This window comes from Bradyrhizobium betae, from assembly GCF_050632175.1.
Taxonomy (GTDB): Bacteria; Pseudomonadota; Alphaproteobacteria; order Rhizobiales; family Xanthobacteraceae; genus Bradyrhizobium; species Bradyrhizobium betae_B.
Genome location: NZ_CP192576.1, coordinates 6309653 through 6769757, shown reverse-complemented (window position 1 = coordinate 6769757; position 460105 = coordinate 6309653). Strand labels below are relative to the sequence as shown.

At 64.0% G+C, this 460105-nt stretch carries 390 protein-coding genes, 6 tRNA genes and 49 pseudogenes (1 of these 445 only partly in view); 215 read left to right on the top strand and 230 right to left on the bottom strand.

Features of this window, described 5'->3' with window-relative positions:
• Window positions 1-186: 186 nt before the first annotated feature.
• Both ilvD (ACQ86E_RS32590) and ACQ86E_RS32585 read left to right on the top strand, forming a co-directional pair.
• The gene (ilvD, locus tag ACQ86E_RS32590) at window positions 187-1911 is read left to right on the top strand and encodes a dihydroxy-acid dehydratase (RefSeq protein ID WP_431203437.1); all 1725 of its coding nucleotides are present in this window, start codon (window positions 187-189) and stop codon (window positions 1909-1911) included.
• Complete coding sequence (locus ACQ86E_RS32585; protein ID WP_431203436.1) at window positions 1898-2719, top strand: tetratricopeptide repeat protein; 822 nt, start codon at window positions 1898-1900, stop codon at window positions 2717-2719. Before ilvD (ACQ86E_RS32590) ends, ACQ86E_RS32585 begins: the two co-directional genes overlap by 14 nt.
• Before the next feature lie 33 nt (window positions 2720-2752).
• Here the strand turns inward: ACQ86E_RS32585 and xth are convergent, their stop codons facing one another.
• Complete coding sequence (gene xth, locus ACQ86E_RS32580; RefSeq protein WP_431203435.1) at window positions 2753-3550, bottom strand: exodeoxyribonuclease III; 798 nt, start codon at window positions 3548-3550, stop codon at window positions 2753-2755.
• Window positions 3551-3685: 135 nt separating this feature from the next.
• Here xth and ACQ86E_RS32575 point away from each other — a divergent pair.
• A pseudogene (locus tag ACQ86E_RS32575) lies at window positions 3686-6015 on the top strand (ATP-binding protein).
• 32 nt (window positions 6016-6047) lie between these two features.
• Here the strand turns inward: ACQ86E_RS32575 and ACQ86E_RS32570 are convergent.
• Window positions 6048-6320 carry a hypothetical protein gene (locus tag ACQ86E_RS32570; RefSeq protein WP_431203434.1) on the bottom strand — a complete coding sequence of 91 codons (273 nt, stop codon included), beginning with the start codon at window positions 6318-6320 and terminating at the stop codon, window positions 6048-6050.
• A gap of 115 nt (window positions 6321-6435) precedes the next feature.
• Between ACQ86E_RS32570 and ACQ86E_RS32565 the strand changes: the two genes are divergently transcribed.
• A complete protein-coding gene (locus ACQ86E_RS32565) occupies window positions 6436-6774 on the top strand; it encodes a DUF6883 domain-containing protein (RefSeq protein WP_431203433.1) in 339 nt (112 codons plus the stop codon).
• Window positions 6774-7007, top strand: a complete 234-nt coding sequence (locus tag ACQ86E_RS32560; RefSeq protein WP_431203432.1) for a DUF4926 domain-containing protein — start codon at window positions 6774-6776, stop codon at window positions 7005-7007. Before ACQ86E_RS32565 ends, ACQ86E_RS32560 begins: the two co-directional genes overlap by 1 nt.
• Before the next feature lie 126 nt (window positions 7008-7133).
• Here ACQ86E_RS32560 and ACQ86E_RS32555 read toward each other — a convergent pair whose 3' ends face one another.
• Window positions 7134-8036 carry a hypothetical protein gene (locus ACQ86E_RS32555; RefSeq protein WP_431203431.1) on the bottom strand — a complete coding sequence of 301 codons (903 nt, stop codon included), beginning with the start codon at window positions 8034-8036 and terminating at the stop codon, window positions 7134-7136.
• A 273-nt stretch (window positions 8037-8309) separates the two neighbouring features.
• The gene (gene erpA, locus ACQ86E_RS32550) at window positions 8310-8639 is read right to left on the bottom strand and encodes an iron-sulfur cluster insertion protein ErpA (protein ID WP_431203430.1); all 330 of its coding nucleotides are present in this window, start codon (window positions 8637-8639) and stop codon (window positions 8310-8312) included.
• Window positions 8640-8775: 136 nt separating this feature from the next.
• Between erpA and ACQ86E_RS32545 the strand changes: the two are divergent.
• The 13 genes and pseudogenes from ACQ86E_RS32545 (at window position 8776) to ACQ86E_RS32485 (ending at window position 21839) form a co-directional block, all read left to right on the top strand.
• Window positions 8776-9985, top strand: a pseudogene (locus ACQ86E_RS32545) (deoxyguanosinetriphosphate triphosphohydrolase).
• 9 nt (window positions 9986-9994) lie between these two features.
• Window positions 9995-11785 (top strand): arginine--tRNA ligase, encoded by a 1791-nt coding sequence (argS, locus tag ACQ86E_RS32540; protein WP_431203429.1) that lies wholly within the window; start codon window positions 9995-9997, stop codon window positions 11783-11785.
• Window positions 11786-11925: 140 nt separating this feature from the next.
• Window positions 11926-13476, top strand: a complete 1551-nt coding sequence (locus tag ACQ86E_RS32535) for an SPOR domain-containing protein (RefSeq protein WP_431206625.1) — start codon at window positions 11926-11928, stop codon at window positions 13474-13476.
• Between the two features lie 45 nt (window positions 13477-13521).
• Window positions 13522-14550, top strand: a complete 1029-nt coding sequence (gene nagZ / locus ACQ86E_RS32530; protein ID WP_431203428.1) for a beta-N-acetylhexosaminidase — start codon at window positions 13522-13524, stop codon at window positions 14548-14550.
• A complete protein-coding gene (locus ACQ86E_RS32525) occupies window positions 14547-15386 on the top strand; it encodes a segregation and condensation protein A (protein WP_339033702.1) in 840 nt (279 codons plus the stop codon). Before nagZ ends, ACQ86E_RS32525 begins: the two co-directional genes overlap by 4 nt.
• 21 nt (window positions 15387-15407) lie before the next feature.
• Window positions 15408-16169: an SMC-Scp complex subunit ScpB gene (scpB, locus tag ACQ86E_RS32520; RefSeq protein ID WP_431203427.1), complete on the top strand. Its 762-nt coding sequence runs from the start codon at window positions 15408-15410 to the stop codon at window positions 16167-16169.
• Between the two features lie 165 nt (window positions 16170-16334).
• Window positions 16335-16568 carry a twin-arginine translocase TatA/TatE family subunit gene (locus ACQ86E_RS32515; protein ID WP_431203426.1) on the top strand — a complete coding sequence of 78 codons (234 nt, stop codon included), beginning with the start codon at window positions 16335-16337 and terminating at the stop codon, window positions 16566-16568.
• 86 nt (window positions 16569-16654) lie between these two features.
• Window positions 16655-17172: pseudogene (gene tatB, locus ACQ86E_RS32510) on the top strand (Sec-independent protein translocase protein TatB).
• On the top strand, window positions 17169-17981 hold the full coding sequence (gene tatC / locus ACQ86E_RS32505) for a twin-arginine translocase subunit TatC (RefSeq protein WP_431203425.1): 813 nt from the start codon (window positions 17169-17171) through the stop codon (window positions 17979-17981). Before tatB ends, tatC begins: the two are co-directional and overlap by 4 nt.
• Window positions 17982-18119: 138 nt before the next feature.
• Window positions 18120-19451, top strand: a complete 1332-nt coding sequence (gene serS, locus ACQ86E_RS32500; RefSeq protein WP_431203424.1) for a serine--tRNA ligase — start codon at window positions 18120-18122, stop codon at window positions 19449-19451.
• Between the two features lie 94 nt (window positions 19452-19545).
• Complete coding sequence (locus tag ACQ86E_RS32495; RefSeq protein ID WP_431203423.1) at window positions 19546-19920, top strand: hypothetical protein; 375 nt, start codon at window positions 19546-19548, stop codon at window positions 19918-19920.
• 107 nt (window positions 19921-20027) lie between these two features.
• Window positions 20028-20795 (top strand): 5'/3'-nucleotidase SurE, encoded by a 768-nt coding sequence (surE, locus tag ACQ86E_RS32490; RefSeq protein WP_431203422.1) that lies wholly within the window; start codon window positions 20028-20030, stop codon window positions 20793-20795.
• 97 nt (window positions 20796-20892) lie between these two features.
• Window positions 20893-21839 (top strand): IS630 family transposase gene (locus ACQ86E_RS32485; RefSeq protein WP_431206431.1). Its coding sequence is split into 2 segments (ribosomal slippage): window positions 20893-21229 and window positions 21229-21839, totalling 948 coding nucleotides; the frame shifts between segments, so codons are not numbered across the junction.
• An 11-nt stretch (window positions 21840-21850) separates the two neighbouring features.
• Here ACQ86E_RS32485 and ACQ86E_RS32480 read toward each other — a convergent pair.
• On the bottom strand, window positions 21851-22222 hold the full coding sequence (locus ACQ86E_RS32480) for a response regulator (protein WP_375314507.1): 372 nt from the start codon (window positions 22220-22222) through the stop codon (window positions 21851-21853).
• A gap of 228 nt (window positions 22223-22450) precedes the next feature.
• Between ACQ86E_RS32480 and ACQ86E_RS32475 the strand changes: the two genes are divergently transcribed.
• A complete protein-coding gene (locus ACQ86E_RS32475; protein WP_431203421.1) occupies window positions 22451-23101 on the top strand; it encodes a protein-L-isoaspartate(D-aspartate) O-methyltransferase in 651 nt (216 codons plus the stop codon).
• A 109-nt stretch (window positions 23102-23210) separates the two neighbouring features.
• A complete protein-coding gene (locus ACQ86E_RS32470; RefSeq protein ID WP_431203420.1) occupies window positions 23211-24599 on the top strand; it encodes a peptidoglycan DD-metalloendopeptidase family protein in 1389 nt (462 codons plus the stop codon).
• Between the two features lie 174 nt (window positions 24600-24773).
• On the opposite strand, the gene ACQ86E_RS32465 is transcribed toward ACQ86E_RS32470, so the two are convergent.
• Window positions 24774-25754, bottom strand: coding sequence for an ATP-binding protein (locus ACQ86E_RS32465; RefSeq protein ID WP_431203419.1), 981 nt, complete (start codon window positions 25752-25754; stop codon window positions 24774-24776).
• A 181-nt stretch (window positions 25755-25935) separates the two neighbouring features.
• On the opposite strand from ACQ86E_RS32465, the gene yajC reads away from it, so the two are divergent.
• The 6 genes from yajC to ACQ86E_RS32435 are packed head-to-tail and all read left to right on the top strand — an operon-like array spanning window position 25936 to window position 31588.
• On the top strand, window positions 25936-26313 hold the full coding sequence (gene yajC / locus ACQ86E_RS32460; protein ID WP_431203418.1) for a preprotein translocase subunit YajC: 378 nt from the start codon (window positions 25936-25938) through the stop codon (window positions 26311-26313).
• Window positions 26314-26360: 47 nt separating this feature from the next.
• On the top strand, window positions 26361-27965 hold the full coding sequence (gene secD / locus ACQ86E_RS32455) for a protein translocase subunit SecD (RefSeq protein WP_431203417.1): 1605 nt from the start codon (window positions 26361-26363) through the stop codon (window positions 27963-27965).
• Between the two features lie 10 nt (window positions 27966-27975).
• Window positions 27976-28995 carry a protein translocase subunit SecF gene (secF, locus tag ACQ86E_RS32450; protein WP_431203416.1) on the top strand — a complete coding sequence of 340 codons (1020 nt, stop codon included), beginning with the start codon at window positions 27976-27978 and terminating at the stop codon, window positions 28993-28995.
• 59 nt (window positions 28996-29054) lie between these two features.
• Complete coding sequence (locus tag ACQ86E_RS32445; protein WP_015685920.1) at window positions 29055-29438, top strand: Mth938-like domain-containing protein; 384 nt, start codon at window positions 29055-29057, stop codon at window positions 29436-29438.
• Window positions 29435-30298 carry a phytoene/squalene synthase family protein gene (locus tag ACQ86E_RS32440; RefSeq protein ID WP_431203415.1) on the top strand — a complete coding sequence of 288 codons (864 nt, stop codon included), beginning with the start codon at window positions 29435-29437 and terminating at the stop codon, window positions 30296-30298. The genes ACQ86E_RS32445 and ACQ86E_RS32440 overlap by 4 nt, the downstream gene beginning before the upstream one ends.
• Before the next feature lie 45 nt (window positions 30299-30343).
• On the top strand, window positions 30344-31588 hold the full coding sequence (locus ACQ86E_RS32435; protein WP_431203414.1) for a threonine ammonia-lyase: 1245 nt from the start codon (window positions 30344-30346) through the stop codon (window positions 31586-31588).
• Window positions 31589-31606: 18 nt separating this feature from the next.
• On the opposite strand, the gene ACQ86E_RS32430 is transcribed toward ACQ86E_RS32435, so the two are convergent.
• The 5 genes from ACQ86E_RS32430 to ACQ86E_RS32410 form a co-directional block, all read right to left on the bottom strand.
• Complete coding sequence (locus ACQ86E_RS32430) at window positions 31607-32785, bottom strand: aminotransferase class V-fold PLP-dependent enzyme (protein ID WP_431203413.1); 1179 nt, start codon at window positions 32783-32785, stop codon at window positions 31607-31609.
• 93 nt (window positions 32786-32878) lie between these two features.
• Window positions 32879-33424: a CAP domain-containing protein gene (locus tag ACQ86E_RS32425; RefSeq protein ID WP_431203412.1), complete on the bottom strand. Its 546-nt coding sequence runs from the start codon at window positions 33422-33424 to the stop codon at window positions 32879-32881.
• Window positions 33425-33522: 98 nt separating this feature from the next.
• Window positions 33523-34617 carry a serine/threonine protein kinase gene (locus ACQ86E_RS32420; protein WP_431203411.1) on the bottom strand — a complete coding sequence of 365 codons (1095 nt, stop codon included), beginning with the start codon at window positions 34615-34617 and terminating at the stop codon, window positions 33523-33525.
• 5 nt (window positions 34618-34622) lie between these two features.
• The gene (gene trmFO / locus ACQ86E_RS32415) at window positions 34623-36050 is read right to left on the bottom strand and encodes a methylenetetrahydrofolate--tRNA-(uracil(54)-C(5))-methyltransferase (FADH(2)-oxidizing) TrmFO (RefSeq protein ID WP_431203410.1); all 1428 of its coding nucleotides are present in this window, start codon (window positions 36048-36050) and stop codon (window positions 34623-34625) included.
• A 124-nt stretch (window positions 36051-36174) separates the two neighbouring features.
• A complete protein-coding gene (locus ACQ86E_RS32410; RefSeq protein WP_007590701.1) occupies window positions 36175-36327 on the bottom strand; it encodes a DUF1127 domain-containing protein in 153 nt (50 codons plus the stop codon).
• 599 nt (window positions 36328-36926) lie between these two features.
• Between ACQ86E_RS32410 and ACQ86E_RS32405 the strand changes: the two genes are divergently transcribed.
• A complete protein-coding gene (locus tag ACQ86E_RS32405) occupies window positions 36927-37250 on the top strand; it encodes a hypothetical protein (protein WP_431203409.1) in 324 nt (107 codons plus the stop codon).
• A 72-nt stretch (window positions 37251-37322) separates the two neighbouring features.
• Here ACQ86E_RS32405 and ACQ86E_RS32400 read toward each other — a convergent pair whose 3' ends face one another.
• Together ACQ86E_RS32400 and ACQ86E_RS32395 are read right to left on the bottom strand one after the other, a co-directional pair.
• Window positions 37323-38147, bottom strand: a complete 825-nt coding sequence (locus ACQ86E_RS32400) for a lytic murein transglycosylase (RefSeq protein ID WP_431203408.1) — start codon at window positions 38145-38147, stop codon at window positions 37323-37325.
• Between the two features lie 135 nt (window positions 38148-38282).
• The gene (locus ACQ86E_RS32395) at window positions 38283-39191 is read right to left on the bottom strand and encodes a DUF2189 domain-containing protein (RefSeq protein ID WP_431203407.1); all 909 of its coding nucleotides are present in this window, start codon (window positions 39189-39191) and stop codon (window positions 38283-38285) included.
• Between the two features lie 334 nt (window positions 39192-39525).
• Here ACQ86E_RS32395 and ACQ86E_RS32390 point away from each other — a divergent pair, with 334 nt between their 5' ends.
• The gene (locus ACQ86E_RS32390; protein ID WP_431203406.1) at window positions 39526-39921 is read left to right on the top strand and encodes a DUF3597 domain-containing protein; all 396 of its coding nucleotides are present in this window, start codon (window positions 39526-39528) and stop codon (window positions 39919-39921) included.
• A 51-nt stretch (window positions 39922-39972) separates the two neighbouring features.
• On the opposite strand, the gene ACQ86E_RS32385 is transcribed toward ACQ86E_RS32390, so the two are convergent.
• The 3 genes from ACQ86E_RS32385 to ACQ86E_RS32375 form a co-directional block, all read right to left on the bottom strand.
• Window positions 39973-40248 (bottom strand): GNAT family N-acetyltransferase, encoded by a 276-nt coding sequence (locus ACQ86E_RS32385; RefSeq protein WP_431203405.1) that lies wholly within the window; start codon window positions 40246-40248, stop codon window positions 39973-39975.
• A gap of 68 nt (window positions 40249-40316) precedes the next feature.
• Window positions 40317-40592 (bottom strand): GNAT family N-acetyltransferase, encoded by a 276-nt coding sequence (locus ACQ86E_RS32380; protein WP_431203404.1) that lies wholly within the window; start codon window positions 40590-40592, stop codon window positions 40317-40319.
• Between the two features lie 42 nt (window positions 40593-40634).
• Window positions 40635-40997: a hypothetical protein gene (locus ACQ86E_RS32375; RefSeq protein WP_431203403.1), complete on the bottom strand. Its 363-nt coding sequence runs from the start codon at window positions 40995-40997 to the stop codon at window positions 40635-40637.
• Window positions 40998-41176: 179 nt separating this feature from the next.
• Here ACQ86E_RS32375 and ACQ86E_RS32370 point away from each other — a divergent pair, with 179 nt between their 5' ends.
• Together ACQ86E_RS32370 and ACQ86E_RS32365 are read left to right on the top strand one after the other, a co-directional pair.
• Entirely contained in the window at window positions 41177-42784 is a 1608-nt protein-coding gene (locus ACQ86E_RS32370; protein ID WP_431203402.1) for an acyl-CoA synthetase, read from the top strand.
• Between the two features lie 9 nt (window positions 42785-42793).
• Window positions 42794-43654 carry a PCC domain-containing protein gene (locus ACQ86E_RS32365; protein ID WP_431203401.1) on the top strand — a complete coding sequence of 287 codons (861 nt, stop codon included), beginning with the start codon at window positions 42794-42796 and terminating at the stop codon, window positions 43652-43654.
• Window positions 43655-43670: 16 nt separating this feature from the next.
• Here ACQ86E_RS32365 and ACQ86E_RS32360 read toward each other — a convergent pair whose 3' ends face one another.
• Window positions 43671-45752: a DUF1217 domain-containing protein gene (locus tag ACQ86E_RS32360; RefSeq protein ID WP_431203400.1), complete on the bottom strand. Its 2082-nt coding sequence runs from the start codon at window positions 45750-45752 to the stop codon at window positions 43671-43673.
• A gap of 249 nt (window positions 45753-46001) precedes the next feature.
• On the opposite strand from ACQ86E_RS32360, the pseudogene ACQ86E_RS32355 reads away from it, so the two are divergent.
• The 3 genes and pseudogenes from ACQ86E_RS32355 to ACQ86E_RS32345 all read left to right on the top strand — a co-directional run bounded on the left by ACQ86E_RS32355 (window position 46002) and on the right by ACQ86E_RS32345 (window position 49162).
• Window positions 46002-46768 (top strand): annotated as a pseudogene (locus tag ACQ86E_RS32355) (AAA family ATPase).
• Between the two features lie 877 nt (window positions 46769-47645).
• Entirely contained in the window at window positions 47646-48209 is a 564-nt protein-coding gene (locus tag ACQ86E_RS32350; protein ID WP_431203399.1) for an SRPBCC family protein, read from the top strand.
• A 2-nt stretch (window positions 48210-48211) separates the two neighbouring features.
• Window positions 48212-49162, top strand: a complete 951-nt coding sequence (locus ACQ86E_RS32345) for a cytochrome D1 domain-containing protein (protein WP_431203398.1) — start codon at window positions 48212-48214, stop codon at window positions 49160-49162.
• Between the two features lie 74 nt (window positions 49163-49236).
• On the opposite strand, the gene ACQ86E_RS32340 is transcribed toward ACQ86E_RS32345, so the two are convergent.
• Window positions 49237-49869: an HAD family hydrolase gene (locus ACQ86E_RS32340; protein WP_431203397.1), complete on the bottom strand. Its 633-nt coding sequence runs from the start codon at window positions 49867-49869 to the stop codon at window positions 49237-49239.
• A 70-nt stretch (window positions 49870-49939) separates the two neighbouring features.
• Here ACQ86E_RS32340 and ACQ86E_RS32335 point away from each other — a divergent pair, with 70 nt between their 5' ends.
• Together ACQ86E_RS32335 and ACQ86E_RS32330 are read left to right on the top strand one after the other, a co-directional pair.
• Window positions 49940-50161 (top strand): DUF433 domain-containing protein, encoded by a 222-nt coding sequence (locus ACQ86E_RS32335; RefSeq protein WP_431203396.1) that lies wholly within the window; start codon window positions 49940-49942, stop codon window positions 50159-50161.
• A gap of 2 nt (window positions 50162-50163) precedes the next feature.
• Entirely contained in the window at window positions 50164-50514 is a 351-nt protein-coding gene (locus ACQ86E_RS32330) for a DUF5615 family PIN-like protein (protein ID WP_431203395.1), read from the top strand.
• Between the two features lie 23 nt (window positions 50515-50537).
• Here ACQ86E_RS32330 and ACQ86E_RS32325 read toward each other — a convergent pair whose 3' ends face one another.
• From ACQ86E_RS32325 to ACQ86E_RS32305, 5 genes and pseudogenes are all read right to left on the bottom strand, one after another.
• Window positions 50538-50861 (bottom strand): hypothetical protein, encoded by a 324-nt coding sequence (locus ACQ86E_RS32325; protein ID WP_431203394.1) that lies wholly within the window; start codon window positions 50859-50861, stop codon window positions 50538-50540.
• Between the two features lie 50 nt (window positions 50862-50911).
• Window positions 50912-53892: pseudogene (gene uvrA, locus ACQ86E_RS32320) on the bottom strand (excinuclease ABC subunit UvrA).
• Window positions 53893-54178: 286 nt separating this feature from the next.
• Entirely contained in the window at window positions 54179-54925 is a 747-nt protein-coding gene (locus ACQ86E_RS32315) for an outer membrane protein (protein WP_431203393.1), read from the bottom strand.
• Between the two features lie 246 nt (window positions 54926-55171).
• Window positions 55172-55861, bottom strand: coding sequence for an outer membrane protein (locus ACQ86E_RS32310; protein WP_431203392.1), 690 nt, complete (start codon window positions 55859-55861; stop codon window positions 55172-55174).
• Window positions 55862-56098: 237 nt separating this feature from the next.
• Window positions 56099-56848: an outer membrane protein gene (locus ACQ86E_RS32305; protein ID WP_431203391.1), complete on the bottom strand. Its 750-nt coding sequence runs from the start codon at window positions 56846-56848 to the stop codon at window positions 56099-56101.
• A gap of 461 nt (window positions 56849-57309) precedes the next feature.
• On the opposite strand from ACQ86E_RS32305, the gene ACQ86E_RS32300 reads away from it, so the two are divergent.
• Together ACQ86E_RS32300 and gyrA are read left to right on the top strand one after the other, a co-directional pair.
• Window positions 57310-57807: a single-stranded DNA-binding protein gene (locus ACQ86E_RS32300; protein ID WP_431203390.1), complete on the top strand. Its 498-nt coding sequence runs from the start codon at window positions 57310-57312 to the stop codon at window positions 57805-57807.
• Between the two features lie 354 nt (window positions 57808-58161).
• Window positions 58162-60896: pseudogene (gene gyrA, locus ACQ86E_RS32295) on the top strand (DNA gyrase subunit A).
• Between the two features lie 100 nt (window positions 60897-60996).
• On the opposite strand, the gene ACQ86E_RS32290 reads toward gyrA, so the two are convergent.
• The gene (locus ACQ86E_RS32290; RefSeq protein WP_431203389.1) at window positions 60997-62310 is read right to left on the bottom strand and encodes a cation:proton antiporter; all 1314 of its coding nucleotides are present in this window, start codon (window positions 62308-62310) and stop codon (window positions 60997-60999) included.
• 170 nt (window positions 62311-62480) lie between these two features.
• Here ACQ86E_RS32290 and ACQ86E_RS32285 point away from each other — a divergent pair, with 170 nt between their 5' ends.
• Window positions 62481-62888, top strand: coding sequence for a BA14K family protein (locus ACQ86E_RS32285; protein ID WP_431203388.1), 408 nt, complete (start codon window positions 62481-62483; stop codon window positions 62886-62888).
• 144 nt (window positions 62889-63032) lie between these two features.
• A complete protein-coding gene (locus ACQ86E_RS32280; protein ID WP_431203387.1) occupies window positions 63033-64361 on the top strand; it encodes a DUF2254 domain-containing protein in 1329 nt (442 codons plus the stop codon).
• Window positions 64362-64389: 28 nt separating this feature from the next.
• Here ACQ86E_RS32280 and ACQ86E_RS32275 read toward each other — a convergent pair.
• Window positions 64390-66240, bottom strand: a pseudogene (locus ACQ86E_RS32275) (potassium transporter Kup).
• A 180-nt stretch (window positions 66241-66420) separates the two neighbouring features.
• Window positions 66421-66678: a hypothetical protein gene (locus ACQ86E_RS32270; protein WP_431203386.1), complete on the bottom strand. Its 258-nt coding sequence runs from the start codon at window positions 66676-66678 to the stop codon at window positions 66421-66423.
• A gap of 249 nt (window positions 66679-66927) precedes the next feature.
• Here ACQ86E_RS32270 and coaD point away from each other — a divergent pair, with 249 nt between their 5' ends.
• The 5 genes from coaD (at window position 66928) to queA (ending at window position 70081) form a co-directional block, all read left to right on the top strand.
• Complete coding sequence (gene coaD, locus ACQ86E_RS32265) at window positions 66928-67422, top strand: pantetheine-phosphate adenylyltransferase (RefSeq protein WP_431203385.1); 495 nt, start codon at window positions 66928-66930, stop codon at window positions 67420-67422.
• A 41-nt stretch (window positions 67423-67463) separates the two neighbouring features.
• The gene (locus tag ACQ86E_RS32260; protein WP_143845551.1) at window positions 67464-68027 is read left to right on the top strand and encodes a peptidylprolyl isomerase; all 564 of its coding nucleotides are present in this window, start codon (window positions 67464-67466) and stop codon (window positions 68025-68027) included.
• Between the two features lie 9 nt (window positions 68028-68036).
• Window positions 68037-68462, top strand: a complete 426-nt coding sequence (locus tag ACQ86E_RS32255) for a hypothetical protein (RefSeq protein WP_431203384.1) — start codon at window positions 68037-68039, stop codon at window positions 68460-68462.
• Window positions 68459-68923, top strand: coding sequence for a peptidylprolyl isomerase (locus ACQ86E_RS32250; RefSeq protein WP_071913717.1), 465 nt, complete (start codon window positions 68459-68461; stop codon window positions 68921-68923). The genes ACQ86E_RS32255 and ACQ86E_RS32250 overlap by 4 nt, the downstream gene beginning before the upstream one ends.
• A gap of 84 nt (window positions 68924-69007) precedes the next feature.
• Window positions 69008-70081, top strand: coding sequence for a tRNA preQ1(34) S-adenosylmethionine ribosyltransferase-isomerase QueA (queA, locus tag ACQ86E_RS32245; RefSeq protein ID WP_431203383.1), 1074 nt, complete (start codon window positions 69008-69010; stop codon window positions 70079-70081).
• 106 nt (window positions 70082-70187) lie between these two features.
• Here queA and ACQ86E_RS32240 read toward each other — a convergent pair whose 3' ends face one another.
• The 4 genes from ACQ86E_RS32240 to ACQ86E_RS32225 form a co-directional block, all read right to left on the bottom strand.
• Window positions 70188-71225 carry an aspartate-semialdehyde dehydrogenase gene (locus tag ACQ86E_RS32240; protein ID WP_431203382.1) on the bottom strand — a complete coding sequence of 346 codons (1038 nt, stop codon included), beginning with the start codon at window positions 71223-71225 and terminating at the stop codon, window positions 70188-70190.
• A 218-nt stretch (window positions 71226-71443) separates the two neighbouring features.
• Window positions 71444-72046 (bottom strand): PepSY domain-containing protein, encoded by a 603-nt coding sequence (locus ACQ86E_RS32235; protein WP_431203381.1) that lies wholly within the window; start codon window positions 72044-72046, stop codon window positions 71444-71446.
• A 249-nt stretch (window positions 72047-72295) separates the two neighbouring features.
• Window positions 72296-73042 (bottom strand): TetR/AcrR family transcriptional regulator, encoded by a 747-nt coding sequence (locus tag ACQ86E_RS32230; RefSeq protein ID WP_431206624.1) that lies wholly within the window; start codon window positions 73040-73042, stop codon window positions 72296-72298.
• Between the two features lie 135 nt (window positions 73043-73177).
• A complete protein-coding gene (locus ACQ86E_RS32225; protein WP_431203380.1) occupies window positions 73178-74386 on the bottom strand; it encodes a patatin-like phospholipase family protein in 1209 nt (402 codons plus the stop codon).
• Window positions 74387-74566: 180 nt separating this feature from the next.
• On the opposite strand from ACQ86E_RS32225, the gene tgt reads away from it, so the two are divergent.
• Window positions 74567-75715 carry a tRNA guanosine(34) transglycosylase Tgt gene (tgt, locus tag ACQ86E_RS32220; protein WP_431203379.1) on the top strand — a complete coding sequence of 383 codons (1149 nt, stop codon included), beginning with the start codon at window positions 74567-74569 and terminating at the stop codon, window positions 75713-75715.
• Window positions 75716-75728: 13 nt separating this feature from the next.
• On the opposite strand, the gene ACQ86E_RS32215 is transcribed toward tgt, so the two are convergent.
• Window positions 75729-75947 carry a hypothetical protein gene (locus ACQ86E_RS32215; RefSeq protein ID WP_431203378.1) on the bottom strand — a complete coding sequence of 73 codons (219 nt, stop codon included), beginning with the start codon at window positions 75945-75947 and terminating at the stop codon, window positions 75729-75731.
• Window positions 75948-76170: 223 nt separating this feature from the next.
• On the opposite strand from ACQ86E_RS32215, the gene cysK reads away from it, so the two are divergent.
• A complete protein-coding gene (gene cysK, locus ACQ86E_RS32210; protein WP_431203377.1) occupies window positions 76171-77148 on the top strand; it encodes a cysteine synthase A in 978 nt (325 codons plus the stop codon).
• A 3-nt stretch (window positions 77149-77151) separates the two neighbouring features.
• On the top strand, window positions 77152-77394 hold the full coding sequence (locus tag ACQ86E_RS32205) for a BrnA antitoxin family protein (RefSeq protein ID WP_431203376.1): 243 nt from the start codon (window positions 77152-77154) through the stop codon (window positions 77392-77394).
• An 86-nt stretch (window positions 77395-77480) separates the two neighbouring features.
• Here ACQ86E_RS32205 and ACQ86E_RS32200 read toward each other — a convergent pair whose 3' ends face one another.
• Both ACQ86E_RS32200 and ACQ86E_RS32195 read right to left on the bottom strand, forming a co-directional pair.
• Window positions 77481-78899 carry a caspase family protein gene (locus tag ACQ86E_RS32200; RefSeq protein WP_431203375.1) on the bottom strand — a complete coding sequence of 473 codons (1419 nt, stop codon included), beginning with the start codon at window positions 78897-78899 and terminating at the stop codon, window positions 77481-77483.
• 197 nt (window positions 78900-79096) lie between these two features.
• Window positions 79097-79972, bottom strand: a complete 876-nt coding sequence (locus ACQ86E_RS32195; RefSeq protein ID WP_431203374.1) for a DMT family transporter — start codon at window positions 79970-79972, stop codon at window positions 79097-79099.
• Window positions 79973-80120: 148 nt separating this feature from the next.
• Between ACQ86E_RS32195 and ACQ86E_RS32190 the strand changes: the two genes are divergently transcribed.
• On the top strand, window positions 80121-80519 hold the full coding sequence (locus ACQ86E_RS32190; RefSeq protein ID WP_431203373.1) for a RidA family protein: 399 nt from the start codon (window positions 80121-80123) through the stop codon (window positions 80517-80519).
• A gap of 52 nt (window positions 80520-80571) precedes the next feature.
• Here the strand turns inward: ACQ86E_RS32190 and ACQ86E_RS32185 are convergent, their stop codons facing one another.
• From ACQ86E_RS32185 to ACQ86E_RS32175, 3 genes and pseudogenes are all read right to left on the bottom strand, one after another.
• Window positions 80572-81117, bottom strand: coding sequence for a hypothetical protein (locus ACQ86E_RS32185; RefSeq protein ID WP_431203372.1), 546 nt, complete (start codon window positions 81115-81117; stop codon window positions 80572-80574).
• Window positions 81062-81412, bottom strand: a complete 351-nt coding sequence (locus ACQ86E_RS32180; protein WP_431206623.1) for a hypothetical protein — start codon at window positions 81410-81412, stop codon at window positions 81062-81064. The genes ACQ86E_RS32185 and ACQ86E_RS32180 overlap by 56 nt, the downstream gene beginning before the upstream one ends.
• Window positions 81413-81583: 171 nt before the next feature.
• Window positions 81584-82170: pseudogene (locus ACQ86E_RS32175) on the bottom strand (formyltransferase family protein).
• A gap of 536 nt (window positions 82171-82706) precedes the next feature.
• Here ACQ86E_RS32175 and ACQ86E_RS32170 point away from each other — a divergent pair.
• A complete protein-coding gene (locus ACQ86E_RS32170; RefSeq protein WP_375314556.1) occupies window positions 82707-82940 on the top strand; it encodes a hypothetical protein in 234 nt (77 codons plus the stop codon).
• Window positions 82941-82945: 5 nt separating this feature from the next.
• On the opposite strand, the gene ACQ86E_RS32165 is transcribed toward ACQ86E_RS32170, so the two are convergent.
• From ACQ86E_RS32165 to ACQ86E_RS32155, 3 genes are all read right to left on the bottom strand, one after another.
• Window positions 82946-83248 (bottom strand): hypothetical protein, encoded by a 303-nt coding sequence (locus ACQ86E_RS32165; RefSeq protein ID WP_247289861.1) that lies wholly within the window; start codon window positions 83246-83248, stop codon window positions 82946-82948.
• Window positions 83249-83675: 427 nt separating this feature from the next.
• Window positions 83676-85724, bottom strand: coding sequence for an acetoacetate--CoA ligase (locus tag ACQ86E_RS32160; RefSeq protein ID WP_431203371.1), 2049 nt, complete (start codon window positions 85722-85724; stop codon window positions 83676-83678).
• A gap of 804 nt (window positions 85725-86528) precedes the next feature.
• Window positions 86529-87194: a peroxiredoxin-like family protein gene (locus ACQ86E_RS32155; RefSeq protein ID WP_431206622.1), complete on the bottom strand. Its 666-nt coding sequence runs from the start codon at window positions 87192-87194 to the stop codon at window positions 86529-86531.
• A gap of 168 nt (window positions 87195-87362) precedes the next feature.
• Here ACQ86E_RS32155 and ACQ86E_RS32150 point away from each other — a divergent pair, with 168 nt between their 5' ends.
• Entirely contained in the window at window positions 87363-88250 is an 888-nt protein-coding gene (locus ACQ86E_RS32150; protein ID WP_431203370.1) for a LysR family transcriptional regulator, read from the top strand.
• Between the two features lie 161 nt (window positions 88251-88411).
• Here the strand turns inward: ACQ86E_RS32150 and ACQ86E_RS32145 are convergent, their stop codons facing one another.
• Entirely contained in the window at window positions 88412-88639 is a 228-nt protein-coding gene (locus ACQ86E_RS32145) for a hypothetical protein (protein ID WP_431203369.1), read from the bottom strand.
• A gap of 318 nt (window positions 88640-88957) precedes the next feature.
• On the opposite strand from ACQ86E_RS32145, the gene ACQ86E_RS32140 reads away from it, so the two are divergent.
• Together ACQ86E_RS32140 and ACQ86E_RS32135 are read left to right on the top strand one after the other, a co-directional pair.
• Window positions 88958-90055 carry an AI-2E family transporter gene (locus ACQ86E_RS32140; RefSeq protein ID WP_431203368.1) on the top strand — a complete coding sequence of 366 codons (1098 nt, stop codon included), beginning with the start codon at window positions 88958-88960 and terminating at the stop codon, window positions 90053-90055.
• A 137-nt stretch (window positions 90056-90192) separates the two neighbouring features.
• Complete coding sequence (locus tag ACQ86E_RS32135) at window positions 90193-90585, top strand: NUDIX hydrolase (protein WP_431203367.1); 393 nt, start codon at window positions 90193-90195, stop codon at window positions 90583-90585.
• Window positions 90586-91109: 524 nt separating this feature from the next.
• On the opposite strand, the gene ACQ86E_RS32130 is transcribed toward ACQ86E_RS32135, so the two are convergent.
• A complete protein-coding gene (locus ACQ86E_RS32130) occupies window positions 91110-91307 on the bottom strand; it encodes a hypothetical protein (protein ID WP_431206621.1) in 198 nt (65 codons plus the stop codon).
• Between the two features lie 334 nt (window positions 91308-91641).
• Window positions 91642-91812 (bottom strand): hypothetical protein, encoded by a 171-nt coding sequence (locus ACQ86E_RS32125; protein WP_431203366.1) that lies wholly within the window; start codon window positions 91810-91812, stop codon window positions 91642-91644.
• Between the two features lie 270 nt (window positions 91813-92082).
• Between ACQ86E_RS32125 and ACQ86E_RS32120 the strand changes: the two genes are divergently transcribed.
• Entirely contained in the window at window positions 92083-92751 is a 669-nt protein-coding gene (locus ACQ86E_RS32120; RefSeq protein WP_431203365.1) for a hypothetical protein, read from the top strand.
• An 8-nt stretch (window positions 92752-92759) separates the two neighbouring features.
• On the opposite strand, the gene ACQ86E_RS32115 is transcribed toward ACQ86E_RS32120, so the two are convergent.
• The 5 genes and pseudogenes from ACQ86E_RS32115 to ACQ86E_RS32095 all read right to left on the bottom strand — a co-directional run bounded on the left by ACQ86E_RS32115 (window position 92760) and on the right by ACQ86E_RS32095 (window position 97833).
• Complete coding sequence (locus ACQ86E_RS32115) at window positions 92760-93002, bottom strand: hypothetical protein (protein ID WP_431203364.1); 243 nt, start codon at window positions 93000-93002, stop codon at window positions 92760-92762.
• Window positions 93003-93317: 315 nt separating this feature from the next.
• Complete coding sequence (locus ACQ86E_RS32110) at window positions 93318-93599, bottom strand: hypothetical protein (RefSeq protein WP_431203363.1); 282 nt, start codon at window positions 93597-93599, stop codon at window positions 93318-93320.
• A gap of 413 nt (window positions 93600-94012) precedes the next feature.
• Window positions 94013-94088, bottom strand: a tRNA-Lys gene (locus tag ACQ86E_RS32105).
• Window positions 94089-94369: 281 nt separating this feature from the next.
• A pseudogene (locus ACQ86E_RS32100) lies at window positions 94370-97034 on the bottom strand (glycosyltransferase).
• 214 nt (window positions 97035-97248) lie between these two features.
• Window positions 97249-97833, bottom strand: a complete 585-nt coding sequence (locus ACQ86E_RS32095; protein ID WP_431203362.1) for a beta-1-3, beta-1-6-glucan biosynthesis protein — start codon at window positions 97831-97833, stop codon at window positions 97249-97251.
• A gap of 225 nt (window positions 97834-98058) precedes the next feature.
• On the opposite strand from ACQ86E_RS32095, the pseudogene ACQ86E_RS32090 reads away from it, so the two are divergent.
• Window positions 98059-99722 (top strand): annotated as a pseudogene (locus tag ACQ86E_RS32090) (beta-(1-6) glucans synthase).
• Here the strand turns inward: ACQ86E_RS32090 and ACQ86E_RS32085 are convergent.
• Complete coding sequence (locus ACQ86E_RS32085) at window positions 99682-100026, bottom strand: hypothetical protein (protein WP_431203361.1); 345 nt, start codon at window positions 100024-100026, stop codon at window positions 99682-99684. The pseudogene ACQ86E_RS32090 and the gene ACQ86E_RS32085 sit on opposite strands and share 41 nt — an antisense overlap.
• 150 nt (window positions 100027-100176) lie before the next feature.
• Complete coding sequence (locus ACQ86E_RS32080; protein WP_431203360.1) at window positions 100177-101526, bottom strand: hypothetical protein; 1350 nt, start codon at window positions 101524-101526, stop codon at window positions 100177-100179.
• A 170-nt stretch (window positions 101527-101696) separates the two neighbouring features.
• Here ACQ86E_RS32080 and glmU point away from each other — a divergent pair, with 170 nt between their 5' ends.
• Window positions 101697-103052: a bifunctional UDP-N-acetylglucosamine diphosphorylase/glucosamine-1-phosphate N-acetyltransferase GlmU gene (gene glmU, locus ACQ86E_RS32075; RefSeq protein ID WP_431203359.1), complete on the top strand. Its 1356-nt coding sequence runs from the start codon at window positions 101697-101699 to the stop codon at window positions 103050-103052.
• 47 nt (window positions 103053-103099) lie between these two features.
• On the top strand, window positions 103100-103285 hold the full coding sequence (locus ACQ86E_RS32070; RefSeq protein ID WP_431203358.1) for a hypothetical protein: 186 nt from the start codon (window positions 103100-103102) through the stop codon (window positions 103283-103285).
• A gap of 6 nt (window positions 103286-103291) precedes the next feature.
• Here ACQ86E_RS32070 and ACQ86E_RS32065 read toward each other — a convergent pair whose 3' ends face one another.
• Window positions 103292-103522 (bottom strand): hypothetical protein, encoded by a 231-nt coding sequence (locus ACQ86E_RS32065; protein ID WP_431203357.1) that lies wholly within the window; start codon window positions 103520-103522, stop codon window positions 103292-103294.
• 219 nt (window positions 103523-103741) lie between these two features.
• Between ACQ86E_RS32065 and glmS the strand changes: the two are divergent.
• The 4 genes and pseudogenes from glmS (at window position 103742) to panE (ending at window position 108546) form a co-directional block, all read left to right on the top strand.
• Window positions 103742-105569: pseudogene (gene glmS / locus ACQ86E_RS32060) on the top strand (glutamine--fructose-6-phosphate transaminase (isomerizing)).
• A gap of 89 nt (window positions 105570-105658) precedes the next feature.
• Window positions 105659-106429, top strand: a complete 771-nt coding sequence (locus tag ACQ86E_RS32055) for a DUF502 domain-containing protein (RefSeq protein WP_431203356.1) — start codon at window positions 105659-105661, stop codon at window positions 106427-106429.
• Window positions 106430-106535: 106 nt separating this feature from the next.
• A complete protein-coding gene (locus ACQ86E_RS32050; protein WP_431203355.1) occupies window positions 106536-107393 on the top strand; it encodes a DUF1932 domain-containing protein in 858 nt (285 codons plus the stop codon).
• Window positions 107394-107616: 223 nt separating this feature from the next.
• Entirely contained in the window at window positions 107617-108546 is a 930-nt protein-coding gene (panE, locus tag ACQ86E_RS32045) for a 2-dehydropantoate 2-reductase (RefSeq protein WP_431203354.1), read from the top strand.
• Here panE and recG read toward each other — a convergent pair.
• Window positions 108543-110651, bottom strand: coding sequence for an ATP-dependent DNA helicase RecG (recG, locus tag ACQ86E_RS32040; RefSeq protein ID WP_431203353.1), 2109 nt, complete (start codon window positions 110649-110651; stop codon window positions 108543-108545). The two genes, panE and recG, sit on opposite strands and share 4 nt — an antisense overlap.
• Window positions 110652-110806: 155 nt before the next feature.
• On the opposite strand from recG, the gene ACQ86E_RS32035 reads away from it, so the two are divergent.
• The 4 genes from ACQ86E_RS32035 (at window position 110807) to ACQ86E_RS32020 (ending at window position 115411) form a co-directional block, all read left to right on the top strand.
• On the top strand, window positions 110807-111097 hold the full coding sequence (locus tag ACQ86E_RS32035; protein WP_431203352.1) for a succinate dehydrogenase assembly factor 2: 291 nt from the start codon (window positions 110807-110809) through the stop codon (window positions 111095-111097).
• Window positions 111094-114612, top strand: a complete 3519-nt coding sequence (gene mfd / locus ACQ86E_RS32030; protein ID WP_431203351.1) for a transcription-repair coupling factor — start codon at window positions 111094-111096, stop codon at window positions 114610-114612. The genes ACQ86E_RS32035 and mfd overlap by 4 nt, the downstream gene beginning before the upstream one ends.
• A gap of 247 nt (window positions 114613-114859) precedes the next feature.
• Window positions 114860-115069, top strand: a complete 210-nt coding sequence (locus ACQ86E_RS32025; RefSeq protein WP_431203350.1) for a cold-shock protein — start codon at window positions 114860-114862, stop codon at window positions 115067-115069.
• Between the two features lie 210 nt (window positions 115070-115279).
• Window positions 115280-115411, top strand: a complete 132-nt coding sequence (locus ACQ86E_RS32020; RefSeq protein WP_431203349.1) for a hypothetical protein — start codon at window positions 115280-115282, stop codon at window positions 115409-115411.
• A gap of 352 nt (window positions 115412-115763) precedes the next feature.
• On the opposite strand, the gene ACQ86E_RS32015 is transcribed toward ACQ86E_RS32020, so the two are convergent.
• The 5 genes and pseudogenes from ACQ86E_RS32015 to ACQ86E_RS31995 all read right to left on the bottom strand — a co-directional run bounded on the left by ACQ86E_RS32015 (window position 115764) and on the right by ACQ86E_RS31995 (window position 121780).
• Entirely contained in the window at window positions 115764-116138 is a 375-nt protein-coding gene (locus ACQ86E_RS32015; protein WP_431203348.1) for a hypothetical protein, read from the bottom strand.
• A 295-nt stretch (window positions 116139-116433) separates the two neighbouring features.
• A complete protein-coding gene (locus ACQ86E_RS32010) occupies window positions 116434-116889 on the bottom strand; it encodes a hypothetical protein (RefSeq protein WP_431203347.1) in 456 nt (151 codons plus the stop codon).
• A 241-nt stretch (window positions 116890-117130) separates the two neighbouring features.
• Complete coding sequence (locus ACQ86E_RS32005) at window positions 117131-118360, bottom strand: GGDEF domain-containing protein (protein ID WP_431203346.1); 1230 nt, start codon at window positions 118358-118360, stop codon at window positions 117131-117133.
• Window positions 118361-118444: 84 nt separating this feature from the next.
• Window positions 118445-119952: pseudogene (locus tag ACQ86E_RS32000) on the bottom strand (AMP-binding protein).
• 4 nt (window positions 119953-119956) lie between these two features.
• Window positions 119957-121780 carry an extracellular solute-binding protein gene (locus ACQ86E_RS31995; RefSeq protein ID WP_431206620.1) on the bottom strand — a complete coding sequence of 608 codons (1824 nt, stop codon included), beginning with the start codon at window positions 121778-121780 and terminating at the stop codon, window positions 119957-119959.
• Window positions 121781-122039: 259 nt separating this feature from the next.
• On the opposite strand from ACQ86E_RS31995, the gene ACQ86E_RS31990 reads away from it, so the two are divergent.
• The gene (locus ACQ86E_RS31990) at window positions 122040-122843 is read left to right on the top strand and encodes an invasion associated locus B family protein (protein WP_431203345.1); all 804 of its coding nucleotides are present in this window, start codon (window positions 122040-122042) and stop codon (window positions 122841-122843) included.
• Between the two features lie 77 nt (window positions 122844-122920).
• Here ACQ86E_RS31990 and hspQ read toward each other — a convergent pair.
• Window positions 122921-123252 (bottom strand): annotated as a pseudogene (gene hspQ / locus ACQ86E_RS31985) (heat shock protein HspQ).
• A 106-nt stretch (window positions 123253-123358) separates the two neighbouring features.
• On the opposite strand from hspQ, the gene ACQ86E_RS31980 reads away from it, so the two are divergent.
• Complete coding sequence (locus ACQ86E_RS31980; RefSeq protein WP_015686014.1) at window positions 123359-124312, top strand: AEC family transporter; 954 nt, start codon at window positions 123359-123361, stop codon at window positions 124310-124312.
• Window positions 124313-124338: 26 nt separating this feature from the next.
• Here ACQ86E_RS31980 and ACQ86E_RS31975 read toward each other — a convergent pair whose 3' ends face one another.
• Window positions 124339-125523 (bottom strand): UbiH/UbiF family hydroxylase, encoded by a 1185-nt coding sequence (locus ACQ86E_RS31975; protein WP_431203344.1) that lies wholly within the window; start codon window positions 125521-125523, stop codon window positions 124339-124341.
• Between the two features lie 87 nt (window positions 125524-125610).
• Between ACQ86E_RS31975 and pcsA the strand changes: the two genes are divergently transcribed.
• From pcsA to ACQ86E_RS31935, 8 genes are all read left to right on the top strand, one after another.
• On the top strand, window positions 125611-126390 hold the full coding sequence (gene pcsA / locus ACQ86E_RS31970; protein WP_431203343.1) for a phosphatidylcholine synthase: 780 nt from the start codon (window positions 125611-125613) through the stop codon (window positions 126388-126390).
• Window positions 126387-127118: a TerC family protein gene (locus ACQ86E_RS31965; RefSeq protein WP_431203342.1), complete on the top strand. Its 732-nt coding sequence runs from the start codon at window positions 126387-126389 to the stop codon at window positions 127116-127118. The genes pcsA and ACQ86E_RS31965 overlap by 4 nt, the downstream gene beginning before the upstream one ends.
• A 12-nt stretch (window positions 127119-127130) precedes the next feature.
• Window positions 127131-128105, top strand: a complete 975-nt coding sequence (locus tag ACQ86E_RS31960; RefSeq protein WP_431203341.1) for a quinone oxidoreductase family protein — start codon at window positions 127131-127133, stop codon at window positions 128103-128105.
• A 407-nt stretch (window positions 128106-128512) separates the two neighbouring features.
• Window positions 128513-128890 carry a hypothetical protein gene (locus ACQ86E_RS31955; RefSeq protein WP_431203340.1) on the top strand — a complete coding sequence of 126 codons (378 nt, stop codon included), beginning with the start codon at window positions 128513-128515 and terminating at the stop codon, window positions 128888-128890.
• Window positions 128891-128892: 2 nt separating this feature from the next.
• The gene (locus ACQ86E_RS31950) at window positions 128893-129150 is read left to right on the top strand and encodes a DUF5985 family protein (RefSeq protein WP_431203339.1); all 258 of its coding nucleotides are present in this window, start codon (window positions 128893-128895) and stop codon (window positions 129148-129150) included.
• Complete coding sequence (locus ACQ86E_RS31945; RefSeq protein ID WP_431203338.1) at window positions 129147-129416, top strand: DUF5985 family protein; 270 nt, start codon at window positions 129147-129149, stop codon at window positions 129414-129416. The genes ACQ86E_RS31950 and ACQ86E_RS31945 overlap by 4 nt, the downstream gene beginning before the upstream one ends.
• Window positions 129417-131642, top strand: a complete 2226-nt coding sequence (locus tag ACQ86E_RS31940; RefSeq protein WP_431203337.1) for an alpha,alpha-trehalose-phosphate synthase (UDP-forming) — start codon at window positions 129417-129419, stop codon at window positions 131640-131642.
• Window positions 131643-131814: 172 nt separating this feature from the next.
• The gene (locus ACQ86E_RS31935; protein ID WP_431203336.1) at window positions 131815-132687 is read left to right on the top strand and encodes a Crp/Fnr family transcriptional regulator; all 873 of its coding nucleotides are present in this window, start codon (window positions 131815-131817) and stop codon (window positions 132685-132687) included.
• 21 nt (window positions 132688-132708) lie between these two features.
• Here ACQ86E_RS31935 and ACQ86E_RS31930 read toward each other — a convergent pair.
• Window positions 132709-133904, bottom strand: a pseudogene (locus ACQ86E_RS31930) (acetylornithine transaminase).
• Window positions 133905-134175: 271 nt separating this feature from the next.
• Window positions 134176-134817 (bottom strand): hypothetical protein, encoded by a 642-nt coding sequence (locus ACQ86E_RS31925; protein ID WP_431203335.1) that lies wholly within the window; start codon window positions 134815-134817, stop codon window positions 134176-134178.
• Window positions 134818-135324: 507 nt separating this feature from the next.
• On the opposite strand from ACQ86E_RS31925, the gene ACQ86E_RS31920 reads away from it, so the two are divergent.
• The 4 genes from ACQ86E_RS31920 to ACQ86E_RS31905 all read left to right on the top strand — a co-directional run bounded on the left by ACQ86E_RS31920 (window position 135325) and on the right by ACQ86E_RS31905 (window position 138102).
• Window positions 135325-136011, top strand: coding sequence for a hypothetical protein (locus tag ACQ86E_RS31920; RefSeq protein ID WP_431203334.1), 687 nt, complete (start codon window positions 135325-135327; stop codon window positions 136009-136011).
• Window positions 136012-136209: 198 nt separating this feature from the next.
• Window positions 136210-136641: a MerR family transcriptional regulator gene (locus tag ACQ86E_RS31915; protein WP_431203333.1), complete on the top strand. Its 432-nt coding sequence runs from the start codon at window positions 136210-136212 to the stop codon at window positions 136639-136641.
• Window positions 136574-136993 (top strand): carboxymuconolactone decarboxylase family protein, encoded by a 420-nt coding sequence (locus tag ACQ86E_RS31910; RefSeq protein ID WP_431206619.1) that lies wholly within the window; start codon window positions 136574-136576, stop codon window positions 136991-136993. Before ACQ86E_RS31915 ends, ACQ86E_RS31910 begins: the two co-directional genes overlap by 68 nt.
• A gap of 161 nt (window positions 136994-137154) precedes the next feature.
• A complete protein-coding gene (locus ACQ86E_RS31905; protein ID WP_431203332.1) occupies window positions 137155-138102 on the top strand; it encodes a hypothetical protein in 948 nt (315 codons plus the stop codon).
• Between the two features lie 19 nt (window positions 138103-138121).
• Here the strand turns inward: ACQ86E_RS31905 and rimO are convergent, their stop codons facing one another.
• Window positions 138122-139447, bottom strand: a complete 1326-nt coding sequence (rimO, locus tag ACQ86E_RS31900; protein WP_431203331.1) for a 30S ribosomal protein S12 methylthiotransferase RimO — start codon at window positions 139445-139447, stop codon at window positions 138122-138124.
• A 109-nt stretch (window positions 139448-139556) separates the two neighbouring features.
• Between rimO and ACQ86E_RS31895 the strand changes: the two are divergent.
• From ACQ86E_RS31895 to ACQ86E_RS31875, 5 genes and pseudogenes are all read left to right on the top strand, one after another.
• Window positions 139557-140146, top strand: a pseudogene (locus ACQ86E_RS31895) (ANTAR domain-containing response regulator).
• Window positions 140143-141306: a CmpA/NrtA family ABC transporter substrate-binding protein gene (locus tag ACQ86E_RS31890; protein WP_431203330.1), complete on the top strand. Its 1164-nt coding sequence runs from the start codon at window positions 140143-140145 to the stop codon at window positions 141304-141306. Before ACQ86E_RS31895 ends, ACQ86E_RS31890 begins: the two are co-directional and overlap by 4 nt.
• Window positions 141307-141640: 334 nt before the next feature.
• Window positions 141641-143422, top strand: coding sequence for a NirA family protein (locus ACQ86E_RS31885; RefSeq protein ID WP_431203329.1), 1782 nt, complete (start codon window positions 141641-141643; stop codon window positions 143420-143422).
• Window positions 143419-145023, top strand: coding sequence for a sulfite reductase subunit alpha (locus ACQ86E_RS31880; protein ID WP_431203328.1), 1605 nt, complete (start codon window positions 143419-143421; stop codon window positions 145021-145023). The genes ACQ86E_RS31885 and ACQ86E_RS31880 overlap by 4 nt, the downstream gene beginning before the upstream one ends.
• A 212-nt stretch (window positions 145024-145235) precedes the next feature.
• Entirely contained in the window at window positions 145236-145388 is a 153-nt protein-coding gene (locus ACQ86E_RS31875; protein WP_431203327.1) for a hypothetical protein, read from the top strand.
• On the opposite strand, the gene ACQ86E_RS31870 is transcribed toward ACQ86E_RS31875, so the two are convergent.
• Genes ACQ86E_RS31870 through pxpB form a run of 3 tightly spaced genes read right to left on the bottom strand, consistent with a single transcriptional unit; the run spans window position 145389 to window position 147956 of the window.
• A complete protein-coding gene (locus ACQ86E_RS31870) occupies window positions 145389-146159 on the bottom strand; it encodes a LamB/YcsF family protein (protein ID WP_431203326.1) in 771 nt (256 codons plus the stop codon). It lies immediately after the preceding gene.
• A 31-nt stretch (window positions 146160-146190) separates the two neighbouring features.
• A complete protein-coding gene (locus tag ACQ86E_RS31865; protein WP_431203325.1) occupies window positions 146191-147228 on the bottom strand; it encodes a biotin-dependent carboxyltransferase family protein in 1038 nt (345 codons plus the stop codon).
• Entirely contained in the window at window positions 147225-147956 is a 732-nt protein-coding gene (pxpB, locus tag ACQ86E_RS31860) for a 5-oxoprolinase subunit PxpB (protein WP_431203324.1), read from the bottom strand. Before pxpB ends, ACQ86E_RS31865 begins: the two co-directional genes overlap by 4 nt.
• A 237-nt stretch (window positions 147957-148193) precedes the next feature.
• Between pxpB and ACQ86E_RS31855 the strand changes: the two genes are divergently transcribed.
• Both ACQ86E_RS31855 and ACQ86E_RS31850 read left to right on the top strand, forming a co-directional pair.
• Window positions 148194-148892, top strand: a complete 699-nt coding sequence (locus ACQ86E_RS31855) for a ribonuclease activity regulator RraA (RefSeq protein WP_007610481.1) — start codon at window positions 148194-148196, stop codon at window positions 148890-148892.
• Between the two features lie 24 nt (window positions 148893-148916).
• Window positions 148917-149321 (top strand): (R)-mandelonitrile lyase, encoded by a 405-nt coding sequence (locus ACQ86E_RS31850; RefSeq protein WP_431203323.1) that lies wholly within the window; start codon window positions 148917-148919, stop codon window positions 149319-149321.
• A 61-nt stretch (window positions 149322-149382) separates the two neighbouring features.
• Here the strand turns inward: ACQ86E_RS31850 and ACQ86E_RS31845 are convergent, their stop codons facing one another.
• From ACQ86E_RS31845 to ACQ86E_RS31830, 4 genes are all read right to left on the bottom strand, one after another.
• Window positions 149383-149733, bottom strand: a complete 351-nt coding sequence (locus tag ACQ86E_RS31845) for a hypothetical protein (protein WP_431203322.1) — start codon at window positions 149731-149733, stop codon at window positions 149383-149385.
• 107 nt (window positions 149734-149840) lie between these two features.
• Entirely contained in the window at window positions 149841-151619 is a 1779-nt protein-coding gene (locus ACQ86E_RS31840) for a hypothetical protein (protein ID WP_431203321.1), read from the bottom strand.
• Between the two features lie 127 nt (window positions 151620-151746).
• Entirely contained in the window at window positions 151747-153198 is a 1452-nt protein-coding gene (locus tag ACQ86E_RS31835; RefSeq protein WP_431203320.1) for a short-chain fatty acid transporter, read from the bottom strand.
• A 54-nt stretch (window positions 153199-153252) separates the two neighbouring features.
• A complete protein-coding gene (locus ACQ86E_RS31830) occupies window positions 153253-156639 on the bottom strand; it encodes a molybdopterin-dependent oxidoreductase (protein ID WP_431203319.1) in 3387 nt (1128 codons plus the stop codon).
• Window positions 156640-156789: 150 nt separating this feature from the next.
• Between ACQ86E_RS31830 and ACQ86E_RS31825 the strand changes: the two genes are divergently transcribed.
• On the top strand, window positions 156790-157455 hold the full coding sequence (locus ACQ86E_RS31825; RefSeq protein WP_431203318.1) for a GntR family transcriptional regulator: 666 nt from the start codon (window positions 156790-156792) through the stop codon (window positions 157453-157455).
• 1 nt (window position 157456) lies between these two features.
• Here ACQ86E_RS31825 and ACQ86E_RS31820 read toward each other — a convergent pair whose 3' ends face one another.
• Both ACQ86E_RS31820 and ACQ86E_RS31815 read right to left on the bottom strand, forming a co-directional pair.
• Window positions 157457-158326: a DUF2147 domain-containing protein gene (locus ACQ86E_RS31820; RefSeq protein ID WP_431203317.1), complete on the bottom strand. Its 870-nt coding sequence runs from the start codon at window positions 158324-158326 to the stop codon at window positions 157457-157459.
• 272 nt (window positions 158327-158598) lie between these two features.
• Window positions 158599-159378 carry a transporter substrate-binding domain-containing protein gene (locus ACQ86E_RS31815; RefSeq protein WP_431203316.1) on the bottom strand — a complete coding sequence of 260 codons (780 nt, stop codon included), beginning with the start codon at window positions 159376-159378 and terminating at the stop codon, window positions 158599-158601.
• 126 nt (window positions 159379-159504) lie between these two features.
• Between ACQ86E_RS31815 and ACQ86E_RS31810 the strand changes: the two genes are divergently transcribed.
• On the top strand, window positions 159505-160002 hold the full coding sequence (locus ACQ86E_RS31810) for a DUF1993 domain-containing protein (protein WP_431206618.1): 498 nt from the start codon (window positions 159505-159507) through the stop codon (window positions 160000-160002).
• A 3-nt stretch (window positions 160003-160005) separates the two neighbouring features.
• Here the strand turns inward: ACQ86E_RS31810 and ACQ86E_RS31805 are convergent, their stop codons facing one another.
• From ACQ86E_RS31805 to ACQ86E_RS31780, 6 genes are all read right to left on the bottom strand, one after another.
• The gene (locus ACQ86E_RS31805) at window positions 160006-160494 is read right to left on the bottom strand and encodes a hypothetical protein (RefSeq protein ID WP_431203315.1); all 489 of its coding nucleotides are present in this window, start codon (window positions 160492-160494) and stop codon (window positions 160006-160008) included.
• 168 nt (window positions 160495-160662) lie between these two features.
• Entirely contained in the window at window positions 160663-161652 is a 990-nt protein-coding gene (locus ACQ86E_RS31800) for a hydroxyacid dehydrogenase (protein WP_431203314.1), read from the bottom strand.
• A gap of 35 nt (window positions 161653-161687) precedes the next feature.
• Complete coding sequence (locus ACQ86E_RS31795) at window positions 161688-162788, bottom strand: ABC transporter ATP-binding protein (protein ID WP_431203313.1); 1101 nt, start codon at window positions 162786-162788, stop codon at window positions 161688-161690.
• A 6-nt stretch (window positions 162789-162794) separates the two neighbouring features.
• Entirely contained in the window at window positions 162795-163706 is a 912-nt protein-coding gene (locus ACQ86E_RS31790) for a carbohydrate ABC transporter permease (protein WP_431203312.1), read from the bottom strand.
• Window positions 163706-164629, bottom strand: coding sequence for a carbohydrate ABC transporter permease (locus tag ACQ86E_RS31785; protein ID WP_431203311.1), 924 nt, complete (start codon window positions 164627-164629; stop codon window positions 163706-163708). Before ACQ86E_RS31785 ends, ACQ86E_RS31790 begins: the two co-directional genes overlap by 1 nt.
• Window positions 164630-164774: 145 nt before the next feature.
• On the bottom strand, window positions 164775-166115 hold the full coding sequence (locus ACQ86E_RS31780) for an ABC transporter substrate-binding protein (protein WP_431203310.1): 1341 nt from the start codon (window positions 166113-166115) through the stop codon (window positions 164775-164777).
• 491 nt (window positions 166116-166606) lie between these two features.
• On the opposite strand from ACQ86E_RS31780, the gene ACQ86E_RS31775 reads away from it, so the two are divergent.
• The gene (locus ACQ86E_RS31775; RefSeq protein ID WP_431203309.1) at window positions 166607-167428 is read left to right on the top strand and encodes a Spy/CpxP family protein refolding chaperone; all 822 of its coding nucleotides are present in this window, start codon (window positions 166607-166609) and stop codon (window positions 167426-167428) included.
• Between the two features lie 111 nt (window positions 167429-167539).
• Window positions 167540-167917: a response regulator gene (locus ACQ86E_RS31770; protein ID WP_431203308.1), complete on the top strand. Its 378-nt coding sequence runs from the start codon at window positions 167540-167542 to the stop codon at window positions 167915-167917.
• Between the two features lie 71 nt (window positions 167918-167988).
• Here the strand turns inward: ACQ86E_RS31770 and ACQ86E_RS31765 are convergent, their stop codons facing one another.
• Window positions 167989-168192, bottom strand: a complete 204-nt coding sequence (locus ACQ86E_RS31765) for a hypothetical protein (protein WP_431203307.1) — start codon at window positions 168190-168192, stop codon at window positions 167989-167991.
• A gap of 125 nt (window positions 168193-168317) precedes the next feature.
• Window positions 168318-169289, bottom strand: a complete 972-nt coding sequence (gene glk / locus ACQ86E_RS31760; protein WP_431203306.1) for a glucokinase — start codon at window positions 169287-169289, stop codon at window positions 168318-168320.
• A 264-nt stretch (window positions 169290-169553) separates the two neighbouring features.
• On the opposite strand from glk, the gene pncA reads away from it, so the two are divergent.
• The 14 genes and pseudogenes from pncA to ACQ86E_RS31690 all read left to right on the top strand — a co-directional run bounded on the left by pncA (window position 169554) and on the right by ACQ86E_RS31690 (window position 185277).
• Window positions 169554-170192 (top strand): bifunctional nicotinamidase/pyrazinamidase, encoded by a 639-nt coding sequence (gene pncA / locus ACQ86E_RS31755; RefSeq protein WP_431203305.1) that lies wholly within the window; start codon window positions 169554-169556, stop codon window positions 170190-170192.
• Window positions 170193-170208: 16 nt separating this feature from the next.
• Complete coding sequence (locus ACQ86E_RS31750; RefSeq protein ID WP_431203304.1) at window positions 170209-171324, top strand: alpha/beta fold hydrolase; 1116 nt, start codon at window positions 170209-170211, stop codon at window positions 171322-171324.
• Between the two features lie 152 nt (window positions 171325-171476).
• Window positions 171477-173511: pseudogene (locus tag ACQ86E_RS31745) on the top strand (NAD(+) synthase).
• Window positions 173512-174005: 494 nt separating this feature from the next.
• Window positions 174006-174821, top strand: coding sequence for a sugar phosphate isomerase/epimerase family protein (locus tag ACQ86E_RS31740; RefSeq protein ID WP_431203303.1), 816 nt, complete (start codon window positions 174006-174008; stop codon window positions 174819-174821).
• 31 nt (window positions 174822-174852) lie between these two features.
• Window positions 174853-176490, top strand: coding sequence for an ABC transporter substrate-binding protein (locus ACQ86E_RS31735; RefSeq protein WP_431203302.1), 1638 nt, complete (start codon window positions 174853-174855; stop codon window positions 176488-176490).
• A 3-nt stretch (window positions 176491-176493) separates the two neighbouring features.
• Window positions 176494-177477 (top strand): ABC transporter ATP-binding protein, encoded by a 984-nt coding sequence (locus tag ACQ86E_RS31730; protein WP_431203301.1) that lies wholly within the window; start codon window positions 176494-176496, stop codon window positions 177475-177477.
• Window positions 177474-178466 carry an ABC transporter ATP-binding protein gene (locus ACQ86E_RS31725; protein ID WP_431203300.1) on the top strand — a complete coding sequence of 331 codons (993 nt, stop codon included), beginning with the start codon at window positions 177474-177476 and terminating at the stop codon, window positions 178464-178466. The genes ACQ86E_RS31730 and ACQ86E_RS31725 overlap by 4 nt, the downstream gene beginning before the upstream one ends.
• Window positions 178466-179395 (top strand): ABC transporter permease, encoded by a 930-nt coding sequence (locus tag ACQ86E_RS31720; RefSeq protein WP_431203299.1) that lies wholly within the window; start codon window positions 178466-178468, stop codon window positions 179393-179395. The genes ACQ86E_RS31725 and ACQ86E_RS31720 overlap by 1 nt, the downstream gene beginning before the upstream one ends.
• Entirely contained in the window at window positions 179392-180252 is an 861-nt protein-coding gene (locus ACQ86E_RS31715) for an ABC transporter permease (protein WP_431203298.1), read from the top strand. Before ACQ86E_RS31720 ends, ACQ86E_RS31715 begins: the two co-directional genes overlap by 4 nt.
• Before the next feature lie 244 nt (window positions 180253-180496).
• Window positions 180497-182347 (top strand): dihydroxy-acid dehydratase, encoded by a 1851-nt coding sequence (ilvD, locus tag ACQ86E_RS31710; protein ID WP_431203297.1) that lies wholly within the window; start codon window positions 180497-180499, stop codon window positions 182345-182347.
• A gap of 236 nt (window positions 182348-182583) precedes the next feature.
• Window positions 182584-182906: pseudogene (locus tag ACQ86E_RS31705) on the top strand (hypothetical protein).
• 294 nt (window positions 182907-183200) lie between these two features.
• A tRNA-Ser gene (locus tag ACQ86E_RS31700) sits at window positions 183201-183290 on the top strand.
• A gap of 601 nt (window positions 183291-183891) precedes the next feature.
• The gene (locus tag ACQ86E_RS31695) at window positions 183892-184635 is read left to right on the top strand and encodes a DUF7168 domain-containing protein (RefSeq protein WP_431203296.1); all 744 of its coding nucleotides are present in this window, start codon (window positions 183892-183894) and stop codon (window positions 184633-184635) included.
• Between the two features lie 216 nt (window positions 184636-184851).
• The gene (locus ACQ86E_RS31690; RefSeq protein ID WP_431203295.1) at window positions 184852-185277 is read left to right on the top strand and encodes a hypothetical protein; all 426 of its coding nucleotides are present in this window, start codon (window positions 184852-184854) and stop codon (window positions 185275-185277) included.
• On the opposite strand, the gene ACQ86E_RS31685 is transcribed toward ACQ86E_RS31690, so the two are convergent.
• Complete coding sequence (locus tag ACQ86E_RS31685; RefSeq protein ID WP_431203294.1) at window positions 185250-186257, bottom strand: hypothetical protein; 1008 nt, start codon at window positions 186255-186257, stop codon at window positions 185250-185252. The genes ACQ86E_RS31690 and ACQ86E_RS31685 overlap by 28 nt on opposite strands.
• Before the next feature lie 548 nt (window positions 186258-186805).
• Here ACQ86E_RS31685 and ACQ86E_RS31680 point away from each other — a divergent pair.
• From ACQ86E_RS31680 to ACQ86E_RS31645, 8 genes are all read left to right on the top strand, one after another.
• Window positions 186806-188842: a tyrosinase family protein gene (locus tag ACQ86E_RS31680; RefSeq protein ID WP_431203293.1), complete on the top strand. Its 2037-nt coding sequence runs from the start codon at window positions 186806-186808 to the stop codon at window positions 188840-188842.
• A 92-nt stretch (window positions 188843-188934) separates the two neighbouring features.
• Window positions 188935-191226, top strand: coding sequence for a LodA/GoxA family CTQ-dependent oxidase (locus tag ACQ86E_RS31675; RefSeq protein ID WP_431203292.1), 2292 nt, complete (start codon window positions 188935-188937; stop codon window positions 191224-191226).
• Entirely contained in the window at window positions 191223-191639 is a 417-nt protein-coding gene (locus tag ACQ86E_RS31670) for a hypothetical protein (RefSeq protein WP_431203291.1), read from the top strand. Before ACQ86E_RS31675 ends, ACQ86E_RS31670 begins: the two co-directional genes overlap by 4 nt.
• Window positions 191640-191796: 157 nt before the next feature.
• The gene (locus tag ACQ86E_RS31665) at window positions 191797-192768 is read left to right on the top strand and encodes an NAD(P)/FAD-dependent oxidoreductase (RefSeq protein WP_431203290.1); all 972 of its coding nucleotides are present in this window, start codon (window positions 191797-191799) and stop codon (window positions 192766-192768) included.
• Window positions 192769-192921: 153 nt separating this feature from the next.
• The gene (locus tag ACQ86E_RS31660; protein ID WP_431203289.1) at window positions 192922-194970 is read left to right on the top strand and encodes a multicopper oxidase family protein; all 2049 of its coding nucleotides are present in this window, start codon (window positions 192922-192924) and stop codon (window positions 194968-194970) included.
• 32 nt (window positions 194971-195002) lie between these two features.
• A complete protein-coding gene (locus tag ACQ86E_RS31655; protein ID WP_431203288.1) occupies window positions 195003-195410 on the top strand; it encodes a DJ-1/PfpI family protein in 408 nt (135 codons plus the stop codon).
• Window positions 195293-195649: a hypothetical protein gene (locus ACQ86E_RS31650; RefSeq protein WP_431203287.1), complete on the top strand. Its 357-nt coding sequence runs from the start codon at window positions 195293-195295 to the stop codon at window positions 195647-195649. The genes ACQ86E_RS31655 and ACQ86E_RS31650 overlap by 118 nt, the downstream gene beginning before the upstream one ends.
• Before the next feature lie 91 nt (window positions 195650-195740).
• A complete protein-coding gene (locus tag ACQ86E_RS31645) occupies window positions 195741-195941 on the top strand; it encodes a hypothetical protein (RefSeq protein ID WP_431203286.1) in 201 nt (66 codons plus the stop codon).
• Window positions 195942-195984: 43 nt separating this feature from the next.
• Here the strand turns inward: ACQ86E_RS31645 and ACQ86E_RS31640 are convergent, their stop codons facing one another.
• Window positions 195985-196209 (bottom strand): hypothetical protein, encoded by a 225-nt coding sequence (locus tag ACQ86E_RS31640; protein ID WP_431203285.1) that lies wholly within the window; start codon window positions 196207-196209, stop codon window positions 195985-195987.
• A gap of 262 nt (window positions 196210-196471) precedes the next feature.
• Window positions 196472-197062, bottom strand: coding sequence for a TIGR00645 family protein (locus tag ACQ86E_RS31635; RefSeq protein WP_431203284.1), 591 nt, complete (start codon window positions 197060-197062; stop codon window positions 196472-196474).
• Window positions 197063-197216: 154 nt separating this feature from the next.
• Here ACQ86E_RS31635 and ACQ86E_RS31630 point away from each other — a divergent pair, with 154 nt between their 5' ends.
• Window positions 197217-197510 carry a hypothetical protein gene (locus ACQ86E_RS31630; RefSeq protein ID WP_431203283.1) on the top strand — a complete coding sequence of 98 codons (294 nt, stop codon included), beginning with the start codon at window positions 197217-197219 and terminating at the stop codon, window positions 197508-197510.
• 34 nt (window positions 197511-197544) lie between these two features.
• Here the strand turns inward: ACQ86E_RS31630 and ACQ86E_RS31625 are convergent, their stop codons facing one another.
• Window positions 197545-197673, bottom strand: a complete 129-nt coding sequence (locus tag ACQ86E_RS31625; RefSeq protein WP_431203282.1) for a hypothetical protein — start codon at window positions 197671-197673, stop codon at window positions 197545-197547.
• An 818-nt stretch (window positions 197674-198491) separates the two neighbouring features.
• Here ACQ86E_RS31625 and ACQ86E_RS31620 point away from each other — a divergent pair.
• Window positions 198492-199418, top strand: coding sequence for a septal ring lytic transglycosylase RlpA family protein (locus tag ACQ86E_RS31620; protein WP_431203281.1), 927 nt, complete (start codon window positions 198492-198494; stop codon window positions 199416-199418).
• A gap of 44 nt (window positions 199419-199462) precedes the next feature.
• On the opposite strand, the gene ACQ86E_RS31615 is transcribed toward ACQ86E_RS31620, so the two are convergent.
• A complete protein-coding gene (locus ACQ86E_RS31615) occupies window positions 199463-203707 on the bottom strand; it encodes an IPT/TIG domain-containing protein (protein ID WP_431203280.1) in 4245 nt (1414 codons plus the stop codon).
• Window positions 203708-204216: 509 nt separating this feature from the next.
• Here ACQ86E_RS31615 and ACQ86E_RS31610 point away from each other — a divergent pair.
• From ACQ86E_RS31610 to ACQ86E_RS31595, 4 genes are read left to right on the top strand one after another with little or no spacing between them, the layout of a single operon-like run.
• Window positions 204217-204837 carry a phage tail protein gene (locus ACQ86E_RS31610; protein WP_431203279.1) on the top strand — a complete coding sequence of 207 codons (621 nt, stop codon included), beginning with the start codon at window positions 204217-204219 and terminating at the stop codon, window positions 204835-204837.
• A gap of 33 nt (window positions 204838-204870) precedes the next feature.
• Window positions 204871-205398 (top strand): phage tail protein, encoded by a 528-nt coding sequence (locus tag ACQ86E_RS31605; RefSeq protein WP_431203278.1) that lies wholly within the window; start codon window positions 204871-204873, stop codon window positions 205396-205398.
• Between the two features lie 36 nt (window positions 205399-205434).
• Window positions 205435-205983: a phage tail protein gene (locus tag ACQ86E_RS31600; protein ID WP_431203277.1), complete on the top strand. Its 549-nt coding sequence runs from the start codon at window positions 205435-205437 to the stop codon at window positions 205981-205983.
• Window positions 205984-206017: 34 nt separating this feature from the next.
• On the top strand, window positions 206018-206521 hold the full coding sequence (locus ACQ86E_RS31595; protein WP_431203276.1) for a GNAT family N-acetyltransferase: 504 nt from the start codon (window positions 206018-206020) through the stop codon (window positions 206519-206521).
• Here ACQ86E_RS31595 and ACQ86E_RS31590 read toward each other — a convergent pair.
• Window positions 206518-207475 (bottom strand): annotated as a pseudogene (locus ACQ86E_RS31590) (alpha/beta fold hydrolase). The gene ACQ86E_RS31595 and the pseudogene ACQ86E_RS31590 overlap by 4 nt on opposite strands.
• Window positions 207476-207628: 153 nt before the next feature.
• Between ACQ86E_RS31590 and ACQ86E_RS31585 the strand changes: the two are divergent.
• The 9 genes and pseudogenes from ACQ86E_RS31585 (at window position 207629) to ACQ86E_RS31545 (ending at window position 217389) form a co-directional block, all read left to right on the top strand.
• Complete coding sequence (locus ACQ86E_RS31585) at window positions 207629-208891, top strand: D-alanyl-D-alanine carboxypeptidase family protein (RefSeq protein WP_431203275.1); 1263 nt, start codon at window positions 207629-207631, stop codon at window positions 208889-208891.
• A gap of 2 nt (window positions 208892-208893) precedes the next feature.
• Window positions 208894-209580, top strand: coding sequence for a dTMP kinase (gene tmk / locus ACQ86E_RS31580; protein ID WP_431203274.1), 687 nt, complete (start codon window positions 208894-208896; stop codon window positions 209578-209580).
• Window positions 209577-210623: a DNA polymerase III subunit delta' gene (locus ACQ86E_RS31575; protein ID WP_431203273.1), complete on the top strand. Its 1047-nt coding sequence runs from the start codon at window positions 209577-209579 to the stop codon at window positions 210621-210623. The genes tmk and ACQ86E_RS31575 overlap by 4 nt, the downstream gene beginning before the upstream one ends.
• A gap of 109 nt (window positions 210624-210732) precedes the next feature.
• The gene (metG, locus tag ACQ86E_RS31570; RefSeq protein WP_431203272.1) at window positions 210733-212727 is read left to right on the top strand and encodes a methionine--tRNA ligase; all 1995 of its coding nucleotides are present in this window, start codon (window positions 210733-210735) and stop codon (window positions 212725-212727) included.
• A gap of 12 nt (window positions 212728-212739) precedes the next feature.
• Complete coding sequence (locus ACQ86E_RS31565; RefSeq protein ID WP_431203271.1) at window positions 212740-213516, top strand: TatD family hydrolase; 777 nt, start codon at window positions 212740-212742, stop codon at window positions 213514-213516.
• Window positions 213517-213529: 13 nt separating this feature from the next.
• Window positions 213530-214326 (top strand): annotated as a pseudogene (locus ACQ86E_RS31560) (MBL fold metallo-hydrolase).
• Between the two features lie 131 nt (window positions 214327-214457).
• Window positions 214458-214907, top strand: a pseudogene (locus tag ACQ86E_RS31555) (TRAP transporter small permease); the annotation flags it as partial.
• A gap of 150 nt (window positions 214908-215057) precedes the next feature.
• Window positions 215058-216371: a TRAP transporter large permease gene (locus ACQ86E_RS31550; RefSeq protein WP_431206617.1), complete on the top strand. Its 1314-nt coding sequence runs from the start codon at window positions 215058-215060 to the stop codon at window positions 216369-216371.
• 40 nt (window positions 216372-216411) lie between these two features.
• Complete coding sequence (locus ACQ86E_RS31545) at window positions 216412-217389, top strand: TRAP transporter substrate-binding protein (protein WP_431203270.1); 978 nt, start codon at window positions 216412-216414, stop codon at window positions 217387-217389.
• A gap of 66 nt (window positions 217390-217455) precedes the next feature.
• Here ACQ86E_RS31545 and ACQ86E_RS31540 read toward each other — a convergent pair whose 3' ends face one another.
• The 6 genes and pseudogenes from ACQ86E_RS31540 to ACQ86E_RS31515 form a co-directional block, all read right to left on the bottom strand.
• Window positions 217456-218688 carry an autotransporter outer membrane beta-barrel domain-containing protein gene (locus ACQ86E_RS31540; RefSeq protein ID WP_431203269.1) on the bottom strand — a complete coding sequence of 411 codons (1233 nt, stop codon included), beginning with the start codon at window positions 218686-218688 and terminating at the stop codon, window positions 217456-217458.
• Window positions 218689-219066: 378 nt separating this feature from the next.
• A pseudogene (locus tag ACQ86E_RS31535) lies at window positions 219067-220715 on the bottom strand (acyl-CoA synthetase).
• A gap of 25 nt (window positions 220716-220740) precedes the next feature.
• Window positions 220741-222630, bottom strand: a complete 1890-nt coding sequence (locus ACQ86E_RS31530) for a TRAP transporter large permease subunit (RefSeq protein WP_431203268.1) — start codon at window positions 222628-222630, stop codon at window positions 220741-220743.
• A gap of 29 nt (window positions 222631-222659) precedes the next feature.
• Window positions 222660-223691, bottom strand: a complete 1032-nt coding sequence (locus ACQ86E_RS31525; RefSeq protein WP_431203267.1) for a TRAP transporter substrate-binding protein — start codon at window positions 223689-223691, stop codon at window positions 222660-222662.
• A 691-nt stretch (window positions 223692-224382) separates the two neighbouring features.
• Window positions 224383-224814, bottom strand: coding sequence for a hypothetical protein (locus tag ACQ86E_RS31520; RefSeq protein WP_431203266.1), 432 nt, complete (start codon window positions 224812-224814; stop codon window positions 224383-224385).
• Between the two features lie 480 nt (window positions 224815-225294).
• A complete protein-coding gene (locus tag ACQ86E_RS31515) occupies window positions 225295-225798 on the bottom strand; it encodes a DUF29 domain-containing protein (RefSeq protein ID WP_431203265.1) in 504 nt (167 codons plus the stop codon).
• A 278-nt stretch (window positions 225799-226076) separates the two neighbouring features.
• Between ACQ86E_RS31515 and ACQ86E_RS31510 the strand changes: the two genes are divergently transcribed.
• From ACQ86E_RS31510 to ACQ86E_RS31485, 6 genes are all read left to right on the top strand, one after another.
• Window positions 226077-226601 (top strand): SMODS domain-containing nucleotidyltransferase, encoded by a 525-nt coding sequence (locus ACQ86E_RS31510; protein WP_431203264.1) that lies wholly within the window; start codon window positions 226077-226079, stop codon window positions 226599-226601.
• A 43-nt stretch (window positions 226602-226644) separates the two neighbouring features.
• Window positions 226645-226962 (top strand): hypothetical protein, encoded by a 318-nt coding sequence (locus ACQ86E_RS31505; RefSeq protein ID WP_431203263.1) that lies wholly within the window; start codon window positions 226645-226647, stop codon window positions 226960-226962.
• Window positions 226892-227551 carry an SLATT domain-containing protein gene (locus ACQ86E_RS31500; protein WP_431203262.1) on the top strand — a complete coding sequence of 220 codons (660 nt, stop codon included), beginning with the start codon at window positions 226892-226894 and terminating at the stop codon, window positions 227549-227551. Before ACQ86E_RS31505 ends, ACQ86E_RS31500 begins: the two co-directional genes overlap by 71 nt.
• Window positions 227552-227740: 189 nt before the next feature.
• Window positions 227741-227962, top strand: a complete 222-nt coding sequence (locus ACQ86E_RS31495) for a hypothetical protein (protein WP_431203261.1) — start codon at window positions 227741-227743, stop codon at window positions 227960-227962.
• A gap of 107 nt (window positions 227963-228069) precedes the next feature.
• Complete coding sequence (locus tag ACQ86E_RS31490; RefSeq protein WP_431203260.1) at window positions 228070-228681, top strand: hypothetical protein; 612 nt, start codon at window positions 228070-228072, stop codon at window positions 228679-228681.
• Window positions 228678-228995, top strand: coding sequence for a hypothetical protein (locus tag ACQ86E_RS31485; protein ID WP_431203259.1), 318 nt, complete (start codon window positions 228678-228680; stop codon window positions 228993-228995). Before ACQ86E_RS31490 ends, ACQ86E_RS31485 begins: the two co-directional genes overlap by 4 nt.
• Window positions 228996-229365: 370 nt before the next feature.
• On the opposite strand, the gene ACQ86E_RS31480 is transcribed toward ACQ86E_RS31485, so the two are convergent.
• The 4 genes from ACQ86E_RS31480 to ACQ86E_RS31465 form a co-directional block, all read right to left on the bottom strand.
• Window positions 229366-230943, bottom strand: coding sequence for a hypothetical protein (locus tag ACQ86E_RS31480; RefSeq protein WP_431203258.1), 1578 nt, complete (start codon window positions 230941-230943; stop codon window positions 229366-229368).
• A gap of 75 nt (window positions 230944-231018) precedes the next feature.
• Window positions 231019-231912: a hypothetical protein gene (locus ACQ86E_RS31475; protein ID WP_431203257.1), complete on the bottom strand. Its 894-nt coding sequence runs from the start codon at window positions 231910-231912 to the stop codon at window positions 231019-231021.
• Between the two features lie 61 nt (window positions 231913-231973).
• Window positions 231974-234286, bottom strand: coding sequence for a ThiF family adenylyltransferase (locus tag ACQ86E_RS31470; RefSeq protein ID WP_431203256.1), 2313 nt, complete (start codon window positions 234284-234286; stop codon window positions 231974-231976).
• Window positions 234287-234290: 4 nt separating this feature from the next.
• Window positions 234291-235442 carry a metallohydrolase gene (locus ACQ86E_RS31465; RefSeq protein WP_431203255.1) on the bottom strand — a complete coding sequence of 384 codons (1152 nt, stop codon included), beginning with the start codon at window positions 235440-235442 and terminating at the stop codon, window positions 234291-234293.
• Between the two features lie 284 nt (window positions 235443-235726).
• On the opposite strand from ACQ86E_RS31465, the gene ACQ86E_RS31460 reads away from it, so the two are divergent.
• Together ACQ86E_RS31460 and ACQ86E_RS31455 are read left to right on the top strand one after the other, a co-directional pair.
• Window positions 235727-237301 (top strand): DUF2235 domain-containing protein, encoded by a 1575-nt coding sequence (locus ACQ86E_RS31460; protein ID WP_431203254.1) that lies wholly within the window; start codon window positions 235727-235729, stop codon window positions 237299-237301.
• A gap of 18 nt (window positions 237302-237319) precedes the next feature.
• On the top strand, window positions 237320-237865 hold the full coding sequence (locus ACQ86E_RS31455; RefSeq protein ID WP_431203253.1) for a hypothetical protein: 546 nt from the start codon (window positions 237320-237322) through the stop codon (window positions 237863-237865).
• Window positions 237866-237946: 81 nt separating this feature from the next.
• Here the strand turns inward: ACQ86E_RS31455 and ACQ86E_RS31450 are convergent, their stop codons facing one another.
• From ACQ86E_RS31450 to ACQ86E_RS31440, 3 genes are all read right to left on the bottom strand, one after another.
• The gene (locus tag ACQ86E_RS31450; RefSeq protein ID WP_431203252.1) at window positions 237947-238216 is read right to left on the bottom strand and encodes a hypothetical protein; all 270 of its coding nucleotides are present in this window, start codon (window positions 238214-238216) and stop codon (window positions 237947-237949) included.
• A 269-nt stretch (window positions 238217-238485) separates the two neighbouring features.
• Window positions 238486-239112 (bottom strand): DUF6036 family nucleotidyltransferase, encoded by a 627-nt coding sequence (locus ACQ86E_RS31445; RefSeq protein ID WP_431203251.1) that lies wholly within the window; start codon window positions 239110-239112, stop codon window positions 238486-238488.
• The gene (locus tag ACQ86E_RS31440; protein WP_431203250.1) at window positions 239112-239498 is read right to left on the bottom strand and encodes a hypothetical protein; all 387 of its coding nucleotides are present in this window, start codon (window positions 239496-239498) and stop codon (window positions 239112-239114) included. Before ACQ86E_RS31440 ends, ACQ86E_RS31445 begins: the two co-directional genes overlap by 1 nt.
• 404 nt (window positions 239499-239902) lie before the next feature.
• Here ACQ86E_RS31440 and ACQ86E_RS31435 point away from each other — a divergent pair, with 404 nt between their 5' ends.
• The 4 genes from ACQ86E_RS31435 to ACQ86E_RS31420 all read left to right on the top strand — a co-directional run bounded on the left by ACQ86E_RS31435 (window position 239903) and on the right by ACQ86E_RS31420 (window position 247603).
• On the top strand, window positions 239903-241783 hold the full coding sequence (locus tag ACQ86E_RS31435; protein WP_431203249.1) for a KAP family P-loop NTPase fold protein: 1881 nt from the start codon (window positions 239903-239905) through the stop codon (window positions 241781-241783).
• A gap of 217 nt (window positions 241784-242000) precedes the next feature.
• Window positions 242001-242633, top strand: coding sequence for a Qat anti-phage system associated protein QatB (gene qatB / locus ACQ86E_RS31430; RefSeq protein ID WP_244626175.1), 633 nt, complete (start codon window positions 242001-242003; stop codon window positions 242631-242633).
• Window positions 242630-244690 (top strand): Qat anti-phage system TatD family nuclease QatD, encoded by a 2061-nt coding sequence (qatD, locus tag ACQ86E_RS31425; protein ID WP_431203248.1) that lies wholly within the window; start codon window positions 242630-242632, stop codon window positions 244688-244690. The genes qatB and qatD overlap by 4 nt, the downstream gene beginning before the upstream one ends.
• Window positions 244691-245587: 897 nt before the next feature.
• Window positions 245588-247603, top strand: a complete 2016-nt coding sequence (locus tag ACQ86E_RS31420; RefSeq protein ID WP_431203247.1) for a carbohydrate porin — start codon at window positions 245588-245590, stop codon at window positions 247601-247603.
• A 319-nt stretch (window positions 247604-247922) separates the two neighbouring features.
• Here ACQ86E_RS31420 and ACQ86E_RS31415 read toward each other — a convergent pair whose 3' ends face one another.
• Entirely contained in the window at window positions 247923-248153 is a 231-nt protein-coding gene (locus ACQ86E_RS31415) for a hypothetical protein (protein ID WP_431203246.1), read from the bottom strand.
• A gap of 182 nt (window positions 248154-248335) precedes the next feature.
• Between ACQ86E_RS31415 and ACQ86E_RS31410 the strand changes: the two are divergent.
• Window positions 248336-248551: pseudogene (locus tag ACQ86E_RS31410) on the top strand (DUF2171 domain-containing protein); the annotation flags it as partial.
• A gap of 177 nt (window positions 248552-248728) precedes the next feature.
• On the opposite strand, the gene flgB reads toward ACQ86E_RS31410, so the two are convergent.
• Window positions 248729-249130, bottom strand: a complete 402-nt coding sequence (flgB, locus tag ACQ86E_RS31405) for a flagellar basal body rod protein FlgB (RefSeq protein ID WP_151650756.1) — start codon at window positions 249128-249130, stop codon at window positions 248729-248731.
• A 415-nt stretch (window positions 249131-249545) separates the two neighbouring features.
• On the opposite strand from flgB, the gene flgK reads away from it, so the two are divergent.
• Both flgK and ACQ86E_RS31395 read left to right on the top strand, forming a co-directional pair.
• Window positions 249546-251426, top strand: coding sequence for a flagellar hook-associated protein FlgK (flgK, locus tag ACQ86E_RS31400; RefSeq protein ID WP_431203245.1), 1881 nt, complete (start codon window positions 249546-249548; stop codon window positions 251424-251426).
• Between the two features lie 260 nt (window positions 251427-251686).
• Window positions 251687-251929, top strand: a complete 243-nt coding sequence (locus ACQ86E_RS31395) for a DUF2171 domain-containing protein (RefSeq protein WP_431203244.1) — start codon at window positions 251687-251689, stop codon at window positions 251927-251929.
• Window positions 251930-252029: 100 nt separating this feature from the next.
• On the opposite strand, the gene ACQ86E_RS31390 is transcribed toward ACQ86E_RS31395, so the two are convergent.
• From ACQ86E_RS31390 to ACQ86E_RS31370, 5 genes are all read right to left on the bottom strand, one after another.
• Window positions 252030-252209 (bottom strand): hypothetical protein, encoded by a 180-nt coding sequence (locus ACQ86E_RS31390; protein WP_028136438.1) that lies wholly within the window; start codon window positions 252207-252209, stop codon window positions 252030-252032.
• A 103-nt stretch (window positions 252210-252312) separates the two neighbouring features.
• Entirely contained in the window at window positions 252313-253641 is a 1329-nt protein-coding gene (locus ACQ86E_RS31385; protein ID WP_431203243.1) for a tetratricopeptide repeat protein, read from the bottom strand.
• Between the two features lie 225 nt (window positions 253642-253866).
• Complete coding sequence (locus ACQ86E_RS31380) at window positions 253867-254880, bottom strand: cation diffusion facilitator family transporter (protein WP_431203242.1); 1014 nt, start codon at window positions 254878-254880, stop codon at window positions 253867-253869.
• A complete protein-coding gene (locus ACQ86E_RS31375; RefSeq protein ID WP_431203241.1) occupies window positions 254873-255772 on the bottom strand; it encodes a cation diffusion facilitator family transporter in 900 nt (299 codons plus the stop codon). The genes ACQ86E_RS31380 and ACQ86E_RS31375 overlap by 8 nt, the downstream gene beginning before the upstream one ends.
• Before the next feature lie 3 nt (window positions 255773-255775).
• Window positions 255776-256066 (bottom strand): hypothetical protein, encoded by a 291-nt coding sequence (locus ACQ86E_RS31370; protein WP_431203240.1) that lies wholly within the window; start codon window positions 256064-256066, stop codon window positions 255776-255778.
• Window positions 256067-256232: 166 nt separating this feature from the next.
• On the opposite strand from ACQ86E_RS31370, the gene ACQ86E_RS31365 reads away from it, so the two are divergent.
• Entirely contained in the window at window positions 256233-256631 is a 399-nt protein-coding gene (locus tag ACQ86E_RS31365; protein ID WP_431203239.1) for a hypothetical protein, read from the top strand.
• A 2-nt stretch (window positions 256632-256633) separates the two neighbouring features.
• Here the strand turns inward: ACQ86E_RS31365 and ACQ86E_RS31360 are convergent, their stop codons facing one another.
• The 23 genes and pseudogenes from ACQ86E_RS31360 to ACQ86E_RS31250 form a co-directional block, all read right to left on the bottom strand.
• Window positions 256634-257089: a hypothetical protein gene (locus ACQ86E_RS31360; RefSeq protein WP_431203238.1), complete on the bottom strand. Its 456-nt coding sequence runs from the start codon at window positions 257087-257089 to the stop codon at window positions 256634-256636.
• Between the two features lie 64 nt (window positions 257090-257153).
• The gene (locus tag ACQ86E_RS31355; protein WP_028136444.1) at window positions 257154-257393 is read right to left on the bottom strand and encodes a PilZ domain-containing protein; all 240 of its coding nucleotides are present in this window, start codon (window positions 257391-257393) and stop codon (window positions 257154-257156) included.
• A gap of 25 nt (window positions 257394-257418) precedes the next feature.
• On the bottom strand, window positions 257419-257733 hold the full coding sequence (locus ACQ86E_RS31350) for a hypothetical protein (protein WP_028136445.1): 315 nt from the start codon (window positions 257731-257733) through the stop codon (window positions 257419-257421).
• Between the two features lies 1 nt (window position 257734).
• Window positions 257735-258910: an OpgC domain-containing protein gene (locus ACQ86E_RS31345; RefSeq protein WP_431203237.1), complete on the bottom strand. Its 1176-nt coding sequence runs from the start codon at window positions 258908-258910 to the stop codon at window positions 257735-257737.
• Window positions 258907-261118, bottom strand: a pseudogene (locus ACQ86E_RS31340) (heavy metal translocating P-type ATPase). Before ACQ86E_RS31340 ends, ACQ86E_RS31345 begins: the two are co-directional and overlap by 4 nt.
• Window positions 261115-264333: an efflux RND transporter permease subunit gene (locus ACQ86E_RS31335; protein ID WP_431203236.1), complete on the bottom strand. Its 3219-nt coding sequence runs from the start codon at window positions 264331-264333 to the stop codon at window positions 261115-261117. The pseudogene ACQ86E_RS31340 and the gene ACQ86E_RS31335 overlap by 4 nt, the downstream one beginning before the upstream one ends.
• Entirely contained in the window at window positions 264326-265315 is a 990-nt protein-coding gene (gene ihpB, locus ACQ86E_RS31330) for a divalent metal ion exporter adaptor subunit IhpB (RefSeq protein ID WP_431203235.1), read from the bottom strand. The genes ACQ86E_RS31335 and ihpB (ACQ86E_RS31330) overlap by 8 nt, the downstream gene beginning before the upstream one ends.
• Window positions 265312-266582: pseudogene (gene ihpA / locus ACQ86E_RS31325) on the bottom strand (divalent metal ion exporter subunit IhpA). The gene ihpB (ACQ86E_RS31330) and the pseudogene ihpA (ACQ86E_RS31325) overlap by 4 nt, the downstream one beginning before the upstream one ends.
• A gap of 54 nt (window positions 266583-266636) precedes the next feature.
• Entirely contained in the window at window positions 266637-267011 is a 375-nt protein-coding gene (locus tag ACQ86E_RS31320) for a hypothetical protein (protein WP_431203234.1), read from the bottom strand.
• Between the two features lie 257 nt (window positions 267012-267268).
• Entirely contained in the window at window positions 267269-267916 is a 648-nt protein-coding gene (locus ACQ86E_RS31315; protein ID WP_431203233.1) for a class I SAM-dependent methyltransferase, read from the bottom strand.
• Complete coding sequence (locus tag ACQ86E_RS31310; RefSeq protein WP_431203232.1) at window positions 267913-268236, bottom strand: MarR family transcriptional regulator; 324 nt, start codon at window positions 268234-268236, stop codon at window positions 267913-267915. The genes ACQ86E_RS31315 and ACQ86E_RS31310 overlap by 4 nt, the downstream gene beginning before the upstream one ends.
• Before the next feature lie 966 nt (window positions 268237-269202).
• Window positions 269203-269937, bottom strand: a complete 735-nt coding sequence (gene flgF / locus ACQ86E_RS31305; protein ID WP_431203231.1) for a flagellar basal-body rod protein FlgF — start codon at window positions 269935-269937, stop codon at window positions 269203-269205.
• Between the two features lie 190 nt (window positions 269938-270127).
• Window positions 270128-270502 carry a hypothetical protein gene (locus ACQ86E_RS31300; RefSeq protein ID WP_028136452.1) on the bottom strand — a complete coding sequence of 125 codons (375 nt, stop codon included), beginning with the start codon at window positions 270500-270502 and terminating at the stop codon, window positions 270128-270130.
• Window positions 270499-273746: pseudogene (locus ACQ86E_RS31295) on the bottom strand (efflux RND transporter permease subunit). Before ACQ86E_RS31295 ends, ACQ86E_RS31300 begins: the two are co-directional and overlap by 4 nt.
• Window positions 273736-274689 (bottom strand): divalent metal ion exporter adaptor subunit IhpB, encoded by a 954-nt coding sequence (gene ihpB, locus ACQ86E_RS31290; protein ID WP_431203230.1) that lies wholly within the window; start codon window positions 274687-274689, stop codon window positions 273736-273738. The pseudogene ACQ86E_RS31295 and the gene ihpB (ACQ86E_RS31290) overlap by 11 nt, the downstream one beginning before the upstream one ends.
• A gap of 162 nt (window positions 274690-274851) precedes the next feature.
• Window positions 274852-275274 carry a hypothetical protein gene (locus tag ACQ86E_RS31285; protein WP_431203229.1) on the bottom strand — a complete coding sequence of 141 codons (423 nt, stop codon included), beginning with the start codon at window positions 275272-275274 and terminating at the stop codon, window positions 274852-274854.
• A gap of 212 nt (window positions 275275-275486) precedes the next feature.
• Window positions 275487-275894 carry a hypothetical protein gene (locus tag ACQ86E_RS31280; RefSeq protein WP_431203228.1) on the bottom strand — a complete coding sequence of 136 codons (408 nt, stop codon included), beginning with the start codon at window positions 275892-275894 and terminating at the stop codon, window positions 275487-275489.
• A gap of 275 nt (window positions 275895-276169) precedes the next feature.
• Entirely contained in the window at window positions 276170-277528 is a 1359-nt protein-coding gene (locus ACQ86E_RS31275) for an ABC transporter permease (RefSeq protein WP_431203227.1), read from the bottom strand.
• A gap of 24 nt (window positions 277529-277552) precedes the next feature.
• Window positions 277553-277702 (bottom strand): hypothetical protein, encoded by a 150-nt coding sequence (locus ACQ86E_RS31270; protein WP_431203226.1) that lies wholly within the window; start codon window positions 277700-277702, stop codon window positions 277553-277555.
• A gap of 4 nt (window positions 277703-277706) precedes the next feature.
• Window positions 277707-278414, bottom strand: a complete 708-nt coding sequence (locus tag ACQ86E_RS31265) for an ABC transporter ATP-binding protein (protein ID WP_431203225.1) — start codon at window positions 278412-278414, stop codon at window positions 277707-277709.
• Complete coding sequence (locus ACQ86E_RS31260; protein WP_431203224.1) at window positions 278411-278851, bottom strand: hypothetical protein; 441 nt, start codon at window positions 278849-278851, stop codon at window positions 278411-278413. The genes ACQ86E_RS31265 and ACQ86E_RS31260 overlap by 4 nt, the downstream gene beginning before the upstream one ends.
• 13 nt (window positions 278852-278864) lie before the next feature.
• Entirely contained in the window at window positions 278865-279539 is a 675-nt protein-coding gene (locus ACQ86E_RS31255; RefSeq protein ID WP_431203223.1) for a methyltransferase family protein, read from the bottom strand.
• A 91-nt stretch (window positions 279540-279630) separates the two neighbouring features.
• Window positions 279631-279795: pseudogene (locus ACQ86E_RS31250) on the bottom strand (DUF2933 domain-containing protein); the annotation flags it as partial.
• 523 nt (window positions 279796-280318) lie between these two features.
• On the opposite strand from ACQ86E_RS31250, the gene ACQ86E_RS31245 reads away from it, so the two are divergent.
• The 4 genes from ACQ86E_RS31245 to ACQ86E_RS31230 all read left to right on the top strand — a co-directional run bounded on the left by ACQ86E_RS31245 (window position 280319) and on the right by ACQ86E_RS31230 (window position 283278).
• Window positions 280319-280645: an ArsR/SmtB family transcription factor gene (locus ACQ86E_RS31245; RefSeq protein WP_431203222.1), complete on the top strand. Its 327-nt coding sequence runs from the start codon at window positions 280319-280321 to the stop codon at window positions 280643-280645.
• Between the two features lie 4 nt (window positions 280646-280649).
• Window positions 280650-281924: an MFS transporter gene (locus ACQ86E_RS31240; RefSeq protein WP_431203221.1), complete on the top strand. Its 1275-nt coding sequence runs from the start codon at window positions 280650-280652 to the stop codon at window positions 281922-281924.
• Window positions 281921-282463: a DUF2306 domain-containing protein gene (locus tag ACQ86E_RS31235; RefSeq protein WP_431203220.1), complete on the top strand. Its 543-nt coding sequence runs from the start codon at window positions 281921-281923 to the stop codon at window positions 282461-282463. The genes ACQ86E_RS31240 and ACQ86E_RS31235 overlap by 4 nt, the downstream gene beginning before the upstream one ends.
• A 605-nt stretch (window positions 282464-283068) precedes the next feature.
• Complete coding sequence (locus tag ACQ86E_RS31230) at window positions 283069-283278, top strand: GDCCVxC domain-containing (seleno)protein (RefSeq protein WP_431203219.1); 210 nt, start codon at window positions 283069-283071, stop codon at window positions 283276-283278.
• 83 nt (window positions 283279-283361) lie between these two features.
• Here ACQ86E_RS31230 and ACQ86E_RS31225 read toward each other — a convergent pair whose 3' ends face one another.
• Window positions 283362-284015, bottom strand: coding sequence for a Spy/CpxP family protein refolding chaperone (locus ACQ86E_RS31225; protein ID WP_431203218.1), 654 nt, complete (start codon window positions 284013-284015; stop codon window positions 283362-283364).
• A gap of 190 nt (window positions 284016-284205) precedes the next feature.
• On the opposite strand from ACQ86E_RS31225, the gene ACQ86E_RS31220 reads away from it, so the two are divergent.
• From ACQ86E_RS31220 to ACQ86E_RS31200, 5 genes and pseudogenes are all read left to right on the top strand, one after another.
• On the top strand, window positions 284206-284475 hold the full coding sequence (locus ACQ86E_RS31220; protein WP_247768645.1) for a hypothetical protein: 270 nt from the start codon (window positions 284206-284208) through the stop codon (window positions 284473-284475).
• A gap of 243 nt (window positions 284476-284718) precedes the next feature.
• A pseudogene (locus ACQ86E_RS31215) lies at window positions 284719-284936 on the top strand (sulfite exporter TauE/SafE family protein); the annotation flags it as partial.
• 244 nt (window positions 284937-285180) lie between these two features.
• The gene (locus ACQ86E_RS31210) at window positions 285181-285756 is read left to right on the top strand and encodes a Spy/CpxP family protein refolding chaperone (protein ID WP_431203217.1); all 576 of its coding nucleotides are present in this window, start codon (window positions 285181-285183) and stop codon (window positions 285754-285756) included.
• A 48-nt stretch (window positions 285757-285804) separates the two neighbouring features.
• Window positions 285805-286575, top strand: a complete 771-nt coding sequence (locus ACQ86E_RS31205) for a c-type cytochrome (protein WP_431206616.1) — start codon at window positions 285805-285807, stop codon at window positions 286573-286575.
• A 72-nt stretch (window positions 286576-286647) separates the two neighbouring features.
• Entirely contained in the window at window positions 286648-287034 is a 387-nt protein-coding gene (locus ACQ86E_RS31200) for a DUF302 domain-containing protein (protein ID WP_431203216.1), read from the top strand.
• A gap of 244 nt (window positions 287035-287278) precedes the next feature.
• Here ACQ86E_RS31200 and ACQ86E_RS31195 read toward each other — a convergent pair whose 3' ends face one another.
• The 15 genes and pseudogenes from ACQ86E_RS31195 to ACQ86E_RS31125 form a co-directional block, all read right to left on the bottom strand.
• Window positions 287279-287743 (bottom strand): hypothetical protein, encoded by a 465-nt coding sequence (locus ACQ86E_RS31195; protein ID WP_431203215.1) that lies wholly within the window; start codon window positions 287741-287743, stop codon window positions 287279-287281.
• Window positions 287744-288132: 389 nt separating this feature from the next.
• A pseudogene (locus ACQ86E_RS31190) lies at window positions 288133-290297 on the bottom strand (heavy metal translocating P-type ATPase).
• Window positions 290298-290343: 46 nt separating this feature from the next.
• Window positions 290344-290754 (bottom strand): hypothetical protein, encoded by a 411-nt coding sequence (locus ACQ86E_RS31185; protein WP_431203214.1) that lies wholly within the window; start codon window positions 290752-290754, stop codon window positions 290344-290346.
• Window positions 290755-290768: 14 nt separating this feature from the next.
• Window positions 290769-291140 carry a hypothetical protein gene (locus tag ACQ86E_RS31180; protein WP_431203213.1) on the bottom strand — a complete coding sequence of 124 codons (372 nt, stop codon included), beginning with the start codon at window positions 291138-291140 and terminating at the stop codon, window positions 290769-290771.
• A complete protein-coding gene (locus ACQ86E_RS31175; protein ID WP_431203212.1) occupies window positions 291137-294346 on the bottom strand; it encodes an efflux RND transporter permease subunit in 3210 nt (1069 codons plus the stop codon). The genes ACQ86E_RS31180 and ACQ86E_RS31175 overlap by 4 nt, the downstream gene beginning before the upstream one ends.
• Window positions 294339-295214 carry a divalent metal ion exporter adaptor subunit IhpB gene (ihpB, locus tag ACQ86E_RS31170; protein ID WP_431206615.1) on the bottom strand — a complete coding sequence of 292 codons (876 nt, stop codon included), beginning with the start codon at window positions 295212-295214 and terminating at the stop codon, window positions 294339-294341. Before ihpB (ACQ86E_RS31170) ends, ACQ86E_RS31175 begins: the two co-directional genes overlap by 8 nt.
• Window positions 295215-295283: 69 nt before the next feature.
• Complete coding sequence (ihpA, locus tag ACQ86E_RS31165) at window positions 295284-296555, bottom strand: divalent metal ion exporter subunit IhpA (RefSeq protein WP_431203211.1); 1272 nt, start codon at window positions 296553-296555, stop codon at window positions 295284-295286.
• 54 nt (window positions 296556-296609) lie between these two features.
• Window positions 296610-296990 carry a hypothetical protein gene (locus ACQ86E_RS31160; RefSeq protein WP_431203210.1) on the bottom strand — a complete coding sequence of 127 codons (381 nt, stop codon included), beginning with the start codon at window positions 296988-296990 and terminating at the stop codon, window positions 296610-296612.
• A gap of 608 nt (window positions 296991-297598) precedes the next feature.
• Window positions 297599-298241 (bottom strand): annotated as a pseudogene (locus ACQ86E_RS31155) (NrsF family protein).
• On the bottom strand, window positions 298238-298795 hold the full coding sequence (locus ACQ86E_RS31150) for a sigma-70 family RNA polymerase sigma factor (RefSeq protein WP_431203209.1): 558 nt from the start codon (window positions 298793-298795) through the stop codon (window positions 298238-298240). Before ACQ86E_RS31150 ends, ACQ86E_RS31155 begins: the two are co-directional and overlap by 4 nt.
• 55 nt (window positions 298796-298850) lie before the next feature.
• A complete protein-coding gene (locus ACQ86E_RS31145; RefSeq protein WP_431203208.1) occupies window positions 298851-302021 on the bottom strand; it encodes an efflux RND transporter permease subunit in 3171 nt (1056 codons plus the stop codon).
• Complete coding sequence (locus tag ACQ86E_RS31140; protein ID WP_431203207.1) at window positions 302018-303448, bottom strand: efflux RND transporter periplasmic adaptor subunit; 1431 nt, start codon at window positions 303446-303448, stop codon at window positions 302018-302020. The genes ACQ86E_RS31145 and ACQ86E_RS31140 overlap by 4 nt, the downstream gene beginning before the upstream one ends.
• An 80-nt stretch (window positions 303449-303528) precedes the next feature.
• Window positions 303529-303921 (bottom strand): FixH family protein, encoded by a 393-nt coding sequence (locus tag ACQ86E_RS31135; protein WP_431203206.1) that lies wholly within the window; start codon window positions 303919-303921, stop codon window positions 303529-303531.
• 99 nt (window positions 303922-304020) lie between these two features.
• Window positions 304021-304388: pseudogene (locus tag ACQ86E_RS31130) on the bottom strand (hypothetical protein).
• A 102-nt stretch (window positions 304389-304490) separates the two neighbouring features.
• The gene (locus ACQ86E_RS31125; RefSeq protein ID WP_431203205.1) at window positions 304491-304766 is read right to left on the bottom strand and encodes a metal-sensitive transcriptional regulator; all 276 of its coding nucleotides are present in this window, start codon (window positions 304764-304766) and stop codon (window positions 304491-304493) included.
• Window positions 304767-304813: 47 nt separating this feature from the next.
• On the opposite strand from ACQ86E_RS31125, the pseudogene ACQ86E_RS31120 reads away from it, so the two are divergent.
• Window positions 304814-307227 (top strand): annotated as a pseudogene (locus tag ACQ86E_RS31120) (heavy metal translocating P-type ATPase).
• A gap of 237 nt (window positions 307228-307464) precedes the next feature.
• On the opposite strand, the gene ACQ86E_RS31115 reads toward ACQ86E_RS31120, so the two are convergent.
• Window positions 307465-307689 (bottom strand): hypothetical protein, encoded by a 225-nt coding sequence (locus ACQ86E_RS31115; protein ID WP_431203204.1) that lies wholly within the window; start codon window positions 307687-307689, stop codon window positions 307465-307467.
• Between the two features lie 451 nt (window positions 307690-308140).
• On the opposite strand from ACQ86E_RS31115, the gene ACQ86E_RS31110 reads away from it, so the two are divergent.
• The gene (locus ACQ86E_RS31110; protein WP_431203203.1) at window positions 308141-308611 is read left to right on the top strand and encodes a hypothetical protein; all 471 of its coding nucleotides are present in this window, start codon (window positions 308141-308143) and stop codon (window positions 308609-308611) included.
• A 14-nt stretch (window positions 308612-308625) separates the two neighbouring features.
• Here the strand turns inward: ACQ86E_RS31110 and ACQ86E_RS31105 are convergent, their stop codons facing one another.
• The gene (locus tag ACQ86E_RS31105) at window positions 308626-309054 is read right to left on the bottom strand and encodes a hypothetical protein (RefSeq protein ID WP_431203202.1); all 429 of its coding nucleotides are present in this window, start codon (window positions 309052-309054) and stop codon (window positions 308626-308628) included.
• A gap of 270 nt (window positions 309055-309324) precedes the next feature.
• Here ACQ86E_RS31105 and ACQ86E_RS31100 point away from each other — a divergent pair, with 270 nt between their 5' ends.
• From ACQ86E_RS31100 to ACQ86E_RS31090, 3 genes are all read left to right on the top strand, one after another.
• Window positions 309325-309912, top strand: a complete 588-nt coding sequence (locus tag ACQ86E_RS31100; protein WP_431203201.1) for a hypothetical protein — start codon at window positions 309325-309327, stop codon at window positions 309910-309912.
• Window positions 309909-310772, top strand: coding sequence for a hypothetical protein (locus ACQ86E_RS31095; protein WP_431203200.1), 864 nt, complete (start codon window positions 309909-309911; stop codon window positions 310770-310772). The genes ACQ86E_RS31100 and ACQ86E_RS31095 overlap by 4 nt, the downstream gene beginning before the upstream one ends.
• Window positions 310773-311028: 256 nt before the next feature.
• Window positions 311029-311586, top strand: a complete 558-nt coding sequence (locus tag ACQ86E_RS31090; protein ID WP_431203199.1) for an AAA family ATPase — start codon at window positions 311029-311031, stop codon at window positions 311584-311586.
• Window positions 311587-311647: 61 nt separating this feature from the next.
• On the opposite strand, the gene ACQ86E_RS31085 is transcribed toward ACQ86E_RS31090, so the two are convergent.
• Window positions 311648-312019: a hypothetical protein gene (locus tag ACQ86E_RS31085; protein WP_431203198.1), complete on the bottom strand. Its 372-nt coding sequence runs from the start codon at window positions 312017-312019 to the stop codon at window positions 311648-311650.
• Window positions 312020-312057: 38 nt separating this feature from the next.
• Here ACQ86E_RS31085 and ACQ86E_RS31080 point away from each other — a divergent pair, with 38 nt between their 5' ends.
• The 8 genes from ACQ86E_RS31080 to ACQ86E_RS31045 all read left to right on the top strand — a co-directional run bounded on the left by ACQ86E_RS31080 (window position 312058) and on the right by ACQ86E_RS31045 (window position 318991).
• Complete coding sequence (locus tag ACQ86E_RS31080) at window positions 312058-312243, top strand: hypothetical protein (protein WP_431203197.1); 186 nt, start codon at window positions 312058-312060, stop codon at window positions 312241-312243.
• Window positions 312244-313119: a site-specific integrase gene (locus ACQ86E_RS31075; protein WP_431203196.1), complete on the top strand. Its 876-nt coding sequence runs from the start codon at window positions 312244-312246 to the stop codon at window positions 313117-313119.
• Window positions 313120-313605: 486 nt separating this feature from the next.
• Entirely contained in the window at window positions 313606-313815 is a 210-nt protein-coding gene (locus ACQ86E_RS31070; RefSeq protein WP_431203195.1) for a hypothetical protein, read from the top strand.
• On the top strand, window positions 313808-314572 hold the full coding sequence (locus ACQ86E_RS31065; RefSeq protein ID WP_431203194.1) for a hypothetical protein: 765 nt from the start codon (window positions 313808-313810) through the stop codon (window positions 314570-314572). Before ACQ86E_RS31070 ends, ACQ86E_RS31065 begins: the two co-directional genes overlap by 8 nt.
• Entirely contained in the window at window positions 314566-316914 is a 2349-nt protein-coding gene (locus ACQ86E_RS31060; protein ID WP_431203193.1) for an integrase catalytic domain-containing protein, read from the top strand. Before ACQ86E_RS31065 ends, ACQ86E_RS31060 begins: the two co-directional genes overlap by 7 nt.
• 20 nt (window positions 316915-316934) lie before the next feature.
• Complete coding sequence (locus tag ACQ86E_RS31055) at window positions 316935-317498, top strand: ATP-binding protein (protein WP_431203192.1); 564 nt, start codon at window positions 316935-316937, stop codon at window positions 317496-317498.
• Window positions 317495-317929, top strand: a complete 435-nt coding sequence (locus tag ACQ86E_RS31050; protein WP_431203191.1) for a hypothetical protein — start codon at window positions 317495-317497, stop codon at window positions 317927-317929. The genes ACQ86E_RS31055 and ACQ86E_RS31050 overlap by 4 nt, the downstream gene beginning before the upstream one ends.
• 6 nt (window positions 317930-317935) lie before the next feature.
• Window positions 317936-318991 (top strand): TniQ family protein, encoded by a 1056-nt coding sequence (locus ACQ86E_RS31045; protein ID WP_431203190.1) that lies wholly within the window; start codon window positions 317936-317938, stop codon window positions 318989-318991.
• Here the strand turns inward: ACQ86E_RS31045 and ACQ86E_RS31040 are convergent.
• Entirely contained in the window at window positions 318912-319226 is a 315-nt protein-coding gene (locus ACQ86E_RS31040) for an ArsR/SmtB family transcription factor (RefSeq protein WP_431203189.1), read from the bottom strand. The genes ACQ86E_RS31045 and ACQ86E_RS31040 overlap by 80 nt on opposite strands.
• A 535-nt stretch (window positions 319227-319761) precedes the next feature.
• Window positions 319762-320535 carry an EAL domain-containing protein gene (locus tag ACQ86E_RS31035; RefSeq protein ID WP_431206614.1) on the bottom strand — a complete coding sequence of 258 codons (774 nt, stop codon included), beginning with the start codon at window positions 320533-320535 and terminating at the stop codon, window positions 319762-319764.
• A gap of 294 nt (window positions 320536-320829) precedes the next feature.
• Between ACQ86E_RS31035 and ACQ86E_RS31030 the strand changes: the two genes are divergently transcribed.
• From ACQ86E_RS31030 to ACQ86E_RS31020, 3 genes are all read left to right on the top strand, one after another.
• Window positions 320830-322110: a metallophosphoesterase family protein gene (locus tag ACQ86E_RS31030; protein WP_431203188.1), complete on the top strand. Its 1281-nt coding sequence runs from the start codon at window positions 320830-320832 to the stop codon at window positions 322108-322110.
• Entirely contained in the window at window positions 322110-324212 is a 2103-nt protein-coding gene (locus tag ACQ86E_RS31025) for an AAA family ATPase (RefSeq protein ID WP_431203187.1), read from the top strand. Before ACQ86E_RS31030 ends, ACQ86E_RS31025 begins: the two co-directional genes overlap by 1 nt.
• Before the next feature lie 107 nt (window positions 324213-324319).
• The gene (locus ACQ86E_RS31020; RefSeq protein ID WP_431203186.1) at window positions 324320-325597 is read left to right on the top strand and encodes an ATP-binding protein; all 1278 of its coding nucleotides are present in this window, start codon (window positions 324320-324322) and stop codon (window positions 325595-325597) included.
• A gap of 253 nt (window positions 325598-325850) precedes the next feature.
• On the opposite strand, the pseudogene ACQ86E_RS31015 reads toward ACQ86E_RS31020, so the two are convergent.
• From ACQ86E_RS31015 to ACQ86E_RS30980, 8 genes and pseudogenes are all read right to left on the bottom strand, one after another.
• Window positions 325851-326679, bottom strand: a pseudogene (locus ACQ86E_RS31015) (hypothetical protein).
• Between the two features lie 147 nt (window positions 326680-326826).
• Window positions 326827-327192, bottom strand: coding sequence for an FAD-binding protein (locus ACQ86E_RS31010; RefSeq protein ID WP_431206613.1), 366 nt, complete (start codon window positions 327190-327192; stop codon window positions 326827-326829).
• Window positions 327193-327274: 82 nt separating this feature from the next.
• Window positions 327275-328480 (bottom strand): annotated as a pseudogene (locus tag ACQ86E_RS31005) (FAD-binding protein); the annotation flags it as partial.
• Window positions 328481-328622: 142 nt separating this feature from the next.
• Window positions 328623-329279 (bottom strand): hypothetical protein, encoded by a 657-nt coding sequence (locus ACQ86E_RS31000; RefSeq protein ID WP_431203185.1) that lies wholly within the window; start codon window positions 329277-329279, stop codon window positions 328623-328625.
• A gap of 16 nt (window positions 329280-329295) precedes the next feature.
• Window positions 329296-329778 carry a type II 3-dehydroquinate dehydratase gene (aroQ, locus tag ACQ86E_RS30995; RefSeq protein WP_431203184.1) on the bottom strand — a complete coding sequence of 161 codons (483 nt, stop codon included), beginning with the start codon at window positions 329776-329778 and terminating at the stop codon, window positions 329296-329298.
• Between the two features lie 32 nt (window positions 329779-329810).
• Window positions 329811-331091: a TRAP transporter large permease gene (locus tag ACQ86E_RS30990; protein ID WP_431203183.1), complete on the bottom strand. Its 1281-nt coding sequence runs from the start codon at window positions 331089-331091 to the stop codon at window positions 329811-329813.
• 55 nt (window positions 331092-331146) lie between these two features.
• Entirely contained in the window at window positions 331147-331656 is a 510-nt protein-coding gene (locus tag ACQ86E_RS30985) for a TRAP transporter small permease (protein WP_015686147.1), read from the bottom strand.
• Window positions 331657-331730: 74 nt separating this feature from the next.
• Window positions 331731-332750, bottom strand: coding sequence for a TRAP transporter substrate-binding protein (locus tag ACQ86E_RS30980; protein ID WP_431203182.1), 1020 nt, complete (start codon window positions 332748-332750; stop codon window positions 331731-331733).
• Between the two features lie 227 nt (window positions 332751-332977).
• Here ACQ86E_RS30980 and ACQ86E_RS30975 point away from each other — a divergent pair.
• The 4 genes and pseudogenes from ACQ86E_RS30975 (at window position 332978) to ACQ86E_RS30960 (ending at window position 336486) form a co-directional block, all read left to right on the top strand.
• Window positions 332978-333638: pseudogene (locus ACQ86E_RS30975) on the top strand (GntR family transcriptional regulator).
• A 50-nt stretch (window positions 333639-333688) separates the two neighbouring features.
• Window positions 333689-334862: pseudogene (locus tag ACQ86E_RS30970) on the top strand (M24 family metallopeptidase).
• Window positions 334859-335797, top strand: a complete 939-nt coding sequence (locus ACQ86E_RS30965; protein WP_431203181.1) for an SMP-30/gluconolactonase/LRE family protein — start codon at window positions 334859-334861, stop codon at window positions 335795-335797. The pseudogene ACQ86E_RS30970 and the gene ACQ86E_RS30965 overlap by 4 nt, the downstream one beginning before the upstream one ends.
• Before the next feature lie 197 nt (window positions 335798-335994).
• On the top strand, window positions 335995-336486 hold the full coding sequence (locus tag ACQ86E_RS30960; RefSeq protein ID WP_431203180.1) for a hypothetical protein: 492 nt from the start codon (window positions 335995-335997) through the stop codon (window positions 336484-336486).
• Between the two features lie 103 nt (window positions 336487-336589).
• Here the strand turns inward: ACQ86E_RS30960 and fsrB are convergent, their stop codons facing one another.
• Window positions 336590-337879, bottom strand: coding sequence for a siderophore utilization protein FsrB (gene fsrB, locus ACQ86E_RS30955; protein WP_431203179.1), 1290 nt, complete (start codon window positions 337877-337879; stop codon window positions 336590-336592).
• Window positions 337880-338304: 425 nt separating this feature from the next.
• Between fsrB and ACQ86E_RS30950 the strand changes: the two are divergent.
• Window positions 338305-338867, top strand: a pseudogene (locus ACQ86E_RS30950) (helix-turn-helix domain-containing protein).
• Window positions 338868-338937: 70 nt separating this feature from the next.
• Here the strand turns inward: ACQ86E_RS30950 and ACQ86E_RS30945 are convergent.
• Together ACQ86E_RS30945 and ACQ86E_RS30940 are read right to left on the bottom strand one after the other, a co-directional pair.
• Window positions 338938-340923 carry a primary-amine oxidase gene (locus ACQ86E_RS30945; RefSeq protein ID WP_431203178.1) on the bottom strand — a complete coding sequence of 662 codons (1986 nt, stop codon included), beginning with the start codon at window positions 340921-340923 and terminating at the stop codon, window positions 338938-338940.
• Between the two features lie 370 nt (window positions 340924-341293).
• Window positions 341294-341866, bottom strand: a pseudogene (locus tag ACQ86E_RS30940) (serine hydrolase); the annotation flags it as partial.
• A 455-nt stretch (window positions 341867-342321) separates the two neighbouring features.
• Between ACQ86E_RS30940 and ACQ86E_RS30935 the strand changes: the two are divergent.
• Window positions 342322-343311: a helix-turn-helix domain-containing protein gene (locus tag ACQ86E_RS30935; RefSeq protein ID WP_431203177.1), complete on the top strand. Its 990-nt coding sequence runs from the start codon at window positions 342322-342324 to the stop codon at window positions 343309-343311.
• A 36-nt stretch (window positions 343312-343347) separates the two neighbouring features.
• On the opposite strand, the gene ACQ86E_RS30930 is transcribed toward ACQ86E_RS30935, so the two are convergent.
• Window positions 343348-344154, bottom strand: a complete 807-nt coding sequence (locus tag ACQ86E_RS30930; RefSeq protein WP_431203176.1) for an enoyl-CoA hydratase/isomerase family protein — start codon at window positions 344152-344154, stop codon at window positions 343348-343350.
• 117 nt (window positions 344155-344271) lie between these two features.
• Between ACQ86E_RS30930 and nthA the strand changes: the two genes are divergently transcribed.
• The 6 genes from nthA (at window position 344272) to ACQ86E_RS30900 (ending at window position 347813) form a co-directional block, all read left to right on the top strand.
• On the top strand, window positions 344272-344898 hold the full coding sequence (gene nthA / locus ACQ86E_RS30925) for a nitrile hydratase subunit alpha (protein WP_431203175.1): 627 nt from the start codon (window positions 344272-344274) through the stop codon (window positions 344896-344898).
• Entirely contained in the window at window positions 344895-345557 is a 663-nt protein-coding gene (gene nthB / locus ACQ86E_RS30920; protein ID WP_431203174.1) for a nitrile hydratase subunit beta, read from the top strand. Before nthA ends, nthB begins: the two co-directional genes overlap by 4 nt.
• Window positions 345554-345931, top strand: coding sequence for a nitrile hydratase accessory protein (locus ACQ86E_RS30915; RefSeq protein ID WP_143845174.1), 378 nt, complete (start codon window positions 345554-345556; stop codon window positions 345929-345931). Before nthB ends, ACQ86E_RS30915 begins: the two co-directional genes overlap by 4 nt.
• Before the next feature lie 158 nt (window positions 345932-346089).
• Entirely contained in the window at window positions 346090-346581 is a 492-nt protein-coding gene (locus ACQ86E_RS30910; protein WP_431203173.1) for a hypothetical protein, read from the top strand.
• A 3-nt stretch (window positions 346582-346584) separates the two neighbouring features.
• Entirely contained in the window at window positions 346585-347187 is a 603-nt protein-coding gene (locus ACQ86E_RS30905) for a hypothetical protein (protein WP_431203172.1), read from the top strand.
• Entirely contained in the window at window positions 347184-347813 is a 630-nt protein-coding gene (locus tag ACQ86E_RS30900) for a hypothetical protein (protein WP_431203171.1), read from the top strand. Before ACQ86E_RS30905 ends, ACQ86E_RS30900 begins: the two co-directional genes overlap by 4 nt.
• A 25-nt stretch (window positions 347814-347838) precedes the next feature.
• Here ACQ86E_RS30900 and ACQ86E_RS30895 read toward each other — a convergent pair whose 3' ends face one another.
• The 4 genes and pseudogenes from ACQ86E_RS30895 to ACQ86E_RS30880 form a co-directional block, all read right to left on the bottom strand.
• On the bottom strand, window positions 347839-348282 hold the full coding sequence (locus ACQ86E_RS30895) for an ATP-binding cassette domain-containing protein (protein WP_431203170.1): 444 nt from the start codon (window positions 348280-348282) through the stop codon (window positions 347839-347841).
• A 203-nt stretch (window positions 348283-348485) separates the two neighbouring features.
• Window positions 348486-348617: pseudogene (locus tag ACQ86E_RS30890) on the bottom strand (ATP-binding cassette domain-containing protein); the annotation flags it as partial.
• Complete coding sequence (locus ACQ86E_RS30885) at window positions 348614-349672, bottom strand: FecCD family ABC transporter permease (protein WP_431203169.1); 1059 nt, start codon at window positions 349670-349672, stop codon at window positions 348614-348616. The pseudogene ACQ86E_RS30890 and the gene ACQ86E_RS30885, both read right to left, overlap by 4 nt.
• The gene (locus ACQ86E_RS30880; RefSeq protein WP_431203168.1) at window positions 349672-350724 is read right to left on the bottom strand and encodes an ABC transporter substrate-binding protein; all 1053 of its coding nucleotides are present in this window, start codon (window positions 350722-350724) and stop codon (window positions 349672-349674) included. The genes ACQ86E_RS30885 and ACQ86E_RS30880 overlap by 1 nt, the downstream gene beginning before the upstream one ends.
• Window positions 350725-351154: 430 nt before the next feature.
• Here ACQ86E_RS30880 and ACQ86E_RS30875 point away from each other — a divergent pair, with 430 nt between their 5' ends.
• Window positions 351155-353473, top strand: a complete 2319-nt coding sequence (locus ACQ86E_RS30875) for a TonB-dependent receptor (protein ID WP_431203167.1) — start codon at window positions 351155-351157, stop codon at window positions 353471-353473.
• A gap of 83 nt (window positions 353474-353556) precedes the next feature.
• Here the strand turns inward: ACQ86E_RS30875 and queC are convergent, their stop codons facing one another.
• Window positions 353557-354270 (bottom strand): 7-cyano-7-deazaguanine synthase QueC, encoded by a 714-nt coding sequence (gene queC, locus ACQ86E_RS30870; RefSeq protein ID WP_431203166.1) that lies wholly within the window; start codon window positions 354268-354270, stop codon window positions 353557-353559.
• A 126-nt stretch (window positions 354271-354396) separates the two neighbouring features.
• Between queC and mazG the strand changes: the two genes are divergently transcribed.
• Entirely contained in the window at window positions 354397-355248 is an 852-nt protein-coding gene (gene mazG / locus ACQ86E_RS30865) for a nucleoside triphosphate pyrophosphohydrolase (protein ID WP_431203165.1), read from the top strand.
• Window positions 355249-355315: 67 nt separating this feature from the next.
• Here mazG and ACQ86E_RS30860 read toward each other — a convergent pair whose 3' ends face one another.
• From ACQ86E_RS30860 to dusB, 8 genes and pseudogenes are all read right to left on the bottom strand, one after another.
• The gene (locus tag ACQ86E_RS30860; RefSeq protein WP_431203164.1) at window positions 355316-356341 is read right to left on the bottom strand and encodes a hypothetical protein; all 1026 of its coding nucleotides are present in this window, start codon (window positions 356339-356341) and stop codon (window positions 355316-355318) included.
• Between the two features lie 6 nt (window positions 356342-356347).
• A complete protein-coding gene (gene hflX / locus ACQ86E_RS30855; RefSeq protein WP_431203163.1) occupies window positions 356348-357727 on the bottom strand; it encodes a GTPase HflX in 1380 nt (459 codons plus the stop codon).
• Window positions 357728-357738: 11 nt separating this feature from the next.
• Window positions 357739-357987 carry an RNA chaperone Hfq gene (hfq, locus tag ACQ86E_RS30850; RefSeq protein WP_007591126.1) on the bottom strand — a complete coding sequence of 83 codons (249 nt, stop codon included), beginning with the start codon at window positions 357985-357987 and terminating at the stop codon, window positions 357739-357741.
• 239 nt (window positions 357988-358226) lie between these two features.
• Window positions 358227-359597: a sigma-54-dependent transcriptional regulator gene (locus ACQ86E_RS30845; RefSeq protein WP_431203162.1), complete on the bottom strand. Its 1371-nt coding sequence runs from the start codon at window positions 359595-359597 to the stop codon at window positions 358227-358229.
• A gap of 17 nt (window positions 359598-359614) precedes the next feature.
• Window positions 359615-362005, bottom strand: a complete 2391-nt coding sequence (locus ACQ86E_RS30840; RefSeq protein ID WP_431203161.1) for an ATP-binding protein — start codon at window positions 362003-362005, stop codon at window positions 359615-359617.
• A gap of 486 nt (window positions 362006-362491) precedes the next feature.
• Window positions 362492-363933 (bottom strand): annotated as a pseudogene (ntrC, locus tag ACQ86E_RS30835) (nitrogen regulation protein NR(I)).
• Between the two features lie 9 nt (window positions 363934-363942).
• Window positions 363943-365118, bottom strand: coding sequence for a two-component system sensor histidine kinase NtrB (locus tag ACQ86E_RS30830; RefSeq protein ID WP_431203160.1), 1176 nt, complete (start codon window positions 365116-365118; stop codon window positions 363943-363945).
• Entirely contained in the window at window positions 365115-366116 is a 1002-nt protein-coding gene (gene dusB / locus ACQ86E_RS30825; protein WP_431203159.1) for a tRNA dihydrouridine synthase DusB, read from the bottom strand. Before dusB ends, ACQ86E_RS30830 begins: the two co-directional genes overlap by 4 nt.
• 280 nt (window positions 366117-366396) lie before the next feature.
• On the opposite strand from dusB, the gene ACQ86E_RS30820 reads away from it, so the two are divergent.
• Window positions 366397-367578 (top strand): bifunctional 2-C-methyl-D-erythritol 4-phosphate cytidylyltransferase/2-C-methyl-D-erythritol 2,4-cyclodiphosphate synthase, encoded by a 1182-nt coding sequence (locus ACQ86E_RS30820; RefSeq protein ID WP_431203158.1) that lies wholly within the window; start codon window positions 366397-366399, stop codon window positions 367576-367578.
• Between the two features lie 3 nt (window positions 367579-367581).
• Window positions 367582-368190 (top strand): CinA family protein, encoded by a 609-nt coding sequence (locus ACQ86E_RS30815; RefSeq protein ID WP_431203157.1) that lies wholly within the window; start codon window positions 367582-367584, stop codon window positions 368188-368190.
• Window positions 368191-368196: 6 nt separating this feature from the next.
• On the opposite strand, the gene ACQ86E_RS30810 is transcribed toward ACQ86E_RS30815, so the two are convergent.
• A complete protein-coding gene (locus ACQ86E_RS30810; RefSeq protein ID WP_431203156.1) occupies window positions 368197-368976 on the bottom strand; it encodes a mechanosensitive ion channel family protein in 780 nt (259 codons plus the stop codon).
• A gap of 862 nt (window positions 368977-369838) precedes the next feature.
• Here ACQ86E_RS30810 and ACQ86E_RS30805 point away from each other — a divergent pair.
• The 6 genes and pseudogenes from ACQ86E_RS30805 (at window position 369839) to ACQ86E_RS30780 (ending at window position 374978) form a co-directional block, all read left to right on the top strand.
• Window positions 369839-370546, top strand: a complete 708-nt coding sequence (locus ACQ86E_RS30805) for a c-type cytochrome (protein ID WP_431203155.1) — start codon at window positions 369839-369841, stop codon at window positions 370544-370546.
• An 11-nt stretch (window positions 370547-370557) separates the two neighbouring features.
• Window positions 370558-371796 carry a cytochrome c gene (locus tag ACQ86E_RS30800; protein ID WP_431206612.1) on the top strand — a complete coding sequence of 413 codons (1239 nt, stop codon included), beginning with the start codon at window positions 370558-370560 and terminating at the stop codon, window positions 371794-371796.
• A gap of 20 nt (window positions 371797-371816) precedes the next feature.
• Window positions 371817-371993 (top strand): hypothetical protein, encoded by a 177-nt coding sequence (locus ACQ86E_RS30795; RefSeq protein WP_431203154.1) that lies wholly within the window; start codon window positions 371817-371819, stop codon window positions 371991-371993.
• Entirely contained in the window at window positions 371990-372553 is a 564-nt protein-coding gene (locus ACQ86E_RS30790) for a cytochrome C oxidase subunit II (protein ID WP_431203153.1), read from the top strand. The genes ACQ86E_RS30795 and ACQ86E_RS30790 overlap by 4 nt, the downstream gene beginning before the upstream one ends.
• A pseudogene (locus ACQ86E_RS30785) lies at window positions 372540-374163 on the top strand (b(o/a)3-type cytochrome-c oxidase subunit 1). The gene ACQ86E_RS30790 and the pseudogene ACQ86E_RS30785 overlap by 14 nt, the downstream one beginning before the upstream one ends.
• Window positions 374163-374978, top strand: a complete 816-nt coding sequence (locus ACQ86E_RS30780; protein WP_431203152.1) for a c-type cytochrome — start codon at window positions 374163-374165, stop codon at window positions 374976-374978. The pseudogene ACQ86E_RS30785 and the gene ACQ86E_RS30780 overlap by 1 nt, the downstream one beginning before the upstream one ends.
• On the opposite strand, the pseudogene ACQ86E_RS30775 reads toward ACQ86E_RS30780, so the two are convergent.
• Window positions 374979-375460 (bottom strand): annotated as a pseudogene (locus ACQ86E_RS30775) (type II toxin-antitoxin system RatA family toxin).
• A 6-nt stretch (window positions 375461-375466) separates the two neighbouring features.
• The gene (lipA, locus tag ACQ86E_RS30770) at window positions 375467-376423 is read right to left on the bottom strand and encodes a lipoyl synthase (protein WP_431203151.1); all 957 of its coding nucleotides are present in this window, start codon (window positions 376421-376423) and stop codon (window positions 375467-375469) included.
• A 78-nt stretch (window positions 376424-376501) separates the two neighbouring features.
• Between lipA and ACQ86E_RS30765 the strand changes: the two genes are divergently transcribed.
• A complete protein-coding gene (locus ACQ86E_RS30765) occupies window positions 376502-377155 on the top strand; it encodes a DNA-3-methyladenine glycosylase (RefSeq protein WP_431203150.1) in 654 nt (217 codons plus the stop codon).
• Window positions 377156-377157: 2 nt separating this feature from the next.
• Here ACQ86E_RS30765 and ACQ86E_RS30760 read toward each other — a convergent pair whose 3' ends face one another.
• The 13 genes and pseudogenes from ACQ86E_RS30760 to ACQ86E_RS30700 all read right to left on the bottom strand — a co-directional run bounded on the left by ACQ86E_RS30760 (window position 377158) and on the right by ACQ86E_RS30700 (window position 393059).
• Window positions 377158-380034 carry a valine--tRNA ligase gene (locus ACQ86E_RS30760; RefSeq protein WP_431203149.1) on the bottom strand — a complete coding sequence of 959 codons (2877 nt, stop codon included), beginning with the start codon at window positions 380032-380034 and terminating at the stop codon, window positions 377158-377160.
• A gap of 126 nt (window positions 380035-380160) precedes the next feature.
• Window positions 380161-380954, bottom strand: a pseudogene (locus ACQ86E_RS30755) (PopZ family protein).
• Between the two features lie 304 nt (window positions 380955-381258).
• On the bottom strand, window positions 381259-382650 hold the full coding sequence (locus ACQ86E_RS30750; RefSeq protein ID WP_431206611.1) for a TolC family outer membrane protein: 1392 nt from the start codon (window positions 382648-382650) through the stop codon (window positions 381259-381261).
• 205 nt (window positions 382651-382855) lie between these two features.
• Window positions 382856-383518, bottom strand: coding sequence for a protein-L-isoaspartate O-methyltransferase family protein (locus ACQ86E_RS30745; RefSeq protein ID WP_431206610.1), 663 nt, complete (start codon window positions 383516-383518; stop codon window positions 382856-382858).
• 136 nt (window positions 383519-383654) lie between these two features.
• Window positions 383655-383834: a hypothetical protein gene (locus ACQ86E_RS30740; protein ID WP_431203148.1), complete on the bottom strand. Its 180-nt coding sequence runs from the start codon at window positions 383832-383834 to the stop codon at window positions 383655-383657.
• A 214-nt stretch (window positions 383835-384048) separates the two neighbouring features.
• Window positions 384049-384123: transfer RNA gene (locus ACQ86E_RS30735), tRNA-Asn, on the bottom strand.
• A 134-nt stretch (window positions 384124-384257) separates the two neighbouring features.
• Window positions 384258-384626 carry a hypothetical protein gene (locus ACQ86E_RS30730; RefSeq protein ID WP_431203147.1) on the bottom strand — a complete coding sequence of 123 codons (369 nt, stop codon included), beginning with the start codon at window positions 384624-384626 and terminating at the stop codon, window positions 384258-384260.
• A gap of 961 nt (window positions 384627-385587) precedes the next feature.
• The gene (locus ACQ86E_RS30725) at window positions 385588-385971 is read right to left on the bottom strand and encodes a RidA family protein (RefSeq protein WP_431203146.1); all 384 of its coding nucleotides are present in this window, start codon (window positions 385969-385971) and stop codon (window positions 385588-385590) included.
• A 16-nt stretch (window positions 385972-385987) separates the two neighbouring features.
• Complete coding sequence (locus ACQ86E_RS30720) at window positions 385988-388321, bottom strand: acetamidase/formamidase family protein (RefSeq protein WP_431206609.1); 2334 nt, start codon at window positions 388319-388321, stop codon at window positions 385988-385990.
• 134 nt (window positions 388322-388455) lie between these two features.
• Window positions 388456-389697, bottom strand: coding sequence for an acetamidase/formamidase family protein (locus ACQ86E_RS30715; protein WP_431203145.1), 1242 nt, complete (start codon window positions 389695-389697; stop codon window positions 388456-388458).
• A 49-nt stretch (window positions 389698-389746) separates the two neighbouring features.
• On the bottom strand, window positions 389747-391369 hold the full coding sequence (locus ACQ86E_RS30710) for an ABC transporter permease subunit (RefSeq protein ID WP_431203144.1): 1623 nt from the start codon (window positions 391367-391369) through the stop codon (window positions 389747-389749).
• A 94-nt stretch (window positions 391370-391463) separates the two neighbouring features.
• Window positions 391464-392345 carry an ABC transporter substrate-binding protein gene (locus ACQ86E_RS30705; protein WP_431206608.1) on the bottom strand — a complete coding sequence of 294 codons (882 nt, stop codon included), beginning with the start codon at window positions 392343-392345 and terminating at the stop codon, window positions 391464-391466.
• A 453-nt stretch (window positions 392346-392798) separates the two neighbouring features.
• Window positions 392799-393059, bottom strand: a complete 261-nt coding sequence (locus ACQ86E_RS30700; protein ID WP_015686208.1) for a hypothetical protein — start codon at window positions 393057-393059, stop codon at window positions 392799-392801.
• Window positions 393060-393329: 270 nt separating this feature from the next.
• On the opposite strand from ACQ86E_RS30700, the gene ACQ86E_RS30695 reads away from it, so the two are divergent.
• Window positions 393330-393539: a hypothetical protein gene (locus tag ACQ86E_RS30695; protein WP_431203143.1), complete on the top strand. Its 210-nt coding sequence runs from the start codon at window positions 393330-393332 to the stop codon at window positions 393537-393539.
• Window positions 393540-393617: 78 nt separating this feature from the next.
• Here ACQ86E_RS30695 and ACQ86E_RS30690 read toward each other — a convergent pair whose 3' ends face one another.
• The 4 genes and pseudogenes from ACQ86E_RS30690 to ACQ86E_RS30675 form a co-directional block, all read right to left on the bottom strand.
• Complete coding sequence (locus ACQ86E_RS30690; protein ID WP_015686210.1) at window positions 393618-393764, bottom strand: hypothetical protein; 147 nt, start codon at window positions 393762-393764, stop codon at window positions 393618-393620.
• Window positions 393765-393955: 191 nt separating this feature from the next.
• Window positions 393956-394029: transfer RNA gene (locus tag ACQ86E_RS30685), tRNA-Cys, on the bottom strand.
• 256 nt (window positions 394030-394285) lie between these two features.
• A pseudogene (locus ACQ86E_RS30680) lies at window positions 394286-394888 on the bottom strand (ABC transporter ATP-binding protein); the annotation flags it as partial.
• A 163-nt stretch (window positions 394889-395051) separates the two neighbouring features.
• Window positions 395052-395768, bottom strand: a complete 717-nt coding sequence (locus tag ACQ86E_RS30675; protein WP_431203142.1) for an ABC transporter permease — start codon at window positions 395766-395768, stop codon at window positions 395052-395054.
• 449 nt (window positions 395769-396217) lie between these two features.
• Between ACQ86E_RS30675 and ACQ86E_RS30670 the strand changes: the two genes are divergently transcribed.
• Window positions 396218-398401: a hypothetical protein gene (locus ACQ86E_RS30670; RefSeq protein WP_431203141.1), complete on the top strand. Its 2184-nt coding sequence runs from the start codon at window positions 396218-396220 to the stop codon at window positions 398399-398401.
• A 4-nt stretch (window positions 398402-398405) separates the two neighbouring features.
• Here ACQ86E_RS30670 and ACQ86E_RS30665 read toward each other — a convergent pair.
• The 5 genes and pseudogenes from ACQ86E_RS30665 to ACQ86E_RS30645 all read right to left on the bottom strand — a co-directional run bounded on the left by ACQ86E_RS30665 (window position 398406) and on the right by ACQ86E_RS30645 (window position 408310).
• A pseudogene (locus ACQ86E_RS30665) lies at window positions 398406-399142 on the bottom strand (tRNA-uridine aminocarboxypropyltransferase).
• A gap of 37 nt (window positions 399143-399179) precedes the next feature.
• Window positions 399180-402283: pseudogene (locus tag ACQ86E_RS30660) on the bottom strand (efflux RND transporter permease subunit).
• The gene (locus ACQ86E_RS30655; protein WP_431203140.1) at window positions 402283-405432 is read right to left on the bottom strand and encodes an efflux RND transporter permease subunit; all 3150 of its coding nucleotides are present in this window, start codon (window positions 405430-405432) and stop codon (window positions 402283-402285) included. Before ACQ86E_RS30655 ends, ACQ86E_RS30660 begins: the two are co-directional and overlap by 1 nt.
• 36 nt (window positions 405433-405468) lie before the next feature.
• Window positions 405469-406869, bottom strand: coding sequence for an efflux RND transporter periplasmic adaptor subunit (locus ACQ86E_RS30650; RefSeq protein WP_431203139.1), 1401 nt, complete (start codon window positions 406867-406869; stop codon window positions 405469-405471).
• A complete protein-coding gene (locus ACQ86E_RS30645; protein ID WP_431203138.1) occupies window positions 406859-408310 on the bottom strand; it encodes an efflux transporter outer membrane subunit in 1452 nt (483 codons plus the stop codon). Before ACQ86E_RS30645 ends, ACQ86E_RS30650 begins: the two co-directional genes overlap by 11 nt.
• 726 nt (window positions 408311-409036) lie before the next feature.
• Between ACQ86E_RS30645 and ACQ86E_RS30640 the strand changes: the two genes are divergently transcribed.
• A complete protein-coding gene (locus tag ACQ86E_RS30640; protein ID WP_431206607.1) occupies window positions 409037-410071 on the top strand; it encodes a cysteine synthase A in 1035 nt (344 codons plus the stop codon).
• A gap of 51 nt (window positions 410072-410122) precedes the next feature.
• On the opposite strand, the gene ACQ86E_RS30635 is transcribed toward ACQ86E_RS30640, so the two are convergent.
• The 4 genes from ACQ86E_RS30635 to ACQ86E_RS30620 are packed head-to-tail and all read right to left on the bottom strand — an operon-like array spanning window position 410123 to window position 414636.
• A complete protein-coding gene (locus ACQ86E_RS30635; RefSeq protein ID WP_431203137.1) occupies window positions 410123-410860 on the bottom strand; it encodes an amino acid ABC transporter ATP-binding protein in 738 nt (245 codons plus the stop codon).
• 11 nt (window positions 410861-410871) lie between these two features.
• On the bottom strand, window positions 410872-412392 hold the full coding sequence (locus tag ACQ86E_RS30630; protein ID WP_431203136.1) for an amino acid ABC transporter permease: 1521 nt from the start codon (window positions 412390-412392) through the stop codon (window positions 410872-410874).
• Window positions 412389-413594: an amino acid ABC transporter permease gene (locus ACQ86E_RS30625; RefSeq protein WP_431203135.1), complete on the bottom strand. Its 1206-nt coding sequence runs from the start codon at window positions 413592-413594 to the stop codon at window positions 412389-412391. Before ACQ86E_RS30625 ends, ACQ86E_RS30630 begins: the two co-directional genes overlap by 4 nt.
• A 25-nt stretch (window positions 413595-413619) precedes the next feature.
• Window positions 413620-414636, bottom strand: a complete 1017-nt coding sequence (locus tag ACQ86E_RS30620) for an amino acid ABC transporter substrate-binding protein (RefSeq protein ID WP_431203134.1) — start codon at window positions 414634-414636, stop codon at window positions 413620-413622.
• A 393-nt stretch (window positions 414637-415029) separates the two neighbouring features.
• Between ACQ86E_RS30620 and metC the strand changes: the two genes are divergently transcribed.
• Both metC and ACQ86E_RS30610 read left to right on the top strand, forming a co-directional pair.
• Window positions 415030-416214 carry a cystathionine beta-lyase gene (gene metC / locus ACQ86E_RS30615; RefSeq protein ID WP_431203133.1) on the top strand — a complete coding sequence of 395 codons (1185 nt, stop codon included), beginning with the start codon at window positions 415030-415032 and terminating at the stop codon, window positions 416212-416214.
• Between the two features lie 154 nt (window positions 416215-416368).
• Window positions 416369-418059, top strand: a pseudogene (locus tag ACQ86E_RS30610) (Na/Pi cotransporter family protein).
• Window positions 418060-418070: 11 nt separating this feature from the next.
• On the opposite strand, the gene ACQ86E_RS30605 reads toward ACQ86E_RS30610, so the two are convergent.
• The 6 genes from ACQ86E_RS30605 to ACQ86E_RS30580 form a co-directional block, all read right to left on the bottom strand.
• On the bottom strand, window positions 418071-418409 hold the full coding sequence (locus ACQ86E_RS30605; RefSeq protein WP_431203132.1) for a lipid-A-disaccharide synthase N-terminal domain-containing protein: 339 nt from the start codon (window positions 418407-418409) through the stop codon (window positions 418071-418073).
• On the bottom strand, window positions 418406-419155 hold the full coding sequence (locus ACQ86E_RS30600) for a glycosyltransferase family 2 protein (protein ID WP_431203131.1): 750 nt from the start codon (window positions 419153-419155) through the stop codon (window positions 418406-418408). Before ACQ86E_RS30600 ends, ACQ86E_RS30605 begins: the two co-directional genes overlap by 4 nt.
• A 67-nt stretch (window positions 419156-419222) precedes the next feature.
• Entirely contained in the window at window positions 419223-420068 is an 846-nt protein-coding gene (locus ACQ86E_RS30595; protein WP_431203130.1) for a phosphatase PAP2 family protein, read from the bottom strand.
• A gap of 1 nt (window position 420069) precedes the next feature.
• Entirely contained in the window at window positions 420070-421728 is a 1659-nt protein-coding gene (locus tag ACQ86E_RS30590) for an ArnT family glycosyltransferase (RefSeq protein WP_431206606.1), read from the bottom strand.
• A 133-nt stretch (window positions 421729-421861) separates the two neighbouring features.
• Window positions 421862-423976, bottom strand: a complete 2115-nt coding sequence (gene pbpC, locus ACQ86E_RS30585) for a penicillin-binding protein 1C (protein ID WP_431203129.1) — start codon at window positions 423974-423976, stop codon at window positions 421862-421864.
• A gap of 94 nt (window positions 423977-424070) precedes the next feature.
• Window positions 424071-429275, bottom strand: a complete 5205-nt coding sequence (locus tag ACQ86E_RS30580; RefSeq protein ID WP_431203128.1) for an alpha-2-macroglobulin family protein — start codon at window positions 429273-429275, stop codon at window positions 424071-424073.
• Between the two features lie 401 nt (window positions 429276-429676).
• Between ACQ86E_RS30580 and ACQ86E_RS30575 the strand changes: the two genes are divergently transcribed.
• Window positions 429677-429753, top strand: a tRNA-Arg gene (locus ACQ86E_RS30575).
• A 101-nt stretch (window positions 429754-429854) separates the two neighbouring features.
• Here the strand turns inward: ACQ86E_RS30575 and ACQ86E_RS30570 are convergent.
• A complete protein-coding gene (locus ACQ86E_RS30570; protein WP_431203127.1) occupies window positions 429855-430163 on the bottom strand; it encodes a hypothetical protein in 309 nt (102 codons plus the stop codon).
• 703 nt (window positions 430164-430866) lie between these two features.
• Between ACQ86E_RS30570 and ACQ86E_RS30565 the strand changes: the two genes are divergently transcribed.
• On the top strand, window positions 430867-431025 hold the full coding sequence (locus ACQ86E_RS30565; protein ID WP_431203126.1) for a hypothetical protein: 159 nt from the start codon (window positions 430867-430869) through the stop codon (window positions 431023-431025).
• 101 nt (window positions 431026-431126) lie between these two features.
• Here the strand turns inward: ACQ86E_RS30565 and ACQ86E_RS30560 are convergent, their stop codons facing one another.
• The 3 genes from ACQ86E_RS30560 to ACQ86E_RS30550 form a co-directional block, all read right to left on the bottom strand.
• A complete protein-coding gene (locus ACQ86E_RS30560) occupies window positions 431127-431939 on the bottom strand; it encodes a hypothetical protein (RefSeq protein ID WP_431203125.1) in 813 nt (270 codons plus the stop codon).
• Window positions 431940-432115: 176 nt separating this feature from the next.
• Window positions 432116-432370 carry a hypothetical protein gene (locus ACQ86E_RS30555; RefSeq protein WP_431203124.1) on the bottom strand — a complete coding sequence of 85 codons (255 nt, stop codon included), beginning with the start codon at window positions 432368-432370 and terminating at the stop codon, window positions 432116-432118.
• Window positions 432371-432446: 76 nt separating this feature from the next.
• Window positions 432447-432683, bottom strand: a complete 237-nt coding sequence (locus ACQ86E_RS30550; protein ID WP_431203123.1) for a hypothetical protein — start codon at window positions 432681-432683, stop codon at window positions 432447-432449.
• Window positions 432684-432948: 265 nt separating this feature from the next.
• Here ACQ86E_RS30550 and ACQ86E_RS30545 point away from each other — a divergent pair.
• Window positions 432949-433295, top strand: a pseudogene (locus ACQ86E_RS30545) (DUF6481 family protein).
• 128 nt (window positions 433296-433423) lie between these two features.
• Here ACQ86E_RS30545 and ACQ86E_RS30540 read toward each other — a convergent pair.
• Entirely contained in the window at window positions 433424-433663 is a 240-nt protein-coding gene (locus tag ACQ86E_RS30540) for a pentapeptide MXKDX repeat protein (RefSeq protein WP_431203122.1), read from the bottom strand.
• A 341-nt stretch (window positions 433664-434004) separates the two neighbouring features.
• Between ACQ86E_RS30540 and dctP the strand changes: the two genes are divergently transcribed.
• Genes dctP through ACQ86E_RS30525 form a run of 3 tightly spaced genes read left to right on the top strand, consistent with a single transcriptional unit; the run spans window position 434005 to window position 436933 of the window.
• Complete coding sequence (dctP, locus tag ACQ86E_RS30535; protein ID WP_431203121.1) at window positions 434005-435027, top strand: TRAP transporter substrate-binding protein DctP; 1023 nt, start codon at window positions 434005-434007, stop codon at window positions 435025-435027.
• Entirely contained in the window at window positions 435024-435578 is a 555-nt protein-coding gene (locus tag ACQ86E_RS30530; protein WP_431203120.1) for a TRAP transporter small permease, read from the top strand. Before dctP ends, ACQ86E_RS30530 begins: the two co-directional genes overlap by 4 nt.
• Entirely contained in the window at window positions 435575-436933 is a 1359-nt protein-coding gene (locus ACQ86E_RS30525) for a TRAP transporter large permease (protein ID WP_431203119.1), read from the top strand. Before ACQ86E_RS30530 ends, ACQ86E_RS30525 begins: the two co-directional genes overlap by 4 nt.
• 136 nt (window positions 436934-437069) lie before the next feature.
• Here ACQ86E_RS30525 and ACQ86E_RS30520 read toward each other — a convergent pair whose 3' ends face one another.
• Window positions 437070-437759, bottom strand: a complete 690-nt coding sequence (locus ACQ86E_RS30520) for a GntR family transcriptional regulator (protein ID WP_431203118.1) — start codon at window positions 437757-437759, stop codon at window positions 437070-437072.
• Between the two features lie 213 nt (window positions 437760-437972).
• Here ACQ86E_RS30520 and ACQ86E_RS30515 point away from each other — a divergent pair, with 213 nt between their 5' ends.
• The 4 genes from ACQ86E_RS30515 to ACQ86E_RS30500 all read left to right on the top strand — a co-directional run bounded on the left by ACQ86E_RS30515 (window position 437973) and on the right by ACQ86E_RS30500 (window position 441852).
• Entirely contained in the window at window positions 437973-438581 is a 609-nt protein-coding gene (locus ACQ86E_RS30515; protein ID WP_431206605.1) for a TRAP transporter small permease, read from the top strand.
• Window positions 438581-439846 (top strand): TRAP transporter large permease, encoded by a 1266-nt coding sequence (locus tag ACQ86E_RS30510; protein ID WP_431203117.1) that lies wholly within the window; start codon window positions 438581-438583, stop codon window positions 439844-439846. Before ACQ86E_RS30515 ends, ACQ86E_RS30510 begins: the two co-directional genes overlap by 1 nt.
• Before the next feature lie 23 nt (window positions 439847-439869).
• Window positions 439870-440853, top strand: a complete 984-nt coding sequence (locus ACQ86E_RS30505; protein ID WP_431203116.1) for a TRAP transporter substrate-binding protein — start codon at window positions 439870-439872, stop codon at window positions 440851-440853.
• Between the two features lie 72 nt (window positions 440854-440925).
• Window positions 440926-441852: a dihydrodipicolinate synthase family protein gene (locus ACQ86E_RS30500; RefSeq protein WP_431203115.1), complete on the top strand. Its 927-nt coding sequence runs from the start codon at window positions 440926-440928 to the stop codon at window positions 441850-441852.
• A gap of 6 nt (window positions 441853-441858) precedes the next feature.
• On the opposite strand, the gene ACQ86E_RS30495 is transcribed toward ACQ86E_RS30500, so the two are convergent.
• The 4 genes and pseudogenes from ACQ86E_RS30495 to ACQ86E_RS30480 all read right to left on the bottom strand — a co-directional run bounded on the left by ACQ86E_RS30495 (window position 441859) and on the right by ACQ86E_RS30480 (window position 447584).
• On the bottom strand, window positions 441859-442770 hold the full coding sequence (locus tag ACQ86E_RS30495; protein ID WP_431203114.1) for a hydroxymethylglutaryl-CoA lyase: 912 nt from the start codon (window positions 442768-442770) through the stop codon (window positions 441859-441861).
• Window positions 442771-442774: 4 nt separating this feature from the next.
• Window positions 442775-444777 (bottom strand): annotated as a pseudogene (locus ACQ86E_RS30490) (acetyl/propionyl/methylcrotonyl-CoA carboxylase subunit alpha).
• Between the two features lie 4 nt (window positions 444778-444781).
• Window positions 444782-446386: a carboxyl transferase domain-containing protein gene (locus ACQ86E_RS30485; RefSeq protein WP_431203113.1), complete on the bottom strand. Its 1605-nt coding sequence runs from the start codon at window positions 446384-446386 to the stop codon at window positions 444782-444784.
• A gap of 70 nt (window positions 446387-446456) precedes the next feature.
• Window positions 446457-447584: an isovaleryl-CoA dehydrogenase gene (locus tag ACQ86E_RS30480; protein WP_431206604.1), complete on the bottom strand. Its 1128-nt coding sequence runs from the start codon at window positions 447582-447584 to the stop codon at window positions 446457-446459.
• A gap of 144 nt (window positions 447585-447728) precedes the next feature.
• On the opposite strand from ACQ86E_RS30480, the gene ACQ86E_RS30475 reads away from it, so the two are divergent.
• The gene (locus ACQ86E_RS30475) at window positions 447729-448757 is read left to right on the top strand and encodes an AraC family transcriptional regulator (protein ID WP_431203112.1); all 1029 of its coding nucleotides are present in this window, start codon (window positions 447729-447731) and stop codon (window positions 448755-448757) included.
• A 73-nt stretch (window positions 448758-448830) separates the two neighbouring features.
• On the opposite strand, the gene ACQ86E_RS30470 is transcribed toward ACQ86E_RS30475, so the two are convergent.
• From ACQ86E_RS30470 to ACQ86E_RS30460, 3 genes are all read right to left on the bottom strand, one after another.
• Window positions 448831-449127 (bottom strand): DUF3551 domain-containing protein, encoded by a 297-nt coding sequence (locus ACQ86E_RS30470; protein WP_431203111.1) that lies wholly within the window; start codon window positions 449125-449127, stop codon window positions 448831-448833.
• Between the two features lie 232 nt (window positions 449128-449359).
• Window positions 449360-449848, bottom strand: a complete 489-nt coding sequence (locus ACQ86E_RS30465; protein ID WP_431203110.1) for an Lrp/AsnC family transcriptional regulator — start codon at window positions 449846-449848, stop codon at window positions 449360-449362.
• A 201-nt stretch (window positions 449849-450049) separates the two neighbouring features.
• Entirely contained in the window at window positions 450050-450355 is a 306-nt protein-coding gene (locus tag ACQ86E_RS30460) for an ETC complex I subunit (protein ID WP_018323123.1), read from the bottom strand.
• Window positions 450356-450616: 261 nt separating this feature from the next.
• Here ACQ86E_RS30460 and ACQ86E_RS30455 point away from each other — a divergent pair, with 261 nt between their 5' ends.
• Window positions 450617-451795 (top strand): OpgC domain-containing protein, encoded by a 1179-nt coding sequence (locus tag ACQ86E_RS30455; protein WP_431203109.1) that lies wholly within the window; start codon window positions 450617-450619, stop codon window positions 451793-451795.
• A gap of 173 nt (window positions 451796-451968) precedes the next feature.
• Entirely contained in the window at window positions 451969-452367 is a 399-nt protein-coding gene (locus ACQ86E_RS30450; RefSeq protein ID WP_431203108.1) for a translational machinery protein, read from the top strand.
• Between the two features lie 36 nt (window positions 452368-452403).
• Here ACQ86E_RS30450 and ACQ86E_RS30445 read toward each other — a convergent pair whose 3' ends face one another.
• Window positions 452404-452598: a hypothetical protein gene (locus ACQ86E_RS30445; protein WP_431203107.1), complete on the bottom strand. Its 195-nt coding sequence runs from the start codon at window positions 452596-452598 to the stop codon at window positions 452404-452406.
• A gap of 320 nt (window positions 452599-452918) precedes the next feature.
• On the opposite strand from ACQ86E_RS30445, the gene ACQ86E_RS30440 reads away from it, so the two are divergent.
• From ACQ86E_RS30440 to ACQ86E_RS30430, 3 genes are all read left to right on the top strand, one after another.
• A complete protein-coding gene (locus ACQ86E_RS30440; RefSeq protein WP_431203106.1) occupies window positions 452919-453215 on the top strand; it encodes a hypothetical protein in 297 nt (98 codons plus the stop codon).
• A gap of 250 nt (window positions 453216-453465) precedes the next feature.
• Complete coding sequence (locus ACQ86E_RS30435) at window positions 453466-453789, top strand: hypothetical protein (RefSeq protein WP_431203105.1); 324 nt, start codon at window positions 453466-453468, stop codon at window positions 453787-453789.
• A gap of 259 nt (window positions 453790-454048) precedes the next feature.
• A complete protein-coding gene (locus ACQ86E_RS30430) occupies window positions 454049-454210 on the top strand; it encodes an RNA-binding protein (RefSeq protein ID WP_431203104.1) in 162 nt (53 codons plus the stop codon).
• A 49-nt stretch (window positions 454211-454259) separates the two neighbouring features.
• On the opposite strand, the gene ACQ86E_RS30425 is transcribed toward ACQ86E_RS30430, so the two are convergent.
• From ACQ86E_RS30425 to ACQ86E_RS30410, 4 genes and pseudogenes are all read right to left on the bottom strand, one after another.
• Window positions 454260-454336, bottom strand: a tRNA-Pro gene (locus tag ACQ86E_RS30425).
• Window positions 454337-454422: 86 nt separating this feature from the next.
• A pseudogene (locus ACQ86E_RS30420) lies at window positions 454423-454916 on the bottom strand (DUF192 domain-containing protein).
• 135 nt (window positions 454917-455051) lie between these two features.
• Window positions 455052-455714 carry a cold-shock protein gene (locus ACQ86E_RS30415; RefSeq protein ID WP_431203103.1) on the bottom strand — a complete coding sequence of 221 codons (663 nt, stop codon included), beginning with the start codon at window positions 455712-455714 and terminating at the stop codon, window positions 455052-455054.
• Window positions 455715-455913: 199 nt separating this feature from the next.
• Entirely contained in the window at window positions 455914-456675 is a 762-nt protein-coding gene (locus ACQ86E_RS30410; protein ID WP_431203102.1) for a Sir2 family NAD-dependent protein deacetylase, read from the bottom strand.
• A 287-nt stretch (window positions 456676-456962) separates the two neighbouring features.
• On the opposite strand from ACQ86E_RS30410, the gene ACQ86E_RS30405 reads away from it, so the two are divergent.
• Entirely contained in the window at window positions 456963-457127 is a 165-nt protein-coding gene (locus ACQ86E_RS30405) for a hypothetical protein (RefSeq protein ID WP_431203101.1), read from the top strand.
• Window positions 457128-457190: 63 nt separating this feature from the next.
• Here ACQ86E_RS30405 and ACQ86E_RS30400 read toward each other — a convergent pair whose 3' ends face one another.
• Entirely contained in the window at window positions 457191-457481 is a 291-nt protein-coding gene (locus ACQ86E_RS30400) for a hypothetical protein (RefSeq protein WP_431203100.1), read from the bottom strand.
• A 92-nt stretch (window positions 457482-457573) separates the two neighbouring features.
• On the opposite strand from ACQ86E_RS30400, the gene ACQ86E_RS30395 reads away from it, so the two are divergent.
• Both ACQ86E_RS30395 and ACQ86E_RS30390 read left to right on the top strand, forming a co-directional pair.
• Window positions 457574-457993, top strand: a complete 420-nt coding sequence (locus ACQ86E_RS30395; RefSeq protein WP_431203099.1) for a hypothetical protein — start codon at window positions 457574-457576, stop codon at window positions 457991-457993.
• Window positions 457994-458065: 72 nt separating this feature from the next.
• Window positions 458066-458191 (top strand): hypothetical protein, encoded by a 126-nt coding sequence (locus tag ACQ86E_RS30390; RefSeq protein ID WP_431203098.1) that lies wholly within the window; start codon window positions 458066-458068, stop codon window positions 458189-458191.
• On the opposite strand, the gene ACQ86E_RS30385 is transcribed toward ACQ86E_RS30390, so the two are convergent.
• Window positions 458188-458385: a hypothetical protein gene (locus ACQ86E_RS30385; RefSeq protein ID WP_431203097.1), complete on the bottom strand. Its 198-nt coding sequence runs from the start codon at window positions 458383-458385 to the stop codon at window positions 458188-458190. The genes ACQ86E_RS30390 and ACQ86E_RS30385 overlap by 4 nt on opposite strands.
• Window positions 458386-459091: 706 nt before the next feature.
• On the bottom strand, window positions 459092-459229 hold the full coding sequence (locus ACQ86E_RS30380) for a hypothetical protein (protein WP_015686276.1): 138 nt from the start codon (window positions 459227-459229) through the stop codon (window positions 459092-459094).
• A 234-nt stretch (window positions 459230-459463) separates the two neighbouring features.
• Between ACQ86E_RS30380 and ACQ86E_RS30375 the strand changes: the two genes are divergently transcribed.
• Window positions 459464-459682 (top strand): hypothetical protein, encoded by a 219-nt coding sequence (locus ACQ86E_RS30375; RefSeq protein ID WP_431203096.1) that lies wholly within the window; start codon window positions 459464-459466, stop codon window positions 459680-459682.
• A 327-nt stretch (window positions 459683-460009) separates the two neighbouring features.
• On the opposite strand, the gene ACQ86E_RS30370 is transcribed toward ACQ86E_RS30375, so the two are convergent.
• A protein-coding gene (locus ACQ86E_RS30370) for an HU family DNA-binding protein (protein WP_007591377.1) crosses the window boundary here: on the bottom strand, window positions 460010-460105 show its final stretch. Its footprint extends 201 nt past the window's final position; the window shows 96 of its 297 coding nt (coding positions 202-297); the start codon falls outside the window, past its right edge; its stop codon occupies window positions 460010-460012.

Sequence of the window (460105 nt, the reverse complement as noted above, 5' to 3'; positions counted from 1 at the left end):
CACTCCGTTCGTATCAACGCCGCTATTTGGCCACACCCGACCATGAATAAAATCGCTCTAATGTTTAGGGCTGCGGTGCGCCCATGACAGGCGAAGGGAAGTCCCGAGGTCGATCCAAAAGGTCGATTCAAATCTTGGGTTTGATTTTCCCGGTCTGACAAGGGTTAGCCAAGGAAACTGGTCGCGATGGACGCGAAGACCAACATCAAGCAGAGGCTGCCGAGCCGTCACGTGACGGAAGGCCCTACGCGCGCGCCCCACAGGTCCTACTTCTACGCCATGGGTCTGACCACCGAGCAGATCCACCAGCCTTTCGTCGGTGTCGCCTCGTGCTGGAACGAGGCCGCTCCATGCAACATCTCCCTGATGCGCCAGGCGCAGGCGGTGAAGAAGGGCGTGGCATCGGCCGGCGGCACGCCACGTGAATTCTGCACCATCACCGTCACCGACGGCATCGCCATGGGCCATGACGGCATGCGCTCCTCGCTGCCGTCGCGCGAATGCATCGCCGATTCCGTCGAGCTGACCGTCCGCGGTCATGCCTATGACGCGCTGGTGGGCCTTGCCGGCTGTGACAAGTCGCTGCCGGGCATGATGATGGCCATGGTCCGCCTCAACGTACCCTCGATCTTCATCTATGGCGGCTCGATCCTGCCCGGCAATTTCCGCGGGCAGCAGGTCACCGTGCAGGATATGTTCGAAGCCGTCGGCAAGCACTCGGTCGGCGCGATGTCGGACGAGGATCTCGACGAGATCGAGCGCGTGGCCTGCCCCTCGGCGGGCGCCTGCGGCGCCCAGTTCACCGCCAACACCATGGCGACCGTCTCGGAAGCCATTGGCTTGGCGCTGCCTTACTCGGCCGGCGCTCCGGCCCCCTATGAAATTCGCGACGCCTTCTGCATGACCGCGGGCGAGAAGGTGATGGACCTGATCGCCCAGAATATCCGGCCGCGCGACATCGTCACCCTCAAGGCGCTGGAGAATGCGGCCGCCGTTGTCGCGGCCTCTGGTGGCTCGACCAATGCTGCACTGCACCTGCCGGCGATTGCGCATGAGTGCGGCATCAAGTTCGACCTGTTCGACGTCGCCGAAATCTTCAAAAAGACACCTTATGTCGCGGATTTGAAGCCGGGTGGCCGTTATGTCGCCAAAGACATGTTTGAAGTAGGTGGCATACCGCTTCTGATGAAGACGCTGCTCGACAACGGATTTCTCCACGGCGACTGCATTACGGTCACCGGTCGAACGATCGCCGAAAACCTCAAAAGCGTGAAATGGAATCCGCACCAGGACGTGGTGCACCCGGCGGACAAGCCCATCACCGTTACTGGCGGTGTGGTCGGTCTGAAGGGCAATCTGGCGCCAGAAGGTGCGATCGTGAAAGTCGCGGGAATGTCCAACCTCAAGTTTACCGGTCCGGCCAGGTGCTTCGACCGCGAGGAGGATGCTTTCGAGGCGGTCCAGCAGCGCACCTATCGGGAAGGCGAAGTCATCGTGATCCGCTACGAGGGGCCCAAGGGCGGCCCCGGCATGCGGGAAATGCTCCAGACCACCGCGGCGCTGACCGGCCAGGGCATGGGCGGCAAGATCGCGCTCATTACCGACGGCCGTTTCTCCGGCGCCACCCGGGGCTTCTGCATCGGCCATGTCGGGCCTGAGGCCGCCATCGGCGGCCCGATCGGGCTGCTCGAGGACGGCGACATCATTGAGATCGACGCCGTCGCCGGAATCCTTAACGTAAAATTGACCGACCAGGAGCTTGCCGAGCGCAAGTCCAAATGGACGGCTCGCGCGACTAACCACACGACGGGCGCGCTCTGGAAATATGCTCAGCAGGTTGGACCAGCGGTCGGTGGGGCAGTGACCCATCCGGGCGGCGCGCACGAGAAACAGTGTTATGCGGACATCTAGGCGTGCCATTGTTGCGTTTGTGTTGGGGGCCAGTGCGCTGGCCGCGCCGGCGTTTGCCTTCGACGGCTCGCCGGCCAACAACAAGGACGCCACTATCCCGGTGGTGACCACCTTGCCGGGCACGGCGGGGACGGTCCGCAGCAAGGTTCCGGCAGCGACCCAGGAAACCTCGCTCAGTGCGCTGCAATATGCCGCCGAGGGTGGCCACCCCATCGCGCAGTGGAAGCTCGGCCGCATGTACGCCAATGGCGACGGCGTGGCCCAGGACGATGTGCGCGCCTTTGAATATTTCAGCCGGATCGCCAACGCGCATGCCGAGGACAGCCCGTCGGCGCCGCAGGCGCAGATCGTGGCCAACGCCTTCGTCGCGCTTGGCCGTTACTATCTCAGCGGTATCCCGAACTCGAAGGTCAAGCCGGACCATGACCGGGCGCGAGAGATGTTCTCCTACGCCGCCTCCTACTTCGGTAATGCGGACGCCCAGTACGATCTCGCGCGGCTGTACCTGAAGACGCCGGACGCCTCGCGCGAGGATTTCCGCTATGGCGCGCGCTGGCTCGGCCTCGCCGCCCAGAAGGGCCAGCACGAGGCCCAGGCGCTGCTCGGCCAGATGCTGTTCAACGGCGACCGGCTGCCGCGGCAGGCCGCGCGCGGCCTGATGTGGCTGACGCTGGCGCGCGACAGCGCCGGTGCCGAGGAGACCTGGATCAAGGAAAACTACAACCGGGCCTTCGCCAAGGCCTCCGACGACGACCGCGCCATGTGCCTGCAAATGCTGGAGCAGTGGGTGCAAGGCCGTCGCGATTAAGAAGCCCGCCGCGACTGATCCGCCGAGGCGGCCTTACGCTGCCTCGAGATCCAGATCCGCCCACACCGGAACGTGGTCCGACGGCTTCTCCCAGGCCCGCACATAGCTGTCGATCCCGACATTGGCGAGCTTGTCGCCGGCCTGCGGCGACAGCAGCAGATGGTCGATGCGCAGGCCATGATTCTTCTGCCAGGCGCCGGCCTGGTAATCCCAGAAGGTATAGAGCCCGGGTTCGTCGGTGACAGCCCGCAGGGCATCCGTCAGGCCGAGGCCGAGCAGGGACTGAAAACTCTCCCGCGTCTCCGGCTTGAACAGGGCGTCCTCGGTCCAGGCTGCCGGGTTGTGGACGTCGCGGGCGTGCGGGATGACGTTGAAATCGCCGGCGAGGATCAGCGGCTCCTCGGTCTTGAGGCGTTCCTTCGAATACGCGAGAAGCCGCGACATCCATTTGAGCTTGTAGGGATATTTCTCGGTCCCGACCGGGTTGCCGTTGGGCAGATAGAGGCAGGCGACGCGCATGACGCCGCGCTTCAGCGTCACCACGCCTTCGAGGAAGCGGGCATGGGCATCCTCGTCGTCGCCAGCCAGTCCCGACTTGGTCTCGTCGAACGGGAGCTTGGAGAGCAGGGCGACGCCGTTGAACGTCTTCTGCCCGTGCGTGACCACGTTGTAGCCGAGCGCCTCGATCTCCAGCCGCGGGAAGGCCTCGTCAACGCATTTGATCTCCTGGAGGCAGACGATGTCCGGCTGACACTCCTTCAGCCAGGTCAGGAGGAGATCGATCCGCTGCCGGACCGAATTCACGTTCCAGGTGGCAACTCTGATGGGCATTTGGACGGCTCCGGACAGGGGCCATGGTTAGAACAAACTGCAAACGCGCCCGTCAAGGAGACGCCGCAAAATCTCCCACAAAATTAACCGGGCTTAAGCCGGCCCCGGGCCATTGATACCCAAAAGGTTTTTCGAATGGGACGGCCGGACAAATCCATGATGCGAACCGAGTTGCGCGACGGCCTGATTGGCGCGTTCCTGTACTGGCTCGGCGGCTTCGAGATCGAGGACGGCCTGACCGCCGATCTCAGCGAGCGCGAGATGCGTCGCATCCGCGCCAAGCAGATCGATGCGGTGACGCGGCTGATCCCGGTGACGATGGGCGTGACCCTGCTCAACGTCGCCATCGTGCTGATCCTGTTCTGGGGCAAAGGCTGGAACGATTTCCTTGCGATCTGGGGCCTGACGCTCGCCGCCACCGCCTCGCTCGCGGTCCGCTCATGGCGCCGGTCGCACAAGATGCCGCCGCAGGAGGCTTCAGCGCGTGCGGCGCGGCACATGCTGCGGCAGGCATTCTTCCTCGCCGCGATCTGGGCGCGCTGCCGCTCGCGCTGTTCAGCAGAGTTGATCCGACCAGCCAGTTGATCCTGGCCTGCCTGATGGTCGGCATGATGTCCGGCGGCGCCTTCACGCTGTCGACTTTCCCGCGCGCAGGCCTCGTCTATCTCGCCACCATGACGGTCGGTTGCGCCGGCGCGCTGCTCCAGTGCGGCACCGGGCCTTATCTCGTGACCTCGCTGTTCCTGCTGCTGTTCGCGTTCTTCATGGCGCGCAACATCGTCTCGCAGGGCAATTTGTTTCTCGGCAATCTCAAGGCCCAACTCGAGCTCGAACGGCAGACCGAAATCATCTCGCTGCTGCTGAAGGATTTTCAGGAGAACGCGAGCGACTGGTTGTGGCAGACCGATGCCGAAGGGCATCTGGTCGATGTGCCGCAACGCTTCGCCGACGTCGCGCAACTACCGCTGCCGCTGCTGAAGGGATCGCTCTTCGCCGACGTGCTCGACATGCTCTGCCCCGACGACAAGAGTGCGGCCTACAACATCGTTGGCCTGATGGAGCACGCCGAACCGCTGCACGAGATGAACCTCAAGGTCGTCGCCGGCGGCGAGGCGCGGCTGTGGTCTTTCACGGCGAAGCCGGCCTATGACCGCGACGGCCAGTTCCTCGGCTATCGCGGCTTCGGCCGCGACGTCACCGAGCGCTGGCGCGCCGAAAAGGCCGAGGCCGAGAGCCGGGCCAAGTCGAATTTCCTCGCGGTGATGAGCCACGAGATCCGCACGCCGATGAACGGCGTGCTCGGGCTTGCCAGCATGCTGCTCGAAACCGAACTTGATCCGGAGCAGCGCGAGGCCGTCACCACGATCCGCGAGTCCGGCGACAACCTCCAGCGCATTCTCAACGACATCCTCGATCTCTCCAAGCTCGAGGCCGGCCGCTTCACGTTCGAGGCGGTCGACTTCGCGCCGCAGACGCTGGGCGAAATGGTCGCGACCGTCGTGCGAGCGGGGGCCAGGAGCAAGGGGCTCGCGGTCAATGTCGTGCTCGACCCGAGCCTGCCGCCGACGCTGCGCGGCGACGTCGCACGCATCCGCCAGGTGCTGCTCAACCTCGCATCCAACGCGGTGAAGTTCACCGATGCTGGCGAGGTGACGATAGCGGCGACCTGCCAGGCGCGCCGCGATCTGCTCGCGACCGTCGAATGGACCGTGACCGACAGCGGCATCGGCATCGCTCCCGACAAGGTTGGGCAGCTCTTCAGCGACTTCGCCCAGGCCGATGCCTCGATCAGCCGCCGCTTCGGCGGCACCGGGCTTGGACTTGCGATCTCCCGGCGCATCATCGAGCAGATGGGCGGCACCATCGGCGTCACCTCGACGCCGGGCGAGGGCTCGACCTTCCGCTTCACGCTGGTGCTGCCGTGGAGCCAGGCGCAGGCGTCCGACCAGACGTCAGACCGCGACGAGGCCGACGAGCTGAAGGCGCGTATCGTCGAACTCGATCGGCCGCTCAAGGTCCTGGTCGCCGAGGACGATGCCGTCAACCGGATGGTCGTGAGCAAGATGTTGGGTGCTTTCGACGTCGAGCTGAGCGTGGTCACCGACGGCATCGCCGCCGTCGCGGCGGCGTCCGAGAGCGACCACGATGTCGTGCTGATGGACGTGCGCATGCCCGGCATGGACGGCCTTGCCGCCACCCGCGCGATCCGCGCGCGAGGAGGGCGCTTCGACGCCTTGCCGATCATCGCACTGACCGCCAATGCCTTCCCCGAAGACGTCAAGATCTGCCGCGAAGCAGGCATGTCGGACTTCCTGCCAAAGCCGCTGCGCAAGCCCGCGCTGGTTGCGGCCTTGCTGCGCGCGCTGGACGGCCACATTGCGTCTGAGGAAGCACCGCTTCAGCCGGTCCTGATGCCGGCCGAGGTGGAGTGGACGGACGAGGAAAGGCAGATGACGGGGGCGTAGGCGCACAGATCGAGAAGCTGGTGCCGCAGCCGTCACAATTTTCCATAGACCCGCCCGGCGAGCGCCTTGAGGCGCTCGACCGAGCCGGACTCCGGGTGCGGCTTGACCGGCGCGAACAGGATCGACGCCTGCCTGCCGTTCTTCCAGACGAAGATGTTGACGGCATTGCCGTTGCCCTTGGTGCAGGAATGTTCGCCGAACGCTTCACGGCCGAGCTCGGGGATCGCCAGATGTTGGCAGGGACCAGGGCGCATCATCATGCCGACGGCGGTGTCGCGCGACATCGTGATCACCGCGACGGTCATCGTATGACGGTCTTAGTGCCGGACTGCACCCCGAAGTGAGACACGCGGTCAATCGCGCTCGGGGACAGTACTGCTGGGGCTTGCGCTCCACATGATGTGAAGCCAGTCTGCCGCGATGACAAAGCGTCTGCCGAACGGCGGTCAGGCACTCCTCGATATGCGCAAGATCGAGGACTATTGTTTGGATCCCTCCCATCCGCGGGGCCGGCACAAAGCCCGGGTATTCCGTGAGGCCATTGGCCTTCAGTGGAGCGATGCATCGTGGCTGCGTGATGCTCTGCTCGAAGCTGCACAATCCGGCGAAGCCTTACGGGATGGAGAGGGGGCTTGGGGGACGCATTGGCGTCTCGATACGACCCTGAGGCGACAGGGGAAGAGTGTTGTGGTAAGAACAATCTGGATCATACGAACCGGCGAGACGGTGCCGAGGTTCGTCACCTGCTGGGTGTTGTGATGAGAACGAAAAAGGCCAGGAACCAAGGACCGTCCATTCTGGACGTGGTGGCATTGCTGACGGACCTTCCCGGACAGCAGCTTGCCCGTGGACAGGTCGGCACGGTCGTCGAACAGCTTGATGACAAGACGCTGCTCGTGGAGTTTAGCGACGATCAGGGCCGTGCCTACGCGCTTACGCCCTGCCAGGGGGCCGAATTGCTCGTCTTGCATTATGTCCCGGAAGCCGCCTGAACGTCGTACGGCAAGGCAGAAATGGTGCCCTTGGCGGTCGATAAAGTGCTCAGGCTGAGACGAGCCGATGGCGCTCGCCACGGCTGACATTGCCGCTGGACTGCAGCGGGCCGCAAGGGCCCCCCGTTACAGCTTTCCATAGACCCGCGCGGCGACCGCCTTGAGGCGCTCGACCGAGCCGGACTCCGGGTGCGGCTTGACCGGCGCGAACAAAATCGACGCCTGTCTGCCGTTCTTCCAGACGAAGATGTTGACGGCATTGCCGTTGCCCTTGGTGCAGGAATGCTCGCCGAACGCTTCACGGCCGAGCTCGGGGATTGCCAGATGTTGGCAGGGACCTTGGCGCTTCATCATGCCGACGGCGGTGTCGCGCGAGGTCGTAATCACCGCGACGACCATGGTGTTGGCTTCTCGATCGAACATCATGCAGCTGCCCGTGCCGGTCCGCTGGACCTGCAGCGTGCTCTTGTCGAGGAAGCCGTCGGCATCGGCCGCGGTGAGCCACTCGCAGCCGCCGAACCGCTCGCTGGTCTTGCTCATGTTTCCAACGGCAATACGCGCGACCTGGGTAAGGGGGCCGAGCAGTGCGTCGTCGGCGCGCCGGCCGATCGGATAGACGCTGATTTGCAGAATGTAGTCGCCGGACAGAGCGAGGACCGAAGCCTCCTGGCCCTGCGCGTCGGCGGCAGTCGTCCCGCGTTGGCCTTCGTCGCCGATGTCAGCCATTGCGCTCAGCGGCATGCGCTCGCCAAGCGTCTTGACGAAGGTCGCGTACAATTCCCTGGCGCGGTCCTTGTCGGGATTGCGGAACACGGTCAGCATCATCGTGTCGCCGCGCCCGCCCTGGTAGATGCAGCCGCGGCCGTCCTGATTTGAAATCAGCGACCATTTGAGCGCCGGCATCGCGCCGGCGAGGTCCTTGGATGTGATGAAGGGGCAGGTTTCGGCAGCGTTCGCGGGAAGCACCGGGAGGACCGCGATTGCGAGGAGCAGGGCGAGGCAAGCGAACAGACGAACGATCATGCGCATTAGAAAATTGATTACCGCTATCGGCGCCGTTGACGATGTTTCAGTTTTTCGAAGGACTGCACTGCGGGCAGGGGCCGCTTCGGCAGCGAGGCTGTATCGACCCCGCCGCGCGTGTGTCTGGTCGAGCTCCCGCCCTTGGGGATCTCGCGATGATCCTAACTTACCCCTGTTTTGCCCGACGCGTCAACCGACTTTCGTAAAAGCCGAAATTCGCCGTGCCGTGCCGACGTCCCGGCTACTGTGCATGGGGTTGTTTTCCAGTTTTGAAATGGATCAGATCGAGAAGCTGGTCCCGCAGCCGCAGGACGCCGTCGCGTTCGGATTGTTGACGCGGAACGAGGCGCCGATCAGATCGTCGACGAAATCGACCTGCGATCCCGCCAAAAACGGCTGGGAGGCGGAATCGACCAGCACCACGGCGTTCTCCTGCTCGATCACGAGATCGTCGTCGGTCCGGGCGCGGTCGATGTCGAACTTGTACTGGAAGCCGGAACAGCCGCCGCCCTCGACCGAGATGCGCAGCATCGCGCCGGTGCCTTCGCCTTTGAGGATCTCCCCAATCCGGCGTGCGGCGCGGTCACTGATGGTCACATCGTTCGTCATGGCTCGTCTCCGATAGGTCCGCGGTCATACCAAATTCACTTGTCAGGTTCACCTGCCCAATTCATTTGGTATCGCGCGTCCGGCATAGTTAAGTGCAAGGATACGCAGAATCAAATGGATAGGGACTAAATTCGCCGTGTCCGTCGGAATGGCAGCCCCCCGCGCGCCCTTTGCCTGCGACCCCGATCGCAGCCGCGGCCGGCTGGTCGCCGAGCCGCCGAGCCGGACCCGCAGCCCGTTCCGGCGCGATTGCGACCGGGTGATCCATTCCACTGCGTTCCGCCGCCTGGAAGTACAAGACCCAGGTGTTCGTGTTCCACGAGGGCGATCACTACCGGACCCGGCTGACCCATTCGCTGGAGGTGGCCCAGATCGCCCGGGCGCTGGCCCGCCAGCTTGGGCTCGACGAGGACCTCACCGAAACGCTGGCGCTCGCCCATGATCTTGGCCATCCGCCGTTCGGGCATGCCGGCGAGCGGGCGCTGGACGCGTGCCTGAGGGATTTTGGCGGCTTCGACCACAATGCCCAGACGCTCCGCGTCGTCGCCTCGCTCGAGCACCGCTATCCCGAGTTCGACGGGCTCAACCTGACCTGGGAGTCGCTGGAGGGCATCGTCAAGCACAACGGCCCGCTGACCGATCGCAGCGGCGCGCCGGTCGGGCGCTATCGCGAGCATGGCATTCCCGTCGGCATCGCCGACTACACCAGGACCTACGACCTCGAACTCTGGAGCTTCGCCTCGCTCGAAGCCCAGGTCGCAGCGCTCGCCGACGACATCGCCTATGACGCGCACGATATCGACGATGGGCTGCGGGCCGGCCTGTTCCACCTCGACGATCTCAAGGTGATGCCGCTCACCGCGGAGATCATCGCCGACACTTCCGCGCACTACCCCGACCTCGAAGACGTCAGGCGCGGTGCCGAGCTGGTGCGCGAGCTGATCTCCCACCTGATCGGCGCAGTATTCGCGGAGGCGCAGAAGAACCTCGCCGCGGTGAAACCGCAATCGGCCCAGGACGTGCGCCAGCAGAGCCGGGCGCTGGTCGCGTTCCCCGCCGAGGTCGCCGAGGAGGAGGCCGCCATCAAGCGCTTTCTCTATCAGCACATGTACCGCCATAAGCGGGTGATGCGGGTGATGGGGGAGGCCGAGCAGATCCTGTTCGACCTGTTCGCGAAATACCTGAAGGTGCCGGCCGAGCTGCCGCCGGAATGGCTGGCAGGGGCGGAGGCGGACGATGAGGGCGATCGGGCCCGCCGGATCGGCAATTTCATTGCCGGAATGACCGACCGTTTCGCCCTGACCGAACACCAGCGGCTCTTTGACTCGACCCCGGATTTGCGTTAGGCGGCGGCCATGCCCGAGACATCCTCATCCCTGCATTTGTTCGCCGACGTGCTCGCACGCGTGCACGCCGTCTGCCGCGCGCTCGCGAAGGACGCCGGCTGGCCCGAGGGCATCGATTTCTCCCGCGTGGTGGTCGAGCCGCCGCGCGATGCCTCCCATGGCGACATGGCGACCAACGCCGCGATGGTGCTCGCGAAAGAGGCCAAGGCCAAGCCGCGCGATCTTGCCGAGCAGATCGCCGAGTGGCTGCGCGCTGACGCGCTGATCGCCAAGGTCGATGTCGCCGGTCCCGGCTTCATCAATCTGACGCTGAAGCCGGCCGCCTGGGCGGAGGCGCTGCGCACCGTGCTGCGTGAGGGCGCCGACTATGGCCGCGTCCGGGGCGGCTCCAAAGTGAACGTCGAGTACGTCTCGGCCAATCCGACCGGACCGATGCATGTCGGCCATTGCCGCGGCGCCGTGTTTGGCGATGCGCTGTCGAGCCTGCTCGGTTTCGCGGGGCACGACGTTACGCGGGAATATTACATCAACGATGCTGGCGCACAGGTCGACGTGCTCGCGCGGTCCGCGTTCCTGCGGTATCGCGAGGCGCTCGGCGAGGACATCGGCGCGATCCCGGAAGGGCTCTATCCTGGCGACTATCTGAAGCCGGTGGGAGCAGCGCTCGCGAAGGAGCACGGCGACAAGCTCCTCGCGATGAGCGAGGCGCAATGGCTGCCGACCGTGCGCGCCAAGGCGATCGCGATGATGATGGATGAGATCAAGGACGATCTGGCCGCCCTCAACATCCGTCACGACGTGTTCTTCTCGGAGCGCTCGCTGATCGAGAGCGGCAACAACAAGGTCGCCGAGACCATCGATTTCCTGAAGGCCAAGGGCGACATCTACGAGGGGCGCCTGCCGCCGCCGAAGGGCGCGCCGGTCGAGGACTGGGAAGACCGCGAGCAGTTGCTGTTCAAGGCGACCGCCTACGGCGACGACGTCGATCGTCCGCTGATCAAGTCGGACAATTCCTACACCTACTTCGCTTCCGACATCGCCTACCACAAGAACAAGTTCGACCGTGGTTTTGCGGAGATGATCGACGTCTGGGGCGCCGATCATGGCGGCTATATCAAGCGCATGCAGGCGGCGGTGAAGGCGACGACGTCAGGCAAGGGCGCGCTCGACGTCAAGATCGTCCAGCTCGTGAAGTTGCTGCGCAACGGCGAACCGGTGAAAATGTCGAAGCGGAGCGGGGACTTCGTCACCTTGCGTGAGGTGGTGGATGAGGTCGGGCAGGACGCCGTCCGCTTCATGATGCTCTACCGCAAGAACGACGCGGTGCTCGACTTCGACCTCGCCAAGGTCATGGAACAATCGCGCGACAATCCGGTGTTCTACGTCCAGTACGGCCACGCCCGCGGCCACTCGATCTTCCGCAATGCGCGGACGGAAGTGTTCCCGGATCTGCCCGAGAACTCGGAGAAGCGGATTGCCTGGCTCGGTGAGTCGGCCGTGGAGCGGCTGTCGGACCCCGTGGAGCTCGACCTTCTCAGGCGGATCGCAATTTATCCGCGGATGCTGGAAGCGGCCGCAAGCGCTCACGAGCCGCACCGAATTGCCTTTTATCTCTATGATTTAGCCAGCGAATTTCATGCACTTTGGACGAAGGGGCGGGATTTGCCCTATTTACGCTTCATTATCAATAATGATGCAGAGCTAACGAAGGCGCGGCTGGCCATGGTCCAGGGCGTCGTCTCTGTCCTGGCATCGGGCCTCGCCATCCTCGGCGTCCATGCTCCGGACGAGATGCGGTAGTTTGGGGCGAACTACTCAAAGGGATTTCGGGGGTAACCGGCAGAAGCCGGATCGCTTAGACTTGGTTGAAAGCCTTGTGGGTCGGAAGCCGTGCCTTGGTCGAGGGGCGCGCGGCTTTCCCGAAGGGACACATCATCACGATGGCCGAACGATATCAGGACAGACGGTTTTCCTCCGATGACTATGGTCGCGGTGACGATCCGCATGGCAAGCCGGAAACCGATCCCTTGGCCGAGCTCGCCCGCCTGATCGGACAGACCGATCCGTTTGCAGCGCAGGGCCGGCCCAGTGCGCCACCACCTGCTGCACCAGCGCCTACCCAAAGCTACCAGGAAGACGACTACCCGCAGGACGATTATCAGCAGGATTACGCCGAGCAGGCCCCGCCGCCGCCCGGGCCGCCCTCATGGATGCGGCGCGCCAACGTGCAGCCGGCGCCAGCGCCAGAGCCCGACTATCCTGTCTCCGTGAACCCGGTTCATCCATTGCATCGCTATTCAGCCCAGCCGACCGCGCCCGAACCTGATTTTCATCAGCCGCAAACCTATCAGGACCAAGCCTATCAGGATCGGGCGTATCAGGGGCATACGCTGCAGCCGCAGGATCAGGCTTACCAGGAGCCAGCCTATCAGGAGCCGTATCAGCAGCCCGATCCGGCGCGCTACGACGATGCGCTCTACGGACGGCTTGAGGCGGGCGAGCAGGACTATCAGCGCGATCCTGCCTATCCCGACGATCCCTACGCCTTTCAGAGCGATTATCCCGAGGCTGATCTCGACGAGCCGAAGAAGCCGCGCGGCGGCATGATGACGGTCGCGGCGATCCTCGCGCTTGCCGTGGTCGGCACCGGTGCGGCCTTCGCCTACAAAACATATGTCGGGTCGCCCCGCAGCGGCGAGCCGCCGATCATCAAGGCCGACAACACGCCAACCAAGATCGTGCCGGCGCCGACGGACTCCGGTGCCAAGGTGCCCGATCGCATGGCGAGCGGCGACGGTTCCGAAAAGATCGTGCCGCGCGAAGAGGCGCCCGTCGACGTCAATGCCAGGGCGGGCGGTCCTCGCGTGGTGTTTCCGCCGCTGAACCAGAATGCGAACCCGCCGTCGGTATCGAGCGTCTCGCCGTCCGCGGCGCTGCCGCCGGGCGCGGGTCAAATGGCGAGCAACGGCACGTTGCCGAACAACTCGCCGCGCCCGGTCAGGACCGTGGCCGTGCGAGGCGATCAGACCGATAGCGCCGTGCCGCAGTCGGCAGCGACCAAGCCCGCAACTGCGCCGAAGCCGGTGGCTGCACCCGCAGCGCCGCGCAATCCGACCTCGGCCAATGCGAGTGCCAATCAGCCCATGTCGCTTGCGCCGCAATCCGCGGCCGAGCCGCCGCAGCGGATGGCCGCAACCAACCCGACACAGCTCGCGCCTGCCAGCAGTGGCGGTGGCGGCTACGTCGTGCAGGTCTCATCGCAGCAGAGCGAGGACAGCGCGGCTGCGTCCTACCGCGTGCTTCAGAGCAAGTATGGCAGCGTGCTGGGCTCCCGCTCGCCTGTCATCAAGCGGGTCGATCTTACCGACAAGGGCAAGGGGATCGTCTACCGCGCCTTCGCTGGCCCCTATGGATCGGCCGAGGAGGCGACGCAGGCCTGCAACAGCCTGAAGTCTGCGGGCTTGTCGGCCTGCTTCGTCCAGAGGAATTAACGGCCGTTTCCTTGACCCCTCGCGGGGCAGGGTTAATCGGCCCTTATGAGCACGCGGGCCTTCATTACCGGCGTATCCGGAACGGAACTGACCGCCGCAGAGCGGGAGTTTATCCGTGCCGAACGCCCATGGGGCTTCATCCTCTTCAAGCGCAATGTCGCGACACCGGCTCAAGTTGCTGCGCTGGTTGCGGAATTGCGGGCAGTTGCAGGGTCCGCTGACGCGCCCGTCCTGATCGACCAGGAGGGCGGACGGGTGCAGCGGCTGGGTCCGCCGCACTGGCCGGTCTACCCGCCGGGCGCCATTTTCGCGAGCTTGTACGACATTGATTCGGCCCTCGGGCTCACCGCAGCGCGTCTCAGCGCCCGGTTGATCGCAGCCGATCTCGCCGATCTCGGCATTACCGTGGATTGCTTGCCGCTGGCTGACGTGCCGGTCGCGGGCGCCGACGCCGTCATCGGCAACCGGGCCTACGGCACCGAGCCGGGCAAGGTTGCCGAAATCGCGCGCGCCATCACTGAGGGCCTGGAACAGGGCGGCGTGCTGCCGGTGCTCAAGCACATCCCCGGCCACGGCCGGGCCACCGCCGACACCCATTTCAAGCTGCCGACGGTCGATACGTCCCGAGTCGAGCTCGAGCGCACCGACTTCGCCGCGTTCAAGCCGCTGGCGGACCTGCCGATGGCCATGACTGCACATGTTGTGTTTAGCGCGGTCGACCCCGCCCATCCGGCGACGACTTCTGCGACAATGATCGCTCAGGTGATTCGCGGCGTGATCGGGTTCCAGGGTTTGTTAATGAGTGATGACGTGTCGATGAACGCGCTGTCGGGGAATATCGCAGAGCGGACCCGCGCCATCTTCGCCGCCGGTTGCGACGTCGCCCTGCATTGCAACGGCAATATCGAGGAAATGCGCGAGGTTGCCGCCCAGACACCTGAATTGTCCGGCAAGGCGCTGGAGCGGGCGAACGCCGCGCTCGCCGCGCGCAAGGCGCCGCAGCCGTTCGATCGGGCGGCCGCACGTTCGCAGCTGGACGGATTGATCGCACGGGCAAACACGGCATCCGCATGACCGCAGAAATTCTATCGTTTGAAACCGGGCGGCCCGCAGAGCTGGCCGAGGATGAACCGGCGTTGGTAGTGGACGTCGAGGGCTATGAAGGCCCGCTCGACCTGCTGCTCGCGCTGGCGCGGAATCAGAAGGTCGATCTCGCCAAAATCTCGATCCTGGCGCTGGCCGACCAGTATCTCCACTTCATCGAAGCCGCGCGAAAGATCCGGCTCGAGCTTGCGGCCGACTATCTCGTGATGGCGGCCTGGCTCGCCTTCCTGAAGTCGCGCCTGCTGCTGCCGGAGCCGCCGAGTGCCGAAGGTCCGAGCGCAGAGCAGATGGCGACCGCGCTCGCCAACCGCCTGCGCCGGCTGGAAGCCATTCGCGAAGCTGCCAACCGTCTGATGAACCGCCAGCAATTGCTGCGCGACATCTTCCCGCGCGGCGAGCCCGAGCAGATCGCCGAGATCAAGCATCCGAAATATACCGCGACGCTGTACGACCTGCTCACCGCCTATGCCTCACAGCGCCAGTCGCGCGTGCTGGCGAGCGTGCATCTGGCCAAGCGCACGGTGTGGTCGCTCGCCGAGGCGCGCGCCACGCTGGAGCGGCTGGTCGGCAGCATCAGCGAACAGGACGACTGGGGCGTACTCGACGACTTCCTGATCCGGCACGTCGCCGATCCGACGCAGCGCGCGACGGTGTTCGCCTCGAGCTTTGCGGCTGCGCTCGAACTGGTGCGCGAAGGTCAGCTCGAATTGAACCAGAAAGAGGCGTTTGCGCCGATCTATTTCCGCAAGGGGCGTCCCAAGCCGGTTCCGGACGCAGCTCCTGCGCCCGACGCGCCGGTCGCTTAAGTGCAAGAAGGAGAATCTGCCATGGCAAGCCTGGCTGAAGTGCGGGTAGACGAGGCCGAGCCGATGGAGAACGAATCCCAGGCGCGTCCCGAGGAATTGCGGCTGCTTGAAGCGCTGCTGTTTGCGTCGAGCGAACCTCTGGATACCGCGACGCTGGCCAAGCGCATGCCGGAGGGCGTGGATGTCAAGGCCGCACTGGAGCAGCTGCAGGCCGACTATTCCCTGCGCGGCGTGAACCTCGTGCGGGTCGCCAACAAATGGACCTTCCGCACGGCGGGCGATCTCGCTTGGCTGATGACGCGGGAGAGCACCGAGACCCGCCGCCTGTCGCGCGCCGCGATCGAGGTGCTGGCGATCATCGCGTATCACCAGCCGGTGACGCGCGCCGAGATCGAGGAGATCCGCGGCGTCGTCACGTCGAAGGGCACGCTCGACGTGCTGCTGGAGACCGGCTGGATCAAGCCGCGCGGCCGGCGCAAGACGCCCGGCCGTCCCTTGACCTTCGGAACCACCGAGGACTTCCTGTCGCAGTTCACCCTGGAACAGCTCGGCGACCTGCCGGGTCTGGAAGAGTTGAAGGGCACGGGCCTGCTGGACTCGCGGCTGCCGACCGGATTTAGCGTACCGACGCCGTCGGATGACCCGCAGTTGCGCGAGGACGAGGATCCGCTGGAACCCGGTGAGGAGCTTGATCTGGCGCTGGCGCCTGCGGTCGAGCCCGAGACGCCCGAGGAGGTGCCGGAAGGCGGCAATGAGGGCGGCGAGGGCGGCAGCGAGGACTGACGTCCGGCCTTTCTCAAGTCGACTGCGACAGGTTAACACTAGCAAGATTACGTAGCGCCAACAGCGAATTGGCGCTGCCTTGGTCCTTGTTTTTGACACCTGCCAAGCCTACGTTCCGGTCAAGATCGGCCGGGTCCCGGCCATGGTTGTTTGGAGGGTTGCAGGATGGGTTCGCTTAGCATTTGGCACTGGATCCTGGTGATCGCAGTCGTCCTGCTGCTGTTCGGCCGCGGCAAGATTTCGGATCTGATGGGCGACGTGGCGCAGGGCATCAAGGCGTTCAAGAAAGGCATGCAGGACGACGACAAGGTCGCCGACAAGCCCGAGCCGGCCAAGTCGATCGAGCACAACGCGGCCTCGACCACAGCGCGGTCCGACGTCGGCAGCAAGGCCGTCTGAGCAAGAGTACGCGAGACGCGGGTAGCGGCCCCGATCCTGCGCGCGAGGGATTGGGCAGGTCGCGGCTGGCGTGAACGGAAGGCCTCATGTTCGACATCGGGTGGAGTGAACTGATCCTGATCGGGGTCGTTGCCCTGGTTGCCATCGGCCCGAAAGAGCTGCCGGGCGTGCTGCGCATGGTCGGTCAGTGGATGGGCAAGGCCCGCAAGATGGCCGCCGAATTCCAGGGCCAGTTCCAGGAAGCGATGCGCGAGGCCGAAATGGCCGACCTCAAAAGAGCTTTGACGAGGTCAAGGAAGCGGCTTCCGGCTTCGCCGGCAACAATCTGATGACCTCGCTCCAGAAGGACGTCAGCGACGCGCTTCGCGTCGATGCGCTGGACAAGCCGGCCGAGACAGCAACAACCACCGTGGTCGAACCTCCTGCAACTCCAACCACCCCGGAAGCCCCGACGCCGGAGACCTTCGTGGAAGCGGAGGCGCATGCGGCTGTGAACGAGCCGCTCGCCATCACCCGTGAGGTCGAGCAGGCGCAGGCCGCCCAGACCTCGGTGGCTCAGGACACCGCCGCCCCCGAAGCGATCAAGGACGCCAAAGCGTCATGAGCGACGCCGATATCGAGGCTAGCAAAGCCCCTTTGATGGATCACCTGATCGAGCTGCGGTCGCGGCTGATCAAGGCGCTGCTCGGGTTCGGCGTGGCGTTCATCCTCTGCTTCTTCTTCGCCAAGCAGATCTACAACGTGCTGGTCTGGCCGTTCGTGTGGGTCGCGGGTCCGGAGAACTCCAAGTTCATCTACACGGCGCTGCTGGAATATTTCATCACCCAGCTCAAGCTTGCACTGTTTGGCGCCGGCTTCATCTCGTTCCCGATCATCGCGACGCAGATCTACAAATTCGTTGCGCCGGGCCTCTACAAGCACGAGAAGAACGCCTTCGTGCCGTATCTGGTCGCGACGCCGTTCTTCTTCGTGCTGGGCGCGGCGCTGGTCTATTTCGTCGTGCTGCCGATGCTGGTGCGCTTTTCGCTCGGCATGCAGCAGGCTGGCAGCGACGAGACCGCGCAGATCCAGCTCTTGCCCAAGGTCGGCGAATATCTGTCGCTGATGATGTCGCTGATCTTCGCGTTCGGCATAGCCTTCCAGCTTCCGGTGATCCTGACGCTGCTCGGCCGGATCGGCATCGTCTCGGCGAAAATGCTGCGCGAGAAGCGCCGCTATTTCATCGTCATCGCATTCGTCATTGCGGCAGTGCTGACGCCGCCCGATATCCTGAGCCAGTGCTCGCTCGCGATTCCCTTGCTGGCGCTTTACGAGGGCTCGATCATCGCGGTGGCGATCGTGGAGAAGAAGGCGGCGGCCGCGCAGGCTGCCACCGGCACGGACGTATCGACGCCGGCCAATCCGGCGGAGTAGGGCGCGCTTTTCGCTCTATCATGTCGTTGCATCGCCCTTGATTCGTCACGCCCGGGCTTGACCCGGGCATCCACGACTTGATCTAAGGCGGCAGACGTGGATGGCCGGGATGAACCCGGCCATGACGGGAAGACAGCCATGCACGACATCAAATCGATCCGCGACAATCCGCAAGCCTTCGACGCCGGCCTCGCCCGGCGCGGCCTGAAGCCGTTGTCGGCCTCGCTGCTCGCGATCGACGAGAAGCGGCGTGCGGCGATCCTGGCCTCGGAGCAGGCGCAGGCGCGGCGCAATGCGGCCTCCAAGGAAATCGGCGACGCCAAGAAGGCGAAGGACGACGCGCGCGCAGCCAAGCTGATGGCGGAAGTGACCGAGCTCAAGACGACGATGCCGGAGCTCGAGGCCGCCGCGAAAGCCGCCGACGAGGAACTGTTGAAAGAACTGTCCGCCATCCCGAATATCCCCTTCGACGAAGTGCCCGATGGCGTCGACGAGCACGGCAACGTCCAGCACCATGTGTTCGGCAACAAGCGCAACTACGGCTTTGCCCCCAAGCTGCACGACGATCTCGGTGTCGCGCTCGGCTACATGGATTTCGAGGCGGCGGCAAAGCTCTCGGGCGCGCGCTTCGTTGTGCTGAAGAAGGGGCTGGCTCGGCTCGAACGTGCGATCGGCCAGTTTATGCTCGATCTGCATACGACTGAACACGGCTATACCGAGATCAACCCGCCGCTCCTGGTGCGCAACGAGGTGATGTTCGGCACCGGGCAATTACCAAAATTCGAGGATGACCAGTTCTGGGCGATCAGCGGCGAGCTGCTTGCCGCCCCCGATCTCGAGCGGCTGAAGACCGAACGCCTCGGCCTGATCCCGACCGCGGAAGTCTCGCTCACCAATCTCGTCCGCGAATCCATTCTCGACGAGAAGCAATTGCCGATGCGGCTGACTGCGCTGACGCCGTGCTTCCGCGCCGAGGCCGGCGCCGCCGGTCGCGACACGCGCGGCATGATCCGCCAGCACCAGTTCACCAAGGTCGAGCTGGTCTCGATCACGACGCCCGAGGCGGGCAAGGACGAGCTTGAGCGGATGCTGTCCTGCGCCGAGCAGGTGTTGCAGAAGCTCGACCTGCATTATCGCGTGATGACGCTCTGTGCAGGAGATATGGGCTTTTCGTCGCAAAAAACCTATGACATCGAGGTCTGGATGCCCGGGCAGGGCGAGAGTGGCATGTTCCGCGAGATCTCGAGCTGTTCGGTCTGCGGCGACTTCCAGGCACGGCGCATGGACGCGCGCTCGCGCGGCCCCGACGGCAAACCGCGCTTCGTGCACACGCTGAACGGCTCGGGCACAGCAGTCGGCCGCGCGCTGATCGCCGTGATGGAGACCTATCAGCAGGAGGACGGCTCGATCGCGGTCCCCAGCGTGCTGCAGCCCTATATGGGCGGGCTCAAGGTGGTTGCGCGCGACTAGGCATGTTGCCCTCCTGAAACGCGGAAACGTTTGGTTGCGAAGATCGGGCGGCCGGGTATCCTGCCGGTTGCCCGACAACGCGAACCCGACGTTCATGGCCTTGCACCGCGACATCTTCTGGGTCGGCCGACAATGGGCGGTCACGGGGGCCGGCATCCAGGCGGTCGACCAGCGCCTGCGCGGCGTGCTCGACATCGATGTCGCGCGGCTCTGGGATGATGACCTCGTGCAGAGCCGGCGGGCCAAGCCCGGTGTGAATGCCGCGGACTTTGACACGGCGCTGACGACGGCGCGTGACCGTTTTCCCAAGGTGCCGGTCGAGGCGCCGGAGCCGGACTCGATCGTGGCGCAACTTGAGGCGCTCGGCGTGATCGAGGCACCCATCGTGAACCCGGTCGTGCCGGCGATGCAATTGCGCGCCGAGGGCAAGCTCGCGCGCTTCCTGCCGCAATGGCGCATCCGCCGGTAACAGGACGGGGCCGGGGACCTGGCCGGCCCCGAAATGTGCCAGGTTTGCCTGATCGGCCGTTGCCGGATAAGACGGCTCGGACCCCGCTTCAGGAATCGACCTTTCGCATGCGCATTCTCTGCACCAATGACGACGGCATCCATGCTCCCGGCCTCAAGGTCGTGGAGGAGATCGCGAAGGCGTTGTCCGACGACGTCTGGGTGGTCGCGCCCGAGCTCGACCAATCCGGCGTGTCACATTCGCTGTCGCTGAACGATCCCTTGCGCCTGCGCGAGGTCGGCCCGCGGCACTTCGCCGTGCGCGGCACGCCGACCGACTGCGTCATCATGGGCGCGCGGCATATCCTGGGCACCCAGCCGCCGAACCTCATCCTGTCCGGTGTCAACAAGGGCCGCAACGTCGCCGAGGACGTGGTCTATTCCGGCACCATCGCCGGCGCGCTTGAAGGCACCATTTTGGGACTGCCGTCGTTTGCGCTGTCGCAGGAGTTCAGCGTCGAGACCCGCGACCAGCCGCCGTGGGACACCGCGCGCAGGTTCGGGCCCGATATCCTGCGCAAGGTGATCGCGGCCGGCGTCCCGAAGGACACCGTGATCAACGTCAACTTCCCGTCCTGTGCGCCGGAGGATGTGCTCGGCATCCGTGTCACGCGCCAGGGCAAGCGTAATCTCGGATTCCTGAGGGTCGACGAGCGCAGGGACGGCCGCAACAACCCCTATTTCTGGATCGGGTTCGAGCGCGCCGCCATGTTGGATGCGCCGGCTGAAGGCACCGATCTGGCAGCCCTCCGCGAGCGCTACGTCTCGGTCACGCCGCTCAGGCTCGACCGCACCAACGAGGCGTTTTCGGAAGCGCTGAGCGCGACGCTGAAGTAGCCCCTAGAGCGGTTCACAGATTTATTGAATCGGAAGGGATTCCGGAGCTGGGGCGAATATGATTCAAGATGCTGGCTGGGCTGGAGGCCAGCATCCGATGGTCCGACCAATTTCCAACGATTTACGTAAGCGCGCGGTGTCCGCCGTTGCCAAAGGTGAGAGCTGCCGATCCGTGGCAGAACGGTTTGGCGTTGCGGTCTCGTCAGTTGTGAAGTGGTCGCAGCGTTATCGAACAACCGGCTCGGTAGCGCCTGGCAAGATGGGCGGTCACCGCAAACCTGTGCTTGATCCGCACCGCGCCTTCATCGTCGAGCGGATCACTCAGACGCCGCACCTGACGCTGCATGGTCTGAAGGCGGAACTGGCAGCCCGCGGGGTCAAGGTCTCGCACAACGCAGTCTGGCTGTTCCTGCGCCGGGAAGGGCTGCGCTTCAAAAAACACTGTTCGCCCTCGAACAGGCACGCGCAGACGTCTCTCGTAGGCGCCAGCGTTGGCGATCCTGGCAGGCCGGGCTCGATCCGGGCCGGCTCGTCTTCATCGATGAGACCTGGATCAAGACCAACATGGCCCCTTTGCGAGGCTGGGGACCCAAAGGGGCCCGCCTGCGCGGCTTCGCCCCGCACGGGCACTGGCGTACCCTCACATTCCTCGGCGCGCTCCGCCATGACCAACTCACGGCACCCTGCGTCTTCGACGGCCCGATCAACGCTGAATGCTTCCGCGGTTACGTGAAGCACATTCTCCTGCCGACCCTGCGCGAAGGCGACATCGTCATCCTCGACAATCTCGGAAGCCACAAGTCGAAAGCCGTCAGGCAGATGATCAAGGCGGCTGGCGCCAGGCTATGGTACCTACCGCCGTACTCGCCCGACCTCAACCCGATCGAACAGGCCTTCTCCAAGATCAAACACTGGATGCGGCAAGCTCAGAAGCGCACCATCGAGGACACTTGGCGCCACATCGGTCACCTCGTCCAGGACATCCAACCACGCGAATGCGCCAACTACTTTGCTAACGCCGGTTATGCTTCAATCAAAATGTGAAACGCTCTAGACTAGCCGCCGCGAAGCGCGGCTTCGATGGTCTTGCCGAGCGCATCGAGCTGGAATGGCTTCTGCAGCGCCGGCCGGTCGCGATACTGCTCGGGCAGGCCGGAAGAGCCGTAGCCGGTGGCGAAGATGAACGGGCAGCCCTTCGCCTTGATGAGATCGGCAACCGGCGAGATGACCTTACCGTTGACGTTGACGTCGAGGATGGCGATGTCGAACTGGGTCGCTTCGGCAAGCCGCATGGCCTCGGCGATATCGCCGGCTTCAGCCGCTACTTTGAAGCCGAGCTCTTCGAGCATGTCCGCGACCATCATCCTGATCATCACCTCGTCCTCGACGAGGAATACAGAGCGGCCCGAAAGCCCTGTCGCGGTCATTGTCGTTGAGTCCTTGCCCATTTGCGGAAAACGTTCGCAGATAACGCAGATCGACGCAATGCGCGTTTCGGCGAACGGAGGAAAATGGCCTTTGCGGCTAAACCCGCCGCCAGCCAATTTGTGGTCAAATACCGCGAGCGAAGGCTATCATGGGTTCCTGAGCAGGAACAAGAATTTTGGCCCGGGCCTTGGGCTTCGCAAGCGATGATCCGGACGATACAGACAGCGATGACCTCCAATCAGCCTCCACCGGAAAAGATGATGTTTCAGCTCTCGCTGAGGCGTCGGGGCATTAGCGACCAGGCGGTGCTGCGAACCATGGAGGAGGTGCCGCGCGACCAGTTCGTCGAGGAGGCCGATCGCGAGGGGGCCTATCGTGACAGCGCGCTGCCGATCGCCTGCGGGCAGACGATCAGCCAGCCTTTCGTCGTCGCCTACATGACCGAGCAGCTCCAGCTTCAGAAGCACCACCGCGTGCTCGAAATCGGCACCGGCTCCGGCTATCAGGCCGCCGTGCTCTCGCGGCTCGCCGGGCAGGTGTTGACGGTGGAGCGCTACCGCAAGCTGGCGGACGTCGCGCGCGCCAGGATCGAGAAGCTCGGCTACCACAATGTCGAGGTGATGCTGGGCGACGGGCTCAATCTGCCCGCCAATATCGGCCCGTTCGACCGCATCATCGTCACGGCCGCGATGGAGCAGATCCCGGAGAACCTGGTCGAACGGCTCGAGGTCGGAGGCATCCTGATCGCGCCGGTTGGCCCGCATCAGGGCGTGCAGACGCTGATCCGGCTGAGCCGGACCGAGGCCGGGATCGAGCGCAAGGAACTCGTCGAGGTCCGGTTCGTGCCGGCGCTGCCCGGCGTGGCGCGGGAGCTGTAGATTTCCGGATTGGCTGTGCGGCCAACATCTTATTGGGAGGGTTAAGCCGTTATTTACTCGGCGCGTGTTTACTTAAAAGACCAGTTCTGTTGCGTACGAGTGAGTAACCATGTCTGTAGTCGCCGAGTTGCTTTACTCGCGCCGCGTGCCGCAGGTTGCGGTGCTGGCGCTGATCTCGTTCAGCTTTGCAGGGTGCAGCGCCGACATGCAGTCGCGGCTGTCCCAGTCGAATTTCTCCAATCCCTTCTCGTCTGATCAGACCGGCACGGTGCAGCAGGCGCCGCCCCCGCAGCGGGAGCTGCCGCAATATTCGCGGCCGCAGACGCAGTCTGGCTATTATCAATCGCAGCCCTTGCCGCCGCCGGCGGTCTCCGCTCCGCAATCCTATCCCGTTGCCGCAGGTGGCGGCGTGTCCGGAGGTGGCCGCGGCGTCAGCTCTTACGCGCCCCCGGCGCAGCCGCGTCTGGAGACCACCGCCACCGTGCCGCCGCGCTCGGTCGCAGCCGCCCAGCCGGCCGGCGGGACCAAGATCATCGTCGGCACCAGCGATACGCTCGACGTGCTCGCCAGGCGCTATCACGTCACGCCGCAGGCGATCCTGGCGGCTAACGGCTACAAGGGCCCGCGCGCACTTTCGCCCGGCCAGCAATTGATCATCCCGCATCCGGGCGCGACCGCTGCTGCGCCCGCGCCATTGATGGCTCCCGTCGCGGCGGCTCCGGCGCCTGCAGCGAGGCCGGTTGCAGCCATGGCTGCGCCGTCGAGCATGCACTTCGTCAACCGCGGTGACACGCTCGCAAGCATCGCGCGCAAGAACCGTATCTCCTCGGCTGAACTGGCCCGTGCCAACGGCCTCGATCCCTCGGCAAAGCTGAAGCTCGGCACCAGGCTGACCGTGCCCGGTGCAAAGGCCGTCGCCGTCGCAGCGCCGGTTGCTCCCGTCACGGCGGCTCCGGTCGCCGGCACGCTGCAGCCCGTTGCCGCAGCTCCTGCGCCCGCCACGAGAATGGCTGCTGTCGCGGCGCCGGTGCAGAGCGCGCGCCTCGCCCAGGCCACGGCGAATGTCGAAGAGAAGCCCGCCGAGACGCAGGCGAAGGCTGCGGAAGCCACCGGCGCGCTGCCGACCTTCCGCTGGCCGGTGCGCGGCAAGGTGGTCACGAGCTACGGCGCCAAGACCAACGGCAAGTCCAATGACGGCATCAATCTCGCGGTGCCCGAAGGGACGCCGATCAAGGCGGCTGAAGATGGCGTGGTTGCCTATTCCGGCAACGAGCTGAAAGGTTACGGCAATCTGGTCCTGGTTCGGCACTCCAACGGCTACGTCACCGCATATGCCCATGCGAGTGAGCTGATGGTGAAGCGCGGCGATACCATCAAGCGCGGTCAGGTCATTGCCAAGTCGGGTCAATCCGGGGAGGTGGCGTCGCCGCAGCTCCACTTCGAGATCCGTAAGGGATCGAGCCCGGTTGACCCGCTTCAATTCCTGAACGGGGCGTGAGGCGAGGGCTCCAGTTCGGATCGCACTGTCATTACAGGCACGCTGTCATCGCCCGGCACAGACCGGGCGATCCAGTCTTCCAGAGACGGTTATTGTCGAGCCGATAAGCCACAGCGCATTGGATACCCCGCCTGCGCGGGGAATGACATTTGTGGGCGAGGTTAGGCTTCCGCCCTACTTCCCCGTCAGCTTCACGCCTAGCCGTCCTGCCAGTTCCTGCACGAACTGCCAGGCGACGCGGCCCGAGCGCGAGCCGCGCGTGGTCGACCATTCCAGCGCTTCGCGCTCCAGCGCCTCATCGTCGACCTTGACGCCGAAATGGCTGCAATAGCCGCGCACCATGGCGAGGTATTCGTCCTGGCTGCAGCGGTGGAAGCCGAGCCAGAGGCCGAAGCGATCCGACAGCGAGACCTTCTCCTCGACCGCTTCGCCGGGATTGATCGCGGTCGAGCGTTCGTTCTCGATCATCTCGCGCGCGAGCAGATGACGGCGGTTCGATGTGGCGTAGAGGATGACGTTCTCGGGCCGGCCCTCGATGCCGCCTTCGAGCACCGCTTTGAGCGACTTGTAGGAGGCATCATTGCCGTCGAAGGAGAGGTCGTCGCAGAACACGATGAAGCGGAAAGACGAGGCGCGCAGCTGCTCCATCAGAGCCGGCAGGCTCTCGATGTCCTCGCGGTGGATCTCGATCAGCTTCAGCTTGTCGGAGGCCTTGCGCTCCGCGTTGATACTGGCATGCGCGGCCTTCACCAGCGACGACTTGCCCATGCCGCGCGCGCCCCAGAGCAGGGCATTGTTGGCGGGCAGGCCATTGGCGAAGCGCTCCGTGTTCTCCATCAGGATATCGCGCATCCGCTCGACGCCCTTGAGCAGGAACAGCTCGACGCGGCTGACGCGCGGCACCGCCGCAAGGCGGCCGTCCGGGTGCCAGACATAGGCATCCGCCTGCCTGAACGACTCGCGTCCGGCGGGCGGCTTGCCCTGGGCTGCGAGGTGCGCCGCAATGGTCTCCAGCGCGCGGACAATGCGCTCCTGGGAGAGGTCGGGGGTTGCCTGAGAGGCCGCCGTGGGGCGTTTTGCCGCGACGCGGGCAGGCTTCTTGGCAGGGGTACGGGGGCCTTTGCCGGCCGGGCTTTTGCTTGGTTTTTTGGGCATGTCCGAAGTTCCTGAGAATGCAGCCTTATCGGGCCTGAGGCCGCGCCGCAAGGTGACCAAATGGGCGGTCTGGCAGCGTTGCAATTGAGACAGTGGCCGCTATAGTCCGCGCGAATTTGACCGAACCGGTCGCCTTTGAGGGCCTGACCGGCTTTCCCCCGTTTCCACGAGGATCGTCCGAATGCTGATTACCCCTGCGTATGCCCAGGCCGCGGGCGCCGGCGACACCAACAGCATGTTGATGTCGCTGCTGCCGTTCGCCCTGATCTTCGTGATCATGTACTTCCTGATTCTGCGTCCGCAGCAGAAGAAGGTGCGCGACCACGCCGACCTCGTGAAGAACATCCGCCGGGGCGACACCGTCGTGACCTCGGGCGGCCTCGTCGGCAAGGTCACCAAGGTCGTCGACGACGACCAGATCGAGTTCGAGATCGCCGATGGCGTGCGGGTGCGGCAGATGCGCTCGATGGTCTCCGGCGTACGCGCCAAGGGCGAGCCGGCCAAGGAATCCAAGGAAAGCGCCAAGGAAGTTGCGAAGGACGACGCCGCGTCGAAGTGAACGCTTCCGCGAGCATCTCAAGTCCCCTGATCTGACAGGTCCAGTCGATGTTGTATTTCACGCGTTGGAAAGCGCTGGGGATTATCCTGACGGCGCTGATCGTGTGCCTCTGCGCGGTCCCCAACTTCTTTCCGGAGTCGCAGGTCAAAACCTGGCCCGCCTGGGCGCAGCGTCGGCTCGTGCTCGGCCTCGATCTCCAGGGCGGCTCCTACTTGCTGCTCGAGGTCGATTCCGCCTATGTGAAGAAGGAGCGTCTGGATCAGGTTCGCGACGACGTCCGCCGGACGCTGCGTGATGCCAAGATCGGCTTCACCGGCGGCGTCACCGTGCGCAACGACGCGGCCGAGGTTCGCATCACCAAGGACACCGATTTTCAGCCGGCGCTCGCCAAGCTGCGCGAGCTGTCCCAGCCGCTCGGCGGCCTGATGGGATCCAGCGGTCAGCGCGACCTCGAGGTCACCGATGCCGGCGGCGGCGTGATCCGGTTGACCGTCCCGCAGGCGGCGATGCTCGACCGCATGCGCAAGACCATCGAGCAATCGATCCAGATCGTGGAACGCCGCGTCAACGAGCTCGGCACCGTCGAGCCCGTGATCCAGCGCCAGGGCAACGACCGCATCCTGGTGCAGGTCCCGGGTCTTCAGGACCCGACGCGCCTGAAGAAGCTGCTCGGTGAAACCGCGAAGATGGAATTCCGCATGGTCGACGCGACGGTGTCGCCGGACCAGGCGCAGCAGGGCAGATTGCCGCCGGACTCCGAACTGCTGATGAGCGCTTCGCCACCACCGACGCCCTATGTGGTCAAGAAGCAGGTCCTGGTTGCCGGCGGCGATCTGATCGATGCGCAGGCAACCTTCGACCAGCGCACGAGTGAGCCGGTCGTCAGCTTCAAGTTCAACACGTCGGGCGCGCGCAAGTTCGCGCAGGCTACGCAAGAGAATGTCGGGCTGCCCTTCGCCATCGTGCTCGACAACAAGGTGATCTCTGCGCCAAGGATCAACGAGCCGATCACCGGCGGGCAGGGACAGATTTCGGGCAGCTTCACGGTCCAATCCGCCAACGATCTTGCGATCCTGATGCGCGCCGGCGCGCTGCCGGCACCGCTGACCGTCGTCGAGGAGCGTACCGTCGGTCCGGGCCTCGGTCAGGACTCGATCGAGAAGGGCGAGCTCGCAGCCTATGTCGGCTCGATCCTCGTCATCGTCTTCATGCTGCTGACCTACCGGCTGTTCGGAGTGTTCGCCAACATTGCGGTGGCGATCAACGTCGCCATGATCTTCGGCCTGTTGTCGCTGCTCAATGCCACGCTGACCTTGCCCGGCATCGCCGGCATCGTGCTCACCGTCGGCATCGCGGTCGATTCCAACGTCCTGATCTACGAGCGTATCCGCGAGGAGCTGCGCGGCGGTCGCAACGCGATCTCGGCGATCGACGCCGGCTTCAAGCGGGCGCTGGCGACCATCCTCGATTCCAACATCACGACTTTCATCGCCGCCGCCGTGCTGTTCTATATCGGCACCGGCCCGGTACGCGGCTTCGCCGTGACGCTCGGCATCGGCATCATCACCACGGTGTTCACCGCCTTCACCATGACCCGGCTGATCGTAGCCTGGTGGGTGCGGTGGAAGCGGCCGCAGAGCGTGCCGATCTAGGAGCCTGATTGTGACTCACACCGTTCTCATCGGGCTCGGCGTCCTCATCGCCATTCTCACCGTGGTCGCGGCCCTCGGCCTGCTGCCGTCGTTGCGCATCGTCCCGGACGATACGCATTTCGACTTCACGCGCTTCCGCCGCATCAGCTTCCCGATCTCGGCGGTATTGTCGATCGTCGCCATCACACTGTTCTTCACCCATGGCCTCAATCTCGGCATCGACTTCAAGGGCGGAACGCTGCTGGAGGTACGAGCCAAATCCGGCGCCGCCGACATCTCGGCGATGCGCACGACGTTGGATGGCTTGCGTCTTGGCGAAGTCCAGCTGCAGCAATTTGGCGGTCCCGAGAACGTCTTGATCCGCGTCGCCGAGCAGCCCGGCGGCGACAAGGCGCAGCAAGATGCCGTGCAGAAGGTCCGCACCGCTCTTGGCGATTCCATTGAATACCGCCGTGTCGAGGTGCTCGGTCCGCGCGTCGCCGGCGAGCTGCTTGCCTACGGCATGCTCGGCCTGATGCTCGCGATCGTCTCGATCCTGATCTATCTCTGGTTCCGCTTCGAATGGCAGTTCGCGCTCGGTGCCATGATCGCCAACGTGCATGATATCGTGCTGACGATCGGCTTCATGTCGATCAGCCAGGTCGATTTCGACCTGACCAGCATAGCCGCGCTTCTGACGATTCTCGGCTATTCGCTCAACGACACCGTCGTCATCTACGACCGCATCCGTGAAATGCTGCGTCGGTACAAGAAGATGCCGATGCCGCAACTTCTCAACGAATCGATCAACTCGACGCTGTCGCGTTCGATCATCACCCACTTCACGGTGACGCTGGCGCTGCTGGCCCTGCTGCTGTTCGGCGGCCATGCCATCCACAGCTTCACCGCGGTGATGATGTTCGGCGTGGTGCTGGTGGGCACCTATACCTCGATCTTCATCGCGGCTCCGATCCTGATCTATCTCGGTGTCGGCGAGCATCGCGAGGATTCGCCCGATACGGCTACGCCGGCGAAGAAAAACAAGCCATGATCCGAACCGCATGCCCCCCGCATGCGTTTGCGGGGTGTAGCCTCATTCGGACGAGACTGATGGCCGGCGATCCCAACGCACCACATTTCCCGCGCTCCGCGCCGATCGAGGCCTATGGCAAGGGCGGCTTCGCCTTTGCGGGCATGTCCCATCGCGGCTCGCTGCTGTGTCTGCCGGACGCGATCTGGGCCTGGGATGTGACCGACCCGGCGAAGATCGACCGCTATTCTCTGGATCGGGTGTTCACGGCCGCCAACAGCATCGACACGCTTTTGATCGGCACTGGAACGGGGGTCTGGCTGCCGCCGCCGGAGCTGCGTCAGGCCTTGAAGGCGGTGAGGGTGGTGCTGGACACGATGCAGACCGGCCCCGCCGTGCGCACTTACAACATCATGATCGGCGAACGGCGGCGGGTCGCGGCCGCGTTGATCGCCGTGCCATGAGCAGCGCTGCTGTTCCTGCCGATTCCGTCACCTTCTGCGCCGATCTCGTGCGCAGTCATGACTTTCCGAGCTATGCCGCGACCCTGTTCGCGCCCGCGACCGAGCGCCGCGCGCTGCTGGCGCTCTATGCCTTCAACGTCGAGATCGTCCGCGTCCGCGACCAGGTGAGCCAGCCACTGCCTGGGGAAATCCGGCTGCAATGGTGGACCGACATGCTGTCGGGCCAGGTCCATGGCAGCGCAGAGGGCAATCCGGTTGCGGCCGAGTTGCTGCGTGCGATCCGCGATTTCGATCTGCCGGTCGAGCCGCTGTCGCTGCTCGCCGACGAGCACCAGTTCGATCTCTACAACGATCCGATGCCGACGTTGACGGCGCTGGAAGGCTATCTGGCGGCGACCTGTTCGGTGCTGTTCGCGCTCGCAGCTCAGATCATGGCGCCGCCTTCGGATGCTGCCGAGCATCTGGCAAGACATGCCGGGCTGGCCCAGGGCATCGTGCAGATCATATCGAGCCTGCCGCGCGATGCCGCGCACCGGCAGTTGTTCCTGCCGCAGCAGCTTCTGGCGAGCCATGGCTGCAGCATGGAGGACGTGTTCGCCGGCAAGGAGAGCGCCAATCTCGATGCCGTGCTGGAACAGCTCATCGGCGAGGCGCAGCAACATCTGACCACCGCCTTGTCGCTGCTGGCGGAGGTGCCGGCATCGGCGCGGCCTGCGTTTTTGCCGCTCGGCCAGGTTCGGGCCGACCTCAAGCGCCTGTCGCAGCCGGGACGTCATCCGTTTACGCCGCAGCCGTCGTCGCGGCTGCGCACGCTCTGGACGTTGTGGCGAACTTCACGAACGCGGGAATTTACCAAATAGAGGTTGGCTTATCGCCTCGATTTGCCAAATGCTCTATGCTGTTCCATGGCCGAGTTGTCCCAAACCATGTCCTCCGATCCGAGCGACTTTCCGGTCGCATCTGACGACATTCTCGCTGCCGCCGAGACCATCCGGGGCGCTGTCGTCGAGACGCCTTGTAGCTACAGCCGTACGCTGAGCAATATCTGCGGCTGCGACATCTGGCTGAAATTCGAAAATCTCCAGTTCACGTCCTCGTTCAAGGAACGCGGCGCGCTCAATCGCCTGACTGCACTGACGGCCGAGGAGCGCGCCCGCGGCGTCATCGCGATGTCGGCCGGCAACCATGCGCAGGGCGTCGCCTATCACGCCAAGCGGCTCGGCATCCCCGCGACCATCGTGATGCCGGTCGGCACGCCGATGGTGAAGGTCGAGAACACCAGGCACCACGGCGCCGAGGTGGTGGTGACAGGCGCGACGCTGGAGGAGGCGGCCGCATTCGCGCGCAGCCACGGCGAAGCCCGCGGCCTGATCTTTGTCCATCCTTACGACGATCCGCTTGTCATCGCGGGGCAGGGGACTGTTGGGCTCGAGATGCTCAAGGCCGTGCCAGAGCTCGATACGCTGGTCGTCCCGATCGGCGGCGGCGGCCTGATCAGCGGCATCGCCATCGCCGCGAAATCGATCAAGCCCTCGCTGCGTATCCTGGGCGTCGAGGCATGGCTCTATCCCTCGATGTACAATGCCATCCATGGTGGCACTCTGCCTGCGCGCGGCGATACACTCGCCGAAGGCATAGCGGTCAAATCGCCCGGCAAGATCACGACTGAAATCGTCCGGCGCCTCGTCGACGACATTGCGCTCGTCAACGAAGCCGAACTCGAGCGCGCGGTTGCGACCCTGATCTCGATCGAGAAAACCGTCGTTGAGGGCGCCGGCGCCGCCGGCCTCGCCGCGCTCATGTCCGATCGCTCCCGGTTCGCCGGCCAGAAGGTTGGCCTGGTCCTGAGCGGAGGCAATATCGACACGAGGCTGATTGCGTCGGTCCTCACGCGCGAACTGGCCCGCGAGGGGCGGTTGACCCAGCTGTCGCTCGACATCCCCGATCGTCCCGGCCAATTGGCTGCGGTGGCCGCGCTATTGGCCGAGGCCGGCGCCAACATCATCGAAGTTTCGCATCAGCGGACCTTCTCCGACCTTCCGGCCAAGGCGACGCTGCTGCAACTCGTCATCGAGACCCGCGACAGCGCGCATCTCGACGAGGTCATGGCACGGCTCAGTGCATCCGGATTGAGCGCGCGCTGCACCTGAGCGGCGCGCGACCACGCGCTATCGCGGCGCCAGGCTCGCCAGATGGTCGATCAGCCGATCGATCTCGGCTTCCGTGTTGTAATAGTGCGGGGAGGCGCGCACGAGCGGTGGCAGCGCGCGGACTTCGGCATCGATGCGTGTGCTGGCGGGATCCGACGCGCCGATGATGATGCCGGCGGCGGCAGCGCTTTTGACAATGGCGCCCGCCTCATGTCCATCGACGGTGAAGCTGACGATGGCGCCCGGACGTCGACCTAGGTCGCGAATTGTGACGCCGCGAATGCGGGCGAGGCCGCCGCGAAGACGGTCCGCAAGCGATCGGCAGCGCTGCTCGATAGGACCCATACCGAGGGCGAGCGCGTAATCGACGGCCGCGCCGAGTCCGAGCCTGGCGGCATAATTGTTCTCCCAGGTCTCGAAACGCCGCGCGTCGCCGCGCAGCCGATACTCATCGCGCGAGACCCAGGGCGCAGCGAAGTGGTCGATCATCGGCGGCTCGAGTTGCTGCAGCAGCGACCGGCGGACATAGAGAAAGCCGGTGCCACGGGGGCCGCGCAGGAATTTTCGGCCGGTTGCCGACAGCATGTCGCAGCCGATGGCTTCCACGTCTACCGCCATCTGGCCGACGGCCTGACAGGCGTCCAGCAGATAGGGAACGCCCCGAGCCCGCGCGATCCTGCCGATCGCCGCCGCGGGATTGACCAGCCCTCCATTGGTCGGAACCCAGGTGATGGCGATGAGCTTCACTCGCTCGTCGATCAGGCGTTCGAGCGCATCGATTTCGAGCTCACCGCTGGCATCGCTCGGCACGACGTCGATGATAGCGCCCGTGCGCTTGGCGACCTGAAGAAAGGCGACATAGTTGGCCGCGTACTCAGCCTCGGCGGTCAGGATGCGATCGCCTTGACGAAATTGAAGCGCGTAGAAGGCCATCTGCCAGGCAACGGTCGCGTTCTCCACGAGCGCTATTTCATCGGACGCTGCATTCAGCAGCCGGGCGATTGAGCCGTAAACCGATTCCAGCCGATCGGCTTCGCGATCGGCGGCGGCGTAACCTCCGATCTCGCTCTCCAGATCTATGTGCTGCTTCATCGCCGCGACGACGGGTGCAGGCATCAGAGCCGCGCCCGCATTGTGGAGATAGGCAAGCCGGGAGGTAGCGGGCGTGTCAGCCCGTATTCGGTCGATGTCGATCAAGTGCGCCTCCAGCTCCTGCGATGCTCCTGCATGAATTAGGCGCCCCTGAGAATGCTAGCAAGTTGCGGCCCGGGGACGATGCCTGGCTTCGTCTCAGATGCAGAGCCCGAGCAGCTTGACGTGGCAGCTGCTCGATTTGGGCTTGCTGGCGGGCGCAGCCTCGCGCTTCACGGCAACCAGCGGCTCCGCGTCCTTCTTGCCCTTGCCCCTCTTCGGCTCGTAATCGCCGGCTATCACCATCGCCCAGTAAGTGCGCTTGCCGCTGGCATTCTTGGCGTTCGCGATCCCGACGCGGGAAGCGTTATGCAGCAGGAGGTTCTTGCGGTGCCCGGACGAGTCGATCCACTGCCCGAGGGTCTTCTCGAAATTGTCGTAGCCATAGGCGATGTTCTCGGCGGCGCGTCCTGCGCCCGCCGGCGCGACGCGCCGGTTGAACGGCCCGAGTGCGTCGTGGCTGAGGTCATCCTTCGCCGCCATCGCGCGCGCCTGGTCCATGGCAATGCGATCGAGGGTTGCGTCGCGCACGACGCGGACCTCACCGTGCTTGAGGCGGAAGCTGGAGATCAATTCGGCCGGGGATTCGGCCATCGCGGGCGCTGCCGCAAGCAGCGCGAGGCCGGCGATCATGCCGCCAACCATCCGATGTGTCCTTCTCTGAATGCCCATAAACCCGCCAAGCCGCATGATCCCAGCTTCTCTATCGCCAATGTGGAGGCTTCATGGCGCGGACCACGGAGCTAGCTCGCCGGCAGGTCCGCCTCGAAATTGAAGCGGTCGCGCAGGTTCTTGCGCTGCTCGAGGATGTCCTTGAGGAACGCGCGGTCCTGGTCGTTCTTCATCATCGGCTCGATCAGATCGAGCTGGTTCATGGCGACCAGCTGCAGGATCTCGGTGCGGGGCTTGCCGCTGCTGTCGCGCGGCAGCGCGTGCACGACCTGGATGTGTTCCGGCGGCTTCGGACCTTTGACGGCGGCAAGCTCGTTGCGGAGCTGGCCTTCGAGCGCAACCTGATCGCCTTCGACGAACGCGTAGAGCCCGACGCCGGACCGGCGATCGGCGAACGCGACGATGGCGGTGTCGCGCACGGCCGGGTTCTTGCGGATCAGTTCCGCCAGCACCGGGGCGTCGTTGACGAGCCGGCGGCCGCCGCCCTCACGGTCGGTGAAATTGAACAGGCCGCGTGTGATCGCCCGGTAGACCTTCTTGCCGGTGGCGAGCCACAGGCTCGCAGCGAAGGATTTCTTCGCCAGGATCTTGCGCTCGCGCGGCGTCAGCGCTTCGGGCGCGTAGGAGCGCTTGTGCTTGAGCAGATGCCGGAGATCTTCATAGGCCAGGATACGATAGAGCCGGCCGCGCCGTTCAAAGCAGGCTGCAAGCTGGAAGTCGGTGACATAAGCGCGGCCATCGCGCCCAACCAGCCAGTTCTGTTCCTTGGCAAGGTCGTTGTGGCAGATGCCGGCACGGCGCAGCCGGCGCAGCGCCGCCTTGGCCGAGCGAAAATAAGCGAGGTCGCCATGCGGTTTGGCCAGATGCAGCGCGACGCCGTCCACGAATCCGCGCACGAGTGCGCGGCGGCCGGCCCACAGCAGCTCGGGGCCGACGTTCAGGCCCTTGGCCAATTTCAACGCGTACTTCTCGCGGGCGAACAAATGGCGCGCCAGCAGGAACGACCACCACGGCACCTCGTCGAGCCGGCGCAGCACGGCATCGACCTCGCCGCCGTCGCCGCGGAAGCGGCCGCGCTCGACAGTCGAGAACACGTCGCGCTTGAGCAGCACGCCCTCGGTCCAGCGCACCGACAGTGTCGCGGCGTCGTCTTTCGGGAGACTCATGAGGCTCACGCTGCTGCGGCGATGCGCAGGTGATCGGCGATCCAGCGATCGAGATCGGCGAGCGCCAGAGCGCTCATCGCCTGCTTCTTGGCCACCGTCTTCTCGTTGCCGCGCAGGCGCGTGCCGTCCGGTTTCTTCGTCGGTGCGCTCGCAAGCGGCGGAAACAGGCCGAAATTGATGTTCATCGGCTGGAACGAACGCGTGCCCGGTTCGATGGTCTCGATATGGCCGCCCGTGATGTGGCCGAGCAGGGATCCCAACGCCGTCGTGCCCGGCGGGCTCGCAAGGGTCTCGCCGCGGGCTTCTGCTGCGGCGTAGAGGCCGGCGATCAAACCGACGCTAGCCGATTCGACATAGCCCTCGCAGCCCGTCATCTGGCCAGCGAAGCGCAGTCGCGGCTGCGCGCGCAGGCGCAACTGACTGTCGAGCAGCTTCGGCGAGTTGAGGAACGTGTTGCGATGGAGCCCGCCGAGGCGGGCAAATTCGGCGTTTTGCAACCCCGGAATGGTGCGGAAGATGCGCTGCTGCTCGCCATACTTCAGCTTCGTCTGGAAGCCGACGATGTTGTAGAGCGTGCCAAGCTTGTTGTCCTGCCGGAGCTGCACGATCGCGTAGGCTTTGGTGGTGGGATCGTGCGGATTGGTAAGGCCGACCGGCTTCATCGGGCCGTGGCGCAGCGTCTCGGGGCCGCGCTCCGCCATCACCTCGATCGGCAGGCAGCCGTCGAAATAGGGCGTGTTGGTCTCCCATTCCTTGAACTCGGTCTTCTCGCCGGCGATCAGCGCGGCGACGAAGCCGTCATACTGATCCTTGGTCATGGGGCAGTTGATGTAATCGGCGCCGGTGCCGCCGGGACCGACCTTGTCGTAGCGCGACTGAAACCAGGCCACCGACATGTCGATGGATTCGCGGTGCACGATCGGCGCGATCGCGTCAAAGAAGGCGAGCGCGCTCTCGTCGGTCAGTTCGCGGATGGCCTCGGCCAGCGGCGCGGATGTGAGGGGACCGGTTGCGACGATAACGTTGGTCCAGTCGGCCGGCGGCAGGCCAGCGACCTCGCCACGGGCGATTTCGATCAGGGGATGGTCGTCGAGCGCCTTGGTGACGGCCGCCGAGAAGCCGTCGCGATCGACTGCCAGGGCGCCGCCGGCGGGCACCTGATTGGCATCGGCCGCTCGCAGGATCAGCGAGCCGAGCCGGCGCATCTCGGCATGGAGCAGGCCAACAGCGTTGTTGGCGGCATCGTCGGAGCGAAATGAATTGGAGCAGACGAGCTCGGCGAGCCCGTCGGTGCGGTGCGCCTCGGTCATGCGGCTCGGCCGCATCTCGTGCAGCATTACGGGCACGCCCGACTGAGCCACCTGCCAGGCGGCTTCTGAGCCGGCAAGGCCGGCACCGATGACGTGCACGGAATTGGATTGGGGTCCTGTCATGGTCGGACAGGTAGCGCTTTTCGGCGGTCAGTGGAATCGCCGAGATCGAGTTTTCTGCCACCTGATACGACAACGCCCGCACGAGGCGGGCGCTATCGGTTCGTCCGGTGAGGGCTGAACGATATCAGCCCTGATACTGACCGGCGGCAACGCGCGGGATGTCCGAGCGATCGAGGCCGATATCGGCCAGTTCGCGATCGCTAAGCTGGGACAGCTCGGCAACATTGCGCTGATAGTCCCGGAAAGCCTGGATCATGCGGATGAGCGAGAGCAGCATTGGTAGTCTCCTGTAGTTCGATTCAGCCCTTGCCCGGGCCTCATCGTTGAAATGAATATAGATGAGAGTGGTGCACTGCGAAAGTTCCGATGTTGCGATGCAGCTAAGCGAAGAACGCATGGCGTCTGTAACGGACGGTTAACCCGAAGGCAGTCCCGCCCAAAGGGTGGGCGGACGAGCAAAGGGGCTGCAGTAAAAGTCCGTGAATTCACGGGTTTAGAACTGAGAATGCGGTTCCGCTTGCGTCCGAAATAAGTTGCGCCCCGGTGGTCCACAAGTGGGACTATCAGCTTCTAGACCCAACTCTTGCATGCGCGAATCGCATGACGTGGAATCATAATAATGAACATGAAATCACTCTTATGCAGGCCCGATTCGCCTGATCCGTGCGGATGAACGCGCGGCGATCAGGACCGAGGGACGAGATGCAGTTCATTGATCGAGGATGCTGCCGGGCATACACGCGATGCGTGTACGAATGATTACAGGGATGTAATGAAAATCAGAATTTGCGCATGCGGCTCTGCGCTTCACGCAACATCACGCAATTCTCGCGAGGAGTTTATTGCGACATGTTGCCGCGTCCGGAGGAAAGTCATGTGGCAGATTCCGGCAATATCGCTGGTTCTGACCAAGAACAAGAGAAGGAAAGTAACATCATGACGAAGTTACTCGGGGTTATCGCCATTGCCGCCGTCGCATTCGCCGTCGCGCCGGCCCAGGCCGCCAAGCATTCCATGGGCGGCTGCAGCTCGGCCAATCTGGAGAAGACCGAGACCGCGATCGAGAATATGGCCGACGGCGACAGCAAGACGGTCGCGCAAAAGGAAATCGCTTCCGCGCAGGACTCCCTGCTCAACGGCAAAATGGGTGCGTGCGGCACGCACCTGAACAAGGCGATGCACGCCACCATGGGCAAGTAACGGGTAGGCAAGCGCACCAAGAGAGGGCCGGTCGCCGGGCGATCGGCCCTACGCGTTTGATTGAGCGTCCGCTTAAGGGGCGCGCGCGAGTTGGGTCGCGAAAGAGGCGATGGTCTTGGAATAGACCTCGCTCTTGTTCCACTGCTGGAGCACCGCAAAATTCGGAGCGCCGGGCTGCCAATCCTTGCCCTTCTGCCAGCCATACCCGGCGAGATAATTGGCGGTGGAGGCGAGCACGTCGGGCGCGTTGTGCAAGAGGTCGCGCTTGCCATTGCCGTCGAAATCGACGGCGTATTTCATCCAGGACGACGGCATGAACTGGGTCTGGCCGAGCTCGCCCGCCCAAGCGCCCTTCATGTCGGCCGGCGCGAGATCGCCGCGTTGGACGATGCGCAGCGCATCCAGCAACTCGGCGCGAAACTGCTCGGAGCGGCGGCAGTCATAGGCCAGCGTCGCCAGCGAACGGATCGTCGCGAACTTGCCGGTGTTGACGCCGAAATCGGTCTCGAGCCCCCAGATCGCGACCAGCACTTCGCCCGGCACGCCATAGGTCTGCTCGATGCGGGAGAGCACGGAGCCGTATTGCTTCATCATGTTGGAGCCGCGCGTCATGCGGGGTGGAACCATGCGGCCGGAGAACTCCTCGAAAGTCTGGGTGAAGACCTTCTGCGAGCGATCGCGATTCAACACGGCCTGATCGAGCGTCACACCGGTCAGGCCCGAAGCAATGGCCTGCTGCGAAATGCCCTTGGCCGCTGCGTCGGTTTTGAAGTCCGCAAGCCAGGCGTCGAAATTGCCAGATCCGCAAGCGACGGCGGCGAGCGCGGGCTGGGTTGACAGGATGGATGCGGAAAGGGCGAGGGCTGCGAGAGCGAGACGAGAAATCGTCGGGGTCATCAGATGAAATTGATTCCGTGAAGTGATCTGACCGGCAGGTGCAATCTCGATTGTAACAGCGGCCAAAGCAAGGCGTATGACAGGCCGCGATCCTGCCCGAGCCGGGCCCGGGCAGGATCGCTTGTCACGATATCGTCAGGCGTCCGTCCGATTGCGCCAGGGGAAGAGGTTGGCGGGGAAGTCGGCGGCCGGCTTGCGCGGGCGATGCGGCGGAGGTGGCACCGGCCGCGCACCGGGATCGGAGACGATCGCCTTGCGGTAGAGATGCCAGGTGGCGTGGCCGAGCAGGGGGATCACCACGGCGAGGCCGAGGAACGCCGGGATCGTTCCGAGCACCAGCAGCAGCGCGACGATCAGGCCCCAGGCCGCCATCGGCACCGGGTTCTTCGCGACCACGCGCAGTGAGGTGACCATTGCCTCGAGCGCGCCGGCATGCCAGTCGAGCATCAGGGGGAACGACACCGCGCTGATGCAGAGCGCGGCGAGCGCGAACAGGAAGCCGGTGCCGCAGCCGACCACGATCAGCCACCAGCCTTGCCGGGTGGTGAGCACGCGCGTCAGAAAATCGGAGACGCCGGACGCGCCCTCGTAACCGAACGCCGCGATGTAGATGGCCTGCGCCGTCGCGACCCAGATCACGAACAGGGCGAGCAGCAGCGTGCCGAGGCCGAGCATGGCGCCGAAGGAAGGCGAGCGCAGCACCTCCATGGCATTCCAGGCGCTAGCTTCCTCATAGCGTTCACGGCGGCTGGAGAGCTCGTACAGACCGAGCGCCGCGAAGGGCCCGATCAGTGCGAAGCCGGCAGCCAGCGGGAACAACAGTGGCAGCACCGAGTAGCCCATCACTACACGGGCGAGCACGAGGCCGAGCACCGGATAGATCACGCAGAGGATGATGGCGTGGCTCGGCACCGCCTTGAAGTCTTCCCAGCCGCGTCTGAGCGCGTCGTGCAGATCGGAGAGTTGGATGGTTCGGATGACGGGTCCAGCCGCGTCAGCGGGCTGGCCCATCGTGGGCACATTGCCCTGGTAGAGTGTGGCCATGGTCGCTAGCTCCCTTGCCGGGCGGCCGAAACCGGCGCCGCTAGAGGGCGCAAGCGGCCGCTCTTCTTGAGTTTCGCGATTCCAACCAGACGCGAATTCCGGACGGGCTCGCGAGTTGTTCGCGAACGCTACTCCCAATTCCGAGTCCTGTCCCTCACGCTTGGGTGAGATTCGATGCCGCAGTGCAACCTCGACGATGTCATTCGGTCGTCATTTCGCCGCAGATAAGCTGATGCTGTCTGTCGGTTCGCAGAACTTCGCGGGCGCAATGCAGTAACTTCGTCTATAAGTGCCACTCAAGGCCCTTCCAGCGGATCCTTTTTGGGGAGAAGACATGAGCATTTTCGGGAAAATCATGGGCGCGATCTTCGGCAGCCACCCGGCTTCCGCCGCGCCTGCCGGTGGCGCACCCGCGGGCGCGCCTGCCGGAGCCGCGCCGGGCGGATCGGCACCCGCAGCAGCGCCGATGGGAAGCGTGGACGTGGCGGCCGTCGTCGACAAGCTGGTGGCAGCCCAGAAGGAAAAGCTGGAATGGCGCACCTCGATTGTCGACCTGATGAAGGCGCTCGACATCGACTCCAGCCTTGCCGCGCGCAAGGATCTCGCCAAGGAGCTTGGCTACAGCGGTGACATGAACGACTCGGCGAGCATGAACGTCTGGCTGCACAAGCAGGTGATGTCCAAGCTCGCCGCCAATGGCGGCAAGCTGCCGCCGGAGATCAAGCACTGACCGATCGCGAGTTCGTTGCCGAAGGCCCGCGCTCGCGCGGGCCTTTTGCATTCAGGCGACGAGGTCCGCATCCTCCGGATGCTTCTCAAGATAATCGACGACGAAACCGCAGCCGGCGATCACTTTGTTGCCGTCCCGGCGGATCAACTCCAGCGCGCCCTTGACCAGTTCGGAGGCGATGCCGCGGCCGCGTAGCGCGGGGGGCGTCTCGGTGTGGGTGATGATCACCGCCGACGGCGTCAGCCTGTAATTGGCGAAAGCGATTTCACTGCCGACATCGAGCTCGAAGCGGCTCCTGTCCTTGTTGTCGCGTACCGATGCGGCCATGCGTGGTCCTTCAGAAGCGGTGTGTATGTTTCCTGATTTAGGCAGTCTCGACCACTTCGCAATGACGGCTACGTTTTCACCAGGTCCTGATAGTGGGGATGCTTCTCGATCCACGCCTTCACGAACGGGCATTCCGGGATCACTTTCAATCCGGCTGCGCGGACCTGGTCGAGCGCGCCTTGCACCAGCTTCGAGCCGACGCCCTTGCCGCCGAGCTCCTTCGGCACGTCGGTGTGCTCGAACGTGATGATGTTGCCGTCGAGCTTGTAGTGCTCGGTCGCAAGATGGCCCTCGACCTCAAGCTCGTAGCGGTGTTGGGGTTTGTTATCGATAGTGCCGCTCATGGCCTCTCCCGTCGGTTCTTCGCGAGTCCGCCTACGTCCGGCTCAATCGGTCGCTTTGGCCAAGCGTGCGTCCTCAGGCTGCCTCTGCGGGCCCAGGCAGCCCTGGCAGATGACGAGCGAACGGTTAACCTTCGCGTCGTGTTCCGCCTCGATCCCGTCCTGGGCCTGCCACCATTCCTTCGAATAGGGCTGGAGTCCGGCTTGCGATGTGTTGCGGCCGGATGCGGCGCGGGCTGCACGCGATGACCCCGAGGCAGAACGTGGCTGATTGGGGTTGTCGCCGGCACCATCCCAGGCATAACGCGCGGGCCTGAAGGCAGGATCGGTGGCCAGATGCGCCTGAGGGGCCACGGCGCATCCGGCGAGCGCCAGCGTCAACAGGAGGAGGGCGGGCGCTTTGAACATGATGCGGTACTCTGTACGCGAGAACTGAACGAGGTTGCGCCGATCATGTTTAACATTCCTTCAACGAGCGCATGAACGCCACGCTGGCCAGCGGCCTTGCGGGGGCAGGTTCGATGGCGATAAATGGGCTGCAATGAGCGGGCGGCTCGCTTGCCGTTCGCCGCCGAAGAGGAAGCCCGATGCAGCCCCTGCGCATGTCCCGCCGCGTCATGAATCTCGCTCACATGCTGACCCAGAATGCGCGGCGGCATGGGGCGCGTCCCGGTTTCGTCTGGGGTGAGATATCCTGGACGTGGCACCAGATCGAGGCCAAGGTCTCGGCGCTGGCGGCGGCGCTCGCCGCGCGCGGCATCGCCAAGGGCGACCGCATCCTCGTCCATTCCAAGAACAGCGACGAGATGTTCTTCTCGATGTTCGCGGCGTTCCGGCTCGGCGCGGTCTGGGTGCCCACCAATTTTCGCCTGATGCCGGACGAGGTGACCTATCTCGCGCAGGCCTCCGGCGCGAAGGCGTTTCTGTGCCACGTCGATTTTCCCGAGCACGCGGCGGCCGTGAAGGGCGGTGCGCTGGAATTCACATGGAGCATCGACGGCAAGGCTGCATTCGGCGAGACGTCGGTTGCCGAGGCCATCGCGTCTCAAGCCGGAGCGGTGGTCGAGAACGTCGCGGTCGAGCACGACGACCCCTGCTGGTTCTTCTTCACGTCCGGCACCACCGGCCGCTCCAAGGCCGCGGTGCTGACCCACGGCCAGATGGGTTTTGTCGTCACCAATCATCTCGCCGATCTCACCCCCGGCGTCACGGAAGCGGATGCGTCGCTGGTGGTGGCGCCGCTGTCGCACGGCGCCGGCGTGCATCAGCTGGTGCAGACCGCGCGCGGCGTTTGTACCGTGCTGCTGCCGACGGAAAAATTCGACATCGACGAGGCCTACCGCCTGATCGAGACGCACCGCGTCGCTAATCTCTTCACCGTGCCGACCATCTTGAAGATGATGGTCGAGCATCCCGCCGCCGACAAATACGACCACTCCTCGCTGCAGCACGTGATCTATGCGGGCGCGCCGATGTATCGCGAGGACCAGAAGGCTGCACTGAGGAAACTCGGCAAGGTCATCGTGCAGTATTTCGGGCTCGGCGAGGTCACCGGCAACATCACGGTGCTGCCGGCGGCGCTGCATGATCCCGAGGACGGGCCATATGCGAGGATCGGCACCTGCGGCTTCGAGCGCACCGGCATGCAGGTCTCGATTCAGGACGACGAGGGTCGCGAGCTCGCGGCCAACCAGAGCGACGAGATCTGCGTGATCGGTCCTGCCGTGCTCGCCGGCTATTACGACAACCCGGAAGCCAATGCGAAGGCCTTCCGCAATGGCTGGTTCCGCACCGGCGATCTCGGCCACATGGACGAGGAAGGCTTCCTCTACATTACGGGACGCGCCTCCGACATGTACATCTCCGGCGGCTCCAACATCTATCCGCGTGAGATCGAGGAGAAGATATTGACCCATCCCGCGGTCGGCGAGGTCGCCGTGCTCGGCGTGCCGGATGCGACATGGGGCGAGGTCGGCATCGCCGTCTGCGTTGCGCTCGAGGGCGAGAGGCCGGTGAGCGAAGCGGAGATGGCGGCGTTCCTGCTGCCGAAGGTGCCGCGCTACAAGATGCCGAAGCGGTTCTTCTTCTGGGACGCGTTGCCGAAGTCCGGCTACGGCAAGGTGCCGAAGCGCATGGTGCGCGACGAGCTCGAGGCGCGCGGGCTGCTCGATCTCGACAAGACGAAGACGGGCTGAGCAGAGGCTATGAGGAGTATCAAGCAGCCGGGCCTGCCGGTCCCTGAGCGCATCCAATGGGTGGAGGCGAGGGGACGCGCCTTCTCGTTCACGCTCGAAGCAGGATTGCCACTGCTGGAAGCCGCGCGCCGCGGTTTTGCCGCGGAGGGCTTTGCGGGTGGCGTGCTGAATTTCGGCAGCGGTACGCTCGGGCCGTTTGCCTACGTGATGCCGGCGCTGTCGAAGACCGGCGAGAACGCTGCGTTCTACAGCGATATTTATCGGCCTGGCGGCGCGACGCGGACCAGGCTCGGCAGCATGACGCTCGGCACCCGCGACGGTGCGCCGTTCTTTCACTGTCACGGGCTGTGGACGGAGGCGGACGGCAAGGCAGGCGGCGGCCATATGATGCCAGACGAGACTGTGGTCGCTGAGCCGTTCGAGGTTCAGGCCTACGGTATCGACGGTGCGATGTTTACCGCCGAGCCTGATCCTGAGACCAACTTCAAGCTGTTCGGACCGGTCGCTGCCGCGAGCACGGACGCTCGCACGACCAGCCGCGCCTTCGCGCTGCGGCAGCGCCCGAACCAGGATTTCGCCGGCTGCCTCGAAGAGTTCTGCCGCGCGCACGGCATCGCACGGGCGAAAATCCACGGCGGAGTCGGCTCGACCATCGGCGCGCGCTTCACCCATGGCGGCGTGACTGAACCGTTTGCAACCGAGCTGGCGATAACGGCCGGTGCGATCGGGCCAGGAAATGCCGGTGCACTGGAAGCTGCGCTCGACGTCGCGTTGATCGACTACACCGGCGGCATTGCGGAGGGCCGTCTGATCCGTGGCGACAACCCCGTGCTGATGACCATGGAATTGGTGCTCGAGGTGTTGGGCTAGTATTCCCGAGCGACCATCAATGTGCACGTAGCTTGGCGATGGCCAGGTACGTGGCTTCACTCATGCCCGATATGCCTGAGCTCGATCCTTGAAAGAGACTGAGCAAGGGAGATTGGCCCTGGCCGGTGCTGTCGCTGTTCTTGACGTCGTACATGGCAGAGAACCGGCTCAGCAGCTTGTCGACCTTCACCGGATCGGAGAGATCCTTGATCTTCATGAATTTGTCCACGAACTTGGCCTGCTGGTCGATCGGCATAGCCGCCATCGAATCGGGCAAGTTGAACGTGGTCCTGAACACCTCCGAAAGGGCCTTGTCGGCCAGGATGTCGTAGGCGGACGTGATGTCTCCCGCCTTGCGCTTGAAATACAGCGCCAGGCGGACGCCGGGATTCGTATCCCCCTGCTGCTGCTCCAGGCTTTGCTCGAGATAGTTCGTCTGGGTTTCCCGGAATTGATCGCGCTTCTGAGGACCCATCATCGGCAGGCGTGCGACGTTGCCCTTGCTGTCGAAATTGAACGACGCCACGATTTCGGCAAAGCGGGGATCGCTCTGCGTGTTCACGAAGCTCTTCTTGTCGTTCAGGTCGGAGGCGAAGATCTTCTTGAGGAAATCGTCGCTGACCTTTCTGGGGTCCAAGCCCTTGGCCAGGAGAATCAAATCGACCATCGGCCGGTTTGCAAGAAGATCGGACACCTTGTCGATGCCTGCGATCGCCTGCTGATATTCCGTCGCATCCTTGGTGGCTTGGGCCTTGACCGCCGCCTGCTGCTGGGAAGTCGCCGAGCTTGCGCTCTTCACGGCTTGAATGACGTAGTCTTTCGCAATCTGAAGGACTTCAGCGGCGTCCTGCGCCACCAGGGGAGTCGTCAGATTGCCCTTCGCATCGAAGTTGAAGGCGCGCGCGAGCTGAACGTAGCGGGTGTCCTTGAGGGTATAAACATAACTCTTGGGATCGTTGAGGTCGCTTTCGAGGACTTTCTTGATGACGTCCGGCGAGACCTTGTCGGGATCGAGGCCGACGGCGCCCAGCGCAAAATCATACACGCCCGGTGTCGACACGAACGCATCGACTGAAGTGATCTTGAGGAGGTCCGCCCTGAATTGCTTGATCGCCACGGCCTCAAAGATCGGGCTTGCCGCCTGGTAGACGTCGGCCTTGCTGGCGTCGAACCGCTGTTTCGTGAGCGCGATATTTGCGGCGGTCTGCGCCGGCGTACCCGCCGGAAGCGACCCGTCGGGCAAAAACTCGAACGCGCCGGCCAGATCGACGAAATTGCCGATCGTCCCGATCTGGTCATTGAGGCTGGAAACGCTCTTCGTGGCCGTCTCCAGATGATATTTTTCGACCAGGATCTGGACCTGCAGCTGGGACACGTTGGCGCCCGGCTGCGAGAGTTGGGCCGTCAAACTGGCGATGTTCGAATTGGCGGCGCTGACATCCGACTGCGCCTGGGCGAGCGACGCGTTGAGGCCGCTGAGCTGGGAGGCGAAGGCAGTGTTGACGTAGCTGTTTGGATCGGAGGGGTCGCTGCGCAGGACCTGGCTGATCGTACCGGCCGGCCACTTGCTCTCGTCGATTCCGAATGCCGAGGTGACATAGTTGCGAAGACGATCGTTGTTCAGGAGCTGGTCTGCAGTGCTGATGTTGCCGATCTCGCCGCTGTAGTAATTCGAGTCACTGGCGAGTGCATCGACCTCGTGCTTCTTGGTCGCGGTGTACAGGCCAATCATCTCGTCGGTCTGATCCACCGATTGCGCGACCGGGGTCGCGGAGCCGTTGAAGGAAAATGCCGCGGCAAACTCCTGGTACCGCTTGTCGACCAGCTGGTTGACGAAGCTCTTGGAGTTGTTGAGGTCGCTTTCCAGCACCTTTTTCATGAAGGCCTTGGCGTACGCCATGTCTTCCAGGCCATATGCCTTCATCGCATAATGGTAGAGGCGGTAATCCTTCATGAAATCATCGACGGTCTTCACCTTGCCGATGTTGGCCTTGTAGTAGGCCGCCTCTCGCGCCACGTCCGCTTGCTGTTCGACCCGCGTCAGGGACTGCTTGAGATTGCGCGTGATGTAATTGTAACCGAAATACGTTGATACCATCGCGCACTCCTCGCGGCGTCGTACGGTCCCGGACGTCCGTCAATCATTGCGGGGTCGCGAGGTGCGGAGCCGGCGTCATGCCGGCAGTCTGTCTCGTAGCTACGTTTTCTTAATTCGGACCCGGCTGGCGTAGCCCGGGTTTGTTTCAAGTTGTGTCCATCTGTTTCTCAGTTGCAGCTTTCGCGGGGATTGTGTTCCTGATATGTTCCTATTGAGATATCCAGTCGGGGTTGGGGGCGGGAGCCGGACATGAGCCGAAGAGGCGGTCGAACGATCAACCTGCCGGCGCCTTACCTGAAGCGGGTCTGGCTCGATCCGTCGCAGGTTCATGACCGCGAGGCCTATCCATTTTGCATGCCGATCTTTCCCGATGATTTCGAGCTCAATTTCGACGCCGCCATCACCATCATTGTCGGAGAGAACGGCACCGGGAAGTCGACGATTCTCGAGGGGATCGCAGCGCTCGCCGGCTATGACGATGCCGGTGGCGGGAAGGGGTACATGCCCGTCGACCACTCCGAGGCGCGGGAGAAGATGGGCGGACAACTCTCGAGGGCCTTGCGGGCAAGCTGGCTGCCGAAGATCACCAATGGCTGGTTCTTCCGCGCCGAGAGTTTTTCACAGTCGCGCGATATCTCGACAAGGCCGCGCGCGATGCCGGCCAGCTCGGCCCTGATTTCCTGTCGCACTCCCATGGCGAAGGCTTCCTGCGTTTCTTCGAAGAGCGTTGCCAGCGTCAGGGCATCTTCATCTTCGATGAGCCGGAATCGGCGCTGTCGCCGGCGCGCCAGATCGAGTTTCTGAAGCTGCTGCGACGCATGGAGGAGTCCCGCATCTGTCAGGTCATCATGGCAACCCATGCGCCGATGCTGATGGCCTATCCCAGCGCGCAGCTCCAGCGGCTGGGGAAATATGGCCTGGAGCCGACGACGGTGGAAGAGACCGATCATTACCGGGTGATGCGCGAGTTCTGCAACGATCCGCGCGGGTTCGTGGAGGCGACGCTGGCGGAGTAGGGGAGCGGCAGACACCCGCTCTCTCCACGTCATTGCGAGGAGCTTTTGCGACGAAGCAATCCAGAGTCTTTCCGCAGAGGGATTCTGGATTGCTTCGCTGCGCTCGCAATGACGGTCTGGATGCAGTATTTGCTGTCCAATCAACTTTTGAGTTCGCGGACGCATATTTGCATCCTCGCGACACATCGTGCCCGAGCTCTGCTGTCCGTCACCGCCCCCGAAAGTGCCGAGGGCGCAGGGAAGGCCGGGTGCCGGCTGGCACCCACGGTTCACTGTGCGAAGCGTGTGCTTTTAAAAGCTGCACAGCGGCATACAGGTGTAGCCAAACATCCGGCCTTCCCTGCGCAGTGGGTTGACGGCTTATGTCGTACTCTCCCCGGGGAGCGATGCACTATTGCCCCCGTCGTCTTGCAGATGGCTGATGCACGTGCCCGGTCGGGCCGCCGCGTCACCGCAACACTTGACGCCAGCCTGCGGGCGCCAGGACCACACGATTTTGCCGTACGCAGGCTGCACCGGTCGTACGCGCGCCGGCCGCCGCTCACGGTTTCCCGCCCTGCGATGCCCTTTGCGCCGACGCAGCCCGCGTCCACCACGTCCCACCCCGCGTGTCGTGACGATCGCGATACGCCCCTCGGCCGGGGTGGGATGGTTGCTTATATGATAATCCGAAATGCGGATAAAGAGAATTGTTTTTTGCGGGCCTGGTTGGCCTCCTGCTGGGTGTTTTGCCCGCCTTGCCCCGCAAGGGCTTGTGGGGCGCGTGCAAGGCTGGCGCCGCAACCGTGCCGCGAACGGGTCTCCCCATGGCCGCAAAATGCGCTACGATGAGGCCAGCGCGCACCAAGTCGCGCAGATTCAAGGGTGAGGAAACGACATGCGGATGCGAAGCGGAGCGGCGATCGCGGGAGTGGCGGCGCTGGCAGTGACGGCAATGGCTCTCAACGCCGTGCTTGAGCCGGTTTGGGCGCACGGGCCGACCCGGCAGAAGGTGCGGGAATCCATCGAGATCAACGCGCCGCAGGCCAAGGTATGGGCCGCGCTCGGTAATTTCCAGGACATGAGCTGGCTTCCGCCTGTCACCAAAACCGAGGGCGAGAAGGGCAACGAGATCGGCGCGACGCGCAAGCTGACGCTCGATGGCGGGGCGACGGTCGAGGAGGAACTCTACAAATACGAGCCCGACATGCTCAGCTATTCGTACCGGATCACCAAGGTCGACGTGAAGGTGCTGCCGGTCACCAATTATTCGTCGACCCTGACGGTGTCGCCGGCGCCCGACGGCAAGGCGAAAGTGGAATGGGCCGGGGCATTCTATCGCGGCTTTCCCAACAACGATCCGCCGCCGGAACTGAATGACGAGGCTGCCAAGGCTGCGGTGAGCGGGCTGTACAAGGCCGGGCTCGAGGCGCTCAAGAAGAAGATCGAGAGCGGAAGCTGACTGTGCGCATCGCGGCTCTGGCGGCGTTCGCCGCCAGCCTTTGCGTCGGTGCGGGCAGTGCCTCCGCCGAAGAGGCGTTCGTCACCAACCAGCTCAGCGACGATCTGATGGTCGTGGACCTCGCCACCGCGCGGAGCGTCGCGACCATTCCAATCGGCGGCAAGCCGGCGGGCGTGGCCGTCAGCGCCGACGGGCGCTTTGCCTATGTGACGAGCCCGGACGCCAAGGCCGTGACGGTGGTGGATGCGGCCGCGCGGCAGGTCGCTGCCAGGATCGATGTCGGCGGCGGCCCGCTGGGCATCGCGGTGGCGCCCGATGGCCGGACCGTATACGTCGCGGACTGGTACGCGGCGGCGGTGCGGGTAATTGATGCGGCCTCGCGCAACGTCACGGCCAGCATCGCGGTCGGCGCCTCGCCGTCGGGCCTTGCGGTGACGCCTGACGGCAAGCTGCTGCTCTCGGCGGATCGCGACGACGACAGCGTCTCGGTGGTTGACATTGCGACACGTGCGCGCAAGGCAGTGATCAAGGTCGGCACCCGTCCGTTCGGCGTCACCATCGATGCCGAGGGCAGGCGCGCCTACACCGCCAATGTCGGTTCCGACGACGTCTCCGTGATCGACGTTGCGGAGGGCCGCGAGATCGGCCGCGTGCCCGTGGGGATGCGCCCCTATGCTGTGGCGCTGACGCAGGGCCGCGGCTTCGTCACCGACCAATATGGCGGCACCGTCAGCGTGTTCGACCTGGCGACGCTGAAGCCGGTCAAGCGCATCAACGTCGGAGATTATCCCGAAGGCATTGCCGCGACGGCCGATGGCAAACGCGTCATCGTCGCCTGCTGGGAGAGCAACACACTGGTGATCATCGACGCGGCCGAGCTGAAGGTGATCGGCGAGGTCAAGACCGGCGACGGCCCGCGCGCCTTCGGGGCGTTCTTGCGGAGGGCGGAGTAGGGGCGCTTGTAGGCCGCATGGAGCGAAGCGGAATGCGGGGACACTGTCCCGGATTGCGCTTCGCTCCATCCGGGCTACGGCACCGTGCATAGCGTCGACGCGATCTCATCCATCCGCTCAAACACGTGGTCTGGCCCGCGCGCCCGCAGCGCCGCCGGCGCCGCATAACCCCAGCACACAGCGCCGCAGGCAATCCCCACGGCGCGCGCCGCCTCGATGTCGCGGACCTCGTCGCCGATCGAGATGACCCTGTCACGCTCCACGCCCGCGCGCCGGACAACCCGGCGAAATTTTGCGGGCTTGCCGAACACCGAGGCTGCGCAATCGAAATGCGAAAACAGCGCCGCGGAATCGCCAAGCTTCTCGCGCGCATTGGCTTCGCTGTCAGATGTCACCAGCGCGAGGTCCACGCCGTTCTCAGTCAGCGTCCGCAGCATCGCCTCGACGCCCGCAAACAGCGAAATCTCTGCCGCAGCCTCCGCCTTGAGCCGCCGCGCATGCCGCGCGATCGCCGGCAGCTTCCACAGCGGCACTTCGAGCTGCTTCAGGATCTCCCGGGTCGAAGCGTGCCGCAGACCCTCGACGTCTTCGTCCCGCACGCGGCGAAAGCCGAAATGATCGGCGATGTCGTTGATGGTGCGCAGGAACCACGGAAAGCTGTCGGCCAGCGTGCCGTCGAGATCGAAGATGGCGAGGGCGTAGGGCATCAGGCTGGGTTGAGGCTCGCTGACAAGTTAGAAATCGCGTGCTATCATTGTGCAGAATTCGAGGAAAGCCATGCGGCACGAGCGGATTGAAATCAACCCGGCGATCATGGACGGCAAGCCCGTGATCCGCGGGACGCGCGTACCGGTCGAACTGCTGTTGCGCGAACTAGGCGCGGGTATGACGGCTGAGACCATCCTCGCGGAGCATCCGCGGCTTACAGTGGATGACATTCGAGCGGCCCAGGCCTTCGCTGCCGACTATTTGGCCGACGAAGACATCATTTACCGCTGATCATGCTCTGGCTGGCGGACGAGTGTGTCACAGCCACTCTGGTTCGAGAGCTGCGCGGCGCTGGTCACGATGTGCTTTACATTGCCGAATTCGCGGCCAGTCTGAGCGACGTGGAGGTCATGGCGCTGGCGTTCCGGGAAGGGCGTATACTCCTCACAGCTGACAAGGATTTCGGTGAGCTTGTCTTTCGTCGAGGCCAAGCCGTTCCCGGCTTGGTCTTGCTGCGTATCGATCCAGAGAAAGGTAAGCTGGTGCAGGTGCGGCTGCTCGAAGCCATCGACCGGTTCGGTCAGGGCCTCTTCGGCCGCTACGTCGTGATTGACGAGCTCCGTTTTCGATCCCGCACTTTGTAGCGCAGCCCCAGCCTCGGAGCGAGTTACCGCAACTTGCGGACGTGAACATTGATGTCGAGATCGATCTTCTTGATGCAGGTCTGCGTGGTTCGATGCGAGCCGCCCTCATGCCAGCGGCCATCGCGCGTCCGAACGTTACTGACATTGACTAGCTTCAGGCATCGCCATTGCGGCAGCGATCCGCTGCTCTCGCCGGCGAACTGCCAAGCCAGCACAGCCTCTCCGCCGTTCTTGTCAGTGCCGATGATATGCGGGCAAAGCGCGCGATAGCGCCCCTCATACGTGCAGGTCACTTGCTGTTGGGCAAGAATGGCGTCGCGAAAGAGCGTGTAGGTTCGGCTGGGCATGGAGATCGCTCCACGGTAGCTAAATCCTGGTCACTCAAGCCGATGAGGCCTCACTCCGCTGCCTCGCTCGTCCTCCCGCGCTTCGGCTTCCTTGCCTTCTTCAGCACCGGCGCCAGGAACTTGCCCGTGTAGCTCCGCGGCGCTTTCGCGATGTCTTCCGGCGGGCCCCAGGCCACGATCTCGCCGCCGCCGTCGCCGCCTTCGGGGCCGAGGTCGATGACCCAGTCGGCGGTCTTGATGACTTCGAGATTATGCTCGATGACGACGACCGTGTTGCCCTGCGCGACCAGCTCGTGCAGCACCTCCAGCAGCTTCTTGACGTCGTGGAAGTGCAGGCCGGTGGTCGGCTCGTCCAGGATATAGAGCGTGCGGCCGGTGGCGCGCTTGGACAATTCCTTGGCGAGCTTGACGCGCTGAGCTTCGCCGCCGGAGAGCGTGGTCGCCTGCTGGCCGACATGGATATAGTCGAGGCCGACGCGGTGCAGGGTCTGGAAGGTCTCGCGCACGCGCGGCACCGCCTTGAAGAATTCGGCGGCTTCCTCGACGGTCATGTCGAGCACGTCGGCGATGGACTTGCCCTTGAACAGGACCTCCAGCGTCTCGCGGTTGTAGCGCTTGCCCTTGCAGACGTCGCAGGTGACGTAGACGTCTGGCAGGAAGTGCATCTCGATCTTGATGACGCCGTCGCCCTGGCAGGCCTCACAGCGGCCGCCCTTGACGTTGAAGGAGAACCGGCCGGGCTCGTAGCCGCGCGCCTTAGACTCCGGCAGGCCCGCGAACCATTCGCGGATCGGCGTGAAGGCGCCGGTGTAGGTGGCGGGGTTGGAGCGCGGGGTGCGACCGATCGGCGACTGGTCGATGTCGATGATCTTGTCGATATGCTCGAGGCCCTCGATGCGGTCGTGCGGAGCGGCGCCCTCGCTGGCGTTGTTCAGCTTGCGGGCGATGGCCTTGTAGAGCGTGTCGATCAGCAGCGTCGACTTGCCGCCGCCGGAGACGCCGGTGACGGCCGTGAACAGGCCGAGCGGAATCTCGGCCGTGACGTTCTTGAGGTTATTGCCGCGCGCATTCACCACCTTGATGGTGCGGCGATGGTTCGGCGGCCGCCGCTCGGGCACCTCGACCTCGAGCTCGCCGGTCAGGTACTTGCCGGTCAGCGATTTCGGGTTGCGCATGATCTCGGCCGGCGTGCCCTCGGCGATGATGTTGCCGCCATGCATGCCGGCGCCGGGGCCTATGTCGAGGACGTGGTCGGCGAGCAGGATGGCGTCCTCGTCATGCTCGACGACGATCACGGTGTTGCCGAGGTCGCGCAGCCGCTTCAGGGTGTCGAGCAGGCGCGCGTTGTCGCGCTGGTGCAGGCCGATCGATGGCTCGTCCAGCACGTAGAGCACGCCTGTCAGCCCCGAGCCGATCTGCGAGGCCAGGCGGATACGCTGGCTCTCGCCGCCGGACAGCGTGCCGGAGGAACGGGACAGCGTGAGATAGTTGAGGCCGACGTCGAGCAGGAAGGTGAGGCGCTCGCGAATCTCCTTGAGGATGCGCCCGGCGATCTCGTTCTGCTGCGTGTTCAGCGCCTCCGGCACGGTCTCGAACCAGGCGCCGGCGCCCTTCACGGACAGCTCCGAGATCTCGCCGATATGCTTGCCGCCGATCTTGACGCAGAGCGCCTCCGGCTTGAGCCGGAAGCCGTTGCAGCCGCCGCACGGCACGTCGTGGAAATACTTCGCGAGTTCCTCGCGCGCCCACTCGCTCTCGGTCTCGCGGTAGCGGCGGTTGATGTTGGTGATGACGCCTTCGAACGGCTTCTTGGTGTCGTAGGAGCGCACCCCGTCCTCGTAGGAGAACTTGATCTCGTCCTCGCCGGAGCCATGCAGGATCGCGTCCCTTGTCTTCTTCGGCAGATCCTTCCACTTGGTGGTCAGCGTGAACTTGTAGTGCTTGCCGAGCGCCGTCAGCGTCTGCACGTAATAGGGCGACGACGACTTGGCCCAGGGCGCGATCGCGCCCTTGCCGATGGCGAGCTCCTTGTCGGGGATGACGAGGTCCTCGTCGACATGCTGCTCGACGCCGAGGCCGCCGCAGGCCGGACAGGCGCCATAGGGGTTGTTGAACGAGAACAGGCGCGGCTCGATTTCGGGGATGGTGAAGCCGGAGACCGGGCAGGCGAATTTTTCCGAGAACAGGATACGCTCGGGCCCGCTCTTGTCGTGGATTTTTGCGGTCTTCTTGTCGGATTTCTTCTCCTCGCCCGCTGACGCCGGTGCGTCGGCATATTCGATCACGGCGAGGCCCTCGGCGAGCTTCAGCGCGGTCTCGAAACTTTCGGCGAGGCGCTGGCCGATGTCGGCACGCACCACGATGCGGTCGACCACGACGTCGATGTCATGCGGGAATTTCTTGTCCAGCGTCGGCGCTTCCGCCAGCTCGTAGAAGGTGCCGTCGATCTTGACGCGCTGAAAGCCCTTCTTGAGCCATTCGGCGAGCTCTTTCCGGTACTCGCCCTTGCGGCCGCGCACGACGGGGCGAGCAGATAGAGGCGGGTGCCCTCGGGTAGCGCCAGCACGCGGTCGACCATCTGCGAGACGGTCTGGCTCTCGATGGGAAGGCCGGTGGCGGGCGAGTAGGGCACGCCGACGCGCGCCCAGAGCAGGCGCATGTAGTCGTAGATCTCGGTGACGGTGCCGACAGTGGAGCGCGGATTCTTCGAGGTCGTCTTCTGCTCGATGGAGATTGCCGGGGAGAGGCCGTCGATCTGGTCGACGTCGGGCTTCTGCATCATCTCCAGGAACTGGCGGGCATAGGCCGACAGCGACTCGACGTAGCGGCGCTGGCCCTCGGCATAGATGGTGTCGAAGGCGAGCGAGGATTTGCCTGAGCCTGAAAGGCCGGTGAACACCACGAGCTTGTCGCGGGGAATCTCGACGTCGATGTTCTTGAGGTTGTGCTCGCGCGCGCCGCGAATCGTAATGGCGTGCCGGCTGGAGCCCGCGTTCTGCTGTTGGCGCTTCGCCTTGATCACTTCATCCATCCGGGTTGCCCTCAAGGAATCCCATGGCTGCGCGACCGCGCCAACGAAAAGGCGCGCTTCGCCCGGAACCGGGATCGGCGCCGATGGGGTTGTCAGCGAACGTAGGAAGAACGAGGACGGATTTCCAGTGGACTTTGCGGATCGTCAACGGATTGTTGGCGTGCTGGCGGCATCTGGCAGGAGGAACCGGCGCGACCGGGCTAAAACGTGCCGCGAAAACAAAAGACCGGCGCAAGGCCGGCCTTTCGTTACGCGAGGGCGTCGGAGGCGAAGCTCAGTGCTCCGCTCAATACCTGGCAACCACCGGGCCGCCAAAAGTGTAGTTGAGGCGGACGGTGCCCATGTCGACGTCCTGCGTGATATTGTCGATGCGGTCGTTGAGACCGAGAACCGTGAACGAGTTGTTGCGCTTGCCCATGAACAGATGGTCGTATTCGATCGCAACGGACCAGTTCGGCGCGAAGCCGAATTCGAGGCCGGTGCCGACCGCGCCGCCCCAGCGCGTCTCGCTTGCGCTGTCGATGACCACGCCGAGCACACTGCCGTTGTACTTGGCGTGCGTGACGGCGGCGCCGCCCTTCACGTACCAGAGCACGTTGTTCCAGGCATAGCCGACCTGGCCGGTGAACAGGCCGATCGCGTCGATCTTGGTCTCGTTGACCAGCGGCGCAAGCACCAGGCTGGTATTCGAGCCCTTCAGGTTGGCCCAGTCGCCCTGAGCTTCGAGACCGAATACCCAGTTGGCCGACTGCCAGCGATAACCGACCTGGCCACCGACGACGCCGCCGGTTGCATTGTGACAGCCCTCGGCCGTGTCCGGACCCGGAATGCCGAGGATATTGTTGACGTCCCAGCAGTTGCGGCTCGAGGCGCCGCCGCCGTTGATGCCGATATAGAAGCCGGACCAGTTGTAGATCGAGGCCACCGCGATCGGCGCCTTGGTGTAGGGGCGGGCCGCAAGATCGGCCGCCGAGGCGGGAGCCAACGCGCTGAGTGCGAACAGGCTGGCCGAAGCCAACAAAATCTTCTTCATAGCGATTCCCCAGTTCCGTTTCTCTTTGCCACCTTCCGCCCGGCGGAGGAGCAGCGACCCAATGACCCAACTGATGTCACTCTCTTACACCATTGAAGCCGAAGGTTGTGTTACCTAGTCGCCACATCTCGCCGAAAACGTGCGGGAGCGGCCGGCCCATGCTGGTAGGCGTGGACAACAAAAAGGCCGGCGCGAGGCCGGCCATTCGTAACGCGATGGCGTTGGAGGCGAAGCTCAGGACTTCGCTCAGTACTTGGCGACCACCGGGCCCCCGAAGTGATAGTTCACGCCGACCTGCACGGTGTGGAAGTTGAGCGTGCCGGTGGGCAGGGCGCCCGAGAAGTAGGTCTCGCCGCCGAGGCTGCGATAGAGGTATTCGCCCTTGACCGACCACTGCGGCGCGAAGAACGCTTCGACGCCGGCGCCGACGGTCCAGCCGGAGTGCCACTTGCTGTCGGAGATGGTCACGCCGAGCGCGGAGACGCTGAGCTTGTTGTCGATCCAGGCGTAACCACCGGTACCGTAGAACAGGACCTGGTTGACGGCGTAGCCGATGCGACCGCGCACGGTGCCCATCGCGTCGGTCTTCGAGCTCAGCGTGGTGCTGACAACGCCGAAGCCGGGGACAGCGACGGGGCCGGTCGCCGAAGCGCTGACATCAGCCCAGGCGCCATCAGCTTCAACGCCGAACACGACGTTGCCGGTCTGCCAGTTGTAGCCGGCGGTGCCGCCGACGAAGCCACCCTTCATCTTCGGATCGCCAGAGCCGTTCTCCCAAGCGCCGCCACCGACGATGCCGAGATAGAAGCCGGTCCAGTTGTAGACCGAGGCCATGGCCACCGGTGCCTTGGTGTAGGGGCGCGCCGCGAGATCAGCGGCCGAAGCCGGAGCGGCGAGAGCGAACAAACAGGCCGAAGCCAACAAAACCTTCTTCATAATCAATCTAATCCCAGTCCCGGTTTCTGTTTCTGCCTTCCGTGCGTTCGGAAGGACATCGGACGCGTTGGTCCAACTGACGTCGGCTTACACCATTGAAGCTGCAAGTTGTGTCTCTCAAAAGCCACAGCGGTTGCAGAATGTAATGGTTACTGACGCACTAATCCGGCGGCTTGCGCGCAGCAAAAAGGCCGGCGCGAGGCCGGCCTTTGATGTCCAAGTGATATCAGAAGGATATCAATATCGCGCGGCGACCGGGCCACCCCAGTTGAAGTGATAGTTCACGCCTGCCTTGATGGTGTGGACGGTATCTTTCCACTCCGAACGATCCGTGGGGATGCCACTGTACTGGATCGAGCTCTTGCCGAAGTCGATGTAGTTGTATTCGACCTTGGCCGACCAGTTCGGCGCGAACATGTATTCCGCGCCGGCACCCACCGTCCAACCCCAACGCCAGTCGTTCTGGACGAAGACGTTTCCTGGAACGCCATCATAGCGGTGCTGGATGTCACCGACCGCGGCACCGCCGCTGACGAACCAGAGGGCGGGACCGGTCGAATAGCCGAGACGGCCCTTGATGTCGCCGAAGCCGCGAATCTTCGTGAAGTAGGTGTCGCCGACGCCGGCATTGATCTCGGCCGAACGGCCGCTGATGTCAGCCCAGTGATAATCGCCCTCGATGCCGAAGACGGCCGGGCCCTGCTGCCAATTGTAGCCGAACACGCCGCCGACGAAGCCGCCGCTGGTGTCATACCTCTGAGTGCCAGCGAAAATCGGTGTGTTCACAGCGTCGAAGAAGGTCTCGTCGCTACGGCCCCAGCCGCCGCCGCCCTGAACACCAGCGTAGAAGCCGGTCCAGTTGTAGATGGGGGCCGGAGCCACCATCGGCGCCTTGGTGTAGGGACGCGCGGCCATATCAGCCGCATTCGCAGGAGCGGCCAGGCCCAACGCAGCGGCACCAAATGCAACCAGCAAAGTTTTGTTCATTACGGTCTCTCCCATGTTTGTCCGCTTCACAAATTCCCCAAAGCGGACCATCAGGCGCGATGCCCATACGATCTAATTCCGAGGCAAAGCTAGCCCGATTTGGCGCCAGAGTCCGTCTCCGAAATACCACAGTCGCGAACCAACGAAATGGAACTAAGTAAATGAATGTTAAGTGATTTTTCGATTTTAAGGGAACCCAAAAAGGTTCCATCGGGTTCCGTCGCACGAGTCCAATTTTGGTTCCGCCCCTGCCGGCTTATTGAGCAGCCACTCGCCCACAAATGGGTGAGAACAAATCTGGAACAAATCCCTCGTCGATGCTATATGTGGGGATAACCTGAGGGGTGACGGGCTGATCCGCCCTCGCGAGCGTATAGGGTTCGCCTCAACAGGGTGGCAGAGGACCGTTTCGCGCGGACCCCGCCTTTGAGATTCAGTGGCATTTCGGAGTGGAGAGCGGCATGGCGGGAAGCGTCAACAAGGTCATTCTGGTTGGAAATCTCGGCAAGGATCCTGAAATTCGCCGCACCCAGGACGGGCGGCCGATCGCGAATTTGAGCATCGCGACCTCCGAGACCTGGCGTGATAAGAACAGCGGCGAGCGCAAGGAAAAGACCGAGTGGCACCGCGTCGTGATCTTCAATGAGGGGCTCTGCAAGGTTGCCGAGCAGTACCTGAAGAAAGGCGCCAAGGTTTACATCGAGGGCGCGCTCCAGACCCGCAAATGGACCGACCAGGCGGGCGTCGAGAAGTACTCCACCGAGGTCGTGCTGCAGGGCTTCAACTCCACGCTGACGATGCTCGACGGCCGCAGCGGCGGCGGAGGCGGAAGCTTCGGCGACGAGTCGGGCGGCGATTTCGGCTCGTCCGGTCCCGTCAGCAGCGCGCCGCGCCGTGCGGTTGCCGCCGGCGGTGGCGGCGGCCGCAACAGCGACATGGACGACGACATCCCGTTCTGAGAACGGCGGTCGCACGACGAGGACGCGCCGGCAGGATCGGCGGCGCTTCCCGTCTCGTATGAGCAAATCTCACTAATCGGCAGGAAGGGCTCGGGATTTCCGGGCCCGCTTCATGTCCAAGGTGAGCTTGGATCGCTGATCGGCAAACGGGCTGACGGGTGGGCTCGCCGCGCGACTTGTCCGGCGGTGCGGGCGGCTCGGGAAAGGCCGATTCCGGGTTCGTCCAGGGCGTTGCTTGTTAGGCCGTAAGTCGTTGGAAAAATAAGCGGAAAAGCGCTTCCCTGACCGCCGCAAGGGTGGTTATCAGGGGGGATGCGCTATATGATTCCCAGATAAAACCTCACCGGATTCCCCTTGGCTGACGACGACGACAAGCCCGGCGACCAGCCGGCGCAACCCTCGGATATTCGACCCGTCTCCATCTTCGAGGAGATGAAGAAGTCGTATCTCGACTACGCCATGAGCGTGATCGTGGCGCGGGCGCTGCCCGATGCACGCGACGGCCTGAAGCCGGTGCACCGGCGCATCCTGTACTCGATGCACGAGCAGGGCCACACGCCCGACAAGAAGTACGTCAAATCCGCCCGCGTGGTCGGTGACGTCATCGGTAAGTATCATCCGCACGGCGACCAGTCGATCTACGACGCCATGGTCCGCATGGCGCAGGACTTCTCGATGCGGGTGCCGCTGATCGACGGTCAGGGCAATTTCGGCTCGGTCGACGGCGATCCTCCGGCTGCCTATCGTTACACCGAGGCGCGCCTGACCAAGTCGGCGCTGGCTCTGCTGGCCGACATCGACAAGGACACCGTCGATTTCCAGCCGAACTACGACAACAACGAGACCGAGCCGTCGGTACTTCCGGCCAAGTTCCCGAACCTCCTGGTCAACGGCGCGGGCGGCATCGCGGTCGGCATGGCCACGAACATTCCGCCGCACAATCTCGGCGAGGTCATCGACGCCTGCGTGGCGCTGATCGACAATCCCGCGCTCACCGTCGACGAACTCATCAACATCGTGCCCGGACCGGATTTTCCGACCGGCGGCGTCATTCTCGGGCGTGCGGGCATCCGCGCCGCCTATCACCTCGGCCGCGGCTCGATCATGATGCGCGGCAAGGTCGCGATCGAGACCATCCGCAAGGAGCGCGAGGCGATCATCATCACCGAGATCCCTACCAGGTGAACAAGGCGACGATGGTCGAGCGCATCGCCGAGCTGGTCAAGGAAAAGAAGATCGAGGGCATCGGCGACCTGCGCGATGAATCCGACCGCGACGGCTACCGCGTCGTCATCGAATTGAAGCGCGACGCCGTGCCGGACGTGGTGCTGAACCAGCTCTATCGATTCACGCCGCTGCAGACGAGCTTTGGCGTCAACATGGTGGCGCTCGATAGCGGCCGTCCGCGGATCATGCATCTGAAGGACCTGCTGGCGATCTTCGTCGATTTCCGCGAACGGGTCGTCACGCGGCGCACCAAGTTCCTGCTCGCCAAGGCGCGTGACCGCGCCCATATCCTGGTGGGTCTCGCCATCGCCGTCGCCAACATCGACGAGATGATCCGCGTCATCCGGACCTCTCCCGACCCGACCACCGCCCGCGACACCCTGATGTCGCGCGACTGGCCGGCCCGTGACGTCGAGGACATGCTGACGCTGATCGACGATCCGCGCCACCGCATCAGCGATGACGGCACGATCCGGCTGTCGATGGAGCAGGCGAGGGCCATCCTCGACCTGCGCCTGCAGCGCCTGACCGCTCTCGGCCGTGAGGAGATCGGCGACGAACTCTCCAAACTTGCCGTCGAGATCGCCGACTATCTCGACATCCTGCGCTCGCGCGAGCGCGTGCTCGGCATCATCAAGACCGAGCTTGCCGAGGTGAAGGCCGAGTTCGCTACCCCGCGCAAGACGTTGATCATCGAGCAGGAAGGCGAGGTCGAGGACGAGGACCTGATCCAGCGCGAGGACATGGTCGTTACCGTCTCCCACGCCGGCTACGTCAAGCGCGTGCCGCTGTCGGCCTATCGCGCCCAGCGCCGCGGCGGCAAGGGCCGCGCGGGCATGCAGACCCGCGACGAGGATTTCGTCAGCCGCCTGTTCGTGGCCTCCACGCACACGCCGGTGTTGTTCTTCTCGTCACGCGGCCAGGTCTACAAGGAAAAGGTCTGGCGGCTGCCGATGGCCGCGCCAAACGCGCGCGGCAAGGCGCTGATCAACATCCTGCCGCTGGAGCAGGGCGAGCGCATCACCACCATCATGCCGCTGCCCGAGGATGAATCCACGTGGGGTAATCTCGACGTGATGTTCGCGACCACCGGCGGCAACGTCCGGCGCAACAAGCTGTCCGACTTCGTCGACGTCCGCCGCTCCGGCATCATCGCCATGAAGCTCGACGAGAGCGAAGCGATCGTGGACGTGCAGATCTGCACCGAGCACGACGACGTGCTGCTCACCGGAGCCGGCGGCCAGTGCATCCGCTTCCCGGTCACCGACGTTCGTGTGTTCACCGGGCGCACCTCCATGGGCGTGCGAGGCATTGCGCTTGCCGAGGGCGACAAGGTGATCTCGCTGGCGATCCTGCGCCACGTCGAGACGTCCTCGGACGAACGCTCGGCCTATCTGAAGATGCGCCGTGCGGTCGCCGGCGAAGCCACGGCAGAGGAGCCGGCAGTGGACGCCGAGGCCGAAGAGACGACCTCCGGCAGCTTCCAGCTTCCGCCGGAGCGCTATGTCGAGATGTCGGCGGCAGAGCAGGTCGTGCTCACCGTCTCCGTCAACGGCTTTGGCAAGCGGACCTCGTCCTACGAGTACCGCACGACGGGCCGCGGCGGCAAAGGCATCGTCGCCATGAGCGTCAACAACCGCAACGGCAACCTGGTCGCGTCTTTCCCCGTGGAGGACGCTGATCAGATCATGCTGGTCACCGACAAGGGCCAGCTGATCCGCTGCCCGGTCGAAGGCATCCGCATCGCCGGCCGCTCGACGCAAGGCGTGATCGTGTTCGACACCGCCGAGGACGAGCACGTGGTGTCGGTCGAGCACATCACGGAAGAGGCCGAGAGCGGGAATGGGGCGAACGGGGAGTAACGGCCCCGGGTCTCATCGGGGGAGGGGCCTCGACGGCGCAGGCTGAATGCGTGTTGACTTGGGGGTGTCGGAATGTTCGTCCGGCACCATCGCGACGTCGTCAGTGTTCGCTTGCCTCCTTCTCGTTGCGATCGACTTCTTGCGCGCTGTGGGGCTCCCCATCGGTGTCTGGTCGGATTGTCCACTTGGCGACGACGCCGAGGGTGGAGCCCTGGACGATGATGCTGAACAGGACCACGGCATAAGTTGCGGCCAGGATCGTCGGTTTGTCCGTGCTGTCCGGCACGGATAGCGCAAGCGCAACGGAGATACCGCCACGCACCCCCGCCCAGGTGAGGAAGGGCACGTTGTGCACCGACATCAGGTTGGCCCGGGCGAACAGGAGGGGCGGTGTGGCGACGGCAAGCAGGCGGGCGCCGAGGGCGATCGGAATAGTCGCGATCGCCACGGCCAATGCCGACGGCTCGAAACGCAGCACCAGCACCTCGAGCCCGATCAGGAGAAACAGGACCGAGTTGAGGATCTCGTCGATCAACGTCCAGAGGGCAAAAACGTAAGTGCGCGTTCGATCGCTCATGGCAAAACGGGAGCCGCGATCGCCTATCAGCAGTCCTGCCGCGACCACTGAAAGTGGACCGCTGACGTGAAGCCGCTGGGCCAAGGCGTAGGTACCCGTGACCAGGGCGAGTGAAATCAAGACTTCGATCGGATAGTCGTCAATGAACCGCATCGCCTGATAGGCGAGATAGCCGGTCATCAGCCCGAGGAGCAAACCGCCGCCCGCCTCGAGCAGCAGCAGCTCGACAATCGCCGATCCACTGGTTTCAGCGCCATCGCCGGCCGCAAATCTCAGCAGGATGACAAACAGAACGATTCCGACGCCGTCGTTGAACAAGGACTCGCCCTGCATTTCAACCTCCAGGCTGGCCGGCACCCTGACGTTTTTTAGTACGCTGAGCACGGCGACGGGGTCGGTCGGGCTGATCAAGGCACCGAACACGAGCGCCCAGGCGAGTGCCATGGGGTGGCCGAGAAATCGGGCTGCGGCCCATATTCCCACCCCTATGGCGGCCGTCGAAATCAGCGTGCCGAAAACGGCGAGGATTGCGACGGGAATCGCCCGGCTGCGCAGCTTGCCGAGGTCGACGTGAAGCGCTCCGGCGAACAACAGAAACCCCAGCATGCTGTTCATGACGACAGAGCTGAAGTCGATCTGCAGCAACACTGCCGTAAGCTGCTCGAAGAGATGCTGCTCGGGGAATGCGAGGTCGATCACCACCATGATGACCGACGTCACGACGCTCATGACGAGCAGTCCGATCGTGTGGGGCAGGGGAACGAATTTGTGGTTGAGCCAGCCGAATGTCGCTGACAGCGTCAGAAGAATCGCTGCGAGTTCAAGCAAAGAAAACAAGGGCAGCTCCTTCGTTAAAACCGCGATGGCCGGTCAGGCCGAGGTTGGGCGAGCGCAAGACGATACATGACGTGTGACCATGTGACGCTATACATTAAACCCCTTCCATGTCCGGGAACGGCGGTTGGGCGGGATCGTTGGCCCTTCATCTATCGGATGAGGAGTTATTCATGAGACGGTTTACAACGATCATCGCGGCGGCATTGTTTGGTTCGGCCCCTCTGTTCGCGGTTCAGTCGGCATCGGCTGCACCGCTGATGCTGGATCATGCGCCGGGGCAAATGCAGCGCGGATCGAACGTCGAGACGGTTCAATATCGCCATCATGGCGGGCGGCACCATGACGGAGGCCGACGATACGGCGGCTATGGCTACGACCGCGGTTACGGTTATCGTCATCACGGCAACGGTGCTGCGGTGCTCGGCGGTTTGGCCGCCGGTGCGATCATCGGAGGCGCAATCGCCAACAGCCAGGCGCGTGCGAACGGTGACGGCTACTGCGCTCAGCGATACAAGTCCTACGATCCCGCTTCGGGGACATATCTCGGCTTTGACGGTCAGCGCCACAGCTGCCCGTGAGGTCGTATAAACGATATGATGGAAGGAGCCGCGAGATGATCGCGGCTCCGCGTTTGTTTGGGTTCAATTTTCTTCGATTGAGTTTGCCGCTTCGACTTGCCTCCTCCAGAGTGTGGCGGTCAACGTGCCCGGGAGATTGCGTCAGTGACCGCTCGCCTCCGCAAGCTGCTGGACGATCTATCCGAGTCGTTCTGGGTGCTGCCTGCCTTGATCGTGCTCGCGGCGGTGCTGACCGCGTTCGCCCTGGTTCGGCTTGACCGCAGCGATCTACTTCCGCGCTGGCTTCTCGAGGGCTGGCTTTACGACGGTGGAGCGACCGGCGCGAGGACGTTGCTCGGGGCCGTCGCGTCTTCGACCATCGGCGTCGCCGGCACGGTGTTTTCAATCACGATTGCGGCGCTCTCGCTGGCCGCCGGTCAGATGGGGCCCCGGCTGCTGCGGAATTTTACCAAGGATCGCGGCAACCAGTTTACGCTTGGCGCTTTTCTCGGAACGTTTTCGTACACACTGATCGTCCTCCGCAGTGTGCGCACGCAGGATGAGGGAGCCTTCATCCCGCATCTCTCGCTCACCGTTGCTATCATTCTGGCCTTCGTTTGCGTCGCCACGCTGGTCTATTTCGTCGGACACATGGCCGGCCGGATCAATGTCGACACTGTCATTGAGCTCGTGAGCGACGAGGTCCAGTCAGCCATTGTGAGGCTGACGACGGAAAAGCCGCAAGCCGACCCACCTCCAAACGATTTCTGGAGCAACGGCGCCGCCGTCGATGATTCCCGGCAGGGCTATTTGCTGCACATCGACGATCAGGGGCTCGCGGACTGGGCGACCGAACACAAGACCTCGATACGGATGCTGGTGAGGCCCGGGCATCATGTCTTTCCAGGCGCGCCGATCGCGGTGATCGTTCCTCCGGTCGAGGGCGCTGCCGCCGCAATCCGAAACGCGACGGCCCTCGGCCAGCAACGCGTGAGTTCGGCCGATCTCGAATTCGCCGTCCGGCAACTGGTCGAAGTGGCGGTCCGCGCCTTGTCGCCGGGGATCAACGATCCTCATACCGCCATGAGCGCGCTTGACCGGCTCGGGGCAGCCTTGTGCCAGATGGTCCCGCTGAAGCTGCCGACCGGGGTTGTGATGCGCGACGGCTGTCCGGCGCTGGTCGTTCCGAGCATTCAGTATGACGGCCTGCTCAACGTCATGTTTCACATGATACGGCAAAACGCATCTGCCAATGCAGTCGTTCTGATTCGCATTCTCGACGTCCTAACGGCGGTCGTCAGCGCAGAGCGCGATCACACCCGTATGATTTCCCTGAAGGTGCATGCCGACCTGGTCGCGGGAGATGCCCGCCGAAATGTTTCGACGCCGGCCGACCTTCACGATATCGAGCGGCGCCATGAAGCCTTTTTGACGACGCTGCGATACGGTCCGCTCGGCGCGTTCCAACCGCTCAACGACTCCCGTACAATTTGAGGCGCCGTGGCGGTTTCGCCGGCGCGACCTAGATCTCCAGCTCCGTCCCGAATTCCACCACCTGCTTGGTCGGCACGCCGAAGAACGCCGCGGAGCGTTCGGCGTTGCGCTGGAGGAATGCGAACACACCTTCGCGCCAGACCCACATGCCCGGCACGTCCTCGCGCGGGATGATGGTCTCGCGGCCGACGTAGTAGGTGACGTCGGAGGGGTCGATGCCGGGCAGCTTGCCCTGGCGGCAGGTGAGCTTGAGCCCGTCATAGATCGTCGGGTTCTGCATGAAGCCGTAATGCAGGATCACGCGGGTGATGCCGGTGATGATCTCAATCACCTCGGCGCGCTCCTCGTCGGCAATGTGAGGGGCATCTTCGATCAGGACCGTGACGAGGATGACGCGCTCGTGCAGGACGTGGTTGTGCTTGACGAATTGCGTGAGTGTCAGCGGCACGCCTTTCGGCGCAGAAGCCAGGAACACGGCGGTCCCGGGCAGCCTTGCGCTGCACTTGTTGACCGCGGTCTCGATCAAATCCTCCTCGGGCTGGCGCAGCCGCGCGCGCGGCCTCGACCAGCTTCACGCCGGCCCGCCAGGTCAGCATCAGGAAGGCGACGATCCCCGCGAGCAGCAATGGAAACCAGCCGCCTTCGAACAGCTTGATCGAGTTGGCCGAGAAGAAGATCAGATCGATCACGAAGAAGGAGCCGTTCACGGCCACGACGAGCCAGGGCGAAAAACCCCACTGGATCGCGAGCAGCGCGGCCAGCAGCGTGGTGATCGCCATCAGCAGCGACACAGCGATGCCGTAGGCGCCGGCGAGCGCGTCCGAGGTGCCGAAGCTCAGCACCGCGCCAAGCGTTGCGGCGGCGAGCAGCCAGTTCACCAGCGGCACGTAGATCTGGCCGATGGCGTCGCTCTGGGTGTGGCGGATCTGCATGCGCGGCAGGAATCCGAGCTGGATCGACTGCTGGGTCAGCGAGAACACGCCGGAGATGATCGCCTGCGATGCGATCACGGTCGCGACCGCGGAGAAGGCGACCAGCGGATAGTGCAGGGCGTCGGGGCAGAGCTGGAAGAACGGGTTCTCGATCATGGTGGGATCGGTGATGAGCAGCGCGGCCTGGCCGAAATAGTTCAGCACCAGCGCCGGCAGGCAGATTGCGAACCAGGCGAGGCGGATCGGGAATCGGCCGAAATGCCCCATGTCGGCGTACATGGCCTCGCCGCCGGTCACCGCCAGGAAGGCCGCTCCGAGGATGGCGAAGGAGACGTGGAAATCCTGGTGGATCAGGAATTCGAAGGCATAGAGCGGGCTGAGCGCGGCCAGCACCGCGGGCGCCTTGACGATGCCGTGGATACCGAGCGCGGCGAGCACGACGAACCAGACCATCATGACCGGCCCGAAAATGCGGCCGATGAAGCCGGTGCCTTGCTTCTGCATCATGAACAGCCCGATCAGGATGACGACAGTGATGGGTACGACCACTGGTGCGAGCGAGGGGGCGTCGACCTTGAGGCCTTCGATCGCTGATAGCACCGAGATCGCCGGCGTGATCGCGCCGTCGCCATAGAGCAGGGCGGCGCCGATCAGGCCCACCACCAGCAGATGGGCGCGCCAGGTGCCGGGTTGGGCGTGGCGGGCATGCAGCAGCGCCAGCAGCGCGACGATGCCGCCTTCGCCGCGATTGTCCGCGCGCAGGATCAGCAGCGCATATTTGAACGAGATGATCAGCAGCAGCGCCCACAGGATCAGCGAGGCAATCCCCAGAACAGCGTCGTGGCTCAATGTGCCGCCGTGAGCGGCCGCTTTGGCGGCTTCCTTGAGGGCGTAGAGGGGCTGGTGCCGATATCGCCATAGACCACCCCGAGGGCGCCCATGGTCATGGCTATCGGGAGAGGGGCCGGATGATGGTCGGAAGCGACCGCGGGCGTGCTCGACAAGTACAACCCCTCGAATGGGATCGCGCCCGGCGGGCCATTCCGACGGGCGCGTGCATCAGGCACTCTGCGACGGGACGTCGCAAATATCCATGGGATTTATGTGACGCGAAGCTGACAGTCCGCCTACGGCGTGCGGTCAGCCGTCACCAGGCGCGCCTCGCGAATGTTGGTCTTGGTGCCGGCGCGACGCAGGCATGAGGCTTCGAAGTTTGGCCATGCCTGCTGCGAGCAGTCCTTGCCGATGGTGCGGATATCGAGCCGGTCGCCCTTGGCGAGCGGCTGCGGGACGCTCGCTTCGACTGATGGAGCGAAGCCGGGAAGGACAGTGAGGGCAGCCGCCACAAAAGCGGCGATTGCAATTGCTGAGAGGGTCTTGATCATTGACGGTCCCCTGTGGTGCGGCCGCTACGCCCAATTGTGCGGCCCGTCATTCGTTGGGTGGATTGGTAACCATGGCCAGTTTCCGGACGTCTTCGCGGAGGCCGAAAATGGTTTCGTTCGCGCTCCGTTTTGTGTCGTGGCGGCCCTCAGGATGAAACAATCGGCGCGATTCCGGCACGGCCTGGCGGAATGACCGGCGGGGAACCGGTCCCGCTTGCCGGGCCGGGCGGGGCGCGGTAGGACGGGGCCATGCCGCGCATTGCCTTCTATCCAGGTTCCTTCGACCCCATCACCAACGGCCATCTGGACGTGGTCCGGCACAGTGTTCCCCTGTGCGACCGGCTGGTGGTCGCCATCGGGGTCCATCCCGGCAAGAAACCGCTGTTCACGACCGAGGAGCGGCTCAAGATGCTGCACGAGGTCTGCGGGCCGGTGGCCGCTGCGGCCGGCTGCGTGCTGGAAGCCGTGACCTTCGACGATCTCGCGGTCACAGCCGCCCGCACGCACGGCGCCACCATCATGATTCGTGGCCTGCGCGACGGCACCGATCTCGACTACGAAATGCAGCTCGCCGGCATGAACGGGACCATGGCGCCCGAGGTGCACACGGTCTTCCTGCCGGCCTCGCCCATGGTCCGCCCGATCACCGCCACTTTGGTGCGTCAGATCGCCGGCATGGGCGGCGACGTCTCAGCCTTCGTACCGCCGCTCGTCGCGGCACAGCTCAAGGCAAAATTCGCCTGATAACGGCGCGTTTCCTCTTTCATCTCTGATCCGGAGTTCTCATGATCCGAATTTTCGCAGTTCTTGCCGCGCTTGTGTTCGCGGTGCCGGCGGTGGCGCAGCAATTGCCGGCGAATCTCGACAAGGCCAACGCCATCGTCATCGACACCACCAAGGGCCGCATCGTCATCAAGCTGCGGCCCGACCTCGCGCCCCAGCACGCCGAGCGCATCAAGCAGCTCGCGCGCGAGGGCTATTACAACAACGTTCCGTTCCACCGCGTCATGGACGGCTTCATGGCGCAGACCGGCGACGGCCAGAATTTCAACGGCACCGGCGGTTCGAAGTATCCGAACCTGAAGCAGGAATTCTCAAAGGTGCATTTTGCACGCGGCATCGTCGGGATGGCCCGGCGCGGCGACAGCGTCGACACCGCCAACTCGCAGTTCTTCATCATGTTCGCCGATGGCGGCAGCCTCGACAATCAGTACACCGTGATCGGCGAAGTCGTGCAGGGCATGGACGTCGTCGACAAGCTGAAGAAGGCGCCGCCCGGCTCACCCAGCGGCAGCGTCACCGATCCCGACAAGATGGTGAAGGTCCAGGTCGCCTCCGACATCAAATAGGGTGGGATCATGGCGCGCCGCGGCCACAGGCTTTTGCTGGCCGCCGCGGTGCTGCTCTCCGGCGTCCCGGGCGCGGCTGCCGAGGACGTAGAGGTCAACACCATCCAGGACATCTTCCGGCATCTTCGGACCTGCTGGAAGCCGCCACCGGCCAGCAGGGCGCGCCCACTCGACATCACCGTCGTCGTGAGCTTTAACCGGTCCGGAAACATTTTGGGCCATCCGAGGATTTCCTATGAATCCGTGGAGGCCTCCGACAATGACCGGCTGCAATACCGGATCGCGGTGATGGAGGCGTTGCAACGCTGCACGCCGATGCCATTTACCGATGCAATGGCCGGCGCCGCCGCGGGACGTCCATTCGCGATCCAGTTCCGTAGCCGCAAAACGTCACCTGACAAGACTTCACCTCCAACGCAAGAGAGACGAGCATGAGCGTCACCGAAAACACCTTGATCCTCGAGACCACCCAGGGCCCCGTCACCATCGAGATGCGGCCTGACCTCGCGCCCGGCCATGTCGCGCGCATCAAGGAACTGGTCCGCGAGGGCTTTTACGACGGCATCGTGTTCCATCGCGTGATCGAGGGCTTCATGGCGCAGACCGGCTGCCCGCAGGGCACCGGCACCGGCGGCTCCGGCAAGAAGCTGAAGGCAGAGTTCAACAAGGAGCCGCATGTGCGCGGCACCACCTCGATGGCCCGTGCCGCCAGTCCCGATTCCGGCGATAGCCAGTTCTTCATCGTCTTCGACGACGCCCGCTTTCTCGACAACCAGTACACGGTGTGGGGCAAGGTCACCGAGGGCATGGAGAACGTCGACAAGATCAAGCGCGGCGAGCCGGTGCAGAACCCCGACAAGATCGTCAAGGCGCGGATGGCCGCTGACGCGGAGTGATGATGGCCGTCATGCTCCGCCGGAGCCTGTCGTCCGGCCGGTCAAAGACCGGACCGGATGGCGGAGCATGACAAGGTACCGAACGTGCGCACTGATCTCTTCGACTTCGACCTGCCTGCCGAGCGCATCGCGTTGCGCCCGGCAAGCCCACGCGACTCCGCGAAGATGCTGGTCGTGGAGGACGGCGCGTTGCGCGACCGGACCATCGCCGACCTGCCGCAATGGCTCAGGCCGGGCGATCAGCTCGTCGTCAACGACACCAAGGTGATCGCGGCGCAGCTCAAAGGGCGCCGCATCGGCCGCGAGACCGAGCCGAAGATCGAGGCAACCCTGATCAAGCGCCTCGACGGCTCGCGCTGGCAGGCACTGGTGAAGCCGGCGAAGAAGCTCACCCCCGGCGACCGCATCCGCTTCGGCAATGAAGGCAAGGTCTGCCTGCTCGGCCATCTCGACGCTGAGGTCGAGGCCAAGGGCGCGGAGGGCGAGGTGACGCTGTCATTCTCATTCCATGGGCCCGCGCTCGACCAGGCGATCGCCGACCTCGGCAGCCCACCGCTGCCGCCCTACATCGCCTCCAAGCGCACGCCCGACGATCAGGACCTCGCCGACTACCAGACCATGTTCGCGGAGAACGAAGGCGCGGTCGCGGCTCCGACCGCCGGCCTGCATTTCACCCCGGCGCTGGAGCAGGCGCTGCGCGAACGCGGCATCGGCATCAACCGCGTGACGCTGCATGTCGGGGCAGGGACGTTCCTCCCGGTGAAGGTGGACGACACCGACGGCCACAAGATGCACGCCGAGTGGGGCACGATCTCGGCCGAGACTGCTACGAGGCTCAACACCGCGCGGAAGAATGGCGGCCGCATCATCGCCGTCGGCACCACATCATTGCGGCTGCTTGAAAGTGCTGCCAGCGAGGACGGCGTCATCCAGCCGTTTACGGCCGAGACCTCGATCTTCATCGCCCCCGGCTATCGCTTCCGCGCCGTCGATATCCTGCTGACCAATTTCCACCTGCCGAAGTCGACGCTGTTCATGCTGGTGTCGGCGTTCTCCGGGCTCGAGACGATGCAGCGGGCGTATGCGCACGCGATCGCGAATGAATACCGGTTCTATTCGTACGGGGATGCGTGTTTGCTGTTTCGGGCAGTGTCGTAGCGGTAGGGTGGGCAAAGCGAAGCGTGCCCACCTTCTTTCTTGAGTGCGCGAGAGAAGTGGTGGGCACGACGCTTGCGCGCCTTTGCCCACCCTACGCACCTTCCCGTTACGCCATCACCCGCTGCGGCAGCAGCTCCGCGATCTGCACCGCATTCAGCGCCGCGCCCTTGAGCAACTGATCCGCCGCCACGAACATCGAGATCGAATGTCCACTGGGGTCGCTGAGGTCCTTGCGGATGCGGCCGACCAGGACATCGTCCTGGCCCGAAGCGTCGATCGGCATCGGGAAGTAGTTCTTCACGCGGTCGTCGATCACTTTCACGCCGGGGGCCTGCGCCATCAGGCTGCGGACCTGGTCCTCGGTGATCGGCTTCTCGCATTCGAAGGTGATGGCCTCGCAATGGGCGCGCAGCACCGGCACGCGCACACAGGTGACGCCGATCGCGATCCTGTCGTCCTCGAAGATCTTGCGGGTCTCCTTGATGACCTTGGTCTCTTCGTCGTTGTAGCCGGTGTCGGGATCGACCGCGGTGTTGTGGTTGAAGAGGTTGAAGGCGTAGGGATGCGGCATCACCTTGGGCGTATAGACCTGCCCGTTGAGGTTGGCGCGGGTGGACTCGACGAGTTCGTCCATCGCGGCGGCGCCGGCGCCGCTTGCCGCCTGATAGGTCGAGATGATCACGCGCTTGATGCGGTTCTTCTGGTGGATCGGCCACAGCGGCACCAGCGCGGTGATCGCGGCACAGTTCGGGTTCGCAATGATGCCCTTGTGGTCGCGGATGCGGTTGGCGTTGATCTCCGGGATCACCAGCGGCACGTTCGGGTCCATGCGGAAGGCGGAGGAGTTGTCGACCACGACCGCGCCGGCCTTGACCGCGAGCGGCGCGTACGTCCTCGAGATGGTGCCGCCGGCGGAGAACAGTGCGATGTCGACGCCCTCGAAGGCGCGCTCGGTCAGCTCCTCGATGACGACGTCCTTGCCGCGGAACGATACCGTCTTGCCGGCCGAGCGGGCGCTTGCGAGCGCCTTGAGCTTGCCGACGCGGAAGCCGCGCTTGTCCATGGTGGCGATGAATTCGGCGCCCACCGCACCGGTGACGCCGACAATCGCGACGACGGGATCGTTACTCACTTTGTCCTCCATTGAATTGCGATTCAGACAACAAAAAAGCCCCGGACCATCATGGTCGGGGCTTCGGTCAAGCTGATTGCGTTTTAGTCGACGACTACAAGCGCACGCCTCCCCGGGCCCCGAAGGCCGTGGTGGTTTTGGTCGTGCGTTTGGTGGTCGTGAACATGGCGGCGATTTATGCGGGAGAGTCTGGCGCCCGTCAATGGCTTTCGGCGGGATTGTGGCCGGCGCTATTTGCCCCGAGCGCCCGGCGGCTCCAGGATGACCTCCTTGAGGTCATCGCCGCTGATGACGACGATCGAAAAGTTCAGCCGGCCGCCTTCACGCACCAGCCCGCCGCTGATCGCCTTGCCCGAAGCCGCGCGCTCGGCGACATGCACGGCATCCGCGAGACGGTGCCTGATCGCACCGAGCGCTGCCAGGTTGCTGCGATCGTCGAGGTCGAGCTCGGCGAGGGGGAGGGCGGCTTCTCCGCCGATGAGCTCGCCGGTCGTGGCATTGATGGTGTGGCGCCAGATCCGGTCATTGTGCAGGGTCTTCACCCGGTAGACCGGCACGCCGGAGCCTCCGTCAAAACTCACATCCGCCGTCGTGGCGCCGGCGTGACGGGCTTCCGCAATCGCCATGGCCTGGCTGATCGAAATCGAGGAGCTGCGGAATCGTTCGATTTCGCGGCTGACCGCCTGGCGGTCAGCCTCGGCATCACCATCTGTGTTGCCGTGAAGCGCGGTCGGCGTACCCGCGGTCACGACCGCCTGTGCGGCCGGTGCGAGGAGCAGCGCTGGCAAGGCGATCGCAAGCAGTCGCGAAGTCCATCGTTTTGCTGTCGTCATGCGCGAAACCCTCGGCCTGCGAGTGTGCCGGATGATCGTAAAGAATTCGCGGCCGACCTTGGGCATCGGCCGGCCGCGGAGCGTCGCGGCGGGCTGTACCCGTCGCGGCGATCTTAGCGGTCCGGACCACCTTGGGGCTGGTGAAAAGCAGTCCGTATCGCTTATAACGAAACCATACCGTATCGTTTTATTTTGGTCAATGCCGCAGGCGTCTCCCTGTGGGGGACAGGCCGCAATCTCACGGAATTGTCAGCGGGAGGGACGGCGCCGCGGGGCGGCTTTGGCTGCATCCTTGGCGCGACCGGCCGGTCCCAGCGCACCGGTCAGGAACAGCTTGATCGCGACGCGCATCCGCTTTTCGGCGGGTTTTATTTCCATCGGTGTTCCGAACGTCGCCATGCGGTGGGTATGGCCGACGACGACGTCGAGAAACACCTCGGCCGCGATGGTGGTGTCTTCGATGTCGAGGGCACCTTGCGCCACCAGATGATCGAAGAAGCGCGCGGTCGTGGCGACGGCCTTGAGCCAGCCTTCCTCCTTGCCGAGCTTGGCGATGTCAGGGAAATTGATGGCTTGTGACGTCATCATGCGGCTGAAGGCCATGGCGTCGGGCCCGCAGGTGAATGTCAGCATTTCCCGCCCGATCTCAACCAACCGCTGCTCGACGGAGATGTCGGCCGAACTGCCGAGCTGCGTTTCGGCCGCTGCCGACAGCGGGGCAAGCCATCGCGCAATCTCGCGCCTCAGCACCGCCGTAAACAGGCCGCGCTTGTCACCGTAGCGGGAATAGACGGTCGGCTTGCTCACGCGCGCCGCTTCGGCGACCGCGTCCAGCGAGGTGGCGTCAAAGCCGCGGTCCAGGAACAGGCGTGTGGCGACCTCTATCAGGCGCTGGTCGCGCTCGATGGCGGCGCTTTTCGTCGGCCGTCCGCCGCGCGATTTCGGCGCGTCGCGCCGTGGCGTGGCCGGTCTCGTCCTGGTCGCAGCCAATCCCATGCCCAATGATTCCTGCGCGGTCGTAAAAATGGTCATTCGCTCTATAACGCGCAGGAACGGGGTCGTCATCGCGAATCTGGCCGAATTGGCCGTATCGTCAACGGTCTTGAAGGACGTCGTTCCGGCGCCAGAGTCCTAGGGCAGCGTAGACGTCCAGGCCTGGCCGGACGCCGCTTTCTCATATCCGTACTGATAGAGCGCCCGCATATAGGCGGTGTCGAAGCCTTCCGAGGGCGGCGCGGGATAATCGCGCGCGATGTAGGAGAGGTGGAACCCGAGATGGTTGCGCTTGGCGAAATCATAGGTCGAGAAGATGATCGACCGCGTCTGCGACTGGGTGATTGCCGACAGGCTGCGCGAGGCGACATCGATCGTGCTGTTGGAGACCAGCTCGAAATTGCGTTCGATCTTCTTGTTGACGAGGATGTAGATGTCCAACTTCGTTCTGGCCGGAAGGCGGCTGTCCTGGAAGAGCAGGGCTTCCGGCAACGTCAGCACGGGCGCGGTCACGCCGCCGTCGACATGCATCTCCTGGAATCTGCGGCCCTGGCCTTCGGCGTCGATCAGGATGGGCGGAAACACCAGCGGAATGCTGGCGGAGGCCGCCATCACGTCGCGAAACAGTTTGAGCGCTTCCGGCGTGCCCACGGCGGCGATCTTGCCCATGTCCCAGATGGCGGTTCGCTGGGTGTCGAGATCGGTCGTCACCACCAGCAGTCTGCGGCCCCTGGCGTTTTCACGGGCGACCTGCTCCAGGATCTCCGGGCCGACATAGCGCGCCACCAGTTCGCGCAGCCGCTTGTTGCCGAACAGGCCGGAGCCGAACAGCACGCGCATGATGCTGGCATCGCTCAGCAGGCTCTCGGCGATACCACTTGTGTAGACCTCCCTCAACGTGTCGTCGTATCGCGATCCGAGAAAGGCAAAGGGCGCGATCAGGCCGCCAGTGCTCACGCCGGACACGACCGAAAAGGCAGGGCGTGTGCCGGCCGCGCTCCAGCCGTTCAGTACACCCACGCCGTAGGCGCCGTCAGCGCCGCCGCCGGACAGTGCCAGATAGGATTTCGTCGCAGTGCTGATGTCCTTGTCGAAGCTGAACTTGGTGACGGGGTCGTCGGCATAACGCCTGAGGCCGTCGATATCGAGCACGCGCGACGTGCTGGCGTCAGCAGCCGTATAGGGCGTGCGCGGCAGGGAGGTGCAGGCGGAGAGCGCCAGGCTGCAGCCGAGCACAAGAGATCCGATCAGGCGGGCACCTGTCTGCCTGATCTGGCCACGCGAGGGGGCGGACAACTCGGTCGAACATGAAGCGGAGGGCATTGGCGGCGGCTGGCGATCACGCATTTGCAGCCGCCGGCAAAATCTGCCGCAGCATCCCGTCCAGCCCCTCGTAAAAACTACACTGTATCGTTTTATTTTGCAAGCAGCGGCGCCATCAAGTCCGCGTCAGATATGTCCCACTCTGACGCATCGCGCGGCCAGAGCGGGTTGATCGGCCTCGCCTGACACGCAATAAGCACGGCCATGAATCTGCCAAACAACGATCTGCCCAATCATTTCGAACTGCTCGCGACCGATGGCGCCGCCCGCACCGGTCGCCTGACCACGCCCCACGGCGTGGTGCGGACGCCAGCCTTCATGCCAGTCGGAACCGCCGGCGCCATGAAGGGCATGCACTGGCGCGAGGTGCGCGATGCCGGCGCCGATATCGTGCTCGGCAACACCTATCACCTGATGCTGCGTCCCGGCGCCGAGCGGATCGCCGCGCTCGGCGGCCTGCAGAAGTTCACCGGCTGGAACGGTCCGATGCTGACGGACTCAGGCGGCTTCCAGGTGATGTCGCTGTCGGACCTGCGCAAGGTGACGGAGCACGCCGTTACTTTCCGCTCGCATATCGACGGTGCCAAGGTGGAGCTGTCGCCGGAGCGCTCGATCGAGGTGCAGCGCTTCCTCGGCTCCGACATTGCCATGCAGATGGACGAATGCGTGCGGTTGCCGGCCGAACGCGACGACATCGACCGGGCAATGCAATTGTCGCTGCGCTGGGCCGAGCGAAGCAAGCGCGCCTTCGAGAGCGCGCCTGACGGTTACATGCTGTTCGGCATCGTGCAGGGCGGCGATATCCCGCAGCTCCGTCATGCCAGCGCCGAAGGCCTCACTGCGATCGGCTTCCACGGCTACGCGATCGGCGGCCTCGCCGTCGGCGAGCCGCAGGCCGTGATGCTGGCGATGATCGACGTGACCGCGCCGGCACTGCCGGCCGACCGGCCGCGCTATTTGATGGGCGTCGGCACGCCGGACGATATTCTCGAAGCCGTCAAGCGTGGCATCGACATGTTCGATTGCGTGATGCCGACGCGCAACGGCCGCCATGGCGTGGCCTTCACCCGCTTCGGTCAGGTGAATTTGCGCAACGCGCGCCATGCCGACGATCCGCGTCCGCTCGACGAAGAGAGTTCGTGGCCGTCGGCGCGCAACTGCGCGCGCGCCTATCTTCATCATCTCGTCAAGGCCGGCGAGACGCTCGGGGCGATGCTGTTGTCCGAAATCAATATCGCCTACTACCAGTTCCTGATGCAGGGCATCAGGCACGCGATCGCACACGGAACGTTCGAGGAGTTCTACCAGCGTACGCGCGAGGACTGGGCGAGGGGCGACATCGCCCCGCGCTGAAGCGTGACGGCCCTCAGTTGCAGACGATCCGCTGCTTGACGGCGTGCTTGGTCACGAAGCCGTAGCCGCAAGTGTCGCAGGTCCAGAGATAGCTGATCACGTGGTCCGAGACGTAGGCGGAGGCTTCTGCGGCGACCATGGAGTCGGCGCATACGGGACAGGTGGGCAACTCGCTACAACGCGGATCACGCCTTTGCACTACGGTCGACAGCACTTCAGCGACTGCTGACATCGTGGTGACCTCCCTGCTTCGAAACCTAAGTCTAACATAAGCAGAATCAGTTGACGAGGTCGCAACACAAATGCGTTGGATTTCTGCTAATTAGAGCTCACGCGATTTTGCGATGCAGCGTATTTAACATGTGCCGCATTGTCGCTTGCGTGTCGCCGCAAGCTGTCCGTAACTGCGGAAGAGCTGCGATCAAAGCGCACATCGTCGTCACAGGGAGTTCATCATGGACGCATCGTCCACCGCGGGTGCAGCGCACCAACCCGGCCGCGGCCGGATCTATGACTCGATTGTCGAGGCTTTTGGCGACACCCCGATCGTGCGCTTGCGACGGTTGCCGGGCGTGCACGGCGTCAACGCGACCATTTTGGCAAAACTTGAATATTTCAATCCGGCCGCGAGCGTGAAGGACCGCATCGGCGCGGCCATGATCATCGCGATGGAGAAGGCCGGTGTCGTCAAGCCGGACACCGTGCTGATCGAGCCGACCTCCGGCAATACCGGCATTGCGCTCGCCTTCGTCGCGGCGTCACGCGGTTACCGGCTGAAGCTGGTAATGCCGGAATCGATGTCGATCGAGCGGCGCAAGATGCTCGCCTTTCTCGGCGCCGAGCTGGTGCTGACGCCTGCCGCGCAGGGCATGAAGGGCGCGATCGCGACGGCCGAGGAGCTGTTGAAGACGACGCCGAACTCGGTGATGCCGCAGCAGTTCAAGAACCTCGCCAATCCGGAGGTCCACCGCCGCACCACCGCGGAGGAGATCTGGAACGATACCGGCGGCACCATCGATTACTTCGTCGCCGGGGTCGGTACCGGCGGCACCATCACCGGTGTCGGCCAGGTGTTGAAGCCGCGCAAGGCGTCCTTGCGCGTCGTCGCGGTCGAGCCGGAGGAGAGTCCCGTGCTGTCGGGCGGCCAGCACACGCCGCACAAGATCCAGGGCATCGGCGCCGGCTTCGTGCCCGACATTCTCGACCGCTCAGTGATCGACGAGATCGTGAAGATCAGTTCGACGACGGCGATCGAGACCTCGCGCGCGCTGGCGCGGCATGAGGGCATTCCGGGCGGGATCTCCTCGGGCGCTGCGATCGCGGCGGCGCTCCAGATCGGCAAGCGGCCGGAAGCTGCGGGAAAAACCATCCTGGCTATAGTGCCATCCTTCTCCGAGCGATATCTTTCGACGGCTCTGTTTGAAGGAATCTAGGACATGGCGGATCAACCCCCGAGGCGACCGCGCACACTGGGCGATGCCAGGACCGAGGCCGAGGCGGCATTCAAGAAGGTGACGGCGAAAGTGGTCGTCGCGCCGCCGAAGCCGAACGTGGCGCCGGGGATCAAGGAGCAGGTCAGCCTCCGGATCGACCAGGACGTGCTGGAGTTCTTCCAGGAGGGCGGACCCGGCTGGCAGGACCGTATCAACCAGGCATTGCGCAAGGCTGCGGGGAAGTAGACTTCGGCCCCACGGTGAGCGCGACCAACGAAAACGAAAAGCCCGGCGCGAGCCGGGCTTCTGCATGTTGTAGCCTGACGCCTGTCTCAGCGGCGGAACATTCCGCCCATCATGCCGCCGACGACGCCGCCGACGAAGGCCGCGCCGGCATCGCCGCCGCCGCTGTTGCGGTGCTGGGCCGGTGCGCTCTGGGCCTGGGCCGGAGCACGCCGCGCCGGCTTCGGGCTGTCGTCGCTCGCGGTGGCCGGTGCCGCCACGATCTCGGAGAGCAGGGCCTTGTGCTGGAGCTTGTTGAGGTAGCCGGTCGACGGATAGCCGCGGGCGGCCTGCCAGCGCTTCAGAACCGTGCGGGTGTCGTCGCTGAACACGCCGGTCACCTTGGTGTCGAAGCCGAGCCCGGTCAGGCGACGCTGGACGTCGCGGCGCTGGCCCTTGTCGAGGCCGATCTGGTCCTCGGTGAGCTGGGTCGAGTCATCCGTGAAGGTCGCCGGATCGATACCGGAGTTGAGATTGCGGGTGGCCGTGGACGGGCCGCTCTTGATCGCCGCGAGCCGCGCCAGGGCCAGCGCCCTGAACTGGCCGTTCGGATAGGCCGAGAGATAGGCGTTGAGCTCTTCCGACTTGTTGGATTCCTTGACCGAACGCCAGTACTCGAGCTCGACGCCGTCAGAGCTGCTGGCCGCTGCCGGCACGACGCCGGAGGCGGTCGGCGCCGCGTTGGCCACCTGTGTCTGCTGCGAGGGGTTGAGATAGACCGCGCCGATCAGGTTGGTGTGGCCCCAGGGAAGCTGGCCCTTGCGGGTCTCTTCGTTGACCTGGGCGCGCACCGACGTCATCGCCTGCTGGATCTCGACGCCGGGCTTGGTGATGTTGTCGATCAGCGCGCGGGTGAAGGGGCTGTTGTTGCCCTCCTGACCGTCGAGCGCGGTCTGGCCCGGCCCGGTGGCGAACGCGATCAGCGTGCCTTCGCCGGACTTCATCTCGGCAAGGCCGCTCTGCACGTTGACGCTGCGGGTGGCGGAGTTCGACTTGATCTTGGCGGCGAACGGATTGTCGCGGCAGGCATCGAGGAAGACGAGCTTGACCTTGGCATCGCCCATGGTCTGCTCGAGCGTCAGGTCGATGTTGATGGCTGCGCCGAGCTTGACGTCCATCTCCGACTTGATGTCGGCATCGACCGGCAGGAGATAGTTGCTGCCGCCGACGGCGATACCGTGGCCGGCGTAATAGAACACGGCGACGTCGGAGCCCTGCGCCTTGCGGCCGAAGTCCAGTAGCTTCTCGGTCATCTGGTCGCGGCTAAGGTTGGATCCTTCGATCACCTCAAAGCCGACATTGCGCAGCGTCGACGCCATCGCCTTGGCGTCGATCGGCGGGTTCGGCAATTGCGCGACGTTCTTGTAGGAGCCGTTGCCGACGACGAAAGCGACGCGGCGGTCGGCCTTCGCGGCGCTGACCGACAGCGCCATGCACATCAGCGAAGCGAGGAGGGTGAGATAGCGCATCTGAAATCCCCAGAATCGAATTGCAGGCAGCAACAAATTGGCAACGAACTTACACGACACGCCCGGTTTCGCGCTAGCGAAACGACAGCTCGCCCAACCCATTGCTTCGCGGCCGAATGTGCACGATGGAATACCCCTCCAACGTGATCCAAATCACGCTCGACCATTTTGTTTGTCGCGCGAGGCCGCGCGCGGGTTCACTGGGCGCGGGTGGGAACCGGCGGTGCGGGCTTCAAATTCAAGAGATTGCCGCAGAGGATCAGCGCGGCGCCAAATACCGTCCAGGAGTCGAGCCGCTCTGAATACAGCAGCCAGCCTACGGTTGCCGTGAGCGGAACCCGCAAGAAGTCCATCGGCACCACGATGGTCGCATCCGCATAGCGGAGCGCGCTGGCGAGGCAGTAGTGCGAAAATGTGCCGCAGACCCCGATGACGAACAGCCAGCCCCAGAGCGTGGCTGACGGCCAGGTCCAGACATAGAGCGTCGGCAGCAGGCCCACGACAAACTGCACCACGATCATCCAGAACAGGATCGACAAGGCGCTCTCGGTCCGGGTCAGCGATTTTGCCAGGATCATGGAGATGCTGAAGCCGATTGCAGCGCCGAGCGCGATCAGTTGGCCCGGATTGACCTCGCCGGTGGCGGGCCGCACGATCATGATGACGCCGACGATGCCGAGCACGATGGCGGCGATCTTCCAGACGGTCATGCGCTCGGCGAGGAACGTTGCGGCTAGCAGCGCGGTCCAGATCGGCATGGTGAATTCGATGGCCACCACCTGGCCGATCCCGATCAGCGTCAGCGCGTAGAACCAGCCGAGCTGCGCGAAATAATGGACCCCGTTGCGCGCGAGGTGCTGGGGCAGGCGTTTGGTCGCGACCGCCTTGAAGCCGCCGGACCGGTAGATGATCGGCAGCAGCAGCGAGAACCCGATCACCGACCTAACTTCCATGATCTCGAAGACGTTGAGCTCGCGCGTGGTCTCGCGCCCGGCGACCGCCATGACCAGCATCAGCGCCAGCCAGCCGGCCATCCACAGTGCAGCCATCGCTTTGGACGGGGTCGCGGTCATCGGTGCGGGTGCGGGAGATCGAGCCTGGGGAGGGCGGGTATCGACGACATTGCCGCCGTTTGCAACGGCCAAATCTGCGGATGCAGCGATGCCGGGCGACGTGCTAAGGCTTGGGGGAACAACGACAAGAAACGGGAGAACTTCGCTCATGCGCATCTTGCAGCCGGCCGAATGGAAAAAACCGCGCGGCTTTTCCCATGGCGTGGTGGCGGAAGGGCCGGGCCGCTGGGTGGTGCTGGCCGGACAGACCGGCGGCGACGAGACCGGCAATTACGCGCCCGACATGGCGGCGCAGGTCGCAACCGCGCTGACGCGGATCATCAAACTTTTGGGTGAGGCCGGCGCGGGTCCAGAACACATTGTCCGCCTGACCTGGTACCTCACCAGCCGCAGCGAATATGAGGCCGCGGGTGCCGGCATCGGCGCGGCCTGGAAGGAAACGCTGGGGCGCAACTTCCCGCCTTCGACGCTGCTCTACATCGGCGGTCTCGTGGACGACCGGGCCAAGGTCGAGATAGAGGTCACGGCGTTCGTCCCGAACGCATAAAAAATCGACCCGGCGAGGTCGCCGGGTCGATCTGTCATTCGGGCGTGTCGGCTTAGCGCGACATCGAAATGTTGGCGCCGCGGAACTGGCTGTCCGCGCGCATCGTGACGCTCTGCCTGTTGCCGCTGGTCTTCATCGCGATGTTGGCGTTGAAGCCGGCGGTGGAAGCGACGACCTCGAAGTTCCCGCCGCCGCCACGACCCTGGAGCGAGCCGGAGATGTTACGACTGGCCTCGGACCAGCTGCCGGTGATGGCGCTCCCCTCGGCCCTGACGCTGGCGCCGAGGTTGAACTTGTAGGCGTCGCTGGCGCAGGTCAGCGACATCTCCATGGTCGGGCCGATCGGTGCGTATTTGGCCCGGCAGCGGATCCGCTCGGTCGAGCCGTCATCCAGCGTCACGGTGCCGCTGCCGCTCCAGTTACCGGCCATCGCAGCAAATGGGCCGGACTGAGCCTTGCTTTCCGAACCGAGGATCCCCGCCGCAAACAGAACGGCGGCCGCGATCAGCAGCCGCCAGTTCCAGGCGCGAGCCGTCATTGGTTTATTGGCGCGATGCTTCCCATCGCCCGCTGCACGGTATGCCTGCAGATGCTCCATTCCACTTCCCCGATCCGGCGTTGCCGTTGAGTTGACCGTTGGCATATGCACCATTGATCGAAACTTTCACAAGACCCTCACGGCCAATGGTGCCGGAAACGTTAGCGCCGGGCGCGGTGATCCTGCCGTCGGCAACCGTCAACAGGGAGCTTGCGGTCGGCTCGCAGGTGCCGCTCTTGGTGACGATGGTGACCTGCCAGTTGCCGTCATAGGGGCTCTGGGCGAAAGCGGGGGCGGCGAGGGTGCCGGCGAAAACTGAAGCGGCACAGAACGCCGCGATGCGACCAAAACGCATAAATTCGTCCTTCAATGTGTCTGATATTCTGACGCTTATTCGGGCGAAATGTGACGGAAATTTGTTGCGATGCCAAAGCGAAAATTGTTCCTGTTGGAACAATGGTTTATTCGCGATTTTCGCTCCAATTTTTGAAGCAGAATCAACGCGGCTTCACGTTAAGGGTAAACGTCAGGAGAGACTCGGCGCGGAGGTCGCGAACTGCTCGTCCTGGGGCTTGGACGGCAGCACCTTGTGGACCTTGGCATAGTCGATCACGTCGGCCAGCAGCTTGAGGCCGAGCGGAGCGAGGGCGCGCTCCCACAGTTCGCGCGCGGTCTCCCCTTCTTGACGAAGCACCATTCCTGGGCGGCGATCGCGCCAGCATCCATGCGGTCGGCGAGATGATAGATGGTGCCGCCGGCGATCGGATCGCCTTCCTTGATGGTCCACTCCACGGCGGCCTTGCCGCGGTGTCGCGGCAGCAGCGAGGGGTGGTAGCCGATCCCGCCGAGCCTGGCGGCGGCGAGCGCATCCTTGCCGATCCGGGCGTGGCTGTGGGCGGTGATGATCAGGTCGGTGTCGGGGGCGATCTCGGAGGCGACCACGAGCTTGGGATCGGCCTGCACCACCACCTCGATTCCGGCCGCCTTGGCGGTCGCGGCGAGGCGATCCTCGGCATCGGCCACCACGACCCGCACGATCGAGACGCCGTGTTCCCGGAGCATGTTCAGGGTGGTCACGCCGAAATGGCGGGAGCCGACAAGGGTAATGCGCATGGGGGTCCGATCCGTCTCGCAGCTGCGTCGTCCTCCCGATAACACGTCCGGACGCCCTGTCACCACCCGCCCGGCGTTCGCGATCGTTATCAACAAGGCGCCGGGCCGGCTGTTCGGACGGGAGCCGGCGCCGCTCGATCGGTATTGTCCCGACAGCGCCGAGCGCAGGCTGCGGCCCATGTATTCTGTGGGACGGATTTGCGTTGCCGCGCGGCAACGCCCGGCATCAAATGTGTACGCCCCGGTTCCTGTGGTTTGTTTTTAACAGAACGATGCCTCGGGTTCGGTTAGAACGTGCCATCCGGGGCTGGCTACATTTCATTCCCGATCCGCTTTCGAACCCGGCTTTGGCCGCTGGCGCGATCACGCCAGCGGCTTTTTCATGCCGCGCGTCACGAAATCATGTGACGGTAACGCGTTCTCAACCAGCCCGGCGTATCGACAGAATCCGTCGCGGATTTGTATTGCGTACCGCGACACCAAAAATGTCCCGCCGGCGCGGGTGCGCCGCGCGGGCTTTTGCCGGGACCGATTTCATGCCGAACGCAATTGAGCAGATCGTCAACGCCTATGTGCGGCTGAAGAACCGCCGTGGCCTCGACGCGCTGATGATGCACCGGCAGCGACTTGCGGTCGATCTGAAGAGCAAGTCCGGCTACGATTTCAGCCTGCCGATCGGCCAGATCGACGAGGAGATCGCGATCATCGAGGAGGGGCTCAGCCGGCTCAAAGCTGAATCCGCGGATCCCGGTGCGACACGTCCGATCTGACGTGATCAGTCGCGCCGGCCGCCGTCGATGACGGTGAACAGCGGCCGCGCCTGGGTCGGCTCGACCAGCAATTCCTCCACGAGCGCGGTGGCTGCGTCGACATATTTCCGCGTCGGCTTGTCCAGCGCACGCGTTGCCTCATCGTCGAGGGCGACTTTCGCGGCCTCGACCAGCTTGCGCATCCGCGCCGCATGGTCGTCGCCCGCGGTCAGCGTCGCGCGCGCCAGCGAGCGCAGCACGAACAGTTCGCCCTCGAGGCGGAGCAGGCGATCGTTGAGCCTGGTGAGGACGGCGTTGAGGTCGGCCATTTCTGGTGCTCGTCGCGAAGGATCCATCCTGATCTAGCGGCGATCGGTGAACGGATTCCAAATGCCAAAGGCGCAATTGGGGTGATCGGGGGCGTTGCGGCATCGGCGATGTCGCCGATGTGAGATATCGTGACGTTGCGGTGCGTCGTTCGAGCGTGGTTCCCACCCCAAATAGGAGGTCGGGTGGACGTCTGGAGCCATACGCAATGCGGTCTGTCCTGGCCTTGGCCCTCTTGATTTCAACATGCGCGTCGGCTGTCGCTGGGCCGATACGTCATGTGCGTCCGCGCGACCATGTCGTGGTCCATCCGGCGGAGAACGCTCCGGCGCCGCCCGGCTGGTACAAATTTCCCGGGTGGCCACCTATTCCGCCCTCGGAGAACAGGAATCTCGATCCCTCCAATTTTGGCGGAGGTTGATCGCAGCTTCACGCCGCGGTCCGTGCGAGATAGTCGCGCGCGAAGGCGAGATACCAGTCGAGGCAGCCGGGATTGGCCATCGCCTCCTTGTTGATGACCTTCTCGACCGGCTGGCCGAGCAGCAGCTTCTTGATCGGCAGCTCCTGCTTCTTGCCCGAGAGCGTGCGCGGGATCTCGGCGACGGCGAAGATGTCGTTCGGCAGGAAGCGCCGGGACACACCGGCCTCGATCGCCTTGTTGATCCTGGCCCGCATCGCGCCGTCGAACACGACGCCCTCGCGCAGCACGACGAACAGCGGCATGTAGCTGTCGCGGCCGAGATATTCGAGGTCGATGACGAGGCTATCGAGCACCTCCGGCAACGCCTCGATCGCGGAATAGAGCTCGCTCGTGCCCATGCGCAGGCCGTGCCGGTTGATGGTGGCGTCGCTGCGGCCGTAGATGATGCAGGATCCATCAAGGTTGACCTTGAGCCAGTCGCCGTGCCGCCACACCGGTCCGCGGCCGCTGCCGTCGAAATTGTCCGGATAGGTCTCGAAATAGCTGGAGCGATAGCGGGCGCCGTCCTTGTCGTTCCAGAAATAGAGCGGCATCGAGGGCATCGGCTCGGTGCAGACGAGCTCGCCGACCTCGTCGATCACGGCATGGCCCTGCTCATTGAAGGCTTCCACCGCGGCTCCGAGCGAGCGGCACTGCATCGCGCCCGGCGTCTGTGGCAGTTCGCGATTGCCGCCGATGAAGGCGCCGGCGAAATCGGTGCCGCCGGAGATGTTGGCCCACCAGATGTCGGCCTGCGCCTTGCTGCCGTTGGTCTTCGACAGCGCCGCGAAGCGGTCGTTGAACCAACCTTGCGTGTCCGCGCTGAGCGGCGAGCCGGTCGAGCCGAGGCAGCGCAGCCGCGAGAGGTCGCCGGCCGCGGCCAGATCGATCTCAGCCTTGGCGCAACTGGCGAAGAACGCCGCGCCGGCGCCGAAGAAGGTCGCTTTCGCCCGCGCCACGAAGCGCCACAGCGTGGTCCAGTCCGGCTTGTCCCTGGCGCCCCCGGGGCTGCCGTCGAAGATGCAGCAGGTGGTGCCGTTGAGCAGGCCGCCAACTTGCGAATTCCACATGATCCAGCCGGTCGACGAGTACCAGTGATAGCGCTCGCCGAACGAGTTCTCGTGATAGGAGCAGCCGAGATCGTTGTGCAGGCCGAGCAGTGCCAGCACGACGATGACGATGCCGCCATGGCCGTGCACGATCGGTTTCGGCAGGCCGGTGGTGCCACTGGAATAGACGATCCAGAGCGGATGATCGAACGGCAGCCATTCCGGCTCGAACGCGTCGATCGCGGCGCTGGTCTTTGCGAGGATATCGGAGAGCAGGGCATCCGGGGCTGCCGGCGCGCCGGCCTCGCTGTGCAGGATGACATGCTCGACCGTGGGCAGGGAGCGACGCAGCTCGGCGACGACGTCCTTGCGGTCATGCCGCCGGCCGGCATAGGTGACGGCGTCGCAGGCGATCAGCACCTTCGGCTCGATCTGCTTGAAGCGGTCGATCACGGCGGGCGCGGCCATGTCCGGTGCGCAGACGCTCCAGACCGCGCCGAGGCTGGCGCTTGCCAGGAACGCGATGATGGTCTCGGGAATGTTGGGCAGATAAGCGGCGACACGATCGCCGGGCTTGATACCCCGCTCTTTCAGATGCAGCGCGAGCGCTGCCGCCTTGCGCCGGAGCTCGGGCCAGCTGGTTTCCGTCAGCCTGCCGTCTTCGCCGCTGCTGACGATCGCAGGCAGGCCTGCGGCATGCGCCGCCTCGACGTGCCGGAACACCTGCCGCGCGTAGTTGACCTGTGCGCCGGGAAACCAGACCGCGCCGGGCATCTTGCGCTCGGCGATCACGGCGGCAAACGGCGTCGGCGATTGCAGATCGTAATAGTCCCAGATGCTGCGCCAGAAGCCGTCGAGATCGCGCACCGACCATTGCCGCATCTCCTCGTAGTTCGCGAAGGTGAGGCCACGCTGCGCGGCGAGCCAGTTGCGATAGAGGGCGATCTGGGGAACGAAGGGTGCGGTCATTGCATGTCGGATTCTGTTGCGGGGAGGGGGAGTTTAGCGGGTGTCGTGGCGGAGCAGAAGCGTCAGTTCCTCATCCCTGCGCCACGGCAAAGCGCTCGCCGCAGAGCCCGGCCGGATTCCGCGCGCCGGCCCCGAAATGCTTGCGTTCGCATGCCCTCAAATCAAAAGCAGAAAAACAACCCCATGCACAGTAGCGCAGACATTGAAAGCATTCGCCATTTTCAGCCGCTTGCAGGCAGGCCCTTCTCGGACGTGGCCTGACGCGAACCGCTCACAGACATCGCGACTGCGCTTCGCACTGCGGCGCCCGGATTTGACACGTCGGGCAAAACACTGGCAGAATGGCATCATCGAAAAAATCGTAACACCCGCGCGGAGAAGTCCGCCGCGGGTTTTTTCATATTGGGGCAGCTGCCATGATCAGGGGATCGCGATTGTTCGCGCGCAACGCGGCTTGGCTCGCGTCACGTATTCGCAGAAAACTTCCGCGCGTTGCGTGATCGCTCCTGCGCGGTCTTCGACAAAGTCGAACCCGGCATGTACCCGGGGGCGCGAGCTATTGCCGCCTGCGCGAGACCGCGAACCGCTCGCCGAGCCTGATCAAGCTCGGCGACTGAGACTTCTTTGCCTCATCTCATTAGCCTCATTCTCAATTGGCTTCGCATACGGAGATCCGGATGTGGGGGCAGAGCGTGAGAGCTTTCGGCGCGAGGTCACCAAGCAAGATGTCCTGTCCGGTTGCCAAATCCGATCTTCGGCGCTCCAAAGCGCCAAAGATCCGATCGGTACAAATTGTCGAGGGACTCACGCGTCCTGCCGGCGCCCCAGCTTCTCAAGAACCGGGAAGATGGCCGAGGGCTCCGGGCGCTTGGTGTAGTCGGCGTTCACCTCGGCGTAGGCGATCGTGCCATCCTGCGCGATGACATAACGGGCGGGCATTGGCAGGGTCCAGCTGTCCTCGCCGTTGAACTGCGTCAGATCCGCTCCAAGCGCTTTTTGAACCTCACGTAGATAGTCCGGCAGCGTCCAGCGAACGCCGAACCGCGCGGCGATTTCTCCGCCATGGTCGCCGAGGATCGGGAACCCCAGTCCGTTCTGTCGCTGCGATTTGCGGCTATTGGGCGCCGTCTGCTGCGAGATCGCAACCAGGGTCGCGCCGCGGGACTCGATGTCCGAACGGGCGTCCTCCAGCGCGCTCAGGTCGAAGTTGCAAAACGGACACCAGGCGCCGCGATAGAACGTAACCACGAGCGGTCCTTTGGCGAGCAGCGCCTTGGAAGACACGGGATTGCCGTCCGGATCCGGAAGGGTGAACTCCGGCGCGACGTCCCCGACTTTCAGTGCGCGGCTCTGCGCACCGGATGCGATCAGTTCGTCGGTGGCCCGGTGCAGCACCTCAACTGCCGCCGGCGGCGCGAGGTTGTTGTCGAATTCGAATTTCAGCGCGTCGAGCTTGCCTTGCAGCGGCAGGCCGGATTTCGCGATCGTGGCGAGAGTTTCCTGAAGCGTCATCGTGTGTCTCCTGGTCGGTCCAGCGACATCGCTGGCGTGACGCCTGAATCAGCTATTCCCAATCATTGCAGAAGGCAGACTGTGGCGATAAAACATATTCCTAATCGGAATATATCGAGAGGCGAGATGGACCGGCTGCACGCGATGGAAGTCTTTGTCCGGGTCGTCGAGACCGGCTCGTTCTCGGCGGCCGCGCGTGATTTGCGGATGGGGCAGCCGGCTGTGTCGAAATTGGTGGCGGCCCTGGAGGATCACCTCCAGGTGCGGCTTCTGGTCCGCTCAACGCGCCAACTTCACCCCACTGAGGCGGGTCAGGCCTTTTATGAGCGTGCGCGCCGCACCTTGGCGGAGGCTGATGAGGCCGAGACTGCGGCCCGCGGGCTGGGCAAAGGGCTCGACGGACGACTGCGTGTCTGTGCGTCGGTCACCTTTGCAAGATTGCACATCGTCCCAAGGATCGGCGCGTTCCTGGACGCGCACCCCAATCTTCTCGTCGATTTCGTCATGGACGACCGCTACATTGATTTGATGGGGGAGAATATCGACGTGGCCCTTCGGGCGGGCGAGCTCCCTGATTCCAGCCTGACCGCCCGTAAACTCGCGACGTGCGAGCGATCGGTCGTGGCGAGCCCGGCCTATCTCTCGCGAATGGGCACACCATCTGCTCCGAGTGATCTGCTCGATCACACTGCAATTGTCTACACACAGGGCCTGGTAGCGGAGGAATGGCGTTTTCGTCGCGCGACTGAAGATACGTCCGTGCGTATTCCCACACGGCTCTCGTTCAGTGCGGCCGAGGGAGTCCGTGAGGCGGTGATTGCCGGTCTTGGCCTCGCGATCAGCTCGCGCTGGATGATGGAACCCGAACTCGAGAGTGGGAGCGTTGTTCGGGTGCTTAGCGAGTGGAAGCTTCCGAGCGCCGACCTGTGGGCACTCTATCCCAGCGGGAGACTGCCGACGGCGAAGGCGCGTGCCTTCGTCAACTGGTTTGAAGAGAACTTTTCAACGATCTAGCCATCAGCCAGCCGGCGCTGCCGCCACGACGGCGCAACTCACAGGACGTATTGGGTTTGAATGCATCCGAGCCTTCCGTCGGGGGCGGCAACGATTGGCTCACGAGTGTGATCAAGAGCTGTCAGCACCAATTCGGATTATCGGTAGTGGCCGGGGCAGCCTTACCACCCCGCGCCGGCCCAGCGCCGGCCGAACACCGGCGGCTTGGTCTTCACCGCCTGCCAGCCGAAGAAGTGATGCTTCCCCGACCAGGCGTGCACCTCGCCGCTGCAGATGCTGCATTTGAACTGGCCTGAATGCGGCTCGACGTGCTCTTCCCGTGTCGCGGTGTAGTTCATGCTGCAACCGGGGCAGGTGAATTCTTCGATCGTCCAGATGCTGTTGGCCATGGCACCGAAAGTGTTCTTGGGGACTTTGACCCGAAGCGTAGGTGCGAGCTTTTGCAGCCGCGTAAACCGCCCTGCAGAAATCCGGTTAATCGGCGTTAGCCAAAGCAGGCTGCCGGATGTTGCTGGATTTCCGGCCTGCAGCGGCCCGCGTGGTAAGGCGCGGGCTTGGGCGGTCTTGGCGGACCATGAGGGCCGGGTGCCGCCGTGGTCCGGCCGCTTGCGCGCCGCGCCCCCGGTCGCCTTGACGCGGGATGCGGGGCTGGCAATAACGGCTCCCCGCAAGTGCCGGAACCCGCGTCAAATGCCGCAAGGAAAGCCGTGGCCGTGAAAAGTCTCCGTCAACTCCTGACGGGAGAGGACATCATCCAGCTCGTGATCCGGCTCGGCCTGCTTGCCCTGCTGATCATCTGGACCTTCCTGATCATCCGCCCGTTCGTGCCGATCCTGGCCTGGAGCGGCGTGCTCGCGGTCGCGTTCTACCCGGCCTTCAGCTGGGTCGCCAGGATGCTTGGCGGCCGGCCCAAGACCGCCGCCGCCATCCTTACCCTGATCACGCTCGGCATCGTCATCGGTCCTGCGACCTGGCTCGGCCTCAGCGCGGTCGACGGCGTCCGTGAGCTGGCGCACCAGCTCGGCACCGGCGATCTTGCGCTGCAGTCGGCGCCGGAGCAGCTCAAATCCTGGCCGGTCGTCGGGCCCTGGTTGTTCGACCTCTGGGAGCAAGCCTACGCCAACATCCGCGCGGTGCTGCGCGAGATCGCGCCGTATCTGCAGCCGCTGGCGGGACCGCTGCTGTCGCTGGCGGGCGATGCGAGCCTCGGGACGCTGCAGTTTCTCGTCTCGGTGTTCGTGGCCGGATTCCTGTTTCCGCACGGGCCGCGGCTGGTTGCGGCCAGCCGCGGCTTCCTGTTTCGCATCGTGCCCGAGCAGACCGAGCATTTCCTGGGGCTTGCTGGCGCAACCATCCGCGCGGTGGCGCAGGGCGTGATCGGCGTCGCGATCGTGCAGGCGCTGCTGGCCGGGATCGGCTTCAAGCTCGCGGCGGTGCCGAGCGCGGGCCTGCTGGCCTTCATCGTGCTGCTGCTCTCGATCGTTCAGATCGGCGCCTTCCTGGTCCTGCTGCCCGTCATCATCTGGATCTGGACCGCCAAGGACGTCACCACGGCGCTGCTGCTCACGGTGTTTCTCGTCCTGGTCGGCTTCATCGACACCATGTTGAAGCCGCTGGTGATGGGGCGCGGCCTCACCACGCCGACCATCGTGATCTTCGTCGGCGTGATCGGCGGAACGCTCGCCCACGGCATCGTCGGCCTGTTCATCGGGCCGATCATCCTGTCGGTGGCCTGGGAGATGATGATGGCCTGGATCAGGACAGAAGACCGGGCGGGGGCGGGGAAGCCGGCAGTCGAAGGCTGATTCCTGCCGAGCAGGCCGCGATCTGCCCGCCGTGTCGAGAAGGGGTCTTGCGGCTTGTGATCAACGGGCCGCCGGAACTTGTCTATTCGACTAGACAAGTTACGATAGGACGATTCTGTTTTCCATTTACGGCAGCAATGGCGAAGTCTTCCAAGCTGGTTGCCGCGAAACGCGGCAAGGTTTTGTTGGTCAGGCGACGGTCGGACGGCCTGTGGATGTTCCCGGGCGGCCGCAAGCGCGCGCGCGAGTCCGACAAGGACTGCCTGCGCCGCGAGATCAAGGAGGAGCTGCCCAAGCTGAAGCTTGGCAGGATCAGCCTCTGGAAGGAAGTGAAGGCCAGGAACAAGCGCTCCGGCCGCAAGATGAGCGACGCGATCTTCATCGCCAAGGGTGCCAAGGGCAGGCTGGCGATCGGCGACAAGAAGGAGATCGACCGCGCCGTGTGGCAGAAGCCCCGCGGGATCCGCCTGACCCCGACCTCGCGCTATATCCGCGATCGTCTGTTTCCGAGGAAGTCACGCAGCCGGTGAACGGGGCGGCCGTTGACTTGGCAGGTAGGTACCGAGTTGCACCTTACTCGGATCGGCCCGCTGTTCGCCTGCGGCCCTCGGACGGGCGGGATGTCGCGGCCGGTGCCTCCGGGGCAGCGCGCCTCGCTGCCGCGGCCTCGCGCAGTTCCTTGCGGACCTTGCGTGCGTCGCGCATCGCGCGCTTGATGAAAGGATGTTGCGAGTCCTCGGCGAAGAACAGCACCACCTCGCAACCTGGACATTGCCTGGTATAGCCATCCTGCAATCGCCCGGCGTGGTCTCGAAACACGCCCTTGCAGCGCGTACATTGAATCTGGACGGAACTCATCGGACAACAATGATCAATGGAAATGGATCGTCAGGTGAGCCCAAAGGTCTGAAGAAAGGCTGAATGGTCAGGTGAGCCGACCCCGGTCTCGCGACCGCACGTGATCACCCCACACATGATAGGCCGCAGGCATCGCGCTTCGGTGCTGATCCGACCGCAGCTATCGCTTGAACTATTGCTTGAACTATTGCTTGAACTATTGCTTGGCCGCGATCGCATCGAGGCAGTGGTTGAGATAGTCGGTGCGATCGCGCGGCAGCACCTTCTCGAGATCCGCCTTGAGCGCGCATTCGCGCTGGCGGATCTGCTCGGCCTGCCGCTTTTCGGCCGCCTCCCGAAATTCGGGAGCGACCTTGCTCGGATCGACCAGCGGCTGCGCGCGGGCAGGGGCCATTGCAAGCAGCGCGATAGCGGCGATGAAGATGAAAATGGTGGGTCTCAAATGAGCCTCCGTAAAAAGGCTCAAGCTAACGCGCGTCGTTCGATCACACAAACAATAGACGCGGGGGGGGCCGGTCAGATGTTCTGCACGTTGGCGGTCATTGGCGCTGCCGTGTGAAGCAGTTCACAAACGCCCGGCGCGATCGCTGCTATCAAAGGGCCATTGCTCGACCAGCCGATATTTCACCAATCGACATTTATCGATCGATATTTCGAAAACGCCCCAGCGCTCCACCAGGCGCTGGGGTTTTTCACGCCAGACGTTGGAAGACCCGGAGCGTGCGCGGTTAGGCGGCCTGCTCCTCGAACGATGTGTAGACCTGGCCACCGGGATCAACGACCTGAACGTCCCAGCACCCGTCCTCGACAAGCTCCCTGGCTTTCTTGAGGGCGGCGGCCAGTGACGGCCGCTTGAGGCTGACGACTCCCGCCGTGTCGAAACCGCTGATTTCAAACATGCCGTTCCTCCCGATTTTCGTGAATCCTACACCTTCTGTGGGCGTTGTCTGCACCTTTGTGGTGCGTCGAGGCAGGCGGCCCATGATCGATTCTGTCGCACACACTCCGTATTCGACCGGAGTGGCCGGGCTTGGCGGGCGCTACGTCGCTAACGTGGAATTAAGCCGAAAAGCACACAATTTTCGACAGTTGTAAGTGAGTGCTGCGTAAAGGAGGCGTCGTGAGGACGTTCCGGCGTCGGCCTCCTTTTGCCCGCTCATTTGAGGTCAATGCCCGTGACCACGACATCAGAAGCGCAATGCCTGGTCGAACAGTTCGACCCCGCCGCACTTGCAGCGGCAGCTGCCGCACCCGACCCTGCAGTTCCGGAGGCTCCGGAACCGATCAAGCGGTCCAGCCGGACATCGATCCTGGCACTGTCGGTGTGTGCCTTGGCCATCAACGGCTCGGCGGCCATCTATACGTTGCCGTCTGATTTTTCATCGCTGAGCATCGGCAGCCTTGCGGAAATGCTTCCGCGACTGGAGGCTTACGCGCCAAAACCGGATCCGGTCATTGTCGCCTTGAAGGAGATCCAGTCGGCCCAGCAGCAGCACACCGCCTCTCTCCTCGAGAACAACCGTGTCTTGCAGCAGAATGCGGCTCGGACACAGCAGGATTCCACGGTGCTGCTCTCTCTGCGACAGAGCGTCACCGACGAACGGGTCGACGTGAAGAAGGTCTCGTCGCAACTGTCCACGCTCATCGCGAAGGTCGACTCGCTGCAAAACGTGATGGTGTCGGATGTCACGTCCTCCATCCGAAGAGCGAACGCGCGTTACGGACTGTCCGCGGCGATGCGCAAACGGATGGTTCGGCAGTCGAAATCGGCAGGGCCTGTTTCGGTCGGCGGCGCGCCGCTGAGCGTCCCGGCCACGGTGTCAGCCCCGGAAAGCTGAAGCTTGCGTCACTTCGAGGCTTGATCGATCTTGTGCCCGAGATGCCCGGTGTCGTGGTCGCGGCGCAACTGGCTTAGCGAGGTCTCGTTCAACTGGGCCAGCACTTCGCTCAGCGTCGTCGTATCCGGATAGCCGGCTGCGAACCCCTTGCCGTAGATCTTGCGCAGCGTGCCGACCAGCGTGTTGCCGTGCTTCTTGCCGATCGTGCCATCCTTGTCGCGGTGGCGGCCGTCGAGGCCCGGTTCCTTCATGTCGCTCTCCCTGGGGTTGCGTCTTGCGCGCAAGGGCAGCGTGCGCCCATTGGGGGGATTGGCAACGGCGTGGGGAGGGGGGCGGGTCAACCAAAGGGACGCCGCTTCCAGATATTTAGGTGCAGTCCAGCACTGTCACCGTAATCCCTCCTTCCAAAAAGCGCATGCGCGCTATGGATTCTCCGCCGCGATGCGCAAGTGGAGGGTGCGGCAGTCGAAGCCTGCCGGGCCGGTTTCGGTTGGCGGAGCGCCGCTGAGCGTGCCGTCGACGGCGCCGGAGAGCCGAGGATCTGGAAGCCCTCTTTCCAGAATTCGCTAATTGGCGGTGCTGCCGCTCTTGGCCTTGGAGGAATGCTTCACCGCGGGTTTTGCCGGCTTCTTGGACGCATCGTCGCCGCGGGCGGCTCCCCACGGATCAACCGCCTTCTGGTTGGGAACATTGTTGAGGGAGCGTTGATAGGCGCGCTCAGCCCGAATGTCGTCCGCCTTCTGCGACTCCGTCTTATCCGTCTGTTCGCCGTACATTGGAACATGGTCCTGCGCCAGCGCGGGGGCGGTGATCAGGCCAAGCATGACGGCGGCGGCGACCTTGCGCATCGAGAAACTCCCGGTTCGGCGACGAGCATAACATCGCGTCGATTGCGGCATCAATGCTGCGGAGCGCGAGCTGGGTATGACGATGATCCGCCTCATGGGGCGACACCTGGAATGGCGTTGACACTGCACTTAACAGGCAAGGTCCGCAGTTACCTGACGGAGGCGCGCGCTCGAATGGGACCGTTTGCAGGCAACAATCAATTCCGCGCGGCGCTACGCCTTTTGAGCGGTCTCCGCGTAGCGCGTGGGGCGCATTCGGACACCTGCTTGAGAAGACGCTCACGCTTCAAGTGACTGGCGGGGCCGGTTCGTGAGATGTATTCGAGAGCCCGCATTTCGCTTCGTAAGGGCTGCCCGAGTGCCGTTTTCGGAAGCCAAGATCTCCGACGTTCGACCTGAATTATCGATTTTGATGGTGAGCGCGCTGGGGCTCGAACCCAGGACCCCGTGATTAAAAGTCACGTGCTCTACCGGCTGAGCTACGCGCTCCCATGGCCGCTGATGGCTTTGCGATCGATCGCCATCGTCTCCGGACATTCGAGAAGCATGACTTGCCGCTGCGCTCGACTTGCGTCGCGGGGAAAACCGGCTGTTTCCGGATCATGCTTTCGGCCCGCGCTGTGTAGGGGGATGGGGCGCCGAGGTCAATAGCAGGGGCGGTTGCCGAAACTCGCGGCAGCGGCGGGGATTCGCTCGCGCCGTCCGCAGCTTAAGGGCAGATTTTCAACCCGGCTGACGGGCCGTCATCCACGCCGAACTGCGCATCCCCGTCACTTCACCTCGCGGCGAACCTCGCTCGGAACCGGCTGCGGCGTGCCGACGGGTGTCGGCAGGGCGACCGGGCGCAGGCCGATCAGCTCTGCGGTGCGGATCGCGCTGTCGCGCCAGAACTGGAACGAGTTGATGCGGCTGAAGCTCGAGGATGGCGATCGCCACCGCCGCCAGGAATGGCAGGCTCTGCAGCACCAGGACGCCGGCGAAGATGTAGATCTCGGTGATCTGCCGGAAGCTGTTGGACGCGATCAGCACGCCGGCGCCGATCAGCAGCAGGGCGCCGATCACAGCCTCCCAGAACGCCTGGAACTCGATCGACATCCGGGACAGGCCGCCCTTGGAGGTGCGCGCGAACGCGATGTGCTCGGTGATGAGGCCCTGCGCCACCGCGCGCGACACCGTCCACTGCACGCTCATCGCGGCGATCATGGCGCCCAGCATCTGGCCGGGTTTGATCGCGACGCGCGCGCGGTACATCGACAGGAAGTGCGCGAGCGAGACGATGAAGGCACCGATGATCGGCAGCGTCAGGATCTTGTCGGGGATGGCGATGTCGGCGAAGGCGACGATCGGCACCCAGATGAGATTGAGCAGCGCCACGACCACGCCGAGGCTTTCGGCGCCGAGCCAGTTCAGCCAGCCCAGGCCGTATTCGTGCTTCTGGTCGGACGTCAGCCGGCTCTTGCCGGGCAGGAATTGGCGCCAGTGCTTCTTGACGATCTGCAGGCCGCCATAGGCCCAGCGGTGACGTTGCTTCTTGAAGGCCTCGTAGGTGTCGGGAAGCAGGCCCTGGCCGTAGCGATGATTGGTGTAATGGGTGGTCCAGCCGAGTTCCTGGATCGCAAGGCCGAGGTCCGAATCCTCGCAGATGGTGTCGCTCGACCAGCCGCCGGCCATGTCCATCGCGGCCCGGCGGATCAGGCACATCGTGCCGTGCACGATGATCGCGTTGACCTCGTTGCGCTGGACCATGCCGATGTCGAAGAAGCCGGCATATTCGCCGTTCATGATGTAGTGCATGATCGACAGATCGCCGTCGCGATGTTCCTGCGGGGCCTGCACCAGGCCGACGCTCGCGTCGGCGAACGCCGGCACCAGGTCCTTCAGCCAGTCGGGATCGACGACGTAGTCGGCATCGAGGATGCCGATGATCTCGGCATCGACGGCGGTGCGGTCCATGGCGATGCGCAGCGCGCCTGCCTTGAAGCCCTGCACCTTCTCGGCGTTGATGAACTTGAAGCGTTCACCGAGCGCGCGGCAATGGTCCTGGATCGGCTGCCAGAACGCCGGATCCGGCGTGTTGTTGATAATGACGACGCATTCGTAGTTCGGATAGTTCAGCCGCGACAGCGCATCGAGCGTCTGCTTGAGCATCTCCACCGGCTCGAAATAAGCGGGAATGTGGATCGAGACCTTGGGGCAATAATTCTCGGGCACGTTCTCGACCGGCTTGTCCTTGCCGAGCAGCCGCTGCGGCGGCCGGCCGAAGGCGACCGCTGCGATCTCATCGATTCGCGCCATCGCAATGAGGACGAGCGGGACAAGCAGGATCATGCCGAGCGTCAGGGCAAAGGCGGAGCCGAAGATGAAATAGTGCCCGTTCCAGAACGCGAACACGGTCGCCGCCCAGGCGCCGACGCCGTTGGCCGTCGCGGACAGCAGGAATGCCTGCCGCGCGGTCGGCTGCTGGATCCGCAGGATCGGCAGCGACAACAGGATGCCGACCAGCAGCGCGATTCCCATCAGCTTCCAATAGTCGGGATTCTCGACCGGGCCGGTCCAGGCGAACTTCGGCTCGCGGCTGGCGTTGAGGATGCCCCAGTAGGGACCGACGCCGCCTTCGAAGTATTTCCAGGGCTGATCGATGGCTTCGACGATGTTGTATTCCATGCCAATGGCTTCGGCGCGGCTGACGAAGTTGCGCAAGGTCAGCGCCTGCTGGAACGGACCCGGATCGGCGTTGCGCAGATTGTAGCCGGCACTCGGCCAGCCGAACTCGGCGATCACGATGCGCTTGCCGGGGAACAGGTTGCGCAGCAGATTGTAACGGTCCACGGCCTGGTCGACGGCCTGATCCGAGCGGAAGTTTTCCCAGTAGGGCAGCACGTGGGCGGCGATGAAATCGACATTGGAGCCGAGGTCGGGATTATCGCGCCAGATGTTCCAGATCTCGCCGGTCGTGACGGGCACGCGGACCGCGCCCTTGACCTTCTTGATCATGTCGATGAGGTCTTCGATCTTCTGCTCGCCGCGATAGATCACCTCGTTGCCGACGACGACGCCGTTGACGTTGCTGTTCTTGCGGGCGAGCTCGATCGCGGCCTTGATCTCGCGCTCGTTGCGATCCGGGTCCTTGTCGATCCAGGCGCCGACCGTGACCTTGATGCCGAATTCGGCGGCGATTGGCGGCACCAGCTCGTTGCCTTCCGTCGCCGAGTAGGAGCGGATGGCACGCGTGATGGTGGAGAGCTTTTTCATGTCGGCGCAGATCTTGTCGGGATCGACGTTGTTGTCGACGACATGGCCGGGTTCGAACGGAGTGTAGGAGAGGCTCGGCAGCAAGCCCTTGAAGTCCGGCGCGGGTTCCTTGTCGCGCAGGACTCCCCAGATGCCCGCGTGGAGCGCGGTCACGAGCAACAGAACGGCGGCGACAACGCGCATCGCGGCTAAACCAAAAGGGGCTGGGGTGGCAGGGAAGCGGATCCGACCCCGAGATCCGACCGAGTCCGCGGCAAATGGAGCATACCTCTGCCGCGCCGTTTCACAACTGCCATGGCCTCATGACGGTATGAGGGCATGGCTCCTTGCAAACGCGCGGCAGTGCCGACGATAGCTATCGCCGATCGTTCATGAACGGCGGCTGAAACGATCGCGGCTATTTTGGGGGCGCCGGTGTCGGGCTTGCCGCGGGCGAGGGGCTGGCGGCCGGCTGCGGCTGTGCGCTGCCCGACGTCGGCGCGGCCGGCTGGGAAGCTGCGGCCGCAGCCTGCTGCGGCTGGGAGGCCGGGTTGATCCAGCAGGCGTGCACACGGCTGTCCAGGGTCTCGGCGACCTTGGGATCGATCTGGCCGCCGAAGCGGGTCAGGCAGCGGAACGCCGCCTGGATGTGGCCGCCGGGGCAGCCGAAGCGGTCGTAGAGGTCGAGATGGCGGAACGCGGTATCGAGGTCGTCGCGCCACATCAGCCGCACCACGCGCCGGCCGAGCCAGACGCATTCGGGATTGCCGGCCGGGCCGTTGATGACCTGGGCGGCTTCGGCGAACTCGTCGGTGCGGCGCTGGTTCTGGGCGGCGTCCTTGGCGGCGGCGGCGTCGGCGGGCTGGGCGGCGGCCTTGCCTTGGTCGGGGGCAGGCGTCCCGCTCTGGGCGGAAGCGCCGCCGAGACTGACCATCACGACCAGCGAGGAGGCGGCCAACTGCCGCACGACCGCATTTCGAAACTGACGCACCCGTTGCCGCATGAATTCCCCGATATCTCCGCTGACCGCCCGCGTCAGGACCCCCGCGGACGCGTCGGTGATGGCGTCCAAATGGGTCTCCAATGGGGCGGAAAAGTCCCGCAAAATCCCATGACCTGTATTTCGAATTTTGTCCAGCAAAGTCACGCTCCTAGGCCTTGGTCGAACAGCCGCAGCCGAATTCACCGGGGGAGGAGCGGATCCGGTCGCCCGTTACCCCCTTGGCAGATGGCGTGCGAGCAGGTAATCGACGGCGCTTCGCGGAGGATGGAACCGATTTCACTTCGTACGCCACTGGCGCTTCTGCTCGTCTCACTGGGCGCGATTGCCGCCGCGTGGTGGTGGCTTGCCACACCGATCACGCTCGCGCGCGCACCGATCGATCCCAGCGACAAGGTTCAATGCGTCTCCTATGCGCCGTTCCGCGGCGAGCAGTCGCCGCTCAACGCATGGACCCATATCGAGGCCGACCAGATCGAGCAGGATCTGCGCCAGCTGAAGGAGATCACCGACTGCGTCCGCACCTATTCGATGGAGAACGGGCTCGACCAGGTGCCTGCGATCGCGGCGCGGATCGGCGGATTGAAGGTGCTCCAGGGCATCTGGCTCTCCAGCAACCGCAGCAAGAATTTCGAGCAGGCCGCGCTCGCGGTCCGCCTCTCCAAGGATTTCCCCGGAATCATCACCAGCATCATCGTCGGCAACGAGGTGCTGCTGCGCGGCGAGATGACGACGGCGGACCTCGTCTCCATCATCCGCTCGGTGAAGGCGCAGGTCAGCGTGCCCGTGACCTATGCCGATGTCTGGGAGTACTGGCTGAAGAACCGCGAGATCTATGACGCCGTCGATTTCGTCACGATCCACATCCTGCCCTATTGGGAGGATGTTCCGGTGAAGGCGAAATTCGCCGCCGCCCATGTCGAGGCGATCCGCGAGCGGATGGCGGTGGCATTTCCGGGCAAGGAAATCCTGATCGGCGAAACCGGCTGGCCGAGCGAAGGCCGTATGCGCGAGGGGCGCTGCCGTCGCGCACTAATCAGGCCCGCGTGGTCTCGGAAATCCTCGGCCTGGCGAAAGCGCTGAAGTTCCGCGTCAACCTGATCGAGTCCTACGACCAGCCGTGGAAGCGCCAGCTGGAAGGCACCGTCGGCGGCTATTGGGGCCTCTACGACTCGGTTCGCCGCAACCTGAAATATCCGCCGGGCCAACCGATCAGCAATTTCCCGTACTGGAAATGGTACATGGGCGCCGGCATGGGCCTGTGCGTGCTGGTGTTCGCCGTCGCGGGTCTGACGATGCGGCGGCGGCCCTGGACGCCGCGGCTCTCGGCCTGGCTCGGTGTCGCCGTCTCGGCGACGTCGGCGGGCATCCTGCTCGGGGTCGGCGCCGACAAGATGTACTATGAGAGCTACGGCTGGGCGGGCTGGCTGCATTGGGGCGCGCTGCTGCTGGCCGGCATCCTGTCGCCGATCTTCTGCGCGCAGGCGATGGTGATCGGCCGCAGCCTTCCGACTTTCCTCGATCTGCTCGGGCCGCGCGAGGGTCGCAAATGGTCGAAGCTGACCGCCGTGCTCGGCCTGACGCTGGCGGTGACCGCGGTGATCGCGGCGCAGACCGCGCTCGCCTTCGTGTTCGACCCGCGCTACCACGACTTCCCCTACGCATCGCTGACGATGGCCGTGGTGCCGTTCGCGCTGCTCACGCTGAACCGGCCGCAGATCGGCCAGCGCCCGATCGCGGAGTCCGTGTTTGCCGGGGTGCTCGCGCTGTCGGCAGTCTATGTGCTCTTCAACGAGGGCCGCGACAACTGGCAGTCGCTGTGGACCTGCGCGATCTGTCTCTTGTTCGCGCTCACGCTGTGGCGGGCGCGGGCCGAGCAAATCCAAGAATGAAGAGGCCGATCGCAAGGCCCGCCAGCACCACGTTGTAGAGCACGATGCCGAGACCGGCGGCGATGATGCCGACGGTGAGCAGCACGATCGACGGCCGCATCAGGTTGAGCGTCGCCACCACCAGCGCGACAATGCCGAACACCGAATTCTTGAACAGCACCGTCGAGACCGAGCGCGCCTTGCAGATCATCGTCTGCAGGCCGGCGTCGCAGGCCAGCCCAACCTGCGAGTTTTCGATTCCGAGATAGCGCAGGTAAAGCGCATAGCCGACCGAAGCGAAGCCGACGACGATCAGGAACTGCACCTGGTAGGGCGTGAGGCGGAAGGGCTTTTTGTCATGGGCGCAATATGGTCGGGATGGCCGGAGGGGGCAACAGGAGAGAGAGCTTTTTCCGCGCGCGCACGAAAGACGTTCAGCCGATTGCACTGATGGATGAAAGGGCGTTGGGAGCGCCTACCGCCTGAAGAACGACGACAGCGTCGAACCCGCCGACGCTTCCGGCTTGGGAGGTGCGGCTGGCTGTGCCACGGGCGCAGGCGCGGGCTCTTCGCGCTTCGACGAGCGCTTGGAGGAATAGCCGCGGTGGCGCTTGTCCGGCTTGGCGGCGGGGGCGGGCGCCGGGGCGGTCTCGGCCTGCGGCGCCGCGTCCTGGTTCTTGTCCGCGTTCTTGTCCTGAACCCTGTCCTGCGTCTTCTCCTGTGTCTTGTCCGAGCCGCGCAGCGACAGGCGCTGGCCGTCGAACACGGTGGTCTCGCAGTGACGGTCGTTCTCGGCAAGGCCCGCGCAGAGCTTCGCGGCCGCGGCGGCGTTGACGAGCGGGCCGGCCCCGAGGCGCAGCTGCATGCCGAGGCCGGTGGTGCCTTCCTTGATCATGATGATCGGCCGCAGCGCGGCGATCTCCGGATTGGATTTGGTCAGGCCGCGCCAGAGCGCACGCAGGCCGTCGATCGAATTGGCGCCGCCGAGGTCGATCGCAAAGCGCGTCTGCTGAACTGAGATCGCCGGTGACTCGGTCTCGGCTGCTTCGGACGGCTTGGCTGCTGCGGCCGCGACTTCAGTCGAGGCGGGCACCGGCTCGGGCTTCTTCTCGACCGACTTCTCGTTTGGATCGGGCTGAACCAGTCTGGATGCGGCGGGATCAGGCGGCGCCATCATCGACTTGGAGGGCACCAGCGGAAGCATCGGCAGGGCCGACGTCGTTGCCGGGGCCTGCGATACGAGCGACGCGGCAGAAGCGGTTTGCGGCGGCGGGCTCGACGGCTCCTTTGCAGCCTCCTTGACGCTGTCCTTTGCCGGCTCCTTCGATGCGCGCGGCTTGTCGGTGGACGGCGCCGGCATCGAGGCGACCGGCGCGACGCTGGGCGCTGCAGGCGCGGACTGCGCATCAGGTGCCGGCGTGTCCTGCGGCTTCGCGACCTGCTTGGCGATGGCACCGGTGACGGAATCGAGCCCTTGCTCCAGTACGGTGACGCGCGAATAGAGCCGGTCGCGATCGGTGTTCAGGGTCTCGATGGCGGAGGCGAGGCGGCGGGCCTCGTTCTGGCTATCCTTGGTCAGCGCCTGGAGCCGGTCGGCCTGGCGCGCCAGATCGGCGGCCGCGATCTGCTCACGGTGCCAGCCGAGCTGGGCCTGGTTGGACATGACCGCGACGGTGATCGCGACGATGGCGGCAAAGCTCCACGAGCCCAGCCGCCACATCGTGCGGCGGTCGAACTCGTTTTCCTCGGCCAGGAATCCGGAGAACAGCCCGCCGGTCTCCTTGTCGCCGAAGGCGTCCGCCAATGGGTCGGAATCCTTTGCCATGAACGTTTAGTGCCCAGCCCCGAACAGCTTCCCCGAATCAATCAGGGAACATTAACAGGAAAAGCGTGTCGCACTTGAATTCCGGGCGTTTGCGGGGGTAGCAAGGCAAGCAGCTCATGACGCCGCTGGCCCCGCCGCCCATTGATTCGGCCGCATCTGACAGGATTTCGATGACCGTCCGCTCCAGCCTCACGATCGTGCTCGCCGCCGGTGAAGGCACGCGCATGCGCTCCCAACTGCCGAAAGTGCTGCATCCGGTCGCCCACCAGACGCTGCTCGCGCATGTGCTCGCCGCAGCACCGAAGGGAACCGGCACCTCGCTCGCCGTCGTGATCGGCCCCGACCATCAGGCTGTCGCGGATGAGGCGAGGCGCATCCGGCCGGACGCGCTGACCTTCGTGCAGAGCGAGCGCCTCGGCACCGCGCATGCGGTGCTGGCGGCGCGAGAGGCCATCGCGCGCGGCGTCGACGATCTGCTGATCGCGTTCGGCGACACGCCGCTGATCTCGGCCGAGACCTTTGCGCGGCTGCGCGTGCCGCTCGCCGGAGGTGCTGCGATTGCCGCGCTCGGCTTTCGCGCCGCCGATCCCACCGGCTACGGCCGCTTCATCGTCGAGGGCGATCGCCTGGTCGCGATCCGCGAGCAGGCCGATGCCAGCGCCGAGGAGCGCAAGATCGATCTGTGCAATGCTGGCGTGATGGCGATCGACGGCCGCCGCGCGCTGGCGATCCTCGACAAGATCGGCAATGCCAATTCAAAGGGCGAATATTATCTGACGGATGCGGTCGGCATCGTCCGCGAACAGGGGTGGGAGTCCGTGGTGATCGAGACCGGCGAGGACGAGGTGCGGGGCATCAACACCAAGGCGCAGCTCGCCGAGGCGGAAGGCGTGATGCAGGCGCGGCTGCGCACGGCCGCGATGGAAGCCGGCGTGACGCTGATCGCGCCCGAGACGGTTTATCTGTCCGCCGACACAGTGTTCGGCAAGGACGTGACGATCGAGCCGTTCGTGGTGATCGGCCCCGGCGTGTCGATCGCCGACGGCAGCGTGATCCATTCCTTTTCGCACATCGTGCAGACTACGCTCGGCAAGAACGTCTCGATCGGACCTTATGCGCGCTTGCGGCCCGGCACCTCGCTCGGCGACGGCGCGCGGATCGGCAATTTCGTGGAGACCAAGGCGGCGACGCTGGAGGCCGGCGTCAAGGTCAACCATCTCTCCTACATCGGCGATGCCACCGTTGGCGCCAATTCCAACATCGGCGCCGGCACCATCACCTGCAACTACGACGGCTTCAAGAAGCACAAGACCATCATCGGACAGGGCGCCTTCGTCGGCACCAACTCCTCGCTGGTGGCACCTGTCAGAATCGGCAACGGGGCCTATATCGGCTCCGGCTCGGTGATCACGCGCGACGTGCCCGACGATGCGATGGCGCTTGAGCGCAACCCGCAGACCATCAGGGAAGGCGGCGCCGCGCGTTATCGTGAAATGAAGACGAGCGGCAAGAAGCCGGAGAAGTGAGCGGCCGAGCCTCAGCCATTCCTCCGTATCGTTAGGGCGGCGCGCTCGTGGACCAGGACACCTATATATTCGACTTTTTTGTCCAGCACGTCATCACGCCGCCGGGACGATGGGTGCTGGAACAGATCGGCGTACGCCACCCGCAAGAACACGAATTGGCATCCTTGTTCATCGGAATAGCGTTCTGGGCCGTCGCTGTTTTCCTGGGGTTTGCCCTGGTGCTGGGGTGGTGAGGTTCGCTAGTCGTCGTCGGCGACGTCCGAGAACATCGCGCGGTTCAAGCGCCAGCCGCGCCCTCTGGCGCGCTTGACCGGTTCGCCGGCAGCCTGGGTGACGAGGACAGCCTTGCTTTCCTTGCCTCGCTCCATGCTGCGCTGAGGCGGCGGCCAATGGGCCAGATGCGTGCCGGTGGTTTCGCTGGCGCGCACCATTGTCGATGATAGACCTTTGCGGTCGGATGAGCCTTTCATGGCGATATCTCCCAGAGAGGGAATCGTTGGTCAAATTCATTGACAAGGCGTTAATCGATGCGTCTCGTCGCCGGCCAATTCGACGCAGGTGAAACTGGCTCGATCTGGCGCTGTCTCAATCAGCAATAATTATTGAGTATCTGGTTCGTTACGAACTTCGCTAAAAACCGAGCGCGTCGTTTAGGCGATTTTTCGACGATTTGGGGGATATTGATCCGCATGTGCGGGATTGTCGGCATTCTCGGGCGCGAGCCGGTTGCAGAGCAATTGGTGGATCTCGCTCAAACGTCTTGAATATCGCGGCTATGACTCCGCGGGCGTCGCCACGCTCGAGGGCAAGCATCTCGAGCGCCGCCGCGCCGAGGGCAAGCTGAAGAATCTGGAGAAGCGGCTCGAAGCCGAGCCGCTCAAGGGCACGACCGGCATCGGTCATACCCGCTGGGCCACCCACGGCAAGCCCACCGTCAACAACGCCCACCCGCACGCGACCGAACGTGTTGCCGTCGTTCATAACGGCATCATCGAGAACTTCCGCGAACTGCGCGAGGAGCTCGAGAAGAAGGGCACGGTCTTCCACACCCAGACCGACACCGAGATCGTGCTGCATCTCGTCGACGATCTGCTGACGCGCGGCAACAAGCCGGTCGAGGCGGTGAAGCTGACGCTGGCGCGGCTGCGCGGCGCCTTCGCGCTCGGCTTCATCTTCGCCGGCGAGGACGATCTGATGATCGGCGCCCGCAACGGTCCGCCGCTGGCAATCGGCTATGGCGACGGCGAGATGTATCTCGGCTCCGACGCCATCGCGCTCGGACCGTTCACCGACACGATCAGCTATCTCGAGGACGGCGACTGGGTCGTGCTGACCCACAAGAGCGCGACGATCTTCGACAAGGACGGCAATGCCGTCCAGCGCGAGAAGATCAAGCACGCCGCCTCGACCTCGCTGGTCGACAAGGCCAATTACCGCCACTTCATGGCCAAGGAAATCCACGAGCAGCCGGAAGTCGTCGGCCACACCCTGGCGCGCTATGTCGACATGGCGACCGAGCGCGTCGCGCTGCCGGTGAAGCTGCCGTTCGACTTCAAGAACATCCAGCGCATCAACATCACGGCGTGCGGCACCGCCAGCTATGCCGGCTTCGTCGCGAAATATTGGTTCGAACGCTTTGCGCGCGTGCCGGTCGAGGTCGATGTGGCCTCCGAATTCCGCTATCGCGAGGCGCCGCTGCGCAAAGGCGATCTGGCCATCTTCATCTCGCAATCGGGCGAGACCGCCGACACGCTGGCCGCGCTGCGCTATGCCAAGGCCGAAGGCGTGCACACGATCGCCGTCGTCAACGTGCCGACCTCGACCATCGCGCGCGAGAGCGAGACCGTGCTGCAGACGCTGGCCGGCCCCGAGATCGGCGTCGCCTCCACCAAGGCCTTCACCTGCCAGCTCATGGTGCTGGCAAACCTCGCGATCGCGGCCGGCAAGGCCCGCGGCGAGCTCTCCGACGAGGACGAAACCAAGCTGGTTCATGGCCTCGTCGAGATCCCGCGCCTGATGTCGGATGCGCTCACCACCGAGCTGCAGATCGAGAAGCTGGCGCGCGAGATCGCAAAATCGCGCGACGTGCTCTATCTCGGCCGCGGCACCAGCTTCCCGCTGGCGCTTGAAGGCGCGCTGAAGCTGAAGGAGATATCTTACATTCACGCCGAGGGCTACGCCGCCGGCGAGCTCAAGCACGGCCCGATCGCGCTGATCGACGAGACCATGCCGGTCGTCGTGATCGCGCCCTACGACCGGGTGTTCGAGAAAACCGTCTCCAACATGCAGGAGGTGGCCGCGCGCGGCGGCAAGATCATCCTGATGACCGACGCCAAGGGCGCGGAGGAGGCGACGGTGGAATCCCTCGTCACCATCATCATGCCCGACATGGCCGCGGCGTTCACGCCGATGGTCTATGCCGTCCCGGTGCAGCTGCTCGCCTACCATACGGCTGTCATCATGGGCACCGACGTCGACCAGCCGCGCAACCTCGCGAAATCGGTGACCGTGGAATAGGCAGAAGGGATCCGGCCGGAACGCTAGGTGGTCTTCAAAAACCTGCTAGAAGACCCTAGCTTGACTGCAGCGACCGACCTGGAACCCGAATGACCGCCCGCGACGACACGCCTGCGCCGCTTGATCCCGCGCCCGAACCGCATACCGGCCTGATGGGCCGATTCCGCAATTACTTCCTGACCGGCCTCATTGTGACGGGGCCGATCGCGATCACCTTTTATCTGGTCTGGTGGTTCGTCACCTGGGTTGACGGCGTGGTGCGGCCGTTCGTGCCGCTGGCCTATCGGCCGGAAACCTATCTGCCTTACGTCATTCCCGGCTGGGGACTGATTGTCGCATTCTTCACGCTGACACTGGTCGGATTCCTCGCCGCCAATCTGATCGGCCGGACGCTGGTCGATCTTGGCGAGACCTTCCTCGGCCGGATTCCGGCGGTCCGCGCCATCTATCGCGGCCTGAAGCAGGTGTTCGAGACGCTGTTCTCGGGCAAGGGCTCGAGCTTTCGCAAAGTGGGTCTGGTCGAGTTTCCCTCGCCGGGCATGTGGTCGATCGTGTTGATCTCGCAATCGCCGAACGAGGAGGTCGCGCGCAGCCTGCCGGGGCAGGAGGAGCATGTCTCGGTGTTTCTGCCGTGCTCACCGAACCCGACCACGGGCTTCTTTTTCTACGTGCCCAAAAGCAAGATCGTCGAGGTCGAGATGAGCACCGAGGATGCCGCGACGCTGATCATGTCGGCCGGCGTGGTGCAGCCGGGCGCGGCGCCCGACCCGAAGAAAGCGGCGGCGCTGGCGGGCATGGCGAATGCCGCGCGCATTGCCAATGCCTCCGCGCTGCAGCCCGAGCCTGCGAAGGCGGAATAAGGCCATTCCCGCGCGGGGTGGCGGTCGGTCACGCAGGCGTTCGCATCCTCTGCTAGTGTTCCGGTTGAATTGAGCGCCTCGCTCGGAATTCGACCTGGAGTGCACGATGTCCAAAACCATTGCGATCCTCGCGCCCGGCGCCATGGGCAGCGCGGTGGCCCGCCGGCTCGGCGAGAACGGCGCGCGCGTGCTGACGTCGTTGAAGGGGCGGAGCGAGGCGACGCAAAAGCGCGCGGCGGATGCGGGCATGATCGGCGTCGAGGACGACGCGATCGCGGAGGCCGACATCATCCTTTCGATCGTGCCGCCAGGCGAGGCGGTTGCGCTGGCCGAGCGGCTGGCGGCACTGGTCATCCGGCGCGAGAAGAAGCCGGTCGTGGTCGATTGCAATGCCGTCAATGTCGACACCGTGCAGCGGATCGAGGAGATCATCGGGTCGGCGCAGGCTCCGTTCGTCGACGGCGGCATCATCGGCTTCCCGCCACAGCCCGGGGCTAAGAGCCCGGCGTTCTACCTGTCGGGCGAGCACGCTGGCGACGTTGCGGTGCTGAAGGATTTCGGTCTCGACGTTCGGATCGTCGCGGGGCCGGTCGGCGCGGCCTCCGCGCTCAAGATGTCCTACGCCGGCATCGTCAAGGGCCTCGCCGGCATCGGCTCGGCCATGGTGGTCGCGGCCACGAAGGCGGGCGCCGCAGACGCGCTACGCGACGAACTCGCGCTGAGCCAGCCCGCCGTTCTGGCCCGGCTCGAAGTGGCGCTGCCGGACATGATCCCGAAGGCCTATCGCTGGGTCGCGGAGATGCGGGAGATTTCCGGCTTCCTCGGCCCCGATCATCCCGCCAGCCAGATCTACGACGGATTTGCGCGCTGGTTCGAACATCTCGCTGACGACGCGAAAGGCGAGGCGGTGGAGACGGAGTTGATGAAGGCATTCGCCGCGGGGATCGCGCGAAAGAAGAACTGATGGTCAGGCGACCACTCACTGTGCCCTGAAATCGAGTCCCGCCGCGGGGAAGAGGTAAGCTTCCAAGCAGGGTCCATCCACTCGTCATTGCGAGCGCAGCGAAGCAATCCAGAGTCTTGCCACGGAGGGAGTCTGGATTGCTTCGCTGCGCTCGCAATGACGGGGAGGAGACGTCGCGGGTGCCATCTGTTATTGTTTTTGCTGAAGCGGAATGGGAGTTTGAATGAGACTGCTCGTGATCGGCGCGGGAGCGCTTGGAGGCTATTACGGCGCTCGCGTGGTCAGGGCCGGCGGCGACGTGACCTTCCTTGTTCGCGCGAAGCGCGCCGAGCAACTGCGCCGGGATGGGTTGCGGGTCGTGAGCCCGCATGGCGACTTTGCCGTGCAGCCGAAACTCGTCGTGGCTGACGATCTCAAGGAAACGTTCGACGTCGTGCTCGTCGGCGTGAAAGCTTATTCGCTCGACGACGCCATGAGCCAGTTTGCGCCGGCGGTCGGTTCCAGCACGATGATCCTGCCGATCCTCAACGGGCTGAAGCATATCGACGCCCTGACCGCGCGGTTCGGCGCCGCCCGCGTCCTCGGCGGGCTCGCGAATGTCAGCGCCGGGCTCGATGCGGAGGGGCGCGTCGTTCAATTCATGGCCAATCAGACCATTGTCTTCGGCGAGATCGATGGTTCGCTGAGCGAGCGTGCGCTCGCGCTGGAGACACTGCTCCACGTCCCCGGGATCGACGTGCGCGCCAGCGAAGCGATCATGCAGGACATGTGGGAGAAGTTCGTCCAGCTCTCAACGCTCGCCGGCATCACCTGCCTGATGCGCGCGAGCATCGGCGACATCCTGGCTGTGCCTGATGGTGAGCAGTCGATTTTCCGCCTGTTTGCCGAATGCTGCGCCGTCGCGACGGCTTCGGGATTCGCGCCGCGCGCGCCGTTCATCGAGTTCGATCGAAAACTCTTCACCACCCTGGACTCGCCGCTCAAGGCCTCGATGCTGCGCGATATCGAGCGCGGTTCGATCACGGAGGCGGAGCACATCCTCGGTGATATGGCCAACCGGGCCCGTGCGCTCGGCATCGACACGCCGCTGCTGGATCTGGCGCGCGCGCATGTGGCGGCCTACGAGGTCGGGCGCCGAAGAGCTGCAGGCTAGCCGGCTCCGATCAGCGGGATCGCCTCGTCCCGCTCGTAGAGATAGAGCAGGCAGCGCAGCGCCTCGCCGCGCTCGCCCTTGAGCTTCGGATCGTCCTTGAGGATCCGCAGCGCCTCGTCTCTCGCCTGGGTTATGAGCTGGCCGTGGATCTCGGGGCGCGCGATACGGTAGCCGGGCAGGCCGCTCTGGCGCACGCCGAGCACGTCGCCTTCGCCGCGCAGCTTCAAATCTTCCTCGGCGATGCGAAAACCGTCGGTGGTCTCGCGGATCACCTTCAGCCGCGCCTTCGACATTTCGCCGAGCGGCTCGGAGTAGAGCAGCAGGCATGTCGAGGCTTCCGAGCCGCGTCCGATCCGGCCGCGCAGCTGATGCAGCTGGGCAAGGCCGAAGCGTTCGGCGTTCTCGATCAGCATGATGGTGGCGGCCGGCACGTCGACGCCGACCTCGACCACGGTGGTCGCAACCAGCAGGCCGATCTCATGGGCGGCGAACTGGCCCATGACGCGGTCTTTTTCCGTGCCCTTCATCTGGCCGTGCACGAGCCCGACACGATCGCCGAAGCGCTTCTGCAGGTTCTCGAAGCGCTTGGTTGCGTTGGTGAGGTGCTCGGTGCCCTCGGCCTCGGATTCCTCGACCAGCGGACAGATCCAGTAGACCAGCTTGCCCGCCTCTAATGCGCGGCCGATGCTGTCGGTGACCTCGCCGAGGCGGCTCATCGAGATGGTGCGGGTCTCGATCGGCTGGCGGCCGGCGGGCTTTTCGCGCAGCTCAGAGATGTCCATGTCGCCGAAATAGGTCAGCACCAGCGTGCGCGGGATCGGGGTTGCGCTCAGCACCAGCACGTCGACCGCTTCGCCTTTCGACGTCAGCGCGAGGCGCTCGCGCACGCCGAAACGGTGCTGCTCGTCGACGATGGCGAGCGCGAGATCATGGAAGATCACGTCGTCCTGGATCAGCGCGTGCGTGCCGACGAGGAGGTCGATCTCGCCGTCGGCCAGCTGCGCGATGATCTCGCGCCGCTCCTTGCCCTTTTCGCGGCCGGTGAGGATCGCGACCCGCATCCCCGCGCGCTCCGCGAGCGGCGCGATGGTCTTGATGTGCTGGCGCGCCAGGATTTCGGTCGGCGCCATCAGCGCGGCTTGCTTGCCGACCTCCGTGACGGCGGCGGCAGCGAGCAGCGCCACCACGGTCTTGCCGGAGCCGACGTCGCCCTGCAGCAGCCGCAGCATGCGCACAGGCTGCTGCAGATCATTGGCGATCGCCGCGGCCGCTTCGCGCTGGGACAGCGTCAGCGCATAGGGCAGGCCATCGATGATCTTGTTGCGGAGGTGCCCGTCGCCGGCGTTGCGTACGCCGGCCGGGCGGCGCAGCTGCGCGCGGATCAACGCGAGCGCGAGCTGGCCGGCGAGCAGCTCGTCGAAAGCGAGGCGGGACCAGTAGGGCTTTTCGGGCAGGATGTCCGTAAGCTCGACTGGCTGATGCACGCGATTGAGCGCTTCCGTGATCGACGGGAAGCTGCAGCGGCGCATCACCTCCGGGCTGATCCATTCGGGGAGGGCCGGCAGCTTCAGAAGCGCCTGGCCGACTGCGCGGCGGAGCGAGCCGAGCGCGAGGCCTTCGGTCAGGGGATAGACGGGGTCGATGCCCGAGAGCTTCGAGATCGCCTCTTCGTCCAGCACGCGATCGGGATGCACGATCTGCGGAATGCCGTCATACGTCTGCAGCGTACCGGAGACGTAGCGCTTCTCGCCGACAGGCAGCAGCTTTTCGACATAGCCGGGCTTGGCGCGGAAGAAGGTCAGCACGACATCGCCGGTGTCGTCGCTGGCATAGACCAGGTAGGGCGCGCGCGCGTTGCGCGGCGGGGGCGGGCGGTGACGGTCGACGGTCACCTCCAGCGTCACCATGGTTCCCTGGACGGCATCGCGAATCTTCGGCCGTGCCCGGCGGTCGATGACCTGGCTCGGCAGATGCAGCAGCAGGTCGACCAGCCGCGGCGTCTCGTTGCGGCTGAGCAGGTACTGCAGCAGCTTGTCCTGCTTCGGACCGACGCCGGGCAGGCTGGTCACGGGAGCAAACAATGGATTGAGCAGGCTGGGGCGCATTCCATCTTTTCAATGACTGGGGATCGCCGGGTCAAGTCCGGCCGTGATGGTCCCCGAACATTTGCAATAACAAAGGGCTGACACGACCGGTTCGAGTGGCTATATCACCCCGGCCCGGCACGTCCGGGCTTTCGGCGTTTGACTGGATCCGAGACATGACGGGAACGACACGATCGAGCAACGGGCTGGACGACCGCCGCAAGCGGCTTCTGTTCCGCTGCTGGCACCGCGGCACGCGCGAGATGGACCTGATCCTCGGCCGTTTCGCCGACGCCGAGATCGGCAACCTGTCCGAGGCTGAATTGACCGAGCTCGAGACCCTGCTCGAGGAGTCCGATCCCGATCTGTATGCCGCCATCACCGGCGACAAGGTGCTGCCGGCTGTTGCCAATCTAACGCTGTTTGCCCGCATCAAGGCGTTTCCGATCACGGACGGCAATCTATGAAACCTGGCTTGAAGTCTCCGGCCGAGTTGCTCACGCCCGGCCGGGCGCTGACGCTTGCCAATGTCGCCGAAGGCGCCGAGGGCCTCGTCATCTCCGATCTCGCGCGCGCCATCGCGGCGCGGCCGAAGAAACCGGCGGTCAGCCTTGCGGTCGTCTGTCGCGACGGCGCGCGCATGCAGCAGCTCGAACGGGCGCTACAATTCTTCGCGCCCGATCTGCCGGTGCTGCAGTTCCCGGCCTGGGACTGCCAGCCCTACGACCGCGTCTCGCCGCATGGCGGTATCCTGGCGCAGCGCCTGACCACGCTGGCGCGGCTGGCGCCCCTGACCGGCAGCGACAAGCCGCTGATCGTGCTCACCACGGTGAACGCCATCGTGCAGCGCGTGCCCGCGCGCGAGCTCGTCGCGGCGCAGGCGCTGTCGGTCGCGCCCGGCAATGTGGTGCCGATGGACACCATCGTCGCCTGGCTCGAGCATAACGGCTACAACCGTTCGTCGACCGTGCGCGAGCCCGGCGAATATGCCGTGCGCGGCGGCATCCTCGATTTGTTTCCGGCCGGCCTCGACCAGCCCGTGCGCTTCGACTTCTTCGGCGACAGCCTGGAATCGATCCGCACCTTCGACGCCGAGACCCAGCGCACGCTGCTCGACATGCGCGCGCTCGATCTGGTGCCGGTCTCCGAGTTTCAGCTCGTCACCGACACCATTCGCCGCTTTCGCATGGGCTATGTCGCCGAGTTCGGCGCGCCCGAGCGCGACGATGCGTTGTACGAGGCCGTCAGCGAAGGCCGCCGCCATCCCGGCATGGAGCACTGGCTGCCGCTGTTCCAGGACCGGATGGATACGCTGTTCGACTATCTGCAAGGGGCGGCCGTCGCGATCGAGCCGCAGGCCGAGGACGCCGTTCGCGAGCGCTTCAAGCAGATCGCCGACTACTACCAGGCCCGGCGCGAGGCGATGGAGCATCCCGGCGGCGGCGCGATCTACAAGCCGCTGCCCCCCGACAGGCTCTATTTGACCGAGGATGAGTGGACCAAGCGCCTCGGCGACATCCCGCTGGCGCGGCTGACGCAATTTTCAGTGCCGGCTGATGGCAGCAGTGTCGTCGATGCCGGCGCACGCAAGGGCCGCGACTTCGCGCCGGAGCGCAACGACAGCACCGTCAACGTGTTCGAGGCGGTGGTCAGCCACATCATGGCGTTGCACGCCCTCCGCAAGAAGGTCGTGGTCACGCTGTGGAGCGAAGGCTCGCGCGATCGCATGACCTCGATGCTGCGCGACCACAAGCTGCCCCACACCACCAGCGTCAACTCTTGGCGCACGGTGCAGGCGACCCCGCGCAACGAGACCATGCTCGCCGTACTCGGCCTGGAGGCCGGTTTCGAGACCGACGAGATCGCCATCATCAGCGAGCAGGACATCCTGGGCGACCGCCTGGTGCGGACGCGCAAGGCCAGTCGAAAGCTCGATAATTTCATCTCGGAGATCACGAGCCTTGCCGCGGGCGACATCGTCGTCCATGCCGATCACGGCATCGGCCGCTTCGTCGGCCTGCAGACGCTCGACGTCGCCGGCGCGCCGCATGATTGTCTCGAGCTGCATTATGCCGCCGAGGCCAAGCTGTTTCTCCCGGTCGAGAACATCGAGCTATTGTCGCGCTACGGCTCCGACCAGACCACGGTCGAGCTGGATCGTCTGGGCGGCTCCGGCTGGCAGACCCGCAAGGCCAAGCTCAAGAACCGCATCCGCGAGATCGCGGGCGAGCTGATCAAGATCGCCGCCGCGCGCCATCTGCACGAGGCGCCCAAGCTGCCGGTGCAGCCCGGCCTTTACGACGAGTTCTGCGCGCGCTTCCCCTATGACGAGACCGAGGACCAGCTCGGGGCGATCGAATCCACCCTGAAGGACCTCGAGCTCGGCCGTCCCATGGACCGGCTGATTTGTGGCGACGTCGGCTTCGGCAAGACGGAAGTCGCCTTGCGCGCGGCCTTTGCCGTCGCGCTCGAAGGCAAGCAGGTCGCGGTCGTGGTGCCGACCACGCTGCTGGCCCGCCAGCACCACAGGACCTTCACCGAGCGCTTCAAGGGCTTTCCGGTGAACGTGGCGCAGGCCTCGCGCCTGGTCCCGGCCAAAGAGCTCAACCTGGTCAAGAAGGGCATCGCCGACGGCTCCGTCGATATCGTCGTCGGTACTCACGCGCTGCTCGGCAAGGCGATCAAGTTCCGCGACCTCGGCCTCGTCATCGTCGACGAGGAGCAGCATTTCGGCGTCACCCACAAGGAACGGCTGAAGGCGCTTCGCGCCGAGGTGCATGTGCTGACGCTGTCGGCGACGCCGATCCCGCGCACGCTGCAACTGGCTCTCACCGGCGTCCGCGAGCTGTCGATCATTGCCTCGCCCCCGGTCGATCGGCTCGCGGTGCGCACCTTCGTTGCTCCGCACGATCCCCTGATGATCCGCGAGGCGCTGCTGCGCGAGCGCTATCGCGGCGGCCAGGCGTTCTACGTGGTGCCGCGCATCGACGACCTCGCCGAGGTCAAGGACTTCCTCGACAAGAACGTGCCGGAGATGAAGGTCGCGGTCGCGCATGGCCAGATGCCGCCCGCGGTGATCGAGGACATCATGACGGCGTTCTACGACGGCAAGTTCGACATCCTGCTGTCGACGACCATCGTGGAATCCGGCCTCGACATCCCCAACGCCAACACCCTGATCGTGCACCGGGCCGACATGTTCGGCCTCGCCCAGCTCTACCAGCTGCGCGGTCGCGTCGGCCGTTCCAAGCTGCGGGCCTATGCGCTGTTCACGCTGCCGGCGCAGCAGAAGATCACGGCGCAGGCCGAGCGCCGGCTCACCGTGCTGCAATCGCTGGAGACACTGGGTGCGGGCTTCCAGCTCGCCTCGCACGACCTCGACATCCGCGGCGCCGGCAATCTGCTCGGCGAAGAGCAGTCCGGCCACATCAAGGAGGTCGGCTTCGAACTCTACCAGTCGATGCTGGAGGAGGCGATCGTCAACCTCAAGGCCGGCGTCTCCGAGCCCGCGGCCGACCGCTGGTCGCCGTCGATCACCATCGGCATGCCCGTGCTCATTCCGGAAGACTATGTCGGCGACCTCTCCGTGCGGCTGTCGCTGTACCGGCGGCTCGCCGATCTCGACACCGAGGAGGAGATCGAGAACTTTGGCGCCGAGATGCGCGACCGCTTCGGCGTGCTGCCGGACGAGGTGCGCTATCTGTTCAAGGTCGCCGCGATCAAGGCATTCTGCCGTCAGGCCAATGTCGGAAAGATCGACGCCGGCCCGAAGGGCGCCGTCATCGCCTTCCGCGACAATTCCTTCGCGCATCCCGACCGCCTGGTGAGCTTCATCCGCAGCTATGGTCAGGCTGCCAAGGTACGGCCCGACATGAAGGTGGTGTTCCTGCAGGATTGGGAGACGCCGGAGGAACGCCTTGCCGGCACCACCGAGATCATGCGGCAACTGGCGCAGCTCGCGCAGAGCAAGAAGGCGGCGTGAGCAGTTATTGCTGTGCTGGAGGCGACGCAGTGCGAACGATGCGGAGGGACGCCGAATCCGAAAACGAAATGATCACTTGCTAAATGACCATGAAGCGCCTATGCTGTGTCTATCGAGTTTCGGCCGAACGACTTGGCCTCGCCGCTTTCAAGCGCGCCTGACTGACGACCCTCCCTCCAGATCTCGACGACATCGACCGTGCTTTTGAGCGCGGCCAAACGTTTATCTATCTCAAAGGACGACCCCCATGACGACGGGAACTGTGAAGTGGTTTAACAGCCAAAAGGGTTTCGGATTCATTCAGCCGGACCAGGGCAGCCAGGACGTTTTCGTTCATATCAGCGCCGTTGAACGCGCCGGCATGACCACCCTCAACGAGGGCCAGAAGGTTTCTTTCGAAATCGTCGCAGATCGCCGCACCGGCAAGTCTGCTGCTGAGAATCTGCGGGCCGACTAGGCTGCTGCAATCTCCATGACGTCGCTTTGACCACGGATGTACTGGCAGAGCTTCGGATCTCTTGACCCGCGACCGTTCACCGGCCGCGGGTTTTTTGCGTCTTCTGCTACTGATTGCGAATAACAACGGGGAATGGTGGCATTTCGCCACGATCGTCCCCATATGGACTCCATGGCAAATTGGCAGAAATCGACCACGCGACAAGCACCCATGACGAAGGCTGAGCTGCGCCTGATGCTGACCGAGGCGGTCCGCAACACGCAGTCGGACGATGAGTCGCCGCAACTGTCGGGAACGGCTGTCGCCGATCCAGCGCCCGGGATCACCGCGCCGGTTCGCTAAGCCCCCGAGAGGGAGCAGCATGCGCAACTGTCCCCGGCCCACCGAGCGAGAGCTCAAGCGGCAGCTGACGCAACTCGCGCAGAGCAAGAAGGCGACGTAGGGCATGGCTCTCGCCCCGTCATTGCGAGGGGCCCTTGCGACGAAGCAATCAAGAACTTTCCACGGAGAGAGTTCTGGATTGCTTCCACCTTCGCCGAAGGCTTCGGCGAACAGGTCGCTGCGCTAGGAAGAAACGTCGACCAAACCCATTGATACTATTTGCATCGCAAAACGTCGTTTCATTCAGCGCGCGTCGGCCCCTTGAGGCCGGTCCCAACTCGCAATGACGGTGGTTGTTGCGCGGCCCGGCTGATCAGTCGAGGCGGAATCTCAGGGAGAGGATTCCTGCCGGCTCATTCTGGACCAGCAAGAGGCCCCGCGCCGCGACCCCGGCAAAAAAGCGAAGGCTTTGCGGCGGATCGTCATCGAGCACGATCCGCTGCGATTGCGCTCCGAGCTCGAAGAAGCAACAACCGGGCCTGCCTTCGATTTCGATGCGCGCGTGGCGGGGATCATCGCGGGACAGGGAAATGATGAGCGTGACGTTCAGCTTCTTGATCTCGACACGGCATACGCCATAGGCGCAGGAGGTCGAACCAACATCGTCGTTCATCGGTGTTTCGATGCGGTAATCCAGCACGTAGTTTTTCGCGCAGGCGGGAGATGCCATCACCTGGATCGCGACCATGCAAGTCGCCGCGAATTGCATCAGCTTTGAAATCCACCGAAACATGTCGCCGCCTCCGACCATTCCGCGCTGTTCTCTTATGAAGATTGTAGCCGCATGACCCTGAACACATCAAGAACATCTTGTGTGTGTGTTCTGGGGGAGCGTGCTGCTATGCCGCCGGAACGCCTTTCATCAACTGACGAAGCCAATTCAGTCCCTGACGACGCGACGGAGAATCCGGATGTCGGGGTCATTCGGACGGGACACTTTGGGGATCTGCGGTGCAACGAGAGAACGGTTTGACTGAGTTGTGTTAGGCGTTACGCGCAGGTCCTGGTTGGTCGGTGCCGCAAGGATCCTCACTCTGCCATTTGTTGGTGGAGCGAGGATGGGTGGGACGGCCCGGTTGATCGAGATCCCTCGGATCGACGGGACGGATTTCACTGGCGCTGTTATTTTCTAGATTCGGGATTGCCTGACCGGTCTGTTCGATGGCGGAGTCAATCATTTCTTTGACAGAAGGCCATACTGAGCTGGGGTCATCGAGATATTGTTCGGTCGCGAGAACGCTGTCCTTAAATCTCTTGAGATCGTCGATGGTCTCGTGGGCAGATTTTCTCGGTCCCTCGTCCCACCATGAGCCTTCGCCGGACATGTAATGATCGATGACGTCGCGCGCGCGACTCATAATTTCGTCCTTGTCTGACGGACTGATCGTGACAGACCCGGCCCCGATCGGCGGAAGTGGTCTTTTCTCAATGGTCGGCATGAAAAATCTCCTGCGCAAATGAAAAAGCCCGCGGCGGATTTCTCCGCGCGGGCTGACGAACATTTTTCGATGATGCCAATATGCCAGTGTTTTGCCCGACGGGTCAAGTAAGTTCGAAAAATCCGCAAGTCATTGCTTCGACAGTTGACAGCTACTTTGCATGGGGTTGTTTTCCGATTTTTCGAATCACAGGGGGATCGAACTCCCGCCAAGGGTGGTCCGCAAAATCAGGTGAAGACGATTACGACGCCGCCCGCGACGCATCGGCCGACAGCCGCGCCAGCAGCGACCTTGCCGTGTCCGAAGGCGACAGCGAATCCACGCTGACGACGGGATCGCTGCGCATCTCGTGCTTGCCGTTCGAGGTGTGCCGCATCACCGCGGAGAGGCGGCGGGCAATCATGTGCGCCGTGCGGAAGTCGGTTTCCGCGAACACCACGATCACCGAGCCGTCCTTCTGCGCTGCGCCGAAATCCATCTGCCGCATCAGGCGGCTCAGGATGCGCGCGGCATCGAGCTGGGCGCGGGAATTGCCGGGGTCGAAGGCGAAGCGCGCGACCGAGAGGCCGCCGCCGCGGGCGAGCGTCTGCTCGACCGCCTTGGCGAAATCGCGGGCGAAGGCTTCCACCGTGAGCAGGCCGCTGCGCGGATCGAGCCAGCCGCCGGCATCGATCGAGCGCAGGGTGCGGCTCATCTGGCCTTCCATGGCGCGCTGGCGGATCAGCGGCAGCGCATTGGCGGCGACCTTCGCCGGCTCGCCCGGGATCAGCTCGAGATTGGGCAGGTCATAGCTCTGCGCGAGCTGGTGTGCGGTGACCACCACGGGCAGGTTGCGGAAGCGGGTGTCCTCGGCGAGCACCGTGAGGAAGGCATCGGTGACGCGCGCGGTAAAACCTTCGGCGAGCACGACGCCGTCGATGTCGCGGGTGTTGAGATGCTTTGCTGCGGCCTCGATGGAGAGCGCGCCGACGACGCCGACGCGCTCGCCGAGTGCGACGGAAAGCGCGGGATAAGCCGAACCGCGGCCGATCAGGAGCACGGTGGCATCGCGCACGGGATCGCCCTCCGGCAGCACGACCTTCGTCTCCGGCAGCCGGCGCATCACGGTGGCATGAAGGGTGCGGACGCGCAGTGCAGCGCGGAGCCGTGCGATCAGGCGGTCGGAATTTCCACTGCGCGAGGACGTAGAAAAGGGCAGGGCGTTGTGCGGCAGCGTGCCTGCTGCATCGAGGGCCACGAAGGGCAGGTAAGGCGATTGGTCCGCGATCTTCGCCGCGAGCGCCGCCATGTGCGGCTCGTGTTCGCCGGACATCGCCGCGAGAACCACGGCGGGCTGCACCTGCTCGACGGCGCGCGCCGCGCTGGCCCAGTCGCTGTCGACCACGGGAAAGAGGCGCGCCTCGCCCAGCGCCGCAATGAAGGCCGGCCGTTCGGCATCGGACACAAACAGGATCGGGCCCGCCTGGGACATCTCACACTCTGACCACGCAACAGATGCTGCGCAATCTAGTCCGGCGGCCTTAATGCTGCGTCAATGCATCAGTCAAAACTGTGCCTAGATCGCCCCGGAGCGGTCGCGAAAAGCCTCGACCATCAGGGGTTAAGCCCGAGTTCGCTGAGCGCTTCGCGAGCGCGGGCATTGTCCTGGGCCCGGCCTGCCAGCCTGTGACCCGAGAGCCGATCCGGCAGCGCGGTGAGCAGGGCGCCCTGGCCGAGCCGCCGCGCCCATTCCTGGAGGTCATTGGAGAGGAAGCGGTAGCCGCCGACGGCCATGATGCCGGAGGGCGGCGCCGTGATGCAGATCGCACCGCTGGCACGGTCGATCCGCGCGGCGTAGCCGGTGTCGACATAGTCGCGCGGCGGCTGCGCGATCAGGGCGTCGCCGACCGGTTGCGGCGGGGCATAGGCCGCAATCGGCGCCATCGGCCCGCGCAAGCCGAGCGTGCCCTTGGGCGTCACCAGGATCTCGCCTGCGATGGAGGAGCCCGACTGCTCGCGCGGGGCGCCGTGCGGGCCGGGCATGACGGGCACCGGCATGCCGTCCTCGCCCCGACGGGCGCCGAACAGGCCAGCCTCGCCGAACAGATAGACGTCGGTCAGCGGCGCATGCGGCGAGGTCCAGGCCTCGCTCGTGGCCACCTGCTCGGGCGCACGCCACAGGCCGATGACGTTGCGCAAGCTCGGCAGCCGCGCCGCGAGGTTGGAATCGCCGAGCCGCAGCGCGAGTTGCGCCGGCGCGATCAGCACCTCGCATTCATGCGCGTTGATCTGCTGCTCCAGCACGTCGTTCTCGAACGGATGATGCAGCGCCAGCGCGCCGCCGCACAGCAGCCACACCGCGAGCGAGGAGGCGAGGCCGGCGAACGACATCGGCGTGAACGCCGCCATCACCGTCGCGCCCTGCCTGATGTCGGCTTCGAGCGACATCGCAAGGCCGCCGGCGATCAGGCTGAAATGCGGCCGCGGCACCGGGCGAAAACCCTCCGCGGTGACGTCGAACGAGATCATCGCCGCCTTGCGGCCATCCTGGATCACGGCGCGCGCGGCGCCCGGCGGGCGCGCCAGCACGTCATCGAGCGAGGCCATGCCTTCGGGCAGGTCGGTGCCGAAGCCGCAGACATATCGAATCGAGAAGGCTTCGGCCGCGGCATGCATCGCGAGGTCGGCATAGCTGACGCCGTCGACCTTGCTCATGGTGACGATGGCGCGCGCTGCGGTGCGGTTGAGCGCCGCGGTCAGTTCGGCATGGCGCCAAAGCAGGGGCAGCACGGCGACGACGAGCCCTGCGCGATGGGCGGCCAGCACGGTCAGCACGAACTCGACCGTATTCGGCAACTGGATCGCGATGACGGAATTGGCCGGCAGCCCCGATTCGACGAAATGCGCCGACAGCGCCTCGATGGCGGTGTCGGCCTCGGCATAGGTCATCCGCCGCGGCTGATGGCCGGTCACGCGGGCCTTGTTGAGGGGGTCGAGCAAAGCGGGCGCGTGCGGCTGCCGCATCAGCGTGCGCTGAAACAGCGTGTCGAGTGTCGGCGATACGGCTGGCGCTGGCTGGTTCACGGCGTCACTTCGCTTGCTGCTGCGACCACCAGGTCTCCGGCAGGTAGCCGGACAGCGCGGTGGCCTTTGGTCGTTCTATCCGATTCCAGCGCGCGATCCATTGCTCGGATACGTTAAACAGCGGGATTGTGTAGAAACCGGAGATCAAGACGCGGTCGAGCGACCGGACCGCCGAGACGAAGTCCGTATGATCACGGGCCTCGAGCAGGGCGCCGATCATGGCATCGACGGCCGGATCCCTCGCACCCATGTAGTTGCGGGTGCCCGGATTGTCCGCGGCCGCGCTGCCCCAATAGAAATATTGCTCGTTGCCGGGCGACAGCGACTGATCCCAGCGGTTCTGGATCATGTCGAATTCATAACTGAGCCGGCGCTGGTCGAACTGAACGGGGTCGACCGTCCGCACGCTCGGCTCGATGCCGGCGCGCCTGAGGTCGCGCTGGAACGCGAGCGCGATGCGTTCCTGATCGCGGGTCGTGACCAGCATCTCGAAGCTGAACGGGACCTTGGTCGCGCGGTTGCGCAGCACGGTGCCATCGAGATCATAGCCGGCTTCCGACAACAGCTTCAGAGCCGCCCGCAGCGTGGTGCGGTCGCGGCCGGAGCCGTCGGTCACCGGCAGGTGGTAGCTGCCATCCATGATGTCGGGCGGGATCTGCGCAGCAAAGGGTTTCAACAGCTCTCGCTCGCGCGCATCCGCGGGTCTGCCATAGGCCGAGAGGTCCGAGCCGGCAAAATAACCGGCGACGCGCGCATAGAGTCCGAAGAAGTAGTTGCGGTTGACCAGCTCGAAATCGAACAGCAGCGTCAGCGCCTGGCGCACGCGGATGTCGGAGAAGATCGGACGGCGCGTGTTGAACACCAGGAATTCGGACGGTTGCGGGACGCCCGGCCTGATGGTGTCGCGGATCACCTCGCCGCTTTTCGCGGCCGGAAAATCGTAGCCGTCGTGCCAGCGCAGCGGCTCGTGCTCGACGCGGAAATCATAGAGGCCGCGCTTGAAGGCTTCGAACTGGCCGTTGGCCTCGCGAAAATAATCGAGCCTGATCTCGTCGAAATTGTAGAGCCCGCGATTGATCGGCAAATCGCGCGCCCAATAATCGGGATTGCGGGTGAGGGTCACGCTGGCGCCGGGCTTCACCGCCGTGACGCGATAGGGGCCCGAGCCGATGGGGGCCGTCAGCGTGGTCTCTTCGAAGGTCGCGACATCGACGGCATGCTTCGGCAGGATCGGCATCAGGCCAAGGATCAGCGGCAGTTCGCGGTCGTTGGCCCCGGTGAGGTCGAAGCGGACGGTGAGGGGGTCGAGCGCCTCAGCCTTGACGACCTTGGCGTAATATTGCCGGTGGTTGGGGCGGCCGTGATCGCGCAGCAGCTGCCAGGAGAACAGCACGTCCTCGGCCGTGACCTGCTTGCCGTCGGAGAAGCGGGCCCGGGGATCGAGGCGGAAGGTGACGTAGCTCCGCTCGTCGTCGGTCTCAACGGTTCGGGCGAGCAGGCCGTAGAGCGTGAAGGCCTCATCCTGGCCGCGTGCGAGCAGGCTCTCGACCACGTAGTTTCGCGTCTGCTGCACCGCCAATCCCTTGACGATGAGAGGATTGAGGCTGTCGAAGGTGCCGAGAATGCCCCAGGTCAGCCGGCCACCCTTGGGGGCGTCGGGATTGGTGTAGGGCATGTGGGTGAAGTCGGCCGGCATCGCCGGCTTGCCGTGCATGGCGATGGCATGGGTTTGCTCGGCCCGCGCTGCGCTTGCCGACAACGCGACCGCCAGCGCGAACGCGCAGAGACGGACGCCGGAGCCCTCGAAAGGGCGCTGGAACATGAACATCGGCACACGTTGATTCGAACACCGGCGAGGCCTGAATCCTATCACAGGGATTTTCACCGGGAGCAGGCCCGGATGGCGTCAAAAACGGTTGTCGGCATTGATCTTTCCGTCGACCACGCTAAGAAGGCGGGCAATCGCGCAGGAGCGCCGAGCCGGTCAACTATCCGCCTCAATTGACGGGGAGACAGCCGCGCCCAGCGGCTAGGTTCGGTTCCTCGGAGCGGTTCGGGCGCTTCCCGTTCAGAAAGGGTTTTCCGCAATGAATTTCCGTTACTTGGCCGCGTCCGTCCGGCCGCGCGGGCGACTTATCGCCTTGTTGACGGCGACGGTGTTGGCCGCTCCGTTTGCCGCCGAGGCCCAGAACCCGGCGCCGGCCCCCGGTGCACCCAAGGCGGCCCCGAAAGCCGCTCCCAAGGCAGCTCCGAAGGCGCCGGCGGCCCAGGCGCCCGCTCAGCCTCCCGCTGCGGGCGCTCCGGCGCAGCAGGGCGCGGCCCAGCCGGCTGATCAGCAGATCCAGCTGATCTACGCCCCCTGGACCAAGTTCTGCCTCAAGGGCCAGGACGCCAACGCCAAGCAGGTCTGCTTCACCGGCAAGGACGGCCGCATCGAGTCGGGCCAGCCGGTCATCGCGGCGGTCATCATCGAGCCGGAAGGCGAGCCCAAGAAGATCCTGCGCGTGACGCTGCCGCTCGGCATGCAGCTCGTGCACGGCACCCGCATCATCGTGGACAACAACGCGCCGCTGCAGAGCCCCTATGTGATCTGCTTCCAGAACGGCTGCATGTCGGATTACGAGGCCACGCCCGAGTTCATCAACAGCATGAAGAAGGGCCAGAATCTCGTCGTCCAGGCGATCAATGCCAACGGCGCGCCCCTGACCCTGCCGCTGCCGCTCGCCGGCGAATTCCAGAAGGCCTATGACGGTCCGCCGACCGATCCGAAGGTGTTCGAGGAAACCCAGAAGAAGCTCCAGGAAGAGCTTCAGAAGAAGGCCGACGAACAGCGCAAGAAGCTCGAGCAGAGCGGCGGTGCGCCCGGCGCAGCTCCGGCCGGCCAGAAGTAATCGGGACCAAATCCCGGACATGAAAAAGGCGCTCGGTTTGAGCGCCTTTTTTGCTGGCCGCTCGTTGGCGGCGAAACTCAGTTGAGGGACGGATTGCGCGGCCGGTAGCCGCCGGTCTTGTCCTTGATGAAGATCTCGGCGACCTGGGAATGCCGGATCGGCTCGCCGGAATCGTCCGGCAGCAGGTTCTGCTCGGAGACGTAGGCGACGTATTCCGACTCGGCATTCTCCGCGAGCAGGTGGTAGAACGGCTGGTCCTTGTGGGGCCGCACCTCCTCGGGGATCGACAGCCACCATTCCTCGGTGTTGTTGAATTCCGGATCGATGTCGAAGATCACCCCCGGAACGAGAAGATCCGGTGGCGAACGACCTGTCCGATCTGGAATTTCGCGGTCCGCGCTTTAATCATTTCCCGTCGATAGACCAGGATTGTGGCCGATGCTAGTGCCCTTGTCTGGAATTAACCCGCGGCTACTGGGCAGATAGCCCCAAGGTCTTCAGAAAACACTTCACCAATGGCCGATATCCTCAATCTGGCGCTCCCTTATTTCGGCTTGATCTTTGTCGGCTTCGCCTGCGGCAAGGTCAAATCCCTGCCGGAATCAGGCCTCGCCTGGATGAACTTCTTCCTGCTTTACGTGTCGCTGCCGGCGCTGCTGTTTGCGATCATGTCGAAGACGCCGTTCTCGGAGCTGAACAACCCGCCGTTCCTCGTCGCGACCACGCTGTCGACGGTTGCCGCGTTCACCCTGGCGCTGGTCGTGGGGAAGGTTTTCGGTCGCCTGACGCTGCGTGAGGCGACGCTCGCCGGGCTCTCCGGCGGCTACGGCAATATCGGCTATATGGGGCCGGGCCTCGCGCTCGCGGTGCTCGGAACCAAGGCGTCGGCGCCGACCGCGCTGATCTTCTGCTGTGACAGCATCTTCCTGTTCACGATCGTGCCGCTGCTGATCGAGCTCTCCGACCGCGATCATCCCTCGATCATTCATGCCTTCGGCGTCGTGCTGAAGCAGATCGTGCTCAACCCGCTGATCATGTCGGCCTGTTTTGGAGCGGCGTTTGCGTCGCTCCACATCGAGATGCCGGTCGCGCTCGATCGCACCATCACTTTTCTGCAGAACGCGGCGGCGCCGACCGCGCTGTTCGTGCTTGGCGTGACGGTGGCGCTGCGTCCGTTCGACCGGGTGCCGTGGGAGGTGCCGGGCGTGATTGCAATCAAGCTGCTGTTTCATCCGCTTGCCGCGTTCGGGCTGATGCTGGCGTTCGGTCCGTTCGCGCAGCCCTGGGCCGCGACCGCGGTGCTGATGGCCTCGCTGCCGCCGGCGCTGAACGTGTTCGTGATTGCCCGGCAGAACGACGCCTGGATCGAATCCGCCTCCGTTGCCGTGCTGCTCGGGACGTTTGCGTCGGTGGTCACGCTGACCAGCGTGATGTGGCTGCTGCAGACGGGGCGGCTTGCGTTTCCCTGAGGAGCGCTATCCGCTGGCGCCGCCAGTTAACGTCGCCACGTCGGCGTCAGGCCCTCCCGCATCGCAAAGCGCCGGAGCGGGCCGATGGCGCCGAGCAGGTGCATGCCGATCGCGCGGACCGGCTGTAGCGGCAGGAAATCGTTGAGCAGGGAGCGGTTGGCGATGTCGATCGCGAACGTGCGGCTCAGGATATCGGGGCGCCGCGCGCGGTCGTAGCGCTTGAGCACCTCGTCCGCACCCGGATCCTGTCCCGCGGCGACGGCTTCGCCCGCCAGTCTCGCAATATCGGCGGCGTCGCGCAGGCCGAGATTGAGGCCCTGGGCGCCAATCGGCGGAACCACGTGGGCGGCCTCACCGACCAGTGCGATACGGTCGCGGCCGAAGGATTTGGGGCGTTCGATCGCGAGCGGAAACAGGTGACGGCCAGGCTCGACCGTCATGCGTCCCAGAATGGAATGCGACTGCTTCTCGATCGCGGCGGACAGTTCCGCGTCGCTCAAGCCGCGAAGCCGCTCGGCCTCCGCGGGCGCAGAGACCCAGACGATGCTGGAGCGGTCGCCGGGCAGGGGCACGAACACGCAGGGGCCATGCGGCGTGTGGAACTCGGTGGAGACATTGCGGTGCGGGCGCGCGTGGCCGACGTTGAAAGTCAGCGCGGTCTGCGTCAGGTCGCGCCGCGTCACCTCGATGCCGGCGGCTTCCCGGCACAGCGAATGCCGTCCGTCGGCGCCGACCACGAGCCGGGTCGAGAGGAATTGCGCGGAGGCCGTGCGGATGGAGACATCATCGGCGCCGATGACGATGCTCTCGGCCTCGTCGTCGAAACGCACGAGCCCGGGAAACTCGGCCGCGCGCTCTTCCAGCGCCAGCATCAGCGAGCGGTTGTCGATGTTGTAGCCGAAGGCGTCGAGCGCGATCTCGTGACAGGAGAACCGGACCTCGGGGCTGCGGAACAGCCGGCCGGTATCGTCGACCAGTCGCATGACCTCGAGCGCGGCCGCCTTGTCCTTGCAGCTCGGCCAGACGTCGAGGCTCTCCAGCAGATCGACGGAGGCGCCCAGCAGCGCGGTGGTGCGGTTGTCGGCGTAGGGCACGCGCCGGGCCACCAGCGCGGTCCGCGCGCCAGCCTGCGCCAGTGCGATCGCAGCCGCGAGTCCTGCCGGTCCGCCGCCGATCACGGCCGTGTCAAAGAGTGTCGGTACGTCTGTCATGGAACGACATTGGACACGCCCCGCGGCAAATACAAGCCCACCTATTTTTCCGCGATTTTGCGCCGAATTGTGCGACGGAGCGCCGCAATGGCTTATGTGCAAACCGGTGCCATTCTGATAGCAGGAACCATGAATACCGAGATGGATACCCAGCAGGATTCCCTGAAGCCGAGACCGGCGATCCGCGCCGCGGCCTTTTCGGTGCATATCTTCACCGCCTTCGGCGCGGCCATCGCGCTGCTGGCCATGCTGGAGGCCGTGCGGGAGCATTGGGCGAGCATGTTTCAGTGGCTGGGCGTCGCCCTGATCATCGACGCCATCGACGGTCCGATCGCGCGGCTGCTGAAGGTCAAGGACGTACAGCCGAACTGGTCGGGCGACGTGCTCGATCTCGTGGTCGACTTCGTCACCTATGTGTTCGTGCCGGCCTATGCGATTGTCGCGAGCGGCCTGCTGCTGCCGGTGGCGGCGCCGCTGCTCGGCATCGCCATCATCGTCACCAGCGCACTATATTTCGCCGATCTGCGCATGAAGGCGGACGACAATCATTTTCGCGGGTTTCCGGCGCTGTGGAATGCGGCGGCGTTCTACCTGTTCCTGCTGCACTGGCCGCCGCTGTGGTCGACGCTGCTGGTGGCGACGCTGGTGGTGCTGACCTTCGTGCCGTTCCATGTGTTGCATCCGGTCCGCGTCGTGCGGCTGCGCTGGCTGACGATGTCGCTGATCGCGGTCTGGGCGGTGCTCGGCCTCTACACGCTGGAGATGGATTTTCGCGTCGGCACCGGCGTGACGGTCGCGCTCTGCGCCATCGCGCTGTGGATCAGCTTCAGCGACGCCATGATCCGTCTGGCAAGATCCTTCGCATGATGCACCTGCTCACCAGCCCGGAAGCCTGGGCCGCGCTGCTCACCTTGACCGCGCTCGAGATCGTGCTCGGCATCGACAACGTCATCTTCCTGTCGGTGCTGGTTGCGCGCCTCCCGGCAGATCAGGCCAACCGGGCCCGGAAGATCGGGCTGGTGCTGGCGCTCGTCTTCCGCCTCATTCTGCTCAGCCTTCTGTTCTGGCTGACCGGCCTGACTGCGCCGGTGTTCTCGCTCGGGGGGTATGACTTCTCCTGGCGCGATCTCATCCTGATCGGCGGCGGCCTGTTCCTGATCGCGAAGGCGACGCACGAGATCCACGCAGCGGTCGAGCCGCCCGATGCGAAGGAAGATCACGCCTCCAGCCGAAACGCCTTCTTGCTGGTGATCGCCCAGATCATCGTCATCGATCTCGTGTTCTCGCTGGACTCGATCATCACCGCGATCGGCATGGCGCAGGAGATCGAGATCATGATCGCCGCTGTCCTGATCGCCTGCGCCGTCATGTACGTCTCGTCCGGCCCGGTGGCGCGGTTCGTGGCCGAGCATCCGACCACCAAGATGCTGGCGCTGGCCTTCCTGGTTCTGATCGGCGTCGCGCTGGTGGCCGATGGACTGAAATTCCACATTCCGCGCGGTTACATTTATTTCGCGATCGCGTTCTCGGCGGCAGTGGAATTCTTCAACGTGCTGGCCAGGCGCAACCGCCGCAAGACCGGCAACGAGACTTAAGGAGCTCAGGCAATGACCAAAGCCGTCCGTGTACACAAGGTTGGGGGCCCCGAAGCCCTGGTCTATGAGAGCGTCGACGTACCGGCGCCCGGACCCGGCGAAGTGCGCATCCGCCAGCATGCGGTCGGCCTGAACTTCATCGACGTCTACTATCGCACCGGCCTCTACAAGGCGGCGGGGCTGCCCTTCATCGTCGGCAACGAGGCCTCGGGCGAGGTCATGGCGGTGGGACCGGGCGTGACCAATTTCCATCCCGGCGACCGCGTCGCCTACTACCACAATCTCGGTGCCTATGCCGGCGAGCGCAACATCCCCTGGGAGAAGCTGGTCAAGCTGCCCGATCACATCACCCACGAGCAGGGCGCCGTGCTGATGCTGAAGGGTCTGACCGTCTGGTATCTGCTGCACAAGACCTTCAAGGTCGAGCCGCATCACCGCGTGCTGATCCACGCCGCCGCCGGCGGCATCGGGCTCTTGGCCTGCCAATGGGCGAGGGCGCTCGGGGCGCATGTCATCGGCACCGTCGGTTCGCGCGAGAAGGCCGAGCTCGCGGAGGCCAATGGCTGCGACCACGTCATCCTGTACAATGAAGAAGATTTCGTCGCGCGCGTCAAACAGATCAGCCGCAACGAGGGCTGCGATGTCGTGTATGACGGCGTCGGCAAGGCGACGTTTCCGGGCTCGCTGTCGTGCCTCAAGCCGCGCGGCATGTTCGTCTCGTTCGGCAATGCCTCGGGGCCAGTGCCGCCGTTCTCGATCGCCGAGCTCAACAATCACGGTTCGCTGTTTGCGACGCGGCCGAAGCTCAACGATTACGTCGGCACGCGCAAGGAGCTGCTGGAAGGCGCCGACACGCTGTTTTCCGCCGTCATCAACGGCAAGCTGCACGTGCCGATCAATCACGCCTACGCGCTCAAGGACGCCGCGAAGGCGCATATCGATCTCGAAAGCCGCAAGACGACCGGCGCGTCGATCCTGAAGCCCTGAGGCGCCGCGCCCGCCCCCTGCAACACGGCGATTTGTCGGTACGGTAGCGGACCTATCGCGTCCTATGCCCGATTGCGCTCGCTTTTTCGGCGCATCAAGTTCGCGGGGCTGCCACGATTCGATCCGGCTTGTGGCGGTTGGAATGTCGACGATCCGACACGGGGGCGAGATGTCAAACACTGCAAAATCCGAATTCAGGCATCCTGAGGCGCAATGCGCTGTGTGCGTAGCGCGGACGCCGCATTTGCACGAGAGGCGCGCGGTTGCGGGGCGCATCGTCGTGCGATCAGTTTGTCTTGCGTGCAACACCGAGAGGCCCTCGGACTCGCCCAAGAACTAGGCCGAGGCCGTCGACAGGCGTGCGCCTTACGCCTTTGGTCTTGAAACGCAATGCTTTCACGTTCGCAATGGCAGATCAGTACGTTTCCGAGGAGTTGCGCGGCTTCATTTTGGAGCGGATCGATTCCGTGGCACAGATCGAGGCGCTTCTTCTCATTCGATCCGATCCTCGATCGCAGTGGAGCGCCACGCGGCTCGCGGAGCGGCTTTACATCAGCAAGTCTGAAGCAGCCGAGGCTCTGAGCCGCCTTTGCGCCTCCGAGCTGCTGTCCTGCGCCGATGAAATCTATCGCCTCGAAGGTGTGCCCGAGCAGAACCGGGTATTGATCGAGCAACTGGCGGACGTGTATTCGCGCCACCTTATTCCAGTCACGAACCTCGTTCACTCGAAACCTCGCAGGATCGGCTCGTTCGCCGACGCGTTCAAGTTCCGAAAGGGGTCGTGACCGTGTCCTCGTTCATCTACGGGCTGTGTGCGGCGACATCGGCGGTTTGCGCGGGGATGCTCCTCGGCGCCTACCGCCAGAGCAAATACCGGCTGTTGCTGTGGAGCGGCCTGTGTTTCGTCGGGCTCGCGGCGAACAACGTCGTCCTCGTGCTCGACAAGGTGGTCTTGCCCGATGTGGACCTGTCGTCCCCGCGCCTGTTCGTTGCGCTGATCGCGATGACGGTGCTCCTCTACGGATTGATCTGGGACACGGAATGATGACGAGCAATCTGTCTACGGTTCTATCCGGCGCGGTGGCGATGGCTTCGTTCGCGACGACACTCTTTTTCGTGAAATTCTGGCGCCAGACTTCCGACGTGTTCTTCCTGCTGTTTGCCTTGGCGTTCGCAATCGACACGGTCTCGCGTACGGCACTCGGGCTCACTCACGTCTCGAACGAGGTCGAGCCGGTATTCTATCTGCTGAGGCTCGCGATGTTTGCACTGATCATTGCCGCAATCACCGTCAAGAATCGGTCGCGTTGAATGCCGATCCGCTTCAGGGATTTTCTCCGCTTCGGCGTGTTCGGCATTGCCGTCGCCCTGATCGTTGCGTTCGGTATCTCGCCGTTCACGGGCGGGATCGTTCAGCAATGGTCGCGCAGCGATGTGGAGGCGCGGTCGCGGCTTGTCTTCAACGCGATCCAGCCCTTTCTCGACCGGGACATCGAGGAGCAGTCCTGGGATCGCCTGAGCGATCTGTTCGGGCGCGTTGCGCAGGACAAGAAGATTCTCGCGGTCGGCTTTTGCAGTCATGCGGGGGCGCTGGTCGCGCCGACGCCAGAAATGCCGTCGAGTTTCGGCTGCGACAAGATCGCCAAATCGGAGAACGAGAGCTTTGCGGACATCGCCGTCGGCGGGCGGCGAATTCTCGTCGCGGCGTTTCCTGTCAACGGTTCCAGGGGCCGATCCTATCTCGTGATCCTGACCGATTTGAGCTTTGCCAGTGCGCGCTCGAGCCAGGTCCTGTCCTATGTGCTGGCCTCCCTGGCCGGCGTCGTTCTGGTTCTGACCGTCGGCTCGATCATCTTTGCCGTGTTCATGCTCAGAAGCTGGATGAGTTCGCTCAGGCGCGCGGTCGACGAGGTTCGTCTGGGGACGGCGGGGAAACGTCCTCCGGCAAGCAGTTCGGCGCTCGATCGCGAGATTCACAAGCTGCTGCGGCGGACCGAGGATTTCAGCCTGGCGCACCAGATCGACTGGACGCCGAAAGCGCTTCAGGACCTGCTCCATGGCGTGTTGCCGGGCGCCGAGGTTCTGGTCCTCGCGAACCGCGAGCCCTACATTCACAACCGGACCGATCACGGCATCGTCGTCCAGCGGCCGGCAAGCGGGCTGGTCTCCGCTCTCGAGCCCATCATGCGGGCCTGCGGCGGCACCTGGGTTGCGCACGGCAGTGGAAGTGCGGACCGGGAAACCGTCGATGAGAACGACAGGATCGGCGTTCCGGAAGGTGCGCCCAGCTATGCGCTGCGGCGTGTCTGGATATCCGAAGCCGAGCAGGATGGCTATTACTACGGCTTCGCCAACGAAGGGTTGTGGCCGCTCTGTCACATCGTGTTCGTGCGCCCGGTCTTTCGCAGCGGCGACTGGCATATGTATCGGGAGATCAACCAGCGCTTCGCCGATGCTGTCGTCGCCGAGGCGCAAACCGAAGATCCCGTCGTCCTCGTACAGGACTATCATTTCGCACTCGCCCCCAAGATGATTCGTCAACGTCTGCCGAAGGCGACGATCATCTCGTTCTGGCACATCCCCTGGCCCAACGCCGAGACGTTCAGCATCTGCCCGTGGCGGCGGGAGATCATCGAGGGGATGTTGGGGAGCACGATTCTCGGGTTTCATACCCAGTTTCACTGCAACAATTTCGTCGAGTGCGTCGACCGCTTCGTGGAGAGCCGGATCGACCGCGAGGTGCAGGCAGTCAGCCTTGCCGGGCACGAAACCAGAATTCGCGCTTACCCGATCTCGATCGAGTGGCCTCCCAGCGCGCTCGCGAGCGTGCCCGCACGAGCGACGTGTCGGGCCGAAGTCTTCCGAGAGTTCAATCTGGCCGAGGGAACGAAGCTCGTTGTCGGCGTCGAGCGCTTCGATTACACCAAGGGCATTCCTGATCGTATGAGGGCGATCGACGCGCTCTTGACGCTTGATCCTTCCTGGGAAGGACGGCTCGTGTTTGTTCAAGTTGCAGCCCCGACGCGGAGCAAGCTCGACACTTATTCCAGGCTACAGGCTGAGGCAGAAAGCCTCGCCGATGCGATCAATGCTCGCCATCCGGACCGGCAGGCTCCGATTCGACTGGTAGCGCGCCACTATGAATCGTCCGACGTATTCAAGCTGTTTCGGGCCGCCGATGTCTGTGTGGTCAGCAGCCTGCACGACGGCATGAATCTCGTCGCCAAGGAATTTGTCGGCTCCCGTGACGACAACGCCGGCGTTCTCGTTCTCTCCAGCTTTACCGGGGCCTCGCGGGAGATGTCGGAAGCCCTGATCGTGAACCCCTATGACACGGAAGAACTTGCAGCCGCCATCAAGCGTGCGATGACCATGCCGCTGGACGAGCAAGCCGAACGGATGAAGCTGATGCGGCAGCAGGTCAAGGAGAACAACGTCTATCGTTGGGCCGGCACCATGCTGGTCGATTCCGCGCGAAGCCGCACGCGGGAACGAATTCTTGCCTTGACGTCTTCAGGGGCGCAGCCCGGACCATGACACGGGTTGGCGGTTGATGCGAGCTCTTGGTCCCGCCGCGGTTCCGTGCATCGCGCCTGCGCTGCTATGTCACAATGCAGTCCGGCGACCGAAGGCTAGTTTGCGGCCAGGTCGATGGTCGTTCGTTTCGAGCGACCGCCTGCCGATTGCGAGACTGGGGCCAGTGTAGGACATGTTCGATCTCGTTTCATCGAAACTTGTCGGCGGGGCGCATGCAACGCCTTCCATGGTTCAGAATGCGATCCTCGCGACCTTGCCCGAGCCGCAATTCGAACTGCTTCGACCGCATCTCAAAGCCGTTTCGCTGAAGCGGAACGAGATCCTCCAGGACGCTTTGCGCCACCCGGATGCCGCATATTTCATTGAGTCCGGCGTCGTCTCGCGTATGGTGCGAACGGTGAAGGACGGTCTGGTCGAGGTGGCGGTCGTCGGGAAATTCGGTTTCGTCGGCGTATCGCTGGTGCTTGGTGCGGCGCAGACGGTCCAGAGAAGCATCGTCCGCGTTCCCGGCACTGCGCTACGCATCGATGCCGCAGCGTTCCGCGATATCCTGCATCAAAGCCCGGAGACGCGCGAACACATGCTGGGATATGTTCAGCTGCTGATTGCGCTGAACGCGCAGATCGCCCTGTGCAACGCGAGACACGATATCCCCGAGCGCGTAGCGCGCTGGATGTTGCTCGCCCAGGATCGCATCGGGGGCGACCGGCTTCCCGTGACGCACGGTGTCATGGCGGCCGCTCTCGGCGTGAGGCGCCCAAGCGTGTCGAAGGCCCTTTCCGATTTCGAGGCGAAAGGTATCATCGAGGGGAGGCGCGGCGCCATTCGTATCCGCGATATCGATGCCCTGCGCGGGGAGGCCTGCGAGTGCGAGCAGAATCCTGAAGGACAGATTTCGCCTTTTCCGCGACATGCCCCACCATCGTCGCGTCATGTGACGCCGTGCCCGAGCCGTCGCGCCCCAGATGCGACGGCTCGCCGGCCTGGCCCAGGCATGATCGTGGTCCCGCGAGCGCGCACGCGACGCGGTGCCGTGATCCCCTGAGCCAGGCATCCTGCACCTCGTTTACGCCACGCGTCTCGCCGCGCCGGCCTTGATCAAGATCGTATCGAGACAATCGATCATCTCGGCGATCTCTGCCTTGGTGACGTTCAGCGCGGGCATGAAGCGCAAGGTATCCACCTGCGGCGCGTTGAGGAGCACGCCGGCCTCGAACGCCTGCGCGACAATCCCGGGCGCCATCGGCAGCTTGAGGTCGAGTGCGAGCAGCAGCCCGCGGCCGCGCACGCCGCCGAGGCCGTGCCGGGCCGAGACCTTCTGCAACTCGCTTTCGAGCAGCAGGCCCGTCTCGGCGACCGTCTTCAGGAAGTCCGCCTGGCTGACCTGCTCCATCACGGCGAGCCCTGCCGCGCACATGATCGGGTTGCCGTTGAACGTGCCGCCCTGGTCGCCATGCTCGAAGCAGGAGGCGCGTTCGGTCGCGAGCAGGGCCGCGAGCGGGACGCCGCCGCCGATGCCCTTGCCGAGCGTCATGATATCGGGCGCGATGCCGGTGTGCTCGTAGTGGAACAGCTTGCCGGTCCGGCCCATGCCGGTCTGGATCTCGTCGAAAATCAGCAGCAGGCCGTGCGCCTCGGTCAGCGCGCGTAGCTGCTGCAGGAACTGATCGGTCGCCGGCCACACGCCCGATTCACCCTGGATCGGCTCGAGCATCACCGCGACGGTGTTGTCGTTGATCAGGCTTTCGACCGAGGCGATGTCGTTCAACTTCGCCTTCTTGAAGCCGGCGACCTTCGGCTCGAACAACGGCTCGAACGCCTTTTGCCGGACGCCGACATCGTCGCGAGCGTCCGGCCGTGGAAGCCGCCCTCGAAACTGATGATCTCGAACGCGCCGTTCCTGTGCAGGCTGCCATATTTCCGCGCGAGCTTGATCGCGCCCTCGTTGGCTTCCGCGCCGGAATTGGTGAAGAACACCTGGTCGAAGGCACTGTTGTCGACCAGCGCCTTGGCGAGGTTGAGGCTCGGCGCGTTGTAGAAGGCGGGGCTCGGGTTCAGCAGCCGCTTGGACTGGGCGGTGAGCGCATCGGCGATCGCCGGCGGCGAATGGCCGAGGCAGTTCACGGCCCAGCCTTGGACGAAATCGAGATAGCGCTTGCGGCTGTCGTCCCAGAGGTAGGAGCCGGCGCCGCGGACGAATACGGCCTTGGGCCGTGCGGTGATGTCCATCAGCGCGTCATAAGGATGCGTGGCGTTGGTCATGTCGAACTCCTCTGGAGGCGGGTGGAATCGGGGTGCGAAAAGCAGAAAGGCCGCACCTTGCGGGTGCGGCCTTTCTCGAAAACTTAAGCTGAATTCAGTGCTTCAGCGGCGTCGTCGGACATGGCGCACCCTCTCATCGTCGCGGGAGCGACGACGGAGCATTTCGGTGCGCTGATGGGTCCGAGCGTTGATCATGGGGCGCGGCAATACATGCCAATGGCGGGGGTTGTCAAGCGGGCGTTTTGCGAAACACCCGCGCGGCGTGCATCGGTCAGGTCAGATGCGCGGCTTCCCCGGCGTCCTCGTCGCCCCAGTCCGCATCGGCAATCGCGCTGTCGATGAGCTCGCCGCGCAGCAGCTTGAGCGGCGATTTCCAGTACAGCGCGATGTTGTGGAAGGGATCGGTCAGCACCTTGAACGCCCACACCAGGCCGGTCGTGACGTCGCGCGTGACGAAGAGCTGGAGCATGCGCGCAAACCCACCGCCGATGCCGATCGCAAGCCAGAGCGCGCCGACATGGCGGACGAAGTCGAAGCGATCGGCGGGAAGATCGAACAGTCCGAACAGCGTCGGATCTGCGTATAGCGCGATCGGCGCGCTGCCCCAGACCAGCAGCAGGATGATCTTGCGGGTCTGGTTGTAGCCGACCTTGACCGCTTCCTTGTAGTCGTTGCTGACGTCGTTGACGGCGTCGTAGCCGTTCGGCTCGAAGAAGAAATGTCCGGTCTGCCGCGTCAGCATCGCGAGCCAGCCGACGATGCCGGCAAGCGCCGGGTCCTTGAACAGCAGCGCATAGCAGCCGAGGAAGATCACGGCACTGATCAGGTGCAGCGTCTGGTTGACGGTGCTCTGGTGGTAGAAGCGGTAATCGTCGAAGCGCTGCGTGCGCAGCATGTTCGAGAGGTGGCTCATCCTCGTTCCTCGCTCGCGTTGAAAGGCGAGCGAGAGTTAGGACGAGTCCGTGACCCCCGCGTGAATGCAATATAGTGTCACATTGCTGGCATCGTGACGTCGCACGCGACGCATGAGAGAATTGTGATAACTTCAACGGACCCATGGCGCAGAATCTCAACGCGCCTTCGACGGAAACTTTCATGCCTCTAGCGCGTTTGTGATCAACGCGCGAAAATTGGCTCGAACCGGATTTCGTCCGGGACCGACCAAGAGGGGCGGGACCAACCGATAGTTTTAAACCCTTGTCCGAGACGCCTTACCCGATAGACTTCGACAGCATTCGCGGCGCGTTTCCGCCGGGCATCGAGGCGCCATCCCTGCTGGTCGACTTTGCCGATTGGCTGAAGGGGCGACCGTGGGGCAGCGTCGGCTGCTTCTCCCTGCAAGGCCAGTTCTCCGATTCCGCGCCGATCTTCGACGGCAGTCCCTTGCGCAACAGCTTCTCGCTGTTCATGCGGTTGCCGGATGGCCTCGGCCGTCGGCGGCTGGTATGGCGCGGGTCTGGATCGCGACAATCCGCCGATCGTGGGGCTGGGCTCCGAGGGCGACTACGAGTTGCTGGCGCCGAGCCTTGACGGTTTGCTGGCAAAACTGACGTCGCAGCAATTCGGCAAGGCGTGGAGCGATCTCAAGCCGCATGACGAGGTCGAGTGCCAGACGGTCGAGCTGGCGCAATGGCTGGCGGCACAACCGGCCGGCGACAAGGCGGCGTGCGACGACGGCGCAGCGGAGCTTCCGGATTTTCGCGGCTTCATGGAAAAATGGAGCCGCGACCGCGAGGACTATTGGGCCAATCACCGCCTGATGGCTGAACTCGGCTGGCGCCTGGCTGCACATCTGCCGAAGGGCAAGAACGCGTGGGACAAGACGCATTTCGAGGTCGCTATCGTCGGCAAGCAGTACGAGGCGCGCGTGCTGTCGCGCGGGCCGCAGCCGTTCGAGGAGGCCGCCTCGATCGAGATCCCTGCTGCGCGATCTGCGCGAGGACATGCGCAAGGCCCAGCCCGAGCTCGGGCTATGGTACGCGATGAAATTCGGCCTTTACGCCGACGGTCGCGTTATGCCGAATTTCGAATACGATGTGCGCCCGACCATCGCCGGCGAGCCGGCGCTGCTGTCCGAGGCAAAAGCCGATCTCGCGCGCGCGCCTAGGCCTGAGCGTTGGGTGCCGAAATGGCTGGCGGGATATTGAAGCTGGGAGTCCCGCGATGCTGCCGCCCAGCCGGCGCGGTGAAATCTTCCGCTGACGCGCCAACATGCTTTCGCGGGGAACGGCACCTGCGATCCCCCTTGACTTAGAGCGCGCTCGAAGGGGTATCTGTATGTGCGTCAGTACGAGAACGGGCACCCATGAAGATCGGCGACCTCGCAAAACGAACCGGCCTGTCGACGCACACGCTGCGCTACTATGAGCGCATCGGGCTGCTGCCATACGCTGACCGGGATCGCTCCGGCCAGCGTGACTTTGACGCTTCGATCATCACATGGATCGCATTCCTCGGTCGGCTCAAGACCACGGGAATGCCGATCCGGGACATGTTGCGTTATGCGGCGCTTCGTGACGAAGGCGACGCGACCGGGCCAACCCGGCGGCAGATGCTAGAAGTCCACCGGGAACAGGTTCGCACGCAGATTGCCGAACTCCAGGAATGCCTACTCGTCCTTGATACCAAGATCGCCGGCTATGCCGGCGACGAACAGAGGACGAAGGAAAATGACGCACGCCCAAACCCAAGCCGAAAGCCGCTTCGATCGCGGCCAGCGGGCCCTGTCACGCATTGACGGCAGTGCCGGCGAGAAGGTCATCGCCTCGCTTGCCGACATTGCTCCGGATTTCGCACGATACGTGATCGAGTTTCCGTTCGGCGACATTTACTGCCGCCCGGACCTCGGCCTGCGCGACCGAGAGATCGCGACGATCGCCGCGCTGACGGCGCTCGGCAACGCCGCGCCTCAGCTCAAAGTGCATATCGAGGCGGGTCTGAACGTCGGGCTCTCTCGCGCCGAGATCGTTGAGATCATCATGCAAATGGCCGTCTATGCGGGCTTCCCGGCGGCGCTGAACGGGCTGTTCGCCGCCAAGGAGGTGTTTTCCGCGCATGACGGACGGCAGGCGTCGGGAGAGGCGACATGACGAGCTTGCTCCAAACATTCTTTCTGCTCGGCAGCATGGGCATTGCGGCCTCCCGCACGTGCCTTGCCCCGGCGGACGCCTGATCATTGCGGTTTCGCCCTTGCGTCTTACGTCCGCTTGGTGATGCTGCCTTTGACAAGTTGGCGGCATCCGAGGCGCGATTGATCAGGTCAGTACAATTCGAGAAGATTGGCGACACGCCGACGCTTCCCGGGTTCTCGCTCGCTGTGAGCGGGGTGACGGGCGATCGGTCGCGGCTGTTTCTGTTTGTCGAGGAGTCCGGACGTCAGGCAGTGTTCGAGAGCGATCATGGCGGCATCGGCTCGTTTCCGCGGGCAAGAATGGACGGTCCAAAGCGATTTCGCCTTCTGAGGGAGAGCAACGGATCGGTCCAGACGATTGATTTGCCGCCACTCGATCTTGCATTCCCAAAAGTGGATATGTTTCCCGACGGCCGGCTCTTGCTGGCCGCCACCAGGTGCAACTGGCGGGCCGAGACGGATTACGACCTGAACGGAATCATCTTCGATCCTCATACCGGGCAAGCGAACCGCATTCTCCTCGGCGACGGCATCAGCGATCTCCAGATTGATGACCGCGGCCGGATCTGGATTGCGTATTTCGACGAGGGTGTTTTTGGAAATTATGGATGGGGACATCCGGGCCCCGCGCCGGTTGGGCAGGCCGGGCTACTCTGCTTCTCGGCTATCGGGGACAAGATTTGGGCGTTTCCGAACGATGCCGGCCCTGCGATTTATGATTGCTATGCGCTCAACGTAACCGGAGCGGAGGCTGCCATTGTCTCCTACCCGGATTTCCCGATCTGCAGAATTGACGCTGAATTTCAGTTGACCTCGAAGCGCACGAAGCTCCGAGGCTGCCACGCCTTCGCAATGTCTGAGGCGGAGATTCTGTTTTCAGGGCAATACGACGATCCACCCGATGTGGCCTACATCGGACGATTGGATCGAGAGGGGATGATCCTTGTCGGGCGAGCACGCCTGTTGATGCCCAACGGCTCAGCGCGGCCCCACGGCCGATTGCAGGGCCGCGGCAAGCATCTGTATCATTTCGGCGAGGACGGCGTTTATCGGGCGACCGTGAGTTGAGACGGTCGAGGGAACGCCTTCAGAACCCCGCTACGCTGCCGTGCAGATCGTATTGGTCCGCGCGCTCGATCTTCGCCGTGACGATCTCGCCGACGCGCAAGGGGCGGCGGCTCGTCGGATACACCGCGCCGTCGATCTCCGGCGCGTCTGCCTTGGAACGGCCCTTGGCCACGGTCGGGCCGACCTCGTCGATGATGATCTGCTGCCGCGTACCGACCTTGCGCTTCAGCCTGCGCGCCGAGATCTTCTGCTGTCGCGCCATCAGCGCGTTGTAGCGCTCCTGCTTGATCTCTTCGGGTACCGGATTCTCGATCGCGTTCGCCGTCGCGCCGGCGACCGGCTCGTACTTGAAGCAGCCGAGACGATCGATCTCGGCCTCATCCAGCCAATTGAGCAGGTATTCGAAATCGGCGTCGGTCTCGCCGGGGAAGCCGACGATGAAGGTCGAGCGCAGCGCCAGATCGGGACATTCCTCGCGCCAGCGCTTGATGCGCGCCAGCGTCTTGTCCTGCGCGGCCGGGCGCTTCATCGCCTTCAGCACCTCGGGGCTCGCATGCTGGAACGGGATGTCGAGATAGGGCAACACCTTGCCCTCGTTCATCAGCGCGATGACCTCGTCGACATGCGGGTAGGGGTAGACGTATTGCAACCGGACCCAGGCCCCGAGTTCGCCGAGCTCGCGCGCGAGATCGAGGAATTTGGCCCGGACCTGGCGATCCTTCCATGGGCTCTCGGCATATTTGAGATCGACGCCATAGGCCGAGGTGTCCTGGGAGATCACCAGCAGCTCTTTCACACCCGCGCCGACCAGGCGTTCGGCCTCGCGCAGCACGTCATTGGCCGGGCGCGAGACCAGATCGCCGCGCAGCTTGGGGATGATGCAGAAGGTGCAGCGGTTGTTGCAGCCTTCCGAAATCTTCAGGTACGCGTAATGCCGTGGCGTCAGCTTGATGCCCTGCGGCGGCACCAGATCGACATGCGGATTGTGGGCGGGCGGCAGCGCGCGGTGCACGGCGTCGAGCACGCTTTCGTACTGCTGCGGGCCGGTGATGGAGAGCACGCCGGGATAGGCCTGTTCGATCGCTTCCGGCTCGGCGCCCATGCAGCCCGTCACGATGACCTTGCCGTTCTCGGCCATGGCCTCGCCGATCGCCGAGAGCGATTCCTGCTTGGCGCTGTCGAGAAAGCCGCAGGTGTTGACGATGACGATGTCGGCCCCGTCATGCTTGCGGGCGAGCTCGTAGCCCTCGGCGCGCAGGCGCGTGATGATGCGCTCGGAATCCACCAATGCCTTGGGACACCCGAGCGACACGAAGCTGACCTTGGGCGCAGCCGTCTGATCCATATCCAAATCTGCCTGATTGACAGGCCTGAGCTAGTCCCAATTGCCCATAATTACAACCCTTTGCATGGCCTTCCGGCATGCTATGGATGAATCCCGTGGTGGGTGAGCAATGAGCGCCGAACAGTCGCCTAAAATCGTGATTGTCGACGAAAGCCCGATCCGGGCCGCGATCCTCGAGGAGGGGTTGCGGGAGGCCGGATTCACGCAGATCGTTCATATCAGCGAAATGCAGAGCCTGCTGGCCCGTATTTATGCGGTCGACCCCGACATCATCCTGATTGATCTGGAGAACCCCAGCCGCGACGTGCTGGAGGCGATGTTCCAGGTCAGCCGCGCCGTTCGGCGGCCGATCGCGATGTTCGTCGACCAGAGCGATTCATCCTCGATCCAGGCCTCCGTGGAAGCGGGGTGTCCGCCTATATCGTCGACGGATTGAAGAAAGAGCGCATCAAGCCAATCCTCGACCTCTGCGTGTCCCGCTTCAGCGCGTTCGCAAAACTCCAGGAGGAGCTGGAGCGCACCAAGTCGCAACTCGAGGACCGCAAGGTCATCGAAAAGGCCAAGGGCATCTTGATGCGGGTCAAAGGCCTCAACGAGGACGAGGCCTACGTGCTGATGCGCTCCACCGCCATGCGCGAGAAGAAGAAAATCGGCGAGATCGCCCAGTCGATCATCACCGCGTCGGAGATGCTGAAATGACGACCCCGTTGCGTATAGGGTTCATCCCGCTGGTCGATGCCGCCGCCCTGATCGTCGCCGTGGACAAGGGCTTTGCCGCCGCCGAGGGACTCGACGTCACGTTGGTGCGCGAGGTGTCCTGGTCCAACGTCCGTGACAAGCTCAATATCGGCCTGTTCGACGCCGCACATCTGCTGGCGCCGGTGGCGATCGCGTCCTCGCTCGGGCTTGGCCACGTCAAGGTGCCGATCGCCGCTCCCTTCAATCTCGGCATCAACGGCAACGCGATCACGGTCTCGCCGGCGCTTCATGCGGCGCTGATGGAGGAGATCGACGGCGACCGTTTCGATCCGATGGCCACTGCAAAAGCGCTGGCGAAGGTTGTTGCCATCAGGCGCAAGGCAGGGGCCGAGCCACTGACCTTCGGCATGACCTTCCCGTTCTCGACCCACAATTACCAGCTGCGGTTCTGGATGGCGGCGGCCGGCGTCGATCCGGACGAGGACGTGCGCCTCGTGGTGCTGCCGCCGCCTTACATGGTCGATAGTCTCGCCAATGGCCATGTCGATGCGTTCTGCGTCGGCGCGCCCTGGAACTCGATCGCCGTCGATCTCGGAATCGGCCACATCCTGCATTTCGTCTCCGATATTCTCGTGCGCGCGGCGGAAAAGGTCCTGGCGGTCCGCCAGACCTGGGCCGACAAGCATCCGGATGTCGTGGCGGCTCTGGTGCGGGCGGCCGTGAACGCGGCCGAGTTCATCGAAAACCCTGCGAACCGGACCGAGGCGGCGCGGATCCTGGCGCAGCCGGACCGGATCGGCGTCGATGCGGAGGTCATCCAGCGGACTCTCGACGGACGTTTGAAGATCTCGTCCGACGGTACCTTCCGCGAAAGCGGCCGCTACCTGCTGGTCGGACGCGAAGGGGCAGGGCGTCCGGACACGGTCCAGGCCGCCTGGCTCTATGCCCAGATGGTTCGCTGGGGCCAGACCGCGCTGACGCCTGATGGCGTCAAGACGGCGATGGCCGTGTTCAGGCCGGATCTCTACGACGCCGCCCTCGGCCAGCAGCCGCCGGCCGAAGCGCCTGCGCCGTTCGGCGCCTTCGCGGGGCCGACGTTCGATCCCGGCAACATTCGGGGGCATCTTGAGGCCTTTGCGGTCGGGCGCTGGAAGGCCTGATTCGGCCTGCATCGCTTCTGAGCGCTTGGAGCCTTCGTCTAAATTTTGGGCGTGCTGCTCGAATTTCGCAGGCGTTCCCGTCCGGGTTTTGCGGTCTGCGCTCCTAATCCCCTGAGAAACCGACAATTTTCGCTCCATGGAAGCTGGCACGCAACTTGTATGTTGCGGTGCGGCCAGCTTGTCGCAGATGCCTGCTGAGCCAAGTCCCACAGCAACGAAGCTGATTGGACCGTCGGGTGGCGAAGCAGGCTCCAAGGCCTGCCGAGTTCTCCGCGGGTCGAACCTCATTCCCTCGATTCCACTCCCGGTGGACGCAGGAGCTTCGTTGCCAACCATGAAACTCGAAACAGTCTCAGTCGACTTCACCGACGAGCAGAAGCGCTATCTCGAAGGCTTCACGACCGGCCTGCAGATCAGCCGCGTCGGTCGCGGTCTGGGCGGCGGTGCCGGCAAGGCGAATGCCGAGCCTGTTGGTCCGGATGCCCCACACATCAAGGCGCAGGACAAGGTCATCGCGTCCGGCAAGAAGCTCGCCGACCAGGAGAAATTCAAGCGCGACGAGCATCCGTTCGATGCCTATCCGCGGCTGCGCCAGCAGGCGGCCGACAATGCGCCGCCGAGCCCCGCGGACAATTTCCGCTGGCGCTATTACGGAATCTTCTACGTCGCGCCGACGCAGGACTCTTACATGTGCCGCCTGCGCATTCCGAACGGCATCATGAAGCACTGGCAGCTGTCGGGCCTTGCGGATCTCGCCGACGACCTCTGCGGGCCCTACAGCCATGTCACGACGCGCGCCAATCTCCAATTGCGCGAAATCCCGCCGAAGAACGCCGTGAAGCTGATCGAGGGCATTCAGGACCTCGGCCTGTGCTCGCGCGGCTCCGGCGCCGACAACATTCGCAACGTGACGGGGACGCCGACCGCCGGCATCGACCCGCAGGAGCTGATCGACACGCGGCCCTTTGCGCGCGAATGGCACTACCACATCCTCAACGACCGTTCGCTCTACGGCCTGCCGCGCAAGTTCAACGTCGCCTTCGACGGCGCCGGCAAGGTCGCGGTGCTGGAAGAGACCAACGACATCGCCTTCACGGCGTATGAGGTGAAGGACGGGTTCGGCGTCGAGCCCGGAATCTGGTTCCGCCTCGGCCTCGGCGGCATTACCGGCCACAAGGACTTTGCAAAATACTCCGGCATCATCGTCAAGCCGGAGCAGGCGACCGCCGTCGCCGATGCCATCATCCGCGTGTTCATCGACCACGGCGACCGCACCAACCGCAACAAGGCGCGGCTGAAATATGTGCTCGACGCGATGGGCCATGACGGCTTCCTTAGGCACGTCGAAGAGCGATTGAAGACACCGTTTACGCGCGTGCCGGAAGAGGCGTTCCTCCCGCGGCCCGCGTCGAACCGCATGGCGCATGTCGGCGTGCACAAGCAAAAGCAGGCCGGCCTCAACTGGATCGGCGTGTCGCTGACGCTCGGCAAGATGAGCTGCGATCAGATGCGGGGCCTCGCCAAGGTCGCGCAGGACCTCGGCGACGGCGAGATCCGCCTGACCGTGTGGCAGAACCTGCTGATATCGGGCGTGCGCGACGAGAATGTCGAACTTGCCGTCGCGGCGATCAAGGCAATAGGGCTCGCGGTCGAGGCCTCGCACATCCGCGCCGGCCTGATCGCCTGCACCGGCAATGCCGGCTGCCGCTTCGCGGCCTCCGATACCAAGCGCAATGCGGCCGAAATCGGTGACTGGTGCGAACCGCGCGTCGCCATGGACAAGCCCGTCAATATCCACGTCACCGGCTGTCATCATTCCTGCGCGCAGCACTACATCAGCGACATCGGCCTGATCGGCGCGCGCGTGCCCGTGAACGACGAGGACACGGTGGAAGGCTATCACCTGTTCACCGGGGGCGGGTTCGGTCCCGATGCCGATGTCGGGCAGGAGGTCTATCACGACCTCAAGGCCGAGGACGCGCCGAAGACGGTCGAGGGTCTGCTCAAGGCCTATATCGCCCACCGCGCCTCGCCCGATGAGTCCTTCCTCGCCTTTGCGCGCCGCCATGACGGCGAGACGCTGCGCAAGCTTGCCGATGCACAGGTGTCCGCATGAACCAGATCACGCCTCCGCCGAAACTCGACATCATTCCCGCCAGCGCGCCGTTCTCGGACGCGCAGCGTTCCTGGTTGAACGGCTTCTTTGCCGGGCTGCTGTCGCCTGACGTCGCGACGCCGCTGTCAGCGGAGCAGGGCGCCGCCGTCATGGCCGGTGACGGCGACGACGGCGAAGCACCGTGGCACGACCAGACCATGCCGATCACTGAGCGGATGAAGCTCGCCGAAGGCCGTCCCGTCCGTCGCAAGATGATGGCGGCCATGGCGCAGCAGGATTGCGGCCAGTGCGGCTACAATTGCAACGACTATTCGGATGCGATTGCCAGCCGTAGCGAAGCGCGGCTCAATCTCTGCGTCCCCGGCGGCAAGGACACCGCGCGGATGCTGAAGTCGCTGTATGAGGAGCTGGACAAGGCACCCGCAGCCAAGGCGCCCGACAAGGCGAATGCGGTGGCAGCACCTGCCGTGACCGTGACGATCGCCGAGCCCGGCCGCTCGCGTGACAATCCGGTCGCCGCGACCTTCCTGTCGCGGCGCCTGCTCAACAAGGGCGCCTCGGAGAAGGAAACCTATCACGTCGAGTTCGATCTCTCCGAGAGCAAGCTCGACTACGTCGTCGGCGACAGTTTTGGCGTGTTCGCCCGCAATGACGTCGGCCTGGTCGATCAGGTCATCGCGCTGCTCGGCGCCTCGCATACAACCAAAGTCAACGGCAAGACGTTGCGCGAGGTGCTGACCGACGACGTCTCGCTGTCGCCGGCGCCGGACTCGCTGTTCGAGCTGCTCTCCTTCATCACCGGCGGCGCGCAGCGCGAGAAGGCGCGGGCGCTGGCGCAAGGCGAGGATCCCGATGGCGATGCGGCGACGCTCGACGTCATGGCGGCGCTGCAGAAGTTCTCCGGCACACGGCCGCATCCGGAGGCCTTCGTCGAGGCGCTGGAGCCGCTCCAGCCGCGGCTCTATTCGATCTCGTCCTCGCACAATGCAACGCCTGGCAAGCTGTCCCTGACGGTCGATTCCGTTCGCTACGTCATCGGCAAGCGCAAGCGCATCGGCGTCGCCTCGACCTTCCTCGGCGAGCGCATCAATGAGGGCGAGAAGCTCAAGGTCTATGTGCAGAAGGCGCACAATTTCGGCCTGCCCGAGGACCCGAAGACGCCTGTCATCATGATCGGCCCCGGCACCGGCATCGCGCCGTTCCGTGCCTTCCTGCTCGACCGCAAGGCGACCGGCGCACCCGGCAAGAACTGGCTGTTCTTCGGCCATCAGCGCAGCGATTGCGATTTCTTCTACCAGGACGAGCTCAATGCGATGAAGATTTCGGGGCAGTTGACGCGGTTGTCGCTGGCCTGGTCGCGCGACGGGGACAAGAAGTTCTACGTGCAGGACCGCATGCGCGAGGTCGGCCGTGAGCTGTGGACGTGGCTCGCCGAAGGCGCGCATCTCTACATCTGCGGCGACGCCAAGCGCATGGCCAAGGACGTCGAGCGCGCGCTGGTCGATATCGTCGCTCAATTCGGAGCGCGCTCGACCGACGAAGCCGTCAGTTTCGTCGCCGAGCTCAAGAAGACCGGCCGCTTCCAGGCCGACGTCTACTAGCTCCAGGCTCGGCTGTCGTCCCGCCGTTATCCGAGCCGGTTCCAACTGGCTCGGATCTTAACGAATAAGATTCTCGGAATCCACAGGCGAAGAGAATTTGTGCCTGCGATAGAGGGACTTCAGAGAACTGGCATCGCTATTTCTGCGACCGTCTTGCCCGCACCCCGGGTTGATCCTTCATACTCCTGCACATGGAGCGTTGGAGATCGACCATGCGCGAACTATCGGCGGAAGCCAGGCTCCACTTCTACGCGCGCGCGCTCTCGCGTCGGACCGCGGCGAGCGTTCATCATGTCGCGCTCTATGGCGCCTTCGTCGTCATCGCGGCGATCGTGTTCGGCACGCTGTCCGTGCACCCGTTCTGATCACGCCCCGCGCTTGAACGGCGCCACTTCGATCCCCGCTTCCTTCAACGCCTGACGCAAGGTGCGCGCGATCTCGACTGCCCCTTGCGTGTCGCCGTGGATGCAGACCGTGTCCGTGCGCATCTTGATGACCTTGCCGGTCACCGACACCACCGCTCCGTCCTGCACCATGCGCACCACGCGGTCGGCAATCGCCTTGGCGTCGTGTAGCACAGCACCCGGCTTCTTGCGCGAGACGAGGTTGCCGTCGTCCTCATAGGCGCGGTCGGCGAACACCTCGTGCACCATCGGCAGGTTGGCGTCTTCGCCGGCCTTCACCAGCTTCGAATTGGCGAGCACGACGAAGATCAGGGAGGGATCGACCGCCTTGATGCCGGCGGCAATCGCCCTGGCCGTCATGTCGTCCTCGCAGGCGACGTTGGAGAGCGCGCCATGCGCCTTCACATGCGTGACCTTGTGGCCTGCCGCGGTTGCGATCGCCTGCAGAGCGCCGATCTGGTAGGCGACGAGATTTTCGATCTCGGAAGCCTTCATGCCCATGATCGGATGCCGGCCGAAGCCGTGCAGGTCGCGATAGCCGGGATGCGCGCCGACCGAGACGCCGCGCGCCTTCGCCAGCTCGACGGTCCGGCGCATGATGTCGGGATCGCCGGCATGGAAGCCGCAGGCGACGTTGACCGAACTTGCAAGGTCGATCATGGCGGCGTCGTTGCCCATCTCCCACGCGCCAAAACCTTCGCCGAGGTCGCAGTTGAGATCGATCGTCTTCATGGTTGCTCTCCGCCTTGGGTCGTCTCGTCGTTTACGGCTCCGCCACGACCTGCCAGGTCCCGGCATCCACGGCGCTCACCGCATAACCGGCAACGTTGGCATCGCTGAGCGCCTCGATGTTCAGTTCGACGGTGTCGGACGGGCGCAGGCGGTCGGGCAGGTTCCGGATCGCTTGCGCAAACTTGCGCGCCTCGTCCTGGGCCTCGGCCATCGTGACCCTCTGGAAGCGGAACACCGTTCCCACCGAGGTCTGTGCGAGCCGGCCGATGTCGGCCGTGATCACGGTCGCGATCTTTGGATAGCCGCCGGTGGTGCCGCGATCCATCATCAAGGCGATCGGCGCACCATCGCCGGGCACCTGGATGCTGCCGATGACCGTGCCGTCGGAGACGATGTTGTGGCCGTGCAGATGCCTGATCGCAGGTCCTTCGAGCCGGTAGCCCATGCGGTCGGACGTCGCCGAAATCTTCCACTCGCTGCCCAGGAACAGCGCCTTGTTCGCGTCGTCGAACTCGTCGTCCTGCGGTCCCAGCAGGACGCGGATCGGGCCGCTGACCGGCTTCGGCAGCTCGATGCGCAACTCGGGCGCGCCGCTCGCGGTATCGACATTGAACTCGTCGCCGGCCTGGAGCGGACGCGGGTAGGGGCTGCCAAGGCCCGCGCGGGCATTCACAGCAAGGCTGCCGAACACCAGCTCGCCCTTGATGGCGCCTTCGATCGCGAGATAGGTGAACGCACCGCCGCGGGCAAAGCCCAGTGTCAGCGTCTCGCCATCCTTCAGCGTCAACGATGTGTCCATCGCCACCGGCTTCCCGGCGACATCCGCATTGCGCGGCGCGCCTGATATCGCGACGCGGACGGCGCCGTCACGGGCAGTGAAGGTGGCGCCGAACGGGCCGATCTCGACAGCGGCCGCGAACGGCTCGTTGCCGACCAGCGTGTTCGCAGCGGCGAGCGACAGCCGGTCCATGGCGCCGCTGATCGTGAGGCCATAGCGCTGTGCGCCATGGCGACCGCCGTCCTGAACGGAGCTTGCAGGCCCGATGGAGGCGACGACGAGCCGGCTCATGTCGTCACCTGCTCGGCGACGATCTCGCCGGCTTCGGCGGCGCGGTCGAGTTCCTCGAAGGTCTTGTGATCGATGGCGAAAAACGTCACGCGATCACCGGGTTCGGTGAGGAACGTCGGATTCCGGTGGAGCTGGTAGGTTCTGACCGGCGTGCGGCCGAGCAGGTGCCAGCCGCTTGGCGCGGCCAGGCACTGGATCCCGGCCTGGATGCCGCCGATCGAGATCGTGCCGGCAGGGGTCAGCAGCCGCGGCGACTGCCGCCGCGACATCTGCAGAGATTTGTCGAGGCCGCTGAGATAGGACCAGCCTGGCGTAAAACCGATCATGGCAACCCGATAGTCGCCGCCGGAATGCCGGGCGATGATGTCCTCGGGCGTGGTGTTCAGCGCCTTGGCGACATCCTCCAGATCGATGCCGTGCTCGCCGCCATAGGCGACGGGAATGCGCCAGCGCCGCGCCTTCATGGCTGGCGGCAGCGGCTGGCTGGCGATCGGGAGAATCTTGTCGCCGAGCGCGTCGAAGCCGATGATGGCGGGATCGTAATGCACCAGCAGCGAGCGATAGGTCGGCACGGTCTCGGTGAGGCCGTCGATGGGGCTCGCCGCCAGCGCCTTGTCGAGCGCGAGCACGCGCTCGTTGGCGGCGTCGTCGATGGTGCGGCTGAACTCGACCGTGACGGCACTGTCGCCACTGGGCAGAAGGCGGGGCGGAGGAAGCGTCGCGGCCATGAGTTGTCGAAATCGGGCTGCTGGAGAAACGCGGGCTCATCCTTGAGTTCCGCGCTGTCCTGCTTCGCGTAAATGCGCCCGCAAGTCCAATAAATTAATGCAAGGGGAGGCGATAAAGCCTTGTTATCGCGTCGCATAACCGCCCGGCAGGGCAGCGTTCTTGGCCCTTGACGGCAAGCCCCCGGCTCGCAAGATGCGCGGCGTTCTTTCCCGCCCATCCGGAGCTCGTTTTCGTCCATGTCGCTGTCCCCCGAAGCCCGCAAGACCCTCGCCGGCATCACCACTGCCACCATCACCACGGTCCTGCTGAAAAAGGGCCTGCGCAACATCTGGATGCGCGGCGCGCGCCCGTTGCGCCCGGGCCTGCCGCGCCTCGTGGGACCCGCCTTCACGCTGCGTTTCGTGCCGGCGCGCGAGGACCTTGCGACCCCGGAATCCTGGTCGTCGCCGATCTCGACCCGTACCGCGATCGAGGCGATGCCTGAGGGATGCATTGCCGTGGTCGACGCCATGGGCATCACGGATGCCGGCATCTTCGGCGACATCCTCTGCGCCCGCATGATGAAGCGCGGCGTGACCGCGCTCGTCACCGACGGCGTGGTGCGTGACGTCGAGGGCGTGCTCGGGACCAACCTTCCGGTGTGGTGCGACGGCTATGCCGCGCCGCCTTCCGTGGCGGGCCTCACCTTCGTCGGCTGGGGCGAGCCGATCGGCTGCGGCGGCGTCGCCGTGTTCCCGAACGACATCGTGGTCGCCGACCAGGACGGCTGCGTGCTGATCCCGCAGGCGATGCTCGACCACGTGCTCAACGAGGGCGTCGAGCAGGAACGGATGGAAGCCTGGATCGTCAACGAGGTGAACAACGGCGCGGTGCTGCCGGGCCTCTATCCCATGAACGCCGAGACCAAGGCGCGCTACGCCGCCAGCAAGAAGTAATCGTCAACAAGCGAGGATACCCCCATGGAGATCACCGTCGCTGGCACGCGGCCGACCCGCCGCGCGCCCAAGGAACACTTCACCGGCACCGTGTTGCAGGATCCCGTGATCATGGCGCCCGCGCCGGCGCGGCTGAACTGCTCGCGCGTCTCATTCGAGCCGGGCGCACGCACCAACTGGCACCATCATCCGCTCGGGCAGACGCTCTATGTGATTTCGGGCGTTGGCCGCGTCCAGACCAAGGGTGGTCCGGTCCGCGAGATCCGTCCCGGCGATACCGTCTGGATTCCACCAGGCGAGCTGCATTGGCATGGCGCAACGCCCGACAACAGTATGTGCCACATCGCCATGCAGGAGGCGCTCGACGGCGTGTTCTCGACCTGGCTGGAGCCGGTGACCGACGCGGAGTATGGCGCGCCGCTGGGCTAGCTCTGCTGCCCCGGACGCAACGCAGCGCGCGAGTGATGCGTTGCTGAGCCGGGGCCTGGGTTTACTGCCGCTCCGCGGTCCACGTGCCGGTGCACATGGTGCCGCGCCAGGTGCCCGAGCCGGACGTGCCGCTCAGTCGGCCGAACCCGACCGCGCGCTTGATGCCGGTGCTCAGGGTGACGTTGATGTTGCCGGCATCGGCCACCCGGCCCGACGCCGTCACCATGGCGCTGCTCGAGGCGATCTGACCGTTGTTGATGCCGATCGAGACGGTCGCGCCGTTGCCGCAGGTCTCACTCGACGATGAGATCCGCACATTCCACGCGCCGTCGAAAGTGCTGGCGCTCGCCTGCGCGGCCGGTAATGCGATTGCGACGATGGTGGCGAAAAGGCACTTGCGAAAACCGTTCATGGCACGCCCCTTTGGTTGAGCCTGCGCGGATCGTGTCATGGGCGAGGGACGGGCGATGTGAGAGGTGTCACGCCCCAAGAGGGCTCTGTGACGTAGCGCACTTTTGGTCAGTTCTTGATCCGATCGACGAGACGGGCGAGCAGGCGGGCTTTTCGGGGGGCGGGTGGCGGCTCCCGCTCGACCGCTGGCCCGGTCGAAACGGAGGCTTCCTCGGCAATCGAAAGTCTGCACAGCCCCAATCCGAGATGGCGCCTGTCATGGCTCAGCCCCTCGGCATAAGGCGAGGATGCGCCTTCAATTTCGAAGACGAAGTGCAGGACATCCTCGAGCTGTTCGGGCGCGGGAAGCGGCGCCGAGACCCAGCACGGTTCACCGCCGCCTGCTTCTGCCGGCGTGAATGTCCACTGTGCTATCGGTTCATCGCCGCAGTAAACGCTGACGCTGACGCCTTGGTGATCCTGCCTCGGCAAATGGGCAAAGGCGAACGCGTTGAGGAAAAGTTGTCGGTCCGGCTTCGCAGCGAGCTTCACCGATAGTTCAGCGCGGCCGCCAACGCTCCATGTGCCCCATGGTTCGGTGTCCGACCAGCCGCTCCCCATGAACCCGCGTGAATCGAGCGCATCGCCGAAATCGATCTGCTCGCCAATCGCGTAGCCCGGCTCCATGTCGGGAGCGGTTTTGGCGAGTGACACCATGGTTTCGATGAAGCGTGCTAGACCGGTCTCCACGGCCAGGCGCGGGGCGAGCTCCCGCGCTGCGGCGCCGAGCTGATGCGACTTCCCAAGGCCTTCCAAAATGACGTCAGCCAACGTCTGCGTCGCACGCTCTGCAAACGACAGGCCGACGCCGTAGCCCTCTGCGATCTTGTCGGCCATCCAGGTGCCTTCAGGCACGATCACAGGCTTGCCCAGGCTGGCGGCTTCCGTGAAGACGCCGGAGGTCAGAAATCGGTACGGCTGCGCCTCGTAGGCCAATACGACCAGCGTCGATCGCGCCAGATGTCCAAAATACTCCGTCATGCTCATCTGCAGAGGAAGAAGCTCGACCAGAGGACTGCTGCCGAGATCGAGCGTGGCGATGCCTTGCGCGATATCACCGGCCGGCTTGATCAAGAATCTGGCGGCGGGCGCAAGCGCGCGAACGCGCCTGATGGTCTCGCCGAGATCAGCCAGGCATCGGCCTGATCTGCCGTTGACGTGCAGATAGATCGTCGGGTCGACAGTTCCCGGCGCCGTGGTGATGTCCGGCGGCCTGCCAAAATGGTGCTGCATCATGAAGGGACGCCGGCGAAGCACGCGGGAGACGGAGCGCGCCTTGGCCTTCGAGTTCACCAGGAAGAATACGCGCTCACGCGCCGAGGCATTGTCGAGATCGGCAGATGCCAGTCGGTAGAACGCGGCCCGGGGCTTGAAGCGTCCCGTGTCCAGGTCCGTTAGTTCGTCGCCGATGATCCGGAAGAACACCGCCGGGCATTTGCCGGCCGGTTGCTCCGAGAGCCACCTGCCGATGCCGCTGATAAGGACCGGGTGTCCGCGCGGAAAGTAGATGATGTCGGATGAATCGAGACCTTCCGCATCCAGCCAGTTGCCGAGAGGGGCGAAGAGACGGACGGTGTCGGCGAATGTCACCATCGACAGAACGACGTTCCCGGCATTAACTTCGAACGTCGGCAGCATTTCCAGAACGCGATCCGCCCCGATCTCCGCGGCCAGTTGCTCGTCGGTCGTGCGAGGCACCAGGATCCGGGGCGTCAGGCCGATATTGGCGCTTTCGTTCCTGAAATGCAGAAGCTCGTTGAAGGAATGGCCTGATACGCCAAAGCTCGCAAAGGCCGGGATGACGATCCTGGGCCCGGCGGGACCTTTTCGAGCGGGTGGCAAAGTCATCAAGGGTCTCAACAACGCGCATGCGCTTGTCGGTGTGTACGCCAATCCCCCGATCTCAGGAAGCTATTCGTCGGCCGCCGGCAGCGGGATCAAGGGAGATCCCGCTGCCGTAGAGTCTTGCGCGATCTCAGGGGAGGACCGGCGGATGATACGTAAACGTCGACATCAGGATGGCGGCCACGATCATCACGATCGGGAAGTGGATCAGGAACTGGATCGACGTGTAGCCGATCAGATCCTTCGACTTCAATCCGAGGATCCCGAGCAGCGGCAGCATCCAGAACGGGTTGATGAAGTTCGGCAGCGTCTCGGCGATGTTGTAGACCATGACGGTCCATCCGAGATGCGCCCCGACCGAATTCGCCGCCTTCATGATGTAGGGCGCTTCGATGATCCATTTGCCGCCGGCGGACGGAATGAAGAAGCCGAGGACGGCCGAATAGATACCCACAAGGAAGGAGAAGACCGTCGTGCTGGCCGAGGCATCGACGAACCAGTGCGCAATGGTGTCCGACAGCGTCACGCCCTTGGCGTTCGGCACCTTGGTGAGCATCTGGGCGATGCCGGCATAGAACGGAAATTGCAGCAGCACGCCCGACACGCTCGGCATCGCCTTGGAGAACGCTTCGAGCAGGCTGCGGGGACGCCAGTGCAAGAGGATGCCGAGGATCAGGAAGACGAAGTTGTAGGTGTTCAGGCCCGACAGCGTGATGAGCGGATTGCCGGACTGGAAGGTCTGCCACAGCCAGCCAAGGGCGAGGACGACGATCAGGATGGTCAGGATCGGGCTGAATTCGAGGAAGTCGCCGGGCCGGGCGGGAGCCTTCGGCTTGATCGTGTCGTCTTCAAGCGAGACGCCGAGATCCTGCGCGGTTTTGGTCCCGGCCGCGTTCGGCGCGGTCAGATAGCAGATGACGGCCGACACGACCGTCACGAGGATCGTCGTGACCAGATTTTGCCAGGTCAGGATCGTCTCTGAAAATCCGATGACTCCGGTGATCGGGAGCAGCGAGCTCGGAATGCTGGCGGCGTTGGCCTGAAGCTGCGCGGCCGACGAGGTGATGCCGAGCGTGAAGCCGCAGCCGAGGCCGAGATAGCCGGCAGCGCCAGCGGCCCGGTAGTCGAGCTTGATGTCCGTGCGCCGCGCGATCTCGCGGACCAGCAGGCCGGAGAAGATCAGGCTCAGACCCCAATTGACCAGGGACAGGAGAATGCTCAGCACCCCGACGAAGACCACGGCGCCGCGCCCGGTGGAGGGCACGGCGGCCAGCCGCCGCAGCGCGGCCGCAATGGGGGGCGACATCGCCACGACGTAGCCGCCGATCGCGACCAGGGCCATCTGCATCGTGAACGGAATGAGATTCCAGAAGCCGTCGCCGAACGCTCGGCTGACGGCGAGCGGGGAGCCGCCATGCACGATGGTGCCGATCGCAATCGCGATCACGGCGATCAGCACGAAGACGTAGGCGTCCGGAAACCAACGCTCGGAGAAGACCACGAGGCGTTGCGAGAACCTCGCCAGCAGATTGGTCTCGGTTGATGCGCTCCCGTTGAGAGAGTCGCCGGATACGGTCGTCATTGTCAGCCCCCAATTTTGGCAGTGTTGGTCGTGGTTGAAAGTCATGCTGCGTGGTCAGAACCCGAGCGTGAGTTCGGAGAGCGGGACCGCCTGGCAGGTCAGGCAGTGCTCGGTCGAGCTATCGCCGCCGCCGAGCTGCGCGACGCGGCCATCGACGATGCGCATGGCGCAGCTCTCGCACTGGCCGACGCGGCAGCCGCTGGGCAGCGGCACACCCGCGGCGTGTGCGGCATCGAGCAGCGTGCCCAATTCGGGCGACCAGACGAAACTCCTGTCGCTGCCGGCGAGGTGAACCGTCTGCGGCTCCAGCGTCGCAGGCACTTCGGGCGGCGATACGAAGGCTTCCGCAAAGATGTCGAAGCGGGGAACTCCGCGCTCGACAAGTTGCGTGGCGGTCGAAGACGTGAAGCCCGTCGAGCCGCAGAGATAGGCAAGGGGGCTTTTGGAGAGCAATGGATCGATCGCGGACAGGTCCAGCCGGCCGGCATGGTCGTAATGGTCGTGCAGCCGGTCGGATGGGAGAGGTGCCGTAAAGGCCGTAATGAGCTTCAACTGCGGCAGCCGCGCCCGAAGCTCCTGAAGCCGCGCGGCGAAAGGATGCTCGTTGCCGTTGCGGCAGGTGTGTATCAGCAGGACGTCCTTGACGCGCTCGGCCGGCGCCATGGCCAGCAGCGCCTCCAGATGACTCATGAATGGCGTGATACCGATGCCCGAGGCGAGAAAGATCAGAGGTCGATCTCCATGCAATGGCGGGGTGAAGATCCCGCCGGGAGATTCGAGCCGGACCTCGTCGCCAATCGCGAGGCGATGGATGCGTTCGGAGAGATGAAGGCCGCTGTCGGAAGGCTGCCTCTTGACGGCAACGGACAGCACGTTCTTGCCGCCGTGTCCGGTCAATGAATAGGCACGGGCGATGTCCACGCCCGGTAAATTCAGCAGGACGTACTGCCCCGGCCGGTACGCGGGAAGCGCATCGCCGTCCTTCGGAGCAAGATCGATCGCGACGATGTCATCGGCCTCGCGGCGGACGCTCGCGACTGAGAATGTGCGCCGCCCGGCCCAGCGCCCGCGGTTCGCAGCCTGGTCGCGCCTGATGTCGCAGAGCGTCGCGCGCAGAGGAACCGAGCCGCTGACCGGGTCGCGCGACGCGTCGCTCAATGCGTCGTTCATGTTCGACGTCGCGGCGCCGGCGGACGGCGTCAAGTTGAGTCCAAGCGGTGGACATTCCTCCCACCAGCCGAACTCGGCCAGCACGACGCGGTCGTCGAGCGCATCGTTCAGGCGGACACGGAGTCTGACCTGACCGGATGGCGTTTCGACGATCGCCCAATCGCCGTCTTCGAGGCCCCGCCGCGCCGCGAGCATCGTGCTGATCTCGACGGCGGGGTCGGGGGCTTTCTTGCGAAGCGACGCCACGTGCCGATGCGAGCTATGGACGAACCAGCCGTTCTTGGCGGTCGTCAGTACCAGCGGAAACCGCTTGCCAGAAGTCGTCGCCATCGGACTCTCGGCCGGCTCGACGTGGCCTGCGAGCGGCGCATAGCCATGATCGAGCATCAGCTCGGAATAGAGCTCAACGCGCTGCGTCGGCGTTGCGAAACCGGCGATCGTCCCATCGCCTTTCTTGTCGGCGTATTTTTCGTGGTGGAATGGCTGAGGAAAGCGCATGCCCTCCGGCTGCTTACGCAAGTCGTCGACAGTGATGCCGAGAGGCGCCAGTTGATGATTCCAGCCCGCGTGGATGTCGCCCCCGAAGAATTGCTCCGCCATCCCCATGCGCACGGCCAATTCCGCGACGATCTCGTAGTCGGCCTTGCTCTCGCCGTGCCGGGGCAGCATCTGCGGCCGGAACTGGATCGTCTCGACGGCCTCCTGCGTGATCTCGAATCCGATCTTCAGTGCATCGCGTTCCCAGGGCATGCCGGCCGGCAGCACGATGTCGGCATTCTCCGCGGTCGGGTTCATGAACATGTCGACATGCACATGGAAGTCGAGCGCGCGCAGCGCCTCGCGGTTGCGCGAGGAATGTCCCTGCGACACCACGAAGTTGGTGCCGAAGCTCATCAGCGCGTTGACGCGGTAGGGCTCGCCCTTGAGCACCGCGCGGCTGAAATCGCGCGCCGTGATCCAGCCGCGGCTCGGCGGCCCCAGCGGCAATTCGTCGAGGCCCAGCGCCTTCGCTTTCTGGCCCGGCGGCAGCAGGCTGATGTCGTTGACCGCGCGGGTCGGTGGCGGAAGCGGCCAGACATTGCCGCCGGGCCGGTCGCAGGCGCCGGTGAGCGCGTAGAGAGTCGCAATGGCCCGCTCGGTGGCGGTCGCGTTGGTGTGCTGACCGACGCCGGTCCACGAATGATAGGCGAGCCTCGGACTGTTCTCGAACAGCGCGCAGAACGCGACGACTTTCGATTCATCAAGCCAGGTGGTCGTGGCGACGCTGGACGTCGTATAGGATGCAGCCTCGGCGGCGAGCCGCGAGAAAGCGGTTCTCGCGGCGATCACGCGTCCGCCCCCGCCATCAAGCGTTGCCTCGGCGTCGAGCGTGCAATTCGCCGGATCGAGCACCTCGACGCGCGGGTCGTGCGGTCGCGCCTTGCCGGATTGATCGAGCACGACGAACGCGTCCGGCGACTGATCCGGCCACAGCTCGGTTGCCCGGACGAAACGTCCGGTGTGCGTGTCGACCAGAAACGGGCCATTGGTCCAGCGCGTGACGAAATCCTGATCGTACGTGCCGGTTGCAATGAGATGCCGGATCGCCGCCATCGCAAGCGCGCCGTCGGCGCCGGGACGGATACGCAGCCAGAGATCCGCCTGCTGTCCGGATCCATTCGGCTTGGGATCGACGACGGCCACACGCGCGCCGCGACGGCGCGCGTCCGCAACGCGGGTGGCCTGCGCAAGCCATGTCCGCGCGGGATTGTGTCCCCAGAGGACGATCACGTCGGCGTTGTCATAGTCGGGAAAGCCGATGCCGCGGCCGAACGTGAGCGCGTGGGCGAAATCCTTGTGCCAGCCGCAGACCTCGACGGCGTAGATCAGATTGGGGCTGCCGAAGCAGCGGATGAACCGCTCGACCCATTCGAAACTGTCGACCATGGGGGTGCCGCTCGGCGTCGTGACCGCGAACGCAACGGCTTCCGCGCCCGCGGTGCCGCGGATCTGCCCGAGCTGCTTGACGATTTCGCTGAAAGCCTCGTCCCACGAAATCCGGACCCAGCCCGGGTCGGCGGCATCGCGCGGCGCCGTCCGGCGGAGCGGGTGGGTGAGGCGGCGCGGGCTATGAACCATCTCGGGGGCGGCGCGCCCCTTCGAACACAACGCACCGCCCGTGGGGTGCGAAGGCGCATTCTCGACCGCGACCATGCGGCCGTTCTCGACCACGGTCGTCGAACCGCACCGCGAACGGCAGAGCGTGCAATAGCCGGGATAGCGTTCTGCCATAGACAGCCCAAGAGTAGCGCATTATAGTAATGCGCTACATGCTGGACGGTGACATCTTTCTGGTCAAGTGCATTTTTTGGGCGGTGCTGATAGATCGGACGGCAGTCGCGAGTCGGAGGAGACATGGACCAGAATCTGCGCGAGCAGGTCGTGCAGCAGGTGCGCGCGGAGATCATTTCTGGTCAGAGCATGCCGGGCACGATGTATTCGGTGCCGACCTTGGCGGCGAGCCTCGGGGTGTCGTCGACGCCGGTGCGGGAAGCCCTGCTGGAGTTGAGCCGGAGCGGGCTGATCGAACCCGTCCGCAATCGTGGCTTCAGGGTTGTCGAGCCGAGCATGACGGAGCTTCGCAATCTGTTCGATCTGCGGGACGTGCTCGAGCTCCATGCCGCGTCATTGGTCGCGCGCAAGCCGGACAAGGATCTGAGTGCGCTTTATCCGTGGGCCGAAGCCATCGAGCGCGCGGTCAGGACCGAGGATATCGGGCTCTACATCGAGGCGGACCGAACCTTCCATCGCTTGCTGACGGACGCCGCCGACAATCCTCGCCTGACCGAGATGGTGATGGGATTGCGCGACCAGATGCGGCTATACGGGATCAATTCGCGTGCGGGCCTCGCGCGTCAGAATGACTCCGCACCCGAACACTTCCGGATCATCGAGCTGGCGAGCGCGGGCAAGGAAGAAGCGCTCACCAATCTTCTGCGCCATCACATCCGCGCCTGGGAGCCGATCTTCGTCGAGGCGCTCGCCCAGGTCGGAGCTGGCCGTGAACCGATCGCTGCCGCGCGCAAGCGGCAGCTCTCGTCGACCTGAGTCAGTTCACCCGCGTCCAGGTCTGGCCGCCGCAGAACATGCCGCCGAAGGCGCAGCCCTGCACGCGGAGCCGATCCGTGCCCTTCATCGCGATCGTCGAATCGTAGGTCGATCCGGTGTTGGGATCGAGGATGCGGCCGGACCATTTCTGCTCCTTGCCGGGCTTCATGTTGATCAGGACCTGCTCGCCGTTCTGGTTCGATTTGCTGTCGACCGAATAGCCGCAGAGATTGTTGCCGCACTGCTCGATGCGGACCTTGCCTTCCTTCTCCTCGGTGAGCCAGATGCCGAGCGGTGAATTGAGATCTCGCGTCGGCGCGGCTGCGGGCGCCGGCGGGGCGATGGCGGCGGACTGAACGGGGGCGGGCGCCGGAGCAGGGGGCGGTGCCGGCGGCGCTGCGGCCACTGCAGGGGCTGGCGGTGGAGGCGGTGCGGGCGGCACCGCGGCGATCGTCGGGGCAGCGCTTGGAGCCGGTTGAGGCGGTGGCACAAGTGCGTCTTGAGCCGGGGCATTGTTTGCAGGAGCGGCCGGAGGCGCCGGCGGTGCCACGGCCACAGGCGCTTGGACAGGAGTTTGCGCGGCCGCCGGAGTCGCAGCGGCGGGTGCGGGGGCCGCTACGGGATCAACCGGTGTCTGCGGATCGGCCTTCGCCTGTTGAGGTGCCTGCGGGTCCGCTTTCGGCGCCCCCTTGGCATCGTTCTTGGTCTTCTTCGCCTTGCCCTGGCCGGTGTTGTCGTACACGCCGGGGATCTGTACCGTGCCACGGTCTGGATCGATGCGGATGGTGCGCCCGCCATATTCGAACGTGTACTGCGCCTGCGCAGTTGTGCTCACCAAAAGGAATGCGGCCGCGGCCAACAGCTTCCTCATTTCCATCTCCTGAACAGGTGGTCCCCGCACCGATGCTTACGCGCCGGTTCGATCGCAAAAAGTGATCTAGATCACTGTTGTCCGTATGAGTCGTTGTCCGGCGGTTCCGGGTTCAATACATCCGGAGCCGGTCCAAAGTTTGGCCGGGGCAAGCGGCAGGAGGACGCAGCCTGGAGCCTTTTCCGTTTCGATTGAATCGAAACGAGGCTCCAGATTCCTTGTTTTGGCGCGTTTTCTCGACGCGAACCGGGCCCACTTCTCTGGAAAACGCTCTAGTCGAACCAGGCGGCGTAGATTTTCCTGTAGCTGCCATCCTCCATGGAGATGTGCAGCCACTGGTCGACGAAGGCCTTCAGCGCCATGTCGCGCTGGAGCCAATAGGCCTTCTCGGAGAAATCGAACGGCTTTTCGGGATGCACCGCGCAGAGCACGCCGGAATGCTGCTTCTGCTGGTAGCGGGTTTCGGAGGCGTCCGTCATCATCAGGTCGGCATGGCCCTTCGCGATTTCGTCGAAGATCACGGTGTTGTCGGGGAACACGGTGATGTCGGCGTCCCTGATGTTGGCGCGTGCAAAGCGCTCATTGGTGCCGCCGGGATTGACGATGACCCGGGTGCCCTTCTTGTCGATGTCGGGAAGCGTCTGGTATTTGCCGACATCGGCGCAGCGCGTGATCGGCGTCTTGCCCTCGCGCATGATCGGCGTCGAGAAGAAGCCCTTCTTCTGCCGGTCGAGCGTGACCGAGACCCCGCCCATCGCGATGTCGAACTGGTCGGCCTCGAAATCCTTCATCAGCTTCGGCCAGGCCGTGGCGACGTACTCCACTTTGACGCCGAGTGCCTTGCCCAAGGCTTCCGCCATGTCGACGTCGAAGCCGCTGAATTTCTGCGTGGCCTTGTCGAGATAGGTGAACGGCTTGTAGTCGCCGGTCATGCCGACGCGCAGGGTGCCGCGCTTGACGATCTCGTCGAGGCGCGATGGCGCCTGCTGCGCGTGAGCCGAAAGGTTGGCCAGCAACGCCAGGGCCAAGGCCGCCAGGATTCGAACAGGCATTCGAACGATCATCTCTTTTCCACCCCTGCGCGAGCTGTCATTGTGCAACTCGTCAGAGGTGGATTTAGACCAGACGCCAGCCGCTGGCGAGATGGAATTGTGAGGAATTTTGAAGTGACGATCTCGATGTACGAGGCCTCGGTCGGCCTCTTCGTGCCGTATTTGCGAAACCTGTCCGCACTGCTCGACAAGGGCGTTTCCTACGCCGAGGCCCGCAAGTTCAATCCTGCCGTTCTGCTGGGGATGCGGCTGTCGCCGAACATGTACGATCTGGCCCAACAGATCGGCGAAGCCTGCCGCCACGCGACTGTCGCGCCGGCCCTGCTGGCGGAGCGCGAGCCGGTGGCGCTGCCGGCGCTGGAACACGACATGGCCGGGCTTCAGGCGCGCATCGCGACGTCGATCGAGTTCATCGAAAGCCTGCCGCGCGCCGCGATCGATGGCGCGGCGGAGCAGCAGGTCTTCTTCAGGCTGAAGAACGGGACCGAGCTGCCCTTTACCGGGCGGACGCTGCTGCTGACCTTCAGCGTTCCGCAATTTTTCTTCCACGTCACGACAGCCTACGACCTGCTGCGGCACGCAGGCGTCGAGCTCGCGAAGAAGGACTATCTGGGAAGGAAGTAATCCTTACGCTTCGCCCTTGCGCTCGTAGTCGGCGAGCGAGCTGCGGCCGGCGATCTCGCTGCGCAGCAGCTCGAAACGTCGATGGGATTCTTCCTCGTGCGCATCGACGAAACGTACGGCGGCTTCGCTCGTCATCGGGGCGCTGATCACGGGCGCGGATTGCTCGCCGATGGTCTCGTGGACGTAGTACTGACCGTCGTCGCCACGATGGACCGTCCATTTCAGGCGGATCGCCACCATCGGTCCGGGGCCGACCTTGCTGTAGCCGTCGGCGTCGATATGCTCCGGCACCAGCGGCTGCTCTTCGACCACGGGATGCTCGTCGATGACAGCATGATGTTCTTCATGCTCTTCCGCCGGCTGCTCACCGACGACGACGTACTCGGTTTCGCGGATGATTTCGGTTTCGCGGACGACGAGGACGGGCTCGGGGTTCTCCAAAATGCTGGCGATGGTCGCCAGCGCGTGGTCGGTCGGGTCGATCTCTGACAAGGGTCCATCCTCCAGCTCGACGCGGCCGGCAAGTCTGTCCCACTGCCGCCGCGGCCGGTCTTATTACGCGGGTTCGATTAAGGCTGAGTTTGGGCTCGATCTGCACCAAAATGGGACGCATTCTGGCGGTCCGAAGGCGGGCGGCTCAGCCGCCCGCATTCCGTTCGCTCAGCCCAGGACGTCCTGGTTGATGACATTCTGCCGGATTGGATCGCCGTCCAGCACACTCAGGATGTTGCGTGCGGTCTGCTCACTCATGCGGCTCACCGCCTCGACTGTCACGCCGGCCACGTGCGGAGCCATGATGACGTTGGGGAGCGCGAACAGCGCGTTGCTGACCGGCGGGGGCTCCACCTCGAACACGTCGATGCCGGCGCCGGCGAGCTTGCCGGAGACCAGCGCGTCGTACAGTGCCGCTTCCTTCACGATGCCGCCGCGCGCGGTGTTGATGAGATAGGATTTCGGCTTCATCCGGCCGATCCTGTCAGCGTCGAACAGGCCGATGGTTTCCGGCGTTTTCGGGCAGTGGATGGTGACGAAGTCGGCGTTGGGCAGCGCGGCGTCGAGATCGGTGACCGGCTCGCAACCGGCGGCCTTGATCTCGGCGGCTTCCTTGTAGGGATCGTAGACCTCGACCTTCATCTCCATCGCCTGGCAGCGCTTGGCGGTGCGGGTACCGATGCGGCCGAAGCCGATGATCAGAACCGTCTTGCCGTAGAGGTCGAACGGGAGCATGCCGAGGCGGCCCGCCCATTTGCCGTCCTTGACGCAGGCGTGCATCTCATTGGCGCGCTTGGCCAGCGTCAGCATCATGAACAATGCCTGCTCGGCGACCGAAGGCGAGTTCGCGCTGCCGGCGACCATCAACGGGACCTTGCGGCGGGAGAGAGCTGATACGTCGACGGCGTCGTAGCCGACGCCGATGCGGGTGACGACCTTCATGTCCCCGGATGCCTCGAGCTCGGTCTCGCCGAACGCGGTGGCGCCGAGCGCCACGCCATGGACCGGCGCATGGCTCTTCAGCAAGGCCTCGAAGTCCTTCGCCGAGATCAGGTTCGGAAACTCGACGAGCTCGATATCGTCCCGCTGGGTGAGGAGGGCGCGTGCCCCTTGCGACAGAGTTTGTGTAACGAAAATCTTCTTCTTGTTGGTCGCCATCGCTCCCCGCCTGCTTCAAGTTTCTCGAGCCGGCTTTACAACACGGCGCCGGTCTCCTCGTTTAGCAGGTGCATGTTGTTGAGGTCCATCGCCAAACGCATGGGAGCCCCGTCCGCAGCGCCGGCATTGGGATCGACGCGGCCGCAGACGGGGGTGCCGTCGAGGGCGAAATAGACCAGCGTCTCCATTCCCATCGGCTCGGTGACGTCGAGCACGGTGTCGAAGGTTTCCTCGCCGGGCTCCAGGTGCGCATGCGCCTCGGTGAGATGTTCGGGCCGGATGCCGAGCAGCAGCTTGCCCGTGCGCGGCAGTGCGTTGTAGCGCGCCGCGCGGGCCGGCGGCAGCGGGAAGGCGATGCGGTCGGAGAGACGGATCTGAAGCGTGCCGCCGGCCTCCTCGAGCCGGCACGGGATGAAGTTCATCGCGGGCGAGCCGATGAAGCCGGCGACGAAGCGCGTCGCGGGCTTGTGGTAGAGCTCGTTCGGCGTCCCGATCTGCTCGATGCGCCCCTTGTTCATCACCACCACGCGATCGGCCAGCGTCATCGCCTCGACCTGGTCGTGGGTGACGTAGACGGTGGTGGTGCGCACCTTCTGGTGCACCTTCTTGATTTCGATCCGCATCTGCACGCGCAGCTTGGCGTCCAGATTGGACAGGGGCTCGTCGAACAGGAAGACCTTCGGGTTGCGCACGATGGCCCGGCCCATGGCGACGCGCTGGCGCTGGCCGCCGGACAACTGCTTCGGCTTGCGGTCGATCAGGTCGGTGATGTCGAGCAGGCGGGCGGCTTCCGTCACCCGCGCCTTGATCTCGGCCTTGGGATAGTGCTTCAGGCGTAGTCCGAACGACATGTTCTCCGCGACCGTCATGTGTGGATAGAGCGCGTAGTTCTGGAACACCATCGCGATGTCGCGGTCCTTCGGCGGCACGTCGTTGACGACGTCGCCGCCGATCATGATGTCGCCGTCGCTGATGTCCTCGAGGCCGGCAATCATGCGTAGCGTGGTCGACTTGCCGCAGCCGGACGGGCCCACCAGCACGATGAACTCATGGTCGGCGATATCGAGGTCGATGCCGCGCACGGCTTCGACCTCGTCATAGAGCTTGACCACCTTCCGCAACGTAACGTCAGCCATGAGATATCAACCCTTTGTCGCGCCGGCGGTGAGGCCGGCAATGTAGTAGTCCATCAGGAAGGCGTAGATGACCAGCGGCGGGGCCGCGCCGAGCAGCGCCCCGGTCATGATCTGCCCCCAGTTGAAGACGTCGCCCTTGATCAGGGTGGTGGTGATGCCGACCGGCAGCACCAGTTGATCGACCGACGTCGTGAACACCAGGGGATAGAGGAACTGGGCCCAGGATACCGTGAAGGCGAAGATGGTTGCGGCGATCAGCCCGGGCAGGGCCACGGGAATGAAGATCCGCGTCAGGGTCTGGAGCCAGGAGGCGCCGTCGATGAGGGCGGCCTCGTCGAGCTCCTTCGGGATCGATGCGAAATAGCCGATCATGATCCAGGTGCAGAACGGCACCGTCAGGGTCGGATAGATGAACACCAGCACGTACCAGCGGTTCAGCAGCGTGATGCCGGTGAACTCCTGAACGACAGCGAGCATCTTGAACAACGGAATGAACAGCAGGCTGTCCGGGATGAGATAGGTCAGGAACACGCCGGTCGCGAGCGTCGCCGAGCCCCAGAACTTCATCCGCGCCAATGCGAACGCCGCGGGGATGCTGATCAGCATCGTCACGATGACGACGATGATCGAGATCATCGACGAGTTCCAGAAGAAGCCCAGGAACTGGTTCGAGGTCAGGAGCTCGACATAGTTCGACAGGGTGGGATGAAACACCCACCACGGATTTGTCGCCGCCGAGATCTCCGCACTGCTTTTGAGCGAAGTGATCAGCATGTAGACCGGGGGCGTCAGGAAGAAGATCGCGAACAGCACCAGAAAGAAGTAGGACCAGCGCAGTGCCCAGGTGCGGTCCCGGCTCATGCTGTTGAGTTTGACCTTGCGCGACGGTCCGGCCTTGTCGATTGCGAGTGTGCTCATCAGGCTTCGTTCCCGCGTTTGTTGACATCACGCAGGATGAAGACCGCTGCGACGGCGAGGATCGGCACCATGAACAGCGAGACGCAGGCGCCGAGCGGGATGTCGCTGCTCTGGATGCCGACCTGGAACGCCCAGGTGGCGAACAGATGCGTCGTATCCAGCGGTCCGCCCGAGGTCAGGATTCGCACGATGTCGAAATTGGCGAAGGTGACGATCAGCGAGAACAGCGTGGTGATGGCGATGATGTTGCGCATCATCGGCAGGGTGATGTGCCAGATCTTCTGCCACCAATTGGCGCCGTCGATCGACGCCGCCTCGTAGAGCTGGTCAGGTACGGATTTCAGGGCGGCCAGATACATGATCAGGAAGAACGGCGCGCCGTACCAGACGTTGACGAGGATGACGGAAAAGCGCGCCCAGAAGGTGTCGCCGAGCCAGGGGATCGGACCGACGCCGAAGAAGGAGAGCGTGTAGTTGAAGGCGCTGTAGGAGGGATCGAACAGCCACAGCCAGGCCAGCGTGCTCATCGCCGGCGGAATCACCCAGGGCACCAGCAGCATGCCGCGCCATTTGCGCTGCTTCTTGCCTGGAATGTTGTGGACGAAATGCGCGACGATGAAGCCGATCAGCGCCTTGAAGATCACCGCCGTCACCGCGAAGATGCAGGACTGCTTCACCACCATCCAGAACGTCTCGCGCTTGAACAGGAAGGTGAAATTGCTCAGCCCGACGAATTTCGTCATCGCCTTGTTCAGCGTCGCCAGATAGAGCGAATAAAAGGCGGGATAGAGCACGAGCAGCGCGATCAGGAGGATCAGCGGCAGCGTCAGGAAGAACGCCACGGTCGATTTCCGGCCCAGCACATTGCGCAGGCTCGCGCGTTTTGCGCGGGCGCGCGACACGAGCGAGGCGACCTTGCTCAACGACGACGTCGGCCATGGATCAAGCTTTCTCAGGAAAGGTTCGATGACGAAGCCGGCCCATCGGCCGGCCTCCAGCGGAGCGGGACGGCAGGATGCCCCGGCGGCTCACGCGCAAAGCGTGAACCGCCATGGCACACACCCGGCATCAACTCCGCATGAAGCCTTCACACTCGCTTTCAGCCCAGGCGAGCGCGGTGTCGAGCTTCTCGCCCTTCGCATAGCGCAACGCCAGCTTGGTCAGCGTCGCCTGGAAGTAGATCTGCTGTGCGATCTTGGGCGGGGCAGGCGAGGCCGCGATCGACAGCGTCTGACGGTGATGCGGATCCGGATAGCTGTAGAGCGTCCCCTTCGGCGGGCCTTCCTCCGCCCATGTCTTCAGCTTCGTCATGTTCGCGTAGGCCGGGAGATCGTAGCCGCCGCTCGCGGCGACGAATTTCTCGATCGCGGATGGGGAGGACAGGTGAACGAGCAGGCTCTTGGCGGCCTCCTTGTTCTTGCCGAAACTCCAGACGCCCCAGAAGTAGGGCAGGAAGGGCGCGAAGCGACCTTTCGGACCCGCCGGCATGCCGTGTGTCCAGCACTGTTCGGCAACTTGCGGTGCATCGCGCTTGGCAACCGCCCAGGCGCTGGGCGGATTCAGGATCATCGCGCCACGACCCGAGATCAGCCATTTGTTGTTGGACGCGTCGTCCCAGGAGGGCGCGTCCGTCGGAAGCACGGCGATCAGCCTCTTGTAATATTCGAGGGCTTCGCGCACCGCGTCGGTCTTCACGGTGATGTCGCCCTTGGCATTGACGAGCTCGGCGCCGTACGATTGGAAGATCGCGCCGGCCGTATCGACGCTGTCGGTAGTTTCGCCGAGGCCGATCCCGAACGGGACACCAGCCTTGTGACAGGCTTCGGCGGCCTTGAGAAAGGCCTCCATGGTCCACTTCTCATCCTTCGGCGCGCTGCCGACCGGATACATCTCCTGAACGTCGATGCCGGCATGCTTCTTCATCAGATCGATGCGCGAGCAGGGACCCTTGATCTGGCTGCCGGGCGTTGCTGGCACCGCGAGCCACTTGCCGCCGGACTGTCCGAGATATTTGACGGTGCCGTTCACCTCGCCATTCTGCTTGATGAGCGGCTCCATGACGTCGTTGAGCGGCTCGAGGTTTTCCGAATAAGCGTGCGGCCACCAGCTCGGCATCTGCAGAATGTCGTGACCCGACTTGGCCTGGGCTTCGGCCGCCGCCGTGAGCTCGATCTTCTTGTTGTTGCTGGTGATGTAGTCGATCGAGACCTCGACCTTCTCCTTCTCGCCCCACTCCTTGACGAGCGCGGTGGAGGCATCGTTGGCGCCCGGCACCCAATGGTCCCAGAAGCCGATCGAGAGTTTGCCGGCGGCGTAAGCGCCCCGGACGTAGGGCGCTGCGATCAGCGCCGTGGAGGACAATGCAGTGGCAGCCACAAATTGACGTCGCGTCAGTGTCTTGCGTGACATCTCGTTTCCTCGCCTTGGGTGTGTTTTATTGTTCTGGTGTTTCCTCTGACATTCCTGAGTTTGTTTTTTATTTTCTGGTTGGCGTTTCTTCGTGCCGTTTCTTGTTGGTGCCGTCACCGCGCTGCAAATCACGCGAGGCGTAGCGAATTGGTAGCGCGATCAGATCATGATTGATCGCGTCTGTCGAGGAAGCCGAAGCGCTCACTGCCTAGAACTAACGTTGAGCTCGGGAACGCGGCAGCGCCAGCATTCTGGGCGTGAGCCTGCAAATCGTTTTGCGATGCACACGTCGGTTGGAGCAAGTCCGACATGACGTGCGCAATTACGCCGCAGTTTCGAATAAGCCTGCATAACCGCTTCGCGCGAAAGAGTTTTCGGACGTGGACAGCACGCGTCCGCGCCTAGACCTTGGCGTCGCGAAAACGATAGAGTTGCAACCGGCCGGTGGCTTCCACCCCGCCAGAACAATCGGATCGACGATGGAGACCAGAATGACCAACCCGGCACCGCCCGCACGGCTTCACTTGCGGCGATGGCTCGCGCTGGGCTGCGTGCTCACATTGCTGCTCGGCGCAGCCGCGGTCGCGCAGGCACAAGGCCTGGTCAAAGGTGTTCAGGACGGCGCCGCGGCCGGCAACAAGGCCGCCGGTCCCGTCGGTGGCGTGCTCGGCGGTGCGATCGGCGGCGTGGTCGGCGTCTTCACCGGCGTGCTCGGCGTCAACAACAACAACAATCAGGCGCCGCCGCCCGCCAAAGATGCGAGCAAGGATACGAGCAAGGACGCCAGCAAGGATTCCAAGCAGTCCGGGGCCGGCAAGGACAAGGACGCCAAGAGCGCCAAGGAGAATGCCAAGGCGGGCAAGGGCGCCAAGGCGAGCAAGGAAGCCAAGAACACGCCACAGGATAGCAAGGACAAGAAGGACGTCACCGTCCTCACCCAGACTGGCACGCCGCAACAGAGTGCCGAGCAGATCGTCGCCAACAGCGATTCCTATATCGAACGGATCAAGACGGAGTTGAACCTCACCCCCGATCAGGAGAAGCACTGGTTCGGCTTCTCGAGCGCGATGCACTACCTGGGGCACAATGGTGCAGAGCGGCTCAACCTGAGGGTTGCCCGCGCCAAGCGCGATCCGCCGGATGATATCATCGAGCAGATGCGCAACGAGTCGCAGTTCCTGATCGACCGCGCCGCCGACCAGCGCAATGTTGCCGATGCCGCCGAGCCGCTTTACTCGAGCCTCGACGACAAGCAGAAGCAGGTTTTCATCCAGGAGATGGTGCGCCTCAGCCACGAGCGCGGGCTGGATTGATGAAGTTGAAGCGGATTGCGGTCGTCTGAATTAACGGCGCCTGCCACGAATTCGTGAATGCTCCCTGCAGCTGAGGTATGATTAGCTTCGCAAGCTGATTGCGGGGTTGATATGGCGGGCGGACTCTCCGTTTTCCTGGTCGAAGACGAAGCGTTGATCCGGATGATGCTGGCCGACATGGTCGCGGAACTTGGCCACCATGTCGTTGCGGAAGCGGACAATGTCCGTGACGCCAGCGCCTTTGCGATGACCGCGCAATACGATTTCGCGATCCTCGACATCAACCTGAAGGGCCTCTACGTCGATCCCGTTGCCGACCTTATCGAGCGCCGCGGAAAGCCGTTTCTGTTCGCCTCCGGCTACGGGCCGGAGCTGCTGCCGTCCTTGCTCCGGCGCAGGCCGATCCTGCGCAAGCCGATTTCCCTCGACCAGCTCAAGGCGATCATCGACACGCTGTTTCCAGATGTGATTGCCAGGTTGCCGCTCTGAGCAATGGCGAAGGCGCCACGCCGAGCGACGGCGAGGGGCCGTAGCGCCGGTCCCGTAAAGTCCCGCAAGCCTCAGTTGCGACCGTTCTTCAGCACGTTGGCAATGGTATGTGCCGTCATGGCAGCGCGGTCCGAAGCGCGCTGCGCGGCCAACCGGTCGCGCGCCTTTTCCTCGATGAGCAGCTCGATCAGCGCCAGCCGCTTGCTCTCGTCGTCCGCGTCGAGCAGCAGACGGTGATAGCGGTGATAGTCGAACCCAATGTCTTGCTTACGCATGTCACGCCCCCGCAACTACGCCACACACTGGTTGAATTGTTTCTCATCGGAAACGATGGGGCAAGCACGATCATGTGCGGAACCGGGCGCCGGGTGCAATCAGCTGTGCATGACTGGTACGCGCATCAATCCGGATTGTGGTCGGCGAACATCTTGAGGCCGAGGAAGCTTGCATCAGGTCTCGTGACCAGCCGGGTCGGGATGTTACGCAGGTAGTCCTGGAAGCGGCCCTTGGCTTCGAAGCGCGCGCGGAACGCCGAGGCTGCAAGGAAATCCGGAAAGCGCGGCACGATTCCGCCGGCGATATAGACGCCGCCGCGCGCACCAAAGGTCACCGCGAGATTGCCCGCGACCGAGCCGAGGATGGCGCAGAACATCTCCAGCGTGGCGCGGCTGAGGGCACAACTTCCTTCCAGGGCCGCCTTGGTGATGGCGGCTGCGTCGCGGTGCGGAACCTGGGCGCCGTCGATCTCCGCCAGCGCCTCGTAGAGGCTTTGCAGACCGGAGCCGGACAGCGCACCACGCTCGATCGAGACATGACCGAGGCGTTTGCGCAGGCAGGCGACGACGCGCTCCTCACGCTCGTTCTCCGCAGGCAGGGTCGCGTGTCCGGCCTCGGTGACGACTGCCAGCCGGGCACCATGGCGCTCGACCAGACAGGAGACGCCGAAGCCGGTTCCGGGCCCGACCACCAGCAACGGCTCTCCGGGGAGGCCTTCCCCGCCGCCGAGCGGGATCAGGTCGGCCGGCTTCAGGGCGGGCAGCGACCAGGCCACCACCTCGAAATCGTTGAGGACATGAACGCTGTCGAAGCCGAGGGCCGGTTGGAGCTCATTGCCGTCGATGACCCAGGGGCTGTTGGTCATGACGCAGCGGTTGTTCGTCACCGGACCCGCGACGGCCAGCACGGCTCTGCTGGGCCGCCCGGCACCAGACCGGCGCGCCAGAACATCGGTGATGGCCTCCCGGACCGTGGGAAAGTCTGCGACCTTCACATAGTCGATGGGGCCGGTCTCGTCGCCATGGCTCAGCGCGAACCGCGCGTTCGTGCCGCCGATATCGGCGAGAAGAATTTGTCCTGTCTTGCCGATACTCATATGACCCTGTGGCTGCCGAGGCCTTGCCAGCCGTCGGGAACCTCTGCCTCCACTCCTGATCCGGTCCGCAGTTTGCTGACGGTCCCGAGAATCCTCGCTTGATTGCGCCTAGTCAACACGGACGAGGCCAAACCGTTGCATCCAATAGGGGATTGGTGCGCCATATCGCGCGCTATCGCCGCATAGGGTCGGTGGTTGCGAAGCCGCGCGGGAAGATCGACATTGGAGACGAGCGTCCGGCCCTTGTTGTGCCGGACGGTCAGAATGGGGCCAGCGATGAAGATTTCCGACCGCGACGTGCTGCTGGTGATCGACGTGCAGAACGACTTCTGTACCGGCGGAGCGCTCGCCGTTCCCGGTGGCGAAAAGGTCGTCCCGGCCATCAACCGGATCGCCCAAAGATTCGCCAACATCGTGCTGACCCAGGACTGGCATCCGCGCGACCATGTCTCGTTCGCGCCGAACCATGCGGGCAAACAGCCGTTCCAGACCATCGAGCTCGATTACGGCACGCAGGTGCTATGGCCGGCGCACTGCGTGCAGGGCACGCCCGGCGCCGAATTCCACGGGGATCTCGACCTCACCGGGGCAAGCATGGTGGTCCGCAAGGGCTTTCGCCGCGGGATCGATTCGTACTCCGCGCTGTTCGAGAACGACCACAGGACGCCGACGGGGCTGCTCGGCTATTTGCGTGAACGGGAGCTGAGGACCGTCTTCGTCGCCGGTCTGGCGCTCGACTTCTGTGTCCGCTTCTCGGCGGAAGACGCCCGCAAGGCGGGGTTCGAGGTTGCCGTTATCGAGGACGCCTGTCGCGGCATCGATCTGGACGGTTCCGTCGCAGCGACCCATCGGAGTTTTGCGGAGCGCGGCATTTCCGTGATCAGCTTCGAGGCGTTCCTGTGAGCATCGCGAGATAGACATGGCGGAGAAGGCCGGCAAACAGCAGGGCGGACCGGAGCGCGCTCCGGATGATCCTCTGCTTTGGCCGTTTGCGGCGGCGCGGCTTGCGGTGGACGCGTGCTTCTGGTGGCTGCAGCGCGGTCCGCCGGAGCAGGATGAAAGCGGCGTGCCGTGGACGACGCCTAACTCCATCGCCTTGGAGCTTGCAACGATGTACCTGCGCGACTGCTCGCGGGCGCGATCGGGGCAGCCGGCGCTGGTGTGCGCGCCCTATGCGCTGCATCGCGCCCTGATCGCGGACTTCGCGTCCGGCCACAGCGTGGTGCAGTCCCTGCAAGACGGCGGCATCGACCGGGTCTATCTCACCGACTGGCGCTCTGCCACGCCGGACATGCGCTACCTCTCGATCGACAGCTATCTGTCCGATCTCAACGTCGCCATCGACGAGATCGGCGTGCCGGTTGATCTCGTCGGGTTGTGCCAGGGCGGGTGGCTGTCGCTGCTCTACGCTGCGCGCTTTCCCGCCAAGGTGCGGCGGCTGGTGCTGGTTGGTGCGCCCGCCGATCTCTCGATCGAGTCCGCGCTCTCCCGGCTGGCTCGCAGCGCACCGGAGATGGTCTACGACCAGCTCGTCGCGCGCGGCGGCGGCAATGTCAGTGGCGACGAAATGCTGCGGTTCTGGTCGAAGCCGCCGAGCCGAGACGATATCGCGGCTGCATTGCAGAAAGACCTCTCGGGCGAGGAGGGCGCCACATTGCTCGCGCGATTCGACCGCTGGAATGTGGAGACGCTCAATCTGCCCGGCACCTACTATCTCCAGATCGTCAACTGGATTTTCCGGGAGAACCGGATCGCCGGCGGCAGCTTCGTCGCACTCGGCCGCCAAATCGATCTGAGGGACGTCACGGCGCCGGTCTTTCTGCTGGCCGGGCTCGACGACGACGTGGTGCCGGCCGCGCAGGCGCTCGCGACAGCCGATCTCCTCGGTACGCCGCCGGCCTTTGTCACGGCGGCCTCCGAATCCAGCAATCATCTCGGTCTGTTCATGGGCGCGCGGACCCACGCACATGCATGGCCCCGGATCGCCAAGTGGCTGCGGGACGATCTGTCCGGCATGCTGGTCCGCAGCGCCTGAGGCGGTCGAGGCGCGAGGCCGGCGAAGCTGCAAATCCGTTATGCATGATGCCGGATGGCCTGCACGGGGGCATGACGATGGGTTACATAGAAGCTGTGCTTGCGGCCGCCGGAGCACGGCCGGCCGCGAAGAGATTGAGGGTCCTGCGCTCGATGAGTTTTCACTCGATTTACGCCCACGGGTTTGCGCGCGTGGCGGCCTGTGTCACCACCTCGCATGTGGCCGATCCCACGGCCAACGCCAAGGCGATCCTGGCGGCGGCCAATGCCTGCCACGAGCAATCGGTGGCGGTCGCCGTGTTTCCCGAGCTGTGCCTGTCCGGTTACGCCATCGAAGACCTCGTGAAGCAGGATCCGCTGCTCGATGCGGTCGAGCGCGGGCTCGCCGCGATCGTCGAGGCTTCCTCGACGCTGATGACCGTGCTGATCGTCGGCGCGCCGCTGCGCTTTGGGGCCCGCATCTACAATTGCGCTGTCGTCGTTCATCGTGGCGCCGTCCTCGGCGTCGTGCCCAAGAGCTATTTGCCGACCTATCGCGAATTCTATGAGGGACGCCATTTTGCCTCCGGCGCCGGTATCGCCGGGGAGACCATCGTCTTCGGCGGGTTGCATGCGCCGTTCGGCGTCGACCTCCTGTTTGCGGCCGAGGACGTTCCGGGCCTGACCATCGGCGTTGAGATCTGCGAGGACATGTGGATTCCGGTGACGCCGGCTTCCGAGCTCGCGCTTGCCGGTGCCAGCGTGCTGATCAATCTCTCGGGCAGCCCGATCACGATCGGCCGGGCACGCGCGCGCGCATTGCTGTGCCAGTCGACCTCGGCACGCTGCCTTGCGGCCTATGTGTATTCGGCGGCCGGGGCAGGGGAATCGACCACGGATCTGGCCTGGGACGGCCAGACCTCGATCTACGAAAACGGAACTCTGCTGGCCGAGGGCGAGCGGTTCCGCCAGGGCGGCCAGATCACGCTCGCCGACGTCGATCTCGACCTGCTCAGGCAGGAGCGTGCGTTGATGGGCACGTTCGACGACAACCGCCGGCAGCGCGAGGCGTTTTTCCGCAAGGTTACGTTTGCACTGAAGCCGCCGGCCGGCGACATCGGTTTCCTGCGCAAGATCGAGCGTTTCCCGTTCGTGCCGAGCGACGAAAGCCTGCTCGAACAGGACTGCTATGAGGCCTACAACATCCAGGTGGCCGGCCTCGTGCAGCGTATGCGTGCGACCGGCACCAAGCGTGTCGTGATCGGCGTCTCGGGCGGGCTCGATTCCACCCATGCGCTCATCGTTGCCGCCAAGGCGGTCGACCTGCTCGGGCTGCCGCGCGAAAATATCCTAGCCTATACCATGCCGGGCTTTGCTACCGGCAGCGAGAGCAAGACCAATGCGCTGGCGCTGATGAAGGCGTTGCAGACGAATTGGCAGGAACTCGATATCCGTACCACCGCGACGCAAATGCTGAAGGATATCGGCCATCCCTTCGGCAAAGGAGAGAAGGTCTACGACGTGACCTTCGAGAACGTGCAGGCGGGCCTGCGCACGGACTATCTGTTCCGGCTCGCCAACCATCACGGTGGCATCGTCATCGGCACCGGCGACCTGTCCGAGCTGGCGCTCGGCTGGTGCACCTATGGCGTCGGCGACCAGATGGCGCACTATAATGTCAATGCGGGGGTGCCGAAGACCCTGATCCAGCACCTGATCCGCTGGGTGATTGCGTCGAAACAGTTCGGCGACGACGTCAACCGGACGCTGTCCCTGATCCTGTCGGCCGAAATCTCGCCCGAGCTGGTTCCGGTAGAGCCAGGTGAGAAGCCGCAGAGCACGGAAGCCTCGGTCGGCCCCTACGAGCTGCAGGATTTCAACCTGTTCTACACGCTGCGGTTCGGCATGCGGCCGTCCAAGATCGCCTTCATGGCGCAGCACGCCTGGAAGGACGTCGCCAAGGGCGAGTGGCCTCCAGCTTTCCCCAACGACAAGCGCAAGGCCTATGATCTTGCCGAGATCCGCCGCTGGCTGGAGGTGTTCCTGCGCCGCTTCTTCGCGTTCAGCCAGTTCAAGCGTTCGGCGATGCCGAACGGGCCGAAGGTTTCGTCCGGTGGTTCGTTGTCGCCGCGCGGTGACTGGCGTGCGCCGTCGGATTCGAGCGCGGCGGCGTGAGCTCGAGGATCTCGAACGGAATGTTCCGAAGTGATCGGGCAGTGCTGATCGGCAAGATTGATTGGGCGCTGCGCGCCTAATCAAGCGGTCCAGAAGAACTTCGCGCCGCGCGGCTGGTGCCGGCGGCGCGAAATCGCGTTCAATCTGGAAAGTTCGAGGTCCGGAGTGCCTAGGAGTCCGGACCTCGTAACCTTGCCCCAGCCTTTGATCCCCCCGCCCCATATGGTCCCCCAACCCCATGAAGCGCGATCAGAGGGTGATGCCCTTGGAAGGCCGCCGATCGATGGGCGCGATGTACGCGAAGTATGGTTAGGATTCCATTCCGGATCACTACGGACATAAACGTACTTGGACTCGCGCGCTGACGCATACGCCTGCATCGCTTGCGCGCGCGGCTGCCTGAAATCGATGCAAGCGATCGACAGGATGTCCACATCTGCTCGACGTTTCGGAACCGGCATTTCACGGGCCTGTCATTGAACTGGTCTAGCGCTGCTCCCGTCATTGTCGACGTCGAAGGAGCAAGCCATGTCGAAGCCGGTGTTGGGCGCCGCACTGTCCATCAAATCGATCCCCGCCCACCGCGACTGGCTTCTCGAACGGCAGCGCGACCTCGAAATCCAGGATTTCTTCCGCGCCGATCTGCTCGACGGCGACTGGCGTAGCGCCGCCGCCGAGATCAAGCAGATGCTCTCCGGCCATACCGGCCGGCTCGGTATCCATGGTCCGTTCTGGGGCTTTGCAATTGGCAGCCACGATCCGATGATCCGTCAGGTCGTGACCAAGCGCCTGCTGCAGGGGCTGGATGCCGCCGAATTCCTCGGCGCGACGCAGATGGTGATCCATTCGCCGTTCACGACCTGGGACCACAACAATCTCGATCTCTATCCCGATAACCGCGGCAATCTCGTCGAACGCGTCAAGGGGACGCTCGCCGAAGTCATCGCGCGTGCTGAGACGATCGGCTGCGAAATCGTCATCGAGAACATCGAGGACAGGGATCCGCGCGACCGCGTGCGCCTCGCCAAGGCGCTTGAAAGCGCCAAGGTCCGCGTCTCCCTCGACACCGGTCACGCCAACTACGCCCACATCTCCACCGGCGCGCCGCCGGTCGACTATTACGTCGAGACCGCCGGGGACATGCTGACACATGTTCATCTGCAGGACACCGACGGTTTCGCCGACCGGCACTGGGCGCCGGGCGAGGGCAACATCCCGTGGGTTGCCGTGTTTCGTGCGCTCGGCCGGCTGACCTCGAATCCGCGGTTGATCCTCGAGCTCCGCAATCACGACGACGTCCGCACCGGCGCAGCTCATCTCGCCGCGCTTGGGCTCGCCGAATAACCGCCATCACAGAGCGCAGGATCCTACCATCATGAGCAAGCTTACCCGTCGCACCATTCTGAAATCCGGCGGCGCAGCCGCAGGCACGCTGCTGCTGCCGCGCTTTGCGATCGGACAGGCCGACAACCGCCCGTCGGTGACGATCGCCGTGCAGAAAGTCACGAACTCGAACGTGCTCGACGTGCTGCGCGAGCAGTCCAATGTCGGCGAGCGCGTGTTCTTCTCCTCGATCTGGGAAGGCCTGATTTCGAAGAACTGGCGCGGCAGCCTCGAGGCGGTGCCTGGCCTTGCCACCGAATGGCGCCGCATCGACGATCAGACCGTCGAGCTGAAGCTGCGCCAGGGCGTCAAGTTCCACAACGGCGACGAGATGACGGCAGAGGATGTCGTCTTCACGTTCAGCCGCGCGCGCATGTTCGGCGAGAGCGAGGCCAAGAGCCGCTCCACCATCCAGGCTTTTGAAAAGATCCCGACGCCGCGTCCCGGCAAGGAATTGCCGCCTGATGTGCCCGCGGTCGCGCGCCGGATCTGGCCGGATCTCGTGCGTGTCGATGCCGTCGACAAGTACACGGTACGCTTCTACAACGCGACGCCCGACGTCACGATCGAGGGGCGCCTGTCGCGCTACGGCTCCGACATTGCCAACCGCCGCGCCTGGGAGGAATCCGCGAGCTATCTCGACTGGGCGCGTAAGCCTGTCACGACCGGCCCCTACAAGGTCGTCGAGCTCAAGCCCGACGTGTCGCTGACCCTCGAGGCGCATGACGAATATTGGGGCGGCCGCCCGCCGCTCAAGCGCATCCGCTTCCTCGAAGTGCCTGAAGTCGCGAGCCGCATCAACGGTCTGCTGTCGGGCGAATATCAGTTCGCCTGCGACATCCCGCCGGACCAGATCGCCGGCATCGAGAAGAACTCAGCGTTCGAAGTGCAGGGCGGCACCATCCTCAATCACCGCCTGACCGTGTTCGACAAGAACCACGCCCAGCTCGCCAATCCGCTTGTAAGGCGTGCCTTCACCCATTCAATCGACCGCCAGGCCATCGTCGACAGCCTGTGGGCCGGCCGCACACGCGTGCCGAAGGGCCTGCAGTGGGAGTTCTACGGCGACATGTTCATCGCCGACTGGAGCGTGCCGGCCTACGATCCGAAACTCGCGCAGGATCTGTTGAAGCAGGCCAATTATAAAGGCGACCCGATCCCGTATCGGCTGCTCAACAACTACTACACCAACCAGGTCGCGACCGCGCAGGTGCTGGTCGAGATGTGGAAATCGGTCGGTCTCAACGTGCAGATCGAGACCAAGGAGAACTGGTCGCAGGTCATGGAGCGTGCACCGACCCGCGCGGTGCGCGACTGGTCGAACTCGGCCGCCTTCAACGATCCGGTCTCCTCGCTGGTTGCCCAGCACGGACCGAACGGCCAGCAGCAGCAGATCGGCGAATGGACCAACGCCGAGCTGAACAAGCTGTCGGAGTTCCTGGAGACGTCGACCGACCGTGCGGCGCGCAAGAAGGCGTTCCACCGCATGCTGGAGATCGCCGAGCGCGAGGATCCCGCCTATACGGTGCTGCACCAGAACGCGACCTTCACGGCCAAGCCGAAGTCGATCAAGTGGAAGGCGTCGCCCGCCTTCGCGATGGACTTCCGCGCCGGCAATTTCGAGGCGTAGGCCGTGACGCCATTGGTCAGCATCCAGGGTCTCGGCGTCGCCTTCAACGGCACGCCGGTCCTGCGCGGGGTCGACCTCGCCCTGCACAAAGGCGAGGCCCTCGGCCTTGTCGGCGAGTCCGGATCGGGCAAGTCGGTGACGTGGCTGGCTGCGCTCGGCCTCTTGCCCAGACATGCGAAGGTCACGGGCTCGGTGCGGCTTGACGGCCGAGAGATCCTGGGCGCGCCGTCCGCCGTGCTCGACCATGTCAGGGGCGGGCGGGTCGCCATGATCTTCCAGGATCCGGCGAGCGCGCTCAATCCGGTGCTGACCATCCGCAGGCAGCTCTGCGAGGCGCTGGCGCTGCACCGTGATCTCTCCGGCGAAGCGGTTAAGACGGAAGCCCGGCGGCTGCTCGATATCGTCGGCATTCCCGATGCAAAGCGGCGGCTCGAAGCCTATCCCCACGAGTTTTCGGGCGGCCAGATCCAGCGCATCATGATCGCGATGGCGCTGGCGGGAAACCCTGATGTGCTGATCGCGGACGAGCCGACCACCGCACTCGATGCCACCATCCAGGCTCAGATCCTCGAGTTGCTGTCGTCGATCCGCCGCGAGATGAACATGGCGATGGTGCTGATCAGTCATGATCTCGGCGTCGTCGCCGAAAATTGCGACCGCGTCGCCGTGATGTATGCGGGCTGCATCGTCGAGCAGGCGCCCAGCAATCAGCTCTTCGCCGATCCCGTGCATCCCTATGCGCAAGGGCTGATCGGTGCGCTGCCGCCGCTCGACGGGCCGCGCCGGCGCCTCACCGCCATTCCCGGGACCGTGCCTGACCCTGCGCGCATGCCCGGCGGCTGCGCCTTCGCGCCCCGCTGTGGGCTCGCGGCGGAGCCGTGCGGTCTGGCCGCGCCGAGCCTCGTCCCGATCGCGGATGGCCGGGCGGTGGCCTGCATCCGCGCAGAGGCGTCGCGCCGGGCCTTGCTCGGGATTGCCGCCGAATGAACGTGCCGCTCGTCGATGTGCGCTCGATCTCGCGCAGCTACAGCATGCGCTCGGGAATGTTCGGCCGACGCACGGCGGTTCATGCCGTCGATGGCGTGTCGCTGATGATCCCCAAGGGCGAGACGCTTGGTCTCGTCGGCGAGTCCGGTTCGGGCAAGTCCACCACGGGCCGCATCGTGCTCGGGCTGGAGCCACCGGACCGCGGTGACGTCAGGTTCGAGGGCAAGCCGATGGCCGCGCCGGGGACGCCTGCGTGGCGCGCGCAACGCGCGCGCATGCAGATGATCTTTCAGGACCCGCTGGGCGCGCTGGACCGGCGATTGCCGGTCGCGGCGCAGATCCGCGAGCCCATGGACATTCACGGCCTCGGGACACCGGCCGAACGCGAGGAGCGCGTCCGGGAACTGCTGCGTTCGGTCGAACTGACGCCGGGCCATGGCGTGCGCTATCCCGGCGCGCTGTCCGGCGGGCAGCGCCAGCGCGTCGTGCTGGCGCGGGCGCTGGCGACGAAGCCCGATTTCCTGGTCTGCGACGAGCCGGTCAGCGCGCTCGACGTCTCGATCCAGGCCCAGGTGGTGAATTTGCTTTGCGATCTGCAGGCGCAATTGTCGCTGACGCTGCTGTTCATCAGCCACGATCTGCGCGTCGTGCGGCAGATCAGCACCATCGTCGCCGTGATGTATCTCGGCCGCATCGTCGAGATCGGCAATGCCGACGACCTGTTCGCGCGGCCGGAGCATCCGTATACGCAGGCGCTGGTCTCGGCCTCGCCGGCACCGGGCCGCCGCAGCGCGGGCCGCATCGTGCTGGCGGGCGATCCGCCGAATCCGGCCGCGCGCCCGCAAGGCTGCGCCTTTCATCCTCGCTGCCCGCGCGCGATCGCGCGCTGCAAGACGGAGACGCCGGTCCTCTCGGTCGTCGGCGGCGACCGCCAGGTGGCTTGCCATCTCGTGAGCGGACCGCAGGCCGAGACGCGGGATGCTGCCTGATGGGACACTTTTTCGCCATTCGGATCGGACGCGCGGCGCTGACCATCGTGCTGGTCGTCACCTTCGCCTTCGTCGTGCTGCGCCTCTCCGGCGATCCCGCGCTGATGATTTTGGGACCGGAAGCGCCACCGGAGGTCCTCGCCGCCTTCCGCAAGGCCTGGGGCCTCGATGATCCCATCTGGTTCCAGTACCTCGATTACTTCCACGCCATCGCCAAGGGCGAGCTCGGCCGCTCCATGCGCGACGGGCGGCCCGCGATCGAGCTGGTGCTGGAGCGGATCCCGGCAACGCTGGCGCTGACGCTGCCGGCGTTCTTCTTCAAATTGGTGCTCGGCGTTCCCGCCGGCATCTATGCCGCGCTGCATCGCGGCTCGGGAATCGACCGCGCCGTGATGATGACGGCCGTGGCCGGCTTCACCGTGCCGAGTTTTGTCCTCGCGCTGCTGCTCGTCCTCGTCTTCGCCGTACAGCTCGGCTGGCTGCCCTCGGGCGGACAGGACAGCTGGCGTCACGCCATCCTGCCGATCGCGACGCTCAGCCTCGGCGGCGCCGCGGTGCTGGCCCGCTTCACCCGCAGCGCCATGCTGGAGGTGCTGGGCCAGCCCTATATCCGCACCGCCTCGGCCAAGGGCGTGCCGTGGCGCAAGGTGGTGACATCTCATGCGCTGCCGAATGCGGCGATCCCGACCGTCACCATTCTGGGCTTCATGGTCGGCACGCTGATCGCGGGCGCGGTCGTGGTCGAGAGCGTGTTTTCGTGGCCCGGGGTCGGGCGCCTGCTGGTCGTCGCCGTCGCCAACCGCGACCTCGCCGTCGTGCAGTGCATCCTGCTGCTGGTGGCGATGACCATGGTCACGTCCAACCTGATCGTCGATTTCCTCTACGGCTTCCTCGATCCGCGGCTGCGCGCCAAAGGAGCGCACGCATGACCGACGCGACGCTGAAGGACACCACCATCCGCCGCCGCATCAATCTTCCGGCAATTCCCGTCTCGGTCGCATTGGCAATCGGCTGGATCGTCGCCATGCTGGTGATCGCGGCCCTGGCCGAGAAGATCGCGCCCTATGGCTACACCCAGCTCGACCTGCGCAACCGGCTGTCCGCGCCCGGCCATGTCGCGCACTGGCTCGGCACTGACGAGCTCGGCCGCGACGTGCTGTCGCGGCTGCTGGTCTCGATCCGCATCTCGCTGCTGATCGCGTTCGGCGCCACCGCGATCTCGGCGATCGTCGGCACCACGCTCGGCTTCCTCGCCGCGCATTTCCGTGGGGCCATCGAGCAGATCGTGCTGATGCTGTCCGACTTCCAGGCCAGCATGCCATTCCTGATCATGGCGCTCGCGGTGCTCGCCTTCTTCGGCAATTCGCTGCCGCTGCTGATCGGCCTGATGGGATTTTTCGGCTGGGAGCGCTACGCCCGCATCGCGCGGGGCCTCGCCATCTCCGCCAATGCGCAAGGCTACGCCGCCGCGGTCCGGCAGCTGGGCGCGACGCCGACACGGATTTACCTGCGACACATCCTGCCCAACATCGCCTCGACCCTGATCGTCTCGACCACGCTGGTGTTTCCCGAGGTGATCCTGATGGAGTCGGGCCTGTCCTTCCTCGGCCTCGGCGTCCAGCCGCCGATGACCAGTCTCGGCAACATGGTCGGCTACGGCCGCGAATACCTGACCCGGGCGCCCTGGATCATGCTGGCCCCGGCAACCACCATCGTCGTGACCACGCTGGCCGTCTCCGTGATCGGCGACTGGCTGCGGGATCGCCTGGACCCCACGCTGCAGTAGGCCCCCGTAGCCCGGATGGAGCGCAGCGTAATCCGGGACCGGTCTCGCCGTGGGCCGCACTTGCCCCGGATTGCGCTGCGCTCCATCCGGGCTACCAGGGGCCCGCGCCGGGAGCAGGGGAGCCCTGTCCGGCTCAAGTTCCCGTTGCACCAACCCACCCCGTGCGCTATCCGGCCGGAAAGGCCTGAGGCGGCTGCCCTATTTTCCCGCCCTCGGCCGACGCAAACCGAGGACGGAAACCGCCATGCCAGCCTATCGCTCCCGCACCACGACTCACGGCCGCAACATGGCGGGCGCCCGCGGCCTCTGGCGCGCGACGGGCATGAAGGACGGCGATTTCGGCAAGCCGATCATCGCGGTCGTCAACTCCTTCACTCAGTTCGTGCCCGGCCATGTCCATCTCAAGGACCTCGGCCAGCTCGTCGCCCGTGAGATCGAGCAGGCCGGCGGCGTCGCCAAGGAGTTCAACACCATCGCGGTCGACGACGGCATCGCGATGGGCCATGACGGCATGCTCTACAGCCTGCCGTCGCGCGAGCTGATCGCCGACAGCGTCGAGTACATGGTCAACGCGCACTGCGCCGACGGCATGGTCTGCATCTCCAACTGCGACAAGATCACGCCCGGCATGCTGATGGCCGCGCTGCGCCTCAACATTCCCGCCGTGTTCGTCTCGGGCGGCCCGATGGAGGCCGGCAAGGTCAAGCTGCAGGGCAAGACCAAGGCCGTCGACCTCATCGACGCCATGGTGGCCGCTGCCGACTCCAAGGTCAGCGACGAGGACGTCAAGGTGATCGAGCGCTCGGCATGCCCGACCTGCGGGTCCTGCTCGGGCATGTTCACGGCCAATTCGATGAACTGCCTGACCGAGGCGCTTGGCCTGGCGCTGCCCGGCAACGGCACGGTGGTCGCCACCCATGCCGACCGCAAGCGCCTGTTCGTCGAGGCCGGCCACACCATCGTCGATATCGTCCGCCGCCACTACGAACAGGACGACGCCTCCGTGCTGCCGCGCAACATCGCGAACTTCACCGCGTTCGAGAACGCCATGACGCTGGACATCGCCATGGGCGGCTCGACCAATACGGTGCTGCATCTGCTCGCCGCCGCCCATGAGGGCGAAGTGAAGTTCACCATGGCGGATATCGACCGGCTGTCGCGCCGCGTGCCTGTGCTCTGCAAGGTCGCACCATCAGTTGCCGACGTGCATGTCGAGGACGTGCATCGCGCCGGCGGCATCATGGGCATTCTCGGCGAACTCGACCACGCCGGCCTGATCGACACCTCGGTCTCGACCGTGCATGCGCCGACCATGAAGGAGTCGCTGGAGCGCTGGGACATCAAGCGCTCGAAGAGCGAGTCGGTCCGCACCTTCTTCCGCGCTTCGCCCGGCGGCATCCCGACCCAGGTCGCCTTCAGCCAGGAGCGCCGTTACGACGAGCTCGATACCGATCGCGAAAAGGGCGTGGTCCGCAATCTCGAGCACGCCTTCAGCAAGGACGGTGGTCTTGCCGTGCTGTACGGCAACCTCGCGCAGGACGGCTGCATCGTGAAGACCGCCGGCGTCGACGCCTCGATCCTGACATTCTCCGGCCCGGCGCGCGTGTTCGAAAGCCAGGACGCCGCGGTGGAAGGCATTCTGGGTGGCAAGGTCGTGGCCGGCGAGGTCGTGGTCATCATCTACGAAGGCCCGCGCGGCGGCCCCGGCATGCAGGAGATGCTGTATCCGACCAGCTACCTGAAATCGATGGGCCTCGGCAAAGCCTGCGCGCTCGTCACCGACGGACGCTTCTCCGGCGGCTCGTCCGGCCTGTCGATCGGCCATCTGTCGCCGGAAGCGGCCGAAGGCGGCAACATCGGTCTGGTCCGCACCGGCGATATCATCGCCATCGACATCCCGAACCGCAGCATCACGCTCGAGGTCTCCGACGAGGAACTCGCCAGCCGCCGCGCGGTGGAAGAGGCGAAGGGCGATACCGCCTGGCAGGCGATTGGCCGCAAGCGCAACGTCTCGACCGCGCTCCAGGCCTACGCCGCACTCACCACCAGCGCCGCGCGAGGCGCGGTGCGCGAGGTGAAGCGTCGCGCGAAGTAACGGCGTCTTGCGCCTGCGCGATCGCGCACGACGCGGCCGCGCATGGTCAACAAGTTCTGAACGGCCGGCGAAAGCCGGCCGTTCGCATTAAGGATGCCCCGACGAACTTCAGCGGTCCGGGATTTTGCGGCGTATACTGCGTGCGACCTTCGCAAATCCATTTCGGGCAACTGGGGCACCACATCATGTCTCGTACTCTTGCTGTTGTTTTCTCCACCGCTGTCGCTGCGATCACGATGACGACTGCAGCGTCCGCCGGCTGCTACAATTGCTACGCGCCGCCGCCGTGCCAGACCTGCTACCAGCAGCAATACGTGCAGCCGCAATACCGCACCGTCGACGAGACCGTGATGGTGTCGCCCGGCGCCACCGTCGCGCACCGCACGCCGGCGCAGTACCGCACCGTGATGGTGCCGCAGACCGTCATGGTCGCGCCCCCGGGCGTCCAGTACGAGCGCATCCCCCGCAATACGCCACGCGCCAGCGCGTCGAGATGGTCCAGCCCGGCTATTCCTATTACGCCCCGGTCCAGATGGGCTGCGCCTCCTGCGGCTACTGAGCCGGCGCAGCGACTGAGAATTCCATGCGGCGCTCCTCACGGGGCGCCGTTTTGCTTTGGGGGCAGCAAACGAGGCCCGGAAACGGAGACGACTCCAGACCGGGCCTCGCAACCAGCGACGCCCTGGGAGATGTCGCCAGTGTCCGGTATTGCCGGGAGGCAGGCTAAGGGAACAGGCTGACGCCCGCCTGACAGATCGGGCGACCGAAGGGGGGCGAGGGCGCCAACTTCGCGTTGCCTTGCGCCACCGACTACGTTAAGCGACAGCCATTCCGGGTTTGCAGTTCCGGCTTTGGAAGGGTGGCCGAGTGGTTTAAGGCACCGGTCTTGAAAACCGGCGTGCCCGCAAGGGTACCGTGGGTTCGAATCCCACCCCTTCCGCCAGTTGTAATAGCCTCCACTCCGTGAGCCTTCGAGGAGGACCTGATTGTCCACGGCATCCAGTCGACCTTCAGGAGGGCGGCAAGGTGGTGCCGATAACAGAGACGGTATTCCTGGATATGAATGTAGAGCACGCCGGGCATGACAACATTGGCAATATCGGAGACGCCAAGCATCCAGGGCGGGTGGCGATATCCGCAGGTTCCACGGCTTGAAAGGCTTGGCTCGAACCTCCGCACATGTTTCCGCGACCGTAGGGCTAGCGCAGGATGCGCCTATCCTGGTGCTTCAACCGAAATCCTATTGTGGTTCGGCTGGTTTATCACGCTCATGACTTTCGGCTTCGGCGGCTGCGCACGCGTCCATGCCATGGCAGCTGCGGAGATAGTACCAAGTGCCAGCCACGATCGAGCAAACAACCAGCACGGAAACCAATAGGACGATCATCCACCGTCTATTCGACATTCAATGGCCTTCTGCGGTACCAGCCTTCTGCCAAACGCTGTCCGATATCCCGATCGGGAAGGCAAGGAGAGATGTGGTGCGCTTCCGCCAGTGTCTCCGATCGGGATCTATTGGTTGGGCTCTCCCGCACAGGTAATCCGTGAATCAGACATCCAATCCCCCCGCGCTCGACAAGCTCAAGCTCCGCATTCAGGCGTTGCGCGCCAAGACCATCGCCAATGGCTGCACCGAGGACGAGGCGCTGTCCGCCGCCGCCAAGGTCGCCGAGCTGCTGGATCGCCACGATCTGTCGCTCTCCGACGTCGAGCTGCGGGCCTCGCCGTGCGAACGGAGGGTCTATGAGACACATCGCAAGAAACGCATTCCCCTGGACGACTGCATCGGCGCGATCGCGCATTTCTGCGATTGTCGGGTCTGGCGCGAGAAAAACGCGGCCGGCGACAACAGCTATGTGTTCTTCGGTCTCGGCGCGGATATCGAGGTCGCGCATTATCTGGCCGAGTTGATCGACGGCGCCGTGCGCGCCGAGCTCGGCCGCTTCAAGACCTCGGTCGACTACGCCGCGTTCCGCCACCAGCAGCGGCATCTGGCCAATTCCTCCTTCGCGCTCGGGATGGTGGCGTCGATCGCGGACAGGCTGGTGGCGATCAAGGCCGGTCGCGACCGGGTCAACGAAAGCACCGGCCGCGGGCTGGTCCTCCTCAAGACCTCGGTGGTCGATGCGGAATTGGACAAGCTCGACCTCAAGCTCCGGACCGTCCGCAGCACCAGCCGGATGGTGTCGATGACGGCCTACGAAGCCGGAGGCGCCGCCGGCGCGTCGCTGGCCATCAATCCCGGTCTTGGCGGGGCGCAGTCAGGGGCCACGCGCAAGGGAAGTTGAATGCAGCGGGGGGCGACGCGGCTTCGGCCGGAGCTGAGGCATGGCGACACCATGCGGCAATCAGCTGGCCTCTTGTCCAAGCTACCCGTGCTAATAAAATGCGGTCACCGTAATTCGACTGGATCGCTCCAATGGTCCCGGCGAGCAATGCCGCCGCGAGCGGACAGCGGAGGACAATTCACCTCGAGGTTAGGGCCATGGCGGATGGATCCCGTTATGATCGCGATGGGGATTTGCAGTTGGCTGAATGCCGCGGCCTATGAGTGCCAACGCCGCCGCAAGATGGGCGGCAGTGACCGACGACGGCTGGTGTCGCCTCGTCTCTCTCAGTTGTCTTTCGGGGAAATTGAGGAGATCAGATGGGAGATGGATCCAACGTTCACAAGGCCAGACGTCGTCTCTGACCCACCTGTCGAGGACACCCCAGTGCGCGAGATTTTCGCCGTCCAAACATCGGCGTGCTTTTCAACAGTGGTTGTCGAATACTCGGTCGTCTCCGCCTTCTTCTTCGAAGTAGATTGGGTCATGGCGAGCCAAACCTTTCAGGGAATTAACCCTAAAGTTAACAGATTGTTCCGATTCACTCTAGGGCAGAAGTTGCCGGATATAGGGTACTATTCCGATTTTGCAGCAGCCGGCTGACTATTTGGTGAACGACTTGCCGACAAAAGAACGTGCAAAAGCGTAAAAATCGCGTCAGCGAAAGCCGCTCCCAACTCGGGACTATAGATTTCGTCAAAGCTATTTCGGGAGCTCCAGTCGACACAGAGGAAGCCCCAGACGAATGGGGTTTTGTCGACGCCGTTGCTCTGTTGGTTCAAAGCCGGCCAAGCCGCGCCTTCTGGGACGTACCGAATCGGCCAAACAATCGTGGACTTGTAAGGAAGCGTCCACTTTCGTACGAACGTCATGCCGAGGAAGCTGCCGGTAACCGGCTCGCCATAGGCTTCGAATGAGCTATTTCTGTATTGATTAGTTCGCCACAGCTTCACGAGGTTATTCGACACGAAGAACCGTGGGCACCCGTTCGCGCCGTACCAAATGCTCTTGTAGTCGGTATTTGCTTCGATGTTGTCCGGTGATTTGGTCGGTGCGACCGGTGGTGATTGTGTCTTTGTGACGTTGTCACGGACGACAGTCGCGACATCAAGCCCAGCTTTAATTTCTTTTATACAGCAACGCGCGCGACGAGCGCTCAGGATCGAAAAACAGGTCGCAACGGCATCCACTACGTCTTGCAGAATTGCCTGCGGATCTGTCGGCTTCCCTGCCTCGCTGGCAGCTACTTCGTCTCGAATGATGTGACTGACGTAATGAACAAAGATGGTGGCCTGGGCAAATCTGTGCCGTTTCTTTCTCGCGGTGACGTAGAGATATACAATCAGGCCAACGCAAAGAGCGGAGATCTCACCGAGGAGAATGAGCGTCTCGATATTCTCTCCGCGGCGATCGAGATGAAACACGGATATGATGAGTGCTACGATGCCACCGACTGCGCCGGCGGCAGCGAGCCAACGTTCGATATTCCATGGTTCGTACCTGGGAAGCTGGTCCCGAAATTCTTTTCTTTTCGCCACGTCAGCCCGGATGAATAAAAAAATAATGACAGGAGTGTTACGCAACCCTAGCGCGTAAGCAAGGGGCCTGCCGCGAGAATGGGTCGGTTTTAACGCAAATCATGATGGGATGTCCGTTCGCTCGATAACCCAGACGAAGCTATAGGATCGCATTCCCGGGCGAGAAATGCCCGTTCGCCCGGGCGCAGTCGGGGACCGCTCGCAAGGGTAGCTGAGCGCATCGGGCGAGGCTTGCTCGACCGGGCCACACCACCACCGGGGACACGCTCGCAACAGGCAATTTCGGAATAATAGCAGTATGCCACTGTTTTGCCCGACGTGTCAAATCGGGCTGTGCGGGACGCGCGAGGCGGGTCGGGCAAGCCCTTGATCCGCCACGCACGGGCTACTGTGCATGGGGTTGTTTTCGACATCTTGGCAGGGCGTTGGTCTGGAAACCCTTCCGCCCATCTCGGTTGTATGAAATGGATCACGCCACCTGGAAAATATAATCGCTCGCGCCCGGTGCTGGACGTGCGTGTTTAGATGACATCACCCAAAAGTTGTGGTTAGTCTCGCCCGCCTTCTTCGTCTTGCATGCCCCGGGGGCTGGAATGGACACCGAAGCACTGACCGTCGCTTATGCGCGCGTGAAGGCGATCCTGGATGAAGCCGCCGGTGGCAGCACGGCCGACTATGGTGGCGTGGGACGGTTCTGGGACAACGGCGCGCGGGCGCTGGAGGACGCCGAGATCTTCGGCGTCAAGATGGTCGCGCCAGCTCCGGAGGGCCATTCCTGCTGCGTGCCGGCCCATGCGCGCAGTGACGCATCCGGATTGATCAAGGGATTGCGCGGTGAAGCGCCGTTCGATGGCGGCCGCTTCCCGGCGCTGCCGTGGGGCGGGCACACGGTCGCGCCCGCCGACATCGACCGCATCGCCGACTGGATCGACGCCGGCTGCCCGGACGATGCGACCAGCGTCGCGGTCGAGCTTGCGCCCGGCAAGCCGGCAAGGACCACGACCGTTCGCTTAAGTGAGATCGCCGAATTTGCCGAGGCCGCCGACGGCTATTCGCCGGCCGCGGGCGTCGGCGAGCCCCGGCGGCGCATGAACATCGACTGCATGAGCGAGCCGCAGATCGAGCGTCTGCGCCGCGGCTTTCGCCAGCTCTATGCGCTCAATCGCTGGCCTGAGGATCGACGCAGCTACAACAACCAGGCGCTGATTCACCAGAACCACTGCCAGCATGGCTGGGAGCGCTTCCTGCCATGGCACCGCGCCTATCTCTACGAGTTCGAGCAGAACCTGCAGGATTTCGAACCCGGGCTGATGCTGCCGTACTGGGACTTCGCCATGCCGGAGTACCGGCCGGAGGAGCCGGACAAGGGCTGCATCATCCCGAATTCGATGAAGGCGTTCCTCACCGAGGAGGCGGCCGAGACGCTGGTGGCTGCGCTCGACCCGGCGCCGACGGCGGCGCAGAAGAAAGCGATCCTGGCGCTCGCGCGCGACCGCGTCGCCTTCACCTCGCAGCACGGCTTCTTCTGCTACCTGATCAGCACGATCGGCTATGCGGCCGTCACGCCCGATCCCGCCAATGCCAACCGGCAGCGCTTCATCGACGCACTGCTGATGTCGAACGCGCTCTGGTATCCGCTGCGCTATCCGGCCGAATATGTCGGCGGCGGCACCATCAACCAAGTCATCAACTATCATTACCCCTCGGCCGACGACATCGCGCAGATTCTCAGCCTCAACAATTTCCGCGATTTCGGCGGTGGCAGCATCTACGACGCAGCGTTCGGATTCCTCGACCAGAACCCGCACAACACCATGCACATCTGGACCGGCGGCCAGAATCCCGACGCGGGGCAGGCGGCCTATGTCTGCAAGGACGGTCCTACCGCGACGGGAACAACGCCGCAGCCCGGGCCCGCGACCGAGCATGTCCGTGCGCTCGCGAACCGCCGTAACGATGCCGCGCAGGTCGGCGGGCGCCGCTTCCATGCCCGTTCGGATCTCTATACGCAGCCGGGCCTCGGCGACATGTTCAGCAACCTGACCGCGTCGTACGATCCGGTGTTCTGGCCGATCCACGTCAACATCGACCGCATCTGGTCGGAGTGGCAGAAGCTCAATCCGAACGCGCTGCCGGCCGATCTGGATTCCGTGCTGTCGCCGTGGAACTACACCATCCGCGACACCCTCGACATCGCGCCGTTCGGCTACGAATATGTGCGCAGTTCGCATTTCATGCCGGTCGGGCTCGAGGCACCGGTCAGCCGCTTCGTGTCGCAGCCGATCACCGTGCCGCAGGCCGCGCGCAGCTTCAAACGCGCGGAGATCCGCCTGCACCAGGTGCCGCAACTGATGCGCTCCTGCTTCGTGCGCGCCTTCCTCAACGAGCCCGGCGCCGACGCTTCGACACCAATCAGGGGCAACCCGAGCTACGCCGGTTACATCTCGATCTTCGGACATGGCGCCTGCTACGGCGGTCCCGGCCATTGCGATATCCCGCCGGCCCAGCCACGACGTTTCGACCTGCGCGGACGCAGTCATAACACGCCGCGCAACCATCGGATCGACGTCACCGCCGCCGCGAAGCAGGCGCTCAAGAAGAAGGTCCCTTGCAGATCACGCTGGTGGTGATCGGCGGCGATTACCAGGAGGAGAGGGAGCTCCTGAAGCTCGAGGGCGTGTCGATCAATTTCCTGGATTGAGCAAATTCCTGGATCGGGAAGGTGGCGGGGAAGTCATGGCGACGTATCGAGATCCATCCGGGCATCGGCATCGCGCGCCTGGGCAACAGCGACACCGAATTCTACCTCGCGCCGGAGACGCCCGCGGCGATGCCGCTGGCCTGCGACAGCTTCGGCAATCCGCTGCATGGCGCCGACGGCGTCACGCCGGCCCCGGTCAAGACGTTCAAGGACGCGCAGGGGCGCGTGAAGCGTCAGGCCGCGCGATTCCAGATTTTCGTCTATGACGATGAGTCACCCCAGGGCCGGCCGCTCGCGCTCGGCGATGCCGTGGAGGGCGGCGGCAATCATGGCGTTCTGGTCGACATCCAGTGGCGCGTCTATGTCGCCAACAAAAAGGCTTCCTGGTATCCGTTCACCGAGCTGAAGGGCGAGCACGGCTACGCGCCCGGCAGCTTGCGCCGCAATGCCGACATCACCGGCCAGGACCGCGACCTCCTCATCATCGATCCCGGTCCGCGCAGCGTGAACGCAACCACCAACAGGCGCGCGCATTTCGATCGATCGGGCGGCCCCGGCAACTATGCCACCACGTTTCCGCCCAAGGGTCTGCAGCCCTTCGATATCGACACGCTGGGCGAGATGATGACCGACAACAAGGGCCGCCTGATCGTGCTCGGCGGCCACGGCAATTCGGGCATGGACGTCGGCGGTAGCTTCGGTCCGAAGATCGAAGACTACGCCAACACCGACGGGTGGTACGACGACATCTCCGACGGTCCGGTGATGGCGCGGCTGATCATGTATTCGAAGCAGGTCGGCCAGACCCGCTACGTCGACGTCGAGTTTCCGGCGTGGGTCGTGGTCGGCTACCCGCGCTTCGTACCTGAGATCCTCGACATGATCACGATGGACGAGGTGCTGTTCGATCTCTATGTGCGCGAGTTCGCCACCGACACCGAAATCTACGGCACCCTCGGCACCTACGACAATCCGCAGCAGATCCCGTTTCGCGACGAGGCGGCACTGCGCCACTGGCAGGCGGGTCGCCTCGCATGGAATCGCAACTACCGCCCGTGGTTCTATCGCGATATCTGGCCGATCCTGTTCCGGCCCGACGAATTTCGATATCTGAGCGACATCCTTCAGCAATCGAACTATCCGCATGACCAGGCGCAGCGCGGCACCTTCGACCCCGACAAGCTCTCGCAGACACCAAAGCGGGCGGCCCGGCCGATGGAGGCTGAAACGCCTTCAGAAGCGCCGCTGCGCGATGCCAGCCAGGGCGAGGCGGTGATGGCCGTGGCGGCGGTTGCCGGTCCGGCGCACCACGCCAAGGCTGACGACCCCTACGGACCAATGCGGCGCTTCCTGTTCGACTTGCTGCGCCGCGCCGGCGAAGCGAACTCCTTCCAGGTGCAGGACCGGGCGTCGTCGCGCGTCCATTCGCTGCCGCTGATGCCGCTGCTCTGCGGCGACAATCCGCTGACCAACGAAACTCCGTCGAAGTTTCTTCATCTCACCGAATACCAGCTTTTCATCCTCGGCCAATGGGCGCGCGGCTGGTTCATCAACGAGAAGGAGGAGGGCTGGTTGCCCAAGGGCTATTCACCCTTCGAGCCTTACCCAAAGACGCCGCCGAAGACTGGCCGTGAACTCGACCGCGGCGTGCTCAGCAACGTGCTCGGCGGCGCCTTCTGCCCGGGCGGCGAGCTCGGCTGGGTGATGCGCAACCCCTCGATCTACTGGGCGCCTTACCGCATCAACGCCGATCGCAGCGTCTCCGACTTTCTCCAGAGCGCAGCCCAGGCCAACCAGGACCAAGGCAGCGTGATCGCCGACCCGACCTTCAGCGTGGAGTCGCCGCTTGCCCAAGACAACGATTTTGAAACCGGTCTTCAGCCGGGCGACCTCACGAAATACATGGGCCTGCCATGGCAGTCCGATTTCAACGAATGCACCACGCAGCCGATCAACATCACCTACGCCGACTGGAATAATCTCTGGCCAGCCAGCGACAACGACGATCGCTTGCAGCGCGACGAGAAGACATGGACCACGCTCTGGTGGCCGGCGCATCGGCCTCTGCAGTCGTTCGAGATTGCGTCCATCCAAAACGGCCGGCCCGCTTATGTCTGGACCACCTGGAGCCGCGGTGTTCCGCAGACGCCGGTCGGCGATCTCAAGATGGTGACCGAGTGGTGCAAGCTCGGTTTCATCGTGCGCAACCCGTACGAGCCGGCCGTCCAGCCCGCCGACAATTACAGAGCCAAGTACATCAGCGTCGAGCGAACAGCGGGATCGAAGCCCGGTCCCAAAAGCGAGGCATCATGAGCGACAATCCGTTCGTCGGACATTGGACCTACCGCAGCCTGCTCAACGATCCCGACGTCAACACGGCCTTCAATAATCTCGAGTTCGGCCGCGGCACGATCGAGATCGTGGACGGGCCGATGCAACTGCTGACCGGCACGATCGGTGGCCCCGGCTGGTCGCTCGCACTGAAGGGATCGCGCGCCTACGGCTCGCCGATGCAGGCGCGCTTCCAGGGTACCGGCGTCGTCGGCGGCGAGGAATGGATCTACGATTATTGGGGCTCTCTGGTGCCGGCCTGGCCCAATGGCGTCGACCAGCGCCCTTCCATCGTCGGCTCGGTGATCCGGACCATCCCGCACAGCGGCGGCTCGCCGGGCACCGTGGCGCCGGCCGGCGTGGTCGCCTCGTTCTACGCTGTCCGGGCCGACTGACCTTGGCCGCGTTCGACATCATCATTGCGGGCGCAGGGCCTGCTGGCGCGGCCGCATCCCGTGCGGTCGCAATGTGCGCGCCGGAGCTTCGGGTGGCCGTGATCGCGCCGGACCAGCGGCGCGGGCGGGGCCAAGAACGGGGAGAGGACGAGGCGAGGTGCTGTCGCCGCTGGTTCAGCCGATGCTGCGCCAGCTCGGTCTATGGCCGGCCTTTCTGGCGCAGGAGTTTGCGCCATCACATCGCACGCTGAAGTCATGGGACGAGGCCGGCCTGAAGTCGAGCGAATTGTTGCTCGAGGCGCGCGGCCCGTCGTGGCGCGTTGACCGCGCCGGGTTCGACGACTGGATCGCAGCGCAGGGCTGCCGTGCCGCCGCGCGCGTCGACGCCAAGGTCGCTCATCTCCAGCGCGAGGCGGATGGCTGGTCCGTCGCTTGCGACGACGGCGATAGCCATTCGGCCCGGCTCATCGTCGATGCGACCGGCCGCACCCGTGCGCTCGCCCATCGCCAGGGTCTGCGGGCGAAAGCGCAGGACCGTCTCATCGCAGCCTACGCCGAGGCGACGATGTCGGGGCAGGCTGAGCCGGAATTGCTCGTCGAGGCTTTCGAGGATGGCTGGTGGTACACGCTGGCGCTGGACGGGGGCAGGCGCGTGTTCGCCTGCATGACGGACGCCGATCTTGCTCGTGGCCTCAGGCTGAGCACGCCGGACGGCTGGCGCGCGGCGCTCGCCAGGACGCAATTCGTCTCGGCGCTCGCGAGCAAGATCTTTCAACTCGACGAGCCGCGCTTGGTCCCGGCGGGCAGTCGATGTGCCGCAACGGCGGCCGGATTCCGTTTCCTCTGCGCCGGCGATGCCGCAAGCGCTTTCGATCCGATCTCCGGCCACGGCGTGGTCAAGGCGATGCGCTCGGGCATGTTCGCCGCCTATGCGGCGTCCGATCACCTTGTCCGCGGTGATGTCGCTGCCCTCGATCGTTACGGCGCATGGGTCGCGCGCGAGGCCGCAGTCTATGCGACGACGTTGAGTGAGCACTACGGAAGCGTATCGCGCTGGGCCGCGCGGCCGTTCTGGCAGCGCCGGCGCGTATCTTCGAGCAATTCCTTGAACGGTCTTTCGGAACAATAGGGCGGACAAAATGATGAAGAGCTTCCCGCGAATTGGTCTTGTCATTGCCGCGCTCGGATCGAGCATTGCGGCATTTGCGGCACCGGTCCCCGTGCCTTCGAACCGCCGCCGACGCTGCCCGGACAGGGCAATGTCGTGCAACTGGAGGCCGCAGTGGCGCCTATCGTCGGCGGTTGCCGGCCGCAAGGGTCGATCTCGCGCAGCGGCTCGATCGTGTCGGTGGTGCTCAACTTCGTGCGCGCTCGCTTCTTCATCAACAATCCCGATCCGACGGATCCGCACCCGGACGGTCTCGACCCGGTCGAGCTGCGCTCCTATGGCGGCTGCAAGTCGGGCCCCGCGATCTTCGTCAAGCCGGGCGATACGCTGCGCGTCGACCTGATCAATCAGCTTGCGAAGGACGATCCGAGCTGTCTGCCGAATCCTCCCGCCGGGCTGGGCTTGCCGTCCCTGGTCGGCTGCTTCAACACCACCAATCTGCATACACACGGCCTGCACGTCTCGCCCGCCGGAAACAGCGACAACGTGCTCCTCAACATCGCGCCGCAGACCAAGTTTCCGTACGAGATCAACATCCCGAACGACCATCCCGCAGGGACGTTCTGGTATCACGCGCACCGCCATGGCTCGACGGCGGTGCAGGTGGCTAGCGGTGCGTCAGGCGTCCTCGTCGTCAAGGGCGAACGTCCCTATGCGCCGCCGTCGCCGCAGAATCCGCGGCCCATCGCCGATATCGACACGGTGCTGCACGACGACAACGGGACGCCGCTGAAGGAGCAGTTGTTCCTGTTCCAGCAGATTGCCTATGCCTGCTTCGCCAACCAGCCCAACCAGGCAGGTGGCCCATGGCAGCAGATCTACACCACGCAAGGGCTCTACAACGTCAACAGCCCGGCAAATATCGCCAACGCGCCATGGACGTGCCCGCTCGCGACACCAGGCAATCCCGTCAGCCCCGGCGTCGTCGAGAACTTCGGCCTGCAACTGGATTCCTCGACGATCTGGGACACCAATGGCCGCTTCACCAGCGTCAATGGCATCGTGCAACCCACGCTCACCGTGCCGGCCGGCGAGATTCAGCGCTGGCGCTTCGTTCATGCCGGCATTCACGATACGATCAACGTCCAGCTCGTGCGCGCAACAGCCGTCGGCGCAACGAACCTGATCACGACTTCGGCGCTGAGCGGCAACCGCCAGCAGCAGAAGGCCGATCTCCTGGCCGCCTGCAACGCATCGGCCTCGACGCTCATCCCGCAGTTCGAAATCGCAACAGACGGTCTGACCCGGGTCAAGATGCGCACCGTGCACGCCTCGCAAGTCGGCGGCGTTCTGGAATCGAACTACATGCAGCCGGGCTATCGCAGCGACGTCCTCGTCGTCTTCCCCTCGGACGGCGACTATTGCCTGCTCAACCAGGCGGCGCCGCCGGCCGAGCGCGTGTCCAACGGCAACGGCGGCGGGCAGGGGCCGTCGACGCCGCAGTTGCTGGCCTACATCCATGTCCGTGGCGGACAGCCCGTGACCGGCGACCTCCAGGCCTATGTCGGCAAGGCACTATACGATGCCAATCCCACGCTGCCGGACCCCGTCCGCACCGGATTGCGTGACGGCGATCTGCGGCCGTGGGCACCGTTCGAGAACCTTGCTCCGCCCGCAGCCGGCAGCCAGGAGCAGCAGGCTGCTTTCGCGATCAATTTCCCGGCCTTCACGGTCAACAACAAGTCCTACGATCCCGACGTGGTGAACTTCACGCGCGAGGTCAACACCACGGATGACTGGCTGCTCAGCGCGCAGGGGGAGCCGCACATCTTCCACATCCACGTCAATCCGTTCCAGGTGATCGACGTCGTCACGACCAATGCAAACGGTCAGCAGATATCGATCTACAACCCCGACGGCAGTTGCAAAACGGACATCGTGTATGCCGACAAGCAGCAGCTGGCCAACCAGTATTGCGGCATGTGGCACACATTCCGCGACACGATCATCGTCGAGAACAACTACCAGATCCGCGTCAGGACGCGGTACGACCGCTACATCGGCGAGTACGTCCTGCATTGCCACATCCTGGACCACGAGGACGCCGGCATGATGGCGAACATCGAGATCGTGCCCGACCTCAACGCCCCGGGCGGCGGCCTCGGGATGGCGGGGATGCGTCACGCCAAACCGGCAGGGATGCCGGGAGGCCATCGACATTGAGTGCTGCTGCCCGCCAGGGAGGATCGAGCGCGATGAAGATCGGCATCCCCGTCTACGAGGGCGTCGACATGCTCGACGTCGCCGGCCCCTTTGAGATGTTCGACTGGGCCGAATTCGATGTCGAGCTGGTCGCGGCCGAGCCGGGATTGAAACGGTTTCGTGGGGGATTTCGGTTTGAGGTCACGAAATCCTTCGCGGAATGTGACCAGTACGACGCTGTCTGGGTTCCTGGTGGAGATCCCCCGCGCTTGCCGGGATCATCAACGATCCTCACCGGACCTACTTCAATTTTCTGTCCCGGCAGGCCACCGGCGCGAAGTATATGTGCTCGGTCTGCGAAGGAGCGATGCTGCTGGCGGCGTCAGGTCTTCTCGACGGCCACTTTGCGACGACGCACTGGGCCTTCCTCGGGTGCTTTCCGTCGATCGCGCCGAAGGTGAAGGTTGCCGAAGGCCACCCGCGTTTCGTGCTGGATCGGAACCGTCTGACCGGAGGCGGCATTTCGGCAGGTCTCGACGAGGCGCTGATGTTGATCACGCTGCTCGGCGGCACCGAGTTGGCACGTGAGGTTCAGCAAAACACCCAATATTATCCGGACCCACCGGTTCACAGCGCGATCCCGCCAACCCCAAAGCAATGTCCCATCCCTGGCGTAAAGCCATCGGGGGTAAAGCAATAGGGCAGCATCCAAGGCCGGTTCAGCCTCGGAAGGCCGGGTTCCGTCAGGACGGCCGTCGGGAACTTTCGCTCATGGTCCGCGTTACCTTGGCATGGCTGAAGATCTTTCCTTTCGACGCAAACCCCTGACCCCCGAACAGCGCCAGGCGCGCGATGCGGTACGCCGCGTCGAGGCTGAAAAGGCCATGCGCGACCATGAGCAGGCGCAAAAGGCGTTCTACGCCAACAAGGAGCGATTGAGGCAAGAGCGGCTCGCGCGGGAAGCACGAGAAGCTGCGGCACTGAAGACCTGACCGAACGCGGTCGTCTCAACGTACGTCGATCCTCTGGACCAGCCTAGAGCCGGTTCGGCGCACGCGTTGCGCTAAGGGCGAGCTTGAGTGCCTGGACCGCCCCCGCGAACGCGCCACGGGGGCATTGTGCCTCGATCGCTTCGGCTGCGATCCGGCAATCGTCGGCGACCTTGAGCAATCCGCTTCGCGCGAGATCAAGGGTGGAGAGGGCGGCCTGCTCCAGGCAGACCCGTTGGAGTCGTCGAAACTCCCGCAACTCTTTGTTCATGCGTCAGCTCTCGATGTCCCAGTGCCATGCGGCGCCGAGTCTGCTTAACGATTGGTAAACATCCCAGCCTAGCTGACCAGGCTGGCGCGAAGCTGGTGCGGCGCCCGCGCCCGGGCCGCCTGCATGGGCGGGCTTGACGGCGGTGTCAGACGATCTCGCCGGCAAGGGCGTGACGCGTGAGCAGATTGCCCAGAAGCTCCAGGAGTGCTTGCACCAGGTCATGCATCAGGTTGAAGCGGACAATAGGCCGGCCCCTTGCGCGTCACTCGCCGTGCTTGCGCATGCCGGAATCGCTGAGCTTGTCGACGTAGGCGATGCCCAGCGCCGAGACGATGAAGGTGATGTGGATCAGGACCTGCCACATCACGCCGCTCTCGGTGAAGCTGGCGCGGTCCGAGCCGAGATTGCCGGCTTCGATGAAGGTGCGCAAAAGCGCGATTGAAGAGATGCCGATGATGGCCATGGCGAGCTTGATCTTCAGGACGCTCGCATTGACGTGACCGAGCCATTCAGGCTCGTCGGGATGCCCTTGCAGGTCGAGCCGCGAAACGAACGTCTCGTAGCCGCCGACGATGACCATCACGAGCAGATTGGAAATCATCACGACGTCGATCAGCGCCAGCACGCTCATCATGATCTGATGTTCGGTGAGGTCCATCGCATGCCAGGAGAGATGCCAGAGCTCCTTGAGGAACAGTACGATGTAGACGCATTGGGCCACGATCAGCCCGAGATAGAGCGGCAGTTGCAGCCAGCGGGAGCCGAAGATGACCATCGGCAGCACGCCCAGGCGCGGCGAGGCCGGGCCGGGTCCGGTCTCGGGCTTGGTTCTGGGCTCAGGCTCAACCGACATTCAGGCAGCATCCTCGCAGCGAGATGATCTTGGTTTCATCTAACCCGGCAAGATGGCCGGTGGAAGACGCGAGGCGCAGGTGCGGCCTTTCACGGCGCGGTGGCGTGTCGTGTTATCGTGCCAGTCGGTTGTCGCGGGATGGGGAGGTAAGGGGATGTCTTGGACTGGGTTCGCCAGGAGGTCCGGCGCGATCGCCGTGGCTGTCGCTTTCCTGATTGGCGCAGGCGGAGATACAGAGGCCTTGGCAACGCCGCTGACGCCGTTTCGCGACGAGGCGCAGGCGCAACGTCATTGCCCGCAGGATCAGGTGGTCTGGCTCGACTTCAGGAAAGGCGTTTACTACGGCAGGAAGCAGAAGCGATACGGACAGGGATTCGACGGCAGCTTCGTTTGCCTGAGCGAGGCCCGCGACAGCTTCTATCGCCGCTCGGTGTTGGGTCTGCGCTGAACGGAGCGATCGAACGCCGGCGACATGACGGCTGCTATTTCCGGTCCGGCAGCTTCGCCGCCACGTGCGGGGAGGTGCTGATCACGCGCGGGCTTCCATCGGCATGGGTGCGGTCGCCGCGGATCAGAGTTTCCAGAACCAGAAAAAATTTCTCGGCAAGCATCTGCGTCACCCTCGTCGGTGAAGGCCTCTTGAAATGAGTCGAGGCGTCGAACGCAGAAATTCAATCAACTAAACGGGAGCAAGGCAACAGCGGACCATGGCGCATGCTGCGTCGCGGTGTAGCTCTGGTTGCAGCAGGGAAAGCTGTGATGGTGCTCAGCCGAAAGCCAGGGCCACAAGGCTCGAGCAGAGCAGGACCAAACCGCTGGCCGTCAATGCCAGGAAGCCTTCGGATACGAGGTCATGGTTGCCGCGCATGGGACACCTATTGGGACACCTGCCGCTCTCGTCTTCGATGCTGGTCCGGATTGCTTAAAATTGTCCGAACCTGCCGTCTTGAAAGAGGTGATGCTTGCCGTCCGCGCGAAAGCCCTCAGGCCCTCGTGCGGTAACCTTCAAACGCATGGGCCAGGAAAATCCCCGCGCTTACCAGACCCATCAGTGCCGAAACCGTCTCGATCATCGTTAAATTCCAAATTCCGCCCTTGCCTGCGAGAGAACGCGGGCGGCCTTGCACAGTCAAAAGAATTCCAGGGAAGTCCGCGACAATGGGGGTGGAGTGAGGATTTGGCGCAACAGAATGTCCAGGAGTGGGACATGGCGGAGGCGTGCGCTCCGTAGATCAACGGGGTGGGACGAACGTCCCGTTTACCATCCCGGAGGGATCGCCCGGGGCTCCCCATTTCCGCCGTGTTCGGGTTGCGTTATCCTTACTGCTTCCGACGCGGTGGTGGGCCGCCCGGAGCTAAGGGACCGGACAGTGCTTCCCCGTAGCCGAGCGGGCTGGGGACATCTTCGGTAAAGTGGTATTTGGGGTACATGGGGATCCGACGGTCAGATTCGGTTTTGCGGGTCGCGCGCGGCGTCGCGGCGGTCGCAACCTGCCTCGCGCTCGCCAATTGCGCTTCCTCCAACAAGTTCGCCGGCCGGGTCGATCCGAAATACGGCGTGTCCTCAAGTCCCCGCGTCGTGGCTTTTGGCGATCCCGTTCCGAAGGGCGGCGGGACCTACCGCATCGGCAAACCCTATGTGGTGGCGGGCCGGACCTACGTGCCCGAGGAGGACGTCAACTATCGCGCCGAGGGCATGGCGTCCTGGTACGGCGATGATTTCCACGGCCGCCTGACCGCCAATGGCGAAGTGTTCGATATGACCTCGCTGACGGCGGCGCATCCGACCCTGCCGATGCCGTCCTATGCGCGAGTGACCAACATCTCGAACGGCAAGTCCCTGATCGTCCGCGTCAATGACCGCGGCCCCTATCACGGCAACCGGCTCATCGACGTCTCGAACAAGGCCGCCGAACTCCTTGAATTCAAAGGCAATGGTGTGGCGAAGGTCCGGGTCGAATATGTCGGCCGGGCGCCGCTCGAAGGCTCCGACGACCGTCAGTTGATGGCAACCTTGCGCACCGGCGTTCCGGCGCCGACGCCCTCGATGGTGCGGGTGGCATCGGCCAGGCCGTTCGTGCCGGAGCTTGGCTCCTCGGGTCGGGGAGCGATCCGCGGCGACGTTCCGATGCCGGAGGGGCGGCCTTACAATCTCGGCAGCACCTCGGCCGATGTCGCCTCCATCAATGCGACCTCCGAGATGTCGGCGTCCAGTCGCAGCCGGGGCCGGGCGCTCCAGAATGCCCGCGCGGTGTCCTACGACCAGGATGGCGGCTACGCGCCCGAGCGCGCTCCGTCGTCGGCCGACGGCGCTGCCGAGGCTCGCAGCATCCTGAGCGGCCGCGGACTGTACTAAGCGCGGATCATTCGACCAGCGGCGGCCCGTAACAGCAGCACCGCTCAGAACGGAATTCGCGCGCGTCCCGTGAACGTCCAGATCTGCGTGTTGCCGCCGATGCCGCCGAGCTCGGCGCCGAAGCCGACCGTAGCCCCGCCGGCAAGCCTTGCGCCAATGCCGCCCGTTGCTCGTGCCGACCAGCCCTGGAGCAGCGGTGTCGAGGCCAGCGGGATCCCGCCGGCGGCAACGATTGCGGCCGCATCGTCCTTGGTGAAATAGTAGTCGGCATAGACACCGGCATAGGGCGCCAGCAGCACGCTATCCAGCCATGGTATGGGGTAGGACACCCTGTTGCCGGTAGACGCGCGGCCGCTGGAGAAAGTGCGGGCCGCCTGCTGTGTGCCGAGCGAATCGACATAGGCATTTTCCCGCTCCCAAAGCGCGTACACCTTGGCGGACGGCTCGATATTGAAATTGGCCCAGCTATAGGTGCCGGTGAAGCCGGTCGCTAACATCCAGCGGTTGCCGTTGAAATTGCCCTGGGCCGTTCCAGCTACGCCGTCATAGCCGATGCCCGAATAGGTCACAGCGGCGTCGTAGCGCAGCGTCGGGATGATCTTCCAGCCGAGATAGGCACCGACCGTCCAGCCGTCGCCCTTCAGCTTTCCGTTGATGTCGGTCTGGGTGTAGCTGAAATTCTCATAACCGCCGACGACGCCGACCAGCAGGTTGGGCCTCGCCCGGTAAGTCAGGCCCGACAGCACGTTGATCTGCTGGCCGTAGAGCGTGGCCTGGGTTGCCCCCTGACCGATATTGCCGGACGAGCCCCAGCGGTCGAGGCCGGTGCCGCGCACGTCGATCCAGAACAGCCAGTCCTTCTGCTGCTTGAAGCGCGCAGCCGGTGCCTTGGTCGGCGCGGCCCGATCGATTGCGGCAAAGGCGTCGTCGATCCGCGATGAACCGCGCGTACCGCGACCGCCCGTGCCGGAGCTTGCGTTGCCGGCATAGGCATTGGCGCTCTGGGACATGGACTGAGGCTTGCGGTCCTCCTCGTCACCGTCGGGCTCGGCCGCGAAGTTGACGCGCACCCCGCCGGCGCCCGGCATGATGTATTGCCCGCCACTGCCGAACCCCTCCGAGATCGCGGTGTCGATCGCGCCGGAGATCGCCTGTCCCGAGTTCTGCGCCACGATCTTGGTGACGTTGAGCTGGAGGGCGCGCAGCTTGGCGCTGTCGGCGGGGATGTCGACCGACTGGTTCAGGGCCGGCGAGGTCGAGGCGTTGAAGGCCACGCTGCCGTTGTAAGTTGCGGTGATCGTGTGATTGCCGACGGCGAGCGTCGTCGTCGCGAAGGTGGCGACGCCGGCCGCCAGGGTCGAGGTGCCGATCGGCGAGCCGCCGTCATTGAAGATCACCGTGCCCGCCGGCGTTCCACCCAGGCTGCCCACCGTGGCCGTGAACGTGACCGATTGGCCGAAGGTGCTCGGGTTTTGCGACGAGGCGAGTGCCGTCGTCGTCGTCGCGGACAGATAGTTGAACCTGTCCGCGGCCGACGTGGGCGATGTCCCGCCGACCGTCGTCACGGTGACATCGATCGTGCCGGCGCCCGCCGGCGAGGTGGCAGTGATAGACGTTGCCGAATTCACCGTGAAGCTGGTCGCATTGTTGGCACCGAATTTCACCGCGGTGGCGCCGGTGAAGCCGGCACCGGTGATGGTAACCAGCGTACCTCCAACCGCAGGCCCGGAGGTCGGCGCGATCGATGTGACGGTCGGTGCCGCTGTGAAGCTGAATTGATCCGATGCCGATGTTGCGGACGTTCCGCCTGGTGTCGTTACGGTTACATCGACAGTGCCGACACCGGCTGGCGACACTGCCGTGATCGAGGTTGCCGAATTGACGGTGAAGCTCGCGGCATTGGCTGCGCCGAACTTCACCGTGGTCGCCCCGGACAACGCAGAACCGGTGATCGTGACCGAGGTGCCGCCTGCGGCCGGCCCAGCGTTCGGCGAGACCGACGTGACCGCCGGCGATGCGGCGTAGCTGAATTGGTCGGCGGCGGAGGTGGCCGAGGTTCCGCCGAGCGTCGTGACCGTGATATCAACCGTGCCAGTCCCGGCGGGGGACGTCGCGGTGATCGAAGTTGCCGAGTTGACGGTGAAGCCGGTTGCGTTGGTTGTGCCGAACTTCACGGCTGAAGCGCCAGTGAAATTGGTGCCTGTGACCGTGACCGATGTTCCGCCGGCAAGCGGACCGCCCGGCGGCGAAACCGAAGTCACCGTCGGCGTGCCGAAATAGGTGAACTGGTCGGCCGCTGAGGTCGCGGATGTGCCGCCCGACGTCGTCACCCTGACGTCCACGACACCCGTCCCGGCGGGCGATGTCGCGGTGATCTGGGTCGCTGAATTGACGGTGAAGCCGGTTGCCGCCGTTGCGCCGAACGTGACTGCCGTCGCGCCGGAGAGGTTCGTGCCGGTGATGATCACGGTCGTGCCGCCGGCCGTCGGACCTGCGGTCGGCGAGATCGAGGTGACGGTGGGGGCGGGGAAATAGGTGAACTGGTCTGCGGCAGACGTTGCCGACGTCCCGCCAGTTGTCGTGACCCTGACGTCGACCGTGCCGGTGCCGGCCGGCGATGTGGCTGTGATCTGGGTGGCCGAATCGACGGTGAAGCCGGTTGCCGGCGTTGCCCCGAACGTCACGGCCGTCGCGTTCAGCAGATTGGTGCCGGTGATCGTGACGCTGGCGCCACCCGCTCCCAGACCCGATGTTGGCGAGATCGAGGTGACGGTCGGTGCGGGCACATAAGTGAACTGATCGGCGGCCGAAGCCGCCGATGCGCCGCCCGCGGTTGTTACCGTAATGTCGACCGTGCCGGTGCCGGCCGGCGATGTGGCCGTGATCTGGGTGGCCGAATTGACGGTGAAGCCGGTTGCTGCCGTTGCTCCGAAGGTAACAGCCGTCGCGCCGGAAAGGTTCGTGCCGGTGATGACCACGGTCGTGCCGCCCGTCTGCGGACCGGCTGTCGGCGAAATCGAGGTGACGGCCGGTGCCGCGGCATAGGTGAACTGGTCCGCAGCCGAGGTGGCTGACGTTCCGCCTGAAGTCGTAACCCTGACATCGACCGTGCCGGCTGCGCCGGCCGGCGACGTCGCCGTGATCGATGTGGCGGAATTGAACGTGAAGCTCGCCGCCGTCGCGCCGAACGTCACGGCCGTGACGCCGGTGAAATTGGTGCCGGTGATGGTCACCGACGTGCCACCGGCCGTCGGACCTGCGGTCGGAGAGACCGAGGTGACGGTCGGGACGGGGATGTAGGTGAACTGGTCCGCGGCAGACGTTGCTGACGTGCCGCCAGCTGTCGTGACCCTGACGTCGACCGTGCCGGTGCCGGCCGGCGATGTGGCTGTGATCTGCGTTGCAGAATCGACGGTGAAGCCGGTCGCCGCCGTTGCCCCGAACGTCACGGCCGTCGCGTTCAGCAGATTGGTGCCGGTGATCGTGACGGTGGTGCCGCCTGCAGCCGGACCCGATGTCGGAGAAATCGAGCCGACCGTCGGTGCGGGAATGTAAGTAAACTGGTCGGCTGCCGAAGTCGCAGACGTCCCGCCGGCGGTCGTGACGGTGACATCGACCGTGCCGGTGCCGGCAGGCGACGTGGCGGTAATCTGGGTATTCGAATTGACCGTGTAGTTCGTTGCATTCGTAGCGCCGAATTTGACGCCGGCCGCGCCGGTGGTCGTGCTGAGGTTCGTACCGGTGATGATGACGGTGGTGGCGCCCGTCTCTGGCCCTGCGGTCGGCGATATAGAAGTGACGGTCGGCGGCACGGGCAGGTTGACCGTGATCGTGAACGACGTGTCTGTGAGATGAACACCGGAAGTACAGGGCGCGCTCTGCGAGCAGGAGCTGGTGTACCAGAGGGTGATCGTGTCGGAGCCGGATCCGGAAAGCGAGTTGATCTGGATAGCGTATTCATCCGTGTGCACGTTGTTGGACCCGTTGTTGACGGGAGCCAGTGTGTAAGTGGCCTTTGCCGACGTGTAGCTCAGGTTCGTAAGCGTCAAACCTCCTGCAGTCATCGGATAGTTGTTGAAGGCATCGATGTTCGGATTGCTGCCGTTCGAGGATCCGAAGAGACCCCATCGCACATTATCGTCGCTCACGCAGAGGCCGACCGCGTTGCCTGCGCCGGTGCCGGTTAGCGTGATGGTGGTGCTGGCAGGTGAACTGCTCGAAAAATTACAGGCGGCCTGCGCAGCCGTCGACCCAATGACGAGAGCGGCAACCAGCCAAATGACTTGCAAGGCACCCCGTGTAAACGCACGGGACGCAGCAAAACGCCGGACAGCATTTATCGCGGCAAAATATGCCACAGATCCTCCCCGCAACCGACGCGCTGCGGGGCGCCGTTGCCGCCTATCCCTGTCTCAAATGCTGCATAATGGTTGTTGCCGTCATGGTTGTTGTTTTGCAGTGTCGTCAATTAAGCCGCGTGCAGGTCACGGGACAAGGCGCAGACGGATTAAACCTATCGTTGCGTCGGGTTCCGCTACACTTTCCCGCAAGCCGTTGCGGGAATGCAACAACCTTAGGTTAAAGCCGGTTCATCCTGCGCTCAGTCGGAGAGCAAAAGTCCGTCAACCAAAGCGTGCATTCTGAGGGAGTGGAACGGGGCGCGCTTGACTTCGGCGGCTCGATGAAGAACAATCTAAGCGCGTTTGAGAATAGCAATTCATCTTCTAATTTCACGACTGCCAAGGCGATACTCAACACATCATAACGCGGCGATCCGCTTGACCCCGGGGGAGGGACCATGCCGTACCAGCCTGTTATGGGGCAGATCATGCCCTTTGCCAGCGCGACGATTCCCAAGAATTGGGCGCTCTGCAATGGAGCGCTGCTCGCAATCCAGACCAATCAGGCGCTGTTCTCGCTGCTCGGCACTTACTATGGCGGTGACGGTGTCAGGACGTTCGCGCTTCCGGATCTGCGCGGTCGCGCCATACTCGGCTCGAGCGGCGGCAGCGGGCAATATCCCGTCGGCATGATCAGCGGATCGGTGTCGGTCAACATGACGGGAATCCAGCTCCCGCAGCACAATCACCTGATCCAGGCGACAGCTGCGAACGGCCAGGGGCGGGGAGCCGCTCCCAACAACAACATCTTCGCCACGAGCACCGCACCGGCCGACAGGTTTATCTTCCTGACGGCCGGCAGTGCCGAAACCCCATTGGCCGTCGGCACAGAATCTGGTGAACGAGGGCGGTGGCCAACCGCACAACAACATGCAGCCCTATCTCGTCATCAACTATTTGATTGCGATGCAGGGTACCTATCCGTCGCGAAACTAACCGTTCCTCCGAGCGGATTTTCCGCAAACCTGGTCCAGTATTTCACGGCTTTGAGCAATGGCGCCCGAGGTCCATCGGCATAGACCTGCCGGCGCGCAAAGGCAGGAGATATCGAGATGGCAGATCCGTTTATCGGCGAGATTCGGCTGTTCGGATTTCCGCGCGTCCCGGATGGCTGGCTGGCGTGTAGCGGACAATCGCTGCCGATCTCGCAATTCGACACACTTTATGCAGTGATCGGTACGACCTACGGCGGCGACGGCGTGCAGACCTTCAATCTTCCCGATCTGCGCGGTCGCGTTCCGATCGGCCAGGGCAACGGGCCAGGCCTCCCCACGTACGTGCTGGGCCAGATGGCGGGAGAGGAAGCGCATACGCTGGTCGAGACGGAGATGCCGACGCATAGTCATGCGTTGCTGTCTTCGACGGCCACCGGCACCACGGCGACACCCGGTCCGACCGTGCACCTGGCAACAAGTTCATCCGGCAATCTCTACGCTCCGGTCATCGATGCCGCTCCGTACGCGACGATGGCCGCTTGCGTCACTCCGGCGGGCCAGAGCATCGGGCACGACAACATGATGCCGACCGTCGTTGCCAATTACTGCATCTGTACCGCCGGCATCTTCCCGTCACCAGGCTAGGCCGTTCGCGTTGCATCCGTCTCAAGGAAGGCCAACATGTCAGATCCCTTCATCGGCGAAATCCAGGCGTTTCCGTTTCCCTTTGCGACCGGCGGCTTCAACAACGCCTGGCTGCCCTGCTTTGGGCAGCTCCTCGCGCTGCAAGGCTTCACCCCGCTGTTCGCGCTCATCGGCACCTATTACGGCGGCAACGGAACAACCAATTTCGCTCTGCCTAATTTGAATGGCGCGGTCACGATCAGTCAGGGCAGCGGGCCGGGATTGCAGCCGCGCATCATCGGCGAGACCGTCGGCAGTGCCCAGGTGAGCCTGACCAGCGCCAACATGGCGATGCATACGCACGCGCTCCAGCTTGGCAGCAGCGCAGCGCAGAACGCCGCGCCCGGTCCCGGAACGGGAATGAACATGGTCGCACTCAACCCGAGTTTCAACGGCTTCGTGGCCCCGCCCGGCGAGCTTACTTTGTCGGCCAATGCCGTCACGATGACCGGACAGGGACTGCCCCACGACAACATGCAGCCGACCGAGGCCTTGATCTGGTGTATCGCCTATGCCGGCATATTCCCCTCCTTCAATAATTCCTGATCAATCGGGATCACGCGACGGCATGATTGAAGGGGTGTCATTCGACATCGTCCCGAACGGCTCTGCTCTGCGGCTACGACCGGCCATCCCAACCGACGCATCGTTCATCCGGCACCTGTTCGGAGAGGTGTGCAGGCGACAATTCCTGGCCACGGGTCTGTCAGGGCCGCTCCTCGACAAGGTGATCGCGCAGCAATTCAACAGCCAGTCGGAGGCCTACGCCGCGCAATTTCCGGATGCGATCTCGCTGATCATCATGCAGCGAGCGGCGGTTGTCGGCAGGCTGCTGCTTCATTGCGCAAGCGAGCGCTGGCACATCATCGACATCGCGCTGAAGCCGGCCGATTGCGGTCGCGGCCTCGGTTCCGAGATCATCGATGCTCTCGCGGCGAGCGCACGACAACGGGGTGTCGGGGCGCTGACGCTTTCGGTGCTCACGGGCAATCTGGCTGCGCGCCGGTTTTACCTGCGGCACGGATTCACCGAGACCGGGCAGGCGGGCGCCGCGCACATCGCGATGAGAAAGGACCTGGCCTAGCGCGCCGCCGCCTCGCGCAGGAACGTCAACAACGCCGCGTTGACCTCGTCGGGCCGCTCCTGCTGCACCCAATGGCCGGCCCCATCGATGATCAGTTTTCGCGTGAGGTTAGGCAGCACGCGCTCGAGTTCGTTGACGCGCTTGGCGCCGATCAGACCTGTGATGACGGCGTCTTTCGAGCCGGCGATGAACAGCGAGGGCTGGTGAATCTGCGCATCCTGCCCGGGGGCGGTCAGCTCCCAATTGCGGTCGAGGTTGCGATACCAGTTCAGCCCACCACGGAAGCCGGATTTCTGGAACGTCTCGGTGAAATTGGCGAGCTCAGCCTCGCTGAGCCAGTCCGGAAGCGGCTCCTCGGGATTGCCATGGCCGAGAAAGCCCTTGCCGTCTTGCACGAACATGGCGGCGCTGGGATCGGCAAGGCCGCGTCCGCCCAGCACGATGCGCATGGTCCGGGCGACGTCATGCTCCAACTCGGCCTCGGCAACGCCGGGCGTCTGGAAATACTGCCAGTAGAAATTGGTGACGCCGCCCTTGCGTAACGAGCTCGAGCGGCTTGCCCCGGCCGCGGAACGGCGGCGGTACGCTCAGCCCCGCGACCGCCGTGAAGATATCGGGCCGGAACAATGCCGCGTGCCAGGCCACCGGTGCACCCCAGTCGTGGCCGACCACCATGGCCCTGGTCTCGCCGAGTGCCTGCACCAGGCCGACGACGTCGCCGACCGTGTCGAAAATCGAGTAGGCGGTGACGTCCTCCGGCGCCGCGCTTTGGCCGTAGCCGCGCATGTCCGGAGCGACCACGTGGAAACCGGCACCCGCAAGTGCCGGGATCTGGTGGCGCCAGGAGTACGACAGCTCGGGCCAGCCGTGGCACAGCACCACCAGCGGACCCTGGCCGGCTTCGCGGATGAACAGATCGATCCCGTTGGCCTTGATCATACGGGTGGACAACATCGCTTTTCCGCCTTGTTTCAGGGGTTTGGTCGAGAAATATGAGGTGCCACGATAGGGGCGCAGCGAGAATCGTGCAATCTCGGGTTCCGGCAACCAGCCTCGTGTTGTTCGCGAAGGTTCCAACTGTTAGAACGCCGCTCTCAGGGCTAGGCCATGGCATTTCGTCTTTTTCCGCTTCGTCGCAACCGGTTCACGGGCGCAATGCTGGCGCGCGGACTGATTGCTGCGGTTCTCATGGCGGGCATCGGCTCGGGCGGGGCGCTTTATGCTGCCAACCAAAGCGTCCAGGGTGCCAAGAAGGCGGAGGAGTCCGGCTTCGACGGCGACGCGCCCACCGCGATCCTGATCGAGGCCTCCAGCGGCAGCGTGCTGTTCGAAAAGAACGCCGACGAGCTGCGCGCGCCCTCCAGCATGATGAAGCTGATGACGGCGGAGGTTGTCTTCAACGCCGTCAGAAGGGGCGACGTCAAGCTGAGCGACGAGTACCGGATCAGCGAGAATGCGTGGCGCAAGGGCAGGGCGCCGTCGGGCGGCTCGACCATGTTCGCGGCCATCAACAGCAAGGTCTCGGTCGACGACCTCCTGCACGGCGCGATCATCCAGAGCGGCAACGACGCCTGCATCGCGCTGGCCGAAGGCATCGCCGGCAACGAGAAGATATTCGCCGCCGACTTCATGACCAAGCGCGCTCGCGAGCTCGGGATGACGAAGTCGACCTTCGGCAATTCCAACGGCCTGCCGGACCCCGGCAACAAGATGACGGTGCGCGAGCTCGGCATTCTTGCCCGGCACATCATCCTGGACTTCCCCGAATTCTACAAACTGTTCGGCGAGAAGGAGTTTACCTGGAACAAGATCCGCCAGCCCAACCGCAATCCGCTGCTTAATTCGATGGAAGGCGCTGATGGACTGAAGACCGGGTTCACCAAGGAAGGCGGCTACGGTATGGTCGGCTCGGCGGTACAGAACGGCACGCGGCTGATCGTCGTCGTCAACGGCCTGGAAGATCCCGAAGATCGCGCCACGGAAGCCAAGAAGATGCTGGAATGGGGCTTTCGCAATTTCGAGACCCGCACGCTGATCGCGGCCGACCAGCAGGTCGGCTACGCCAAGCTGTTCGGTGGCGAGAGTCGCTCGGTGAAGCTGGTGGCCAAGACGCCCGTGAAGGTGATGGTGCACAAGAACGGCAGCGATAAGCTGATCGCCCGCGTTGTTTATAGCGGTCCGGTGCGCGCCCCGGTCGAGGCCGGCCAGAAGGTCGGCGTGGTCAGGGTCTGGCGCAGCGGCAACATAGCGGTGGAGACGCCGGTCTACGCGGCCGAAGCGGTCGGCACCGGTTCGACCATGCGCCGCGCGATCGACGGCGCCAGCGAACTCGTGATCGGCATGTTCCGCGCGGGCGCCGAGAAGCTCTGATCATGAGTGAACGCGCGGTACAGCGGCCGTCCGGACGGGGACGCTTCGTGACCTTTGAAGGTGGCGAGGGGACGGGCAAGTCGACCCAGATCAGGAAGCTCGCCGACCGTCTCAAGGCGGCGAGGATGCGCACCCTCGTCACGCGCGAGCCGGGCGGCTCGCCGGGCGCCGAGATCATGCGCCATCTGGTGCTGTCGGGCATGGGCAAACTGCTTGGACCCGAGGCCGAGACGCTGCTGTTCGCCGCCGCCCGCGACGACCATGTCCGCACCGTGATCCAGCCCGCGCTCAACCAGGGCGCATGGGTTCTGTGCGACCGCTTTGCCGACTCGACGCGCGCCTATCAGGGGAGTCTCGGCAGCGTTCCGGTCGGCCTCATCAACGCAATGCAGCGAGTCACGATCGGTGATCTCAAGCCGGACCTCACCATCATCCTCGACCTGCCCGTCGAGATCGGCCTGCAGCGCGCGGCAGCGCGTCGTGGCGGCGGCACGCCCGACCGGTTCGAGGGCGAGAAGCTCAGCTTCCACCAGGGCCTGCGCGAAGCCTATCGCAAGATCGCTGCGGACGATCCTGACCGCTGCGTGCTGATCGATGCCAACTCCGATCCCGACACGGTGGCCGCACGCGTCTGGACGGCGCTGCGCGACCGCCTGCTGCCGACACCCGCTTCGGTGGTGTCCGCATGAGCCGGCGTCCAGTCGAGCGCGAGTCCGCGATTCCGCATCCGCGCGAGACGAGCCTGCTGTTCGGCCATCACGAAGCCGAAGCGGCATTGCTCGCGGCCTATCGCAGTGGGCGCATTCCGCATGCCTGGCTGATCGGTGGGCCGCAGGGGATCGGCAAGGCGACGCTGGCCTACCGGATGGCGCGTTTCGTGCTCGCCCGCGGCCAGCCGCTTTCGCCTTCCGTGCAGAGCGCCGAGACTCTTGCGATCGACGCGGACGACGCCGTGGCGCGGCAGGTTGCGGCCAGCTCCCATGGCGGCCTGCTGACGCTTGAGCGCACCGCCAACGACCGCGGCGTGATGCGCACCGTGATCACCGTGGACGAAACGCGCGAGACGATCGGCTTCTTCGGCTCGACCGCGGCGGCCGAAGGCTGGCGCGTCTGCATCGTCGACACCGTCGACGAGCTCAATCCGAATGCGGCCAACGCACTCCTGAAGATTCTCGAGGAGCCACCGCAGCGATCGCTGTTCCTGCTGGTCAGCCACGCGCCCGCACGCGTGCTCGCCACGATTCAGTCACGCTGCCGCAAGCTGCGCCTGCGTGCGCTCGCAACCGACGACGTGATTGCCGCAGCCTCGGCCGCCGCCGACCTCGATCCGAACGATCCCGCCTTGCGCGACGCGGCAGAAGCCTCCGAAGGCAGCGTCGCGCGGGCACTGACGCTGCTCGGCGGTGATGCCCTGAAGCTTCAGCAGCGCACGGCGGCGCTGCTGGCGAAGCTTCCGCAGGTCGATCCGCGCGAATTGCACACGCTCGGCGATTCGCTCGGGACCAGCGACCGCGTCGCGCTGGCGGCCTTCGTCGACGGCATCGACCGCTGGATCGCGGAACGGCTGCATATCGACGAGGCCAATGCCAACCAGAACCTGCCGCGCCTTGCGCGCCTAGCTGAGGTATGGGAAAAGATCGTCCGCGCCGCGCGCGACACCGAAACCTACAATCTGGAGCGAAAGCCCTTGGTTTTTTCGGTGTTCGGTTGGCTGGCGGACGCAACGCGCTAGAGCATGATCCGGAAAAGTGTGCAGCCGTTCTGCAAGAGGATCATGCTCAAACCAATGACCTAACGTAGGTTCGTTTCCAAATTTCGAGAAGCCGGTAAAGGAATTCGTCGTGGCCACGCGAGCTAAGAAAACCGTCAAAGCCAAGAGCAGCAAGAAAAAGGCTGCCAAGAAGGCCGTGAAGAAAGCCGCGAAGAAGGCTGCAAAGACGCGCGCGTCCAAGGCCGCCAAGAAGGTCAAGAAAAGCAAGAAAGCCGCTGCAAAGAAGGGCGTGAAGAAGAGCGCCGCGAAGACGGCAAATAAGGCCGGCAAGAAAGCTGCGAAGAAGCAGGTCGTCGCCAAGAAGACTTCGAAGACAAGGACCGCCAGCAAGCCGGCCAAGGCCTCCGGGGAAAACAAGGCTCCAGCGAAGAAGGTGGCCAGGAAGGCGAGGGTGACTGCTCCCGCCGTGACCGCCGCACCGGCTCCTGTCGCCACGCCGCCGAAGGCTGCCAAGCCGAAGGCGCCGCGCGTTCCGAATCCCGTCGTGGCGGCGCAGGTCACCCCGCCCGTTGCCGCCCCCGCGCGCGGCAATCTCTTCTACATCACGACTGCAATCGCCTATCCCAACGGGGTCCCGCATATTGGCCACGCCTATGAAGCCATCGCGACCGACGTGCTGGCGCGTTTCGCGCGGCTCGACGGCAAGGACGTGTTCTTCCTGACCGGCACCGATGAGCACGGCCTGAAGATGATCCAGACCGCGCAGAACGAGGGCCTCACTCCGTCCGCCCTGGCCGCCCGCAACGCGGCCCGCTTCAAGGAGATGGACGAGCGTCTGAATGTGTCGTTCGACCGTTTTATCCGTACCACTGAAGAGCAGCACCATCGCTCCAGCCAGGAGATCTGGCGGCGCATGGAGGCGAACGGCGATATCTATGCCGACACCTATTCCGGCTGGTATTCGGTGCGTGACGAGGCCTATTACGCCGAGGAGGAGACCCGCCTGAACGACGACGGCGTACGCCTCGGCCCGCAGGGCACGCCGGTCAACTGGGTCGACGAGAAGAGCTATTTCTTCCGGCTATCGTCCTATCAGGACAAGCTGCTGAAGCTCTACGCCGAACGCCCTGATTTCATCGGACCGGACTCGCGCAAGAACGAGGTGGTGAGCTTCGTCAAGGGTGGACTGCGCGATCTCTCGATCTCGCGCACGACCTTTGACTGGGGCGTCAAGGTGCCGGGCGACGAAGAACACGTGATGTATGTCTGGGTCGACGCGCTCACCAATTACATCACCGGCGTCGGCTTCCCCGACGAGAGCGACGAGAACTGGCGCTACTGGCCGGCCGACGTGCACATCATCGGCAAGGACATCATCCGCTTCCACGCGGTGTACTGGCCCGCATTCCTGATGTCGGCCGGGATCCCTGTGCAGAAGCGGGTCTATGCGCATGGCTTCCTGTTCAACAGGGGCGAGAAGATGTCGAAGTCGGTCGGCAATGTCGTCGATCCCTTCAACCTCGCCGACCAGTACGGCGTCGACCAGATGCGCTATTTCTTCCTGCGCGAGGTGCCGTTCGGCCAGGACGGCAACTACAACCACGAAGCCATCGTCGCGCGCATCAATGCCGATCTCGCCAACGACCTCGGCAACCTCGCGCAGCGCTCGCTATCGATGGTCGCCAAGCAATTGGCCGGCGTGCTGCCGGAGCCCGGCGAGTTCAGTGACAACGACAAGGCGATCCTGGCGATGGCCGACGGCATGATCGCGGCGAGCCGCGAAGCGATGGCGACGCAGCAGATCCATCACTGGCTCAACGCCGTGTGGGCGGTGGTCGCGGAAGCCAACCGCTATTTCGCGGGCGAGGCGCCGTGGGCGCTGGCCAAGACCGATCCGGCGCGACAGAAGACGGTGCTCTATGTCACCGCCGAAGTCGTGCGCCAGATCGCGATCCTCGCCCAGCCGGCGATGCCGGCCGCAGCGGGATTGCTGCTCGACAGCCTCGGGATCCCCGCCGGCGAGCGCGACTTCGCCATGCTCGGCGGAACCAAACGGATAGCACCGGGCTCGACGCTGCCGGCGCCGACACCGGCGTTCCCGCGCTACATCGAGCCGGCGGCTTAGGGCGTTCGCGCGATGCTGGTCGATAGTCACTGCCATCTGGATTTTCCGGACTTTGCGGAGGATCTCGACGGGATCGTGTCACGTGCGCGGGCGGCCGGGATCGGCCGCATGGTCACGATCTCGACGCGCGTGCGGAAGCTCAGCCAGCTTCTGGCGATCGCTGAGCGCTACGACGATGTCTATTGCTCGGTCGGTACCCATCCGCACAACGCGGATGAAGAGGACGACATTTCGCCGGACGAGCTGATCACGCTGACGGCGCATCCAAAAGTCGTCGCGCTCGGTGAAGCCGGTCTCGACTATTTCTACGACAATGGCTCGCCGGAGGCGCAGGCGCGGGGCTTTCGTGCCCACATCGCGGCCGCTCGCGCGACTGGTCTGCCGCTGGTGATCCACACCCGCCAGGCGGACGAAGACTGCGCCCGCATCCTGGAAGAGGAGGCGGCCAAGGGATCGTTTCGTGCCGTGCTGCATTGTTACACGGGCGGGCGCGAACTGGCGCTGAAGGCGGTGTCGCTCGGTCTCTACATCGGCTTCACGGGTATCCTGACCTTCAAGAAGTCGGAAGCCCTGCGCGAACTGGCGGCCGAACTGCCGACTGACCGTATTCTGGTTGAAACAGACTCGCCCTATCTTGCGCCCGGCAAGTTTCGAGGCAAACGCAACGAGCCGGCCTATGTGGTCGAGGTCGCAAAGGTGCTCGCCGAGACGCGCGGCGTGTCGTTTGAGGAGATCTCACGCCGGACCACCGAAAACTTCTTCCGCCTGTTCTCCAAGGTGAAAGCATGAGATTGGGAGCCGCATGACGCTGACTCTGACGATCCTGGGCTGCGGCTCCTCCGCCGGTGTACCGCGCCCGGCACTCGGCTGGGGGCCTGCGATCCCAGTAATCCCAGGAACCGCCGCCGGCGCTGTTCGCTGCTGGTCGAACGGAAGTCCGAGCACGGCACCACACGGATCGTGATCGACACCTCGCCGGATTTGCGCGAGCAATTGCTCTCGACCGATGTGGACCACATCGACGCGGTGTTCCTGACCCACGAGCACGCCGACCAGACCCACGGCATGGACGATCTTCGTTCGGTGGTGATGCACATGCGCAAGCGCATCCCGACCTACTTCAACCAATCGACCGCGAAGGATATCCTGTCGCGCTTCTCCTACTGCTTCATTTCGCCGGAAGGCAGCGACTATCCGCCGATCCTGACGCGGCATTCGATCGAGGCGGGCGAAGAGCAGACCATTCTGGGGAAGGGCGGTGCCGTGACCATGACGGCCTTCCTGGTGCAGCACGGCCAGATCCCGGCACTGGGCTATCGCATTGGGAACGCCGCCTACACGCCCGACCTCAACGACATTCCGCGCGAGAGCTGGGGTGCGCTGGAAAATCTCGACCTCTGGATCGTCGATGGTCTGCGCTACACTCAACATTCAAGCCATTTCAGCATCAACGACGCGCTGTCCTGGATCGAACGCTTCAAGCCGAAGCGCGCCGTCATCACCAACATGACCGCCGATGTCGATTACGAGGTGATCCGGCAATCGCTGCCATCAGGCGTGGTACCGGCTTATGACGGGCTGCGGCTGGAGACGCATTGAGCCTGTACAGTGGAAGTTCGCCGCAGGGCGGCATGCTCCTTGCTTTCGCAAGCATCATCGTGTTGGTCTAACGTCTGAAGGGCAGACGTTGGCTGCCGGCGATAATCAAGCGATTGCGCCGCAGGAAGAGGATGGGGGGCCGCGTGGCAGGGCACGGCGACGAATTATATTCCGTTGGACCGGTCCGGCGCGTCCTGGATATGCTCTACCTCGGGGCCGGCTACGCCGCCGGCGTGTTCCTGTTTGCGATCTTCGCGATCATGATGGTGATGTCGATCGGCCGGCAGTTTGCGCTCAACATCCCGGCCGGCGACGATTTTGCATCGTGGTGCATGGCTGCGATGGCGTTTCTGGGCCTCGCCCACACCTTCAAGCGCGGCGAGATGATCCGGGTCGGTCTGTTGCTGGAGCGCCTGCGCGGGCGGACCAAACAGGTCGCGGAGATTGTAGCGCTCGGCGTCGCGACGGCGTTCGTTCTCTACTTCACCCGACATGCGGTGCAGATGACTTACGACTCCTGGCGCTTCAACGACGTGGCGCAGGGCGTCGTGGCGCTTCCGCTCTGGATTCCCCAACTCGGCTTTGCCGGCGGTCTCGTGATCCTGTCGATCGCGTTGATCGACGAAATGGTCCGTGTCGTCGGGGGCACCGTCCGAGCTACGAGAAGGGCTCGCCGGACGAGACGCCCGACGAATTCATCGAACGCATCTCGCAGGGCGGCGGCGGTTGACATGGCCAATCTCGGCTTGATCGAGCTGTCGTTCATCCTCCTCGGCGTCATGATCCTGCTGCTCGGAAGCGGTATCTGGATCGCGGTTTCGCTCGGGCTCGTCGGCTTCGTTGCGATGGCGCTGACCACGAGCCTGCCGCTCGGTTCGGTGCTCGCGACCACCACCTGGAGCGCAAGCTCGTCATGGACCCTGGCCGCGCTGCCGCTGTTCATCTGGATGGGCGAGATCCTATTCCGAACCAAACTGTCGGAAGAGATGTTTCGTGGCCTATCGCCCTGGGTGCAGTGGCTGCCCGGCCGGCTGACGCATGTGAACGTGATCGGCTGCGGCATCTTCGCGGCCGTGTCGGGGTCATCGGCTGCGACCTGTGCGACCATCGGCAAGATTGCGCTGCCCGAACTCGACAAGCGCGGTTACGACAAGGGGCTGAGCCTCGGATCGCTGGCGGGCTCCGGCACGCTCGGTCTGCTGATTCCGCCATCGATCCCGATGGTCGTCTATGCAGTCACGGCGAACGTGTCTGTGCTTCAGGTGTTCCTCGGCGGTTTCCTGCCGGGAGTGCTCGTGATGGTGCTCTATTCCGGCTACATCATCATCTGGTCGCTGCTCAATCCGAACAAGGTACCGCCGCGCGACCCGCCGATGCCGTTCCGCCGGAAGCTGCAAGAGTCCGCCAAGCTCGCCCCGTGCCTGGTTCTGATCCTGGCCGTTTTCCTCTCGCTCGTTTTGGGCTTTGCGACCGCGACCGAATGCGCCGCCTGGGGCGTCTCCGGCGCGCTGCTGCTGGCGTGGTGGAGCGGCACGCTCACGCGCGCGACTTTCTTCGAGAGCATCATGAGCGCGACGCGCCTGACCTGCATGATCATGCTGATCCTGGCAGGCGCCGCCTACACGACAGCCGCGATGGCCTATACGGGCATTCCGGCGGCGCTTGCGACATGGGTCCAGGGACAGCAACTCACGCCGGGCATGCTCGCGCTCTACCTGAGCATCATGTACATTATTCTGGGATGCCTGATCGACGGCATCTCGATGATCGTGCTGACCGCGGTCATCGTGCTGCCGATGGTGAAGCAGGCCGGGCTCGATCTGGTCTGGTTCGGCGTCTATCTCATCATCCACGTCGAGATGGCGCAGATCACGCCGCCGGTCGGCTTCAACCTGTTCGTGCTCCAGAACATGAGCGGCCGCGATACCATCACTGTGGCACGGGCGGCGTTCCCGTTCTTCGTTCTACTGCTTGCCGCCGTATTCATCATCACCGAATATCCGCAGATTGTGCTGTTCCTGCCCAAGCTTGCCTTTCCTGATTGACCGCACCAGACTTTCGAAATTGACCGTGAGGAGAAGTACGATGACGTCTCATTTGCTCCGCGCCGCCCTTATCGCAGGCGCCGTGTTGGCGGCTGCGCCTGCTTATGCTCAAACCAAATGGAATCTGCCGGCAGCCTACCCGTCGGACAATCCCCATTCGGAAAATCTGGTGGCCTTCGCCAAGGACGTCGAAGCCGCGACGTCTGGGAAGCTCTTGATCACCGTTCACCCGAACGCCTCGCTCTTCAAGGCACCGGACATCAAGCGCGCAGTGGTGACCGGGCAGGCGCAGATGGGTGAACTGCTGCTGTCGATCCATGAAAACGAGGATCCCGTCTTCGGCATCGACGTCGTGCCGTTCCTCGCGACCAGTTTTCCGGATGCGATGAAGCTGTATCAGGCCTCGAAGCCGCTGATCGCCAAGAAGCTGGACGCGCAGGGCCTCAAGCTCCTGTTCGTCGTGCCGTGGGCGCCACAGGGGGTCTATGTCAACAAGCCGCTCGCCACGATTGAGGACATGAAGGGCCTGAAATGGCGAGCCTACAACGTCGGGACGGCGCGTATCGGCGAACTGGTCGGCGCTCAGTCCGTCACGATCCAGGCGGCCGAACTGCCACAGGCCCTTGCCACCGGCGTGGTGAATTCGTTCATGTCGTCGGGCGGCACGGGCTATGACTCCAAAGCCTGGGAGTCGCTGAAATATTTCTACGACGTGCAGGCCTGGATCCCCAAGGACTACACTTTCGTCAACAAGGCCGCGTTCGAAGCGCTCGACAAGCCCACGCAGGACGCCATCCTCAAGGCCGCCGCGACTGCGGAAACGCGCGGCTGGAAAGCCTGGCAAGAGAAGGCCAGTTGGTATCTCGACCAGCTCAAGGCCAAGGGGATGGCGGTCGAGCCGCCGAGCCCGGCGCTGAAGGCCGGCTTCCAGAAGGTCGGCGAGCAACTCACCGCCGACTGGCTCAAGAAGGCTGGTGCTGACGGTCAGGCCTTGATCGATACCTATAAAAAGATGTGACGGCGAGATGATCATCGCGCGAGCGGAGAGGGGCCCGCTCGCGCGGCCGTCAAATAACCGGCCGCGTCACCACACGTAGCGCAGCATGGCCTTGCCGGTATAGGAGCGCACGAGGCTCGACAGCTCACTGTCAAGATTTGCCGAGGCGGACCAGCCGTCCACGGCGCGCAATTCGAGCGCCATGCCCGTCAGGACCGAATTCGGAGCAACTGCGGTGCCGCCGACGAGAAGTCCCTGGCCGGGCAGCGACTGGAACGCCGCCGGAATCGGTTGCCCGGCGCTGAAATCATGCGCCCAGGCAAATCGTCCGCGCAGATTCATCACACGACCAAGCGACGCGAAGGACGTGCTCGTACGCAGGCCGAGCTCGGTGCGGCTGTCGGTGAAACTGTCGCTGCCGGACGCGGCCGGCGACGCATCGACGGCGTAGGCCGGCTGCGCCGTATTGGAGGGCAGACTGAAAGTTGTGATCTGCGCGGCTGCATAGGGTGTGATGCCGAGCCAGCGCGTGGCAATACGATAGCCGCCTTCGAGCCGACCGGAATAGGCGTTGGCGTTGATGGCCTCGTTGAGCTGGCCGGTGCCTGCCGGCGTCGCCTGATAATCGCCGGTGATGGCCTGCCACCCGTAAGCGAGCGCGGTTGCGACATAGGCCGATCCATTCGAATGCCTGACGAAGGCACCGGCCTGAAACAAATCGGAGCGACCGCTCGAAAAATTGTTGGCAAAGCCGGTGCCGCCGCCGGCGAGCGCGAAGCCCATCCGCGTCTGCGGCGAGAGTGCGTAGTCGGCGCCGATCACGGTGCCAAAGCTCCGGCTGGCGGCGCCGCTGCCGCCAGTCGACACCTGCGATCCGGCGAAGCGGGAAGCCCAGACGCTCCATTGGGCCGTCGCAAGTGAGGGCTTGCCGTAGAGCGCGGCATAGGCCTCGCGGCCGATGCCGCCGTGCGTGGGATCATTCCCCATCACGGCGTAGGCGGAGAGTTCGGCGTCGAATTCAGCCGGCGCGATGCCGCGGCCGTCGATGGCGGGATCGAGCAGGGTCTGCGTGAACTGCGTCATCGCCAGAAACGTGGCCTGCATCGTCTCGCTCCGCGAGGCGCGGTCGGTGCCGCCGCCAAAAGACTGCCGCAGGCCGCCGAACCGCGCATCGACGGCAAGACCCTGCTGCGGCTCGCCGTTCCAGCCGTAGCCCGGCTGTACGCCACCACCATTGCCGAACCAGACGCCCGGGAAACCCTGCGCCTGCGGAGCGCCATATCCAGCGCCCGAAACATTGCTGAAGCCGTAGGCCTGCACATTCGGGGGCGGCGATCCGAGATCCTTGCGCGCCCGAAAACGCGCCGAACTCCGCGCATCACTTGCGCATCAGCCGCGCGTGGCAGCAGCAGACCGGCCGTCAATAGCAGCAGCGGCAGACGCGCACGCACGTCCGCGCTCACGACACCAACCGCATGAAGCGCCCCAACAGCGCCGGTCGCCGGCCGCGCAGCCCGCGCGGCGAAACATAGGGAAACAGCAGAATCCGACGGAGCTGAATCGTAAATGCGTCTCTAACGTTTTCCAATCTTTTCCTGTCGTGTCGCGCTGTCGTCAAACCCGCGCGATCGGTTTCAGGACGCCGCACAATCATCGTGCAGACACAGTTCGTGTTTCCGAATGTGTCTGAGAGTCCGCTCAGGCGGTGATCGCCTTCGCCGAGCCAACCTCGTTGCGCAGCAGGAATTTCTGGATCTTGCCCGTAGACGTCTTCGGGATTGGTCCGAACACGACCGCCTTCGGCGTCTTGAAGCCGCTCATATGCGTGCGGCAGAACGCGATGATGTCGGCTTCGGACGCGCTTGCGCCATCCTTCAGCTCGACGAAAGCGCAGGGCACCTCGCCCCATTTCGGATCGGGCTTTGCGACCACGGCTGCGAACAGCACGGCCGGATGCTTGTAGAGGATGTCCTCGACCTCGACGGACGAGATGTTTTCGCCGCCGGAGATGATGATGTCCTTGGAGCGATCCTTGATGGTGACGTAGCCGTGCTCGTCGAGCACGCCGAGATCGCCGGTGTGAAACCAGCCGCCCTCGAAAGCCTCTTTGGTCGCCTTCTCGTTCTTGAGGTAGCCCTTCATCACGATGTTGCCGCGGAACATGACTTCGCCGATGGTCTCGCCGTCGCGGGGCACCGGCTGCATGGTCTGCGGATTGATGACCGTGACGCCTTCCTCGAGCGGGTAGGGCACGCCCTGACGCCGCTTCATCCGCGCGCGCTCGGCGGGCGGAAGCTCGTCCCAGCCCGGCTGCTCGGCGCAGACAGAGGCGGGGCCGTAGACCTCGGTCAGGCCATAGACGTGGGTAAGCTTGATGCCGATGTTTTCCGCGCCTTCGAGCACCGCAACCGGCGGTGCTGCACCGGCGATCAGCCCGACCACGCGGCGGACGGCACTGCCCTTCGGCGCATCGGGCGCGTTGATCAGCGTGTTGTAGACGATCGGCGCGCCGCACATGTGGGTGACGCCGTGCGTCCTGATCAACTCGAAGATCCTGGTCGGCTCGACCTTGCGCAGACAGACGTTGATGCCGGCGGCTGCAGCCATGGTCCAGGGAAAGCACCAGCCGTTGCAATGGAACATCGGCAAGGTCCAGAGATAGACCGGGTGCTGGCCGAGATTGCCGGCAAGAATGTTGCTGACGGCGTTGAGATAGGCGCCGCGATGATGGGTGACGACGCCCTTGGGATTGCCCGTGGTGCCCGAGGTGTAGCTCAGTGCGATGGCGTCCCATTCGTCGCGCAGCGGGATTGCGACGAAGTCCGGATCGCCTTCCGCGATGGCGGCCTCATACTCGATCTCGCCGATGCGCTTGCCGCCTTTGAAGGACGCATCGTCGACATCGACAACGAATGGCTTCGGCCCCTTCATCTGTGCGAGCGCATCGGTGATGACGCCGGAAAATTCGGGGTCGACCAGAATGATCCTGGCGCCGCCGTGATCGAGCTGGAAAGCGATGGAAGGCAGATCGAGACGGATGTTGAGCGCGTTGAGTACGGCCCCGTCATCGGCACCGCGAAGTGCGCCTCGTTCATCGCCGGAATGTTCGGCAGCATCGCCGCGACGGTATCGCCGACCCCGATGCCCTTGCCCGCAAGCCAGGACGCAAAGCGCTTGCAGCGCTCATGCGTCTGGCGCCACGTGAAGCTGCGGCCCTCATAGACCGTGCTGACGTGATCGGGATAGACCGCCGCGCTGCGGGCGAGGAAACTCAGCGGGGTCAACGGCACGTAGTTGGCGGGGGTCTTGTCCAGGCCGCTATTATACTGGTTCTGTCGCTCGCTCATCGACACCCTCCTTGAACGCCGCCCTCTACAGGAATCCGATCGAGATCCAGGGGAAGATCGCGACGATGATCAATCCCACCAGCAGCGCCAGCAGATAGCCCCAGATCGGCCTGATGCCTTCGGCCGGATCGACCTTTCCGATGGCGCAGGCGGCATAATAGCCGACGCCGAACGGCGGGGCGAATAGCCCGATACCCATGGCCAGAATGATGATCATGGCGTAGTGCACCTCGTGCACCCCGACGAGGCGCGCGATCGGAAACAGCAGCGGCCCGAACAGCACGATGGCCGGTATGCCTTCCAGCACGCTGCCGAGGACCACGAAGGCCAGGATCGAGACGGCGATGAAGGTCGCCGCGCCACCCGGCAAGCCTGTCATGGCCGCAGCCAGCGAGCGCGAGAAGCCGGATTGTGTCAGGCCCCAGGCCATGCCCGTAGCGGTTCCGATGATCAGCAGGATCGCTCCCGACAGCGCAGCAGTCTCGACCAGCATCGGAAACAGCCGCCGCCAGTCGAAACGTCGGTAGACGAGGAGGCCGACCGCGGCGCCGTAGACGATGCCGATGGTGGAGACTTCGGTGGCCGTGGCGATGCCCTCGACTACGGCGTAGCGGATCACGAAGGGCAGTGCGAGCGCGGGCAGGGCGACGATGAGGCTCTTGCCGATCTCGCCCGCATTGGCGCGGCGGACATGGCTCATGTCCTCATGGCGGTAGCGCCACCACACCAGCATGCAGAGCGTGATGGCAAGCACAACGCCGGGCAGCAGGCCGCCGGTGAAGAGGGCTGCGATCGACACCCCGGTGACCGAACCGATCGTGATCAGCACGAGGCTCGGCGGAATGGTCTCGGTCTGGGCGCCGGTAGCCGCAAGCAGCGCGACGAGATCGCCGGGCTTGGCCCCGCGCTGCTTCATCTCCGGGAACAGCACGGGCGCGACCGCCGCCATGTCGGCCGCCTTGGCGCCGGAGATGCCGGAGACCAGGTACATGGCGCCGACGAGCACATAGTGCAGGCCGCCGCGGACATGGCCGAGCAGGCTTGCGAGGAACGCCACCATGGCCCGTGCCATCCCGGTCATTTCGATCAGGAGGCCAAGGAAGACGAACAGCGGCACCGAGAGCAGGATAAGATGGCTCATGCCCTCGTCCATCCGCCCGATCAGCACCATCACAGGCGTGCGCGTGGTCAGCGCCAGATAGCCGAAGATCGCAAGTCCGAAGCCGAATGCAATGGGAACGCCGGCCAAGACGCAGAAGCCGGCGACGCCGACGAAGAAGATGACGAGGTTGATATTGCCGAGCGGCCGCAAATACGGCTGCCCCAGCCAGAACAGCCCGACGATGGCCGCAACGGTGATCACGGCCGTCAGCACCATGCGGAGATCAGCGGCGCGCAGCAACCGCAGCAGCGCGAACACCGCCATCAGGCCAACGCCGGCCGGCAGCGCCGCGGCTCGCCACATGTTCGAAATCTGGAGCGCGGGCGTCGTGATAAAGCTTTCCTCGAAGGCGTAGTCCGCCGATGGCCAGACGATCAGCAACAGGAACGCCAGTGCCGCGCAGGTCGCGACCAGATCGAGATAAGCCCGCATTGCCGGCCTGGCGCTGGCGACGATCGCGGTCATGCGCATGTGCTCGGAGCGGCGGAATGCCACCGCCGCGCCCAGCATTGCCAGCCACAGGAACAGGATCGAGGCGAGCTCATCCGACCAGATCAGCGGCCGGTGCACGCCATAGCGCGCGACCACGCCGGCAAACAGGATCACGATCTCGGCGACGACCAGGATCGCAGCCGGAACTTCGACGGCGAGACCGAGCATGCGCTCGAGCGAGGCCAGCAACGAGGACCGGCGAGGGGACTGAAAAGTCGCCTCGCCCACCACTTCGGTTAACTCGACCCCGACATGAGCCATCCTGATACGACCTCGGCGGCCCCAACGCGTTACGACAGCTTGCCGACAGCCTTTTCCAGCAGGTCCCAGGCCTGGTCGCCATACTTGCCTTTCCACTCGGCATAGAAGCCGGCGGAGCGCAGCTTGTCACGGAATGGCGCGACGGTCGGCTGGTTGAAGGTCAGGCCCTTGCCGGCGAGCTCTTGCTGAAGGTTCGCATTGAGCTTGGCGGTATCCTCGCGTTCCTTGACGGCAGCGGCGTTGATGTTCTTGGCGACGATGGTGCGCACGTCCTCAGGCAGCGCGCTCCAGGCCTTGCGGTTGGCCAGGAACCAGAAGCCGTCCCACATATGGTTGGTCAGCGAACAGTATTTCTGCACCTCGTACAGCTTGGCGGTCGAGATGATCGCCAGCGGGTTTTCCTGGCCCTCGACGATCTTGGTCTGGAGCGCCGAATAGACCTCGGCGAAATTGATCGAGGCGGGCGCGGCGTCGAACGCCTTGAACATCGACGTCCACAGCGGCGACACCGGCACGCGGATCTTGAAACCCTTGAAATCGTCCGGCCCGGTGATCGGCTTACTCGACGACGTGGTCTGGCGGAAGCCGTTGTCCCAGATCTTGTCCATCACCTCGAGCCCGGCCTTCTTGATTTCGCCGCGCACGAAGGCGCCCAAGTCGCCGTCCATGCCCTTCCAGACGGTGGGATAGTCCGGGAAGGCGAAGCCGATGCCATTGATGGATGCCGCCGGCACCAGGGTCGACAGGATCAGGCCCGACAGCGTGAAGAACTCGACGCCGCCCGAGCGGATCTGGCTCAGCATGTCGGTGTCGGAGCCGAGCTGGTTGTTCGGGAATATCTGGAGGTCGAACTTGCCGTTGGTCTCGGTCTTGATCGCCGCCGCCATCTCGCGGGCGCGGATGTTCAGCGGATGGGTGTCCGGCAGGTTGTTGGCGTATTTGTAGGTGAACTCAGCGCTCTGGGCGCGAGCCACATGGGGCGCACCGAGGCCGCCTAGGACCGCGGTCGCGGCGGAGGCCTTGAGCAGCGTGCGTCGGGAAAAGCGCGTTGAAAACACCATGGGTCTGCTTCCTCGGAAGTTTGTTCTTGTTGTGAGACGCAAACCTATACGGACGTCGGGCCAGAAGGTCATCTGCGATCTCGCGAAGCTCGCTTATTGCAGCCGGACAACGTCGCGGCAATATCCGCTTTCGGCAGATGCGTCAGACAAAATCTGCGAAAACAACCCCATGCACAGTAGCCGTCATGCGCTGCGCCGCCGGTTGAGGGGCAAGCCGGAAAGAGGCCTGGAGCGAAGGCGCTGTGGCAGGAGATTTATCTAAGTATCGGAGAGAATTATATATAAATATATTCCATAATATACCTTATGCGAATCACGGATACAGGTCCGGAGCGATCGGACCCTGATTGTCGTTCGCGTTTGAATTTGTCACTGGGGCCTTTGGTTGATTTTGTCACTCGCCTACTGATGCAATTGGCCTTTCTGGCCGGCGGCGTCTTCACGCGTGTCGCGGCTCGATCGGCCCCTGGTTCTGGAAGACTCAATTCTGTCACTGGCGGTGTTGGCGCTTCGAGATTCAATTTTGGCACTGAGCGATAGCTCGGCCTATCGCAGGATAACTTACACTGCGATAGGCCGAGCCACGCTGCGCTCGTCGACGGGATCTACCGGCCGGTCATCGGGGCCGGGTTTGGGCTGTTGCTGGCGCACCCTGAGCCTTGTGCAGGCTGCGGCGCTTGATTGGATCGGCCTAGGGGCAAGCGCTCGGACGAGCGGTCATCCTCATGGGATGCTTGTCGTATCCGAGCCAGACTGTCTTGCCTGGCGGACCGAAGCGCACGTCCCGTCGAAGTACTCTAACGTTGGCGACGGGCTCGGCGGGCGTGTTCGTCGCGTCGCTCCCGACAATCACGCAGCGGCCACCAAATACGCAATCGTCCTTTTTCCAGCGCCAGCCGTCCTCTTGGGCCTTTCCGTAGACGATGTCGCCGCCGGGAGCATTGAGCAACGGCACTGCTGCTCCTCCCAGAATGTGATCAATCCCCGCGGCAGTACGTCCCATCTCAGCGCGATCAATCAATCCAATTTCGGGATCCACAACGATCACCGAGACGGTCTCTCCCGATTGCGCAGGTTCCGGAAGCGAGATTGGGCTCACCCAGCGGATCAGGCCTTCAAGCATTTCGAGACTCGACCGCGCTGCTGTACGGTCTCCGAAGGAATTCCGCCGTCCAAGGACGATCGCAGAGCTGCGAATAGCCTTCGACCCTCCTAACGAAAACCCGGCATCGGCGCCCTCTCCTTCGGCGGCCAGGATTACATCCCCATTGGGAAGGGTCGCGAGGACGCGCCTGGGAGACCCGCACAATCGCCTGAGCTCAGCGGGTGTGGGGTCTACCTCCTCGACGACAATCCGTCGCTCGAACGGGTCTATTGCAACAGCTTTCACGCTACTTATCCGATCTGCGTCTTTGCAGAATCATCGGTCGACGCACCGCGGTGGTCAACCCGATCGGCAAGGCTTGCGCCGGAGAGTTGTGAATTCCCGGTTACCGTTGGGCTCTCTAAGCCCAAGTTTGCGCTCTCGTTCGGCCGGACGGGTAAAATGTGGTCAGCGCCACCAACGTTGATCATGGCGCATACTGCCCTGTGGGCTTGATGCTCAGATGCCGTGCTTGGCCACTGATTGGATGGCGGCAGATGGGAGTTGTGTCGCTGCTCCGGGGTCGAATTCTGGGTCAAGAAGATCATCGAGCGAGAGCGGACAGGTCGACGGCAATTGAGGTACGACTGCCCCGCGATTTTCCAAGGTGCGGGTAGCTCCGTTGCAGGCGACACGCCAGATTTTCTCAAGATCGAGTCGCTGCTTCAGTCCTGGCGAAAAGGCCAGGACGGCATCGCCTTGGAATGTGACGATTTCCTCAAACCAACGCGTTAGAGTCTGACTTTCAGGTTCAAGGGCTGATTTCAGCAAGTGAATTAGGGTTTGTCGAAGTAGACTAGATATCGCCGGGATTTCGGCACGTCCCATCCCTTCGATCTCTTCAGCCAGATCGTCGATGTCAAGGCGCGTGTCTGCAGGGGAAGTTGCCCTAAGGATGCCGGCTTGCTCCCGGGTCCACCCGTAGAAATCTGTGTCGTGTTCACTGGCTTGTTTCGTCAGCATGAAACCTCCGAGCACCTGAAGATAAAGGCGGGCGGAGCATAATCAAAGGGAGAAGCCTTCGACCAAGCGAGGATCGGGCTGTCTATCCGGGGCTGGAGGCTGTTGACAGACGTAGCTCTGGCCGCGGCCGGCTGCGGCGGCCGGGGTGACGCATTTCCTCGCCGGCTCAGGTCCACTCGGCGGGTCGGACCTGTGGACGGCAGGGCAATTCGCACTTGTAAGTGCACCCGCCCTCCCCACATCGAACGCCGGAACCAGCCGCAAGGACACTGCACGTTATGGGCGTCGGGGAAGACTTCCAAAAATTCAAGGACAACTACCAGATCACGACTGAGCTAATCACATCGATTTCCTATCGTTACAAGCGCATCACCCGTCAGCTCAACACAGATTTCTGGAACACGAATTCCGAGACAGCACATAGTCTCTATGTCGGCTCTTACGGTCGTGACACCGCAGCCCGGGGCCTGAGCGATCTCGACATCGGCTTTATCCTGCCCAACGCCGTGTATCATCAGTACAACGCCCATCAAGGCAACGGACAATCCGCGCTGCTTCAGTCCGTCAAGCGATCGATCCAGAAGACCTATCGGACCTCGGAGAGTTTCGGCGATGGCCAGGTCGTGGTCATCTCGTTCGAGGACAATTTGACCTTCGAGGTGCTGCCGGCCTTTGAGAACCAGAACAGCGATAGCTGGACCTATCCGAACGCCAACAATGGCGGCAGTTGGAAGGTGTGCAATCCTCGAGCTCGAGATCGCTGCAATCGACACACGCAACGCCCTCACGAACAAGAACCTTAAATATCTCGGCCGAATGATGCGAGTGTGGGCGCGACACTGTGCGGTGCCGATCAGTGGCATTCTCATCGACACGTTGGCGTATCAGTTCATCGAGACATATCCGCACCGTGACAAGTCGTTCTTGTATCACGACTTCATGGCGCGCGACTTCTTCGACTACCTCGCGAAACAGAATCAGAACCAGACCGTCTGGCGTGCGCCCGGAAGTGGTTCTCACGTGCACCGCAAGGGTGTGTTCGAATTCAAGGCGCGTAGCGCATATCTACGCGCGACGGAGGCAATCCAGTACAATGACGACAATCATCAATGGTCCCGAAGGCAGAAATGGAAAGACGTGTTTGGATCCCTCTATCCCGGCTGACCCAGAGCGCGTCGCCTTCGAAAGTCAGGTGCGAGAGAGTTTCGGACGCTGCGCCTACACTCACAAGACGCACGAGAAAATGGCCGAGGGCTATGCCGCGCGCCTCACGCACATAAAACTCGGCCAGATCGTGCTGTCCGCGCTGACCACGGGCGGCGCCGTCGGCGTGATATTTGATCGCAATTCGGTCTTCTACCCCTACGCAACGGCCCTGCTCGCCATCTCTCTCCTCATCCTCAACAGCTACGTCAAGGACATCGATCCCGGCGAGGCTGCCCAAAAGCATCGCGAAGCGGCTTCCGACATCTGGAACATCCGGGAAGCCTATCTCAGCCTGCTCGCGGACATACGCGACGCTTCGATTTCGCTCGCGGAGCTCCGCCGACGCCGCGACGAACTGCAGGCCCAACTCCACAAGATTTATCGCATCGCTCCCCATACCGACGCGAGGGCTTACGGCAAGGCTCAGGACGCTCTGAAAAACAAGGAAGATTTGACCTTCACAGACGCCGAAATCGACGCCTTCCTGCCGGCACCGCTGAAGCGGGGCGCCAATACCGACCTCATTAAGTCTGAACCGAACTCTTAGATGCTGTCAACCGCGGTTCTGTCCAGCGATTGCGGCGTCGGACTTGCCGGCCCGGGGCCGGAATCCCGAAAGTCTCGTTGAGCTCGGGCTCGAACCCGGTCGAATGACTGCGGTGCAGAAGCATGCCAACGCATCACAAGCTAATCGAGCAGAACTGATGAATCGCTGCGGCTGTTTCGGCGACGAGAGTTGGCCGAGACCGCGTCGAGCTCTCCGGCGCCCTCGCCCATCATCGCCGCGACGGTGCGACGACGTCATCGAGGGTTGGGTGGTCCTGCCGATGTTCTCGTCGTGACCGCCACCATCGGCGGCGCGGCTAACGTGGAAGCCGTGATCGAGCGCCAGCATGCCGACCCAGGCTTCCTCTCGGCACTTCGGAAGATCTCGAAGAGCTACAAGGCGCCGGAGTGACGGTATTGCCGATCACCTGAGCAACACTTGAATTCGACTAAAATTGTGTCTCCCAGATCCGCGTGATCCTAAGCAGCTTCGGTTATGCCTCATGATCGAGGTATCGGATGAAAAAGTTCTTTGTTCTTTCCCTGACCTTGGCGACACTCGCGCTGCCGATGAGCTCCGCACGCGCGCAAGCCGTGGCCCTGCCGATGGGCGCGAGCGCGGCCGTAGCCGGCGGTGCCTATGCGGGTAAGAAGGCGATGGGTGCCTGCATCCGGCACCCATTTCTGTGTGCAGCGACCGTCGCCGTAGGAACTGCCTACGTCGGCAAGGTGGCTCGCGAGAAGCGAAAACTGGATGCGCATACCCCAGCCTGCGACGGCGACTATGTTCCGGTGTATCGGGCGGTGGGCAAGATCGAGCGCTTGGAAATTGCGGCCATCCAGCGCTATGTCATTCTCCAGACCGGGATAGGGGCGAAGCAGTTCATGCTCAGGTTTGAAGACGCCAAGTGGATCGCGGGCTTCAATCAGCAGTACGAAACGACGGCGACCAAGGAGATGTTCATCGTGACCTCGCGCGTGTGCGCAGCGACCTTGACCATGGCCGACAGGTTCACGGACGCCGGTCGGGCCGTGGTGTCGTTTGGTCAGGAAGGCCTGCAGATGGTAAATTTGGATGCATCCCGAACCGGAGGCATCCAGGAGATTTGGGCCTCGGGAGTCGTGAAATGAAGACTTACAAGGTCGATCTGATCGCGGACGTGGAGATGACGGGAAACGATGCGCATCCCCCTGTGCTGACGACGGCAGTGCGTCCCAACTTCGTTGTCGGGGAGCACTACTGCGTGTGCTTCATTCTAGAGACCACTCCACCCGAGGGGATTGCTCTTCATGGCAAGGGCTCTTTCCGGGCGCATGTCATCTGCGCTGAACAGGCGCGCCCGGTGTTCACTAACGGTGGCGAGTTCGAGCTTCGGTCCGCCAAACGTGCATTCGCGAAAGGACGCTTTCGAGAAATCGTTTCGATCAACGAAGCCGCAGCGTGACGCGAACGGAATCCGCTCTCAGCGGGCTCGAAGGCGTGGAAAACTCGCTGCAATCGGCACGCGCCTTGACCCGGCCCTGAAGGGCTAGGCTTGCGCTCTAGGTTGTCGGGATGAGGGTTAGCTTCCCGGTGCCGGCATTTATGACGCACGCTGCCAGCGCCTCGCGAGGGGCCAGTGACGCGCGTCATGGCCATCGTAGGCGCTGCCCTCCGACATCGACCCACGGGCGCGAATTCCGCTCGCCGGGCGAGCGGGGTGCGGATTTGGGGGCGCCCCCGCGCATAGGATCGACCTAGGCCGGCATAAGATGACCATCATCGGCGCAAACGGGCCGCGAAGCGCTGAAGCGCAACCCGATCGCCATCGGTCATCAGAAAGCCGCGTGATGGATAGTCTTCCGTGCCTCCATGAAGGACCCGTCGATCGTCGATCTGCGACACCAGGTAGGCGAAAGGTGGATTGAAGCGTCGAAGCGACCAGCCGGAGGCCGCATGCAATTCTTCCGCATCGACGGTCCCGGTCCCAGATTTGCCGAGAGCAAGATCGACCAGCGCCACCACGTCCGTTTCGGGGTGCTTTGCCCGGTATGGGGATCGAACGTGATAAAAAGCTCCGCGGTGGTGAACATCCGCGGAAGCCGCGTGGAAATCATCGAGCTCGTTCTCAGATAGCCATCGCTTTCGAGCTCGGCGACGGCAAACGCCAAATCGTCGATGTTGGATTCCGGAAACGCCTCGATGAGGTCTTGCTCGGGAATGAAGCAGTCGAAGCCCTTTTGGGATTGTTCCGATACCCACAATCCTATCCGGATCGCCAATGGCCCGAGTTCGCCGATCTTCAACTCGGGCTTCTTCTTTGCTGGCGGCGCGATCAGCGGAATGCTCAGCCTGTCCTTAGTCGGCGGCGGAGCTTCGCCTGCAGCGAGCCATCCGTCGAGACCGTCGATCACCAACTGACCAATCGCGGCGAACTGCAGGATGTCGTCGCCGACCAGAGGCACCGTTTCGCCCAGGCGGGCCTCCGCAGCATGTTCGGCGAACTTCGCGTCGGCCACGCCGAGATTGTGTCCGATGACATGCCGCTTCTGGATGTTCAGCGTCAGGACGGCGAGAGCGTCGGCCGTCAAAGTCCCGAACGGATCGAAGTCGAACTCGGCGAAGCGCTTGCGGCCGCGCTCGATGTTCTGAAAGTCGTTGGCGACCGGCTTCGTCGCCGCGACGTCCGGCGGCCGAGTGGTCGCCTTGTATAGGTATACCGTCTTTAAGGTCGCTTCGAAGGCCGTCAGTACGTCTTCATGCGCATTGCCCATCATCCTATAGGCGAGTTCACGCCTTTCAGAGCCGAGTTGGCCCGCGAGTTCGACCTGCTCCCGGACCAGCGCGATTTCCCGCGCAAAGTGCAGGTGAATATTGGGCGCTCCGCAATCCGGGCAGAACAGGGAGATGGCGTAAACGCCGTAGTCCCGGCCGCACTCGTCGCATACCAACTCGCGGAGAAGATCGTTTCGAGCGAACCGCGGTGCGGGTTTGGGCGACGGCCGTGCGCCAGTCGTCACCTTGAAAGACTTGTTGCCAGCGTTCTTCCGGGCGAGGTCATCGAACATGCCGTGGATTGCCGCCGCAGCGTCGGCGTGAAAGGCATGAGCGACGATTTCCTTGGCAGCCGCGAGGTCGTCCGGATGGGTAAAGTTCTCGTCGTCGTCCAGAACGCCGCTATACGGACAGACTGTGCCTGGCGTACCGGGCGCGTGCGTCATGCGAGACGTCAAGGCCTCGGGTAGAGCGAAATCCGATACTCGGTCGCCCAGAAGAAAGAGGCGCGGATGTGCGTCCTCGTTGGGTGAATACCGGTACACCCGGCCATCCGGCGTCTTCGGCAGCGGAATGCCAAGCGTCAAGTTGTTGCCAGAACCACCCGTTTTGTATTTCTCCAAATTCCGCAAGCGCATGAGTCCACCTCGGATAGTTGATCGTTGAGCCGATGGATCGACGCGAGGAGATGCATCTCCTCCTCGCGTCTGAGATCATGATTCCTCACCTTCCGAGCGAGTCTGCCGGGACCTGGTTTCCCCGGTCGCGGTCGATGCCCGCCGCGGACGTTTTGCGGATGAGGCCGCCGCCGGCTGGGCGGCGGCCGGCACCTCAAGCGTGTCGCAGCAGGCCAGCACGGCCCGTGCGAACTGATCGCCGGCGTCCCGAACCCAATCGTCGCGTACGACGGCAAACCATGCCGTCAATGCGACCAGATCGACGCAGATCGCTCCGATCGCTGCGGGCTTGATGGCGGCCAACGCCGCGAGAGGTGCCGACATGGAGAAACTGGACACGGCCGGGATGATGTTGTCGTAGCGCCAGACGACCGTGAGAACTGAAATCAGAAGAGCCGCCAAGCAGGCAGCGACCCCGATCGGTTTCAATCCGCGCAGGTTCCGGCGAAAGCCGTATTCGGCATTCTCCTTCTCGACGAGTGGATAGGCTTTCCCACGGCAACGTTCCTGAAGCCACTTCACCCCCGATGCGTACATGGCGTCCGCGGCCTTCGGATCCGCCCTCTCCTGTTCCGGGTTTGGCGTAACGAAAAACGGCACGTTCTTCGCGAAGAACGCGTGGTATCGGGCCAAAACCGGCGGCGGAAGGAGTTCTTCGCGATGGCGCAGCCAGATCGTCGATGGCCAAGCTCCCCATTCAGCCAGGAGCCGCTTCTCCACCTTCTTGCCGCGCGATCTGCTCAGGACGCTCAAGCCATACAGGAGCCCGCAGGATGTCGCGATGGTCACCAGCGTGGCGCCCCAGCTCGAGGTGACCAGCCGAGGAAACCACGCGATCGCAGTGAGGATGATCGGAAACAGCGTGAGCAAGCCCGGAAACAGGCGAGCCTGTCGTGAATAGGGATCGAAGAGCTTCGAAATGTCGATCATCGGATCGCCCCTGTACAGTCGTGGCTCCTGGCCGGCGACAGGTCTGGAGATCTCGGATCCATCATCTTGCCACCTTGACCACGGCGCTGTGCGAGCTGGCGGCCCCGGACAAGGCTTCAGCGGTGAAATGGACGTATCCAGCCGGCGTATGGATCAGCATCAGCAGCGGAAAATACTGGCGGATCGAAAGCAGAGCGGCGGTCTTCACGTCCTTCCTGGACGGGCCGCTGGGGACGAGATGATTGTGCCAGGTCCCGAGCGCGTAGAGTGCGCCGCCAGATCCTTCGATCAGATCTTCCAGCATGGGCCTCAGTCCCTCGGTGCCCAGCACGAACTCGTCGCGCGAGAATTTGCTGTCGGGCGGCGCGGGCATGGTGCCTACGACGTGGAAGACGTTGGCGACGTCCGAATATCGGCCGACGATGATGCCGCCCGTCTCCGAACCACGGCGCGCAGCGACCTCTCGCCGGATCGTGTCGTCGACCTCGGGACTAAGGCGCACGACGCTGTCCGTGCCGTCGCCTACCACGATGCGCGGCCGGATATCCTTGCGATGCCATATCTGGTTCAGCCCATCGGCCGCCAAACTGCCGACCAGCACCTCGCCGGTCTCGGGAAGACCGTCGCGTTGGAGCCGGCGAATATGCTCGGACATCGGCGCCGCGAACGAGGACAAGCGACCGTCCGACAGCGGCATCGTGATGGCCGCGCAGCCCTGACCGATCGCGATCGCTTCGGCCTTCGTGTTGAAGACCTCGTTCCTGAGGGTGGGATCCGAATGGATCAGGCGATAGGCCTCGCAGATCAGATCGGTCGCCGACGGGTTGGCCGCCGGCCCCTCCACCGACATCAGGCCGACGCTTCCGATGCCCAGCATGCATGCCTCGACCACGCGGGGCCGGTCGACCGTAACTCCAGGCAAGACCAGCGCCTCGCGCACGCTTGCGGAGCCGGTCGTATTGACTACGGCAAAGCTGTCTCGGGCGACCAACGGGGCGATCGATTGGTCATCGAATGCGCGCGCGACGACGTCCACGACGTGCGGCACCGTCGGCTGCTTGAGGGTCGCGAGTGCCTCGGCCAGGTAGTGCGCCTTTGGAATGGACCAGAAGCTTTCGACTTTCGTGTCGGAGGGAAGCGTGGCGTAGCGCGCGAAATTGTGAGCTTGCAGGATGCCGTCGTCGATGAGGGCCGCGGGTCCCCGTCCGGACCTGGCGAGATGAACGGCGAGTTTGGATCCGGTGCTTCCGCAGCCGAGGAGCGTCCACGGACGCAGCGCCTGCCCGTCGTCGCCCGCAGCGCGTCGCAGCAATTCGGGGGATACTTCATCTCGGTGCGTGGCGGTTCTGACCAGCTTGCCGCTGCCTGACGAGAGCGCCTCGCCGCCGCGCAATTCCACGACGTAGGGGCATATCTCGATCGGCGAAGTCGTGCCGATCACCTCGAACGGGCGGCGCGCCAACAGAATGACGGCTATCGGCTGCTTCTCCTTCAATTTCGATTGCGAAACCCGCTCCTGCAGGATTCCGAGCTTCGGCTCCAGGAATTCGCGGCAGCCCAGTTCGGCCGCCCGCTTCAGGAGCTCGTCAATCGTCGTGACCGTTTCCGGAAGATAGCGATCCGCCACGAACGGCCGACCGGTCGGGAGCTTTCCCGACCACGCGACCAAGGCATTGGTGATGCCCCTTCTCCCTCGGGCACCGACCGGCTCGAACCACCACTGGTCGGCCATTTCCGGCCGCAGCGGCAACTTTTCTCCTGGCGGAACCTCCATGCGATAGGTGACGAGTTCGCCGCGATCGGAGGCGTAGTACCAGGCCGCGAAGACAGCGCAGCCGCCGTCGCGGGTGGGCAGACCCGTCAACCAGGTCGGATCCGCGACGATCACGTCGTCGATCCCGTCACGCCGCACCGGCTCCCAGCCGTGCTCCTGATCGATCAGCTGCGCCATCGCAGCCTTGTCCAGCCAGTCGACCAGTTGCTCGAAAAGGCCGCCTATTCCGCGAACCCGCAGAACCTCACGCGGCGAACCGGCGACGAGACACGGTTCAGGTGGACCGCCGTCTCTCGAGGGCTGAATGTGCGGATGGCTGCGATTGAAGTCCGCGCGGAGGCGGATAAGCGGCGCCCCCAGGGGATATCCTGCCGTGAATATGAACGTCACGGGCTCGACCGCGCGGACGCCCGACGGGCTCTCGCCCGCGGCCCTCCATGCGTTCGGGAGCTCGGTCCGGATCTCCACGATGGCCCGGATGGCGTCGCTTCCTTCGACCCGTTCGGCGGTCACCCGTTCGACGGACGGGTGAGCCTCGATCAGGCGCAGCGCCCGTCGGACGGGTATGGGAATGTCGTCTGCCGCGGAGATCGCCGCCATCGGCTCATCCGTGGGCGAGCGGCTGGCTTCCGATACCGGTACCGGCGGCGACGCTGACGGCGACCGCAGCGCGCTTGATGCGCGGTCCGGCCGAAGTGACCTCGATCGCCAGCGGGTCGTCGCCCGGACTGTCGGCGACGCACTTGAATTCGCCCTTCACGGGATCGAGGATATCGACGTATTCGCGCTTCGCACGGATGCACGGCGGATCGTTCTTGTCGTCCTTGATGGTCTTGCTGCTGGCCACGATCAGCGCGCCATCCAGCGGCTGCCCGAGGGCGCTCCGGGCGGGCTCGGACACCTTGGCTTTCTCGCCCTTTTCGGACCAGCTATCGTAGGAAAGGCTGTGCCACGAACAGTGGTGCGGAGCGATCAGAACGTCGTACTGCAGACGCTCGGGCCACTTCTTGTTGCGCTCCCAGATGCGGTCCCAGATCGCGACTTCGGCGTCGCCGCCGAGAAGGAAGCGCCCGCGGGTGACCTTGGACACCTTCAGGTCCAGACGCATGATGACGCTGGAGTTGTTCTTCGTCAGAACCTCCTCCTCCGCTTCGTCGTCGGCAGGCATCGGCGCCAGCAGCCGCGCCTCGAAGGAAGTGTCCTGTACGCCGCAGATCTTCGAGAACACCTCGTCGACCCTCACCAGGATTTCCGTCAGGTCATCGGTCTTGCCGTCGACGTCCTCGCCCAGGATCAGGATGCGGTTGCCGTCCTCGGCGGTCCGTTCCTTCTTGAACCTGTTGGCGCGGCGGCGGGCCTCGTCGCGCCAAGCCTCGGCGTCGGCGCAAAGGACGTGATCCTCGTCCTTCGCCTTCGCCCGGCGGAACACGATCGGCGAGGACCACATTTCACGGATGATGATCTTGTCGTCGGCCTTCACCCAGGTCGACGGGTCGCCGAGATGGAAGTGCTTGACCAGGCCCCGGATGTGGTCGGCGTCCGGATGGGTGTTCAGAAAGCCATCGACGAACAGCCTCCCCTTATCGTCCCGATCGAGCTTGTTCCGGAGCTGTTTCCCCACGTTGGGGGTGTCGTCGTCCTCGTCGTCGGCCGCCTCCCGGATGTTGATGTCGGTCAGGATCCGGCGACCGGACTCGGTCTCGAACAGCACCATGTCGCCGTTGTCGACTTTGAAAAGTGATGCTTTAACTGCCATTCCCATCCCCCTGATTTAACGATCGAAAGGTCGGTCGCGGCTCCTTGACCGATTGCAGATCGGACGGGCGCACTTAAGAAGATATGATGGCAATTTGGCCACGCAAGATGTGCTACCAGATTAATTTTATCACGCTATATATATGAAATTGTTCAAGTTTTAATCATCTGGAACCGGCTTTGTTCACCCGGTGTTCTTGGTTTTCTAGCCGAGAGGCGGCATGATCGCGAAATTGGGGTGGCACCGGCGTGAGGCCGGCCCCGCAGCGGATGAACAGGTTCAGGATGAGCAAGAACATCGTCGTCTATTCCGACGGAACCGGCCAAGACGGCGGCGCGCGTCCGGAGCAGCGCATCAGCAACATCTACAAGATGTACCGTGTGAGCCGCGACCACGCGGACACGGCCATCGATCCGTCCAGGCAAGTGGTCTTCTACGACGCGGGCCTTGGGACGGATATCGGCGCTACCGCCCTCACCGCTCCGGTGCGCTTCGTCCAGAAGATGCTCGGATCCATCGCGGGCGACGGCATCAAGCGCAACATTGCCGACTGCTACGAATTCATCATCAACCACTACGAAGACGGTGACCGGATATTCCTCTTCGGGTTCAGCCGGGGCGCCTACACGGTCCGAAGCCTGGCGAACCTGCTGATGCTCTGCGGCGTCCCCAAGAAGACGCCCTCCGGCCCATTGATGCGCTACCGCAAGGCCGTGAAGGACATCGCTTGGGAAGCTGTGGATACCGTGCTGGAACACGGCGCGGGCCACCCGCGTGAGCAGTTCGAGGCGGAGAGGCTCGAACTGGCGCGGCGATTTCAGACCAAGTACGGCTCCGGCGACGGCTTGGATGCCAACGCCGCGGCATATTTCGTCGGCGTGTTCGATACGGTCGCTGCCCTCGGCGCCAGCGGTCCGCGACGCCGGATGATCCAGGCCGGCTTGACTCTCGGCGTCGCTGCCCTCGCCTTCTTCGCTTCGCTCGTTCCGGCCGCGATCATCGGTGCGCTGACGGCCATCGTCTCGGAGGCCGGCCTGCTATGGGGCTTTATCGTGCCGGCGTGGCTGGTCACGCATCTGGCGATGCTGATTGCCGTCTTCTGGTTCTGGAAACGGCAGCGAACGGTCAATCTCAAGACCATCTACGACTTCCCGAACAAGGGCGATCCGCCGCGCTCTCATACCGCCGAGTGGACGGGCAAGAACTTCGATCGCCTTCTCAGCAAACACGTACGTTTTGCACGCTCGGCGAACGCGATCGACGAGACGCGCAAGGATTTCGCCCGGGTCGGCTGGGGCGGCACCGAGCCGTCTGTGCACCCTGCAACGCCGGGTGTTCCGCGTCTCATCCAGCTCTGGTTCGCAGGGAACCACTCGGATATCGGCGGATCTTATCCGGAACCGGAATCGCGTTTGTCGGATATCGCCCTCGCCTGGATGTGCGAGCAGGCCACGTCCATCCCGGACGGCTTGATCACCGGGCCGGTCTACGTGGACGGGATCAGGATGCCGAAGACTGGTGACAACGGACCGGCACTGAACGTCTTCCCCGGCGCGAACGGCGTTCAGCATTGCGAGATCGCGGGCATGCGCGACACGCTCGACGCCTACGCCGCCAGTCTGCCGAAATGGCGATGGCTCCAAAACCTCGTCGGCACCAGGAACTGGGAAGTCGAAGTCCGCGAGATCAACCACCAGGCGCCGGTACATCCGACCGTGCGCACGCGCTTCGACCTGCCGGAAGTCAGACAATGTGCTGGCGTCGGCGCGTATCGCCCAACCGCACTGGCGAGCCATGACGACTTCAAACGCTACTATCCGCAGGTGGAGTCGACAGCACAGTCGACCGGGCCCGCCTAAACGTTCGAGGAGACGCTCTTGGTCGCGCTTGCCGACATCAAAGCTGACCTGCCGGATTGGCCGGACGACGTGGTGGATCAATGGCTATTGAACTTGGCGAACCAGGAGGGCATGGGCTGGCCCCCACCGGTCCCCTTCAACGGCCATCGGTGGCAGTACATCATCGTGAAGCCGGTATCGTGGTGGAAGAAGGTCACGTGGACGAAGGAGTCGCGCGACTGTGGCTTCGACGAGCTGTCGCTTAATTCCCGCAAGATCATGAATTCCATGTTCGAGGCGTTGGTCCTCGGAATCGAGAATGGCTATGGCGGCGACAACAGCAAGAAGCGCTTTGAATCTTGCGTGAGCTACCTGGCGGTGAAAGGACAGTTCCCCCGCGTGCCTGTCACCATGCCGATAGCAACGGGTTTAAGTGTCCTCGACGGCAATCATCGAGTTTATTCGCTGACGTTTCTGCAAAGCGTTCCTGAACCGGAATTGAAGAAGCAAGGCATCAATCGCCCTTCCGTCATCCACGATGTTTGGGTAGCGAAGCATGCGGATGGGGAGGTTTTGGATAGCTGACGTCGATCGAGCAAGTGGTCGCGCGCAGTACACCCGACAGCGCCGCAATGGCGGGGCCCTGCCGAGAATTGTTCCGGGCCGCTAGTTCGACAACCGAGAGACTTCGGCGACCCTTAGAGGCTCGCAGGAAACCTGAAACTCGCCATCACCGTCGAACCTCTTTCCCATTAAGTGAAGAAGCGCGCGCCCATGCACAACAGGCACGGGGTGCGCTGTCATAATTTCCGGATCTTCCGGAAAGCTCGGCCCGACGATGTCGCGAACGTTCTGGACGCTCAAGGACGTGCTCGCACCCTCAAAGAGAAGCTCGTCGGTCTCCGGATGCCAGACGCAAACTACGATCGCGAGCATGAAGATGTTCCTTGGGGCCACCGGTCCGGCCGCTCCGACAAAAAGCCGGTGTCGGCTGCCTCGACTTGCTTCCGTTTCGCGCAGTTAGATCATCTCGATTGCGATGGGGAGCGGCGCAAAAGATCGTTGGAGGCATCGAAAGATACATTGACGGCCCTCCATCGAGCCAAGCGCTCCGTTGCTGTGGTCGTCGGCTGCGGCCCGGACTCTAAATATCGGGAAAATGTAGGGCACTTGATCCCTTCGCCCTCCCCTCGAACCGCGATGACCTACGGCAACTTCGGTGCTTCCGGCTTTTTCTCGGGCCTCAAGCTTCTGATATAGGCAATCGCTCGTTGCTGGAGTGCCGGATCCAGATTTGTCTCATGTATCCGCCGTTCGACGAGGTCTAGGTCAAGCGGGCGTTGCGCATGAATGGCCTCGACGAATTGCTTGTCTCTGTCATCCAGTCGCGCAAGTTTGGAGGCGATCAAATCCTCCGGAGCCGGCGCTATGCCGTACACGCTTCGTCCTGCGACTTCGGTCCTTACTTTGATCGCGCGAACCTGCCAGCCCGCCGGCAGTTTGGCCGTCGTCTCGTCGACGCCGTCGATGTAGAAGCCGTGAGTACGGTGGAATTGGCTGCCCTCACCGAACAAGCCGTCGATGTGCTCCGATGCGACGTTCGGATCGCCGCCCGGCGACTTGGCATTTTCTTCCAGCTCCCAAATCCTAGCGTTCTCCGGGAAAGCGTCGATCTCCGGCGATGCTCTTGCCGGCTCCGGCGCATCGGGCATCGATGCCAGAATGGCTTGGCTGCCGACGACGAAGACGTTGTCGGTGTTGAATTCGAAGGCCAAGGCTCGGACGACCCGGAGAAGGTCATCCATAGTCCGTATGCCGCGATCTTCGGCCATCAAGGACCTCCCGGAACAAGGAAGTCAGGCTGCGCAGACAGGCTGCGTTTGACGATCCGTCTCGCCGCCTTCCTCAAGCGGACACGGGCATGGTAGTCGCCAAAATCGACTCCCTCGGCGAGCCAGAACGGCGAGGTATTACGCAGCCGCACCATCTCGCGGTCGCGGCTGACGAGTTTAGAGGCTAGTTCCTTGGGAGGTAGCGCAAGCAGTTCCTGCCACTCGCGCACGAAGGGCCAGCCGGCGAACTGACTGGCTTGGCGCTCATGAGCCAACTTCGCCTTCTCGACCAATGACGGGTCGCGGCGAAGCATCCGCACGATCAGCCGATGCATCATCAGCTTCGCGGTGTCGCCCACTATGCCTTCATTTAGCCCGTCGCCCATCGCGTGGAGCGCCTCTCCGCCCGCTTTTCCGACCGTCGTGTGGACCTCAGAATATAAACAAGCAGTGGGCAACAAAAAAGGGCGCAAACCGAAGCGGATCGGAGATGGTTACCGCTTCGGCGGCGACTGCCTAGGAGTTTCGTCGCAGTGGTCCCGGCGGGGCCGTCGGCCGCATCCCCGCCTCTTTGCAGCGTCCTGCAGGTCACTTTCGCGATAATGGCCGAAGCGATGGAGACTTGAAGCGCGTGTGCAGAGCAGCAACCATAGGACGTAAGAAGAAGGTCTGGGTTGCACTTTCGGAGAACGGAACGTAACAACGCAGCGCTCGGCAGTCGCGCCGCCTTTCCTCTGCTCGCGCAACAGATATTTCGATTCCAAAAGCTTTTTCAGGCGAGAGATTGCCGATGTGGCCCGATAACGAAACCGAGCGGGACTTCCTGAACTTCTCCGGCGTCGCCGAAACCGTGGCCGAGATCATTGTGCAGGCCAAGGGACGCCCGATCTCGATCGGCGTGTCTGGCGCCTGGGGCATCGGCAAATCCTCGATGATCAAGCTCACCCGCTCGGCGATCGCCGCCAGGAAGGACGAGAGCGGGAAGAAGGCCGCCGACAAGTACGTCTTCGTCGAGTTCAATGCCTGGCTCTACCAGGGCTATGACGACGCGCGTGCTGCGTTGATGGATGTGATCGCTGACAAGCTCGCGAAGGAAGCGGAGAGCCGACAGACGGCACTCGATAAGGTCGCGTCCCTTGCCAAGCGCGTGAAATGGCTCCGGGCCGCGAAACTCGCAGCGACCTCGGCCGCCTCGATCTATTTCGGGGTGCCCCCGGTCGGCGCGGTCGGCGAGATCTTCGAGCTCGCCAAGAAGGTCTGGTCCGAAGGGGTCGGGAAGGAAACCGGCGAAGCCGCCAAGAAAGCTGCGGCGGACGCGGCGCAGGAAGGTGGCGAACTGCTGAACCCGAAGGAGGAAACGTCACCGCCGAAGGAGATTCAGGCGCTGCGCGACGCGTTCGAACAAGCGCTCGAGGAGCTCGGGATAACTTTGGTCGTCCTGATCGACGATCTCGACCGATGCTTGCCGGAGACCACGATCTCGACCCTGGAGGCGATCCGCCTCTTTCTGTTCCTCAAGAACACCGCCTTCGTGATCGCGGCCGACAACGACATGATCAAGCACGCCGTCCGGAAGCACTTCGTCGGGGTCAGCGACGACCTGCTGGTCACCAACTACTTCGACAAGCTCATCCAAGTTCCCATTCGGGTGCCGCAGCTCGGGACCCAGGAGGTCCGCGCCTACATGATGCTCCTGTTCGTGGACAACAGCGAGTTGTCCGACGACGACAAGGAGAAGATCCGCGCTGGCATGATTGGCCAGCTCAAGCGGACGTGGCAGGGAAAGAAGGTCGACCGGGCCTTCGTCCAATCGCTTGGCGTGAAGTTGCCCGAGCATCTTGTCGGTCAATTCGACACGGCCGAGAGGCTCGCCTCGCTCATGACGACGGCGTCGGGGATTCTGGGAAATCCGCGGCTGATCAAGCGCTTCCTGAACGCGCTCTCGATCCGGATGACGATCTCGAAAGCGCAGGGCGTTGGCGTCGACGAAGCGGTGCTCGCTAAGCTGTTGCTTTTCGAGCGCATCGGCGACACCGCAGCGTATGCCGAACTGGTCAAGAACGTCAGCGCCTCGGGTGAGGGAAAGCCTACGTTCCTCCAAGAATGGGAAGACGCGGCGACAGCGGGGCGCGATCTCGATCTGAAGGCGCCGTGGAACGCTCCCTTCGTGAAGGAATGGTTGGCGCTCTCGCCGCCCCTTCACGACCACGACCTGCGCGGCGCGCTCTACGTCGGCCGCGAGCAGGCGCCGCTTATCACGCCCGAAGACCGCCTGTCGTCGGAGGCGGCCGAGTTGCTCACGGCCCTGCTCGAGCACCCCGACATGGCCCACCAGCTCAAGGACAGGCTGACCCGGGTCTCGCGTATCGAAGTCACGGTGATGATGGATCGCCTGCTCGAGCGCGCCAGAAAGGAGCAGGACTGGGGTGTCCCGCCTATCCTCAACGCCTGCATCGCTCTCGCAGATGCCGACCCACCACAAGGAGCCCGTCTCGCTGCATTTCTCGCGGACCGCCCTTCGCAACAGATCCAACCGAACATCGTGCCGAAGATCGGCGACCGTCCATGGTCGAGAAGTGTCCTCGATGCATGGAATTCGTCTCCTGACGTTTCGCGCCCGGTGAAGACGGCGATCAGAAAGACGAGAGAGCATGGGAACGTCGCAATCTAGTGACGGTCCCGGCCCAGGCGTGCCGTTGGTCCCTCCCTGGACGCCGGCCGCCCCACAGGATCCCGTCCCACCCGTACCCCAGCCCGGATCTCCGGACGTTCCGCCGGACGCTCCTCCGGCCGATGGCGCCCTGCCCCCGTCTCCCGCTGCGCCACCGCCAAGCCTGCAGCCGGCGCCGTTGGCACCCGAACGACGGTTCGGCGGCGTTCGCTCGAGCTTGGGCAATTTCGCGCGATCCGGGGACGGCCGCGACCTTAGACGCGGGCTCGGACACTACGTCCGCAATGGCTACGGGGGATCGAATTTCGCGACGCAGCGGTTCGGCGGCACCGCTCAAACGGCGGGATCGCTCGGCCATGCCCTCTATTCCACGGCGCAGGGGGATGCAAACGCTCCCGTCGATGCGGCCGCGCTCGCTGGCCGGTCGACCGAAGAGATCGCGAGCGCGATCATCGAGGCCGTCAGACCGATCGACGGGACTCAGGATGCGGAAGCCGAACGTGCGTCCATCCACGACGCGATGTCCGAATTGCTGACGGAATACCCGGACGCCGATCTCCTCGATCTGTCCGATCCTGAACGCGAGTTCGTCATCGAGAAATTCACGGCCATCGACGTGGCACGACGCTTCGAGCTGGATGTCGGCAAGACGTTGCTGGAGAGAGCGCCCACCGCGACCGTCGCGCTGGCTCGACTGAAACAGATGCGGTCGTATATCGCCGAGACTGTGGCCGCCTCCTTCCGCAAACTCAAGGAACAGGGACGCAGGCTCACCGCCGGACGCGTCGCGCGCGTCGTCCAGGCTGCGTTGCGCGAGACGTTCGAGGTCTTCGAGGGGTACGAAGAGTGAAGTTGCTTTGCGCGCCGGCCGAGGTGCGTCGGCTAAAGGAGAAAGGCACGCTCAGGGTCGTCCTCTACGGCCAGCCTGGGGCTGATGATCGCGGCAGCGCCGGTGCGGCCGTGCGCAACGAAATTCGCAGAGCGCGTCTGGCTCCGAACCGCAGGGCGTGGGATCTGCTGTCCATCGCGATGTCCGTCATGGCGGCTGATGCAGCGGGACGACGTAGCCTAAGTCCGGACGGCTGGACACGCGAGTTCGAGATGGAAGTCGCGGTCGCCGAACCGGCATTCTGGAACAAGTCCGCGGACCTCCTCGCCGACGCGTTGACGTTTCTCACGACCGACCGATGGCAATTCCGTTTCATCGCCGGCGGTGCAGCGCCGCAGCCGCCGGCGGAAGTTTTCCGACCGCCCGAAGGCAGCGTCGTGCTCCTGTCGGGTGGGCTAGACAGCTTGAGCGGCGCCATCGACCTTGCGGCGTCCGGACAGCGACCCGTCGCCATCAGCAAGACAGTCCGGGGCGATGGAGAAAAACAGATCAGGTTCGCGTCGTTGATCGGCGGCGGTCTGCGCCACTTCCAGTTGAACGACAACGCGGCCGTTCCGGGCACCGAAGATACCTCCCAGCGGGCGCGCTCGATCATCTTCCTTGCCTTCGGCGTTCTCGTCGCCACGGCGCTCAAGCCATATCGTCCCGGCGGCTGCTTGCCGCTCTACGTCTGCGAAAACGGCTTCATCGCCATCAACCCGCCGCTGACGGGAAGCCGCATCGGAAGTTTGAGCACCCGTACGGCCCACCCTTACTTCCTCTCAAGGTTCCAGGACGTTCTCGACGCCGCGAACCTGGGCGTGAGTATCCACACTCCTTATGGATACACGACCAAGGGCGAGATGCTGAAGACGTGCGCGGACCAGGACTCGCTGCGCACGCTGGCGGCAAACTCGACGAGTTGCGGCCGCTTTCAGCGCTACAACTACCGCCATTGCGGGCGGTGCGTGCCGTGTCAGGTCCGCAGAGCGGCCTTCCTCGCTTGGGGCGAAGACGATCCGACCGACTACGTCTACGAACATCTCGGTCGGGACGATCCGGATCACGCCGGCTTCGACGACGTCCGCTCGGTCGGCATGGCGCTGGCGGCCTCAAAGGGCGCGGGGTTCGACGATTGGCTTGGCGGAGCCCCTTTCGTGGCAGGGGATCGAGGAGCGCGACGCGCTGAAGGATATGCTACGACGGGGACTTGCCGAACTCGGCGCCTTGCACGTGAAATACGGTGTCAAGTGATCGACCTTCATGCCCATCTAGATCTTTATCCGGATCCGGTCGCGACAACGAAGGAGTGCATCGAGCGCGACCTTTTCGTCCTGTCGGTGACGACGACGCCCTCGGCCTGGTCGGGAACAGCCGCCTTGGCGAAGGATGCGGCGCGCATCCGTACCGCGATCGGATTGCATCCTCAGATCGCGCAGGAACGCCGGGGCGAACTCGGGCTCTTCGAGGAGTTGCTCCCGCGATCACGGTATGTCGGCGAGATCGGTCTGGATGGCGGCCCAGAACTGAAGGCGACCTGGGAAACGCAGCGCCACGTCTTTGACGAAATCCTTCGGATGTGCGGGGCGGTCGGAGGCCGCATCATGACGATACACAGCAGGCGGGCCGCCGGGCCCGTTCTCGATGCGCTCGCGTCGCGGTCCGATGCAGGCGTCGCCGTTCTGCATTGGTTTTCCGGGACGCGCCGCGAGATCAAACGCGCGGTCGATCAGGGTTGCTGGTTCAGCGTCGGCCCGGCGATGCTCGCCGGCGAGAGAGGACGCGGCCTGGTTGCCGAAATGCCCCGCGACAGGATACTGACCGAGACGGACGGTCCCTTCGCACAGGTCGAGGGGCGCTCCCTGTTTCCTTGGGACGTCGCCAAGGCCGAGCCGATTCTCGCCGATCTATGGGCCGTGGACGAAGGCGAGGTCCGGGGCCAATTGCTTGCGAACCTCAAGCGACTCACGACGCGGATCGCTCCGGAGCGCGGCAGCGCCCCCGGGCGGGGCTCTTCGGGCGTTGGCTGCGCCAGCTAATTCAGCACTCGCATCGAGTCGGGCGTGAGATCGTTCTCCGCTTTTCGACACGGCGGCCAAGCGACCCAGCCGACAGAAAGTCAAGGACCGCCATCCCCGTCGCCGCTCAGCGGTCGTGATGGCGCTTGTGCCAGACAATTCCCCTAACGGTCTCGTCGACCGCCCCGGCGGGATTCGGGCCCGTTTGGTGGTGTCCGGAGGTATGTGAAGCTAAGGCGTCTTGCTTTCCAATTCGGCCACCGAGAACGGGTCACCATGTCCGGCCGCGGGGCGGTCTGGAATACTCGATGGTGAAGCCACCACCCATCTCCGTGTCGAACCCTGCTGAGACCCCCGTTTCTGCCGACGAGAGAGGCATCGGACGGCGCGCGAGGCAACTCCCCGCGCCACGCCCCGGACCTCCGCCGGAGAAGACCGGTGACCCGGCAGAGCGATTCGATCTCCAGAAGAACTTAGAGGCCCACGCAGGCGCCGAAACACGATCCGGAGGTCGGCACCGATATCCACCTCGATCGCGCCCACCGCGGGCACTGGGCGCAGCGCTTCCAACAACTGTTGCAATTCCATCACGTCGACAGTGTTAAACGATTACCTGTCCAATAGCACTTCTTGCAACTAAGAACTATTCGCAATAAGGCTGGATGGGTTCACTGGGTCATCTCCAGATGCGTGTCGTCCACCATCGCGCTCCATCACCTGCCCTCGCGGCGTCGAGCGTTCGAGGTCGCTTGCGACTGGGCGGGGTCCTAAACGGGTATGCACAACCGCGGGTGCTGCAGGGTCGCTGTGAAACATTTCGCGGCGAATGCACGCCCTGGTCAATTCAGCGACAGGATTGGCGGCGTGCAGGCTAGATTCAAATTGTTGCCAAGCGGCCGCCGCCGTATCGAAAGCGGTATGAAGAGGCGGACGCTCGACGCGATGAAGAAGGTCATCATCGGCATGATCCTGGCGGCCGTTCCGGCCGCCAAGGGACTTTCAGCCGATCTCGGCGAAGTCCGGCCAGGCCAGGCCGTCGACTGGAGCGGCCCCTTCGTTGGCGGCCATTTCGCCTATGGCGTCGGGTCCTCGCAGTACGCTTTCGGCGCCCCGGGACTGGCTCCGTCGTCCGGATCGATCGACCTGACGAACTCCCTCAACGCGTTCAAAGGAACCGGCTCCTACGCTCTCGGACTGGGCGCCGGCTATAACTACGTGCTGCCGTCCCACGTGCTCCTCGGCATCGAAGGCGACCTCACCTTTCCCAATACGATCTCCGGGACAACTTCGGTCGTCGGCGCTCAAGGGCCGGCGGCCCTGAAGGAAACTGTCCTGACATCGGGAACGCTGAGGGCCCGCCTGGGATACGCGTCGAGGTCCTGGTTGTTCTACGCCACGGGCGGCTTCGCATGGAGCTACGACCAGGCGACGCTCGACCCGCTCGACGGCACCCCGGGAGACAAGATCGGGTTCACTCGGCTCGGCTCCGCTTGGGGCGCCGGCGCCGAAGTCGCCCTGTCGGCAAACTGGTCGGCGCGGTTCGAATATCTCTACACGGACTTCGGGACGAAAGAGAAAGCGTTCGGCGGCACGCAGCGTCTGTCCTCGGATCTCGCGGTGCAGACCGCCCGCCTCGGCCTCAACTACCGCTTCGGTCAAAATGGGCAGAAGGTTCTCGAGGACGGCTTGACGCCCTTCGAAACCGACCAGTTCAGCATCCATGGGCAGACGACCTATCTGCAGCAGTACGCGCCACCGTTCCGCTCTCCCTACACCGGCACGAACAGCCTCATTCCGAACCAGACCCGACAGACCTGGGACGTGACGCTCTACGCCGGCTTCAGGCCTTGGGCCGGCGGAGAATTCTGGGTCAACCCGGAGATCGATCAGGGGTTCGGCCTGAGCTCGACCTTGGGTGTGGCCGGATTTCCGAGCGGCGAGGCCTACAAGGTCGGATCCGCTGCGCCCTACGCCCGCATTCCCCGCGCCTTCTTCCGTCAGACGTTCGACCTCGGCGGTGATACCAAGAAGGTCGATGCCGACATCAACCAGTTCGCCGGCACGCAGAGCGCCGACCGCTTGGTCCTGACGGTGGGAAAATTCGCTGTCACCGACGTCTTCGACACCAACAAATATGCCCACGACCCGCGCAAGGATTTCATGAACTGGTCGATCGTGGACACCGGCACGTTCGACTACGCCGCCGATGCTTGGGGCTTCACCTACGGCGCCGCCGTCGAGTGGTACAAGGGCGACTGGACATTCCGCGGCGGCTTGTTCGATCTGTCGACCGTTCCCAACAGCACCGAGCTGGATCCGACGTTCTCCCAATTCCAGTGGATCGGCGAGATCGAACATCGCCATGAGATCTGGGGCAAGCCGGGCAAGGTCGCGGTTACGGGATTCCTGACACGCGGGCGCATGGGGCGCTTCGACGAGGCCGTGGCGCTCGCGCAGGCGACGGGCACAGCCGCGGACACCGCCCTGGTCCGGCGCTACCAAAGCCGGGCCGGCATCAGCGTCAACCTGGAGCAAGAGGTCACGAAGGAGCTCGGCGTCTTCGCTAGGGCCGGCGTCGCCGACGGATCCAAGGAGTCCTATGAATTCACCGACATCGATACGACGGTTGCCGCCGGCCTGTCGCTGGCGGGATCTTCCTGGAACAGACCTAACGACACGTTCGGATTCGCCGGCGTGTTGAACGGCATCTCGCAAGCGCGCCGCACCTACCTCGATGCGGGCGGTCTCGGCATTCTCGTCGGAGACGGACGCCTGCCGAACGCCGGCCCCGAGAAGATCATCGAAACCTACTACAGCTTTCCACTGTGGTCGTGGCGCGCAACGCTGGACTACCAGCTCGTCGTCAACCCGGCCTACAACCGCGACCGCGGTCCGGCGTCGATTTTCGGCGTGCGCGTCCGCTCGCAATTCTGACGGCCCATCACGGACAACGCGAACCGTCTATTGCCAACGCTGGATCGTGTCGGCGTAAACGGGGCTTGCAAGCGCGGTTTCAGCCAACACAGTCCTGGCGCTGGAAATGACATCGGAAGCGCCCTAACGACTGTTCTCTCCGACGAGGCGTGTTTTGGATTCCGAGCGCAGATCCCGACGCCAACGAAGGCCTTTCGACAGTATAAACCAAAAGGCCGCCCCAGGAGGCGGCCTTCGTATTCGCGTCGCTGCATTCGAGCGACCATCAGCCGGATTGTTGGAGGAGGACATCCCCAGCCGTACGTTGCGCGGAGCTTCCTCAATAGCGGTGGTGGCCTCGCTTGATCACCACCGTCCTGTTGCCGTGCATTCTCATCCCCCGATGCATATCGCCACCATAACGCATGCCGGCCCCATGGGGACCGCGCATCTCGGCCCCCGCGCCGTATCCACCATGATGTCCCCCCTTCTTGACGATCACCGTCTCCGCCGAGGCAGGCAATGCGAACGAAACGGCCAAGCCGAATACCAAAAGACCAAGCTTCTTCATGTTCCAAGTCCCTCTGTCATCAGTCGTTACCCAAGTCACACGTCATCGTGACGTTCCCTCCTACGGAGGCGCCCGGTTGCGACCAAATTACGCACGACTAAACGATCGACCGGTGACCCTGGACGGCGAGCAACCTTGCTTCGGTTCGCGCGTTTCGCGTTTTCAACGAAGGGGGACGCGCGATGCTGGACGCCACGCAGATCAAGGCATGCATGGACGTCATTCCATCGACAAAGAAGCCGTCGGAAAAGTCGATCACCTGGAAGGGCCCGACAAAGATCAAGTTGACGAAGCACAGTTCGCTTGACGGCGACCACCATGATTTCATTCCGGTGTCCTGGGTCGATCATGTCGACCAGCACGTGCACCTCTCCAAGACCGGCGACGAAGTCGGCAGCACGAAGGAGGCGAATGAGGGCACCCTTCCTCGCAAGCGGACCGAGGCCGAGACTGGGCCCCGCCAGTGTCGTATCGCGCCACACTGCTGCGTTCAGCAAACGCGGGTTTTTCGTGTCTCGATGTGCGGTTGGAGCGAGAGATTCAGAAAATCGGAGCGCATATAAGATGATGTCTTGTCAGCGCTTGCCCAGCGCGGTCTTGAGAAGACCCAGACTCCGGCTGTACAGGGCCGTTGCGGCCGCGTAGTCCATTTGGTTAGCGGCCGACTTCTGCATCTCTTCCTCAAGGCTCACAGCGTTTCCCGCGGGACGTGTCTGGTAGCCACCCGGCTTTGTTTCAGAAGAACTCCCACCACCCGAAGGAAGTTGGTGGGACGAGTTGGTACGCATCAGAGCCAGCGCAAACGTCTGACCCGTGGCCTGACCCTTGGCGCCAATTTTCGGTTCGACCAGATCAGTCGGCTTGAAGTTGGGAGTGTCGGAGTTTGACACATTCTGCGCCAGCACCCGCTGGCGCTGCTGGTGCCAATCCATTTTTGTACGAAGCGCAGCGAGAGTGGAAATATCATTGATCGCCACCGACGTTCCTTCCCGCTTGAATGCTTCCACTTTTCTGACTAGGCAGATTTTGCCCACCTTGGTTAACGCCTGGTAAACATGCGGAACGCAGCGACAAGTTGACGCGATCAGCGCTCGTTGCTCATGTAGATTTCTGTCAAATCGAACTTTTGATCATCGCTTCGACATCCGGACACAGCGGAGCATCACCGATGCATCGACGAAATCCGACGCGCGCGCGCGAAAGCGCGATTCACTCCTGTATTATTTGCATGAGACTCTCAGGCAATTGTTACCCGCTCCGCGAGCGAGCTTGCAGTTATTGCAGAAAACTACTGACTTTGCTGCGTTTCGGAGGTTCTGATCGTTGGCATAGTTCTTGCGAACTTCGCAACACGCCCCGCGCCCGTTGCTTCGATCAAGAACGAGCTTCACCATGAGCCTAAATTCTGCCCTTGCCAGTGCGATGAGCGGTCTGCGTGCCAATCAGGCCGCGCTCTCGATCGTCTCATCGAACGTCGCGAACTCGCAGACGCCAGGCTACGTCGCCCAGACGCCGAACCAGATCGAGGTCACCACCGGCGACTTCGGCTCGACCGCGATGACGACCGGCGTCAGCCGCGAACTCGACACCTATGTGCTGAACCAGCTCCGCACCGAGACCGGCGGAAGCGGCTACGCCGACCAGATGGCGAGCATCCTAAAGCAGCTTCAGAATGTGTATGGCACGCCCGGCAGCAGCGGCACGCTCGAAACCGCGCTGAACAACTTCACCACGTCGCTGCAGGCGCTGTCGACCAGCGCCGGCTCGTCGTCGGCGCAGAACGTCGTGCTCGGCGCGGCGCAGGCGCTGGCGCAGCAGCTCAACGTCACCACCAAGGGTATCCAGTCGCTGCGCTCCAATGTCGAGCAGGATCTCGGCAATTCGGCGCAGGCGGCGAACGTGGCGATGAAGCAGATCGCCGACATCAACACCAAGCTGCAGGGCCTGTCGGCTAACGATCCGTCCGCCGCGACACTTATGGATCAGCGCGATCAGGCCATCAACACGCTGTCGAAATATGTCGACCTCCGCGTCACCACCGACGGCTCGAACCAGGCCAACATCTACACAACGACGGGTATCCAACTGGTCGGTGCGGGTCTCGCCTCGCAATTCACGTTTGCATCTGCCGGTGCCCTCTCGGCGACCTCGCTCTACAACATCGATCCGACCAAGTCCGGCGTCGGCGCACTCAACGTCAAACTGCCGAACGGCTCGATGATCGACGTGGTCGCCAACAACGTGGTATCCTCAGGTCAGATGGCGGCCGATCTCAAGCTGCGCGACGAGACGTTGGTGCAGGCGCAGACTCAGATCGACCAGCTCGCCGCGACGATGTCGAGCGCGCTGTCCGACAAGACGACGGCCGGCAGCACCGTCTCCGGCCCGCCCACCGGGTTCGACCTCGACCTCTCCGGCGCGCAACCGGGCAACACGGTCAACATCACCTACACGGACACGGTCACCAACACCCAGCGCCAGGTCACCCTCGTCAACGTGACCGATCCTGCGGCGCTGCCGCTGCCGAACGCCACCAATGCCAACCCGTTCCAGATCGGCGTGAACTTCTCCAGCGGCATAAGTGTGATCGCGGCGGCGCTCAACACCGCACTGCCAAACACGCGTCTGACATTCGCCGCGGCCCCCTCGCCGGCGGCGGCGATGACGCTCCGGGTCACAGACGAAAACACTGGCCTTGCCAAAGTCAACTCGGCCTCGATCACCAAAACGATCGCATCGCTGAGCTCGGGCAATCCGCAACTGCCGCTGTTCACCGACGGCGGGCAGGCTCTCTATACAGGTGCGATGATGGCCTCGGGCTCGCAGATGACCGGCCTTGCCGGCCGCATCGCCGTCAACACGCAACTGGTCACCGACCCGAGCAAGTTGTCGGTCTACAACACCTCGCCGGTGACGCCCGCAGGCGACACCACTCGCTCGGACTATCTCTACTCGCAGCTCACGACGGCGGTGTACTCCTACTCGTCGCAGACCGGTCTGGGCTCGTCGAGCCAGCCATTTACCGGCAGCATCTCGAGCTACCTCCAGCAGTTCCTGAGCGTCCAGGGCAACGCCGCGACGCAGGCGACCCAGCTTCAGCAGGGCCAGAACGTCGTCGTCTCGACGCTCCAGGCCAAGTTCAATTCGACCTCCAGCGTCAACCTGGACTCGGAGATGTCGAACCTGATCCAGCTTCAGAATGCCTATGCGGCAAATGCCCGAATCATGTCGGTCATTCAGGAAATGATGGACGTGCTCATTAGAGCTCAATGAGCGACTTGAGAAAGCCGTCACTGCCTTGCATAGCGCTGTCGATATTCGACATGGTCGCTCGTCCGCGGGCGATGGGAGGCATCTTCAACCTGTCGTTCGGCTCTCCATACCGGCGGAGCCCCGGCGGCGTGAATTCGTCGTCGCAACAATCAGCCGTCACGCCGGTAATCATATTTCCTATGGTCCATCCTTCAACCGCGCGAGAGCAACCTTCCCGGTACGGGGGCGTTGCATCCTTTCCACTCACTGGAGGATACCCCATGCCGGACACATCGCAGATCAAAGAGCACATGGACGTGATTTCGTCGGACAAGAAGACCGTAGGCAAGGTCGACCATCTGGAGGGTAGCGATAAGATAAAGCTCACCAAACAGAGCTCGCCCGACGGCGATCATCATCACTTCATCCCAGTCGCCTGGGTCGATCATGTCGACCAGCACGTGCACCTCTCCAAGACCGGCGAAGAAGTCACCGGCCACTGGCAGCACGAAGGTCGCAAGTAATCACGGCTTCTCGACTGGGAACCTCGCGCCTATTCGGCAGCCGACGCGACAACAGCCGCGTCGGCTGCTCTCCTCAAGGACCCGGGAGTTTGCGCCGAACTCAGCCGACGAACAGTTTTCGTAGTGCGATCACGGCGACCGCTGCGCCCAGAGGACCGACTAGCGTGACCCAGTAGCTGTCGGGAAACGCGCGATGCAGCAGGATGCCGGCCGAACTGGCCGACAACGCTATGAGCACCAATAGTCCAACAACGAAGAAGACGCGCTGAACCTTGGACATGCTGCGGGAATTCGCGTCCTCCTTTTCACTATCGTGGCGAACCACCGACCGTCCTCTCGTGTCGAAATTAAAGGAACCCCGCGGTCGACGACATGCGCGTCCTCTACTTCGCCTCTTTGTCGTCGCGTAGCTCGGCTTGAGCAGCGGCGAAGATGATGTCCACGGGACGGCACCGATCCACAACCTTCCGAAGCATCCGGCGGCCGTCCGCCTTCTGTTGGCCGTGACTCAGGAACTCACCGACGAAGAAATCCGCCTCGCAGAGCCGCCTTTCGCCTTCGGCGCCCACACCGCCGCCGGCGTCTTGGCGCACCCGGTCCATGTCCAGTGTGCCCAAGTAGAAGTCCAGGACCTGAGCCGGCCACTGGGTGCGATCCACCCTCGCCGCGTTGCGCTCAAGTTCCTCGCGGTCCGGATTGCCCTGGTGGATGCGGGCGATGTGCATCCAGATCGCGGGAAAGGCGTTCGTCGGCCTCAGTCTCGCAGCGACACGCAAGTCTTCGATCGCCCCCGCGATCTCGTCCGAATAGAGCCGCGCTCGTCCCCGTCCGAGATAGGTCGCGGCGTTGCCGGGATCGATCGTTTGGGCGCGGTCGAAATCGGCCAACGCGTCCTTGTAGCGTCCCATCGTCATGTAGGCGCTCGCCCTGTTCGACCAGAAGATCGGATCGGTGCCCTTGAGACGGATCGCCTCGTCGAAATCTCCGATCGCCTTGTCGGTGTCGCCCAGCAGGAGATACATGCCGCCCCGGTTGCTGTAGGCGTCCGCGAAGTCACGCTGCAGGTCGACCGCCCGGTCGTAGTCCGATATCGCGGCCCGATAATCCTGCTTCGCGATGAAGGCATGGGCGCGGTTGTAGAAGGCTTGCGCCGCCGTTGGATCCAGCCGAATGGCTTCCCCATAGCTTTCGATGGCCCGGTCCACCTCTCCCTTGCGTTCGTAGACCGATCCGAGATTGTTGTGAATGAGCGCGCTGGTCGGGTTCAGCCGGAGAGCTTGTAGTAGATCGTCGCGTGCCTTGTCGAATTCCCGTCGATCGGTCCACGCCAGCGCGCGGTAGACGTAGGAGTTCGGAAAGTCGGGCAACAGCGCTATCGCGGCGTCGAAATCGCCCAAGGCGAGATCGCGCAGTCCGAGCGCGTCATACGATACCCCTCGACCGTACAGAATGAGCCCGCGTTGCTCGGGAGTGGACTGTCCTTGTTTAATGGCTTCGCTGAACAATTGGATGGCCAGCGGAAACTGCTTCCTGTCCTTTGCCGCGAACCCTTCCCGCGCGAACTCGCGCGCGGTCTGGGCGACCGACGGCGAAGCCAGCAAGCAAAGCATCAGCAGGCTGAAGGCCACCAAAAGCAACCTCAGCCCCCTCCCGAATATTTGGGTGTCGAATTCTTCCGCCCGTCGACTGCCCTTCCAAGCTTCTTTCGTCACCACCGCCCTCAATTCGCGACGCGTCTGACAGGAAATCTGCCGTCTACGCGCACACCGCATTCCTCGCAGGAAAACACCCAGCCACCGACCTCCGTTCGCCAGTCGCCGTCGTGTGGACAGTTTGGGCATGCTACCCTCCCTCTTTTTCCCCCGTCGATCTCGATATCGAGCGCCGACTTGAGACGATGAAGGCGTTCGAGCTTGCTGCTCTCGTCTTCATTCACGCTAGACCACGTCGTCGGGCGCCAGCGCGCACGCGTTGTTCTCGTCGGTTTCGATCTGCAGGGTCGCGTGTCCGATTTTGTGCTCGGTCCTGAGCAGCCGGGCCGATTCCATCAGGAAATCGTCGCCGGGATGTCCGGTAGGCATGACCAGATGACACGTGATCGCCGTTTCCGTCGTGGAGATCGGCCAGATATGCAGGTCGTGGATCTTGGCTACGCCCGGCCGCTGCAGCAGAAACGACCGGACGGCTTCCATGTCGGTTCCGGCCGGTGCCGCGCTCAATGACATCGCGACCGAGCCGCGCAGAAGGCTCCATGTGCTCCACAGGATGACGGCGCAGATGACCAGGCTCATTCCAGGATCCAGCCAAAGCCAACCGGTCCAGAGGATGAGCGCTGCTGACGCCACGACGCCGGCCGAAACGGCGGCGTCGCCTGCCATGTGCAGAAACGCCCCCTGAATGTTGATGTCGCCCTTGCGGCCGCTCGCGAACAGCATGGCCGTGGCGCCGTTGACGACGATGCCGATGGCGGCGACCACCATCACGGTCAGGCCGGCGACAGGCTCCGGTTCGTACAGCCGCAATATGGATTCCCATCCGATGGCGCCGGTCGCGACGAGAAGAAACACGGCGTTCGCCAGCGCAGCCAGGATCGACGCCCCCTTCAGACCGTAGGTGAAACGACCACTGGGCGCCCGCTTCGAGGCGACTGACGCGGCCCAGGCCACGACCAGGCCGAGTACGTCACTCAGATTGTGCCCGGCGTCCGCCATCAGTGCCGTCGAGTTTCCGAGGTAGCCATAGACGGCTTCGGCCGCGACCAGGGCGGTGTTCAGCCCGATGCCGATGGCGAAGGCCTTGCCGAAGCTCGCCGGAGCGTGGACGTGACCGAGCCCGCCATGATCATGGTCATGGCCGTGCCGGTCGGCGCCATGATCGTGACGGTCATGATGCCGATGATCATGGTCGGTGCTGCCGACGGGACCAGCGTTACGGTGACCCGTTTCAGACATGGAGTACGGTTTCCTCGCCTCTCATGGCCTCGTCCTCGATCTGGATCGTCGTGTGCTCGATTCCGTATTCCGCCTTCATCAGGTTCCGGGCCTCCCGCAGCGCCTCCCGCCCGGCCGACATGTCGGCCACGACGAGGTGGCAGCTCATGGCGTCGAAGCCGGACGTGACGGTCCAGACGTGCAGATCGTGGACGGCCACGGTTCCCGGGATGGCAAGAAGCTTCTTCTCGATCGCAGCGGTATCGACGTTGGGCGGGGTCCCCTCCATCAGGATGTGCGTGACCTGACTAAGGAGCGACCACGTCCGGGGCACGATGAACAGTCCGATGCCGGCGCCGATGATCGGGTCCGCGAGAACCCAGCCCTTCCACATCATGAGCAGGGCGGCCACGATCACGCCGATAGATCCGAGCATGTCGCTCAGCACCTCGAAGTACGCGCCCTTGACGTTCAGGCTTTCGGACGACCCGCTCGAAAGCAGCCACATGCTGACCAGATTTACGGCCAGGCCGACGGCGGCGACGATAAGCATCGGTCCGCTGAGGACCTCCGGCGGCGACTGGAAGCGCTGGTAGGCTTCGTACAGGATGTAGACCGTCAGCAGCAGCAGCACGACCGCATTAGCCAGCGCCGACAGGACCTCCATGCGCAGATAGCCGAAGGTCCGCTGCGGGGTCGCTTCGCGGGCGGCGAAGCGGATCGCGAGCAGCGCCAGCGCGAGTCCGCCGACGTCGGTCAGCATATGGGCGGCGTCCGCGAGCAGCGCCAAGCTGCCGGTCACAAGTCCTCCGATGACCTCCGCGATCATGTAGGTCGCGGTCATCGCGAGGGCCCAGGCGAGCCTCTTCGCGTGTTTAGCGCCGGCCGTTCCGACGGAACCTCCTCCGTGCATGTGTCAATCTCCCGTCGTGGTCGTATTTTGGGCGCCGCCGTCCGGATCTTCGAGTGCCCGGCGGAGGTTTCGCTCGAGCTCGTCCAGCAGGAAGAAGCTTACGTCGTCCACCGAGCCGTGCCCCTTGGCGAACGGCTCCTCGAGGAGCCGGACGAGGTAGAGGACGTAGACGAACATAAAGGTGATGAAGCCGAACAGCAGTGCAGATGCCGGGTCGCCTTCCGTCTTCAGCAGCAGGAGCAGCAGTACGATCGAGAACACCAGCGTCTGCACCAGCACGTGCACGGACGGCACGAACTCGACGCGCTGAATGGTGTAGATCTCGGAGCAAGGCCCTCCGGATCACGTCCTGGTTCGTCCGGAGGCGGACGACGAAGTTCGCGGCCATACCCATGCCCTCGAGTCGACCCAGGATCGGCGTAAGCTTGGCCAGCTCATCGAGGGCGGGAGGAACGTTCTTGTGGCCGTTTTTGTGCCCGAGGCCCTCGCGGAGCCTGTCGATCAAGGCAAGCAACAACAGCCGCGCCTTCCCCAGGTCGAAGGCATCGTTGGTCTGCGCGAAGCAAGCCAGGTCACCCTCAATCGCCTCGATGGAATTCCTGAGATCGGCCGGGATCTTCTCCGCCTCCTTGTAGTCCTGGAGGATGCTCGACAACAGAAAGCCGACGATGAACACGGCGCCGCCGATGCCACTGGTCAACAGGCCGTTGAGATCCAGGAACTCGAATCCGAAGTAGTGGACCGCGACCTTCGCCGCGCTCAGAAGCAGCACGACGACGCCCACAGTGAAGAACAGCCGGAACTTCTTCCAGAGGGAGATATCCGCGCCACCGAAATGAAGATGCGAGATTATCGATGACGTCACCGCTCGTGGCCCTTTCCGAATGGATGGACGGGCGCGAATGTGCGTCCGTTCCAACGTAATATCCCCGGCCGGCCTCCCTCGAGTTCCAGTCCGGCGGTCCCGTCGGCATTGATCAGCTTCATGTCGTCGATGTAGGCGCTGAAGACACGGCGCGAATGGCCGCTCTGCTCCAGGTAGACTTCATGAAGGCATCGCCCTGCCCGGCAGATCGCCTCTCGCCGTTCGCAGGCGAAGTTTTCGAAATGCAGCGACCTGAAGTGCAGGCCGCCGGCGTCGATGGTCGTAGAGAAGTAGTGCGTCGCTGCAGCTTTCCCGCCGCACGGACGCTCCAGACGGGCCAGACCGTGACGGATGTCGACCGGAAGCAGATCGATGTGCTCCGCGGCATACGGTCGTTCGCTCGCGATACTGCCGCGACCGTCGGCGGCGCCTATGGCCGCGATCAGACTCAAGATGCTTCCCAGCGCCAAAAAGAGTCCATACTTCCTCATTTGCGCCTCCGCTGCTGAGCCGAACTCACTCTTCGAACTCCACGCCCAACCGCTTCTCCTTGACCCACGCGACACGACAGGTGCGCCGCGTTCCGTCCGCCGGCACCACAAGCGTGAATTCGCGAGGGATGCCGAGCGGACTTTCAACCTCCAACATCGCGCCGCGATCGCTGAGATTCCGGATGGAGCAATCGATCGCGGAGCTTCCGAACTCGATCGACCCCTTCTTGAGAACCCTCCGGCGCTGGTCGCCACGTCGTTCCATTCCGGTTGCTCCGGCAGTCATCGGATCAATCGACCGCCTTCTCGGCTTTCTCGCCGAGCTTGACGATGTCGCCTTGCGTGAAGAGGATTCCCTTGAGCTCCTCGCGCCACTCCTTCTTCCGTCGCAGCAGGAATTCGAGGTTCATCCCGAAATGCTTGAATTCCTCCTTCTGGGCGTTCGCCATGATGGCTTTAGCCTTCTTATCCTTCTCGACCGACATCCGTTGTTCGTACCAATTGATCGCTTCGGCTTCCTCGATCAGCGAAGCCATCATCCGCGCGAAGGTGCGGACCTCCTGCGAAAGCTCCTGCGGCGGTTCGTGGTATTGGTCGAAACCCATCTCATCGCTCCCTTTGCGCTAGTCGTGGCTGTCGAATCCCTTCGGGCTCGACGGCCCTTCGGCCGGTTGTGGCGCGAAACTCCCTGGTCCATGTCTTGAAATAGGCGAAGGCGATCATGATGCCGATGCCGGCGACACTGACGACGATCTGGAAGGCGAGCGAATCGGAGACGAGGTCGATGGCGAAGTAGGCGACGAAGGCGAGGAATACGCCCACGCAGAAGACTTCGAGCGATCGCTCTCCGCACAGCCGCAGCGGCCGAAGCCAAGGAGCCGACAAGAACGGCGCCTCTTTCGGAATCAGTCGCGAGACGACGATCGCGAGCGCCAGGAAATGGACGACGCGGTACGGCGCCAGATGCGTCTTGTTGTTCGGAATGAACAGCGACCGGACGGGCTCGACGATCATTTCCGCGTGGCCGGTCCGCGCTGCGAGCGTGACGATCGCGGCGAACAGGAGAAAGAGACAGGCGGCGGCAAGTGTCGTCCTCGCATAGATGAGCCCCCTAGCCGTAGTCGCGCCCCCGACCGCAACCCACGCGCCGATGACGAACAGGAACTGCCATGCGAACGGATTGAAGTACCAGTGGCCGGCAGGATACGCCCGTAGATTCCATCCCCATGCCTGTGCTGCGACGTAGATGCCCGCCGAAATCGCCAGCGCGACGTTGGGCCACCTCATGAGGACCCACAGCAGCGGCGGAAACGCGAACATCAACGCGATGTAGAGCGGCAGGACGTCGAGGTTCAGCGGCTTATATTCGAGCAAGAGCCCGTGCTTGAGGAACTCGACCGGGTCTCGAATGAGAAGTCGGATGTTGAATTCGTCGAGCAGGTGGGCGTGGCCGTACCGTTGTGCGACGTATCCGATGGTGACGACGTAGAAGACGAACAGCAGGATGTATGCGACGTAGAGCTGCCATGCTCTGCCGAGAATACCCAAGGCGGCGGCGAGGAAGCCCTTCGCCCGTGCTGTTCGCGCATAAACGAACGCCACGGTATATCCGGACACGAACACGAACAGTTCGGCCGCATCGCTGAAACCATAGTTCCGGGCCGTGATCCAGGCGACCGCATTGTTCGGAACGTGGTCGACGAAGATCGCCCAGTTGGCGAGCCCCCGGAACAGGTCGAGGCGCAGGTCGCGGTCGCCGGTTTGGACCCCGTTGGCGGTCATGTGGACGCCCCCTCGCCCGCTCCGCCGCTGCCCGGTGTCGAAAGCAGCCGCAGCGCGTTCATGGTGACCAACACGGTCGCGCCGGTGTCGGCGAGGATGGCGGGCCAGAGTCCGGTGATCCCCGCGATCGTGGTGACCAGAAAGACCGCCTTCAGCCCCAGTGAGATCGAGATATTCTGCCGGATGACACCCATCGTCCGCCTGGACAGCTCGATCATGGCCGGCACGTCGGCGACACGCCCGTGAAGGACTGCAGCGTCCGCTGTCTCGAGCGCCACGTCGGTGCCGCCACCCATCGCCACGCCGACGTCCGCAGCGGCGAGAGCCGGCGCATCGTTGATGCCGTCGCCGACCTTCAGCACCACCTCACCCTGGTTCTTGTACGCCACGACGGTGCGCTGCTTGTCCTCCGGCATCATTTGCGCGCGATGGTCGATGCCGAGATCGCGCGCAAGCGCGGCGGCGGTACGGGGATTGTCGCCCGTGAGCATGACCGAACGGACCCCGGAGTCGGCCAGGCGACGCAGCGCGGCGACGGCATCGCTCCGCAACTCGTCCCGCATGGCAATGCAGCCGGCGATCTCGCCATTGACGACGAGTACCGATACCGTCTTGCCCCGTTCGTTGAGCGCTTCGACGAGCTTTCGCTGGTCTTCGGCCAGCGGGACGATCCGTTCAGCCGCAGCGGGCGAGCCGAGGAAGACCGTACGTCCCCCGAGATCCGCCCTGACGCCTTCTCCCGCCAGATTTACGAAGTCCTCGACCGGCTGCGGCCGAGCGTTCTTGTCGGAGGCCGCCTGCAGGATGGCGACAGCGAGAGGATGGCTGGAGCCGCGCTCGAGCCGACGCGGCAACCGATAATACCTCGACCTCCCCGTGACCGAACCCCACGACGTCCGTGACCTTCGGTTTGCCCGCCGTGAGGGTGCCCGTCTTGTCGAAGCAGGCGACGGTGACGTCGCGCAAACGCTCAAGGACGGCTCCTCCCTTCAGGAGCAGACCCCTACGGGCCCCGGATGCGAGGCTTGCGGCGATGGCCGCCGGCGTCGAGATCACCAGCGCGCACGGACAGCCGATCAGAAGGATGGCCAATCCCTTGTAGATCCACTCGCGCCAGGTTGCGCCTGTCCAAACGAGTGGCGGCAGGACCGCTACGATCGTGGCGACCACCACCACGCCAGGCGTATAGTAGCGCGAGAACCGGTCGATAAACCGCTCGGTGGGCGCCTTGGATTCCTGGGCCTCCTCGACCAGCTTGACGACGCGGGCGATGGTGTTGTCCTGGGCGGCAGCGGTGACCTTGATCCGAAGCAGCGCCTCTCCGTTCACCGTTCCGGCGAATACTGCCTCCCCAGCCTTCTTGCGGACCGGCGTGCTCTCGCCGGTCACGGGTGCCTCGTCAACTGCGCTGTCTCCGGAGACGATGACGCCGTCGGCAGGAATGCGATCGCCGGGCCGAATCTGGATCAGGGCGTCGACGGACAGCGTCTCGGCTTCCACCTCGCTGACTTGGCCATCGGATTGTTCGAGACGGGCGATCTTCGGGACGAGCTTGGTCAAATCCCGGATGCTTGCCCTCGCGCGACCCGCAGCGAACCCCTCAAGAAGTTCACCGATCAGAAACAGGAAAACGACAGTCGCCGCTTCTTCCGTCGCGCCGATGAAGACCGCGCCAACGGCCGCGATGGTCATCAGCATCTCGATCGAGAACGGCGTTCCGGCGAAGGCCGCCGAAAACGCTCGCTTCGCGATAGGAATCAGACCAACCAGCATCGCGAGCAGGAAGGCCCAGCTCTCGATGCTGGGGATGCCCTTTCCCAAGGCGAAGGCGACCGCCAGCGCCGTTCCGCTGGCAATGGTCGCATCGCCCTTGCTCGACCGCCACCATGGTCCCTGTCCGTCGGCGGCGTGTTGGTGATCGTGGCCATGACCATCATGGTCATCGCCATGATCATGATGGTGCGCCGGCTCCCCTTTCCCCTTAGGGCGATCGTCCTCGACGACGTATCCCAAGGCCGCGATCTGGCGGCTGACCGCCTCCCGTTGGATCGCACCCTCATGTTCGACCGAAACGCTTCCGCCGGTCACAGAGACCTCGACGCCTCTCACTCCGGGCATCCGCGAGACGGCGTTCTCGATCTTCGTGGCGCACGCCGCGCAGTCCATCCCGCCGACCCGAAGTCTCATCTTCTGGGCTGCTTCGGTCATGCGTGGCTTTCCACGGCAGCGCCTTCGACATCGTCCGGCTTAGGGGCCGGCGCGGAGTCCTTTCGGAACAGCACGTAAAGGGCCGGCAGCACCAGCAGCGTCAGAATCGTGGAGGAGATGATGCCGCCGATGACGACGGTAGCGAGCGGCCGCTGCACCTCCGCGCCGGCGCCCGTCGCGATCGCCATGGGAACGAAGCCCAGCGAGGCGACCAGCGCCGTCATCAGCACGGGGCGCAAGCGGGTCACCGCGCCTTCATGAACGGCCTCGAGTACGGACCTTCCTTCGTGTCTCAACTTTTCGATGAAAGCGATGATGACCAAGCCATTGAGCACCGCGACGCCGGAGAGTGCAATGAAGCCTACGCCCGCACTGATCGACAGCGGGATACCTCGCAGCAGCAGCGCCAGCACGCCGCCGGTCAGCGCCAGCGGGACGCCGCTGAACACCAGAAGCGCATCGGCGATCGATCCGAAGCTCATAAAGAGCAGCAGCAGCACCAGCAGCAGGGCCACCGGAACGACGATCGTGAGCCGCTTGGTCGCCGAGACCAGTTGCTCGAACTGCCCTCCCCAGCCGATCCAGTAACCGGCCGGCAGCTTGACCTTCTGCGCCACCGCCTCCTGCGCTTCCGACACAAACGAACCGAGGTCCCGCTCGCGGACGTTGGCCGTCACCACGATGCGCCGCTTACCGTTCTCGCGGCTGATCTGGTTCGGACCAGGCGCGGAATCGACAGTCGCCACCGACGACAGCGGAACGTAGCGTGGCTGTGTCCCGGCGGCCCCGGCCAAGGCGGTCTTAGTGATGATGGCCGAACCGGGTTCCTCTGCCGGCAATGGAATCGGGATCGCGCGGATCGCCTCGATGTTGCCGCGTAGCCGCTCCGGAAGGCGTACGACGATGTCGAAACGACGATCCCCTTCGAACAGCTTCCCGACGCTCTTCCCGCCGACGGCGATCTCGACAATGTTCTGCACATCGCCGACGCTCAGGCCGTACCGCGAGAGGGCCCGTCTATCGAGCTTGACGGTGAGGATCGGCAGACCGGCGACCTGCTCCGTCTTGACGTCGGTAGCTCCACGGATGCCCTGTATCACCGACTGCACCTGGCTGGCCGCGCCTTGCAGCACGTCGAGATCGTCGCCGAAGATCTTGATGCCGACGTCGCTGCGGACACCGGAGATCAGCTCGTTCACGCGCAACTGGATCGGCTGCGAGACCTCATAGTTGCTGCCGGGAATGTCGTTGGCAGCCTTCTCGATCTCTTCGACCAGTTCCGCCTTCGGCTTCTTCGGATCCGGCCACTCGCTGCGCGGCTTGAGCATGACGTACCCGTCCGACATCGACGGCGCCATCGGATCGGTCGCGACCTCAGCCGTGCCTGTCCGGGTGAAGAACTCCTTCACCTCGGGCAGTTGCTGGATCCTCTTTTCCAGCGCCATCTGCAGATCTAGCGACTGCGTCAGGCTCGTTCCGGGAATCCGGATCGCGGCCAGGGCGACATCACCCTCGTCGAGGCTTGGGATGAACTCGCCGCCCATTCGGCTCGCGGCGAACAAACTCGCGCCGACGATCACGACCGCCGCGACCGCCACCACGCCCCGGAAGGCGATCGCACGGTCCAGAAGCGGCAGATAGACGCGCTTGGCGCCGCGCATAAAGAAGTTTTCCTTCTCCGACACCTTGCCAGTGACCACGATCGCGACGGCCGCAGGTACGAAGGTGACAGAGAACAGCGCCGCGGCGGCGAGCGCCATCAGCACGGTCAGCGCCATCGGCGTGAACATCTTGCCTTCTACGCCCGTGAGCGTCAGGACGGGCAGATACACAACCGCGATGATGAGCGTGCCGAACAGGCTCGGCTTGATGACTTCCGCCGATCCATTCCGGATGGTTTCCAACCGTTCCTCAAGGGTGAGTAGCCGGCCCTTGTCATGTTGCGCTTCGGCGAGCAGGCGCAGACAGTTCTCGACGATGATGACTGCACCGTCGACGATGATGCCGAAGTCGATCGCCCCGAGGCTCATCAGGTTGGCGCTGACCTTCGTTTCGACCATGCCGGTGACCGTCATCGCCATCGACAGCGGGATGACACAGGCCGTGACCAAGGCTGCGCGGAAGTTGCCGAGGATAAGGAACAGCACGACGATGACAAGGATCGCGCCCTCGACGAGATTTTTCTCGACCGTCTTGACCGTCGCATCGACGAGGTGGGTCCGGTCATAGACCGCGCGGGCGACAACGCCGTCCGGAAGCGATTTGGCGATGTCGTTCAGCTTGGCTGCGACTCGCTGGGCTACCGCGCGGCTGTTCTCGCCGATCAGCAGCATGGCGGTACCGAGAACCGTCTCCTTCCCGTTGAGGGTCGCTGCGCCCGTGCGGAGGTCCTTGCCTTCGGTGACCTGGGCCACGTCCCTCACCCGGACCGGGACGCCGCCTCGCGAGCCGATGACGATGTCCTCGATCTCGGCGATGTTGGCGACCTGGCCCGGGGTCCGGACCAGATACTGTTCGCCGTTCCTCTCGATGTAGCCGGCGCCGACGTTGGCGTTGTTGGCGGCGAGCGCCGTCATCACGTCGCGGAAACCGAGCTTGTAGGCCATGAGCTTGCCCGGATCGGGCAGCACGTGGAATTGGCGCTCGAACCCACCGATCGTGTTGACTTCGATGACGCCCGGCACGTTGCGGAGCTGCGGTTTGATGATCCAGTCCTGGATCGTCCGCAGATCGCTCGGCGTGAACTCCTTGCCGCCCGGCGCCTTCGCACCCGGCTTGGCTTCGACCGAGTAGTGGAAGATTTCCCCGAGGCCCGTCGCGACGGGGCCCATGGCAACTTCGACGCCGGCGGGGAGCTGATCCTTGACCTGCTGGATCCGCTCGTTGACGAGCTGGCGGGCGAAGTAGATGTCGGTGCCGTCCTGGAAGACCGCCGTCACCTGGCTGAGGCCATATCGCGACAAGGAGCGGGTGTATTCGAGCTTGGGCAGCCCGCCCATTGCCGTTTCCACCGGAAACGTGATGCGCTGTTCGGTCTCCAGCGGCGAATAGCCTGGTGCCTGTGTGTTGATCTGCACCTGCACGTTGGTGATGTCCGGCACCGCGTCGATCGGTAGACGGGTGAAATTCCAGCCGCCGAAGGCCAACAGTCCCAACACGAACAGGATCACCAGCCAACGCTGGCGGATGGAGAATTCGATGAGGCGCTCAATCATGCTCGGCCTCTCCTTTGCCCATCTCCGCCTTCACGACGAATGAGTTTTGGGCCACGTACTTCTCGCCCGCCTTTACTCCCGCCCGAACCTCCACGAACTTCTGATCGGAGTCCCCGAGTTCCACAGGCCGCGCTTCGAGCTTGTCGTCGCCTTCGCGAACGAATACGACGGTCTTGTTCTCGAAGGTCTGGATCGCGCCGGCATTGACGGCGACCGGCACCTTCCTCTCGGCCAGCACCAGACGAGCGGTCACGAACAGTCCCGGCCGCAGCCTCCCCTCCGGGTTCGGCAGGATCACTCGGGCAATCGCCGTCTGGGTCTCGCTTGCGCCGACGGGCGCCAAGTAGGAGATCTTGCCCTTGATGTCGCCGACGCCGTCATCCGGATCGATCAGGACCTCGTCCCCGATCCGGACGCGCCTAAGATCCTGGCGGTAAATCGACAGGTCGACCCAGATCGTCGACAGGTCCGCCACGACAAATGATGGCTTCTGCTCGGAGACGTATTCGCCGAGCGAGATCTGACGGTCGATCACCGTGCCGGCGATCGGCGCCTTGAGATCATAGACCGTCAAGCTCTGGTTGCTCTCGATGGATGCCAGCAGATCGTCCTTGCCGATCACGTCGCCGATCCGGCGCTTGATCGCACGCGCGATGCCGGGAAAGCGCGGCGTGACCTGGACCACCGTCTCCTGATTGGCGCGCAGGACGCCATTGAACGACAAGGTTTCGGTCAGGGTCGCCGGGCCCGCTTCGGCGAAGGTGGCGCCTGCTGCCGCCAACTTGACATCGCTGATCACGATGCGGTCGGCGCCATGTTCGTCCTTCTCGGCGTGCTCGTTGCCGGCCTTCTCCTCCTTGGCATCCTGCTTGGCGACCTGCTGCGTCGCAGCGGGTGCGTCCTTGGGTGTCAGCATGCGATAGCCGAAGGCGCCGGCGGCAGCCGCGACCAAGGCGAGGACGATTGCACTCGAAGTCTTCATCGCGCGCTCTCCCGCGCCAGAGCGAAGGGATTGCCGACGAGTCCTTCGATCGTGGCAACGGCGACGTGGTAGTTCTGCAGCGCCTCCTGCTCCCGCAGACGAGCCTGGGTGACGTTGGCCTGCGCGTCCAACACTTCGAGCAGCGAGAAGCGCCCGGCGCCGTAGCCCTGTTCGATCTCGTTGGAGGCGGCCTGGGCCTTCGGGATGCCGGAGTCGCGAAGTATCGCGAGTTCCCGCAGCGAGCCCTGTACGTTGTCGTAGGCCCGTCCAGCGACGACGATCAGCGTGTTGCGGTTCGCCTCGCGTTCCGCCCGCGTCTTGGCGAGGTTCTGCTGCGCCGAGAGGATATTGCCCTGGTTCTGGTCGAAGATCGGGATTGGAACCGTTAGGCTGAGCCGCACCGCGTCGTCATTGGTCTCGTTGTAGTGTCGCCATCCGGCGGAAAGGCGAACGTCAGGATAAGGCCTGAGCCGCGCCAGCAGCAGTTCGGCGTTGCGTTGCGCATAGACCGCATTCCACCTGACGAGTTGCGGGTTGGCGTCGATGGCGGCGATCACCGTCTGGAACGATGGCGCGCGCGTGGTGGCATCGAGCCGTCCGGAGACGGCGCCGAATTTTGGGGAAGTGTCGCCCATGAGCACCGCCAATTCGCGGCGCGCGCTGGCCAGGTTCGCCTTGGTGCGCTCGCGATCGGCCTTCACCAGGGCCGCTGCGACCTCGGCGCGGCCGGTCTCGGCAGGCGAGGACGCACCGGCATCGACCCGGCGCTGAAGCAACGGCGTCAGTCGCTCAAGGGCGGCGACCTGCTCGTCGAGGATCTGGATCCGCCGCTGCAGCCCGAGCACGTTCAGAAACGCGATGGCCGTTTCCGACAGAATCTGCAGACGCAGTGCCTGGCGCTCGATCGTTGCACCGTTGACGCCGGCCTGGCCGGCCGCGATGCGGGCCTCACGCTTACCGAACAGCTCGAAAAGCTGGCTGATCTGCAGCGTCGTCTCGGCCGATTTCGTCCCGCGATAGATGCCCGAACCGAAGGAATTATCCTGTTCGTAGCTCAGTTCCGGATTGAGGAGCGCCCCGCCTGAATGCGCTGGCCCGTCGCGATCCCGATGTCACGTTCGGCGGCGGTCAAGCGGGGGCTGGTCGCGAGCGCGCGCTGCAGCGCCGCCCCGAGATTGAGGGTCTGCGAATGCGACGCCGCCGTCAGCCAAGGACTGACCAGCAACGCCGTCGCGCACGCGAAACGCGTGACGCACTTTGAAAACATGATGAAAACCTGACGAAAGACGGAATCAGAGCGCGATGCGCCCAGCGGTCGTTTTCAGGTCAGGGACTTCGGTGGGGGCGGATCGAGACCGCGGACGGTGTCGGTGAGAGGGGCCGTCGCCCGGATGAGGACCGCCAGCTTGGGTTCCATCACAGTCATGACCTGCTGCGGAGGCGCCGCGACGGAAACCGCGAAGCAGCCATGGCAGTGATGGTCGACGATAGCACCCGTCTCAGGGCCGCTATCGGACTTGGTATCGACCATCCAAGCCACCGGGGAACCGGTTGGATTGGTCACGTCAAGGTCGAGACACCGATGGAGCGCACCCGACATCAGATAGGTCACGATCAGAAATACGGACACAATCCCGCGCAAAGCAGGAATATGCCTCAATCCAGATCTGATCCGACCAATCGTCAATGACCACACTCTACGTTCGCGAGCTGGTAGGTAGCATGGGCGCACTGCTCACGTCGAGCCGCAACAATATAACAATTCCACTGTTTTGTTGCGGGTGGATCGCATTTGCATAACCCGCCTCGCCGACGGGACGGTCCATTGCGCAGGAAGGTGCGGAAGAGCCGACAGACGGCGAATTAGGGCTGCTAGTTTGCAGCCCAAACCGCCCGGTGCGGGAGGACGCGACGCGCTAAAGGCGGCTGCTGTTTGTCCGGACAATCTGCGCCTCAGGGCTTCCGGAACGACAGCATCGCGACCCGCCCGATTCGGACGGAATGCGCCGACTGTGCTTTGCCTCCGGCGAACCCAGCCTTTTTCACAAGGTGGCCCCAAGTCCCATCGACGTGAGACTGGACTGCAATCCTGCTCGAAATCTGTGCTGCGATGTTCAGCACGATGCGTTCTTCGCGGCTGGTCGGCCGGTCATAGTCGGCGGCGTAGAGTGCGCCCCCACGCCGCAGAACTCGGAAAGCCTCCTTTGCCAAGGCGATCTTTTCGTCGGGGGTTCTCAGATGAAAGGCGAGTACGCACATCGCGCGGTCGAAGCTGCCAGTGTGGACCGGCAGGGCAGCAATGGAAGGTGCGTCGATGAACGTAACATTAGTAATTTGCTGCTTTTCGATAGCTCGCTTTGACTTTCGGACGATCGATGGATCGGGATCCGCTACAACGATACTGAGTTCGGTGAATCGTTCCGCAAGCGAGATCGCGGTCGCCGCGCTTCCCGGTCCGAACGCCAAGAGGCGCTCTCCGCTTTTCGGAGGAACCAGATCGAACAACGGCTCCTGCCACGACGCGTCGCGGAGCATTGCGGCGGCGAATCGGTAGTAAAGCGGTTTGAGCGCCGCCACGACCAAAATCGATAGAAACTTCATGCGGTGTCGCGACCGCGAGGCCAATGGCGGAGCGCGTCCGAAGCCGTCAGAAGCTTCGCGCGCTTGAGGACGCTCTTCAACTCCTCGAGTTCTGCGAGAAGCCGGTGCGCCTTGCCGCTCGCGTTATTGGCAACATAGGCGTTCGCTGCGTTCATGGAGCCAGACAGGTTTTCTATCTGCCACCGAGCGTTGCTCGAGAGCGCGAGGAGAACAACACGGCGATCGGTAGCGCTCGGCTTGCGGCGGATCAGTCCTTTGGACTCGAGCAATTGAGACTGCGCCGTGACAAAGGACGCGTCCACGGCGAGCTTGTCCGACACCACGCTGACCCGCACCCCTCTTCGTCCGCAAGATGCGATATCGCCATCAGAATGTTCCATTGAGCCACCGTGACACCCAGGCCGGCCGCCCAACACTTCTGCACTTCGCTCAAACAGCCGTGAATTTGCTTCACCTCCCAGGACAATCGCTGCAAGAGGTCGTCCGGCGCCGAAGTCTGCGAACCTTCAACTTGCTTGGTTTCCATAACGTGATCCTTCAATTCCAATGCGGCCGTTGACGGCGCCTGCAAAACGGAATGGCCCCGAAAGAGTGGCTTCTGAAAAATGCGCTGTCGATCCAGGTCGCCTGCATGCTCGCGGCCCCAGCAACTTGGCTGAGCTCGCAAAGGCTTTGAGAGCGACGCCGTCGCCATCCCAAAGGCAGGGACGACAGCATCGCGCTGCGGCGCGAGGGAGGTTCGACGGAAAACGGAAACAGGACGCGCGATGCGTCCCGCGTCGTTCGCCTTAGGTCAGAGATTTCGGCGGGGGTGGATCAAGACCGCGAACATTCCCGTATAGGGGAGCCGCCGATTTCGGCAACTCGGCGGGCTTCAAGTCCAGGGCGAGTTCGGCCTGTTGTGCAGGCGCCGGGACCGATACCGAGAAGCAACCGTGACAGTGGTGATCGGCTACCAAACCCCGTTCGGGCGATTGGGAGGTTTTGCCGTCCGTGGCCACGATCGCCAAGGATGATCCGGAGCGAATGGCGGCGTCGACATCAACGAGTCCGTGCAGAACGCCAGACAGGAGGTACACCAGGGTCAGGAGAACGGACACGATCCTGCGCGACGCAGTAACGCGCTGAGTTCTCGATATGACCTGACTACCTGACAATGATCACGCTCTTGGTGAGACGACGACGCTACCTAACATGATGGCTACCTTTCGTCGATCCGCAAAATATCGCGAGCGCGTTCGTCGCTTTTCGAAGGGTTCCACTTGGGCCTGCCGCCGAGTGGTGGCTTACAAATCCTCACCAGCTAACTTTCTGAGTTCGTTCTTGTCGTCTTCGCGCAGGATCGTGTTGGCAACTTGATCGTAGGCCCGGGTAGCAGCAACGAGACTGCTCATCTCATGGACCGCGTTTACGTTCGCCCCCTCCAAGGCTCCCGTAGCGAGCCGAATCTGCGCCGGAGGCACCTCGTTCGCAGGCAACTCCGATGAAAACAGCGTGCTTCCCTCGGCGCGCAACTTGCCATTATCCTCGAACTTCACCAGGCGCAGACGTCCTATCGGTCCCCTCGCCGTCGAGATGGTCCCATCGGCTCCGATGCTCACCGGCCCATCGCGTGGCGGAACTTGTAAGGGGCCGGTCGCAGTCAAGACGATATCGCCCGACAACGTGACCACGCGGCCTTCCTTGTCGAGCGTGAACGCTCCGTTCCGCGTGTAGCGATCTCCGGCAGCCGTCCGGATCACAAAGAAGCCGTCACCGACGACCGCGACATCCGTTCCGTTCCCGGTGGCCTTGAGGGGGCCGCCAGAAAAATCGGTGTAGCCGGTGACGGCCACAAGCGATCGCATCGGAGCCGAGGGCATGTCGTCGGCTTCCTTCGCTTTCGTGAGATATTCGCGGAACTGAAGCCCCTCGCGTTTGAACCCCGTCGTGGTTTGATTGGCAACGTTTCGAGCAACCTTGTCCAATTGCTGTTGCAGCGTGATCAATCGCGATAGCCCGATGACGGTCTTGTCGGACATTGGAAGACTGCCTTTCAAACTGCCGAATGAGGCCGGTGGTCGCCGTTGCGCTGCGCTTGCTTGGTTTGAGGATCGCAGCGGGTGGGATCCACAAGGCATGTGAGCCGCCGCGCGCTCGGTTCTCGGCTTGGAGCCGACATAACTGCGCGCGGCTTTGTCTTGCCGTCGACAATGTCGTCGGATGGAGCCTTCAGCCCTTGTACTTGGCTTGGCCCGACTTGCCCGTGTCCGTCTTGATCATGAGTGTGATCGCGGTGGATGCCGTAATCGGCTTCTTCGTTTCACCCTTCAGGACGTTCTCTCCCGACGGAGAAAGGACAATCGTCTCGCGATCGTCGCCGTTCACGATCAGAGCGGAGGCCGTATAGCCCTTCGTCGACACGGGCTTGTTGTCTTCATTGAGGACGTTGAACGTCACAGCATTTCCCGACGGCAGGAACTCGATATGCACGCCGGCCGCATCCGCAAGAACGCCGCCATTGGGTCCCTTCGAACCGTGTGAGTGTTGAGCGTGAGCCGGGACGACCGAGAGCAATACGGCCAGTATGAACGCGGCGGGTTTCATGCAGTTTCTCCTTGTGCGGTTGCGGAAGTCGACTTCGTCGTGACCGCTTCACGACGGAAGAGCGTGTAGAGCGCCGGCAAGACCAGCAGCGTCAAAATGGTCGATGATACGATCCCGCCGATGACCACGGTGGCGAGTGGCCGCTGCACCTCGGCGCCGGCGCCGGTCGCGATCGCCATGGGCACGAATCCCAGGCTTGCCACCAGGGCGGTCATCAGAACCGGCCTCAACCGGGTCAGCGCCCCCTCGCGAACGGCTTCGACAACAGGGCGGCCCTCCGATCGCAGCTTCTGGATGAACGCGATGATGACCAAGCCATTCAGGACGGCGACGCCCGATAGCGCGATGAACCCGATACCGGCGCTGATCGAAAGCGGGATGTCGCGCAGCAGCAGGGCGGCAATGCCACCCGTGAGCGCGAGCGGCACCCCGCTGAAGACCAACGCGGCATCGGCGAAGGTGCCAAGGCTCATGAAGAGCAATACGAAGATGAGGAGTAGCGCGATCGGAACGACGATGGTCAGCCGCTTGGTTGCGGAAACCAACTGCTCGAACTGTCCTCCGTAGGTGATCCAGTAACCCGCCGGCACTTTGACGCCGTCCGTGATCCGCCGCTGAGCATCGGCAACGAAGGAGCCGAGGTCTCGGCCGCGCACGTTCGCGGTGACAACAATGCGCCGCTTGCCGTTTTCCCGGCTTATCTGATTGGGGCCCGGAGCCGCGTCGATCTCGGCGACCGAGGAGAGCGGGACATAACGGACCTGCCCCAACGGTGAATTTCCCCAAGCCGCCTTGATGGCCCCAGCCTGACCTTCTCGCACGGGAAGAGGGATCGGAAGATTGCGGATCGCTTCCATATCCGAGCGAAGGTGTTCGGGCAGCCGAACGATGATTTCGAAGCGACGATCGCCTTCGAACACCAAGCCGGCGCTCTTGCCGCCGACCGCAATCTCGACGATGCCCTGAACATCGGAGATGCTCAGGCCTTGTCGCGCCAAAGCCTGCCGGTTCAATTTGACCGTGAGCACGGGCAGCCCGGAGACCTGCTCCGTCTTAACATCCGCAGCCCCCTGCACGCCCTGGAGCACGTTTTGCACCTGCCCGGCGATCTGCAACAGCGTGTTCAGGTCGTCGCCGAAGATCTTGACCCCAACATCGCTGCGGACGCCCGATATCAGCTCGTTGAAGCGCATCTGAATTGGCTGGGTGAACTCATAGTTGTTGCCCGGCACTTCCGCGACGACCTTCTCGATCTTGGAGACGAGTTGCGCCTTGGTCATCGAAGGATCGGGCCACTGCGCATGGGGTTTGAGCATGATGTAGGTGTCGGCGACGTTCGGCGGCATTGGATCGGTCGCCACCTCTGCCGTGCCGATCTTGGAAAAGACCTCACGGACCTCAGGCACCTTCCGGATGGCCTCCTCCAGCTTGATCTGCATATCCACGGCCTGCGTCAGGCTCGTCCCCGGAATGCGCATCGCGTGCGTGGCGACATCGCCTTCATCGAGCGAGGGTATGAACTCGCCGCCCATACGGGACGCGGCAATTCCGCTGACGATCACCAACGCGCCGGCCGCAAGTGCGACCATGTGCCGATTGCGTATCGAGGCATCGAGAAGCGGCACATAGGCGAAGCGAGCCCCGCGCATGAACCAGTTCTCCTTCTCGGTCACTTTGCCGGTCACCAGAATGGCGACGGCAGCCGGAACAAACGTCATGGATAGAATGGCGGCGCCGCCCAGCGCCATGAGGACTGTCAGAGCCATGGGCGTGAACATCTTCCCTTCGACGCCCGTCAACGTGAGAACCGGGAGGTAGACGACCGCGATGATGAGGGTGCCGAACAGGCTGGGCTGGACGACCTCCCTGCTCCCGCCAAAATCGTATCGAAACGCTCCTCGCGGCTCAGTATGCGCCCTCTGCGGTGCTGCTCCTCCGCAAGCAGCCGCAGGCAGTTCTCGACGATGATGACCGCACCGTCGATGATGATGCCGAAGTCGATGGCGCCGAGCGACATGAGGTTCGCGCTGACCTTATTCTCGACCATTCCCGTCACGGTAATGAGCATCGACAAGGGAATGACGAGCGCGGTGGCGACGGCCGCTCTGAAGTTGCCGAGGATCAGCAGCAGGATCACGATGACGAGGATCGCGCCCTCGAGCAGATTCTTCTCTACGGTCGCGATCGTGGCCTCGACGAGGCGCGTACGGTCATAAAGCGCCCTCGCCACCACGCCGTCGGGCAGGGATTTCGCGATCTCGTCCAGCTTCGCCGAAACACGCTGGGCCACCGTGCGGCTGTTTTCGCCGATGAGCAGCATGGCCGTGCCGACGACGGTCTCGCGCCCATTCAGCGTTGCCGAACCGGTACGGAGCTCTCGCCCTTCGATCACTTCTGCGATGTCGCCGATCCGGACCGGGATCCCTTCGCGCGCTCCAATCACGATGTTTCGGATGTCGCTCGCGTCGCCCACCTGCCCCGGCGTACGAACCAGGTATTGCTCACCATTTCGTTCGATGTAGCCCGCGCCGACGTTGGCATTGTTCGACGCAAGCGCGGTCATCACATCGCGAAAATTCAGCCGATACGCCATCAGCTTGGTAGGGTCGGGCAGGACGTGGAACTGCCTCTCGAACCCGCCGATGGTATTGACCTCGACTACGCCGGGCACCGTCCGCAACTGCGGCTTGATGATCCAATCCTGGATCGTGCGGAGGTCTATCGGGCTGATCTCGCTCCCGTCGGGGTTCTTGGCTGCCTTCTTCGCCTCGACGGCGAACATGAATATCTCGCCGAGGCCCGTCGAAATCGGTCCCATCGTCATTTCGATGCCGTTCGGCAGGAGGTCTTTCACCTGCTGCAAACGCTCGTTGACCAACTGGCGCGCGAAATAGATGTTCGTGCCGTCGGCGAAGACGACGGTGACCTGGCTTAGTCCGTATCTGGACAGCGACCGTGTGTACTGGAGGTTCGGTAACCCGCCCATGCCAGTTTCGACTGGAAACGTGATGCGCTGTTCGACCTCCAGAGGCGAATAGCCCGCCGCGCTCACGTTGATCTGCACCTGGACGTTGGTGATGTCCGGTACCGCGTCGATCGGAAGGCGCGTGAAGTTCCAGGCTCCTATCGCCCCGACTGCGAGCACAGCAAAGAGCACCAGCCATCGCTGGCGTATCGAGAATGCGATTATCGCGGTGATGACCCCGTGCTTCCGGTCGCCGACCGGGCCCTGCTCAGTGCTCATGGGCGGCCGTTCCTTTGGCTATTTCCGCCTTAACGATGAAACTGTTCCGTCCCACGTACAGGTCACCCTCCTCTAGGCCGAACTGCACCTCGACGTGCTCGCGATCGCGAGCCCCCAGCTCGACCTCGCGCACCTCGAATTTCAGGCCATTGCGGACGAAGACGACGTTGCGGTTTTCGAAGCTTTGGACGGCCGTCGATTTGACGACGATCGGTGCGGACTTGTCCGAGAGCATCAGGCGCGCCGTGACGAACATGCCCGGCCTCAGTCTTGTCCCCTCGTTCGGTACGCTGGTGCGCGCAAGAGCGCTTTGCGTATCCGCGCTACCGACGGGCGAAATGTAGGTCAGCCTGGCCTCGATCGGCTTCCCGCCGTCGCCGACGTCGATGACGACCTTGTCGCCTTCCCGCACCCGCTTCAGGTCCCGCCGATAGACGGACAGGTCGACCCATACGGTCGAAATGTCGGCGATCGTGAAGGCCGCCTTCTGTTCCGACGCGTATTCGCCGAGAGAAATTTGGCGGTCGATGACCGTGCCGGCCAACGGCGCCCGGATCTCATAAATCGTGAGACTCTGGTTGCTCTCGATCTTGGCCAGGAGGTCGTTCTTTTCGACGCGATGACCGACGCTCGCCTTGATCTCGCGGACGACACCCGGAAATCGAGGAGTCACCTGAACGAGAGCCTCCTGATTTGGCTGCAAAATGCCGTTGAGGAGCAGACTGTCCCGAAGGACGCCGGGCGCCGCGACGAGGAGCTCGATATCGGAAGACCTGAGCTTGTCGTCGCTCATTTCGACGCCGTCGGCGTGACCGGCTACTTCGTGACCATGCCCCGCCTCCGATGGCTTGCCGGAGCTCTGCTGAGGCAAGTTCAGCAGGAAGAAACCGATTGCAGCCAGCGCGATCGTGGCCAGGACCGAGTTCGCGAAAAGCCGCTTCATGGCGCGCTTCTCGCTGCACGGGAGGCGCGGTCGCGCAGCGCCAGGCAAACGAAGGTTCCCAAGCCGCTTCGACCGGCCGACGACAAGCGCCGCTCCCACGTCTCGAAAACCATGGGCAAAGCGACGAATACATGCGCTCGCGCTTCTCGCGCGGCAGCGATCTCAGATGACATGGAAATAGACCTGCAAACGACGGCAAGAAGGCGCACGGATGCGCCGAGCGGGTTCGTTCAGATCAGGCCTTTGGAGGGGAGTATCCAATGCGGAGGAGGTGCCGGTCAGCCGCTTCGTCGGCATAGCGACTGGCTTCGTCACGGCCGCAGCGAGCGACCAGGCTGCCGTGGCCCGAACGGGCGAGACGGAGAAGCACCCGTGGCAATGCCGTTCGGTCAGAACGCTGTCGCCACCGGTCGTGCTTCCCAGACCTGCAGTCGAAAAGACTGTCTCGGTCGAGCCGGAGATTGCCAGATGGTCGATATGGGCACTGTGGAGGACGGCGACGCTCAAATGTCCGAACGCAAGCAACAGAACCAGCAGATCGCGCAGCCGGCGAAGTAGAGCATTGCTGGTGGCGGCGATCGGCATAACGCGAGGCAAATCCGCAGAGGCAGAAGTGGCGCTGTCGCTATGGGCGACTCGGCATACTTGGCACTCCTACACGTCGCTTGGTTGGTTGTCCTCAGCAAAAACGCGGGGTGCGACAATGTTGCCGCGCTCGCTGCGACTACCCCGGCTACGAGAAGTTACTGCAGCCACTTCGCCTTCTTTGAGTTCCGCGTTGCAACGCAAGCTCTAGCCTACGCGACGCTCCGGGTCTTTTCGGAGGGTTGAGATAGGCCGGTGGTCTCGGCTGCCTCGGATTTCGCATCGGCTATTCGCTCCACCGATCCGGCGATGCCTCGCAGCGGCGTGCCGAAGTCGGGAATGTCGATCAAAGCCAACAGCAGACCGGCAATCCAGAACGCGTGCATCCCGGTGAACAAGGAGATCAGGCCGAGCACCGCGACGAACTCGAACTGCAGCTTCTGCGACTTGTGTGCCATCCGCTCGGGCAGGCTATGCAGCTTCCAGTAAAGCACTCCCACGGAAAAGATCACCGCCACCAAGAAGAAGCCCATCACCAGCAGTAGCACGTCGGAGCCATCGGCCCCCGGCAGGAAGAACGGAAGCTTATGAGGAGCCTGGGGGTGAATCTCGTTGGCCAAACCTGTCTCCCGACGAAGCGTGGAATTCTTACTTGTCTCCGAATAGGAGCGCTCGCACCGAGGACATTGATCCAAATCAACGCATAACGTCCCGCGCCCGAAGCGGCGTCCAGACGGAAATCCGATAAGCCGCCACCTACGGATTTGCGCGGACTGGACCCCGTGACTGGACCCCGTGCGTGCTGCGCAATCTCGCGCCCGATGAGCGCGCAAAGGCCCGGAGGAACCGCGGGGCGCCGCTGGAAGGCCCCTTTCCTCCGACGAGAGAGGCGCCTTCACCTCGCCGCGCGGGCGGGCACCTCTCGGAACGGCTCGGCGGCGAGAACGCCGGGCAGCCGGTTCACCTGCTCCACGACGTTCTCGACCCGCTTCTCGACGAAGCCGATGGTCGCGTCCTGCCGGTCGGCGAGGAAGTAGGTCACGTCGATCAGTTGCTCCATCGTGTCCCGGGTAAACAGAGAGACAACCAGGATCGCGGTGGCCAGCGCCATCCCAAGCGCCGTGAACGCGGCCCGGACCGGGTGCCGCGCGATGTTGCGGACCATCATCAGGGTCGGCTGCGACACGATCTGGTCCAACTGGATGCTCGCCGGAAGCAGCCGCCTATAGACCGGAGGGGCCGGCGGTTGCATGGCGACGGCTGGCGCCAGCTTCACGACTTCCCGCAGCGCCCGCAGCGCGCCGATCGCCGCGGCGGCGGCGCCGAGCGCGCCGGCGATCACGTACAGATCGGGTGCCTTGGCGAACACCAGGAACGGGAAGTGGAAGAAGTCGCCGAACAGCCCCGTGACGCGCAGCCCCAGCCAGGTCCCGACGACGCTGCCCAAGACGATTCCCGCCGTCACGATCAGGGCGACGAACTTGAAATAGTGCAGGACGATGCTGCCGTCCGTGTAGCCCAATGCCTTCAGGAGTCCGATGTGCTCGCGCTCCAGAGCGACCAGCCGGCTGAGGGTGAGGTTGACCAGAAAGGCCGAGACCAGAAGGAAGATCGGCGGCAGCGTGCGGCTCATGTTGTTGAGCATATCGAGCTCGTGGTCGAGCCAGGCGTGCGAGGTCTGGTCCTTCCGGCCGTGGGCCGCCTGGCCGCCGTAGGGATCGAGCAAGGCATCCAACCGCGAGATCACCTCGCGCTCGGCGGCGCCGGGCTGCAGCTTGACCGAAACCGCCGAGAAGGCGCCGTCGAGATCGTAGACGCCCGCGAGCGCCTTCTCCGACATCCAGACGACCGCGAAGCGGCGGTCGTCCGGCATCAGGTCGCCCGGGCCCACCGTGTAGACGAACTCGGGGGACAGGGCCGTGCCGACGATGACGAGCTCACGCTTCTTGCCGTTCAGAATGGCCGAGAACCGCGCCCCTTCGGAGAACCCATGGGCGCGGGCGAACGGCTCGTTGACGACCACCTCCTCCGTCCGTCCTGGCTCCGGAAGCCGTCCGGAACGGATGTAGAGCCGATTGAGATGCGCCTCGCCATTGTCTGGTAGAGATACGAACTGGCCGCTGGCCGGTTCGGAGAAGCCAGGGATGTCGAGCAGCGCGAGCTTCGCGATCCGCGCGTCGACGGCGGCGACACCGGGAATTTCCGCGATCCTGTCGGAGAGCGCCTTGGGGGCACGCTTCGCCTGGGCGAACACGTCGCCGAAGCCGTATCGTTCGTACTACGCGACCCGCGTCTCTTCGAGAGAACGATGAGAGCCGACGGCAAGCACCAGGGTGGCGACCCCACCTCCGACGACCAGCGCGATGGCGAGGACCTGCGCCCACATTCGCTTGACGTCCCGGAACAGCTTGATGTCGAGCGCCCTCATGCCGTCACCAGGTGAGTTCGGCCGCTTCGCGACGGGTATCGTTCTTCTGGATCCGGGAGATGCGACCGTCCGCGAAGAACAGCACCCTGTCGGCGACCTGCTGGATGCTGGCGTTGTGGGTGATGATGATTGTCGTGGTGCCAAGCTGCCGGTTGACCCCAAGCAGCGCCTCGATGACGCGAATGCCGGTCTTCGAATCCAGCGCCCCGGTCGGTTCGTCGCAGAGCAGCACCGCCGGGCGTTTCGCGATCGCGCGGGCGATGGCCACGCGCTGCTGCTCACCACCGGATAGCTGCGCGGGGAAGTGATGCATCCGCTCCTCGAGCCCGACCAGCGCGAGCGCGTCGGCCGGCCGCATCGGATTCCTTGCCACCTCGGTGACCAGCGCCACGTTTTCGTAGGCTGTGAGGCTCGGCACCAGATTGTAGAACTGGAAGACGAAGCCGACGTGGTCGCGGCGATACTTCGTCAGCTCGCGGTCTTGGAGATCGGTCAGGTCGAGGTCGCGGAAGAACAGCCTGCCGCTGGTCGGCCGGTCGAGACCGCCCATGATGTTCAGCAAGGTCGTCTTGCCGCTGCCGGACGGACCCAGCAGCACCACAACTTCCTTCTCGGCGATCTCGAGATCGACATCGTTCAGGGCATGCACCTTCACTTCGCCGGAGACGTAGGTCTTGGTCAGTCCTTTCGCCGTGAAGACCGGCTGCGTCATGAACGGGCCGCCTCCCATGCGAAAGCCGCCAGGCTGAACGCCCATATCAGGGCCATTCCCAGCAGCACCCACTTGAAGTCAGAATCGATCATGAAGTTGACGGCCGCCATCCAGCCGATCGACGCTGCGCCGGCGACCGCGGCGCCGGCCGCGGCGAGCGGATGGTGGTCGCGGAAGGACGTGGCCGCCAAAGTGATCGCGAGAGCCCCGGTGGCGGCGATGTAGCCGCCCATCACGCGAAACACGTGAACGAGCCACGACCCGAGTTTGTCTCCGACGAGTTGCAGCTCGGCCGGGGTCAGTTTCATGAACCTGATGTCTTCGGGCAGCAGCGGCGGCCGGACGAACAGGAAGTAGAGGCCGACGCCGATCAGCAGGACTCCCGATCCGGCGAGCAGAAAGGAGGAAATCGTCCACAGAGCTCCTGCCTTCCGCATCGGGCCGCCTCCATCAGCCGTGGCGGTAGTCGTTCGAGGGGGCCCGTCCCAGAACACGACCAAGCTTCGGAATGAATCCCGGCACCTCCGTGGCATACAGGTCGTATGCGCCGCCGAACTGCGCTCTCGCGTCCCGCTCCTCGCCGCGCGCCAGCTTTACGTACATGACGGTCAGCACCGGAAACATCGCCAGCGTAAGGATCGTCGGCCACTGCAGAAGGAAGCCGAACATGACGAGGATGAAGCCGACGTACTGCGGGTGCCGGACGTAGCTGTAGGGGCCCGTGGTCGCGAGGCCGCGGGTCTGCTGCGCATCGTACAGCACCCTCCATGCGGCGGAGATCAGGACGAAGCCCGCGCCGATGAAGATGAAGCTGAGGATGTGGAACGGTCCGGCGTGCGGATTTGTCTTCCAGCCGAACATCATCTCGAGCAGGTGGCCGGCGTCGTGCGAGAACCAGTCGACGTTCGGATAGTGCGACTGCAGCCAACCCGAAAGGAAGTAGATGGTGAGCGGAAAGCCGTACATCTCCACGAACAACGCCACCAGGAAAGCGCTGAAGGCGCCGAACGAGCGCCAGTCGCGCGAGGTCTGCGGCTTGAAGAAGCTGTAGGCGAACAGGATGAAGACCGCCGAGTTGACGATGACTAGGCCCCAGAGGCCGTAGGCGGGCGCGGTGTCGTGCATCACTCCCCCTTTTGTCTGACGGCGGGGGCTCTGCGTGATGGCGCCCGTGGCCGCCGTGATGCATGAACAGGTGCATCAACAGACAACCGAGCAGCGGTAGCCAGACCAAAAGTCCGAGTACGTGCGCCCTGTGCTCGGTGAACAGCAGCGCGCCGGCGATGATCAGGAATCCGATCAGAACCAAGCCGGCCTTGGATTTCGTGGACGTGCCCTGTTGAGGGCGCTCTCGAGATCCGGGATAGTCCTGCACCGACATGGGCACGCTCCTGCGTCTTCTTAAGTATAGGGCCGCCGTTGCCATCATTTTTGAGGCAGATCAACAATGGGCCGGCGGCAAGCTTGGTCTGCCGTCTGGATTCCGCATTGGGCCGATCCGACCAACTTGCCAAGCATGCTGGGGCGGCGGCTAACGACCCGTTTGGGGAACCATTTCCGCGGAGCTCTTGGTCCCCGATCCTTCGACCAACTGATCGCTGGCGTCCTGCGCTCGTTCGCCGCGATGATCGCGGTCTCGACGTGATGTACAGACGTACCTGAACACGTGGGCCTTCGATCACTGTTCTACAGCCAGACCCGCGTGTGGATGGCCCTGCTGATCGGCGCCGTGATGGCCGTCATCATGCTCGCGTTCATGCGGAGCATGTACAGAGCTTGAAAGTGTATCGAAACATATAACGCGCGAGACCTGGACTAGGCCGCGTGAATATTCGATTGCGGCCATACAACTATAAAACTAGGATTATAGTTGTAATTCTTTCAGGTTTGCGGTATGTGGAACCATGAACCGCAAGCTCGCTGCGCGTTGCCTGGCCGAATTGGGCAATTTGACCCGTCTGGACATTTATCGGCTGCTGGTTCGGGCCGGACCGCCCGGCCTCAACATCACCGATATCCAGACCCGTCTCGACGTACCGGCCTCCACGCTCGCCTTTCATCTGCGCGGGCTGGTTGGCGCTGGCCTCGTCGCCCAAGAAAAAATCGGGCGCACGGTGTTCTGTCGCGCTCAGTACAACCGCATGGACGCGATCATGGAGTTCTTGCGCGAGCATTGCTGCGAAGGGTTTGAGAGTGACTTGCCGGCGGCGGCGACGCGCCGGGCGAGTTGATCACATGTTGGCAGTGGGCCCACGGTCTTCGGCTGTCCACTATGGCTGGATCATACTGGGCGCGGGCACCTTCGGCTCGTTCATGACCCTGCCCGGCCAGACGGCGGGCGTTTCGGTTTTCTTCGATCCGATCACTGCCGATCTCGGCATTTCGCGCACTTCGGCCTCGATCGCGTATGCAGTTGGAACGCTGGCAGGGATTCTGCCGGCGCCCGCGATCGGCCGCTGGATCGACCGGCGTGGGCCGCGCCTGACGGCGACCTTAATCGCCGGTGGCCTCGCCCTGGCTTGCGTATTCATGGCGACAGTTCAATCCGCAATGATGCTACTCGTTGGCTTCGCGCTGTTGCGTGGCGCTGCGATCGGCGGCCTTAGCCTCGTCAGCCAGCAGGTCGTAAATTTGTGGTTTGTGCGGCGGCGTGGGATTGCCGCTGCAGCAGCTAGTCTCGGGCTTGCGGGCGGTTCCTTGATTTTCCCGAAGCTGATCGATGGTCTCATCACGCACTACGGCTGGCGAGGCGCCTATCTCGCCCTTGCCGGGCTTGTCGTCCTCACCATCCTGCCGGTCGCTGCCGCGTTGTTTCGCGATCGGCCAGAAAAGTTCGGCCTTAGCACGGACGCTGGGCTGGCGCCTGCCGCAAAAGAGCTACGCGAGGAGCCATCGTTTACGCGCGAGCAAGCGCTCCGTACGGGCGTGTTCTGGCTGCTCTGCGCGACCGGCTTCCTGACCAATGCCATCGGCACCGCGCTCTTGCTCAATCACTTCTCAATCATGCGAACGGCCGGGATCCCATACGGCGACGCACTGCTCCTGCTGTCGCTTCTTGCCGGCGTTCAGGCTGTTGCCACGCTCGGCACCGGATTTCTGTTGGATCGTTATGAACCTCGGCATCTGGTTCCGCTTGCGATGTTGATGCTCGCGTTGGCGACAGCTCTCCCTGCGCTTAGCAGCGGGATTGCCGTCAGCGTGATGTATGCGCTTTGCCTGGGCGGGGCGTACGGCTCGCAGCAAGCCATCAACGCCGCCGGCTACGCGCAGTATTTCGGGCGCGACCATCTTGGCGCCATCAGAGGCGCGTCGTTCGTCTTCGGCATTGCCGGCGCGGCGTTCGGTCCGCTGCCTTTCGCGGCAAGCGTCGATTGGACCGGAAGCTATGCGGCCGTCCTGATCGGTGGCTGCGTGCTTTGCATCGTCTGCGGCGCCGGAGCATTTGCCATCAAACGACCGTCCTTGTCAGCGAAGTCGATGGTCAATTGCAAGATGGAAGTAGCTCCATGACTGGCGGTGAAACGACCATCGTGGCGGGCATTGAAATTCCTTCGACTGATCCCGTGTTTCTGGCGGTAATCCTCGGAGTGCATGTCCCCTTGGGTATTGCGTGTGTTGCGATCGGCGCAATCGCAATGCTGAGCGAGAAGCGTCGCGGTCGCCATTCGAAGCTCGGAACGAACTATTTCTGGTGCATGCTGGCGCTCAGCGCTTCCGCGACGTTCCTGTCGCTTATGCGCTGGCACGAAAACTATCACTTGTTCATTCTCGGGGCGTTGTCGTTCGCTTGCGCGTGGTTCGGGCGCTCAGCGCTCCGGCATCGCTGGCGGAACCGGGTCAGGCTTCATATCGCGGGGATGGGCCTGTCGTACGTCCTAATGCTGATTGCCTTTTACGTCGACAATGGAAAGCAGTTGCCGCTTTGGAAGGAGCTGCCTCATTTCATGTACTGGCTGATACCTTTGGCGGTTGGTATTCCGCTCATCGTTCGCGCGCTTCTTTGGCCGCCGTTGACGCCAGCCCGACAGGATTTCCACTTGATGCAGTAGGTCGCGATGCGCGGTCATGCGCGAGCTTACGGATGTTGGCCCACATCAGCTTGTAGTTCGGGACGATGAATTCGTTCACGCCGGGTGAGACGACGTTCCCCTGCACGCCGTTTGCTGGGGCGCCAAGAAACGCGGTTTAGAGGGGCCCCGTCTCGGCATTGGAGCACGCTAGGCGGCGGATTGCTGATCGACGACAGAGTTCGGCAAAGCCACTTGTGACTAGCCTGTGGTTGAGACAAAGGCTACAAGCGAAACATGAACCGCCCTCCAATTTCTCCTTGGTCCGGCCCGCTTGCTGCCGCGAGTGTCTTCAGCGGTGTTGGCGCAGTCTTTGCTGCCTCATGTTGCGTCCTGCCGCTCGTCCTCGGCGGCCTCGGCGCTGGGGCCGGCCTGTTTTCGGTTCTGGAGGTGTTGGCAAACTACCGGACGCCGATTTTGGTCCTCAGCGCTGGGCTTTTAGCTTGCGCTTGGTTCGTCTACTTGCGTAACCGCGGGGCGCTGCTCGCACCCGTAGCCCTCATCATTGCGACGCTATTCGTTGGCACGGCGGCAGCTTGGGGACATCTCGAAGGCCCGCTCCTCGGAATTCTCAGGGCGCATCGCTGATGCAGGTGGAATCCATCCTGACTTGCCCCAAGTGTGGGCATCAATCCGTCGAAAGCATGCCAACCGACGCCTGCCAGTTCTTCTACGACTGCAAAGGGTGCGGCGAGCGGCTTAAGCCCCTCGCAGGCGATTGCTGCGTGTTTTGCTCCTATGGGTCGATTCCGTGTCCGCCCGTTCAAGAGAACGGCAAGGACGGCTGTTGTAGTTAAGCCAATCAGCAGTGGGACCTGCCGGCCCGATCGGCAGAACGAGCGACGCTGGGAGATCTTCAGTGCCGCCTGCCGACTGCAGGTTATTGCATCGGCTTGCCGGGCTGCATTCCCATGCCCATCTTGCCTTCGCCCCGCATCGCCGACATCATCGGCATCATGCCCATCTGCGGCGCGAGCAATTCGTCGCCGGTCTTCTTCTGCTCCTCGGAAAAGCTCGCGACGAGGTTCGTCAGCGCCGACTTCATTGCGCGGGTGCCTTCGAGCCGCGCCGTGAGCCACTTCTCCTGGAGCGCGAGCTTTTCGACCAGGCCGGCACCGGCGCCCTGCTGCGACATCATCGAGCCGCGCATCTCTGCCAACGTTTTGGCGTTGGTCCGCAGCGCGTCGGCGAACGCGTTCCAGGCGGGCTGCTGCGCCTCGGTGATCTTGAGCTCGGTGCGGAGAAACGCGACCCGGCCCTCGATGTGATCGATCGTATCCATGCCCATTCCGTCGCCGGACTGCCGCATCATCTCCATCATCTTCGCCATGTCCATCATGGGCATCTTGCCGCCCATCATTCCGCCGCCATCCATCCTCGGAGAGCCGGCAGGCGCCCGCTGGTCTGCCTTTGGCGTGGCCTGCTCCTGCTTCTGGTCGGGGTGATGCCCTTCGTGTTCCGCGGCCGATTGGGCCCAGGCGGCGTGCCCGAGCGTCGTGGCGAGTAGTGCGGCGGCAAAGGTCATAGCGCGCATGGCAAGCTCCTGATCGTGGGTGGCCGACCCTCAGGATGACTCACTCCTGCCGCCGCCCACTTGATGCACGTCAATCCGGCAAACGACGGAGGTCTGGCTCGGCACGGCTGCGATCGCTCGTTGCGCTGTATCAATACTCCCTCCGCGGTTCTCTGCTTCGATGTACGATCCATTCACCGGGAGAACGGACATGATCACCAGAACGCTGATTGCCATCGTAGCCGCCGCCGCGCTTGCTGTGCCCGCAATGGCGCAGAGCACCGACACGGAAAAGAACGGCCACCACTATAGCGGCGGCCCGAAGACCGAGGTCCCTCATCACATGGGCAAGAAGGACATGGGCACGGTCGGCTCCTCCAAGGAGACGGTAGGCTCCGCCAAGGACGGCGCGTCCGGAGGTCATCACTACACGGGCGGCCCTGCCACTTCGTCGCCCCACCACATGGGTGACAAGAAGTAACGACGCGTCCGCCCCGTTCGCGCCAACGTGAGCCGACGCGGACGGAGCGCCGCATCTTTCAGTAGGTCGTCATCGGTACGCTGCCGTGACGTCAGTCGACCGCTCGGTCTCCGACGAACCGCATGAAGGGCCTCCGTCCATCGGCCCCGAAAAGCATTACCAAATACGGCGCGGGCCGGCTGCCTTCGACGGGAAACGGGCATTTTTCAATGTGGCGCAATTCGCCCCTTGCTCACGCAAATCATGCTCTATAAGTCTGCGAACCGCAGCACGACCGCGGCCTTTGGCTCCGGTGCAGCCGTCGGGACTCTTGGCGGGCTGATCGGTCTTGGCCGAGCCGAATTCAGACTGCCGTTACTCATCGGCCTCTTCGGATTCCAGGGGCTGGAAGCCGTCATCCTGAACAAGGCGACCAGCTATGCGTGGTCGCTTCTGCGTTGCTCTTCCGGGCCGCGACCGTCCGTGGTCGAAGTCGGCGCTGCGGCGACCGTATTCCATCCCAGAAGGTGGAGCCCCTCTTCAGAGCGGGACGGGGTTCGTCCCGATTCGCAATGGCGCCGTCGATCTCACCGTTGAGCATTCTGGGTGAAGCAGGACCGCTGCGCTGGGCCGGAAGCGCTGCACATGAGAGCGCCAGCCTTTCTGCACGTCACCGCACGACCTCGTTGATGCAGGTCAATACCCCGTCCTGCCGATTGCAGTGAGATGGTCAGCGTCAAGGAGGATGCCATGGCGTCAGCTAAAGTCTTGGCGGCCGCAGCCGTCATGTTCGCCGTAGTCGCCGGGACGATGGGCAGCGCCGCGGCTCAGCAGCCGGCGCTCCAAGATCAGTTGGGTGGTTGGAATGACGGCTACATGATGGGACGCGGGATGATGGGGCCCAACGGGATGATGGGCAATCGAGGCATGGGTCCCGGGATGATGGGGAACGGTCAAGGTGCGTCCATTTGCAGCATGATGACCGGTCATATGGAGGGACGTCTGGCCTATCTTAAGACGGAACTCAAGATCACCGATGCTCAGGACTCGCTGTGGAATGCCTACGCCAGCGCCGCGCGTGACAACGCGCAAGCGATGACCACCCACTGCGCGGCGATGACGGGCCAGCGCGGAGCCATCGGGCTCAGCCTGCCCGATCGCATCGACCAGCGTGAACAATTCATGGCGGCCCAACTCGAAGCCATACGGACCATGAACAAGGCCCTTAAGCCGCTCTACGCCGTTCTGAACGACGGCCCGAAGCAGATCGCCAACCAGTTGCTGTGGGTCCGATGGGCATGATGTGGTAGTCGACGGCTCGGAGCTCACCCTGTGGTGGAGTGGTTTTTGATGAAATGGTTTCCTCTCGGAAGTCGTTGGTCGAGACGGGATGGCGTCGATCGAAACATCGCCAAGAAGCTTCAGCATTGCCTTGGTGCAGTTGCTCTTCTGGCCGGCGTCGATGCTGTCACAGCCGCCGCGCAGGCTCCGAACGAAGCTCAAAGGCGGTTGGATGTACAATATGAGGGCTCGGCCATCGGCGATCCCGCTCGAGGCGGTCGCGTTGCAGGAGCGAAATGCGCCACGTGCCACGGCATAGACGGGAATAGCCAGGATCCGCAATTCCCAAAGCTGGCCGCACAGAACCCGACCTATCTGTATTGGCAGCTCCGGGCCTTCAAGGACGGAACCCGCAAATCGGACGTGATGACAGGCATCGTCGCCACGCTTTCTGATGCTGACATGGCAGATGCGGCGAGCTTCTACAGCAAACAGCCGCGCAAGCCGGACACCGTGAAAGACGACCGCCTGGCGGCAATCGGAGAGCGTGTTTTCTTTTCCGGCATGCCCTCCTGCGCGATGTGTCACGGCTCAGGCGGACAGAGCGGCATGTCAATGATGGGCCGGATGCCAATGATGGGTATGGGGCGCGGTATGATCGGAATGATGGGCTCCGGAGATGTCCCGAGTCTCGCGGGCCAGCATGCGGCTTACATTGTCGATCAACTGAGCCGGTTCGCTCGTGGCGAGCGGCAAGGAACGGTGATGAATCGTATTGCGCCCACGTTGAGTGCGGCGAACAAGAAGGCTGTGGCCGAGTTCCTGGCTGGTTCTCCCTAATGCCTTGCCTAGATCAGGAGGCATTTGTCCGATGTCGGACTGCCCCTCCCAATGCAGTATCGGAGACGAACGATGAGCTATTATTTTGCGAAGACGCTCGACGCCGGCTTCGCCGACGCGGTTCGCCGCACAACCGAAGCTCTGAAGCAGGGAGGTTTCGGCATCATTACCGAGATCGACGTCAAGGAGACGCTCAAGAAGAAGGTCAACGTCGACTTCCGAAACTACCGCATCTTAGGCGCCTGCAACCCGGCTCTCGCCCACGAAGCGTTGCAGCTTGAAGACAAAGTCGGCACCATGCTGCCTTGCAATGTTATTGTGCAGGAAGTCCGACCGGGCAATGTGGAGGTCGCTGCAATCGATCCGGTAGCGTCAATGATGGCAATTGAAAATCCCCGCCTGAAGGAAGCTGCGGGCAAAGTCCAGGACAAGTTGCGTAGGGTGATCGAGAGCCTCTGAGACATGCCGGGTTGATCGCGCGTGGAGAGAAATTCCCTCCAGCGGCTCGCGCGTCGTCGAATTATGCAGCCGAGCGGGCGGCAATCACGGCCGCCCTCACGCAATTTCACATCGGATACCGAGCTTCTTCGCCGTGTTGGCAAGATTGCCGTGGATGCCGGTGCCGCCATGATGCAGATAGGCAGTACCGTCATTATCGCACGGCACCGGCGCTGCTCGACGCGTGGCCAACCGCGGAGCTGGCCTACCATCTCTCTTTGAGAATGACTGATCGCACAAATCGACCGCCTTGCCATCGGTATCGCCCCGCGGACGGACCACCCGTCACCTCAATACCGACGGTATCGTCGTTGTTGAACATTCTGAGGTCGCGTGCCCGTGTGCTGAAGATCAGGCGCTGCCGGCCGCGAAAATCGACATACAGTTGGTGTAGACAAAGACCGTCGGTGCAGACGGCCGCTCGGTTTGTGCAGACGAAGTCTTCGAAATGCAGCGAAACGAAACGGGTTCCTCCGGCATCGATCGAAACCGAAAAATAATGAAGTGCGGCAGGTGTGTTTCCGCACACCCGGGCGCGCGCAAAGACTTCTCTGCGGATGTCGATGGGAAGTCCTTCGATGTGCTCGGCCGCCCAAGGATTTTCGCTGGAAGAGCTGCCACGCGCGGCCCCTTCCCCGCATTGAAGTACGGAGGCCACCAGAGATAACACACCTGCTATCCGAATTAGTAACGACCGGTTCATCGGTGGCCCCTTCGCGTCGGCTGATGCTGGTCGTGCCCATGCTCGAAACGGACGCCGACGCGGTTTTGTTGGCCGTGATCATCCGACAGGGGCGCGAAAGATTGCCCGAAGGCACGATCAGCGCGAAGCTTTGGGGAACGCACGCCGGCCGGACTCTCGACCTCCAGGAGTTCGCCGCTCGCACTGACGCGGATGGTGCAGGAGATCGCAGCTCCGTAGAAACAGATGCTGCCAGCCTTCAATGCTTTCCCTGTTTTCGTTCACGTCTACCTCCGAAAATCGATCCGCCTGAGAAGGCCATGCCAGTCGCTCTCGGTCGATCCCGATGCGAATTTCTTCGATGAGTTGGATCTCCGTCACGTTGGAGGTGGGCCGAGTAGCCGAAGCGCATTCATCGTCACCAGGATGGTCGCGCCGGTGTCGGCGAGAATGGCTGGCCATAAGCCGGTCAGACCGATGATCGTGGTGACGAGGAAGACGGCCTTGAGGCCAAGTGAGATGGCGATGTTCTGGCGGATATTGACCATGGTACGCTTGGACAGATCGACCATGGCCGGAACGTCGGCGACACGTCCATGCAACACGGCGGCGTCGGCGGTCTCCAAGGCGACGTCGGTGCCGCCCCCCATTGCGATGCCGACGTCGGCGGCGGCCAGCGCCGGCGCGTCGTTGATGCCGTCGCCTATCTTGGCGACGGACCAGCCCTCCTTCCGCAACCGGCCGACGATCCTTTGCTTGTCCTCGGGCAAGAGGTCGGCTTCAACGTCGATCCCCAATTGCTTTCCGATGGCCTCGGCCGTGCGTTGGTTATCGCCGGTCAGCATCAGCGTGCGGATCCCCGCGTCAGCCAGCAGCTTCAGCCCCTCTTCGCGTCCGGACGCGGTTCGTCGCGCAAAGCGATGGCGCCGATGATATTACGGTCGACCGCGAGGAGGGATACCGTTTTGCCTTCCTCGTTCAGGGCTGCGATTCTTGCATCCTGCTCGGCTCCGAGAGTAGCGAATTCCGCGATCGCCCTTGGTGAGCCTAGGAACACCTCGGCGCCTTCAATTTTCGCGCTAATGCCCTTCCCGCCGATTGCCTTAGCTTCGCTGGTCACCGGCAACGAAATCTCCCGGTCCACCGCCCTGGCCAGAATGGCGGTCGCCAGGGGATGGCTCGATCCGGACTCAAGTGCTGCGGCAAGACGGAGAATCTCGTCCTCGCTCCGGGAAAAGCCGATGATATCCGTGATCTGCGGTTTCCCGGCGGTGAGCGTGCCGGTCTTGTCGAAGCAGGCGACCGTGATCCGGCCGAGCTGTTCGAGAACGGCCCCGCCCTTGATCAGCAGTCCTCGGCGAGCGCCTGCGGACATGCTGGCGGCGATAGCCGCAGGCGTGGAAATGACGAGCGCGCAGGGGCATCCGATCAGGAGGACAGCAAGCCCCTTGTAGATCCAGCCAACCCACTCACCACCGAACATGAGCGGAGGGACTATCGCGACCAAGGCGGCTGCTGCCATCACCCCCGGGGTGTAGTACCGGGAGAACCGGTCGATGAAGCGCTCGGTCGGTGCCTTGGAATCCTGGGCCTCCTCAACCAAGTGCACCACGCGCGCGATGGTGTTGTCAGCGGCCGCGGCACTCACCCTCACCCGCAGCAGACTGTCGCCGTTCACCGTGCCGGCGAACACGTTCGCTCCAGCAACCTTCCGGACCGGTGTGCTCTCGCCGGTGACAGGCGCTTCGTCGACCGTGCTTTCTCCGGAGAGGACGACACCGTCGGCGGGAACGCGGTCACCGGGTCTGACCTGGATCGTCGCTCCGATATCGAGGCTGTCGGCGGGCACGTCCCGGATCTGACCGTCCTCCTCGAGGCGAGCGGCCTTCGGAACGAGTTCGGTCAGGCTTTCGATGCTGGCGCGGGCGCGCCTGGCGGCAACGCCCTCCAGAAGCTCTCCGATCAGGAACAGAAAGACGACGGTCGCGGCCTCCTCGGTCGCCCCAATGATCACTGCGCCGATCGCTGCGATCGACATCAGAGTCTCGATCGAAAATGGCGTCCCGGCCCACGCGGCGACTGTGGCGCGGCGCGCGATTGGAATAAGGCCGACCAGCATCGCAACCAGAAAAGCCCAGTGCTCTGTGGCCGGTACTGCCTTGCCCAGCGTGAATGCCGCAGCCAGAGCGGCGCCTGATCCGATGGCGAGCATTCCCTTTCGGGTGCGCCACCAGGCGGCGGCATCCTCGTCGTCCGGACGGATCTCCGATGAGGTTCTCCTTGCGCCGCCTTGTGGTCTTCTGCCGTCGCTCTCAGCGCGGGCCACCCGGTAGCCCAGGCCCGAGATGCGATTTCGGACCTCGTCGCGGTCGATGCCGTCTGCGTCGTGTCCCACCGTCACGGTGCCGCCGGCGACGGAGACCGAGACCTCGGTGACGCCGGGCATCCGCCGTACGGCGTTCTCGATCTTGGTCGCGCACGATGAGCAGTCCATCCCCTCGACTTGGAATCGCATCTTTGCGCTCGATCCGACGTCATTCATCATCATTCCCTTAGGTGCGGCGAGAGGTACTGCAGCTCCGCCCGTTTCACGTCTTTCCCTCCCGGCGCAGCCGCTTGTAGAGAGCCGCAACGCCATCCGAGAAATCGAGCGACTCGTTCTGCGCGCAGTAGTCGCCCAGGAAATCCAACTGCCGCATGAGGGGGAATGTCGGCGGGGCGAGATCGAGCCTCTCGTCCACGCCCGGCGGTCTGCTCGACAGGATTCCGCTCATGAACCCCTGCGCCCAGGCCAGGTAGTCTCTCTGGATCATCGGGTTCGATCGGACGTCATCGTTGAACTGCTGGCATGTTGCCGCGCCCAGGCCGACGATCGTCGCCTTCGGCGGCTGCGCCCGGACGTCACGCGCTGCATCGGTCGCAAGGACGACGGTGATCAGCAGCCCGACGACCGCCGGCAGACCACCAGCGCGCCAGATCTTTCGATGCCCGTCCGACATTCGGCCTTAAGCCCTCACTTCTTGAATTTCGCCTGACCAGACTTTCCTTCCGCGGTCTTGATGGTGAGCGTGATCGTCGTCCCCGCAGCTATCGGATTCTTGGCTTCGCCCTTGAGCGAATTCTCGCCTTGGGGCGCAAGCGTCACGGTCTCCCGGCCTCCGCTTCCCGCGATGAGGACCGCCGCGGTGTAGCCTTTCGTGGAAACCGGCTTGGGCGTGTTCGGAACGAAGATGTTGAACGTGACCGTGTTTCCGGCGGTCATCAGTTCGGCATCGATGCCAGCGACGTCGAGCATCAGGCCGCCGTTGGGGCCTTTTTCGTAGTCCTCGGCGGAAGCCGGCGCAGCGAACAGGATGGTTGCGATCAGCAAAAGTACATACTTCATGACGTTGCTCCTTCGGTAGTGGATGATTTCAATCGGCCGTTGGACGGCTGTTCCCGCCTGAACAGAACGTAGAGCGCCGGCAGCACCAACAGGGTGAGGATGGTCGACGAGATGATCCCGCCGATGACGACGGTCGCGAGCGGCCGCTGCACCTCAGCGCCGGCGCCGGTGGCGATCGCCATCGGGACGAAGCCGAGTGAGGCAACGAGCGCAGTCATCAGGACCGGCCGGAGCCGCGTCAGCGCCCCTTCCCGCACCGCGTCCACCAGCGCTTGGCCTTCCCGCCGAAGCTTCTCGATGAACGTGATGATGACGAGCCCGTTGAGCACGGCGACCCCGGAGAGCGCGATGAAGCCGATTCCAGCGCTGATCGAGAGCGGAATCCCGCGCAGCAGCAGCGCCACGACGCCCCCGGTCAGCGCGAGGGGCACGCCGCTGAACACCAGCAAGGCGTCGGGCGCCGATCCGAGACTCATGAAGAGCAGCAGAAAGATCAGGAAAAGCGCGAGGGGCACGACGACCGTCAGCCGCTGCGTCGCGGAGACCAGTTGCTCGAACTGACCGCCCCAGCCGATCCAGTAACCTGGTGGAAGCTTCACTTTCTGCGTCACCTGCTGCTGGGCATCCGCGATGAACGAACTGAGATCGCGACCTCTCACATTGGCCGTCACCGCAATCCGCCGCTTCCCGTCCTCGCGGCTGATCAGATTGGGACCCGGCTTGAGATCGACCTGAGCAAGCTCGGACAGCGGCACGTAGCGGATTTGAGCGAGCGGCGAATTACCCCAAAGAGCAGTCGTCGCCTTGGCCTGGCTCTCGATCGGGGGTAGCGGCACCGGCAAGGACCGGATCGCATCGATATCCGAGCGCAGATCGTCCGGTAACCGAACGACGATGTCGAATCGGCGATCGCCTTCGAACAGGCGGCCGGCGTTCTTGCCGCCCACGGCCATTTCGACGAGATTCTGTACGTCCGCGACGTTGATTCCATGGCGCGATAAAGTTTTGCGATCCAGTTGGACGGTGAGCACGGGCAATCCTGTCACCTGCTCGGCTTTGACGTCTGCGGCTCCTTCAACCTTCTGCAGGACCGCTTGGACCCGGGTCGCCGCCTGAAGCAGTTCGTCCAGGTTGTCGCCGAATATCTTGACGGCGACATCGCTTCGCACGCCCGAAATGAGTTCGTTCATGCGCTGCTGAATCGGCTGCGAGAACCCATAGGCGTTGCCGGGGACGTCTTCCGCGGCCTCCTGGATTTCCGCGACGACAGTAGCCTTCGACTTCTTGGGATCCGGCCATTCCTTTCTCGGTTTCAGCATAATGTAGTTGTCCGAGGTAGATTGCGGCATGGGATCGGTTGCGACCTCCGCCGTGCCGGTGCGGGCGAACACCTCCTTGACCTCGGGAAGCTTGAGCAATCGCCGCTCCAGCATTGCCTCCATGGCCACGGATTGGGTCAGGCTGACGCTGGGGATGCGGACGACCTCGGCCGAGGCGTCCCCTTCGTCGAGGCCGGGAATGAACTCACCTCCCATGCGGGAAGCCGCGATGCCACAGACAACAACCAGCAGGGCCGCGATCACCGCGACACCGATCTTGTTGTTGATCGAGGCGGCGAGCAACGGCGCATAGATCCGGCGGGCGCCGCGCATGAACCAATTCTCATGTTCGGAGACCTTGCCGGTGACCAGGAGTGCCACGGCCGCCGGCACGAACGTCATCGATAGGACACTGGCCCCGGTCAACGCCATCAGCACGGTCAAAGCCATCGGCGTGAACATCTTCCCTTCGACGCCCGTGAGCGTGAGTATCGGCAGATAGACCACGGCGATGATAAACGTGCCGAACAGGCTGGGGCGGATGACCTCTCGCGAGCCGGCGAAAATGGTCTCGAAACGTTCCTCGCGGTTGAGAACGCGGCCGAGCCGGCCCTGCTCCACGGCCAGCAAGCGCAGACAGTTCTCGACGATGATCACGGCACCGTCGATGATGATGCCGAAGTCGATGGCGCCCAGGCTCATGAGATTGGCGCTGACCTTGTCTTCCACCATGCCGGTGATCGCGAACAGCACGGACAGCGGAATGACGCACGCGGTCGCGACCGCGGCCCTGAAGTTGCCGAGCGTCAGGAACAGCACGACGATCACCAACAGCGCGCCTTCGAACAGATTCCTCGCCACGGTTGTGATCGTTGCTTCGACTAGACGTGTGCGATCGTAGACGGTGTGCGTGACCACCCCGTCCGGCAGCGAGCGTCCGATTTCCTTCAGCCTCGCGGCGACGCGCTGCGCGACGGTGCGGCTGTTCTCGCCGATCAGCAGCATCGCGGTGCCGAGGACCACTTCGTTCCCGTTCAGCGTTGCCGCGCCGGTCCGCAAATCCGTTCCTTCCCGGACATCGGCCACGTCGGACACCCGCACCGGGATTCCATTCCGCGAGCCGACCACGATTTCCTTGATCTCGTCGACGCTTGCGACCTGTCCCGGCGTGCGGACGAGGTACTGCTCGCCGTTGCGCTCGATGTAGCCGGCACCGACGTTCGCGTTGTTCGAGGCGAGCGCCGCCATCATGTCGCGGAAGCTGAGCTTGTAGGCCATCAGTTGGGCGGGATCGGGCAGCACCTGAAACTGCCGTTCGAACCCGCCGACCGAATTGACTTCGCTTACGCCCGCTACGGTCCGCAGTTGCGGCCTGACGATCCAGTCCTGGATCGTACGCAAGTCGGTGGGACTATACGCCTCTCCGCCCACCTTGCGGGCCTCCGGCTTGGCTTCGATCGTGTACATGTAGATCTCGCCCAGCCCGGTCGAGATCGGCCCCATCGCGGTCTCGATGGCCGTTGGTAGCTGGTCCCTGACCTGCTGGATCCGCTCGTTGACCATCTGCCTGGCAAAATAGATGTCGGTGCCATCCTTGAAGATCACCGTGACCTGGCTGAGTCCGTAGCGCGACAGCGACCGGGTGCTTTCCAGGCGCGGCAGGCCGCCCATGGCGGTCTCGATCGGAAACGTGATGCGCTGCTCGACTTCCAGCGGCGAGTAGCCGGCGGCCCTGCTGTTGATCTGCACCTGAACGTTCGTGATGTCGGGGACAGCATCGATCGGCAGACGGGTGAAATTCCACGCACCGAAGCCGGCCATCGCCAGCACGGCGATCATCACCAGCCAGCGCTGTCGGATCGCGAAGGAGAGGATGCCGTCAATCATTGTCCGCTCCTCCCTTCGCCAGTTCCGCCTTGACGATGAAGCTGTTCTGGGCCGCGTACAGGTCGCCTTCGAGTACGCCGAACGTAACTTCCGCGAAGTCCGGGTCCCGCTCGCCGATCTCGACGTCACGCGCTGCGAACTTCTCGCCGTCGCGGACGAACACCACCGTTCGGTTTTCGAGGATCTGCAGAGCCGATGACTTCACGGCGACCGCCACCTTCTTCGCCGACAAGGTCAAGCGACCTGTGGCGAACAGGCCGGGCCGCAGCCGCTGTTCGGTATTCGCCACGACGGCTCGCGCGAGCGCTGTCTGCGTCTCGCTGCTGCCAACCGGCGACACATACGAAATCTTCGCCTCGATCTTGGATCCGCCGTCCGCGGGATCGATCAGGATTTGATCGCCGACCTTCACCCGCGCGAGGTTGCGCCGGTAGACGGAGAAGTCGACCCATACCGTCGAAAGGTCGGCGATCACGAATGCCGGCTTCTGCTCGGAAACGAATTCGCCGAGCGTGGTTTGGCGATCGATGATCGTGCCTGCGAGCGCCGCCTTCAGATCGTAGGGGGTCAGGCTCTGATTGCTCTCGACGATGGCAAGGATGTCGCCCTTTTCGACGTGTTCGCCGATCCGCTTGCGAACCTCCCGAACGACGCCTGGAAAGCGGGGCGTGATCTGAACCAGTGATTCCTGGTTGGCCTGCACCATTCCGTTCAGCGTCAGGCTGTCGTGCAACACGGCCGGGCCGGCCGTCGCAAGCTCGATCTCGGCCGCCGCGACCTTTGCATCGCTCATCGCGACGCCGTCCGAATGCTCCTCCGCTTCGGACTTCTCCGTCGCGACCGTCTTCGTCGTCGCCGGCGTGAGCATCCGATAGCCGGCATAGACGAGCGTCCCGGCCACCAGGAGAAAGACCAAATATCGGAACAGTGCTCGAGATCATCTTGAGCTCTCTCGCGCAAGCGAAAATGGATTGCCGACGAGGCCCTCGATGGTGGCTACGGCAACGTGGAAGTTCTGCAGGGCCTCCTGCTCACGCAGGCGCGCCTGCGTGACGCTCGCCTGGGCATCCAGCACCTCGAGCAGCGTGAAACGGCCTTGCCCGTAGCCATCTGAAATGGCTTGCGCCGCCTGCTCCGCCTTGGGGATAGCGGCTTCGCGGAGGATGGCGAGTTCCCGCAGCGAACCCTGCAGCGAGTCGTAGGCGCGCCCCGCGATCACGACCAGCGTGTTGCGGTTCGCTTCCCGCTCCGCCCTTGTCTTCGCCAGGCTCTCCTGCGCCGATAGGATGTTGCCCTGGTTCTGATCGAACACCGGGATCGGCACCGACAGCGTCAGTCGGACCGCGTCGTCGTTGGTCTCGTTGAAGTGACGCCATCCGGCGGCGATGCGCACGTCCGGATAGGGCTTCAGCCGAGCGAGGAGAAGCTCCGCGTTCCGCTGTGCGTAGACCGCGATCCAGCGGACCAGTTGCGGATTCGCGTCGATCGCCGCCACAACCGCCTGAAAGGACGGCGGCCGACCGGTGGCATCGAGTTTGCCGGAGACCGAGGCGAACTTGGGTGCGGGGTCTCCCATGAGGACGGCCAACTCGCGGCGCGCGCTGGCGAGCGTCGATCTCAGCCGTTCGCGGTCCGCCTTGACCAAGGCGGAGGCCACCTCTGCCCGTCCTGTCTCGGCCGGCGACGATGCGCCGGCTTCGACGCGCCGCTGCAGCAGCGGGGTCAGCTTGTCGATGGCACCGACCTGCTCATCGAGCACCTGGATCCGACGCTGCGTGCCCAGCACGTTGAGGAAGGCGATCGCGGTCTCGGACAGGACCTCCAATCGAACGGCCTGACGCTGTATCGCCGCCGTCTCGACCCCCGCCGCACCGGCCGCAATACGCGCCTCACGCTTGCCGAACCATTCGAAGGCTTGGCTGATCTGCAATGTCGTCTCTGCGGATTTCGTGCCTCGATACTTGCCCGTACCGAACGAGTCGTCCTGTTCGTACGACACCTCTGGATTGAGCAGGGCTCCGGATTGGATACGCTGCCCTGTCGCGATGCCCACGTCGCGCTCGGCCGCAGTGAGACGCGGACTGGCGGCAAGCGCCCGCCCCAGCGCATCCCTCATGGAGAGCGACTGCGAATGCGCGTGACCGACGAGCCAAGGGCTCGCGAGAAAAGCCGCTGCGCACGCAAAATGCGTGACCGTCTTTCGAAACATTGGAATGACCTGACCAAGCGATCGATCGAGCGCTTGCGCGCTCCGAGAAGATGCTCAGGTCCTGGATTTGGGTGGCGGAGTATCGAGCCCCGGCTGATCCTCTAGAAGGAACGTCGGCGTGACGTATGCCGGGGGAACGGCTTTTGCGGCCGGCTCGACAACGAGGACGGGTGCCGGGATCAGCAGGGGAACACAGGTGTAGCAATGATCGACGACGGTAACCGGCTTCTTTGTTCCTTGGTCCGCTTTGCCCTGGTCCGTGTAACCGGGCGCGTCAGCGATTTCGATCCGATCTTCGCTCGCGAGCGTCTCGCCGGCGCACGCGATTTCTCCCGCAAATCCGACCACGACGTAGGCGAGCGTCAGCAACACGGTCAGCAGCCCGCGGAAGGAGGGTGCAAAGGCGCGAGACCTATGGCCAATCTGCCGTTTCATCGAAACCACGGATAGCAAGGACCGGAACCGAACACCATCACAAATTCGGTCCTGGAAGGCCTCGATCGAATGCAGGCGGATCGGATCACCGGACAGCCCCCGCCGGCCTGCTCATCATCCCCGCTGCGCTCCCCAGGGAGCTGATCGGCGCATCGGCATGGAGCAACAGCACGATCGGCGCCGGAAAGGAATTCCACGGCGCCGGTTAGTCATCGTGATTTGCTAGGCTTGTCCGCGTCAACGACCCTTCGGACCGCCTTGGTAGCGTCCTTCCGAACCGCGGGCCGTGGCCGCTGGCTCCAAACGTGTTCCTGCTGCGTCGTACGCGAATGCAGCAGACGGGCCCGTTTGCGACGCCGCCCTGTTCGGCGCGCTCTGCCTGGCCTCGTTCGGCCAATAGCTCTTGTCGGTGATTGTTGATCCCGCATGCGCTGTCGCGGAGAGCGCCAGCAGCGGCAGGAAGAGGGAAATCGTGAGAAGGTGCTTTATTGACATGTTCCGGCTCCGTCATCATCGGAAACGCGTGAGTGCGCTTCTGATGATGAGTTCGGAGCGAATCTTCTCGCGGTCACAAGCTCACGCCGTCGTGACGCGCCGATAGCCTCGCGTCACCAGCGCAACAGGCGCGGTCCTAACATCGCGCCCGCCAACGTGCACAGCACGATTGTGCCGCCGTACCATATCGCGACGAACGGCATCAGAATCGGCGGTGCAATGCAGCGCATAGGCCATTGCACTCACGCCGCCCGCAACGAGGCCGGCGAATGCGCCCGTGCGGACGAGGTTCGTCGGCGCCGCTCTCCGCACGGCCCAGATTGTGATCGCGAAAGGCACGATCGCGATGACCGGAATCGAAACGAGGCACTCCAGCCATTCGCCGCCTGTGACCATCTTGTCCCAATGCGATCGCGGTGCGAGTCCAAGGCTGATCGCGGCGAGCAGGATCATAGCGGCAAACGGCGCAACCATCGAAATGGAAGATATTCTCCGCTCTCCGCCGGGCCGGGCCAGTCGCGCAAGGTAGACCGACGCGATGCCGACGATGGCAGCGGCAAACAGGAGTTTGAGGAGCAGGAAGATCAGCGCGCTGCTCGTCGTCAAGTCCGGACGGAAGCCGAGCCCAATCAGCGAGATGCCCACGGCCAGAACCGAACTCGCGGCGAGTGCGACACCAAGGGTGCGGGTGAACGATCCCCGGGCGACCGGCCCCGGGTTCGTGCTCAGAAGGGCAATCAATTCGTCGGTCTTCATGTTCGGGCTTCCCTGGCTATGAGATTGGCCAACGTCTTGAGCCCGCGGTGAATGTTCATCTTCACTCCGGATTCAGAGATGCCGCAGCGGGTCGCCGCCTCAGCCACGCTCTGCCCGTCCAGTTTTACTGCCTGGATTGAGCAGCGCATCTTCTCAGGCAGCCGTTGCGTTAGCCGCTTGAGGTCGAACGTACTCTCGGCGCTCACGTTGTCGTCCTGCGCCGTCACCTCGTCCGCGGCTTCCAGCGGCACATCGGCAAGCGAGGCGTGGGTCCGGCGCAGAAAATCGATCAGCTTGTAGCGTGCGATCGCGTGTACCCACGGCGTCAGAGGTTCTCCGGGGTCGAACGTGTGGCGCTTGAAGTGGATCGCCAATACCGCCTCCTGAACCAGATCTTCGGCCTCCGTGGGTCCCTTTCCGATCCTGGCAAGCCTGGGCTTGTAATATCCTCGCAGGAGGCCACTCAGCCCGTCGAGGAGCGCGCGGTGTGAAGACGCGTCCCCGTCCAGACCGGCGAGCATCAGGGCCTTGAGTTCGGTTTCTCGGTTGGTCATCTGCGTATCTCTGGTAGTTCGGTCTCGCGGCCCGTTCGGTCACAGCGACCGGGCATTATTCCGCCGCTTCCGGACGGTCGAAGACGCTATCCGCGGGAAGATCGGCGACCCAGCCAGTAGGCAGCCCGATGCCTTTCACCAGCCCAAAGATCGCCGGGATCACGATCAGCGTCAGGAGCGTCGACGAGATCATGCCACCGATCATGGGTACAGCGATGCGCTGCATGATCTCGGAGCCCGTCCCGGTGCTCCACATGATCGGCAGCAGACCCGCCATGATGGCGACCACCGTCATCATCTTCGGACGGACACGTTCGACTGCGCCAACCATGATGGCATCATGCAGATCCAGCCGGGTAAGCGCGCAGCCCTCGACCCTGCGCCTGGCCTTCACGTCGGCCAGCGCGTGGTCGAGATAGATCAGCATGACGACGCCGGTCTCGGCGGCGACGCCGGCGAGCGCGATGAAACCGACCGCGACGGCGACCGACAGATTGAAGCCGAGCCACCACATCATCCAGATGCCGCCGACCAGCGCGAACGGCAGCGACAGCATCACGATCAGGGTCTCGGCGATGGCCCTGAAGTTCAGGTACAGCAGCAGGAAGATGATGGTGAGTGTCACCGGAACCACGACCTTCAGGCGGGCGGCCGCGCGCTGCAGATATTCGTACTGACCGCTCCAGACGACGTAGTACCCGGCTGGAAACTGGATGCTGTCGTTGACCGCGCGCTGCGCGTCGGCGACGTAGCTGCCGATGTCCCGATCGCGGATGTCCACGTAGATGTAGGTCGCGAGCTGCCCATTCTCCGTGCGGATCGACGTCGGGCCGCGCGCGGGCTCAACCTTCGCCACCTCTCCCAGAGGTACGGCCCCGCCAGCCGGCATCGGCACCAGGATGTCGCTGGCGATGGCCATCGGATTGTCCCGGAGGTCGCGCGGGTAGCGCATGTTCACCGCGAACCGCTGCCGACCTTCCACGGTCGTAGTGACTGTCTGGCCGCCGAGAGCGGCCGCGATGGTATCCTGGACGTCCTGGATCAGGATCCCGTAACGGGCGAGCGCCTCGCGATCCGGCGTGATCTCCAAATAGTAGCCGCCGATGCCCCGCTCGGCGTAGGCCGACGAAGTCCCGGGCACCGCCTTGATGACGCGCTCGATCTGCTTGGCCAGCCTGTCGATCTCGACCAGGTCCGTGCCCATCACCTTCACGCCGATCGGCGTGCGGATGCCCGTCGACAGCATGTCGATGCGCGCCTTGATCGGCATGGTCCAGGCGTTGGAGACGCCCGGAAACTGCAGCGCCTTGTCCATCTCCGCAATCAAACTGTCGACGGTCACGCCCGGGCGCCACTGCTCCTTCGGCTTCAGGTTGACGATCGTCTCGAACATCTCCGTCGGGGCCGGGTCGGTCGCAGTCGCTGCCCGTCCCGCCTTGCCGTAGACGGATGCGACCTCCGGAAAGGACTTGATGATCCGGTCCTGCATCTGCATCAGCTCGGCCGCTTTCGTGACCGATATGCCCGGCAGCGTCGTCGGCATGTAGAGCAGCGTGCCCTCGTTCAGCGCCGGCATGAACTCGGTGCCGAGCTGGCGAGCCGGCCAGACCGTGACCGCGAGGACCACCAAGGACGAAAGGATTACAAGCGTCTTGGCCCGCAACACGCCCCTGATGACCGGCCGGTAAATCCAGATCAGGAAGCGGTTGATGAAGTTTCGATGCTCCGGAACGATACGGCCGCGGACGAAGATCACCATCAGCGCCGGCACAAGAGTGACGGACAGCAGGGCCGCAGCGGCCATCGAAAATGTCTTGGTGAAGGCGAGCGGGCTGAACAGGCGCCCTTCTTGGGATTCCAGGGTGAAGATCGGCATGAACGACACGGTGATGATCAGCAGGCTGAAGAACAGCGCCGGGCCGACTTCGGACGCCGCATCGATCAGGATCTGGACGCGGGACTCACCAGGCTTGGCCCGCTCGAGGTGTTTGTGGGCGTTCTCGATCATGACGATGGCTGCGTCCACCATGGCACCGATCGCGATCGCGATCCCGCCGAGGCTCATGATGTTCGAGCCGAGCCCGAGCAGCTTCATGGCGCCGAACGCCATCAGGACGCCGACCGGTAGCATCAGGATGGCAACGAGCGCGCTGCGGATGTGCAGCAGGAACACGATGCAGACCAGCCCGACCACGACGCTCTCCTCGAACAGCGTGTGCTTAAGCGTGTCGATGGCGGCGTAGATCAGGTTGGAGCGGTCGTAGACCGGGACGATCTCGACGGATTTCGGCAGGCTGCTCGCGATCTCCTTGAACCGCTTCTTGACGTTCTCGATGACGTCGAGCGCGTTGACCCCGAAGCGCTGCAGCACGATGCCGCTGGCTACCTCGCCTTCGCCGTTCAGTTCCGCGATACCGCGTCGCTCGTCCGGACCGAGTTCGACGGTGGCCACATCGCGCAGCAGCACCGGCGTGCCGTTGCTGGTCTTCAGCACGATGTTGCCGAGATCGTTGATGCTCTTGATGTAGCCCTTGCCGCGGATGACGTACTCGAACTCGGACAGCTCCACGGTCCGACCGCCGACGTCGGCATTGCTGGCGCGGATCGCCTCCCGGATCTTCTGCATGCTGATGCCGCGGTCTCGCATCCGCTGCGGGTCGAGCACCACGTTGTACTGCTTCACGAACCCGCCGATGCTGGCAACCTCGGCAACGCCTTCGGCCTTCGCCAGCGCGAACTTCAGATTCCAGTCCTGGATCGTGCGGGTGTCGGCCAGGTTCAATTCCTTGGACATCACCGCGTACTGGTAGACCCAGCCGACCCCGGTCGCGTCTGGGCCGATCGTCGGGGTGACGCCGGCCGGAAGCCTCGAAGTCGCGCTGTTCAGGAACTCCATGACGCGCGAGCGCGCCCAGTAGATGTCCGTTCCGTCCTCGAAGATGACGTAGACGAACGACGCCCCGAAGAACGAGAAGCCGCGCACCACCTTGGACTTTGGCACTGTCAGCATGGCCGTCGTCAGCGGATAAGTGACCTGATCCTCGATCACTTGCGGCGCCTGGCCGGGGTACTCGGTGTAGACGATGACCTGGGTATCCGAGAGGTCCGGGATCGCGTCGAGCGGAAGATGGACGAGCGCGTACAGGCCGGCCGCAGCGGCGAAGCCGGTGCCGAACAGCACCAGCAGCAGATTGCGCGCCGACCAGGCGATGATGCGGGAGATCATTTGTGCTCTCCCATCACGTGGTCGCCGGCGGCAGCAGGCTCCTTTGGCGCCGCCTCCGCGAAGCCCTTGAGCGCGGCCTTCAGGTTGCTCTCCGCGTCGATCAGGAAGTTGGCCGAGGTCACCACGGACTCACCGTCGGCAAGGCCGTCCCGCACCTCGATGTAGCCGCCCCCGCGGCGACCGAGCTTGACCTCGCGGGGCTCGAAGCGCCCCTCGCCCTTGTCGACGAGGACGGCCTGGCGACCGCCGGTGTCGAGCACCGAGTTGTCGGGCACCGCCAGCACAGGTGCGGAATCCGCGGTGTCGATATCGGCATCGACGTACATGTCGGGCAGCAGCGCGAAGTCCGGATTGGCAAGTTCGATCCGGACGCGCGCGGTGCGCGTATCCTTGTTCACTTGGGGGTAGATGACCGCTATCTTCCCGGTGAAAGTCCGGCCTGCGAAGCTTCTGGTGCGGATCGTAACCGGCTGCCCGACCGCGATGTTGCCGAGGTCGCGCTCGGCAACGTCGACGAGAGCCCAGACCAGTGAGATGTCGGCGATCCGGAACAGCACGTCGCCGGGGTTGGCCCGCATGCCCTCGATGGCGTTGCGCTCCAGCACGATGCCGTCGCGCGGAGCCGACCACTGCACGGTCACCGGCGCGACGCGGGACTTCTCCATGTCGGCGATCACCTGTTCGGGGACGTCGAGATTGATCAGCCGCTGCCGCGAGCCGCGGCCGTACATCTCGACGCCGCCGACCGTCTTGGAAGTGATGGTCGCGAGATACTCGGCCGCAGCGGAAGCGACCGCCGAACTGTAGATCTGCATCAAGGGCTGGCCGGCCTTGACGCGGGTGCCCGTGGTCACATCGGCGACCTTCTGCACGAAACTCTCGGCGCGCATGGCGATCACCGAGACGCGGCGCTCGTCGAGTTGGATCGTCCCCGGCGCCTTCACGGAGACGCGGATCGGGCGCCGCTCGACGGGCTCCGACTTCACGCCCGTGCGCTGGATCTTGCCGGGCGACAGCTTCACGGTGCCGTCGTCGACCTCGTCCCCTTCGTAGACGGGGACGTAGTTCATCCCCATCGGGTCCTTCTTCGGCACAGGAGAGGTGTCGGGCAGGCCCATGGGATTGCGGTAGTACAGGATCTTCCGCGACGAATCCGCCTGCTGCTTCGGCTTCGCGGGATCGGCTGCGGCCTGATCGTCGTCATAGACCGGCAGATAGTCCCGCCCGCGGTCGTCCTTCTTGGGGCCGGCCGACCAGAGCGGTGCCCCTTCCGGATCGCGGTAGTAGAGCGGGGCTCGGTCCGAGGCCGGTGCCGCCGTGGTCGCCTCGGCATGCACGGACCAGCGGTCGCCGTTCGCGTACCAGTAGGTGCCGAGGGCCAAGCTGCCTGTCAGTACGATTGCCGTCAGAAGACGCTGCGTATTCATGTGGTGCCCGCGCGCCAGGAGCGCGCGTCCATGTGAATGGGAAAGAGGAGTTCGGGCGCCGGCTGGCGGCGCCCGAAGGCTCACTTCGTCGCCTTGACGATCACCTTGCCGGTGACGGTCTCGGTCTCGCCCTGAACCTTGGCGGAGAGCGTGACCTGATAGCGGCCGGCCATCGGCAGGTCCGTCTTGAAGGCGTAGACGCCTGGCTCCTTCGACGGCAGCGGCGCGACGGCCGATTCCATCTCGGCCATGCCGTCGGGAGCCATGTCGACGCGGGTCTTGAAGATGACCGCGTCCGCCACCGGCTTGCCGGTCTGCTTGTTGGTCAAGCGGACGGCGAGCGTGACGTCGTCGCCCTTCTTCATCTCCGGATTGACGGGCTCGAAGGCGTAGTCGCCGGCGCCCGCCATGGCGGCCGAAGCGACGAGCGAAAGGGTGGCGGCGAGAGCCGCGGTCGCGAACTTGGAAAGCATCGATCTGTCCTCATGAATTGATCTCGATCCGTGGCGCTGTGTGCGCGCACGTCAGTTGTCTGCGCGGGCAAGCGTGCGCGCGCGCAGGACTTTGCGAGATCAGCTTCGAGGAGGTCGGAAGGGGGACTGCCGCCGCGGTAGGAGAGGACCTGGTCTGCGGGAATGGCGATCTTGCTCGCGATGATGGCGAGGCTCCCGAATACGGCGGGGCGAACGTCGCCGAGGGCGAGAGCTCCGCCGATGCAGCAGAGACCCATCCCGCACTTGTAGCCGTCCTTATGGGGAGTCGAGCCCTTCATGTCGTCCGGACAGCACTCGTCCATCGACATGTCGCCGTGATCCGCCATGTGCATGGCGGTCTGCATCTCGTCCGACGACATCGCGCGGCCGGCGGCGGACGCGCCGAGCGGCAGCATCGCCAGCGACATGGCGATCGCGAATGCCAGAATGGTACGGACGAGCCGCATCGATTTCTAATTACCTCTCGGGCCGCAGTGCGGCTTGACTAACATATTCCGGCACCGGGCGCAGTCTTTGATCCCGCTCAAGCATTCGTGACCCCTGCCCGGTTATCTATCCACCCGGCCGACGACTTCCATCAGTTCCGCGATCTTGCGGCGCTGATCCGCCTTGTCGCCGCTGTGGATGGCGTGTTCCACGCAGTGGGCCACGTGATCCTTAAGGATTTCTTCCTCCACCCGCCTGAGAGCGGAACGGACCGCCGAGATCTGCGTGACGATATCGATGCAGTACCGATCCTCGTCGACCATCTTCGCGAGCCCGCGAACCTGGCCTTCGATGCGGTTCAGACGTTTCTGGCAGGAAGCCTTGATATCGGTTCTCATGCTCCTAATATACCCCCTAGGGTACTTTCCGCAAGATGGAGTCGCAGATGGACGCGCAGCACAGCCAAAAGTCCGGGGAGAACCGCGGAAGCTGCTGCTGCAGCCCGCCTTCAGGAGCCGCCGACCACTCCGGACACGCTCATCACCACCATGATGCTGCCGCTGGTACCGCCGTGGATCCCGTCTGCGGAATGAAGGTCGACCCGGCGACCGCTCGTCACAAGGTCAAGCACGGCGGCCAAACCTACTATTTCTGCTCGGACCGCTGCCGCACGAAGTTCGAGGCCGACCCCGCCAAGTACGTCCATGGAAAGGCGCAGCAGGCGCCGCCGGCCAACGTGCCGGAAGGCACGATCTACACCTGCCCCATGCATCCGCAGATCCGCCAGGTCGGGCCCGGCAATTGTCCGATCTGCGGCATGGCGCTCGAGCTCCGAGGTCGCGACCGCGAACACCGGGCCCAATCCGGAGTTGATCGACATGACCCGCCGCTTCTGGGTGGGTCTCGCGCTTTCCGTTCCCGTTGTCGCCTTGGAGATGGGCGGTCACCTCATCGGCGGTCATGGCTGGATCGACCAAACCCTATCCAATTGGATCCAGTTGGTCCTCGCCACGCCGGTCGTGATCTGGGCGGGCTGGCCCTTCTTCGTCCGCGGCTGGCAATCGGTCCTGACGCGCAATCTGAACATGTTCACGCTGATCGCGATGGGCACCGGCGTCGCCTGGGTCTACAGCGTCGTCGCCACCGTCGTTCCCGGCGTCTTCCCGTCCACCTTCCGAGGCCACGACGGGGCCGTGGCCGTCTACTTCGAAGCAGCCGCCGTCATCACTGTGCTCGTCCTGCTGGGCCAGGTCCTTGAACTACGGGCGCGCGAGGCGACCTCCGGGGCGATCAAGGCCCTGCTCGATCTGGCGCCGAAGACCGCACGCCGCATCCGTGACGACGGCGCCGACGAGGAAGTCGAGATCTCGTCCCTGCAGGTCGGCGATCGGCTTCGCGTCCGCCCCGGAGAGAAAGTGCCCGTCGACGGCGAGATCGTCGAGGGGCGCTCCTCGCTCGACGAGTCGATGGTGACCGGCGAGATCCATGCCGGTCAGCAAGGATGTCGGCGGCAAGGTCATCGCGGGCACGCTCAACCGCTCCGGGGGCTTCGTCATGCGCGCCGAGAAGGTCGGCGCCGACACCATGCTGTCCCAGATCGTGCAGATGGTCGCGCAGGCGCAGCGCTCGCGCGCGCCGATCCAGCGCCTGGCCGATCAGGTCGCCGGCTGGTTCGTGCCCGCCGTCATCGTGATCGCGATCGTGGCGTTCGCCGCCTGGGCGGTCTACGGTCCGGAGCCCCGGCTTGCGTTCGGCCTCGTCGCCGCCGTCAGCGTCCTCATCATCGCATGTCCCTGCGCCCTAGGACTCGCCACCCCAATGTCGATCATGGTCGGCGTCGGGCGCGGCGCCCAGGCTGGCGTGCTCATCAAGAACGCCGAAGCGCTTGAGCGCATGGAGCGGATCGACACGCTGGTCGTCGACAAGACGGGCACGCTGACCGAAGGCAAGCCCAAGGTCGTGGCCGTCAAGCCTGCAGAGAGCTTCACGGACGCCGAGGTGCTGCGGCTCGCCGCCAGCGTCGAACGAGCCAGCGAGCACCCGCTCGCCGACGCGATCGTTAATGAGGCCAAGTACAAGGGTATTCAGACGACCGACGTCCAGGACTTCGACTCGCCGGTCGGCAAGGGAGCGCTCGGGACGGTCGAGGGCAAGAAGGTGCTGCTCGGCAACGCTGCCTTCATGCGGTCGCAAGGGGTGGACACCTCCGTCATGGAATCCGAGGCCGAACGCCAGCGCGGCGAAGGCGCCACCGTCATCAACATGGCGGTGGACGGCAAGCTCGCCGGCATCCTGGCGATCGCCGATCCCGTAAAGCAGTCCACGCCCGAGGCGCTGCGCGACCTCGCGGCGGATGGCGTCAAGGTCATCATGCTCACGGGAGACAACCGGACCACGGCCCAGGCGGTCGGGCGCAGGCTCGGCATCGCCGACGTGGAAGCGGAAGTGCTACCGGATCAGAAGAGCGCGGTCGTCGCCAAGCTGCAGAAGCAGGGGCGGGTCGTCGCGATGGCGGGCGACGGCGTGAACGACGCGCCGGCGCTGGCCGCCGCTGAAGTCGGCATCGCGATGGGGACCGGGACCGACGTTGCGATGGAAAGCGCGGGCGTCACCCTGCTCAAGGGCGACCTCACCGGCATAGTCCGCGCCCGGCGGCTGTCGCAGGCGACGATGAGCAACATCCGGCAAAACCTGTTCTTTGCCTTCGCCTACAACGCGGCTGGGATTCCGATCGCGGCCGGCGTGCTCTATCCGACGCTCGGCCTTCTGCTGTCGCCGATCGTGGCCGCGGCCGCAATGGCGCTCTCTTCGGTCAGCGTGGTGGGCAATGCATTGCGATTGCGGACCGCGAAGATCTAGGCTGATCGTCGACCAGATCGGACTGAATGCCTTTTCAGTCGCGTGGCGGACCTACAAGTGCGCTCGGAGAGAAGATTAGCGCGAAGAAGCGGTCCCGCCGATAGCGCGTGCGGGACCTACTCTTGGCGGGTCTCCAGCCAGAACCTAGCTGAGGAGTAATAAACGTCGTTGCCCAATGCGTACAACCCGTACCTGACGCGACGGTTAATTCTTAGGCTGACGAATGGAAGCGCAAAGCTACTCGCCACGCGATATCTTCGCCGTCCCCTGCCGAATTTCGTCCTGATGGCTCTTCAGCCACTCAATTATGGCTTCTTCCGCGAGCTCATATGACGGCTTCCCCTTCGCGAGCGCTGCGAGCTTGAGTTGCCGGATCACGCTCGGGAGCATGTAGATCAAGAGTTGGCTTCTCTTGTCCTTTCTCACTCGCGCCTTGGACACCTTCTTCTTCGGCTCGCGCACCACATGCTCCCCTAGGTCAGATAGCTGACCATCTAGACCCTTTTAGCATCGCGCTGAGTCCGGCGGAAGTGCTGATTTTCGGAAAAACCCAAGATATCCACATCCTAGGAAACAATGGCTCCCTGGGTTCGGATAGTCTGCTATCTCCGCTAGATAGCTAACTATCTTGACTCTCGCGTAGCACCCTGCTCTCTTTGGGGCCGCGGACCGGATGAGGCCTGGCGATCGACCTCTTCCGGTGAAGTCGGAGACTATTCGTGTCGCGGACAAAAGCCGGTTCTCGTCGCTACCCAACGATCGATCTGCTTTCGGCCAGCGGTCGAGTACTGCTCGGCTGCGGAAATGAAAGGAGCTGTCAGCGACTTGCGGTCCAACTGGCCCTGGATCCGGGGGTCCGCTCCCTGAGCTTTGTCGGCTCCCTCCCCTCGCCGGCGAGGATATTGACGTTCGGATGTTGGTGGCTGAGCACGACGACGGGTGCATCGCGTATGACATCGTGGACGAGCGCGATGACCGCGACATTGATACTGAGGGGCTCCTGCTGATCGCGCTTGATCAGCACGGCGTCACGCTACGCGCCACGGACTCTCTTTCGATCTGTGCGCAGCCCTTCGCCCGCAATTGCGAGCGCATTTGGGAATACCGCGCGCTCGATGTCGACCATCGCCTGCGAGCGAGGATTGAGCGGGCTCTAGGGAGAGAGCGTCTTAGCGTACGCGAATTGGGTCAAATCGTTGGTGAAGCGGACATCGTGCCGATTGTCTGCAACCTAATCTGCTCTCGGATTCTCTACTGCGATTTGTCAGCTTCGCTCGATCTCGACGCCTGGGTAGCTCGCCGCCCTGATCGAGCGATCGGACGCTCCTTGATGAGCCCCAAGACGGCGGGACCGACGAAACTGAAACCGGGAGGTGCGACATGACTAGCTGGCAAGGACTACTTATCGAGAAATATCCCACTCTTTTCGTCCGGCCCTTCCGCGGAGTCCCTTTCGCGCCGGGATATCCCCGCTGCGCTCCAGGTTGGCAGGACGTAGTGACACGCCTTGTTGAGCGAGTGGCAGCCGCAGCAAACGACGGCTCTGTCTATTTCACGCAGATGGTCTGCGAAAACGGTGTATTGCGCACCCATTGGAGTAGCAGATCCGAAATCCCGCAACGACTGGCTCTCAAAATCGAGGAAGCTATTGGCCTCGCTGAGGCTCGCTCCGCAAGCGCGTGCATCGATTGCGGTGCCGAGGGTCGATTGTTCGCTACCGACTTCGTACTCGCACCGCTCTGCAGGCTCCACCAGCGGGGCACGACCGTTCCCATCGTCGCGGGTCGCGACGTCTATCTGCGGCGAGGCGTCGTGAGGCAGCGCCATGTTCTCGTTCGTTCCCGATACGACTGGGAAACAGATGCCTTCCTTGATCTACCTATCCCGGTAGGTCCAAAGGCGAAAGCGCCTCACGGATGACATGCAGGACTGAACTGCAAGGGATACCGCCCCTGAGATCTTGTCTCGCGTGGGAAAAAGGATGACTTCGATCTCTGCCTCAGGTCGACATCTAGAAGGACGAGATGGACGACGAGATCACTCCGGCACCGCACGACTACGGTTTTGACTCGACCAACCTACGATCGGACATGAGCCATGCGCTTCGACCAGATAGTCCGCGGCCGATCTGCCGATTTCCTTTCGCCAAAGGCCTCACGACCGATTCCGCACGCTTGCGGGATCGTCAGGGACGCCTTGGTGCAGGCAACGTTGGACCCCGAAATTCTTGAGATCGACTTCATCGGGACGGCAGGGACCGAAGCGCGGCCGATAGATATTCAGGTTATCACCTTCCGGACAATTGCCGGCTGGCGGTATCTGGACATCGAGGTTGCCCGGCCGTTGCGGTCGCTTGGGGACGCTGATGCCTTTGACCGGGAACTTCGCGCGCGCGGCTTGGCGCCCTACACATTGAAGGGAGCGGATATTCTCAAGGAGCCCCGCTTCTCGACGGCTCGCGCGATTTGGACATACCGACGATTTTCGGTCGCGCCGGACATGCGACACCGGCTCCTGGTGGCCCTGGCGGAGGACGGGCCGACGTCGCTCCATCATCTCTGCAGTTCCGTTCCCGGGCCGCTCGATCCGTTTGCGTCGGTGCTATCGCTCGCATGCCGCAACGAGGTCGAGATCGACATTTCGACGCCGCTGAGCCCGTCGACGACCGTGAGTTCTCGCTCATGACCGGAGGATTCTCCAAACTGCGGCACGGTTTGTTACCCGCTTCGGAAGACGATCCGGAGGTCACCGACCTGGAGGCAACGATCGAAGATCCGCCGGATGATGTTGCCGGTCGCGACACCGATCGACCTGACGCGCGGCTGGATGCGAAAAAGGTTCGCGGCACCATCGTTGCCGAGGCCTTTCGGCGGGCCGCCCCTCCGTCGCTTAGGCGAGCCATTGCGGCGGGGCGCCCGGTCGCGAGCGTCATTCAGGTCCCCTCCTCGGCATGGATGAAGGCGGTCGACGAATATCTAACTGAGGCCCGCGTGAAGACTATTGCACGTGACGGCTCGAGCAAGTCGATCGACGTCAGTCACGTCGGAAACGAAGAGGTCGCGAAGTGTCTGGTCGCCGGACGCAGCGTCGTTGGGATATCGACCGATCCGCAGCGTTTCTTGCCGACCACCCTACTGCTGTCGGCCGACGTCACCGTGAAGTTGGCTTCGCTCGACACCAAGTCGGTCCGCGTCCTCCTCAGGACTCTGCTGCCCTCGGCGGGACGCATAGCGAGTAGACGCATCGCCGACACATCGGGTCTCGACCTAAACGATCTGGTTTCCATCTTCAGGAGCGGCTCGACGGCTTCCGGTGCGTTGGATCGGCTTGCAACCCTCGCGATGCGCCGGCGGCAGAGTTCGCCCCATGTCGAAGGCGCGCCGATTCTCTCTGACGCGATCGAGTTCGGCGGTGCCGCCCGAATTTTTGGCCTGAACTTCGTGAAGGATGTCCAAGATTGGAGACGAGGATCCATACAGTGGGCGGAAGCGGACCACGGCGCGATTCTGCATTCAGAGCCGGGCCACGGGAAAAATTTTTCGTAAATTCTCTCGCCTTGGCGGCAGGCACCGGCCTCGTCGTCGCGAAGATATCAGATTTCTTTGCCGAACGTGAAGGTCACTTAGGAGATGTCGTCAAGTCTCTCAAGGCAGTGTTCAGCAAGGCTCGAGCGGAAGCGGCTCGCTTTGGACCGTCGGGGCAGCGCGGATGTCTTTTGGCATTCGACGAATTGGATGAACTGCCATCTAGAAACCGGATGTCGCGGCACAACAGCGACTTTTTTCGGTCGTCGTAGGAGAGATGTTGACGAGTTTGGATTCCGTCATGTCCGACAATGAGAGCAACGTCGGGCTGTGCGTGTTAGGAATGACCAACCGGCTCGACGCCATCGATCCCGCACTCCTGCGTCCCGGGCGCTTCGAGCGCACGATCGAGATTCCTCGTCCCGACGCGGCAGGCCTGGCCAACGTCCTGCAATATCATCTTCGCGGGACGCCTCTCGAAGGAGTGGATCTGTCATCCGCGGCCCGTCTGCTCGAAGGCATCTCCCCGGCCGAAGCTATGGAAGTCGCAAGAGCGGCGAGGCGGGCCGCAAGGCGTGCCGGCCGGCCTCTCAACGTCGACGACCTCGTCAGGGAAGGTAGCGGGCCGGCACTTCCCCAGACGGTCTTGCGTCGGGTGGCGGTACATGAGGCGGGCCACGTGGTCGCCAGCATCGCGACCGGGGGCAAACCTCTCAGCGCCAGGATTCTCAACCGGGGACAGATCGGTGGCGACGCCCGCCTGAATTTCGAGGAGAGCCATGTGTGGACGCTCGATCGTCTGGAGAACCATATCATCTTTCTGCTCGGGGGCTGATTGCAGAGAAAGTGATCCTTGGTTCGGCTTCCACGGGGCCGGTGGCACTCAGTTCAGCGACCTAGCGATCTGCACGTCGCTCCTCGCTGCCGCCTTTACGTCCACGCCCCTGCTCGGTGGGCTCGTTTACCGCTGCGCCGATCGCGAAGCGCTGGCAATGGTCGGTAAAGATACGGGGCTCGCCAAGCAGGTCGACGACCGACTGAAAATGCTCGAGCGGCGAGCGACCGGGATAGTCACGAGGCACGCGGCCGCCGTCGTCCGGATCGCGGACGCTCTGGTAGCCAGACGTTACGTAAGCGGCGACGAAGCGAGGGATCTCTTCCGGGGTCGAGCGCCCGTCCGCCAACCAGTCGCTGCCGCCGCGACCAATAAGCCGAGGAATACCCGATGATCCGCATTCATATCGAACTTCTGCCGGGAGGCTCGACACATCTTCGGCGCTCCATCGCGAGCATCCGAATCTCCAATTTGAGCGATCTGGCCGACCGATCCGATTACGGCATCGACGTGCTGGAGACTGCCAACCCGCTTGCAGGGACCCCGCCGCGGCTCGCCAGCACCAAGGTGTTCGACCACTACCGTCGGCAATCGATCTGGGCGTTGCTGGCCAAGGTGGTGGATGCCATCGAAAGTGCCGATTTCGTGGAGCTCTGAATGAAGATCCGGTCGCCCACGACGTCGCCATTTGCTCCGGAAAGCTCGGCCTGGTTGGACGGCTTGAGGGATGCGGATGCTTCGGCGTCGACGATGGACTGTTATTCGCGGGACATTCGGGATCTTGCGGCTGCGCTCGGCTCCGACCAGGTAGCCGCGATCGCGCGGATCGACCAGTCGGTCATCGACGGCATCGCGACCACCTGGGCTGCGACCGGGACGGCGCAGTCCACCATCTTTAGACGCTTCTCCGCGTTGCGAAGTTTTGGCCGCTTTCTCAGCCTGGAGCGTTCCTACGATTGCTCGAAGCTGTTGAGCTGCCGCTTCCCACCGTGCGGCAGGGTCCGCCGCGCGGCCGTCGGCAACGACGTCATCGAGATCATGCTCGCGGTGTCGCCGAGCGATCGCGATGAGTCATGGACACACGCGCGCGATCACGCTGCGCTTCGCTTGGCTGCATCATCCGGAGTCACGACGGCCGAGCTGGTCGCGTTGAACCAAGGCGCCTACAACCCGCGGCTATCGACGGTCAGGGTAACCGGCTCCCACCTGAACGGGCGGCCCGGCATCGTTTCGCCGGACGCCAAAGAGTGGCTGGAGCGCTATCTGCGAGCACAGCCCTTCCAGCTTCCGCCGAGCGCACCGTTGTTCGTTACGGCGCGGGGCACCCGCTTCAGCGCGAGATCGCTTCAACTGGCTTGCCGCCGGCTGCGACAGGCGAACGGAGTCAGTCCGGACGCCGTGCCCACGTCATTGCGCAACGCGCTCGCCGCGAACCTGGTCCGCTCCGGTGCCGCACCCGAAGTCGTGGCAAAGACCTTGGGCATCGGCGTCGCCGCAGCGTGGCGCTACTTCGACGCGCCGGAGACGCTGTGATGTGCGCAACGGCACGAATTCAGGAAAAACGCAAGAGCGCAAAATCTGGCGACAAGCGTAGAGCCGTCCTGAGAATTTCTAGGAAATGCACCGAAACGGCTCGAAGAAATCCACGGGATTCATTTCGCTAGGATTCCGGAAGGCCGATGGTATTCAATGAGATACGCCGCAGCGGCGACACCACGGGGACATTGGAATGGCCTAGTACAACGGAATATGCGCGACCGGAGCGGACTCCGGTCGCGCGGGTATCGAAGGATCTCCGGAGCACGCCCGCAAAGCCGTTCCGAGAGATCCAAGTCCACAAATCCCGGACGAAAGTCCGGCATCGCTCGGCAGTAACGACCAAGAAGAACTCTTGGACGACAGGAGAATCGCACGTCCGATTCCAAGTCGCAAGCCCTTCTTGAATCCTTCCCGCCGAACAAGAATCCCGCAGCATATCGCTGCGCGAGTCGTTCAGTTAGGGCAAGAAAGGTCGGCGACATGGCGCGTCCCATCCATCCCAATCTCTCCCCGGTCGTCGAGCGCGTATTCAGCGCCATCGATCGCACGTTCGGAATCCCGGAGCGCATCTACTACGACAACTCGAACGAAGTCTGCAGCCTCGGCACTCTGGACGCATTTCTCCGAGCGCACGTCGATCTCATCTACGGAGAGCTGCGCCAGCACCCGGGCAAGGACACCGATGCCTAAGAAGATCGAGCGCGTCTGGACCGTCCTCTGCGACGGCGTCGAGGTCTTCCGGCTCGAAGCCAATGAGGCGACGCGCCGCGTGATCACTGGCCGTCGCAACCACGTGGTCGGCGGTCACTATTCGATGAAGATGAACGGGCACATCGTCCACGAAGGCGGCATCGAAGAGCGCTTCGTTCGGGTCTGCGACTACGTGCTCGGCGTCAAGCGGATCTGGGCTCAGCCGGAGACGATCCGGATGAACATCTTTGCCGAGTTCGAAAACGAGATCTACACGCCCGATTACCTCGTCGAGCACGACACCGGCTTTGTCCGCTACGAAATCAAGGAGTGGCGCGAACTCCGTCCGCCGTGGCCGACCGCCGGCGACGAAAAAGCGCAGAAGCGCTGGGATGATGCGGTCCTGCTCCGGGAGCGTCTCCGTCGCATCCGCGAGGCTTACCGGCGGGCGGGCCTTCCTTTCCGCGTCATCACGGAGCGTGGTATCGGCATGCGTTGGGGAGACCGCGATGTCGTCGACGAGATCGCGGCCAACGACCGCTGGGACATCGAGCCGGAGGAGCTCGACCGGCTCGTCACGGCCCTCAACGAGGCCGGCGGTTCCCTGCCCCTGTCGCGTTGCCTGGCCCTCTTCGAGGAGGCGCCGCATCCGCGCGGTATCGTGCTGTCGCGCATCCCGGAGCGCATCGTCTACATCGACCTGTTCGCCCCGATCGGACCCGAGACGATCGTCTACAAGGGAGCGGTCTCATGCTGAAGATTCTAGATGCGAGCGAGGCCGCCGCCTTGGCCGCGCCCGTGGACGAGGAGCCGCTTCCCACTATCGACTACCTTCTATTCGACAACCTGACGCCCAACCAGGCTGTTCTCATCGACAGCAAACCTCACCAGTTCTTCAAGAAGATGGAGGGCGAAGGCCCCCACCTCTTCATCAACCACCATACCGGCGAGATCGCGCGCTTAACAACGACGCGGCTGATCGAGCTGTTCCAAGAGGGGCGCTATTACAACCCTCTCCGCAAGCCGCCTTTGGTCGACGAGAAGAAGGCAATCGACGAAACACGCGCGTTGATCGGCAAAATTTACCACACTCTCAACGCCAAGCCGCGTGGACGAGCGGCCGTGATCTGGCGTTACGTGGGCGCGTTCATCAACGAGATGCTCATCGCGCCGCCGGGACAGCCGTTCTATCAGAACCGCGCCAACGCTGAAGCGATCATCAAGCAGGTGGACGCCGCGATCGATCTCGAGAACCAGAAACGGCCTGAAGGAAAACAGACCAAGAAGCCCAAGAAGTGTTCGCGAACGATGCTTCGTTGGGTCGCCGCCGAACTGCTGCATGGCATGCAGGAAGCCACCTTCGTCCACAAGAACGCAGTCAAGGCTCGCGGGCAGAAGCTGCCCAAGGAAGTGTTTTCGATCATCTCGGCCACCATTCGCTACCTAGTCGAAATCTCGGCCGAGTTCGGCCCGACCAAGATCCAAATGGTCGCGAACCAAAGGATCGATGAGCGCAACGCGGAGATCCGTATCCGCAACGAAGAGATCAAGAAGCTCATCGAGAACGGCGAACTTCCGGAAAGGCCGCTGCTCGAGGAACTTCCGACAGTTGGGTTGACCACGGTACAGGTTCAGTACCGGCGCTTCGACGCGTGGATCCGGCTCGCAAAGGAGCAAGGCGCACAGTCTGCAGACCTCCAGTTCGGAGGTCAGGGAAGCTTCGAGCGACCGAAGCGCATTCTGGATCTCGTCGAGTACGACCACCACCAGTTCGACTTCATGGGCATCTTGGGCGAGACCCCGTTAGGTCGCGCCTGGTCAAAGGCCGGGATCGATAGGTTCTGGATTTGCCTCGGTTTGGATACATACAGCGGGTACCCGGTCGGATTCTTCCCGTCGTTCGAACCTGGAGGGCTCCACCCAGCACTGGCCGCGATTGATCACGGGATCAAGGTCAAAACCTACGTCGACAAGCGATTTCCGCAGATACGAGGTTCTCTGCTGAGCTACGGCAAGCCAAGAAAGATCCGGTACGACAACGGCAAGGAGTTTGTTTCAGAACAGATGGCGCTGGCGTTGGCCCGCGTCAGGATCGGGTTCGAGATGGCGGTGCCGCACCAGCCGGACACCAAACCTTTTGTTGAGAGGTTTTTCGGAACGCTCGAGTCGGATTTCGTTTCGTGGCTCAAGGGATCGACCGGATCCAGCCCGCAGAACCGTGGAGCGCGCAAGCCTCTGCTCGAAGCGTGCATCACCATCGACGACTTCATCATGCTGTTTCACCTGTGGCTGATCGAGGTCTACGCTCGGCGCAAGCAGGAAGGAATGGATTGGGATACTCCCGAAGAGCGGTGGCTCCGCGGAGCGTCGAGCGATTCGAGCCGGCCGCAGCCGCTCACCGCGGACGAGGCGAAGAAGTGGGACCTGATCCCTAGTCTGGAGTTGAAGCTCACGGCCGGGAAGGACGGCATTCTGTGGAACAATCTGGTCTATCAGTCCACTCAGCTACAGGCGATGCGGGCCCGGTCGGGCAGCATGGGAAAGAGAAAGCGTACGAACACGCCGGTTACTGTGCGCATCCCGCTGACGAACGTGGGGCGCTGCGTGGTGATTGATCATACCAGCCGCTTTCCTGGCAACGAACACCTTCCCGAGGAGTTCGTGGTGATGTCGACCGACGAGGAGGCGCATGGACTCTCGAAATTCCAATGGGAAGCGCTGAGCAAGGTGCGTCGTGAGAAGAAGCACGCTCCCACGGACCATCCCTCCCACGAAGTCGGATTCAACCATCTTCTCCTTGAGGCGCTGAAGGCGATGGGCATGGTGCCGCCCGGCGAGCGGCCTCCGCCCAAAGCCGTACTCTCGAAGGGGTACTATCCCCGCATCGCAGGTGTGCTCGGTCGCGGTGCCGAGGAGCATGCGCTCGCCGTCACCGATGAGCTGATCGACAAGACCGGAGTTTTGAAGCCTGCCCCTGAAACGCCGTCGGCCTCTGCTGCCGTCCCGCCCACAGCGGAAGCGGGCTCTCTTGCATCCCCTCCGGCGCCTCGGAAGAAGCTGCGTTTCGCCGTGGACGCGCCGCTGAACCGGCCTGAATAGGTATAGGAGGCCGCAAGCCCATGTCGGAGCTGGAAGACATTCTGAATTCGCCGCTTGTAGTGAGCAAGCTCGACAAGATCAGAGGCATCTTCGTCAGGCACACCAAGGCGGAGGAAGCGAGGCAAATGTTGCTGCTGTCGGTCTCCTTCGCCAAGCGACTGCGCGAGAGCTCGAGCACCTACCTGATCGGCTGGTCGCGCTGCGGAAAGAGCGAGATCATAAAGAGGTTGTTGCAGGATCAAACCGGGCAGATCGTCTCGAAGAAGAAAATACAGCTTTTGACGGGCAACGGAAAGCGCTTCCTTTACATCGATCTGATCGGTGGAGCAACGCCGCGAATCTTGGCGCGTCAGGTCAATTTTCAGATTTTCAACGACCGCAAAAGCCTGGGTTTCGGGGAAGAGTTGGGCACAGGCGCGCTTATCGAAAACCTCAATGAGCTGGAGGTGGACGGCATCATTCTCGACGAAGCGCAAAATCTCGCGGAAGACGGCGTCAAGAAGCTGGCGAGATTCATTCTCGCGATCGAGAACGAATGCAACGCCCCCTATTCGTCGTGGGACCGCCAGCGTTGGCGGCCATGATGACGAAGGTCGATGCTATGAGCCAACGGTCCGGGGGTATCAAGATGCTCAGGCCGTTCGGCTTCGCCGACGACGAGCAACGGGAGGTCCACGCCGCCTTCGTCGCGGCTTTCTCCGACCAGCTTCCCTTCGAAACGAACTGGTTCAAAGAAAACGAAGACGACCATCATATGTTGCGCGCCACGTTCTACGCTCAGCGCGGCCGACCTGGCAGGCATTCGCTTCTTGTCGAGGCGGCCGTTCCCCATGCCTTCATCAGGACGAAGGGTTCCGAGCCCAGGGAGCTGACGAAGGAAGATATCGCCGCCGGCTTTGATCGAGTGTTTCTCGACCAAGAGATGATGCACGGGCGTAACCCGTTCCGCCCGGAGGATTACCTCGCGCTTCCCAAATTTCCTTTGAGCGTCGAGCAAGAAAATATCAAAGAATAGACGGCAATGATTCCGAACACTCCTTGGCTCAAGACGGTCCCGCAATTCGACGACGAGGCTATTGCGTCGGTTGCCGTGCGTCTGGCTCCGATGGGACGGATTGACTCGGACAAGCTGCTCCGACTTCATCTTGACATGCGTTGGGAGTCGGTCTCGGCCATCGCCGGCAAACCCGAGGCGATCGCCGAACTGGCGGCCCTAGGTTCGTTCGATCTCCAAAGGCTTTCGATGGGAGCCTGGAAACTGTTCAAAGATCGCGTCGAATTCCTTGGTCGCGAACTGCCCGTGGGTTGGTTCTTGCCAGAGCGTCGTAGGGTCGCCCCTGCTCGCTTGGCAGCGGACGGCAAAGATGCGCGCATCAGAAACCTGTGGCTCGTCTCGGCCGTTCCATGCGACGTCGAGAGCGGTGAAGTGCTGCTCGACAGATGCCCTTCGTGCATCAACCTGTTGGGCTGGAGAAATCTGACCAACGTATGGTCATGCCAGATCTGCGGCTTCGACATGCGGACTGCGACGCCAAAGGCCTGTCCGCATGAAATCGTCGCGACAGCTAAGGAGCTGGCCGCCTACATCTTTAACCGCAAGGTTAGGTTGCCGGCTCCTCTCGGCGACCTTTCGTCGGTGGACATTCTCAAGCTCAGCGGATGGATGGCTTACTTTAGAGCTATTCCTCGGGAGCTCTTCCTCGGCATCACCGTGAAAAACGCCGCCGCGGGATTTTCGCAACTCAAGCGATGGCCTTGCTCGTTCGATGAGGTTGTCCTCGACCTCCTTGGCGCCTCGACCACTGCCGACCTGGCTGTCGGCGATACGATCTCGCGCCATAAGGCCGCCGCAGGGATCATGGCCGCCATCGACCGCCTGCCTTCGCTCAACGCCCGCGAAATCCTGAAGTCACGCCTTTTGGAACTTCTGGACCTCGGTCAGGGCTTCACCGAAGCCTTCCGCTACGTAACGGAACCGGTTCTGCCGCTCGGGCTCGCTATTTCGGGGCTGGACCGCCGACGATCGAGTAAAGCCGCTCAAGCCAAGACCGAGCAAGGTCCAATCCCATCGGATTGAAAACGTAAACTTTGCCCTCGCGCGTCTCTTTCTCCGCGACCAGCCCGATGGTGTGTAGGATCTCCATCACCTCGACGATGCGGGCGGTGGAGGTGTCCAAGACAAGCAGCAGATCCCCGCGCGAGCAAGGACCTTGGGCCAAGGTTTCGAGGATCTTGCGGGTATTGATGTTGGCGAGGGCCTGGAACACCCGCGTGAGAAAAAGCTGGTTGTTGGGATCGTCGGGGTCGAACATGCCAAACCTCTGTCGGTTAGCACGCCATGGCTCCGGAGCGCGCTGCGGCTTTGTGGGATCGCGCTTCTAACCCGACCCCAAAACACCGTAGAGTCAACGGAACGGCCATCCGAGAGTGGGGAAAACTCCGCCTATAGCATCGACCGCTGCTTCAGCAGTGCCAAAATAGAGTTTCAGAATTGACGGCAGTGCCAAATTTGGGTCTCGAGTGCCAAATTCTGGCAACGGCATGAAGAAAAGATCGAACAAAAGTAAGCACTTAGTGTGTGGACAATTGAGCTTCAGTGCTAAAATCTAACGCGGATTACACTGATCTGCTCGGCGTTATCCCGAGCCCCGCTCCCGGGCTCAGAGCCTGCCAACCAGCCGCGGCAGCGGCCTGGTTGGCTTCAACAATGTTGGGTGGTTGTTCGTTGTGCAGGAAGCCATCGGCGTTACCGACGGCGGGCATTTCACGAGCGACGGGCGTGGCGGCGCGGGGCCTGCGACGCCACGGCGTCGGCGTGGTTCGGAGCGGCTTGCTTCTGAGCGTCCGTCAAACGGCAGCGCGTATCGGTCCGCCCTCGCCAATCACCGGGACCGGTGGCAATGCCATCAGGGCCGGCTTGGCAAAATAATACCCCTGAAACAGCGATATTCCGGCAGCGCGTAGAACCGTCAGTTCCTGCTCGCTCTCAACACCTTCCGCCAGCACCGCGATATCGAGCGTGCGTGCTATGCCGACCAGACCCGCGATGATTGCCTGCTTGGCTCTGCTGAGGTGAATGTCGCGCAGGAGCTCCATGTCGATCTTGATCAGGTCCGGCTGCAACCGGGCCAGAAGCCCCAGGCCGGCATATCCGGCGCCGAAATCGTCGAGCGCGGTCCAGAAGCCGAACCTGCGATAGGTCTCGACGATCCTCTGCACGTGCGCGGGATCAGTGATCCTCTCGTTTTCAGTAAACTCGAACATGAGATTGCGACGAGGGAACTCGGCCCGCTTTGCCGCAGCGAGGGATTTCTGAATGCAGGCGCTCGGCTCATACACGGCGTTGGGCATGAAGTTGATGGACAATCGCAGATCCCTCCCCGCGAACAAGGCGCCGGCGGTCTCGATCGCCATCACCCGCGAAGCCTGGTCAAATTTGTAGCGCATATCGTCGGTAATCTGACTGAGAATGGAATGCGCTCCCTCGCCGTTCGCTCCCCTCACGAGCGCCTCATACCCCCAGACCTGCTGTGTGTTCAGATCGACGATCGGCTGAAATGCCATCTTGAATTCGAAGGGAAGCCGAATGTCCTCGTGGCATCCGGCGCATGGGGTATTCATCTGCGTTCTCAAACCTTGCACCAACAAGAATGGTCGCACGGTAGGTCAGGATACGTTGCTGCGTCGTAAACATCGCCGGGGCCCTCAGCTCCGCGCGCCGGTTCCCGATCGTGTTTCGGCAACTTATCCCTGAGGGCTCGTGGGACGGTAACTGACGCTAACGGCCAGGCAACCGGCCGCCGTCCACACCTCATCCACACCAAATCGGGAAATCCGCCATCACCACGACGATGCGGATGCCGGATGCGATAAGCTCCGCTGATTCGATCGACTCGACCGATGAAGGTGCGCTCAATGTCGGCTTTCCGTTTCGTGCATGCGGCCGATATCCACCTGGACTCGCCGCTACGGTCTCTCGCCTTGCGAAGTCCGGATATCGCCGAGCTCATCGGCAATGCCAGCCGTCAGGTCTTCGTCCGCATCGTCGACCTTTGTCTCGATGAACGCGTGGATGCGCTTCTGCTCGCCGGCGACCTCTACGACGGCGATCAGACCTCGATGAAGACGGCGCGGTTCCTGACCGAGCAACTGCGCCGCCTGCATGCCGGCGGTGTCCGCGTCTTCATCATTCGTGGAAATCACGATGCCTTATCGAAGATCACCAAGGAACTCGTGCTTCCGGACAACGTGACCGTCTTTGGCGGACGGGCCGACGCCGTCGAGGTGTTGCGAGATCGGGGTGAGCGGCCGATCCTGGTGCATGGGCTCAGCTTCGCGAAGCCACAGGCGCCGGAAAGCCTGCTCGGCAAATACAAGCCGCCCGTCGGGGGCGCGATCAACATCGGGCTCATGCACACCAGCCTGGACGGTGCGCCGGGGCACGACGTATACGCGCCGTGCAGCACGCCCCATCTGGCGGGTTCCGGCTTCAGATACTGGGCGCTCGGACACATCCACAAGCGGTCCACGACTGTGGGAGCCTGCGCCATCGTAATGCCGGGCATACCGCAAGGCCGTGACGTCGGTGAAAGTGGACCAAAGTCGGTCACGCTGGTCAGCGTCCTGGACGACGGGTCGTTGTCGCTCGACGAACGCGTCGTCAGCATGGCCCAATTCGAACGGGTGGCCGTCGACGCGTCCGGACTGTTGGACTGGCGCGAGCTCGCCGCCAGCATCGAGAGTGCGCTCGGGGAAGCCTCCGATCGCTCGAAATCCGATCAACTCGTCGCACGCGTGTCCGTCTCCGGCACGACACCGCTGGCCTGGACCATCCGGCGCGATGCCGATGTTCTCTACACCGAAGCCGCGAGCCGCGCGGAAGCCATCGGCAATGTCTGGATAGAGAAGCTCGAAACCGACTGTCGACGGCCGACACTCGTCGATCCCGCCGACAGCGGCGACCCCGTTGAGGTGCTTCGCCGTACCATGACCGACGAGATCATCGCGTCCGAGGCCTTCCAGGCGCAAGCGCAAATCATCGTCGATAGTCTGCTTGATCAGCTGCCTCCGGAATGCCGGCGTGTCCTCGCGCCGGATGAAACCGGTCTCGCTTTGCTCATCGGGCAACTGTCCGACGAGGGCTCGGAAGAAGTCCTCGCGCGCTTGACAGCGGCCGGTCCGGACGGACTCCGCTGATGCGTATCCGCAAGCTCGCCCTGAGGCGTTACGGCAAATTCACGGATACGGTGCTCGACTTCGGCGCTCGCCTCGCAGATGGCCCGGACATGCACATCGTGTACGGGCCCAACGAAGCCGGCAAATCGACGGTGATGTCGGCCGTCATGGACTTGCTTTACGGCATCCACGTACAGAGCAAGCTCAACTTCCTGCATCCCTACCCGACCATGCGGATTGAGGCGGAGATCGAGCATTCCGCCGGACTGCGCTACGTCTCGCGGATCAAGAAGCCTCAAAATAGCCTGCTGGACGATGCGGATCGCCCCATACCTGAAGCTGTACTGCTCGGCGAGCTGGGAGGACTTGACCGGAATGCCTATCAAACCATGTTCTGCCTCGACGATGAGACGCTGGAGACCGGCGGCGAGAACATCCTTGCCAGCAAGGGTGATCTCGGCACCCTCCTCTTCTCCGCGACCGCGGGCCTCTCGGATCTCAGCGCGCGGCTCACGACCGTACGAGAGGAAGCTGACGGCTTCTTCCGGCTTGGCAAACGCACGGGCATGCTCGCCGATCTCAAGAAAGAGCTCGCGACCTTGAAGGACGAGCGCGACAGGATCGACACGCTCGCATCGGAGTTTTCGCGGCTCGTCGCCGACCGCGACCAGGCGGCCGCGGCCTACGACGAAGCTGTACGCCAGCGCGGACAGACGCAGTCCCGGATTGAAGAGATCGGACGGCTGCTGCACGCCCTTCCCCGGCTCCAGGCGGTTCGCAGGTTGCGCACGGAAATTGAACCGCTTGCGGCTCTGCCGGACGCGCCATCGGTGTGGGCGACCGACCTCCCCGACCTGATGACCCGGCAGACGAAGTTGCAGACCCAGGCGCAGGCGGTCGACGATGAGATCGCAAGACTGGAGCGTACGATCGCGCAATCGGTCGTCAACGAGGCGGCTTGTCGCCTTCAGGACCGCATCCAGGGTCTCATGGACATGCGCGCGCGCTTCGTCACCGCGGAAAAAGATCTGCCTGAACGCAGGCTGTCCTTGGGGCTGGCCGAGCAGACGGTCTCGCGAATCTTGACCCGCATCAACCGGCAGTCGGACCCGGCGCCAATGCGACTGGTTCTATCGACCGAGATGACTGGCCCGCTCCACGATCTGATCGAAAGGCGATCCGGCATCGAAGCGGCGATCATCGGGGCCGAGACGGAGCTTGCAAAGGCTCGTGACGCACTGTCGGATGCCGAGGCCAAGCTCGGGAACGACGGCGGTGCGCTCGACGAATTGGTGGTGCACGCCCTGGGCCTTGCTGTCGGCACGGCCCGCCAGAGCGACGACTCCGCGCGCCTGCGTGCGGCGGACCGAACCCGCCAGGAGCGATCCGAGGAATTTGACGACGCACTTGCCGGACTACATCCCTGGACCGGCGGCAGAGACGCGCTTCTCACGGTCGAGGTTGCCCGCCCGGACCAGTTGCAGGCCTGGACGTCGACCGACGCGAAACTCTCTCAGGACATCGCCCTCCAGCAAAAGGACGTCGATCGCCTCGACGGAGAGGCTCTGCAGCTCCAGCGAAGGAGCGAGGCGCTCGCTTCCATCGCGGGCGCCGTCAGCGACGCGGAGATCGGTGCGGTCAGGTCGGCGCGCGAAGCCGCCTGGGCCGCCCACAAGGACAGGCTGGATGCGACGACGGCTGCGATCTTCGAAGCCGAGATGCGGAAGCTGGATCTCATTTCGGAGCAACGCCTGAGCCATGTCGGCAGCGTGGCAGAACTCAATCAGGCGCTGCTGGATTGTGCCGACATCCGGACACGGCGCGAACATGCCGGGCGCGTGCTCCAGGCGAGTTTGCAACAGCGGGAAGCGCTCGCGGCGGACATCGCTGCGTCGGTTCGTGCCATCGGCGGGGGTCTTGATGAGACCATCGGTCTCGCAGGGCTGAAGCTTTGGCTTCAGAAGCGCGAGCGTGCCATCGAGTTCCGCACGCGCTTGATGGGCGCGGAGCGTGAAGCGCGGCAGGCGCTCACCGACGTCGTAGCCGCGCGAGAGCGGCTCGCGACAGCACTGCGTGCGGCGAGTATCCCTTTTCGAGCGACGCGGACATCCAGACACTATTAGCTGCCGGCCAGGCCGCTCTCGACCGCGAAGCCGTCGCCAGGGCGCTACGGACGTCCGTCGATGAGCGTCGACGCGACCTGACGTCGCGCGAGACGAGACGCGAACAGGTGCGGGCCACGGAATGCGCATGGAGCGCCGCGTGGCGGCAGGCCTGCGCCGCATGCTGGCTGGGCGAGAACGAGAGCCAGCCGACCATCGCGACCGTGAGAGAGACGCTGGAAGCGCTGGCCGAACTGGGGCCCGAACTTGAAAGAATGGCCGGGCTGACCGATCGAATCTCCAAGATGGAGCGTGATCAGATCCAGTTCCGGGCGGAGACCGAAACCCTTGCCGCGGCGATGGGGCTCACTCCGGAGACATCCGATGTTCTCGCGCTATGTCATGCGGTCGTGAGCGGCATCGCCGACGCCACGAAGACCCTGGAACGCCGCCAGGATGCCGAAGCTGCTCTTCTGGCCGAGCGCGACGAGGCTTGCGAGCTCGCCGGGCAACTCGCGCAAGTCCAGGCTCAGGCAAAACGGATGATGGATGTCTTCAAGGTCGACTCATTGACGGAGGTCGACATGTGCCTGCGTCACGTCGCACGCCGGTCTGAACTCATGGCGCGCTTGACCGAAGCGCGCGATGAGATGCTCAAAGCCATCGCGCTTGAGACTTTCGAGGAAGCCGAGGCCATCCTCGACACGCTCGACCGAGCGGCGCTCGAAGCAGAATTGAGCGAAAGAAAGTCGCATTCCGACAACGAAGACGAGCGGACTCGCGATCTGTTTACCGCAAAGACCAAGGCCGACGACCGCATCGCCGCGGTCGGCGGTGACGCCGCGGTCGCGCTCATCGATGCGACGCGGCGGACGGTGCTATTGACGATCGAGGACAGGGCGCGGGCCTACCTCCGGCTCAAGCTCGGAACCGCCGCGGCCGAAAGCGCCTTGCAAGTCTATCGGGACCGGCATCGCAGTTCGATGATGGCTCGTGCATCGGAGGCCTTCTCGCTCATTAGTCGCGGCGCGTATGCCGAACTGGTGACCCACCCCTCGAACGGCAGCGAGCTTCTGATTGCGAAGGCAGCGGACGGAAGTTCGAAGATTGCTTCCGAGCTCTCCAAAGGAACGCGGTTTCAGCTCTATCTGGCGCTGCGCGTCGCGGGTTATCACGAGTTTGCGCGGTCGCATACGCCGGCCCCTTCCTCGCGGACGACATCATGGAGACCTTCGACGATTTCCGCGCCGAGGAGGCCTTCCGGCTGCTGTCTGGAATGGCCACGCAAGGTCAGGTCGTATATTTCACTCATCATCGCCATCTCTGTGAGATTGCCAGGACTGTGGCGCCGGCGGCGGTCATTCACGATCTCCGATCGGAGATACGCATCGCTTCCTAAAGCCTGACCGAACTCACCGCGTCACCAGCCGGTCGCCGTTCGGCTTTGTTGGCGGCCGCATATCGCTCAAGGCCTCAGCCGTGGAAGGCCAGCACGTGATTTGCTGCCTCCAAGTCGAAATGCATCAAGTCTTTCCTTGAACCCGGATTGGCCGACGTCAATCTGCTGGGTGGCAAGACCGCATCCACCCTGCTGCAAATCTGGCCCGGCCGGGTGGCCGTCCCGATCGATGCATCGCCGCGATCGCTGGGGGTGGCAAGCTACCGCAGCGGCAGCAGGTCCAACTGGCGCTGCGCCTTCTTGACGGCGGCCGCGTACCAGCCCTGGCTTGGCGCTTCCCTGGCGAAGCACTTCGTGTAGGCGTCCATGGCCTGGTCTTCGCGGGCGATGTCGCCGCGCGGGTCCTTCTTGTTGACGGGCCGCGCCATCATCTGCTTCCAGACCTTCTCGCAGGCCGGAATTTCAGCTGTCTTTACTGCCTCGCTTGTAGCGAGGAAGAACACCTTGTCGCCCTGAATTGCGACCACGTCGATTTCCGTCGGCGGTCCCTTCAGATCGCCATTGCCGCGCACGCCCAGCACGGCAGCGGCGACACTTGCTGATGCGGGCTTCGTGATCGGAAGCTCGGCGTATTTGGCGAAGGCCGCGTCCTGGATGGCATAATAATAGAAGGTGTCCGACTTGAAGGCCGCGTCGATCTCCTGCGGCATGCCGTCCTCGCGGTGTTCGGCAATCCAGTGCTTGAGCAAACTGGTCGTGGTCACCACGGCCTGCATCTTGTCGCCCTCTGAGGCGAAACCGAGCCCGTCGAGATGGCCAAAGCCGGATCTCGCCCTTGTAGAGCGTGTCGACGTTCGATTTGCCGTCGGCCGGCAGGCCCTTGATCGTGACCGGTCCCACGAGGCCGCGCAGCACGCCTGTCAACTCTCTCAGCGCAGCGGTGTGCTGTTTGAGGGTCTCGTCGTTCTCCGCAGCTTTCGTGAACCTGGCGATGTAGCGATCGCGCAGGTCGAGATAGTGCTGCTCCGGCGTGGCCGCATAAGCGGGTGGGGCGAAGGCGAGCAGGCAGAGCAAGGCGAGCGATCTCATGAAATGTCCGTGGACATCGAGCAATTTCCAGTCTTTGTGCCGCTGTCGGGCGGAAAGGTTCATCCGCGAAGGCCGTGCGGGTGGCTCAGGCCTACGATGCGGGACGCGACGTGGCAAGGCCCGCACTCGACCTGGCCAAATCAGCCTTCAAGAGAGAGAAAACCTGCGCAACGCTCCTGCGGCGTCCATGGCGGCGCACCAGGCGAATACGATGGCGGGGCCGATCATTGTGCCTGGGCCCGGATAGGTGCCGCGGAAGATGGAGGATGAATCGGTCCCGGCTGCGTACAGTCCGGGGAGAATCTTTCCGTCGCGAGACAACACGCGGGCGCAGGAATCCGTGCGCAGGCCGGCGCTGCCGGCAAGGTCCGACGGCCATACGGCGACGGCAAAATACGGTCCCGGGCCGATCCGTCGCAGGCAGGGATTGGGCGCGGTCAGGGGATCGCCATTGAAGCGGTTCAAAGCGCTCGAGTTCACGGCCGAAATCGTCGTCGATGCCGGTTTCGGCATAGCGATTATATCGCTCCACCGTCTCGGCAAGCTGTTCGCCGTCGACACCGATCTTGTGCGCGAGCTGATCGATGGTTTCCCCCTCGATCAAATAGCCGGCCTGCAAGTACGTGTTCAGGTTTTTGGTCTTGGGATGAACCAGTCCGATGCCAAAGTCCCTGATGAAGGTTCGATCGCAGATCAGGAACGCCGGCGCCGCTGCGGAGGTCGACGGGTTCGAGCGCAGCATCGCTGCCACGAAGTCGTGGTAGGAGTCGGCCTCATTGACGAAACGGCGACCCGTCTGGTTGACGGCCAGCAATCCCGGCTTGGCACGATCCAGCATGATGTGCGGGAAGACCGAGACGTGGCCGTCCGCATGCGTCATCACCGAACTCGGCATCCACAACGCCGGGCTGTCGAGATCGCTCTCGATGTCGGCGTTGATGCGCCCGGCGGCCAGGATGCCGTCGCCCGTGTTGGACGAGGGCGCCAGGGAGTAGCGGTGTGCGGCCTCCGGAAACAGTCGTTCGCGAAGTTCACGGCTCCAGCCGATGCCGCCCGTTGCCAGCACCACGCCCTTGCGGGCGCGCATGCGCATCTCTCCTGCCGGAGACGAGAGCACGGCACCGACGATCTCGTCGCCATCGCGGATGATGTCGCTCAGTCCCGTCTCAAACCGGAGATCGACGCCAGCACAGCGGATGCTGGCGAGCAGTCTGGCGACAAGCGCGTTGCCCATGATCAGGCGTGTTCCGCGCTTGTAACTGAGACGATCCAGCGCATGCCGGGCGAGCAGACCGGCGGCGTGTCGAAAATTCGTCAAGGTGCCGAAGGGGGCCAGCAGCGCTGGAATGTCCGCTTTCCCGACCATCATGCCGCCCAGAACCATGAACTCCCGGCGTGGCGGCCTGACGCGGGCAAAGTCGCGACCGAGCTTGCGGCCGTCGAACGGAATGGCCCCGAGTGCGCGGCCGCCGATCGCAGCACCTGGAAGGTTCTTGTAGTCTGGATGGACCGGCGACGCCGCAAACCGCACGCTCGTCTTCCGCTCGAGATAATCGAGCACGATAGGCCCCGCCTTGAGGAACATGTCGAGGCGTGGGTCAGCTGCGTGCTCGCCGAGCATCGCGGCGAGATAAGTGCGCGCGGCCGCAACCGTGTCAGGCGTGCCGGCATGCTCTCCCTGCCGGTTGCCGGGAATCCAGACCGTGCCGGCGGAGGTCGCGGTCGTTCCGCCCACCATGTCCGACTTTTCGCAAAGGATGACCTGAAGCCCCTCGAGCGCGCCCACCAATGCGGCCGTCATGCCAGCCGCACCTGCGCCGACGACCAGCAGATCGGTCTCAGCGTCCCAGGCGAGATCGCTTTGCGGAATCCGGAGCTCCCCTTGTCTCACGACGCGGCGCGAGCTCGCGCGTGGTCAAGGCGGCAAGCGAGAAACGCCGCCATCAACCGTAATCCGCGATGCGCGCGTCCAGCGAGAACATGCCCTGATAGACTTCCGGCTCGCTCGCCCGTCCCAGGATGTCGGGTGCAATCGCGCGCGCCTGCCGCAAGGCGTCTTGCAACGAGGCGACGTCGAGCGCCTCGATCAGCAAGATCCCCGCGAAAAAGCCCTCATCCTTCCGCATGCCCTTTTCGGCTGTTCGCACCGACGTCCGCGCCTCGTCGGTCGCCCCGATCTGCACGGCGGCGATCCCGTCGCACGCAACCAGCGCCTCAGCCAATCCCTGCGGGTTGTCCGGCAAGGTCTCGATCCGCAGCGCCATGATGGTGGCCCCCTCGCCCCGGCCGACACGCGCGACCATGACGCCCCCGCCCCGCATGAAGTTGCCGAGCTTCGGCATGATGCGCTGCGACCACGGTGTCGGCGCGTTCAGCCGCGCCAGATAGGCCTCGCCATCGAGCACCTCGGGTGCATCAAGCTCGTACAGGATGAAAAAACGGTTGATGTCGTTCCGCGCCGCACGGAAGACGCGCGATGCCAGGAAGCCCCTGGTAGTCACGCGTTCGGTGGTGTGCTCACGCGTCAACCAATGCCGATAATCGGTCAGGTCGTGAGCCGCGACATCGCTCCAGATGGCCAGGAATCCTGCTCCGCGCATCCCGCGTCTCCCACCGTTACGTCTTGAGCCCGTGCAGCGCCGGCGGAATCGTGTCGGGCAATTGACCGAGCCGCTGAACCGCCGCCAGCAGCGCGGCGAGATAGCCGTAGGGACCCAGGCCACAAATCACCGATGTGCAGGCACCCGACGTGATCGAGTGGCGGTGCAGCTCGTCGCGTGCGTGGATGTTCGAGATATGGAGCTCGATCTTTGGTCCCTCGAAAATCTTCAGTGCATCGATCAGCGCGATCGAGGTGAAGGAATAGCCGGCCGGGTTGATGATGATCGCATCCGCCTTGCCATGCGCCGACTGGATCAGGCTGACAAGCTCGCCCTCCATGTTGGACTGATGGAACGAGATCGAGACGCCGAGCTGATCAGCCAGGGCCTGACAGCTCGCCTCGATCTCCTTCAGCGTCGTGCGGCCGTAGATGTGCGGCTCCCTGATACCGAGAAAATTGAGATTGGGCCCATTGAGGATCATGATCTGAGCGGCCATTTTCACGCTTCCTTCTGTCGTTTCCGTTGTAACTAGCCGCCGAACCATTTCGCCGGGATCGTCACCAGTCCCGGGAAAAGAATCATCGCCAGCAGCACGATCAGTTGCGCGATCATAAAGGGCCAGACGCCCCTGATGATATCCTCCATGCTGATCCTGGCGACGCCGCAGACCACGTTCAGCACGATTCCGACCGGTGGCGTGATCAGGCCGATGGCATTGTTGATGATGAAGAGGACGCCGAAATAGACCGGGTCGATGCCGGCCGCCTTGATGATCGGCATCAGGATCGGCGTGAGGATGAGGATCGTCGGCGTCATGTCGAGCGCCGTTCCGACGATGACAACCACGACCATGATCGCGAGCATCAGCAGCGTGTTGTTGCCCATGAAGGGCTTCAGCAGCGTCACGACCTGGGCGGAGATCTCGGACACGGTGATCAACCAGGACGATACCAGCGCCGCCGCGACCAGGAACATGACGATGCTCGTCGTCACGGCGGAGGAGACGAAGATCGCGTAGAGCTGCGACAGTTTCAGTTCACGGTAGATGCAGGTCGCGACGAACAGGGAGTAGACGGCAACGACCACCGCAGCTTCCGTCGGCGTGAAGATGCCGAAGCGCAGGCCGACCACGATGATGACCGGCAGCATCAGCGCCCAGAAGCCGTCGACGACGGCTTTGCTGATCTCCGACCACGAGGCCCGTGGCGGCGGCGTCAGGCTCTCTTTCCGTGCCACCCACGCCCACGCCATGCATAGCCCTGCCCCGAGCAGCAGCCCGGGCACGATGCCGGCCAGAAACAGTTTCGAGATCGAGACCCCGGCGGCGACGCCGAAGATGACGAAGCCGATGCTGGGCGGAATGACGGGGGCAATGATGCCGCCCGCCGCCACGAGGCCCGCCGCGTAGGACTTCTTGTGCCCCGCCGCCACCATCATCGGCACCAGCAGGGCCGCGAGTGCCGCCGCATCTGCCGCCGCAGATCCCGACAGCGACGCGAGGATACAGGATGCGAGGATCGTGACGTAGCCCAGCCCGCCGCGGAAATGCCCGACCGCAACGAGCGCGACATTGACGATGCGCTTGGCGAGCCCTCCCTTGTTCATGACCTCGCCGGCGAGCATGAAGAAGGGAATGGCCATCAACGGAAAGCTGTCCGCGCCGTTGATGACGTTCTGCGCAACGATCTGGGCGTCGAACATGTCGATCGTGCTCATCAGGGCGACGCCGCAGACGATAAGCGCAAAGGCGATCGGCATGCCCAGCGCCATGGCGCCGAGCAGCGAGAAGGTGAAGACGGCGATCGTCATGACGCGATCCCGATGGATTGCAGGTGAGCGCGGCCTTGCACGATCTGACGAGACATCAGTGCTCTTCCGATTCCTTGACGGCTACCATGTCGGCCTCGCTTGCCTGTCCCGTGAGCACGCGGATGAGGTCGTAAAGGAGGATGACCCCGGTCGACACGCCGAAGATCACGCCAACCGCGTAGAAGATGGCCATCGAAAGGCCCGTGGCCGGCGCGCGGTCGTCGAGATTGATGATGGTCTGGCGCCAACTGCCGGAGAGCAGCAGCCAGTCGGCAAACAGCATCAGGCAATAATTGACGATGAAGCAGATGCGCTTGCCGGAGGCCGGCAGCATCCGGACCAGGGTGTCGACGCCGAGATGGGCGTGCTCGCGCATCGCGACGATGGCGCCGAGGAAAGTCAGCCAGACCAGCAGCCAGCGCGACAGCTCCTCGGAAATCGTGATGCCGGAGTTGAAGCCGTAGCGCAGCACGACGTTGCCGAACACCAGCACCACCATGACGGCAAGACACGCGGCGATGACGGCCTTCAGGAACGTGCAATAAAGATCGAGAGCTCGCGCCATGCGTGACGTCCGGGCAAATGAGGGTGTGAGCCGGCCGGTGGCCGGCTCTGCTGCTTTGCGCGTTCGAGAATAGACTACTTCACGTCCTTGCGGATGCGCTCGACCTCTTCGTTGAAGAGCTTCACCGTATCGGACCGAAGATTGGCCGAAATCTTGTCCACGACCGGTTGCACCGCCTTCCGCATCCGCTCGGTCTCCTCGGGCGCGATCGCATTGTACTGCATGCCCTTGGCCTGCAATTCCGCCAGGGCCTTCTCGGTCTGAAGACGCGTCTGCTCCTTCTGATAGCCGCGGCTTTCTTCATAAGCCTCGCGCATCAGCTTCTGCTCGGTCGGCGACAGCTTGTCCCAGAACATCTTGCTCACCAGGATGATGTTCAGGGTGAAAGTATGGTTCGTCGCGGAGACGTATTTCTGCACTTCGTAGAATTTGTTGGAGAGAATGACCGTGTAGGGATTCTCCTGGCCGTCGACGGTGCGGGTCTCCAGCGCCGAATACAGCTCGCCGAAGGCCATCGGGACCGGATTGGCCTTAAAGGCGCTAAAGCTCTCAAGATAGACCGGGTTCGGGATCACGCGAAGCTTGAGCCCGCTGAAGTCCTCGACCTTGGTGATCGGGCGGGTGCTGTTGGTGACGTTGCGAAAGCCCAGGCCCCAATAGCCGAGACCGGTCAGCCCCTTCGAAGGCAGCGTATCGAGCATCGCCGTGCCGAATTTGCCGGTCGCGAGCGCGTCAGCCTGCTCGGTCGTGTTGAAGAGGAACGGGAAATCGATCAGGCCGAACTCGGGCACGACGGTCGCCAGCGATGTGGTCGAGGCCGACAGCATTTCCTGGGTGCCACCGCGCAGCGCGGATTGCTGCTGCAATTCGTTCCCGAGCTGCGAGGCCGCGAACTCGCGGACCTTCATCTTGCCCCCGCTCTTCGCCAGCAGGATCTCGGCAAACTTCTGCACGCCAAAGCTGACGGGGTGATCGGTATTGTTCAGGTGGCCCCACCTGATCGTCCGCTCCTGAATGTCATCGGCGGCGGATGCGCCGACCGTCAGCGCCACGCAGATCGCCGTCGCAGACAGCGCCCGTACCAACAAGCTCATCGTTTCCTCCCTGTTCACCGGGCACGAACGACGGCTTAAGCCATTATTTTCCGTACCCTCAGCTTATTTAGACATCATACATATATTTCCATGTCAAACGACAAAATTGGTTTCATATGAGATTTTAAACGACGTCAGACATCATGAGTCTGCTATATTGCTGGCAACATTGATGGTTCGGCCGCCTCAGGGAGGCCGGCAATCCTGGCAAGCGGGACGAGAAACGCATGACGTCACTTGCGGAACGGCCAATGTCGGCGGGCGACAGCGGCTATCAGCGCATTCGCTCCGACATCATTTTCGGCGTACTCACGCCCTCGGGGCGTCTCCGGCTCGACGCGATGAAGGAGGATTACGGCGTCAGCATCTCGACGCTGCGCGAGATCCTCAATCGCCTGACCTCCGAAGGCTTTGTGGTTGCCGAAGGCCAGCGCGGATCTCGAGGTGGCGCCCATCTCGATCCAGAACCTGCGCGAGCTCGCCGACCTGCGCATCCTGCTGGAGCATCATGCAATGGCCGAGTCGTTCCGCGCCGGCGACGTCGAGTGGGAGGGGCGCGTGGTATCCGCGCATCACAAGCTGGCGGCGACCGAACGCACTGTCCTGAAGGAGGGCGACGATCCCGAGCTGCGCAAGCGCTATGACGGCGAATTCCACCAGGCGTTGATTTCAAGCTGCGGGTCGCGTGAGTTGATGCATACCCACTCGGTCGTGTTCGACAAATATTTCCGCTATGCCCTGCGCTATCGCGGCGCGGAGACGATCAACCAGCACAAGGCCCTGCTGGAAGCCGCGCTGAAGCGGGACATCAAGAGCGCCAGGACCGTCCTCAGCGACCACATCAATGGCTGCGTCGCGCATGCGCTGTCCTCCTGGAAGGACAACTGACCGCCCTCTCCCGCCGCGAAGATCAAGTCGTCGACGAAAAAGAACGATCAATGCCCTCCAAAATTCCATTCTCCACGACCAGGCTTGACGGCCTGCTCGACGCTTCAGGCATCGACGTCCTGATCGTCACCTCCAGGCACAACATTCAGTACCTTCTGGGCGGCTACCATCACTTCCAGTTCGACTACATGGAAGCGATCGGAATCAGTCGGTTTCTGCCCGTCTTCGTCTATGTGAAAGGCGCGCTGGACAAGTCGGCCTACATCGCCAACCGCAACGAACGGGACAGCATCCAGAACAGGACGGAAGCCGGATACTGGATGCCGCCGGTCGTGTTCGGTTCGTCAAGCTCGACCGAAGCGATGGCGCTCGCTCTCGAGCTATGTCAGAGCGATCGCGACGCCCACATTTCGTATCGGGATCGAGATGTCGTTCCTGCCGACCGATGCGGCGGACGTGCTGCGCCGGGAGCTGCCCGATTGCCGGCTCGTCGAGGCGATGCGCCCGCTCGAGAAGCTGCGATCGATCAAGACCGCGGCCGAGTTGGAGATCCTCCGCGAAGCGTCCGAGCGGGTGGTCGCCTCCATGCTGGACGCGGTCAACCGCGCCCGGCCCGGACACAGCAAGCGCGAGATCATCGCTCATCTGCGGCAAGCCGAGCTGTCCCGCGACATGATCTTCGAATACGCCCTGGTGACCATGGGGACGAATCTCAACCGCGCTCCCTCGGACCAGCGTCTCGTGCCGGGCGACATCGTCTCGCTGGATTCAGGCGGCAACTACCGGGGCTACATCGGCGATCTCTGCCGGATGGCCGTGCATGGGACGCCCGATGGCGAACTGGTCGATCTGCTCGCGGAAGTCGATATGATCCAGCAAGCGGCCCGCTCGCCGATACGGGCAGGTCTTGTCGGTACCGAGATCTACACCGCCGCGAACGACGCGCTGGCGCGATCCGCCCACGGCAAGCAAATGCACTTCGTCGCCCATGGCATGGGCATCGTCAGCCACGAAGCGCCCCGCCTGACGTCGAACGGTCCCATTCCCTATCCCGCCGACGACGCCGACGCGCCGCTGGAAGCCGGCATGATCATCTCGATTGAGACCACGTTGCCTCACAAGCGACGGGGCTTCATCAAGCTCGAGGATACGATCGCCGTGACCGCGGACGGTCATCAGGCGTTTGGCGACGGCGCGCGCGGCTGGAACCGGATTCCGGGATGACGGCGAATTCGATCCCCGCACATCGAGTCGAGACCGCGGTCGCCAGCACGGACATCCTTGGCGAGACGCCGTTGTGGTGCGACCGGTCACGCAAGCTGTGGTGGGTCGACATCGACGGCCGGCTTCATCAATCCTTCGATCCGGCGACGGGCGTCCATCATGTGTCCTCCCATGATTGCCAATTCCTCGGCAGTCAGGCCCTGACGGCGGATGGCTCGCATCTGCTCGCGCAGGATTTGCGTCTGTCCCGTCGCTCGTCCGACGGCGTCCCTCCCGCTCATTTCTGCGAGATCGAGAACGGCCCGGATAACCGCCTCAACGACGGCCGCGTCGACGCGCGCGGCCGCCTGTGGATCGGCACCATGGACAATCAGCTGCACCGGCCGAACGGCGCGCTGTATCGCGTGACCGGAGACGGTCACGTAATGCGGATCTTCGGCGATGTCATCGTGACCAACGGGATCGCGTTCGCGCCCGACAATCGTACGCTCTATTTCACGGACACGCGGCAATATCGCACCTGGGCATTCGACTTCGATCTCGACGACGGCGTGATCGGTAACAGGCGCCTATTTGCCGACTATAGCGCTTCAGGAGAGAGACCCGACGGTGCCTGCGTTGACGTTGACGGCGGGCTGTGGACGGCGTTCTTCGCGGGCGGCCGGATCGCGCGCTATCGCCCGGACGGGCAGATCGACACCATCATCCCGTTGCCCGTGACCAATCCGACCTGCCTGTGCTTCGGCGGAGATGATCTCAAAACACTGTTCGTGACGACGGCCAGAAAGTTTCTGGATACGCAGCGGCTGAGCATCGAACCTCAGGCGGGGCATCTGCTTGCCATTCACGGCGTCGCGCAGGGGCTGCCGGAGCACCGGTTCTCGATCAGTGGCATTGTTGACCGAAGCAGCACGCATGTTCGCGCTCAGAGCTAGGATCGTGTCCGGTTATCTTTACGTAGCATTGCGCTGCTTTGCGAATGTTTCCGATCAGTAAAACCAAATTTGTTTGATCGATCCGTGCTCTCGTTGCGCTGGATCAAGTCACGCAGGCGTTCCCGGATCATTGTTGCAGAGATGCCGGCTGCGCCGAAGAGAGCTGCGCGGCCCGGAAGTGCATTTGGAGAGTTGTCATGAAGTCGTCTAGGACTGCGCTTGTTGCGTTCATCGTCGCTGCCTCACCCTGGTTTGTCGCGCCTCTCGCGGCGGCGCCGGCAACCTCCGCGCTGATGCTGCGCAGCGCAGCGGCATCATCGGTGGAGACGGTGCAATATCGCCGCGGCTGGCGTGGCCACTATCATGGTGGTGCGGGCATTGGAATTGGTGCAGGAATCGCTGGCGCGCTGATCGGCGGGGCAATTATTGGCGCTACCCAGCCCTACGGCTATTACGGCTACCCTCCGGGCTATTATGGTCCGGCCTATGTCGCCCCGCCCCCTATGTCGATGGCGACGCGGTCGGCTATTGCGCGCAACGTTTCAGGTCCTACGACCTGTATTCCGGCACCTATCTCGGCTACGACGGCCTACGACATCCCTGCCCGTGAGGATGACAGCCTGAGTTTCGGCAGTCTGATAGGATGCGGGTCGATCAGGCTGCCTGCAGGCATTCGAAGCCGTCATTGATCGACACCTTGCTGTTCATGCAGCGGCCTCCGAGCAACATCGTTGCCGCGCTCGGCCGCCATCGTCGTGCTGGTGGTCGAGTTGGCGGTGGCTTGCGTGAGCCCTACTCCGCCGGCGTGAGCTGCCGGCTCAGGCGCACCGCAGCGGTCTCGCGCACACGGATGCGTGCCCTGCGCTTGCGCCACCAGATCACGACACCGGTGACCGAGAGGGCCGCCACCACCAGGCCCATGATCGAGATCAGGATCCGGCCGAACAGTCCGACGATGCGGCCCGAATGCAGCGGAAACTGCGCCTGCACGAAGATGTCGGCGGCGGTGCCGACCCAGGGCAGCCGCTCGCCGAGCGGACGGCCATCCTCGCTGTCGTAGTAGAGCTGCGCTGGACCGACGCCGCCGGCGCCGTGATCGTCGCCGGGATGGAAATAGGCCGCGGCATAGACGCCATGGGCGGGGCCATAGCTGATCGCACCGACCGGAATGGTCCAACCTCGCGCCTTGCCGTCGGCCGCCGCCCGCGCGGCGATCTCGGCGAAGGTCATCTTGGGCTCGATCGGATCGTCGAGATCGCGGTACGGCCGCTGCTCATACGGCGTCGGCGTGTAGTTCGACACCATCTTCATCAGCGGCGAGAACACCTCGAAATACAGATTCAGCGAGAACGCCGTGAAGGCAATGACGAACACCAGGCCCCATGTCCACAGGCTGAAGGCGCGGTGGATGTCGAAATTGATCCGGTAGGCGCTGCCTGACGTCTTGATGGTCCATGCCGGCGCCCAGCGCGCCCAGAAGCCGCGATCGAGCTGGCGCGTCACCTGCGGCCCCCGCGCGGCCTTCCTTTTTCGCCGCGACGGCAGCGTCAGATAAAAACCGAGGAAGCAGTCGATGGTCCAGATGATCGCGATGATTCCGAGCACGCGCATGCCCCAGCGGTCGCTGCCCCAGAACTCCGGAATGTGCATGGTGTAATGGAGCTTGTAGAGGAACGAGACGAGGTTCTCGCGCGTCACCGGCCACACTGCGCCCCAATAGCGCCGGCCGAGCTCAACTCCGGTGCTGGGATCGAGGAAGACCTGGTTGTAATCGAGTGGATAGCGCTTGCCAGTCGCGGGATCGATCCGCGGCATGATGAAGAACCACAGCGAGTGTCCCTGCTCCGGCGTCATGAACAGATAAGTCACTCGCGCCCTGGGATCGCGCTGCTCGATCAGCCTCGCAAGCTCAATCGAGGGGATCGCCGGGCCCCTGGTCGAGACGTCGAACAGATGGCTGTTCAGGACGTCGTCGATCTCGTGGTCCCATGAGATGATCGCGCCGGTGATGCCGGAGAAGAACAGGAAGCCGGCCGTCAGCAGTCCCGCCCAGCGATGCAGCTTGCCGAATATCGCTCTCATCGCTCAGGTCTCATTCCGAAGGTCCGGCCCCCATTGCCGGACGACCCCACGCACCGCCGGGTTTGCCGGCATCGTTTTGGGTGTCTCGCCCTAACGCAGCCGATTTCGGAGCGCGATAGGAACAGCGTTAGAATTTCTCCAGACCAGTGTGCAGCAGGTGCGGCGAATGCGCTCACGCACGAACAGGCGTGCACGGTTCGTTGGATCTGGAATTGTTCTAGACGAACTGGCGCGGTCGATCGAATGGAACGTCCGGCGACATCGAAGGCCTACGCGGAGAACGGATCCTTTACCATGCCCTCGCCGCTTGATTGAGCCTGAGGAGCCCCGGCGGTAGACTATGTTGCGGGATATTTCAGTCGCGTTGCGGGACGCGCCGCAATGTTCTTCGCCAGCGCGTGCTGGGCATCCGGGGTTCGAGATCCATGAGCGAATTGCGCGCTGCGACCAGGCAATCCACGGCCAGGACCGGGATTATCGAGTTTGACGGCGCCAGGGGGCCGTCAGCATCCCCTGCACGATCTGTGACGTATCAGGCACGGGAGCGAGACTGAAGCTCGACTGGTCGCTGTCGTTTCCGAAAGAGGCCACGCTGGTCTTTGCCGACGGGCTGCGGAAGACCTGCCGTGTCGCGTGGCAGAAGCGACGGTTGCTCGGCGTTGCGTTCGCCGATGGCGTTGCCAGCCCGGACGAGCAGGCCCTCATGATGACCGACGAAGAGCAGGCTCTGCATCGGAAGCATATCGGCGCGCAGGTCAAAGCCGCGCGGGAGGCGCGTGGTTATACCGAGATCCAGATTGCGAATTTCCTCGCTGTCTCGCCCGAGTTCGTGTCACGTGCCGAGAGCGGTGAGATGAGCATCCCTCTTCACCAGCTCACACATATTGCCGATCTGTTGCTGGTCGACCTCGATAATCTCATTGCCGGACCGGCGTCGATCGGATTGGCGCCGGACGGCGCGCGCGGCAGCGATCTCGAACTGGCGTAGTCGGCCGTCCCGATCGGCTTGCGGCCAATCGTCGAAATTCGACGTTGCGGATCGAGGCCAGTATCCGCATCTAGCCCTTGTGGCAGCATGAGCTGCTGCCGCCTTTCTCCTCGCCCGCGAGCACGCTGCGGCTGTTACGATCAGGCGGGATGTCGCCGGCTGCATTGGCGGCGAAGAAACCGGTGGGCTTCAGTATGAAGCCGGCATATTCGACCGGCATGATCGGAAAGTCCTCGGGCTTGCAGACATGGGTGTGGCCGAAGGAGTGCCACACCACGATGTCGGTATTTTCGATATTGCGGTTCTGCGCGGCGTAGCGCGGCAGGCCGTCGCCGCCGGCGTGGACGTTGGGATAGTCGCCGCTGGCGTATTTCTCGTCCGCATTGAACGCCGTCACCCAGACGTGTTTGGTCGCGAAGCCGCCGCGCTTGCGCACGTAGCTGCCTTCCTGCGCCAGCATCAGCGGGCTCGGATTGACGACGAGCTTGTAGGCCGGCGCATTGCCGACCGAATTGGTCTCGTTGGGATTGCTGATCTTCCAGAACCGGCCGGTCTCGCCATTGGCAATTGCCGCGGCGTCGCGCTCGCGGGACAGCACGCGCGTCGTGGTGTCGAACGCGTTGCCATGGGGATTGTCCGCGCCCCAGGGCCGCGGCACGAACTCGTGCTCGGTGACGGTGTTGCCGCCGCCGTCGAGATCCATGTGCATGCGCACGTTGAAGAAGTGCTGGTGCGTCGGACCGCCGAGATTGTCGTCGACCATGCCGCCCCATTTGTACGTCTGGCCGGATGGCACCGCGGCGGTCTGGATGATGCCGGTGAGCTTTGCCTCGAGCTGGATCGTGCCGTCCTGGTAGAGGTACCAATAGAAGCCGTAGTCGTAATTGCCGACCGTGGCGAAGAACGAGATGACGAGGCGGCGCGAACGGCGGACCTCGAACAGGCCGTTGCGGAATTCGTAGTGTTTCCAGGCAATTCCGTAGTCTTCTTCATGCATGCAGATCGCGTTCTGCATGACGAATGGCTCACCCTTGTTGTCGGCGGCCGGCACGTCGAAATAATGGATGTTGCCGAGGCAGTCGCAGCCGAGCTCAAGCGCGTTGGCGAGCATGCCGAGGCCGTATTCGCCGGCGTCGAACGCCGACTTCCAGAAATGGTTCTCGGTCGGGTCGGCATAGGGCACCACCATCTCGGTGACGCTGGCGCGATGGATCAGCGAGCGCTTTCGGGGACCGTCCTGATAGCCGAGCTGATGCAACACAAGGCCCTCGCGCGGCGTGAACCCGACGCGAAAGCTCCATTTCTGCCAGTCGACCTTCCAGCCATCGACCTTGAAGCTTGCACCCTCGGGCTGCTCGATATGCAGCGGCTTGATGTCGGTGCGCGGGTTCTTCACCTCATGCGCGCCGTAGTTGCGCTTCTTGCGCGGGATCGGCACGATCGGATCGGCGTCCGTGAGGTGAATGACCTTGCCGGCGATCAGGTCGACGACGGCGACGACGCCCTCGATCGGGTGCGCATAGCCGTTGTCCTGAAGGTGCTCACGGAAAAAGCTGACGGCGCGGACGATGCGCGCGCCGCGCTCGAACTCCATGTCGAAGAAGCCCGAGGAAAACGGGTCGACCTGGACCAGCTCGATGTCCTTGTCGGTCAGCCCGCGCCGAACCATCGCCGCGCGCCAGCCGGGGTCGGCCTTGACCACGGCCTCGCACTTGAAGAACTCTTCGAGCATCACCGGCGGCTGCCCGTAGGGCGCCTCGCGATTGGGGATGACCTTGCGCGCGACGATCTCATCGCGGCCGAGATCGACGATGTGCTCGATCGCCTCGCCCGTAGTGATGTCCAGCGTCAGAACGAAAGCGCGGCGCCCTGCTGTATCAGCGGCCAGCTGCTGCTTGGTCGGCTCCTCCAGTCGCACGGTCGGGAAGCGGCAATTCTCCGGCGAGGCCGCAGCAGCGCGCACCAGCGTGCACGCTGCCGTGATCTCCTCGGCGGTCAACGGATCGAGCGCATGCGGGGTTGCAGTTTGCGCGGCGGATTTGACGGTGTCGAGCATGGTGATGTCCAGAGGTCAGCGCGGGGCGAGATGCGTGGTGATGGCGCGGAAGGCCGCGAGCCAGCGGTGGTCGAGCGGAATGTCCATCGCCTTGGGCTGGGTCGCGAGCTTGACGATGACGGTGTCGGTGACAGCGTCGATGTAGAGCCACTGGCCGTGGATGCCGATTGCGGCGAGATCGTTGCGCGCGGGATCGATCGTGTACCATTTGCTTCGGTAGCGGGCGCCCGGGAAGATGTCGGCGAGGTCGCCGTCGGTCCAGGCCTGGTGATCGCCGTTCTCGTGAATGTCGTCGATCCACCAGCCCGGCACCACCTGCCGTCCCTCGACCAGGCCGCGATTGCGGATCATCTCGCCGAAGCGCAGCAGATCGCGCGCCGTGACCGAGAGACCGCCGGCGATGCGGCCCATGCCGTGGCTGTCGAGTGTGAGTGAGCCATCCTCCTCGGCGCCCAGGGGCTGCCAGAGATATTCGGAGAGGATCTCGCGGATAAGGCATGCCGCAGGCGCGCTCATAGACCCAGCCCAGCACCTCGGTGTTGGTCGAGACGTAGTGGAACACCTTGCCATGCGGCTTGCCGGTGCCGCGTAGCGTGGTGAGATAGGCGCGCTGATGGCCGGGCTCGACGCCCGGCGGCGGAACGTCCCAGCCCGAAGAGAAGCGATAGCGCGCGACGTCGCCGGCGGGGTCCTCATAGTCCTCCTCGAACTTGATCGCGACCGCCATGTCGAGGACGTTGCGAACGGTGCAGCTGCCGTAGACAGAATTCTCAAGTTCCGGCACGTAGCGCACCACCCTCGCCTCGGGATCGAGCAGCCCGCGCGCCGCAAGGACGCCGCCGAGCGTGCCGGCGATCGACTTGCTGATCGAGCAGACCAGATGCGGCGTGGTCGCGCTCATGCCGTCGCCGTACCATTCGTGGATCAGCGTACCCCGGTGCATGACGAGGAGCGCATCGCCAAAGGTCTCGCGTAAGCTGGCCTCGATCGTGGTCGGCTGGCCGTCGGGCGCTGTGAAGCTGAGCTTCTGAAGCTCGTGCGGCGCGCTTCGTATCGGCGTCGGGTGGGCTGAGCGGCGGACCTCGGCGGTCGGCAGCACCTCGCGGGTGTGGGTAAAGCCCCAGCGGATGGCAGGAAAACTGCGCCAGTTGGCGCGGGTCACCTGGGCCTCTGGCGCGGGCGGGCTGCCGCGCATGATCTCGGTCGTTCGCATCTCGATCCCTCCGCGAAGCGCCATCCCGACCCCGGTGTCGGGAAAAGCTGCGACGCGAAGACTGCACGTCGGCGAGACCGGGCGTTATCGAGATCCAGCAATATTTTGCTGGACAGGCAGCATGGTCGTGCCAGTCTGGCGTGGTTCTTGCTAGCTGCTAGACTTGCAAATTCCGACGTAGTATCATGGCCTTAAGCGCAATTCTTCCGATTCAGGACTCAGCTTCCAATCTGCTTCAGGCCAGCAGTACGGACGTCGACGAGCACTGCGCGAGCCTCGGACGTTGGCGGCTGAGCTACGATCAGATCAGCGCCGGAGCCTTCAAAGGCAGTTTCACGCAGTTGTCCTTGCCCCGGGTCGAGGTATTCCGCGAGATCACCAGCCAGCAGGTGCGCCAGTACGGCCAGCTCGGTGCCGACAGCTTTGCCATCGGCCTGCCCTGGGACGGAGACGGCGAACTCAGCTGCAACGGGAGCAGCGCCAAGGGCGCCCGCGTGCTCGCCAGCATCGACGCCGAGATCGACATGTGTACGCCGAAGGCTTTCGAGCTGCGCGGCGTCGTTGCGGGCACGGTGTTGATCGCGGAGCTTGCAGCCCGGCTCGATATCGAGTTGCCGCGCGCCGTCTGGCACCAGTTGCGGGTGATCGAGACCGAGGAAGCACCGGTCGCGCGGCTGCGCGCCCTTCTGACCGCGATTCAAGAGACCATCACGACTGTCCCGGAAAGGTTCGATGACCCCGTGGCGCGGCAGGCGCTGGAAGACGCCCTCCTCGTCGAGATCATGGACATGTTGCCGACGGCACGCGCCAGCGACCCCGGTCGCAGCTCAGCGGCCCGGAGGCGCACCGTCGATCGTGCCCGCGAGCTGATGCATGGCTGCGGCGATCGTGCGCTGTCAATTCTGGAGGTCTGCAAGGCAGTCGGCGCGAGCCCGCGCAAGCTCGGCTATTGCTTCCAGGAAGTCGTGGGTACCAGCCCGATGCACTATTGGCGCGCGATGCGCCTGAACCGCGTGCGGCGGGATCTCAAGCGCGCCGGCGACACCGACGTTTCCGTTTACGACGTGGCGGTACAGCACGGCTTCTGGCACTTCAGCCAGTTCTCGCTCGACTACAAGCGCCACTTTTCCGAGCTGCCCTCGGAGACGCTGCGGCGCGCCAGGCTGGCTGCGTGACGCACCGTTCGATGCCTTGCTTATACCACGGCTTGCCTATCGCCCGCGGAAGCTGGGCTTGCGCCGCGTCAGGAACGCATCGACGCCCTCCTTGTGGTCCTCGCTGAGGCTTGCGAGGGCAAACTGGTCGACGTCCATGTGGCTCGCCAGATCGTCCAGCGCGTGCGCGAGCCGGTTGACGGTGAGCTTCGTCATCGCGACCGAGAGCGGCGGCTGCGCGGCGACCTTGCGCGCAAGCTCCATGGCGGCATCGAACGCATGGCCGGGGTCGACCACCTGTTCGACCAGGCCCCATTCGTAGGCCTCGTCCGCCGAGATGCGTTGATCGGCCAGGATCACCGCCTGCTTGGTGCGGGCCGGGCCGATCAGATGCAACATGCGCGGGATGCTCTGCCAGCTCATGTTCATGCCGAGCCCGACCTCGGGTACGCGCAAATGCGCGTCGCGGCCCATGACGCGGAAGTCGAGCGCCACGGCCAGAGCCACGCCGCCGCCGACGCAAAACCCCTCGATCGCCGCGATCGTGATCTGCTCCATCTCCTGCCAGGCGTGCGTGAGGCGCGGCCCGAGCTTGAGGTGCCGCCTGAGCGTGCCGAGGTCCATGTCCTTGCGCGCACGCCCCTCGGGGTCCTTGAGGTCGAAGCCGGCGCTGAACGCGCTGGTGCTGCCCGTCAGCACCACGACGGAGGTCGCGGAATCGTCCTCGAAGCTGCGCGCGGCCGCGGTGAGCTGGCGCAGTGCTTCCGGTGACAGCGCGTTGATGCCGTCGCCGCGGTCGAACCGCACGATCGCGATCCGCCCGTCCGGCCCGAGGCCCTTCTCGATCTTCACATAATCCGTCAAGGCAATCTCCCCGCTTCTTGTTGGTCTCGATTACCGATGTCCGGTCCGCCGATGCCGGCAATGTTAGCAGAGTCTTCGCCTCGACAACGCCCGGATTCTGGGACTATCTTCATACCCATGAGCGAGCATCATCATCACCACGATCACGACCATTCCGAGCTGTCGGAGACCGAGCTGCGCGTGCGCGCGCTCGAGACGATTCTGACCGAAAAAGGCTATGTCGAGCCGGCTGCGCTCGACGCCATCATCCAGGCCTACGAGACCAAGATCGGCCCGCATAACGGCGCGCGCGTCGTCGCCAAGGCCTGGACCGATCCGGCCTTCAAGGCGGCGCTGCTGGAGGACGGCAGCAAGGCCATCGGCACGCTCGGCCATGTCAGCCGCGTCGGCGACCATCTCGTCGTGGTCGAGAACACCCCTGAGCGCCACAACATGGTCGTGTGCACACTGTGCTCCTGCTACCCCTGGGAAATGCTGGGGCTGCCGCCGGTCTGGTACAAGGCCTCGCCCTATCGCTCGCGCGCGGTCAAGGACCCGCGCGGCGTGCTCGCCGATTTCGACGTCACGTTGCCGAAGGACATGGAAATCCGCGTCTGGGACTCGACCGCCGAGACGCGCTTCCTGGTGCTGCCGATGCGGCCCGAGGGGACCGAAGGCTGGAGCGAGGAGCAGCTCGCAGAACTCGTCACGCGCGATTCCATGATCGGCACCGGCTTCCCCAAAACGCCCGGAGCGCCCTCATGAACGGCGTGCACGACATGGGCGGCATGGACGGGTTCGGCAAGGTCGAGCCCGAGCCGAACGAGCCGATGTTTCACGCCGATTGGGAATCGCGCGTCCTTGCCATGGTGCGCGCGATGGGCGCGGCCGGCGCCTTCAACATCGACACCTCCCGCTTCTATCGCGAAACGCTGCCACCGGACGTTTATCTGTCGAGCTCCTACTACAAGAAATGGTTTCTCGGCCTCGAAGAGATGTTGGTCGAAAAGGGCTACCTCACCCGTGAGGAAGTCGCCGCCGGCCACGCCATGCAGCCCGGCAAGGCGCTCAAGCACGGCAAGTTCGATCTTGGCCAGGTCGAGCGCGTGATGGTGCGCGGCAAGTTCGGCCGCGCCGCGCCTGCGCCCGCAAAGTTCAAGATCGGCGACCGCGTGCGCGCGAAGAACATCCACCCGGCCACCCATACGCGGCTGCCGCGCTACGTGCGCGGCCATGTCGGTGTCGTCGAGCTGAATCACGGCTGCCACGTGTTTCCGGACTCAGCGGCGATGGAGCTCGGCGAAAATCCGCAATGGCTCTACACGGTCGTGTTCGAAGGCCGCGATCTCTGGGGTGAAGATGGCGATCCGACCCTCAAGGTCTCGATCGACGCGTTCGAGCCCTATCTGGACCCGGCGTCATGAGCAGCGCGCTTGCGGCCGCCGCCACGGCGGCCATTCCGAGCATCCCGCGCGACGACGAGGGCCCGGTGTTCCGCGCCCCCTGGGAGGCCCATGCCTTCGCGATGGCATTGAGCCTGCACGATCGCGGCGTGTTCACCTGGCCGGAATGGGCCGCGGCCCTCGCCGACGAGATCAAGCGCGCACAGGCCGCAGGCGATCCTGACACCGGCGAGACCTACTACCTGCACTGGCTCGCCACGCTGGAAGGCCTCGTCGCGCGCAAAGGCGTTGCCTCGATGGACACGTTGCACCGCTACCGCGACGCCTGGGACCACGCGGCGGACCGCACCCCGCACGGCAAGCCGATCGAGCTGCGGCCGGAAGACTTTGGTTAGCTGGCGCACGCCCCGCGGCCTGCGCGCGCTTTGCATCTAATCTAATATCGGCTTGTTGACCGCGGGCAAACGCGCGGGATAACGCATCCAGGTATCAACCGTCGTCATCGCGGGGACCTGTGAGCACACCAGCCGGGAACGGACCGACAATCACGATCATGGCCGAGGAGGAACCCATCGAGATTGGTTTCCCGATGGTCGCCGCCTATCACGGTCAATCCGCCCTTGCGATGGCCGCGATCGTATTTCAGGCGCAGCGCGCGGCACTCGCCTTGCTGTCACCCGAGGCAATACCCGCGCGACGCGACATCAGCATCGTGAGCGGACACCCCGGCCCCGGTGTGCGTGACGCATTCGAAGTCGTCACCCGCGCGGTCTCCCGTGGGGCCTATACGATTGATCGCGCGCTGCCTGAAGCGAGGTTTGTCCCGGGCCAGGACATTTCATACAGTTTCCGAATGGCCATCGGCGACCGAATCGCCGAGATCGCGCTGTTGCGCGGGGTGTTGCCCGAGCGTTTTTTCGAACTCGTCTTCACGAAGGCACGCACCGCGGCCCAGGAGCGCGAGCTGAGCGCCCTGAAGCGCTCCATCGCGGCGGAGGTTCTGGCGAAAGATCCAGGGACGCTCTTCTCGATCCGTGCGGGTTGATCCATGAAGCCTGGATTGGCGCTCAGCTTCGGTTACGACGACGGGTCGCTGCGCAGTTTCGCGGATGCCAGGCTCCAGCCGGAAGTCGTGCTGCGCGATATCTATTCGCTGCCCGACATCGACCTGGACGATTTCAGCGCGCTGTTTGTCAGCATGCACAGCGACCAGCGCTTTCTGGCATCCCGCGCTCCGCAGATCGAAGACTACCTTGTCCGCGGCGGCGTCGTCATTGCCAACGGTCACCATGCCTATCCCTATCTGCCGCGCATGGCGGGCTTCCACACCATCGACGGCTATAAACTGGTCGACATCACGGTGCTGCGCGTCGCGGAGCATCCGATCTGGCGCGGCATCGATCCGCAAGACCTGACCTTTCGCCGCGGCGTGTCCGGTTTCTATGGGCGGGTCTGGCACGACGCGCCGCCGGATGCGCTGGTCATCCACGCGCTCGGTCGTCCGGGCCTGCCGCTCGACTTCATCTACCCGGTCGGAAGGGGCCGCGTGCTGTTCCATGGAGGCAACGACCTCTGGACCTTCGGCGGAGCGGACAAGCAAATGCTCCCGCATGTCATGCAATGGGTTGCCGACGGACGGAACGTGCAATGAGCCTGGCTATCCTCGACGGTGGCACATTCTACCACCACGCCGCTATTCACGGCCCTCGCTATCGTGAGCTGTTCGACAAGATCATCTATGCGCCGGATCTTGCGACCGGTGACCTGGACGGAGTTACGTTCCTCATCGTCCCCGACCGCGTCAATCCAAACGTTCTCCGTGCCAAGCGCGATGTCCTGATCGGTTTCACTGAGGCCGGCCGCACACTGGCCGTGCTCGGCGAGAACAGGGCCGACACTTGGTTGCCTGGGGTCACGTGGGCTGCCCGGCCGACGAATTTCTGGTGGTGGCTGGAAAAGGAAGCGCGTCCGCCGAACCGCCTGGTGGCACCGGACCATGAATTCTTCCAGGCGGTGCCGTTCGAAAGCACGATATGGCATTTCCACGGTGTCTTGAGCCCGCCCGCCGGAGCGCGCGCGCTGATCGACGTGCCCGCGGACCCCGAAGGAAAAGACAGCGGGGGAGCACTGCTCTACGAGGATCATGTGACGCTGCCAGGCCGGTTGCTCGTCTCGACGCTCGATCCATTTTATCATCATGGCAGCCACTTCATGCCGGCGGCCACGAAGATGCTCGACGGCTTTCTGCCCTGGGCAAAGCGCGAGGCGGCGGCCTGACGCGATCGGCGGCAGCGAGCAGGTTTCAGCGACTGGCCGGATGATCCCAGGTCTTGTTCCGCAGGCCGTGCAACGGCACGATCGCGGCGGCCATCTCCTCGCCCGCACGAACCTCCACGCGGCGCACCGGCACGCCATACATCTGCGCAAGATTGTCCTCGGTGAGCACCATCTCGGTCGGGCCGGCAATGTGAGCGGTGTTTCGCAGCATCAGCAGGGTCGTATCGGCGATGCCGATCGCATGATCCGGATGATGGGTTGTGAAAAGCACCGTGAGCCCGAGGGAGCTTGCAAGGCGCAGCAGCAGGCGAAGAACGACGCCCTGGTTGGCGATGTCGAGCGCCGAGGCGGGTTCGTCCAGCACGAGGATATTGCAGTCGCTCGCCAGTGCGCGCGCCAGCAGGACGAGCTGCCGCTGTCCGCCGCTGAGCCGGTCATATCGCTGCTCTGCGAGGGCCGTGAGGCCCACTTCTTCCAGGCACGCGTATGCGCGCTCCTGTCCTTGCGGCCCGGTGAACTGAATCGTCCCAGGTAGCGGCTGCGCCCAAGCAAGACCATGTCGATGGCACTATAGGACTGGTCGGGCGTCAGCGCCTGCGGCACAAACCCCACGTGGCCGTCGACTGCGATCCGTCCTTCCGCTGGGGTCAACGTCCCGCAGATCGCGCGCAGCAACGTCGTCTTGCCGCAGCCGTTCGGCCCCAGGATTGCAGCGATCCGCCCTGACGGAAACGTCACCGACAGCTCTCGAAACAACCAGTGCTCTGGCCTGAACCTATGGCCTGCGTTGTCGACCCGGATCATGACCCGCCACTCCTCGTGGTGCGCCGAAGGAGCAGCGCGAAAATCGGCGTGCCGACGATGGCGGTGATGATTCCGACGGGAATTTCCGACGCCGTAAGCGACCGCGCCAGCGTATCGGCGGCAACAAGAAAGATGGCTCCGAGGAATGTCGATACCGGCAAAAGCTGACGGTTGTCGGCTCCGACGATCATGCGTGCGATGTTGGGGATGATGAGGCCCACCCAGCCGATGGTTCCGCTGACCGCGACTTGCGACGAGATCGCGAGACAGGCGGCCGCCAGAAGGATCAACCGATCGCGCGCGGGATTGACGCCGAGCGTCCGCGCCTCGTCATCTCCAAGGGAAAGGACGTTGACACGCCAGCGCATGCCGATGAGCACCATGCCGGCGATGGTGGTGCAGGATGCGATCAAGCCGAATTGCGGCCAGGTCGAGGAGGCAAAACTGCCAAGCAGCCAGAACACGATCACTTGCAAGGTCGTTTCCGGATCGGCCAGATAGGTCACCAGCCCAACCAGGGCACTGCAGAACGCGCTGACCACGACGCCGGCGAGAACGAGCGTGAGAACCGGCGAAAGATCGTCGCTGCGATGAAGCGCAAGCACGGCGACGAGCGCCAGGGCCGCTCCGCCGAATGCGCCGATCTGGACGAGTGGCCCGAAGCCGACGAGGAAGATGACGGTGACGCCTCCCAACGCGGCGCCCGAGGATGCGCCGATTGTCTGCGGACCAACCAGCGGATTGCGGAAGATCGCCTGAAGCACCGCGCCGCATAGCGACAGCCCCGCCCCAGCGATAGCGGCGATCAGCACGCGCGGTAGCCTCACGGTTTCGACGATGACCGCTTCGGTTGGAGTCCACGCCACCGTGGCTTCGATGAGGTGTGACGCGATGATGGACAGTACGGTGCCGAACGGGACGTAAAACCGTCCAGACGTCATCGACCAAAGCAATGTGACGATCAAGCTCGCGGTGAGCGCGACGTAAAGCAGAACGAAGGAGCGCCCTCGTGGCGCTTGAATCGCCGGACCCGATCGTGAGATTGCGCTTTCCATCAATGCGCCCGGTAGGCTTCGTAGCCGGCTGAGGCGGCGTTTTCCCTGAGAAACAGGATGTTGTCGATTTCCTCGTCGGTCGGTGTGTATTCGTAGAGAAAGCCGAACCAGTCTCGCACCGACGTACGGATATTCTCCGTAACGCTTTCCGGATGCAGCAGGCCGGCCAACCAGATCCAGCCGAGGGCCGATTCGTGACTCGGGGGATCCCAGCGATAGCCGCCGAGCGGAACCCGGTAAACGCGGCGCGTTCTCACCGCGTCGACGCTCTGCCAGCGCGGGTCGCGATAAAGATCCGACGGCATCGTCGGGTCGAAATTGCCGAGCAGGACGACTTGCGGATTCCAGACGAGGATCTGCTCGATAGTCGCCGTGCTGATCGAGGGCCCGCCTTCGAGCGCGTTCTGTCCGCCCGCGAGTTGAATGGCAAGATCCTGGGCAGTTCCGTGGCCGCTGACGCGCAGCATGCTCGCAGCGCGATTGAAGTAGATCACGCGTGGCCGCTGCGACGGCGGAAGGCCGGCGAACCGCGACGCAAGGGACTGGCGTACCTCTTCCTGCTTGCGGAGCAGTTCGGCGGCGCGTTCGTCTTGGCCTGCAAGTCTTCCCATCAGCTTGACGTAATCGACGTAGTTCTCGAAGGAACCTACGCGCATGCCCATCACGGGAATCCCGGTTCGCTCCAACGGACCGATGATCTCTTTGCTGTTGGCCCATTGCAAGATCGCGTCCGGCCGCAACGCGAGGATGGCCTCGACATTTGGAGCGAAATTCGAGGCGTCCCCTCCGGTCGTTACACCTGTCTGAATGCGCGTGGAGCCCGGAAACAGTTTTCCGAAAATTCCCTCACGCATTGCACGCGCGGCGTATTCGTTCATGCCTACGATTTTCCGGTCGCTGCCGTCGATCGTCATGAAGGTCGATGGCGCGGGAATCGGAATGATGACCAGGCGTTCCGGCAGTCTATCGAACGCAACGGTGCGGTCGCGCTGGTCGGTCACATCGATCGCGTTTGCCGGGACGGACACTCCGAACGCGGCCACGAGGCCCATCGCGAAGCCTAGTGATTGTCTACCCCGACGCAACGACAGCGGCATGAATTCAAGAACCTCGGAGATGCCAATGAATGGTCTATGCGGCATCGCGGATGTTTCTACATAGACCCATGACGGAAAACGTCAAAAGCAAAACGTCTGTATCAATCCGCAAATACGGCCCTGTGAAAATGGAATCGTTCAAAGGACGCAGACTGCCTGATCGCGACCGACGCAATTGAAGAACGTCCATCGCTGTTTTGACCAATGGGAAAAGCCGGCAAGGTAACTTGTAATAGCTCGAAACTCGCGCGTGGATGATGGCAGAACAGATGACGACACGATAAGCACCCTGACACTGAGTGAGTGTTGGGGGACGTTACTGATGCCTTTGAGAACCTTCGCGCGCGATTCCAGAAGGAGCGCTTTTCTCTCGTCGACGTGCGGATTGAGTGTAGCGCTGGCCTGCGTGATAGCGACGGCATCGAGCGTGAATGCGCAAACCCAGACCGCCGAACCTTCACCACGACAATCCAGCAACGTGCTGCCGGGCGTGATCGTGGAGGCAGGACGACCATCGAAGCCCCGCCGCATCGCACGACAGAATACAGTTCGTGCGGCACGACAAGCTCCGGTACCAGCCGTCAGGTCGACGCGGGATCAGCAAGCCACGGCAAGAGTCCCGGAAGGGACCAACAGCGATTCCGTGAAGCCGATGGGTGGCAAGCTGCCGCAGCCGGGCATTCCACACCCTGCCGAACAGAGCATTACGGTTGTCGACCGCGCCCAGATCGAGGCCACTTCGCCGACAGGCCTGCTCGATATCCTTGCCTCGGTGCCGGGCGTTTCAATTGCGCGCGCCGGCGGCATCGGCGGTCAGATCTATCTGCGCGGGTTCTCCTCGAACAGTTTCCGCTCGCCGATGTTCATCGACGGCGATCGCTTCCGTGGCCGCAACACGCTGCAGCTCAATTATCTCGCGCCTGACGAAGTCGAGCGCGTGGAAGTCATCCGTGGTCCGGGCTCCGTCGTCTACGGAAGCGAGGCGTTGACGGGACTGGTCAACGTCGTTACCCGGTCCTACACCGGCGACACATCCGGGCCATTCCGCTTCACTGGTGGCGGTTGGTCCGCCGGATACGGCAGTGCCGCCAATTCCGTCAGCACCTACGACTGGGTCAAAGGTGCGGGCCAGGGTTTCGACTTCATCGGAGGCTTTGCTGGACGCTGGGGCGGCGATTATCAGACGTCGCTCGGAACTGTGCCGAACAGCGACTACCAAAGTGTGGGCGGCAATATCAAGCTGGGCTACACACCTGATATCGGCCAGCGACTCGAGCTGTCCTTGCGCTCCTACAACGAAGTGGACGGGCGCGCCGGCGGTGTCGGCGGAGCGCCGGGTGCCCCCTATCTGCAGGTCCGGCAGGACCCGAACCAGGTGCATTCGGCGCGCATCGCCTATACCGGCGAACTCGACGGCCTGGTCAAGCATGTCGAAAGTTCGTTCTACGTGAACTATTTCGACACGAAGCTCACCACGATCAACAATACGATCAACGCGGCCGGCATCACGACCAGGACAGTCAAGTCCACCAGCCACGTCATCGGTCCCCTCGTGATCGGCGGCCGTTCGCAGGCCGAAATTCCCTGGGTGGGTCCTTGGGGCGCAACCAAGACGACGTTCGGCATCGACGGCTTTCGGGAGGCCCGGCCGGGCAGCGAGGTCACGTCCGAGACTATCACCCGCAATGCAACGACGGGCGCCGTGACAAGCGACGTTGTCTCGCCTTATACGAAGCAAGGGCCCGACACTACGCAGTCCAACATCGGAGCGTTCGTCCTGCATGAATGGAAGCCGATCCAGCCACTGACACTTTCGGCGGGCGGCCGTTTCGACTGGTTCAACACGACGACGGATACGTCGCCGCTCGCCTCCTCCATTCCTGCCAATGTGAGGGCCGTCTATTCGAACAACACCAACGTCGATCAAACCGCTCCAACCGGAAGCCTCGGATTTGTCTATGGCATATTGCCCAACGTCGATCTGCTCGGAGACGTCGCGACTTCGTTCCGCGAGCCGACAAACTCCGAGCTCTACGCGGTGACCGCCACCCAGCTTCCCAATCCGAACCTGAAGCCGGAAAGCGGCGTGACGTATGAAGGAGGAGCGCGTTTCCATGCCGCAAACGCGGAACTCAAGGTCACCGCGTTTGATACGCACTACGAGAATTTTCTTCAGACGGTCGCCGTGACGCTCAACGGAGTTGGCGGCTACACGCAGTCACAAAACGTCGGCAAGGCCGCAGTAACCGGCGTCGAGTTGGAGGCGCGCTGGCAGCTCACACCGACGGTCAACCTCTTCACGAATTTCGCCCAGCTGCGGGGCACCAATACCGTGACGGACAAACCGTTGCCGTTTCTCGCGCCGTATCGCGGACGGGTCGGGATTCAGTATGCCGACCCGAATGGTGCCTTTTCGATTCTCGGCGTGATCGATTGGGCTGCCAGCAAGACCCGGATCGATACGGCTCAGGAATTTCAGACGTCTGGCTATGCCATCCCCAAGCTCTATGCGACCCTGCAGCTCGGCCAGCTCGTCTCTCGGCAACTTGGCGATACCAAGCTGATCCTGGGCCTGGAGAATATCTTCAACACGGCCTATGTCGACGCATCGACGTTCGTGAATCGCTCGTATCCGCGGAGCTTCACAAATCCTCTGGTGGAGACCGGACGGAATTTCTCGGTAAAGCTTCAGCATACGTTCTAATGCAGGCTGCGGCTCGTCCACTCCGTACCTGACGATTGCGGGACACCGGGTCATCAGCCTTCACGGCTGATGACCGGACAACGCTACCTCCCCGCCGCATACTCCCGCCATCCCTTTGCCCGCAGGCTGCACGCCGGGCACTCGCCGCATCCGTAACCCCAATCATGCTGCGCGCCGCGTTCGCCGAGATAGCAGGTGTGCGACTGCTCGCGAATGAGGTCGACAAGCCCCTCGCCGCCGAGGTCATGGGCGAGTTGCCAGGTCGCGGCCTTGTCGATCCACATCAGCGGCGTATGCAGCTCGAACTTGCGGGCCATGCCAAGCGACAGCGCACTCTGCATGGCCCGGATGGTGTCGTTGCGGCAATCGGGATAGCCGGAATAATCGGTCTCGCACATGCCGCCGACGATGTGGGTGATGCCGCGCCGGTAGGCCAGCGCCGCGGCGAAGGTCAGGAACACCAGATTGCGGCCGGGCACGAAGGTGTTGGGCAAGCCGTCGGCGCCCATCGCGATCGCGACATCGCGCGTCAGGGCCGTCTCCGACACCGCAGCCAGGGTCGGAATCGCCAGCGTGTGGCTTTCGCCGAGTTTTGCCGCCCAGTCCTCGCGCAGATCCTTGATACCGTCGAACAGACGGTCGCGGCAGGCAAGCTCGACGGCATGACGCTGGCCGTATTCGAAGCCCAGCGTCTCGACGCGCGCGAAGCGGTTCAGCGCCCAGGCGAGGCAGGTGGTGGAATCCTGGCCGCCGGAAAACAGCACCAGGGCGGTCTCTGATGAAAATGCGTCACTCATGGCCCGCGCTTTAGCACCGCGGAACGTATCAGCCAATCGGTGGAAATCGGCCTGTTCCTCCGCCCACGGCTGGGAACGGCGGCCCGCTTTTGGCATAAGGTTCTGGAGCCAGGAGATGCCCCCGCAATGACCCCTTCCCGCGACATTTCCCGCCTGATCGAGATCATGGCGGCGCTGCGTACGCCGGTGACCGGCTGCCCCTGGGATCTCGAGCAGAACTTTGCGACGATCGCGCCCTACACGATCGAGGAAGCCTATGAGGTGGTGGATGCCATCGACCGCGGCGATCTCGGAGATCTCTGCGAGGAGCTCGGCGACCTCCTGCTCCAGGTCGTGTTCCACGCCCAGATGGCGTCGGAGCAGAACGCGTTCGCCTTCGGCGACGTCGTCGAGGCCATCACGCGAAAAATGATCCGGCGCCATCCCCATGTCTTTGCCGACAAGGAGGGCAACCTCGCGTCCTCCCACGTCAAGGAAGTCTGGGACCGCATCAAGGCGGAAGAGAAAGCCGAACGCGCCGCGCGCCGGCCGCCTGAAGCAACGCCGGCGCACAAATCGCTGCTGGCGGGCGTGAAGGCGGGGCAGCCGGCCCTGACGCGGGCGATGGAACTCCAGCGCAAGGCTTCCACCGTCGGCTTCGACTGGAACAATCCGCGCGCTGTGCTGGCAAAGATCCGCGAGGAGGCCGACGAGATCGAGGCCGCGCTCGACCGTGGCGACAAGCAGGAGATCGCGGAAGAAACCGGCGACCTGATGTTCGCCCTCGTCAACCTCGCCCGCCACGTCGACGCCGATCCCGAAGCCGCGCTGCGCGCGACGAATGCGAAGTTCGAACGGCGGTTCTCGTTCATCGAACGGGCGCTGGAAGCACAGGGGCGAACGCTCGAACAGGCGTCGCTGGCGGAGATGGATGCGCTGTGGAATGCGGCGAAGGGCGAGCCGGCAGCTTCTTCAAATAGCCAGGAGCGAAGGAGTTAAACGGAACCTCTGCAGCCAACATGCGTGTGCGGACAACAGCCCGATCGTGGGTGCACTGTTCGCTGAACTAGAGGTCACCATCCAGCTTCGACTCTTCCCAATTCCAACGGCGGTAGGAAATCGGGATTCCAAACCTCTTCTGCAGATGACCGAGATAGACCTCGTCAGAAGGAGTCGCCGACCACTCCCCAACGACAACAAGCCGAGAATTTCGTGCCCGATCCGGATAAAGGTCGTACTCTAGCAATTGACCGATCGCCTGCCGAATACAACTCTTGGCCTTAGGTGCGATCTTGATCTCAAACAGTATCAGCGTCTTTCCACGCCGCAGCTGAAGGTCAATGTACTCTTGTTCGTAGCTGACGGCATTGTTCCCAAAACGTTCAGTCAAGTGATTAAACAGGGCATTTTGTAGCTTCACATGCTGCGGGCTGTATACGGTGCCTTCGCTAGCTGCCCGGATACGATCTTGCTCGGACCGCCGTTTTCCATCTCGCTTAGAGTGGGTGCCCAGTTGGCTGGGAACCTCTCGCTGAGGTGGCCCCGTCCAATCCAATGGTTGATAACGATGGCTTCTGCTCGTTACATTAGTTTTGGCCAGCATGAAGCGCGGCTCGAAGAGTTCGACATCGACCTGCTTAAAACGGATGTTAATTATATCGTTCGGGAACGTACCGAGATTTGAGAATGACGCGCCGATTTCGGAGAGATCGCGCCTCATCTCGTCCAACCAGCCGCGCTTTCGCATATACGCCAGGGCGGCAGCAAGTTCGTCGTCGGCAGGAACATAGACCTCCTTAATTATCCCGATAGCCATTCGGCCACCCTGTGGCGTAACGGTATACAGAAAAACGTCGAAGGACTTTCCTACGTACTTATTGCGATACTTGTTGATCGGTTGAAGAAAGCCGTATCGGAATTTGCCGACGAGTCCGTTGGGGCCCGGCTGTAACCAGGCGAAATTAAACAGCCACTCTTCAACACCGTAGCCGCTTTCGGCGACGAACGCTCCGCCTTTCTCGAGCTTTGCAGCCTCACCTGTCGGAGCCCGCCAGTTGTTCGTATTCCAGCATATCCGGCAGTACTTATTCATCTCTAGTCACGCCACGCGCGGCACCGCGTCGAAGCGGTTGACCACGATATCCCGCTTGGTCTCGTCCACCCGCACCGTCATGTCGAAGCGGCCGTCGTGCAGCTCCTTGGCCAGCACCTCGGCATTGCGGTGCAGCCAGCTGATGCCGGCTCCGTCGGCGGCGTCGATCGAGAGGTCTAGCGTGGTGCGCTTTGCGGCGAGCCGTTCCTCGATCGCCGCGAGGAGCGCGTCGACCCCCTCGCCCGTCACGGCGGAGACCAGCATCGCCGGATGATCTTCCGGCCTGCGCGCGGCGATGTTCAAAAGCTCTTCGCGCTGTTCGGCATCGTAACGGTCAATCTTGTTCCAGACCTCGATGATGCGGCCAGAGTCATCTGGGTTGATGCCGAGCTGGCGCAACACGGCATCGACGTCGCCCTGCTGGGCCTCGGCATCCTCGTGCGAGATGTCGCGAACATGCAGGATGACGTCGGCTTCCAGCACCTCCTCCAGCGTGGCGCGGAAGGCGGCGACGAGTTGCGTCGGCAGGTTGGATATGAAACCGACGGTATCGGACAGCATCGCCTTGCCGCCATGCGGCAGGCTGAGCGCGCGCAGGGTCGGATCGAGCGTGGCGAACAGCATGTCCGCGGCCTGGACGTCGGCGCGGGTCAGGCGGTTGAACAGCGTCGACTTGCCGGCATTGGTGTAGCCGACCAGCGCGACGACGCGATACGGCACGCGCTGGCGGCCGGCACGATGCAGCCGCCGCGTTGCCTGCACCTTCTTCAGCTCGCTCTCGAGCTTGGAGATGCGCTCCTGGATCAGGCGGCGGTCGGCTTCGATCTGCGTCTCGCCGGGACCGCCCATGAATCCGAAACCGCCGCGCTGACGTTCGAGATGGGTCCACGAGCGCACCAGGCGCGAGCGCTGATAGTTGAGATGCGCGAGCTCCACCTGAAGCGAGCCTTCCTTGGTCTTGGCACGGCGGCCGAAGATTTCCAGGATGAGGCCGGTGCGGTCGAGCACCTTGGCCTGCAGCTCCTTTTCGAGATTGCGCTGCTGGATCGGCGCCAGCGCGCAATCCATCACCACGAGTTCGACGTCGAGGCTCTTGGCCAACGCTGCGATCTCCTCGACCTTGCCCTTGCCGATGTAGGTGGCGGGGCGGATCTGGTTGACCGGTGCGATGATGGCATCGGCAACGACGAGATCGATCGCACGCGCAAGGCCTGCCGCTTCGTCGAGCCGGGCCTCGGCATCACGCTGAACATGGCTTTCCGATTGCGCGTCAGAACTTCCCGCACGCACCCGCAAGTAGGGGCCGATGACAAGCACCCGCCCCGTTTGCTTCGCCCCTGCCGACCGCGGACGGTCGGCATCCCCGTCGAAATTCCGGGGTTCCAATCAGGTCACTCTCAAGCCGGCTGATCCTCGCCGCCTTCGAACAGCTGGATCGGAGCGCCCGGCATGATGGTCGAGATCGCATGCTTGTAGACGAGTTGCGAGTGACCGTCGCGCCGAAGCAGCAAACAGAAATTGTCGAACCAGGTCACGATGCCCTGGAGCTTCACTCCGTTGACCAGAAAGATCGTCAGTGGCGTCTTCGTTTTGCGAACGTGATTAAGGAAGGTGTCCTGTAGGTTTTGTGCGCGGTCTGCCGCCATTGTTTTTTTCTCGCTTTGAGTTTCTTTTTATTGCGCCGGATGCGCCCCGCTTTTGAAAATGCGGGGTCTCTTCCGGTTGCCGCTCCTCATGAGATCCCCCTCGGAAGGAACAGCGGTGCGATTAGAGGACAGGTCGGGTTATTAGGCAAGCCGCTTCACGCGTCAGGCCAGGCCCTATTGCCCCGAAAAACTACGGAAATCGATGATTTTCCTCGCCCAATGTGAAGGTGCCGACGGCGTCAGCCGACGCCGAGCGCCTTCAATTTCCGGTGCAGCGCCGAGCGCTCCATGCCGACGAACTCGGCGGTACGTGAAATATTGCCGGAAAAGCGGCTGATCTGCGCGATCAGATAGTCGCGCTCGAACACCTCCCGTGCCTCCCGTAGCGGCAGTCCCATGATGTGCTCGCCGTTGTTGCTGGTCGGCATCGCCGGCACCATCGAGCCGACGTCCTGCGGCAACATGTCGGCGGTGATGATCACCTCCGGTCCGCCCGCGGCCAGAATCATGACTCTCTCAACGTTGTTGCGGAGCTGGCGCACATTGCCGGGCCAGACATGCGATTGCAGCACCGCCATGGCGTCCTGCCCGATCTGACGCTTGGGCAGGCCACTGCCGGCCGAGATCTGCTCCATGAAATAGTCGATCAATTCCGGAATATCCTCGCGGCGCTCCGACAGGGCGGGCACGCGGATCGGCACCACCGAGAGGCGATGATAGAGGTCCTCGCGGAAATGGCCGGCCGCGATCTCCTCTTCCAGATTGCGCGCGGTGGAGGAGATAATGCGGACGTCAACCTGCACCTTGCCGGTGCCGCCGACGCGCTGGAACGACTGCTCGACCAGCACGCGCAAGATCTTGTTCTGGGTCTCGCGCGGCATGTCCGCGATCTCGTCGATGAACAGCGTGCCGCCATGCGCTTCCTCGAGCGCGCCGGGCTTGCGCGCCTGCTCGCCGTTGGATTGCTCGACGCCGAACATCTCGTGCTCCATCCGCTCCGGCGTGATCGCGGCGGCATTGATCACGACGAACGGACCGTCGGCGCGGCCCGACGCCATATGCAGCGTGCGCGCCGTGAGCTCCTTGCCGGCGCCGGCCGGACCGACGATCAGGATGCGGCTGTTGGCCTTGGCCGCGCGGTCGATGGTCTGGCGCAGCTGGTTCATGCTCGGCGAGCGGCCGACCAGCGAGCTTGCGCTCGGCGCCAGCTGCTTCAGTTCCTTGACCTCGCGCTTGAGCCGCGAGTTCTCCAGCGCGCGGTTGGCGACCAGGATCAGCCGGTCGGCCTTGAACGGCTTCTCGATGAAGTCATAGGCGCCGCGCTTGATCGCGGCGACAGCGGTCTCGATGTTGCCGTGGCCGGAGATCATCACGACCGGCAGGTCGGTATTGTCCTTCTTGACCTGCTCCAGCAGTTGCAAGCCGTCGAGCTTGGAGCCCTGCAGCCAGATGTCGAGGAACACCAGGTGCGGCCTGCGATTGGCGATCTCGGCGAGCGCCGTATCGCTGTCGCGCGCGGTCCGGGTCACGAACCCCTCGTCTTCGAGAATGCCCGCGACGAGATCCCGAATATCGGCCTCGTCATCGACAATCAGAATTTCACTAGCCATGAGTCGCGCCTGTCTGGTCAGATGCCTGTTGAGGCTTCGATCTTCGTTGAATCATTGGTCTTTTCAGCAGGCTCCTTGGTTTCGGAAGCCGGCCCTTTTGTTTCCGCGTCCTTGATCGGTTCCGACTTTACCGTCTCCTTGGCAGCCGGCGCCGGCTCGGTCCCCTCGCTCTTGGCGGGAGCGCCGGAGATCGCAAAGCGCATCCGCATCCAGGCACCGCGCTGGCCTTCCCGGAAGTCGGAGGCATCCTTCAGTTCGATGCGGCCGCCATGGTCTTCCAGCACGCGGCCGACGATCGCAAGGCCAAGGCCGGTGCCCTTGGCGCGCGTCGTCACATAGGGCTCGAGCAGCCGCGAGCGCGCGACTTTGGGCAGGCCGATGCCGTTGTCGATGACGTCGATCAGGACGTCCTCACCCTCGCGGGAGACCACGACGTCGATGCGGCCTTTTCCGTTGTCCCGGCCAAGCTCCTCCGGCGGGACCTGCTCGATCGCCTCGGTGGCGTTCTTGACGATGTTGGTGACCGCCTGCGAGATCAGCCGCCGGTCGAACTGGGCGCGGAGCGGATCGTCCCTGAACTCGACCTCGATATCGATCTCGGGATGGGCGACCTTCATCAGGAACACCGCCTGCCGCACGGTGTCGGCGACGTCCTCGCCCTCCATCACCGGCTTCGGCATCCGCGCGAAGCGCGAGAACTCGTCGACCATGCGCCTGATATCGTCGACCTGGCGCACGATGGTATCGGTGCACTGCTCGAAGATCTGCTTGTCCTTCGTCTCCGTGATGTCCTTGCCGAACTTGCGGCGGATGCGCTCGGCCGAGAGCTGGATCGGCGTCAGCGGATTCTTGATCTCGTGGGCGATGCGGCGCGCGACGTCGCCCCAGGCCGAGGTGCGCTGCGCCGACACGAGTTCGGTGATGTCGTCGAGCGTGATGATGTAGCTGTCGTGCGGCTGGCTGGTCTTCTCGGCGCTGACACGGACCGAGAGGTTGCGCTCCTGCCCGTCGCGCGTGATCGTGATCTGGCCCTGCACCAGGCGCTGGGTCCCTTCCCGCGCCGTCTTCATCATCTCGTCGAGCTCGGGCAGCACGTCCGACAGAGGATGGCCGAGCGTCTCCGCTTCGGAGTGCCCGATCAGCTTCTCGGCGGAGCGATTGAGGATGCCGACGCTGCCCGAATTGTCGACGCCGATGATGCCGGCGCTGGCGGACGACAGCACCGCTTCGATGAAGCGGCGGCGGCTGTCGATGAGGTCGCTGGCATTGACCAGCTCGTCGCGCTGGCTGCGCAATTCCTGCGTCATCTTGTTGAAGGTCTCACCGAGCTGGGCGAGATCGCCCTCCGACTGGTGCACCGGCACCTTCACATTGAGGTCGCCGGTCGAAACGGTGTGGGCCGCGTTCATCAGCCGCCGAATCGGCGCCACCAGCGAATTGGCGAAGTTCAGGCCGATCAGCACCGAGGCCATCAGAATGGTCAGCGCGATCACCGCGAACATCAGCGCAAACGCGACCTGGATGCCGAGCCGCCGCGACTCGATCTGGGCGTATTCGGCGACGCTCACCTCGGTCTGCTTGAGCTGGTTGACGACGTTCGGGTCGAGCGGACGGGCGACATAGAGGAAGGTGTCGCTGAAGGCGCGCAGGCGGATCACGGCGGCGACGAAGCTCGCGTCCGGCAGCACCGCGATCTCGGGCTCGGATTCGTTGACGTTGCTGAGGAAGTCCGGCGCGGGCGGCGAATAGGCCAGCCGCATGCCGGTATCGGCGGATTCCAGGATGTTGGTGTCCTTGTCGATGATCATCGCGCCCGGCAAATTGCGTGAGCTGGCGCTCGACGCGAGCAACTCGCGAAACGAGCGGCGATCCTGGTCGTAGAGCGGCCGGGCGTGCGCGATGTCGTTGGCCATGCCGAGAATGTCGCCGCGGATCAGCTGCGCATGGTCCTGCATGTAGGCCCGCGCGATCGTCAGCGAATTCTGGATCACCTCCTTGGTCGGCCCCGAGAACAGCCGGTCGAGGCCGCGCTCGAGCGTGACGTTGGCGACGACGGCCACGAGCACCGCCGGCAGCACCGCCACGATCGAGAACAGGCTGACGATCTGGACGTGGAGGCGGGCCGCCGCCCGGCCCCGCCGCCGAGCCAGAATCAGCTGCCAGAGCTCGCGGACGATGATCCCGACCAGCAGCAGGATCGAGCCCGCATTGAGCAGGTAGAACGAGCGGACCACCTCGGGCGTCGGATCGATCCGCGTCAGGCCGGTCAGGACCACGAAGGTCATCATCGCGGACAGCATTGCCAGCGCCACGGCGAACGGTGCCAGCCAGCGTCGCACCGACCAGCGCCGGGGCTCTTCCGCTGGGGCCGTGTCAAAGGATGCGGCCGAGGTGTCTGCGCTGGTCATTCCGGCAATGGGGTGCTGAAAAACTGGGTCCGCCGCGGGCGGATACTGATGTATTCGTACCACATTGTTGCCGAATTGCGACAATTCCGCGGCGCGATGGACCCGCGCATCCACAGGCTGGTCGCCGGCTGGCTCCGTTGCGGGAACGGTTTTCCGCCCCTGCGGCTTGATCCGCATGGACAGGTTCTTCCTTGCAATAATGGTGTCTGCGGTTCTGCTGCTGATCGCAGCGGCCGGCCTGCTTGTTAACGGGCCCGGCCTGACCGAGCCGACGGCAAACATCGTCGCCGCGCAGCCCGCATCAAGCCGCCTTATCAGATGAGCGCGACATCGCGCCCTGCGGCCCAATGACCAAAATCTGTGTCCTTGCGGAACATTTCAGGCCGAATCGGACTTCTGCCCACCGCGTCAGCCAAACTGGCCAGCGCGATCCGGACAGGCTCAGCTCACCTTTGGTAGGGGGAGCTGAGCCACCGTCCCGGGAGATTAGCCCCCGCTCCGATACACCTGGATATCCAGATCCCGGATCTTCTTCCGCAGCGTGTTGCGGTTGAGGCCGAGCAAATCGGCTGCGCGGATCTGGTTGCCGCGGGTGGCCGCGAGGGCGGCCGTGAGCAGCGGCACCTCGATCTCCTTCAGAATGCGGTGATAGAGGCCCGGCGGCGGCACGCCGTTCGGAAAGCCCTGGAAGTGCGAGGACAGATAGGCCTCCACGGCACCGCCGAGATTGTCGACGCCCTGCTGGACCGCGGCGCCTGGGCTGACCGAGGGCGGCGCAAGCTCGCCGTCGATGACCGAGGCCGTGATCACGTCCTGCGGATAGAGCGCGGCGAGGCGGCGCGCGAGGTTTTCGAGCTCGCGCACGTTGCCGGGCCAACGGTGCTGCTTCATCCGCTCCAACGCCAGTGCGTCGAGCTTCTTCGGCGGCAGGCCGTCCTTCTCGGCCAGCGTGAAGAAGTGGCGAATGAGATCGGGCAAGTCCTCGATGCGCTCACGCAGCGGCGGCAACCGCAGCGGCACGACATTGAGGCGGAAGAACAGATCTTCGCGGAACAGACCCTGCTGGATCAGCACGCGCAGATCCTTGTTGGAGGCGGCGACGATCCGCACATCGGTCTTGATCGGGGTGCGGCCGCCGACGGTGGTGTATTCGCCCTGCTGCAGCACCCGCAGCAGGCGGGTCTGCGCCTCCATCGGCATGTCGCCGATCTCGTCGAGGAACAGCGTGCCGCCCTCGGCCTGCTCGAACCGGCCGGAGGCGCGGGTGTTGGCACCGGTGAAGGCGCCGCGCTCATGGCCGAACAGTTCGGACTCGATGAGATCGCGCGGGATCGCCGCCATGTTGACGGCGACGAACGGGCCGTTGCGGCGCTTGCCGTAATCGTGCAGCGCGCGGGCCACCAGCTCCTTGCCGGTGCCGGACTCGCCCGTGATCATCACGGTGAGGTCGGTCTGCATCAGCCGCGCGAGCACGCGGTAGATTTCCTGCATCGCCGGCGAGCGGCCGACCAGCGGGATCGCCTCCATCTCGGCGTCTTCGTCCGGCGTCGTGGTCCGCTCCTTCGGCTCGGCGAGCGCGCGGCCGACGATGGCGATCAGCTCCTTCAGGTCGAAGGGTTTTGGCAGATATTCGTACGCTCCGCGCTCGGAGGCGCGGATCGCCGTCATGAAGGTGTTTTGCGCGCTCATGACGATGACAGGCAGATTCGGCCGCATCTTCTTGATCCGCGGCAGCAGGTCGAAGGCGTTTTCATCCGGCATCACCACGTCGGTGATGACCAGATCGCCCTCCCCTGGCTGACCCAGCGCCACAGCGTTGCGGCATTGCCGGTGAGCCGGACTTCATAGCCGGCGCGGGACAGAGCCTGGTTGAGAACCGTGCGGATGGCGGTATCGTCATCAGCTACGAGAATGCTACCTGCGGGCATTGTTAATCCTCATTTTGCCCCCTGAGATGCAGACGACGACGTCCCGGCAGAGCCGTCGCGACTGCTGTGATCGGCATGTTTCACCGATGTGGAATACATCGGCATCAGCACGCGGAAGGTGGTTTTGCGCGGCTGAGATTCGCATTCGATGATGCCCCCGTGATCGCCGATGATCTTGGCGACCAATGCAAGACCCAGGCCCGAGCCGGTCTGCTTGGTGGTCACGAACGGGTCGAACAAATTGGGCAGAAGATCGTCCGGCACGCCTGGCCCATTGTCCTTCACGCAGAATTCGAGCGGCAGGGATACACGGGATTTTTGACCGGGGACTGACAGGCGCACGCCGGGGCGGAACGCGGTGGTGAGCTGGATCTCGCCGTCGGGAACGTCGATCAGCGCTTCGGCGGCGTTCTTCACGAGATTGAGGAACACCTGGATGAGCTGGTCCTGGTTCGCCAGCACCGGCGGCAGCGAGGGATCGTAATCCTCGACGAAGCGGATGTTGCGGGCAAAGCCCGACTGCGCCAGCCGCTTCACGTGGTCGAGCACGGAATGGATGTTGACGGGGCCGCGCACCACGGGACGCTCATCGCCGAACACCTCCATGCGGTCGACCAGCGTCACGATGCGGTCGGCCTCGTCGCAGATCAGCCGCGTCAGCATGCGGTCCTCGGACGAGGCCTGCTGCTCCAGCAGTTGCGCCGCGCCGCGGATGCCGGACAGCGGGTTCTTGATCTCGTGCGCCAGCATCGCGGCGAGCGCGATCACCGAGCGAGCGGCGCTGCGATGGGTGAGCTGGCGGTCCATCTTGTCGGCGATGGAGCGCTCCTGCAGCATCACCACGATATGGCCCGGGCGCTCGGTGAGCGGGGCGACATGCAGGTCGACCTGCCGGTCGCCGCCCATGCGCGGCGTGCCAAGATCGACCTTATATTCGTTCACCGGCGCGTTCGACGAGCGCACCTGGTCGATCAGCGCCAGCAACGGGCTGCCGAACGGCACCAGCTCTTTCAACGATTGCCGCTTCAGGAACTGCGTCGAGATGTCGAAAAAGGCTTCGGTGGCGATGTTGGCGCCGACGATCTTGCCGTCCGGCCCGATCAGCAGGACCGGATTGGGCAAGGCATCCAGGATCGCGTCGCTGTCGGACGGTATCGGCCGACGATGTTCAGCAGCTGAGCTCATGCAGCAGCGCTCCATGCGAAGTCGTCGAAGGCATCTTGCAGTGACTGGTGGACGCGGCGCGGATCCTCCGACGTGAGGATTGCCTGGCGCCATCCCTTCAGCTTCTCGACCGGCGCGCCACTCGCATCGGCGGCGACGTCGAGCGCCCAGCCGAGATGTTTGCGTGCGTGCCGCAGGCCGATCCGCAGGCCGTAGAGTGCGCAGACCCCCTCGTAGAGCGTCCGCACATAATGCAGCTGTGTTTCCAGCGACGGCGTCGCTTCCGCCGCCCCACCCTTCAGGCGGCGGCCGATCTGGCCAGGCAGCCAGGGCTGGCCATTGGCGCCACGGCCGATCATCACGGCATCGGCGCCGGAGGCCTCGAGCGCTGCGATCGCCTTCTCGTAAGACGTGATGTCGCCGTTGACGACGAGCGGAATGGAGATGGCGTCGCGCACCGCGCGGATTGCGTCCCAATCGGCCTCGCCCTTGTAGAACTGGCAGCGGGTGCGGCCGTGCACCGTGACGAGCTTGATGCCGGCGGCTTCGGCCCGGCGCGCCAGCTCCGGCGCGTTGCGGCTGCGATCGTCCCAGCCGAGCCGCATCTTCAGTGTTACCGGCACCTTCACCGCCGCGATCGTCGCCTCGACCAGGCTGACGGCATGGTCGAGATCCCGCATCAGGGCCGAGCCGGACTGGCCGCCGGTCACGTGGCGGGCCGGGCAGCCCATGTTGATATCGATGATGTCGGCGCCTTCGGCTTCGGCGATCCGGGCGCCTTCCGCCATCCAGTGCGCCTCGCAGCCGGCCAACTGGACAACGTGCGAGCCGATTCCGGTCGCTTCGCAGCGCAACCGGGTCATCCGATGGCCGTTGGCGAGCTCGTCACTGGCGGTCATTTCAGATACGACCAGACCCGCCCCGAGCTCGGCTGCGAGCCTGCGGACGGGCGCGTCCGTCACCCCCGACATGGGTGCCAGGAAGACCGGGGTGGCGACGTCGATATCGCCTATTTTCAACGGCTTAGAGCCGGATATTGCCGAGCCGGTCACAGGGGTCCCGTTGACTGGGCAGGGCTTCATCGCACCTGCCATGATCTATCTTGCGCACAATTCTTGTGCAGTCAAGCGTCATGCCTACAGTTTAGACAGTTCTGCCAATCTTTCAAGTGCAGTGCAACAAAATGCTGTTTCCCACAATCCGGGGAAACCCCCTTTTTGCGTGCCTGCCGTGCTAGAGGCATGCCGGTCATCACCCACACCCTGCCTCTCTCCATCATCAGCTGAGTATTTGAGTCCTATGGCGAAATCAGAGCGCACCGCAGTCGTTCTCGTCGCAGCCGGACGCGGCTTGCGCGCGGGCGCCGGCGGGCCGAAACAATATCGGACGATCGGCGGCGTGCCCGTGATCTATCGCGCCATGGAAGCGTTCAGCCGCCATCCCGATGTGTTCGCGGTGCAGCCCGTGCTGAATCCCGATGACAGCGCCATGTTCACGGCAGCGGTCGGAGGATTGAAGCACGAGGCGCCGACCCATGGCGGCGCAACGCGCCAGGCCTCGGTGCTCGCGGGCCTGGAAGCGCTCGCCAAGCACAAGCCGGACATCGTCCTGATCCACGACGCCGCGCGGCCCTTCGTCTCGGAAGGATTGATCTCGCGCGCGATCGAGGCGGCAAGCCGAACCGGCGCGGCGATCCCCGCCGTCGCAGTCACCGACACCATCAAGGTCACCGGCGAGAACGGCAATGTCGAGGACACGCCGGATCGCGCGCGCCTGCGCATCGCGCAGACGCCGCAATCCTTTCGTTTCGATGTCATTCTCGAAGCGCATCGTCGGGCGGCCAGGGACGGGCGCAGCGATTTCACCGACGATGCCGCGATTGCCGAATGGGCGGGATTGACGGTTGCAACCTTTGAAGGCGATGTTGCCAACATGAAGCTCACCACCCCCGAGGATTTCGTGCGCGAGGAAGCGCGCCTGGCCAGCCTGCTCGGCGACATCAGGACCGGCACGGGCTACGACGTGCACGCCTTCGGCGAGGGCGACCATCTCATGATCTGCGGCGTGCGCGTGCCACACACGAAAGGTTTCCTCGCCCATTCCGACGGCGATGTCGGCCTGCATGCGCTGGTCGATGCCATCCTCGGCGCGCTGGCCGACGGCGACATCGGCTCGCACTTCCCGCCGAGCGATGCGAAGTGGAAGGGCGCCTCCTCGGACCAGTTCCTGAAATACGCCATCGAGCGCGTCACCCAGCGCGGCGGCCGCGTCGCCAATCTCGAGGTGACCATGATCTGCGAGCGGCCGAAGATCGGTCCCTTGCGCGACACCATGCGCGCGCGCATCGCCGAGATCTCCGGCGTCGACATTTCCCGCATCGCGGTCAAGGCGACCACCAGCGAGCGGCTCGGCTTCACCGGCCGCGAGGAAGGCATCGCGGCCACCGCGAGCGCCACCATCCGCCTGCCCTGGAGTATCTAGGCCATGGCCGGCAGCGACGCACGTGCCCTCTCCCGCTCGCTGCTCGACCTGTGCCGGATGCGCAAGCTGACGATCGCGACCGCCGAGTCCTGCACCGGCGGCCTCGTCGCGGGCGCGCTGACCGATATCCCCGGCTCCTCCGATGTCATCGACCGCGGCTTCGTCACCTATTCCAACGATGCCAAGCGCGCGATGCTCGGGGTCGAGGCTAGCACGCTTGCGAATTTCGGCGCCGTCAGCAAGGAGACGGCGATCGCCATGGCGGTCGGTGCTCTGGAGCGCGCCGGCGTGGATCTCGCCGTGGCCATCACCGGCATCGCCGGCCCCGGCGGCGCCACCCCGGGCAAGCCGGTCGGTCTCGTCCATTTCGCCGTTGCCGCTCGCGACGGCCGCATCGTCCATCGCGAGCATCGTTTCGGCGCCATCGGCCGCAGCGCGGTCCGGCAGCGCTCGGTGGTCGAGGCGCTGCGCATGCTGATGGATCTCGCCCGTGGCCCGCAAGCGTCGGCCAAGCCGCAGCGCGCCGCCGCAACCCGCCTGCGCCCGCGCGTGACGCGCTCGCCGCGCCGCCATGTGGCCAAACGCAGGCCGCCGCGCGCACCGCGCGGTTAGAGCGCATCAGACCGCCGCCAGCAGCGCGCTGGCGTGATCGAGGACGCGCTGCTTGACCGCATCGGCATCGGATGGCTTCACCTTCGCGCTGACGGTCAACTCCACGATCGCCGCGCCGGGATCGGCGGCATCGATCACCTTCGACACATTGACCGATGGCGCGGCCTGCTCGTCGATACGGGGATCGTCGCGCATCTCTTTCAGAATCTGATCGGCGAGTGCGTTGGCCGATCCGGCCCTGACAGGAAACGTCACCTTCACTTCGCCGGTGCCGGGATAGACGCTGCGGTTGATGATCGCCGCTCCCCACACTTGTCCGTTGGGCAACAGGATCTGCGTGTTGTCGGGTGCGACAAGCTCGGTCATGAACAGCGACAGCGACTTCACCTTGCCGGCCTTGCCGCCGACCTCGACATTGTCCCCGATGTGGAATGGCCGGAACAGCAGCAACATCACGCCGGCGGCGAGATTGGACAGCGTGCCCTGCAATGCGAGACCGATCGCCAGTGACGTTGCGCCCAGCACGGCGACGAGGCTTGCAGTCTGGATTCCGAAGAGCTGAAGGACCGCAATGCCGACCACCGCCAGCACGCCGTAGCGTGTTACGCTGGAGACGAACAACGTCACGAGTGGATCCACCCTGTGACCGACATTGAGCACCCGCGTCACGAAGCGCTGCATTGCGCCGGACAGATACCACCCGACTGCAAGCAACAGGATCGCATATATCGCGTTCAGTCCATAGAGAACGAGCGAGCCTTTTAGCGTATCGAGATTGATAGTCATGAGGTCTCCGGCGCGGACAATCCGTTGAAAACTCGCCGCGGCGCGAAATGATCCCTCCAGGCGTCGATGGAACACCGTCCGGCCCAGCCACAATCCCTTGCGTTGCCCGAGGGGCGAAACACACAAGTCACGGGTCAATCCGCGCGCCCGAAAATATTCCACTTTACCGAAATTCTGTTTTGGCGTAGTCATGCGCCACCTCACCCCGGTCAGAGGGGCGTATCGCGATCGTCACGAAACGTGGGGTGGGCTGCGGTGGACGCTAGTCACATCGGCGCGACAGGCATCGCAGGGCGGGCAACCGTGAGCGAGGGCCATTGCGCATACGACCGGTGCGATCTGCGTACGGCAAAATCGTGTGGTCCTGGCGCCCGCAGGCTGGCGTCAAGCGTTGCGGTGATGTGGCGGCCCGACCGGGCGCGCGCATCACCAGCCGCAAGGCGACGGGGGCAATAGTGCATCGCTCCCCGGGGAGAGTACGACATAAGCCGTCAAACCACTGCGCAGGGAAGGCCGGATGTCTGGCCACACCTGTATGCCGCTGTGCAGCCTCTTGTAGCGCAACCTTCGCACAGTGGACCGTGGGTGCCCGGCCGGCACCCGGTCTTCCCTGCACCCTCTGACATCTGAGGGGGCGAGACCAAGCAAAGCTCGGGCGACATACGCCGCGAGATCGCAGCATCATGTTCGCTTTTCAAAAAGCACGCAAATCTTGTCGAAATCGGTCGGGATCGCGGATGGGCAGGCGCGGCCAAACGTCGTCGCCCCTGTCTGAACTTGCGCCCGACTATATTGGCGCAATAATGCCGCTCTACGTTGTGGCCGGGAATCAACCCGGTCCAACCTTCTGGAGGGCGACGAATTGTTCGCTCGCGCCGCGGCCTTCGCCACCGTGATCGTCAACTTGGCCGCCTTTGATGGTGCGGCCGCGCAAACGGCCAACCAGCCGCCGGATACGATGGCAGCGCGGGTGGAGGCTTGCACGCCCTGTCATGGCAACAAGGGCGAAGGCACAAGCGACGTCTATTTTCCGCGCCTTGCCGGCAAGCCCGCCGGCTATCTCTACAACCAGCTCCTCGCCTTCCGCAGCGGCCGGCGAAAATACCCGCCGATGAACTATCTGCTGGAGTTTCTGCCCGATCCCTATCTGGAGGCGATGGCGGAGTATTTTGCCGGCGAGCATCCGCCGCTGCCGCAGCCCGCGCCGAGTGAGGTTAGCAAGGACGTCCTCGCGCAGGGCGAACTGCTCGCGACCAGCGGCGATGCAGGGCGCAATATTCCGGCTTGCGTGAGTTGCCACGGACCAGGACTGACGGGCATGCAGCCCGGCATCCCCGGCCTGCTCGGCCTGCGCGCCGCTTATGTCAGCGCCCAGCTCGGCGCATGGCGCTACGGCACGCGCACGGCGAAATCGCCCGACTGCATGCAGCTCGTCGCCGGCCATCTCACCGAAGCTGACGTCACCGCCGTCGCAGCCTGGCTCGCGACACGGCCTGCGCCCGCCAATCCGGCCCCCGTACCGAAGGGCACCTACGCGCTGCCGTTCGGCTGCGGCAGCCAGCCCAACTGACGAGGCGGATGATGGGTTTCAAGCTCTCGATCACGCTGGTCGCCCTCGCCGCGCTGACAACGGTCGCGCGGGCGCAGGACAAGACGAGTGACATCATCGCGCGCGGCGAATATCTCGCCCGCGCCGGCGATTGCACCGCCTGCCACACCGCGGCCGAGGGCCGCCTGTTTGCCGGCGGGCGCCCGATGCCGACGCCGTTCGGAACGATCTACACCTCCAACATCACGCCTGATCCGGAGACCGGCATCGGCAAGTGGAGCGCGGACGATTTCTACAGAACCATGCACAACGGCCGTTTCCCGGATGGCGGGCTGATCTATCCGGCGATGCCGTTCGCGTCCTACACCAAGGTCACGCGCGCCGACAGCGACGCGATCTTCGCCTATCTGCGTTCGATTCCTCAGGTGAACCAGAAGAACAAGCCGCACGAGCTGCGTTTCCCCTACGACAACCGCCAGCTCATCCTCGGCTGGCGCACGCTGTTTTTCCGCGAGGGCGAGTTCAAACCTGATACGACCAAATCGGCGGAATGGAATCGCGGCGCCTATCTGGTCGAGGGTTTGGGCCATTGCGGCATGTGCCATTCGCCGATCAACGCGCTCGGCGGCACCTCGCAATCGGACGCCTTCAAGGGCGGCCTGATCCCGATGCAGAACTGGTACGCGCCCTCGCTCACGTCAAACCGCGAAGCGGGTCTCGGCGACTGGAGCATCAAGGACATCACCGATCTGCTTCAGACCGGCGTCTCCATGCGTGGCGTGGTCTACGGTCCGATGGCCGAGGTCGTGCACAACAGCCTGCAATACCTCAACGACGAGGACACCAGGGCGATGGCGGTCTATCTCAAGGGGATCGCGGAGCCCTCGCCCTCACCGCCCGCGAGCTCGGCGCTGCCGACCACCGAGAGCAGCCTCCTGATCAGCCTCGGCAAGACCGTATACGACAAGAACTGTGCGAGCTGTCATGGCACGCAGGGCGAAGGCAAGCCGCCGCACTGGCCTCCGCTTGCCAACAACCAGTCGATCGAAATGCAGTCGGCGGTCAACCCGATCCGCATGGTGCTCAATGGCGGCTATCCGCCCGGCACCAAGGGCAACCCGATGCCGTATGGCATGCCGCCGTTCGCAGGACTCCTCTCCGACAATGAGGTCGCCGCCGTCGTCTCCTACATCCGCACCGCCTGGGGCAATCGCGGCACACCGGTCTCGGCGCGTGAGGCCAACGAGTTGCGCTCCGCGCCGCTGAACTGAGGGACGCCAGAGATCCAATCATGATCAATTCCGATCCGCCGACCAGCCCAGCCGCAGCCGACCAGGCCGTCGAGGAGATTGTCGCGCAAGGGCCGTCTGGCGCGATCGTGCTCGCCGGCATCGCGACGGCCTGCGTGGTCGCGATGTGGCTCGCGTTCTACCTGTTTGTTTTCCTGCCGCGCGGATCGCTGCAATGAGCGCCGAGCAAAGCCACGCGAGCGCGGAAGTCGCGGCCCGCGTCGAGCGTCGCTGGGCCACCATCGCCGTGATCATCATCGTCATGATGGCGCTGCTGGCGGCCTTCGCCGGTATCCATCGGGCGACCATGCCGCAGCCAAGGGTCGAGACCATCGATCCGTCGCGAATCCATCTGTCTGGCGAGTTCGTCGAGAGCAATCTCGGCAGCGTGCTGGAGACCAACGGCACGGTCACGGTGCGTGCGATCGGCCAGCAATATTCCTTCACGCCGGCCTGCATCGTGGTTCCCGCCGATACGCCGATCACGCTGCGCGCGACCAGTGCCGACGTCGTGCACGGCATCCTGATCCAGGGCACCAACGTCAACACCATGCTGGTCCCGGGCTACATCTCCGAGCAGTTGATGCGCTTCACGAAGACCGGCGACTATCTGATGCCCTGCCAGGAGTTTTGCAGCTTTGGCCATGAGGGCATGTGGGGCAAGGTCAAGGTGGTCGACAAGGCTGACTTCGCCAATCGCGCGAAGAGCGGCGGGAGGCTGAGCTGTGTTGGTCAATAGGAAGCTCATCCTCGCCCATTTCTGGTTTGCCTTTGCGGTGTTCGGCGTCGCACTGACGCTCGGCGCCTGGCAGATGTTCATTCGCAGCCCGATCGGGACATGGCTGTCCAATCCCGAACTCTATTACCGCTCCCTGACCGCGCACGGTACGGTGATGGGCTACGTGTTTCCGACCCTGGTGGCGATGGGCTTTGGCTATGCCATCAGCGAGATCCGCGCTGGAGCAGCGCCTGGTCGGCGTGCGCTGGGCGTGGACCGGGTTCTGGCTGATCGTTGCCGGCAGCATCATGGCGGTGATCCCGATCGCGCTCGGCCGTGCCTCGGTGCTCTACACGTTCTATCCGCCGCTGATCGGCAACGTGTTCTACTACCTCGGCGTCGTGCTGGTCGTGGTCGGCTCATGGATCTGGGTCGCGCTGATGTCGATCAATCTGCGCGTCTGGCGAAAGGCCCATCCCGGCGCGCCGGTGCCGCTGGCGATGTTCGCCAATGTTGCGGGCTCCTATCTGTGGGCCTGGACCGCGGTCGGCGCCGCGCTCGAGTTGCTGCTCCAGATCATTCCCGTCGCGGCAGGACTGAAGAACACCATCGACGCCGGTCTTGCGCGCATCTTCTTCTCCTGGACGCTGCACGCCATCGTCTATTTCTGGCTGATGCCGACCTACATCGCCTATTACACCATCGTGCCGCGCGCGATCGGCGGCCGCGTCTATTCCGACAGCATGGCGCGGATCTCATTCATTCTGTTCCTGGTGGTGGCGATGCCGATAGGCATGCACCACACCTTTGCCGATCCAATGGTCGGCGCCGGCTTCAAGTTCATCCATTCGGCATTCACCGCGCTGGTCGCGCTGCCGACCCTGCTGACGGTGTTCACGATCTGCGCGTCGGTCGAGATCGCCGCGCGGCTGCGCGGCGGCCACGGCCTGTTTGGCTGGATCAAGGCCCTGCCCTGGGACAATCCGATGATGCTGGCGCTGGCGTTCTCGTTCGTTATGCTCGGCTTCGGCGGCGCCGGCGGCCTCATCAACATGAGCTACCAGCTCGATGCGTCGATCCACAACACGCAGTGGATCACCGGCCATTTCCACCTGATTTTTGGCGGCGCCATCGTGATCATGTACTTTGCGATCGCCTATGATCTGTGGCCGCATCTGACGGGCCGCGAGCTGATCGACCTTCGCCTCATGCGCACCCAGCTCTGGCTGTGGTTCGTCGGCATGGTCGTCACGACGTTCCCGTGGCACTGGGTCGGCATTCTCGGCATGCCGCGCCGCATGGCCTATTTTGACTTCGGCGATCCCGCCATCGCGCCGCAGGCGCTCTCCGTCACCCTCTCTGCTTTCGGCGGCTTTGTTTTGCTGGCGTCGGGCATCATGTTCATCGTCATCCTGGCGCGCGGCATGCGTGCGCCCCAGACCGAGGCCGGGCCGTACCGCTTTGCGCTGGCCGTGCATCAGCCCGTGACCGTTCCGGTCGCGCTCAACACGCACGCATTGTGGGTGGCGCTGATGATCGCCCTCACCATCACCAATTACGGCTACCCGATCCTGAATCTGGCGTTGAGTGAGGGCACCTCGGTGCCGGCCGTTTACGTGGGAGCGCAGTGATGAGCACGCGCGACCTCTTCACCCTCCGCAACAGCCATTTCAGGATTGGCGTCGGCATCACCGCTGCGATCCTGATCCTCACAGCGGTTGCCGGCTTCATCGTGCTGCCCTTCGCCCAGCCCTGGGTGCAGTTCGCCAATGTCTGGGATGCGATCTGCAGCGCCGCGGGCGTGCCGCAGCGAGCGGCGAATGTGAAGGCACCCGAACCGGCAAAACGCCTGTCCGAGGTCGTGCTGACCTCGCGCACGCTGGCGCGTCCGAGCCAGGAAGCCATCGGCCGCGGCGCCACACTGGCGCAGCGCTGCGCGATCTGCCATGGCCCGACCGGCATCAGCCGCGCGGACTCGCCCAATCTCGCCGGCCAGTATGCCGCCGTGATCTACAAGGAGCTGCACGATTTCCGCTCCGGCGCGCGCAGCAATGCCGTGATGTCCCCGTTCGCCGTGAACCTGACGGACGAGGAGATCGCCGATCTCTCGAACTACTACGCCTATCTGCCGAGGCTTCCCGCCTATCACCCGACGCCGCAACTGCCGAAACCCAACATCGTCATCTACGGCGCGCCAATGCGCGGCATCGCGCCCTGCGGCGCCTGCCATGGCAGCCTCGACAACAAGACCGGCAGTCCGTGGCTGGAGGGCCAGTCCGAGGCCTACATGAAGGCGCAGCTCCAGGCCTTCGCAACCGGCGAGCGCCGCAACGACATCAGCCAGCAGATGCGCAACATCGCGCGCGCGATGACACCGCAGGAGATCGAGCAGGCTGCGGCGTACTACGCCTCGCAGCCGCCGGACGTGGTGAAGGCGGTGGATTGATCAGGACGACGCCAGCTTCGGCCGGCCGTAGATCGCATCCGCCCGCTTCTCGAACGCGGTGGAAAACCGCGCGAAGGCGGCATCGAACATCGAGCCCATCAGCATCGCCAGCATGCGGCTCTTGAACTCATAGGCGAGGAAGAAACCGACGTCGCAGACATCCTCCCCTCCTGTTGGCCTTTGGGCTCGAACGTCCAGCGGTTTTCGAGGTTGCTGAAAGGACCTTGCAGATATTCGACCAGGATTTTCAGATTGGCGCGGTCGAGCGTCACGCGGCTGGTGAAGGACTCCTTGACCAGCTTGAACGACACCGTCATGTCGGCGACCAGCACCTCGGTGCCGTCGGGCTTTGCCATGCGCTGGCGGACCTTCAGCGCGCTGCACAGCGGCACGAACTCCGGATAGCGCTCGACGTCGGCGACCAGATCAAACATCCTGGATGCGCTGTGATTGACACGGCGCTTGCTCGAAAATTTGGGCATGGCGGTTCAGCGCGCGGAGGCGGCCCGAGCGGCCTTGAGTCTCGCAAAGTCCTCGCCGGCATGATGGGACGAGCGGGTGAGCGGGCTCGCCGAAACCATCAGGAAGCCCTTGGTGTAGGCGATCTTCTCGTAGGACGAAAACTCGTCCGGCGGCACGTAGCGCATCACCGCGTGGTGCTTGCGGGTCGGCTGCAGATATTGCCCGATGGTCAGGAAATCGACGTCGGCCGAGCGCAGATCGTCCATCACCTGCTGCACCTCGTGGCGCTCCTCGCCGAGCCCGACCATGATGCCGGACTTGGTGAAGATGGTGGGATCGAGCTCCTTGACCCGCTGCAACAGCCGGATCGAGTGGAAGTAGCGCGCGCCGGGCCGCACCGTGAGATAGTGCGACGGCACGGTTTCGAGATTGTGGTTGAACACGTCGGGCCTCGCCGCGACGACAACCTCGAGCGCTCCCTGCTTGCGCAGGAAGTCGGGCGTCAGGATCTCGATCGTGGTCGAGGGGCACGCGGCGCGAATCGCGCGGATGGTCTGTGCAAAATGCTCGGCGCCGCCATCGGCGAGATCGTCGCGATCGACCGACGTGATGACGACGTGGGCGAGGCCCAGTTTGGCGACGGCCTCGGCGACGTTCTGCGGCTCGGCGGCATCCAGCGCATTGGGCATGCCGGTCTTGACGTTGCAGAAGGCGCAGGCCCGGGTGCAGGTGTCACCCATGATCATGAAGGTCGCGTGCTTCTTGTCCCAGCACTCGCCGATGTTCGGGCAGCCCGCCTCCTCGCACACCGTGTGCAGGCCATTGGCGCGCACGATGTTGCGGGTGTCGGCATAGCCGCGGGTGTTGGGCGCACGCACGCGGATCCAGTCCGGCTTCGGCGGCGAAGCGGAATCGGGCCGGTTCACCTTTTCGGGGTGGCGCGGGCGGAGCGGGTTCGAGATAGTGTCGACAATGACGACCATGGGCTGTCCGGTCTGTTCAGGTCCTACCTAATCGGTCTGCTTGCCTGCTGCAACCCGGCTCGCCCTGCCTCAGGGAACATGGCAGATATGGGCAATATCCTGCTCTGTTCTCTGGCGATTCTCACCTCGAATGGCTCCAGTCTCGAAGTCTTCCACACCCCGGCTCGGCAAGATCCTGAAGCGCGGCTTTTTGGCCGCAGCGTACAGGAGGTCGCGCACGACCTGGTCGGCGCAACCATGCTGGTCGATGGTGTCGGCGGGATCATCGTCGAGGTCGAGGCCTATCATCATACCGAGCCTGCGGCGCACTCCTACAACGGTCCGACGCCGCGGAACCAGGTGATGTTCGGCCCACCCGGCTTTGCCTATGTCTACCGCTCCTACGGCATCCACTGGTGCGTCAATTTCGTCTGCGAGGAGCAGGGCTCGGCCGCCGCCGTGCTCATCCGCGCGCTGGAGCCGACCCACGGCCTGGCCGCAATGCGCCGCCGCCGCCATGCGGTCGATGTGCACGCGCTGTGCTCGGGCCCGGGAAAGCTGACGGAAGCGCTCGGTGTCACCATCGCCCACAATGCCCTGCCGCTGGACCGTCCACCGATCGCGCTGCATGCACGGACGGAGGACGTCGAAGTGGCGACCGGAATCCGGATCGGCATCACCAAGGCCGTCGAGCTGCCCTGGCGCTATGGCGTCAGAGGCTCGAAATTCCTCAGCAAGCCGTTTCCGAAGTAACCCTACGACGCCTGCTTCAGCCGCTCCAGCGCCTCCAGCAGCTTGGCCTTGCGGGCCAGCGCCGCCTCGCGCTTTTCGCGCTCCTCCTCGACGACCTCTTCGGCCGCGTTGGCGACGAATTTCTCGTTCGCCAGCTTGGACTCGGCGCGCTTGATGTCGGCGTCGGCCTTGCCGATTTCCTTGTCGAGGCGCGTCCGTTCGGCCGCAACGTCGATCACGCCCTTCAGCGGCAACGCTGCCACCTCGCCGCGGACGAGCAGTTGAACGGCGCCGTCGGGCGCGCGGTCGGCGAAGGAAATCTCCGACAACCGCGCCATGCGCTTGATGACGTCGGTCCAGCGCGGCGCGCGTTCCCTGGTCTCAGCCGAGGCGCCCGCCAGCACCAGCGCCGTCAGAGTCGCCGGAGGGATGTTCATCTCGGCGCGCACCGAGCGGATCTGCGTGACGAGGTCGATCACCCAGCCGATCTCGGCCTCCGCCTTGGGATCGCTGAAATCGGCATGGTCGAAGATCGGCATGATCAAGACCGGCGAGATCAGCGGATCGGTCGGACCGGCTGCCGCGGCAAGCATCGCGAGCTGCTCCGGGGTCGGCCCGGTCTGCTTCAGCGGCCACTCCGCCAGCGCCAGCAGGCCGTCGCGCTTGGCCGTCACCTCCCACAGCTCTTCGGTGATGAAGGGCATGAAGGGGTGCAGCAGCTTCAGGATTTCGTCCCGCGCCCACGCCACCATGGCGCGGGTTTCAGCCCTGAGCGGACCGTCCGCGCCGAGGAGCGCCGGCTTGGCGAGCTCGACATACCAGTCGCAATAGATGTTCAGGACGAACCGATACATCGCGCTCGCAGCTTCGTTGAAGCTGTGCGCTTCAAGCGCCTCCGTGACCTCGCGCGTGGCCTCCGCGGCCTTGTGCGCGATCCATCGATTCAGCGGCTCCTTGGCGTTCGCCGGCTCGAAGCCTTCCGGCACGACGCACTCGTTCATCTCGGCGAAGCGGCAGGAGTTCCAGAGCTTGGTCGCGAAATTGCGATTGATCTCGACGAGCTGCGACGACAGCTTGATGTCATGCGTGTGGGCGGCCTCGCGGGCCAGCGCGAAGCGGAGAGCGTCAGCGCCATATTCGTCGATCAGGCTGAGCGGATCGATGACGTTGCCTTTCGACTTCGACATCTTGGCACCCTTCTCGTCGCGGACGAGGCGGTGGATGTAGACCGTCGAGAACGGCGCCTCCTTCATGAAGTGCAGGCCCATCATCATCATGCGGGCGACCCAGAAGAAGATGATGTCCCAGCCGGTGACCAGCACGTTGGTCGGATAGTAGCGCTGCACCTCGGGCGCGTCTGCGGGCCAGCCGAGCGTCGAGAACGGCCACAGCGCCGAGGAGAACCAGGTGTCGAGCACGTCTTCATCACGCGTGATGAAGCCTTCGCGCTTGTTGCGGTCGAGCGCCATCTCGCGGCCCTGCTCGGCCGTAATGACCTCCTGCTCGACGTAATAGCCGAGCGCGTGGCCGATCGCCTCCTCCTCGGTCTCGGCGACGAACACCTTGCCGTCCGGACCGTACCAGGCCGGGATCTGGTGGCCCCACCAGAGCTGGCGCGAGATGCACCAGGGCTGGATGTTCTCCATCCACTCGAAATAGGTCTTTTCCCAGTTCTTCGGCACGAACGAGGTCTCGCCCGAACGCACCGCCGCGATCGCCGGCTTGGCCAGCGTCTTGGCGTCGACATACCACTGGTCGGTCAGGTAGGGCTCGATCACGCTGCCCGAGCGGTCGCCGTGCGGCACCATGTGGGTGTGCGGTTCGATCCGCTCGACGAAGCCGAACGACTCCAGACGCTCGACGATGCGCTTGCGCGCAACGAAGCGGTCGACCTTGTGAAACTCCTCGGCGAATTGCGAGGCGCCTTCCGGCAGGTCGCGCAGATAGTCCTCGTTGTCGAGGAGATCGAGACAGCCTTCCTTGTCGAGCACGCTGATGCGGCGCAAGCTGTGGCGATTGCCGACTTCGAAGTCGTTGAAGTCGTGCGCCGGCGTCACCTTGACCGCGCCCGAGCCCTTTTCCGGATCGGAATAGTCGTCGGCGACGATCTGGACCTTGCGGCCGACCAGCGGCAGGATGATGTTCTTGCCGACCAGCTTCTGATAGCGCTCGTCCTCGGGATGCACGGCGACACCGGTATCGCCGAGCATGGTCTCGGGGCGCGTCGTGGCGACGACGATGAAGCTCGTGGGATCCTCGGGGTTGAAGGTCTCGCCCTCGATCGGATAGCGAAGATACCAGAGGTGGCCCTTCACTTCGGTCTGCTGCACTTCGAGATCGGAGATCGCAGTGAGCAGCTTGGTGTCCCAGTTCACCAGCCGCTTGTCCTTGTAGATCAGTCCGTCGCGATGCAGCTCAACGAACACCTTGACGACGGCCTTGGAGAGGCCCTCGTCCATGGTGAAGCGTTCGCGCGACCAGTCGCAGGAGGCGCCGAGCCGCTTGAGCTGGTTGATGATGGTGTCGCCGCTCTCGGCCTTCCACTGCCAGACCCGCTCCAGAAACTTCTCGCGGCCCATCTCGCGGCGGCTAGGCTGCTGACGCTCCATCAGCTGCCGCTCGACCACCATCTGGGTGGCGATGCCGGCATGGTCGGTCCCGGGCTGCCACAGCACGTCGCGGCCGCGCATGCGCTCGAACCGGCACAGGATGTCCTGCAGCGTGTTGTTGAGGGCGTGCCCCATGTGCAGCGAGCCCGTCACGTTCGGCGGCGGGATCACGATGGTAAAGGGCACCGCGTCGCGGCGGTCGGGGCGGCCGGCCTTGAAGGCAAGGCTGTCCTCCCACACGAGCGACATGCGGGCTTCGATATCGGCGGGCTGGTAATTTTTCTCGATCATGGGCGCTAGAAAGCCGCGTGCGGGGGCCAAGTCAACGGAAAGCTCAGCGGCAACGAGGCTTCCCGGCCTGTCGGGAATCCGACCATGACCTGCAAGCAGGGCTTTATGAGGGCTCTGCGGCCGCCCCTACCTGCCGCCGCGCGAGACTCGCTCGATTTCGGCCTTCACGATGCGTTCAACGAGGCCCGGCAAATTGTCGTCGAGCCAGGACTTGAGCATCGGACGCAGCATCTCCTTGACCAGATCCTCTAGCGTCCGCGCATTGCTGCTGAGCACCGTGTGGGCCAGGGAATTGAAGGCGGATTCGACCGCGGAGACGGTCGATTGCGCGAGCATCGGCTGCTGCGGCGGCAACGGCGGTGCATCGAAGTCCACCGGCGCATAGGAGGGTGGCAGCGTCGGACGCGGCGGCGGCGATTCGGCGAATTCCAGGTCGTCGCGCGGCTCGACCCTGCGGAAGCTCGGTGGCGGCGGAGCCGGCGTCGGGTCAATCGCCATTTCGTCGGTCAACTCGAGCACGTCGGGCTCCGGCTCAGGCTCTGGCTCCGGCTCCGGCGCGCGGACCTCGGGCGCCGGCGTGGCCGTATCGAGCCCCGCGAGCAGCGCGTCGATATCGTCCTGATTGTTGGACGCATCGGCGGCGGGTGCGGGTGGCGGGGGCGGCGCAGGAGCCGGCTTTGCGGCCGGCGGTGGCGCGGGTTTTTCAGCGGCAGGCTTTTCAGCAGCAGGCTTGGCGGCAGCAACCTTGGAGGGGGAATGTCGTTCATCGCCTGCGGCTTCGGTGCCGGCGCGGCAGGAGCTGGTGCGGGCTTGGCGGCCTCCGCCGGCGGCGGCTTGGCCTCATCGTCGGCAATGATGCGCCGGATCGAGGCCAGAATCTCCTCCATCGAGGGTTCTGTGACCTTTGCAGGCTGCGTCATCTCCGACTCCACATGATCAACGCCCTCGCATGCGTTATTTTACACCAAGCACGACAGGATTGGCCCGTTCCGGAGGGACGCCCCGACATTTTCGTCGCGGCAACCCCACTTGTCCCCAGTTCACGGCCCAACGTGCAGCGGTGCGCCCTGCCCTCGGCACTCAAGCTTTACGCACGCGACATCAGATGCAGGGCGAATCGACCCGCATCTTCTTGGCAAGGCTATGTCAGGGATTTTGATGATTGCAAGCAGAGCACCGGTCGGCTTCGCCTGTTTGCGAGGCCGACCGGATGACTACGGGACTTTAGCGTCCGTCGGGCGTCCGCACACCGGCCCAGCTGTCGCGGACCTGCTGGTAGTGGACGCTGGGATCGTAGACCGTGGTGTTGAGACCGAGCACCTGCGGCGCCAGACGACCGACGGCGTTGAGCACCGAATAGGACGCCACAACACGGTCGTGCTGGGCTGTGACGAGCGCAACGCGCGCGTTCACCAGCGCCTGCTGCGCGTTGAGCACGTCGAGCGTGGTGCGCTGACCGGCCTTGGCTTCCTCGCGCACGCCGTTCAGCGCGATCTCGGATGCCGTGACCTGCGCCTGTGCGGACTTCACCTGCGCCTTGCCGGCTTCCAGCTGGCCCCAGGCCTGCACGACATTGGCGCGGGTCTGATCGCGGGTGGTTTCGAGATTGAGGCGTTGCTGCGCCAGATTCTCTTTCGATTGGCGAATGAGCGCGTATTCCGCTCCGCCCTGATAGATCGGTACGGAGGCTGTCGCGATGGCGGAAGCGGTCGTGGTTCGGAACACCGTCAGGCTCTGCTGATACGCCTGGGTGATGCCAGCCTGGACCGTGACCGTCGGCAGCAGCGCGCCTTCGTTGATCTTGACCTGGAGATAGTTGACGTCGATGCCGTACATCGAAGCCGTGACGTTGGGGTTCTCCACCAGGCTGAGATTGACCGCGGAGGCGATCGTCCCGGGCAAGAAGCGATCGACCGGTGAGCCCGGCGCGAGGTTCGTCGGCTCGTTGCCGATGATGCGGCGGAAGTTCGCGCGCGTCGTCGTCAGATTCGATTCGGCGGTCAGGGCCTGGGTCCTGCCGGCCGCCAGCTGCGCTTCGGATTGCGCCACGTCCGTGCGCGTGACTTCACCGACGTTGAAGCGATCGCGTGTCTGCTTGAGCGTCTGTTCGAGCACGCGCACGTTGCTGCGCTGGACTTCCAGGGTCGCGGAGTCGCGCAGATAATCCATGTAGCTCGTAGCCGCCTGCAGCAGGACGGTCTGCTCGAGCACACGCAAGGCTTCGCGGGATCCTGAGACCTGGCTCTCCGCCGCGCGCGTCCTGTTGGCGGTCTGATTGCCGTTGTAGAGCGTCTGGTTGATGGTCAGGCTGGCGCTGTTGGGCTGAAGGGGCGGGTCGCTATGGATCGGCAGGCCCTTCTGCGTCTGTTGAATATCCTGATATTGATACCCGGTGCCGAGGCTCATATTCACCTTGGGGCGGTAGCCCGACAAAGCCTGAGGCACGTTTTCGTCAGTCGAGCGCACCTGGGCGCGCTGCGCGTTGAGCTGCGGATTGTTCTGATAGGCGCGCACCAGCGCAGCCTCGATCGTGTCCGCCAAGGCAGGCGTCGGCCCTGCAAGCGTCAGCAACAGGACCGAAACAGCAGCTCCGGTGAAGAACTTCACCCCATGCATCCCTGAAATTCCGTTCATTCTAACGCCCGGCTCGTGCCCGCGAGCTGGGTTATCGTCAACCGAGTGGAGTCGTTGCCCCGCCGCAACATAGGACGCGGATGGGCGCGACGGAACTACCTCAACGGAGTTCCCAGTGGAAACTCTTCACGTGCAGCATCCCGGCCACACTTCTGATTCAGAACGGGATTTTAACAGGCAACGGCCGTCAGAAGACGAAGGCGGCGGCCCGTTCGAGCCCGGGAAGGACCGGAGCCGCGGCATCGAACAGCGCCCGATGGCCGAATTCGCCGTGGGTACGGGTCACGATCATGGCCCGTGGCGGCCTGGATTCGGCAGACACCCCCACCAGACGACCGCCGTCCTTGAGTTGCCCGAGCAGCCCTTCCGGCGTCACCTCGACGGCGCCATTGAGAATGATCACGTCATAGGGACCAGCGGAGGGATCGCCCTCGGCACAGGAAGCGGCCTTGCAGGTGACGTTGGCAAGCCCGAGGGAGGCACAGGCATCCCCGGCTTTGGCGGCCAGGGCCGAATCGGATTCGGTCGCAGTGACCTGGCGGGCGAGCTTGGCCGTCAGTGCGGCGAGATAGCCCGTGGCACAACCGACCACCAGCACGTTGTCCGTCTCGCCGATTTCGGCGGCCTGAAGCAGCTTGCCGGTCAGCTGCGGCTTGATCAGGAAGCGCTTGGCGGCACCTTCGCTCACATCGAGATCGAGGTCGAGATAGGCCAATGCCTGTCTGGACTCCGGCACGAACACTTCGCGCGGAACCGTGAGCATGGCATCGAGAACATTACGATCAGTGACGTCACTGGTGCGCACCTGGCCATCGACCATTTTGAGGCGCGCGGTCGAGAAACCGGACATTTGCGGACCCTGAAATGCGGACGATGCCGCTGCGATAAGTTGGCGGCATCTTTGGAACATGCCCGGCCAAAACGCAACATGGCCGTTGCCCTCGCCAGCCAATGCCTCCGCAGCTCACCACATCAGGGGCGATGGACTACTCGATCGTCACCGCGAGGCGGCCGATCAGAGCCGCAACCTCGTCCAGGCGCGCCGAATCGGGCGTCTCGACCGCACGCGCAAGACAGGCGACGCATTCATCGTCGCTGAGCTCGGGAAGGTCGGCCGGTAGAATCGAGGGAGCCAGGTGGGCGCGGTCGATCTGGATGTCTGTCATGGCAATCAGCTCCGTAAGGGTCCGGCCCCCGCAAAGCTCGATTCGAATTAAGTCGATTTGGCGCCGCCCCGATGACTGCGGTGGCGCTGCCGCACACATCTGCTTGAACGCGATTCTGCAGAAGATTCAGCTGCAAAGCCTTGAAAGATCGCCCGAACGGCATCGCGCGTCACATCAGGATGCAATGGCAAGTCATTCAGTTTATTGCGGAATTTGGCTCCCCGGGCTGGATTCGAACCAGCGACCATCCGATTAACAGTCGGATGCTCTACCGCTGAGCTACCGAGGAAAAGGCGAACCAGTCGTTCGCGCGCGGCTGCGTATAACAAAGCCGCTTGCGCTTGCAAAGGACGAATTCGTCATCTTCCGCAAGGCGTCGAGGAAGAAGCCGACGGCCCCTCCCCGGGCCTGCGTCAAGCCGGTCTATTCGGCGACGAACGAGGTGGTCTTGGTGCCGGAATCGTAGCGCAGCCGAAGCGCGGTGAACTTGCAGAGGTTGACGTTCTTCCAGAGCACGGACTCGTCATAGTTCTGCCAATCGACGCGGATGTTCCAGACACAGCCCTCGTCGTCCTCGTCGAACTCGACATAGGTGCTGGACTGGTTCTGCAAAACCTTGTCGAGCTCGTTATCCCATTCGTCCAGGCCGTCGTCCGGCGCGTTGAAGCCCAGGAACTTGATGGCATAGCCGGTTTCGTTGACGACGGTGACATTGCGGGAGTCAGCCGCGAACGACGGGGTAGCGGCGACCGCGAGACCGATCGCGAACAGTGCAGAATAAAAAGACTTCATGTTGAAATTCTCCCGATCGAAAAAGGCTTCGGTGCCTGGCGTCGATCGGCGCAGGCGCCGCGGCAACACATGGCGTTGCCTCGAAGGTCCGTCCGGAGCGCGATCGAGAGGTTCAACACGCCCACGATCAGCGCTCCGGCTCGTTGCACGACGCGAGACGTGCAACGCGCCGGTTCATAGCGATTCGAATTCTCCGCAGCAATGAATGGGCATTCATGGATCGGCAGCATTTGTCGTCTCCGCGATCTGCAGCCAGCGCAGCGCGCGGACATGCCTTCGCGCCCTCGCGACTTGTCTCGCCCGAGCTCTGCTTCGTCTCGACACCCTCGATATCAGAGGGCGCAGGGAAGACCGGGTGCCGGCCGGGCACCCACGGTCCACTGTGCGAAGGTTGCGCTACAAGAGGCTGCACAGCGGCATACAGGTGTAGCCAGACATCCGGCCTTCCCTGCGCAGTGGTTTGACGGCTTATGTCGTACTCTCCTCGGGGAGCGATGCACTATTGCCCCCGTCGCCTTGCGGATGGCTGATGCACGTGCCCGGTCGGGCCGCCGCATCACCGCAACGCTTGACGCCAGCCTGCGGGCGCCAGGACCACACGATTTTGCCGTACGCAGATCGCACCGGTCGTATGCGCAATGGCCTTTGCTCACGGTTGCCCGCCCTGCGATGCCTGTCGCGCCGATGCCACCTGCGTCCACCGCAGCCCACCCCACGTTTCGTGACGATCGCGATACGCCCCTCTGACCGGGGTGAGGTCGGGCTTGAATACGCTATAACCGAATTTCGGTAAAGTAGAATCTTTTCGCGCTGGCTGATTGACCCCTGACTTGTGTGTTTTGCCCGTCGGGCAACACAAGGGCTTGTAGCCCGGATGGAGCGCAGCGTAATCCGGGGCTCTAAAAGTCGCGACGGGCTCCCCGGATTTCGCTGCGCTCCATCCGGGCTACGAAAGCTGAATTCACGGCCGCCGGCACACCAGGTCGATCTCGATCAGCGCGTCGTAGGCAAGTCCGGTGACGCCGACGCAGGTACGGGCTGGCAAGCGATCCTGCGGAAAGTACGTCCGGTAGGTCTCGTTCATCACCGTGTAGTCTTCCTTGAAGCGCGTCAGATAGATCCGCGTCATCACGACGTGCTCGAGGCCGAGATCAAGACCGGCGAGCACCACTTTCAGGTTCTCCATTACCGCGCGGGTCTGCGCGACGATGCCATCGGGCAGCACGCCCGGCGTTTGCGGCGTGTCAGGCATCTGTCCGGTGACGAAGACGAACCCGTCGGTCTCGACGGCGTGGCTGAAGGGCGCGACCGGCTTCGGTCCGCCGCTGATCATGTGGAATTTCACTTCGGTATCCCTGGGTTTAGGAGGCGTCCTGAAACAGGCGCTTGCTGATGATGGCGTGCACGCCCCAATTGCCGTCGACCACCTGCGTGACGCCGAAATCGACCGCGGCCGACATCAGTGCGATCGCCTCGTCCTCGCTGAGACCCTTCACGTTCATCAGGAAGCGACGCATCTTGCGGAACGCATCCTTCATGGCGAGGTCGAGCGAGGATTTTGCGTAGACCTCGCTCTGGCCCTGCGCGCCGAACTCGGCGAGGTAGTTGGGGTGGCTGAAGCCGGTCAGGACCCAGTCGGTTTCGGTCTCGATCAGGGGATAGGAGAGATCGGCGAAGGGCCGGCCGGCGAGATCGGCCTTCTTGTGCAGGATCACCTCGAACGTGCCGGTCATCGAGCATTCGATCGCGGTGCCGCTCAACTCGCCGTCACCCTGGGTGGCGTGGGGATCGCCGACCGATAACAGCGCACCCGGGACCGAAACCGGAAGATAGACAGTCGCCCCCTTCCCCAGCCGCCAATTGTCGAGATTGCCACCGAAATAGGATGGCGGCACGGAATCGATGAAATCGACCTCGCGCGGCGCCACCGCAATCACCCCGAAATGCGGACGCAAGGGAATGCGGATGCCGTCGAGCACGTCGTGGCGACGCTTCACTGTGCCGGGCAGGACGGGAATGCCGGGATAGTCGTAAGTGGCGTGCACGACGCCGGACGGGTCGGTCTGCGGCTCCCAGCGGTAGGAATAGAGCGCACGCGCGTGTGGCGCGGCGGTATCGTCGAAGATCTCGTAGATCGTCACGACCTCGCGCGGCTTTGGTCCTGCGAGAAACTCGCCGTAGTGATAACCCCACCAGGCGGCGACGGAGGAGCCGAACACGCGGCCTGAATGTTTCGGGTGACGGCTCGCACGCGGCACGATGTCGAGGATGCGCACCTCCAGCACGTCACCGGGCTGGGCATCCTTCACCGCCACCGGCCCCGTGCAGATATGCACGCCAAAACCTTCGCCGGCCCCGCGGCCGAACACGCTGGCGTCCATCGGTCCGGCGCCGCGGCGATCCACATTCTTGCTCGCGCTGGTCCAGCCGAACACGCTTTCGGCGGCGGCGTCGCCCGCAATCATCAGTTCGGGGTCGTCGGAGGCGTGCTGGGTCAGCGTTTCGATGGTGATGGTATCGCCCGATGCGATCTCGAGCTGCGGCTGCAGCGAGCGGCTGAAATAGCCCCAGTGGACACGGCTCGCCTCGATCGGAAGATGATGGTGCTTCCGTTCCGCCGTCCTCGGCTCATCGAAGCCGACGCGCAAGACATCGCCGCGCGCATCCGCGCCCGCCTGATGCGCGCGAAGCTGCGCCAGTGCGTCCTGCGGCCAGCCGCGCTGACCGGCCACGCCGTGTTGCACCGTCGCCCGCTCCGCCTCCTGCTGGCGAAACTCACGCGGCGGCAGGCCGAAGCGATGGCGGAAGGCGCGGCTGAAATGCGCGGAATCGCCAAAGCCATAGGCGTACGCGATCTCCGAGATCGAGCGATGCGCTTCACTCGGGTTCGACAGGTCCGCCCAGGCGCGCTGAAGCCGGCGCTCCCGGACGTAATGGGTGAAATTGTCGCCGACCGTCTCGAACAGCTTCTGCAGGTAACGCTCGGAAATTCCTTCCGCTTGCGCGACTCGTGCCGGCACCAGTTCGGGATCGTCGAGCCTGCGCTCGATGGTCTGGCAGATCCGGTGCAGCAGCGCGGCCTGGGTCGCGCTCGACCCTGCGTCGGACGTCGAGGCGGCCAGTTGATGCGCGAGAGTCAAAAGCAGATCGACGAGAGAGTGCGCGACCGAATTCCATTCGGCATCGCTCAAGCTGTCGAGCGAGCGAGCGGTCGCGTCCAGCAGACGCGCGAACACGTCGGCGAAGCCGCTCGGTGGGACCACGCGGGGCTCGCCGAGACGCGGCTTGCCCGAGAGTCGGCCGCGCAGCGCGTCCGACGTCACCGACAGCACGATCGCGCGCATGTCGCGCTGGAACACGATGCTCCAGTCGCCGCTCCGCGGCAGCAGCACGAGATGGCCGACGGGAACGATGCGATGGCCGCCGGCGCTCCTGAGCACCATGCCGTCCTCGACCGGCATCAGGGCGATCGGAAGGTCTTCGATCGCTTGCGGGAGCGGACCTATGGTCTGCGCGCCCGCCGCCATGCGCGTCAATGCGACGCCCGCGGCATGGCGGTGCGACGCCGTCGCGTGCCCGTCGAGAAAGGGATGACCGGTAGCCGGTTGCAGGCCGACCGCCGCGAGGACGTCCCGCCAAGCCTCGGGGCGGTCGTCTTGCGCGTAGGACTCGCTCGTGAAGGGACGGAAGCTCATCGGATCGACCCAGGTTGCAGTCGATCGAAGCAACCTCTGTGCCAGCCGCACGCGGTCATCGGTCGCAGCGACGGGCCGCAAATGGGGTTCGCCCTTCACCGTCTCATTCCTAAAACGGACTTTGCATCAACGCACTAGTCGCACCGGAAGATGTTCTTGCGGATTGTGCCGTGGACGCCCCAATTGGCGTCGACCACCTGGGTGACGCCGAAATCGGCGCCGACCGACAGCAGGGAAATCGCCTCGTCTTCACTCAGGCCGTGCACGGTCATCAGGAAGCGCCTGAGCTTGCGGAACGCATCGCGCATCGCACGATCGAGACTTGAGTGGTTTGCAATCTCGGTTTGCGCATCTGCGCCGAGCGCGGCGAGATAATTCGGATAGGTGAAGCCGTAGAACGACCAGGCGTGATCGGTCTCGAGCATCGGATGATCGAGGCCTTCGAGATTGGTACCGGCAAGGTCGGCCTTCTTGTGCAGGATGAATTCGAAATCGCCGGTCAGCGAAGTCTCGATCGCGGTGCCGCCGAGCTCGCTGTCGCCCTGCGCGGCATGGGGATCGCCGACCGAGAAATAGGCGCCGGGGACGGCGACCGGATAGAACATTCGCGCGCCCTTGCCGATGCGCCAGTCGTCTATGTTGCCACCAGTATAGCTCGGCGGAATCGAGCTGACGAAATCGGCTTCCGACGGCGCAAGCCCCATGGTGCCGAAATGCAGCCGGGCCGGCACCTTCACGCTCGTCAGGATGTTCTCTCGCTTCTTGATCGTCGCGTGGTCCACGCGCACGCCGGGATAGTCGATCATTGAGTGCACGATGCCGTCAGGGTCGGTCTGCGGCGTCCAGACATAGTTGTAGACGGCTTTCGCATAGGGCTCGCCCGAGGTGTCGAGCTCGAAGATGGTGACGACCTCGCGCGGCTTCGGCTCCTCGATCAGATCGTGATAGTGAAAGCCCCAGTTGGCGGCGACGTTGGAGCCGAAGCAACGGCCGGCATGGCAAGCGCTGCAGCTCGGCCGCGGCCGGACGTCGAGAATTCGCACTTCGAGAATGTCGCCGGGCTCGGCGCCTTCGATCGCCACGGGACCGGTGAGCAGATGCACGCCGATCCCCTCGCCTGCGCCGCGAATGAACGGACCTTCCGTCGGGCCCGAGCCGCGCCGCGCGACGGCCTTGTGCTCGCGGGTCCAATGAAACACGCTCTCGGCGCCGGGATCGCCTGCGATCATGCGCTCGTAATCGTCGTTGGCGTGATGGGTCAGCGTCTCGATGGTGGCGCGGTCGCCCGAGCGCAGCGTCAGGGCCGGAGCAACGGTCTTGGAGAAATAGCCCCAGTGGACGGTCTTCGGCGAAACCGGCAGCGTGAAATGCTTCATGAGGTGGCCTCTTCGGGAAACGCAGTCGTGAACCTTGTGGGGGTTGCGCTCATCGCACCGCCTCCGGAGCCTTGTCGGCCTCCATGACGCTGAGGAAACGTGCCGTCAGCGGATTGCGGGGATTGGTGAGCACCTCGTGCGCCGGCCCTTCCTCGATGATCTTGCCGCCGCTCAGGAACGCGACGCGGTCGGCGACCTCGTCGGCAAAGCGGATCTGGTGGGTCGAGATGATCATGGTGAGGCCGTCGTCGATGGCGAGGCGGCGGATCACCTCCAGCACCTCGTTGACGAGCTCGGGATCGAGCGCCGAGGTCGGCTCGTCCAGCAGCAGCACGCTCGGGTTCGGCGCGAGCGCGCGGGCAATGGCGACGCGCTGCTGCTGACCGCCGGAGAGATGCCGCGGCAGCGCGTCGGCACGATGCGTCAGGCCAACGCGCTCCAGCAATTCGGCAGCGCGGCGGTCAGCGTCGACGCGGGTCATGCCGTGAACCCAGCGCAAGGGCCCGGCGATGTTCTCCTTCGCCGAGAGATGGGCGAACAGATTGAACTGCTGGAACACCATGCCGACGCCGACGGTGGCCCGCTCGTTGGCGATTGCGCGCGGCGACAGCAGCTTGCCGTCGTCGTCGAAACCGAGCCGGCGACCACCGACGCGCACGGTGCCTCCGTCCCAGCTCTCGAGATGGTTGATGCAGCGGAGCAGCGTGCTCTTGCCGGAGCCGCTGGGTCCGAGCAGCGCCACGACCTCGCCGACGCGCACGGTGAGATCGAGGCCGCCGAGCACCTTTTGCGCGCCGTAGCTCTTGGTGAGGTCCCTGGTTTCGACCGCGATGTTGTTGCGCGCGATCGTCGCCGCACGCCGGGTACGCTCATCACGGGTCAGCGCCAGCGGCGGCGCTGCGGTCGGTTCTGCTTGCGCGGGCTCGGGATCGGCGACGGTCGCCTCGGCGAGTTCGAGCTTGGTCGCGAGGTCGACGCGGCGCCATGGCAGGTAATCTGCCAGTTTGCGCTGGCGGCCTTTGGCGCGGTCGAGATCGAGCAGCCATTCGACGAAAAGCTGGATGACGCTGATCGCGAAGGTCAGCACGAGATAGAGCAGGCCCGAGGCGAAGAAGATCGAGAAGAAGTCGAAGGTCGAGGACGCCAGCTGGGTCGAACGCAGCGTCAGCTCCTGGACCGCGACGACGGAGGCCAGCGAGGAATTCTTCAACGCACTTACGGCTTCGTTGCCGAAGGCCGGGATCATGGTGCGGATCGCCTGCGGCGCGATCACGCGCCACATCAGGATTCGCGGCGTCATGCCGAGCGCCTGGCCGGCCGTGACCTGCCCGCGATCGACGCCGAGCACGCCGGCGCGCAGCATCTCGGCGATGAACGGCGCCTCGTTGCAGGCGAGCGCGAGGCCGGCAGCCAGCACCGCCGGCAGCTTGATGCCGATATGCGGCAGCGCGTCGTAGGCGAACACCATCTGCAGGATCAGCGGCGTGCCGCGAAAGATCACGGTATAGGCCCTGGCGATCGCAGCCAGGACCCAGAAGCGCGAGAGCTGCATGCCGGCGAGGATCAATCCGAGGATCAATCCGCCGCCGAGCCCGAGGGCCGTCACCTCAAGGGTGAGCTCGATGCCCTCGAGCAGGTAGGGCATGCTGAGATAGTGGAGAAATAGCGACATCAGTCAGCCGTCAATCCGAGCGGGATCAGGTTTCGCCGAAGACGGGCGACCTGGAGATGGGCACCTCTCCCCGACGGGGAGAGGTCAACCGCACTCAGTCAGCCATCAGGATGTCAGGCTCCTTGAAGTTGTTCACGTCGAGCCCGTGCTTTTTCAGGAGGGCCATGTGCGTGCCGGCCTTCTGCACCTCGATCAGCGCGGCGAGCACGGCGTCGCGGAATTTCGGCTTGTCCTTGGGCACGGCGATGCCGACCGAATACGGGATCGTCACCGCGATCGCCTTCTCCAGCTTGTCCGGATAGGCCTTCACCGCGCTGTCGACGGTGTTGACGTCGTTGATGTAGGTGTCGGCGCGGCCGGCGAGGATCGCCTGGATGCAGTTGGCGTTGTTGTCGTAGAGCTGGATGGTCGGTTCGGACTTGCCGGCTTTCTTGCACTCGGGGATCAGCGCCTGGATCAGGGGCACCTCGACATAGCCGGTGTTCTCGGCGGCCGCCGTTCCACACATCGACATGTTGATGCCGGTGATGCCCTTCGGATTGCCCTTGGCGACCAGCACGCCGTCGAACACCTTCGAATAGGTGATGAAGTCGGCGGCCTTGGCGCGCTCCTTGGTGGCGTAGATGTCGGAGATCACGATGTCGGCCTGGCCCGCGGCCAGCGTGGTCAGGAGGGCAGCGAACGTCACCGGCTTGTAGGTCAGCTTGAAGCCGAGGCATTCGCCGATGGCTTCACCGAGATCGATGTCGAAGCCGATATATTTGCTGGGGTCCTTCGGGTCGATCGTCTCGTAGCCCGGCGTGTGCGGGTTGATGGCGTTGACGAGCGTCTTGCCCTTCCAGTCCGGATATTTCTCCTGGAGCGCGGCGCAGGCCGCAGGCGCGGCAGCGTGCGCGGTCAGCGGTGCTGCGGCTGTGAGGCCGACAACGATGGTGGCACCGAGTGCGACCTTGCGCCACGGCAATGCGCGCGACATCCCCCGCGGCGCCTGCGGAAATACCCGTCTCTCCATCTCCAGCTCCTTCGATTGTCATGGCAATGGCCATGTTCCAGATCTCGGAGGCGAGCCTAGGTGGAGAGCGGACCGGAAAGCTTGTCCGCGGGCGTACAAAAAATTGGATAGAGGGAGCCCGTCATTTGGGCAGGCGGCTGCCCAAAAACTGTTCGGGCATGAGGACGCCGCGGCAAGCGTTTCCGAATTCGGAGAGACCTAATAGTTCAACGCGCCGCAATGATCCGCACGATGCGCGAACCAATTGGTGAGTACATTCATCGAAGATATGACGACCCAAGGACAGACCAGCGCGCGGCATTCGAAGCAGATGCTCGTCTTCCACAGCCTGTCCGCAGCATATCCACAGGCGGATTATGCCGGATTCGCCAGGCCGCGCGAGCCACTTGCTGCGCACAAACCCACAGACCCGCCATGTCAGCCGCCGGCCTGGTCGAACACGCTGCGGCAAGCCTCGCTCAAGCTTGAGCGGTTACGGCGCAGGCAGGCAGTGATGGCGCGGACGTTGGGGATTTCGCCGGCGCAGAGCCGGTAGACATCGGGCGTGCAGGCCCGGCGCTGCTCGGCCGTGCCCTGGGCATGAGCGGCGGAGGCAAACAGCGTCAGGAACAGCCCGACCGTCGAGGCGCGGCGCGCCCGGCTTTTCACACCCGCAAACCGCAAGAACCTTGCCTTCATGACTGCTCTCCCGTCCGCCCTGCCCGTCCCGGCCTCCATTCGCCGGTGTGTGCGAAGGGGTAGGAGAAATAAACCGCCGGGAATGTGATCTCATTCACACGGGCCGCCGGCCCCGCCTGACTAGGGTTCCATCCGGGATTTCCTTGAAATCTTTAGAGATCGCTAATCAAGCGGGACCCGATCGCCGGATCGTTAAAATGCAAACGATCGGCTCAATCGGGAAACAAACCGGCTTTGCGACATTGCGCCATCCGCGTTTCGGAGGGTGTGATGAGCGAAGCCGAATTCAATTTGCTGCTGGATGCCGTTCAGGACGCCATGGTCTACGAAGATTTGGCCCATGACGATCTGACGTTCGCGCCGGAGGAGGAATTCGTGCCCCGCTCGTGGAGCTTCGTCGCGACGCCCAAGGCCGCCAATGACAACGAGGGCGCTTGGCCCCTGCTGCCGTTTCCGGACGGCTGGTACGCGGCCTGCTGAGCCCGCTTCACCGTGACCGAACGCGCCCGCCGCGCGGGCGGTACTACCTATGCCATGCCTTCGCAGGCGCCGGCGCGATCAGGTCTTGACGCGCTCCTCGCCGTCCTGCGGCGCCCGGTCAGGCTCGGCCGGCGGGAAGATGCTGTCGTAGATCGCGCGGGCTTCGCGAATGAGGCGAGCCCGCTCCAGCTCGGATTTCGGGACAAATCGGACGATGTCGCCCACGTGCTCTCCAGCGCTCGGGTGATGGGGACTGCATCACTTCGCAGATGCGAACTCTATGCCAGCGAGCCTGAATCGGAGGTTTCCAGCAAGCCCCGGGCAAACCCGGTGGCGGTCATGCGGCAAGCCACGCCCGCGCGCGCCGCGAAACTCAGGGCTGCGCCAATTTGTGCTGGAATATCAGAGAATTGTGATGGAGGCCACGACCAGAATTGAACTGGTGTACACGGTTTTGCAGACCGTTGCGTAACCACTCCGCCACGTGGCCCCGTAAGGGCGGAGCATTATAGGGGATGAAGGCTTTAGGCAACCGCCTTCGTCCGATTTCAGCGCCGGGGGACCGCGCCAGGTCAACGCCCGCCGAAGTCCAGCACGACGGACTGAGGGCCGCAATCTCCGGAAAGAAGTGCGTTCCAACCGCGTCAGCCATCTGGCCCCACCAGGCGATACGACGCGCCGGATGCGCGCCGTTCACTGCGCGACGGTTCTGCAGTCGGCTTTTTTGGCAGAAATGATACGCCCGATCAGCCCGTGGGCCCGCTGCCGGCAAGATAGCGCTGGAGGACGTCCTCGGCCGCGCCGGCCGCGGTAATCCGCCCCCCTTCCAGCAGGATGGCCCGGTTGCAGGTGCTCCTGATCAGATCGACGTCGTGCGAGGCCAGCACCAGGATGCCGGCACGCGCGACGATCTGGTCGAGCCGCTCCCGCGCCTTCTTCCGGAATTGCTGGTCGCCGACGCCGATCCATTCGTCGAGCAGCACGATCTCGCCCTCGACGGCGGTCGCAACGGCGAAGATCAGGCGCAGCATCATGCCGCTGGAATAGGTGCGCAGCGGCAGGTCGAGCCGGTCGCCGAGCTCGGTGAACTCCGCGATCGCCGCGCGCCGCGCATCGATCTCGGCGCGCCGCGCGCCGATCACGAGCCCGCGCCGCATGATGTTCTCGTAGCCGGTCGCTTCCTCGTCGATGCCCGCCGACAGATCGAACAGCGAGAGGCAGCGGCCACTCACGTCCACGCTGCCCGCGGTCGGATGATAGATTCCGGCGAGAACCCGCAGCAAGGTGGTCTTGCCGGCGCCATTGCCGCCGATGATGGCGAGACGGTCCCCCGCGCGGATGTCGAGGCTGACGTCGTTCAGGGCGGAGACGATGTGCGGGACCGCTGCCTTTCGCCGCAGCGCCACCGCGTTGACGAACCGGCTGCGCAGCGAGCGGTCGCGGAACGACAGCATCGGAAACGTCACAGAGACGTTGCGCAGCACGATCTGGGCAGGAAGGCTCATGGGTGACTCACAGCCAATACGCCACGCGATGGCGATATCGCGCGTAGCAGCCGATGCCGATGACGGCCACGACGACCGCATAGGCCAGCCCGAACACCCATTGCTCCGCATCCGTCGGCTGCGACAGCAGCGGCCTGCGCACGAGATCGAGCAGGGTCGCGAACGGATTGGCGCGGATCAGCCAGTGAAACGCAGTGCCGCGCACGGTGTCCTCGGTCCAGATGATAGGTGTCAGGAAGAAGACGAATTGCAGGCCGCTGACGATGGCCGAACCGATGTCGCGAAAGCGCGCGCAGAGCATGCCGAGCGCGACCGAGGCGCCGAAGAGAGCAATGAGCAGGATCGCAAAGCCGGGCAGCGCCAGCAGCATGTTCCAGTGCATCGGCCACGGCAGCACGACGTAGAGCAGGACCACGATCACCAGATGATGGGCGAAGATCAGGACGTTGCGCGCGATCATCTGGAGGACGTGCACGATCAGAGGCGCCGGCACCGCCTTGATCAGGTGGCCCGAGGTCACGAATATGCCGGAGCCCTCCTGGAGCGTGGTTGCGATCAGGGTCCAGACGATCAGACCGACCGCGAACAGCGGCAGGAAGCCGGCGATGTCCTGCTTGAACAGGGTCGCATAGACGGTGCCGACACTGACGATCGTCGCAGCCAGAGTCAGCGTGATCCAGAGCGGACCGATCACGGTGCGCCGGTAGCGCAGCGAAATGTCCATCAGCGCGAGCGTCCCCACCGATCGGGCCGCGTCACCTGTGCGAGGATTTCCTTCGCTGCGAGCTGAATTCGACTTCCCATTCCGATTCCGGCATTCTTATACCGCTGCAGGATAGCAGATCGCGACCGTTCTGGCTGCCGCTCTGTATCCGCCCGCTCGACGCGGGGCAACCAACCGTAGGGACAAGTCGACGCCCTCCTCTTACCGAGGAGGCGCCGCTTTCCAGCGGCACTGTGCCAGAATCCGAATTCGGCGGCATGACGGTGACATGCGGAAAGCCGGTTGCCTCCTCGCCGAGCTTCGCAGGTTCACGTCCGATTCACGCTGTCCTCACGGTCGAAGCCCTACGGTCAGATTGATCAGCTCCTGTCCGCATTTGCGCCTGGCACGACCGGGCGACTTCCGACGATGTCTCGGCAATCCCCGCATTTTCATTGAGAGGCAAGTTCATGTTGAATCGATTTCCAAATCCACGCGGCGAAACGCGTCGCCGGCTTGCGCGCGAACGACGCATTTCATGTGCTTCGGCTGCCCACGAACGCGGCCAGCCGCAGCAGCCAACGAATGGCGAGATGGTCAAATACGACGGCATATGGCCAACCAACTACAGCAAGGGACTTCCGCATGACCGCGAAACGGGTCTGGTGAGCCCTGCAGCGTTCGAAGCATTCGTCAACGCGATCAACGACGCCGGCCATGCCAACCATTCGTTCCCCTTTGACGTGCCGATCGGCCCGCGCGATGCGGACAAAGCGCACCGTCCGGGTTCGTTCATGGAACGCCCTGGAGACGCGTTGAAGTTCAACTACAAGTTTGCGGACGGAAGCCATGTCCGGGTGCGTAACTGGGAGAGCCCCCGCGCAGGTCACGTCTACGATGTCCAGGGACCGGACGCGGCATCACTCGCTATCTCCTCATTTCCAAAACTGGGATCAGACGAGCTGACGGCCGAAATCGCCGAGCTCTACGTGATGGCTTTCTTGCGCGACGTGCCGGTCGTCGAGCTTGAAGCCGGCGGCAGTCATCCAGACGTCGAGACCGCACTTGGCGTTCTCAACGCGCTTCCCTGGTTTTCAGGTAACGTCAGTGGCTTGAGTGCGGAAGCCCGTCGTCGTCGCGAAGCGCGTCTCAAGGAGCTTCAGGGTGGCGTGTCCCAGAGCAGTCTGACCCGCCAGACTCTCTTCCGCGGGTCGCCCCCAGGTGCAAAGGTCGGCCCGTTCGTTTCTCAATTCCTGCTGATCGAGAATCCCGAGAAACGCGACCGTGCCCTCCCCTCCGCGGCGCGCGTCTCATTCAACCGTGCACCGCTAAGTGTCCCCACGACAGACGCAAGCGGCACGATGGGATATCGACCGGCAGAAATCGAGGACGGTTATATCTCCTGGGGCGCGCAAAGGATCGATCAACGTCTTAGCGTGCACGAAACCGGGGTCAACTACCTGCGGGAATGGCCGGCCTGGCTGGATGCACAGAATGGCGCTGACTTTCGCGGCCTGGACCGCTACGAGGACCAGCCACGGTTCATAACCACGCTTCGCGATATGGCCACCTACGTCCATTTCGATGCGCTGTATCAAGCGTATCTGAATGCGTATCTGCTGCTTGGAGGATTTGAAGCTCGCTTCGACGTCGGCTTCCCATCCGGCCAAAACCACCCCACGCGTGGCTCCTTCGCGACTTTTGGCCCTCCTCATTTCCAGACATTGCTGACCGAAGTCGCTTCGCGCGGGCTCAAGGCGGTCCGCCGGCAGAAATTCAACTGGCAGCTACGCGCCCGGCCGGAATATCTTGCAGCCATGCTGTCGCTCGCTGCGAGCGATCCTGGCAAACTCGGCCCGGCACGAGCCGATACCGAGAGAACATTGGCGTCACTGCAAAGCGCGGGAGTCTTTGGTCTCAACATCCCGTCGCAGTTGGCGGATACTTTGATCCCGGATACTTCCGTAACGCAGCCAACCGGACCTTCCGTCAATCACCTGTTGCCGCAGGCGTTCCCGGAAGGATCGCCCATGCACCCGTCCTATGGAGCCGGACACGCAACCGTAGCCGGCGCCTGCGTGACCATCTTGAAGACCGTCTTCCAGACATACGTCGATCCAAGGCCGATGATTGTCCGGGATCCGCTGAGGGCGAATTACATCGCGCCCGACTTCACCAAGCCGGAGTGGTGGCAGAACAAGATGACACTCAAGCAGGTGGGGCTTGATCTGGACGAAAATGGCCAGATCGTGGGCGGCAGGCCGCCGAAGCTGGCGCACTTCTACCACCCGCCGGCTATTGGAGCATCCCCCGACGTACTGGTGGTTGCAGGGGACGCGGGCAATCTCACGCTCATCGGCGAACTGAACAAGCTCGCGACGAACATCGCCATCGCCCGCAATATCGCGGGCGTGCATTACTACATCGACTACTACGCCTCGCTGCGACTAGGTGAGCGGGTAGCGACGGGTATCCTTGAGGAACAGCTGCTGAGCTATCCCGAGCCCGTGAGTTTCAGGTTCGAGAGCTTCGATGGCGATCACATCGTGCTCTCAGGCACAGGCGACGGCGAGACCGTTGAGCGCCATGTGTACAGTTCATCGCACCAAGCCTTGAACTACAAAGAGTGGTGGGAAAGACATTTCGTGGACTGAAGAGTCAGGGTCGCTTGCCCCGCCAAACGCCGCGCCGTCGGTCCTTCACCGGCGGTTTCGGCGCCAATTCCGGCATCTCGGCCTGGACCTCGCGGTAGCGCGCCAGCATCCGCTCAAAACTGGCGTTGAGCGTCTGCGCGATGTCGGGGCGCTTCTCGAGGCTGGCCAGGATGGTCGCAGCCGCCTCGATGGTGGAGAGGCCGTCCTTGCGCGGCTCCTTGCGCAGGCGCCCGTAGCGCGACGGGTGCGCCGGGTTGATGATGACGCGCTGGCACTTCAGCATCCAGGGATTGCGCCACCACAGCGCCTTGGCCTGGCTCCAGGTGCCATCGAGCAGCACCACGCCTTCGAGCTTGCCAAGGAGCGCACGCTGGTTCTCCGCGACCTCGCCCTTGCGGGTCAGCGCCACGACCTCCCCTCGGCCTCGAGGTCGGCGGCACGCGCCGAGCCCAGATAGAGCACAGCCCAATGCGAGGCGTTCTCGACCGGTTCCGCCAGCGCCTTGGACAGGCTCGGCCAGGACAGGCCGACGCGCAACGTCGCCTTGGGGAAATGTTTCGCCAGCAGCTGAGCGGTGCCGAGCGCCCTGTCCTGCTCCTGCGGATGCTGAAGGATCAGCAGCCCCAGGCGGCTCTTTTCAATCGGAGTGACGCTGTCGCAGATGCACAGCGGCATCGGCTTCTGGCAGTGCGGGCATTCGGGGATCGGATCGGCCGGCGCGGCGGCGGTGGGGTTCGACATGGTCGCCGCTATACGCTTTGGACGGCGGTTCAACAACCTATTCCGCCGGCACGGCGAGCGGCCGGGGCTGGGAGCGGCGGCGCAGGCGGTCGATGAGGAGATAGATCACCGGCGTCGTGTACAGCGTCAGGATCTGCGAGACGAACAGGCCGCCGATGATGGTGATGCCGAGCGGACGGCGCAGCTCCGTGCCGGGGCCGGTCGCGATCACCAGCGGGATGCCGGCGAACAGCGCCGCCATGGTCGTCATCAGGATCGGGCGGAAGCGGGCCTGGCAGGCCTCGAAGATCGCTTCCGCCGAGGACAGGCCGCGCTGGCGCTCGGCATCGAGCGCGAAGTCGACCATCATGATGCCGTTCTTCTTGACGATGCCGATCAGGAGGATGATGCCGACGAAAGCGATCACCGTCAGCGGCGTGTTGGTGATCTGCAACGCCAGCAGCGCGCCGAGGCCTGCCGAAGGCAGCGTCGAGATGATCGTGAGCGGATGGGCGAGGCTCTCATAGAGCACGCCGAGCACGATATACATCGCCACCAGCGCGCCGAGGATCAACAGCGGCTGGCGGCCGCTGGTCTTGGCGAAATCGCCTGCATTGCCGTCAAAACTGCCGCGGATGCCCTCGGGCATGTGCAGTTCCTCCACCGCGCGCTGGACGTTCTGGGTGGCGGTCTGGAGCGGCACGTCCGGCAGCAGGTTGAACGACACCGTGGTCGAGGGAAACGACTGCGAGTGATAGACTGCGAGCGCGGCCAGCCCGCGCGTCGCGCGTACCACGGCCGACAGCGGCACCTGCACGTTGCCGGCGCCTGCGACATAGATGCGGTCCAGATTGGAGGGATCGACCTGGAATTTCGGGTCGATCTCCAGCACGGTCATGTACTGGTTGCGCTGGGTGTAGATGATCGAGATCTGACGCTGCGAAAACGCGTTGTTCAGCGCGTTGTCGATGTCCTGGACGCGCACGCCGAGCGCCGACGCCTTCTGGCGGTCGATCGCGAGCGTCAATTGAAGTCCGCCGGGGTCGCGGTCGCTGGAGACGTCGGTAATGCCCTCGACACTCTCCATGCGCTTGGCCACGATCGGAGCCCACTTCTGGAGCAGGCCAAGGTCGGTGCTGGACAGCGTGTACTGGTAATCGGAGTCGCTCTGCCGCCCGCCGGCGCGCACATCCTGGGCGGCAAACATGAAAAGGCGGATGCCGGGCACCGGGAACAGCGCGCGCCGCAGGCGATCGATCACGACCTGAGTCGAGACGTGGTCACGTTCTTCCGGCGGCTTGAGGCTGATGAACATGGTGCCACGGTTCGAGGTGGCGCCCCCGGTCCGCCTCCGCCGCCGACCGTCGAACCGATGCCGGCCACCGCCGGGTCCTGCATCACGATGTCGGCGAGCCGCTGCTGCAGGCTGAGCATGGACTGGAACGAGATGTCCGCCGAAGCCCGCGTCGCGCCGATGACGAAGCCGGAATCGTCGGTGGGGAAATAGCCCTTGGGAACCTTGATGTAGAGCATCACCGTGAGGCCGATGGTGGCGAAGAACACCAGCAGCGTCAGCAGCGGGAATTCCAGCACGGTGCGCAGGGTTCGGGCATAGAACGCGACGATGCGCGACAGCGAGCCCTCGATGATGCGATCGAACAGCGTCGCCGTACTGGACGTGGTCTGCCGGATGTAATGGGCGCAGATCATCGGCGTCACCGTCAGCGACACCAGCGTCGACACCACGATCGCGAAGGTCAGCGTCAGCGAAAACTCGCGCAGCAGCCGGCCGACGATGCCGTCCATGAAGATCAGCGGCGTGAAGGCCGCGATCAGCGACAGGCTGATCGAGACCACGGTGAAGCCGATCTGCCTGGCGCCCTCGATCGCCGCCTGGAACGGCCGCATGCCGTGCTCGAGATTGCGGTACATGTTCTCGATCATGACGATGGCGTCGTCGACCACGAAGCCCACCGAGATCGCCAGCGCCATCAGCGACAGATTGTCGATCGAGAAGCCTGCGACCCACATGCCGGCGCAGGTGCCGGCGAGCGCCAGCGGCACCGAGATGCCGGCCGCGATCGTCGGCGTGCCCCGCCGCAGGAACACGAACACGACGACCATCACCAGGATGGCCGTCGCCAGCAGCGTCCATTGCATGTCCAGCACGCTGGCGCGGATCGTGCTGGTGCGATCGACCAGCGTGGAGATGTCGACGCCGGCCGGAATCCATTGCTTCAGCGCGGGAATCAGCGCCTTGACCCGGTCGACGGTGTCGATGACGTTGGCATCGCCCTGCTTGGTGATCTGGATCAGCACGGCCGGCTGCTTGTTGAACCACGCGATCGAACGGGCATTGCGGACGCCATCCTCGATCTCGGCGACGTCGGACAGCCGCAGGAAACTGCCGTTCGCGCTCTTGATGATGATGTCCCGGAATTCCTTGGCCGTGCGCATCTGCCTGTTCAGCGCCAAAGTCTCGCTCTGGCGCTCGCCGTTGAAGATGCCGACGGGACCGAGCGGATTGGCGTTGATGATGGCGGTGCGCACGTCGTCCGTGGCGATCCCCGCGTTCGACAGCGCTACGGGATTGAGCTGGATCCGCACCGCCGGCTGGTCCGCGCCGCTGATCGTGACGTTGCCGACGCCGGGGACCTGCGAGATGCGCTGAGCCACCACGGTATCGGCGACATCGTAGATCGCGCTCGCGGACAGCGTCTTGGAGGTCAGCGCCAGCACGAAAACCGGCGCGCCGGCCGAGTTGGCCTTGCGGAAGCGCGGCAGGGTCGGCAGGTCGCTCGGCAGGTCGACCATCGCTGCATTGATCGCCGCCTGCACGTCGCGGGCGGCCTTGTCGATGTTGCGACCGATGTCGAACTGGAGCTGGATGTTGGTCGTTCCCAGCGACGAGGTCGAGGTGATCTGGTTGATGCCGGCGATCTCGCCGAGCCGCCGTTCCAGTGGTGAGGCCACCGTCGCCGCCATCACGGACGGATCGGCTCCGGGGCGGCTCGCGGAAACGAAAATGGCCGGGAAGTCCACGTTCGGGACTGAGGCGACGGGCAGGAACACGTAGGCGACGGCACCCAGCAGGAACAACCCGATCGACAGCAACGTGGTCGCCACGGGCCGGCGGATGAAGGGCTCCGAGATCGATGCCATCACTGCATCCCCTCGGTGGCCCCCGCGACCGGCGGCCCACCGGGCTCGACCGGCGGCAGCGCGCGTTCGAGGCGGCGGTTGATCCGGTCGAGCGCGAGGTAGATCACGGGCGTGGTGTAGAGCGTGAGCAGCTGGCTCAGCAGCAGGCCGCCGATGATGGAGATGCCGAGCGGGAAGCGCAGCTCGGCGCCGGTGCCGCTCTCGATCGCAAGCGGCAGCGCGCCGAACAGCGCCGCCAGCGTGGTCATCATGATCGGGCGGAAGCGCAACAGGCAGGCCTGCACGATCGCCTCCTGCGGCGACATGCCCTTGCCCCGCTCGGCCTCGAGCGCGAAGTCGATCATCATGATCGCGTTCTTCTTGACGATGCCCATCAGCAGGATGATGCCGATCAGGCCGATCACCGAGAGGTCCTGCCCGCACAGCATCAGCGCCAGGATGGCGCCGACACCGGCCGAGGGCAGCGTCGAGAGGATGGTGATCGGGTGGATGTAGCTCTCATAGAGCACGCCAAGCACGATGTAGATCGTGATCACGGCGGCGAGCAGCAGCCAGGGTTGTCCCGCGAGCGCCTTGGCGAATTCGGCGGCGTCGCCGGAATAGACGCCGACGATGCTGTTGGGCATCTCGATACGCGTCTCGATGGTCTTGACCGCTTCGACCGCATCGCCGAGCGCTGCGCCCGGCGCGAGGTTGAAGCTGAGCGAGATCGCAGGGAATTGCGCCTGATGCGAGATCGCCAGCGGCGCCGTGGTGCGCTTCAGCGTCGCCACGGCCGACAGCGGTACCTGCGCGTTCGGCGCGCCGGCGGTGGCGCTCGCACCACCCGGCAGATAGAGCTTCGACAGGATCGAGGGATCGCGCTGGTACATCGGCATCGCCTCCAGCACCACGCGGTACTGGTTGGCCTGGCCGTAGATGGTCGAGATCTGGCGCTGCGCGAAGGCGTCGTTCAGCGTGTCGGTGATGGCCTGGAGGCTGACGCCGAGCTGGCCCGCGCGGGTGCGGTCGACATCGAGCTGCGCGCGCAGGCCGCCCTCCTGCGCCTCCGAGGAGACGTCGCGGAATAGCGGATCGCGCCGCAGCTCCGCGACCAGCTTGCGGGCCCATTCCGACACCAGCGTCGCATCGGTGCCGGTCAGCGTGTACTGGTATTGCGAGCGGCTCGACTGGGTCGAGATCTGCACGTCCTGCACCGGCTGGAAATAGACGGTCATGCCGGGGATGCCGGATACCCGCTCCTTCAGCCGGATCACGACCGCGCTGACATCGTCGCGCCGCTCGCCGCGCGGCTTCAGCGACATCACGAGCCGGCCGACATTGGTGGTCGGGTTGACCGAGCCCGCCCCGATCACCGAGACCACGCCGGTCACATCAGGATCGGCCTTGATGGCGTCGGCAATTTCGGTCTGCCGCTTCTGCATCTCCGCAAACGATACGTCGGGGCCCGCCTCCGTTACCGCCGTGATCGAGGCGGTGTCCTGGAGCGGCAGGAAGCCCTTCGGCGCGACGACGTAGAGGACCAGGGTTGCGACCAGCGTGGCGAAGGTCACGAGCAGCGTGGCGCGCTGGCGCTCCAGCACCCACAACAGCGTGCGGTGGTAGAACTCGACGGTGCGGTCGATGAAGCGGCTGACGGCAGCCAATCCCGGCACCGCGAACTCCTCATGCGCGTGCTTGAGCAGGCGCGAGCACATCATCGGCGTCAGCGTCAGCGAGACCACGGCCGAGGTCACGACCGCAATGGTCAGCGTCAGCGCGAATTCGCGGAACATGCGGCCGACGAGGCCCGACATGAACAGCAGCGGGATGAAGACCGCGATCAGCGACACCGTCAGCGAGATCACGGTGAAGCCGATCTCGCTGGCGCCCTTCAGCGAGGCTTCCATCGCGCTGTCGCCATTCTCCATGTGGCGGACGATGTTCTCGATCATCACAATGGCGTCGTCGACGACGAAGCCGGTGCCGATCGTGAGCGCCATCAGCGACAGATTGTCGAGGCTGAAGCCGGCGAAATACATGATGCCGAAGCTGGTGATCAGCGACAGCGGCAGCGCCACACCCGCGATCAGCGTGGCCCGCAGCGACCGCAGGAACAGCAGCACCACCAGCGTCACCAGCACGACACTAAGGACCAGCGTGAACTGCACGTCGTGGACCGAGGCGCGGATCGTGACGGTGCGATCGGAGACGATGGTGAGGTTCACGCCGGCCGGAATCGCGCGCTGGACCTTGGGGATCTCGGCGCGGATCTGGCTGACGACGTCGATGACGTTGGCGCCGGGCTGGCGCTGGATGTCGATGATGACGGCCGGCGTGCCCTGGTACCAGCCGCCGGTGCGGTCGTTCTCGAGGCCGTCGACGATCTGGGCGACGTCGGCGATCGTCACCGGCGAGCCATTGCGGTAGGCGATGATAACAGGCTTGTAGGCGTCCGCGGCGGCGATCTGGTCGTTGGCGGCGATGACGTAGGCCTGCTGCGCGCCGTCGAGCGAGCCCTTCGGCCCGGAAACGTTGGCATTGGCGATCGCGGTGCGCAAATCCTCCATGGCGATGCCGTAGGCAGCGAGCCGCGCGAGGTCGGCCTGGATGCGGACGGCCGGCTTCAACCCGCCGAGCACGGAGACCCGCCCCACCCCGGAGATCTGGCTCAGCCGCTGCGCCAGCAGCGTATCGGCGATGTCGCTCATCGCCCGCAGCGAGATCGTGTCGGAGCGCAGCGCCAGCGTCATCACCGGCGCGTCGGCCGGGTTCACCTTGGCGTAGGTCGGCGGATAAGGCAGCGTCTTCGGCAGCACGCCGGCGGCCGCATTGATCGCAGCCTGCACGTCCTGGGTCGCGCCGTCGATGTCCCGGTTGAGGTCGAACTGGAGCGAGATCTGGCTGACGCCGAACGAACTCGTCGAATTCATCGCCGATAGCGACGGAATCTGTCCGAGTTGCCGCTCCAGTGGCGCGGTGATCAGCGAGGCGATCACGTCGGGGCTGGCGCCCGGAAGCTGCGTCGTCACCTGCACGGTCGGGAAGTCGACCTGCGGCAACGCCGAGACCGGCAACGAAAAATAGCCGAGCGCGCCGCCGATCAGAAGCGCGATGCCGAGCAGCGAGGTCGCGATCGGGCGGCGGATGAAGGGTTCGGAGACGCCCATGAGTTTCGCCTGCCGCTCAGGCGGCCGTTGTCGGGATCATGGCTGCTTGGCTCCAGATCCCGATGCCCCCGGCCCCGGGGCCGGCCCGGTCTGTCCCTTCTGGTCGCCCTCGCTGCTCTTTCGCTTGGCGCGGAACTCACCATCCTTCTGACCATCCTTGGCCTGGCTATCCTTGGCCTGGCCATCCTTCTTCTGGCCATCCGGAGCCCGGTTGCGCTTGCGTGGCGCGAGATCGGCCGACGGTGTCTGGTCGTCGCGGCCGATGACCACCTTGGAGCCATCCGACAGGTTGGCAAAGCCCGTGGTCACGACCCTGTCGTTCGCCGACAGGCCGCTGGCGATGACCGCATCATGCTCGTTCTGCTGCGTCACCGTCACGGGCTTGGCCGAGACGATGTCACCCTCGCCGATGACATAGCTGAAGGTCCCGATCGGTCCGCGCTGCACCGCCGATGTCGGCACCACCAGCGCCTGCATCAGGGTCTCGACCTTGAGGCGGACATTGACGAACTGGCCGGGCCAGAGCTGGTAATTGGCGTTGGGGAGCTCGGCCTTGAGCTTGAGCGTGCCCGTGGTCTGGTCGACCTGGTTGTCGATACCGGTGAGCTTGCCGGTGTCGATCACCGTGATGCCGTCATTGCCGAACACATCGACGGCGAGAGCGCCTTTCGACGCTGCGGCGTTGACGCGCATGATCTGCTGCTGCGGCAGGCTGAACCACACCGCGATCGGCTGCAACTGCGTGATCACCACGAGGCCCGTGGTGTCCGAGGCGTGGATGATGTTGCCCTGGTCGACCTGGCGCAGGCCGGCGCGGCCCGAGATCGGCGCCACGATCTTGGTGTAGCTCAGCGTCGCCGCCGCGTTGTCGATCGAGGCCTGATCGGCCTTGACCAGTGCCTCGGTCTGCGCGACCAGCGCGCGCTGCGTGTCGGCCTGCTGCTTGGAGCCGGCGTTGGATGCCGCAAGCTGCTCGTAGCGGGTGAGGTCGATGCGCTGGTTGGCGAGCTGGGCCTCGTCCTGGGCCTTCTTGGCGACGGCCTGGTCATACGTCGCCTGATAGAGCGCCGGATCGATCTCGCCGAGCACATCGCCCTTCTTGACGTCCTGGCCTTCGGTGAATTTCACGGCGATCAGCTTGCCGTCGACCTGCGAGCGCACGGTCACGGTGTTGAGCGCGCGGATCGCGCCGACGCCGTCGAGATAGACAGGTACGTCCTGGATGCGCGGCGTCGCCGCCAGCACCGGGACCGGCAGATCGGGCCGCTGGTTGCGGCCGTTCGCCTGCTGCGGCTGCTGATGCCAAACGGTCCAGCCGTAATAGCCGAGGGCGCCGAGGATCGCGAGTGTGATCAGGGGCATGACGAAGCCGCGGCCGCGCGACCTCTTCGCGCCTCCCTGCTTCGCGTCATCCTTGCCATCCGGCTTAAAGAGCATTGACCGGTTTCTCCATGCGCGGCTCCCAGCCGCCGCCGAGCGCCTGATACAGGCTGACGATGGCCAGCAGCCGTGCGAGTTGGGCCTGCGACAGCGCGTCTTCCGCCGAGAACAGGGTCAGTTGGGTGTTGAGCACGGTCACGATGTCGGCTGTGCCGGCGCGCAATTGCTGCTCGGCAAGATCGAAGGCGCGCCGCGAGGCGGTGACGACATCGCGCTGCAATTGCAGCTTGATCGTGGTCTGCTTGATCGAGAACAGCGCGTTGTCGACATCGGCAAAGGACTGGATGATGGTCTTGCGATAGGTCTGCAGCAACTCGTCCTGCCGCGCCTTGGCGAATTCGAAATTGCCGAGGATCCTGCCGCCGTCAAAGATCGGCTGCGTCGCGCTGCCGACGAGCTGGAAGAACGCCGCATGCGGCTGGAACAGCGAGACCAGTGCCGAGCTCTGATAGCCGCCATTGCCGGTGAGCTGGATGGTCGGGAAGAACTGCGCGCGGGCATTGCCGATGTTCGCGGTCGCAGACGCAAGCTGCGCCTCCTGCCGGCGGATATCCGGCCGCTGCGTCAGGATCTCCGACGGCAGGCCGGGCGTCACGCGCGGAGCGGCAATCGTGTTCAGCGAGCCGCCGAGCACGCGCACGCTCTCCGGCGGCCGCGACACCAGCACGGCGAGCGCGTTGACGTTCTGGTCGAGCGTCTGGCGCAGCGGAGGCACCAGCGCCTTCTGGTTGGCGAGCACGCTCTCCTGCTGGGCGACGTCGAGGTCGGTGCCGGTGCCGGCCTTGCGGCGTTCGCGGACGGCGTCGAGGATGCGCTGGGCGCTCGCGATGTTGCGCTGTGAGGTCCTGATGCGATCCTGCGAGGCCAGCACCTGGAAATAGGCGTTGGCGACGGCGGAGAGCGTCGTCAACGCGACGACGTCGCGATCGAAGCGGTTGGCATTGGCGGTTTCTTCCGCCGTCTGCAGCGCATCCCGGTTCTGGCCCCAGAAGTCGAGCTGATAGCTGGCGCTGAGCGAGGCCTGATAGTTGACGACCTCACGGCCGCCGTTGGTCAGCCCCGATGCGGAAGAGCCGGAGGTGCGTGAATAGGCCTCCTGCCCCGTCCCGGACAGGCTCGGCAGCAGCGCCGCGCCGGCCTGCCGCGCCTGGGCGTCGGCCTGGACGATGCGCGCGACGGCGGCGGCGATATCGAGGTTGACGGTCTGCGCCTCTTCCATCAGTTGCGTCAGTTCTGACGAGCGAAAGCCGCGCCACCAATCCAGCGTCGGCGGCGCGTCCGCCTTGCCGGCGTATTTGTACTGCGCGGGGACATCCAGCGCGGGATCCGGCAGATCCTGGGTCAGCACGCAGGCGCCCGAGCTGGCGGCAAGGCACAACGCGCCAAGCCAGCGCACCGCACGCTGCGTCCAGGACGCGGAGCCAACAGACCGCCGCATGGCGATCGCCGGAATTCGCTGTGTCACATCCACCCTCCGCCGGGCAGATCAAGCCGCCGCCGCGCAGCCGGATTAACCGATCTCGCGACGGGGCAGTCGGTGGGCCTTCTGCAACTCGTTCAAAGGTGATGCTTTCTGCGGAACCTTGCGATCCATCCTAGCCGGGCGCGGAACGGCATGACAGTCCCGCACCTGCGAAACGCACATGAGAACGCGTCGGCGCCAGGATCACACAAAGACAAGATAGCCTTGTGCCGCAGTTCTTTCTCGTATTCCTGCGCCGTTTGCGGTGGCATTCAATCTTACCAAGATTTCATGTGATATTGCCGCCACACCCGTCAGCGGCAGCAGCCCGAGCGATTTCATCGGGTCTCAAAGACTGGCAGGCCCATTCTCACGAGGTCGTCAATTGCCGGCAGCGCGCGCGCATCCGTCGCGTCGGCAGGAACCTCCTCGTCAGCGCGCCATTAGCTCGGCTCGGCCGGGGTGGAGATTGCTCCTCGGACCACTCGCGACGATCGTTATCTTCCATCCACTGGCAGCGCTCAGGCATATCCTCCTCACCACGTAGCTGCGCACCGTCGTCGCCAGTCGCCTCCCGGAATATCGTTGTAAGGGCGGGTGCTTGGCCCTGTTTCGCCGCAGCGCAAAAGCCTTCCCCTTTTGGTTTCCAAGCACTAGGTTCTGGCCAACCTGATCAACCCCTTGCCAGTGATTTCCCCTGACATGATCATCAAGAACGACGTTGTCGAAGCCATCGGCAACACCCCGCTGATCAAGCTGAAGCGCGCCTCCGAACTGACCGGATGCACCATTCTGGGCAAGGCCGAGTTCATGAATCCCGGCCAGTCGGTCAAGGACCGCGCCGGCAAATGGATGATCCTGGAGGCCGAGAAGCGCGGCGAGCTCAAGCCGGGTGGTCTGGTGGTGGAATCGACCGCCGGCAATACCGGCATCGGCCTTGCTGTCGTGGCGAGCGCCCGTGGCTACCGCACGCTGATCGTGATCCCGGAGACGCAGAGCCAGGAGAAGAAGGACTTTCTGAAGCTGTGCGGCGCCGAGCTGCTGGAATCGCCCGCACTCCCCTATTCCAATCCGAACAACTACCAGCATGTCGGCCGCCGGCTCGCCGACGAGCTGCGCAAGACCGAGCCCAACGGCGTGCTGTTCGCCGACCAGTGGAACAACCTCGACAATGCCAAGGCGCATTACGAGTCGACCGGTCCGGAGATCTGGGAGCAGACCGGCGGCAAGGTTGACGGCTTCGTCTGCTCGGTCGGCAGCGGCGGCACGCTCGCCGGCACCAGCCGCTACCTGAAAGAGAAGAACAAGGATATTCGCATCGCCTGTGCCGATCCGCATGGCGCGGGCATGTACGAATATTTCAGGACCGGCGACGCCAAGGCGACGCCGGGTGGCTCGATCACGGAGGGCATCGGCCTCGGCCGCGCGACGGCGATCGTCGAAACCGCCAAGGTGGATGATGCCTATCTCATTTCCGACGCTGATGCCGTCACAGTTATCTATGAGCTGCTCCAGCACGAAGGCCTGTGCCTCGGCGGCTCCTCCGGCATCAACATTGCGGGTGCGATGCGGCTGGCAAAACAGCTCGGGCCCGGCAAGACGATCGTGACCATCCTCTGCGATTCCGGCAGCCGTTATCAGTCGAAGCTGTTCAACGCCGACTTCATGCGCGCAAAGAACCTGCCCGTGCCGGAATGGCTGGAGAAGCGCAGCAACATCAAGCTGCCGTTCGTCTAGGAGGCTGGCAAGCTTCCAGCCGGTCGATTTGATTTGGGAGAGCCGACGAGATCACCGCAGGATCTGGCTCAAGAACAGCTTTGTCCGCGCGTGCTGGGGCGCGGCGAAGAATTCGTTCGGGGTGTTGGCCTCGATGATCTGGCCGGCATCCATGAACACAACGCGGTTGGCGACCTCGCGGGCAAAGCCCATCTCGTGGGTCACCACCAGCATGGTCATGCCTTCCTCGGCCAGATCGACCATCGTGTCGAGCACTTCCTTGACCATTTCAGGATCGAGCGCCGAGGTCGGCTCGTCGAACAGCATCACCTTCGGGTTCATGGTCAGCGCGCGCGCGATCGCGACGCGCTGCTGCTGGCCGCCGGACATCTGCCCTGGAAACTTGTTGGCCTGATGCGGGATCTTGACCCGCTCCAGGAATTTCATCGCGTTGGCCTCGGCTTCCTTCTTGGGGATGTTGCGCACCCAGATCGGCGCCAGCGTGCAATTGTCGAGCACGGTCAGGTGCGGGAACAGGTTGAAGCTCTGAAACACCATGCCGACTTCGCGGCGAACCGCATCGACGTGCTTGAGGTTCGGTCCGAGCGCGATCCCGTCGACGAGGATCTCGCCCTCCTGGAACTCCTCCAGCGCGTTGATGCAGCGGATCAGGGTCGACTTGCCCGAACCCGAGGGGCCGCAGATCACGATGCGCTCGCCCTTGCGGACATCGAGGTCGATGTCGCGCAGCACGTGAAACTCGCCGTACCATTTATTCAGGCCGGAAATCTTGACGATGGGGTCGGACATGGTGAGCTCGATCAGTTGCGGCGGTGAGCGTTGAGGCGATGCTCGACGAAGAGCGAGTAGCGCGACATGCCAAAGCAGAAGATGAAGTAGATGATGCCGGCAAAGGCAAAGCCGGTGAAGGCCGTGGACGGCGTCGACCATTTCGGGTCCGAGAACGATGCTCGGAGCGAGCCGAGCAGGTCGAACAGCGCCACGATCGACACCAGCGAGGTATCCTTGAACAGCGAGATGAAGCTGTTGACGAGGTTCGGAATGACGTGGCGAAGCGCCTGCGGCAGCACGATCAGCGAGGTCGTCTTCCACCACGACAGCCCGAGCGCCGCAGCGGCCTCGCCCTGCCCGCGCGGGATCGCGGCAAGGCCGCCGCGCACGTTCTCGGCCTGATAAGCGCCGGTGAACAGCGCGATGCCGATCAGCGCGCGGACGAGACCGTCGACGGTGAAATTGCCCGGCAGGAACAGCGGCAGCATGTAGGTCGCGAAGAACAGCACGGTGATCAGCGGCACGCCGCGCCAGAACTCGATGAAGGCGATTGAGAAGATCCGGATCAGCGGAATGGTGGAACGGCGGCCGAGCGCCAATGCGATGCCGATCGGCAGCGAGGTGACGATGCCTGTTACGGAGACCACCAGCGTCACCAGCAGGCCGCCCCACAAATTCGTCGTCACGATCGGCAGCCCGCCCTGATCGAGCCCCATTAGCTTGATCACGGCCGCGATGGCGACGAAGGCGGCGATGCTCGATGCGAGCGCGCGCCAGCCCGTGCGAACGCCACCGCCGAGCGCGAAGGCGATCAGCGAGACGACGACGGTCGTGATGGCGACATCGGTCCAGACCGGCTGGCCGGCGCCCTGGATCTGGTCACGCAGCCAGACCAGCGGAAAGATCAGCCAGGAGATCGCGACGCCGACCGGCAGAATGAGGTTGCCGACGCCCCATAGCAGCGGCGCAATGGCCGAGGTCTTGCTGAGGCTGAGCAGCACCTGCCCGGCGCCGATGATGCTGTCGTCGAACAATTGCAGCAGGCCGGCCGTCCAGCTCAGGCCAAAGCCCTTGATGCCGCCGCCATGCAGCAGGAAGAAGGCCACCACCGGAAAGGCGAAGAAGAACAGGCCGGCGTTGAGCCCCTTCGACGGCAGACGCGGAATCAGCAGCGGCACCAGCAGAACCACCGACAGCGCCAGCGTAAGGTTGACCCGCCAGCGTTCCGCCTCGGGATAGAAGCCGTAGATCAGTTGCGGCAGCTTGGCCTGGATGTAAGGCCAGCAGGCGCCGACCGCGAACCCGGCATTCTCGGTCAGGCACGCGGTACGATCCTTGCCGGTCCACACCGCATCGACCATCAGGAACTTCACGGCGGGAATGATGGTGAACCAGAGCAGCAAGGCGCCGACGATCGTGAGCAGGATATTGGTCGGCGAGTTGAACAGGCGCGTGCGCACGAGACCAATGAAGCCCGTGGTCGTCACCGGCGCGGGACGCTCGGTGAGCAGGTCCTGACGGACGTAGGCGGACGACGTGATATCGCTCATGCGCCGAGACTCCGGCCGAGGCGCCAACCGTAGACGCTCATGAGGGCGCTGGTGAGCAGCGAGATCAAGAGATAGACGCCCATCGTCATGGCGATGATCTCGACCGCCTGCCCGGTCTGGCTTAGCGAGGTGCCGGCGAAGACCGAGACGAGATCAGGATAGCCGATCGCCACCGCCAGGGAGGAATTCTTGGTAAGGTTGAGATACTGGTTGGTCAGCGGCGGGACGATGACCCGCATCGCCTGCGGCACGACGATCAGCCGGAGCGTGGTGCCGCGGCTGAGGCCAAGCGACGAGCCTGCCTCCATCTGTCCACTGTGCACGGACAGGATGCCCGCGCGCACGATCTCGGCGATGAAGGCGGCGGTATAGGTCGACAGCGCCAGCGTCAGCGCCACGAACTCGGGGATGATGCGCGAGCCGCCGGCGAAGTTGAAGCCTTTGAGCTGCGGCAGCTCGAAGGTGAAGGGCAGACCGAATATCAAGATACTCGCCAGCGGCAGCCCGAACAGCAAGCCCAGAACATAGGGCCAGATCCGGATCATCTGGCCGCGCTGAAACAACGCTCGCCGCGCGTAGAAGCGCAGAACCAATGACGCCACGATGCCGAGGACCAGCACCGCGAGGAACGCCTCGAAGGCGTTCTCGCCGATCGGGCGTGGAATGACGAGGCCGCGGTTGCTGACGAAGGCGATGCCGAACAACGAAATGCTCTGCCGCGGATTTGGCAGGGCTGCGAGCACCGCCAGGTACCAGAACAGGATCTGGAACAGCACCGGCAGGTTCCGGATCACCTCGACATAGAGCTCGCCGATGCGCGACAGCAGCCAGTTGGGCGACAGCCGGCACAGCGCGATGATGAAGCCGATCAATGTGGCGAAGACGATACCCACCACCGAGACCACGAGGGTGTTGAGAAGCCCGACCACGAACACGCGCAGGAACGTGTCCGAGCCGGTGTAGGAGATCAGGGTCTGGTTGACGTCGAAGCCGGCATTGTTCCGCAAGAAACCGAAGCCGGCGGCGATGTGCTGGTTCTCGAGATTGGCGCGGGTATTGGAGACGATCTCATAGCCGATCCAGCCCAAAACCGCCGCGAAGGCAAGCTGGACGGCGACGCCGTTCCAGCCAGTCTTGCCGCCCAGAATGCGCCTGATCTTCAGCGCGATCTGGGCCGGCGGTTTTCGAGCCTCGGTGCTCATCGCCGCTGCCAGCGGTCAGGCGGGATCAGCGGATCGGCGGCGCGTACTGGAGACCGCCCTTGTTCCAGAGGTTGTTGAGACCGCGGCTGATGGCCAGCGGCGAACCGGCGCCGACGTTGCGATCGAACACCTCGCCGTAGTTGCCGACCGCCTTGGTGATCCGGACCACCCAATCCTTGGTCAGGCCGAGCTGCTCGCCGAAATTACCGTCGCTGCCGAGCACGCGCTTCAGCTCGGGATTTTCCAGCTTGGCCTTCTCGTCGACGTTCTTCGAGGTCACGCCGAGCTCCTCGGTGGTGATCATCGCGAACAGCGTCCATTTCACGATGTCGAACCACTGGTCGTCGCCGTGACGGACCATGGGGCCGAGCGGCTCCTTCGAGATGATCTCCGGAAGCACCATGTGATCGCCGGGATTGGCGAGCTTCAGGCGATTTGCGTACAGGCCCGACTGGTCGGTGGTGAAGACGTCGCAGCGGCCGGCCTCGTAGGCCTTGACGGTTTCGTCATTGGTGCCGAACGCAATCACCTCGTACTTCATGTTGTTGGCCTTGAAGTAGTCGGCGAGATTCTGCTCGGTGGTGGTGCCGGTCTGCACGCAGACCGAGGCGCTGTTGAGTTCGAGCGCCGAATTCACCTTGAGCGACTTCTTCACCATGAAGCCCTGCCCGTCGTAATAGGTCACGCCGGTGAAGTTGGCGCCGAGCGAGGTGTCGCGCGAGATGGTCCAGGTGGTGTTGCGCGAGAGCACGTCGACTTCGCCGGATTGCAGCGCCGTGAAGCGATCCTTGGCGGACAGCGGCACGAACTTGACCTTGGTCGGATCGTTGAAGATGGCGGCGGCGATGGCGCGGCACACGTCGACGTCGAGGCCGGTCCAGTTGCCCTTGTCGTCGGGCGATGAGAAGCCCGGCAGGCCTTGGCTGACGCCGCAGGACAGAGCGCCCCGGTCCTTGACGGTCTTGAGCGTTTGGGCATCGGCGGCTTGGGCTGTCAGGCCGGCGGCGAGAGCGAGAGTGAGAGCCAGGGTTACGCGTTTCATGGGCTGAAGGCCTTTCAAAGTCGTCTCAAGTAGGAACATTGTCTCAGGATCGTCTCTGCCAGGGCTATCCGCACCGGGGCTAGCCTTGCAAGAGTCATGCTGGAAGCATTGCCGAACACTCGCCCATCCCGAGAGGCCGCAACCTCATCCCCCGCCGCAGGCGCCCGCACTGATGGCTGTGGCGCAAGGTCCGGTCAGACGATGGACCGAAGGTCGCTGCTGCCCCTCAACATGCGGCGACTGAATAGCACCTGCGCATCACAGAACGACTGGCGTGCCGGGTCAAGGGGTTGACGGGACTCTTCTGTGTTCTGTTATTAACGGCAGCGGCCTCCGGTCGGCCCGCGGGATGCCTCACGCGCCCCGCGGAAACGCGGTTTTGAAAGCAGACGCATGGATTCCTCGCACCCCTCCCAGCAGCAGGCCGAGACCCGGCTGGTCACCTCCGGCCGCGATACCAAGGCGCAGAAGGGTTTCGTCAATCCGCCCGTGTTCCACGGCTCGACCGTACTCTATCCGACTGCCGAGGACCTTCATGCCCATCGCGGCGAGTTTACCTATGGCCGCCACGGCTCCCCCACCACCAAGGCGTTCCAGGAAACGCTGATGGCGCTGGAGGGGCCGCAATGTGCCGGCGTCGGCATCGTACCGTCGGGGCTGTCGGCGATCTCCACCACCCTGCTCTCGGTGCTGAAGACCGGCGACCACGTGCTGGTCTGCGACAACATCTATCGCCCCACGCGCAATTTCTGCAACGGCATGCTCGCGCGCCTTGGCATCGAGACCAGCTATTTCGATCCGCTGATCGGCGCCGGCATCGACAAGTTGTTCCAGCCGAACACCCGTGCGGTGCTGGTCGAGGCGCCGGGTTCGCAGTCGTTCGAGATGCCGGACATCCGCACCATCGCCGAAGTCGCGCACGCGCGCGGCGCGCTCGTCATCGACGACAACACCTGGGCGACGCCGCTCTTCCATCGCTCGCTCGAGCAGGGCGTCGACATCAGCATGCAGGCCGCCACCAAATATATCGGCGGCCACTCCGACATCATGTTCGGCACGATCTCGGCGAATGCGACGGCCTGGCCGCAGATCGCCGAAGGCATTCGCCTGCTCGGCGTCTGCGCCGGCCCCGACGATGTCTTCCTCGCGCTGCGCGGGCTGCGTACGCTGTCAGTGCGCTTGGCGCAGCATCATCGGTCCGGTCTCGACATGGCGCGCTGGCTCGCGAGCCGTCCCGAGGTCGCGCGCGTGCTGCATCCTGCGCTTGAGACCGATCCGGGCCACGCGATCTGGAAGCGCGACTTCACCGGCGCCTCCGGCCTGTTCAGCATCGTATTGAAGCCGGCGCCGCAGACGGCCGTTGACACCATGCTCAATACGCTCAAGCTGTTCGGCATGGGTTTCTCCTGGGGCGGCTTCGAGAGCCTCGCGATCCCCTTCGACTGCAACGACTATCGCACCGCGACCAAGTGGGCGCCGGGCGGCCCGACTCTGCGTCTGCACATCGGGCTCGAAAGCGTCGACGATCTCAAGGCCGATCTCGATCGCGGCTTCGCTGCCCTCAAAGCGGCAATGTGAGCCTCGTCACAAGGCAACGCGCCTGCGGACGCGCCAACGCGCGCCGCGGGAACGAGCCCCCGCGCAAACGTTAACGCCAATGCGCCAACAAATGGTTTGAACCTCAAGCATTTGGCGCTAGCCTCACCAATCGACTCCAATCCGGACACGGAGCATGGGAACGTTGGTACTGCTCGATCTGATGGGCGGCGTGGCGCTGTTGCTGTGGGGCCTGCACATGGTCCACAGCGGGATTCTGCGCGCGTTCGGCCCCGACCTGCGCTGGCTGCTCGGCAAGGCGCTCAGCAACCGCTTCAGTGCCTTCGCGGCCGGCCTCGGTCTCACCGCGCTGCTCCAGAGCAGTACGGCGACGGCGCTGCTCACCAGCTCCTTCGCAGCCGGGGGCTGGTCAGCGTCGCCGCCGCACTCGCCATCATGTTGGGGGCCAATGTCGGCACGACGCTGATCGTGCAGGTGCTGTCGTTCAACATCGCGGCCATGGCACCCGTGCTGTTCGTGCTCGGCCTCGTCGCCTTCCGCTCGGGACCGCGCTCGCGGATCAAGGACATCGGCCGCGTCTGCATCGGCCTCGGCTTGATGCTGCTGTCTCTGCATATCCTGCTCGACACGCTGGCGCCGGCCGAGAACGCGCCCGGCGTCCGCGTCGTGATGTCGGCGATCACGGGCGATCCCGTTCTGTGCATCATGATCGCGGCGCTCATCACCTGGGCGGTGCATTCGAGCGTCGCCAGCGTGCTGCTGATCATGTCGCTGGCCTATTCGCAGTTCATCACGCCCGACGCGGCGCTGGCACTGGTCCTGGGCGCCAATCTCGGCAGCGCCATCAATCCCGTGTTCGAGGGCGCCAGGCGCGACGATCCGGCGAGCTATCGCGTGCCCCTCGGCAATCTGATCAACCGCGTGGTCGGCATCGTCCTCGTGCTGCCGTTCCTGAGTGTGATCGCCGAGCACATGCATGCCTGGCAGCCCGATCTTGCCAAAATGATCGCGGCCTTCCACATCGCCTTCAATGTCGGCACCGCAATCATCTTCATCGGCCTGCTCGACACCATGTCGCGCCTGCTGACCCGCTTCCTGCCCGATCGCGTGCAGGAGACCGATCCCGCCCGGCCGCGCTATCTCGACGAGAGCGCGCTGGAGACGCCGTCGCTGGCGCTCGCCGACGCCGCCCGCGAGGCGCTGCGCATGGGTGACCTCGTCGAAATCATGCTGCGCAAGGTGATGGCGGCGATGATGACCGGCGACCGCTCGCTGGTGGACCAGGTCTCGAAGATGGACAATGTCGTCGACAGTCTCGACGAGGCCATCAAACTCTATGTGACCAAGCTGACGCGCGGCAGCCTCGACGAAGGCGAAGGCCGGCGCGCGATGGAGATCATCTCCTTCGCCATCAACCTCGAGCATATCGGCGACATCATCGACAAGAATTTGAGCGAGCTCGCCACCAAGAAGATCAAGCGGCGCTTCCAGTTCTCGGCCGAGGGCGCCGAGGAGCTAGCGGCCTTCCACAAGCGCACGATGGAATCGCTTCGCATCGCCTTCGGCGTCTTCATGTCGGGCGACGCCAACGAGGCCCGCAAGCTGCTGGTGGAGAAGACGGCGCTGAAGAACACCGAGCTCGCCGCCGTCGAGCGTCATCTCGACCGTCTGCGCGAAGGCCGCCCGGAGACCCTCGAGACCACATCGCTGCATCTGGACGTGCTGCGTGACCTCCGCCGCATCCACTCGCACATTTGCTCGGTCGCCTATCCCGTGCTCGACGCGGCCGGCGAGCCCTATCGCAGGCCTGAGGCGGAGACGGCCGCCCTGCCCGCAACCGGCACGGCGTCGGCGCTGCCGCGCTGATTCGAACGGGCTCAGCGATTGAGCGTCTTCGATGCGCTGCCGCGGTTCTTCCAGATCAGCATGATGTTGCGGATGTAGATGATGGTCGCGAGCGCCTGTCCGAGGATGATGACGGGCTCGCGTTTGACGACGCCGTAGACCAGCGTCATCAGGCCGCCGCCCATGGAGCAGAACCAGAACGCCATCGGCACCACGCTGTTGCCGGCGCGCTCGCTCGCGATCCACTGCACCAGGAAGCGCGCGGTGAAGAACAGCTGCGCGACGAGCCCGAACGCGAGCCAGAAATCGAACTTGGCGACGAAGACGTCGTAGAAATAGTTGCTCAGCGCCTGGCCGTATTGAATGATCATGCCTTCACCTCAGTCACGTCCGGTGTCGGCTTCTTGCGGCGGATCAGCCACCACACGCCGGCGAGATCCATGATCCCGATCCACAGCCGGTCGAAGAAGCCGTAATTGGACACGCCGGAGCGGCGCGGCCGGTCGATCACGTCGACATAGGCGATCTCGAAACCTTCGCGGCGGACCAGCGCCGGCAGGAAACGATGCAGCCCGTCGAAATAGGGCATCATCAGGAACACATCGCGCCGGAACGCCTTCAGGCCGCAACCGGTGTCGCGCGTGCCGTCCTGCAGAATCGCGTTGCGAACCTTGTTCGCTACGCGGGACTGGAACTTCTTGAAGCCGGTATCCTTGCGGCCGACCCGTTGTCCTGCGGCAAGACCGACATGGGAGCCCTTCTCCACCGCCGATATCAAGTCCGGCAGGAAGGCCGGATTGTTCTGGCCGTCGCCGTCGAGCGTTGCCACGATCGCGCCGCGCGCCGCACGCACGCCGCTGCGCACAGCCGCGGACTGGCCTCCCGATCGGACATGACGGAGCTGACGTAGATTGTCCCGCTGCATCATGATCGAAGCCAGCCGCTCGCCGGTCGCGTCGGTCGAGCCGTCGTTGACATAGATGATCTCGTAGGCCCAGCGGCCATTGAGCGCCGTCGTGATCTCCTCGATCAGCGGCGCGATGTTGTCGGCTTCGTTGCGGACGGGAACGACGATGGAAACCGCAGGCTGGGAAACCGAAGGCTGGGACGACGACAAATCGAAAGCTCGTGGTTGGAATTGGCCTGCGACCGAGGGAACCGGCGGCCCCGGCAGGCAGCCGCTTTTATGGGGCGGATGCCCCGCGGGCAACCCTTTTGAAGCGCTCCGGGACCGGCCCCGGAAGGGGCACGATGGTGCCGTCGGCGCGGATGGCAAAAGCCAGCCTGCGGGCGGCAAACCAGTAGCGGACCGCCATGGCGCCGACCATACCGACCAGAGCACCGGCGACGACATCGCTGGGATGATGCGCGAGCAGCACCAGACGCGTCAGCAGGATCACGATTGCGTAAGTGAACATGAACACGCGCAGGCGCGGCCACAGTGCCGAGACCGCGAACGCCAGCGCGAACGCCGTCACCGCATGCCCCGACGGCAGGCTGGCATAGGCCCCCGTTCCCTCGAACGGGACGAAGTTGAACGGATTGGCCTTGCCGCCGACGAACGGACGGCCGCGGCCGATCAGATATTTCAGGATCTCGGCGACGAACACGGACAGGGCAACGGACAGGAACAGGAACTGGAGTCGCGTGCCGAGGCCCAGCAGCAGCGCGCGATTGGTGCCGTCACGTCCGGCCGCAACGAGCGCCACGACCACCAGTGCAAGCCCCAGTACCGAGAGCACGTACTCGTCCTTGCCGAAATCGGTGAGGATGCGGATCGGCCACAGGCTCGGCGTGCCGCGCGCCGGCATCAACTGGATCTCGGTCTGGTCGAACAGAACCATCAGCACGATGACGAGCGCGGCGCCTGCCGCGCTCAGCCACAGCGAATGCCGCGCCAGCTTGCGTGCGGCCTCGGCACGCCGCGAATGCGAGGGCGTACGGACAAGCTGAGCCAGCGCACGGCCCGACACGGTGAGCAATTGCGCAGGATAGCCCGGGCGCGGTCCGGTGTTGGTCGAGGCCGACATCCTACTCGGTGCCTTCCGAACGGAAGATCGAGATCGAGATCGCGCGCCCTTGCGAGAAATTATAGCCGTCGATGCGCGCGCCGACCTTGTAGCGCAACCCAATCGCCTCGGCGCGCTGTGCGAAGCTGCGTTCCGAGCGCTGTTCGATCAGCGCGAAGCGGCAGCTACCCTGCCGCAGGAAATCCGCCGCGCCCGAACCGTCGGTGAGCAGCGTCTGGGTGCCGGTCAGGAACACCAGGCTCGGCTCGTGATAGCCGGCCGCAGCCGCCTTCGGCCCGACGCAGGTGACGTTGCGAAGCGCGCGCGCGATCTCGATGCTCGGAAAAACCGGCGTCAGTGACGGCAGCACGATGCCGTAGACCACGACCGCCAGCATCAGGGCTGCAACCAGCGCATTGAGCACCGAGCGTTCGGCGCGGTTGTTGTCGTAGAGCCACCAGGCGAACAGGCCGAAGATCAGCGAGGCCGCGATGAACGGCCAGGCGACGAAAGCCGGCTGCCGCGTCAGCATGACCGCGCCGACCACCGCGATGATCGAGCCGGCGGCGGGAATCGCAAACCACCAAGCCGAGCCGCGCATCAGCCAGGAGCGCGACAGCACGCGCCGCTCCAGCGCTCCGACGGTGAGGATCGCGATCGCCGGGTACAGCGGCAGCACGTAATGCGGCAACTTGGTCAGCACCGCCTCGAACACGATCCAGGACGGGACCAGCCAGGCCAGCAGGAACTGCGCGCCTGGCTCGCGCCGCGCCCGCCACACCGCAGGCGCCGCCATCGCCGCCAGCGGCGCGCCCGGCCAGAAGGTGATCCAGAACAGCGCCAGATACAGTCCCGGCGGCGCGCCATGGGATTCCTGGGCGCCCAGCTTGCTCAGCATGTCGCCGCCGACGGAGTCCGCGAAGAAGGCATCGCCCGCGCGCCAGAAGATCGCGAGGAACCAGGGCAGCACCAGCACCAGCATCCACATCAGCCCCCAGAGCGGACGCAGCTTCCAGAGCCAGGAGGCATCGCGGTCCTGGATCGCGAGTGCGACGATCGTCAGTCCTGCGAACATCAGGATCAGCGGGCCCTTGATCAGGATGCCGGCGGCAAGCGCCGTCCAGAAAATTGCGGGCCAACTCCAGGGCGGATGCGTCTCGTCCTCGGCGCGCTGCCACGACAGGTAAGCCCGCGACATCGCGCCCATCGCGGCGACGACGCAGAACAGCAGCATCGCATCCGTCTTGGCGAGCCGCGCCTCGACGCCGAGCAGCACGGACGCACTCATTAGCAGTGCTGCAAGCACCGCGGCGCGCCGCGTGACGAAGCCGAGCGCGGCCCAATAGGTCATGAGCACGGCGCCGACCGCGCCGATCAGCGACGGAATCCGGTAGACCCAGATCCGCAATTCGGCCTTCGGCAGCTTCAGCGCCGAGGCGATTTCAACCGCGGCCGATTGCAGCCAGTAGATGCCGACCGGCTTTTTGTAGCGGACGTCTTCCTGGAAACGGATGTCGACATAGTCGCCGCTCTCGACCATCTGCTTGGTGGCCTGGGCAAAGCGCGCCTCGTCACGGTCAACCGGCGGAATGGTGAAGAAGCCGGGCAGGAACAGCAGCAGCGCGCACACCAGCAGGAAGCCGACCGCGCGGGCGTGGCTCGCCGTCACGAAGTCGAGCATCGACACGAGCCGGCTGCCCGGATTCACGGGCGATTTCGGTTCGCGCGGCGCGCCAAAACGGGGCTGGGATAGGTCTCGGCCATTGGTTCCGCTTACGCTGAAACCGTCATTCCGACAACCGCTTAAGGCCGGGTCATTGAATTCGAATGACGACTGTGTCCGCAGCGCCAGTGGCGTCGATCACGGTGAGCCGCGCAAATCCCGGACCGGGCGGATCAATCAGGCGTTGGCGCCGGCCATCCATCTCGCCGAGCGCCGTGCCATTAACCATGACCGTCATGGGGAGGACGCCGCCGGCGACCTTCACCGGCATCGCTGCGCTCTCGGCGCCGCCGGAACGATCGACGTCGATCCGCGAACCATTCAGCGGGAACTGGATGTGAAGCGCCTGCTCGCTGCCGGTCCGTACCAGTTCCCCGACCGGACGAAAACGCTTCAGCGGCAACGGTAACTTCGCGTTGCTGGCGACCAGGGTTCCCTTGGGCGACTTCGGCAGCGGGACAAGAGTTTTGCCGGTCCGGGCGAAGGCATCGAACAGAATGGGCGCGGCGGCCACGCGCCCGATCAGGCCGGGAACCGGCGCACCATCGGGCCGGCCGACCCAGACGCCGATGGTCATGCGGCCGTCGAACCCGACCGACCAAGCGTCGCGATATCCATAGGAGGTGCCGGTCTTGAAGGCGATGCGGTTGTGCGCGGCGTTTTCCGGCGGCGGCGTGCCCAAGAGCACGTTGCCGACCTGCCAGGCCGCGACCGGATCGAGCAGCCGCAGCGGTTCGCGGTCGTCCCTGGCGGCCATGACCTCGCGCAGCGGCTTGGTGGTGCCGAGCCGGGCGAAGCCGGTATAGAGTTGGGCGAGGTCCTGCAGCGTCACGCCGACGCCTCCGAGGCCCATGGCAAGACCGGGCGCCTCGTCCTTGGGAAGCACCAGATTGCCGCCGGCCTGCCGCAGCCGCGACGACAGGCGGCTCGCACCGACGCGGTCGAGCAGCACGATGGCCGGCACGTTCAGCGACAGTTGCAGCGCCTTCTTCACCGGCACCGTGCCCTGGAACGTCATGTCGAAGTTCTCCGGCGCGTAGGAGCCGAAACGGACCGGCCGGTCGTCGATCAGACTGTCCGGATGCACGAAGCCGTCCTCGAAGGCGAGCCCATAGATGAACGGCTTCAGCGTCGAGCCCGGCGAGCGGATGGCGCGGGTCATGTCGACCTGCCCTGCCCGGCTCTCGTCGAAATAATCCGCTGAGCCCACCCGCGCGAGCACGTCGCCGCTGTCATTGTCGACCACGATGATGCCGACCGAGATGTTCGGTCCCAGCGCAATGGCGCGGTCCCGCGCGAGCGGCTCAAGCACCTTCTGCAAGGTCGCATCGAGCGTCAGCGTGATGACCGGCGTATCCTTGGCGGTCGAGAGCGCCGCGTCGGAGGCGTGCGGGGCCAGGATCGGCATCGGCTTGCGCAGCTTTGGCACGGGGACCGCCTTGGCCTGCTTCGCATCGTCGGCGCTGACCACATGCTCCTCGACCATGCGATCGAGCACGCGGTCACGCGCCTTGCGCGCGGCCTCGGGATGGCGGTCGAGCCTGCGCGTCTCCGGCGATTGCGGCAGCGCCACCAGCAGCGCGGCCTCCGCCAGCGACAGCCGCTTCGGCTCCTTGCCGAGATAGGCGATCGAGGCGGCGCGGATGCCCTCGAGATTGCCACCATAGGGCGCCAGCGCGAGATAGAGGTCGAGGATCTCGGCCTTGCTCAAGCGGCGCTCGATCTCGATCCCACGCACGATCTGCCGCAGCTTTGCATAGAGCGAGCGCTGCCGCCGCGGCTCCATCAGGCGCGCGAGTTGCATGCTGATGGTCGAGCCGCCCGAGACGATGTGGCCGCGCGTTGCAAGCTGCAACGCGGCGCGCCCCAGCGCGAGCGGGTCGAGACCGTTGTGCGCGTAGAAGCGCTGGTCCTCATAGGCGAGCAGCAGTTTCAGATAGGTCGGATCGACATTGGCCTTGGCGTCGACCGGCAGCCGCCAGCGACCGTCGGCCATCGCATAGGCGCGCAGCAGCTTGCCGTTGCGGTCGACGACGGTGGTGGAGACCTGACGCGCTTCGTCGAGCGGGAGCGGACCGAGGGAATAGCCCCAGCCGACGAAGCCGGCGATGGCGAGGATGAGGGTGAGTGCGAGTACGGACAGGACACGACGGCCCCTGCCCCTGCCTCTGGCTCCGTCATGGCCGGGCCTGTCCCGGCCATCCACGTTCTTGCTTTCAGCGCCAAAGTTCGTGGATGCCCGGGACAAGCCCGGGCACGACGACTGATTTTGTGGATGCGCAGTCTTACTCATCGCACCATCACTTCGCCGTCCGCACCTCGACCGTGCCCGTCCCCGTCCGCCCGTAGCGCGAGGGGTTGTACATGTCCTCGACATAGGCCTGCGGCAGCACGTATTTGCCGGGCGAGACCGCGCGCACGACGTAGGCGACCGTGAAGACCGCTTTGGAATCCGAGGCGCGATCCACGGCCGCCGTGAAGCGGTCGTCGCGGAACTCGGTGTTTTCGGGCTCCTGGCCATCCTCGATCCAGTCCAGCGTGCCGCTGTCGCCCGACGACACCAGCTTTGGATTGTCGATCTCGAGGCCCGCGGGCAGATAGTCGGACACCATGATGTGGCCGTACTCGGGCTTGGCCTCGGTGATCTTCAGCACCACCGCGAAGCGCTGGTTCTGCTTGACCTTGCTGATGTCGGCGGGCTTGCCGTCGAGCGTGAAATAGCTGCGCTCGATCTTGAAGCCGTTGGACGCTGCCGGCTCCGGCGTCACCGGCGAGCCCGACACCGAGACCACCGCCTGCACCGGCGCATCGCCGGTGTTGGTGATCTTCAGCGGCTTGCCTTCCAGCGTCGCGGCCTTGTAGCTGCGATAGAGCGCGGTCTTGACGCTCTGGCCGTCGACCTCGATCGAGAGGTTTTCCTTGGCCAGTGCGCGCGCCGCCAGCACCAGCCACGCATTCTCCTGCGTGGAGGTGTAGGGCGTGAGTCCGCGTGCGGTCTCGACGCGAGATACCGCCTGCGTCAGCGTCGCCTTCGGCGCATTGCCCTCGCTCGCGAGCGAGACCAATGCGGCGGCATCGCGCAGCTGCGAGCCGTAGTCGGTGCGGCCGAACTCCAACACGGGCTTCGGCGCAAGGCTGTCGAGCGCCGCGCCATAGACCCGCTCCGCGCGATTGCGGTCACCGACCAGCGCCAGCGCGGCAGCGAGCTGCGACTTTGCGATCGGGGTTGCGAGGTTGCCGAGCTTGGTATCCGCGAGATAGCGGAGATCGCCGATCGGCGCCGCACCGTTGCGTGCGAGCACATAGAGGCCATAGGCGAGATCGCGCCCGCCGTCCTTCTCCGGCTCGTTGCCGTTCACCACGGAATTGCGGATACGGTCGAGCGCGTTCTTGAACAGCACGTCCGGCACCACAAAACCCTTTTCACGCGCGCGGGTCAGGAAGTCCGTGACGTAGGCATCGAGCCAGGCATCGTCGCCGCCCGCCGACCACAGTCCGAACGAACCATTGGAGCCCTGACGGGCCAAAAGCCGTTCGATCGCGTCGCGGATGCGTTGGTCGACCTCGGTGTCCATGGCCAGATGCGCGCCGGCAGCCAGGTCGTTGACATAGAGCAGCGGCATGGCGCGGCTCGTGATCTGCTCCGAGCAGCCATAAGGATAGCGGTCGAGCGCCTTCAGGATCGTCGCCGCGTCGAGCGCGGTCGACAGGCTGGCCGAGACCGAGACGCTGCCGGTGCCCGGCACGAGGTCGGCGAACATGTCCGAGGTCAGCGTCAGGCTCTCGCCTTTGGCCAGGGTGCGGATCGAGCGCCTTGCCAGCACCTGCGTCGCCGCCTTGACGTCGAGCGCATAGTGGCGCGCCAGCGCCAGGCCGTTCGGTCCCTTGATGTCGACGTCGAGCGTTGCCTGCCCCGCCGCGGTCGCGTCGATCGCCAGTGCAAACGCGTTGCGCTGCTTGGCGGCGAGCTTGACCGTGGTGGCGGGATTGCCGGTCATTTTCACCGGACCGCCCGTCTTCACGTTGATGACGTAGTCGCCGGCCTGGCCCTCGACATTGTCGATCTCGAGATTGACCGTGCCGTGGTCGCCATTGAGCAGGAAGCGCGGCAGGGTCGTGGTCAGCACGATGGGGTCGCGGATCACCACGTCGGTGTTGGCGCGGCCGAGCTTGGTCGCGGTCCACGCCACCGCCATCACGCGCGCGGTGCCGGCGAACTCAGGAATGTCGAAGCTGACCTCGGCCGTGCCGTCGGCCGCGACGGTGACGATGCCCGAATAGAGCGCCAGCGGCTTCTGCGCCGGCGGCGAGCCCTGCAACTCGGCCGCGCCAGCGTCACCGCCGGACTTGATCTGGCCGCGCGTGCCCGACATGCCGTCGATCAGTTGCCCGTAGAGATCGCGGATCTCCGCGCTCAGGCGGCGCTGGCCGAGATAGTAATCGTCGGGGGCCGGCGGCTTGTAATTGGTGAGATTGAGGATGCCGACATCGACCGCGGCGATCACTACCTTGGCGTCTTCGCCCGGATTGAGCCCGTCGAGCTTGACCGGGATCTTCAACATCGCGTTCGGCCGGATCAGCGCCGGCGGTGTCAGCTTCACCTGCAGCGTGCGGGCCTGCTTGTCGATCCCGAACCATTTCAGGCCGATCGCCCGGCCCGGCATGCGCTGGGCGGCGGCGTCGAGCGGACGGCGCAGCGTCGCCACCACATAGGCGCCGGTGCCCCAATCCTTGCCGACCGCAAGCTTCACCTGCGCGGTGCCTTCCTTGACGTCGATGGTCTGCGTCGTCAGCAGGCGGTCGCCGAGCACGTTGACGGTGAGCTTGCCGGCGCTGCGGACATTGACCGACACGGTCATCGTATCGCCGGAGGCATATTGCGGCTTGTCGATCGAGGTCTCCAGCAGGTCCGGCGTGTCGGCGCTGCCGTCGGAATACCAGCCGACGTCGAACTGCACCGAGGTCACCGGGCCGTCGGCATCGTTCGACTTCACATCGAGCCGGTAGCGGCCGGGCTGCGGGGCGAGCGATATCCGCGACGGCTTTTCGGCGGCGATGGTGACGTCACCGTCAGAAACGCGCGAGGTCGACTTGACCAGCTCGTACTCCCAGTAATTGTTCTGGCGATACCACTGGTAGCGAGACTCCATCTTCAGGAGCTCGTAGCGCAGACCATCGCGGCGCAGTCGCTCACCCTCGGGCGAGACGAACACCACGTCGAACTCGGCCTTGTCGCCCTCGGCGACGTTCTTGTCGGCGAACAGCGGCTTGATGCCGATCATGGCGGTCGCGGGGGCGACCGGCAGCACGAGCTTGCGCTCGACGGCGCGCCCGCCGGTCTCGACCATGCGGACGAAGATCTGCGCCTCCTGCGGACGCGTCGAGGCCGGCTGCTTGTCCAGCGTCACCGGGAAGGTCGCAACACCGTTGGCGTCCGCCTCGGGCAAATTCTCCAGCGGCGTACGCTCGTTCGAGGTGGTCTCCTCGTCGGCGACACCGAACTGGTAGCCGGCAAAGCCCGGACGTTCCGACGCGGGCGCGATCAGCATGTCGCCTTCGAGCTGGAGCCCCGAGGCTGGCGCGCCATAGAGGAAATGTCCGTCCGCCTTGAGTTCCACTGGAGCGTTAGCTTTGATCAGCTTGTCCTTGGCAGACAACTCGAATTCGATCCTGTCGGGCACGTAGTCCTCGACCATGAAAGTGGTCTCGCCGACCGACGATCCCTTCGGATCGGTGAAGGCGCGCACGCGCCATGTGCCGGTCGGGACGGCCGAGTTGAGCGGCACGGCGAGCGAGCGGCCGCCGGCGCCCTGGTCGGGCAGCACGGCGCGGCGGTATTCGACGCCGTCGGGGCGTTCGATCACCAAGGTCATCGGCCCTCCGGTGACGGCATTGCCCTGCCCGTCGCGCAGCAGCGCGGTGAGATAGACGGTCTCGCTGGAGCGGTAGACGCCGCGCTCGGCATAGACGAAGGCGTCGGCACCAACAGGCACCACGCGGCCGGAGACGCCGCGGTCGGACAGGTCGAACGCCGAGGTCTTCAGGCTGAGGAAAGCGTAGTCCGCCTTCTCGCCGGTCACCGTCAGCATCGCCGGCGACAGGCCACCCTCACCGCGCGCGAGGCCCGCCTCGAACAGCACATGGCCCGAGTCATCGGTCTTGCGCGTCGCCAAAATCTCGTTGTTGCGGGCAACCAGCCGAACCTCGGCCTTGCCGACCGGATCGGTCGAGGCCAGCGAGTTCACAAAGACATGGATACCGTCATTGCCGGAATAGGCTGAGACGCCGAGATCAGAGACGATGAACCATTGCGTGGCGAGCTGATAGTCGTCGTCCGAGCCCGGGCCCTTGGCCGCGGCCGTCATCACGTAGACGCCGGGCTGAAGCTCGCCGAGCGCCTGGTCGACCGGAAATGCGGTAGTGACGTCCTGGTTGAGCGTCATCGCGGTCGCCAGTTCGCCGCTCCAGACCTTGACGCCGCGCTCGCCGCCGAGATCGCTGAGCTGGTATTTTGACAGCGTCTTCTGGAAATCGCTGTCGACCACCGTGTTGATCAGGTTGCGGTCGCCGATCCGGAAGACGTTGACGCTGACCGCGGGCGTGTTGACGCTGACCACGGGGATGCCGCGCTGGCCGGTCTTCGGCAGCACATAGGCGCGGCTGGTGAAGCGCACGAAGGGCTTGCGGTCGCGCACATAGACGTTGAACTCGGCCGATTTCGGCAGGCCCTCCTTCACGGTGGACGGCAGGCCGGCTCGCAGATTGATGTTGTAGCGCTCGCCATGCTTCAGCCCGTCGACGCAGAGCTGCTTGCCCTCGGCGGACAGCGCCGGCTTGTCCTGGCCCGCCAGCGCGAGGTACGGCGCGAAATCCGTGCGCTTGGCAAGCTCCTCCGAGAACTGGAAGCAGGCGCGCGGGCTCGCCGAATCCGAGTCCACGGTGTAGTCGAGCAGCCGGAAACCGTGCTCGTCGCGCATCTTCTCATACTGGCCACGGACGTCGGCAACCTCGCGCATGTCGAGCGACAGCCGCAGCGCATCCAGCGCCGGCCGCCACAGCTTGCGCTCAGCCAGCGACTTGCCGAGCACAGCGAGCGCGTCGGCCTCCTCGCCCGGATTGCCAGCGCGCTGGTAGGCGATGTAGGCGGCAGTCGAGGCACGCTCCAGCAGGAACGTCTGCTCGATCGAGCTCTTCGGCGAGATCTGGAAGATGACCTTGGCGAGCCGCAGCCAGTTGCCGGTGTCGTCGGGCGCGGTGGCGGCAATCTGGCCGAGCACCGACAGCCCGGTGCGGAAATCATTGCGCCGGAAGGCGGTATCCGCGTCGGTGCGCAGCGTCGCGCCGGTCTTGGCGACCGGCCCCGCCTCGCTCTTGATCTGCGCCTCCAGCTTGATCGCGGAATCGGCGAGGTCGTCGCGCTTGAACGCCTTGTCCGCGGCGTGCGCGGCCACGAGGCCGAACGCCAGCGCGGCGCAGAATGTGACGGCGCGAACAAGACCGATCATGATGGACTCCCGGGATCGCGGACGAACGCCGCGTGAGCATGAAGTGCGCGGAAAGGTGACGGACTCAAGGCGATGGAACCAGATGTGCAAATCGTCGCATTCGCCATGGCAAAGCAAGCCCTGAGGTGACCGATCGAGATAACGCCGCGCACGCCGTCCTGATGGCGCAGCCATACCTGACCCGTCGACCGGCGGTCGTGTCCCGGAAGCTGACCAGCGTTCCCGGCGATGTGAACCATCGTCCAGTCCGCTGCCGCTCGACCCGGCACCCTGACACCCCACCGTCCCGCTTTGTCGCGTCGGCAGGGAAAACGGTTCGGTTCAGGCTTGGCTGACGTGAGGATTTTTCATATTTGACGTGATAGAAGACCGGCAGGCGGTAGCCGAGGCCGGCTCCAGACGGTCCCGTAGCTCAACTGGATAGAGCATCAGATTTCTACTCTGAGGGTTGCAGGTTCGATTCCTGCCGGGATCGCCAGCCCAGTCATCAACGGGCTGGCTTTAATCTCTCCTGGCCAATCCTTCACGAACGCGTGGGTGCCTTCGCCCCGGACTTTGATCCCGGCAGATGAGCCCTATCTATGCGCCGGGCGACGCGCGCTCGATAAGGACTCCGATGCGAACCGAGTGGACGAGAATGGCGATCGCATCTGCGGTGGCCGTGATCGCAATGTTTTTTTGGCGATCGACGCAGGGGTCGTTAACTCCAGTGCGATCACGAAGCGCATCGAGATGGCGCAGGCGTCCATCGCGAACATGGCCGCGAGTCAGCATCAACTTGCCTTCGCCGTTCAGGCGTGGGCGCGGGGAAGCCACCAGAAGCAATCTCTCCAACAAACACTGGCGATCGATTGACCGGGACAGCCGGTCGGCCATTCGCTCGTTCACGATCCGACTCCGCTTCGTTCCCAAAGCACGAATCGCGACCGCAAAAACCAGCGCCGCACATCTCTTAACGCTGCGTTTCGCTCGCGCGGATTGATCGCGCCGCGGCGCATCCTGACAATGCCCGTCGCGCTCGGCCCCAAGTCTGTGCCTCAAGTGAAAATATGGCCCGAGCCGTGCCGGCCAGACGACGTGTCCGGCTGGATCTCGTTGCTCCGAAATCGATGGCTGAGGCCTTGACCGGCATTCGTGCCGGCGGACGAGCGATCAGTCCGGTTGCTCGTCGCGCCGATCGCGGGCGAGCTCGTGCCATGCCAGGGCCAGCTGGATCAGTCGCTGCCGGTCGGCGCCTTCGGAGGCCGCGGCCCGCTTCATTGCGGCCTCGGCTTCGTGCTGAGGGTCGTACTTCGTACACATGAAGCCAACACTAGCCATTTGATCTGGACAAGCAGATGGCATTTTCCTCCGTATGAATCCGGGGTGATCGTTTCACCATTCGGACCAAGCGACCCCAGGGCGCGTTTCGGTTAATACGGATCGCCTGCAGACCGAGCCCGCGCGATCGTTTCCGGACGTTTCCAGCGGCCGACGATCATCGGATGCATTCGGGCGCATCTGTGAATTGCGTCACAGCCTGCCGCCCGCGCCTCGTCTAGACACGATGTCAACCGCTCGCATCGTCGCGAGGGAGCATGGGTGGCCCGTCATGACACAAGAAGCAGCAGCCGAGGTTCACGTCCCGACCCAGCGCGTCAGGTCCGACCTGTTCGGGCCCGTGTTTCTCGCCACGATCGGTATCGTGATGCTGGCCTGGATTGCAGGTCTGGTCTGGGCCGCGATCGCGTTCTTCAACTGGCTGGTGTAACGCGCGAAGAGGGCCATCGATCGGCCGAAACCAACCATAAGGAAGCGGGCCCGTGCCCGCCTCTTCGCTTCAGATCTTCTGTTCGCAGCTCGCCTGTGGCGTCAATAGCAAGCGCGGGGATCGGCCTGCACATACTGGCCGCTGGGATAGCGGTAGTAGCAATTGCCCTCGGCCAGATAATAGCCGGGGCGAGAAGCGGCCGTCGCGCCGGCGATCGCACCGGTCGCGCCCCCGATCACCGCACCTGCGGCCGCCCCCGACGCATTGCCCGAGAGCAACCCGCCGAGCACACCGCCGACGATGGCACCGCCGAGTGCGCTCGCGCCGGGATCAGCCGGCGGCGGCGGAGGCGGCGGTTCGTAGGCGACCGGCGGGGCGTAGGCCACCGGCACGTCGTCGTAATAGTCTTCCGAGATGTAGGCGGGCGGACCGGCCATCCGCTGCGGATAATAATACCAGACGCCACCGACGTCCCACCACCAGCCGGAGCGGCCGTTGCGGACCGCCTGGCGCCAGCGCCCGCCATCCCAGGCTCGGTTGCCGCGATAGGCGTGGCCGCCCCAATCGCGTGCCGGTGCCGGCCCGCGGGCATAGTTGCGTCCGGGCGGCGGACCGCCGGCATTGTGCGGGCGGGGACCAGAACCACCAGGGCCTGCGCCCGCATAACCGGGACGAGGGCCGCCGGCCTGAGGCGGGCCACCGGGCTGTCCTTGAGGTCTGGCCGCCTGCTGCGGCGGCGGACCCTTGCGCATGTTCTGCTGATTGTTCGGGGGCGGCGCACCTGCGCCGGGCCCCGCCTGCGGACGGGCCTGGGGCCTGGGAGGCAGTGAATCCTGTGCCTGTGCCGGGACGGCGAGCAACGCCATGGCCGAAACCAAGGGAATGATGATCTTCATGCGGCTGGACGCGCTCATGCGTGCTGGACCCCCTACTCGTTCGATTGCCGTGGTCCCATGCGCGATAGACGATTCGCTTCGCGCCGGGCTGATGCCGGCCGACATAACTGATCTGCTTTGGTCGGCTAAGTCCCGTTACAAATGATTAAGATCGCGGCATTTTTTCGTCCGCGCGGGCGGCGGCTGGAGGGCCTCTAGCGAGCCGGTTCGATCACGTTGCAGTTGCTCCGGCCCGACATCAGGCAGTCCTGCATCCTGCTGGCGGCGGTGAGATCGCGGGCAAGCCACCAGCCCACGCCGAGGATCACGATGGTGATGACCAATCCAGCCATGGCGCCGCGGCGGCTGTCGCCGGAAGGCGGCTTCGGCGGAGATTTTCGCTTTCCGTCCGGTCCGCTCTTGGATGTGGGCTCGATCTTCGGTTCGATCTTGGGCTCGATCTTGGGCATGGCTGGCCGATCACAGGGGTGAGCGGGCTTTACCAGCTCTGCGGCGTGGCGTCACATCCAGCGCGATGCCCCGGCGTTACCCCCGGGTCTGCCGGATTGCATCCTTGCGTGAGGTTTCGATCGCCGGGATCGCCTCCCGGACCCGTGGTGCGCAGCTCGTCAGCACGAACGCGGTCTGGGTGCATTCCCAATCCGCCCCCAGGACGGCACTTTCGAACGGCTGCGGACGGGCGAGCAGCAGTGCGGCGCCGGCCACGGCCGCCACCGCGGCGGCGATTGCAAGCGCCTTCAGGCTCAGTCTTGAGATGGTCATGCCCGTGCTCCGTCTCGTACCGGGCGGACGCTAGGCGCCGCTCCGTGGGCCCCTTATGAGGGACATCACAATTCGGCAGTTTTTCGAGGTTACGACGGATCGTCGGGGCGGCGATTTTCGTGTACCTGATCGGCTGCGATTATAGGTGGCTTCGCGACGCGCGCCGATGTACACGCTTCTACGTCGCGCGGCGCCTGCTATGCCCAGCCGACGTACCAACAGGCAGTGATGTAGGATCGAAAGCGAGGATGACAAGGTTCGGTCGATGAGTGGATTCAGGGAACCAGGTTTTTCCGACCGGCAAAAGGCCGCGCAGGAAGCACGCAAAAATCTTTTGAACAAATTCAAGTCGCAGCCCGGGCCGGATGACCCCGCGGTCCTGGCGAAGCGTGCCGAACGCGAGGCCCTCGCAGCCAAGCGAGCCGAGGCAAAGGCTGCGCGCGAGGCGGAAAAGCCGAGCAGAAGCGCATCGAGGAAGAGGCCAAGGCTGCAGAAGCTGCGCGCATCGCCCGCGAGGCCGAGGAAGCGATCGCGAAGGCGGCCGAAGCCGAGGCCGAGCAAAAGGCCAAGCGCGACGCCCGCTACGCTGCCCGCAAGGCCAAGCGCAAGTAACGTTCAAAAGTGATGTTCAATTGAACTTGAATTAATAGCTTCGCTCCGGGGGCGGTCCACGTGACCGCCCCCGGAGTTACGAGAGCGCGCGTCTGCCTTTCGCAAGCGCGCCCGACGATGGCCGACGATCAGTTTTTCTTCATCCCGTCGTCCTTCTTCATCCCATCCTTCGACATGTGGTCCTTCTTCATGCCGTCGTCCTTGGACATGGTGTCTTTCTTCATGCCGTCCTTGGACATCGTGTCCTTCTTCATCATGCCGTCGTCCTTGCCCATCTTGTCCTGGGCAAAGGCGGCCGGCGACAGCGCCAGGCCAAGCGAGAGAGCGGCAGCCGAAACGCCGAGCACGATGCGGGTACGAATGGTCATGAGAGTCTTCCCTTCGAGATGATGTTTGTCAGCGACGGACGCCGCTATTAAATCTCGACGGATCGACCGCCTGCGTTGTTACGTCGTCGCCGATAAATTTCTGCGAGCCATTGCCGTCCACGCATTCGCCGCAATGACATCCGCTGCTTCGGATCGGCCCTCCCCGGGAGGCCGGAAGCAGTGTGCAGCGCAACAAGGCCGGCACTTGCCCCGGCAATCGGTCTCGAACTATCAGATGAGAGAATATCGGGTGAAAGACCGGCTAGGATGGGCCCACGCCCAGGTCTCGACGACCATCCAGATCAAACCCAAGAAGAACAACCGTCCGAGGAAATCACACCATGCTCACGCGCCGCCATTTGATCGCGACCGCCGTCGCCGCTCCCGCCATCCTCCGCTTCGGCACCGGCACGGCGCATGCCGCGACCACGCTGAAGATCTCGCATCAATTCCCGGGTGGCACCATCGACAAGGGCGATTTCCGCGATCGGCTCTGCCGCATGTTTGCCGCCGAAGTCGCCAAGCGCAGCAATGGCGATATCGCCGCCGAGATCTATCCGAACTCCTCGCTGATCAAGACCAACGCGCAGTTCTCGGCGATGCGCAAGGGCGCGCTCGACATCTCGTTGTATCCGATGCCCTACGCCGGCGGCGAGCTGCCGGAGACCAATATCGGCCTGATGCCCGGCCTCGTCACCACCTACGACCAGGGACTGCGCTGGAAGAAGGAGCCGGTCGGCAAGGCGCTGAGCGACTTCCTCGCCGACAAGGGCATCATCCTGCTCTCCTGGGTGTGGCAGGCCGGCGGCGTTGCCAGCCGCTCCAAGCCGATCGTCGCGCCCGAAGATGCCAAGGGCATGAAGGTGCGCGGCGGCTCGCGCGAGATGGACATGGTGCTGCAGACCGCCGGCGCCTCGGTGCTGTCGGTGCCGTCGAACGAAATCTACGCCGCGATGCAGACCGGCGCCTGCGACGCCGGCATCACCTCCTCCACCAGCCTGATCTCGTTCCGCCTCGAAGAGGTCGCGAAGTCGCTGACCTCGGGCGCGGGCGCGTCTTACTGGTTCATGCTCGAGCCGCTGATGATGTCGAAGACGATCTTCGACAAGCTGCCGAAGAACCAGCAGGACATCCTGCTCACCGTCGGCACCGAGCTCGAGGCCTTCGGCCGCAAGGGCGCGCAGGACGACGACGTCGAGGTCGCCAAGGTCTACGAGAAGGCCGGCGCCAAGGTTTCGGCGCTCGACGCCGCGACCGTCGGCAAATGGCGCGACATCGCCCGCGACACCGCGTGGAAGGACTACGGCGCCAAGACCGCGACCTGCGCGAACCTCCTCAAGCTCGCGACCGACGTCGCTGCATGAGCCACGGTCCGCTTCCGGATCGTGACGATCGGGTAAACGCTGCCGCAAGGACGGGCCTTGCGGCGGCGATCGACCGTGTCCTCGCCATCCTCAACAGCATCATCGTCGTGTTTGCCGCGATCGCACTGGTCGCGGCCTGCGCCATCCTGAGCTACAGCGTGCTCAGCCGCGCCTTGTTCAAGGCCGCCAATTACTGGCAGGACGAGGCCGCGGTGTTCCTGCTGGTCGGCGCCACCTTCATGACCGCCGCCTATGTGCAGCAGAACCGCGGCCACATCGGCATCGAAGCCTTCGTCGGACTGCTCTCGCCGCTGGCGAACCGGATCAGGCTGTGGCTGGTCGATGCCGCGACGCTGCTGTTCTGCGCCTTCTTCACCTGGAAGTCCTGGACGCTGGCGCACGAAGCCTATGTCGACGGCCAGGTTTCGAACTCGATGTGGTCGCCGCCGCTCGCCATCCCCTACTCGCTGATGGCGTTCGGCATGAGCCTGCTCTGCGTTCAGATCCTCGTGCAACTCGCGTTGCCTTTCGCCGGAGCCAGGCGTTCATGAGCGTTTTCGGTATCGGCGTTGCCTACGCTGTCGCGACATTGCTGGTGATGTTTTCGGGCATGCCCATTGCGTTCGCACTCGGCGCGGTCGCAGTCGTGTTCATGGGCATCTACATGCCGTCGGCCTCCCTCGATACGGTGACGCAGAACGTCTACGAGGAAATGGCTTCGATCACGCTGCTGTCGATCCCGCTCTTCATCCTGAAGGGCGCCGCGATCGGCAAGTCGCGCGCCGGCCAGGATCTTTACCTCGCCCTGCATGCCTGGCTGCATCGCGTCCCCGGCGGCCTCGGCGTCGCCAACGTCTTCGCCTGCGCGCTGTTCGCTGCGATGGCGGGCTCCTCGCCCGCGACCTGCTCGGCGATCGGTTCGGCCGGCATCCCCGAGATGCGCAAGCGCGGCTATTCCGGCGGCTTCGCCGCCGGCATCATCGCCGCAGGCGGCACGCTCGGCATCCTGCTGCCGCCTTCGATCACCATGATCCTGTTCGCGGTCGCGGCGGAAAAGTCGCTCGGACGACTGTTCCTCGCCGGCATCGGGCCCGGCTTGCTGCTGGTCACGCTGTTCGGTGTTTACGCCGTGTATCGATTCAGGCGGGAATACGCGGCCGCTGAAGCGGTCTACAAGAACGGCGGACCGGAAGCCGCGATCCTGGCCCGCGACGAATACACCCTCGCCGAACGCTTCAGCGTGCTGCCGCGCGTGATTCCGTTCGTGCTGCTGCTCACCGGCGTCATGATCGCCCTCTATGGGGGCTACGCCACCCCGTCGGAGACCGCCGGCCTCGGCGGGCTGCTGGCGCTGGCGCTGATCGCCGCGATCTACAGCGTGTGGCGGCCGAGCGACCTTGCGCCCATCATGAAATCGACGATCCGGGAATCGACCATGCTGATGATGATCATCGGCATGTCGCTGCTCTATTCCTACGTGATGAGCTATCTGCACATCTCGCAGTCGGTGGCCGAATCCGTCGTGGCGATGCACCTGCCACGCTGGGGCCTCTTGTTCGCGATCCTCGTCATGGTCGTCGTGCTAGGCTTCTTCCTGCCGCCGGTCTCGATCATCCTCATGACCGCGCCGATCATCCTGCCGCCGCTTCGTGCTGCCAATTTCGACATCATCTGGTTCGGCGTGGTCATGACCATCGTGATGGAGATGGGCCTGATCCACCCGCCTGTGGGACTGAACATCTTCGTCATCCGCAATGTCGCGCCCGACATTCCACTGAGCGAGGTGATCTGGGGCACCCTGCCCTTCGTGCTGCTGATGATGCTGGCGGTGCTGCTGCTGTGCTTCGTGCCGGGGATCTCGACCGCACTGCCGGACCTGGTGATGGGACCGGACGGGAGCAGGTAGCGGGGGTCACGATGGCTGAAGGGTGGGTTAGACCTGCGGATGCGCGAAGCGCAGTCGCTGGGCGTAATCCACCTCTGCTGCTTCCGCGCAGACAAACAGCGGTGGATTACGCCTTCGGCTAATCCACCCTACGAAGCTACTCGCTCTTCCGCCGGCCCTTCGGCGCGATCGTACTCCCAGCCACGACCTGCAACAGATCCTTCCTCACCGCCTCGATGTGCCGCTCCAGAAACCGGCAGGCCTCATCCACCTTCTCCGCGCGGCAGAGTGCGATCAGATGGGCGTGCTCCTTCTCCGCTATGCCCATCGCCTTGGTGTTTGAGAGCTGAAGCCGCGTGTAGCGGTCGCTGGTCTGCAGCAGCGACAGCACGATGGCGCGCGTGCGCGGTTGCGGCGCGTGGACGTACAGCGCCATATGGAAGTCCGCGTTAAGCCGACCCCAGTCGCTGACATTGCGCGCCTTGATCGCCTTCTCGAAGCTTTTGTGGATGTCGTCGAGCCCCGCGAAATCCTCCGCGGTGAAGCGTGGCGCCGACTGCACCAGCAGGCGCGGTTCGAGGATGCAGCGCAGGTCGAACACGTCGTTGATCTCGTCCAGCGACAACTCGGAAACGATCGCGCCCTTCTGCGGGACGATCCGCACCAAGCCTTCCGCTTCGAGCTGAAACAGCGCCTCGCGCACGGGAATGCGGCTGACGCCGTAGGTCTCGCCAAGCGCATCCTGGCGCAGCTGCGATCCGGCCGGATAGGTGCCGTCGAGGATCGCCTGCCGGAGCTGGTCGACGATCGCAGCCGACAGGGTGCGATGCTTCAGAGGCTGTTTCATCTGACCTTCTGTTGTCCTTCCCGACTCATCCGTCGACGCGGTCTCTCTCTTGCATGTTGCGGAGCACCGCAAAAGTGACTGCTCAGCAAACGCGCGCCCTGCCGCCGAAATGACCGCAATCTCCGTTTGACACCCAGAATGTATAAATTATACATTTAGCAATCGCACGACAAATCTTCGTGGGTTAGGACCTCTTTCATGATCGAGCAGACGATGCCGGCCATGCGCGCATTCAGCGTTCGACGCTTGGTGATCCGCGCGTCAAGCGCCCTGCTCGCCGTCGAACGCATCGCGCTGATGGGCCTGATGTATCTGCTCACCGGCCTGATCCTGCTCAACGTCGTCACCCGCTATGCGCGCTTCCCGATCTACTGGATCGACGAATCCGCTGTCTATTGCGTGGTCTGGCTGACCTTCATCGGTGCGTCCGCGATGACGCGGCTGCGGCTCGATTTCGCCGTGACCATGCTGACGGAGCGGCTTTCGTTGCAGCACCAGAAGATCGCCAAAGTGATCTCGACGGGCCTCGTCGTCGTATTCGGCATCGCCCTGATCGCCACCTGCGTGCTCTGGATGGACCCGATCGGCCTCGCGCGCGCCGGATTCGACGGGCGCAAGCTCTCCGCCGAGACCTTCAACTTCCTCTACACCGAGCGCACCCAGACGCTGAACTGGCCGACCTGGGTGCTCTATCTGACGCTGCCGATCTTCGCGGTGTCGATGACCATTCACGGTCTGGCCAGCATGCTGGAAGATCTCGAATTGGTCCCGCGCGTGCCGCCGAAGGGCTTCCAGCTCTCCGAGCTCGACGGGGTCAACTGATGATCACGTCCGCCGCCTTCATCGCCATCATGCTGGTCGGCGTGCCGATCGGGCTATGCCTGTGCCTCGCCGGACTCGTTTACATCGCGGCATCCGGCAACCCGGTGCTGTTCCAGTCCTATCCGCTGCAGTTGTTCGGCGGCGTCGACAGCTACGGCCTGATCGCCATTCCGCTGTTCATCCTGATCGGCGAGATCATGAATGGCGGCGGCATCACGCGCCGCATCGTCGACATGGCGATGGCGTTCGTCGGCTCACTCAAGGGCGGGCTCGCCTACGTCAACATCCTCGCCAACATGTTCATCTCTTCCATCCTGGGATCCGCCACGGCGCAAGTCGCCATCATGGCCCAGATCATGGTGCCGGAGATGGAGAAGAAAGGCTACGACAAGACCTTCGCAGCGGGCCTCACCGCCTATGGCGGCATGCTCGGCCCGATCATCCCGCCGTCGGTGATGTTCGTGGTCTACAGCGTTCTCGCGCAGGTCTCGGTCAGCGACATGCTGATCGCCGGCATCGTGCCGGGCGTCATTCTCTCCGTGATGTTCTGCCTCGTCATCGCGCTGATGGGATACGTCTACAACTATCCCCGCGCCGACTATCAGACGCCGCGCCAGCGCGTCATGACGATCCTGCGGACGTCCCCGACCATGCTGATCCCGATCGTCATCGTCGGCACCATCTTGAGCGGCCTTGCCAACGCAACGGAATCCGCCGCTATCGGCGCCGTGGCCGCGGCCCTGGTCGGGAAATACTGGACCAGGGAATTCGAATTCTCGCAGTTGCCGCAGATGATGCTGCGCAGCGGCATCTATTCGGCGATCGTGCTGTTCCTGGTCGCAGCCGCCGCCGTGTTCTCCTGGGTCCTGATCTTCGGCAAGGTGCCGCAGGAAACTGCGGCCTGGATCCAGACGGCCGCCAAGGACCCGGTCAGCTTCATGCTGATCTGCAACGTGATCCTGCTGGTGATCGGCACGGTGATCGACGGCATCCCCGGACTGATCATGACGGTGCCGATCCTGCTGCCGGTTGCGACCGACGTCTATCACATCGATCCCCGGCATTTCGGCGTCGTGGTGGTCATCAACCTCGTGCTCGGCCTGTTGTCGCCCCCGGTCGGGCTTTGCTTCTTCGTCGCAGCCGCCGTCACCGGCGCCAAGCCCGGCAAGATGTTCATGGTGACGCTGCCGTTCTTCGTCATCTCCTGTGTCCTGCTGGTGATGCTCTCGCTCTACCCCTCGCTCTCGCTCATCCTCGTCAAATAGTCCGTTCGAAAGGAAGCCCGACCATGCCGCTTTCACGCCGCCGCTTTCTCGCCGCCAGTGCCGCCGCATCGGTGTTCGCGCCCTCGCTGGCGCTTGCCCAGGCCAAGGAATTCCGCCTCGGACTGATCACCCCAAACGGCCATTCCTGGAACAAGGCCGCCGTCAAGTTCGGCGACGAGCTGAAAGCCGCAACCAACGGCCGGCTGACCCTGACGGTGTTCCACTCCGGCCAGCTCGGCAACGAGCCTGCGATGATGCAGCAATTGCAATCCGGCGCGCTCGACATGGGCTTCATCCAGGCCGCCGAGCTCGGCTCGCGCGTCCCACATATCGCCGCGATCAACGCGCCCTATATCGTCCGCTCGACGCCGGCAGTCGCCAAATTCGTCCGGCACCCGGTGGCCGTGAAGCTGTTCGAGGTGCTGCCGCAGGAGACCGGCACCATCGGACTCGGCTGGGGCATCACCGGCATGCGCGCGGTGTTCTCCTCCAAGGATCTGAATTCGCTGGCCGACATCAAGGGCATGAAGCTGCGCATCAACCCGACGCCGGTCTATCGCGACTTCTATTCTTCGCTGGGCGCAGCACCGACGCCGATCCCGACGCCGCAAGTGTTCGACGCCATGGCCAATGGCCAGGTCGACGGCCTCGAGGCCGACCTGGAATTCTCCTGGAACCAGCGCTTCGACAAGGTGTCGAAGGTGATCCTCCAGATGAATGCCGTATTCATGCCGATGGCCGCCGTGGTCTCCGGCCGGGTCTGGCAGATGCTGCCGGCCGCCGACCGAGAGTTGATCGCCAAGACGATCAAGACGACGCTGGACGCGCAGATCGACGAGCTCGCCTCCAACGAGCCGGCGCTGATCGAGAACTTCAAGAACGCCCCGATCCCGATCCGCCAGGTTCCAGCCGGCGACACCGAGGCCGTCATCGCAGAGTTCGACAAGATCTGGCTGCCGAAGGCCCCGGTTCTCGCCGAGCTGCGCAAGGTCGGCGCTACGCTCTGACCTCGTTCGCCGTCCTTTTCACCACAGCCGGCGGACCCAGCCCCCGCCGGCAAACTCACTTGGAGTCACATCATGAGCCGCCGCGTTTCCTGGGAAGGCGTCTTCCCGGCCGTCACCACGCAATTCCACGACGATCTCTCGCTCGACATCGACGCGACCGCGAAGGTCATGGACGGGCTGATCCGCGACGGCGTCTCCGGCCTGATCGTCTGCGGCTCGGTCGGCGAGAACACCTCGCTGGAGCGCAAGGAGAAGATCGCGATCATGGAGACGGCCAAGTCCGTCGCCGCCGGCCGCGTGCCCGTCCTGTGCGGCATCGCCGAGTTCACGACGGCCTTCGCGGTCGAGACGGCCAAGGAGGCCGCGCGCGTCGGCATCGACGGCGTCATGGTGATGCCGGCCCTGGTCTATTCCTCCAAGCCGCACGAGACCGCCGCGCATTTCCGCGCCGTCGCCAGCGCGACCGACCTGCCCGTGATGCTCTACAACAATCCGCCGATCTACAAGAACGACGTCACCCCCGACATCCTGGTCACGCTTGCCGATGTCGAGACCGTGGTCTGCTTCAAGGATTCCTCCGGCGACACGCGGCGCTTCATCGACACCAGGAACATGGTCGGCGACCGCTTCGTGCTGTTCGCAGGCCTCGACGACGTCATCGTCGAGAGCATCGCCATGGGCGCGGTCGGCTGGGTCTCCGGCATGTCCAACGCGTTCCCGCGCGAGGGCGAGACACTGTTCCGCCTCGCCAAGGCCGGCCGCTTTGCCGAGGCCATGCCGATCTACGAATGGTTCATGCCGCTGCTGCACCTCGACGCCCGCCCGGACCTCGTCCAGTGCATCAAGCTGTGCGAGCACATCATGGGCCGCGGTACCGCGCTGACCCGCCCGCCCCGCCTCGCACTGCTGCCGGAGGAAAAGGCCGAGGTCGAGGCCATGATGACCAAAGCCCTCAAGAGCCGGCCGCGCCTGCCGGATGTCGGGTTGAAGGCGGCATAGCGACTCTTACGCCGTCGCCCGCTTCTTCTTCGCGTTCAACGCGGAGGCCACGCGGCTCACGGGCGGCTTGCCCAGCACGCCGCTCATCACGTTGGTTGCGGCCAGCAGCTTGTCCATATCCACGCCGGTCCTGACGCCCATGCCTTCGAGCATGTAGACGACATCCTCGGTCGCGACATTGCCGGTCGCGCCGGGGGCATAGGGACAGCCGCCGAGGCCGCCGGCGGCAGCATCGATGACGCGGACGCCCTCCTCCAGGCCGGCATAGAGATTAGCGAGCGCCTGGCCGTAGGTGTCGTGAAAGTGCATCGCGAGGTTGGCGGCGGGAATGTTGGCGCTCACGGCGCGCAGCATGTCTTTCGCCTTGGTCGGCGTGCCGACGCCGATGGTATCGCCGAGCGAGATTTCGTAGCAGCCGAGCTCCCACAGCGTGCTGGCGAGATCCGCAACCGCCTTCGGCTTGATCTCACCGTCGAACGGACAGCCCAGCACGCAGGAGATATAGCCGCGCACCGGCACGCCGTCGGCCTTGGCGCGCGCCAGCACCGGCTTGAACCGCTCGATCGACTCCGCGACCGTGCAGTTGATATTGGCACGTGAAAAGCCTTCCGACGCTGCGGCGAACACGGAGACGACGCTGGCGCCTGCCACGCGCGCGGCGTCATAGCCCTTCTCGTTCGGTACAAGCACGTGGAATTCTGCGCCCGTCACGTGGGCGACGCCGCGCAGCACCGAATCGGAGCTCGTCATCTGCGGGATCGCCTTCGACGAGACGAAAGCGCCGACCTCGACGGTGGTGAGGCCGGCCGCCACCAGCGCCTCGATGAACGCGATGCGGGCCTCGACGCTGACCGGAATCTTCTCGTTCTGGAGGCCGTCGCGCGGCCCCATTTCGATGATGCGGACGGGATCGCTCATGGCGTCACTCACCCGCCGACTCGACGACGGCGAGCTCGACGCCTTCCTGCACGATGTCGCCGACCTTGCATTTGATGGACTTCAGCACGCCGGCATAGGGCGCGCGCAGCGTCTGCTCCATCTTCATCACCTCCAGGGTAAGGATCGGCGCGCCCTTCTCGAGCGTTGCCCCCTCCTCGGCGAGCACGGCGACCACCGTGCCCGGCAGCGGCGCTGCGATCTTGTCCGCACCGGTCTGCTCCTCGGTCTCGCCGCCAAACGGATCGACCCAATGCAGGTCGAAACGGCCGTTGCGCGTGCGCAGATATAGCTCGTGGCCGTCGATCACGGCCGCGACCTGCGATTTGACGCCATCGAGCGTCAGATCGAAGCCCCCCGCCTTCGGTACGAGCGCAAACGCCACCTCGCGCTCGCCGATCACCAGCGTCGACGGGCCGCTGCCGTAGTTCAGTGTGACCTTTTGCTCCGTGCCATTGCCCACCCGGAAGACGAAATTGCGCTGGCGCCTGCCGACCGGCATCCAGCCAAAGGTCTGCCAGGGTGACTTCGCGTCCGTCTCCGCGGCTTGCCGCTCGCCGTTCACGATCGCGGCCACTGCGGCACACAATTCGAATTCGTCGGGTGCGGGCGTGGCCTGCGTCAGGACCGCCAGCTCGCGTTCGATGAAGCCAGTATCGATCGCATTCGCCCGCACTTCTGGATGCGTGATCAGCGCCGACAGGAACGGAATGTTGGTGACGATGCCGCGAACGTCGGAATCCTCCAGCCCGCGGTTCAGCCGCTCGATCGCAACATCCCGCGTCGGCGCCCACGCGATCATCTTGGCCAGCATGGCGTCGTAATACGGCGAGACGCTATCGCCCTCGCGATAGCCGGCGTCGATGCGCAGGCCCCGCCTTCCGCCGGCAGACGCCAGGTCGAGATCCTGCCGACCGACGGCATGAAGTTCCTGGTCGGGTTTTCGGCATAGACGCGCGCCTCGACGGCATGGCCGTTGAGCCGGATCTCGTCCTGCTTCAGCGGCAACGCCTCGCCGAAGGCGACGCGCAGCTGCCATTCGACGAGGTCAATCCCGGTGATCAGTTCGGTCACGGGATGCTCGACCTGGAGGCGCGTGTTCATTTCGATGAAGAACACGTCCTTGCCGTCGGAGACGAACTCGATCGTGCCGGCACCGACATAGTTCACCGCGCCCGCCGCCTTTCGCGCGGCGGCGCAGACCGTCTCGCGCTGGGCAGGATTGAGCGTCGGCGACGGCGCCTCCTCGATCACCTTCTGGTGCCGGCGCTGCAACGTGCATTCGCGTTCGAACAGCGACAGCAGATTGCCGTGGCTGTCGCCGATGATCTGCACCTCAATGTGGCGGGGATTGTCGACATATTTCTCGATCAGCATGCGGTCGTCGCCGAACGCGGCCTTGGCCTCGCGCTTGGCGCTGACGATCGCGGGGCCAAGCTCGTCGGCCGAGCGCACGATCCGCATGCCGCGACCGCCGCCGCCTGCGGAAGCCTTCACCAGGATGGGGAAGCCGGCCTTCTCGGCCGCCTTCGCCAGCGTCGCATCGTCCTGCGCATCACCGTGGTAGCCCGGCACCAGCGGCACGCCGGCCTTTTCCATCAGCGCCTTCGAGCCTGACTTCGAGCCCATCGCATTCATCATGTCGGCGGTCGGACCGACGAAGACCAGGCCGGCATCGAAACACGCCTGCGCGAATTCGGCATTCTCCGACAGGAAACCGTAGCCGGGATGCACGGCCTCGGCACCGGTCTTGCGGGCGGCCTCGATCAGCCGTTCGACGTTGAGGTAGCTGTCGCGGGCCCGTGCCGGCCCGAGCAGCACGGCCTCGTCGGCGAGCGCGACATGCATCGCGTCGCGATCGGCCTCCGAATAGACCGCGACCGTGCGCAGGCCCATGGCGCGCGCGGTGCGGATGACGCGGCAGGCGATCTCGCCGCGGTTGGCGATCAGAAGCGTGCGAAAACGCCGGTAGAGCTTTGAGCGGTCCATCGCATCACATCCTGAACAGGCCGAATTTCGTGGGCTCGATCGGCGCATTCGACGCCGCCGAGAGGCCAAGGCCGAGCACGAGCCGTGTGTCGGCCGGGTCGATTACGCCGTCGTCCCAGAGACGCGCGGTGGCGTAGTAGGGATGCCCCTGGCTGTCATACTGCGCGCGAATCGGCTCACGGAATTTATCTTCCTCGTCCTTGGACCAGCTGTCGCCCTTGGCCTCGATATTGTCGCGGCGGACCTGGCTCAGCACCATCGAGGCCTGCTCGCCGCCCATCACCGAGATGCGCGCATTCGGCCACATCCACAGGAAGCGCGGCGAATAGGCGCGGCCGCACATGCCGTAATTGCCGGCGCCGTAGGAGCCGCCGATCACGACGGTGAATTTCGGCACAGAGGCGGTCGCAACCGCGGTGACCAGCTTGGCGCCGTCGCGCGCGATGCCGCCGGCCTCGTACTTCTTGCCGACCATGAAACCCGTGATGTTCTGCAGGAACACCAGCGGAATGCCGCGCTGGCAGCACAGCTCGATGAAATGGGCGCCCTTGAGCGAGCTCTCGCTGAACAGGATGCCGTTGTTGGCGATGATGCCGACCGGAAAACCCCAGACATGGGCGAAGCCGCACACCAGCGTCGTACCGTAGAGCTTCTTGAACTCGTCGAATTCCGAGCCGTCGACGACACGCGCGATGATGTCGCGCACGTCGAACGGCTTCCTGCCATCGACGGGCACCACGCCGTAGATCTCCTCCGCCGCGAACAGCGGATCGCGCGGCGGATGCATGTTGAGATTCGGCCGCGTGGACGGCTTCAGCGTGCCGACGATGCGCCGGGCGATGCCGATCGCATGGGCATCGTTCTGGGCATAGTGATCGGTCACGCCCGACTGCCGCGAATGCACGTCGGCGCCGCCGAGTTCCTCGGCGGTCACGACCTCGCCGGTTGCAGCCTTCACCAGCGGCGGGCCACCAAGGAAGATGGTGCCCTGATTGCGCACGATGATGCTCTCGTCCGACATCGCCGGCACATAGGCGCCGCCCGCCGTGCAGGAGCCCATCACGATCGCGATCTGCGGGATGCCCTGCGACGACATCTGCGCCTGGTTGTAGAAGATGCGGCCGAAATGCCGCTCGTCCGGAAAGATCTCGTCCTGCAGCGGCAGGAAGGCGCCGCCGGAATCCACCATGTAGACGCAGGGAAGATTGTTCTGCCGCGCCACGTCCTGCGCGCGCAGATGCTTCTTCACCGTCATCGGATAGTAGGTGCCGCCCTTGATGGTGGCATCATTGGCGACGATCACGCATTCGCGGCCCGCGATTCGCCCCACCCCCGTGACGACGCTCGCCGAATGCACGTCTCCGCCATAGAGGCCATAGGCCGCGAGCGGCGACAGCTCCAGGAACGAGGTCCCGGGATCGACCAGCAGGTCGACGCGCTCGCGCGCCAGCATCTTGCCGCGCGCGGTGTGGCGGTTGCGCGAGACCTCGCCGCCGCCGCCGGCGACCTGGCTGAGCTTTTCACGGAGATCGGCGACGAGGCCGCGCATGGCTTCGGCGTTGCGGGCGAAATCCGACGAAGAAGGATCGATACTGGAATGAAGCGGCATATGGTCCCGCGTTTCTGGTGACGTGATGAGAGGCCGCGACAGCGCGCGGAAGTTCGATACGAGTGGAAGCTTAGGCCGTTTCCGCCATCAACTCGCGGCCGATCAGCATGCGGCGCACCTCCGAGGTGCCGGCGCCGATCTCGTACAGCTTGGCGTCGCGCCAGAGGCGTCCCACCGGAAATTCGCTGGTGTAGCCGACGCCGCCAAGCGCCTGGATCGCCTCGCCCGCCATCCACGTCGCCTTCTCGGCGGAATAAAGGATCGCAGCGGCGGCATCCTTGCGCAACGTGCGCGCATGGTCGGCGCGGTCGCAGGCGCGCCCGACCGCATAGACATAGGCCCGCGTGGCCTGCCAGGTCGCATACATGTCGGCGAGCTTGCCCTGCATCAGCTGGAAGTCGCCGATCGGCTGGCCGAACTGCTTGCGCTCGTGCATGTAGGGCACCACGGCGTCCATGCAGGCGGCCATGATCCCGAGCGGGCCGCCCGAGAGCACCGTGCGCTCATAGTCGAGGCCGGACATCAGCACCCTGACGCCCTCGCCCACCTTGCCGAGTACGTTTTCCGCAGGCACCTCGCACTCGTCGAAGAACAGCGGATAGGTGTTGGAACCGCGCATGCCGAGCTTGTCGAGATGCTGGCCGTGGGTGAAACCCTTGAAACCCTTCTCGACCAGGAAGGCGGTCATGCCGCGCGGGCCGGCTTCCGGATCGGTCTTGGCGTAGACCACCAGCACGTCGGCATCGCCGCCATTCGTGATCCACATCTTGGAGCCGTTGAGCACATAGCGGTCGCCGCGCTTGTCAGCGCGCAGCTTCATCGAGACCACGTCCGATCCCGCGCCGGGCTCGGACATCGCGAGCGCCCCGACATACTCGCCGGAGATCAGTTTTGGCAGGTAGCGCTGCCGCTGCTCGTCGTTGCCGTTGCGGCGGATCTGGTTGACGCAGAGGTTGGAGTGGGCGCCGTAGGACAGACCGACGGCAGCCGAGCCGCGCGACACCTCTTCCATGGCAATGATGTGGGCGAGATAGCCCATGTTCGAGCCGCCATATTGCTCCGGCGCGGTCATGCCGTGCAGGCCGAGGTCGCCGAGGCGCTTCCAGAGGTCGGCCGGAAACAGATTGGCCTTTTCGATCTCTGCGGCGCGCGGCGTGATCTCCGCCTCCACGAAGGCGCGCACGGTGTCGCGCAGCATGCTGATGTCTTCGCCCAGATCGAAGTCGATGCTCGGGATGTTCAAGGCGCTTCCTCCGTCTTTTATCGCCCGAACCTACCTCCGTCCGGGCGCCCTGGCGGTCGAAAAGGTTGCATTTTCCGCCAAGTTTGGCGAGGATTTTTCATGCCTTTTCAAGCCGCAACCGCGATGCCCCGCCGCGCCATGACCCCCGCCGCCTTCGTCCGCGGCGTGGTCGCCGCCTATGCCCGCTACGGGCGGGACGCGGCCGAGGCCTTGGGCAAGGGCCAGGTCACCGAAGACCTCGTTCATTCCGGGGACGGACGTATCACGGCGGCCCAGTTCGAGGCATTGGCCGGCCACGCCATGCGTGAGCTCGACGACGAGGCGCTCGGATGGTTCTCGCGCCGGCTTCCTTTCGGAACCTATGGCATGCTGTGCCGCGCCTCGATCACGGCGCCTAATCTCGAAGTCGCCCTCAAACGCTGGTGCCGGCATCACCGCCTGCTGACCGAGGACGTGCTGTTCGAGCTCGCGGTTGGCGACGAGACCGCGACCATCTCCATCCGCGAGCAGCGCGACCTTGGCCCGTTGCGCGAATTCTGCCTGGTCACCCTGCTCCGCTACGTGCTCGGCTTCTCCTGCTGGGCGGTCGATTCCGCCATCGCGCTGCGCGCGGCGGAATTTCCCTTTGCCGAGCCCAGCCATGTCTCGGTCTATCCGACCATCTTCTGCAAGAACCTGAGCTTCGATGCGGGCAGCGCCCGCATCGTCTTCGACAAGCACTATCTTTCGCTGCCGTTCACGCGCAGTGCGGCCGATCTCGACAGCATGCTCAAGGGCGCGTTGCGGCTGACCGTGCTGCCTTACAGGCGCGACCGGCTGCTCGTCGAGCGCGTTCGCCGTGTGCTTCGCAACGGGCGCGGCCGCAGTCTCGGCGCCGAGGATGTCGCAAGCGAGCTGGCGTTATCAACCCGCACCATGCATCGGCGCCTGCGCGAGGAAGCAACCTCGCTGCGTGATCTCAAGGAAGAGGCAAAGTTCGAACTGGCGAAACAGGAGCTGATACGCGGGCGTGCGCCGATCAAGCGCATCGCGGAGATCGCCGGCTTCCGCAACGAGAAGAGTTTTTCCCGTGCATTCCGCAGCTGGACCGGCTCCAGCCCACGCGAGTTTCGTGGGCGCTATCGTTGAGCCATACCAGCGCGTACGGCCTCCGCGATCGAACGCAGAGGCCGCATTTACGCTGATATCGACTTGGTTCGACCTAATTCGAGTTGGTCTGGCCGCCCGAGCGAAGCTTGGTACGCGACCGCGTGTGTTTGGGCTGGAAGGCAAGCGCGTCATTGGTCTTGGCGCTACCGGCCTGCGAGCACGAGCCGCCGATCCCGCCGGACGCCTGCCGGCAGGCTTCCATGGTCGGATAGCCGCAGCCATGCGCGGCCTGGGCGCCGTTGGTGATGCAGTAATCGTCGGCCCTGGCAGCCGGCGCGGTCATCATGAGAAACGCAGAGGCGAACAGCGTCGCAGCGGAGGCGACGAACGTCTTCGAGGTCGAGGTCATGTTGTCTTTTCCTGCTTGAGGGTCCCACAAAAGAATCCCGGCATGCGACACACGCTGAGGTTCACACCCTGCATCTAGGCGGCGCACCGGTTCCGGCAATCACGGAACGGCGCATCGCAGGACTTCCCAGATCACATGTCTCAGTTACGTGAGTTACTAAGTCATCAATTCATAATAATCGAAACTTTAGTCCCTTAGCGCGTCTTCCCTGAGTTGGTGTTTTGCGCGCAACCTAGGTCGCCGGCGCCGCCAGTTCCTGCAACGGCAGCGGCACATCCTTGGCGACGCCCAGCACCGGGAAGCTGCGCACGTTCTTCACGTTCGGCATCGCGGCGAAATGCAGCAATTGCTGGCGCATGCTTTCGACGCTCGGCGCGACGCATTTGAGCAGATAGTCGGTGTCGCCCGAGATGCGCCAGCACTGCTGGATGCGCGGGATCGCGGCGATCGAGCTCTCGAACGCCTCCAGCACCGGTTGGGCCTGGCTGCCGAGCTGGATCGAGACGAACGACACCACCTCGAAGCCGAGCCGCCGCTCGTCGATGACGGCGCGAACCGCCCGGATCACGCCGCGGCTGAACAATGATCTCAATCGCCGCAGGCAGTTCGGCGCAGACACGCCGACCCGCAGCGCCAGCTCGTTGTTGCGGATACGCCCGTCCTGCTGGAGCTCGGACAGTATCTTCAGATCGACGCCGTCGAGCTGGTCACGCCCGGCCATCCCCCACCTCGTCATGGTCGTGTCATGCGAGGCAGCGAAGCACGCGGCGGTAATGGTGCCAAGAGTTCGTGAGCTCGGCGATTGGCCGCTCCCGTCGTCATGCCCGGGCTTGTCCCGGCCATCCCCGTTCTTTCAACGGCCCCAAAACGTGGATGCCCGGGACAAGCCCGGGCATGACGCCTCGATAGAGTCTGGCTGGGCTCAATGCGTCCAGGGCTCGCCGCGCCGGAACGAGAAATTGTCCGCATAGGCGACCGGCCGGCGGATCGAATCCTGGGGCTCGATGACCTGGTAGGCGATGCCCTTGCGTTCGCAATAGGCGACCGCCTCTTCCTTGGAATGGAAGCGCAGGGTGATCTGCTGCTTCATGTCGCCGGACGAGGTCCAGCCCATCAGCGGCTCGACCGCGCGCGGCTGCTCCGGCTCGTAGTCCAGCTGCCATTCCTTGGTCTTTGACCGGCCGGATTGCATCGCGTTCTTGGCGGGCTTGAAAATGCGTGCGGTCATTGGCTGTCCGGGCCCTCTTCGTCTTTTCGTTCGAATTCGATGCGTCACGGTGGCAGTGGTGGAAACCGTGGGGATAGATAGTATAGAAGCACCTTTCGGGAACTGATCAGTGATTCCGGTCCCCGGGTCGCCTCTCACCGACGGTATAGTCATTATGCTGCACCGTGACAATTGCGTACCCGCCTTCCGCGCCGGGATCCCCACCCGGCAGCACCGCCTAACCGCCCCTAGCGTAACCGTCCCCTCCGAAAGCCCCCTCGCATGGCCTTCCTGAACATCAGCGCCACCCTTCCCGAGAAAGGCCGCGACCTCAGGCTCGACCTGTTTCGCGGCGTCGCGAACTGGGCGATCTTCCTCGACCATATCCCCGACAACGTCGTGAACTGGATCACGACCCGAAATTACGGCTTTTCCGATGCCGCCGACCTGTTCGTCTTCATCTCCGGCTACACCGCCTCGTTCGTCTATGCGCGAATGATGCTGGAGCGCGGCTTCATCGTCGGCGCGACCCGGCTCACCAAGCGGGTCTGGCAGCTCTACGTCGCCCATATCATCCTGTTCGTGATCTACATCGCCTCGATCAGCTATCTGGCGCTGCGCTTCGGCGACTCCGAGATGATCAACGAGTTCAACGTCGCCGGCCTCGTCGACAACGCCACGGAGACGCTGCGCCAGGGCCTGTTCCTGCGCTTCAAGCCGCTCAATCTCGACGTGCTGCCGCTCTACATCGTGCTGATGGGGCTGTTTCCGCCGGTGCTGTGGTTCATGCTGCGCAAGCCCGATCTGACGATGGCACTGTCGATCGTGCTGTGGCTCACCGCGCGCCACTATGGCCTGAATCTGACCGCCTATCCGGCCGGCCAGTGGTATTTCAACCCATATGCCTGGCAGGTGCTGTTCGTGTTCGGCGCCTGGTGCGCGATGGGCGGGGCACGGCGCTCGATGACGATAATCAATTCGCCGATCACGCTCTGGCTCTGCATCGGCTATCTTATCTTCGCGCTGGTCATGACCATGGCGGGCCGCTTCCCGACCCTCGGCGGCATGTTCCCGGAATGGCTGTTCTCTGCGTTCAACCCGAACGACAAGACCAACCTTGCGCCCTATCGCTTCATCCACTTCGTCGTGATCGTGATCATGGTGATCCGCTTCGTCCCGAAGGAGTGGCCGGGCCTGGAGTGGAAAGTGTTCGACCCGCTGATCGTCTGCGGCCAGCAGTCGCTCGCCGTGTTCTGCGTCGGCGTGTTCCTGTCCTTCGTCGGCCATTTCGAACTGTCGATGAGCTCGGGCTCGCTGCTGGCACAGATCTTCGTCAGCGTCGCCGGCATCGCGATCATGACCACGGTCGCCTACTATATCTCGTGGTCGAAGAAGCAGGACAAGCCGCTGAAGCCGCCGCCGGCCAAGCCGGTGGCCGCGTCGACCGCCAAGGCCGCATGAGCCCGCGACGCGCCTGCCCTCCAGGCGCGTCGTGGGGTTGGCCGTTCCGTTTCCGGCTGGTCCGGATCCGATTGACCTGCGTCAACCAAAGGGGCCGCCGGCCGGCCTAGTGTCGGCCCGACATGCGCCGCCACATCAAAGTCGGCGTCTTCCCCTGGACAAGGCCCAAACACATGCCCTCTCATTTTCACGCCGTGGTCTGGATCGACCATTCCCAGGCCAAGATCTTTCATCTCGGCTTGAACGGCTCCGACGAAGTTACGCTGCATCCGCAACTGGCGACGCGTCATCTTCATCACAAGGCCAACGAGATCGGCAGCGGTCATGCCGCTCCCAACAAGCCGTTCTACACCGACGTGACCAAAGCGCTCTCCGATGCCGGGGAAGTCCTGATCATCGGACCGGCAAGCGCGAAGACGGAGCTCGCCAGCCACATTCGCGCACACGCGCCCGAGATAGCCAAGCGGATCGTCGCGGTGGAAGCGGCCGATCATCCCTCGGACAACGAAATCGTCGCCTATGCGAAACGGCATTTCAAATTGCCGCTGCCGCGTGTGCAGGCTCCGGGGTAGCCTCCGAGCAGCACCGGACTAAGACGAGGCGGTCTTCTAGGCCGCCTCTTCGCTGTCGAACTCCGTGAACTTCTTGTAGATCCAGTCGCGGCCGTCGTGGCGGCGCCAGACCTTGCCATAGACGAGCTGCCCGTTGATCGAGCGGCGCGGCAGGACCACGGTCCAGAGATGCCAGATCTCGGTCCAGCTCGACTGCCGACTGACGGTTCGGTCGTTGCGATCGAAAGACATGACGCAGAACTCACAGGATACGAGCGCCGCGACGAACCGTGCTGCTGTGTGAGCACGGATTTCAGGCAGCCGTCGCGAGCCGGGACCGATCTGATAACAGCCGCCGAAACGGCCGCAACAACCGCTCGGCCTTAACCTAACCGGTCAACCTTACTTCCCGTGTACAGCGGGCCAGACCGGTTGAAAGCCCGCGTCGATTTTCCTAGAATGCATGCGTGATTTGAGAATGAGCGCGCCGTTTGGGCGTGAAGCGATTTTGAACTGACATTTTTGAAAAGAATTGACGGGATCGGGGCGACCAAAATGAATTTGCAGTGTCCATGGCTAAGCTTGGCGGTGCGATCGACGCCGCCAGCTCCGCCCATCAGGATGTCCGTCCAGCAGCTCCCCAGGGCAGCCAACGACAACCAGATCGTCTGGCCGTTCCTGCCGTTTCCGTTCGGCTGGTACGCAACGAACTGATCCCAGGAAAGCGCAACGCCGCGCAAGCGGAATATCATCGCTTGGCGGCGTCCGTTAGGTATTGGGCGCTGAAATCCCCCAATACTGATTGGTCTACGGCGACAGCCAAAGGTTCGATCGGTTTTGGCAATTTTGCGCCGCTCCGCTGGCCATAATCCCTTGAAATATCGCGCAGAAGTGGCGTTTTCATCAGAACAAGCGCTCAGGCTTTGGGCGCGGAACACACGCATGCCGGGACGCCACAGTCCGCCCCGCAATCGGGGACCGGCTCAGACGCCGGCGCCGGACGTGCTTTGGGCATCGCCGCCGAGCGCGCCTTGCGCGTTGTAGGTCTGTCCCGGCTGATGACCTTGACTGGCTTGCGCACTCGCAGAGGTCTCGACCTCCGTCGTGCCGTCGGAATAGGTGATCGTCGTGGTGGTGATGCCGTCGATGGTGATGGAGACCTCGCTGACGATGGACTTGCTCGAACCGCCGCCGCCGCTCGAGCCCGAGCTGCTGTCCGCCGATTGCGAGGATGAAGCCGCTGACGTCTCCGATGTGGCTGCCGTCGACGACGTCGACGATGCCACCGAAGATGAATTTGTTGCCGTCGGCTGGGACGTTGAAGCCGTCACCGCCGCGCTGGATGATGCAATCGCACTGATCGACATGAAAGCCTCGCTTGCAGGTAAACCACGGGCATCACGCCGATCGGCCGCCCGGCTCTCCGTTCAACGCAGCGGGTGACCGAAGCAGGCGTTGCCGCTGCGAAAAAGCACCGATGCAGCGCGCATTCCCGCTCCCGGGACGGCAACCAATCACCCGGCCGCGAGTTGCCGCTTTTTCCCACCTATCCGGGGAAGCCGCGCGCGGTCGCTACCGGCGGTCGCCCGCGGTGGATGGACAGTCATCTCGTCTCACGTCCGTGTGAGCAGGAGCGTGGACGGTGAATTTTCACGAGCGAGCGGAGACCAATGAACAGCAGGCCGCAAGGCAGGGGGATGCTGTGAGTCAGATTGATACGACTGAGAAACTCCAGGACACACTGGAGAGTGGAAACTCGCTGTTCGCGCTCTGCGGACTCGGCGTGGCCGGAATTGCGATGCTGGGCTGGATCGGCGCCCTCGCCTGGATGGCCTGGCGCCTTGCGGGCTGGCTGTTGTTCTGAGGTCGCCCTTGAAAGCCTCGAGCGCAACCTAGGGATATCGAGCCGGGACTGGTCGGGGCAGCTGGATTCGAACCAACGACCTGCAGTACCCAAAACTGCCGCGCTACCAGGCTGCGCTATACCCCGAATGTCCGGCGAGCCCCGTCGATACACGCTTCCAAAGCGGCCAGCAAGGCTGGCCCATAGATCTTATTTGGGGTCCTATTGGGCGCTTACTTGCTGCCGAACAGGGGTGGCCGACGCGGTCGCCGGGACGGATGCCGTATTTCTGCGCCGTTCCCGCCACCACTTCCAGAACGGCCCGGGCCGGGCCCTGGGACGAAATGATCCTGGTCGACATCGGCTCGGTGTTCTCGGCGATGCGCAGGATGCGACCATCGGCGCGGATGAAGATCATGTCGAGGGAGACATAGGTGTTCTTCATCCACATCGACACCTCCTGCTCGGGATTGAAGTCGAACAGCATGCCTTTGCCGTCGGCCAGTTCCTTGCGGTACATCAGGCCGGTCTCCTTCTCCTTCTCGGTGGTGGCAATTTCCACCGAGAACACCTGCACGCCGTTCCTGGTGACGATCTCGAGCGGCTGGAAGCTGGCGGCACCGACGGGTGTGCCCGCGACGGCAAAGACGACGACGAGGATGGCGGCAAGCCAGCCCCTTGCTACGGACCAGACGGCATCTCGGTCAGGATAGATGGCAAACCGCATCGGAAGTGCACTCGGAGCGTGGGACTGCGACAGTCCTTACGCGGCGGTCGGCGGAAAAGAAAGAGGAGCGCCAGCTCGCCGGCGCACCTCTGCTCACGATTGCGGGAATTGGCGAATGGGCGCGACGGCGACCTGCTAGTGGGACGAAAGTCCCGGCGATCCCGTCTCGGGATGGATCTCGGCCGCCATCATGCCCTTGGAGCCGGGCCCGAAGCGGACCAGGACATATTGGCCAGGCCGCAATTCCGTCATGCCGAAGCGGCGCAGCGTCTCCATGTGCACGAAGATGTCGGGCGTTCCCTCGCCGCAGGTCAGGAAGCCGAAGCCACGCAGCCGGTTGAACCATTTGACCTGGGCCCGCTCGAGCCCGCTGGTCGCGGTCACCGTGACATGGGTGCGCGGCGGCAGCATCTGGGCCGGATGGATCGCGGTCGACTCGTCCATCGAGACGACGCGGAACGCCTGGTAGCCCTTGGCGCGCTGGATGCATTCGACGACGATGCGGGCGCCCTCATACGCGGTCTGGAAACCGTCGCGCCTAAGCACGGTAACGTGCAGGAGCACGTCGGGCCAGCCATTGTCGGGAACGATGAAGCCGTAGCCCTTGGAGGCGTCGAACCATTTGATGACGCCGTGGACCTCGACGAGATTGGCGCTGGCCTCGCCAAGTCCACTGAAGGGACTGAGCACACCATCGCGACCGGCGGCGCCCTGTTCGCCGGGCGTCAACCGCCCCGGCGATGCGCCCTGCCCGGGAACCCCGAGCTTCTTGGACTCAAATCCGTCCGACGACCCCATAACCCCGGACCCCACACATCCCATGCAACCCGCCTGATTGGCGGCGTCGAATCACGCGTCTTTAGAGAATGTTCTCAATTCGACGCGACGCGAATCTTCCGACTCAAAAGATAACACTCCCGGTTGCGAGGCATAGACAAAAAAGAGATCTCGTCGGAACCTATGAACAGCTTGCACAGCCGCGAATCAAACTGACGCCTCAATTGCCGACGAAGGGCCCGAGGGTTTCGCCGATGTCGTGGCGGATGACGAGATCGGCGATGTCGTCCTGATCGGTCGGTTCGCGATTGATGATCACCAAACGAGCACCGTTGTTCTTCGCCATCATCGGAAACCCCGCCGCCGGCCATACGACGAGCGAGGAACCGATCGCGATGAAGAGATCGCAGTCCTGCGACAGCAGTGTCGCGCGCTGCATTTCATCCTCCGGCATCATCTGGCCGAACGAGATCGTCGCCGTCTTCACCGGCTCGTCGCAAATCGTGCAGTTCGGCGCGGCGCCGTCCTGGTCGAACCGCTGCTTCACCCAGTCGAGCGGATAGGACTGCCCACATCCGATGCATTTTGCGTAAGTTGTATTTCCATGAAGTTCAACGACGTGCTCGGCGGCAAAGCCGGAGGCCTGGTGCAGGTTGTCGATGTTCTGGGTGATGACCGCGGGGATCTTGCCGGCGCGATACAGCGAGGCCAGCGCCCGATGGCCGCGCCCAGGCCTCGCCGCCGCGAAGACCTCCTCCATCGCAAAGCGGCGGCGCCAGGATTCGGCGCGCGCATCCTGGCTGCCGACGAACTCGCCGAACTCGATCGGACGGTAGCGCGTCCAAATTCCGCCCGGCGAACGGAAGTCGGGGATGCCGCATTCGGTCGAGATGCCGGCGCCGGTGAACGGCACGATGGTCCTGGCTTCGGCGATCATGTCGCCGAGCCGTTCGACGCCGCTGCGAAGATCCGATGCAATCATCGCGGTCTCCCGATTTGGTTTGCGCTAGCGGCCAGATGCGCAAGCGACAAGATTGTTGACGCTCTTATCCACCGCGAAAAGAAACGCGAGGCAAGACGGCAAAATGTGAATCGCATCCTGGGCGGCAATTTCTTCCGACCTTCGCTTATCACAATCCTGCAATGCCTCCTCCCCATTGACGCCCCAATCAGAAGCGCCAATGCATGTGTTGAATGCGACTCAAAGTGATTTGCGGCGGCAGAGCTTGAGTTCGGTAGTGCACATGCTCAGGTGTAGAGGGGATTCACATGTCAGAGGATGAACAACGCAAGATCCGCGAACGCGAAGAGATCGCCGCCCGTGTCGCCGCCTTCCGTGCCACCCAGGAAAAATTCAAGCGCGAGCGCGAAGAGTATTTCGTCTCGACGCTCGACAACGCGCGCAAGGTGGAACGGCCGTCGCTGTGGCCGTAAGATCTGATCGCCACGCATGAAAAAGCCCGGAGCGGCGCTCCGGGCTTTTCAATTCTTCAGCCGTTACCAGTGACGATAATAGTGGCGATGCCGGTAGTACGGGCCGCCACCATAATAGGCGTAAGGACCCGGGCTGTAATAGGCGGGGCCGCCATAGTATCCGTAGCCCGGACCGTAATAGCCACCATACGGACGGGACGCCGCGACCGCGCCGGCGGTGATCGCGCCGGCGGCAAGGCCGAACGCAAGGCCCGGGCCGATGCCGCGACCACGCGCCTCGGCAGGCGCAGGCGCCGCAACCGCGGTGACGCCAACGGCGGCGACGGTGGCCAGAACTGCCAGTGTTTTCTTCATGATTGTTCTCCTTCGCATCTCGCTGGGACAACGCGGAGAGCCTGCGATGGTTGCGCACAGTTCGTGGAACCCGCCCTGGCGAAATAATTGCGGTGGAGACGGAACGAAATCACGCCGCCTGGATTGCAGCCACAAGTGCGGAAGCCGCAGCCATCCGGCCAGGCGACAGCACGAAGACCCCGCCAGCATCCTCCGCGGTGCTGGCGGGGTTTTTGGTTTTCAGGGAACGAACGGCAGCAGACACTAAAGGCTGCCAACGGGCGGACGCCGAGGAGGACACATTGCCGATATCTGCACTGCTCGCCCGCATCCGCAGGCTGGTTCCCAAAAACCGGGATCCGCACTACGACGAGATCGTCCGCAGTTTCGGTGTCGGTTCGCTGCGCCCGCCGCCGACACCGATGAGCGACGGCGAACTCGCGCGGGCCATTGCCGAATTCCTCAAGGATACGCCCTCCACGGAAACCGTTGCGACCCTCGGCCGGCGGCTCGATCCCTCGAACCCGCTTTGATCGGAATTGCCCGTCAGCGGAACATGCGCGGCGCGCGCACGTTGACCGGGCCTTCACGCGAGGAGGTCCATCATGCCGGTGTGGCTCGAAGTTCTGCTCAATTTGTCCGGCTATGCCGGCTTCGTCGCGCTGGCGACCCGGGGCGCCGCGCCCGATGGTGTCTCGGCTGACGAGCGGATCTGTGGCGGCGGGCGCTAGTTCGCGTGTGGCGGCTGGCCTGCCGTGCGCACCAGCCTGTCGGCCTTGACCGCGACCCGCGTGTCTTCGACCTGCGGCCTCAGCGAGACGCTGATCACCACGAAGGCGAGACAGAACAGCGTGCCGACGATGGCGACGCGCCGGTAGGTGTGCCGGTCGCCTTGATGGAAGGACGGTTCTAAAAAAGGTGTCATGGCAAAATCGCTTCTTGGCAAAGTCGTCTTCTTGATTGTCTTTGCCAGACACCTACTCCAACCCGCAGCCAGCGCAACGCGATTGGACATTTAACCTAACCGAATAGGCTTATCGGCTTTCGCGCAAGTTTTCGTTAGGCATTGCGCGCGCCGCGAGCGACCGGCTTTGTTCGAGCTTCGACTCCATTTCGTTCTCGAAGAACGAATCGGAATCCAAGAAACCGACGCGGAGCAGCTCTTAACAAGACGTGAGGATCGCGCGCGGTGACGAGTCATCGCGAGAGATCGCGGAGGCACGCGATCGCATCTTGCGATCACATGTCGCCTCACTTGGCGTCATTGCTCTTTGGCGGCGGCACCTGCGGCACCGACGGCTTGCCTTGCGCAGCCGTGGATGCCTGTCGTACCAGAACACTTTGGCGATCTCGGCGAGAAACCAGCACACATCCATGTCGCTCTCCCTCGCCCATTGCATAATGATGGCCCGAGGACGGGACTGTGCGAGGAATCACGAATGTGTCGCTGGAGCGCAACGTCCCGTATCGACACAGAAGCCTTGGCTTGTTCTTCATCCAACTCCACTTCGTTCTCAAAGAACGAATCGGAGTCGGAATATCGGCGCGAAGCAACTCCTAACGATCGGTGAAGCTGCGCAACGCATCGCGCTTGCCGATGGCCGCCCGCCATCGGCATTCGCCGGGGCTCCTCACGCCGCTCGCTTCGCCTTGCCCTTCTCCGAGAAGCATTCGAGAATCTGGATGCGGAGCTCCTCCGCAGCCGGGCCTTCGACCTTCCTGAGCTGATTCCAGAGCCTGATCACTTCACGCTGTTTCTCGACGGTCACGAGTCACCTCCCTGAGATTCCAAAGATGATGGCTCACTAGAACAAACTAAGAACAAAAAGTCCAGTCCTCTGCGCGTGACGTCCCGGCCGATCGCGCGGCACCGCCTGCGGCGGCCCTCGCGATGAGGTCGCGCTTTGCCGCACGATTCTGGACGATCTCTGCGATCGCCTTGATGCACCTCGCATGGAACGCCTTGATGCCCCTTCCCGTTAGCGCTGCCGAGGGTGGTGCAGATGCCAAGAAGATTCTACGCGGTCGAGGTTGTCAGGCAGATCGAGGAGACGGTCGAGATCATCGTCGAGGCGGCCGACGATGAGGCGGCGCATGGCGCGGCGCTCGAGCATCTGAAGGCCCGCGGCGGCGAATATGATTGGCTCAATGCAAAGACGGAATTCATCGTCTGGCGCAAGCGCGCGGTGGAGACGCCGGCCATCGTCGACGTGACCGCGTGATGCGATCCTGCGCGTCATGCGCGGAACGAATTGCCCGCATCGGCATTGTCAGGGAGATTTCAGTGGTGCTGACGGTTGTGCGACGCGACCTTCAGCTTTGAAGAACCCCGCAGCCCCCGCGCGGGGTTTTCTCTTTTTGGCAGCGGACGGATGAACCTTTGTCGCGCTGGTGCGTCTTATATCTGAAGCTTTCCCCAGGCTTCACCCCATCAGAAAGCCCCGCTTCCCCCAGGCGGGGTTTTCGCTTTTGCGGGCACCGCCCGCGCGTCTGCGTGCCCTTGGCATGCAGACGGCGCGCGATCGATCCGGATCAGACGGAGTCTTTTATCAGACGGAGTCCTTGGCAACCTTGAGCGGCGAGGCCTTGACAGACTTGCTCGCCGGCTTGGCCGCGAACTGCATCGGCTCCTTGGTGAAGGGATT

Coding starts and splice junctions, on each gene's coding strand:
- ilvD (WP_431203437.1), top strand. CDS start 187: ATGGACGCGAAGACCAACATCAAGCAGAGGCTGCCGAGCCGTCACGTG.
- ACQ86E_RS32585 (WP_431203436.1), top strand. CDS start 1,898: ATGCGGACATCTAGGCGTGCCATTGTTGCGTTTGTGTTGGGGGCCAGT.
- xth (WP_431203435.1), bottom strand. CDS start 3,550: ATGCCCATCAGAGTTGCCACCTGGAACGTGAATTCGGTCCGGCAGCGG.
- ACQ86E_RS32570 (WP_431203434.1), bottom strand. CDS start 6,320: ATGACCGTCGCGGTGATCACGATGTCGCGCGACACCGCCGTCGGCATG.
- ACQ86E_RS32565 (WP_431203433.1), top strand. CDS start 6,436: ATGACAAAGCGTCTGCCGAACGGCGGTCAGGCACTCCTCGATATGCGC.
- ACQ86E_RS32560 (WP_431203432.1), top strand. CDS start 6,774: ATGAGAACGAAAAAGGCCAGGAACCAAGGACCGTCCATTCTGGACGTG.
- ACQ86E_RS32555 (WP_431203431.1), bottom strand. CDS start 8,036: ATGCGCATGATCGTTCGTCTGTTCGCTTGCCTCGCCCTGCTCCTCGCA.
- erpA (WP_431203430.1), bottom strand. CDS start 8,639: ATGACGAACGATGTGACCATCAGTGACCGCGCCGCACGCCGGATTGGG.
- argS (WP_431203429.1), top strand. CDS start 9,995: ATGCCCGAGACATCCTCATCCCTGCATTTGTTCGCCGACGTGCTCGCA.
- ACQ86E_RS32535 (WP_431206625.1), top strand. CDS start 11,926: ATGGCCGAACGATATCAGGACAGACGGTTTTCCTCCGATGACTATGGT.
- nagZ (WP_431203428.1), top strand. CDS start 13,522: ATGAGCACGCGGGCCTTCATTACCGGCGTATCCGGAACGGAACTGACC.
- ACQ86E_RS32525 (WP_339033702.1), top strand. CDS start 14,547: ATGACCGCAGAAATTCTATCGTTTGAAACCGGGCGGCCCGCAGAGCTG.
- scpB (WP_431203427.1), top strand. CDS start 15,408: ATGGCAAGCCTGGCTGAAGTGCGGGTAGACGAGGCCGAGCCGATGGAG.
- ACQ86E_RS32515 (WP_431203426.1), top strand. CDS start 16,335: ATGGGTTCGCTTAGCATTTGGCACTGGATCCTGGTGATCGCAGTCGTC.
- tatC (WP_431203425.1), top strand. CDS start 17,169: ATGAGCGACGCCGATATCGAGGCTAGCAAAGCCCCTTTGATGGATCAC.
- serS (WP_431203424.1), top strand. CDS start 18,120: ATGCACGACATCAAATCGATCCGCGACAATCCGCAAGCCTTCGACGCC.
- ACQ86E_RS32495 (WP_431203423.1), top strand. CDS start 19,546: ATGGCCTTGCACCGCGACATCTTCTGGGTCGGCCGACAATGGGCGGTC.
- surE (WP_431203422.1), top strand. CDS start 20,028: ATGCGCATTCTCTGCACCAATGACGACGGCATCCATGCTCCCGGCCTC.
- ACQ86E_RS32480 (WP_375314507.1), bottom strand. CDS start 22,222: ATGACCGCGACAGGGCTTTCGGGCCGCTCTGTATTCCTCGTCGAGGAC.
- ACQ86E_RS32475 (WP_431203421.1), top strand. CDS start 22,451: ATGACCTCCAATCAGCCTCCACCGGAAAAGATGATGTTTCAGCTCTCG.
- ACQ86E_RS32470 (WP_431203420.1), top strand. CDS start 23,211: ATGTCTGTAGTCGCCGAGTTGCTTTACTCGCGCCGCGTGCCGCAGGTT.
- ACQ86E_RS32465 (WP_431203419.1), bottom strand. CDS start 25,754: ATGCCCAAAAAACCAAGCAAAAGCCCGGCCGGCAAAGGCCCCCGTACC.
- yajC (WP_431203418.1), top strand. CDS start 25,936: ATGCTGATTACCCCTGCGTATGCCCAGGCCGCGGGCGCCGGCGACACC.
- secD (WP_431203417.1), top strand. CDS start 26,361: ATGTTGTATTTCACGCGTTGGAAAGCGCTGGGGATTATCCTGACGGCG.
- ACQ86E_RS32445 (WP_015685920.1), top strand. CDS start 29,055: ATGGCCGGCGATCCCAACGCACCACATTTCCCGCGCTCCGCGCCGATC.
- ACQ86E_RS32440 (WP_431203415.1), top strand. CDS start 29,435: ATGAGCAGCGCTGCTGTTCCTGCCGATTCCGTCACCTTCTGCGCCGAT.
- ACQ86E_RS32435 (WP_431203414.1), top strand. CDS start 30,344: ATGGCCGAGTTGTCCCAAACCATGTCCTCCGATCCGAGCGACTTTCCG.
- ACQ86E_RS32425 (WP_431203412.1), bottom strand. CDS start 33,424: ATGGTTGGCGGCATGATCGCCGGCCTCGCGCTGCTTGCGGCAGCGCCC.
- ACQ86E_RS32420 (WP_431203411.1), bottom strand. CDS start 34,617: ATGAGTCTCCCGAAAGACGACGCCGCGACACTGTCGGTGCGCTGGACC.
- trmFO (WP_431203410.1), bottom strand. CDS start 36,050: ATGACAGGACCCCAATCCAATTCCGTGCACGTCATCGGTGCCGGCCTT.
- ACQ86E_RS32410 (WP_007590701.1), bottom strand. CDS start 36,327: ATGCTGCTCTCGCTCATCCGCATGATCCAGGCTTTCCGGGACTATCAG.
- ACQ86E_RS32400 (WP_431203408.1), bottom strand. CDS start 38,147: ATGACCCCGACGATTTCTCGTCTCGCTCTCGCAGCCCTCGCCCTTTCC.
- ACQ86E_RS32395 (WP_431203407.1), bottom strand. CDS start 39,191: ATGGCCACACTCTACCAGGGCAATGTGCCCACGATGGGCCAGCCCGCT.
- ACQ86E_RS32390 (WP_431203406.1), top strand. CDS start 39,526: ATGAGCATTTTCGGGAAAATCATGGGCGCGATCTTCGGCAGCCACCCG.
- ACQ86E_RS32385 (WP_431203405.1), bottom strand. CDS start 40,248: ATGGCCGCATCGGTACGCGACAACAAGGACAGGAGCCGCTTCGAGCTC.
- ACQ86E_RS32380 (WP_431203404.1), bottom strand. CDS start 40,592: ATGAGCGGCACTATCGATAACAAACCCCAACACCGCTACGAGCTTGAG.
- ACQ86E_RS32375 (WP_431203403.1), bottom strand. CDS start 40,997: ATGTTCAAAGCGCCCGCCCTCCTCCTGTTGACGCTGGCGCTCGCCGGA.
- ACQ86E_RS32370 (WP_431203402.1), top strand. CDS start 41,177: ATGCAGCCCCTGCGCATGTCCCGCCGCGTCATGAATCTCGCTCACATG.
- ACQ86E_RS32365 (WP_431203401.1), top strand. CDS start 42,794: ATGAGGAGTATCAAGCAGCCGGGCCTGCCGGTCCCTGAGCGCATCCAA.
- ACQ86E_RS32360 (WP_431203400.1), bottom strand. CDS start 45,752: ATGGTATCAACGTATTTCGGTTACAATTACATCACGCGCAATCTCAAG.
- ACQ86E_RS32350 (WP_431203399.1), top strand. CDS start 47,646: ATGCGGATGCGAAGCGGAGCGGCGATCGCGGGAGTGGCGGCGCTGGCA.
- ACQ86E_RS32340 (WP_431203397.1), bottom strand. CDS start 49,869: ATGCCCTACGCCCTCGCCATCTTCGATCTCGACGGCACGCTGGCCGAC.
- ACQ86E_RS32335 (WP_431203396.1), top strand. CDS start 49,940: ATGCGGCACGAGCGGATTGAAATCAACCCGGCGATCATGGACGGCAAG.
- ACQ86E_RS32330 (WP_431203395.1), top strand. CDS start 50,164: ATGCTCTGGCTGGCGGACGAGTGTGTCACAGCCACTCTGGTTCGAGAG.
- ACQ86E_RS32325 (WP_431203394.1), bottom strand. CDS start 50,861: ATGCCCAGCCGAACCTACACGCTCTTTCGCGACGCCATTCTTGCCCAA.
- ACQ86E_RS32315 (WP_431203393.1), bottom strand. CDS start 54,925: ATGAAGAAGATTTTGTTGGCTTCGGCCAGCCTGTTCGCACTCAGCGCG.
- ACQ86E_RS32310 (WP_431203392.1), bottom strand. CDS start 55,861: ATGAAGAAGGTTTTGTTGGCTTCGGCCTGTTTGTTCGCTCTCGCCGCT.
- ACQ86E_RS32305 (WP_431203391.1), bottom strand. CDS start 56,848: ATGAACAAAACTTTGCTGGTTGCATTTGGTGCCGCTGCGTTGGGCCTG.
- ACQ86E_RS32300 (WP_431203390.1), top strand. CDS start 57,310: ATGGCGGGAAGCGTCAACAAGGTCATTCTGGTTGGAAATCTCGGCAAG.
- ACQ86E_RS32285 (WP_431203388.1), top strand. CDS start 62,481: ATGAGACGGTTTACAACGATCATCGCGGCGGCATTGTTTGGTTCGGCC.
- ACQ86E_RS32270 (WP_431203386.1), bottom strand. CDS start 66,678: ATGATCAAGACCCTCTCAGCAATTGCAATCGCCGCTTTTGTGGCGGCT.
- coaD (WP_431203385.1), top strand. CDS start 66,928: ATGCCGCGCATTGCCTTCTATCCAGGTTCCTTCGACCCCATCACCAAC.
- ACQ86E_RS32260 (WP_143845551.1), top strand. CDS start 67,464: ATGATCCGAATTTTCGCAGTTCTTGCCGCGCTTGTGTTCGCGGTGCCG.
- ACQ86E_RS32255 (WP_431203384.1), top strand. CDS start 68,037: ATGGCGCGCCGCGGCCACAGGCTTTTGCTGGCCGCCGCGGTGCTGCTC.
- ACQ86E_RS32250 (WP_071913717.1), top strand. CDS start 68,459: ATGAGCGTCACCGAAAACACCTTGATCCTCGAGACCACCCAGGGCCCC.
- ACQ86E_RS32240 (WP_431203382.1), bottom strand. CDS start 71,225: ATGGAGGACAAAGTGAGTAACGATCCCGTCGTCGCGATTGTCGGCGTC.
- ACQ86E_RS32235 (WP_431203381.1), bottom strand. CDS start 72,046: ATGACGACAGCAAAACGATGGACTTCGCGACTGCTTGCGATCGCCTTG.
- ACQ86E_RS32230 (WP_431206624.1), bottom strand. CDS start 73,042: ATGGGATTGGCTGCGACCAGGACGAGACCGGCCACGCCACGGCGCGAC.
- ACQ86E_RS32225 (WP_431203380.1), bottom strand. CDS start 74,386: ATGCGTGATCGCCAGCCGCCGCCAATGCCCTCCGCTTCATGTTCGACC.
- tgt (WP_431203379.1), top strand. CDS start 74,567: ATGAATCTGCCAAACAACGATCTGCCCAATCATTTCGAACTGCTCGCG.
- ACQ86E_RS32215 (WP_431203378.1), bottom strand. CDS start 75,947: ATGTCAGCAGTCGCTGAAGTGCTGTCGACCGTAGTGCAAAGGCGTGAT.
- cysK (WP_431203377.1), top strand. CDS start 76,171: ATGGACGCATCGTCCACCGCGGGTGCAGCGCACCAACCCGGCCGCGGC.
- ACQ86E_RS32205 (WP_431203376.1), top strand. CDS start 77,152: ATGGCGGATCAACCCCCGAGGCGACCGCGCACACTGGGCGATGCCAGG.
- ACQ86E_RS32200 (WP_431203375.1), bottom strand. CDS start 78,899: ATGCGCTATCTCACCCTCCTCGCTTCGCTGATGTGCATGGCGCTGTCG.
- ACQ86E_RS32195 (WP_431203374.1), bottom strand. CDS start 79,972: ATGACCGCGACCCCGTCCAAAGCGATGGCTGCACTGTGGATGGCCGGC.
- ACQ86E_RS32190 (WP_431203373.1), top strand. CDS start 80,121: ATGCGCATCTTGCAGCCGGCCGAATGGAAAAAACCGCGCGGCTTTTCC.
- ACQ86E_RS32185 (WP_431203372.1), bottom strand. CDS start 81,117: ATGGAGCATCTGCAGGCATACCGTGCAGCGGGCGATGGGAAGCATCGC.
- ACQ86E_RS32180 (WP_431206623.1), bottom strand. CDS start 81,412: ATGCGTTTTGGTCGCATCGCGGCGTTCTGTGCCGCTTCAGTTTTCGCC.
- ACQ86E_RS32170 (WP_375314556.1), top strand. CDS start 82,707: ATGCCGAACGCAATTGAGCAGATCGTCAACGCCTATGTGCGGCTGAAG.
- ACQ86E_RS32165 (WP_247289861.1), bottom strand. CDS start 83,248: ATGGCCGACCTCAACGCCGTCCTCACCAGGCTCAACGATCGCCTGCTC.
- ACQ86E_RS32160 (WP_431203371.1), bottom strand. CDS start 85,724: ATGACCGCACCCTTCGTTCCCCAGATCGCCCTCTATCGCAACTGGCTC.
- ACQ86E_RS32150 (WP_431203370.1), top strand. CDS start 87,363: ATGGACCGGCTGCACGCGATGGAAGTCTTTGTCCGGGTCGTCGAGACC.
- ACQ86E_RS32145 (WP_431203369.1), bottom strand. CDS start 88,639: ATGGCCAACAGCATCTGGACGATCGAAGAATTCACCTGCCCCGGTTGC.
- ACQ86E_RS32135 (WP_431203367.1), top strand. CDS start 90,193: ATGGCGAAGTCTTCCAAGCTGGTTGCCGCGAAACGCGGCAAGGTTTTG.
- ACQ86E_RS32130 (WP_431206621.1), bottom strand. CDS start 91,307: ATGGCCCCTGCCCGCGCGCAGCCGCTGGTCGATCCGAGCAAGGTCGCT.
- ACQ86E_RS32125 (WP_431203366.1), bottom strand. CDS start 91,812: ATGTTTGAAATCAGCGGTTTCGACACGGCGGGAGTCGTCAGCCTCAAG.
- ACQ86E_RS32120 (WP_431203365.1), top strand. CDS start 92,083: ATGCCCGTGACCACGACATCAGAAGCGCAATGCCTGGTCGAACAGTTC.
- ACQ86E_RS32115 (WP_431203364.1), bottom strand. CDS start 93,002: ATGAAGGAACCGGGCCTCGACGGCCGCCACCGCGACAAGGATGGCACG.
- ACQ86E_RS32110 (WP_431203363.1), bottom strand. CDS start 93,599: ATGCGCAAGGTCGCCGCCGCCGTCATGCTTGGCCTGATCACCGCCCCC.
- ACQ86E_RS32095 (WP_431203362.1), bottom strand. CDS start 97,833: ATGCGGCAACGGGTGCGTCAGTTTCGAAATGCGGTCGTGCGGCAGTTG.
- ACQ86E_RS32080 (WP_431203360.1), bottom strand. CDS start 101,526: ATGGCAAAGGATTCCGACCCATTGGCGGACGCCTTCGGCGACAAGGAG.
- glmU (WP_431203359.1), top strand. CDS start 101,697: ATGACCGTCCGCTCCAGCCTCACGATCGTGCTCGCCGCCGGTGAAGGC.
- ACQ86E_RS32065 (WP_431203357.1), bottom strand. CDS start 103,522: ATGAAAGGCTCATCCGACCGCAAAGGTCTATCATCGACAATGGTGCGC.
- ACQ86E_RS32055 (WP_431203356.1), top strand. CDS start 105,659: ATGACCGCCCGCGACGACACGCCTGCGCCGCTTGATCCCGCGCCCGAA.
- ACQ86E_RS32050 (WP_431203355.1), top strand. CDS start 106,536: ATGTCCAAAACCATTGCGATCCTCGCGCCCGGCGCCATGGGCAGCGCG.
- panE (WP_431203354.1), top strand. CDS start 107,617: ATGAGACTGCTCGTGATCGGCGCGGGAGCGCTTGGAGGCTATTACGGC.
- recG (WP_431203353.1), bottom strand. CDS start 110,651: ATGCGCCCCAGCCTGCTCAATCCATTGTTTGCTCCCGTGACCAGCCTG.
- ACQ86E_RS32035 (WP_431203352.1), top strand. CDS start 110,807: ATGACGGGAACGACACGATCGAGCAACGGGCTGGACGACCGCCGCAAG.
- mfd (WP_431203351.1), top strand. CDS start 111,094: ATGAAACCTGGCTTGAAGTCTCCGGCCGAGTTGCTCACGCCCGGCCGG.
- ACQ86E_RS32025 (WP_431203350.1), top strand. CDS start 114,860: ATGACGACGGGAACTGTGAAGTGGTTTAACAGCCAAAAGGGTTTCGGA.
- ACQ86E_RS32020 (WP_431203349.1), top strand. CDS start 115,280: ATGACGAAGGCTGAGCTGCGCCTGATGCTGACCGAGGCGGTCCGCAAC.
- ACQ86E_RS32015 (WP_431203348.1), bottom strand. CDS start 116,138: ATGGTCGCGATCCAGGTGATGGCATCTCCCGCCTGCGCGAAAAACTAC.
- ACQ86E_RS32010 (WP_431203347.1), bottom strand. CDS start 116,889: ATGCCGACCATTGAGAAAAGACCACTTCCGCCGATCGGGGCCGGGTCT.
- ACQ86E_RS32005 (WP_431203346.1), bottom strand. CDS start 118,360: ATGTCCCAGGCGGGCCCGATCCTGTTTGTGTCCGATGCCGAACGGCCG.
- ACQ86E_RS31995 (WP_431206620.1), bottom strand. CDS start 121,780: ATGTTCATGTTCCAGCGCCCTTTCGAGGGCTCCGGCGTCCGTCTCTGC.
- ACQ86E_RS31990 (WP_431203345.1), top strand. CDS start 122,040: ATGAATTTCCGTTACTTGGCCGCGTCCGTCCGGCCGCGCGGGCGACTT.
- ACQ86E_RS31980 (WP_015686014.1), top strand. CDS start 123,359: ATGGCCGATATCCTCAATCTGGCGCTCCCTTATTTCGGCTTGATCTTT.
- ACQ86E_RS31975 (WP_431203344.1), bottom strand. CDS start 125,523: ATGACAGACGTACCGACACTCTTTGACACGGCCGTGATCGGCGGCGGA.
- pcsA (WP_431203343.1), top strand. CDS start 125,611: ATGGCTTATGTGCAAACCGGTGCCATTCTGATAGCAGGAACCATGAAT.
- ACQ86E_RS31965 (WP_431203342.1), top strand. CDS start 126,387: ATGATGCACCTGCTCACCAGCCCGGAAGCCTGGGCCGCGCTGCTCACC.
- ACQ86E_RS31960 (WP_431203341.1), top strand. CDS start 127,131: ATGACCAAAGCCGTCCGTGTACACAAGGTTGGGGGCCCCGAAGCCCTG.
- ACQ86E_RS31955 (WP_431203340.1), top strand. CDS start 128,513: ATGGCAGATCAGTACGTTTCCGAGGAGTTGCGCGGCTTCATTTTGGAG.
- ACQ86E_RS31945 (WP_431203338.1), top strand. CDS start 129,147: ATGATGACGAGCAATCTGTCTACGGTTCTATCCGGCGCGGTGGCGATG.
- ACQ86E_RS31940 (WP_431203337.1), top strand. CDS start 129,417: ATGCCGATCCGCTTCAGGGATTTTCTCCGCTTCGGCGTGTTCGGCATT.
- ACQ86E_RS31935 (WP_431203336.1), top strand. CDS start 131,815: ATGTTCGATCTCGTTTCATCGAAACTTGTCGGCGGGGCGCATGCAACG.
- ACQ86E_RS31925 (WP_431203335.1), bottom strand. CDS start 134,817: ATGAGCCACCTCTCGAACATGCTGCGCACGCAGCGCTTCGACGATTAC.
- ACQ86E_RS31920 (WP_431203334.1), top strand. CDS start 135,325: ATGGCCTCGGCCGTCGGCGGCTGGTATGGCGCGGGTCTGGATCGCGAC.
- ACQ86E_RS31915 (WP_431203333.1), top strand. CDS start 136,210: ATGAAGATCGGCGACCTCGCAAAACGAACCGGCCTGTCGACGCACACG.
- ACQ86E_RS31910 (WP_431206619.1), top strand. CDS start 136,574: ATGACGCACGCCCAAACCCAAGCCGAAAGCCGCTTCGATCGCGGCCAG.
- rimO (WP_431203331.1), bottom strand. CDS start 139,447: ATGGATCAGACGGCTGCGCCCAAGGTCAGCTTCGTGTCGCTCGGGTGT.
- ACQ86E_RS31890 (WP_431203330.1), top strand. CDS start 140,143: ATGACGACCCCGTTGCGTATAGGGTTCATCCCGCTGGTCGATGCCGCC.
- ACQ86E_RS31885 (WP_431203329.1), top strand. CDS start 141,641: ATGAAACTCGAAACAGTCTCAGTCGACTTCACCGACGAGCAGAAGCGC.
- ACQ86E_RS31880 (WP_431203328.1), top strand. CDS start 143,419: ATGAACCAGATCACGCCTCCGCCGAAACTCGACATCATTCCCGCCAGC.
- ACQ86E_RS31875 (WP_431203327.1), top strand. CDS start 145,236: ATGCGCGAACTATCGGCGGAAGCCAGGCTCCACTTCTACGCGCGCGCG.
- ACQ86E_RS31870 (WP_431203326.1), bottom strand. CDS start 146,159: ATGAAGACGATCGATCTCAACTGCGACCTCGGCGAAGGTTTTGGCGCG.
- ACQ86E_RS31865 (WP_431203325.1), bottom strand. CDS start 147,228: ATGAGCCGGCTCGTCGTCGCCTCCATCGGGCCTGCAAGCTCCGTTCAG.
- pxpB (WP_431203324.1), bottom strand. CDS start 147,956: ATGGCCGCGACGCTTCCTCCGCCCCGCCTTCTGCCCAGTGGCGACAGT.
- ACQ86E_RS31855 (WP_007610481.1), top strand. CDS start 148,194: ATGTCGCTGTCCCCCGAAGCCCGCAAGACCCTCGCCGGCATCACCACT.
- ACQ86E_RS31850 (WP_431203323.1), top strand. CDS start 148,917: ATGGAGATCACCGTCGCTGGCACGCGGCCGACCCGCCGCGCGCCCAAG.
- ACQ86E_RS31845 (WP_431203322.1), bottom strand. CDS start 149,733: ATGAACGGTTTTCGCAAGTGCCTTTTCGCCACCATCGTCGCAATCGCA.
- ACQ86E_RS31840 (WP_431203321.1), bottom strand. CDS start 151,619: ATGACTTTGCCACCCGCTCGAAAAGGTCCCGCCGGGCCCAGGATCGTC.
- ACQ86E_RS31835 (WP_431203320.1), bottom strand. CDS start 153,198: ATGACGACCGTATCCGGCGACTCTCTCAACGGGAGCGCATCAACCGAG.
- ACQ86E_RS31830 (WP_431203319.1), bottom strand. CDS start 156,639: ATGGCAGAACGCTATCCCGGCTATTGCACGCTCTGCCGTTCGCGGTGC.
- ACQ86E_RS31820 (WP_431203317.1), bottom strand. CDS start 158,326: ATGAGGAAGCTGTTGGCCGCGGCCGCATTCCTTTTGGTGAGCACAACT.
- ACQ86E_RS31815 (WP_431203316.1), bottom strand. CDS start 159,378: ATGCCTGTTCGAATCCTGGCGGCCTTGGCCCTGGCGTTGCTGGCCAAC.
- ACQ86E_RS31810 (WP_431206618.1), top strand. CDS start 159,505: ATGTACGAGGCCTCGGTCGGCCTCTTCGTGCCGTATTTGCGAAACCTG.
- ACQ86E_RS31800 (WP_431203314.1), bottom strand. CDS start 161,652: ATGGCGACCAACAAGAAGAAGATTTTCGTTACACAAACTCTGTCGCAA.
- ACQ86E_RS31795 (WP_431203313.1), bottom strand. CDS start 162,788: ATGGCTGACGTTACGTTGCGGAAGGTGGTCAAGCTCTATGACGAGGTC.
- ACQ86E_RS31790 (WP_431203312.1), bottom strand. CDS start 163,706: ATGAGCACACTCGCAATCGACAAGGCCGGACCGTCGCGCAAGGTCAAA.
- ACQ86E_RS31780 (WP_431203310.1), bottom strand. CDS start 166,115: ATGTCACGCAAGACACTGACGCGACGTCAATTTGTGGCTGCCACTGCA.
- ACQ86E_RS31775 (WP_431203309.1), top strand. CDS start 166,607: ATGACCAACCCGGCACCGCCCGCACGGCTTCACTTGCGGCGATGGCTC.
- ACQ86E_RS31770 (WP_431203308.1), top strand. CDS start 167,540: ATGGCGGGCGGACTCTCCGTTTTCCTGGTCGAAGACGAAGCGTTGATC.
- ACQ86E_RS31765 (WP_431203307.1), bottom strand. CDS start 168,192: ATGCGTAAGCAAGACATTGGGTTCGACTATCACCGCTATCACCGTCTG.
- glk (WP_431203306.1), bottom strand. CDS start 169,289: ATGAGTATCGGCAAGACAGGACAAATTCTTCTCGCCGATATCGGCGGC.
- pncA (WP_431203305.1), top strand. CDS start 169,554: ATGGGGCCAGCGATGAAGATTTCCGACCGCGACGTGCTGCTGGTGATC.
- ACQ86E_RS31750 (WP_431203304.1), top strand. CDS start 170,209: ATGGCGGAGAAGGCCGGCAAACAGCAGGGCGGACCGGAGCGCGCTCCG.
- ACQ86E_RS31740 (WP_431203303.1), top strand. CDS start 174,006: ATGTCGAAGCCGGTGTTGGGCGCCGCACTGTCCATCAAATCGATCCCC.
- ACQ86E_RS31735 (WP_431203302.1), top strand. CDS start 174,853: ATGAGCAAGCTTACCCGTCGCACCATTCTGAAATCCGGCGGCGCAGCC.
- ACQ86E_RS31725 (WP_431203300.1), top strand. CDS start 177,474: ATGAACGTGCCGCTCGTCGATGTGCGCTCGATCTCGCGCAGCTACAGC.
- ACQ86E_RS31720 (WP_431203299.1), top strand. CDS start 178,466: ATGGGACACTTTTTCGCCATTCGGATCGGACGCGCGGCGCTGACCATC.
- ACQ86E_RS31715 (WP_431203298.1), top strand. CDS start 179,392: ATGACCGACGCGACGCTGAAGGACACCACCATCCGCCGCCGCATCAAT.
- ilvD (WP_431203297.1), top strand. CDS start 180,497: ATGCCAGCCTATCGCTCCCGCACCACGACTCACGGCCGCAACATGGCG.
- ACQ86E_RS31690 (WP_431203295.1), top strand. CDS start 184,852: ATGATCGCGATGGGGATTTGCAGTTGGCTGAATGCCGCGGCCTATGAG.
- ACQ86E_RS31680 (WP_431203293.1), top strand. CDS start 186,806: ATGGACACCGAAGCACTGACCGTCGCTTATGCGCGCGTGAAGGCGATC.
- ACQ86E_RS31670 (WP_431203291.1), top strand. CDS start 191,223: ATGAGCGACAATCCGTTCGTCGGACATTGGACCTACCGCAGCCTGCTC.
- ACQ86E_RS31655 (WP_431203288.1), top strand. CDS start 195,003: ATGAAGATCGGCATCCCCGTCTACGAGGGCGTCGACATGCTCGACGTC.
- ACQ86E_RS31650 (WP_431203287.1), top strand. CDS start 195,293: ATGTGCTCGGTCTGCGAAGGAGCGATGCTGCTGGCGGCGTCAGGTCTT.
- ACQ86E_RS31645 (WP_431203286.1), top strand. CDS start 195,741: ATGGCTGAAGATCTTTCCTTTCGACGCAAACCCCTGACCCCCGAACAG.
- ACQ86E_RS31640 (WP_431203285.1), bottom strand. CDS start 196,209: ATGAACAAAGAGTTGCGGGAGTTTCGACGACTCCAACGGGTCTGCCTG.
- ACQ86E_RS31635 (WP_431203284.1), bottom strand. CDS start 197,062: ATGTCGGTTGAGCCTGAGCCCAGAACCAAGCCCGAGACCGGACCCGGC.
- ACQ86E_RS31630 (WP_431203283.1), top strand. CDS start 197,217: ATGTCTTGGACTGGGTTCGCCAGGAGGTCCGGCGCGATCGCCGTGGCT.
- ACQ86E_RS31625 (WP_431203282.1), bottom strand. CDS start 197,673: ATGCTTGCCGAGAAATTTTTTCTGGTTCTGGAAACTCTGATCCGCGGC.
- ACQ86E_RS31620 (WP_431203281.1), top strand. CDS start 198,492: ATGGGGATCCGACGGTCAGATTCGGTTTTGCGGGTCGCGCGCGGCGTC.
- ACQ86E_RS31610 (WP_431203279.1), top strand. CDS start 204,217: ATGCCGTACCAGCCTGTTATGGGGCAGATCATGCCCTTTGCCAGCGCG.
- ACQ86E_RS31605 (WP_431203278.1), top strand. CDS start 204,871: ATGGCAGATCCGTTTATCGGCGAGATTCGGCTGTTCGGATTTCCGCGC.
- ACQ86E_RS31600 (WP_431203277.1), top strand. CDS start 205,435: ATGTCAGATCCCTTCATCGGCGAAATCCAGGCGTTTCCGTTTCCCTTT.
- ACQ86E_RS31585 (WP_431203275.1), top strand. CDS start 207,629: ATGGCATTTCGTCTTTTTCCGCTTCGTCGCAACCGGTTCACGGGCGCA.
- tmk (WP_431203274.1), top strand. CDS start 208,894: ATGAGTGAACGCGCGGTACAGCGGCCGTCCGGACGGGGACGCTTCGTG.
- ACQ86E_RS31575 (WP_431203273.1), top strand. CDS start 209,577: ATGAGCCGGCGTCCAGTCGAGCGCGAGTCCGCGATTCCGCATCCGCGC.
- ACQ86E_RS31565 (WP_431203271.1), top strand. CDS start 212,740: ATGCTGGTCGATAGTCACTGCCATCTGGATTTTCCGGACTTTGCGGAG.
- ACQ86E_RS31550 (WP_431206617.1), top strand. CDS start 215,058: ATGGCCAATCTCGGCTTGATCGAGCTGTCGTTCATCCTCCTCGGCGTC.
- ACQ86E_RS31545 (WP_431203270.1), top strand. CDS start 216,412: ATGACGTCTCATTTGCTCCGCGCCGCCCTTATCGCAGGCGCCGTGTTG.
- ACQ86E_RS31530 (WP_431203268.1), bottom strand. CDS start 222,630: ATGGCTCATGTCGGGGTCGAGTTAACCGAAGTGGTGGGCGAGGCGACT.
- ACQ86E_RS31525 (WP_431203267.1), bottom strand. CDS start 223,691: ATGGTGTTTTCAACGCGCTTTTCCCGACGCACGCTGCTCAAGGCCTCC.
- ACQ86E_RS31520 (WP_431203266.1), bottom strand. CDS start 224,814: ATGCTTGAAGGCCTGATCCGCTGGGTGAGCCCAATCTCGCTTCCGGAA.
- ACQ86E_RS31515 (WP_431203265.1), bottom strand. CDS start 225,798: ATGCTGACGAAACAAGCCAGTGAACACGACACAGATTTCTACGGGTGG.
- ACQ86E_RS31510 (WP_431203264.1), top strand. CDS start 226,077: ATGGGCGTCGGGGAAGACTTCCAAAAATTCAAGGACAACTACCAGATC.
- ACQ86E_RS31500 (WP_431203262.1), top strand. CDS start 226,892: ATGACGACAATCATCAATGGTCCCGAAGGCAGAAATGGAAAGACGTGT.
- ACQ86E_RS31490 (WP_431203260.1), top strand. CDS start 228,070: ATGAAAAAGTTCTTTGTTCTTTCCCTGACCTTGGCGACACTCGCGCTG.
- ACQ86E_RS31485 (WP_431203259.1), top strand. CDS start 228,678: ATGAAGACTTACAAGGTCGATCTGATCGCGGACGTGGAGATGACGGGA.
- ACQ86E_RS31480 (WP_431203258.1), bottom strand. CDS start 230,943: ATGCGCTTGCGGAATTTGGAGAAATACAAAACGGGTGGTTCTGGCAAC.
- ACQ86E_RS31475 (WP_431203257.1), bottom strand. CDS start 231,912: ATGATCGACATTTCGAAGCTCTTCGATCCCTATTCACGACAGGCTCGC.
- ACQ86E_RS31470 (WP_431203256.1), bottom strand. CDS start 234,286: ATGGCGGCGATCTCCGCGGCAGACGACATTCCCATACCCGTCCGACGG.
- ACQ86E_RS31465 (WP_431203255.1), bottom strand. CDS start 235,442: ATGGCAGTTAAAGCATCACTTTTCAAAGTCGACAACGGCGACATGGTG.
- ACQ86E_RS31460 (WP_431203254.1), top strand. CDS start 235,727: ATGAGCAAGAACATCGTCGTCTATTCCGACGGAACCGGCCAAGACGGC.
- ACQ86E_RS31450 (WP_431203252.1), bottom strand. CDS start 238,216: ATGCTCGCGATCGTAGTTTGCGTCTGGCATCCGGAGACCGACGAGCTT.
- ACQ86E_RS31445 (WP_431203251.1), bottom strand. CDS start 239,112: ATGGCCGAAGATCGCGGCATACGGACTATGGATGACCTTCTCCGGGTC.
- ACQ86E_RS31440 (WP_431203250.1), bottom strand. CDS start 239,498: ATGGGCGACGGGCTAAATGAAGGCATAGTGGGCGACACCGCGAAGCTG.
- ACQ86E_RS31435 (WP_431203249.1), top strand. CDS start 239,903: ATGTGGCCCGATAACGAAACCGAGCGGGACTTCCTGAACTTCTCCGGC.
- ACQ86E_RS31420 (WP_431203247.1), top strand. CDS start 245,588: ATGAAGAGGCGGACGCTCGACGCGATGAAGAAGGTCATCATCGGCATG.
- ACQ86E_RS31415 (WP_431203246.1), bottom strand. CDS start 248,153: ATGAAGAAGCTTGGTCTTTTGGTATTCGGCTTGGCCGTTTCGTTCGCA.
- flgK (WP_431203245.1), top strand. CDS start 249,546: ATGAGCCTAAATTCTGCCCTTGCCAGTGCGATGAGCGGTCTGCGTGCC.
- ACQ86E_RS31395 (WP_431203244.1), top strand. CDS start 251,687: ATGCCGGACACATCGCAGATCAAAGAGCACATGGACGTGATTTCGTCG.
- ACQ86E_RS31390 (WP_028136438.1), bottom strand. CDS start 252,209: ATGTCCAAGGTTCAGCGCGTCTTCTTCGTTGTTGGACTATTGGTGCTC.
- ACQ86E_RS31380 (WP_431203242.1), bottom strand. CDS start 254,880: ATGTCTGAAACGGGTCACCGTAACGCTGGTCCCGTCGGCAGCACCGAC.
- ACQ86E_RS31375 (WP_431203241.1), bottom strand. CDS start 255,772: ATGCACGGAGGAGGTTCCGTCGGAACGGCCGGCGCTAAACACGCGAAG.
- ACQ86E_RS31355 (WP_028136444.1), bottom strand. CDS start 257,393: ATGGAACGACGTGGCGACCAGCGCCGGAGGGTTCTCAAGAAGGGGTCG.
- ACQ86E_RS31350 (WP_028136445.1), bottom strand. CDS start 257,733: ATGGGTTTCGACCAATACCACGAACCGCCGCAGGAGCTTTCGCAGGAG.
- ACQ86E_RS31345 (WP_431203237.1), bottom strand. CDS start 258,910: ATGACCGCCAACGGGGTCCAAACCGGCGACCGCGACCTGCGCCTCGAC.
- ACQ86E_RS31335 (WP_431203236.1), bottom strand. CDS start 264,333: ATGATTGAGCGCCTCATCGAATTCTCCATCCGCCAGCGTTGGCTGGTG.
- ihpB (WP_431203235.1), bottom strand. CDS start 265,315: ATGAAGACTTCGAGTGCAATCGTCCTCGCCTTGGTCGCGGCTGCCGCC.
- ACQ86E_RS31315 (WP_431203233.1), bottom strand. CDS start 267,916: ATGAAGTTTCTATCGATTTTGGTCGTGGCGGCGCTCAAACCGCTTTAC.
- flgF (WP_431203231.1), bottom strand. CDS start 269,937: ATGTCCGACAAGACCGTCATCGGGCTATCGCGATTGATCACGCTGCAA.
- ACQ86E_RS31300 (WP_028136452.1), bottom strand. CDS start 270,502: ATGAAACCCGCCGCGTTCATACTGGCCGTATTGCTCTCGGTCGTCCCG.
- ihpB (WP_431203230.1), bottom strand. CDS start 274,689: ATGAAGCGGCTTTTCGCGAACTCGGTCCTGGCCACGATCGCGCTGGCT.
- ACQ86E_RS31285 (WP_431203229.1), bottom strand. CDS start 275,274: ATGCCGATCGCCGCCACCAGCAATGCTCTACTTCGCCGGCTGCGCGAT.
- ACQ86E_RS31270 (WP_431203226.1), bottom strand. CDS start 277,702: ATGAGGGCGCTCGACATCAAGCTGTTCCGGGACGTCAAGCGAATGTGG.
- ACQ86E_RS31265 (WP_431203225.1), bottom strand. CDS start 278,414: ATGACGCAGCCGGTCTTCACGGCGAAAGGACTGACCAAGACCTACGTC.
- ACQ86E_RS31260 (WP_431203224.1), bottom strand. CDS start 278,851: ATGCGGAAGGCAGGAGCTCTGTGGACGATTTCCTCCTTTCTGCTCGCC.
- ACQ86E_RS31255 (WP_431203223.1), bottom strand. CDS start 279,539: ATGCACGACACCGCGCCCGCCTACGGCCTCTGGGGCCTAGTCATCGTC.
- ACQ86E_RS31245 (WP_431203222.1), top strand. CDS start 280,319: ATGAACCGCAAGCTCGCTGCGCGTTGCCTGGCCGAATTGGGCAATTTG.
- ACQ86E_RS31240 (WP_431203221.1), top strand. CDS start 280,650: ATGTTGGCAGTGGGCCCACGGTCTTCGGCTGTCCACTATGGCTGGATC.
- ACQ86E_RS31235 (WP_431203220.1), top strand. CDS start 281,921: ATGACTGGCGGTGAAACGACCATCGTGGCGGGCATTGAAATTCCTTCG.
- ACQ86E_RS31230 (WP_431203219.1), top strand. CDS start 283,069: ATGCAGGTGGAATCCATCCTGACTTGCCCCAAGTGTGGGCATCAATCC.
- ACQ86E_RS31225 (WP_431203218.1), bottom strand. CDS start 284,015: ATGCGCGCTATGACCTTTGCCGCCGCACTACTCGCCACGACGCTCGGG.
- ACQ86E_RS31220 (WP_247768645.1), top strand. CDS start 284,206: ATGATCACCAGAACGCTGATTGCCATCGTAGCCGCCGCCGCGCTTGCT.
- ACQ86E_RS31210 (WP_431203217.1), top strand. CDS start 285,181: ATGGTCAGCGTCAAGGAGGATGCCATGGCGTCAGCTAAAGTCTTGGCG.
- ACQ86E_RS31205 (WP_431206616.1), top strand. CDS start 285,805: ATGAAATGGTTTCCTCTCGGAAGTCGTTGGTCGAGACGGGATGGCGTC.
- ACQ86E_RS31200 (WP_431203216.1), top strand. CDS start 286,648: ATGAGCTATTATTTTGCGAAGACGCTCGACGCCGGCTTCGCCGACGCG.
- ACQ86E_RS31185 (WP_431203214.1), bottom strand. CDS start 290,754: ATGTCGGACGGGCATCGAAAGATCTGGCGCGCTGGTGGTCTGCCGGCG.
- ACQ86E_RS31180 (WP_431203213.1), bottom strand. CDS start 291,140: ATGAAGTATGTACTTTTGCTGATCGCAACCATCCTGTTCGCTGCGCCG.
- ACQ86E_RS31175 (WP_431203212.1), bottom strand. CDS start 294,346: ATGATTGACGGCATCCTCTCCTTCGCGATCCGACAGCGCTGGCTGGTG.
- ihpB (WP_431206615.1), bottom strand. CDS start 295,214: ATGCTCACGCCGGCGACGACGAAGACGGTCGCGACGGAGAAGTCCGAA.
- ihpA (WP_431203211.1), bottom strand. CDS start 296,555: ATGTTTCGAAAGACGGTCACGCATTTTGCGTGCGCAGCGGCTTTTCTC.
- ACQ86E_RS31160 (WP_431203210.1), bottom strand. CDS start 296,990: ATGAAACGGCAGATTGGCCATAGGTCTCGCGCCTTTGCACCCTCCTTC.
- ACQ86E_RS31150 (WP_431203209.1), bottom strand. CDS start 298,795: ATGACCAACCGAGAAACCGAACTCAAGGCCCTGATGCTCGCCGGTCTG.
- ACQ86E_RS31145 (WP_431203208.1), bottom strand. CDS start 302,021: ATGATCTCCCGCATCATCGCCTGGTCGGCGCGCAATCTGCTGCTGGTG.
- ACQ86E_RS31140 (WP_431203207.1), bottom strand. CDS start 303,448: ATGAATACGCAGCGTCTTCTGACGGCAATCGTACTGACAGGCAGCTTG.
- ACQ86E_RS31135 (WP_431203206.1), bottom strand. CDS start 303,921: ATGCTTTCCAAGTTCGCGACCGCGGCTCTCGCCGCCACCCTTTCGCTC.
- ACQ86E_RS31125 (WP_431203205.1), bottom strand. CDS start 304,766: ATGAGAACCGATATCAAGGCTTCCTGCCAGAAACGTCTGAACCGCATC.
- ACQ86E_RS31110 (WP_431203203.1), top strand. CDS start 308,141: ATGTTGGTGGCTGAGCACGACGACGGGTGCATCGCGTATGACATCGTG.
- ACQ86E_RS31105 (WP_431203202.1), bottom strand. CDS start 309,054: ATGGCGCTGCCTCACGACGCCTCGCCGCAGATAGACGTCGCGACCCGC.
- ACQ86E_RS31100 (WP_431203201.1), top strand. CDS start 309,325: ATGCGCTTCGACCAGATAGTCCGCGGCCGATCTGCCGATTTCCTTTCG.
- ACQ86E_RS31095 (WP_431203200.1), top strand. CDS start 309,909: ATGACCGGAGGATTCTCCAAACTGCGGCACGGTTTGTTACCCGCTTCG.
- ACQ86E_RS31090 (WP_431203199.1), top strand. CDS start 311,029: ATGTTGACGAGTTTGGATTCCGTCATGTCCGACAATGAGAGCAACGTC.
- ACQ86E_RS31075 (WP_431203196.1), top strand. CDS start 312,244: ATGAAGATCCGGTCGCCCACGACGTCGCCATTTGCTCCGGAAAGCTCG.
- ACQ86E_RS31070 (WP_431203195.1), top strand. CDS start 313,606: ATGGCGCGTCCCATCCATCCCAATCTCTCCCCGGTCGTCGAGCGCGTA.
- ACQ86E_RS31065 (WP_431203194.1), top strand. CDS start 313,808: ATGCCTAAGAAGATCGAGCGCGTCTGGACCGTCCTCTGCGACGGCGTC.
- ACQ86E_RS31060 (WP_431203193.1), top strand. CDS start 314,566: ATGCTGAAGATTCTAGATGCGAGCGAGGCCGCCGCCTTGGCCGCGCCC.
- ACQ86E_RS31055 (WP_431203192.1), top strand. CDS start 316,935: ATGTCGGAGCTGGAAGACATTCTGAATTCGCCGCTTGTAGTGAGCAAG.
- ACQ86E_RS31050 (WP_431203191.1), top strand. CDS start 317,495: ATGATGACGAAGGTCGATGCTATGAGCCAACGGTCCGGGGGTATCAAG.
- ACQ86E_RS31045 (WP_431203190.1), top strand. CDS start 317,936: ATGATTCCGAACACTCCTTGGCTCAAGACGGTCCCGCAATTCGACGAC.
- ACQ86E_RS31040 (WP_431203189.1), bottom strand. CDS start 319,226: ATGTTCGACCCCGACGATCCCAACAACCAGCTTTTTCTCACGCGGGTG.
- ACQ86E_RS31035 (WP_431206614.1), bottom strand. CDS start 320,535: ATGAATACCCCATGCGCCGGATGCCACGAGGACATTCGGCTTCCCTTC.
- ACQ86E_RS31030 (WP_431203188.1), top strand. CDS start 320,830: ATGTCGGCTTTCCGTTTCGTGCATGCGGCCGATATCCACCTGGACTCG.
- ACQ86E_RS31025 (WP_431203187.1), top strand. CDS start 322,110: ATGCGTATCCGCAAGCTCGCCCTGAGGCGTTACGGCAAATTCACGGAT.
- ACQ86E_RS31010 (WP_431206613.1), bottom strand. CDS start 327,192: ATGCCGAAACCGGCATCGACGACGATTTCGGCCGTGAACTCGAGCGCT.
- ACQ86E_RS31000 (WP_431203185.1), bottom strand. CDS start 329,279: ATGCGCGGAGCAGGATTCCTGGCCATCTGGAGCGATGTCGCGGCTCAC.
- aroQ (WP_431203184.1), bottom strand. CDS start 329,778: ATGGCCGCTCAGATCATGATCCTCAATGGGCCCAATCTCAATTTTCTC.
- ACQ86E_RS30990 (WP_431203183.1), bottom strand. CDS start 331,091: ATGACGATCGCCGTCTTCACCTTCTCGCTGCTCGGCGCCATGGCGCTG.
- ACQ86E_RS30985 (WP_015686147.1), bottom strand. CDS start 331,656: ATGGCGCGAGCTCTCGATCTTTATTGCACGTTCCTGAAGGCCGTCATC.
- ACQ86E_RS30980 (WP_431203182.1), bottom strand. CDS start 332,750: ATGAGCTTGTTGGTACGGGCGCTGTCTGCGACGGCGATCTGCGTGGCG.
- ACQ86E_RS30965 (WP_431203181.1), top strand. CDS start 334,859: ATGACGGCGAATTCGATCCCCGCACATCGAGTCGAGACCGCGGTCGCC.
- ACQ86E_RS30960 (WP_431203180.1), top strand. CDS start 335,995: ATGAAGTCGTCTAGGACTGCGCTTGTTGCGTTCATCGTCGCTGCCTCA.
- fsrB (WP_431203179.1), bottom strand. CDS start 337,879: ATGAGAGCGATATTCGGCAAGCTGCATCGCTGGGCGGGACTGCTGACG.
- ACQ86E_RS30945 (WP_431203178.1), bottom strand. CDS start 340,923: ATGCTCGACACCGTCAAATCCGCCGCGCAAACTGCAACCCCGCATGCG.
- ACQ86E_RS30935 (WP_431203177.1), top strand. CDS start 342,322: ATGGCCTTAAGCGCAATTCTTCCGATTCAGGACTCAGCTTCCAATCTG.
- nthA (WP_431203175.1), top strand. CDS start 344,272: ATGAGCGAGCATCATCATCACCACGATCACGACCATTCCGAGCTGTCG.
- nthB (WP_431203174.1), top strand. CDS start 344,895: ATGAACGGCGTGCACGACATGGGCGGCATGGACGGGTTCGGCAAGGTC.
- ACQ86E_RS30915 (WP_143845174.1), top strand. CDS start 345,554: ATGAGCAGCGCGCTTGCGGCCGCCGCCACGGCGGCCATTCCGAGCATC.
- ACQ86E_RS30910 (WP_431203173.1), top strand. CDS start 346,090: ATGGCCGAGGAGGAACCCATCGAGATTGGTTTCCCGATGGTCGCCGCC.
- ACQ86E_RS30905 (WP_431203172.1), top strand. CDS start 346,585: ATGAAGCCTGGATTGGCGCTCAGCTTCGGTTACGACGACGGGTCGCTG.
- ACQ86E_RS30900 (WP_431203171.1), top strand. CDS start 347,184: ATGAGCCTGGCTATCCTCGACGGTGGCACATTCTACCACCACGCCGCT.
- ACQ86E_RS30885 (WP_431203169.1), bottom strand. CDS start 349,672: ATGGAAAGCGCAATCTCACGATCGGGTCCGGCGATTCAAGCGCCACGA.
- ACQ86E_RS30880 (WP_431203168.1), bottom strand. CDS start 350,724: ATGGGCCTCGTGGCCGCGTTCGGAGTGTCCGTCCCGGCAAACGCGATC.
- queC (WP_431203166.1), bottom strand. CDS start 354,270: ATGAGTGACGCATTTTCATCAGAGACCGCCCTGGTGCTGTTTTCCGGC.
- mazG (WP_431203165.1), top strand. CDS start 354,397: ATGACCCCTTCCCGCGACATTTCCCGCCTGATCGAGATCATGGCGGCG.
- ACQ86E_RS30860 (WP_431203164.1), bottom strand. CDS start 356,341: ATGAATAAGTACTGCCGGATATGCTGGAATACGAACAACTGGCGGGCT.
- hfq (WP_007591126.1), bottom strand. CDS start 357,987: ATGGCGGCAGACCGCGCACAAAACCTACAGGACACCTTCCTTAATCAC.
- ACQ86E_RS30845 (WP_431203162.1), bottom strand. CDS start 359,597: ATGGCTAGTGAAATTCTGATTGTCGATGACGAGGCCGATATTCGGGAT.
- ACQ86E_RS30840 (WP_431203161.1), bottom strand. CDS start 362,005: ATGACCAGCGCAGACACCTCGGCCGCATCCTTTGACACGGCCCCAGCG.
- ACQ86E_RS30830 (WP_431203160.1), bottom strand. CDS start 365,118: ATGAGCTCAGCTGCTGAACATCGTCGGCCGATACCGTCCGACAGCGAC.
- ACQ86E_RS30820 (WP_431203158.1), top strand. CDS start 366,397: ATGGCGAAATCAGAGCGCACCGCAGTCGTTCTCGTCGCAGCCGGACGC.
- ACQ86E_RS30815 (WP_431203157.1), top strand. CDS start 367,582: ATGGCCGGCAGCGACGCACGTGCCCTCTCCCGCTCGCTGCTCGACCTG.
- ACQ86E_RS30810 (WP_431203156.1), bottom strand. CDS start 368,976: ATGACTATCAATCTCGATACGCTAAAAGGCTCGCTCGTTCTCTATGGA.
- ACQ86E_RS30800 (WP_431206612.1), top strand. CDS start 370,558: ATGGGTTTCAAGCTCTCGATCACGCTGGTCGCCCTCGCCGCGCTGACA.
- ACQ86E_RS30795 (WP_431203154.1), top strand. CDS start 371,817: ATGATCAATTCCGATCCGCCGACCAGCCCAGCCGCAGCCGACCAGGCC.
- ACQ86E_RS30790 (WP_431203153.1), top strand. CDS start 371,990: ATGAGCGCCGAGCAAAGCCACGCGAGCGCGGAAGTCGCGGCCCGCGTC.
- ACQ86E_RS30780 (WP_431203152.1), top strand. CDS start 374,163: ATGAGCACGCGCGACCTCTTCACCCTCCGCAACAGCCATTTCAGGATT.
- lipA (WP_431203151.1), bottom strand. CDS start 376,423: ATGGTCGTCATTGTCGACACTATCTCGAACCCGCTCCGCCCGCGCCAC.
- ACQ86E_RS30765 (WP_431203150.1), top strand. CDS start 376,502: ATGGCAGATATGGGCAATATCCTGCTCTGTTCTCTGGCGATTCTCACC.
- ACQ86E_RS30760 (WP_431203149.1), bottom strand. CDS start 380,034: ATGATCGAGAAAAATTACCAGCCCGCCGATATCGAAGCCCGCATGTCG.
- ACQ86E_RS30750 (WP_431206611.1), bottom strand. CDS start 382,650: ATGCATGGGGTGAAGTTCTTCACCGGAGCTGCTGTTTCGGTCCTGTTG.
- ACQ86E_RS30745 (WP_431206610.1), bottom strand. CDS start 383,518: ATGTCCGGTTTCTCGACCGCGCGCCTCAAAATGGTCGATGGCCAGGTG.
- ACQ86E_RS30740 (WP_431203148.1), bottom strand. CDS start 383,834: ATGACAGACATCCAGATCGACCGCGCCCACCTGGCTCCCTCGATTCTA.
- ACQ86E_RS30730 (WP_431203147.1), bottom strand. CDS start 384,626: ATGAAGTCTTTTTATTCTGCACTGTTCGCGATCGGTCTCGCGGTCGCC.
- ACQ86E_RS30720 (WP_431206609.1), bottom strand. CDS start 388,321: ATGAGCTTCCGTCCCTTCACGAGCGAGTCCTACGCGCAAGACGACCGC.
- ACQ86E_RS30715 (WP_431203145.1), bottom strand. CDS start 389,697: ATGAAGCATTTCACGCTGCCGGTTTCGCCGAAGACCGTCCACTGGGGC.
- ACQ86E_RS30710 (WP_431203144.1), bottom strand. CDS start 391,369: ATGTCGCTATTTCTCCACTATCTCAGCATGCCCTACCTGCTCGAGGGC.
- ACQ86E_RS30705 (WP_431206608.1), bottom strand. CDS start 392,345: ATGTCGCGCGCATTGCCGTGGCGCAAGGTCGCACTCGGTGCCACCATC.
- ACQ86E_RS30700 (WP_015686208.1), bottom strand. CDS start 393,059: ATGAAGGCAAGGTTCTTGCGGTTTGCGGGTGTGAAAAGCCGGGCGCGC.
- ACQ86E_RS30695 (WP_431203143.1), top strand. CDS start 393,330: ATGAGCGAAGCCGAATTCAATTTGCTGCTGGATGCCGTTCAGGACGCC.
- ACQ86E_RS30675 (WP_431203142.1), bottom strand. CDS start 395,768: ATGGACATTTCGCTGCGCTACCGGCGCACCGTGATCGGTCCGCTCTGG.
- ACQ86E_RS30670 (WP_431203141.1), top strand. CDS start 396,218: ATGTTGAATCGATTTCCAAATCCACGCGGCGAAACGCGTCGCCGGCTT.
- ACQ86E_RS30655 (WP_431203140.1), bottom strand. CDS start 405,432: ATGGGCGTCTCCGAACCCTTCATCCGCCGCCCGATCGCGACCTCGCTG.
- ACQ86E_RS30650 (WP_431203139.1), bottom strand. CDS start 406,869: ATGCTCTTTAAGCCGGATGGCAAGGATGACGCGAAGCAGGGAGGCGCG.
- ACQ86E_RS30645 (WP_431203138.1), bottom strand. CDS start 408,310: ATGCGGCGGTCTGTTGGCTCCGCGTCCTGGACGCAGCGTGCGGTGCGC.
- ACQ86E_RS30640 (WP_431206607.1), top strand. CDS start 409,037: ATGATCATCAAGAACGACGTTGTCGAAGCCATCGGCAACACCCCGCTG.
- ACQ86E_RS30635 (WP_431203137.1), bottom strand. CDS start 410,860: ATGTCCGACCCCATCGTCAAGATTTCCGGCCTGAATAAATGGTACGGC.
- ACQ86E_RS30630 (WP_431203136.1), bottom strand. CDS start 412,392: ATGAGCGATATCACGTCGTCCGCCTACGTCCGTCAGGACCTGCTCACC.
- ACQ86E_RS30625 (WP_431203135.1), bottom strand. CDS start 413,594: ATGAGCACCGAGGCTCGAAAACCGCCGGCCCAGATCGCGCTGAAGATC.
- ACQ86E_RS30620 (WP_431203134.1), bottom strand. CDS start 414,636: ATGAAACGCGTAACCCTGGCTCTCACTCTCGCTCTCGCCGCCGGCCTG.
- metC (WP_431203133.1), top strand. CDS start 415,030: ATGGATTCCTCGCACCCCTCCCAGCAGCAGGCCGAGACCCGGCTGGTC.
- ACQ86E_RS30605 (WP_431203132.1), bottom strand. CDS start 418,409: ATGATCATTCAATACGGCCAGGCGCTGAGCAACTATTTCTACGACGTC.
- ACQ86E_RS30595 (WP_431203130.1), bottom strand. CDS start 420,068: ATGTCGGCCTCGACCAACACCGGACCGCGCCCGGGCTATCCTGCGCAA.
- ACQ86E_RS30590 (WP_431206606.1), bottom strand. CDS start 421,728: ATGCTCGACTTCGTGACGGCGAGCCACGCCCGCGCGGTCGGCTTCCTG.
- ACQ86E_RS30580 (WP_431203128.1), bottom strand. CDS start 429,275: ATGATCGGTCTTGTTCGCGCCGTCACATTCTGCGCCGCGCTGGCGTTC.
- ACQ86E_RS30565 (WP_431203126.1), top strand. CDS start 430,867: ATGACACAAGAAGCAGCAGCCGAGGTTCACGTCCCGACCCAGCGCGTC.
- ACQ86E_RS30560 (WP_431203125.1), bottom strand. CDS start 431,939: ATGAGCGCGTCCAGCCGCATGAAGATCATCATTCCCTTGGTTTCGGCC.
- ACQ86E_RS30555 (WP_431203124.1), bottom strand. CDS start 432,370: ATGCCCAAGATCGAGCCCAAGATCGAACCGAAGATCGAGCCCACATCC.
- ACQ86E_RS30550 (WP_431203123.1), bottom strand. CDS start 432,683: ATGACCATCTCAAGACTGAGCCTGAAGGCGCTTGCAATCGCCGCCGCG.
- ACQ86E_RS30540 (WP_431203122.1), bottom strand. CDS start 433,663: ATGACCATTCGTACCCGCATCGTGCTCGGCGTTTCGGCTGCCGCTCTC.
- dctP (WP_431203121.1), top strand. CDS start 434,005: ATGCTCACGCGCCGCCATTTGATCGCGACCGCCGTCGCCGCTCCCGCC.
- ACQ86E_RS30530 (WP_431203120.1), top strand. CDS start 435,024: ATGAGCCACGGTCCGCTTCCGGATCGTGACGATCGGGTAAACGCTGCC.
- ACQ86E_RS30525 (WP_431203119.1), top strand. CDS start 435,575: ATGAGCGTTTTCGGTATCGGCGTTGCCTACGCTGTCGCGACATTGCTG.
- ACQ86E_RS30520 (WP_431203118.1), bottom strand. CDS start 437,759: ATGAAACAGCCTCTGAAGCATCGCACCCTGTCGGCTGCGATCGTCGAC.
- ACQ86E_RS30515 (WP_431206605.1), top strand. CDS start 437,973: ATGCCGGCCATGCGCGCATTCAGCGTTCGACGCTTGGTGATCCGCGCG.
- ACQ86E_RS30510 (WP_431203117.1), top strand. CDS start 438,581: ATGATCACGTCCGCCGCCTTCATCGCCATCATGCTGGTCGGCGTGCCG.
- ACQ86E_RS30505 (WP_431203116.1), top strand. CDS start 439,870: ATGCCGCTTTCACGCCGCCGCTTTCTCGCCGCCAGTGCCGCCGCATCG.
- ACQ86E_RS30500 (WP_431203115.1), top strand. CDS start 440,926: ATGAGCCGCCGCGTTTCCTGGGAAGGCGTCTTCCCGGCCGTCACCACG.
- ACQ86E_RS30495 (WP_431203114.1), bottom strand. CDS start 442,770: ATGAGCGATCCCGTCCGCATCATCGAAATGGGGCCGCGCGACGGCCTC.
- ACQ86E_RS30485 (WP_431203113.1), bottom strand. CDS start 446,386: ATGCCGCTTCATTCCAGTATCGATCCTTCTTCGTCGGATTTCGCCCGC.
- ACQ86E_RS30480 (WP_431206604.1), bottom strand. CDS start 447,584: ATGCTGCGCGACACCGTGCGCGCCTTCGTGGAGGCGGAGATCACGCCG.
- ACQ86E_RS30475 (WP_431203112.1), top strand. CDS start 447,729: ATGCCTTTTCAAGCCGCAACCGCGATGCCCCGCCGCGCCATGACCCCC.
- ACQ86E_RS30470 (WP_431203111.1), bottom strand. CDS start 449,127: ATGACCTCGACCTCGAAGACGTTCGTCGCCTCCGCTGCGACGCTGTTC.
- ACQ86E_RS30465 (WP_431203110.1), bottom strand. CDS start 449,848: ATGGCCGGGCGTGACCAGCTCGACGGCGTCGATCTGAAGATACTGTCC.
- ACQ86E_RS30460 (WP_018323123.1), bottom strand. CDS start 450,355: ATGACCGCACGCATTTTCAAGCCCGCCAAGAACGCGATGCAATCCGGC.
- ACQ86E_RS30455 (WP_431203109.1), top strand. CDS start 450,617: ATGGCCTTCCTGAACATCAGCGCCACCCTTCCCGAGAAAGGCCGCGAC.
- ACQ86E_RS30450 (WP_431203108.1), top strand. CDS start 451,969: ATGCCCTCTCATTTTCACGCCGTGGTCTGGATCGACCATTCCCAGGCC.
- ACQ86E_RS30445 (WP_431203107.1), bottom strand. CDS start 452,598: ATGTCTTTCGATCGCAACGACCGAACCGTCAGTCGGCAGTCGAGCTGG.
- ACQ86E_RS30440 (WP_431203106.1), top strand. CDS start 452,919: ATGGCTAAGCTTGGCGGTGCGATCGACGCCGCCAGCTCCGCCCATCAG.
- ACQ86E_RS30415 (WP_431203103.1), bottom strand. CDS start 455,714: ATGGGGTCGTCGGACGGATTTGAGTCCAAGAAGCTCGGGGTTCCCGGG.
- ACQ86E_RS30410 (WP_431203102.1), bottom strand. CDS start 456,675: ATGATTGCATCGGATCTTCGCAGCGGCGTCGAACGGCTCGGCGACATG.
- ACQ86E_RS30405 (WP_431203101.1), top strand. CDS start 456,963: ATGTCAGAGGATGAACAACGCAAGATCCGCGAACGCGAAGAGATCGCC.
- ACQ86E_RS30400 (WP_431203100.1), bottom strand. CDS start 457,481: ATGAAGAAAACACTGGCAGTTCTGGCCACCGTCGCCGCCGTTGGCGTC.
- ACQ86E_RS30390 (WP_431203098.1), top strand. CDS start 458,066: ATGCCGGTGTGGCTCGAAGTTCTGCTCAATTTGTCCGGCTATGCCGGC.
- ACQ86E_RS30385 (WP_431203097.1), bottom strand. CDS start 458,385: ATGACACCTTTTTTAGAACCGTCCTTCCATCAAGGCGACCGGCACACC.
- ACQ86E_RS30375 (WP_431203096.1), top strand. CDS start 459,464: ATGCCAAGAAGATTCTACGCGGTCGAGGTTGTCAGGCAGATCGAGGAG.